The organism is Heyndrickxia faecalis, assembly GCF_040267745.1.
GTDB lineage: Bacteria > Bacillota > Bacilli > Bacillales > Bacillaceae_C > Weizmannia > Weizmannia faecalis.
This window is the reverse complement of sequence record NZ_CP158453.1, coordinates 230,687-692,059: the sequence shown is the minus strand read 5'-3', so window position 1 is coordinate 692,059 and position 461,373 is coordinate 230,687. Positions and strand designations below refer to the sequence as shown.

Below are 461,373 nucleotides of genomic sequence, written 5' to 3'. Positions count from 1 at the left end.
CGGATTCGTTCAGCAAGCCCTAATTAGACATTTCATTGATCCAGGCATCCAGACCGCAACGTGCGCTTTTATCTGTTCTGCACAAGGGAGCGAACGGTGCACAAGGCATTCAGGGACTGTCCTCCTTTATCTTCCGCACCCCGTCCATCACAAACCGGACAACGGATTCAATCTCAGCCTCTTCATCCCGGGATCCGTTCAGCCCGAAGACAAACTTCAAAATAAATGTGCCGCCGATTGAAAAAAAGATATGCCTTGCCATCGCTTCCGCGGGCCGGTCTGCCAGTTCCCCGCGTTCCTGGAAAGCGCGGATCACCTGCACCAGCCGGGAACCGATATTTTCCGCAAAATACGGCATCAGTTCATGGCGGATTTCTTCATTATAAAAAAACTCTTTTACGATGATTTGGAAAATCTCCCTGTTCTGTTTTAAAAAGAGAAGCCGGTCCCGGAGCAGGTTCCGCAAAAAGTCCTCAAAACGGAGGCCATGGTTTGACAGCAGTTTTTCAAAAAGCTCTTCCGCCATCAAAGGAATCGAATCTTTTAAAAACGGGACGATCAGCGAAATGAGCAAATGGTCTTTCGTGCCGAAGTGCCGAAAAATCGTCCCTTCTGCAACGCCGGCCGCTTTTGCGATTTCGCTTGTCGGCGTATTGCCATATCCTTTCTCTGCAAACAGAGAAATTGCTGCCTCCATGATTTTTTGTTTTTTATCCGTCAGCTTTGCGTCCGTCTTCGTTTGTTCCTTCATTGCTTCCAGAAGATTATATTTTAGCAAATTTTCTCCCCCTTTACAGCGCACGGTAACGCCGTAACGCGACAATATTAAGCAAAATAAAAATCACTGCAAAAACAACAAGTGCCGTTAAGTCTTTCCATATATCCCCAAGGCCCATGCCTTCATACATGACCCGCTTTAAGGCATCGGCACCGTAATAAATTGGCATTACTTTTGCAAGCGCCTGCAGCCAGACGGCCATCCCTTTTAACGGAATGATGCCGGAGAAAAAGATCTGTGGTACCACAACAAGCGGAATAAACTGTACCATTTGAAACTCTGAAGCCGCAAAAGACGATAATAAAATCCCGAGAGACAGCGCCACAAGCGCGAGCATCAAATTAACGAGCAAGACATTCCAGAGTGAACCGGCAAGCACCATATCCAGCACGTTCACCGCGTAAAACACGACAATCACGGTCTGGATGACAGCAAAAATGCCGAAACCCACCAAATAAGCAGCCACAATTTCGCCCCGCTTGACCGGTGTTGCCATCAGGCGGTCGAGCGTGCCAGATGTCCGTTCTTTTAAAAGTCCGATGCCGGAGATTAAAAATACGAAAAAGAAAACGAAGAAACCAACCAAAATTGGGCTCAGCACATCAAAAAATACCGTACGGCTGCTGCCGTATACATATTTTGCCGATACATCCGGTTTAGAAAAGGCCACTTTGACCGGCGCCTGCAACTGTTGTTTCGTTTTTTCCGCCTGTTCTTCCAGCTGCTGCACTTTCCCAAAGGCCGGTGACTGCGCGGGAACCTGTTTCATCAATATATGCTGTGCCTCATTTTGCAAGGCAATGATTTTCTGCACGCCTTGGAGCGTCTTTGCCTGTGCTTCGATTTGTTTGGCCAGCTGCTGCCCGGATTCCGCCGCGATTGCCTGCTTTACTTTCATCTGCAGCGATTTGGCAGTAGACGGATCATTGTTTTGCAAAGTGAGGACGTACGCTCCGCCTTTTTTCACAAGCAGCCCGTCAAGATTTCCATCCAGCACGGTTTGCTCCGGATCTTTTACCGTTTCATAGTGTTTGATTTTCATATCCGCTTTATCCAACACTTTTACAAGGCTTGCGTCCACATGGCTGATCCCGAGTTTCGGGCTGGTTGAGCTGCCGTTAAAGAAAAAGTGCATGAGCGTTAAAATCAAAAGCGGCGCAAGAAACAACAGCGCCAGTGTGCGTTTGTCCCTGAGCATTTCCAGCAAAATTCTTTTGATGAGTGCGGTTGTCCTCATTGCCTGATCCTCCCCGCTTTCAAAAACACTTCATTTAAGTCGGCTGCTTCATACATTGCTTTCAATTCGCCCGGTGAGCCGTGCGCCAAAATTTTTCCTTCCCGGATCATGGCGACCGTATCGCATTTTTCCGCTTCGTCCATTACATGCGTCGTGACGATCATCGTTTTGCCTTCTTCGTTTTTGAGGCGGAGCAGTTCATCCCAGATATTTGCCCTTAGTTCCGGGTCAATGCCGACAGTCGGTTCGTCCAGAATGAGCAATTCCGGATCCTGGATCAGCGCAATCGCAAGCGACAGCCGCCGTTTCATCCCGCCGGAATAGGCAGACACTTTTTTATTGAGGTCATTCTGCAAATGGACAAGGCCCGCCGCGTAGGCAATCCGCTCATGCCGTTCCGCCTTCCCCATTTTATAGAGCGATGCGAAAAATTTCAGGTTTTCCATCCCGGTCAGCTGCATATACAATGCGTCTGACTGCGCCATATAGCCGATATGCTGTAAAACTTCAAGATCCGGCATTTTTTCTCCCAGCACATGGACCGTGCCGGCATCCGTTTTTTCCATCCCGACAATCATTTTGACCAAAGTGGTTTTCCCTGCTCCCGACGGCCCGATCAAACCATAAATCCGGCCCTTTTCGATTTTCAAACGGATGTCGTTTAATACAGGCTTTTTCCCGAACTGCTTGCTTATATGTTCCATTACAACCGCAGCTTCCATCCCTGGGCCTCCCTCTTTTTAGAAAAGTGAGTAATGACTCACTTATTATATTGCCATGATGAAAGTTGGCTGTCAATTAAAAAGTGAGTGGTCACTTTAATTTTTCTTTAAAACCTGCAAAAATCCTCCCTATTCTCCATTTTTTTGTTTATTATCGGGGTCATTGGGACAATCTTAACATTAGAATATGGGAAACGATTCCACATCCAACATAAAGGAGCGAAAACATGTCAGGACCATCTTTAAGGCACGCGGACAGCCATTCGTCCATCCATGAAGCAGCATTAAATGAAGCCCGCGATTTAACGGATTTGCTTGCGCAGCTGCTCGGGAAAAATTTGCACGCGGAGGCGCTGAAAACTGCTTTGATTCTGCTTGAACATTGGGAAACAAGGACGCTCGCGCATGCCCAGGCAGAAGAGGAAGGCCTGTACCCGGAGCTGCTTGCCGAAAATGAAAACATGAAGGATAAGCTCACCGCCCTTGCCCGCGACCATGATCTAATGCGGAAACTGGCACAGGCAGTAAAAAAGGATTTGCAGCAGGAAAAGCTGGATCGGCAAACCGTCCGGCAATTTTATGCCTTGATTTGTATCGATGAAATACATAATCACGAAGAAGAAAGCGTACTCCCCCATCATTGAAGAGGTGAAATCATGAAAGAACAGCAGGAAAAACCGCTGTTTTCCGTCTCCCCGCCGCTTTACCATACGTTCATGCAGGCATTTGAACTGCATCATATTCATCTGTATGACGCAGATCCGGCGGGCGTCGAAAAGGAAAACGGGATTGAAGTGGTTTTGCGCTACGGCGATCGTTTTCAACATGAAACAAGAAAATGCTTCTCCTTCTCCGATATTGAAAACAAAGCGCCGCTAGTGGCGGAATTTTTCAATCAAGCGGCGGAATCATGCAAAGAAGTGCTGATTGCAGATTACTACAAAATGATGAAAAGCTGATAAGGGAAGGTGAAAACATGTTCCAGTTTGAAGACGCAGATTTAATCCAGGACCGCGAAGATTTGATCGCCATCATGCGCATGCGTTTCGGTGATATCCCCCCGGCATTCATTGAAACCATTTATCAATTAAACGATCCGAATACACTGCAGCGGCTCATTCTGGTCAGCGCCAATGCCCAGGACTTCGAAGTCGTGGAAGAAGAACTCCGGGCCGAATCCGGCAGCATCCGGTTAACGGGCGAACGCTTCAATCCATTCGGGAAAGGAAATGACGGCCATGTATAAGGACAACAAGCTGCTTCAGCGGCTGAGGCATTTAAAACGCGGAAAACGGATCAACGACGGCTGGACGGAAGAAAGCCCGCGCTCGCGCGATGCAGAAAAATATTACCGCAGGCGTTACGGCTACGACAACATTGTCCGCTCCACGCACGGGGTCAATTGCACCGGCTCCTGCAGCTGGCGGATCTACGTGAAAGACGGGATCATCACAGCCGAGACGCAGCACACCGACTATCCGACAACCGGCAGCAACTTCCCGGAATACGAACCACGCGGATGCCCGCGGGGGGCGAGCTTTTCCTGGTATACGTACAGCCCGACCCGCGTAAAATTCCCTTATATTCGCCAGGACTTAATCGAACTTTGGCGGGCGGAAAAAGAAAAAGGCCATGACCCTGTCACGGCATGGGCGAATATTGCCGGAGACCAAGCAAAACGCGCCCGGTATGTCAGTGCCAGAGGAAAAGGCGGTTTTGTGCGCGCCGATTGGAAAACGGCGTGTGAAATCATCGGCGCTGCCTCAATTTACACGATCAAAACGTACGGCCCCGACCGGATCGCCGGCTTCAGCCCGATCCCGGCGATGTCGATGGTCAGCTATGCGGCCGGCACCCGGTTTTTATCCTTGATCGGCGGCACGATCCTGAGCTTTTACGACTGATACGCCGACCTCCCGCCCGCTTCCCCGCAAATTTGGGGCGAACAGACGGACGTGCCGGAAAGCGCGGACTGGTATAATGCCAAATACTTTATTATCTGGGGCACAAACCTGCCGCAAACGCGGACGCCGGATGCCCATTTTATGGTGGAATCCCGCTATAGCGGGACAAAGATTGTCGGTATCAGCCCGGATTATGCCGAATACGACAAATTTGCGGATATTTGGTTGCCTGCACGCGCCGGCACGGACGGGGCGCTTGCCCTTGCAATGACGCATGTCATTTTAAAAGAATTTTACATTGACCGCGAAACGCCATATTTTTCCGATTATGCAAAAAAATATACGGATCTGCCTTTTCTCGTTGAAATTGACGAAAAAAACGGGGAGGCCCGGTCCGGCCGTTTTCTGCGGGCAACGGATCTCACGGACGGCGAAAAACTTGGCGAATGGAAAACGCTTGTCTGGGACAAGGCGGAAAACAGCCCCCAAGTCCCAAACGGCAGCCAGGGCTTCCGCTGGGACGGCAGCAGCAAGTGGAATCTCGAGCTGACAAAAGACGACGGCAGTGCGATCGATCCGAAATTAAGTTTTATCGATGACTATGATGAAACCGTGGCTGTCACTTTCCCTTACTTTGCCGATAAGGAAGGCGGCACGATCAAGCGGGCGGTCCCGGCTAAACGGTTAAAGACAAAAGACGGGCAGACGGTGAAGTTTACCACTGTATTTGATCTTTTCTGCTCGCACCTCGGCGTGGACCGCGGCCTGCCCGGCGATTTCGCGGCGGATTACAATGACGCAAACGCACCGTACACCCCGGCCTGGCAGGAAAGCATTACCGGCGTGAAAAAAGCGCACGTCATCCAGGTCGCGCGCGAGTTTGCCGACAATGCCGCCCGCACAAACGGAAAATCGATGATTGCCATGGGTGGCGGAACCAATCACTGGTACCACAGCGACCAAATTTACCGCTGCATTTTAAACCTTGTCATGCTGACGGGATCACAAGGCGTAAACGGCGGCGGCTGGGCCCATTATGTCGGGCAGGAAAAAGTGCGCCCGCTCGAAGGCTGGCAGCAAATCGCCTTTGCCAATGACTGGACAAAACCGCAACGCTTCCAAAACGGTACATCCTTTTTCTACTTTGTAACCGACCAGTACCGGTATGAAGCGCGCATCAACGACAACCAGGAAGGCTGGGGCGGCCGTTTTAAAAACATGCATCCGGCAGACGTCAATGCCCTTGCAGCAAGGCTTGGCTGGCTCCCTTCTTTCCCGCAGTTTACAAAAAATTCGCTTGACCTTGTCAAAGAAGCCCGCGAAAACGGCGCAAAAGACGACCAGGAAGTCATCCAATATGTGGTGGAGCAGTTAAAGCAGGAAAAACTCGAATGGGCAATTGAAAACCCAGATGATCCGTGCAATTTTCCAAGGGTATTTTTCAACTGGCGCTCGAATCTTTTGGGTGACAGTGGAAAAGGCCATGAATATTTCGTCAAACATTTTATTGGCGGTGACGATGCCGTAATGACCGATACGGCCAACTCGTGGCAGCCGGAAACGATTAAAACAGAGGGTGAGCCGCCGCGCGGAAAAGCCGACTTGTTTGTCAGCATGGATTTTCGGATGACCAGTTCCGGCCTGTTTTCGGATATTGTTTTGCCGGCTGCCACATGGTATGAGAAATTTGACCTCTCAAGCACCGATATGCACCCGTTCGTCCACCCGTTTAACGCGGCGATCTCCCCGCCGTGGGAATCGAAAAGCGACTGGGAAGCGTTTAAAGAGATCGGAAGAACATTTTCGGAACTCGCAAAAGAGCATTTGCCGGCGTGCGAAGACCTTGTCATGACGCCGCTCGGCAAAGACACACCGAATGAAATCGGCCAGCCGTTCGGAGAAGTGAAAGACTGGCGCAAAGGCGAAGTCGAAGCGGTGCCGGGAAAAACGATGCCGAACTTCGTCATTGTCGAGCGCGACTACCCGAACGTTTTTCAAAAAATGACCACCCTCGGCCCGAACATTCAAAACGGATACGGCAGCAAAGGCATTCAGATACCCGGTGAAGGCGTTTATAAAGATTTGCTTTCCCGCCTTGGAAAATCGCGGCGGGAAGGGGTTGGAAAAGGGCTCCCGGATTTATCGTCCGATAAGCAGGCAATTGAAGCAATTCTCTTTATGTCCGGCGCCACCAACGGAAAACGAGCGGTTGAAGATCGGTGGCATTGATATTGCCAAAGGAAAGCTTACCGTTTACACCGCTGCAGCTGGCATAAACCCCATGCGTGTGATTCCTGTCATTCTGGATACCGGAACGGACCGCGAAGATCTTTTAAAAGATCCGTTTTATATCGGCTGCCGCCATCCGAGGGTACGAGGCGAAACATACGACCGCTTTATTGAAAAGTACGTTCAAACGGCGCACAAGTTATTCCCGGACGCTTTGCTACACTGGGAAGATTTTGCCCAGCCGCATGCTCGCCCGATTCTCGAAAAATACCGCAATGATTACTGTACCTTTAATGATGATATTCAGGGGACAGGTGCAATCTTACTTGCTGCCGTTTTATCGGCTGTAAAAGCTTCAGGTGTGCCGCTTCTGGAGCACCGGATTGTCATTTTTGGTGCAGGGACCGCCGGCATTGGCATCGCTGAACAAATCCGCGATGCAATGGTCAGACAAGGCGCCGATCAGGAAAAAGCCAACCGGCAATTCTGGTGCATTGACCGTCCCGGATTGCTTACGGACCAGACAGAAGGCTTGAAAGATTTTCAAAAACCTTTTGCCCGGGAAGAAAGCGAAGTCAGCGAATGGGCGCGAAATCAGAACGGCGGCATTGACTTTCTCGAAACAGTGCGCCAAGTCCGGCCAACCATTTTAATCGGTTCCTCAACCGTCGGCGGCGCTTTTACAGAAGAAATTGTAAAAGAAATGGCAAAGCATGTGGAAAAACCAGTCATTCTCCCGCTTTCAAACCCGACTTCAAAATCAGAAGCGGTACCGGAAGACTTAATCAAATGGACAGAAGGAAGAGCGCTAGTCGCCACCGGCAGTCCCTTTGAGCCTGTACAGTATAACGGGCAAACCTATGTCATCGGGCAGGCCAACAATTCTTTTATCTTTCCGGGCATCGGACTTGGCGTTATGATTTCAAAAGCGAAGCGGGTCACAGACCATATGCTGGCGAAAGCTGCAGAAGCCGTGGCAGGACAGGTCCATACAGAACAAGCAAGTGCCCCACTCTTGCCACAAGTTGAGGATCTCCGGTCTGTTTCACTCGCCGTTGCCTCGGCTGTCGTCCAAGCCGCGATCGATGACGGGATAGCAAGAGTCCGGCCGAAAAATATCGAAAATGCGGTAAAAGAAGCGATGTGGGAACCCCGGTATCCCGAAATCCATCCCATTTAATCAGTGAACAGCCGACGCCTTCATCACATCCAAAACATGAAGGCACGCTTTTCTTTCCCTTAGGGTCAATCCTCATCAACAAAGGATGAACAGCATGGAAGCACAACGAAAGAATAGGAGAGGTCCATTTACGCGCATTGTGTATAACGCTGGCTATAGGGGCAGTGATTTGGTTTATTCCCTCCCCTGTAGATTTGCAGGAAAAAGCCTGGCACTTGTTTGCCATTTTTGTGGCAACCATTGTCGACTTCATTATCAAACCGCTGCCAATGGGCGGTGTTGCCATTCTCTCCATCACAGCCGTTGTGCTGACGGGAACATTGAAACTAGAGGAAGCGTTGAGCGGGTTTCAAAACACGACGATTTGGCTGATCGTGATTGCATTTTTTATTTCACGAGGCTTTATAAAAACGGGGCTTGGCAACAGGATTGCGTATATGTTTGTGAAACTGTTTGGCAGAAAAACGTTAGGATTGTCGTATTCGTTACTTGTTAGTGATTTGATTTTATCACCGGCCATGCCGAGCAACACAGCCCGCGGAGGCGGCATCATTTTTCCAATTGCCCACTCCCTGTCCAGAACATTTGGCTCAGATCCAGAAAACGGGACAGAGAAAAAGGTCGGATCCTTTTTAATGCAGGTCTCCTTCCAGGGTGTCAATATTACTTCGGCAATGTTCATGACGGCAATGGCGGCGAATCCGTTGGCAGCAACACTGGCGCACAATGCTGGCGTAACAATCACATGGACGGATTGGGCGCTTGCTGCGATTGTCCCCGGCCTCGCCAGTTTAATCGTTGTCCCTTATTTTATTTATAAAGTGTATCCTCCGGAAATCAAGGAAACACCGGCAGCATCCGAAATAGCAACGGAAAAATTAAAGGAAATGGGGCCATTAAAAAAATCAGAATGGAGCATGATCATGGTTTTTTTACTGATTTTGGCCCTCTGGATTTTTGGCGGAAAACTCGGCATCGATGCCACCACAACTGCACTGATCGGACTTTCCGTTTTATTGTTAACATCGGTTTTAACGTGGAAGGATGTCAAAAAAGAAGAAGGCGCATGGGATACACTGGTATGGTTTGCATCACTTGTCATGATGGCAACCTTTTTGAACAGTTTGGGCATGATCCCGTGGTTCAGCCATTTGATGGGCACCGCTGTCCATGGATTGCCTTGGATTTGGGCGCTGATTGCTTTAGCCCTCATCTTCTTTTACTCGCATTACTTCTTTGCCAGCAATACCGCCCACGTTAGCGCCATGTACGCAGCATTTTTAGGCGTAGCGATTGCAGCAGGTGCGCCCCCGATGCTGGCCGCCCTGCTTTTAGGATTTATCGGGAACCTGTTCGGCTGCCTGACCCATTACGGCAGCGGACCCGCGCCTGTTTTCTTCGGTTCGGGCTATGTCCCGCAAGATAAATGGTGGCTGCTCGGCTTTAGCGTTTCGGTCATCCATCTGATCATTTGGGGAGGGATCGGTGGGCTTTGGTGGAAAATGCTGGAGATATGGTAAAAACTCCCGGAACTTTATATGCTAGGCTTGTCCTCCAAGGCAACCGAAACTTCCAATATAACGGGCCGTTTCGGTTTGACAAGGAGCAGTCCTTCCTTTGTATTCGGAGTTTCGTTTTTTCAGGTTCATGGTTGATGCAAACAAACACCCATATAACAGTGTATCGATGTGGTTCGTCTACGTCGATGGCGAGATCTTTCGCTTCATGGAAAGCGGTTTTTACAAATCCGTTTTCAAGCATCATAGATTCCTTTAACCCCACCATCCAGGAAAGCAAGCAAAGCACGGTAGCCAAAAATGGAAAAAAGAGTGTCTTGAAATACCCGCCATCTAAACCCTGTCGAGAAAAATTTGATACATCCATTTTGTCCAATATATTTTTTTCTCCCAATCAGTAGTGTTATGCTTATGCATAGAGGTTTCTTTTTCATGCATTGGGATATGAAGAAAAAGAATCCCTTAAAAAAACCTTATAAGGAGAGATCAGGATGAACCAACAGCAGTTCGACAAAGTTAAAAATGGAAAAGGTTTTATTGCGGCGCTCGACCAAAGCGGCGGCAGCACACCGAAAGCATTGGCAAACTACGGCGTGCCAGAAGATGCCTATTCAAACGAAGACGAAATGTTTGATCTTATCCACCAAATGCGGACAAGAATCATCACTTCGCCAGCTTTTGACGGCAAATACATCCTCGGCGCCATTTTATTCGAACAAACGATGGACCGCCAGATTGAAGGCTTGTACACTGCGGAATACCTGGCTGAGAAAAAAGGCGTTGTCCCATTTTTAAAAGTGGACAAAGGGCTTGCAAATCTTGAAAACGGTGTTCAACTGATGAAGCCGATCCCGGATCTTGATGCCACACTTCGGCGTGCAAATGAACACCATATTTTCGGGACAAAAATGCGCTCTGTCATTAAGGAAGCCAACCCGGAAGGCATTAAAGCTGTGGTTGACCAACAGTTTGAATTGGCAAAGCAAATCCTCGCGGCAGGCCTCGTTCCGATTATTGAACCGGAAGTAGATATCCATAGTGCAGACAAAGAAAAATGCGAGGAATTGTTGAAGACAGAACTGCTCAACCATCTGAACCAATTGTCGGAAAATGATAATGTGATGCTGAAGCTCACCATTCCGACAGTGCCAAACGTCTACAAGGAATTGGTTGAGCACCCGCGCGTTGTCCGCGTTGTTGCTCTTTCCGGCGGCTATTCCCGCGATGAAGCCAATCAAAAGCTGAAAGAAAACGACGGCATCATCGCAAGCTTTTCGCGTGCTTTAACCGGAGAACTCAACGCCAAACAGACAGATGAAGAATTCAACGCCGCTTTGGATAAAGCAGTAAAATCGATCTATGATGCTTCGGTCAATAAAAACTAACAGAAACCAGCAGGGCGCCCGTAGTCCTGCTGGTTTTATATTAATGCTGTCAGCACTCTTTCCAACCCACATTTCGCACGTCTTAAATAAAATTCATTTTAATTTTTGAATGAACTATATTTAAACATTTTGGTGGGATGATATCTTCTTATTTTTGAGAAATTTTCGATAAAGTTCTTTTCAATTCGACATTCTTTTCATGAATTCCTCCTGTTGTGTGTTATTTGCCTTGGTTTTCGACATTTTTTGACACGTATATTGATACATCATACCCGCATAATTCAATGATTTTTTTGGCTTGTGAATCAATATTATCGGGTAAGAGCCTTATTTTTTGTTGATTTTGATTTATAAGGATCACGGTAATATCTTCTAATTGCTCTAACAATGCTTGGCCTGTGGGTTGAGAGAGTTTCCTTTTTCCTTTCAAGATTAGAGATAGGTTCTTTTCTTTCAGTTCTTTTCTAACTCGATATTCTAAAATTCCATAGATTAATAAAGCCATCACATACACAATACCTAAGGCCTCAACCCTTTCTGGGGTTTTCAAGTAAATGGCATCAATCATTTGTGAATCTTTGATTAATCGGAAACGGGTCTCAGCGGCCGACTGTCCTTTATAAACCCTCAAAACTTCTTGATTGGATAGTGTCTCCTCATCTAATTTATTTGTGATTAAAACAAAAGTGCTGAGCATTTTTTTCTTATTTTCGATAAAATCATGATCTTTTTCAAACGATTCCAGTTGTATCTGATAGATTTGTTCTCGTTTTGTCTGTTCGTCCTTTTTAGGTCTTCCTCTCTTTTTTCGTTTGATAGGTTGATCACTCATCTGGACGTTTAGTTTATAACAGAAATATGAAGCCTTTTGTTTTTTCTTAAAAGATTGAATTGCTTCTAGTGCGTCCTCTTTACAATGAAAGATAACTTTACTCAGTTTTTCTATCTCTTTTTTTAATTGTATTTCTTCCTTTTCGATCGCCCGATTTAGGGTTTTCTCTTTTCGTTGATCTAAATTGTTTGAGTGGACAACAAGAAACCGGTAAGGAAGGTTTTGAATTTGTCTTTCAAAAGCTTGAATTTGGTAAATAGCTGCGTCTTTTTTATTGCTAAGTGAGCCTACCCTTTCCCAGTTGTTGAGCAACCATGCCTCTTTCTTTAGTTCTGTGCTTAAACCGAATGTATCAGGTAAACGGGAAATAAACGATAAATTTTGTTGTTGAATTTCCGCTAGATTTTCCGTTGTGATTAATGCAGAATCGGCTTGATAAATGAGATTTTTCCAATCTTCATGGGAAAGGATTTTTCTCATCTTTTGAATAAATTCCACATTCCAAGATTTATCCGAAGTATTCCCATTTTCTACTTTTGCAAGGATAGGAATTCGTTCAGGTGTGACCCCCATCCCCAGAACGATTTGTTTTAAGTCAGGCCTATGGGCCTTACTATACCCGTACGTAATTTGCAGTCCATCTTCCTTCGGTTGCTTATATTCTCCGTAAACAGAAATTGAGGTTGTATCGTTATGCAGTACACCAATAGGAAGATTCAATTTTTTTAGTGCTTTTAATGCAAGGGTGGAATAGACTTTCCATGCTTCGGCTTCATACAAGTAATCTAATGCTCTTCCTAATGCATCATCATTTAATTGATCGGGTGAAACCGATGTATCGAAAAGCATCTCAGAATCTAGGTTTTGATAGAATTCATGAACCTTATAAAGGGGCTTGCCACTGCATAAAATGTTTAAGACAAGGGCTTTAATCCTTGTTCCGGGTGAGATATGACAACGGACAGAATCCCATTTGACTAAATCATTAATGGTTTTTTCGAGTTCTATTTCATCACACAGTTTAGATAAAAGTTGAGACGGCCCCACATGTAAGGTTAAAATTTGATCTGACATAAAAATTTCCTCGTCTTCCCCTAGTTTAGATAATCATTCAATTCTACAAAGAAGGAGAAAATTCCTTTAAAAAAATCTTAAAATGGAAAAATTTACGTGCGGAATATGCGTTAATAGTATCTTCATTTCAAATAATTGAGAGTAAATCCACATTAGACAAACCACTAAAATTAAGCGTAATAAAATTAAAGGATAGCCCAAAAGTGGAGTGTGCCTCCGAGAAATAAAGATTTATACCAATATTGCCTGTCTTAACTAATAGGTTTTTAGTCAACTTTTTATAAAGTCTTTTATTTAACTAGTACCTAGTCATTATAATTACTTTTAAATTCTCTTCGAAACTATTGTAGGGCTACGGATAGAACGTTAAATTTAGTGAATAGGATTTATGAAGGGCTTGCTGAACAAATTAAATCCAGGGGTAAAAATTGAAATAGTGCCATTGGGAATGACTGCTTGATGGAAAAAAGTAACCAATCAGTCGTTTTACAACTGAATCGGTTACTTTTTTCCTACTAACTGATAAACAGATTAATAATCAGTACACCTGCCAACCCGATAAGGGATGCAATCGTTACCATAACAGACCAGGTTTTAAGGGTTTTACCAATAGACAAGTTAAAAAATTCTTTGTAAATCCAAAATCCGGCATCATTAACATGTGAGAAAGTCATGCTTCCGGCACCTGTGGCAAGCACCATCAATTCAGGGCTGCAATGGGTCGTTGCACAAAGTGGCACGGTAATTCCCGCTGCCGTCATGCCTGCAACCGTAGCCGAACCAAGCACCACGCGTAAAATCGCGGCAATCAGCCAGGCCATAATCAAAGGAGAAATAGTTGATCCGTCCATGAAGCCAGCAACATATTTGTCCACATGGCTATCAATTAGCACTTGTTTAAACGCCCCGCCGCCTCCAATGATCAATAAAATCATCGCGATGCTGCTAACCGCCGCCGAAACGGAATTCATTAAGGCAGGCATTTTTATCCCGCGGTTCAGCCCAAACGTGAACAACGCGATAATAACGGCAATGAGCAAAGCAACACCCGGATTTCCCAAGAACTGGGCAACCGGCAGGATTGATGATTTTGGTGCCACAATTTCCACAATTGCCTGGAACGCAATCAGAATGACCGGGATTAATGCGGTAAATAGGCTAACACCAAAACCTGGCATCTCTTCTTCTTTAAAATGTTTCGGTGTAAACAGGCCCTTTGGAATTTCTACTTCCAAGTCCTCTTCTTTAAATAGTTTCGTATAAAGCGGACCACTGATGTATACGGCGGGAATTGCAATCATAATCCCGTACAGCAAAGTCTTGCCAAGATTGGCGTGGTAAATCCCCGCAATCGCTGTCGGTCCCGGGTGTGGCGGAACATAGCCGTGCATCGTAATTAAAGCGGCAATGACTGGCATACCAATATACAAAATTGGCACACCTGCTTCTGCTGCAATTGTAAACACAAGTGGAATCAACACAACAACACCCGTTTCAAAAAATAAAGCGATTCCAACAATAAACGCAGTTAATACAGCCGCGAGCTGCACACGCTTCTTCCCGAATCCGTTAATTAAGGTGACCGAAATCCGCTGGGCACCCCCGGAATCAGCCATCAGCTTTCCAAGCATTCCCCCGAAACCGATGACCATCGCCAGGCTCCCCAAAGTACCGCCCAAACCATTTGTTACAGAAGTTGCGGCTTCGGTAGGCGACATGCCTTCCATAATACCAACAGTCAAACTTACAATAATTAATGAAATAAAAGCATTTAACTTCAGGACAACCATCAACAACAATAGGATGGCGATCCCAATGCATATATACACGATCGGCATGATTTCTCCCTCTTTCCCTTTAAAAGATTATGGGATACCGGTTCCGGCGGGCTGGCCGGTATCCCCTCTACATTTTCAATCTTTGTTTAATATTTCTACAATTTCTTTCAAATCCGTTTTTGTCCCGACATTCCCTGGGAAGATGATGTAAGCCATACCAGGATATTTACTTTCATCACCCGTTTTCCAAACCGGAATTCCAGGTCGGATTTGCCCGGCAACTGTTGCGCGCCTTACTTTCAATCCCTTTGTCCCTATGTCACTCGAAGTAATGCCGCCTTTTGCAATTAAAAACTTTGGCCGAACCTGTAGCCTTGACACAATGCTTGTCACCGCATCGGAGATTTTTACTGATAGTTTTAATTCCTCTTCGCGCATGTTATCCCCGAGGTCAAGGCGTTCCCTTCTTGTGTACACCGCAACAGTTTTACCGGAACCGACCAGGGATTCGGTTGTTTTAATGACGCGGTCCAGATCCTTTTGGAAAGCTTCCGGCTCCTGTACCAAATGGCTGTTAAATTCAATAAGCTCAACACCACTTACTTTTTTTAATTCTTCAAGCTGTTCCGTCGTCTTTTTCACATGGGAACCGATAATGATTAAACCGCCGTTTTCCGTTCCTTCACCGAGTAATTCTTCTGCCGTGAGCAACGGTTTATCACTGACCCCGCCGATCACTTTCGGCAGAGCTGCTGCACTTCTGAATAAAAAGTTTTTTCCTGCGTTCATTGCACGGATCAGGGCAATCGTGAAAACTTTGACATCCAGCTCATCGGCTGCATTGACTACGACTTTGTTAAAATCACCGACATTACGCAGTTGGGCCGTTACGCCTGCAATGTCAAAAGCACGCAGTTGTTCAAGCGTAATATAAGTCGTGTTTGCAGCGGTAAATTCCCCATTTGACTTTTCTTCGATCCATTCGCCAAGGTGGGATTTCGTATATCCGAATGTCCGGTCTTTGGCAAATTCTGTTTCTCCCGCCGGTACAAGTTCATCGCCGTATTGAACGTAGTGGATATTATCAATCGTAAAACGGCCGCCTTCTTTGAAAAACGGTAGGATGATCTCACCGTCAATTTTCGTATCCGAACGAGATTCAATGGTTTCTTTTAATACTATTGTTTCCAGCGGGTAATGCCCTCTTAACGTAGAGTCCCCGCGGCTAATGATGAGAAACTCACGTCCCAGTTTGCCTGCAACACGTAAGATGTTTTCAGCTATCTCACGGTGCGCCTTTTCGGTTTCTTTTGCGGTAAACCCTCTCGAATTGGTGAGGATAAAAAACATTGATTGCGGTTCATTAAACCCTTTTTCGATACTTTCCACAGACCAATCGGTAAAAACGGAAATATTGTTGACTGTCTGAACGCCAGTTGGGTCATCATCCAGCACCACGATTTTTTTATTTAAACTAGCTAAAGCTGTTTTCAATTCTTTATCCACTTCCGTACGATTTTGAACAGGAAGGTTTTTGATATATTCGGCAGGTAATCTTTTCACATCCATCATCTTTCAGCCCTTCTTTACTTCAACATTTGCGAGTTTTTCATAATAGCGGACTATGCTGGCATGGTCATCTTTGAGTTTTCCATCCACAACAAGGGCATGGAAGATTTCCAGCAGCTGGCTTGATAATGGAAGCGGCACGCCGATCGTATGGGCGGTATCCATTACATTTGTAATATCCTTCATATTAATCGCGATGCTGCCACCTGCGACAAAATTACGGTCCAAAATCATGGGCACTTTCGAATCCAAAACTGCACTTCCAGCAAGCCCGCCCCGGATCGCCTTGTACATTTTTTCAATGTCGATGCCGGCTTTGGCAGCCAGCACAAGTGCTTCGGACACCGCTGCAATGTTCAAGTTAACAATAATTTGATTGGCCAGTTTCGCCGTCACGCCGCAGCCATTGCCTCCGACCAATGTCACATCTTTCCCCATGCTTTGCAGAACTGGTTTAACGCTTTCAAAAGCTTCTATCTTTCCGCCAACCATAATAGCAAGTGTCCCGTTAATGGCTCCCGATTCCCCGCCACTAACAGGCGCGTCGATCATGCAAGCACCTTTTTCTTCTGCCAAAGCAGCAAGTTTCTTGGAAACATCCGGTGTAATCGAACTCATGTCGATAATGATAGCGCCTTCTTTTATTCCGTCTAAAATTCCATTTTCTCCTGCGATGACAGCCTTCACATGTTTTGAAGCCGGCAGCATTGTAATAATGATGTCACTTTTCTCCGCAACTTCTTTTGCAGATGATACTGAAGTCGCACCCGCTTCCACAACTGCTTTCATAGCATCTTGGTTGAGATCGTTTACAACCAGTTCGTAACCTGCTTTGATCAAATTCAATGCCATCGGTTTTCCCATGATACCAAGTCCGATAAAACCAATTTGTTGTGCCATTTTTCTTCCTCCTCAAAATCTATCAATCTATTAAGCGATTACATTTAACCGCTGCCACATTTTTTTCACATTTTCATTGTACACAATTACGACATATTTGTATACATTTTTATACTATTTGTATACAAAAATATTGTTTAGCTTTCCCTTCACTCAATAAATCTGATAATATGAAAATAGCAAGATTAACGAACAGAGGTGGATGTAGTGTTTGAAATGGACCGTTCCCGCCCGGCATCTCAGCAGGCTTACGAAATACTGCGCGATAAAATTTTAAACGGGGAACTACCCGGAGGTACGAAAATTGGAGAAGAAAAACTGGCTGAAGAATTGGGGGTCAGTAGAACACCTGTCAGAGAAGCAATCCGCAAACTCGAATACGAGGGGCTGATTGTCAAAAAAAGAGTTGTCAAACCAAATGAAAAAACGCTGCGGAACATGTTTCAGGTCCGCATTCTTTTGGAAGGCTATTCCGCCAGATGTGCGGCGATTTTTTTAAAAGAAGACGAAATCGCCGCACTGCAGAACTGTGTAAAAATCGGACATAGCGGAACATATGAAGAAATCATGCAAGCGAACGAACAGTTTCATGGGATCATTGTGCAGTCAAGCAATAATCCCGTTATGATTGATATTATCGACCGAATGCAGTCCATGATTTATTTGTTCCGTAAAACGGTTGTCATCTATAACCGCCCTCATCTGATTGACGAGCACGAAAAAATCTTAAAAGCCATTCAAGCTAGGGACGAAAAACTGGCTGAAAAACTGATGAAAGACCATTTACAGGCAGACCTCGATTTTTACCTACACCTGATTCATTGATGAAAGGGAAGTTACACATCCCTAATCGACTAGAAACCTTTTAGCTTTAAATGATATGTGCCGGGTAAAGTCTTCAAGTATAGTATGGAGTATGAAAAAATGGAATATTTGGGGGCTGGATTTGGTGCAGTCATTTTTCCGTTTTTCGACCTGTAAGGTGCATTGCTTTTAACAGGTTAACCCCGTAATGCACCAAGCTCCCATCTTTATGAAGGTGGGGGCTATTTGACGCTTATGCTTATCCAGATTTCTAAACTTGTAGGATTTACCTGCATTTATTCCCTGTTCCACTTAACTTCTAAATGTTGTTCAACCAAATGGCAATCGGGAAACTACAAACAAGCCTGACCAGTTCATTTCTCTCCAACATACTTGAGCTTGGTTTTATGATTGTTCCGTTTTCAAAAGCCCGGTAAGCTTAGCAAATTTAATCCTCATTAAAATAGTCTGAATCAATGTTTTTAATTATGTAAGTTACTTTTGGAGAAACGCCGACATCATTGTCAATCATTAGTTCTGCGAGACTTTCTCCATCGATTAAAACGATTTTCTTTTCGATCCTTTTTACGTATTCTTTTGCATCTTCAGTAAATCTGGAGGTTGTAATAAATACTCCTTTTCGCGCTCGATTTCCTTCTAAACTACCAGCAAAAGCTTGAACCGCTGGCCTACCGACAGAACCTTCCCATCTTTTTGCTTGTATATAGATAACATCCTAATCCCAATTTATCTTCCTTAATAATTCCATCAATACCATCATCACCACTTTTCCCAATTGCTTGCCCTGCATCGGCATGAGTACCTCCGTATCCCATGGCGATTAATAAATCAACTACCAATTTTTCAAAGAATTCCGGTGAACAAGATTTAACGGTGTGTAAAAGCTCATCCATTAAATCTCTTCGGATCTCTCTATAGCTGGTATCTAAAATCTCCTCAGGTGAAAGATCTAGTTCTAGATTACTTGGTAGTTTTTTATTCTCACCAATTTGGTCTGTATTACTATTTTTATTGCCTTGAAACTTCAAAAACTCATTAAATTGTTCTAAAAACTTTACATCTATTTTCTCGGGATTTTCATTTAGAACATTTAATCCACGCTCTGTTATCGTAAATATTCCTCTTCCTACCTGATCTAACAGACCGGATTTTTTTAAATATGTACGAGCCCACCCAATTCTGTTTTTATATTTTAATTGTTTTCCGCTCGGCAAATATTCTTTCCTATCCGATTCAGTTAGCTTAAAGTAGTCAGCAAGCTTTATATAAATTTCTTGTAATGTGTGTTCATTTCTGTCTCCGAGTATTTTTAAAAAAGGTAGCATAAAAGATTGGTAATCTGGTATCGTCATTTGCATTACCTCCTATTTTTAATCAATACAGGTAGCACACCTAAAACTTTTGCTTTCGATAAAGGAATGATTTTAGCACCCTTCTCTTTTTTTATTACTTTCATTGATTTAAGTTCGACTCAATGGTGGATAATTCCTTTCAGCCACACCTCGTTATTAGTAGTAAGAGCTTCTTCTATTTGAGTGAAAATCTACACATTTATGCTGCCGATTTTGAATAAACATGTTATAACTGGTATATTATGTAAAGGCGAGGTGCTGCGAACACCCCACCTATCCAACTTATCCAAAGCAGCCAGTTGGTCCTAAAAAAGTTTTATTTCTTCTTAGAAGGCCTCCCGGTTTGTTGACGAATTGCGGGTAGTCTTCTTCAACAACTCCGTGATTTCTCTTGCTTTTTTCAATGTACGAATCGTTGTCATTGCAGCAATGGCGATCGATATAAAGAGCTAACTTAATCTATATTTATTGGATATTCTTCGCTTTCGGTCGCTTTAAAATTAGCATCAAGTTAACTATACTTTTGCTTCGTCTCAGCAATCCATTGTGGCAATTTAGTCGTAAGGATCATATTATGTCTTAACAAATTGCCAGCCGTTTGATTGGTTGCCTTGTTGAAATCAACACTGCGAATGAGATCATTGATAAAAGGAACAATATCAGGCTCAGAAGTGGAATATGAATTCACCGCTTTTATAAGTAATTCACTATCTAATCCCCACTCCGAAGAAAATTGAATGACCGTATCGCGCAGCTTATCCGCTTTCCAAATTTCAAATGCCTCATCAAAGTTCAAATTGCTCGATAAGTTACCAGGTACAAGCTCAGTATCCACAAATTCCTTTAATAGTTGTGCTTGCTCATGGTCCCCCATGTTACTTAACTCTTGAATTTGTTCGTAAATAATGCGGAGGGTTTCACGATCCACCGTTTGCACGCCGTACGGTGAAGTAACTTTTGAACCTATTAATTTTATAATATGGTTTGCATCAATGACTTGTGTTCCTGCCAATTTCGTTTTTCCAGCAAGCGGATGAACGGTTGATGGCGCAGGTGGGGTTCCGGGCTTCCTTGTTAAGTTTTTATAAGCACCGACATACTGCAGCCAAGTATGCTCGTCTATCCCAAAAGCGTCATCATTCCACTTAAATTCATAGTACTGTTCTACCAAATTTAACTGCTCAGCAGCATCTTTAAAAGCAAGGATAAAAGCTTCCTTTTTCTTCTCATCCTGTTCTATTTTCTGCCATTCAGTAGGATCAGGTAAAGTCGGGATCATTTCAGATACTTTGATTTCCAATTTCTTTACAGCCGTTTGGTAAGTATCCACAATGGCCTTACTGCTCTTCCCACCGCTTCCATACAGTTTCAAAGCTTGATTTACCATTTCTTCAGTCATTCGAGGATATTGGAAGTTGATAATCGTTCCAAATTCTTTTTTCGAACCAAAGACACGATTGGTGCGTGAGTAGGCTTGGATCAGACCTTGAAGTTCAAGGGTACGGTCAACATAAAGCGTATTCAGACGTTTCGAATCATAACCTGTCAACAGTTGGTCTGCCACAATGACGAGGTCGATATTTTTCGGGTTTCGTCCACTGCCGCCTCGTGTCGCGCGCTCTACAAGGTCTTCAAAATAAGCATCTTCTCCATGTTTTTTATCCCCCGCTATAAACTCAATACCTGTAAAGGCAGCGTAGTCCTGAAACATCTCTTTGACAATTTCAGGGTCTAGTGGCTTAGGATCATTTTCGTTACCAAAACTAAACGTCATCGCTACATTTAGCTTTTCCCCACGTTCTTTTAGTTGTTTTTTAAATTCATGATAATAAGCAATTACACGATCTTTATAGGCAACCGTCAAAATTGCATTAAATTCTCTTTCTTGTGATTGGGATTCCCAGTTATTCAGAATTTCTTCTACTACCCGTGGAATATGCGTTTCGTCTTGGTATACAAGCAGTCCTCGTTTTTTAGCTTGCTTTTCAACATCCGCTTCTGACATTTCTTGAACTTGGCGTTCGATTTCTCTGTCCGTCCATTCAGGATGTTCTTCCTTCATTTGTTCAGCGATCTGGTCTCTTAAATCATCATAGCTTTTAAATTCTCCGGTGTTGATATAGTCAACGTGAAAGCCTAATACGTTTTTATCGGCAATCGCCTCATCAATCGTATATTGGTGTAACATTGGCCCAAATAACTTTTCAGTGGTATTGATGACTTCACTTTTTTCATTGATCTTTCCTTTGACCTTATTTTCATCAAATAAGGGGGTGCCGGTAAAACCAAAGAAAAGTCCATTTTTCTTGAAATAGCGTTTTATCGTTCCCATCATCTGTCCCATTGTCGTACGATGGGCTTCATCGATGATAAAGACCATTTTCTTTTCTGCCAAACGATTATCGTGCGCTTCTTCTAGTTCTTTCACTAAAGCATTAAGTTTGAATGTTGTCGTGACCACAATGCCATTCTTTGCTGACATCAGTTTCTTTTTTAGCTGGTAGGTGTGTTTTGTATCATCAACAGAAACCGGCTCATAGGCAGCATATGCTTTGAAGTTTTCACTGGTACGATTATCTAGCTCACGTCTATCAACAAGGAAGACGACTTTATCAAATCCTGCTCTTGTCGATAAAAACAAAGCAGTCTTGAAACTTGTGATTGTTTTTCCTGAACCAGTCGTGTGCCAAACAAAACCGCCATGAGGTATTTTTTCAGCATTGTCCCATCCAAATGCAGCCCCTTCAACCGCCTGCAGAGCGTGGACTTGATAGGGACGCATTAACAGATGTCGCCTATTTTCCTCATCACGCGCTTCATCAATGACTAAGTAATCGCCGACCATCTGATGTGCCATTGGAATCATCAAAAATTGTTCAATTACTTTTTTCCAATCGTTTATTACATGGTTATCTTTATCTGCCCAATGAAAGACGAAACTCGGGTTAAAGTCTCCAATTGTTTTGGGCGTAGCGAAATATCGAGTGTCGATTTCAGAAGTGATGACCATCATTTGCGAAAAAGCCATAAAGTTATGACTGTATTCCCCGTCACGGTAGTAGCGCATAAACTGGCCAAATGCCTCGTCCAACGTTTTGTCCGTGCGTTTTTGTTCGATATTGATTAAGGGCAAGCCGTTGATCAGCAGGACAATATCAAAACGGTTGTTGTTGGGGGTCTGTATTTCTCTCGCAATCCGATAGCTCGAGTCCCCACCACGCACTTCAGCTTTTTTAAAAATCGTCAACGTGATTTGTTTTCTCGTGATTTTCGGATTGTCATCACGGTAGATGCCATCGATCTTGCCTTTTGATCCTTCAATAGCCAAAATCTTTGCAGCCTCATAGCTATTGCTGATTTGATTGACCTTTGCCATCACTTGTTTGAACTCATTATCGGTTAATTCCACGCCTTCAAGCTGGTCAGCATTGATACGGTTGAGTTCACTACGCCAGTGTGAAACCAAGTCAGCAACCGTTACTTTTTGCTTATTGCCGTTTAAGAACTCGGGTGCTTCCCATTTATATTTCTGCAGTTCCTTGACAAAATTCTCTTGAAAAGTTTTCTCCGCCGCACTTTTCGGTGTATTGCTCATAATTTTGCTCTCCCTTTATACAAACATCTCATTGAGGTATGCTTTTTTGATGCTTTGTAGTTTTTCGAGCTTACGTTGATGGAGGGTGATAAGGTGGTCGAGATTCTTGAAGAATGTGCCAATTTTGACTTGCTCTTCAACGTTCTTGGTTATCCAAGCACCTTGATTTTTAAGTATTGTGAAGTGACGTTTATAGCCTTGTGGTTCAGGTTTATATCTTTCTAGCAACGAAAACAGAAAGTCACCCTCAAGACCATCTGCACTCAATATTTTTACTCCATCAGTCGCAATAAAGAACGGTTTAGTCGGTTTGTAAAGCGATACTGTATGATCGCCAAACAGCGTTACATCCCGATAATTTTCAAAAGGTGTTCCATTAGTATATCCAGCAACCGGCCTATCTCCTTGTTGAATTACTTCGAAGTCTCCCTCAGCATTGGGCTCCGCTAAATATGATCTGAATTGATGTGTTTTTACCACTTCCCCCAACTTTCGCTGTTCCCAAGCTTGAGTAAATCCTGCAAACCTCCGTTTTGGCATACGCTCACCTTCAGCAGGGAACATTTCAGAAAGATAAGCGGACTTTAATGTTTTCATTTTTTCTAACTTACGCTGATGAAGGGCGATAAGGTGGTCAAAGTTAGAGAAAAACGCACCGATTTCACGTTGTTCATCAAGATTTGGGACTAAGTAATCCAGCTCACTAATTGCTGACCAGTTCACATAAATTTGGGTATTTCCTTGTGCCTGTTTAATGATTCTTGAACGTATCATTGGTGCATTAAGCAATTGATATAAAAATTGAGAATTATATTTTTCATGGTCTGGTTCAATTCTTTCTGTTCGTTGGTTATACACATAAGAATCATTGGAATCAATGAGTAAAACACGTCCTATAATATTTCCTGATGCGGTTTTGTCATTCAAAATCATGGTCAAATCATCTTTATTTAATATTCGATTTTTCGTCTTATCTGTCAACCCTGCACGTATGTTTTGGTCTGTATAAACGCTTTGTTCAGAATAACTTCCAATACTGATTACTTTGTATTTTCCACCGTCAACAAATTCAGATTCAATTGATGTTCCCCCAGTCGCTTTACCAAAGTCTTTTAGCTTCCGCTGTTCCCAAGCGGAAGTATTTTGGAATTCCTTAAATCGCCTTTTTGGCACTAAATTTTTTTGTTCCATCATTCTTCCACCACCAATTCACGCATCATGGCTTCAAGTGCTGATTCTGAGTCTTGGATTTCTTCATCAATTGCTGACAAGGTGTCGGCATAACGATCATCCAACATTTGCAATGTGTCCAACTCTTTTTTTATCGGTTTCCATACCAAACCAACTATAGCATCCACCAGATTGCCGAACCATTTTTCATACATCAAGTTGTCGATTTCTTCGTTTGTCAAAGTCAAGATACGTTCTTGCACGGATTCTTTGAGTGCTTTTTCATCCGCTTTCACGGCTTTGTTAAGCGCTGATTTATCTGCAAATAATGTTTCAACTTTTTCCAATAGGTTATATTCAACGGTTTCCTTGCTTGCCTTTTTTAATGCAGCCCTGATTGATTTGCTTTCAAAAGCCTCACCTGCTTCATTCAAGCACTCGCCTAGAGCATTGGCTTCATCACTATCTTCCACTTTCGCAGCCTCAACCAATTCAGATAGCTCCGTTTCAATCTCCTGAATGCGGGCTTTCTTTGATTCAATTTCTTTTCGTTCATCACTGTATAAATTTTTTGCAATCAACTCATTTGGTACAATACTGCCAACCCAGCCGTCTTGTTCTTCTCGTTTTTTATTACCGGATCCTTTTGTTACCATATTGGGCTCACGCGTACGACCAGCTGTATAGAAACCACTTGATTTAATGATTTCCGCATCATGTGCCAGTGTATTTTTCCATATCTCCGCCACAATTTGGTAGCCGTCATACACATCAATATATTGGAAGGATGAAAGAATCTGCTTGATCTCAACCAGCATGTCGTCCATTAACTGCGTCGAGCTACTGCTTTTATCAACATTTCGCAAAACGTCCCAGTATTTATCGATATAGTTTTTTGTTTTGCTTTCGATTTCTTTCGATATTTCAACAATGCGAGCGTCACTCAATACATCATTAGAAATTTCCTCAACAGGTTTTAACAATTCGACATATCCTTCACGAATTTCTTTTAATGATCGTTTCAAAACATCTGGCACGGTAGACTGTAAAACCTTCAAATCGTCAATGTTCTTTTGAGGAATGCCGCCAAGAAGGTGAGCATCCACATCGTGCGGAATTTCTTCTTCATTCGCCTGGATATAACGGGGAATATTCATATTATATTCATTTTTCCTTATTTCCTCATGAGTTGCTAGGTGACTATACCCTTCCTCTTCTCTACGTTCAACATATGTATCCACAATTTTTGCGATGTCCTTTTCTTGCAGGACATTTTGCTTTCCAACTTTAATAAAGCTATGAGATGCGTCAATGATTAAAACAGGATCGTCAAATTTTCGGTTCTTCTTCAAGATGATGACAACGACTGGAATCCCTGTATTGGTAAATAGATTACTTGGCAAGCCGATAATGGCATCAATGTAATTTTTTTGAAGCAATCGTTTGCGAATCTCGCCTTCTGCTGAACCACGAAATAGCACCCCATGAGGCAAGACAATCGCCATCGTCCCGTTTTGTCCTAAGTGGAATAATCCATGTAATAGGAAAGCAAAATCCCCTTTAGAATCTGGTGGCAACACTCCAGCAACTTCAAAACGAGGGTCGCTGACTTTTAACCCTGATCTGTTCCAATTTTTCGCTGAATATGGCGGGTTCATCACCACTGCATCAAATTGCACGCCTTCATTCGGGCGTTCTGGATCTTCTGGCCAGTCTTGGGAAAGTGTATCACCGTTTTTAATGGTCATCTTTTCTGGCCGAACACCGTGCAGCAATAAATTCATACGGGTTAGGTTATAGGTTGCTGTGTTCTTTTCTTGCCCGTAATAGCTCAAATTCTTTTGTGCATCTTCATCTAAGTGCTTTCCAACTGTTAAAAGTAGCGACCCAGAGCCAACAGTCGGGTCATAGATTGACTTGATATCTGATGTTCTCGCTACAATTTGTGCCATGACTTCGCTGACTTGTCGTGGCGTGTAGAATTCCCCTGCTTTCTTTCCTGACTCCATCGCAAACTGTCCGATGAGGTACTCATACGCATCACCCAGTACATCGCCTTTTTGCAATGCTACCATGTTCAAGTCTGCAAACAGCAAGATTAGTGCCTTAATATTTTTGCTCCGTTCGTTTAAATTGCTGCCTAAAGCCGTATCCGTTAAATCAAGCGTTGAACTTGAGAATAGTCCTTGAAAGTCATCCGAATCACCAGACACGGCAATCGTACGCTCAAAGTGATTCAAGCTATCTATTACTTTTTGGACTTCAAAATCACCCGAATTGATATCTTTTATCCAAGTCTGATAAAGATACTCAGGAGAGACATAATAACCGAGTACGTTTTGAATCATTTGCTCTAGCATTTCGCCGTATTCTGCTTTTGCCTTTGTGTATGCTTCAACCAGCTCCAACTCAGACATTTGCCCGATGCCACTGGCCACTTTGAATGTTTCCAATGTCTTATCGCTCAAAAACTTGTAGAACATTAATCCAAGCATATAATCTTTGTAACGGCTGGCATCCATTGAACCACGTAGTTCATTGGCCCCATCCCATAATCTACGTTTAATTTCTTCTGATGTAATCAAGTTGTATCCCCCATTGATTTTTTATTTTTCCCGTAGTACCAGTACCGCCTAATCAAGCCGCTGTATAGGCGTTACGGTATTTGACAAAGTCAGGATCGAATCCGTCAGTTCTTTCAATTTTACCCAAAACGTGTCCGATACATATTTTAAAAAAAGTAGCCCCAAAACAACTGCTTCTATTCAGCGGCGTCCATATTGTTCGCAGTTTGTCCGCTGCAGACCATCCTTTTTCTTCAAAGTTGATTACCGCGTGGCTTAAGCCCTTTTTATGAGTCAGGTTGAATTTGCTTCTATTATATCAAATATATCAAAAATGGATTTCAATCAATGAAAAAATTTTATTTTCATCTGCATTTTCATTTGAAAAAACAATACCGAAAATCCCTTCTTTACCTACATTTGGAAAATATCTACTGAGCAAACATAAATTCACCTATAAAAATACACACTTCTGCAAGCTTCGTCCCCCCTTCTTCTTACCAACGTCGCAAAATTGACAGCGTTATCACAATCCTTGATACTAGAAGTAAATCAATGACGAAAACAGTCGTGAAGACATATGGAAGAATGAAATTAGAGTCAAAAAGGCTGTTCATGTCATGAAGGAAACCATGAGCGATTGGTATCAGGTTTGAAAGGCCGGTCGATGAGCAGGCCAATGAGTTGAAAAAAGTTAGATTAAAAGATGATGCTGGGGGAGAAGAAAAATGAACACGGAAAACATGGAAAACATTTACCAAAAAATAGCAAACGTTTTAAATGATATGCTACCTGAAGAATGGTCTAGGATTCTTCTATATGCAGAAATAAGGGAGGGGTATGCTCACATTTTCTTTTATTACTATCCGATAAATTCAAAAAAGCCTATTTACAGTTTAAAAATAGAAGAAAAATTTAATTTAGATATTCAAAGATACAGTGAGTTAGAAAACCAATTATATGATTATTGTGAGGAGTTATGGCATGAATTTGGCGTACAACAACAGGAAAAATGGACAAGTTTAACTTTCATTCTCGATAACAACGGAAAAATGAAAGTTCATTATCAATATAATGACTTATCAGAGATCGACCCAACCTCAAAAAGAAAACAATGGGAAGAAAAATACTTGCCATAAATTGAATTTCATAAGTTGTTCTTTTTAGTAAAGACTGCATATCAGTGCCAACAAGAAATTTATACTGGAAGGCCGAAGCAGCAATTGGGAAAATTTATTCAGGATGGCGTCGTACCCACACTGAAAAAAATAAGGCAGATCACCCATGTCGATGCTAAAAGCGGTGCGGAGTTCTTCACTTTGAGGGAAACGAAAAAACTTTCGAATCTTATTTATCATATAAAGGAAAGTGATAATATGAGGAATAGATTATTCGATTTACTTAACGAAATGTGGGCTGCGATTATTGAAAGTTATGAATTTGACATCTTGAAAAACACTATTAGTTTTGAGTTAAAAACAATAGATAACGGTTATGAAAATAAGTATAAAGTGGTTTTTGAAGGAGTAACAGCATGGTATTTCGTTGAAAATACTGGTGATCAAAGACTTAATATAAAAGCTGATGTCGAGGAAGATGACTATTTAGAATTAACGTCAATCGACTTTTATATGGGGGGAATAGGAGAAATTAAACCCTCATCAATAAAAGAGGATTGGGTAAATCAATATTATTCTAATGCTAATTTTGCGTTGGAAATATGGGATGCATTATTATTAATTGAAGCAAAAAGCATCATAATAAATGGAAATAAATATCCTGTAACCTGATTCCGTCAAGAGAGTTTAGCAAACGTTGGTAATATGTCGGTGTTGCAAGCGTGCGGCGGAAACCGAGTCGTTGTATTTCACAGTTAAAACAGGCGATACATTCAATCCGATTAGCCAGACTGCTTTTTATTTCATATGATCCCGCTGTGGACATTGGCCGTTTACGTAGGTGCATCTTCTTTGTTTTTCAATTGCATCGCCACCAGCCCGATCACTTCACTGCCGTCAAAAGCATAAAAGCAAAATTAAAGTTGGGCAACGCTAAACAAAAAACCTACACACAAAGAATCGACCGCGGTGATGATAGACTTAGCAAGCCGATTTTGGGTATTTCATTGCCAGTATTTTTGATGCTTCAGAGAAATGGATAATTTAGTACCAATGGGTGCCAGACTAAATCGTAGTGAATATAAAGCACTAGAAAACAGCTCTGGCAAAGGAGCAAATTGTAGAAGTTAGAATTAAACCGATATAGAAAGGTGACGGCTCTCAGGCTACACAGATTTGAAATAGAATATAAAATGAATGGAAGGAAAGATGTGACCAGCTAAATACACTATACAGAGACCAGGAGGAAATAATGATGGAAACTTCAAATATGGAAACCCTTTATCAACAGATAGCTTACATTTTAAACGATATGATACCAGAGGACTGGGAGAAGGTTTTATTATATGCAGAAATGAGAGAAGGATATGGACAAGTGTTTTTTTACTTTTATCCATTAGGTTCCAAAACGCCTGTTTATAGCCCGGATATCGTGGATCAGTATGAGGTAGATTCCCGAAAATATGAAAGCTTAGAAGATCAATTATTTGATTGCTGTGAACAATTATGGAATGAGTTTCATCAACAAGGACAAGAGCAGTGGACCTGTTTCACCTATATTCTCAAGCATACCGGGGAAATGAAAATACAATATAATTATGGTGATGACCTTTCCCAACTAGATCCAACTACAAAACGGGAACGTTGGGAAGAAAAATATTTAACCTGAAGGAGTTAATTGGACTGTGGCAGGAACCATATTGATGTCTTCAAAGTTGATTGCTGCGTGCTATTAAGCCCTCTTTATGAGTCAGAATTTGCTTCTATGTATATCAAAAATGGATTTCAATCAATGAAAAAATTTTATTTTCACCTGCATTTTCATTTGAAAAAACAATACCGAAAATCCCTTCTTAACCTACAGGTTTTTCCAGATCTGTGGTTTTCATATATTCCAGTTTGAAGTCCATCAACTCAACCCCTTGAAGACATCATAAAGTCATTTATCTTTTTTCTCAAATTTCTCGATTAATTATTAATTTTGATGCCCTTTCCCAACTATAAATTAATACTTAATCCTGCGACAAATAGTTAAACTTTTCGTTAGTCAAGGAACTAAAATCTATGTTATCGTTAACTCCTTTAAGAAAGGGCTTAATATAATCAACCATAGGCACCATATCAAACGGATAATCATATGTAGGTTCTTTGTCTGAGACGATGATATCCATAAAAAATGAACTATCAGGCTTTGTTTCAATTAAACCAGAAACAAATAAATGAACTTCCTCCTTGAATTGCTCACTCTGCTCTTCCCTCGTAATAATAATCACTTTAATGAAATTCGATGCACTTTCAAATTTTTCTTCCTCTTCCACTTTTGAAATAATTGGATTATCAGTAAATTTAGAAGGTCTTCTTGTATCAATAATTAAGATATATCCTAGAGAATCCCCGCAATACGCCTGAAATATTTCATAAAACTCAACATCTCTTGTATTTAAGAGCCTGACATAATGCATGAATACATTGCCTCCCTATTCTCATATCATAAAGAATTATGTACGTAAAATTCTTACTTGCCTTCAAAACCGTAACAGGACCTTGGCATTTGAATGTGGTTTTTTGAAGGTTAATTGGACGGGCTTTCCAATGTAAAATCCAGGTGAAAAACATTCAGACCAATGGACCGTCTCTTCAATGTCAGAATGGCCGCAGTCATCATGGCAGCATCTCCTCTTTTTCTGATCATAGCACTCCGAACGGAAATCTCAAACCATCTGGCCATGAAAAATCCTTGAACCGAAACCAGCTGTCAGGCTCGGCCCAGAATATTCCCGGCGAAAAAAATAGCAAGGGCGTACTTATACACCTACTTTTACAGCTGAACCACCAAACGCAAAAAAAGCCCTCACTCCTAAAGAGTGAAGACCCGTTTTCAATGCATGCCTTTCCATTCTCCCTGGTTTTTAGATGATTTCATCTTTTTTGCTTTTTCCTTGTGCATGCGGTTGGCCGCCGCGCTGCCTGCCCCATCGCCCAGCTGCTGCAATTCCCTTGAATACTCGGAATCAGTCCTAGCCGAGTCAAAGCCTTCTTTGTTCTTTTGTTCCGCATCATGCTTCCGTTTTGGCATGTTCATCCCTCCTTGCCTTTAGTATGGGAATTGAAAAAACAAATATGCGAAAGATGAACATTGTGGAAGCAGCGGTTTACTTTTTCTGTAGCGACAGGAATGTTTTCTCACCGAAGATCTCAGACAGCATATAGCAAATGGTGTGATGATAAAGAATGCCGCCTGCATCAATGAGAAATTTTGCAGCAGGCTGTCTTACGTGTAGAAAATTAATCAAACAAATCTGTCGATAAATATCTCAGTCCGGTATCCGGCAGAATGGCAACAATGCGCTTCCCTTTATTTTCCGGGCGCTTCGCCAGCTGTGTTGCGGCAAAAATGGCTGCCCCTGAGGAAGTGCCAACCAAAATGCCATCTGATTTTGCGACAGCCCTCGCCGCTTCATATGCTTCGAATGTCTCTACCTCGATCACTTCATCAATGACTTCCATATGGACATTTGCCGGTACCCGCTTTTCCTCTACATCAGAAAACCTGTGCACACCTGTAATTTCTTCAATATCGGGATTTTCCAAAGTCGCGATGGAAGCCACCCCCGGCTCCACTCCGACAATTTTGACATGCGGATTTTTCGATTTTAAATAAGCTCCCGTGCCGCTGATGGTGCCGCCTGTTCCTATGGCTGCCACAAGGGTATCAATATCTCCCCCTGTGTCTTCCCAAATTTCCGGACCGGTTGTTTCCCGATGAATCCTTGGATTTGCTTCATTTTCAAGCTGATTCAAGAATACGGCATTTTCCTCTTGGTCCACCACCACTTTTTGAAAAACTTTCGTGACTTCAACAAAATCCCCCTCCGTTTTCTCAATGGCTTCGGCAACTTCTGGTACTTCTGAAAAGGGGATAACTTCTGTTCCGTACGCTTTCACCACTTTTGTCCTTTCCTCACTCACCCCATCCTGCATGTATATTCTAAGTTTATACCCTTTGGAAGCTGCAATAGCTGCCAACCCGATACCCGTATTGCCGCTTGTTGTTTCAAGGATCGTCGCCCCCTCTTTTAATAATCCTTTTTTCTCCGCATCCTCGACCATCGCTTTTGCAATCCTGTCTTTAATGCTGTTTGCGGGATTAAGATACTCAAGCTTGCAAACAATCTCGGCTTCTAGCTGTTTTTCCTGTTCATAATTGGTAATCTCCAACAAAGGCGTTCGTCCAACAAGCTCTGTGATTGATTTTTTAATATTCCTCTTGATAACGGCTTCACTCATTTTGTTTTCCTCCATTTCAAGTCTTTTGTCCCACCCGGCAGTAAATACAAAACAAAATCATCTTTGAGCATGTTTCCGCTTATATTTTGAAGCCGGGATAGCAGGATAAATTGGATTCATAAAAAAAAGAGATGCTGATACCCAATTAGCGCGTTGGGTCTTTAGCATCTCCGGTGGTCCGGTCGATTTCCTATTTTTCTGATCTATATGATAGGTTATTATGATGGATCATTGCAGCGCAGTCAATAGTCCATAAATAAAAATATTTTTATCATTCCAATAAAAAAGCATAATATCTTCCCTGCTTCACCCCGTTATCTTGCTGTCCCTTCCGATTCAGCCGGAAAATGGAAAAATGAATGCTGGATTTCCGTCATCAAATCTTTTACAATTTGCGACAGCCCCTGTTGCTTTTCATTTAACAATATCCCGATCGGCGGATGGATTTCGACGTCTGTAATCCGAATCACTTTTGTGCCGCTAACGGTGTACAGGGTGGCGGTTTTCGTTAAGATGGAAATGCCAATGTTTTGCTGGACATAAAATTTATGGGCGGAACTGCTTGTCACCGTCATTTTTTTATAATCATTTCCGATTTTCCGGTGCAATGCCTGTTCAATCTGAATTCGGATCGGGCAGTTGACCGGCGTAAAAATCAGCCGTTCGCCGCGCAAATCTGCCAGCGAAACGGCTGCGCGCTTTGCCAGCGGATGGGCTGCCCCTACAAGCAGTACCAGTTCATCTGAATAAAAAGGATCATAGTAATTTTCAAGCTTTATTTCCGGTTCGCCGCAAACTGCAAAATCAATCTCCCCTTTTTCAAGCCGCTGGCTGCACCCGTTCGCATCATCCACATACACATCCACTGAAACTTCGGGATGGCGATTCAAAAAATCCGCCAAAACAGCTGGGAATTTCAGGCTCGCAAACGGTTCTGAGATGCCGATGCGGATAAAATCCCTTGCACCGGCCCGCAATTGAGACATTTCAGCATCCAGCGCCTCGTAATCCTGCAGCAATTGTTTTGACTGGTTGTAGAAAATCCTGCCTGCACTCGTTAATTTGAGTGTCTTCCCCCGTTCAAATAATTTTACCCCGAGATCCTTTTCCAATTGTTTGATCCGGAAAGTGATCGCAGGCTGGGAATAGTTCAATTCCTCTGCTGCCTTTTGAAAACCGCCAAGTGCCACAACATAATGAAACGTTTGGATCGCGCGGATTTCCAACCTGATCCCCCTCCTTCTGGTAATTTCTATTATTCTTACCATTTTACTATGAATTCAGCCGATTGCAACTATAAATTTTCTTTATACAAAAACAAAATTTTTTCAATTCGCCAAACATAAAAAAATCAGTTACAATAAAGCCAATCAATTCCTACTAACGTTATAGGAATAGTAAATGGAGGGGTTTGATGAAGAAAATTGCTTTGATTTCGGGATCTTATTCTCTCACATCCCGGTTAAACGGGCTGGCGACATATGCACAATCCTATTTTGGCTCACGTGCCCGCCTCGATGTGATCCACGTCCATCAATTGCCTGCCGGTGCATTGATTTCGGCAGATTACAAGGATCGGGAAATTACAGAGGCCAACAAACTTGTTGCAGAAAGCGACGGAGTGATCGTCACAACACCGATTTTTAAAGCATCTTTTTCCGGCATTTTAAAAACCTATCTGGATTTGCTGCCGCAGCACGCCCTTGATGGAAAAGTGGTGCTGCCGCTGGCTTTGGGCGGCTCACCGGCACATGTGCTGGCCATCAAATATGCTTTGGAACCTGTCCTTTCAGAACTGGGTGCACAGCACATCATACAAGGCGCCTATACCATCGACCATCAAGTGAAACGTGCCGACAATGGGCGCTTTGAAATGGAAAGAGAAGCTGCCAGGCGGTTGGAAAGAGCACTCCGCCAATTTGAAGAAAATTTGCAAAGACTGGAAGCATCACCAGTCATTTCTCACTAAAAAGGGGTGGAAAAATGGGTGAAGAAATCATTCGGCTTGCGACATTGAACGATGTCGATCCGTTTCACGAGCTGATCAAAAAATCATTTCAATCCATAAAAGACTTGGGCATTACATGGCCGTCCACCAGAGCGGACCATACGATGATTGCAGAAAATATTCAAAACAACGCTGCCTATGTGCTGGAAAAAGACGGAAAACTGATTTCCACCATTACCATACGTTTCCCGTGGGAAGGGGAAGAACCCATCTCCCAATACCCGTTTGTATGGTGGTTTGGAACCGATCCGGCATATGCCAACAAAGGGTACGGGAACCGGTTGCTGACGTATGTAGAAGAAGTGATTTTGCGCGGGACATTGAAAGCGCCGGCCGTCACGCTCGGAACCTCCGCGCGCAAGCATCCATGGCTGTTGGAAATGTATAAACGGAAAGGATACTACCCTTGCCGGTACCAGGAATCAGAGGACGGGGATCTTAGCGCGCTGCTTTGCAAAATTTTAATCCCTGAATTATTTAATGAAAAAGTGCTCGGATATTCACTGGAGCAGCCGGTATTTATCGCCGGAGGGCAAGTATGAGAAAGAAATGGTTTTTTGTCATTTTTTCCGTCTTGCTTATCGCAGCATCCGGCTGCTCGGCCACTTCCGGCACGGCAAAATCAGGCCCGAAAACAGTCATTGTCGGAACAGGCACACAGTTTCCAAACATTTGCTTTCTGGATCAAAAAGGGCATTTGACAGGCTACGACGTTGAAGTGGTCCGCGCCATTGACAAGAAACTGCCGCAATACAACTTTAAATTCAAAACAATGGAGTTTTCCAATTTACTCACAAGTCTGGCCGCTAAGAAAATCGATATGGTCGCGCACAATATGGCAAAAAATGCAGAACGGGAAAAACAGTTTACATTCAATAAAATTCCTTATAATTATTCGCCGATGTACATTACGGTTTTAAAGAAAAACCAGTCCATCCATTCCTTGAAGGATTTATACGGCAAAAAAGTGATCGTTGGTGCCACTTCAAATGCTGCGGATTACATCACCCAATATAACAAAGAACATGGCAATCCGATCAAGCTCGTCTATGCCGGACAAGGAAGCAATGACCCGGCACACCAGTTAAGCACAGGAAGGGCCGATGCCACGGTCGCAGCGCCTTTTGCCGTAAAGTTTCAAAACGAGACGAGTTCTATTAAAGAAAAAACGGTCGGAAACGTGCTGCTCGACACAAAAGTATATTTTATTTTCGGGAAAGGCAATACCGAATTAAGCCGTGCCGTTGATAAAGCCATCAAAGAACTGGAAAAAGACGGGACATTGAAAAAGCTGAGCAAAAAATGGCTTGGCGGAGATTACTCCAAATCAAGCTTTTAATGCGGGGGAGAATACATGAAAAAGAGAAAGCTTGCGCTGTTTGCCGGTTGCATACTTATTCTCATGATCGCCGGTTGCGGAAAAGCGGGCGGGCAGGAAGAAAAAGTCCAGACGGTAACAGTCGGAACGGGTACGCAATTTCCAAATATATGCTTTATCCAAAACGGGAAACTGACCGGCTATGACGTGGAACTCGTACGCGAAATCGACAAACGGCTGCCGGATTACAAATTTAAATTTAAAACGATGGATTTCTCAAACTTATTGACAAGCCTGAGTGCAAGAAAAATCGATATGGTCGCACATGAAATGGAAACCAATCCCGAGCGGAAAAAGCGCTTTTTATTCAATAAAGTCGCTTATAACTATTTTCCGCTACAAGTGACAGTCCTTGAGCGCAACAACATGATCAAAGGCCTTGACGATCTGGACGGAAAGACCGTGATTACAAGTGCAACATCCAATGCCGCCACGCTGCTTGATAAAATCAATAAAGAACGCGGCAACAAGTTCAAAATTGTATACGAAGGCACGGGCGCAAACGAAACGGCGAACCAATTGAAAACCGGGCGCGCTGATGCAACGGTCTCCACGCCGTTCGCAGTGAAATTTCAAAATGAAACAAGTTCGATTAAAGAAAAAGTGGTGGGAAATGTGCTGTCCGATTCAAAGGTTTATTTTATGTTCAACAAAGACAATCAAAAATTGAGCAATGAAGTAGATAAAGCTTTAAAAGAAATCACAAAGGACGGGACACTGAAAAAATTAAGCTTGAAATGGCTTGGAGCCGATTACTCCAAATCCAGCTTCTAAAAAAGGGGGGGAATATTTTGCAAGCTTTTGAATGGCATATGGTCGTGAATTTTATTCCCACTCTGCTCAAATATCTGCCTTTAACACTATACATTTTGGGCGTCTCTCTTATTTGCGGATTTATTTGGGGAATCATCGTGGCACTTCCAAAGGTTTATAAAATTCCTGTCTTACAGCAGCTTTCCAGCATTTATATCTCTTTTTTCAGGGGAACACCCATCATGGTCCAGCTGTTTGTTGTGTTTTATGCAATTCCCGCATTAACAGCTGCTGTGGGAATTGACACGTCAAAGATGGATCCGCTCTATGCCGCGATTGCTACCTATGCGTTAAGCAGCGCAGCTTCCATTGCGGAGATCGTCCGTGCCGGCATCAACAGCGTCGATAAAGGCCAGGCGGAAGCTGCGTACAGCATCGGCTTAACAGGAAGACAAACCTTTTTCCGGATTGTCCTTCCGCAGGCACTTGTGCAAGCGGCACCGAATTTCTGGAGCTTGATTATCGGTTTTTTAAAAGACACTTCGCTCGCCTTTTCCATCGGTGTCATGGACATGTCAGGCCGGGGTCAGACGCTCATTACATCGAGCAACCATTCGCTCGAAGTCTATATTTCGCTGGCCATCATTTATTATCTCACGGCCATCGTGCTGGAAAAAATCTTTGCCTTCATGGAAAAACATGTAAAGCGGAATGAAACGCGCTTGCTTACGATATTTGATATGAACATCCAATAGGGAGGCGGACAAATGCATATTGATTATCCATTTATTTGGACGGCGTTTAAATTCCTGCTGGCCGCCGTTCCGCTGACGCTATTGATGACAATTCTTCCGATTTTATTCGGTTTCATCATTGCGTTGCTTGTGACATACATCCGACTGTACAAAATCAAAGTTTTGGCGGCGGCTGCGGGTGCGTACGTCTCTTTTTTCCGGAGCACGCCTGCCATTTTGCACGTTATGCTGATTTACTTAGGCATTCCTGTTCTTATCATAAAGTTCGGCCACATCTTCGGCATCGGGTTTAATGCCAATAAAATCCCGGTTTTCATCTTTGTCATTGCGGCTTTGTCCTTAACAGCCGGCGCTTATTTATCCGAAGCAGTCCGATCCGGCATTTTGGCAGTGGATACCGGTGAAGCAGAAGCGGGATATGCCATCGGGCTTACACACAGCCAGGTCATCCGGCGCATCGTGCTTCCGCAGGCACTTTTCTATGCATTGCCCAATTTCGTGAATTTGTTTGGCGGCTTTTTCCATACCACATCGATTGCTTCCATTGTGGCGGTTCCGGAAATCACCGGGAAAGCGATTATTGCAGCCTCGAATAATTATGAATTTCTGGAAGCCTATATTGCGGCCGCCATCATTTATTGGGGCATCACCATCCTGTTTGAATGGCTTGCCCATTTGACAGACCAAAAGCTGTCACAGCTCAAAGGAGGAATAACATGATCACGATTCATAATGTCCACAAGGCTTTTGGCAGGCATCAAGTCTTAAAAGGCATTCATTTAACCGTTCAAAAAGGCGAGGTCGTCACAATTTTGGGACCAAGCGGCTCGGGAAAAACAACGCTTTTACGCTGCATCAATTATCTGGAAAGGCCGGATGAAGGGCAGGTGGAGTTTGGCGGCAAAACCATTGATTACAAACATCCGTCGAAAAAAGACATTTTATTTTTGCGGCGCCATACAGCAATGGTTTTTCAGCAGTATAACCTGTTCTCTCATAAAAATGTTTTAGGTAATGTGACAGAAGGGCTGACGGTTGCCAGAAAAATTCCAAAAAGGGAAGCGGAAGAAATCGCCATGGCACAGCTGGAACGGGTCGGACTTGCAGATAAAGCCGGACACTATCCGAACCAGTTATCCGGTGGACAAAAGCAGCGTGTCGGCATTGCCCGTGCACTTGCCATCAACCCGGATGTCATTTTATTCGACGAACCGACAGCCGCCCTTGACCCTGAGCTCGTCGGTGAAGTACTTGAAGTGTTGCTCGAAATTGCCGAAACCGGTGTGACGATGATTGTGGTCACCCATGAAATGGAATTTGCCCGTCGAGTGTCAGATCATGTTATTTTCATGGATCAAGGCATCATTGTTGAGGAAGGCTCGCCGCACCAAATTTTTCACCAGTCAAGGGAGGAGCGCACCAAAAAATTTCTTCACCGCGTCTCCCCTGCTTATCTTTACCAGCAGGTTTAACAAAGGAGGAAAAAAATGGGGATCCAAATCAGCATTTTAGACCAGACGCCGCGATCAGATGGCCAGACAAGCGCCGAAGCTTTTTCGGCTACCTTGCAACTGGCTCGGCAAGCTGAAGCATGGGGTTTTAAAAGATACTGGGTATCCGAGCACCATGATTCGCACCGGGTCATCAGCTCCGCCCCCGAAATTCTGCTTGCCTATCTCGCGGCGCATACTTCATCGATCCAGCTGGCATCAGGGGGTGTGATGCTTCAGCACTACAGCCCATATAAAGTGGCCGAACAATTCCATGAACTGAGTGTCCTCTCCGGCGGCCGCATTGGGCTAGGGATCGGCAAAGCCCCGGGCGGTTTGCAAGCTTCAACCGGTGCTTTGCAGGAAAACCAGGCGGAAAAACCGGATTTTGATCAAAAGCTGGAAACACTCACCCATTTTTTACGCAGGGACTTTCCGGAAAATCATCCGTATGCCGCTCTTTCCGTCCAGCCGGAAACAGAACATGAAATTCCCGTTTTTCTTCTCGGCGGAAGCGTGGAAAGTGCCAAACTTGCTGCAAAGCTTGGGATTGAATTTGTTTATGCTTATTTTATTAATGGGGATGAAGGCTTGTTGAAGGCAGCCCACGCCGCATACTTGGCTCACTGCCAGAACACTGGCCGGCCGGCAAAATTCCATTTGGCTTCTATCGTTGCCGTCACCCCTTCAGTGGAAGAAGCGAAAAAATATAAAGATAGCGGAGCCGGCTATAAAGTCGTTTTGGAAGACGGACACAAGGTGAACCTCGGAAGCAAGGCACAGGTGGAAAAATATCTTGAAAGCGTCCGCCAGCCTTACCGGGTCATTGAGCAAAAGCCCGGCATCATTGCGGGGACAGAAGCGGGAGTTGCGGATAGGCTTCGTGATTTTCATCAGAAATATGGCATTGAAGAATTTATTGCACTAAGCCCGATTGAAGACTTGGATGAAAAACTGGCTTCTTACGGACGGCTGGCGGCAGCTGTCCGTGAAATCAACAAACAACTGATTGGAAACGGAGTGGGATGAAATGTCGGAACAAGCACAAACCATTGTCGTATGGAGCAAACAAGGTTGCCAATACTGCCAAGCTGTAAAAGATTATTTGAAGGAACAAAATCTTTCTTATACAGATGTGGACATCACGGAACAAGACCATCTTCGCGATGTGCTCGAAGCAAAATACGGCGTAAGATATGTGCCGGTTGTCGAGATTGGCAGCCGGGACAAGCGAAATTAATATGCCGTAACGGAAATCGGCGTTGAGCATCTGGAAAAAGCACTGGGAAAAGGAGAGAAAATCCATGGCGCGTAATGACAAATTGAAATTTGGGGCCATCGTACACGGCGTAGGTGGTACAACGGACGGCTGGCGGCATCCAGATATGGATCCCGGAGCGAGCACCAGTTTTGCATATTATAAAAACCAGGCGCAGACGGCAGAGCGAGGCTTGTTCAGTTTTGTTTTTATTGCAGACGGCCTGTTTATTTCCGAAAAATCAATCCCGCATTTTTTAAACCGATTTGAACCGATTACGATTTTATCGGCACTTGCAACGGTGACACAACATGTTGGCCTGATTGCGACAATCTCTACCTCTTTCAGCGAACCTTTCACGATTGCACGGCAATTGCTTTCGCTTGACCACATTAGCGGCGGGCGGGCCGGATGGAATCTTGTCACATCGCCGCAGGAAGGCGCGGCCCATAATCACAGCAAAGCCCATCTGCCGGAGCATGATGAGCGCTATGCGATTGCTGAGGAACATGTCGATATCGTCAGAGGATTATGGGATTCCTGGGAAGATGACGCGTTTATCTACAATAAAGAAACCGGCCAATTCTTTGATCCTGAAAAACTGCATGCCCTGAATTTCAAAGGTAAATATTTTCAAGTACGCGGACCATTAAACATTGCCCGTTCCAAACAAGGTTACCCGGTCGTCTTCCAGGCAGGGGCATCCGATCGGGGCCGCCAGTTTGCCGCGGAAAAGGCAGATTCCATTTTCACTCACTCAGAAAATCTTGAAAGCACGAAAAGTTTTTACCAGGATGTGAAAAACCGGGCAAGGCGGGCCGGACGGGATGCCAGCCAAATCAAAATTTTCCCCGGCATCTCCCCTATTATTGCAGATACAAAGGAAGAAGCCGAAACAAAGTACAAAGAACTAAGCGCGCTTATCCCCTATGAACGCGCCCTGACTTACCTGGCAAGATACTTTGATGATTATGACTTTTCCCGTTTTGATCCGGACGCACCTTTTCCCGAACTGGGCGACATCGGAAAAAACGCTTTTCAAAGCACGACCGATTATTTGAAACAACACGCAAAAGAAGAGCATCTGACATTGCGCCAGGTTGCCCATGAGGCCGCCTTCCCGCGCAGCCAGTTTATCGGCACGCCAGAAGAAATTGCTGACCTCATTGCATTATGGTTCAATGAACATGCTGCAGACGGTTTTATCATTGGTTCCAGCTACCCGCACGCACTGGAAGACTTTGTTGAGAAAGTCATTCCGATTTTACAAGAAAGAGGCTTGTACGAAACTGCTTATGAAGGAAGCACCCTAAGGGAAAACCTCGGACTACCTGTTCCAGAAAACCGCTATGCCGCCGCCAAGATCGGAGAACTGTAACATACGAGATGAGGGCTGTCCTGTTCAAAGGGCATCCCTTCTTTTGGCTATTTGCAACGGGCAGGCGCATCCCAAGCAAAAATTCCTCTCTTTCCAAAAATGGATCCCTCCCGTTTCTCCCGCACAAGTAAGACGATCCATCCATCCAGAAACAGCTTAAAAGGGGGAAAGGGGCATATCATAACCCAAAACTAAAAATAGCTTGCAAGAATAGAAAAACAATGAGCCGGGGATGAACAGCAAATAAAAAATCCCCCCAAAGATTTTTTGCCACTTCGGCGTTTTTAAATTATCCTCTTAAAATTCACCTGGTTATTCGTGGCCGATGCCTACTAAATACAGACTTTTCACGGCTTGATACCCGAAATGTATGCCAAATCCAATTAAGGCAATCCCGGCAATGACAGACAGCCATTTTAAAAAACGCTGATGAACAAATTTTCTTCCAAAGTGAACGGAAGAAGCTACCGTTATATCCCAGGCAGCTATCCCAATAAAAATCGCGCTGCTGTAAAGTAAAGCTTTTTCAGAGTTCACCGTATCTAAAATCGTGGTTAAAACCGACCCGTAAATGCCAATCCAAAATATAATATTCAGTGGATTAGAGATTGCAATCAAAAAGCCTGACAAAAAAGATTGCAGCAAATTTCCTTTCTTTTTCTCCTCTGATATAGTGATTTCTCTAAAAGCATCTCTAATGCTCTCATAGCCTAAGTATACAAGAATGATACACCCGAAAATCCACATAATCAGCTTCGCAACTGGTGTAGTTAAATATGTAGATATACCGAAATAAATCAAAAACATTAAAACAACATCGGCGGACATCCCGCCTAAGCCGACAAACCAGGAATGCAAAAAGCCTTTCTTGATCCCCCTTTTGACCATTTCGATTGTAATGGGGCCAACCGGCACTGAGAGGGAAAGCCCTAAAACAATGTAGCTAAAAATATTCATGTGCTCACCTTTCTCCCTGCAATTAAAACTCCGTCCGTCTCAGACAACTAACACTGCCAACCGTTGTTTGTTAAAATGGCATCTTCATTTGCCGCTGATCAAAAAACGGGCACCATCATCCCCCCCTTAAAAAAGTATGTATCTTCATACACCTATTTTAATATTTATCCGGTCTGAAATAAATCATTTTTTGCAATTTTTTACCACTCCACTCATTTACTTTCACACCTTGAACAGTTGGTGTTGGAACCTATTTTGATATCGCCCTAACAACAGAGCCACAAAACCAGGCCGTGATATAACCATCCCATCATTTGACATGTCCCCACATTCACTTTACGATAATGACAAGAAATAAAATTTCCGGGGAAAAGGAGACTGATTATGTCCATTTATGACTATTCTTTTGAACGGCTTACTGGAGGCGAGGAAGAGTCCTTGTCCGAATATAAAAACCAGGTGCTGCTCATTGTCAATACGGCAAGCAAATGCGGATTTACACCTCAGTATGAGGGGCTTGAACACCTTTACGAAAAGTACAAAGACAAGGGGTTTGCCGTGCTTGGCTTTCCGAGTGACAGTTTTATGAAACAGGAGTTTGACGAAAGTGAAAAAATTGCAGCATTTTGCAAAGCCAACTACGGCGTAACATTTCCGTTGTTTAAAAAAAGCAAAATGAAGGGGAAAGAAATGAACCCGCTGTTTGCCGAACTGCTCGAGCAGACAGGCGAGAAGAAAATTACATGGAATTTCAATAAATTTCTCGTCGACCGGCACGGCCACGTCATTGGCTATTACGGATCGCGGACAAAGCCGGAAGACCTGGAGGAAAAGATCGAGGAGCTGCTGCAGGCATAAACATAAAAAAAAGCGGGAAGTTTCGGCATCCCGCCCGTATCGCTACGCTTTTCTTGCCCGAGCATTTGATATAGCATAAGAACATATCCTTTTTAATGGGAAGACATCGTTCTAAATGTATCCGTGCATTTAGATGGGCGTGTGTCTTCCCATTTTTCATCTGTATAAATTGAACAAAATATCGCAGCTCTGTTGCCTGCTGTAAAAAGTAGTCATCGTCGCAAATGGGTATCTTGATGTAAAAACTTAAGTTCATTTTATCTGCAAGAAAACTATTTCATTTTCACCGTCAACAATACCGATTCGCCGCGTTTTACCGATGTTTCAGTCGTTTTGGTTAACGTGTCCACGGCATCGAAATTGGTGATGACAACAGGGGAGATGATGCTTTCCGCACGTTCCCTGATTTGTTCAAGGTCAAAGGAAACCAGTTTATCACCGGCTTTTACACGATCCCCCTGTTGAACAAAGCCTTCGAACCCTTCTCCGTTCAAAGCAACGGTCTCCATGCCGATATGAATCAATATTTCCAATCCGCTCTTTGTTTTCAGCCCGACCGCATGCTTCGTTGGGAAAAACTGGACAATTTCCCCATCCACCGGTGAGACCACAACGCCTTCATCCGGCTCAATGGCAATGCCATCCCCGATCATCTTCTGGCTGAACACCTCATCCGGCACATCTTCTATTTGAACAACCTTCCCGCTCATTGGCGCAACAAGTTCCTCCACTGCAGCTTTTTTTGAAAAAAGTTTAAACATATGCTTCCCTCCCGTATTTTTTGAATACCCTTACTTTAACATAACAAGGAAAAAAATGGTGGTCCTGCATCACCCGGAATACCCGTATGAAAATGAGCTGCTGTTTGAAATCATTTGCCTTGTTCCGGGGGTTTTTTAACCAGTTAGCACCAATCCTCGAGCTTCCACGCTTCATGAAAAAGGCGAAAAGCTCGCATTCCTTTTCGCCCCTTCCATTATTTCAATCCCGGCCGGTATACCTCATTCAACCTTCGCACTCCGGACCGTTTTTGAGAAAACCAACGCCTGCCGTCCCGCTTGACAGCCGCCTTAAATGTATATGTTTCACGGCCCTTTATTCATTCCCGGCAGTATTTTGGTTGCCTCAAGTACCCGGTTCGTTTAAAAGGAAAGGCTTTCGCTGTCCCACAATTGTTTGACAGCGCCTGCCATATAAGCTTATACAACTCATTATTCCATCCCCGGCTGGTATTCCGAATCTGGTTCGTTTTTAAAAGGGCCAGCGATGCTACGATGTTTGGCAGCTGCCTGCCGCATAAACCTGCGCGGCTGTTAGTGCAATTCCGGCCAATATTCTTTGTTGGCTTCGATTAAATCATCCAGCAATGCTTTTGCGACTTTTGCGCTTGGCACGGTTTTTGAAAGGGTCAGCGCCTGCCACAATTTTTGATAGCTGCCTTCGACATAAGCCTGCACGACCAATTTTTCCACGGTGACCTGCTGGTACATCAGCGCCCGTTCAAATTCCGGGATTCTGCCCTGGCACAGCGGTTCCGGGCCGTCCGTGCCGACAATGCACGGGACTTCCACCATCGCATCATCATCAAAGTTTGCGATTGCGCCGTTATTTTCCACAATCATGACCATTCTTTCATGCGTATTGTAGGCAATCGCACGGGCAAGATCGACGATAAATGTTGCATGGCTGCCGGCAGAAAAAGATTCCTTTTCAGCGGTCCCTTTTTCAACGATTCTTTGAGCAGCGGAGAACACCTCTTTTTCCCGTCCGTCGATGACTTCGTTTGCCCTCGTGTAATGGATATCGGAATGTTCCACCACATAATCCGGGTAAAAGTAATATTTCAAGTACGTATTCGGCAAAAATCTCGGATCGACCGCCAAAAGATCTTTCGCTTTTTTGTGCGTTTCCTGCCAGCTTTGGTCCATATGCTGGGTATCCACTTCAACCTGGGTCAAATAACCATGTTTCGCGACATAATCGCGGATCTCCGGCAAATATTCATGGCCTTCTTTATCTTTAATACTCGTCCACCAGCCGAAATGGTTCAGCCCGAAATAGCGCACATCCAAATCTTTCGGCTGTTTGCCAATGATTTGCGACATTCTCCGCAAAGTCCCGACCGGCATATCGCAAATATTTAATCCCAGATTACGAAAGTAAAATAGTAATTTAAAATAAAAAAGTGCCCCATCCTCTGGTATAATTGATTTTGAGAAAAAAACAATAACCAAGAAAGGGGGCACCTTTAAGGTGAATTATATCATTCCTGTCTCAAGAATTAAATATGAATTCAATTTAAAGAATAGTACAAAATTTAGTGGCATCCTCCCATTTCTGCAATTTCTGGAACGGATGAAAATCCAGCAGACTTTCCGGGGGTTTGATTGCTTAAAGAAAGACAATGCCAAATTTCCTCTAAGTAAAATATTTGTATATCTGATTGCGGGCTGGATGGCAGATTGCTCCCGTATGTTTCATTTTCAATCACTCCAGAATGACCCTTTGATTCGTGCTTTCTTAGGAGGAAAATGCCCGCATTATACGCTTTTAAGCAAGGATCTATTAAGGTTGGAGAAAATCGAGGATGCTGCCATAGAATTCAAAGAACGGGTGATGGACATCATCGAACCATGGCTGGATTCCGATCTCATTCTTGACTTTGATTCAAGTGTCGAAACGGTTTATGGAAACCAGGAGGGAGCGAAAATCGGGGTGAACCCCCATAAGCCGGGCAGAAAAAGCTACCACCCCCTTCTCGTTTTTGAAGGAAAATCCCATCTTTGCTTAAACGGTGTGCTAAGACCGGGAAACGTCCATTCAGCTGACAACGGAATTGAATTTGCCGAGGAAACCTATCGATTGCTTTCCGCTCAGTACCTTATCCGGTACGCCCGTTTTGACAAGGGATTTGGCGGAGAAAAGTTTTACAGTTATTGGGAGCAGCGGAAGATTAACTACGCCGGCAAACTGAAATGGACATCAAGATTGAAAAAGTATGTTGAAAACGACAATTCTCCGTGGATCCGGTATGTTGATGATGAGCTGATTGTTATAGAGGGAAAAACAGTCTACTACCAAGCAACTTCCTGGGAAAAGCCAAGAAGAGTTGCGGTCATCCGAAAAGCTGACAAGTATGAGGAAGACCAGCTTCAATTGTTTGATTTTCTCTGGGATTATGAAGCCATTGTGACAACGATGGACTGGGAACCTATGGATATTTGGAGATTTTACAATCAGAGAGCCTGTCTGGAAAACTATATCAAAGAGTCTAAATATGGTTTTTCGATGGACAAGACTGTTGACCCAATTTCGTATCAGCCGTAATATCGTCAAGTGTACCACGAGGTTGCATCGTAATTTCAAGACCATTAGCAGTAAATCTACTTTTCCTATCCGAATAAAACGGCGCCCGGCAAACTAAAAAGATGGGTTATCCTCCAAAACAAAACTCCCATTCAGGATGATTTGGATCTTTTGGAATTTCGGAAGGCCAAGGTTCCGGATCATTTTCATTCAAAAATTTAACAACATTCCAAAATTGTTTTTTATAGTCTTCTGCTCGCAATTCATTTTCTGAAGGTTTAAAAAAGATAACTAGTGTCGTTCTTTTACCTATAGATTTGTAGCTTTTTATGTATTCATAAACTCCGTCTCTAATATTTAATAATTCATGCGTATCGTAAGCCGATTCAGCAAATATATAACGAATAAGCCCATTTTTTTCTGCTTCTACTGCAAAATAACAAGGATATGGAGCAGAATCATCAAGTAACGAGTTTCGAAAATCAGAATAGGTGGTAATCATCCATTCCTTTAGAATACCTTTTTCCATTCCCTCTTTGATTTTTTCTTGATCCAAAAGTGAACTAATTTTAATCATTAAGCTTCCCCCCTTTTTTACCAACCGTGTGTATGGTGATAATAATAAGATAATGCCAATTATTGAAAAATTTATATTATTTTACAATATTTTTGTGTTTTTGACAATTTTTTCAACATTGCAGCCTAATAATGGTGGATGCGCGCAGGAGATGTATGCCTTCGAGACTAGCAAACTGAAATAAGATTTGCGATCAGATTCATAGAAATAAAAAAGAATAGCTACAAGCTATTCGGAGTAAAATTTTTGGACTGTCATTTTGTACAGTCCGAATTTTTATTTATCCTGAAACACGCTAAAATGTTTCAAGACATTTTGAGTTTCTTCTTCTGTGATCCCGATATAACGGAGAGTAACAGAAGGATGAGAATGGTTCAAAATCTCTTGCAACATGGCAATATCCTTCGTGGCTTTATAAAACCAATAGCCAAATGTTTTTCTGAGCGTATGATTACCAACATGCTCTACTCCGGCAAAATCAGCCGCCTTTTTCAGCTGGCGATAAGCCTGTGTCGGTGTAATCGGCCGGTTTCCTTTCCTGGATGGAAAGAGCCACTCACTGTCTAATCCAGCTGCGTATTCATACACTTCCTCAAAACAATGGCCAATATAAATATCGCGGATTTTTTGGGTTTTTCCTTCTTTTACTCGTAAAACCTTCTTTTTTTGTTTTTCAGCCTCAGAATCGCTTCAGTTTTGATTTTAAGCAGGTCTCCAACCCGTAGGCCTGTTTCACACCCTAACACAAATAAAATGTAATCTCGGGGCAAACAGTGGCGTTTTAACGCCCATTTCATATCGTCTAATTGCTGCTGACTACGGATTGGCTGCACATTTTTTGGTGTCGTCATCTTTTCTCCTTCCCTTTAAAAATCAACGATTTGAATGTACGATTTTGTAGGATGTCTCAATCCTATCGAAGAAAAAGGGAAAAGACAAGAGAATAAGCGAAAATGAATGTATGTTTTTATACAAATTCATACATTGAACGAAATAAAAAGACCACCTTAGGTAAGATGGTCTTTTTCCTTGTTATTCATCATTCTTTAACCTTCAATAACCTTAAACTGTTTAGCGTTACAAGTAATGTTGCTCCCATATCGGAAAATATCGCTATCCAAAGCGTTAACCAACCGGGGATTACTAACAACAATGCTACTAATTTAATTGCTAAAGAGAATGTAATGTTTTGTTTGATGATAGATAAAGCCTTACGACTTAATTTGATGGTATATGGCAATTTACTTAAATCATCAGACATTAACGCAATATCAGCTGTTTCTAATGCTGTATCGGTTCCAGCTCCTCCCATCGCAACACCAACAGTTGAAGCTGCAAGAGCAGGTGCATCGTTCACACCATCACCGACCATTGCGACACCTTGATTTTTCCCTCGAAGTTCTTTAATGAAATTTAATTTATCTTCTGGTAGCAAATCGGCCTTAATATCAGAAACACCTACTTCTTTTCCGACGACTTCTGCTGTTCTTTTGTTATCACCTGTAAGCATAACAGTTTTTTCAATTCCAATTTGATGAAGTTTACGGATCACGGATTTCGATGATTCTCTTATTTCATCAGCAACAGCAATAAACGAAAGAATTTCTTTTTCCGTTCCTAACACTATCACCGTTTTCCCTTGTGTTTGCATCTTTTCAATTTTTTGTTTTTTATCGTTTTCGATACTACCGTGCAATTCTTCAAAAAGAGTTGAACTTCCTACATAATACATTTCATTATTTACTTTCGCTTTTACGCCTTTACCTGTAATGGATTGAAACTCTTCAACCGAAACTCCATTAATATTCAATCCATTTTCTTCTGCTTTTCTTATAATGGCTGTACCAAGTGGATGCTGGGAACCCTTTTCGATGGCAGCTGTAATCGTCATCAACTCATTTTCATTTCCACCAAATGTCACAATATCTGTAACCGCTGGAATACCTTTTGTAAGTGTACCTGTTTTATCAAAAGCAATAACCTTTAAGTGACCTGCTTCTTCTAAATGAATCCCACCTTTAATTAAAACACCGTTTCTTGCCGCATTTCCTATGGCAGTAACTACTGCAACTGGAGTTGAAACAACTAAGGCACAAGGGCAACCAACCACTAATACAGCTAATCCTTCATATATCCAGTAACTCCAATCTCCTCCGAATAATAACGGTGGAATAATCGCAATTAATGTAGCCAAAATGATGATAGCTGGTGTGTAATATTTTGCAAATTTATCAACAAATGCTTGAGAAGGTGCTTTCTCTGCTTGAGCTTCTTCTACTAAATGAATAATTTTCGATAATGTGTTATCTTCAACCCGTTTGGTTACTTTTACTTCTAATAATCCTTCTTCATTTAATGTGCCAGCATAGACCTCATCATCAATGGTTTTGGTTACTGGAACACTTTCTCCAGTGATAGCAGCCTCATTTAATGTGGATGTACCCTTTATAACTATTCCGTCCATCGCTAATTTTTGCCCAGGCTTGACGATCATAATATCACCGATTTGAATATCCTCCACGTGAACCATTATTTCTTCATTTTCACGGCGAATTAACGCTTCTTTTGGAGCGATATCCATCAACATTCCAATCGATTGACGAGCTTTATCCATTGAATAACGCTCTAAGGCTTCGCTAATGGCGAAAAGGATCACAACGGTTGCTCCTTCACCCCATTGTCCAATCAACGCGGCTCCTATTATGGCGATCGTCATGAGCGTATCCATATCGAATTTAAATTTACTTAAATTTCTAAGGCCTTCAATAAATAAGGAATATCCACCTATTAAAATCGATGCAGCATATCCAATCGTAGGGATAATATTATTTTCACCAAATTGCCTTCCTAGAAACCAACTAATAATGAGCAATGCAGCCGAAATATAAACCTTAATATTTTCTTTTTCCTTCCAAAAAGGCTTATACTCTATCCTTTGTTCTTTTTCATCCTGAATCTTTAAATTCTCAAAGGCCCCTGCTTTTTCTAATTCTTCAATCGTTGTTTCACCATAAACTGTAATTTTGGATGCTCCAAAATTTACTTTTGCGTCCTTTACACCTTCTAAATTTTTCACGTTATTTTCAAATTTGGCTGCACAATTTGTACAAGATAATCCTTGAACGCGATAGGTTTTCATTTCTTGTTCAGATGGTAAGGTTTGTTGATTAGACATTCACTTTCACTTCTTTCTTATGGGCTAAAGCAATCGTGATTAATTGTTTAATATGTTCATCTTCCAGTGAATAAAATGCCATTTTTCCTTCTTTTCGATATTTCACTATTCCTTGTTTATGAAGAGTCCGTAAATGATGAGAAGCTGTTGCGACAGAAGAACCAATAATGTTGGCAACATCACACACACACAATTCGTCATCCTGACAAAGTGAAAAAACGATTTTTGTTCTGTTTTCATCTGCAATGGCTTTAAATAATAGGGCAACACTACTTATATCGTGTTTAGCTAATTCGCCTTGTATTCGATTCACTTTTTCTTCGTCATAACAATAAATTTCGCAAGTGTCTTTGGTGCTCATTAATGTCACCTCTTTATATTCAAATGTTCATTTGAATATATTGTACCCCTTTCCTTTTGATAGTCAAACATTTATTTGAATGATAGGGATATTTCATTCTGTTAAAAAGTTTCGGAACAGTATATAGTGATGAGATTACGGGGATATATTAGTGGACTAAATGTGGGACAAGCGTGGACTATTTGTGGGATTTTAGTGGGCTAAACGTGGGATTTTAATGGGATATTTGTGGGCGAATCGTCTTTTTTTTGTACCCATCGTTTTATCAGGCACTGCCTGATCCCACACCTTCGGTGGGGGCAAAAATTCCTTATGCTCTTGCATTTTTCTACCACGATAAAATAGCAGATATTTCAGAATGTTTTTATCGATTTCGTGATACAATTGTAATCGTGTATAATACGGATACGATCTTCAAGGGGGATCGGCTTTAGGCAGAATAATCCACCCGTGGCCTATAAACTCAAGGGTGGATTATTTTTTTTGGTTAAAAGACAGTATTGAAACAGAGGTCAAGGGCAGCATACCGATTCACTGTTTCCCTGCCAACCTAACTGCTTCACGTTTAAACTGTTCAAAAGAAATCTCTCCTGCTGCTTTTGCAATGACTAGATCCTCAATTTCTTTTGTTACTTTTAAGCCTTCGATTTCAAGTGAAGCTTTTACAGACGAAAATTTCTTTTGTAATGTCTCCTTTGAATATTTCATGAATCTTCGCTCCTTTCTACCCATTGAGCAAGAATCAACAATTTCTGTAATAGTAGCAGATTCCCAAAACTCGACGGCAAAATTATAGATTTGGATTCCATATTTTACATTTACTTCCACGTGTATGGATTTTAGCTATCAAATCGCTGCACTTTCGTAATTTGGGATAATATCTATTGTTATTGTCGCTACAGCATTAGTACAAACGGTTGTAGAAATCAATCAAACTCCAGGACAAGAGCCTGGCCAGGAGATACCAATGGATCATTCTCAACATCATCAATAAATTAGATAATATAAAACAAAGAGAACTATATTCACCGATTTTTACTGAAAATTTATATAGGGCTTGCTGAATAAGCAAAAATTCCAGATTTGACAAGGATTTTGGCTACTTTTGTCGAATATAAAGTGTAAGGATTTCAAAGGAAACACGTAAAAAACCTTGCTGTTTATTGCAAAATTAAAGTGCAGAGATGTGCAAAATTTCTATGCAAATGGTTATGCAGAGGGGCTTTACATGGAGGGGTAGCCATGATAACCTGTTTGGGTTTGCCAAATCCGTTACAGCTGGCCGCTTGGCAAAAGAATCATGGCTGCAGAGGCTCCATGTCAAGCCCTTAATAGCGAGAATTCAGATTGAATTTTTATGCGGTATAAACGAATTTATATACTGCAATACTCTGCACTTTTTTCTTGCAAAAAACACTTACTCTTAAATCCTCCTGTAATTATGGAAGGGAAGAGCTCGTTTGCATCTAACTTTTTATACAAATCAGATAATCTTATATCCTCAGTTCTTAGTTTAAAAATTCTCCCATCAGAAAGCCGTTTAAATGATGAAAGAGAACCATGTAAATGGTGAAGCCGTATTCTTCTATAATCAAAATCATTTAAAGTCTGCTGTGGATCAAAGTTAAACTTATCATGACCATCTGGAGTTTTACCACGTTTAACATGAAAATCTGTAAATTCATCAGTTCCAACAGTTCTTAGTAAAATAGTTTCTAATAATAAGTCAAAATTCAAAGTAAATAAATCAATTTCATCATTACCTTGAAGCTCTGCTTGTAACCAATTGATGAATCCTGATAGTCTATCACCTATTTGTTCCCAGTGTACATTTCCATCTATAATTTCAACTATTGAAGAAGTATAAGAAATGATTATTTCCTTTATTTTAGTTAGATGACTCTGTAATTCTTCAACGTCAAGGCCTTCCGATTCTAGATATTTTTTACCTTCTTCCTCATTTATTAAAAAATTCACATAGCTATCTAGTGCATCATGAACTTGCTCTATACTTGCGATAGCCTCTTCAAAATCAACTTGAATATACTCATCCTTTTGAATTCTTTCCATGTGATGCTGAATAAACTTTTGATGTTCTGGGGTTAATTTACTGTAAAAAGTCTGAGTAATATTTTGTAATGCAAATGCTCTATTTAGGGCTTGCTGAATAAGTAAAAGTCCTAGACTTGGTAAGGATACTGACAGCTTTGGCCGAACTTTAAATGCAAGGGTTTTATAAAAAATGCAGGAAAAACTTTGCACTCTAAAGCTGATTCAACATACAGAGAGGACAGAATAAAGCATTTTCGCAGATGCATTCTCCTATGATATTGAGGTAGAGCTTGCTGACAAATCAGATACAAGCCATAATCGGATTCGTTCAGCAAGCCCTATTTAAACCAACAGATAAGCCATTACCAGTTAAAACAACTTTTTTCAATTAGAACACTCTCCTCATAATGTAATCTAAAAATTCATGATTAAATGTAAGCCCGAAATAAAAAAATAAACGTACCTTCACGGTACGTACTACAAATAACCGTAAAACCATGATTTTTTAATCAGATTTACGGTTATTTTACACATTCTGCTTGGATCGTTTTTGACCAAGGCAAATAGTTGTTTATAATTTCTGGGTTTCTATGAATAAATTTGGTAGGTCTCTCAGTAACTTCACTAGATACTGGTAGAAATCTACTCCATTCGCTTTAGCTGTTTCTGCGATACTTAGACAGATTGCGTTTGCTTTCGCACCAGCTTCACTTACGGAAAATAACCAATTTTTTCGACCAATTACATTCGGACGGATGGCATTCTCAGCGGGATTGTTATCAATTTCTATTCGTCCATCATCCAAGAATGCTTTTAGTCCATTCGCTCGATTTAGCGTGTATTCAGCTGCTTTAGCGAGCGCATTTTTTCCGTAGAATGGTGAGTTTTCAACCCAGGCAAGAAATTCATCAACTAACGGTTTCGAGTGCTTTTGGCGTTTTTTTCTTCGTTTACTTGGGGATAAGTGTTTAAATTCCCTTTCAAGACGAAATAATTCATCGCAATATTTTACACCAATTCGTCCGTTTTTACTGTCTGCTTTTAACCAATAACGTCTTACATGGGCCCAGCAATTAGCGAAGGTAATCCCTTCAATTTTGTCATAGGCTGAATACCCATCACAGACAATCGTTCCCGAATAATCTTCAATGAATCCTTCAAGAACGGATCGTGATCGTGATAATGAGCTGTGAAACAGAACGATAGCCGGACCTTGACAGGGCACACTTCGAAAAACCCAGTTATAAGCATTAGATTGGCCAGATTTTCCATCCGACCGATTGATAATTTGTCCATAAGTCTCATCGACGTGTAAAATGGACTTCTCCAACATTATATTCTTCATTCGCTCATATACGGGCAAAAGCCAGTCATGTGATGCTCGAATAACCCAATTAGAAAGGTTTTTATCATTCGTATTCAAGCCATAACGTTCCCACTCCTTTACCTGCCGGTAAAGGGGCAAGTATTGCACAAATTTATCATAAATTACTTTGGCAAGTACACTCGGACCAGCAATGCTTCGTTGAATCGGAGGTTGAGGTGATTTGCCACGTTTAATTTGGGCCTTTTGAGATAAATCCGCTTTGCAGTTTTTACATTCATATGCATGTTCAATATGTTGAACTTTTTCCATTCTTGCAGGTATAAATTCAGCCTCTTCACGTACGATTGTCGTACCTATTTCAGTCATTTGGCATTGACAACAATCACAAATCGTATTTTCCGGATGATAATGAATGGCCTTTACTTCAACATTTTCATGTAATGAATCATTTCGTTTTTTATTTTGAACTTTGCGTACAACAGTATAAGAAATCGTCTGTTGGCTTTGTTCTTCTGTGTGCTCAGAATCATTAAAAGACGGGTCATCGTCAAATAATGATATTTGTCCATCAAGTGTATTGTATTTAGATTTCTCTGTTTTCGATCCATATAAAAGTTTTGTTAAATAGCGAACTTGCTCAGTTAGTGATTTAATCTGTTTGGACAATGCTTCATTCTGTTGATTAGAATGAGCCAATTGTTCTTTAAGAAGTCGAATTAATTTCTCGTTTTGATTCTGATTATTAGATGAAGCATTAACCAAAAGATTCACCACCATTCATTCAAATAAGATAGTTCTAGTATAGCATTTTAAGCATAGTAAATACAGCTTTAAATCAACTTTTTGATAGATTTAAAATTGCCCTTTTTGAGAAGGTTGAATAGCTTTTGGCTGCTGAATGGATAATCCTTCTAATAACCAGCGGAGTTCTTGTTGTGACAGATTTCGTACTTCCTTTTCGTTTCTTGGCCATTGAAGTTTTCCATTATCTAATCGCTTATAAAGCATGGCGAAGCCGTCACCGTCAAAATATAAACATTTATAACGATCTTTACTCCATCCAGAAAATAAGAAAATGGAATCACCATAAGGATCCAGTTCAAAGGAATCTTGAATGAGTGTTGCTAATCCATCTATTCCTTTTCTCATATCCGTTTTTCCACAAATGATATAGATATTTTTTACACTCGAATAATCGTGTCTCATAAATCTTTCAACTCCCTCATGATCGTTTGAATGATGTGCTCATCTATACCGTTGAAAAAGGAGATTTCAACTTTTCCAAACTTAATCGTACAAGTTGAATTTGAAGAGGAAACAGTTGGTTTTATGTTCGAAATATTTTCTGTATCGGAATGTAATGTTACGGGGACAATTGTTAATTTTTGTTCTGGCATATGAAAAGCACCTCCTTTGATTGATATGTCAATTTTAACAAGAGGTGCTGTTGATTTATATGCGTTGTTTGAATGGGGGCTTACGATTAAATGACGGAAAAAAGGCAGTTCCATAATTAGTTAATATACATCGGAACTGCTTTCTGTTGTTTTATCTAGTTGTTTTATACCGAGTAGTTCACTTCTATAAGTCTTTAACTACTTCTTCATCCAATATTGCCTTTCTCTTTTCCCAATCGGGCATTAGAGAATACAGCATTTTATAAAAATTGTCGCTATGGTCGTTGTATTTAAAATGAATCAACTCATGCAGTACAACATAATCGATACAGTATTTTGGAGCTTTTATCAACTCGGTGTTTAATAAGATTGTGTTTTTTTCTGTCAAAGCTGAGCCCCATCGTGCTTTCATTGAACGCAAATCAATATTTGGCTTTTCGACTCCATATTTTTGAACCAATGGAAACATTTTATCAAGGGATTCATTGAATGTTTTTTGAGCTTTTTCACGATACCATTCATCAATTAGTTTGGCTTTACGATTAACATTTTCTGTATTTGTAACGTAAAGATAGATAAACCCCCGAAAATATTTCACCTTCTCTTCCTCTTCTTGCATGACCCGTAAGCGATATTGCTTTCCTAAATACTTAAAGGTTTCGCCGCTTACATATTCTCTTTCACTATGCCTATATGGCTGAACATCTTTAAATGTCTTGACATTCTTTAATATCCATGCGCCCTTTGTTTTAACAAAATCACAAATAAAGTCTAGCGGCACTCTGTCATTTGCAGTGACTTCAATCGTCATATCCGGTTTGATATTAAGATTAACATTTTTCACTTTTTTCCGCTTCACGACGAAGTCAATGATTTTATTGGCGTACTCGATTTGATGCTTTTCCATGGCTGTTCCGCCCTTAGTAACGTCTTAAAGCAACCGTTTTAATTTGCTCAATGATTTTGTCAATCGTATCAAAGTCGATATCCAAATTATGCTTTTCTTTAAAATCAAAGAGGAGATCATCCAACTCTTGGGCAATACGATTGTGGATTTCTACATTATCATGCCAATCGACTTTTTGGTGTTCTTGAATGATTTCATCTATTTTTAAGGCTAAATCTCCGAGAGTATTCGTGTCATAACTTGCGGCAGTTTCTGTTGTTTCACTCAAAATATCTTTCGTTACGCCGTAAAAGGCCTGTGCATTCCGGTTTTCTTTTATTATTTCAGGATATCTTTCTGATGATTCACCCCGACGATAATCATTCATGATGTCCTTCATTCGGTTTAAATACTCTGCTTCCGAAATGCGTTTATCTTTGTATTCTTGAATAGCCTCTTGTATGCGCTCAGAAAACTTTTTATAGTATATAAAACGAATTAATCATTTTTGCTCACTTCCTCGGTCCTTTTTTGGGTATATAGATTGTAACTATCCTAAAAAGGGCGGAGAAAAAATGTTGAATCAAGAACTTGAACAATTGCGAAACGCTATGCAAAACACAAGGGATAAACGTCTTTATGAGCGTTATCTCTCTGTGCTGTTACATTTAGAAGGCCGGACTTATCCAGAAATTGCTAAGATTATAGGACGTACCCGGCAAACGGTCATGAATTACTGTCATGCTTATGAAGAAGGCGGAATCTCCAGCCTTCAAATGAAAAAACCAACAGGTAAACCTGAGAAATTAACGGAAGATCAACAAAAGCAGTTGGCCGAAACCATTATAAACAAAACCCCTGCAGAAGTTGGGTTCGAAGCAAAATACACTTGGACGCTCCCGTTAATCGCCGATTGGATCCAGCGTGAATTTCAACAGTCGTATACCCCAAGGGGCGTTTCTAAAATGTTACACCGGCTTGGGTTTAGCTATACAAAGGCCACATATACTTTGGCAAAAGCAGATCCTGAAGAGCAAAAAGCATTCAAAGAAGTCACTTTCCCAAAGCTAAAACAGCAGCTGGAGAATGGGATCATCGATCACCTGTTATTCGAAGATGAGGCATTCATCCGTGCTTATCAGGCTCTGCAGTATAACTGGTTCCCAAAAGGACAGCAGCGAAAAATCAAAACATACGGCCAGCATAAGGGTGCAAAGTTGTTCGCTGCCATAAACTATGAAACCGGCGAAATTACGCACTATGAAGAAGAAAAAAGTAATTCCTTGGCCTTTAGACGTTTTGTAGAACTCATTTTAAATAAATACCCGCAAGGTAAAATTGTAATGGTTTTGGACAACAGCAAAGTGCATCAATCACAATTTATCAAGGATTTCCTGAAAGAAAATCCACGAATGGAATTTGTTTTTCTTCCTAAATACAGCCCTGAGTTGAACCCAGTGGAAGGATTATGGAAGTGGCTAAAGCAAGATGTCGTAAACAACGTCTTTTTCAGCAAATTTTACCAAATTCGCTCCCACGTGGCGGAATTTATGAAACAAGCCAGCCAAAAGAGCCAAGAAGTCATTGACCGGCTGCTTGTTAGATTAGAGCTGTCAAAAACTTAAGTTCACCTTATATAGGATGGATTTTCATCCCACTTTGCATGAACGCTCTTCATTAAACGAGTACGAATTGCATCCGCTTTGGCTCTCTTTGACTGTAAACGCTCCAACTCCTCTTCAAAAGCTTTTGCGTTTAAAATATCTACAGGATTCGTAATGCGGATAACTTCCTCGGCAGCGATATAGTTATCCATTAATTTCTGCATTTTCGCTTCATACTCTTTATGGTCAATGGTATCCGAATAACGCAGCTTCACACTTTTCCGCAAATCTTGGAAAAACTTGAAATCCTTTTTGTACTTTTGAAGTTCTTCAGGTGGTAAAGTATTATAGATTTTCTCCGATTCTAACGCAATCCCAAGGTTTCTGCCAAAATTGCTTAAAACGCCATAAAACTCTTCTCTGCGCTCCTCGTCCTCCAACCATACTTCATACTCTTCTCTATCGTTCTTGTTCTTGATTGGTGCAAAAATTTGCCATAAATCGGAATAATATTGCCGTAATGATCCGATTATGCTTATCACATCGTAAATGGCTCCTTTTAAATCTTCAGGATCGAAGTTTTCCAACCCTGCTCCAGAATACATCTGCATCGCTTCATCCAATTTGTCCAACAGACCACGGTAATCAATGATTAATCCATAATCTTTTCCTTCATAAAGACGATTGACCCGGGCTATGGCTTGTAACAGTGTATGTTCTTTCATTGGCTTATCGACATAAAGCACCGTCGCTCTTGGCGCATCGAAACCTGTCAGCAATTTGTCCACGACAATCAGCAAATCCAGTTCGTCGCCATTTACGAATTCATCTTTGATCGCATCCTCATATTTTTCAGGCGTTCCGTAGCGATCCATCATTCTTTTCCAAAACCGCTGAACTTTGTCTTTCGATTCCTGATCGACTGCTTCATGTCCTTCCCGTTGATCAGGAGGGGATATGACAACGGCACAATTCAAATCACTAAGTTCCTCGAAAGCCTCAAGATAGCGGATCGCTTCAATTTTACTATTAGTGGCCAACATCGCTTTGAATTGGCTTCCCTGTGTTTTATAGTTTTCTACAAAATGTTTGTTAATATCTTCCGCAATTAAATAAATTCTCTGTTCCGAAGAAGCAAGTTTTTCATATTTACTCCATCTTTGCTTTACTTCCTCTTTTTGCTTGTCATTCAGATTGCGTGTAATCATTTCTAAACGATGATCGGTCGCCTTTTGATTCACCGATTGTTCCACCATTTTTCCTTCATATAAAAGGGGAACGATCGCTTTATCCCGAACACCATCGGCAATTGTGTATTTATGAATGAGTTTGCCGAATTTGATCAATGTGTTCTTTTCTTTTTTCATTAATGGTGTCCCCGTAAAGCCGAGATAACAAGCATTCGGGAATACTTTCTTCATTTTTAGATGAAGCTCGCCATACTGTGTACGATGTGATTCGTCGACTAAAACAAAGATATCCCTTGATTCAATTGGCTTTTGTTTGGAAGACGCCGTACCAAACTTATGAACTAAGGTCGTAACAATATCAGAATGGTTATCATTTATTAAATCTACCAAATGGCTTCCAGAAATTGCACGACTTGCTTTTAATCTTGTATGGCTGAATGTTTTATGTATTTGTTTATCCAATTCAACCCGGTCTGTTACAACAATGACTTTCGGATTGTAACCTCGCAGCTCAGATAAAATATACTTGGCCAACATCACCATCGTTAGTGATTTCCCTGAACCTTGTGTGTGCCAAATCACGCCGCTTTGACGATTGCCGTTTTCATCTCGTTCTTCAATCGTTTTTATAATTTCTTTAATGGCAAAGTATTGTTGATAACGGGCTACTTTTTTCACGTCTTTATCAAATAAGGTAAAGAACTGGGTTAACTCTAACAAACGCTCGGGGTGAAACAGTGAAATGATGTTCTTATCTTGCATGGTTGGCAGTCTGCCTTCCACTGTTTTATCCAGCCAGTTCTGCAGCCATTCCTCTTTTTCTTCTTTCCAAACAGACCAAAACTTTTTCGGAGTATTGCATGTTGCGTATTTGGTTTCATTTTTATTCGTGGACATCACAATTTGAATAAACTTAAATAATTGTGGGGCGTAATCTTTCCCCTGATTGCGAATCATTTGACTGATTCCTTGATTCATAGAAATCGACGCTTTTTTACATTCAATGACCGCAAAAGGAATCCCGTTCACAAACAACACAATATCCGGCCTTACAGTTCCACGCCCATCCATTCGTTCCACTTCAAACTCTTCCACTACATGAAAGACATTATTTTCGATGTTGTTCCAGTCGATATATTGAATGGTAAAAGATTTTTTGGATCCATCCGGCAAAAACTCTGTATAGCTTCTTCCGTTCATGATGGTCTCATAAATCACTTCATTCGTTTTCACCAATCCATTGGTCAGCGGCTCATCTAAATCACGAATGGCTTGGCGAATATTGGATTCGCTAAATTGATAAATTTGACCTTGATACTCATAAGAATTCAATTCTTTTAGCTTTTCCTCTAAAACGGTTGTCAACAATACATGATGTAGGTTTCCCCGCATTCTTTCTGCTTCTTCCGGTGATAGGTATTGATATCCTAACTTCTGCAACACCTCAATGGCCGGAACCTGGCTTATATACCGTTCATCATAACTCTTCTCCCTTGCCATCCTCACACCTCCTGTTGAAAAAATAAGGGAAGAGTAAGGTGTTTATACCTTCACTCGGACTTTTCCCGTAAGAAGTAATTGCATAAGGCCTTTCTTTTGTTGTTTTAAATAGATTAATTCTTTTTCTTGTAAAGATATAAATTTATCAAATTGGGCTAAGATCTTCGAAATACTAATCTGCTCATTTATTGATGGTATTTTAAATTTGAAATTCTCAATTTGCTTACTACTAATATTCGGTTGTGCACCCGTTGCCAATTCTTCAGTTAGTTGAGTTTTAAACTTAGTAGACGTTACTAAATAATACAAATAACCATAATCTAATTTACTTTTATCAAGGTTAACAAATTTCCCAACACGCTGGTTCAAATATGCAATTTCATTTTTTTTGTATATACCCACTTTACCGGTTGTTGCCCCAGACATTGCTATTAGAATATCCCCATATTGAACCATAAAATTATCCGAGATTTTAATTTCATCATAGTATACGAACTCTTGATTATAATCAGTTATTTCTGGAAGAATATTTGAAATCCGAACAATGGGTATACCCTTTTCCTTAAACATTGATGATTTAAAAGCATATCCACCTTGTAATTTAGCAAGTTCACCTAACCTTACTTGTTCCCACTCCCCATCAAACCCAGGCAATCTCACTTCACCCGTCAACAACTTCTGCATTAACCCTTTTTTCTGCTGTTTTTTCTGCTCGATTAGCTTTTCTTTTAGTTCAATTGCCTTGTCCCAAGTAGAGAGGATAGAGGCGATTTTTTGTTGTTCTGGTAATGAAGGTAATTGTACTTTCAAGTTTTCAACAATTTTAAAACTTAATGCAGGCATTGCCCCACCAATCATACTCTTTTGAAAATAATCATAAACTCTTTCATCCGTTAATAAATAGTATAAAAATTCTCTATCAAGTCTTTCTTTTGGGATTACTCGAAACAGATTATTAGCTAAAACTCCACTAAATCCTCTTCCGACATATCCAGCTGAAGCCCCATACCTTACTATTACAATATCTTTTTCATCAATAATTTTATTTTCATCATCTACCTTAACAAACCTAAAATCCATTGAATTTTGCGTATAATTTTCAATTCTAAGAAATCTAACATAACCTTCATGAGGATAATTCAATTGTTCTTCTAAGCCAAATTGATTGCCCTGTTTAAAATTACAAACCTCACCAAGTTTAGTTTTAACAAATGGTTCTTTTAAAATATTTTGTTGATTTTTGCACACTACTACTCTCACCGCCCTTTACAACCCCAACTCTTTCAAATACTTTTCCATCTGTGCTTCAACTTCTTGAAGTTCCTTCTTAATGGTTACAATATTTTCTTTCACTGTTTCCATATCAACCGGTTCTTCTTCTTCGAACGTATCGACATAACGTGGGATGTTCAAGTTATAGTCATTCTCTTTAATTTCATCTAGTGTAGCGACATACGAGTATTTATCAATCGTTTCCCATTTCTCATACGTTTCAACGATTTTTTCTATGTCTTGTTCTCTTAGTTTGTTTTGGTTTTTGCCTTTTTCATAATGTTCTTCACCAGAAGCATCAATAAATAGCACGTCTTTTCGTGTACGGTCTTTTCGGAATACCATGATACAAGCTGGGATTCCGGTACCGTAGAATAAACCTTCCGGAAGCCCGATGACAGCATCCAACAGATTCAACTCAATAATTTGTTTACGGATTTTTCCTTCACTCGATCCTCTGAAAAGAACACCATGAGGCAGGATCGTCGCCATTCTTCCGTTTTCCGCTAATGAATACAGCATATGTTGAACGAACGCATAGTCCCCTTTTGAACTTGGCGGAACGCCCCATTCAAATCTTCTATATGGGTCAAGGCTTGCTTCCATTTTAAATTTTTTATCTGTGTTTCCTTCACCGGCAAATCCCATTGCCCATTTGTCTAATGAAAATGGGGGATTCGCAACAATGACTTGGAACTTCATTAACTTGCCATCTTCCAAATGCAACGGATTTGCTAATGTATCGCCCCACTCAATTTTTGCATCATCAATGCCGTGTAAGTACATATTCATTAATGCTAATGAGTGTGTAGCTCCATTCCGTTCCTGACCGTAAATGGCCACTTTTTTACTTGGTACTTGTTTGGCAACCTTAATCAGCAATGAACCTGAACCACATGTTGGGTCATAAATACGATCGTTTTCTTGTGGTTTTACCAGTCGTGCCAAAAGTTCTGATACTTCGGCAGGTGTATAAAACTCTCCACCTTTTTTTCCTGCATCTGATGCAAACAGACCAATCATATATTGATAAGCATTCCCTACAATATCTTCATTTCCTAATTGCGACGGTCTTAGAGATAATTGATTAAAATCCTCTAATAATGAACGGAGCATGGCATTCCGTTCTTTTGCTTTCCCTAGAATCGCCTCTGAATTAAAATCAATATTGCGGAAAACGCCACGAAGTTTCCCTGAGTTTTCATTTTCAATTCTTTCCAATGCTTTGTTGATAATCTCTCCAATTTCCGGATCATTTCTTTTGCTATATAAATAATCGAATGTTGATGTTTCGTCCAATACAAAACGTTCTCTCGATAGTGCACGTTGAATGCGTTGTTCATCTCCATTATAGCGCTTTGTATATTCTTCTAATTTCTCTTTATACGTATCACTCAGATATTTAATGAACAACATGGTTAATATGTAATCTTTATACGTTGATGAATCAATTTTCCCTCTAAACGTATCGGCAGCTTGCCATAAAACGCTGTTAATTTTCTCTTGTGTTGTCTGTTCAACCATTCTTTTTCCTCCTTGGTTTGAAGTTCTTCCCCATTATAATACTTCACAGCGGCAAATGGAAATTTTTGGATTCCCTTTCAAACAGGAATGTTTTTTAAAACGTTTGCGATCCCAAAAAGGGGCTGTCCCAAAAGTCGTGAAACGGCTGATGGGAGCCCCTTGTAAGCATGATACAGTTGGCTGTTTAGGATCATTCATTTGAGCCACTATTCACACAAGCGTTTCATGAAATTCAGGATCATCAGTGCATGAGCCAAATAGAGGGGTTTTTGGGACATCATATGCCCCATTCCCGCTTATGACTGGCGAACCGATTGTGTTTCCGGGCGGGCAGCGAATGCTTCATTTGGATGGAACTCTTTTTCCCATTTGGAAACAACAATACTGGCAAGGCAGTGGCCCGGTGTATTGCAAGCCGTGCGTGCCATATCCAGCACCCGGTCAATCCCGGCAATAATAGCCACACCTTCAGCAGGCAGTCCGACGGCTGTTGCCGTAGCCAGAAGCACAACGAGGGAACCCATTGGAACAGCTGCAATGCCTTTTGAAGTCGCGATCAAAACCGCCATGACAATCAGCTGCTGTTCAAGGCTCATCGGTATACCGAATGCCTGGGCAATAAAAATAGAAGCAACTGACAGGTACAATGTGGAGCCGTCGCAATTTAACGATAGCCCGGCAGGAATAACGAACGAGACAACACGTTTGGAACATCCGAATTTTTCCATCCGCTCCATAAGCTGCGGAAGGACTGTTTCTGTGCTTGTCGTTGAAAAAGTGATCAGAAATAAGTCCCAAACCATCCGGAATACTTTAAAATAAGGAATTTTGAACATCCAGGCAATCAGCGGGAACAGGCCGAATATGACGATGGCCAGTCCAAGATAGACAACCCCGATCAGTTTGGCCATCGGAATGAAAAGACTGATGCCAAACTGGCCGACGGAAGACGCCATCAGGGCAAAAACACCGATCGGCGCGGTAACCATGACCATCTGTGTCAATTTAAACATCACCTTTGAAACCGATTCCATAAATTTCAATGCCGGCTCGGCTGCTTTCCCGATTGCACCGGCTGCCACCCCGAATAGAATGGCAAAGAAAATAACAGCCAGTAAATTATTTTGGTCCATTGCATTCACAATATTGTTTGGAATGATGTTGACAATCATCGTTTTAAAATCAACCACTGTGGACGCGTTTGCTTTTACTTGTGAAATATCTGTTTTGGCCAGATGCGATAGATCCACTCCAACACCGGGTTTTAAGAGATTCACAAGCAGCAGGCCGATGCCCAAAATAAGCGTCGTAACCAGCTCAAACCAAATGAGCGTCTTCAGCCCCAACGAACCCATCTTTTTCATATTCCCGTTTCCGCCGGAAGCCCCCACGACAATTGTTGTAAACACAATCGGAATGACAATCATTTTGATCAGGTGAATAAACATATCCCCGACCGGCCTCAACTTCGTCCCGAAATCAGGGAAAATTGCCCCTATTATGGCCCCTAAAATCAAGCCAATCATAACTTGAAAAGCAAAAAATTTTTTCATCTGATGCCCTCCCTCCAATGATAAATGAATCGTACGCAAAATACGGAAACTGCCAATTTTCACTCCTTTGCCATCCCAATTAAGTGCGAATTGAAAATCTTCACAATCTATTATACCTGACATTTAGGCGTCTTTAAACTACTACTCCGCTTTCCTAAACCGGTTCAGTGATCATGACAGGGCAAGGTAGTTCTCCATTGTATGGGAAGCATATTTGGAAATGATCAGTTTTACCTTGATCATATAGGGGCTGCTTTTAGGGGGAAATCGGGCCTTTTCATCATGCCGACCAGCCAAGCAAATTGTTCAACAGTTGCAGGATAAAGTGAGAAATGAAGCCAACCCGCTTCTCAATAAAATACAGGTTGTCGTTCATGTACTCTGAACCCGTTTGCCAAGTTGGTCAACCAAGCATCTGTATTCGGAAAATCCCTCATCCGCAGCGCGACCAGCCTTGCTAAAGATGCGCCGCGAAAAATGATGAAGAAGATGACGGATGATATAGTTTATAAAGAAATCTTCCATCCTATGATTCATCCGAACAAGCTAGATTATACACCGGCAAAAGCGGAGAGATGGGCAACCATCTCTCCACTTTTGCCTTTGATTAAAATGATCTTTCCATTCCCCGCTTTGTTGTTAAATCAATGATCCGCTGGTTTCTGCTCCCGCGGAATGATAAGGTTAAATCCCGCTCTGCCAATAGGAACGGGCCATCAACGAGCACATCACAATATCGCAGCAATTCCCGTTTACAGGGATCATCGGAAGCGATTAATTGTTCAAATGTATAGCCTGAGTAAACCCAAATGTTTTTCCCCAGTGCTTTTAATCGTTTTGCCACTTCGCACACTTCTTGCGCTTGAAAAAAGGGTTCACCGCCGGAAAAGGTTACATCTGTTAATGGATTGCCGGCCACTTCTGCAACGACATCTTCAACCGGCATCTCTGTCCCATTATGGATATTCCAACTCCGCGGATTATGGCATCCCTTGCAAAAGTGCGGACAGCCTGCAAAAAAGATCACGGTTCGCAAACCTTCACCGTCAACAACCGAATCGTGGATGATATTCATGACCCTCATTGATGTTTCACCCTTTCGCTCTCTTCTGCACGTTTGGCTGAATTCCACCTTTTCATATCGCCAACCAGGTAACCGGTTATTCGTCTAATGCGCCCAATCCTACCTTCATCGGCATTATGGCAAACCGGGCACTCATTATCAATGATTCCCGAATAACCGCAGACGCCGCACTGGTCGACGGGATGATTGATGGCACCATAGCCAATATCATATTGCGCCATGGCTTTTACCAATCGATCCAAAGCACGGACATTTTTTGAAACATCCCCATCACACTCAATATAAGTGATGTGGCCGCCATTACATAATTTATGAAAAGAACCTTCAATTTTTATTTTATCAATCGCCTTGATTTGATAATAAACCGGAATATGGAATGAGTTCGTATAATAGGACCGGTCCGTCACCCCGGGAATTTTTCCAAACTCTTTTTGGTCATTTCGCGTAAACTTCCCTGATAACCCTTCTGCCGGCGTTGCAATTAAGGAAAAGTTTAAATCATAAGTCTCACTTGCTTTGTCCACTTTCTCCCGCATATGCTGAATGATACGATACCCTAATTGATAAGAATCATTAGACTCCCCATGATGTTTGCCTGTCAGTGCAACCAGTGCTTCAGCCAGCCCAATAAAACCAACACTTAATGTGCCATGTTTTAATACTTCTCCTACTTCATCATCCGGGTTTAAATTTTCGCTATCCTGCCAAATATTTTCCCCGTACAAAAAAGGAAAATGTTTCGCCTGCTTTTTTGCCTGGAAATGAAACCGTTCTAACAATTGTTGAATGGCAAGGTGAAGATAACGATCTAGTATGTTAAAAAATTCACATTCATTTTTAGCAATCAGCGCTATTTTTACAAGATTAATAGAAGTAAAGGACAAATTCCCGCGGCGGATACTATTTTCTTTTCCATGGCGGTTTGCCATCACACGGGTGCGGCAGCCCATATACGCAATTTCTGATTCCGGCGTGCCGTCATAATAGGGACGATTAAACGTGGAATCTATAAAGCTAAAGTTCGGAAATAAACGTTTTGCCGTCGTTTCAAGTGCTAATTGGTATAAGTCATAATTTGGTTCCCCGGGTTCAAAATTGATCCCTTTTTTCATTTTAAAAATTTGAATGGGAAAAATCGGTGTTTCCCCTTTCCCGAGCCCGGCTTTCGTTGCCAACAACATATTTTTTACGAGCAATCGCCCGGCTTTGGACGTATCGGTACCGTAATTAATAGATACAAACGGGACCTGCCCTCCCCCGCGGGAATGCATCGAATTGCAATTATGGATAAAAGCTTCACATGCCTGGTACGCATCCCGGTCGGTTTCTTCCCAGGCTAATGCCTCAAGCTCTTCGTCTGTATAGCTGGTGGCATAGGTTTTCAAACGTTTTCTATTTTTATGGAAGGTTTTCTCTATGTAAGGAGCAAGATCATAATCAAACATCGGAAAACTTTGCCCGCCATGCTGCATATTTTGATTGGCTTGGAAAATAATCGCTGCTAAAGCCATCGCGCTGCCAATGTCTTTCGGTTCACGCATATACCCATGTCCGGTATTAAATCCGCCCTTTAATACCCCGCCCAGCGGAATCTGGCAACATGTGGTCGTACCCGTTACCATAAAATCAAGGTCATGGGGGTAAATAAAATTGTCATCAATCGCCTTTACGACCTCTTTGCTAAGCAACATTTGCTTTGCATAACTTTTGCTGACTTCAGAAGAGATTTTTGACATTTGCCCCATTGGTGAAGAGCCATCCATATTTGCATTTTCTTGCATTAAATCATGATTATGGGAAAACACAATCTCATTTAAGGCATGCAGGGGAAAACCGCCACTGGTTTCTTGTTCATTTTTTGTCATCATTTTACTGGTTCTCCTTTCTAACGCACCGGTTTTGGGCATGAAAAAATAGGTGGCACATCATGCATTTTCAATGAAAAAAGGCTGCGGCGTAGCGGCTTAAAATTTCCGCAACATCCTTGCCCGACCAACCCGTTCAATCGCGGAATAAACGGCGGCCAAAACGGCAAAAATTCCGCCCTCCGAAACATCAAGTTATGGCAGGCCTGGCTTGTGCTTCTGGCCCTTCTGATGGGCAATACAGCCGAACAGTTTTGTAGGCAGCCCGGATTTAAACTGGATTCCCTTTCAGACAGATCTGCCACCCTCACCCAAAATACTATATTTAGTATTGATTTCTGAGACAACTAACTACATATAGTATCCTACCATAGTGTGTTTTGGATTTCAATACGAAAGGGGGAGCGTCTCCGGAAAACGATTCGGGTCTTTCTTTTTCCCTTTTACGCTGGAAACCGGGAAACCGTAATGTTTTTCAACAAGACGATAGCCCCGTGGGGAATCATGTGTTGCCTTATGGAGGCAAATCGGTACCTGGGGAATCGCGTGATGCCTTTCCTTACTATCCTGGAAAATTGCACAGGCTGATTTTCATTCTTCTGCTGGTGCCGCGTTCACTGGGCGTGAGAATCTACTTTGAAAAACACGGGCCTTCCCGAAAAACCCCGCAATGCCTTACATTTCCTCAAAAAAAATGCCACATTTCCCGGCGGCATCCCATTTTATCACGATTGCGTTTGCAGGCGTTCAGCTTCCTGGATACCTTGATTGATCTTGAGATAGATCTGGTCCGCTTTTGCGAAGTCCAGTGCCTCATCATAGTACATTTCCAGTTTATCGTTCAGCACTTTTGCCTCGTGCAGCCAGGCGGTCCCTTCTTTCATTTTGTCTTTGTACCGCTTATGGGCAGCTTGAATTTCGTTTGCGTATTTTTCATCCGTACCCGGCGTCACCGCAGCCGCGTACATATCTATCACTTCGTCCCCATTTCGCTCAGGGAAATATTCGTGCGGATCGGTGCTGTCAAAAATGCAAAACCCGAGTTCCCTGACGATGACCATATCAAGGCTGTTTGGATCAAATCCGCAATGGTAAATCTCAGTCGTGAATCCTTTTTCTGACGCTTTGGCCGCAATTTTTTTCAGCATTGTGGATTTGCCGGTTCCGGCCCGCCCCTTTATAAAATAGCGTTTCGATAGCCCCTCCGTCAGATTTGGGATAAAGTCAACTGCTCCGTTTGGTGTGGCTGCCCAGAGAAAACGGTGGTATACCGTTGCGCTCCCGCCCCCGGTTTTCCCGCCAAATAGCTTTTCAATCAGCTGCTGTGTCACCTGGCCTGCCTTTTCAAAATCCATTTCTTTTAAGTAAATGGCCTCCAAGTCATCATGATGGCGCAAACTTTCCGCAAACGATTTGTACGCAGATTGATAGGCTTCCTGTATACGGCGATTCAGCTGTAATACCTCTTTTTCATATTTGGCGTCCAATGCGTCCTCCAGGATCATAACCGATCCATTTGCTTTCGGTTCAATCGCATACGGCGCATTCCCATCCACCACTCCTGTTTTTAATCCTGGAATCATCAGGCCATCCAGCGAATCAGGGGCAGACGGGCAATGAATCAGTTCAAGATCATAACCTTTTTGCTTCCACGCTTCCGCCAGTTTTTCCATGATGTATGATTTCCCTGTCCTGCCATTTAAAATAAACACGCGATCCAAACCCTGCAAACTTGAATCCAAATAATGCGCAAACCCTTTCCCGGTATTGCCGCCTGCAAAATAATGCAACACTTTTCTAGCCATATCCCGCCACTCCTCTGTTTGGATAATTAACGGTTTTCCACATTAGCCTATGCGCCCCGCAAAAAGGTTGTGATTTCCTCTTGCAAAGAAAAGAGGCCGGCCCGGAATCAGCCCGGGCCGGCCTCTTCTTAAAAGGTTTATTTCTCCCCGCTCAATTTAACCAAAATTTTCGCCTGGGATTTGTCTTTTGTCAAAGCTTCGAAGCCTTTTTCAACGATTTCTTCCAATTGGATATGGCTGGTAAAGACGTCTTGCGGTTTCAATTGGCCGGATGCAATCAGGTTAATCGTTTGTTGGAATGTTTTCTTCGTGTAAACAATCGATGCTGTAACGCTAACACCTGTATTCGTTAACTGCATCGGGTTCCATTCTATCGGGCGTGCAAAGATAGCAATGACATCGACAATCCCGCGTGCTTTCGTTGCATCAAGTGCTTGTTTGAAAGTCGGAGCAACGCCGGCCACTTCAAAGGATACATCTACGCCGCCCGGAACAAGATCACGGATGGTTTGGACGGCATCTTTTTCCCCGGAGTTAATAATGTCGGTCGCGCCTGCTTTTTTCGCCAGGTCCAGACGAGGTTGCGACAAATCTGCCACGACAATCCGGCTTGCACCTGCCGCACGTGCTGCAACAATGGTCAATAATCCGATCGGGCCTGCACCAAAAATCGCAACCGTATCGCCAAATCTTAAACCACTATCTTTCACAGCCTGTACAGCGACCGCGCTAGGCTCAACTAATGCAGCTTCCTCCAAAGACAAGGAATCCGGCACGCGGTAAATATTATTTTCGTGAAAATATGATACGCCCTCTACTGTTTCGCTAGCACCAAAAGCCGCGCGATATTTTCGCATGTTCTCTCAATATTTGCAGCACCCGTTTGCAAAGCGTCTTCAAGCGCCATTGGGTAGGGCAGGATGCCAAAGATCGCATCAATGCCTTTTTCATATAAAACATCAATTTGTTCCCCGACATAACCGGCAACAGCAATCACGGGTTTCCCATGTTTTTTTGCTGCCTGGGCCACGCCATAAGGGGTCTTCCCGAACTGCGTCTGGAAATCGATGCTGCCTTCGCCGGTCAAAACGATATCAGCATCTTTTACTTTTTGCTCCAATCCGGTGTATTCCACGACAAGCTCGATGCCGCTTTTTAACCTGGCATCCGCGAACACCATCAGACCGGCACCGAGGCCGCCTGCAGCCCCTGCCCCCGGGACCTCCGCAACATCTTTGCCAAGCTGTTCTTTGATGATGGCGGCATAATGCGAAAGGTTGGCATCCAAGAGCGCAACCATTTCTTTCGTCGCGCCTTTTTGCGGCCCGAATACATGGGAAGCGCCATTTTTCCCGCATAAAGGATTGGTAACGTCGGATGCGACAAAAATTTGCACCTCTTTCAAGCGCGGATCAAGGCCGCCCAAATCAATTTCCGCCAAATCCCCGAGTGCACCGCCGCCAAACGGAAGCATCCTGCCCCTTTCATCTAAAAATTTTACACCGAGCGCCTGTGCCATCCCGGCGCCCCCGTCGTTTGTAGCACTGCCGCCAATGCCGATCAGAATCTGTTTTACTTTTTTGTCCAGACAGGCTTTAATCAGTTCTCCGGTGCCGTAGGTTGTGGTAACCAACGGATTTTTCGTTTCTTTTGTAACCAAATGAATGCCGCTTGCAGATGCCATTTCAATTACTGCCGTTTCTCCGTCTCCGAGAATCCCGTACTTGGCCGTGACCGGATGTCCAAGCGGCCCTGTGACGGTTTGCTGATAAATCGTTCCGCCTGTTGCATCCACCAGCGATTGAACCGTTCCTTCTCCGCCGTCTGCCATTGGTACCTGAATGCAAATTGCATCCGGGATCGCTTTTTTAATCCCCGCTTCCATTGCGGCACATACCTCTTTTGCCGTCATGCTTTCTTTAAACGAATCCGGCGCTAATAAAAAAACTGGATTTTTCATCATCTCACCCCATTAAAATAGAAATCCGTATAAAACGGTTGCCACAATCGCCATCGTTCCCCCGACAAGTGCCTCGTACGGAACGACGCTCATTCTTTCTTTTATGGACATATTCATGCTGCTGCCTGTGACATGAAAGTAATTTCCCTGCGGCAGCTGGTCAATGACTGTAGCACCGGTATGAACCATTGCCGCAGCTGCAATCGGGGCAGTCCCCATGTCCAGAATGGCTTTGCTGAACGAACCGGTTGCCAGGATGACCCCTGTTGATGTGGAAGCTGTAGCTGCCGCCATTAAAATACCGGAAATGGGCGCCAGGAACGTCCCCGAGATGCCGGATGCTTTAATCAGTGCCACCACCTCAGTCGAAAGATTGGAAGCAGAAATGAGCCCGGCAATGGCACCGGCTCCGATTAAAATCAGCACGGTTGCCGTCATATTTTGCAGGCCGGACGCTGAATAAGCCAGAATTTGTTTATGGTGGCCCATGGCGATCATTCCCAGAACACCGGCAATCGGTAAGATATACATGGCATCCACTTTAAATGAAGCCAGTGCAGAGATATGAAAAATCTCACCGATTGGATTGATCATCAACAATACAATCGCAACAACCGGGGCGACGATTGCCCGCCTTAATGAAGGAAGATCGCGGCTGTTGTGATCTGTTTCAATCATATCAGATTCAGTGATTTTTACGCCTTTGTGTTTAATTAAAGTTGCCACAAGGACCGTAACGGCCAAGCCAAAAACAGCCGGAATAAAATCGTAAATCATTAAGCGGCTCAATTCCACATGAAACCCATGTGCCGCTGCAATTGTATTCGGATTTGGCGATATCACGTTCCCCGCTTTGCCGCCCCCGGAAAGCGCCAGTAAAAGGGCAAGCTTTGAAATGCCCATTTTATTTCCAACTGATAATGCGATCGGGGCCACAATTAAGACTGCAACGGGGATAAATACACCCACTGCCGTAATCACCATTGTTGCAAGAGCAAGGGATAAAATGGCCTTTCCTTCGCCAAACTGATTGACAATGGCTTGTGCAATTGTCTCAGCCGCTCCCGATTCCATCATTGTCCCGGCCAATATACCGGCGGCAAGAACCCGGATCACCGTTCCCATCACACTTTGTGTACCGGCAACCAGTATATTCACCGTATCTTCAAGGTTCGCTCCTCCAATCAGCGCTCCCAAAATTGCGCCTAAAAACAGTGCATATACGGGATTCAATTTTTTTAAAATTAGAATAATGGCAATCGCCAGCCCGATCAATGCACCGATCCAGCTGATTGTAACACTGCCCATGATGTAACCTCCTCGTTTGCTGTTTGTCTTTATAATAGTGAAAACCTTTTCAAAATAACATTGGAAAAGAGGAGAATTTTCTTGTGCACTTGCACAAATTCCGGGTGGTATGAGGATGACAAGCAGGTCAATTCCTTCTGCGAGATAAACTGCCAAAATGGGCCGCACAACTGGTGAAGTATTTTTCCACTTGAATTTCAATACAGTTTGTCTTTCAGAAAAACGAGTGACCACTGAAAAAAGCCATTTTTTTATGTAAAATTTGCTGTGTAGTGTAAGAAATTTTCTGTAAATGGTACTCTTTACCATAGAAATTAGTAAAAATGACAAATGTTTGGCTATAATTCGCCTTTTTAGAGGATAGTATGGCGGCTATCCTCTTTAAATTTACTGCCAAGGCTGTTAGCTTGGCTTGTAAGCCCATGCTTTTTAGACCGTACCATTTGGCACGATCTAACCCGTGGAAATTCTTCATTTCGCCATTTTTCCCTTCTTGGCATGCTCTTTTTTTATACTTCTCTTTAAATCCCTCCGATTTCTGTTGTTGACTATACTCATAAAATTCTGGGGTGTTGATTCCGATCCCTAATACTTTTCCGACTGTTTTTCCGGTTATGCAAACTTCTCGCATTGGGCAATTTCTACATTGTTCTCTGTCAAAATAGTAATTATACGTTTCTTTTCCACATTTTCTTATATAGTGTTTCTTTTTGATTGTTTTGTTTCCTTGACTACAGAACCACTCGTCAGAATCTTTGTTATAACTGAATCTTTCTTCGTCTATGCGATATGCAGCTTCACTTACAGGGATGTATGCCTTTGCTTTAAGTTCAGAGATTTTGTCTAAGATTGGCTTTTTAAAATAGGCTTTATCACCATATACTTCTGGTATTTTTATTCTCGTTTTCTTGGTTAACTCTAATAATTCATCAAACTTCGTTCCATCCACATAAGCTCCATTACCAGTATGAACAGCTGTAATCATTCGATCTTCTGTTGTCATCATAAATTCCGTTTTATAACCAAAGAAAGGATCATTTTTGCTTTTATACCCTATTCTCGCTTCTTGGTCGACAATCGATCGTACCCCTTTTTGCTCCATAAACTTCGGGTCTGCTAAAATTTCTTTCGCATTATTAACGAGTGCTTTTGTTTCAGGTGCTTTCTCCAGTTCAACTAGTTCTTCTACCTTTGATACCGTTTCTTCAAGATAGGACTTCATTGTTTTTCTAGCTTCATCATGGTTTTCTATTTCTTTATAATCAGGGATTTCTTGGTTGATTTCACTTGGTATTTCTCCGTTTTCTTCTTTAACGGTTTTAAAGATTTTTTTCGCTAATTGTTTCATGACTCGTTCCGGTCTATATTTTTTGGTGTTGGCTTCTGTATGAGTGGAATCAATCGTTATACCAGAAACCTTTTGTAAAATTCCTTTTTCAATGCATTGGTTTATGATTTCAATAATAATTTCATCTATAGTGAGATTGCCTTCTAATCTACTTTTACGAAATTTTGCCAAAAGACTTGGGTGAGGGAGGTCGTCTTCCGGATTGATTCCTAAAAAATACATATATGCAAGGTTTAATGAGCAATTTTCTATAACTTTCTCATCAGATAAGTCATAGAGTTTTTGTAACACCAAGATTTTAACCATAAGTTCGGGCTCTTTTGCTGGCCTTCCATATTCTTTACAGTAAGTTTTTTCAAGCATTTTATTGATAAAACTAAAATCCACTTCATCTCTTAATAATTTAAGTGTATGATTTTCAGGAATTTTATCGTATAATATGGAATAGATGCTTAATTGATTATCTTTTTCTTTAAGCATGATAGATACCCCCAGTTTGGTTTTGGTTTGTAGTATAACTTTATTATACCAAATACTGGGGGTATTTTTTTTCAATTTATTGTACATATAATTATTTTGAATTTTCAGATTGACTTTTTCAGTGGTCCCGAAAAACGATGAAGGACATTTTTCATCACGTTTCTTTGCCATTTGTCCTTCATAACATGGATGAAAGACATTTCACGCGTGGATTCAAAGCACTTTGTCTTTCATGACGCCGATGAAAGACATTTCACATCGAGTTTCAAGGCATTTTGTCCTTCATAACACAGATGAAGGACATTTCACATGCGGATTCAAAGCATTTTGTCTTTCATAACACGGATGAAAGACATTTCCGACCAGGTTTCAGAACAATTTGTCTTTCATGAACCCGACGAAGGACATTTCGCATCGAGATCCAAAGCATTTTGTCCTTCATAACACAGATGAAGGACATTTCACATGCGGATTCAAAGCATTTTGTCCTTCATAACACAGATGAAAGACATTTCACATGCGGATTCAAAGCATTTTGTCTTTCATAACACGGATGAAAGACATTTCACGCCAAGTTTCAGGTCAATTTGTCTTTCATGAACCCGATGAAGGACATTTCGCACCGAGATCCAAAGCATTTTGTCCTTCATAACACAGATGAAGGACATTTCGCGCCAAGTTTCAGGTCAATTTGTCTTTCATAAACCCGATGAAGGACATTTCACACCGAGTTTCAAGGCATTTTGACCTTCATAACAAGGATGAAGGACATTTCGCGCCAAGTTTCAGGTCAATTTGTCTTTCATGAACCCGATGAAGGACATTTCGCACCGAGATCCAAAGCATTTTGTCCTTCATAACACAGATGAAAGACATTTCACGCCAAGTTTCAAGTCAATTTGTCTTTCATAAACCCGATGAAGGACATTTCGCACCGAGATCCAAAGCATTTTGTCCTTCATATCACGGATGAAAGACATTTCGCGCCAAGTTTCAGGTCAATTTGTCTTTCATGAACCCGATGAAGGACATTTCGCACCGAGTTTTAAGGCATTTTGTCCTTCATAACAAGGATGAAGGACATTTTACACGTGGATTCAAAGCATTTTGTCTTTCATAACACGGATGAAAGACATTTCCGACCAGGTTTCAGAACAATTTGTCTTTCATGAACCCGACGAAGGACATTTCGCATCGAGTTTCAAGGCATTTTGCCCTTCATAACAAGGATGAAAGACATTTCACGCCAACTTTCAGGTCAATTTGTCTTTCATAAACCCGATGAAGGACATTTCACACCGAGATCCAAAGCATTTTGTCCTTCATATCACGGATGAAGGACATTTCGCGCCAAGTTTCAGGTCAATTTGTCTTTCATGAACCCGATGAAGGACATTTCACATGCGGATTCAAGGCATTTTGTCTTTCATCACCCTAATGAAAGACGTTTCACACGTGGATCCAGACCAATTTGTCCTTCATAAGCGAAACGAAAGACATTCCCCCGCTAAACTCAAAAAATATTGACCTCCCCGGTTGGTAAACCATCCAAACATTAAAAAAGCACCCTCTTATTAGGATGCTGTTTTTGGCTGGGTGCCGCCCATCTCAATTCAGCAAGAAGCCGTTAGTGCGGTATGAAGGAAGGACTCTATCACCTAAATGCTCATTTGTCTTTTACTCTGCGGTTTTGTAAATTATGTAAATGGAAAAAAGAACCAAGGTGCCAAAGCTGTGCTTTAAATTTTAATAGCCGAATATTTTGCGGTAAAAAATAAATAGTCCTGCTGAACGAATCAGACACAAAGGAAAATCCAGTCCGTTCAGCAGGCCATACTTAGCTTTCCTTTACCAATTTTAACGGCACAGCAATACGGCTTTTGACTTTTTTCCCTTTTAATATTTTGGAAGCGGCCTGTACAGCTTCTTTCCCGATTAGCACAGGTTGCTGGGCAACTGTCGCACTCAACTGTCCTTGTTTAACAGCTTTTAATCCATCATCCGTTCCGTCGAATCCCACCACAATTATATTCTTCCCTGAACTTTTAATCGCTTGGATGGCCCCTAAAGCCATTTCGTCATTTTGAGCAAAAACAGCTTGAATGTCTTTGTGCCCTTGCAAAATATTTTCCATTACGTTCATGCCCTGCGTACGGTCAAAATTAGCTGTTTGTTTCGTAACAATATTTAATTCTTTATCTGCAATGGAATCAAATCCCTGTCCCCGTTCACGTGAAGCAGATGCACCAGGTGTTCCCTGCAACTCTGCAACTTTGGCATCTTTCCCAACCTTGCTTATGATATAGTTTGCTGCCATCTTTCCGCCCTTCACATTATCTGAAGCAACTAAAGTTTCTACTTTCCCCTTATCTGCAGACCGGTCAAGCGTAATCACCGGAATGCCGATGTGGTTCGCGCTTTCAACTGCGGATGAGACAGCCGCAGAGTCTACTGGATTGATGAGTAAAATATCTACACCTTGCTGGATAAGATCTTCTATATCATTAATTTGCTTAGCGGAATCATTTTGGGCATCTGCCGTAATCACTTTCATTCCCTTTTTCTTCGCTTCCTGGAGCACACCGTTTTTCAATGAAACAAAGAAAGGATTATCCAAGGTAGAAACACTTAAGCCGATTTTCATATCCTTTAATTCTTTATGATGGCCCGGTTTTGCCCATGATGGCGGTTCCATGGAACAAGCAGCTAAAGACAATATAAGCAAACATACAGTCATCATTTTCATCATCTTTTTCATCATCTGCACCCCGCTTTACGATTTTTTCCGGTCAATTAAGACAGCAATTAAAATGACGACCCCTTTTACGACCTGTTGATAAAAAGAAGAGACTCCCAGAATGTTTAATCCATTGTTTAATGTACCAATAATAAGTGCGCCGACCAGTGTGCCGAAAATTCTTCCTTTGCCGCCTGACAGACTTGTCCCCCCTAAGACAACCGCTGCAATCGCATCCATTTCATAAGAAGTGCCTGCTGTCGGCTGGGCCGAATTGAGACGCGAAGTTAAAATGGACCCGGCAAGTGCTGCCAATAACCCTGCCAGACTGTAGATTAACCACTTTACCCGGTCCACTTTGATCCCGGAAACAAGAGCAGCTTTTTCGTTTCCGCCCACTGCATATGTTTTTCTACCAAAAGAAGTTTTGTGCAAAATAAACCATAAAATGAAAAATGTGATGACCATCGTAATGGCCGGGACCGGAATGCCTAAGAAATAGCCGCGGCCAAACAGCTGGAATGCGAAGTTGTCACCAAGTCCTGTAATCGGATTTCCGTTTGTATATACCATTGTCAAACCGCGGTATATCGTCATGGTAGCCAATGTTGCAATAAACGGGGCGACTTTTCCTTTTGTAATAAACAAACCGTTCACAGCGCCCAACAGTGCACCGATCAAGGCTGAAAGAACGATTGCTAGAAGGGGATTCAGGCCTGCAACAATCATTCCTGCCATGAGGGCACTGGATAATGCCAGCGTTGAACCAACAGATAAATCGATTCCGCCGGTTAAGATCACAAAAGTCATGCCAAATGCAATCAATCCATTAATCGATACTTGCCGCAATAAGTTGAGCAAATTCAAAGGAGCAATAAATGAAGGATTTAAAATGGCAACAACAATAAATAACAAGATAAAAGCAAGTAATGGACCGAGTTTTTGCAGAACAACCGTGCTTCTTTTAGTTGCTTGTTCCATGTTTTTTTCCTCCCGTCGCTAAGAACATGATATTCTCTTGTGTAGCTTCCGCTTTGTCCAATTCGCCGGCAATTTCTCCTTCATGAATAACAAGAACCCGGTCACTCATCCCAAGGACTTCCGGTAATTCAGAGGAAATCATGATGATGGCCATACCCCTTTCCGTTAATTCATTCATCAAATAGTAGATTTCACGTTTTGCGCCTACATCAATTCCTCTTGTCGGTTCATCAAGAATCAATACTTTTGGAGCTGTTCCAACCCACTTTGCAAGAACCACCTTTTGTTGGTTACCACCCGATAGATCTCCGGCAACTGTTTCTGAAGAGGAGGTTTTAATTTGCAGCCGCTGAATCATCATGTCGACAAATGATTTTTCATCAGCCGTTTTTATCACACCATTTGGAGCAAAGCTTTCCAAGTTTGACAGCGCGATATTGTCGCGAATGGTAAAGTCAAGAATCAGCCCCTCATCTTTCCGGTTTTCTGTGATAAAAGCAATGCCTTTTTGTACAGCGTCACTTGGATTTTTGATCCGGACCTTTTTCCCTTCAATGAAAATTTCGCCGGCATCGTAGGGATCAATACCAAATAATGCGCGCATAATCTCTGTTCTTCCTGCCCCCATTAACCCTGCAACCCCAAGGATTTCCCCGGACCGGACCGAAAAATGAATATCCTTGAATTTTTGCCGGCTGGAAAAATGGCGGACTTCTAAAATCGTATTTCCTTGATGGGCTGTTCTTTGTGGAAATTGTTCTTCTAAATCACGGCCCACCATTTTTTTAACGACTTCCTGATAACCGGTATCTTTCGTCCGTTTTGTATCGACTGTTTTACCATCCCGCATCACTGTAATTCTGTCGCTGATTTGAAAAATTTCATCCATTCTGTGAGAAATATAGACGATCGAAACATGATTCTTTTTCAGTGATTCGATGACAGAGAATAAAGATTGAATCTCACGGTCGGTTAAAGCAGCCGTTGGTTCATCCATAATCATGACTTCAGCATCTGTAAGCAAGGCTTTCGCAATTTCAATCATTTGTTGTTCACCCACCGAACAGGCACCGGCCAGCCGGTCAAATGGCAAGGAAATGTTTAAACGATCGAACGCACCCTTTGCTAGCGCTTTCATTTCCTTCGTTTTTAAAACGCCAAAGGGACGTGTTATTTCTCTTCCGATAAATAAATTTTCAAGGACAGTCATTTCCGGCCAAATATTTAATTCCTGATGAATGAATGCAATGCCGGACTGTTCCGCCTCTTTTGGATTTTGAAAAAGTGTTTCTTTGCCATCAATAATAATTTTGCCTTTATCTTTTTGATGGAGGCCAGTTAAAATATTCATTAAAGTTGATTTTCCAGCACCATTTTCCCCCATTAATGCATGGACCTCGCCGGGCAACAGCGAAAAATTTACACCTTCAAGCACCTTATTGGCACCAAAAGATTTATAGATGTCATGCATTTCAATTTGCATCGGGTTCCCTCCCTTTATTTTTGGCATCCCTTACTTTGTCGCATGCTTAGAAAAAAACACCCGCCTGTAAAATACAATTTGAATAAGCCGTCATTTCCCCGGTACGGATCACCGCTTTTGCTTTTTCTATCATTTTTTTAAAATCCTCATGTGGAACGAATGCTATCAAATTCGGAAACTGTTCATTTAAAAACGCCAGCTGGTCCGGGTTTCCGTCTTTCACTTCTTCTGCCGCAATGACTTTTTCTACCACCATGTCATCACAGACAGCCTTGACCACACTTTTAAACGAAGGGGTTCCCGGAGTTAATGCAAGGTCAATTTTCGGCACGCCTTTAGGAACCGGCAGTCCGGCATCCGCAATCACAAGCCAATCTGTATGTCCCAGGTCCGCCAAGACTTTTGTAATCGAGCTGTTCAACATTCCGTGCTTTTTCATCATCTTTTCCTCCCGTCTACTTCTTCACGGGTGGGCATGCCGCCTTGTGCCCCGAATTTTGTCACCGACAACGAGGCAGCGCGATTTGCAAACAGGAGCGCTTCTTTTATTTCTTTCCCTTCTGCAACGGCTACTGCAAATGCAGCATTAAAAGTATCACCAGCTCCAGTGGTATCCACTGTTTCAACCGGAAAACTTGGCACGACAATCTCTTCTCTTCCGTCATAAAATCTTGCCCCGTTTTTCCCTTCTGTAATGATTAACTGGTTTGGATGCCGTTTTAATGCTTCGGACCTGTCTATCCCGTTGAAAAGGAAATTGCACTCATGCTCATTTGGCGTCAAGTATGCCGTTTTTTCAAGAATGGCTGGGGAAAGTTTTCGTGCCGGCGCGGGGTTTAACAAGAGCGGAATCTGTTTTTTTTCACAAAGTTCCGCGACATATTCAACCGTTTCATATGGGATTTCTTGCTGGACTAAGACAATAGAAGAGCCTTCAAATGCTTCTTTTGCCTTTTCCACATAATCCGGTGTGACAAAATCGTTTGCTCCTTTGATAAAAATAATACTGTTGTCCCCTTCCGCCAACGTAATATGTGCGGTGCCGGAACTGCAATGTGTAACCGGTTCCACATATTGTGTAGAGACATGATTTTGACGCAAATTTTCAATTAAGGCCGGGCCATACACATCATCCCCAACACAGCCAACCATGTTTACCTTTGCCCCAAGCCTTGCCGCAGCAACAGCCTGATTTGCTCCCTTTCCGCCCGGCACCGTCTTAAATGAGTGCCCTAAAATGGTTTCTCCTGCCTGTGGCCTTCTGTCAGCTGTCACGACGAGATCCATTGAGATGCTTCCGACCACTGTAATTTGCACCATTTCTATCCGCCTACCTTTCTTGTTGTTTCCCTGTCTTTAAATGCAATCGGGAGTTTGATCTTCTTTTTCAAATTTGTCTGTTGATGCATAGATTCCAGCAAAAGTTTGGCAGCTTCCATTCCCATCTCATAAGCCGGCTGATGAATGGTAGAAAGCGCAGGGTATACAAGCTGGCTGATGGGAATATCATCAAAGCCGATGATTTGCAGTTCATCGGGAATTTTTTTCCCTCTTGCCAATGCCTCCCGCAATACAGCAGTAGCCACCATATCATTGGCTGCAATGATCCCATCTGTATCCGGGTAACAGTCAAACAGCTGCTTTGCTGTTTCCAGAGCATGATGATACGAAAAAGCGGTATTCAATACTTGAAACCTTGCACTGGATCGGCCAAGTTCAGTTAACGCCGCCAAAAACCTTTCCTGGGCGGTGCGCAAATGATGCGGCCCTCTCATCAGTGTGATATTATGGCTTCCCCGTTCGAGCAAAATTTGCGCAGCCAATTTCCCCCCAGCTTCCTGATCCGCGCAAACGGAAGGAAAGTCATCCTGAACTCGGTCCAGCAATACAACAGGAATGTCCAAACCGGCCCACTGTGAGATGTCATCGCTTGATGTACTGATAATCCCCATCACATTATGCTGTGAAAAGGCTTCTATATAATTCACTTCCTTTTCACGGCTTTCATCACTATTACCAATCATAACATGGTACCCTTCTTCCTGGAAAAAATCTTCCACACCCCTGGCAATCTCGGGGAAAAAAGGGTTTGTAATATCCGGGACAACAAGGCCGATCAGCTTCGATTGATGGTGATAAAGTGAACGGGCCACTTCGTTTGGTTTGTACGCTAATTTTCGGATGGCAGCCTCGACTGCCTTCCGGGTATTTTCATTGACATATCCCTTTCCGTTCAGTACGCGGGATACCGTTGCCACCGACACACCCGCTTCACTTGCCACATCTCTGATCGTTGCCAAATGCCTCACCTTTCCTGTGTAACCGGTTACAGATAGTATAATATATCTCGCGAAAAAATTCAATCCATTTACGGCGATTTTAATGAGCTCCAAACAGCAATGGAATTTTCTTTGTTTAAAGGACTGCTTATAAGCGCGTGCCCAGCTTTGAAAAAGTGCGAGGGACTCAAGCTCCGGACATGGCAAGGTAACGGACTGCCTCCCGCAAGAAACAGCCCGTTTTTAACGGATACCTGACTTCCAGCTTATGCATGTTCCAATCGCTGTTTTATTTTTTTCTACTTCTGTGTGGCTCAGCCCGTTCATGTCAACAATCAATTGTGGCTCCACGCCATTCTTGAACATCCCGGCCACAATGGTTTGTAAGAATGCCTTTCTGCCCTTCCTTATACTCCTTTTTCAAATACTTCTTTAAATCCCTTTTTATACCCGAGGTCATAATAATAATTCGGCAAGTCTAAAACAACTTCTTTTCCATCCACACCAGGCAGCCTGACTTCCATCTTATGAATGCTCCAATTGTTGTTTTATTTTTTCCACTTCTCTCTGGCTCAGGCCAGTTTTTTCCACAATTAATTGAAGCTCCATACCCTCCTGCAACATTTTGATGGCAATTGGGATCGTTTGCAAAAAATTCTTTTCTTTTTTCTTCTCTCCCCCTTCTTATGCCGCGGTCAAAATAGGGATTCGGCAGCTTCAATACTTGCTCTGCTTCGTCATAACTCGGGTTCAAGGCTTTCCCCCTTCTATCTGCCTTTTGATTTTCATGATCTCGTCTTCACTCAAGCCAGATGCCTGGGCAATGACCTTCACATCCACTTGATTTTTTAGCAAGTTAACAATAAATCTTCTTAACCTTTTTTCCTTCTTCTCTTTCTTCTTCTCTTTCTTCTTCTCTCCCCTTCTCTACTCCTATTTCAATTCCTCCCTCTTTCCCCTTCTTATACCCGCGGTCAAAGTAAGAATTCGGCAATTTCAATACTTGCTCCGCCTCATCATAACTCTGATTCAAGGCTTTTCCCCTTCTATCTGCCTTTTGATCTTCATGATCTCGTCTTCACTCAAGCCGGATGCTTGGGCAATGACTTTTACATCCACTCGATTTTTTAGTAAATTGATAATCAATCGTTCTCTTTCTTCTTCTCTTCCCTTCTTATACCCGCGATCAAAATAGGAATTCGGTAATTTCAATACTTGCTCTGCTTCGTCTGGGTCCATCATTTTAATGTTTTCCATTACTTCCGCCTCCTCTTTTTCGTTCAGTTTTAAATAATAATCAAAGAAACCGTATAGCAGCCTCATTTTTGCAGGGTCGAGTTCCATCCGGGCCAGCATCCGCAGAAACTCCAGTTTGACCAGCACCCGTTCTTTTTCTGTGTACCCCATTTTGCTTAATAATGCCGCAGCAACAGGGTTGTTGCTCCGGATATAATTTCTCCAATTTTGCTTCATCAGATGAATGGATAAATAGTGAAAACGAAGAATTTCAATGTTGTGGAACGCAAAGGTGAATGTATCAGGGGTTTCTGTTTTCTCCTCATAACTGAAAACGGCAATCGGCAATACCGGTTTCCGGTGCCGGAGACTGATCATCATGTAATAACGAAACATGCGTTCAGGAAAAGGCTTTTCGTAATACGACTGCGGCTCAACATGGATGAGAATCACGGTGTCTTTGCCTTTTACCTTCGTTTCGGCAAGGATGTCAACCCGTTTTTGCTCACCGCCCGGAAAGTCCGTAAACTGTTCCTGCGACAAAAACCGCACCCGGCGGTAGTCGAGATCCGCTGACACATCCGGGAAAAACGCCTCCATAAACTCCTGAAAAAAGTTTTGGATCAGCTCCTTAAACAAACGATCATGCACGTGATAACCGGCATGTTTTTCCATTACCAGTTCCAATGGCAACACTCCTTTTCTTATTTTTCAGTTTTATTTTAGAGGACGATTGTCCCTATTTCAATACCGACTATATAAATTGAACTAAACATTTACTACTTCTCTATATGTTACCAAAATCAATGTCAATCGTGATCGCCATTGATTTTGGCACGAAAAACTTAAGTTCATTTTATATAGCAGAGATACAGGGAAGCCGGACTAACCGGCTCTTCTGTATTATTTAAATTTCAAAGTTTCGTTTAAATGGTCATCATCAGTCTCATTGCCAACCACTCTGTTAAAGAAATGAATGACCATCTTCGCGAAGTTTCCGGAATCCCAGTACTCGGCAGATTCCACATTCACTTTTAGCAATATTACGTTTGGATCATCGTAACTCGTTTTCAAGAGTTTCTCATAACCGGCGCTCCAATATTCTTTCTTCTTTGCGGGGTCTTCGACAATCTCGGCAGTGCCGCGGACGGACACATAAGACTTTCCAGCGTAGGTAACATTTACTTCACGGTTGTGTAAAATTTCATGAAACTTATCCGTATCTTTTTTTGTGAAAAACCACAAATCTCCATCAAACTCAACATCTTGCGTCTTCATTGGGCGTGCGACAAGGCCTTTGTCCGACATTGTAGTCAGCATGGCCGCATGGCTGTGTCAATATCTTTTATTAATTCCCGTAGCTTGGAGACTGCTTCCCTATTTTGTTCAGCATTTCCCATGTCATCACCTCATTCTTTTACTTAAATTATTCCCTTAGGAACTTTGAAAAAACCGCAAACCATGGTTTTTTTAAATGAGTTTGAGTAACAGGGGTCTATCAGAGAAGACGAATTTCTTCACTTTCCAATCTGTTTTTATTTTTATGGATTTACAATTAAACAGGTGATAAGAAGGGGCTATTGCTCCTGCCCCTCTATCTACCTTTTGATTTTCATGATCTCGTCTTCACTCAAGCCGGATGCTTGGGCAATGACCTTCACATCCACTTGATTTTTTAGCAAGTTGATAATCAATCGTGTTCTTTCTTCTTCTCTTCCCTCCTTTACTCCTTCTTTAAATCCTTCTTTAAATCCCTCTTTAAATCCCTCTTTAAATCCCTCTTTAAATCCCTCTTTAAATCCTTTTTTATACCCGAGGTCATAATAATAGTTCGGCAAGTCTAAAACAACTTCTTTTCCATCCACACCAGGCAGCCTGACTTCCATCTTATGAATGCTCCAATTGTTGTTTTATTTTTTCCACTTCTCTCTGGCTCAGGCCAGTTTTTTCCACAATTAATTGAAGCTCCATACCCTCCTGCAACATTTTGATGGCAATTGGGATCGTTTGTAACATTTCTTTTCTCTCTTCTTCTCTCCCCTTCTCTACTCCTATTTCAATTCCTTCTTCTCTTCCCTTCTCTACTCCTATTTCAATTCCTTCTTCTCTGCCTTCCTCTTTCCCCTTCTTATACCCGCGATCAAAATAGGAATTCGGCAATTTCAATACTTGCTCTGCCTCATCCGGGTCCAACATTTTAATGTTTTCCATTACTTCCGCCTCCTCTTTTTCGTTTAATTTTAAATAATAATCAAAGAAACCATATAGCAGCCTCATTTTTGCAGGGTCGAGTTCCATCCGGGCCAGCATCCGCAGAAACTCCAGTTTGACCTGCACCCGTTCTTTTTCTGTATACCCCATTTTGCTTAATAATGCCGCGGCAACAGGGTTGTTGCTCCGGATATAATTTCTCCAATTTTGTTTCATCAGATGAATGGATAAATAGTGAAAACGAAGAATTTCAATGTTGTGGAACGCAAAGGTGTACGTATCAGGGGTTTCTGTTTTCTCCTCATAACTGAATACGGCAATCGGCAATACCGGTTTCCGGTGCCGGAGACTGATCATCATGTAATAACGAAACATGCGTTCAGGAAAAGGTTTCTCGTAATACGACTGCGGCTCTACATGGATGAGAATCACCGTGTCTTTCCCTTTTACCTTCGTTTCGGCAAGGATGTCAACCCGTTTTTGCTCACCGCCCGGAAAGTCCGTAAACTGTTCCTGCGACAAAAACCTCACCCGGCGGTAGTCAAGATCCGTTGACACATCCGGAAAAAATGCCTCCATAAACTCCTGAAAAAAGTTTTGGATCAGCTCCTTAAACAAACGATCATGTACATTGTAACCGGTTTTCTTTTCCATTACCAGTTCCAATGGCAACACCCCTTTTCTTATTTTTCAGTCTTATTATAAAGGACACACGTTCGTTTTTCAATACCCATTTTTACGTTTATCTCCCAATTTTTTAGAAAGACTCACGTACATAAACAGGATCTGCCCGATTAGCCGTTTCTGTTAAGGAAATGGGTAGCCAATTCACAATAGTTTCCGGAAGCCCTGGAATAAGGTAACACGCGGGCCATGTCACCCCTTACATTCCTTTTTATCGTCCCCAGAAAGAAGACTCAGCCGGAGATCTTGTATTTTACACCACACTGCTTTTTTATGGTCACGCTCGTCCATACAGGCTGCATCCACATGACCTTCTTTTGATGAAATACGGTGGGATTTCAATATGCTCCGCGTATGCCGGGTTTTTCATTTTATTAAGCAATGCATCAAAAGCTGCCTTTCCAATAAGATCCGGTGGCAACACAATATTTGTAACAGGCGGTTCAATAATCTCAGCTGATTCAAAGTCACCGAAACCAATAATGGCAACGTCTTTTGGTATCTTTAGTGAAAGCTCCTTTAATTTCGAAATGACACCGATTGTCATTAAATCGCTTAGTATAAAAATCGCTGTTATTTGGTTTTCTCGACTCAGCAAAGATTGGGCCGCATCTGCCCCTCCTTTGACAGTTCCGAAACCTCTTTCTAAATAACTTTCACGGAACGGCAACTGGTATTCGCTTAAGGCAGCTTTATACCCTTCTATTCTTCCTACGGTAGTCGAAACATTTGGGACAGAATAGATCAATCCGATTTCTTTATGACCATGCTGAAGTAAATGTTTTGTTGCAAGATAACCAGTCTGGAAATTATCACCAGTAACATAAGGAACATTCTGAACTTTTGGATCGTACCGGTTTACAAGTACAATTGGAAAATGCTCATTCGAAAACTTGCTTAAGTAATCAATATTACTTATGGTAGGAGACAATATAATACCATCTACCATCTTTGAGTGGAGGAGATTAATGGTTTTCTCTTCATAATCCACATCCTCGTTCGTGTTTACCAGCAAGATATGATATCCCATTTCTCTGGCCCGTTCTTCAACCCCAAAGACCATTTTGTTTACAAAAGAGTCTGGAAAACTCGAAACAATTAGGCCTGCTGTTTTTGTAATTTGTTTTCTCAGATTTTTTGCTGTTGAATTTGGTATGTAATTATACTTCCGGATAATTTCCATCACTTTGTTATATTTTTCTTCTGTTATGTGTTTTGTCCCGTTTATTACATGTGAGACTGTCGCCACAGACACATTTGCCTCTTTTGCAATATCTTTCATGGTGACCATTCATAACTCCCCCAAGTTTGAGCCTTACCTCATATTTTATACGATTTTGCAAGGTTAATAAACAAAAATATAGAAGCAGGTTGGATAAATCAAAAAAGAAAAAATTTCTTGACAAAATAGCGCTTACAAAATATGATTGTTTTTAGTTAATCGATTAACCACAAAGGAGGCATTTCCATGAATTCAGTTCCATCCATATCCAAAGAAAAAATCGACCTGATTAAAGAGAAAGCAAAAATGTCCCGGTTAGAAACCATACGGCTGATTTCAAAAGCAAAAAGCGGGCACTACGGTTCTTCCTTTTCTTGTGCAGAAATATTTGCAACCTTGTACTACCATGTACTCCGGTATGATCCTAAAAATCCAAAATGGCCAAGCCGGGACCGGTTTATTATGGGAAAAGGACATTCTGCAGTCGGTGTTTATTCTATCTTAGCTGATGTAGGGTTTTTCCCAAAAGATGAGTTGGACACCTATACAGATTTAGGAAGTGCTTTTGGAGACCATCCGGATATGAACAAAATAAAAGGGATTGACTTCAGTTCTGGTTCTATCGGCCATGGGTTGTCTGTAGGGGTCGGGATGGCACTTGCAGCAAGAGTAGACGGTGAGAAATACAGGACCTTCGTTCTTATGGGGGATGGAGAATTAGAAGAAGGGCAAACATGGGAAGCTGTGATGAGTGCTCCAAATTTTAAGCTGGGAAATTTAGTCGCCATTGTTGATAACAATAAAGTGACCGTTGATGGCGTAACAAAAAAATTAATGAACGTCAATCCGATCAAGGAAAAATGGGAAAGCTTCAGGTGGAATGTTGTCGAGGTAAACGGACATGATGTTGAAGCACTTATCGATACATTTGATCACTTGCCGCCAGTTGATTCTGAAGTGCCAACTGTGATCATTTGCGATACCGTTGCAGGCAAAGGCGTTTCCTTCATGGAAAACGGATTTGAATGGCATGTTGCATATCTTGGCGAGGACGACATGAAAAAAGCAATTGAAGAAATTGAAAGGGGTAATTGAGATGACAGTCCACACAGATTTTCATAAAGATACATGGGAATTATATAAGAGCCTTGAGATGGCAAAACAATTGACAACCGGCGAGACACTTGCCCGACTTGGGGATGAACACCCAGAAATTGTTGCATTATGCGCTGACCTTGGCAAACCGACAAGGATTTACGAATTTGGAAAAAAGTTTCCGGATCGTTTCTTTAACTTCGGGATTGCTGAAAAAAATATGGTCACGGCAGCAGCAGGCTTAGCATCCACCGGTAAAATTCCTTTTGTATCTACCTATGCTTCTTTCTTAGGAATCTTGGCTGCTGAAAACATTAGAACTGCTGTTGCTTATCCCAATTTAAATGTCCGTCTAGTTGGCACCCATACAGGCATTGCAATGGGCTTTTATGGATCCTCCCACCATGCGACCGAAGATATTGCCATCACCCGTTCTATGGCCAATATGACGGTTATTTCTCCTGCAGATGGAACAGCATTGGCTGAAATGATTGAAGAATCAGTTAAGACATATCAGGGACCTATATATTTTAGAGTAAGCCGCGGGCGGGAAGAACCGGTATATGGAACTGACGGTGTTAAAGTTAAAAATAAAATTGGAAAGGCCAATGTTTTAAGACAAGGAACAGACCTGACCATCATTGCATGCGGAATTGAGGTGAACGAAGCTTTAAAAGCTGCTGACAAACTCGCTGATTACGGGATTTCAGCCAGTGTCATCGATATGCACACGATTAAACCGCTGGATATCAATTGTGTTTTGGATGCTTCCAAAAACACCGGGGCCATTTTAACAGTAGAAGAACATAATATTGTGGGCGGCTTGGGAAGTGCCGTTGCAGAAGTTTTAATGGAATCCGGCGTGCAATGCAAGTTTAAAAGGCATGGGATTTATGACCAATATTCAATTATCGGAAAGCCATATTATTTATACCAACATTATCAATTGGACGGAGACGGTATTGCATCAGTTGCAAAAAAATTTTTGGAAAAGTAATACAGATCATAAAATTGAACGGAGGATGGATCAATGCATTTTACAAATCGAATTGCACTTATTACCGGGGCAGGTTCAGAATTGGGAATTGGTTTCTCGACGGCTAAGGAGCTTAGCCGTCGGGGAGCCACAGTCATTCTGGCTGATATTAATGAAGAAGGCGTAAACCATACGGCTAAAAAAATTCAGGAAACAGGAGGTAAAGCTTTCCCTGTTGCTCTTGATGTAACAAAACTTCAAGATGTAAAACGCATGACAAAAGAAATAAATGAGAAATATGGACAGATTGATATATTAATCAACAATGCTGGAATTTCGCGTCCCACTAAAGTAACAGAAATCACTGAAGAAGAGTGGAATTTAATTTTTGATATCAATATGAAGGGTGTTTTTTTCTTAACCCAAGCTGTTTTACCTTATATGATCGCGCAAAAATACGGAAGAATCGTAAACTTAAGTTCCGTATCCGGAAAACGGGGCGGTGGCGTGTTCGGAGGAGCACACTACTCCGCTTCAAAAGCTGGCGTTACAGGCTTTTCAAAAGCTGTTGCCAGAGAAATGGCACAATACGGAATTACCTGCAACACAGTTGCTCCTGGTCTAATCGGCGGCACAAATATTACCGGGGGGTTGCTAACAGAAGAAAAGAAAGAACAAATACAAAAAGAAATTCCATTGGGCAGGATCGGCCAAGTAAAAGATGTTGCATACGCAATCACCTTCTTGGTTTCAGATGAAGCCGGCTATATTACCGGAGAGGAGCTTGATGTAAACGGCGGTTCACATATCGATTAAGCGGCTCATTCTCCATCTCTTTTTAAAAAATAAGTAAGCGCTAACAAAACTGCTATTGTATCTGCTCAAAACGGATAAATAACAATCACCCATAAAACACTCAATCACCCAAGTCGGAAATCTAAATAACAGAAATTGGACTTGATGGAGCGAGGGAGTGTTTTCTTTTTTATTCAAATTAAAGGAGGGACCACAATTGGATACGATTCAGTTGGAAAATTCTACAGTAAGAAAAGTGACGATTAGATTAATTCCTTTTTTATTTGTTTGTTTTACGATTTCTATTTTAGACAGGGTCAATATTGGATTTGCCGCGCTGCAAATGAATCAGGATCTGCACTTTTCAGATGCTGTCTATGGATTCGGAGCAGGAATATTTTTTATTGGCTATTTTATTTTAGAAGTTCCGGGGAGTGCCATCATGACTAAAGTGGGGGCAAGAAAATGGATTTCAAGAATCATGATTACTTGGGCGATTATTTCTTGTGCAACGGCTTTTGTACAAACGCCTATGCAATTTTATATTGTCAGGTTTCTTCTGGGACTAGCTGAAGCAAGCTTTTATCCCTGTATGGTTTGGTACTTAAGTAATTTTTATCAGACAAAACACCATGGAAAAGCGATAGCCGGATTTATGATTGCCATCCCGGGTGCAAATGCACTTGGTTCCCCCCTTTCTGCCTTTTTGCTTGGAATTAACTGGCTTGGACTGGAGGGCTGGCAGTGGTTATTCATTATAGAGGCAATCCCTTCCATGATCATGGGAATTTTATGCCTGTTTTATTTGGATGATAAAATTGAGGATGTCAAATGGTTAGCAAAGGAAGAATTAAATTGGCTTATAGAAACAATTAAAAGAGAAAAATCACAAAAAAAGGAAGTCAAACATTACACTTTCTGGCAAGCATTAAAAGATCGGGATGTAATAATATTGTCACTTGGCTATTTTTGCTGGATGATCGGTTATTATGGGATTGTCATGTTTTTGCCAACCATTTCAAAGCGCTTGTCTGCCTCTACCTCCATCAGCACGCAAAGCATGGGATGGATAATTGGACTGATGTACATCTTTGCAATGCTTACAATGTTTCTAGTAGGAAACCACTCCGACAGAAAAAACGAAAGGCGCTTCCATGTTGCCTGTTGCTTAACCGTTAGCGCGATTACAATGGTACTTAGCAACTATTTTTCACAAATTAACATTATTTTCTCCTTTATCTTATTAACCATCAGTTTATGCGGAGCTTTCGGAGCCTACTCGCCATTCTGGTCAATACCACCATCGTTTTTAACTGAAGCAGCAGCAGCTGGCGCAATTGCTTTAATCAATAGTATTGGCAATCTCGGTGGATTTGTTGGGCCATACCTGGTTGGATACATTAAGGGGCTTACCGGTTCATTTACCATTAGCTTGCTATTTTTAGGCAGCAGTTTAATCATCAGTTCCGCCATCTTGGTTTTTCTCGTAAAACAATCCGGTAAAGCGATGAAGACGCCAAATAGCTCCAATGAGATTGAAAATTATAATATAAACATATAACCGTGGTCAATATATCGTTCTTGGATGAAAAGCCTGCTATTACAAACAGCGCCTGCCACCCCGGGCGGTGACAGGCGCACATTTTTACTTTTTCCGAAAGGCCATGATCAAGGCAACCAGTGATAGCACAACCGATACGATTGACAAGATGAGCGGCAGGGTGTTGGATGAAGAGCCGGATGTTTTGTCGCCGTTGGTTGTTGTTTCGTGGTTTTGGGCTTGACCGGTGTCCGATCCCTTCACTATTTTTGTAATTGAATGGGGATTGTCGCCGTTTTTGTCCTGCGTCCACTCGACAATACTACCGTCTTTGTAATATTGGTACGCGTCCCAAGCGATTTCGGTCTCATGATCCGGGTTTGCGGCAACAATTGTAAACTGCTGGAACTGGCCCGGTAAAATGCCTTTTCCATCAGCCTTGAAAGTAAAGGTCTTGGTTTTTCCGTCTGAACCTTTTTCAGCCGAATAGGTCCAACCCGGCACCGGTTCATATGATTCAATTTCGACGCCCTTTGGTGTTTTAATTGTGACTTTGGTCGTTGGAATATTTTTTTCTGTCGGCACTTTAATCGTATAGGTTTCCCACGCGCCGGTTGTAGATGTGGTCGGACTCACGGTTACGTGGGCACTTGCTACACCTGCAAACAGAAATAAACTGAAAAATGCCGGCAGCACGACTCTGACAAACTTTTTCAACATTTTTCCTTTTCTCCTTTCATTGGAACCGTTTTTTAAACGCCGTCTTTCCCCCTTCGTCAGGCTAGCTTGCGACACGAACGAAAAAATCTAAGTCAATCATATGCAAGTCTTTCCAAAACTTAGACATGCCTATTCCAGCCTGATACACAGAAACTGATCTTTTTCCCCTCAATCAGGCTTGCGACACGAGCGGAAAAAATCCAAGCCAATCGGTTTTTCCCAAACACACAGAAACTGATTTTTTCCCTTCATTCAGGCTGGCTGCCAACATGAACAGAGAAATCCGTGTCGATGGTATTCAAATCTTTTTTCAAAACGTGGACATGCACGTTCCAATGGCCTGCCATATTGAAATCCATTCCTTTTGCCCGGTAGACACCGACTTTGACTTTTTTCAATACTTTCGACTCACTGCCCATTTCCATTTCAAGCGAAGTAAAAGTTAATGTCACTTGCTCGATATGCTCTATTGGCCGTCCATTGCGGTCTTTCAACGACAATGTAAATGTATTTTCTCCTATTACATTCGGAGTAGCCGAGAACGTCACTACTTCTTGATGGACAGTTTTCGTTTCTTTGAACGGTCCGGGTGCCGCCATCGCAGTCGGTAAGTTCGTCAAAATGACAGAGAGGACGAGTACGGCAAGCCCTGTTGCCAGTTCACCCGATACGGATGCAAAAATTCCTTTTTTCCTGTTTCGCCTTCCGTTCCAAAAATTCAACGCGGCAAGCATGACCATCACGAGAAGCAACAGAATTTTAGCAAACAGCACTTCCCCATAAGAGGTCATTACGAGTGATCGCAAGTTTGGCACATAGGTGATGCTGCCCAAAACGCCTGTCACAGCGAGCACAACGACAAGGGCAATACCCCATTTTGAAAATGCTCTGATCATCCGAAAATAATGCGGCTTTGTATCCTCATGCCTTGCCAATGGCATAAAGACGGCGAACATGGCCAGGCTACCAACCCAAATTTCTGCCGAAAGCAAATGGAGAAAATCCAGCGTCACCTGCCATACAGGATGCGGGGCTGATGCAGCATGGCCAATCAACGCTTTGGTGAGCACCCATCCAAGCGCGGGAACGAGTGCTGCAAAAAACAAAGCGGGATTTTTCGTCTTTGAATGGAAAAATACCAAAGCAGCCAAGCACAGCAACAGGGCCATCTGTACCAGCCATATATGCCCAAAATCCGTACTTGTCGTGAAGCTTTTTAATACGCCGGCATGAAGCACATGGCGCCATGAAGTCGTGAGTTCAATGGACGCCGTTAAAGGCAAACTCAATAAAGTGCCCACAGCCAGGAACAAAATACCCATTTGCAGCATCTTGCCGGACGCTTTCTTTATATATGGATTGTGGCCGGCCTCCCGGGGAACAATGAACAGGGAAAAGAAAAACATGCCGGCAATACACGCAAAACTGGCATATTGCAGCCAGCGGATCAAAATCAAGTCGATTTTGGGCGTATACCCTGTTTCCGTTCCGGGAGTGGATGGTTGCTTCGCCTCATGTCCGGATCCAACTTGAAAAGGGATAACGCCTTGGACAGGGTGCCCGTCACCGGAAACCGCTTTCCATTGAATTTGATATGTACCTTTTGGCAAATTTGTGTGCAAGCCGCATTCCAAAACAGCTCCATTGCGGGAGTTGATCCTTCCGTCTTTTCGGTCAACCCGCTTCCCATCCTCATCAAATACTTGAATGGAATAATTGACGGGCTGGATTTTTTCATCAAATTGGATGGTCACCTTTTTCGGCGGTGCTTTCCATACTTCATTTTCAGAAGGGCTGGATTTTACGATGTACGCATGCGCAGACGCCATGGAAGGTAAAATCAGCACCCCAAACAAGAGCAAAACGGCAAATAAAAAATACTTTCTAGTCTTCAAACGAACCTCCCTCCTTTCAAAATGAGATACGCGCGATTTTCCCGCGATCAAATCCATCGTATACTTAGAAAAATGCAATAGATACCAGAGGACCGCTCCCCGAGGAAAGACACTATTAGCTTAATACATGATTTCATGATTTACAAATGAGAAGGATTTTCAACAAGTGTTTGTGAAAAAGGAAGTACTTGCCACCCCCGCAATCTGCCAAACATCATTTGGCGCTTTACAGGTGACGGGTATTGTAACGGTAAATGCGTTCCTTTTCTGGGTTCGTTTTCCACATTTCAGTTCTTATGCTTTATACTCATCAAAAGCGATAGAATTTAAAACAAAAGACCTGGTTCCCTTCACATGAAAACCAGGTCTTGCCTTTATGGATCATTTGTCAATGCCTGTGGTGATTTGATCTCAACCGATTGTCAAGCCTTGATATTTTTTTATTTCTTCCAATGTTGGAATCGCGTCTTGTCCGCCGGCACGTGAGACTTTGATACCGGCCGCAACCGATGCAAACCGGGCCGCCGCCACAAGATCGTCCGTATCGATTAGCGCATCGGCAATGGCACCGGCATAGCAGTCGCCTGCCCCAACCGTATCCACAGCCTGCACTTGGATAGAATCGACAAAAGTGATTTTGCCTTGCTGAGAAACAAGGCTGCCTTTGCTTCCCATCTTAACAATGGCATTTGGGATTCCGAGTTCATGAATTTTTTGAGCCGCAAGCAATGCATTTTCTTTATCCGTCACTTTAATACCGGTGATCGCTTCCGTCTCCTGGCTGTTTGGCAGTACAAGATCGGCATATCGGAAAGCCTCCGGTGTAATGCCGCCAGCCGGTGCCGGATCGAGAATAACATACATGCCGCGTTGTTTTGCCAGCTTCATGGCTGCTAAAATCGACTCTTTGCTTGTTTCCATTTGAATCAATAAAATTTTTGCTTTCAAATTTGCGAAAGCTTTTTCAATATCTTGCCCGGTTAATGCTTCATTGGCGCCGATTGTGCCGACCATCGTATTTTCCCCTGACTGGTCCACAAGTGCAATAAACGTCCCGGTTCCGACTTTATCTGTCTTCATAACGCCGGTGACATCTACGCCCCGGCTGCGCAAATTTTCAAGCATTTGGTTGCCCGCGCTGTCATTGCCGACCGAACCAACCATTGCAACCTTTTTACCAAGCGTTGCTGCACTGGCTGCCTGATTGGCGCCCTTTCCCCCCGGCAGCATTTTAATCGATTGGCAAAATTCCGTATTCCCGTATTTCGGATAAGTTTCACAGTTTACCACAACGTCCATGTTAATGCTTCCTACCACCACAACATCGAATTCCATTGTCGGTTCCTCCTCTGTATGTCCGTTATTAATGATGCAATTGCCACAATGCCTCATCCATATATGCCGGCTGATTTTCGTTTTTCTGATGGTGCCGCGTTCACTGTGGCATGGGCATCTAATAAGTTTCGCGTACGTTCCACATTTTCCCGCAGCGTGCCTTCCTTTTTAAATACGGCGCTTGTTCCGCACACATACATTGTGGCGCCGTTTTCTTTGCAGGTCGGAATCGTGGATGCACCGATATTCCCGTCTACCTCTATCTCAATATTAAATTTGTTGCGTATAATGATTTCATGGAGCCGGGCAATTTTATCATATACAGCCGGAATAAATTTCTGGCCGGCAAATCCCGGATTCACTGTCATGACAACAACGTAATCGGTTACGTCATAGACATAATCCAGCACATCAAGCGGCGTTGCGGGATTAATGGCGACACCGGCTTTTAAACCTGCGTTTTTGATCCTGGCAAGTGCTCCCTGCAAATTATCGGTTGCTTCTGCATGAATGGAGATCATGTCTGATCCACAGTCAGCAAATAAGTCAATGAATCTTTCAGGCTGTTTAATCATTAAATGTGTATCCAATGGTTTATCGGTCAACTTTCGGACGGTCCGGATAAAATCGGGTCCAAGTGTGAAATTCGGCACAAATAAGCCGTCCATCACATCAAGATGGTAAAAATCAACACCGGCTTCATCCATCTCTTTTATGTTTTCTGCTAAATGTCCCAAATCTGCACACATCAAAGACGGTCCTATTTTATTCATCTTCTTCACTCCTCGTTTAAACCCACACAGTTGGGGGATATTTCGTTTCAGAATGGAAACCGAAACAGGGGGCAACGCTCACTTGCATGAAACCAAAATTAAAAACTTTGCCCCGGACTCATCATTTCCTTTTTTTGCTTAACAAATGGGACGGAATTGTCTTGAATCAAGGTTCAACTCTCCATCCCCCGGAACTTGCGGGCTATCAATCAACCGATGACTCCCGTACAACAAGTTCGGGTTTTACTTCATATTTCCTCGGTTTTTCGTTTTCATTCCGGATTAAACGGTTCAATTCTTCAATCGCCAGCCGGCCTACCTTATGTTTTTGCTGGTCAACCGTCGATAACTGCGGCGTGGAGAACCGCGAAAACTGGATATGATCATAGCCAACGATTTTCATATCGGAAGGCACTTTTAACCCGGCTTCCGTACAAGCGCGGATGGCCCCTAACGCCATGGCATCGTTTGAACTGAAAATGCCATCAAAGGACGCTCCGCTATTTATCAGGCCTTTCACTGCTTCATATCCGCTTTCCATGCTGAAATTCCCGTAAACGACCTGTGGCACCTGCCCATGCCCATCCTCTTTTAAAACTTCCAGGTAGCCGGTTAAACGGTCATTTGCACTTTTTTCATCTTTCGGGCCTGACAGATGGACAATTTTACGGCATCCGCCTTCTTTTATAAGATGTCGTACTGCAAGCCTTGCTCCTTTTTTATGATCCACTGTAATGGAAGAATAAGGGTGGTCAGACTGCGATCTGTCGATGGTAATGGTACGGACTCCCCGGCTTTCCAGGAAATCGAGATCTTTTGTTTTCACGTACAGTGAATTAATAATCGCACCTGTTACATAGCTGCTTAGAACGGAATCCAGGTAGTATTTTACTTTTGACCGTTCATCATCGCTGTTGCACAAATACACATGGTAACCATAAGCATTGGCAGCTTCTTCAATCGCCTTCACCAATTCCGGGAAAAAAGGATTTTCCAACGAAGGAATCAGCAAAGCAATTAAGTTTGTATTTCCTTTTGATAAACTTTTTGCCAATGTATTAGGCTTATAGTTCATTTCTTCTGCAATTTTACGTACGCGTTCAATCGTTTCCGGGCTGGCTTCGCCTTTATTGTTCAAAATTCTGGATACCGTTGCCGTTGAAACACCGGCTGCTTTTGCCACATCGCGTATTGTTACCATGAGCCTAAACTCCTTTTCGTCTTACGTAACCGATTACGTTACTAATGTAAGCCTTTTTCTTTATTTTGTCAACGGTTTCTTTTTGTAAAATCATTTTTTCTGTCTGTTTCCCGGTTTCCTTCTAATATTAGATGCTCATGACATATTAAATAGGGCACCCGCGGAAGAATGAAAATTAGCCGGTTAATATTTTCAAGAATTCGATTTACCAGCAACATGCATTTCAACAGCAGATATAAAATGAACTTAAATTTTTCGTGCCAACATCTAATGATGATCCGAATAGTCATTGCTTCATATAAAGAAATAGTAATCACTTCTATAGCTGCAACAAACGTTTGATTTCTCCTCTCCCTCATTTTTGCGTACAACGTTCTATGCATTTAAGTGTTGGCAAAAGCCGCCAGAATGGTTGCCAAGTCTAAACTTTTTGCCTGTTCAACGCTGGCTAAAAAGCGAAAGCCGTTTCATTTTCCCGCAAAAAGGCCGCCTTTCAGAAAAGGGATCAAAATGCTAAAGGAAATTTGGATATATTTTCTTTTATGAAAACGGTTGAATTTATTTTAGGAGTTTGCTATATTATAGATAATCCTTTTTGTTTCGTTTACGTAACCGGTTACGAGGCAAAAGGAGGGACACAACCATGATGATTGTCGATAAATTGAACGAAGGTTTTCGCTTTTTTATAGACTTAGGCGCACCAGCCATGATGTTTTTTATCATTACCATTTTATCTTTGTGTGTAGGTGTATCCATCTCGCGTTCTATTGAGGGCGGAATTCGGATGGCATTGGCGCTCACAGGTATGAGTGCCGTCATCTCATTATTGACAAGTGCGTTCGGTCCGGCCCTTCAAAACTTTGTGAAGGCAACCGGCGTATCACTTGGCATTACCGACTTGGGATGGGCGCCGCTCGCGGTCATCACCTGGGGATCGATTTACACACTTTATTTTGCTTTTATTTGTCTCATCACAAACTTCATTCTTTTGATTACGAAGACAACCAGCACATTAAATGTCGACCTGTTTAACATTTGGAACATTTCCGTTCTCGGATTGCTCATTTTGCATTACTCCGGAAACAATATGATCGTCACAACATTATTTGTTGCATTTATTTACGCGCTCATGCTGATCAATTCGGATGTCATGAAACCAACTATTAATGAGCTCCTTGATTATGACCAAACCAATATTACAACAACGGCACACCCGTCATTGTTAGTCGCTCCGGTCGCGATGGTGTTTAACAAGGTGATTGACAAATTTCTCCCGTTTATTGATAAGTTTGACTTTAATGCCGAAACCCTCAATAAAAAAATCGGTTTCTGGGGAAGCAAATTTGCGATTGGTGCATACCTCGGGATTTTCATCGGTTTATTGGGGCAGCAATCTCTCAAAGATACTTTTGCGCTTGCTTTTACCGCAGGGGTTTCGCTTGAATTGTTTGCTTTTGTCGGCGGATGGTTTGCCCCGGCGATTGACCCGCTATCAGACGGGATCACAAAAATGATGAGTAAGCGATTGCGCGGAAGAAAACTATTAATCGCCATTGACTGGCCGATCCTTGCCCCAAGAGCAGAAGTTTGGGCAGTAGCCAACATTCTTGCGCCGATTCTGTTAGTGGAAGCCATGTTTTTACCAGGAAACCACGTCTTGCCGCTTGGAGGGATTTTGCTGACGGTGCTGACGCCGGCACTCTTGATTGTTACCCGCGGAAAAGTGATCCGGATGACGATTATCGGCACGGTGATGATCCCATTGTTCCTTTGGGGGGCAACACTCATTGCCAAATTCTTAACATCCGCATCGATTGCCATGCACAGTTTTCCGGCAGGGCTTTCAAAAGGCGCACTCTTCTCATCTGTTGACTCGGACCCGATTGAGAAAATGCTCGCCATCTTGTTTGGGAAAGCAGCTAATACGCTGGATTTGAAGCTCATTGCTTTTTCCATTCTGGCACTGGCCGGATACATCCTGCTGTTTGCCTGGTACCATCAACAAATGCGGAAAAGAAATGCAGCCATTAAAGAGACCATCCAAGCACAATCCGACCAAAACCAAAGTTCCAATGTAAAAAAAGTGTTCAAAGCGGAATAATGAAAAATACCGCCCTGAAAACTGAAAAAGGTTTTCAGGGTTTTTGCTATGGGCGGCTTTTCTTCAATTTCTAAAACGGCAGACAAATATTTGCACGCTGACAATTTACCGTCTTTGTTTCACGGCTTGGGCATCGTTCACTGGGGATTTCATCCATCTCCCGTCCGTGCGTTCTCTCCCATCAGCAAAGCGCTTCACCTCCCCTGCCGCCGGCTTGCGTTTCGAAGCGGCAGGGCTTATTTTCCTATATCCATAGCAGCACTCCCTTTTTTACAAGATTCACCAATATTCCCTTGTTTTTAAACTTCGGGTATGCGATCAGCCGGTTCAGATCTTTTACGGTTAATGCAGAAGGCGGGATGGCGAGTTCGTATTCGCCCCGCAACTGATATACGAGTGACAGCGCATATTCCGTTTGTTTCGGTGTCAGTGAATAATCTTCCGCACTGGCAGTCTGCCCGGCTTTTGTTTTGCCCATTTCAGCCAAAAGCGCTTTTAATTTGGCATCGACAAGTGCTTCTATTTTTTCCTGGCTGATTTGCTCCTTATCCCGCCTTTTAAGCCATTTTTCCAAAAACCCTCTAAGCAATGATTTTCTTCAAAAATTGTCCCTGATACTATTTTACCAAGCCGGCCAGGGATTTTTCTATATATTTAGTGCAATATATATTTTCATAGGAAAATTGTCGCAGCCGGTATAGTATAATGAGTAAAAAAGATAGCTTGGAAGGAATTGGAATGGCCGTTACGATTCCTGAGTCAATCAGGTCTTCCGCAACAGCGGGAGAGCGCTGTTGTTCCGTGCGCTGAAACCATCCGGAAAGCACGGTTAGAAAGGAACGGTTTTGCTGAAGCAGGTCAGCCAATAAGCATTGCTGGGCGCAAAAGCAGGAAAAAAATCGATGTGCAAAAACGGCGGGACACTTTATGTTGCCCGCCGTTTTGGATGGCAATACGATGGAAATCCCCGCCAGATTTGGCGGTTGCCGCGCATTTCAGGCTCCGGCCCGTTTTCCAAAAGCGAAGTGCTAGTCCATGTTTAATATCCCGTTTTGCGGAATCTCAATTTGGAAATGGGTTCCTTCCGCTGAACTTTCAACGATCCGGATATTGCCGAGATGCTCAATGATAATCTTTTTCACATAAGGCAAGCCTAATCCCATTCCTTCAGGTTTCAATGACAAAAAAGGGTTAAAAACACTTTCCCAATGTTCCCGCCCAATCCCTGTGCCAGTATCTTTAAAATGGATCATAATCATTTCCTGGTCCACTTCAATCCGGATCGCAATCCTTTTGTCCTTTCTATCTTCGGGCATCGCCTCTATGCTATTCTTAATAAGATTGATAAAAACTTGTTTCAAATTTGCTTTATTTACGTACGCATCAAGGGAATGATAACAATTCAGCAGTTCAACTTCGATATGATGTTCTGTTAAAATGGCTTGGGAAAACGCAAGAGACTCCCTGATGATCGATTCCAGATTTTCTTTCTTAAAAGTGGTGGAAGATGACTTCAAATAGGTCTTGTAGTTATCTACTAAGTCATCTAAATGCTCAGAAGTTTTTTCTATCATATTTAAATAAGCTTTATCTTTTTTATCCATACCAGCGCTTGCATTTAACATTTGGGAAAAGCCCTTAATGATTTGATTCGCATTTTTCACTTCATGAATCAGACTTCCGGCTAAGTTGCCGGTGTAGTCCAATTTCATCTGCCTTTCCATTATTTCATAATAGTTTGCCTTTATATTTGCGCCTAATTTTATGAACTCCATGACGATCAAGGTTGAGAAAATGATAACCCCGATACTGCTGGAAATACCACCGGTTCCAGGAGAAAAGTTTAAAAAACCGAATATGTATAAAAGCAGGGAATACAGGCTAAACCTGGCCAGGAATCTTTTGATATTTTGGTTTACCATTCCTTTGGTCATCATGAATATAAGGATTAAAAACAGTAAGAAGCTGCCCATATGTAAAATATATAGCCAGATCAGCGGCCCGTATTCAGGAAATAAAAAGAGGGTATTTGCCCCATTTTTATTCGCCATATACAAGCCTTTTGTACCTAAACTTGTCCAGTTTATAAAATAAATAACCGTACTCCAGAAAATCAAAAAATATAAAACCTTTTTATTGAGTAAAACATTCGATAGTTTGTCCAGCCATTTCCGTCCTGCCAGAAGTGCCGGCTGGCCTTTTATGATAGAAAAAGCAATGTAATAGACAACCGGTATGGAAAAAGTCGTCCCGCCCCGAAGAAATTTGAAAAGAACAAGGATCGTTTCCTTGCTTAATACTTTTCCGAGAAAAAGGACGCCTATATCGAATTGCCAGGCCGTGATCAAAAGCATATAGAATCCCAATATCAGAGACAGCTTTGACTCTTTATAAAGTGATTGCATACTCACGGCCAGGACAATCGGAATGAATCCTATCGTAAAAATCAATACCCCCATAACGATAGTACCTCATCCCCTTTCTAACTCTTGGTGTATTTCTTCATATAGGCACATGCGTTATTGCCGCCAAATCCATGGTTGGTGATGGCCACTTCATGAATCTCCCGATAGAGGGTCTCTGTTACAATATTCATTTCTTCATACCCGCGCCTCGTTGTCCGAATCGTTGGCGGGATAAAGCCATATTGCATGCTTAAAAGCGATGAAATGACTTGCAAAATACCAATGGCGCCAAAAGGGTTCCCATACATGCTTTTGATTGAAGTATAGGGAACTTCATGGTTAAACAACTGTTTGGAACAGTGCTGCTCGATTTGGTCGTTCAGTTCAATGCCAAGTGCCTGGCTGTTGATGTAATCCGGTTTTCTTCCCATTGTGACTTCTTTTAACGCGTTTAACATTTGGTCCCCGGATCCGTCCAATGAAAAAATGTTGATCCCATCATTATTGGAAACGACATCAACGATTTCGCCTTTTATATCCGCTTTTCGTTGAACGGCATCTTCTTCCCTCTCCAGCACGATTGCCCCTGCCGCTTCTGACATTGCAAACCCTTTGCTTCCTTTTTGAAACGGCACAGCGCCTTCTTCAAGCGTTTGGTTAAGCGGTATCGTTTTTGTTTTGGCAAACGCATAAGTTGTCGCATTGCATATCGGGCTGTCCGTTCCGCCGACAATGGCCGCATCCACTTTTCCGCTTTTCAAGTAAAGGATTGCATCTTCTACTGCTTCCAAACTGGAAGTGCAACCTGTTGTAATCGTTTTTTCGACGCCCCTGGCCCCAATATAATGGCCAATGGCAGCCGTAATACTATGGTAATTCGCATAGTGGGAGAATATGAGCGATACTTTTCGATACAGTTCATGATTAGCGTAGTGAATGGAATCCTGGTACAGTTTCTCTCCCGTAGCACCAAGGGATAATCCGAAAAACAAGCCTACTTTTTTATGCCGGACATCCAGCCTGGAAGACGCGATTGCTTCTTTCACTGCAGCGGCCCCCATTTTTGTTACTTTTGGGAGGCGCTTTAGTTTATCATCTGCTTCTATTTGTTTCAATTCTTCATCCTGGATAAGCCCGGCAATGGTTGATTCTCCTTTTGGCCCCATGCCCTCCGCCACTTGTAATGTGCAAACGCCGTTTTTCAAATTAAACAAATACTGATCAATGTTCCTCGTATTTGGCGCAAATATCCCGTATCCGGTACATACTATTTTCATAACGGCCCCACCTATCGAGTATTTTACTTGTCTATTATAGCAAAAACACGCCCATTTTGATTTATTGTTTTGAAAAAATACAATGGTTTTGCAAATCGTGCTGCCCTTGCAAAAAAGCGATTTCATTAAAAGCTGTCCATCAATGCGCAGGCGGATGGATTACATGAATTTAACAAAACAAAATGGTTGTAAACTTCTTTCTTCTGCGCTATTCTTAAGAAGAATTATTTTTGTTCGGTGTAAAGAATGGCATAGTATAAGACTTTTCATCTTGATGACCACCTTGGACAAGGATAGTAACACATTGTGTGCAGTTGCACACCAGGAGGCAATATAAATGGAACAAGGTACAGTGAAATGGTTTAACGGAGAAAAAGGCTTCGGCTTTATCGAACGAAATGGTGGAGACGATGTATTCGTTCACTTCTCTGCTATCCAAGGTGAGGGCTTCAAAACTTTAGACGAAGGTCAAAAAGTAACTTTTGATGTTGAACAAGGATCCCGCGGGCCACAAGCAGCAAACGTTGAAAAAGCTTAATGTAGAGAAAATGATAAAAACAGGCTCTTTATAAAGAGGGCCTGTTTTTTTATTTCTTCAAAAACCAAAACACGCTCACTTATGTAGCAGGAAATTGAAACAAACAGGCGCCATGCCAGTCGACAAATAGTGAAAATCCGTTGCTGCAACCAGGATTATATATTTGGTCAACCATTATAAGCTAGTAATGCCTTCATTGTCAGGATTCCCTCTTCCATTTCCTCAAAACTCGGATACGCGAAGGACAACCGAACCGTATGGTGATGATCATGATAAATAAATCCAGGATTTATCAATACGCCGGAGTTTAAACATTCCTTGAATAATTTTCTTGTATCTATATTGCTGTTAAAAGCCACCCATATGAAAAATCCGCCGGAAGGTTTGGACCACATTGCATAATCTGCCAAGTGCCGGTTTAGCAATTGCAATAGAAAATCTCTTTTTTGTTTAAGCCGGGTTCTGGTCCTTTCCATATGTTTATCGTACAATCCCGAAGAGAGCATTTCTAATACCAGCATTTGCGACACATAGCTGGAGCCGTAATCAAGTTGCATTTTTAAAGGAGAAGAATAGACTTGCCTGGAACATGATAAACTTTTCGGAACCTTCATTTGAAATTTTTGTTTCCATGTTACATGATGCACTTGAAACAACGGGTTCTCAAGCCCAGCCTGTACAGCCGGTTATAAAGGCGCGGAATTTGCAGATCAACTGTCTCAAAAGCGCGCCTTTACAGCACCGCCCAAAGGAATCGGCATGGCAAAATACATGTTCCAGGCTGTTGCGATCGCTTTTGAACGCGACTTTACACACCCCATCTGAATCATCAGCCTGTTTCTCTTAGGCGCCAAAGGAATCAGCACACCGCAAAAGCAGGAAAACTGGCGAAAAAAGCCGGAAAACTGCGCGAACATACAGGCAGATTACCTGCACTTCAGGCAGACGGAGCAAGGACTGGGAAAATGCCGTATTGGTTAGAAGAAATTATGCACATTTTGAACCGTTTTTCCTGCCGGGGATTGCGGAATTGGAAAAACAAGAAGAACCAATATGAACTAAAACATCTTGATTAAAATTACACCGGAAAGCATGATGGCGAGGCCCAATATTTGGACTGGCACAATTCTTCTTTTTAAAGATTTAAACAGGCCGAATCGTTCCACTACAAGGCTTCCGGCAATCTGGCCGAACAGTGCCAGAATCACGGTTTGCCCTGTGCCAATATGATCGACAAGGAACACGTTAATCAAAATGTACAGCCCGCCGATGATGCCGCCAAGCCATACCCACCATGGAGCAGATTGCTTAACCGGCTCCTTGATATTCGTGAAACTGCGGTCTTTTATGCCAACGATAAGGACGAGCACCACAGAGCCGACAAAAAATGAAATGAAGGCAGCGTGAACCGGAGAATGGAGCACTGTGCCCAGCTTTCCGTTTATTGCTGCCTGGACAGCCATAATCATACCGGCCGCGATTCCCAACAGCCGCCAAATCCATATATTTTCTCCCTTTTGCTCTTCTATGGCAGAATGGCGTTTTGCAATGGCTTCCGGGACAACGACTGCAAAAACTACCCCTGCAAGGACAAGAAATACGCCAATCGCCCTGTTTATTCCGAAAGATTGTCTAATGGAGTGAAACCAGCCGAATTGGTCGATGAGCATGCCCATGAGAATCATGCCTAAAATCGGCATGACCGTCGTTTGTACACTTCCCAGTTTGGGGAAAAGGAGGATATTGGAAGTCAGCCCGATCACACCGCAAATACCGCCAAACCAGATCCAAACAGGCTGGTTCAAGAAAAGACCGGCGGGAACCCCTAAAGGTGTCCGGCTTACAGCTGTTGCAGCGGCCAAAAAGACAGTTCCAACCAGGAATGAAATCATAGAAGCCAGAAAGGGAGATACAACAAACTTTCTTAACTGGGAATTGATAGCTGTTTGTACAGCCAAACCGAATCCAATTGCAATGCCTGCAAAAACGGCGAACATGGCGCCCTCCTTTTTCAAACGAATCGTTTTGCCCGGGCCCTTCCTGAGCACCGATAAATTCAGGTTCAATCGCATTGCTCCCAGGCCCCTATTTAAAAAAGTGTATTGTGGCCCGGAAAAACATCTAAAGCCCCCCGAAACAGAACAATCAGGAGCAATTTACCAACTCTGTCTCAGATACATAAATATTTTGCTTAAAGGATGCAATTGTTCAAGCAAACCCCATTCCTCGGCAACAGAAAAACAGGAGACACTTGGTAACATTTACTCGTATTTTGGAAAAGAAAAAATCCCCCCACCTTTTTGGTTGGTTTTTCTGAACAAACCTAATTATATCAGAGGTCCGGGCATTTTTTCACTTTAGCTGCTACTCTACTTTCTCCATTTCCATCATCCCTGTGCCCGCTCCCCCATTTGCTGCACTCGCCGTTCCCGATATGACAGGCATGCACATCCAGAAAATTTCCGGCTGGTTTTCAATTTTTCCGGCGGTGCGGTTTATCCGGATACATGAACATCTATATTAAAACCGTCCCGGCCTGGAAAACATAAGCAAAAAGACGGATGGACAGGCTTCTTTAGGCTGGTAGACTAAAAATGAAAGGGATTACAAAAGGGAGGGATGGCGTTTTTGAAAAGATCCGGATTGTTTGTCGTATGTTTTGCGTTGTTGTTTTCGCTTATGCCCGGCTTCCGTGGACAAGCGAAACAGGATGGGCATTGGAGAACAAGGGCAAAAGAACGCTGGGTGTCTCATGAATTGAAAAAGATGACAGTCGAGGAAAAAGTCGGGCAGCTGTTCATTGTTCATGCTTACGGAAAAACACCGGAGGATCCCGCCTACGCCGAAACGAATATCGAAAAAGGGCGTGGCGGCACAAACTTCAAAGAAATCATCGAAAAATACCATATTGGCGGCGTCATCTATTTCAACTGGTCGGATAATATCAGCACCCCTGTTGATGCCAGACAAGTGCAGCAGTTATCCAACGGGCTACAGAAAATTGCGTTAAAACAAAAGCCCCGCATTCCGCTCTTTATTTCTACGGACCAGGAAGGCGGCGCGGTTGCCCGTGTACTCGAACCGGGAGCCGTTTTCCCGGGGAATATGGCACTCGCAGCAACCAGGTCTGCAGCCAACGCGAAAAAGGCTGCAGAGATCATGGCGGTAGAACTGAAAAGTCTCGGCATCAATATGGACTTTGCCCCGGATCTCGATGTCAATGTAAATCCGGCCAACCCGGTGATCGGCGTCCGTTCATATTCAGAAAATCCGGACCTTGTCGCATCACTTGGCATTGCCCAAATTGCAGGATTTCAAAGCCAAAATGTAGCCGCCACCGGCAAACACTTTCCGGGCCACGGGGATACGAATGTCGATTCCCATTACGGCCTGCCTGTCATCCATCACGACTTGAAAACATTAAATCATGTGGATTTAAAACCGTTTAAGGCCGCGATTGCTTCCGGCGTTGACGCAATCATGACCGCGCACATTGTTGTACCGGCACTCGATGGTTCCGGCCTGCCGGCGACGCTTTCGAAAAAGATCATGACCGGCCTCCTCCGTGAAAAACTGGGTTACGACGGGCTGATTGTGACCGACAGCCTCGATATGTCCGGCGCAAACGTCCTTCCTCCCGGCCAAGTACCGGTAGCAGCATTCAATGCGGGCGCGGATATTTTACTCAATCCGCCCGATGTGGAAGTGGCCTGGAATGCTGTGCGAAATGCAGTAAAAACCGGAGAAATCAGCCGGAAACGCCTGGATGAATCTGTCGCGAGAATTTTACGGGTGAAATATGAACGCGGCATTGTCCGGAACCCGTTTACATCTGAAAAATCGCTAAGCTATTTCGGCACCCCTGAACATTTGAAAGCCGCACAAAAAATGGCGGACGAAAGCATCACAATGGTTAAAAACGAAAATCAAATATTGCCGCTGAATCAAACGAAAAAAATATTCGTAACCGGCCCATCTGTTGCAAACAGCAGCCACCTTGCCGGCCTTCTGAAAGAAAAAGGGTTTATAACCGAAAATACGAGCACAGCGGCTGCGCCAACACAGGCAGAAACAGCTACGGCAGTTGGAAAAGCACAAAATGCCGACGTGATTGTCGCTGCCGCTTACAATGCAAATACCAATACCGCGCAACAGGCATTTTTAAGAGCGCTGAAAAAAACAGGCAAACCGGTTGTAATGGTTTCAATGGGCAATCCTTACGACATCATGGGCGCGCCTGATGTGGACGCGAATCTTCTGGCCTATGGAAACCGCAGCGTTTCTGTACAATCCGCTGCAAAAGCGCTCACAGGCGAAATCAACCCCGGCGGAAAATTGCCTGTCACCATTCCGGGGTACGCTCCGTTCGGCCACGGTCTTCATTACTAAAAGGGGGGGACTTGCTTGAAGAACAAAGGGGTAAAATTCGTTTTATGGGTTGGATGCATCATTTTGTTGGCGGCCGGGGCCATTCCGTCTCTTGCCTTTGCATCCGGATATCATGGCCACCCGTCTTCCTGGGATGCACCCGGAAAAAGCTCAGCAGTACTGCATAAAGGAACGCCCGCGTCTGCCGGAATGTCCCAAGGCCCGCTTACAGACATTGACAGAGCGGTAAATGACGCGATTGCGCAAAAAGCCATGCCGGGCGCCGTTGTGCTTGTCGCAAGGAAAGGCACGATCGCAAAAGAACAGGCATACGGATATGCATACCGTTATACAGACAACCAGTTTACAGAAGCATCTGCCCCGGTCCTTGCAAAAACAAACACCATTTACGACATTGCTTCGATCAGCAAATTGTTTACATCCATTGCAGCCATGCAGCTGTTTGAAAAGCGGAAATTTGCGCTTGATGACCCTGTCGCAAAATATATTCCTGTATTCGCGGAAAACGGAAAGGAGAACGTGACCATCCGCCAGCTGTTGACGCATACTTCCGGGTTTGAGGCGGGAATCCCGGTTTATAAAATGGGAACATCCCGCAAAGACCGGCTCGAAATCGTTCTGAAGCACGGGCTGCAAAATCCCCCGGGAACGGCGTACACGTACAGCGATTTAAACATGATTACGCTGGGCGTTTTGGTTGAAGTTGTGAGCGGGCAGCGGCTGGATGCTTATGTAAAAACGCACATTACCGCCCCTCTCGGCATGCGCGATACGATGTATAATCCGCCCGCTTCGTTAAAGGCGCGCATTGCCGCAACGGAATTTCAGCCGTGGACTGGAAGAGGGATGATCCGGGGGCAGGTGCATGACGAAAACGCGTGGGCGCTGGATGGCGTTGCCGGGCATGCGGGCGTTTTTTCCACCGCACATGACCTCGCTATACTCGCACAAACGATTTTGCAAAATGGCAAATATGCGGGCGCCCGGATTTTAAAACCGGAAACGGTCCGGCTGATGGAACAGAATATGAACAGCGCTTTTCCCGGCGATGATCACGGGCCCGGCTTTGAATTAAACCAGGGATGGTACATGGATGCGCTCTCCGATACAAATACAATGGGCCATACCGGCTACACCGGCACCTCGATGGTGATCAGCCCGAAAAACCAAACAACGGTCATTTTATTGACCAACCGCGTCCATCCGACCCGGGACACTGTCTCGACAAACGGAATCAGGCGATCTGTTGCCCGGCTTGCGGCGGACGCTATCCCGGTTGCCGTCCCTGATAAACATGGCGCATGGTTTGCCGGTTACGGCGACAATAGAAAAGCTGTGCTGGAGGCGGATGTTGACTTGAAAAGGCCGGCGTTTCTCCGTTTTTGGACCTGGTACCGCATCGAGCAAAACGCAGACTTTGGGAAAGTGGAGGTTTCAACAGACGGGAAAAACTGGACGAAAGCCGGCAATGCTTTAACCGGATCAAGCGGCAACTGGCGGCAGATGTCTATCCCGCTCCCTGCTGGCACGAAACATATCCGCTTTGTGTATGAAACTGACGGGTCAGTGAACGGCCGCGGCTGGTATGTGCTCCATCCGTCCATCGTCTCACACGGAAAAATTGCGAAAGTATCTTTTACAAGCCGTGATTGGACTTTGCGGAACCGTTAAAGGGGGAAAATGGATGAAAAGGCTCGCTGCCATATTGGCGCTTATGATCGCTTTCAGCTGCCTGGCCGTGGTGCATGCGGCCCGGGGCAATCAGCCGCATGAAAAACAAAAACACCATTCTTTTCAGCTCGGTGCCGACGTTCTTTTGAAAGATAAGGTCCATTTGCTAAAAGGAAAACGGGTCGGGCTGATCACAAACCCGACCGGTGTCGACCAGTCATTAAACAGTATCGTCGACAGATTTGCCAGGAATCCGGATATTCATTTGACCGCCCTTTTTGGCCCGGAACACGGGGTGCGCGGCAGTGCGGATGCCGGTGCCTATGTTCCGTTTTATACAGATCCGAAAACGGGGCTTCCGGTTTACAGTTTGTACGGCGAAACGAAAAAGCCGACACCTGAAATGCTGAAGGATGTCGATGTGCTTGTCTTTGATATTCAGGATGTTGGCGCAAGATTTTACACTTATATTTACACAATGGCCTATGCGATGGAAGCAGCGAAGGAAAAAGGCATCCCTTTCATCGTGCTCGACCGCCCGAACCCGATTGGCGGCACAAAAGTCGAAGGCCCGGTGCTTGATCCAGCCTTTTCCTCTTTTGTCGGAATGTACCCGATCGCGCTCCGCCATGGGATGACAGCGGGAGAGCTTGCCAAATATTTTAACAAAGAATGCGGAATCGGCGCAGGTCTCACAGTTGTGCCAATGAAAGGCTGGCACAGGGATATGTACGCGGATGGCACCCCGCTCCAGTGGGTGATGCCGTCCCCGAACATGCCGACATTGGACACGGCGATCGTCTATCCTGGTGCGGCGCTCATTGAAGGGACAAATATTTCGGAAGGCAGGGGTACGACCCGCCCGTTTGAGTTGATCGGGGCACCGTTCATTGACGGGGACTTGCTAGCGGAGAAATTGAATGCCCTCGGTTTGCCGGGCGTCCGCTTCCGGAGCGCGTCTTTTACACCAACAACCTCAAAATGGGCCGGCAAGCTCGCAAACGGGATCCAAATCCATGTCACGGACCGCAATGCTTACCAGTCTGTTGAAACCGGCGTTGCAATGGCCAAAACGATCCATGACCTGTATCCCGGCCAATTCGCTTTCCGGGCAGAAGACAAAAACGGCATTTCTTATTTTGACCAGCTGATTGGAAACGGCTGGGTCAGGCAGGATATCAACCGCGGCACTTCCCTTAAAACCATTGCCCAAAAATGGCAAAGGGACTTGGGTGCCTGGAAGAAAAAACGGGAAAAATATTTGATGTATGATTGAAAAAACGCCCCCAGCCTGAGCCGGATTGGGGGCGTTTTGAACCCGCTTCAGGAAATGGGGGGAACATCTGTTTTTTCCACGATCATTTTCGCCAGCAAATGGCCACGCCTGTCTCTTCTATTGAAGAAATTACGTAAAGAAACAGGCTGTGTTTCTACCCCTCTTCCACATTCTTAAATTGGTTGTAAAACATGTGATAATACCGTCCGCGGTGTGCCATTAGTTCGTCATGGCTGCCTTGTTCGATGATTTGCCCGTGGTCGATGACCATGATATGATCGGCATCGCGGATTGTATTCAGGCGGTGGGCGATGATGAAACTCGTGCGACCCTCCATCATCGAAAGGAGCGCATCCTGGATAAAACGTTCTGTCCGTGTATCGATGCTGCTTGTTGCCTCATCCAATATCAGCAAAGCCGGCTTTGCCAGAAAAACCCTTGCGATGGCCAAAAGCTGGCGCTGCCCCTGGCTCAAGTTGCCCCCGTTTTCCGACAAAATGGTTTCATATTTATCGGGCATCCGGTTGATAAAAATATCGGCATGGGCAAGCCGGGCCGCTTCTTCAACTTCTTCATCCGTCGCTTTAGGATTTCCGTATTTGATATTTTCCTTAATGGTACCTGAAAATAAATACGTATCCTGAAGGACAAAGCCAAAACTTCTTCTCAGGCTGTCTCGTGTATACTTCCGGATATCCGTGCCGTCAATTGAAATCCGGCCTTCCGTGACATCGTAAAACCGGGTCAAAAGGTTTACAATCGTCGTTTTTCCGGCTCCGGTAGGCCCGACCAGCGCTGTACGCGTGCCCGGCTTTGCCTCAAAGCTGATATTTTTTATAATCGGAACATCCTCGCGATACCCGAAGCTGACATTTTCAAACACAACATGCCCCTTTGGATCCCGGAGCACGATCGCCTCTCTTGCATCTTCCGGCTCTTCTTTTTCATCCAGTATGTCAAAAACCCGCTCAGCTCCGGCAACCCCTGACTGCAGGACGTTAAAAATATTCGCCAAATTATTGAGCGGCCGCACAAACTGCCGGGAATATGTCAGAAAACTTGCGATTACACCCACGGTAATCATGCCTTTTAAAGCCAGCACCCCTCCGACTACCGCAACCATTGCAAACCCAAAGTTGTTAATCACGTTCATAAGGGGCATGAGAAACCCGGACCAAATTTGCGCCCTCAGCCCGACCTTAAGCAAGGACTGGTTCACCTCTTCAAACTTCTTGATTGCCTTTTCTTCATGGTTAAAAGCTTTGACCACCTCAATCCCCGAAATCGTTTCTTCAATATGCCCGTTAAGCCGGCCGAGTTCCGCCTGGTTATTTTTAAACAGCACTGAAGTTCGCTTAGCAATTGTCCGCGTCAGCAAAAATACGAGCGGAACCGTACACAGGCTTGCCACCGTTAAAACCGGACTTAAAATGATCATCATCATGAGTGTACCGAGAAGGGCAATGACCCCCGACATAAGTTGCGTTGTCGATTGGGAAATGGTATTGCTCACATTGTCTATGTCATTCGATAGCCGGCTCATCAGTTCACCGTGGGTTCTCGCATCAAAAAAAGCAACCGGGAGTTTTTGCAGCTTTTGAAACAGATGGCTGCGCAAACGCTGCACAATCCGTTGCGAAACACCGGCCACAAGCCAACCTTGTAAAAAGGTTAAGACAGCATCTGCAATATAAGCCGCTGTAAGCACAAAAATCATGATTTCAAGCAGGTTAAAATGGACCTTTCTGCCCGGTGGCATGGCATCAACGGCCCTGCCGATAAAATAGGGGATGCACAATGTAAGGACAGAGTCGGCCACAATCAATGCAAGAATGACGGACAGCCCGTTTCTTTCCCTGCCAAAATAAGCCCAAAGCCTTTTTAACGTCCCTTTAAACTGCTTTGGTTTCTCGGCCGGGCCTCTGAACCGTGCCGCGCCTCCCCCGCCCGGACGGCCCATCCGCAAAAAAGGCCCCGGTGCCTGATTTCCCTTATATCCGTTCGTTTGTCCGGCCATCCTGCAACACTTCCTTACCCATTTGCGATTGATAAATTTCCTGATAAACGTGAGAGGTTCTGAGAAGCTCCTCATGCGTGCCCAAGCCGGCAACTTCTCCTTTCTCCAACACGATTATTTTATCCGTGTCCATCACAGAGGTAATGCGCTGGGCAATCAAAAGGCAAGTCATCCCCTTTGCATATCTTTTTAACGCTGCCTTGATCCGCATTTCAGTTGCAACATCCACCGCACTTGTACTATCGTCCAGAATGAGGATTTCCGGATGCCTCACCAATGCACGGGCAATCGAAATGCGCTGCTTCTGCCCGCCGGAAAAATTGACGCCGCTCTGGCCAATCATCGTATCATAGCCTTCAGGCGCGGCCGCAATGAAGTCATGTGCCTCTGCCAGTCTCGCAGCCCGTTCGATCTCATCCATTCCTGCCCGGTCATTTCCCCATTGAATATTTTCACGGACGCTGCCGGTAAAAAGAATGTTTTTCTGCGGAACGAGCGCAATTTTTTCACGCAGATCGTGCGGGTGAAAATCCCGGACATCCATCCCATCCACTTTAAGGGACCCGCCTGTTACATCGTAAAAGCGCGGAATGAGATTCACCAGGGTGCTTTTTCCCGATCCGGTTGAGCCAATAATGCCGACAGTTTCACCCGGATAAATGGTAAACGTGATATTTTTCAAAACTGCATCTTCTCCCCGTCCGGTATAGGAAAAAGTGACATTTTCAAAATCAATTCTCCCTCTTTCAGCCATTACTTCATGCTTCAATCTGTTCGGGAAGGTTTTTTCTTCAACGGCAAATACTTCACCGATCCGAAAAGTGGAGGCCCTTGCCCGGACAAACATGTTAAACACCATGGAAATCATCATCAACGAGGTTGAAATTTGCGTCATATAATTGATAAAAGCAATAATATGGCCGACTTTCATGGTACCATTGTTCACCCCGAAGCCGCCCATCCATAAAATCGCGACAATGCCGAAATTGACTGTAAGCAAGATCGCCGGGCTGAAAATGGACATGATCCGGATTGAAGAAGTCGAGCGTTCTCGCAGACGGCGGTTTGCCACGCTGAATTTCTCCACTTCAAATTGAAACTGGTTAAAAGCCTTCACGACACGGACACCGGATAAATATTCCCTCATGATGCCGTTCACGTGGTCGAGCGCTTTTTGCACTTTCATAAACAATGGAAATCCCAATCGCATGTTCGCTATAATGAAAATGATGACAATTGGCACAACAACTGCCAGCACCACAGAAAGCTGCGGGTCAAGCCGGACTGCCATGATCAAAGCGCCGATTGCAAGTAGTGGCGCTTTGACAAACATGCGCATTAAACCATTGATAAAGCTCTGTACCTGGGTGACATCATTAGTCAGCCTTGTGATGAGTGAGGCCCGGTCAAATCGATTGATGTTTTGGAAAGAAAGTGCCTGGATTTTTCGGAACAAATCCGACCGCAATTCCGCCCCAAAGTTTTGCGACACGATGCTTGCGAGCGTGCTCCTTAATGAGGCGGCAACCGCCCCGCACGCTGTGATGAATAACATCACGCCGCCCATCTTTAACACATATGGCATATTCCTGGATGCCACGCCGACATCAATAATTTTTGACAGGATCGCCGGCTGCATCAAATCGCAGAGCGCTTCACACATTAAAAAGAAAACAGCCGTACTAAAAAGTTTCCAGTACTTTTTGGCATACTTGCTTAAAAAATGCATCGGACCATTCCACCTTTTAACATTGCGGAAATCATTTCTGCTTACGCTTTTTTATCCGTCTGGGGATCGCCTTTTGACACTTTTAAATTCTCAGCCAGCCGCTGCAGAAATCCAATAAACAGTTCCTGCTCCTCTTCTGAAAATTTGCTTAATCCATTGCTCAGCTGCTGGAGATAAGCGGTTTTTGCTTCGTTGATGATTGCTTCTCCTTTTTCTGTCAAGGACACCATTTTCACGCGGCCATCACGGGCTGACGTCACGCGCCGGGCATATCCCCATTTTTCAAGCCGGTCGATCATTTGCGAGACCGTGCTCATGCTGACATTGAAATGTTCGGCAAGGCTTCCCATCGTACACTGCCCGGACCTGCCAACATGCCGCAACAATATCCACTGTAAACGTGTAATCTTCTTATCTTCATTTGCCAGCCGCCCTTCCCGCAGATGCCGGTTAATATACCGCCAATGCGTAAGGAACTGGTCCATTTTGCTATCTTCCATAATGGAACGCCTCCTGAAAGCAATTACTTTATTTAGTTTACTAAAATAATTGGGAGATTGTAAAGCCTGCATCAAGGAAAAGATAAGCAGTTCGGTTGTTTTCCAATTCCAATCTTTATCTGTAAATTACTGCGTTTAACTTTCAAATACATGGTGAACTTTTGATAATTTATTGGTAAAATATAAACAGTTGAATTCGTCTGTTACACGAGTCTATCAAAACAAAGGATGAAGAAGGAATGATTAAAGAAGAAAGAATCCATAAAATTGAGGCGTATATTCTCGAACACAAATCTGTCTCTTTAGACAAGCTGATGGAAGTATTTCAAGTCTCTAAAAATACAATTCGGCGGGATGTCCAGGAACTTGTCGAAAAAGGAAATGTAAAAAAGGTTTACGGCGGGGTAACTGTCAAAGATGAGAAGCGGGCTTCTTTAGAGTCTTTTCATGAACGCCAGGTGCGGAATCAAGCTGAAAAGAAATTAATCGGGAAAACGGCGGCAAGTTTTGTCAATGACGAGGACATTATCTTTATCGATTCGGGCACGACAACCATTGAAATGATCGAATATATAAAAGAAAAACAGGTTACGGTCCTTACCAATAATCTCGATTTTATCGTCAGGGCGCTCCCTTATGAAAACTTAACTATCATTTCGCCTGGCGGCATCCTTGAAAGAAAAACAAACTCGTTCGGAAGCATTAAATACTTGGATATGCTGAATGCCTATAACATCAACAAAGCCTTTATGGCGTCCACCGGGGTTTCGCTTACAAACGGGGTCACCAACGCATCCCCCATTGAAAGTGAATTAAAAACTTCGATTGTAAACAGAAGTTCACAAGTATTCTTATTGGTTGACCATGACAAATTTGATAAATATGGGTTGATGACGTATTGCAGTTTGGATGAGATCGATGTCCTGATAACCGATCAGCTCCCTAACAAAACCTACCAAGATTATTTTAACAGTACTCGTCATAAACTTGTTATTGCCAAATAGACAATGGAGCCGCCTAAAAAATCATCTTTTTTTTGAATCGCTTTTTTAGGGGCTGTCCCAAAAGCCTCTTTATTTAGCTCATGCATTGATCCTCGTGAAATTCATGTAACTCTTGTGAGAAGTGGTGACTAAAATTCACGATCATAAACAACCAACTGTATCATGCACAAAATTAAGGGGCTCCCGTCAGCCATTTAACGACTTTTGGGATAGCCCCTTCCCCCTTAGTTCACTCCTGCTGCCTCTACTTCAAAGTACTTTGAAACAACTGCTAATGTAGTTTCTTTTGCTGTTTTTATTGTTTCTTCAGCATCCAGCTGATAATATTCCGGCCTGAACAATTCCACCGACACAACACCCGAATAGCCAATCTCTTTCAGTACAGATAATATACCATCTAAATCGATTGCCCCCTGCCCCGGCCAGACGCGATCTTCATCTGTTAAATAGCCGATCGGAAAATCTTCTGTATCATCGATATGTAAAATGAAGATTTTGGAACCGTCCGCTTTTTTCAGGTCTTCCAAGCGAGAACCCATACCATGGAAATGGAAGCAATCCAGAACAAGGCCGACATTGTCACAGTCAACAGCCTGAACAATGTCGTATCCCTGGCTGAATGTATTTACGGTACATTGCGGATGTCCGATAAACTCTACTGCAATTTTGATGTCATACGGTTTTGCAAGATCTGACAGTTCCGTCAGTACCTTGACACAACTGTCTTTAATGTCTTTTTTAAGGATTTTTTCCTCTGTGACAAGCGGCACTGCAACAATATATTGGATGCCTATTTTCTTCCCCTTTTCCAGCATATCTTTAAATTCGCGGATGATCTCTTCATGGCCTTTTTCATCACGGTTATTGAAAAATATCAGCGCGTTTAGTGCGAGCGGTTTAATGTGATGTGTTCTGAAGTAATCTGCCAGATCCTCGATTGAATGATGTTCAAGATACTCAGGCAATTTATCCTCCGTACGAATTTCGATATAATCATAGCCTAGCTTTTCACAGAGCTCCAAGTCCTTTTCAAGATTGGAGTTTTTCAGCGTTGTCGCCTCATTAAAAGACAATTTCATTTTGATCATCTCCAAAAACAGAATTTTAGATACTGCCGACTAAGTCTTTCAATCCGTTTTTAATTGAGTTCAGTGTTACTTCATTAGACCATTCCGGTTTATCCGGGTAAGCAAATACTGCATTTGTAATGATGCCATCGAATTTGATTTCTCTTAATTTCCGGTACAGTGCATCAAAATTCACTTCTCCTTCACCAGGATTTAAATGCTGGTGAATCGTGACATTCGCACCTGGCGGGTTAATGATATACCTTAGGCCAAATGCCGCTTTATGGTTCATCGTGTCCGCAATGAGCACATGTGCCAACAGATCGCCTGCTTCATCAATATGTTTGGTGACATCACCAATCCCGTCATCATAATAGAAAGCATGTGGTACAGAATAGACCAGTTTGATCCATTCTTTATCCAAGGCACGAATCATCCGGATAGCTTCTGTATTCAACTCAATAAAGTCATTCGGATGAGCCTGTATATTCAATTTAATACCTTCTTTTTCAAAGACCGGCATTAGTTCTTCCATAGACTTCACAAAAGCAGCCTCACTTTCAACCGGCCGGCTTTTGTCTCCGCTAAATTCTGTGTTCATTAAGTCGACTTCAAGCTCGGAAGTAATTTCTATACAGCGTTTCCAATTTCTTACGGCTGCCTGGCGCTCTTCTTCATTCGGTGAGGACCATTGTTGGACCGGAAGTACGGATGAAATTTTGACACCTGCATCTGCGCAATATCTTTTCAAATCTTTGATCAGTTGTTTATCCACTTTCGGATATTCATAGAACCAGATAAAGTCTTTACGGGGGGATAATTCCACCCATTCATATCCCAATCTCGCAACGGCATCGATTGTATCTTTTAAATTGGTATTATCACGATAATGTGATGGATCATAAGCTAAACGCATGTTACATTCTCCTTTCTCCAAATGTATCAAACACTGAGTTTTGCACGGTTGCGGTAAAATTCCGGTGCTTCCGGAAGTGCAATGGTTTCTTTTTCGCCTGAAACCTGTGCCTTCACGCAGGCATCGGACGTTACAGCTGCGATATATCCATCCCAGGCTGTCGGTCCCTGCGGTTCTCCGTTCTTTGTAACAGAATCAATAAAATCCTGAATTTCCACGTTGTAAGCCTCCATAAATCGATATTTCCAGTCGTTTAAAATCCCGGTACTTAATTTTTCATCTTTCCGCACAACAACACTTGGAAATTCCGGCAATTTGGCAATCCCCTCTTCCCCTGCTACTTCGCATTGGATATCATAGCCGTACTTGCAATTGACAAATACTTCAACGTTCATGACAATGCCTTTATTGGTTTCAATGGTGAACAGTTGGGGATCTTGTAGATTGCTATGTGCATATTTCGTTTTCCTTGGAAATAGGACTTGAACGGAATTATAATCATCATCAACTAACCAGTGCAGGACATCAATTTCATGAATCAATGTATCGGTGACTGCCATATCCGTCGTATAATTTTCGTTCACTGTCGGATTCCGGTGTGCAGCCCGGATCATGAGCGGCTCGCCAATTTCGTTATTTTCAATTGTTTTCTTTAATTGAATATAACCGCTGTCATAACGGCGCATAAACCCAACTTGCACCAATTTTTTGCCATGCTTCATTTCCGCTTCAACAATTCTTTTGCAGCCTTCTGCAGTCGTCGCCAGCGGTTTTTCACAAAACACAAATTTCCCGGCTTTAATTGCAGCAAGCACGGTCGATTCATGTGCCGGGCCCCAGCTTGTAACAACAACCGCATCCACATTCGGATCAGCAATCAGCGCTGTATCATCAGGATAAATCGCTGCATCCAATTGGTATTGTTCGACTGTTTGTTTTGCTGCAACCTTGTTCACATCTGTAACGGCCACAATTTTCCCACCGGATAGTTTATTTGTAATTCTGTTAATATGCTCGCGTCCGATTGCCCCTGTACCAACGACACCAATACGTAAAACCATTTTCATTTTTCCTCCTTGAATGGAATTTGTGTACGGAGCATTGAACATTGCCTGGTGTAAATCATATTGTCGGAGCTCCGTACATATGTTGTTTTTTAAATGGCAGATCTATATGTTTGAAAATCTACCGCTTGACATATCCGTTCCTATTTATATTATTATTCTAAACTATAAAACAATTTATTACAATAAAGCGCTTACTTCCTTCCTGACGTGAAATTCTTCTACACCTCCTTCACGGCCTCTATTACAGTACCGCTTTCTTTATGGCCAAAATTCCTGAAATGGCTCTCCAGCTGTTCCAGTGATTTTCCTTTTGTTTCAGGTAGGCATTTTTTCGCGAAAGTAATTGCCCCAACACCAAGAACAGCGAAGATAAAAAATGTAGTCGACAACCCGACTGCATTTAATAAAATCGGGAAGAAAAATCCAACAAGGAAATTTGTAATCCATAAGCAAAATACGGTAACGCCCATCCCAAGTCCCCTTAATTTAAGCGGGAATATCTCCGATAACATGAGCCAAGTTACAGGAGATATAGCCCCCTGCTGAAATGCAAGAAAAGTAACGGTCATTGCCAGAACAGCATACGGAAGAACTGAAGAACCATGAAAAACAATAGAGAAAATCCCGATTAAGGTAAGTGAAGCGGTTGTTCCAGTTAATCCGGTCATTAACATTGGCCGCCTTCCAACTTTTCCTAACAGCCAAATCCCGACAAATGTGGCTAAAACAGAAATGATCCCATTGGCAATATTTCCAACAAGTGCAGCATTTGTAGAAAACCCGGATTGTTGAAGAATTTGCGTACCGTAATACATAATAGAGTTCACACCCGTAACTTGTTGTACAACACCAATTCCAATGCCAATAAATACAATACGGCGGATCCACGGTATGCTTAAATCGCGAAATGTCGCCCTTTGAAGCTCTGATTCTTGTGCAAGATTCTCTTCGATTTCTTTTAACTCGATTTCGGCACGGTTCTGAGTCCGAATTTCTTTTAAAATACGAAGTGCTTCGCCAATTTTTCCTTTTGAAGCAAGCCAGCGCGGGCTTTCTGGCACGATTAACATACCAAACCACAAAATTACAGCAGGGAGTGTAGCAATTGCTAGCATATAGCGCCATACATGTGCAGCTTCCTGGCCAATCGTTGTTCCTAAAATGGCATTGAAAATGAAGGCTAATAATTGTCCGGAAACAATCATCAATTCATTTTGTGTGACCATTCTCCCTCTTGTTTCAACAGGGGCCATTTCTGCCAAAAATGAAGGAACCATTACGGAAGCTGCACCTACTGCAAGCCCCAATAAAAATCTAAAAAGAATCATAACGCCTGCATTGGGTGCAAATGTACAACCAAGTGCGGCAAGAAAAAAGATCAAGGCAAGATTCAGGATCATTTTCCTGCGTCCGAACCGGTCTGATAAACGCCCGCCAAAGACGGCTCCTAATGCTGCTCCAAAAAGAAGGGAACTTGTCACAAAGCCTTCAGTCACTGGCGTTAAATTCAGCTCATCCTTACGCGCCATATAAGGCAATGCACCGTTAATAACGCCTGTGTCATAACCGAAAAGCAAACCGCCAAATGTCGAAATGACCGTAATCTTTTTTAACATCCTTTTTGCGTTGCCTGTACTTTGATTACTCATTTTCCACCATCCCCCATACGTAATTTTTCTAACCGGTTAAACCAGCTCTGCCCGGGGTATTAACGTCTCTATATATTTTCTGCCTTTTAAAGCATATTCGAATGGATTGGCTTTAGCCGGATCCTGTTCCGCTTCGACAACAATCCAGCCTTCGTATCCGCTTTCAATAATAGCTTCCATAATTGGACGAAAATCAATCATGCCATCTCCCGGTACGGTAAAAGCCCCTTTTATGACACCTGCAAGAAAACTGTCGCCCTGTTCTTTCATTTCTTGCGCAACGCTCGCCCTTACATCTTTAAAATGGATATGCTTAATCCTCGATTTATACTTTTGAAAAATATCCAGTGGATCTTCCCCTGATAATACGAGGTGTCCAGTATCAAACAACAAAGACACTTTTTCAGAAGATGTATTTTCCATTAAGCAATCAATCTCTTCAGTCGTCTGCACTCCTGTTCCCATATGGTGATGATAAACAATCTCCATTCCTTTTTCTTGGGCCAGCTTTCCTAACTCTTCCAAACCACTTATTAAAAGACCCCATTCCGCATCCGTAAAAGTTGGTTTTTCTTGAAATAATGGCACATCCAATTTGCCTTGAATGCTGTGTCCTTGCTCAGCGACCACAATCACTTTTGCACCCATTGCATGTAAAAAATCACGATGCTGGATAAAAGCTCCTTTCGTTTCTTCGAAAGGTTTTGTTGTTAAAAAAGTGCTGAACCATGCACTCGCAACTTCCAGATTGCGTATTTCCAAATATCTTTTCAAAACCTGGGGATCTTTTGGGTACTTATTGCCAATCTCAGTTCCCGTATATCCCGCTAGTGCAATTTCACTAATACATTGTTCAAATGTATTCTCTTTTCCCAACTCCGGTATATCATCATTTGTCCAGGCAATAGGGGCGCAGGCAAATTTAATTTTATTTATGTTTTGCATAAAAGATCTCCCTTCGATGAAACAAGTTATCTAACACGCTATTCGAAATCCACCCAACTGGCGCCATTTTCCGCTGAACGAACACAATTTTCTATCCAGCGTATCCCTTCAATTCCGGCATCAATATCGGGATATACCAAGTTACGTAAAGTTTCCCTGTCATCTCTGTTTTTAGCATCAATAGCAATCGCAAATTTCAAATAAATGTTTGCCCATGCATCTGATAATCCTTCCGAATGCAAAGCACCTAAGCGTTCATCTGCATTACATTGTTCATCCAGATAAGACATGCCACGAATCAATGTCTGAATCGGTTCTCCTTGCACTTCATATCTTAATTCATTTGGTTTACTGTCCCACCATTCAAGGCTCGCCTTTGAACCAACAATCCGGATTCTATGACCATCCGTACACCCTGCATTCACTGAAGATGTCCATAATCTTCCGACCGCCCCATTTTCATAGTGCATAATTACGAAAGCGTTATCTTCAAGCGGTGCTCTTGTCCCAACAAAACTTTGTCTGTCACATAAATAATTTTTTTATCTTCATTTTTGGCATAATCAGTTGAGACATATAGTACGTATGGGTGGAAAGATCACCTAAAACAAAACTTGGACCTGCAACTTTTGGATCCACTCTCCACTTTTGCGCATCACTTGTTTTTTCCGCTTTATCAGTAGCATTAAAACCATGCGTATATTGCAACTCAACAATTCTGATATCCCCAATTTTCCCTTGCTCGATCATTGCCCGCATTTGTAGCAGCATTTGATTTCCAGAAAAACCGTAAGTAACACCGACAATTTTTCCGTTTTTTTCGGCCAGGTCTTTAATCTCTCTTCCTTCTTTTGAAGTAAAGAACAATGGCTTTTCACAAATGACGTGAAGCCCAGCTTCCAATGCAGCCTTACAGATTTCATAATGTGTACCGTTTGGGGTCGCAATGGAAACAACTTCAACACCGTCTTCTCTTTTTGCCTCTTCCTTTATCATCGTTTTATAATCCGAATAACATCTGTTTTCATCAACACCAATGTTTACGCCGAAATCTTTTCCTCTTTCCGGATCAACATCAAATGCACCAGCCACTAATTGAAAAGCAGTATTATCCCTTAACGCACCTGTCCGATGCTTGTAACCTACCTGGCTGGTCCTGCCGCCGCCAATCATTCCCCAACGCAACGGACGTGAAATCTTTTTTTCCCCATTCAACATTTTGACTCCTCCTATTCTCTTAGATTCTTAAAAAACAAGTGTTTGTTTAAGCGCTTCCACAGACATTTTAATACCTGCTTCCACAGACATCGTTAAGTCTTCCATCTCAAGAGAAACCTCGCCATCATACCCCATCATTTTGCACACAGAAAAGAACTCTTTCCACCATTGCAAATCTTGTCCATAACCTACAGCAACGTAGTTCCAGGCCCTGTTAGCGACATCTTCGACTTCTTTGGTTTCCAAAACGCCGTTAACTGCGGCCAGATTTTTTTCAATTCGAACATCCTTTCCATGAACATGGTGGATGGCATCCCCTAATTCCCTTGCTGCCAAAATAGGATCAGCTCCCATCCAAATCAGATGACTGGGGTCCAAATTCAATCCAACCATTGGGCCTACAGCATTTCTCAATTTAAACAATGTGTCCGGATTGTAGACTAACTGTGAGCTGAAGTTTTCCAAAGCAATTTTTTCAATACCTGCAGTCTCAGCTCTTTTTACAAGATCTTTCCAGTAAGGAATTGCTACATCATTCCATTGGTATTCCAAGATGTCTTTTAATTCAGGTGGCCAGCTTACTGTATATGTAATCCAGTTTGGAACTTTATCATCCCGGCTACCGGCTGGAAGCCCACTCATCATAATAATTTTTTTGATCCCTAACAATTGTGCCAATTCTATTGTCTTATCTGTGATCTCGCGGTGGCGCTTGCCTAAATCTCTAGGATCAAGCGGATTCCCCGAACAGTTTAACGCACACAATTTGATATTTCTTCTCTCTAAAGCATTTAAAAAATCATTTCTTCGACTGTCACTGGTTAACAATTCATCGAGATTAAGGTGAGGCGCTTTTGACCATCCTCCGGTTGTCATTTCAATGTATTCAATTCCTAATGCAGCCACGTAATCCAACATTTCTTCAAATGGCAAGTGCCCCAGACTGTCTGTAACAAATGATAGTTTCATTTCTGCCTCCTTAAGTCGTCTGATAAAAATGAATTTTAAAAAAGGAATCAGATGAGAAAAACTGGTACGCCTGTAAAACTGGTGCTATTCTTTGAACGATATTGGTTATATGGTTATTATGTTTTGAGTAACTTTTTATTAAATATTATTATAAAATGAACTTGGAGTCAATCCTATTTCCCATATATTTTTAAATTTTTTTGTGTTTCAAATAAAAAATCTTCAGGATATACCTGAAGATTTCGTGTTTTGTTTATTCATATTCAACCCAAATAGCACCCTTATCTGCAGAACGGACACAGTTCTCGACCCAGCGGACCCCACTCACCCCTGCTTTAATATCCGGATACCAAAGATTTTCCAATGTTTCTCCCCGATTTACAGCATCCATGGCAATGGCAAAACGGGCATAGAGATTTGACCAAGATTCAAATAATCCCTCGGCGTGCCCTCCACCAATGCGGTCGTCGGCCAAGGCTTCAGGATACAGATAGTTCATTCCGCGCTCCAAAATTTGTACCGGTTTTCCCTGTATCTCGTATCGCAATTGATTTGGCTGCTCATCCCACCACTCTAAGCTGGCTTTTGAACCAACCACGCGGATTTTTTGCCCGTGCATCGATCCTGCATTAACGCAAGAAGACCAGACATAGCCTATGGCCCCGTTATCGTATTCCATAATAGCGAATGCATTGTCCTCAAGTGGAGCCCGGCTTTTCACGAAGCTTTGGCGTGTGCACATTAATTTTTTAATTTTCAATTGCGGCAAGATAACTTCAGACAAGTATATCGGATGAGTTCCCAAGTCACCCAAAACATAACTTGGACCAGCTATTTTTGGGTCAACGCGCCATTTTGTACTCTCATTTTCTTTTTCAACAGCTTCTGAATGGAAACCATGTGCAAATTCCATTTTCACAATTCTGATTTCCCCTAAATCTCCACCCGCAATCATTTGCCGTGCCTGTTCAACCATTTGATGCCCGGCATAACCATAGGTAATGCCTACAACACGATTTTTTTCCTTTGCCAGCTTTCGTAATTCTTCAGCCTCTTGTGTTGTAAAACATAACGGTTTTTCACATACTACATGCAATCCCGCATATAGAGCTGCTTTTGTGATTTCATAATGCGTTCCATTTGGTGTTGCAATTGAAACGGCTTCAATTCCATCTTCACGCTTCCTCTCTTCTTTAAACATGGTTTTGTAGTCAGGATAACAGCGCTCCGGATCAACCTGTAATTTCATTCCAAATTCCTTCCCCCGTTCAGGAACAATATCAAAGGCGCCTGCTACAAGTTGAAAATTATTGTCACGTAATGCTGCTGAACGATGAATATAGCCAATCTGGCTGCCTTTTCCGCCTCCAACCATTGCCCAACGGATTGGCCTGTCTATATTTTTTTCCCCGTAAATCATCCGTATCCCCCATTTCTCGTAAGCTTGTTTTAATAACCCACACTTTCTAAGTAATCTATGCTTTGTTTCACATCTTGCAAACTTGTACTCGCATTTCTCGGGTCCCGCTCTTGTTCGATTGTAATATATCCATGATAATTGATTTCCTTCAGTAATCTGAGAATAGATTGATAATCAATAATACCTTGTCCAATAGGGCACATCATACCTTTAGCACACACATCGAAAAAGCCAGTCCGTTCTTCCATTACCTGGTTATAAATCTTTAAGTCAATATCTTTAAAATGAATATAGTCCAGCCTTTCTGCACATTTTTGCAGCCATTCAAGCGGATCCATTTTTGAAAAATATAAATGCCCTGTATCCAGACAAAGCCCTGCTGTTTCGTAAGGAATATCGTGTAATAGCCTGTTGATTTCATCTTCGAATTCAATATATCCTCCGGCATGCGGATGAATAACAGAGCGAACCCCGTAATTCTCCCAAGCTCGATCTGCCAATGACCGGATGTGTGCCATCATTTTATCCCAATCTTTATTTGGTAGTCGAAGGGCCCTTTCCGGATGACCAGCATCATAATCCCTTTCATTATGTCCCCAATCAATGATAACCAGATAGGGAGTGGGAAAATTCTGCCCTTTTTCCCTGGCAGCACAAGGAAGTTTCGTAATGAAAGAACAAATATCATCCACCTGTTTTTGCAAATTTTTAAAATTCGATTCAGAGACCAGATCGTCAAAAATAGTACCAGCAATGAGCGTTAAGTTATTTTTGGAAAGTTCGGCTCCAACCCTTTCAACATCCATCGGTATATAACCGTAAGGGCCTAATTCAATGCCCTTGTATCCTGCTTGTGCTGCTTCGCACAAAACCGTCTCCCAAGGCGGCAAATAAGGATTTTTCGGATCGTCTACCCCCCAGCAGCATGGCGCTCCTGAAATTTTTATGCTCATTAAAATACCTCCCGTTCGTACTCGTTTATAGGAGCTCCTGCTTTACATTGCCTTGAAATTTGCTTCTATTTGTTCAAGTGTTAGCCCTCTTGTTTCAGGCAAAAATTTTACAATAATGACAATGCCCAGTATGCCAAACGCTGAAAATAAGAAAAATGTGCCAGATAGCCCCACACCGTTTAAGAGCACAGGAAAGAATAAGCCTACTAAAAAGTTACTTAACCATAAAAACAGAACTGCACTTCCCATACCCATGCCCCGTAAACGGGCAGGAAAAATTTCAGAAAGAATTAACCAAGACATCGGACCAATTGCACCTTGAAAGAAAGCTAAATAAACAAGTGTCATGGACAACACAACATAAGGCAATGCGGGAGATCCAGCCAGTACTTGGTTACTAATTCCAATTGTAATAAGCGCAACTGTTACACCCGTTAAACCAGTTAGAAGCATTTTCCGCCTGTTCACTTTTTGTAGAATGGACATACCAACAATCACTGCAAGCACTGCAATTAACCCGTTTGCTACATTTCCAATTAACGATGCCTTTGTCCCAAAACCGGAGCTTTGAAGTATTTGAGTCCCGTAATACATGATGGAGTTAATGCCGACCAACTGAGAGATTGCCCCAACTCCTATGCCAATAAAAACTATGCGCCGAATCCATGGAGTACCTAAATCTTTAAACTTAGCTGCCCTTATTTTCTTTTCTTTGGCGATATTTTCTTTTATTTCATTTAATTCCAGTTTAGCAAGACCCTCGGTACGGATTTGTTGCAGAACTTTTAGGGCTTCAGCAATTTTTCCTTTGGATACTAACCAGCGGGGGCTTTCAGGCAAAATGAGGACGCCAACCCATAGAACCACAGCCGGTAATGTAGCCACTACTAACATATAGCGCCATACATGCCCCGTGTCTCCTAAAGCGCTTCCAATTACTGCGTTAAAAACATATGCAAGAAACTGGCCGGTTACAATCATCAATTCATTCCGAGTTACCAACATACCGCGCCGGTTTGAAGGAGACATTTCAGCAAGATAAGAAGGCACAATAACAGAAGCACCACCAACGGCAAGCCCCAAAATAAAGCGGAAAATAACCATTACTGTTGCATTTGGAGCAAATACACAACCAAGTGTTGCAAAGAAAAAAACGATTGCAAGAGAGAGTATTGCCTGCCTGCGTCCTTTAAGGTCAGATAAACGACCGCCAAATAATGAACCAAAAGCAGCACCTAAAATTAACGAACTTGCCACTAATCCTTCGGTAATTGGCGTTAAGTTCAATTGATCAGGTTGAGCCATAAATGGCAATGCTCCATTTATAACACCAGTATCATAACCAAATAATAAGCCGCCAAAAGTAGATACAGTCGTTATTAACTTTAAAACTTTATGTGGATCTTTTTTTATCTCCTGTTCAATTTGTAAGGAATGCTCAGTAACACTGCTATTCTCCATGTTCGTCTCCCCTTATCATTTATTGCTAGACTTCCAATTTGTAAGCGCTTAAATTCCATTGAAAAATAAAAGTGGTCATAATGTTATTAACTTATTATTGGGTATTGGACCTTTTTACTGACAATAAGCCAAATCTCCCCACCACCTTTACCACCAATTGAAAATATAACCAAAACATTGTCAAAGATTGATAATGTTTTGGTTATATTCAGTTTATAATCAATGGCGATTTTAGTCAATAGTTTTTCTTTTTTTAAATTTTGGAAATCACGCTTATTCCTAATACTAAACATTATGATTTTCCGGGATATCAACCATATGAGAAATTTTTATAGTATGCAATCGTTTTGCTTCTTTTTTCCAAAAAACCATAACAAGAATAGAGGCCACCAACCCAAGGAAACCTACAAACCAAAAACCCGCTTTTAATCCATAATTTGAATTAAAGATCCCTGAAAAAAACGGTCCTGCAAAAATGCCGATTGCATATATTGCTTGGTAAGCACCCATTGCAGTCGCCCTTTTCTCCGGCTCTATATTTTGAATAGCCATACCCAGTAATAATGGAAAGATCAATCCTAATGAAAACCCGCTGCAGACCTGGAGAAGAATAAATAACCCTTTAATCGTGACATACGGGAAGCAGAGTGTAAACAAAGCGGCCGATGCATATGCGATAAGCAAGGATCGCCATTCACCCATTTTCGGTACAAGGTACCCTCCCATAAACAGGGTTGCGGCAGCATGAGGCACCATAAAAGCAGCAACAATATACAAAAGTTCACTTGCTTTAAAGCCAATGTTTAAAGCGTATTGGGACGTAAAACCAAACATGGTGGAAAAAATGATGCTGTGGGCCAAGATGGACAAAAGAGATACTTTTAATAGCAATGGGTCCCGAATGACTTCCGCTAATTCTTTTATTTTAACCGGGCCCCGTTCTTTCTCCGGATTCGATTCCGCAACAAACAGAGAAAGGCCCATTCCCAGCAGGCTGAAAATTTCGGCCAGCCAAAATGGCGCCTTCCAGCCCCATTTATCAACGAGTAACCCGCTAAGGCTCATTCCTAAAAATTGTGCAAGTACTACAATAAACGAAATATTTCCCATTGACCGGTGCACTTTTTCCCCTTTAAAATAGCTGGAATACAGCACAGTAAATGCAACCCAGGATGCAGCTGCCATCCCGGCAAGCGTGCGGGCAGCCAAAATCAAAAACATGTTTTCAGTAAGTAGATAGATTGAACAACTGATCATGCTAATTACCATACCAAAAACAATAAAGGGTTTTCTTAAATTTACCAAATCGGAAAATACCCCAATCGGAAGCCTGCATAAAAACTGCATCAGCCCGTAACTACTCAAAATAACTCCAATAAATGCATAATCCCCACCAATTGATACCATATAAGGCGACAACACCGGTACGTAAACAAAATGCGGAAACCACAATAAAAAGGAAACAATCATAAATAGAGACTTATACTTTCCCGGAATCTTTTCCAAACGATCACACCCATTCTAAAACCAGAGGATGCCATTTGAAGACATCCTCCATCATCTTCAAACCCGATTGCTTGACATAAATTCTCTCATTTTTTGTTTTACGGTTTGTTTTACGGCTTCTTTACCAGGTGAAAGAATGGCACGTACATCATACAGTTTTTTATCGTGGTTCAGGACATGACGGACTGCCTTCGCCCAAGCTTGCATGCATTCTGTATTGACATTGATTTTTGCGTGGCCCAGTTCGATTGCCTTTCGAATTTGGTAATCGGGAATACCGGACCCGCCGTGTAAAACAAGCGGAACATTAGTTAATGCTGCGATCTCTTTCATCTCGGCAAATCCCAATTTCGGTTCGCCCTGATACGGTCCATGGACGGATCCAAGCGCGGCGGCAAGGGCATCAATGCCTGTCTCCTTTACCATACGAAGGCATTCCCCAGGGTCTGCATACCGAATGCCGCCAATCATACCATCCTCGTTGCCGCCGACAGTGCCCACTTCCGCTTCCACGGAAACACCATGAAGACGGGCATAATCTGTTACTTCTTTTGTCATTTTAATATTCTCATCAATTGGCAGGTGTGAGCCATCAATCATCACAGACGTGTATCCGGCATCAATGGCCTCTTTGCATCGTTCCACTGACTTGCCATGATCGAGATGCAAAGACACCGGGACCGTAATGTTCTTTTCCTCCACAATACGATACACCATTGCCGCGATCGTTTTGAATCCTCCAAGATGATCTACAAGCCGGTCGGAAGATGCTACAATCACGGGGGATTGTTCTTCCTCTGCCGCTTCTAAAATGGCCTCAACCCATTGAAAGCTGTTCATATTGAATGCCCCAACAGCATATTGCCCATCTTTTGCAGCAGCCAGCATCTCTTTCATGGAAACAACCTTTGAAGAAATGATTGCTGCCAAATTCATCCCTCACTTCATTTAAAATAAAACGCCCTTTAATACTGTTTCGCTGTTTCTAATTTTTGCTGCCTCTCCTGATAGGCTTTTTGAATGCTTTCTTTTTCCGATACTTCTGCAACCCCAACATTCCACCAGCTTTCATAACCGTCCGTCATCGTCTTGGGCAGCACTTTTATCTCAATCAGCGTTGAAACCCGTTGTTTCTTTGCATCTTCAATGGCTTCTTTCAGCTGTTCAAGCGTATGGACGCGGTATGTTTTTGCACCGTACCCTTCAGCAACTTTTGCATAATCGATATTTAAAATTTTGTTATCATACGTCCTGAATTCCGTAAAATAGGAATCCCCGCCATTATCCATTTGCAAGTTATTGATGCAGCCAAATCCCGAGTTATCAAACAGTACCACGTTGATTTTTTTGCCGTATTGAATAGCGGTAACAAGCTCAGAGTGCAGCATGAGAAAACTGCCGTCCCCGACAAGCGAATATACTTCTTTATCCGGCGCTGCCAGTTTAATCCCGAGCGCGCCTGATACTTCATAACCCATGCACGAATACCCGTATTCGACGTTGTACGTATTCGGCACAGTTGGATTCCAAATGCGTTGCACGTCCCCCGGAAGCGAGCCCGCAGAAGTAATGATGATGCTTTCAGGATCGACCGCATCGTTTACGGCAATCAGCGCAGTGGTTTGGGCCAGTTCTGTGTTTAACGTATCTGCGTATTCATTCAGCGTTTCCTGTGTAAAATGGTGTTTAATTTCCGGAACAAAATTTTCACGGGAGAAGGTGATCTGGCTTAAACGTTTACGCTCAGCCTCCCATTCATTTTTTAATTCCGCAATGGTGGAGCCAAACTCGCTTTCATACCTTTCCAAAAGCGGTGCCAGCTGCTCTAAAGTTGTTTTTGCGTCGGCCACAATCTGGAATGCATCCAGCTTGTATGCCTGCATGCGGCTCACATTGATATTTAAGAATTTTGCTTTTTCAAAATCAAACGCTGTTTTTGAAGATGTCGCGAAATCGGTATAGCGGGTGCCAACGCCGATCACTAAATCTGCCTGGCGTGCCGCTTTATTTGCTGCAAGCGTTCCTGTAATGCCCATGCCGCCTAAATTATTTTTGAAAGTGCACTCAACTGTTGCTTTCCCTGCCTGTGTTTCAACGAGCGGAATATTGTGCCTTTCGGAAATTTCCATTAAAATATCACGTGCGCCGGCATATTTCGCGCCTCCCCCAACAAGGATGAGCGGCTTCTTGCTTGCTTTGATTAACGCGGCGGCGCCTTTTAATTCCCGTTCGGACGGCGCTTTCCGATCCAAGTAGTGAACCCTTTTTCTAAAGAATTGTTCATCGAAATCAAATGCTTCCCCTTCTACATCCTGGGCAATGCAGATGGTGGCCGGCCCGGCTTTCCCCGGATCCGTCATCACTTCGAATGCACGAATTAAAGTGGACATCAATTGCTCCGGGCGTGTAACCCGGTCCCAATAGCGGGATACCGGCTTTAATGCATCATTGGTTGTGACGGCGAGGCTATATTCATGCTCGACTTGCTGGAGCACCGGATCCGGCTGCCTCGTTGCAAATGTATCACCCGGAATCAACAGGACAGGGATATTATTCGCTAAAGCAGTGCCCGCTGCAGCCGCCAAATTGGCAGATCCCGGCCCTACAGAGGTCGTGACGGCAAAAATCTTCCGACGCAACATTTGCTTGCTGTAAGCGATCGCCGCATGTGCCATCCCTTGTTCATTTTTTCCCTGGAAAACTTTTAGGTGGCCGGGGTCCTGTTCCAGGGCCTGGCCGATCCCCAGTACATTTCCATGGCCAAAAACCGTAAAAATTCCTTCTACAAATGGAAATTCCTCGCCGTCCACATGGAGATATTGCTGATTTAAAAACTTAATGAGTGCCTGTGCTGTTGTTAACCGTATTTTTCCCATGCAAATGTTCACCCTTTATCGATTTACGACTTTTTCTTCCGATCGTTCTGAAATGAATTTTTCAATTTCCTGCACCGTTGGCATCGCTTCTGATGAACTGTGCCTGCTGACGACAATTGCAGCAGAGGCGCTGCCATATTTCAGAGCCGTTTCGATGTCTTTTCCTTTGATGAGGGCATATAGAAATGCCGAGGCATAGGAGTCGCCTGCACCGAATGTTTTTAATACCTTCGTTTTATAGGCTTTGCCCCTGTAAATTTTTCCTGATTTTGTATAGGCATAAGACCCCTCTACGCCATGTTTTATGACAACCAATTCCGGTGAATATTGAAATAAGTGGTTTACGGTCTTTTCGTTCTTCGTGTTCTGCCGGTTTTCCATGACATCATATTCGTCACGTGTGCCAATAACGATGTCTGACTGCTGTGCCACAAGCGTATAATACACCGATGTTTCTGCCTCAGATTCCCATGTATAAGGACGGTAATCCAGTTCAAAAACAACCTTTACATTATTTTTCTTTGCCAATTGAACTGCCTTTAATGCTGCTTCACGAGACGGGCTTTTTGCAAGGGCCGTTCCGGAAACCAACAGGATTTTTGATCTTTTGATATACGCTTCACTGACTTCAGACGGATACAAAAACAGATCGGCAACTTCATCACGGTACATCAAAATACTGCATTCTTCCGGGCTTTTAATTTCCGTAAAAGCGAGCCCCGTTTTATGCCCTTCATGGTCAATCACCATATGCGAAGTATCCACACCGGCATCCGCCATATACTGTTGAATAAAGCGCCCGTGCTGATCATCCGACAATTTGCCGATAAAACCAGCTTTAAGCCCGAGCCTTGAAATCCCGATCGCAATATTCGCCGGAGAGCCGCCAACGTATTTCCGGAACGTCATCGTTTCTTCCATCGGCCGGTTATATTCCACTGCATTTAAATCGATGCAGGCACGGCCAATCGCAATGATGTCTAATTCTGCTTGCAAATTTAAGTCAACTCCCATTTGTGTTCAACACCCCCGTTGTTTTACTTCCGTTCCAGGATCCATTCATGTGCCGGTTCATTATAAAATTTCCACAGGCGTTTTGGCCCTGCCATAATATTAAAATAGTAGGATTCGTAACCGTCCGGAACCGCAACAGGATGGTAGCCGGCTGGAACGAGAACGACATCGCCATTTTCTACTGTCATCGTTTCATCAAGGGAACGGTCATCTGTATAGACGCGTTGGAAGACAAAGCCTTGTTTTGGATTGATTTCGTGATAATAGGTCTCTTCCAGAAAAGATTCATCAGGCAAGTTATCCTGGTCATGCTTATGTGGCGGATAACTGGACCAGTTCGCACTTTCTGTATAGACTTCAACTAACAGCAAGCTGTTTGCAGATGGGTCCGAATCAGGCAAAATATTATGGACCAATCTTTTGTTATTGTACTTGCCGCGGTGTTCGACACTGTTTTCTTCCGCTTTTATCAGCCTTGTTGGCCGCTGTTTTTCGGATGGTGCGTAGCAGAGAATGATACGCGCCTTTGTTGCGGCTTCAATTCTAAAAGACTTGTCGTTTGAAACGTAAACACTGTCCGTTGGCTTCTTTTCGAAAACGCTTTCTCTCGTGCCAATGTTTTCAAATCTTTCCCCGTCAGCTTCCACATTGATTTTTCCGGTGAGGGCGACAATCCCACACTCCCACTTTCCTAAATTTTCCTCGTAGCGGGCCCCGGGTTCTACCTCTAGAACTTTCAATCCGACATATTCTAACGGTGAATTTTCACTTGTCACCTCATGAAGGATCTTAACGCCTGGTGAAATTTCTACTGCATCCGGTTTCCGTAACAATTTGCTCACTTTCAAATCATCCCCCAACCATTATCTTTGAGAACGATTACGAAAGCCGTGGCTCAGCGTAATCGTTCCATTCGGTTATTCAAAGGAAGGCGCCTTGTAATTTGCCGTAACGACTTTCTTCCGTGTATAAAAATCGACACTGTCTTTTCCGTTTGCATGCAAGGTGCCGTAGAAAGAAGATTTCCATCCGGAGAACGGGAAAAATGCGATTGGCGCCGGTACGCCTAAATTGATCCCCAACATGCCTGCATCGATATTTTCACGGAAATAACGGATCGCCGAAGCATTGGATGTATAAATGCAGGCACCGTTTGCAAATTCAGACTTATTCGCAGTTTCAACCGCTTCTTTTAAATTTTTTACGCGGATAACGGATAGTACAGGTGCAAAAATTTCATCTTTCCAAATGGACATATCGGTTGTGGCATGGTCAAAAATGGTCGGGCCAACAAAATAGCCTCTATCCAGCACATTTTCGCGCCCATCCAATATTAATGTTGCCCCTTCTTCAATGCCTTTTTGGATATAGCCCAACGTACGGACGTGGTTTTGTTCCCTGATGACCGGCCCGAGGAAGACATCTTCATCCAGCCCGTTCCCCATTTTGATTTCTTTTGCTTTTTTCACTAATTTTTCCAGGAATGCATCTGCAACCCCTTCTTCAACTGTCACAACCGAGCATGCCATGCAACGTTCACCCGCAGAGCCAAAAGCTGATGCAATGACATTTGTTGCAGTATGTTCCAAGTCTGCATCTTTCAATACAATGGAATGGTTTTTTGCGCCAGTCAGACATTGAACCCTTTTTAAATTTTGGCTTGCCCGTTTGTACACATACTCTCCAACCGGCTGGGAGCCGACGAAAGAAATGGCTTTCACAGCCGGATGGTCGCATAACCCGTTTACAACATCATGTGCGCCGTGGACAATATTGAATACGCCTTTAGGAAGACCGGCTTCTTCCAGCAGTTTTGCTAACTTCTGGGCTAATAGCGGGGTTCTTTCTGATGGCTTTAAAACGAATGTATTGCCGACCGCAATGGCAACCGGAAACATCCAGCACGGGACCATCATTGGAAAGTTAAACGGTGTAATTCCGCCGACAACCCCAATTGGATATCTGTAGTTTGTCACTTCAACATCTGTTGCGATTGTCGTCAAGGAATCACCCATCATTAAAGTCGGGGCACCGCATGCAAACTCGACATTTTCGATCCCGCGGCCAACTTCCCCCAGCGCTTCCGTGAGATTTTTGCCATTTTCGATGGTAATAATTCTCGCAAGTTCATTCTTGTTTTCTTGCAATAATTGATGGAAGTGAAATAGAATCCGAGCCCGTTTTTGAACCGGAACATTTTTCCATGTTTCAAACGCTTTCGCCGCTGCCCGGACAGCTTCATCCACTTCTTCTTTTGTTGAAATCGGAACGCGTGCAATAATTTCTTCAGTTGCCGGATTATATACAGCTTCGAACTGTGACGTTTTGCTTTCGACCCATTCACCGTTTATGTAATTCTTTAGTTTTTCCACACTTACCGTTGCTTCTGACATCTCCATCCTCCTCATTTATAAAGCAAATATGATTTCATACTATTAAAACCCCGGGCGCTTCAGCACGATAACCATTTGACACGGCCTATTTTCTTTATCATGTTTTGGTTATCTTTTGGTTATATTGATTACATCTTAATACCAAAAACGCTTTCAGTCAACCCTTTTATGCGAAAAATAAGTTATTTTTATTGAGAAAAGCACGGTGAGGGGCATTTTAAAGTGGGCCGCCTTAGGTTGTAAAACGGGAGAATAAAAGGGTATGAAAAAAGCCGGCATACCGCCGACTTTTTTCACCTTAATAGAATCTCCTGATGCTGTTGAAATGAGATTTCCAATAAGGGTTGCTTAAACTTTTTATTGAGACGCTCTTGTCTGAATCAGAGATAAACTGGTTGTTTCCGAGATAGATGCCGACATCCGAGATTCCGCTTTTATAGGTATCTTGGAAGAAGATAAGATCCCCCGGCTGCGGGCTGCTTACTTGGTAAGAGCTGCCATAGTACCCTGCTGCAGTCTGGCGGCCAATGGATTTGCCGGCCTGGTTGTATACATAGAATACGAAGCCGCTGCAGTCAAATCCGGATGGCGTAGTTCCGCCAAAACGGTACGGTGCGCCGATGTATTTTTGTGCAATTTGCGCCACTGCGGACCCGCTGTAAGAGCCCGAATTTGAACTTGATGATACCGTGTTTTTAGAAACGGCTCTTGAGCTGCTTGTGCTTGCAGAACTGGATGAGCTGCTTCCGGCGTTAGACGAATTGCTTTGAGCACTGGACGACTGACTGGATTGTGAGCTGCTGGTTGAGCCGCTTGCTTGTGAACTGCTTTGAGCATTGGACGATTGACTGGATTGCGTACTGTTGGTTGTGCTGCCCGAATTGTTGGACGAACTGCTTTGCGTGCTGGACGAGCCGCTTGTCTGTGAACTTGCGCTTCCTGCGTTAGAAGAGCTGCTTGCGGCGCCAGACGATTGATTGGATTGCGTGCTGCTTCCATTCGAGCTGCTGACCGCACTGGATGGGCCGTCCACTTTTAAAGCACTGCCGGCAACAATCCAATCAGAGCTTAAATGGTTCCATTCTTTCAATTGAGAAACGGTCACGCCGAATTTTTGCGCAACGCCGGAAAGCGTGTCGCCTTTCACAATTTGATAGGTGCCGTTTGGCGCAGTGCTTTTTTGCGTTGCAGCACTTTTGGCGGTGTTGTTTGCAGTACTGCTGTTGGCAGTGCTGTTATTGGCAGTGCTATTGGAATTACTATTTGCAGTACTGTTTGAAGTACTATTCGCAGTACTATTTCCAGTGCTATTGGCAGTGCTGGCAGTGCTGCTGACCGTAGCGGAAGAACTGTTAATTTTCAGGGTATCTCCGGCATAAATTAAATCAGAGCTTAAGTCGTTCCACTCTTTCAGTTGAGATACTTTGACGCCGTATTTTTTGGCAATGCCTGAAAGCGTGTCTCCTGATACAATTTTATATTTTTTTGGTGTTTGAGACGGCACCTTAAATTTCTGATTCGGATAAATAATATCGCCTGTCAGATGGTTTTCATTTTTAATTTGGGAAACCGTTGTGTGGTATTGTTGGGATATCTTCCACAACGAATCTCCTTTTTTGACCGTGTATGTAGCTGCTTCCGTTGATGCAGAACCTACAATTAAAGACGCTAATGTCATGCCGGCTGTAACAGACAATACTTTTTTTCGAGTCAAGATCGAAACCTCCTGGATGTTTAAAAAAATTTTCATTGGCTATATATTAAGGGTCATGGTTTGTTTCACTCACAAACCCTATTTTAAAAAAATATATTGCCACTTTCAATCATTCTATGAAAACGTAATTCAACTGTAATCTCATAGAAAATTTACCATTTTAGGAATATAGTTGTGATAAAACCAATTTATATAGGAAAAAGGTCACGCTTCTACTCAATCTACAAAAAAATCCCCCGCTTTGGCAGCGCGGAGGCATTCCGTTGTATAGGTGAATGTTCCCTGCATTCTTGAAAAAATGCGACTGGTGGAAGGGACCAGCAGATTGCTGCCACACTGTCTGGCGAAGGAACAGGCGGTCATCACCCCCATTACAATTGATAATCTTCCAGGTTGAAGTGCGTATGGCCGGATTGATAAATATGATAAGCGAGAATCGCCGTTTCAAGCGCAAGCCTGCGGGCCGGCTCCATAAATTGATAGCCGAGCAGTTCTTCTATTTTTTCAAGGCGGTGGTAAAGCGTCTGCCTGACGATAAACAGTTCATTTGCCGTTTCTTTTTTCCTCCCCCTGTTTTTCAGGTAAACTTCAAGTGTTGTTAATAAAGAGGCATTCATTTTTGCGTCATATTCCAGTACGGGTCCAAGCTGGTCATAGATAAACGTTTCCACATATTCATTTTTCTCGCCTAATAGCAAGATCTGGTAAATACCGATTTTGTCATAAAAAATTTCTTGAAGCAGGTTGATCTGTTGCAGAAAGATGACTTTTTTCGCATCATCATACGCCCGGCAAACGTCCGCCGTATTTTTGTAAGCTTTGCTGATCCCCGTCATCGTGTGCTTGCCGTTGTAGCGGTCCTTTATGCTGAGTTGCACCAATGACTGGTGGATATCAGAAAAAGTTGCAAGATCATGATTGGCCTGCTCGTCCTTTTTAAAAAAGCAAATCGCTGCAATTTCGTCCTTGGCAGCTGAAATAAGGGACAGCATGCCTTTCTTTTTTATCCTGTTTTTCATCATGGCGGAAAGCTGTAGCAATGTTTCTTCCCATTCTTTGGTGCCGGATTGCGGCTTCGTAACTTTGAATAAAATGACCCGGAAATGCAAACTGGCAGAATAACCAGGCAAAACGGCTTTCATCTCGGCCTGTTCACAGTCTTTGCCCGCAAGCAGTTTCCTGGCGACCTCTTCTTCCGCAACGCGCTTGTTTTCCTCCATTGTTTTCGTTCTTAACATGATTTGTGAAATGGCAAGGACGGCGTGCTCCATGATAAAAGAAGTGTACGCGTCCATTGCATCTGTTTTTAATTTCAGGCATAAATATCCCCAAATCTGTCCCAATCCTTTTACCGGCATGATCACAAAGTGAATGCCCTCACTGGAAAAGATTTGTGCATTGGCGGCTGCCATACTGAGATGGCTTATTTTTGGATAAATGCGTTTGTACAACTCTTTCGATGCCGGGGGATAGTAATGCATGCGGTCATATTCTGTGAGAAACAAAGCAGGTGTTTCAAGCTGTTTGTATATTTCCTGAAGGATGTTTAAAATGCCGTTTGCTGTAAGGGACAGCTCATTAAACTTCTTGGAAAGCACGCTCATTTGCCGAAGACTTTGATAATGGCGGCTGGCAATCATGCGATGCAGATCTTGTATGATTCCTGCAAATGAAATCCGCTTTTCAAACACAATAACCGGGAAGTGATGTGCATCAGCAAACTGCAAAACTTCCGAGGAAACCTCTTTTACATGCGTGCCGATTGCTATGCAAATTCCAGCGGCTTTTTTTTTAGCATTTTGCGGATATTGGCTTGTCCGCCGGGTGCATCAAGATTGAGGCCAGATCCAGATGTAATCAGGATATCCCCGCTGTTGATTTCTTCAAATTGGGCCTGCTCTAAAAGGCAGGCGCCTGAAACCTTTTGGCTTAATCCGTTCCCGCCGGCCAGTACTTTTGCATCCTGGAACGGTTTTCTTTGTAGCACTTCCCAAACGGTACATTCGAATTCACTGCACAAACATAGTCCCTCCAAATGGCAGAATGATAGCATAAATAGAAAATAAAAAATACTTAGACTTGTTCTAAATTCATTATGTCCTCTCTTTATTTTTCTGTCAATCAAAAGGAAAGAAACCCGGTTCAGTCGTTGCCGGATGGAGGAAAATGGCCCTATCCCCTTTAAACAGGCAGCACCCTTAAATAGGGAGCTGCCTGCATGGTTAGTGGCTTTTTTACATTTTCAAGAAGAGGCGATGATTTTTAACATCGGGCTTGTTTTTTCCATGACATACCAATCCATTCCCCTTGCCTTCAGCCGTTTCAGGAAAGGCGCGGGGTCAATCATTTCCGGCGGGATGCATCCCGTCCCTTTTAAAATGCCTTCCGCGATCATGTCAATGGCCACAACGGGAGGAACACCGGTCTGCCAGACTGTTGCCTGGAACCCGGATTTTTGATAAATTTCATCATGGTTCGCGATCGTATAAACGAACAATTCCACATTTTTGTCGCCTTTCGTTCCTTTTACATTCGCACCAACGCATGAATATCCGTGGATTTTCCCTGCAAGTTCAGCAGGCTTTGGCATCGTCGTGACGACCACATTCAGCGGGATGACATCCGCATTGTCCACGCGAATTGGCTCTTTCCGGTCAAGCCCTAAATAACTCAATACTTGAAGGGTATTGACAAAATCGGGGTGGAGCGCGTAACGGAACTCCACGTACTCGCACCCTTTGCCGATTGATTTCCCGAGGGTCGCCGCTTCCTCATGTTCAACGACATAGCAGTCGAGCCAGCCAATCGGGTCCGGAAACTCGAACTCATCCTTATTGGCAAACGGGGAGGAATAGTACTGCATCCCTTTTTCAACCGTCCAGTAATTTGGTTTTGCCAGGCATTCCTGAATGGCGGTTTGCGGGCTAAAATAAGCGCAAAAGCCTTCATAGTCCACATCCGAATTGTCGCCATCCAGAATTGTAATCGATTTTACAGTATCCAGCTGATCAGCTGCGTATTTGGCAGCAATATTGGAAAATCCCGGGTCGCAGCCCAGCCCCATAATGCCTAAGATGCCCGCCTGTTTAAAACGGCTGCTCCAATCCAGCTGCTTTAACAAGGAATCAGGGCTGGCGGAAGCCATATCAATATAATGCGTCCTTGTATCGAGGCACGCCTGCATCACGGTGAAATTAAATTCAGGAATGCCGGCATACAAAAGCACATCGACATCTTCCAATATCGCGGCAACACTCCCCTTATCGGATGCATCAACCCTGCAAACTTCAATCGAAGCAGCTGTCTTGTTTCTTAATTTTTGGGCACATTTTTCTGCAGCTTCTGTTGAAATGTCTGCAAGTACTAAATCTGTTAAATATTCGCTTTTTGCGATTTCTGAAGCACAAACATGACCTACACCGCCAACGCCTAAAATGGTTACTTTAAAACGCACATTGTCGTCCTCCTGCAATTTTGATTTTAAATCCGAATACGAACCAGCCAACGTTTACTTACCGGAAATCTGTTTTCCAACTTTGATGTCCACCCTCCTTTCACGGTTCAGCTTTTTTATCTAAACCGGAAAAGGGATTTCTCTCTTTTCCGGAAAGATCACACGGGTTCTCAGGTAACTCTATAAAACTTGATATCAATCCCCGGAAACTGCGGATGTGTCTTGTCGTAAATCGGGTCAAGATCGCAAACGAAAATGTTGCGGTTTAACCAGTCATACTTTTCATTCGAGACTTCGAAGACGGGGGTCGTTCTGAAATATTCCGGCATCGGCTCCACTCCTTCTCTTGAAGCCGGCCTTTCCTGCAAGCCTCCGGGTTTTTCAATATACAACCCTTTATTGATGACATAGATCAGCACATCATCATCCGTTTTTAATGTGTACCGGGCACAAATATCAATGACACCGTTTTCTCTTGTCAATGACCAGTCCGCCCCGCCCGGTATGACCGTTCCTTTTATGCCGGGGCCTTCGAACACGCCTCCTGTGATCGGCGTAATATTGCGGATTCCGCCGGGGACAGGTCCGATCGTCAAATCTTCATCAATCGACACATACGCTTGAAATGCAAATTCTAATCCAATGGTCATTCCCATTATTCCTTTCTGTTTAGGATTCATTTACTCGGGACGCACTCTTTTTAGTGGGGGGCGTTTCCCAGAAAACCTCGTTCTATGAAATTGGCATACAAAATGACGCGTCCTATCAACCTTGTTCCTTTTCTAAACAGGCCTTTTTCATGACTTATGTTGTTCAATGTCGCCCTAAGAATCATTCGACTTTCTGTGTACATTTCTTTGTTCGCAGGATTTCCGGAACGTGGCCGCGGATGCAGCGCCAGTTCTCATCGATTTGCATCACGGAACGGTGATCCGGATCATAGGCCGGCCAGGCAGGAATCGCGGGATGAGCGGGGTTCCCGTTACGGGCAAAAGAAACCCACGCATCCTGCATCCGGTCAGCCAGTGTTACCGGCGGCTCTTTTCCTGTCAGCCACTCCCCACTTTTTAAGTTATGAAAGACAAACGGCAAATCAATAGCATGGCACGCACCAAGCCCTTTTATCCGGGAAGGCCAGGTAAAAAAGTACATCCATGTACTGGCAAAACGGGACTGGGCTTCCGCAAATTTTATAGCCGGGATGTGAAACAATATGTCGTTGGCAAGCTGATATGGACCCGCAGAACCGGCTTGTATGCGGTGCTGCGCGGCCGCTGCATCAATACCGGACATTTTCTTGATAATGGAAAGCTGCTGGTTCAGATAATCTTCCAAAATATCATCCAAATCCGGGTAATACAGGCGCCAATAGGCCATCTCATCTTTTGTTGTGCCAATCATACAGTCGATCCCTGCAGCACATCCGTTTTCAATCTCCTGATAAGGATTGAGCGGGATCCATTTCCCGTCAGCGGCCGGTGCAAACATAATCTCGCTTTTATACTGATAAAGATCTATCAGCCGGTCGCAATACGCTCTGAGTTGGTCCGCGTCTAATGCCAGCAAATCCTCAACCGAACGCGCACCCGTGAGTTTTACAAAATCCTTTCCAATTTGTTTTGCCGTCTCCTCATTTTTCACAAGATTGACCGTCCCGCTTTGTGCAATCACTCTAAGGAACAGCCCTTTCGCTTTTGGAATCGTCATGAGTAGCGAAACACTTGCGCCGCCGCATGATTCGCCAAAAATCGTAATATTGCCTGGATCCCCGCCAAACAGATGAATATGTGCGTTAATCCATTCCAATGCTTTGATTTGGTCCAATATGCCTAAATTTTTGCTGTCTGCGTATGCCTTTCCACCAAGCTCTTCCAAATCAAGAAATCCAAAAATATTTACCCGGTAGTTGATTGAAACCAATACGATATCGTTTCGTTTCACAAAATTTTTTCCGTCATATAGCGGATCATTCGAACCTCCGCCAATAAATCCGCCCCCGTGAATAAACACCATGACCGGCTTTTTCGCACCTTCCAGTTCTCTCGTCCATATATTTAATGTCAGACAGTCTTCAGACTGATTCCCGAATGAAGAGGGTTCATTTTCATCGACCGGTTGAATGCAAGGCGAGCCATATGAAAAAGCTTCGATTCTTTTTGGTTCGGGGTCCAGGTCTTCCGGTGCTTTCCATCGCCGTTTTCCTACAGGCGGTTTGGCGTAGGGGATCCCTTTAAACGAAATGACGCCGGATTCTTCTTGTCCGATATAGGTCATATTTGAACTGCTTACCGTTTTCGCTATCAACTTTATCCCTTCTTTCAGCTGCCTATAGAAAATCACGATAAAAAAACAAGGATCAATGAAAGAGCGGGTCGATTGGCACTTGGATATTTGCCCGAGATTCAATGATTTCTGCAGCATCTAAAATCGTGTCTTCCCGGAACCGCCTTCCAACAATTTGAACCCCGGCCGGCAACCCGCCGCTTACAGATGTCGGGACTGAGATGGCCGGAAAGCCGAGTAAAGCAATGGACATCATCGGCCACTGCGCCGCCATGAGCCGCGCGTTGCTGTCGACACTTTCAATATCTTCATTTTGTTTGAACGCCTGCTCTGCCGAAACAGGAAGGAGCAGGATCGGATATTGTTCCATAAATTTCTGTAATGCAATAATCAGCGTCCCTCTCCGCGCATATCCTGTTCGGTATTTTTCAAGTGTGACTTCTCCCCACCATTGTCTCGAAACCTCGTAATTATATTGCAGATTTAACCTTGCCCCTTCATCCCCAAATTGTTTAATAGCCGGCCAGAGATCGGTCAAGTCTTCTAGCACGAGCAGGTACCAGAGTTTATAAGCTTCGGCAAACAAAGGCAAATCTACTTCTTCTACCACATAGCCGGCGTCATTTAAATACGCAGCCGCCTCGTTCAAAGCCTGATTGACTGCCGGATCCGGTTTTACCACGCCTGGATCGCGGAGCAGCCCGACACGGATCGGTTTTTTGAGCGGTTCGCCGATTAACGGAACATTCGCGTGAACCGGATCGCGCGGATCGTATGCCGACATCACAGAAAGCGCCAATCTTAAATCGGCAACATTCCGTGCCAGCGGTCCTTCTGTTACTTTCATTTGGAGAGATAAGGGCGGATCTCCATTTGGAAGGTCGGCACTGGTTGCAACCCGCCCGATCGTAGGCCGGATACCTGTAATGCCGCATGCATATGCCGGATACCGGATCGAGCCGCCGATATCGTTCCCCTGTGCGATCGGCGCCATCCCGCATGCCACCGCCGATGCTGCCCCGCCACTTGAACCGCCGGGTGTCCGGGTGGGATCCCACGGATTTAATGTGCTGCCATGCAAGTCATTATTGGAAACCCACCTCAGGCTGAACGAAGGGACATTGCTCCTTCCAACGAAAACAGCACCTGCTTTGCGTAAGTGGGCGACCGGGGGGCTGTCGTCTGTCGCCACGTTATGTTGAAAGGCAACGACACCGTCTGTCGTGACATGGCCTGCCTGATCGGTATTGATTTTGGTCGCAACCGGCACCCCGTGAAGCGGGCCGAGCTCTTCCCCTTTTAATACGGACCGGTCCGAAGCATCCGCCGCCCGAAGCGCACCTTCAGCCAGCACTTCTACTAACGCATTGACTTTTGGGTTGACTTCTTCAATTCTTTTAAGACAGCTCATGACCGCTTCACGCGAGGAAATCTCTTTTGTCCGGATGGCATACGCTAGTTCAGCAGCCGACCAGCGCCATAGTTCATCTGTATTTTTTTGGCTTAATTCAAAACCGGATGATAATGCTTTCGGATTAATCAATTTTTTCCACTCCAATCTGGGTATTTGTCAATGAATTGTAATCAAGACTGTCTTTTTCAGTCTGCAAAGCTCTTTGCATCCCGCTGTTTGTGAAGAGCGTGAGTAAAAAGCACAACAGGCTTGGCACGCCGAGCGCAATCAAACCGGCTTTCATAAAACCGAGCGGCAGCAGGAAAGAAAACAGGGGCCCGCCGAAAATCTGGCCGATGCCAAAAATGAAGAAAATATATCCGGTTACCGTGCCGGTGACATGTTCTTTGACAGAATCTTGCCCTATTGCGGAGGCAATGCCCGGGAAATAACTACCTGCGCCAAACACAAACATCAATATACTGAGCGCCAGCACATGGCTCCCTACACTGAAAATGCCTGCACCCCCGATGAAAAGAAGCAAGGCGGTAAGCCTGAATACATGTTTTCTTCCAATCCTGTCAGCCAGCATCCCAAGCGGCATTGAACAAATTAAACCGGAAATGCCATAGATGGAGGAAATCATAGCTGCCTGTCCCGGCGGAAGGTGTAACACCTTGAGTAAATATTGTGAAATGAAGCCGATAAACGCAAACTGGGCCACACCGTAAAACAGGGTTGACAGCGAAATGAGGTTGACATTCCGGTTTAATACGCCTTTAAATTCAACCTTTTGCTTTTCCAGTCTTTTATAGGTTTTTGGAATAAATAAATAACAACCGAGTACCGATAAAGCAGATAATATCCCAACAATGGCAAAGGGAATAGTGATGTTTGGCAGGAACGGGGAAACGACATACGGAGCAATAAATATGCCCGCCCCGTAGGAAATGGCAAAAGCTGCCGTTGCTTTCCCGCGCTTTTCCGGGAAAATGTCCCCTAAAAAGGCGACGATTGCCGGTTGAAACATGCCAACCCCAATTCCATCCAAAATTCTTGCAATCATCAGCATCGTCAAATTATGTGAAAAACCACTTAAAAATGTAAACACAGAGAAGATGGAAACGGATATTAAAATGGTATTTTTCACGGAAAATTTATCGAACAGAAATCCGCCGGCAAGGCTGAACAATGTCAGACCAATGGCACTTCCGGTAATCAAAAGTCCTAGTGAAGCGACAGACGCATGGGCATTTTCAACAATATAGGGTGACGCAAAACCAAACAAATTCCCGTCAAATCCTTCCAGGAATGCCGGCAGGACCGCAATGAACACAATTAAGAAAAAATAGGCATTACTTTTTTCTGCAATGGAACGAACCGTCACATCATCTCTGAGTCCAAATGGTTTTTTCATTGTAACCCTCCAATGTTTTATGGTAAATTGTGGGACAATCCCATTCATTTGCTACGGCCATCATCTTCCAGCAGCGTATTGTAAGCGTTTTATTTTTGTGGTAATTTGATCCCTCCCTTTACATCATCCGGATGGAAACATACTTTTCTTCCAAGTATTCGAGGATGCCGGACTTCCCTCCTTCCCGGCCAATGCCGCTTTCCTTATATCCCCCAAACGGACCCTGAACGGTTACAGGAGCGGCATCATTGATTCCAACAATGCCGTATTCCAGTTCGTTCATCATGCGAAGCCCTCTGCCCAGGTCGTTTGTATAGCAGTAAGCAGCAAGGCCGTATCGCGTACGGTTCGCTTTTTCAATCACTTCCTGCTCATCCTGAAAAGAAAAGATGGGCACTACAGGGCCGAACGTTTCTTCCGTGGCGATTTTCATCTCTTCATTTGCATGATGGATCACGGTCGGTTCATAGAAAAAGCCTTCCAATCCTTCCGCTTTATAAGGCTTTCCGCCGCAGAGAATTACCCCATTCTTTTCGATCGCATCCCGGACATGGGCCTGCACTTTTTCAAATGCAAAATGATGGATCAAGGGCCCGAGCTCAGTATCTTCGTTCAACCCATTGCCGATTTTTAAAGCGGAGGCTTTAGCCGCAAGCATCCTGCCAAATTCGTCTGCAACTTTTTCTTCTACATAAATGCGGTTGACACATATGCACGTTTGCCCGTTGTTTACAAATTTTGCATCGATTGCCCCCTGGACAGCCCGTTCCAGGTCTGCGTCGGCAAAAACGATAAAGGGGGCATGCCCGCCCAGTTCCATGGACACTTTTTTAACCGTATCGGCGCTGTCACGAATCAGCTTTTTCCCGACAGCGGTGGAGCCGGTAAATGTCAGTTTGCGGACAACTGGGCTTTTCGTCAGCACGGGTCCAATTTCTTCCGCCGGGCCGATGACAAGGTTGGCCACGCCTTTTGGCAGACCGGCTTCGTGCAAACATTCAAATACCCGAATCGCAGACAATGGGGTAACAGGTGCTGGTTTCAAGACCACCGTACAGCCGGCGGCAATCGCAGGGGCAATTTTTCTCGTTACCATAGACATTGGGAAATTCCATGGCGTGATGGCAGCCGTGACCCCCACCGGCTCCTTTAATACCATTAACTGTTTGTCGTTTTGGGAAGCCGGCACAGTATCGCCGTAAACCCGCTTTGCTTCTTCTGCAAACCATTCCAAATAACCGGTTGCCGTCTGGATCTCCCGCCTCGCTTCGGAAATCGGTTTGCCCATTTCTGTTGTAATCGTTTCAGCCAGTTCTTCTGCCTTTTCTTTCATAATGGAAGCTGCTTTCAGCAAATAGGCGCTCCGCTTTCCGGCCGGCACTCTTTTCCATTTTTGGAAAGCAGTATCGGCAGATTGGATGGCTTCTTCGGTTTCCTGTTTCCCGCACCAGGCAACACGGCCGATGCGTTCGCCGGTTGCCGGATTTCTCACTTCTGCTTCTTTGCCGGACCTTGCCTTTCTCCATTCGCCATTAATATAGAGCATCATGACACCTCCTCGTTTTGAGCTGCTTGGCAAGTTAGAATTGGATTCCGCAACCATGCCAGCCGCGTTTTATCCTTCACTTCCATCCCTTTATTCGTAAGACATTTGCAACTGGTTCACCGGCGCCTTTGGTAGCAAAAATTCGCAGCCGGCGCAATGGTTTGTCGGGCACCCATTTGGCTCAATTTCAATCCTCCGCTGGTGCAGCGTCCGTCCCAGCATGGATGCTTATTTTGCAAAAAGCGATGCTTGGCTGTGCCGGCCATGCCGCTTTTCTGCCGGTTCATAATCCGGATTCTCCCATTCCATTAAAACGGCGTATTTCAATGAGGCCATGTCATACTTTAAATAATTGGAAAGCACGCCCCGTATCTTAAAGCCATTTTTGAGCTGAAATGTCAGCACGGGATCGTAAAGATGCTGCTTCTCCACTTCCCGCACATACGCGTCTGGCGTGAATTGATCGGCATACCGGTAATAGTTCGGTATCCTCCCGCCGAATACAATGCTTTTTAAATTCAGCTGTTTGCACAGTTTTTTTCTTTCGTCGTATAAACGCCGCCCGACTTTCATTTGCCGGAATGCCGGATGGACAACAACATCAATGCCGTATAAATGCTTGCCATCCGGATTATGCGTGGTAAGAAAACCATTCCCGCTGATTTCATCGAGTGTATGCTGGCGGGCGTAGTCTTCATTTTTCACAATCAGGCTTGCGCATGAACCGATCATTTTGCCGTTGTACTCGGCACAAAGCTGCCCTTCCGGAAAAATCTTCATTTGGCTTTCATATTGCTTGCGGCTGAACGCAATCTCCGGATATTCATACGCCGCTTTGGCAACTTCCACGATTTCGTCAAGATCATTTTGCTGCACATTGCGAATGACCACACGGCCTGTTTCCTTTGTAAAGTCAACGTCAGACATCAAACGTCCTCTCCCTTATTGTTGGCGCACGATTTCGCCCATTTCTGTATAGCGGTTTTCTGACGGTTTCCCAATGCATAAAAAGGCTTTCCTTTGTGAGAGATTCATGATGATGGAGAAAACCGTTTCCATTCTTCTATGTTCAGGGGCTGATTGATTTTCAAAATGATTGATCGCATTCGGAGCATTCAAGGTGTCGGACAACCAAGCCATATAGGTGCCTTCATCGATCTTCCCGCCGGAGCGCAACTGCACGTTTATCAACTGCTGCGCCCGTTTCATCCGCAGCACGGAATCTTCCCATTTAAACTCATTCCGGTCTTCCACGCCTTTTTTGACAGAGTCAGAGATGATATGGTTGGTATGCACCAATATACCGTTCCCGTCCTCGAGAAAATCAAGACCAAAGGGGGAAGCTTCCACATTGACGGCCATCCCTTTTCCGTCCTGGTCTGCTTTTCCGATGATAAAGCTTGCGGTCGCTGCGATTTTTCCGTCTTTGATGTTTGCAATGGCTTCAGGCAGTGTCCGTGAATTTAAAATTTCTCTCAATACCAGATGAACGGGCAATTGGTCCGTTTTCCGATTGGTAATCAATGCATTGAAACAAACGCCCAATCCTGCCGAGTTGTAACCGATCTTGCCGATGATTCCGCCTTCTGTCACCATTGTGATCACTGGTTTTCCGGGATGATGGATCTCCAGTAAAAGCAGGCTGTCTTTTTGGCATCCTTTCCAATCCCAGTTCTGGCCGATGATCGTATCACATCCGGCGGGTGGAAAAGTCGCGATCGCCGTACAGCCATCAACCGGTGGATGGCGGCCTGCTTTATAATTTCCGAGGGCAATTTCACTGCGGGCATTGAGCGCGAGTACATCTTCAAAGTCAATCCCTGCTCCCTTTGCAACCCCCTGCATCTCTTCGATCAGATCGGGATCATGATTCCAAATGGCTTTTACATGTTTCAGTGCCTCTTCCCTGGCTTCTTTCCAGCTGTATTGCTGGTAACCGTAAAAGAGCCTTTCATACGTTTCAAGGCTTTTGAGCACCTCGTTTTTTCCAAGCTTTCCGTGCTGCCTGCCGATTTCTTCCGGCGAGCCGCGGAGTATGATCTTTTCTACCAATCTTTCACCTCCTTTCCGTTAAAGAGATTTTTCAAAATCGGTCAGCGCTTCATCCAAAATGGAAAAAATGTCTTCCATCTCGTTTTTGTTGATCACAAGCGGGGGCGCAATGGCAAGGATGTTCTCCCCTTCACCGGCCCGCAATGTGCGGAGCAGCAATTTTCTTTTGAAACACGCTTCGTATACTTTGCCGGCTGCCTGAACAGACGGATCAAACCGCTTTCCCGCTTCCCGGTCTTCGTATAATTCAAAAGCGGACAGCAACCCGATGGCCCTTGTTTTCGCAACAGTTGGATGCGTGTTTTCCAAAAATGCATATCCTGCTTTCAGTTCTGTTTCCATTGCTCGGACATTGGCAATGACATTGTCCCTTTCTAAAATTTCCAGATTTTTTAACGCCACTGCGCAGGCTACAGGGTGGCCGCTGTATGTAAAGCCGTGGCTTAGGAAGCCATCCTGATGTACAAATGCATCACGGATTTTCCGGCTAACAAGCACGCCCCCGAGTTGTGCATAACCGCTCGTAACGCCTTTAGCAAAGCACATGAGGTCGGGAACGGTTTCCCATTGGTCCACGCCGAACATTTCCCCGGTACGGCCGAAGCCGCAAATGACTTCATCTGCAATGAGCAAAATGCCATATTCATCACAAAGTGCCCTGACTGCCTGCAAATAGCCATCCGGCGGAATATATACCCCTCCTGATCCTTGCACAGGCTCTAGGATGACAGCCGCAATCGTTTCTGCACCTTCCTTTTCAACAATATCGCGGATACAGCCTTCATATTGCGGATCGGACCGGTCGCCTTGTTCGCATCGGGTTAAATGTGCTTTTGCGTGGAGCACTTCCGGAATATGAGAGTTTGAAAAAGCATGGAAGTTTGGCACACCCGTGGCAGTTTGCGCCGCGATGGTCACGCCATGGTAAGCATTTTCCAGCGCAATGATTTTTCTTTTCTCCGGCATGCCTTCAAGTTCCCAGTAAAAGCGCGCAAACTTGATAGCTGTATCATTGGACTCGGATCCGCCTGAGGTGTAAAAAACCGCCTCCAGGTCACCCGGCGCCATGGAGGCCAGTTTTTCCGCGAGACGAATGGCAGGTTCATTCGAATACCCGATGAAAGAAGAACTGTATCCGATTTTGGCCATTTGTGCTTTCGCCGCTTCCGCCAATTCTTTCTGTCCATGCCCCAGGTTGACGTTCCAAAGCATCGAAACACCATCAATGTATTCATTTCCATATATATCTTGAACTTTGACCCCTTTGCCTTCTTTAAAAATAATCGGCGGCCCCTCTTTTGCGTGGACCTTGGGGGAGGTTGTCGGGTGAATAAAATATTTTTTGTCCCATTCCTTCAGTTCATCCACCATCATTTCAGTGGAAGGAAAGTTATCAACCATTCCGATTGCCCCTTTTAATGAATTTTCTAATTTATATAAATTCATATTAACTTGTTTTGATCCGGAGCGCATTAGCCAAAATGTCAAATGATTCAACAGGATTCTTTACGTTTTGTAAAATTGTTATTATTTTGAACAGATTTCCCCTCTAAGGGAAACACCACAAGAAGGCTTATTTGTAAAAATCCCCGCAACAAAACAACCCCCCTGGTTCGTGAGCGGGATCTTTCCCACGAACCAGGGGGCTTTTCATTGTTATATGACACTCTAAGATTTGCCCGGCTTACGGGACTCCAATTCAGTATATAGCTGCAAACGCACCGGGCTGTTTGCTGCCGGAAGCGGACTGTTTTTAACCTGTGCTGCCGGTCCGGACGTTCGCGCATCCCAGCACGGCCCGCTTTCGGAAAACTAATCAGGCCCTATTTCTTGCCTTAATCATGAACCCGATTAATATCAGAAAGATGGCGGTATCCAGCGCAATGAAATTGATCCATTCGTGCAATTGAAATCCCCAAACTTTTTCCAGTAAGCTCACAGGGTATTTCATTACCGGATCTTTAAAGATGCCGGTGATTGCAACATGTGCAATCAAACCGCCGGCAACAATCTGCACCCATGAAATTTTGTCCAGTATTTCAGAAAAAAACTCGAAGAAAGCGAGTACGGTCGTTAAGCTTAAGGCTATGCCAGCCATCGTGGACAGCAAATTGGCGGAGATGCCGGACGTGATCAAAACGCTGTCCATACAGACGAGCATATCAGCAGCAAGCACAATCAATAGCATTTTGGCGGCCGGGATGCTTGGAACGGGCCTTGCCTCGGAATCAGGCTGGATGGAGCTCACAAAACGGAAAGCGATGTAGAGGAGAATCATGCCTGCGAGCACTCGAAATCCCGGGATCCCTGTTAAATACTGGATCATCGCAACATAAATCGTACGACTGACCGTTAGACATACAACGATATAAAAAAACAGCTGTTTTGGCTCGTAACCATACTTTCGAACCACCGTTGTAATAATAAGAAGATTATCCAGATCACTAATCAGGTTGAGCAAATAAATTTTTAAAATCACAAAAACACGTCACCCCTGCCTTTGCCAATCCATTTCGGGAACGGAGAAAACAGCATCGCATACCGGTCCCCCTATTAATATATTTGGACAGAAGCAAAAACAGACGAGCAAAGATTTTTCTGATTGAAAAAGGTACCAAAGAAATCAAGTAGAGCATTCCTGTAATGAAAGAAATTTGAGGTTTGCACAAAAAACCCCGCTGATATGGTTCAAGGTGTCCAAAGCTTCGAAGCAATTGACATCCAAGGAGGACCCACCATGAATTATACTCAGAACAACAACATTACATAACCAGCAAAGACATGAGGTACACAAAAATCATAAAAATGAGTACAGTGAAGATAATGGTAAGAAAATGAACAGAAAAATTTGCCGGAACAAAAATACCCTTCTCGATCTCTCTTTTTTTCCTTGCGTACTGCAACGCCGCCGTAATTCCAGTGATAAATCCGATCACACATGCGAAAATGCCCAAAAGGATGGCGAGTGTATTAATATATGGACTGGAGGCGATCCTTATGGTGAAGTGCAAGGAAGTCGTTAAAAAACCAACCCCAATAATGGAAATGGCTGTGCGGATCCATGCAAGAAATGTCCTCTCATTTGCCAGGTGCTGCTGGGCAAACCTCACACTGCCCTGCACCGTCTTTTTTTGGTTCTCCATAGACTCTGCAACTCCAATCTGTGTAAAAATACGTATGCTTTTTAATTGTAATGGTTTTTCCTGGAATGATTCACAGAATTTCCTTGGTAACACCACATCCCATATCTATCAAGGTATTCAGCTAAACTGGCCATGTATCAAATAAATACAAAAAGAATCCATTTCTGATAAGGTTAAAACATCCACGAAATAACCATCAGAAAGGATTCTTATATTTGGCTACTTTACCACAAATAACGCTAAATTTCAATCGTCAAAATAATTTAGTATGTGTCAAGTTTTTCTCGACAAGGTTTAAATATCGGGTATTCCAAGACACTCTTTTTGTACACTTTCGGCTACCGTGCTTTACTTGCTCGGTGTAATTTTCGGAAAAGATGTAATATTTCCGTATAAAGATGGATAACGGGGATGTTGAGGCGCGCGAAATTCACTCGCTTTCCGCGGGCGACCGGTGAGCCTCCTCGCTCGTACCTCGCTGCGGGGTCTCTCCTGGCTCGCTTTTCCCGCAGGAGTCTCGTAAATTTCGCGCGCCTCAACGATCAGTCCCCACTGAGCCAGGCTTAAAACGAAAGCTCTAATATTTTGCTTAAATGTCCCATTGCCGATGAACTGCTTGAATGCAGGGCAACTGATCCGTGCTTTACGCCCACTGACGGGCGTACAGGCTGCTTGAGTAGTTGAGACATCCTGATGGATTGTTTCAAGTTCCGTTGCTTTCTCTCGCTTCTTGAACGATGTTTCAGATAGGCTTCTCTCAATGTCCCATTGAGTATGCCTTGTTTGATTTTCACCATGGCTTCTGCGCCAAGTTCACTCCAATGCATGCCCCTTTTTTTCATCCTGAAGGAGATATGCCTTTGATTCGATTCCATCGCTCCTAGGCCTCTCGCACCTTCCGGCACGTTTTTCACCCTGTCTCTCCAGTCAAAAATGCGGTCCCAGTTTTTCAAGATATACGAACGGAATTCCTTGATTTTCTTGAGAGCCTTTTTATCCGTCAAGGTGCTTTCGTGCGTATCCAAATATAACGTGAATTGGTCCAGGTCATGCATTCTAATCGCTTTTCTAATTTGCTCCTTGATCTCGCTCTTTCCGCCCCCAAATGTCCTTATGATGGCTTGTGCAACGTGGTAGGTATCCAGCTGGTTGAGCACCGGAAATTCCGACTGTGAGAAAGCTGTTTGAAACCGTTCAGCCGTGTATCCCGCACCTCCATCACTGTTTGTAATGACATGCGTTTTTTCGAGGGAGTAGGTGTTGGCAGCTGTGGCTTGGACTTCATCCCAAAATGTCTGGATGGCTTCCGTTGTCATGATGACTGTGGGCTGACGCAGGGAGACCCTTTTACCATTGGTTTCCCAACCTTCATAGAGAATGGCATGGTGGACTTCCATACTCTGTTTCTTTTTTAGTCCCCGAACGAATACACCATCTGCTTCAGAAAACAGGTAGTCTACCTTCTTCCCCTCAGGCAGGGAAACAGCTATTTCTAGCTCTTCTACAAGTGCCTTATCGGCTTCCGCCTGAGTTTTCCCTACGTGTTTTACCATGTTCCCTACAGTTGTGTGACTAAGACTCACTGCTGTCCACTCTTTTAAAATATCAGCTACTTCCCGATAGGTGTTCTCACTTGCCAACTCTGCCACCTTTAATTCCACTAACGGGCTGTATCGTTGGTGTGGTACCAGCCCTAACCATTCATCCAGAGGATAATGTGAGTTCCCTCTCTTATCACGCATTAATGAACGTTTAAAAGTCACACTTCCAAATAGAAACTGAACGCTTCTGTTATCACTCCGGCAGTACACCCAGCCCTCCTCTAACTTCTCCTGTTTAATTGTTTTATCTAACTCTTCAAATATTTCCCCAACCCATTGTGTAAAAGCCTTCTGCATCAGAAGTTTAAGCTGTTCTTCAAATTCGATAAGACTCTTTGTATCCTTTAATAATCCAGCAATTATTGATATAATATCCATGGGAAGACCTCTCTCTCTAGATGTTCATCTTGAAGTGTACAATTAGATGATAGAGCGTCTTCCCATTTTTTTCCACTCATCTGCCCCGTCGAGTAAAATTTTACACATACAATAATTTATCAAATGATGGAGGTTCTCTTTCTTCTGATACGTGTGAATTCATCTTTAGAAAATTCGATGAGAAAATTGTTTTTTCGAAAACGATCACTCAATTTCTTCATTTTCGTTGGTTGAAACTCACCCCCGCCGAAACAGCCTGCCATTGAAAATTACAGAGAATATGGACATGAGAAGTTTATTTATTTTTGTATCGCATGCGTCTTCAATACCAGAGTACTATTCATACGATGCGCCGTAGCAGCCTGAAACCGATTTTTCCAGGCATTTGTTTTCCATAGACCCATGGCAAAAAATATCGTATAATTTGTCGTATGAGGGAGGTGAAAAAGTGGATAAAGGAATTGACCAGAATGTGATTTTGCAGGCCATCCGTGAACTATCGGACCAAATCAAATCCGTGGAAAAAAATCTGTCCGAACGGATGAGTGCGCTGGAAAGCAGAATGGGGGCGTTGGAAAGCAGAATGGAGGCGCTGGAAACGAGAACGGCGTCTTTAGAAGAAGGCCAAAAAGAAATTAAAGAACAGGTCAGAAAAATTGACAAAAAACTGGATATCCTCAATCGTGATTTGCTTGACACAAGGGCAGATGTTGAATTCTTAAAAAAGTAAATTTCCCGTTTTTCTGCTCACATGAATAGCCGCAAGTCCCTCTTCTTACAAAAAGATTCTCAAAAAATGGTCCTCTTGGTTTGGTCCGGATCCCCGTTTCGAGATCCTTCACATCGCCAAAGAGGACTTTTTATATGCGTTGCCGGGATCACAATAGCCATGCAAGATCAACACTTTATATAGTGTTCACAAATTGAATTTACAAATCCTTTTCAATCACCCGCTCCCATGCCTTATATCCAAGAGTCCTTTTCCATCCTTATTTTAAGTGGAAGAAAAAAGAACCGGCACATTACCTGAAAAAAAGTTGTTGCCAAAAATTTTTCTTGCCGTTTCTTTCTCATTGTTTTTTAATGAAATTAGATCAAAAAGAAAGCTGGGAAAAATGTGGGTGTTGTGTTGACAAAAGCCGCTTCGTTTATTTTGATCATTGTGCTCGGCTACATTTTGAAGCGGATCGGATTTTTTAAGCCGAATGATTTTCAGCTGGTTTCCCGCATGGTTTTGAACATTACATTGCCATGCGCCGTGATTACAAATTTTGAAAAGCTCTCCCTTGAAACTTCGCTGCTAATGCTTGTCGCAGTCGGCGTCATTTGCAATCTGGTAATGATTGCAACCGGCTATATCGTTTCCTGGCGCCGTACCCATACGGAAAAAGCCTTTAACATGATCAATTATTCCGGTTATAATATTGGCTGTTTTACACTCCCCTATGTACAAAATTTCCTGGGGCCCGTTGGCGTAGTGGCAACCTGCCTGTTCGATGCCGGCAATTCGGTTTTATGCACGGGCGGCACCTATTCGATCGCTTCCGCCGTTGCCAACAATGAAAGAACAAATGCGGCATCTTACCTAAAAAAAATGTTTTCATCCATACCGATGGATACCTATCTGATCATGCTCGTGCTGTCGCTTTTACATATTACATTGCCGGCAGGCGTGACTGCATTTACCGGAATCGTCGGGCAGGCAAACGGCTTTCTGGCCATGCTGATGATCGGAATCGGTTTTGAACTCCGGCTCGAAAAAAGCCAGGTTGCAGGCATCTTAAAAGCCGTCATCATCCGTTACGGAATGGCCATCCTGTTTGCAGTATTCTTTTATTTCTTGCTACCGCTGCCGCTTGAGGTCCGGCTCGTGCTCGTGATTATCGCGTTTGCGCCGATTTCCGCCGTCTGCACGGCATTTACCCAGAAATGCGGCGGCAATGTCGCCATGTCCAGCACGTTGAACTCTTTGTCCATTTTGATCAGCATTGTGCTGATGACCAGTCTGATGGCCGTGCTGAAGATCGCCTGAATCATGAAAAACCGCTTAGAGCTCCCATCCTCTAAGCGGTTTTTTGATACGATATCCGGGTTTTCCAAGCAGCCGTTCAGGCACTTGGCGGCTGACCGGCCGATCTTGCAGCCAGTCCGTATACGATCAGGCCCTGCTGTTGATTTTAATCTGATACAAATCTCTTCTCCGGTCGGCCAGTTGCCGGACGGAGCCGCTGTTGCGGTTGCGGCGCAGTTTCTCAAGATCGACATCGCCGACAACGACGGTATCGACATTGGGATCGCATTCCCCGACAATGCCGTCGCGGGCAAAACCAAAATCGGAGGGGGAAAAAATGCCGGACTGGGCATACTGGATATCCATGTTTTCCACGTGGGTCAGGTTTCCGACTGTTCCCGCAATACAGGTGTACACCTGGTTTTCAATGGCCCGCGCCTGCGCACAGTAGCGGACGCGCAAATAGGCTTGGCGGTCGTCCGTGCAAAACGGGACAAAAATAATGTTCGCGCCGTAGTCGACAGCGACACGGGCCAGCTCCGGAAACTCGATATCATAGCAAATCAGAATCGCAATTTTCCCGCAATCCGTATCAAATACATTGAGTTCGTTTCCTTCCGCGATCCCCCACCATTTCCGCTCATTTGGCGTAATATGGAGTTTGGTCTGCCTTTCGATCGTCCCGTCGCGCCGGAACAAAAAGGCGACATTGTAAATGCCCCCGTCTTCTTCCACAAAATGGGACCCGCCGATAATGTTGACATTGTAGCGCACGGCAAGCTCTGTAAACAGTTCAATATATTGGTCTGTGTACTCGGAAAGCCGGCGCACTGCCTGGTCAGGACGCTTTTCCTCCAGGTAGGACATCAGCTGCGTGGTGAAAATTTCCGGAAAAACGGCAAAATCAGAACCGAAATCCGCTGCCACATCGACATAATATTCCACCTGTCTGACAAAATCATCGAAGGAATCAATTTTTTTCATCATATATTGGATTGCTGTAATCCTAACCGGGAACGAAGCATGATAGACACGGCGGGACTTCGGCAAATAATCAACGTTATGCCATTCCATAAGCGTTGCAAATGAAGCGGATGCTGTATCATCCGGCAAATACTGCCTGTTGATCCGCATAATCTGGAACCCTTCAAGCAGCTGGAAGGAAAGAACCGGGTCATATATATTGTGCATCTCAACCTCTTCCACGTATTCGCGCGGGGTCATTTTGTCTTTATATTTGCTGTAATTCGGAATCCGGCCGCCAATGATGATGCTTTGAAGGTTCATTTTCCGGCAAAGCTCTTTCCGTGCCTCATACAATCGATGCCCGAACTTCATGCGCCGGTATTCCGGGTCGATCATCACTTCAATGCCGTACAGGTTGAGCCCGTGCGGATTATGGTTGGTAATATAGCCGTTCGCGGTGATCGTATCCCATGTATGCTGATCCTCGTATTCATCGAAATTGACAATTAAGCTGGAGCAGGAACCGACAACTTTCCCTTCGTATTCCACGCAAAACTGCCCTTCCGGAAAAATCCGGATATGGCTCTCGAGCTGCTCGCGTTTCCACGGCTCCATCCCCGGAAAACATTTTTTCGACAATGCCATAATATCATCAATGTCTTCGAACCGGATGTTCCGCACCTCGATTTTCTTCTCAAACTTGGATACATCTGTCTCTGGCACAATCTCACACCCTTAACACACTTTTTCTTTTTATCATACCCTATCCGGAACGGTTTTGCTCAAAAAAACTCTATGTAGGGCTTGCTAAGTCAGTAATATTCCTAGATTTAGCAAGGCTGCTGACAGCTTTCCGCACCTATTAAAAGGATTTTACAACAAATCCAGGGAAAAGCTTGCACTCGAAAGCCGATTCAACATATGGAGAAGAAAAAATCGCCCATTTTCCTTTGAGAGAGCTGCAGACAAATTGGGTACAAACTCAGAATCGGATTCGTTCAGCAATCCCTATGTATCCTTTCATCATCCAGCAATTGGAATACCTCTCTCTAGATGTTCATTTCACCGTGTACAATGAGATGATGGAGTGTCTTCCCATTTTTTCACTTACCTGCCCTTCGAGTAAACCGAAATGTTGAAAATATAAGTTGACAAATCGGAATAATATTATTTATCATAGTTTTAACAAATTATTTTCTTGCTATACAACTTATCAAGAGAGGGGGAGGGACTGGCCCGAGGAAACCTCAGCAACAGATTCTTTTTGGGAATACTGTGCTAATTCCAGCAAGCGTCAAGCTTGGAAGATAAGTTAAGGAGTGCGCCCTCTTCTTAACTTTCTTGAAGGGGGCCTTTCTTTTTTGGATCATCCGAATTGCCGGCCGGACCACCAGGCACACACGAAATTTATTTTTGGGGGTAGTGAAAAATGGCTCATATTGATGAAACAAAAATCGCCCGCATTATGGAATCATTGCAAAAACTGGAGTTTGGAACAGTGGTCATTTCGATCCATGAAGGGAACATCACACAGATCGAAACAACCGAGAAAGTCCGGTTTGCACTGGAAAAGAAAAAAGCGGCACTTCCCAACCAAAAGATGGGATGACGGGCGCCGGTACTCCGGTTATCGCTTTCCCCGTTTTTCGTACGACACGAATGCCGGCATTTGGATATCGTCCAAATGCCGGATTTGTTTATGAGTACAAAGATATTGAAGTTTGCGGAAACAATGTTTTTAAAGCAGCATTCAGGCGGTCAGCTGCTTGCCGGTCGAGTTCATAGAGTCCATCCCTTTTTTTCACTTGTTGGTCGAGAATAAACACCCCTTTTTCTATGCACGTTGTCCCGAGTGAGGCCAAAACCGGTTTCAAGGCGTAATCGAGCGCGAGCAAGTGGCCGAATGTACCGCCCATGGCGAGTGGCAGCACCTGCTTGCCGGATAAGCCATTTTGCGGCAAAAGATCCAGAAATGTCTTGAGCAATCCGGAATAAGACGCTTTATAGACCGGTGTCAAAATGATTACCGTATCGCCTTCTTCTACTTTTCTTAATGCCCTGGTGATGGGCGGGCTTTGCCGGGCATTCATTAAATCGCCGGCCGGAAGTTCCCGAATATTGATGAGCTCCGGTTCGTACCCGTGCCCCCTTAACCCGGCCCTGATATAATCACGGATCCCATTTAATCTCGTATACGCAGAAGGGCTCCCGTTCAGCAGTACCACTTTTTCCGCCATATGAATCCCCCAATTCTTCCTTAATTTTTCATTGCGTGCAACAGCTGATGGCCGTTGTTCCCTAAAATGCGGTTTAAAATATGATTGGTCGTTGCTGAAAAGAGGGCGTGGTCCCTTTTCCGTGGATAAGGAAGTTTTACCGGATAATCCATCGCAATTTCCCCCTCTTCGATTAACACAACCCGATCAGCGAGGGCGACTGCTTCTTCCACGTCATGTGTCACCAATATGGCCGTAAAATGTTTTTCAAGCCAAAGCGACTGGATCAGCGCATGCATTTCAATCCGGGTTAATGCATCGAGCGCCCCAAGCGGTTCATCGAGGAGAAGGATGTCCGGCTCATGGATTAATGCCCTCGCCAGTGCCACCCTTTGTTTCTGGCCGCCGGATAAAGACGAAGGCCAATCATTTGCACGCCCTTCCAGCCCGACTTTTCCAAGCATTTCAAGTGCCTTGTTCTTCCAGTCGCCCGCAAGGCCAAGCCCGACATTTTGAAGCACGGTTTTCCATGGGAGCAGGCGGCCGTCCTGAAACATCATTTTTGCCGATCCGTTTCTGCCGGATAAAGGCGCCCCGTTTATAAGGATTTTTCCGCCGCTTGCCGCTTCAAGTCCTGAAAGCAGCCTGAGAAGCGTACTTTTGCCGCATCCGCTCCTCCCAACAATCGCAACAAATTCCCCTTTTCTTATTTTTAAATGAAGATGGCGCAGGATGCGATGGCTGCCGAATGATTTCTCCAGCCCCTCAATCTCTACAGCAAACGCCTTTTCTTTCGGCATCGTTTCCTCCTCCTTTATTTTTGATATGACGGGTGCCACTTTAACAATCGTTGTTCTGCGATTTTTGCCAGCCAGTCGGACAGTTTTCCAAGAAGGGCATATAAGACAATACTCAAAACGACAACATCAAGCTGCATGAACTCGCGGGCGTTCATGGCCATATAGCCAATGCCGGAGTTGGATGCAATCGTTTCGGCCACAATCAAGGTTACCCATGTGACCCCGAGCGCATAGCGCACACCGACTAAGATGGAAGGAAGCGCCCCCGGCAGGATCATATGCCAAAAAAGTGCCGTCCCTTTCAGCCCGTAAACTTCTCCCATTTCGATTAGCGCTCTGTCCACCGAGCGGATGCCATGGAACGTATTTAAATAGATTGGAAAAAAGGTGCCGAGCGCAACGAGAAACAGCTTCGCTTCTTCCCCGATCCCGAACCATAAAATGACAATCGGAATCAGGGCAAGGTGGGGAACGTTCCGGATCATTTGCACGGTACTATCGAGCAGGCTTTCCGCTTTTTTGGACAGCCCGGTAAACAACCCAAGTCCAAATCCGATTCCGCCGCCAACCAAAAATCCGATCAGTGCCCGTTTTGTGCTTGCGCCGATATAATTGAAAAGCTGCCCGGATTGCGTGAGACCCCAAGCCGCTTTTACAACGGCAACAGGGCTTGGGAGCACATTGGGTGGCAAGATGCCAGCAGAACTTGCAAGCTGCCAGGCAAACAGCAGGCAAACCGGCACCACCCACGGCATGACGCGTTTTTTCAACATCAGATCGGCCTCCTTACTTTAATACTTTCGGCAGTGCATCGTTCGCCACAATCTCGCCGAACGGGCTGATGACATTGGAAACGGGGGCATCAGGCTGTTCAAGCGGCAGGTATGGGAACAACAGCTCAGCCGTCCGGTACGCTTCTTCAAGATGCGGATAACCGGATAAAATGAACGTTTCAATGCCAAGCTCCGCATATTCCTTCATTCTTTCTGCGACAATTTCCGGGCTCCCTACAAGTGCCGTTCCCGCCCCGCCGCGCACGAGCCCGACGCCGGCCCAAAGGTTCGGACTAATTTCAAGATTGTCGCGGCTGCCGTTGTGGAGAGATGTCATCCGTTGCTGGCCGACCGAGTCAAACCGTGAAAAAATCTTTTGGGACGCATGGATGAGTTCATCATCGACATACCGGATCAAGTCATTGGCTGCATCCCATGCCTCGTCCTCTGTTTCCCTGACAATGACATGGAGCCGAATCCCAAAACGCACTGTCCTTCCTTGTGCTGACGCCAGTTTTTTGACATGATCGATTTTTTCCTTTACTTTTTCCGGCGGCTCGCCCCAAGTCAAATAGACATCGACATGTTTTGCCGCCACTTCCTGCCCGATTTCTGACGACCCGCCGAAATAAAGCGGCGGATAAGGCTGCTGCACCGTTGGGTAAAGCAGTTTGCTCCCTTTTACGTTTAAATATTTGCCTGTAAAATCCGCTTCCCTGTTTTCAAGCAAATTCCGCCAGATGGTCAGGAATTCATCGGTCAGTTCATAACGTTCGCGGTGGCTGAGGTGGAGACCGTCTCCGGCCAGTTCAACAGGATCTCCCCCTGTGACAACATTGATGAGCAGCCGCCCTTCAGAAAGCCGGTCAAATGTTGCGGCCATTCTCGCTGCCTGCGATGGAGACATGATCCCGGGCCGGACCGCAACGAGGAACTTTATTTTTGAAGTAACCGGTATCAGGCTCGAGGCCGTCACCCATGCGTCTTCGCAAGATCTTCCGGTTGGGAGCAAAGCCCCGGTGTAGCCGAGGTGGTCGACAGCCTGTGCCACTTGCTTTAAATAGTTGAAAGTGACGGCCCGCCCGCCGGTTGTTACCCCCAGGTAGCGCGAATCACCATGTGTCGGTATAAACCAAAATACGTTCATCCTTTATTCCCCCTTCATTTGGATAAAAATGCTTCTTTCACTTTGATTGGTTTCGGAATTAACTTCAGTTTGTAAAATTCATTTGCGATTTGCTGCTGGTCTTTCAGCGTTTGGGTTGTGATTTTCTCAGTGCCGAAGTTTTTGCGGCTGAGCGTCAGTTCCAAAGATTTTTTATCCATTCCAATCTGCGGTGCCAGGAATTCGGCCGCCTGCTTCGGATTTTTCTCCACCCACCGATCTGTTTTCTCAAGTTGTTTAAAAATCACATTGAGAACATCCGCATGGTTTTGCGCAAACGGCTTTGCTGCCAGGAAAAATTCCCGGTTCTCGACAAGGCCGGTGCCATCCGCTATGGTGCGGGCTTTCGTTGCCAGCTGTGCATCAGCCAAAAACGGATCCCAGATCACCCACGCATCGACATCCCCTTTTTCAAATGCAGTGCGCGCATCGGCGGGCGCCAGAAAAACCGGATGGATGCTGCTATAGGGAATGCCGGCTTTCTCCAATGCCCGTACAAGCAAATAATGGACATTCGACCCTTTGTTCAACGCGATTTTCTTGCCTTTTAAATCTTTGAGGCTATGAATGTTGGAATTTTTCGGGACAATGATGGCTTCCCCTTTTGGATTGCTGGCCGAATTGGCAAAATATACGAGCGGCGCCCCTGCTGCCTGGGCAAAAATGGGCGGTGCTTCCCCCGTATGGCCAAAGTCCAGACTCCCCGCATTGAGTGCTTCCAAAAGCTGCGGGCCGCCGGGAAATTCCGTCCATTTTACGGAATATCCGAGCGGTTTCAGTGCTTTTTCAAGTGTTCCTTTCGCTTTTAAAATGTTTAAGGTTCCGAATTTCTGATAGCCAATCCGGACTACTTTACCGCCTTTTTCGCCCGATTTTGCCGCTGCTGTATCCTTTTTCCCACTGCTGCATCCGCTGATGAGTAAAAAAATGGCGGTGATCAGCAGCAAATGGACCGACACCAGTCGCTTTCGTTTCTTTAACATTTCCCTCTCTCCTTTCTTGTTTTATAGCATTATGTAGGAGGTACACATGGGCACCGCCTCCTTTCCTATCATTCCGATTTATTTAGTGGGTATAAGGCCGCAAAAAAGGCCCCTCATCTTTATAACAAAGTGAGGAGCCTTCGGTTGACCGGCCGGCTTCAAAATATTTTAATTGTCTTTCCACATCTGCATCCGCTTAAATGTAGCTTGCCCGTTTGAAAGGTTAAATTCATTTTAATTCCACTATTCCGACCTGTCAAGTAATATTTTATTTTTTTATCATTCATGCTGATCGCCGGTATCGTGATGAAAACCTTTGACAATTGTAAAAAAATCAGGTAAAGTACCAATGTACGAACATTTATTGAGTTATATTCAAATAATATTCGTTTTTAGGAGTGTAAATCCATGGATACAGTGTTTGATTATGAAGATATTCAGCTAATTCCGGAAAAATGCATTGTAAATAGCCGCTCGGAGTGTGATACGAGTGTGGAATTGGGCGGGCGGAAATTCAGATTGCCTGTTGTGCCGGCCAATATGCAAACCATCATAGATGAAAAAATCGCAGTCTATCTTGCGGAAAACGGATATTTTTACATTATGCACCGTTTTCAGCCGGAAAAACGGCTTTCGTTTGTGAAGGAGATGAAGGAGCGCGGGCTTTATGCTTCTATCAGCACAGGCGTCAAGCCGGAAGAATATGCGTTTATCGAAGAACTGGCCGCAAGAAATCTGGAGCCGGAGTATATAACAATTGACATTGCACATGGCCATTCGAATGCCGTGATTGATATGATCCATCATATCAAAAAGCACTTGCCGGAAACGTTTGTCATTGCCGGAAATGTCGGCACGCCTGAAGCCGTCCGGGAATTGGAACATGCCGGGGCAGACGCCACAAAAGTCGGAATCGGGCCAGGAAAAGTATGCATTACAAAAATTAAAACCGGGTTCGGAACAGGGGGCTGGCAACTGGCGGCATTGCGCTGGTGTGCAAAGGCGGCAAGCAAACCAATTATTGCGGACGGTGGAATCCGCACGCACGGCGATATTGCCAAATCGGTCCGGTTTGGGGCGACAATGGTAATGATCGGCTCCCTTTTCGCAGGGCACGAAGAATCCCCGGGTGAAACGATTGAAATGGACGGAAAACTTTACAAAGAGTATTTCGGTTCGGCTTCGGAGTTTCAAAAAGGGGAACGCAAAAATGTCGAAGGGAAAAAAATGTACGTGGAATACAGAGGTCCGCTTCAGGATACGCTGAAAGAAATGGAAGAGGACTTGCAATCTGCCATTTCCTATGCCGGCGGTAACAAACTGGCGGACATTCGGAAAGTGGACTATGTCGTTGTAAAAAGTTCCATTTTTAACGGAGACCGGGTGTATTAACGCTCGGTACAGTTGAACGTATCCCATTTAGGGCTTGCTGAACGAATCCGATTCTGAGTTTGTCTGCAAACGCTGTCTCAAAATATAGAAGAATTTTTTTGCGAAAATGGGTGATTTTATCTTCTCCATCCGTTGAATCGGCTTTCGAGTGCAAGCTTTTCCCTGAAATGGTTGTAAATCCCTTGCATTAAATGGTTGCCAAAGCTGTCATCAACCTTTCCAAGTCTAGGAATTTTGCTTATGCAGCAAGCCCTATTTCCGCCCCCGGCCGGGCATCCAAAAAAGGCAGCAAATACCCGCTGCCTTTTTTTAGTTTGTAAGTGATCTGCAGGTAGCCGCTGGATGTAAGGGCCCACCAAATGATCATCCATTGCAATTATTCGCCGGGTACCACCACATTTTCTTTTTCCGGCTTCTTCATTTTCTTATCAATGGCGAGGAGTGCCTTAAACCCTTTCGTTCTAGTCGCGAGGAGCGAAATAAGAACGAGTAAAGTACCGGAAATGGCAGTGACGAAGACGGCTCCCAAAAACCGGGAAAGCAGCCCTGAAATGACAATGCCCAGTAGTAACCCTGTATTTGACGACATTTGTAAAATAGCCATCGCTCTCCCTCTATAAATATCCGGCGTCAGGCCAAGAAACAAACTGCTGATTGGGATATTGAGAAACGCATTGATTAACCCTATGATCGAAACCCATATATATAATGAAGGAATCGTATAAACGCCGGGAAGCTGCTGTAAAAGAACAACGAAAATCATCCATACCCCCATGAAGGCTGACGAAAAAAAGAGCAGATGTCCCGGTTTAAAATGCAGGAGGAGAAACGGGCCCATTGCGGCACCGATGCATGCACCTGCGCCTACCATTGCTTCAATCATGCCATAATGGAAACTGGAAACATGGAAGTCTTGCAGCAATAACGAAGTCGATGTCGTATTAAAAATCCCCGCCGCAAACATCAATTGCATAATCAATGCAATGAGAAAGGTAAGGGGCGCTAAAGCAAAGACCGTTTTTATTCCATCTTTTGCAGAACGCCATATGGATGAATGCTGGTTTTGATTGTCATTGTGTGCTTGATGATAGTGAATCATTTTGACGGACACGCCTGTCAATAATGCCGATACCAAGAAAGTGACCACGTCAATGATCAGGATATTGGAGGGGGATGTCAGCACAAGGAGTATCCCGGCTGCACCCGGACCGGCAATTTGCATAATCGAATTGATGCCTTGAGAAATGCTCAACGCTTCCGTAATCTGTTGTTCTCCAACCAAATGAGGAATAAACGAAGACCTGGCTGGATAACTAATGGCATTCCCAATACCGGAAAGGAAAACGAGCATAATGAGCAGCCAAATCACATGTGTTGAAAAGATCATGGCGATCATTACAAAAGCCCGGTATAGATCCGTTCCAATCATGAGGATGTGTTTAGGAAACCGGTCTGCCATGGTCCCTGTAAAAAAACCGAACAAAAGCATCGGCCCGTATTGTGCAAAAAGAACAAGCCCAATAAAGAACGGATCTTTTGATGTCGTTCCAATGAGATACAAAATAATCGTCGTCGTGATGCCGTCGCCAAAGCGTGAAATAAATTGCGCTAAGAAAAAGCAGAGGGAAGATCGTTGTTTGAGCACTGTCACAATGCAACTCACCATCCGTTTTAACGATTTTTGAAAACAGTCAAATGAATATGGTACTTTTCCCCTTCTTTTTGCGGATCCTGGCTTGCGTCTCTTAAAAGCAAATATATTTCTTTTAACATTCCGTTCAGTCTCTCAATTTCTTCCTTGTTTAGACGATAATCCCCCGTAACTTGCTGCATATCGGAAATATCATCAATGTCCTGACTTGCCAACAATTGGGCTGTTTTGTTTAAAGATATCATCATGCTTTCCTTTAATCCTTCACCAAGAGACGGATTGCTTTTATTTATATAGGGCGTGATTTTTTCAAGAGAGATATTTTTCGCAACTGTACGATAAAACTTTTGGACAATACCATTTTTTTCCTCAGTCCTGTCAATTTTCACAAGCCCTACTTTTTCCAGCTCGGTTAAATGATATCTTACTTTTGACGGGGATAAATGCAATTGGTCAGCGAGCATTTTCCCCGTTTTGGAAACTTCGTCTATTTCCCAAAGAATTTTTACTTTAAAAGGATCGCTTAACGCTTTTAATTGATCCAGGTTCTCTACATAGAAAACATCGTTCATTATCAACACATCCAATCGTATCATTTCGATTAGGGCAGATGGTGCATGCCAAGTTTTTTGGAGTAAGATTCCGGGCTTATTTTTCGAATTTGATAAGGTTGCTTCTTTTGATCGTTTCTCTTTCTAATAGATGTGAATAGACTTGCCGATATGGTGAGTCAAAAAAATAGGAAACTTGAGAATCGTCAGTACTTATCCCCATATGAAATTCTCCTCTCGTATTATTTTTTTAATACGTTTAAATTTATTGATATGATTTTAACACTAGCCCTTCCGAAAAGTCAACATTTTTTTAAAATTTATAAACTTCTTGTGGAATATCATTTCAATCACTTAGGGAGAACGTATTAACGGATGCTGTTGCGTTTTATGCGACTCATTCGGTAAATTGCACTTTCGAGTACAACGCTTTTTCGGCATTACGATGAATCTCATATGGCTTTCATGTTTGGTTTTATTTCCATAATATTGCTCATTTAGTAAGCTTTACTTACCGTTGCTTAGGTCCGGGGTTTTTCTTGCCAGTTGCCACAGTAGCTCGTAAAGTTGGTCAGTGGATTTCGTTTACAACTTTTTATTGCGCAAAGAAGCCTGCTTTAAAGTGGTGACAGGCAGACGTACCCCCCATATACGCCCTCAGTGACAAACTGTTTCGGGTTGTAAGTAACGAACCGTCACCCGCCATCGATTCCATCTGCACTGATAACAGTTTTATCTATAGAATTACTTCCAGCAACACCTTTTTTTGTCCGTCGAAAAAAGAGGGATTCTATATTTCTTGTTGGACGAGATCTAATAAGAAATCTCCAAAGTCATTTGCGATGATTTTGTATTGCTGATTTTCTAACCTTATTCCAGGAATAAACGATACCACTTTTGGCTCTTTATTAATTCCAACATGATTAAAGTCGAGACAAAAAAGCTCGTCCCCCCCAGTGTCATAAATAACAAGAAGATGCATAGGAAGGTCACTTTCCTTTCTTTCTGTTAAGGTATACCAAATTGCATCGGGCACTGAAGAGTTTTCAAAGTCCTCCTTAATGATTCCGTATATCTCTTGTGATCCGAAATTCCCTGCTCCAAAGGATAATAAAAAGTCCCTATATAAATTGGAAAATGTTAATCCAAGCTTTTTCTCAGCCATTAAAATTAAATGGTTATTCCGGCCACCTACAAAGTCTGCGATTTTTTCATTTTGATAGATTAGTTGTTTTGCCTTTTCGTAGTTTTCTATGCTCAAAATCTATTCCTCCATTTCCAAAATATAATCATTCGCCCTGTGTTTCCAATAGCCAGCTCTCCGTTTATTAGTCTACGTTAAGGAAGCGTGCAAAAATTGCCTCGTTCCTTAACATAGAGCATGTCTACGTTAAGAAAGCGTGCGAAATTGGCCTTGTTCCTTTACATAGAGGCCGTCTACGTTAAGAAAGCATGCAAAATTGGCCTCGTTCCTTTACATAGAGGCTATCTACGTTAAGGAAGCGCGCAAAAATGGCCTTGTTCCTTTACATAGAGGCTGTCTACGTTAAGGAAGCATGAAAAAATTCCCTTGTTCCTTAACATAGAGCATGTCTACGTTAAGAAAGCGTGCAAAAATTGCCTCGTTCCTTTACATAGAGCATGTCTACGTTAAGGAAGCATGCAAAATTGGCCTCGTTCCTTCACATAGAGCATGTCTACGTTAAGGAAGCGTGCGAAATTGGCCTCGTTCCTTTACATAGAGGCTGTCTACGTTAAGAAACCGTGCGAAATTGGCCTCGTTCCTTTACATAGAGGCTATCTACGTTAAGGAAGCGTGGAAAAATTGTCTTGTTCCTTTACATAGAGGATTAAGTCCGTATAATTGTGTAAAAAGAAGGAGTCATTTTATCAACTCTTGGCAACACTGTTTTCAACGACGATAAACTAATGAAAAGAGGAGATAAAATGACTCACTTACAGTTTAACTTAAATTTGGATGTTTTAAAAGAAGCCATCATGACTTCCGATCTTGACGCGGTAATTAAATCAGCGGTTGTCCTCGTGTTAAACGAGTTTATGGAAAAGGAAAGGGATGACTATTTAAAAACGAGCCCTTATGAACGCGCTGTTGAACGCCGGGATTACCGGAACGGTTACTATGAACGCGAGCTGTTGATGAGCATCGGCAATGTTACATTAAAAGTTCCCCGGACACGTAATGGCGAATTCTCAACTACCTTATTTGAAAAGTATGCCAGATGTGACCAAGCTTTCGTCCTTTCTATGTTGGAGATGGTCATCAATGGCGTCTCTACCCGTAAGGTCACAAATGTCGTAGAACAGCTTTGCGGTAAGAATGTATCCAAGTCGTTTGTCTCTTCCCTTACGCAAAAACTGGATCCCATTGTGAATGCTTGGGCCGAGAGACCGTTGAATACAACCTACTACCCTTATGTGTTTGTGGACGCCATGTATATAAAAGTACGGGAGCACCATAAGGTCATATCAAAGGCTGTTTATATTGCGACTGCCATTACAGAGAAGAATACACGTGAAATACTGGGTTTAAGCGTTGACCATGCAGAAAGTTTGGAGAGTTGGAGTTCATTTTTTAAACAACTTAAATCACGTGGACTCCAATCACCAAAACTCGTTATTTCCGATGCTCACATGGGCCTTCAGAAAGCAATACAACGGGAATTCATTGGCACTGCTTGGCAAAGGTGCAATGTTCATTTTAAACGCAATATCATTGAAAAACTGCCCAAAAAAGATACTGCAGAAATCCGGGTGATGATTAAGCGCGTGTTTGAGGCCGTTACGATTGAGGACATACGCAAGTTTAAAGATGAATTAATAAACAAATTTGGTACAGAAGCAAGATTTGAAAAAGCCCTGGCCATTTTAGATGAAGGTTTTGAAGATACTATCCAATACATGAACTTTCCTGAGAATATCCGTATGCACATACGGAGTACTAATTCCCTCGAGCGGCTTAACCAAGAGGTTCGTAGAAGGGAAAGGGTCATTCGCATTTTTCCTAATACCCAATCTGCTTTTCGTTTGGTTGGTGCCGTTTTAATGCAGTATCAAGATACAGAATACTCGAAGAGGAAGTCACTTATGGGAAAGAATAGTTAGCAGCATTTTCAGCTTAACTTCCATCATGGATGATTTCATCTCCGGGAAGGGATGTCAAATTGAAAGGCATTTGACATCCCTTCCCGGAGATGAAGAAAAAAATCCATGGAAGTTAAGCCGAAAAAATGAAGGGGTGGTTGAAAACATTTGCCCATAAATTTACACAATAACCTGGACTTGACTACATAGAGCATGTCTACGTTAAAGAAGCATGCAAAAATTCCTTTGTTCCTTAACATAGAGCATATCTACGTTAAGGAAGCGTGCAAAAATGGCATTGTTCCTTTACATAGAGCATGTCTACGTTAAGGAAGCATGCAAAATTGGCCTCGTTTCTTTACATAGAGCATATCTACGTTAAGGATGCGTGCAAAATTGGCCTCGTTCCTTTACATAGAGCATGTCTATTTTAAAAAAGGATATGAGCCAATGGTGGCCCATATCCTTTAGCTTTTACTTGAGCTGTAAATGTTTTTCCCTGACTTCTTTCGTCGCTTGGACAAGATTTTTAAGTGCAGGAATCGTTTCTTCCGGTTTTCTTGTTTTCAGGCCGCAGTCAGGATTGATCCAGAATAATTTAGGATCAATTACTCGAAGCGCACGTTCAATGCTCGTCTTGATTTCCTCCACACTTGGTATTCTGGGGCTGTGAATGTCATAGACACCGAGGCCGATCCCTTTGTCATACTCATGGTCTTCAAAAGTGGAAATGATTTCCCCATGGCTTCTGGCAGCCTCAATTGAAATCACATCAGCATCCAATTGATCGATGGCATCAATGATTTCATCAAATTCTGAATAACACATATGCGTATGAATTTGGGTGCTATGATCCACATAACTGGTTGCCAAGCGGAAAGCATAAACAGCATCATGAAGATACTTTCCTTTTTTCTCCTCTTTTAATGGTAACCCTTCGCGAATCGCGGGTTCATCTACTTGAATCATCCGAATATCATTTTCCTCAAGGGCATGAATTTCTTTTTTCAAGGCAAGCGCAATCTGTTTGAAGACATCAAATTGACTGATATCATTTCGAACGAATGACCAATTGTAAATCGTAACAGGGCCGGTGAGCATGCCTTTGACCGGTCGTGTTGTCAGACTTTGGGCATAGGTGCTTTCTTTTACGGTCATCGGAGCCTCCAGATCAACATCACCAAAAATAATCGGCGGCTTGACACATCTGGAACCATACGATTGAACCCAGGCAAAACGGGTAAAAGCGAAACCGCGAAGTTTTTCACCAAAGTATTCGACCATGTCATTCCGCTCGAATTCGCCATGGACGAGTACATCGATGTCCAAATCTTCCTGAATTTTAATCCATTTTGCGATATTTTGCTGAATGAATTGTTCATATTGGCTTTCCGTCCATTCACCCTTGCGCCATTTTTGCCTGGCTGAACGAATCTCTTTGGTTTGCGGCAGACTGCCAATTGTTGTCGTCGGCAGAAGCGGCAGTTGCCACTTCTTTTCTTGAATGGCTTGTCGCTCAGAAAATGGCAACGGCCGTTTTGGCATGTCATCCCCAAGCGATTGAATTTCTTTTTTAACTGAATCAATGTTTCGATGCGATGAGTGATTTAATGCTTGAATCGCTTCTTTGCTTTCTTTTATTTCTTCAAGGATGGCATCGCGCCCTTCATTCACGCCTTTTACAAGTGCCACGACTTCTTTCAGTTTTTCATCCGCAAAACTGATCGCATTTTTTAAAACTGGCTCCAGTTCGCTTTCTTGGCGGACCGTGACGGGAACATGCTGTAAACTGCAGGATGGCTGAATCCAAAGCCGTTCCTGATCCACAAAATGGAGGAGATCATTTACTTGTTGTAACGCTTCATCAAGATCGGTGCGCCAAATATTCCGGCCATCCACCACTCCCGCAGCAAGTACTTTATCTTCCGGGAATCCGTATTTTTCAAGTGATGCAAGATTAGCACCGTCATCATATACAAAATCAAGACCAATCCCTTGGACAGGGAGAGCTGCCACGTCCTGATAATGATCAACAGATTCAAAGTACGTTTGAAGTAAAAGATTTAAATTGGGAACAGCTTGATGAAAAGCTTCGTATGTTTCTTTGAAGTAGCCAAGCTCTTTCTTGTCAAGCGTTGTGGAAAGAATGGGTTCATCGACTTGAACCCATGTCGCTCCCGCTGTTTGAAGATCGGTAAAGACTTCAATATAAAGCGGGATAAGGGCGCGCAAAAGATTCGGAAAGTCCTTCTTTTCAAACCCCTTTGATAGTTTTAACAAGGTAACAGGGCCCACAATAACCGGCTTTCCATCGATATTCAGCTCTTTCTTCGCTTCAAGATAAAGATTGAGCAAACGATTTTCAGTAATATAAGGGGTAGTGCCGGCGTTTATTTCCGGGACGATGTAATGGTAATTGGTATTAAACCATTTTGTCATCTCGGAAGCGACCGCATTAGAATTGCCGCGGGCTATACTAAAATATGTATCTAAGCTGACAGCGCCGTTTGTATGGTGAAACCGTTCAGGGATCAGGCCGAAAAGAACAGCAGTATCCAGAATGTGATCATATAAGCTAAAATCACCGATTGGAATCAGATCGATACCGCTATTTTTTTGCTTTTCCAAATAACTTAAGCGCAATTCCTTTACCCGTTTTAAAAACGCTTCTTCAGAAAGCGTTTTTGCCCAAAATTGCTCGAGCGCCTTTTTCCATTCCCTTTTTTCTCCGATTCTGGGGTAACCTAAGTTGGAACTTTTTACTTTTGACACATCGTTCTCCTCCTTGTTCGTGACCCTGTATAAGGGGTTCCGCTGCGAAGTTATGGAAAAATACCGAAGTTATGAAAAATACTGAAGTTATGTTTCTTATTGTATACAGGCTGGTGCCTGAATGCAAGGAAAAATTGGATTCGGTGAATACGTCGGGGGATTATTTTCGAGGGGAAATCGTTCGAAATGCCATCTTAAACGGTAAAACCGTACGAATTATCTTTATGCATTCCAAATAGGCGCGGGAATCCGCTGCATATAAGCGCATGCTGGTCCCGCATATCGCCGCACAAAAACAGGCAGCAAGAATTTTGCTGCCTGTTTTCGGCTTACATATCATCTTTGGAAAACGCGCCGGGGAGGAGTTCTCCGACGGTGGTTAGCCGCCTGTCGCCTTTTGTGTTCACGAGCAGGACCGGCATATCTTTCTCGCAAAATTCGCTCATCACTTGGCGGCATGCCCCGCATGGCACAATGGGTTCATCCGTATCTCCGGCGATGACCATGTATTGAAATTCCCTTTCCCCTTCAGATACCGCTTTAAAAATAGCCGTTCTTTCCGCACAGTTGGATAATCCGTATGATGCATTTTCAATATTGCATCCTAAATATTCCTTCCCGCTTTTTGTAACAAGACAGGAGCCAACCTCAAAGTGGGAATAAGGAACATAGGCGGCTTTACGAATTTCAATGGCATCTTTGACCCATTTTTCAACATCCATGTCTCGCACTCCCTTTCTTATTCGCTTACAATTTGCACCGATCCAGCTCTTTGAACGAGCGAATCCCCGATTACGATTCGCTCACAATTTTTACGCCGGAGCTGGCCCCGATTCTTGTTGCGCCGGCTTCAATCATGGCTTCCGCTTCTGCTTTTGTATGGATTCCGCCTGAAGCCTTGACACCGGCTTTGTCCCCGACTGTTTGCCGCATCAGTTTTACATCCTCTATCGTGGCGCCGCCTGTTGAAAATCCGGTTGACGTTTTTACGAAATGGGCGCCTGCCTTGACAGCCAGTCTGCAAGCCAGTTCTTTCTCTTCGTTTGTCAATAAGCAGGTCTCGATAATGACTTTGACCAATTTTCCTTGTGCCGCTTCCACGACCGCACGGATATCCGCCTCAACGGCTTCTATATCTCCGCTTTTTAATGCACCGATATTGATGACCATATCAATTTCATCCGCGCCGTCCTCGATTGCTTTTTTCGTTTCAAAGGCTTTTGTCTCGGACGTTGTGGCGCCAAGCGGGAAGCCAATGACGGTGCAGACTTTCACGCCTGTTCCAGCCAGCTCTTTGGCAGCCAATTTTACCCAGTAAGGATGAATGCAGACAGATGCAAAATGATATTGTGCAGCTTCTGCTGTTAAATTTAAAATGTCTTTTTCGGTTGCTTCTGGTTTTAATAAGGTATGATCAATATACGCTGCAAGGTTCGTCATAAAATTTCCCCTTTCAATAGGATCGATTATTCTGTAATGATTTTATGAATCAGTTTCGGTTCCTCACCGTGATCGGAGATGGTGATATTGTCGTATATTTTTTCTTTTACTTCTTCGACTGCTTCCCGGTTTGCATAAATCGTGGCGAGCGGTTCTCCGGCTTCTACCCGATCCCCGACTTTTTTCCGCAAAACGATTCCTACTGCAAAATCAATTTTATCTTCTTTCGTGGCGCGTCCTGCCCCCAGCATCATTGCCGCAACCCCGATCTGGTCTGCAACCATTTTGGAAACGTACCCGGAAGTTTTTGCCGGGAGATCGATCGCATATTTCGCTTGCGGCAGTTTTTCCGGATGGTCAATCACAGAAGGATCCCCGCCCTGGTTGGCGACAAATTTTTTAAACTTTTCAAGACCGGCGCCATTCGCGATGGCTTCTTTCAGCATTTTCCTTGCTTCTTCCAATGTCGTCGCTTTTCCGGCAAGCACCACCATCTGGCTGCCGAGTGCAAGCACCAGTTCCGTCAAATCGTCAGGGCCCTCTCCTTTTAGCGTGTCGATGGCTTCTTTTACCTCGAGGGCATTCCCGATGGCATATCCGAGCGGCTGGGACATATCGGAAATCACGGCCATGGTTTTGCGGCCGACATGGTTGCCGATCCGGACCATTGTTTCAGCAAGGCGGATGGCATCTTCTTCTTTTTTCATAAAAGCACCGGCGCCTGTTGTGACATCTAAAACAATGGCATCTGCACCCGCAGCAATTTTTTTGCTCATGATTGAACTTGCAATCAGCGGAATGGAGTCCACCGTTGCAGTGACATCTCTTAGTGCGTACAGCTTTTTATCAGCAGGTGCCAGGTCGGCGGTTTGTCCGATAACGGCAACTTTTTCCCGGTTCACCAAATCAATAAACTGGTCTGTCGTAATTTCAACATGAAACCCTTGAATGGATTCCAGTTTGTCAATGGTACCGCCTGTATGCCCCAAGCCCCGGCCCGACATTTTTGCTACCGGGACGCCAAGTGCGGCTACAAGAGGGGCGAGGACAAGTGTTGTTGTGTCACCGACACCGCCGGTTGAATGTTTGTCTACTTTGATGCCGTGGATGGCAGACAGATCAAGCGTTTCCCCGGAATGGACCATCGCCATGGTCAGATCCGCAATTTCCCGATCTGACATATCCTTAAAATAGATGGCCATGGCCAGGGCGCTTGCCTGGTAATCAGGAATGGTGCCTTCTGTATACCCCTTCACAAAAAAGTTGATTTCTTCCGTTGCCAGTTCTCCGCCGTTCCGCTTTTTTTCAATAATGTCGATCATCCGCATGGCTCGTCACCTTTCTTTTCAGCGTAGTTCGTTCAAAAAGCTGGTCCCGATTTTAGGTGCACGGACACCGAAGTTCTCTGCGATCGTTGCGCCGAGATCGGCAAACGTCTGCCTTACAGGAAGGGCGCGACCTTCTTTAAAGCGCGGGGAGTAGACAAGCAGCGGCACGAATTCCCGTGTATGGTCCGTTCCTTTAAACGCCGGGTCGTTTCCGTGGTCAGCCGTAATAATCAGTAAATCTTCTTCCGACAGTTCCGGCAGCACTTCATCAAGCCGCTTGTCAAACGCTTCAATCGCTTGTCCGTAGCGGATCGGATCACGGCGGTGGCCGTATTTCGCGTCAAAATCGACAAGGTTCGTAAAACAGAGGCCGTGGAACGGTTTTTTCAGTTCGTCCACTAATTTATCCATGCCGTCCATATTGCTTTCGGTGTGGAATCCTTTTGTGATCCCGTGACCGCTGAATATGTCGTTGATTTTCCCGATGGCGATGGAATCCAGCCCGCTATCTTTGATAAAATCCATCACGGTTTCTTCCGTTGGTTCCAGCGTAAAGTCTTTCCGGTTGGACGTTCTTGTAAAATTATCGGCAGACGTTCCGACAAACGGCCTTGCAATGACGCGCCCGATCCGGTAAGGCTCATCAATCGTCAACTCTCGCGCATATGTGCAGATTTTGTACAATTCTTCAAGCGGAATGATTTCTTCATGGGCCGCAATCTGAAGTACAGAATCACCGGAAGTGTAAACGATCAGCTCTCCTGTTTCCATTTGTCTTTCACCGAACTGCTTAATGATTTCCGTGCCGCTTGCCGGTTTGTTCCAAAGCACTTTGCGGCCGCTGAAATCCTCGATTTTTTTTATCAATTCATCCGGAAAACCTTCTGGAAACGTGCGGAGTGGGCTCGTGACAGGAAGGCCCATCATTTCCCAGTGGCCATCCATGCTGTCTTTCCCTGCAGAAATCTCCTGCATTTTGGTGAAGAAAGCTTTCGGATGTTCCTGAACCGGTACCCCAACGAGCGGTTTTTCCGGACGGATATTGGACAATCCCATCGCTGCCATATTCGGGATGTTAAGCCCGTTCATTTTTTCGGCAATGTGGCCGAGTGTGTCGCATCCTTCATCGTCGTACTTTTTTGCATCGGGCGCTTCTCCTATTCCGACCGAATCCAGTACAATAATCGATACTCTTTTAAATTTTTCTGCCATTATTGTTCTCTCCTTTATGCCAAAACATAGTTTGAAGAATCACTTGCTTTCATGCTGGTCACTGCGCAGGTAGCCCGTTGTGAAACAGAAGGACAGCCACAGTGAAAGGTCTACCTGTAAAAACGGCTGGCCGGCAGGTAGCAAGGAAGCTCCGAAAAAACAGGTAAAAGTTTTCACCTGCTGTAATCGCTTCCTTTTGCCCCCATCATAGCCCTCTGTTTTTTCTTTGTCAATATCTGGGACACAGTGATATTGGGGATGCCTGTTTTTTCGCGCGTTGCGTCTATTCGACATTGGTTTCGCTAAAAAGTTGGCCGGTCTGGAACATTTGTCCAATTAGCATTCCTGTTTTTCCGTGAATTCAACGGGTGTGCTATATTGCCTGGCCATCACAACGGAGGAAACCGTTTTTTCCCACGCGTTCTTCTTTTACCGGAAATTGAAACCCTTATTTTATCCCTGTTCCATGCCCAGCAATTGTTTGGCGGTATGTTGATCGGTAATCAATACATTTGCATAGCCGGCTGTAAGTGCCGTGTGGGCAGGAAGGACTTTTCGCCTGCCACCCGCAACGAGGATGGACCATTCCTTTTTGCGCAGCTCCGCAAGTTCAATGCTCACCGTCCGCTTGTTAATCGTTGTGTCACATATTTCCCCGTTTCGGTCTATAAACCGTGAGCACACATCCCCGACAGCTTTTTCCATCAGTTTTTCTTTTTCCGCCTCAGTAAAATAACCAAGTTTAAACAGCAAGGCTTCTTCATCTGCAGCACCGACCGTAAAAATGGCTGCCTGGGCTTCCCTGCCTTTCTCGATAATTTTTTGGATGGATTGATCTTGCATGACGATCTCCATGGCTTCCGCCTTTTCAAACAACAGCGGCAACGGAAAATAGACAGGGAGCGTCTGCAGGGCATTGCCGAAAAGCATTAACGTTTCCCATGCGTACGTGTTTACATGCGAAAAACTTGTCCCGCCTTTTAACTGTACCACTTCTGCCCCTTTTACATGCATTTTCGGAAGTTTTGCCGCGACCTCATAGATGGTCGATCCCCAGCTGATGCCGATGCTCATGCCGTTTCGGATCAATCCGCTTACATATTCGGCCGCCCGAATGCTCACATAATGCAAGATGGTTGCCGGATCTGATGCAGGTGAAAACGCGACACAGGCTTCTTTCAGGTGATATTTTTCAGCCAATTGCTGCTCGAGTTGCTGCAAATCCACGAAAGGGTCCGCAATTTTGATTTGTACATATCCCTTTTCTCTCGCGTATTGTAGCAATCTGGAAACCGTCGGACGAGATATTTTTAAATGTTCAGATATTTGCTGCTGGCTGTAGTTTAGTTGATAATAGAGCTCTGCTACTTCAATGCTTAACTTGCTTTTCTCCATTTCTTTCTTCATCAGGTTCCCCTCCCCGGCCTGATACAAAAATGAGCACTTTGTATAAAATTTTTGTGGAAAATCGTGAAACGCGGCAGCACGGCTTGGAATGCAAACATGCAGCAGCTCTTTCTGCCTTTATTTTAACCGTTCTTCTTTACATTTGGCAATCGGGTTTGTGAAATTATTTTCATGTCTGCGTTTACAAACTTTCGCGAGCATGTTATATTGGCACTAGTATTCAAGCTCTTGGTTTGACCTTTTTTTCTCCCTTTTGTACAATTCAGACATGCTGCATCCGGTCATTTTGTACGGATGACAATTTCAGTAAAGGAGCATCATAAAATGAGCACACATATTGGCGCAAAACAAGGCGAGATTGCTGACACGATCCTGTTGCCGGGAGACCCGCTCAGGGCGAAGTATATTGCGGAAAATTTCCTTGAGAACGCAGTATGTTATAACGAAGTGAGAAATATGTTCGGATTTACGGGAACGTATAAAGGCAAAAAAGTATCGGTACAAGGCACAGGCATGGGCATTCCTTCGATTTCGATTTATATCACGGAACTGATGAAGGATTATGGAGTGCAAAATTTGATTCGGGTTGGGACATGCGGCGGCATTCAAAAAGATGTCAAAATCCGTGATGTCATTTTGGCCATGGGGGCATCGACCGACTCCCAAATCAACCGGAAAATTTTCGGTGCAATGGATTACGCACCGCTGGCAAATTTTGACTTGCTGAAAAGCGCATATGAAAGCGGCGTGGAAAAAGGATTGAATTTGAAAGCCGGCAATGTGTTCAGTGCGGATTTATTCTATGATGACTACGCCGAACACGAAAAATGGGCACAATACGGCATTTTGGCCGTTGAAATGGAAACTGCAGCCCTCTACACGCTGGCAGCCAAATATGGCAGAAAAGCACTGGCAATTTTAACGGTCAGCGACCACCTGTTAACAGGGGAAGCGACAAGTGCTGAAGAACGCCAGACCACATTCAATGACATGATCCGCGTTGCTTTAGATGCTGCTGTAAAGTAAGCAAAAAATGTTGCCGGCCGGTTTATCGGCCGGCTCTTCTTTTTCCCGGAATCCATTGCCCTCCCTGGTTTTTCTCCCCTTTCCTGTAAACTGAAAATTTAATCTTTGAAAATAATTTTATGTTTGCGTTTACAATTGTTCAATTCGGTGTTATATTCACTTTGTGAAACAGAACACAGCCACCATGTTTTTGTTTGAACTTTTTCCAAAAACATTTGAAGTTTCAGCATAAAAGGAAGTGTACAAACACACTTACGCCTCGGGCATGTTGAAAGCTTCATAAACGTGTCGTTTATCTTAATGGAAAGAAGGTCTATGCCATGTTCGGATATTTGCTTCTCAACATCGTTGGCATTTTGGTATTTATTGGCGTCGCCTATTTATTATCTAAGGATAGAAAGCATATTCAATGGAAATCCATTTCTTTAATGGTTGTTCTCAATATTTTCCTGGCTTGGTTTTTAATCCGTTTTCCGGTGGGGCGCGCCATGGTACACGGGGCAGCATACGGTTTTAACTGGCTTGTGCAGACGGCTTACGACGGTATCGGGTTTGCCTTTTCAAGCTGGGTGCATGTCAAACAAATGGACTTTTTCGTCAGTGCGTTGCTTCCGATTTTGCTCGTCGTTCCTTTATTTGACATTTTAACTTATTTCAATGTATTGCCTTGGATCATCGGCAAACTCGGATGGATTTTGTCCAAAATTACTGGCCAGCCGAAATTCGAGTCGTTTTTCTCTATTGAAATGATGTTTTTGGGCAATACGGAAGCGTTGGCGGTTTCCAGCCTGCAAATTAAAAAGAACAGCCCGGAGCGGAATTTAACGCTGGCGATGATGTCGATGAGCTGTATTACCGCAGCCATTGTCGGGGCCTATACACAAATGGTGCCGGGGCAGTTTGTGCTCTCTGCCATTCCGCTCAATATCATCAACGCTATTATTGTTGTCAACATCTTAAACCCTGTAAAGATCGATCGGGATGAAGATAAAGTAGTGGAAGTCAAAAAAGAAGAAAAAGAACCTTTCTTTTCTTTCCTTGGCGACTCCATTCTGGCAGCGGGCAAATTGATTTTGATCATTGCCGCTTCTGTTATCGCATTTGTCGCACTTGCCGCATTGATTGACAAACTTCTGATGCTCATCGCACCTTGGCTGACAATGGAATCGATTTTGGGCATCATCTTGTTCCCATTCAGCTTTTTGCTCGGACTGCCGGCAGACCAGGCTTTCCAAATGGCACAATATATGGGGACGAAGCTGGTTACCAATGAGTTTGTTGTAATGGGTGAAATTGCGCCAAAAGTCAACACGTTCGCACCGCATTTCCGTGCCGTCCTTTGCACGTTCCTGATTTCTTTTGCGAACTTCTCGACACTGGGAATGGTGATCGGCGCGTTTAAAGATTTGTCGGACAAAGCAACTGTACACCATATTTCGAAAAATGCAGGCTATTTAATCCTTTCCGGTATCCTTGTCTCGCTTTTGAGCGCCGGCCTTGTCGGTTTGTTTGTATGGTGATAGGATGATCATGTGTAAAATTTTCCCTGAAACCAGGGGGCTTCGTTCCGGAAGAACAAATTTTAAAAACTCCGTGCACCCTTCCTGTTCGCGGATGGGGTGTACGGCTCTTTAGATGAGGTCTCCTTCTCTATCTGATACCTGGACAGATGGTGAAGAGATGTCGAAGGAGCCGCTCGTTTTCCGACTTGTTGCTGGCTTTTCATCTTTCTGCTGTTTGAAAAAACGGTTTCTGTCTGTTCATGCCGGCTGGAGGTGTAGCAAACATCCCGTTCTAAACAGGCAGGAATCGGCGGTTGCCAATAGAACATACAAATAAAAAGGGAATGAATCAAAATGTCTCATCACCAGTTCTATCATGATCGTACGCTGTCTTCCGGCCGGCCATCCTTATGGCAGGCCTTTTCTGATAAATCTATTATAAAAAGAGAAATCACGGCCGGGATGACCGGTTTTTTCGCCATTTCGTATATCATCATTGTCAATCCGATGATTTTGGCGGATGCCGGGATCCCCGTCAATTTAAGTGTATTTGCCACCATCCTGTCTTCTGTAGCAGGCTGCCTGATGATGGGGTTTTGGGCCAATGCCCCGATCATCCTAACGCCCGGAATGGGAGTCAATGCCTTTTTTACGTATACGATTGTCGTCAATATGGGATTGTCATGGCAACAAGCGCTTGCGATTTCCATGCTGGCCAGTGTGCTGTACATGCTCGTTGCTTTTACAAAACTGAGCACGGTGTTATCGGCTGCCATCCCGGCTGCCTTAAAAACCGGCATTACAGTCGGAATCGGGTTGTTTCTTGTTGAAATCGGGCTGGAAAAGGCGGCGCTGATCCAGCCGGGGAAAGCTTCCTTAATCGAGCTCGGCTCTCTCACCAATCCGAATGTCCTTCTTTTCTTGTTCGGCCTTTTTGTCAACTTGATGCTTTTTATCAAAAAAGTAAACGGCGGATTTTTGATTGGCATTGCAGTGACGGCGATTGCTGGCATCCTGTTTGGCATCCACGGCAGCCAGTCCGCGCATGTGTCCTTATCCGATTTTACGAGCTATGGCGCAATTGTTGGAAAAGGGGATTTCTCACACCTGTTTTCTCTCCCGTTTTTGCTCGCAGTCTTTTCCATGTCGATGATCCTCATTTTTGAGTCGATGGGCATGTTGGAGGGCATCCTCCCCGATAAAAGGAACTTTAAAAGGACTTTCGAAGGGAGTGCTACGACAAGCTTGATTTCGGGGATATTGGGCACAAGCCCGACCGTTGCCGCTGCAGAAAGCGCGGCCGGAATCGAAAGCGGCGGCAGAACGGGGATCATGGCGGTAACAGCCGGCATTCTGTTTGCCTTATCGCTTTTCTTTACGCCACTCTTGGGTTATATTCCGCAGGCTGCCATTGCGCCAATTATCGTCATTACCGGCGCCATCATGATGCAGCAGTTAAAAGACCTTCATTTCGATGATTTCAGCAGCTGGTTTCCGGCATTTTTGATCATCGTGCTGATCCCTTTTACATCCAGTATTTCTACCGGCCTTTCTTTTGGCTTTGTAGCTTGGCCCGTTCTGAAAATCCTGGAAGGGAAGGCAAAAACATTACACCCTGTGATGATCTTGTTAGGGGCTTTATTTCTGATCAACTTGATCTGCAGCGCTTTATTATAATAGGAAGAAAAGCGAAAAACCCGTCTGGAAATGAACTTTCCAGACGGGTTTTTTTGAGGGGTTTTGTGCCACCGGCGAATTTCTTTTTGCTTCATTGGCCCTGTGAAAGACGTTTCACGATACAGGCAACAGTCTTTTGTCCTTCATTACCTCGATGAAAGACATTCCGAGCCGCGAGCAAATCTGTTTTGTCCTTCATTGACTCTCTGAAGGACATTTCCGGACTCAACCAAACGCCTTTTGTCCTTCATAACCTCGATGAAAGACATCCCCAGCCACGGCCAACTCGGTTTTGTCCTTCATCCGCGCGGCTACAATTTTTCATATCCCTTAATGCAATGCACCGCCTGTTTCCACTAGATCTTTTTCAATCGTGGCGGAGACGAAAACTGCAATTTCAAGCGCTTTGACGATCATTTCAAGTGACATGCTCGGGGCACCTGTTTCGGTTGTTTGCTCCGGAATATAAGGCACGTGAATAAAACCGGCGCGGGCTGATATGTTGTTTTTTGCCAGATGGTGCATGACGCCGTAAAACAGGTGGTTACAGACAAATGTGCCTGCTGTGTTGGAGACAGCAGCCGGGATTCCCGCCTCCCGCAGCTGCCTCGTGATCGTTTTAATCGGCAGCGTTGACCAATAAGCCGCGGGGCCGTCCGCTTCAATCGGGACGTCAATGGGCTGATGATGCTGATTGTCCGGGATACGGGCATCATCAATATTAATCGCCACACGTTCCGGCGTGATTTGCGTGCGCCCGCCTGCCTGTCCCACACAAATGACAACATCGGGCTTTTCCCGTTCAATGGCCTCAGCAGCGGTCCGGATCGATTCGTGAAATACGGTCGGCACTTGCTGCGTGACGATGCGAATGCCTTCCATATTTTTTCCGTCCAATTGCTTTACCGCTTCCAGGGCAGGGTTTACTTTATCCCCGCCAAAAGGATCAAAACCGGTTAAGAGTACTTTTTTCTCCATTTTCCTCTCCTCCTTCATTAAAGTGCCATGATCTCTCATTTACTCACGAATAGGTATTGATTTACCCCATACCTCTAAATGGATCTCATCCTATTTGACTAACAGATACATCAATACGATGTTAAACGCAAGTGTCAGCAGCGCAGTTGGCACTTGTACACGGATGACATGGTTTTTATCTTTTAAATCCAATAGCGCAGCCGGCACAATATTAAAATTCGCTGCCATCGGGGTCATGAGCGTGCCACAGTAACCGGCGAACATCGAAAGGGCTGCAATCTGGTCCGCATTGGCACCGAACCGCTCGATCAAAAACGGAATCGCAATCCCGGCCGCCATCACCGGAAAAGCAGCGAACGCATTGCCCATAATCATCGTAAAAAGCGCCATCCCAACACAGAAAACGAACACGATCCAGAAAACCGAATTTTCCGGAATCACTTTTGTAATCAGGCCTGACACCACTGTGCCGACCCCTGCTTTTGTAAAAATGGTACCGAGTGTCGCCAGCATTTGCGGAAGGACAACAGCCCAGCCGATTGCTTCCAAAAGACGCCGTGATTCTTTAAACGTGGTTTGCGGACGGCTTTTTGTCAGCATCATTGCGGTAAGGATGGCAATGATACACGCCACTCCAAGCGCGACAAGCGTCGGATTGGATGGGTCCAGCAAAAGACGCGAGCCGATTTTCACATTGACAAGCAATTTTGAGCCCAATACGGTTAAAACCGGGATGAGTATTGCCGGCAGAAAAAGCCGGTTTCCCAATCGTTTGCGGCTTTTTTCCCGCTCATCCGCACCTGCCCCATTGTAGCTTCCCTTTTGCAGGCCGCCAAATGCCACAATCGCCACCATGGCAAGCACCATCAGCCCGGTGTAAAAAGGCGGAATCACTTTTCCAAACAAGAGCGTCACGGCGTAAATCAGGTAAAAAAGGCCGGACGGGATGCGCCTGCTGTTTGCTTGATCAAAAAAAGTGTAGACAGAGCAGAAAAAGCAAACGATTCCCATGATGATATAAATCCACTCAGTTGAGATGATCATTTTTTCACATCCTTGCTTCCGGTTTTTCCAAGCTTGCGGTCCAGTTTCCGGTCAAAGAGGCGGAGCCGGATGGAATGGACGATAAATACGAATATGGCTGTCGGCAACCCCCAAAGCGCCATCGAAATCGGATCCGCTTTAATGCCGTTTTGGTCAAAAAATCCTTTCATTAAAAGAATGGCGCCGACCGCAACAAAGATATCTTCTCCGAAAAACAGGCCGATATTGTCGGCAGCTGCCGCTTGGGCACGAATTTCTTCTCTGTCTTCTTCCGGTACATCACCGTATTTTGCTTCTGCCGCCCCTTCAGCCATCGGTGCGATGAGCGGCCGCACTGTTTGCGGATGTCCGCCCAGGCTGTTCAGACCGAGCGCCGCGGCAATTTCGCGGATCAGCAGGTAAAATGTCAGAATTTTACCGGCCGTTGCTGCTTTGATTTTGGAAACGAGGTGTTTCGCCTGTTCCTGTAATCCGCTTCTTTCCAGAAGGCCGATCACCGGTAAGGTAATAATTAAGATGGACATATAGCGGTTTGTTGTAAAAGCTTCCCCGAATTGCGTAATCAGTTGTTTCAGCGGGAGACCCGCGATCAATCCGGTGACAAGACCCGAAACGGTCACAACGACCAGCGGGTTAAATCTGAGTGCAAATCCAATAATAATCAGTGCGACACCGATCAATACCATACCCGTTCACTCCTTTTCTATATACAGATAACCCCCGCCCGTACTTTTTGTTTTTAAATAAAATAAACATCATTTCGCAGCTCTGTCACCTGCTTGTAAAAAATAGTCATCATGCAAATTGGTGCTCGGGCTTGATGTAAAAACTTAAGTTCATTTTATATAAATCTTCAAGGCGGGGGAATTCACGCGTTATATGGGGAATGTAAATTTCAACGATTATTTGTTAAACCAATCAGGCATATGCCGTTGTGCTGCTTGTTTTCTGTTGGTGGGCTTATCCCGGTTGGCCCTGGTTTTACGAGGGAAAGTTGTGCATTTTCAACGCTTAGTTCATCCATCCATTGCCAATTTAACAGAATTTTAGGTGGGGAGGTTGCGAATTTTCACTCCCTGCAGACTCACAAATATATAGGTATAGGCCAGTCGTTATGAGATTAAGCCTAGGTCACGGGGAGACTGCGATTTTACAGCATAAACTGTTGTGCTGCTTCTCCCGTTACAGCGGGGTGGCGGCCGGAATTCCAGTTGGCGCCACCCTGTTTATATCAGCTCAAATGGCTGATTTTTTCGATCTTGATGCCTTCCTGTTCAAGCGACTGCCGGATAAATGCCGCGAAATGAAGCGCCTGTCTGCCGTCGCCGTGGATACAGATTGTATCAGCACGGACACTCACATCTTCACCTTGCACAGAGGTGACCGCGCCTTCTTTGATCATCCGGATCACCTGTTTTGCCGCCGTTTCACGGTCTTCAATCAAGGCATTCGGTTCACGCCGCGGTGTCAAAGCGCCGTCTTGTTGATAAGTCCGGTCGGCAAAAACTTCGCTCGCCGTCTTTAAGCCGGCTTTTTCCCCGGCTTTTACAAGTTCCGAGCCGGCAAGCCCGAATAAAATGAGGTCGGGGCTGACATCATAGACCGCCTTCGCAATGGCTTCGGCGAGTCCCGTATCTTTGGCTGCCATATTGTAAAGTGCGCCGTGCGGTTTTACATGCCGGACGGTGCTTCCTTCTGCTTTTGCAAACGCAGCAAGGGCACCGATCTGGTAGACGGTCATGTCATAAGCCTCTTGCGGGGAAATCTGTATATTCCGGCGCCCGAACCCCATCAGATCCGGAAGCCCGGGGTGCGCGCCGATCCCAACCCCTTTTTCAGCCGCCATCCGGACCGTTTTCCGCATCACAGTAGGATCACCGGCGTGAAAACCGCACGCAATATTTGCGGAAGTGATCAAATCCAGTATTTCTTCATCTTTCCCAATGGTATAGGCACCAAAACTTTCGCCCATATCACAGTTCAGATCAATGCTCGGCATGTGTGCCCCTCCTTTTCGCCTGGTAGGCAATCGTTCCCTTCAACATGCGAATTTGTTTTTCTCTTTCTATATAAAGCAACTGTGCTTCCTGCAACGTTATTTTTTTAAACCGGAGCTCATCCCCCGGCTTCAGCTGGGCTAATAGCGGCAAATCCACAGAAGCAACCTGGGCGATTTTCGGATATCCCCCTGTCGTTTGCCGGTCTGCCAACAGGACAATCGGCTCCCCGCCGGACGGCACCTGAATAGTCCCGAAGCTGACACTTTCAGATAACATCTCCTGCGCCGCTTTTACCGTCAGTTTCGGACCTTCGAGGCGGTACCCCATCCGGTCGGAATTTTGCGAAAGGCGGTATGATTCACGGAAAAACGTTTCAATACTTTCTGCGGTAAATAAGTCCTCGTGGCGGCCCGGAACGACCCGGATCGTTGGAGATGAACCATAATCCGGTAGTATGTTTTTCGAAACAGACCAAGCTGAGTGGTATTCAAGAGATGCGGTCAGCTGCCTGGACACTTCCCCGGGGGTCCCCGTTTCAAGCACATCGCCCGCCTGGAGTGCCCGGCCGTTGAAACCGCCTATCTTCGCACGCAAGTAGGTTGACTTGCTTTTCAGCATTTCCGGAACGGATATCCCGCCGGAAACCGCCAAATAGACGCGGCAACCGGTCCCGTCCTGCCTGAGTCTGAGTTCACTGCCGCTTTTCACTTTCATGGGCCGCCATAGCCCGACCGGTTTTCCGTCTAAAACAGCATGGAACCCGCTGCCGCAAATGGCAATCAATGTATCGTTCTGAAACTCCAGCACCGGCCCTGTGAGCGTAATTTCCAGTGTGGCTTCATTTTCCGGATTACCGGCAAGCAAGTTTGCGACTCTGTGGGCAAAAGCATCCATTGCCCCGCTTTGGACAACCCCGTATTTTTGGTAGCCGGACCGCCCGAGATCCTGCACCGTTGTCAGCATGCCCGGTTTGATAATTTTAATCATGATGGCATCTTCTCCAGTTCCCGGTATTCTTCAAGGCTCACCGGCCGGAAGCGGATTTTGTCGCCCGCTTGAAGGAGGCTTGGCCCATCCCGATCCGGCCGGAACAGTTTGACGGGAGTCCGACCGATGATTTGCCAACCACCCGGTGTTTCGATCGGATAAATCCCGGTTTGTTTTCCGGCGATTCCAACCGATCTTTCCGGAATTTTGAGCCGCGGCGTTTTTTTCCTGGGCGCTGCAATTTTTTCAGGCATGCCGCCGATATAAGGAAAACCGGGTGCGAATCCGATCATGTATACGGTGTAGTCGCCGGAAGCATGGATCCGGATCACTTCTTCTGGCGTAAGGTCGTTGATGCGGGCAACATTTTCGAGATCCGGCCCGAATTCGCCGCCGTAGCATACCGGGATATCGACTGTGCGCGGTTCCGGGATGAATGCAGGCTGTGCTTTTTCAAGAAGCCGGGTGAAATAGCGGGATACATATCTGTAGGGATATTCGCCAAATTTTGCATAAACTTTGAATGGGTCATACAGAACGGTGACAGTTGTGTAGGCGGGAATATATTCAATCATCCACGCAGGCGCCGCATTTTCGATTAATGAAACGATCGCCCGGACTTTCCTGTGGTTTGCAAGGTTGATTTCTTTCCCTGCTTCAATCAGGATTGCGCCGTCGCCTTCCGGAAACAATTGAAAATCCATATAGACGCCTCCATCCTCGTATTCATTTAAAGATTATTATCATATAATAACAAATGTTTTCTATTTTGTCACTGGAAAAAACCTGTCCGGCAATGCACACCGTTTCGTTTTGATTTGCCGCAAAGAAATAATAGCAGTTGGCAGCTTTAACGTTTGATCCCATTGCTTGAATCACACGACTGTATCCGTTTTCAATATCGTTTGTTAAAAATGCATCTTGAATCCAATACGGGAAGTTTGCAGATTGAATAGACGTGCTGATCGGGTTTTGTCCTACGAGAATGCTATTTTAAGATAATTTGGGAAAATCTTTCTTTTTTTAACAATTCACTTTGTAAACTTTTATATTTTTAAATATACACCGGAATAAAAAGATAAGGCAACAATTGTGTATGTTTCGTTTCCCGCCATGTTGAAGCAGCGGGCTGCATGCCTTGTTCTGAACATGCACTGTTGTTCGGATGGCGCTGCGTTAAAAATGCACGAGGACTGCTATCCTGCGTTCTCTGCTGCATAGGCGTCTGGGCTGAAAAATTGCGCCGGTAGATTTTCAGACTTTTATGCGTGCTGCATTCTTTGCAGCATGGTGGTGCGCGGGGCACCCTATAGCGTGCATCATGTCAGGTGTAAGATGCGGAGGGACGTGAACGGCTCCCTTTATTTCTGGTATAGGTATGTGTAAAATTTTACTCGACGGGGCATATGAGTGGAAAAAAATGGGAAGACGCTCTATCATCTAATTGTACACTTCAAGATGAACATCTAGAGAGAGGTCTTCCCATGGATATTATATCAATAATTGCTGGATTATTAAAGGATACAAAGAGTCTTATCGAATTTGAAGAACAGCTTAAACTTCTGATGCAGAAGGCTTTTACACAATGGGTTGGGGAAATATTTGAAGAGTTAGATAAAATAATTAAACAGGAGAAGTTAGAGGAGGGCTGGGTGTACTGCCGGAGTGATAACAGAAACATTCAGTTTCTATTTGGAAGTGTGACCTTTAAACGTTCATTAATGCATGACAAGAGAGGAAATTCCCATTATCCTCTGGATGAATGGTTAGGGCTGGTACCACACCAACGATACAGCCCGTTAGTGGAATTAAAGGTGGCAGAGTTGGCAAGTGAGAACACCTATCGGGAAGTAGCTGATATTTTAAAAGAGTGGACAGCAGTGAGTCTTAGTCACACAACTGTAGGGAACATGGTAAAACACGTAGGGAAAACTCAGGCGGAAGCCGATAAGGCACTTGTAGAAGAGCTAGAAATAGCTGTTTCCCTGCCTGAGGGGAAGAAGGTAGACTACCTGTTTTCTGAAGCAGATGGTGTATTCGTTCGGGGACTAAAAAAGAAACAGAGTATGGAAGTCCACCACGCCATTCTCTATGAGGGATGGCAAACCAATGGTAAAAGGGTCTCCCTGCGTCAGCCCACAGTCATCATGACAACGGAAGCCATCCAGACATTTTGGGATGAAGTCCAAGCCACAGCTGCCAACACCTACTCCCTCGAAAAAACGCATGTCATTACAAACAGTGATGGAGGTGCGGGATACACAGCTGAACGGTTTCAAACAGCTTTCTCACAGTCGGAATTTCCGGTGCTCAACCAGCTGGATACCTACCACGTTGCACAAGCCATCATAAGGACATTTGGGGGCGGAAAGAGCGAGATCAAGGAGCAAATTAGAAAAGCGATTAGAACGCATGACCTGGACCAACTCACGTTATATTTGGATACGCACGAAAGCACCTTGACGGATAAAAAGGCTCTCAAGAAAATCAAGGAATTCCGTTCGTATATCTTGAAAAACTGGGACCGCATTTTTGACTGGAGAGACAGGGTGAAAAACGTGCCGGAAGGTGCGAGAGGCCTAGGAGCGATGGAATCGAATCAAAGGCATATCTCCTTCAGGATGAAAAAAAGGGGCATGCATTGGAGTGAACTTGGCGCAGAAGCCATGGTGAAAATCAAACAAGGCATACTCAATGGGACATTGAGAGAAGTCTATCTGAAACACCGTTCAAGAAGCGAGAGAAAGCAACGGAACTTGAAACAATTCATCAGGATGTCTCAACTGCTCAAGCAGCCTGTACGCCCGTCAGTGGGCGTAAAGCACGGATCAGTTGCCCTGCATTCAAGCAGTTCATCGGCAATGGGACATTTAAGCAAAATATTAGAGCTTTCGTTTTAAGCCTGGCTCAGTGGGGACTGATCGTTGAGGCGCGCGAAATTTACGAGACTCCTGCGGGAAAAGCGAGCCAGGAGAGACCCCGCAGCGAGGTACGAGCGAGGAGGCTCGCCGGCCGACCGCGGAAAGCGAGTGAATTTCGCGCGCCTCAACATCCCCGTTATCCATCTTTATACGGAAATATTACATCTTTTCCGAAAATTACACCGAGCAAGTAAAGCACGGTAGCCGAAAGTGTACAAAAAGAGTGTCTTGGAATACCCGATATTTAAACCTTGTCGAGAAAAACTTGACACATACCTGGTATAGAAACACATTGAATATTTTTGCTAAAACGTTCTATAATGAAGTTACCTGCTTTTTACGTTAGAAACGAGGGGGTACTTCCTTTGGATAAACCGAAATTGTGGACGAAAGACTTTATTATGATTTCTTCCACAAATTTTTTTACGCACGTTGTATTTTATTTGTTAATGACCAGTATTGCCATGTACGTCATAACCGCCTACCATGCAAGTCAGGGAATGGCAGGGCTTGCAGCAGGAATATTCGTGCTGGCTTCACTCATTGCACGGTTATTTGCCGGGAAATATCTCGACAAAATCGGCCGCAAGCAGATGCTGGTCGGCGGATTAATTGTTTTTCTGGCTGTGATGTTGCTTCATTTTAAAGCTGATAGTCTCCTATATTTGATGGTCTTGCGTTTTATCCAGGGAGCGATGCACGGCGTGATTACGACAGCCGCCGGCGCCATTGTCGCGGATATCATCCCAAATGAACGGCGCGGAGAGGGTACTGGCTATTATGCGACAAGTATGAATTTGGCGATGGCTATCGGGCCGTTTTTAGGGATTCTGATTACCCGATTTGCCGATTTTCATATGATCGTGCTCGTGTCAAGCATCATTGCGTTCATTGATCTGATTTCTGGCATTTTGTTATCCGTTCCAAAACCGGCTGCTGGCCATGCAAAAGTTACGGAAATGGCTCGTTTTAAAGTAATAGATTACTTCGAACCGGCTGCCGTGCCGATTTCAGGTGCGGTTTTTGCCGTTACGCTTGCCTATTCCAGTGTGCTATCTTTCTTATCTTTGTATGCAAAGGACATTGGACTAACCGGCGCCGCCACTTATTTTTTCCTTGTTTATGCAGCAGCGCTCGTCATCACAAGGCCTTTTACAGGCAGATGGTTTGATGAACGCGGGGCAAATGTTGTCGTTTACCCGCTGTTTATTTTGTTAATTGCCGGTTTCGTCCTGCTCAGCCAGGCGCACAGCGGATGGATGCTGCTTACAGCCGGGGCTTTGATCGGGATCGGTTACGGCACCGTACAGTCCAGCTTCCAGGCAATTGCCATTCAGCTTTCGCCACCAAACCGGAAAGCACTAGCAACTTCGACGTTTTTCATTTTTCTTGACCTGGCAAGCGGATCCGGTCCTTATCTTTTAGGAACAGTTGCCGGTTTGATGGATTTCCGGATGCTGTATCTTGCGGTTTCGGGCTGGGTTGTCCTGTGTATTGCCGTTTATTATGCCGTCCATGGGAGAAGAGCAGCAGCCGGCAAAAACAAAACAGCAGCAGAAAGCAAATTTTAACAGGAGGGGTCACACATGACAGAACATCATTTTCATTTAAAAGCAGACTGGCCGGGGCTTCGCAATGATACAGGGAACATTGCATGCGGAAACCTGGTAACGAAAATTTCTATTCCTCCGGAGATGGGCGGTCCGGGTGTCGGCACAAATCCGGACGAAATGTTGCTCGGGGCTGCCGCAACATGTTATATCATTACGCTGGCGGCGATGATGGAACGCAGCAGCCTGGAGAAAGACAGTTTGACAATGGCATCAGAAGGGATCGTCGATGTGACCGACGGCGTATTTACGTATAAAAAGATCATCCACCGACCAGAAATTGTGCTGAAACCGGACGCATCCGAAAGCGATGTCCGGCTCGCGCGGAAGCTTGCAGAAAAAGCCGAAAAATCATGCATGATCAGCCGGGCCATTCAGGGAAATGTGGAAATGGAGCTTGAAGTTATGGTAAAAACAGCCGGCTAACTGGAGCGGCGGGAGGCTTTGCTTTATTCCCGCTTCCGATTTGCCTTTTTAAAATGTATTACAGAACCCTTCGTGTGAAGAAAGACATTGTTTTTTGCCGGGTATCTTCACGTAGACGTGCTCTATGTGAAGATACCCGGCAATTTTTCTTGCTTTCTTAACAGGGACGCCTTCTATGTTAAGAAAGAGCTGTGATTTTTCTCGCTTCCTTAACGTAGACGCCTTCTAGGTTAAGAAAGAGCTGTGATTTTTCTCGCTTCCTTAACGTAGACGCCTTCTAGGTTAAGATAGAGCCGCAATTTCCTTCGCTTCCTTTACATAGACGCACTCTATGTTAAGAAAGAACCCCGATTTGCTTTGCTTCCTTTACATAGACGGCTTCTATGTTAAGATATAGCTGCGATTTTTCTCGCTTCCTTAACGTAGACGCCTTCTATGTTAAGATAGAACCACAGTTTTTCTCGCTTCCTTAACGTAGACGCACTCTACGTTAAGAAAGACCTGCAATTTTTCTCGCTTCCTTCACATAGACGCGCTCTATGCGGAGATAGGCCCCCAGTTTCCCACCGGTTTCTTAACGTAAAGGCCGGCTGTTTCGTCTGGGGTAGCGGGAGGACGGAAGCGGGAACGGTGAAAATGTCTCTTTGGGCTTCCAAAAGGATTTCATTAACAGGCCGGCATTCCCATGTAAAAAAGCAGCTGCCTTGTGCAGCTGCTTTTTTACAACACTTTGTCCAAAAAATCCTGTGCCCGGGTTGTTTTCGGGCGCGAAAAGAATTCATCCGGTGTGCTGTCTTCCAAAATTTTGCCGCCGTCAAGAAACAGGACGCGGTCAGCCACTTCGCGGGCAAAGCCCATTTCGTGTGTGACGATAACCATTGTCATGCCGGTTTGGGCAAGATCTTTCATGACGTTCAGCACTTCTTTGACCATCTCCGGATCAAGCGCGGATGTCGGTTCGTCAAACAGCATCAGTTTCGGTTCCATTGCCAGCGCGCGCGCAATCGCGACACGCTGCTTCTGCCCGCCGGAAAGGCTGTCCGGATATGCCTCTTCTTTTTCGGTCAGGCCGACTTTTCTCAACAATTCCCGGGCTTTTTCTTCGGCGGTTTGGCGGTTCATCTTTTTTACTTTCATCGGCGCGTAAGTCAAATTGTCCAGGACCCTTTTATGCGGAAAAAGATGAAAGTGCTGGAACACCATGCCGATTTCTGAACGGACTTTCATCACATTCGTTTTCTTATCGGTGATTTCTTCCCCGTCAATCCAAATCCGCCCTTTTGTCGGCTCCTCCAGGAAATTCAGGCAGCGTAAAAAGGTCGATTTTCCGGATCCGGACGGGCCGATGACAACGACGACTTCCCCTTTTCCGACCTCTGTTGAAATGTCTTTTAAAACTTCATTATGCCCGAACTGCTTATGGAGATGTTCGACTTTAATCACTGTATTTCATCTTCCTTTCTACTTGTTTGCCAAGCATGGTGAGGATAAAGACAAGCACCCAGTAAATCGCAGCGACAAACAGCAGCGGTTCAAAATTGTGATACGTTTGCGCGCCGACAACCTGGGCACGGCGCATCAAATCGAGATAACCGATGGTCGATACAAGGGCGGACTCTTTTGTCAGAGAAACAAATTCATTCATCAACGCCGGCAAAATATTTTTCATCGCCTGCGGTAAAATCAAGTCTTTCATCATTAAATAATACGGTACGCCGAGCGCCTGAGCAGCTTCGGTCTGGCCTTTGTCCACCGCCTGGATCCCGGCCCGAATGATCTCCGATACATATGCCGCAGAGTTTAAGCCGAATGCGAGAATAGCGGACGGAAACGGCTGGATATCGTAACCGGTCAGCTGTGGAATGGCAAAATAAATGAGCATCAGCTGCACAATGAGCGGCGTGCCCCGGAAAATTGATGTATAAATATCGCCTATCCATTTCAATGTTTTAATATGAGAAATTTTAAAAAGGGCAAAAATCGTGCCGAGCACAAACCCGAAAAGGATCGCAAAAAATACAAATTTTAAAGTTACCCATATTCCTTTTAAAATAAAAGGAATATAAGGCACAATTTGGCTGAAATCCAAATTCATGCCTTACACCTCACTTTGTTTGTTTTGAAAAAACAGCGCCCTGCTCAGCAAGGCGCCTGCATGCATTACTGTTTGTCAAGTTTCCATTTCTTTCTCAGCTCGTCCAGTTTCCCGTTCTTTTCCGCTTTTGCCAGCACTTTGTTGACTTTCGCCGTCAATTTGCTGCCTTTTGGCAAAGCAACGGCCATACCTGGCGAGCTCGAGGTCGGGTCGTCAAAGCCAACCAGGTTTTGCTTCTTGATATAGCCTTCTGCGACTGATTTATCAAGATAGGCTACTTGAATCCGTTTTGAAAGCAATTCTTCAATTAAGTTTGTGGAGTTGTCCAGCTTTTTGACCGTAAAATTGTACTTTCCTTTCAGCTTGTCCGCGCCCTCTTCCTGAATGGTGCCGAGCTGGACGCCGACGGTTTTGCCTTTCAAGTCATCCAGTGTCTTGACGGGGGAACCTTTTAGCGTAACAAACATTTCCCCTGAATGATGGTACGGGGTGGAGAAGTCAACGTTTTTGGCACGTTCTTTCGTTGCGGACATCCCGGAAAGGACCATGTCAACACGGTGCGATTGCAGCGCCCCGATCAGTCCGTCAAATTTCATATCTTTAATTTCAAGTTTGTATCCCAGTTCTTTTGCAATATACTTGGCGAGATCCGCGTCAAATCCGACCACATTTCCTGCTGTGTCTCTTGTTTCAAACGGGGCAAAGTCGGCTGAAGTGCCCATGATGAGCGTTTTTTCTTTTTTCGTATTACTTTTGCTGCTGTTTGTTTGGCCGCAAGCTGCCGCAATCACCATTGAAAATACAATTGCGATGCCTAACACGATCTTTTTCACAATGTTTCCCCCTATGAATATATCAGTCTTGGTAAGTATCTTTATTCAACAAAATGTATTTTAACACGTTGTGCAATGTTTGAAAAGATCCCTATTTTAAAAAATAAATGTCATTTTTTAGCTGTTTACCGGTATTTTTTTAACGTTTTCCGCAAACTCGCTTTTTACTTTTTCCAAAAGTTCCTGGTTTGTGAGAAGGTCAAACCCGGTCATAGCCAAAGCCAGTGCGCCGCTCGATAAGATCTGATGTGCATTGTCCGTAACCGTCATATCGGCAAATGCTTTTGTATGCGCGACAAGCCCCGGGGCATCTAGGCCGATATACGGGTGGATCGCCGGCACGACATGGCTGACATTGCCCATATCAATGGATCCGTATGAGGTTTTTGGCGGATTGACTTTTTTCACTTTTGTTTGTAAAAGGTTTTCCGTGAACCTTTTCGACAATGTCTCGTTTGTGAGCATATTGTCATAACTTAGTTCGTAATTGGAGATTTGCACGGTGGCACCGGTCATCATTGCAGCTCCCTGTGCGATTCTTTTCACCTTTTCAACCACTTCGTTTAAAACCGCACGGGCCTTGGCGCGGACATAAAACTGGGCCACCGCCTTATCAGGGACAATGTTTGCGGCAATGCCACCTTCTTTGATAATGCCGTGGATACGGACATCGGAGGTGACATGCTGGCGGAGTGCATTCACGCCGTTAAACAGCTGGATCACTGCGTCGAGTGCGTTAATGCCGTCTTCCGGGTTCGATGCCGCATGGGCTGATTTCCCACGAAAGTCAAACTGGATCGCATCCATGGCAAGCGACTCACCGCTTTCATACGACTCATCGGCCGGGTGGACAATCATCGCGGCATCGATCCCATCGAAAATACCCTGTTCCGCCATCGCAACTTTCGCACCGTTCGTTTCTTCTGCAGGTGTCCCGAGCACCACCACGCGGCCGCCGGTTTCGTCAACCATTTTGCTTAAAAGCACACCCGCACCCGCGCTCATCGTTCCGATCATATTGTGGCCGCAGCCGTGGCCGACACCCGGAAGCGCATCATATTCGCATAAAAAGGCAACTGCCGGCCCTGTTTTTCCGCTGTCATAAACTGCTTTAAAAGCGGTCGGCCTGCCGACAATTCCTTTTTCCACTGAAAAGCCGTGTGACGCAAGGAAGTCCGTGAGTAATTTCATAGACTGGTATTCCTGGTCGCCAAGTTCGGGATGATGATATAAGTAGTCGCTCATTTCCCAGAGCTTGGACTCGATTTGACTCAAATGGTGTCTAAGCTGTTCCTTCATTGGATGGCCCCCTTGTATTGTTCGTGTGCGCCAAAGTTAATATTTATAAATAATATGTTATAAATATACATCACCTTTCCCATTCGGGCAACCCTTTTTTATAAAAAATACAAAAAGACCCCATCTTGCTTTCAGATGGAGCCTTCTTCGTCATATAAACTACTGCTATTCATGAAATGTTCCAGCCATACGGTTTGCAAATGTCCCGGTGCTCACCGGCACGGGCACAGCAACCATGCCGGCCGTCGCGGGGGCCGTAGATTTGCTGGATGTCCCGTGGCTTTTTTGCAATATGCGGGCTTCCTTATGCCATCATTTTGCAAATATCATTTGAAAATGCAACCGGGTCTTCAATCTCGAGCCCTTCAATCAGCCGCGCCTGGTTATACAACAGGTTTGTATAAAGCTTGCATTTGTCCTTGTCATGGGCGAACGCCTCTTTTAATGCGTTAAATACATCATGATGGATGTTAATTTCGAGCACTTTATCGGCTTTTACATTTTGTCCGTTCGGCATTGCGCTCAACACTTTTTCCATTTCAATCGACACTTCGCCGTCCGTTGTAAAGCAGACCGGATGCGATTTTAAGCGGTGCGAGGCACGGACATTTTTCACTTTTCCGTCCAGTGTCTCTTTCATAAATGCAAAGAGCTCTTTGTTTTCTTTTTCCTCGGCATCGGTTTCTTTTTTGTCTTCCGTTTCAAAACCGAGATCGCCGCTTGATACGGACCTGAATTCTTTTTCCTTATAATTCATGAGCATCTTGATCGCAAATTCATCGATGTCTTCCGTAAAGTAAAGGATTTCGTATCCTTTATCAAGCACAAGTTCCGTCTGCGGCAATTTTTCAATCCGGTCAATCGACTCACCGGTTGCGTAATAAATGTATTTTTGGTCTTCCGGCATGCGGCTTACGTATTCATCAAGCGTAACAAGCTTTTTCTCTTTTGAAGAATAAAACATCAGGAGATCCTGCAAATCTTCTTTGTGCGCGCCAAATTCATTGTATACCCCGAATTTCAACTGACGCCCGAATGATTTGAAAAATGCTTCGTACTGCTCACGGTTTTCTTTTAAAAGGTTAGCTAGTTCACGCTTGATTTTGTTTTTGATATTTTTCGCAATCAGTTTTAGCTGACGGTCGTGCTGGAGCATTTCCCGCGAAATGTTCAGAGACAGGTCTTCGGAGTCGACCATCCCTTTGACAAAACTGAAATAATCCGGTAAAAGATCCGGGCATTTTTCCATAATCAGAACGCCATTCGCATACAGTTCCAGCCCTTTTTCATATTCCGGCGTATAATAATCGAACGGAATTTTTTCCGGAATGTAAAGAATTGCATTGTAACGCACGGTGCCGTCAACTTTGATGTGAATATGCTTGACCGGTTTGTCAAAGCCGTAATGCTTTTCCATATAAAATTGCTCATAATCTTCATCTGTCAGCTCACTCTTGTTTTTGCGCCAGATCGGGACCATGCTGTTGAGCGTTTGTTCTTCTTTGACCTCTTCGTATTCATCATCGCTGCCCTCTTTCAGGCGCCTTTCCGTTACATCCATTTTAATCGGGTAGCGGATAAAATCGGAATATTTTTTCACAATGGCCCGCAGCCGGTACTCTTCCAAATACTGATCGTAGTCTTCATCCTCTGTGTTTTCTTTCAGCTTCAATATAATATCCGTACCGTTGCCGTTTTTTTCGCACGGCTCAATCGTATAGCCTTCCGCACCTTTCGACTGCCATTTATAAGCCTGATCGCTCCCCGCAGCCTTGGAAATGACGGTAATTTCATCTGCCACCATGAACGCCGAGTAGAAGCCGACGCCGAACTGGCCGATAAGATCATACCCGTCTTTCATTTCATTGTCATGTTTAAAAGCGAGCGAACCGCTTTGCGCGATCGTGCCGAGGTTTTCTTCCAGTTCCGTCTCCGTCATGCCGATCCCGGTATCAGAAACAGTCAGCGTCCGGTTTTCTTTATCCGGGGTAATTTTAATGTAGTAGCTGTCTTTATCAAATGTTAAATTTTCATCTGTCAAAGCTTTGTAATAAATTTTATCAATCGCGTCGCTGGCGTTGGATATCAGCTCACGCAAGAAAATTTCTTTTTGCGTGTAAATCGAGTGGATCATCATGTCGAGAAGCCGTTTGGATTCTGCTTTAAATTCCTTTACCGCCACTTCGATCTCTCCTTTATATGTATAGATGATGGCAATGTCCCTTTAGCACTCCTAACACCAGAGTGCTAACATCTTATTTTTTAGCACAGCACCGCTTGTTTGTCAATGAAATAGTGGCAGAAATTGTCCTTTCCAACAGGCAGGGGTTGTTCTATAATTAATTACTGACATCTAAATACGGGCTTGGGCGATGGAAACAGGTGAAATTCCTGTACGGTCCCGCCACTGTGATGGAAAACATTTTCCTAAGTCAGATCTTTCTCCCAAGCTGTCGGTTTATTTGAAGCCTACGAGGTATAGGCGAAAAAAATTTTGCCCTTGTATACCTCTTTTGTACAAGGGGTTTTTTATGAAAGGAGAGCGGTAATGGTGGGGAAAAGCGCAAGAAGACTCTTTCTGGGAATTGTTTTTGTTTTGGCATTTGCAGTTCCAATCCACAGTTTTGCAGCTGGTTCGGTAACAGAAAGCATTGAGAATACAGCCGGTTATTTCCAAAAGAATCCTGCTTTCTTTAAGAAATCTGAACTGGATTCCGATTTGGTTGTGGCGGCTTTGGCAAAGAAAGGTTTGCTGGAGAAAAAAGAGATATCAGATTACACAAATACGATTTCTCATAAACTCCAGTCATCAAACGTAAGCCGCGGAGATTTAGATAAAGCAATTATCGCTATTAAAGCAATGGGCAAGGATCCGTCTCAATTTATTAATGGCAGGAACCTGGTGAAAGAAGTGTACGCGTCTCCGGCAGATCGTGCAACAGCAACGGTTTATGCTTTTGATTTAATCGCTTTAAGTACGGATGACTATGCAATTCCAAGTAACGCAGAAAATGCACCCGCAAAAATCGCGGCCAAGCTAGTTGATCTCGAAGTGAAAATAACCGATGGCGCAACAACAATTGGAGGAGGCTGGAGCTGGGACACTTCCGGGAAGACCCCGCCGGATACAGACTCAACCGGTATGGTGCTCACAGCCTTGGGCATGTATCAAAAATATTACAATGACCCTTCTGTAAAAAAAGCCATTCGTGATGGAAAAAGGTTTCTCATGAAAGCCCAAAAATCAAACGGGGGCTATGATTATAATCCGGGCATTTCTACAAGTCTTGATGGTGTCAATTCTTCATCTACAGCCCAAGCTATTATCGGTTTATCATCCATTGGTGTCGATCCGACATCAAACAAATTTACTAAAAACCATGTCAACCCTGTTTCTTTTCTACTAAACAACTATAAAATCGACAATGGCTTTAAATGGTTGCCTGGTGATAAAGGAATAAATGATTTTGCGACAGAGGAAGTTTTTGAGGCCCTTGTCGCCTATGACCTTTTTCTAAAAGGAGATACCCTGTATAACTTCAGGAATATTAGCAAATCCGATGCCGGCAGTACGGGCGCAACTGATTCGGATGCTGAAGATAAAGATCCAGGCAAAAGTCCCGGTCACAGCCCGGCTGCAGCTCCTCCGAGAGTGGTTGAAAAGCACACGAAAGAAGTCGTAACCAAAACGAACACCATTACGAATACGAAAGACCATACGATTACGCATAACAACATCACTACAAAAACCAATACGGTGGAAAAACCGGCTACAGCCAAAAAACAAACGCCGGCAAAAACAAAAACAGCTTCAAATGCAAAAAAAGAGGACAAACCTGCAACTGCAACTGCAGCTGCCCAGGCACCCCCTGCAGAAGATGCGCAGCAAGAGCCGAAAAAAGTCGTCATTACCAAAACAACGGGTGTTTCTCCTGTGCACGGCTGGGTCGGTTCCCTTTCTGCGGGTGCAGGCGTCATCCTGCTAATCATCCGTAAAAAATTTCTGGGGGTATGAGCAGGAATGAAATATAAAAGTATCATTATTGATAGTATTGCCGTTTTATTGATTGCATTCGGCGCCTGGTTTTTTATCGACGGTTTCCATTTTGAATCGAAAACCGTTAAAACTTATTCTGAAACAACACAAGTTGCAAACACTTCAGCGAAGGAAAAGGATACGGCAGCAAAAGACAGTACAACCGGAAAGAAAACGGACGCCGCCGGCAGCAACAAAACGGATGAAAAAAGCAATACGGGCGGATCCGAAAGCAATGCGGCGGATTCAGCTGCCCACTCCAAAAATGCTGAAGAAAAGGCTTCTGCAGACAGCAAGACGGATAAAGCACCTGCCACAAATACCAAAACGGCGGTCACATCCAGCACATCAACGAAAACGACAACCGGGGCTTCTTCGTCCGGGTCCGGCAGCAGCCACGCTTCCGGCAACACCGCAGCGCCATCTAAAGCAAAAGCCGAAACGGTTTCTTTAACCGTAAAGGGCTACAAAGGGCCGGTTTTCAGCGGCAAATACAGTTATAAAAGCGGAGACACTGCATTTTCCGCTTTAAAAAAAGCCGCCGCTTCTGAAGGCGTAAGCCTCGATTATTCCGGGTCCGGTGCAACCGTCTATGTAAAGGGCATTAATGGCCAGTATGAAGGGGATCAAGGCGGCATGAGCGGCTGGAAATATAAAGTAAACGGAAAAGAGCCAAACGTTTCCGCAGGGTCGTATAAACTAAAAACCGGCGATCAGGTTGTCTGGTTCTATTCTAAATAGGAGATGCATAAAATGGGGAATCAGCCGCTTGAAAAAAGGAAGTCAGCGAAAACCGCTTCACGGCTGACAAGGAGAATGGCGCTTCTTGCCATGCTGGCGGCCCTGAGCGTCGCCGGGCGGATTTTGATGGCATCGGTCCCGAATGTCCAGCCGTGCACCGTGATCATCATTTGCAGTTCTTTTGTTTTCGGCATCCGCTTCGGTTTGGCGCTTGCCTTTTTGACGGTCTTCGGTTCCGACATGTTTCTCGGCATGGGGCTGTTTGCGATCATGCAATTTCTTGCGTGGGGTACTATCGCGGTGCTTTCCGGCCTGCTCGGCAAGAAAGAGTTATACAAAAAAGTCCCGCATCTCGTGTTATGTCTGTATGCAGCTTTTACCGGCTTCCTGTTCGGCTTTATGGTTTCATTAAATTATTTATTTATCGGCGGGCCGTTTGCGTTTTGGACATACTACCTCGGCGGGCTGTTGTTTGACAGCTACCATGCCGCGGGAAACTTCTTCTTTTATTTAATTTTAGGGCCGGTTTTAATCAAACTGATTGCAAAAGAAAAAACGCGAATCGAACATATTTAGCCCAGGGCTGCCTGTTTCACGCAGGCAGCCTTGTTTGGCTGTTGTCTGATATGGAGCACAACAAAAGATGTTGGGTTAACTTAATGGAGAGAATTTAAGTGAACTATTTGAGGTTGGTAATTACTTTTGAGTTTATATAATGTTTTAACTGCTATGAGTCTTTCAAGATTCCATTGAATAGCACAATAAACAACAGCACCTCCTTCGTATCCATCAAAGGAAGTGCTGTCCTGTATACTTATCAAAATGATACGTACTGATTACTCATTTCTTCAGTCTGTAATTGATATTCCCGTACAAAAGCCCTGGCCATCTTGGCAACTCCCGCAAAATCATTGTTTTCCGCAGGCTTCAACAAGCTTCCGCCAACGCCAATTATTCTGCAGCCTGCCTTTATCCAATCCCCCATATTATCCAGATTTATGCCGCCTGAAGGCATAATTTCCAGTTGAGGCAAAGGGGCTTTAACATTTTTTACAAAAGCCGGGCCGACAATGTTACTTGGAAACAATTTTATTATTTCCGCACCTGCCTGCATCGCTTCTTTCATTTCATTAACAGTCATACACCCCGGGATATAAGGAATTTGATAAAGATTACATAGCAGGGCAGTTCCCTTATCGAAAGTTGGTGAAACAATAAATTTCGCTCCGGAAAGATGTGCGATTTGAGCAGTCGCGGAATCAAGAACAGTGCCAGCCCCTATCAATATGCCCCGCCAATCTTTATATTTCTCTGTAATTTTTCTTATTGCGATATCCGCGTTAGGGACCGTAAATGTTAATTCAATGTTTTTGATACCGCCTTCAATTAAAGCATCTGTAATTGTAATCGCTCGCTCAACGGTATTAGTCCGTAAAACAGCAATAAGCCCATTTTTTTCTAAAGCGCTTAATATATTACCTTTTTTCAAAATGCTCACACCCTTTATCTCTATTAAGAGAACCCAGAATTGCTCTTAATGATTCTTTTACAGTACCGACTTATTTCTAGCCTCTCCCCACTGGTACTGCCTTAAAGGAGAGAATATCCATTTCCAGAGAAAGTTAAGCAGCCTGATCAACTACTATATTACATTGCCTTAAAAGTCTTCATTCTCTTCATCAGAAGGATCTTTTTCTGACGGCCATACCACCATACTCTGCTGGCCTTCATTTAAAATAGCATTCACTGCCTCATGAATAGGAGTGCCCATCATTCTCTGATTGATCGCTTCAATTAACACTGGCAAGTTAACACCGGTAATAACAAATATTTTTTCCTGCTTTTCAACAGGGAGTGAATGAACGGCTAAGGTAGCCTGATTGTAAGGGCTCGCACCAAAAAGGTCTGTGAAAATCATAACGCCATTATCTTGATCAACTTTATTAATTGCTTCAAGTACTTGTTTATTTAAATCCTGAACATTGTCTCCTTGAAACAAATTCAAGGTTACAATATTGTCTGTCCCGCCTATAATAAGTTCGGCAGCGTCCACTAAACCATCACTCAATTTCCCATGGGTAGCGACAATGATCCCGATCATTTGGATTTCCTCCTTGCGACTTGCTCTAAAAACGTAAACGCATTCTTCATATTACTTTCATTCAACTTCTTTTTCTTCAAATCATTCCGTGATAATACAAATTGGTTATCTTTTTTATCTCCGCTAATGATATAAACCAGACGTTCATTCTTTAAAGCTAGTGAATCCTCTTGGCCCCCCTGTTTTATGGCGCTGTATTGCCCGGATTTTGGATTTACCAGATAGAGTGGCTTTTCAGCACCAACGCTATCCAGCATTAAAATTTTCGCATGACTGTCATGCATGACTTTTTTCAAACCTGCATTGTTTGTACAACCAGCATCCACAAAAGCAAACGCCAGCCGTTCTGAACGGAAAGAGGCGATACAATTCAAAAGCAATAATATAGAAGAAGTGTTTTGTATTACATTATTTTTTTTAGGCCACCCTCGTGTAATTTTATTCAGGAAATAAAAATACAGGATGTATATCAAAATACATAATACGAACCAAGTTTTCCCTGTTTCTTTTGCTTGGAATATTGGAATGGCTACAAATAAAGTAAATAGCAATCCAACAATAATATATAAAATGGAAGAAAATAAAATGGTTTTTGTTATACTTCTCTTCCTGTTCTCGACATCAAAAAAATGATATGGACTGAACCGGGCTGCTGGCGTATCATAATAAGTACAGAAAATGGTATCCGCTTTTTTTACATTGCCCACATAAAGATTTTTGTATTCGCTTTTATCTTTCTCATTTATTTTAAATATATCAAGCTTAATATCCTTACGAAACGGAAGGATATCAGCAGATAAGCTTTTCAAAAAACGATCCTTCTGTTTTATTGTATAACGCTTATTAAAAATCAAACGATAGCGAACATACCAATCCTGTAAGAGCTCTTGTCGGTTCATCCATATCATTCCTTACTAACAAATTTTATAGTTTAAATTTACTTAATACCTCTTTCAAGCTGGTACGGGATGCTGAGGGCGTTGCTTGAAAATAGATATTTTCAACACCATATTTTTCGTTTAATTCTTTTAATTTCAGTGCGTTTTCTTTATTTAAATAAACAGATTTGGTGACTAGCAAGTCTTTCTCGGGATCCTTTTGAGCAATGCCGCCGATATTTAATTCTTTCATCGGAACCCCATGTTTTACTAACTCATACATTACATCAATGGTTTTTGCAATTAGTATACAACTGTATTCCTTAAAACGATATTCATCCCAATAATACTTACATTTATCCAGGGTCATTACAATTGTTTTTTGGCCTGTACGGCTGCCTGCACTCTTATAGAGGTCTTTCATAAATTTATCTTTTGCTACAACATCATCCACTACGAATATGGAGTTAACACCGTTGCGCTTCGATAAGGTGATCATCACTTGTCCATGGATTAGACGCTCATCTACACGAGCCAGATTTACAACACCCATTCATTCTATCCCCTTTGCCAAAATTTTTGTTATAAAATTCTAACAGCTGCAAGAACACCCAATATTACGGTTAGCCAGATTAATGCCCGGGTAACTTTCAATCCCTTCTTCGTGTAGTACCAGTATACTCCTAATACTACTGCTAGAGGCAACATTCCAGGCAGAATAGAATTTAATGTCTCTTGTATATTAAATTCGCGTCCCGATAAATGGAATGTCAAAGATGATGAAACTTTTACATAGTTCCCGGCCAGAATACCCATCATGAACAAACCTAAAATTGAAAGCAAGTCAATAATATTTTGAATCCCTGAACTTTGCATCAATGTAGTCGCATTACGGCCTCTTGTAAATCCTTGGCGTGCGAAAAACAAACCAATCAATACCTGGTAGGTAGCAAAGCAAACAAACGGGAAAAGTGCACCCAAGGCACTACCGTGTTGAGCCCAAGGAATGGCAATTGCAATAAAAATGTATTGAATCGTACCTGAGTCAATTGAATCCCCGATACCTGCTAAAGCTCCCATCAACCCGGCCTTCGTATTATACATTAAGTCGTCGGTCATTTTTATTTCTTCACGGTTATACTCTTCTCGGGCACGTTCCTGCTCCATTGAAGACATTAAACCGGTAATGATACCGCCGCCCCAGGTTAACTGCGTGTTAAAGAACAACAGTTGCCTCTTATATGCCGCACGTAAAGCTTCATCATCTTTATACAATTTACGCAGTATTGGCATCATAGCCCATAATAATGAAGCTGCCAGATAACGGTCAAAAGAGTGCGGGATTTCATTCGCAAAATGCCATCTTATATAGGATTTGGATACATCTTTACTTGTAATTTGCTCAGGTTCCAAATTTGAACCTGATGCATTTGGCAGTTTATTTCCTTTGTCCTGCATTTTAAATTCTCCTTTCTTTTAGCCTATTAGAAGTCATCATCATCGTCATCAAAACCGCTTGCATCATTTGCATTTGTTGAAGCCGTTCTATTATTCGAACTTTTAACAAGCACGAATATCGCAGCGATTAATGCGCCCAGGATTGCATATGTTACCATTGTGATTTTTAAACTTGCAAAAATAACACTCATAAAAAAGGCTAATAGGAAGAAGACAATATATTCCCGGCGCCCGATGACATAAATCGTTGTCGCAATACCAATTGCTGCTAAACCGCCTCCAATGACTTCAAGGATATGAAATACGACAGTTCCTTCCAAAGCTTTAATAACATCAGCGATAACAGGAGCGCCAAAATACAATGCAATAAAGACCAACGGAACAAACAGGATAAAGGACGCTATAACAGGATAAAGAACAATACTGCGAGTAATTGCACCATCATCCAACTTTTCTACAGCCCTATCAGTTATTTTGCCTAAAAAAGTATTAATGAAAAAGCGGAATTGATATAAATATGCACCTAACAACCCAACAGGTACTGCTACCGCGATGGCTGCTTCCGGCTTTAGATTACCTAATATTGCAACCGGAACAGCGATGGCTGCTGCAATTGAGGGCTCTGAAGGCATTGTCCCCCCAGGAGAAAAAACCCCCATATAGATCAACTGAATGGCTGCGGTGATGATCATTGCTTCTGCTACATGCCCCATTACTATCCCTACAACTAAACCTGTCATTAATGGGGAAAAGCGTAATGTTAATGTTGCCCCTCCTAAAAACGCGCGCGACATTATGGCTGCTACCCAAAGCGCTATGATCAAACTTTGCCAAAATGTTAATGTTTCCACGCTTTGCAACCCCCTTATTTATTAATATAATTCTCCAAATTGATTAACGCTTCCGTTAAAACGTTTTCATTTATTTCAATTGGAAGCAAGTGTACTTTTTGTTTGCTATTAACAAATTGAATAATGTCTTTCAATAAACTTTCAGACATAGGGTATACGCCCATTTCCGTTAAAGACTTCGGTAAATTCAATTTCTCATAAAACGGAGTTAATTCATCAATGACTTTCCACTTTCCTTCCAATGCCAATTGATAAAATATGCCATACGCTACTTTTTCTCCATGTAAATATTTATGCACTTCCGGTATATAGGCAGAGATCGCGTCATGGATTGCGTGTGCTGCAGTATTGCGTGCATATTTATCACCCAATCCCCCAACCAAACCGGAAATGGCTATAATAATTTCTGAAACATGCGTGAATTCATCGGAGATTGTTTTATTTTTCATATCTTCAATCGCCTTCATGGACTCATTTAAAATCGTATCTTTGCACATCCGTGCTGTATACCGTGCCAGCTGTGGAAAAGGTTCTCTGCTAAATTTGTCTTGTTCCAAAATCAAATCAGATTCATACCATTTCGCCATAGTATCTGCAATGCCAGCAATAAAATATTTTACGGGCGAATCAATGACAAGTGCTGGATCCATAACAAGAAATGCAGCTTGGCGTTTCACATGCTCCGTTTTCCCTTCTGCTAAGCCGTTGTCTTTATACATAACAGAAAGTGGCGTCCATGCCGCACAATTGCTGGCTAAAGTGGGGACTAAGCCAAATGGGGTACTTGTTAAATGACTGGTGAGCAGCACCAAATCGCTTAGTTTTCCTCCCCCGACGCCTATTACAAAATCAATATCATTTTCCCGGATGATTTCTGCAATCCGGTGGCTCTCATTATAACTGCATTCGCCATGGTATTGTTCATAAATAATTTTTTTATCTAAACCCATTACCTTTTTCATAAAGGGTTTTGCTTTTTCCCAAGATACCGTCCCATGGACAATCATGATGTTTTTAGCTTGATATTCCTGGAGTATCTCAGGTATAATATCTATTGCACCCTCGCTATATCGATAGAATTGAGGGCCAACTTTCACATTTAAATCCTGGATCATTTTAAAAACCTCCTACTTTAAATAGCAACTAACCGGTTGTACAGAACGGTTCGGGAGGATTCCTTTTGCCATCATTTCACAGTCCGTAACACACTTATCCCCCATACCTCTCAGACATTCCATTGTATATGCAGAAGTATGCGGCGTCATGATAACGTTATCAAAGTTTAAATAAGGATGGTCCGATCTGCCGGGTTCATCTTCCAATACGTCTGTTGCAAAACCAGCCACTTTCCCATCTTGCAATGCTTTTACCATCGCTTCTTCTTTAATTAATGCCCCCCTGGCAGTATTCGATATATAGACATGATCTTTCATCCTGGCAAATTCTTTTTCGGATAACATATGATAATTATCCTTGTTAAGACTTGCACATATACTAATGATTTCAGCTCTTTCCAACAGCTCATTCAGTTCAACTTTTTTAACACCAAATGCCGCCAGGTCTTGCTTAGTTTTATAAGGGTCATATCCTAGTACTTCACACCGGAATCCATAATAGAATATTTCGGCAACACGGCTGCCTATGTTTCCTACTCCAATGACCCCGGCTGTTTTGCCACTGATCTCATGGCCAATAAAATTTGCCCGTTCTTCCCATTTATCTTTTATAACTTTTTGATGCGCTTTATTTGTTTGCCGCATCACATTTAGTAAGTTCGTAACATTATTCTCTGCAACTGCATCACGTTCCGTTAAAGGCGGTACAATGGAAACAACTGTATTATGTTCTCTTGCAGCCTCAAGATCGATATTATTAAAGCCGATCCCATGTCGTGTAATTAACTTCAACTCATCTTTGTACTCAAAAAATTCTTTTGTAAAAAAGGGCGTTATACTTGCGATGATCATATTGAAGCCTTTTAACTCTTTCGCCAGTGTTTTCCCATCAATTTCACTATCAAAATGAAATCTTTCAACCTCCCCTAACTGACGCAATCTTTCCATATGATCCGGGAAAATCTTTCCAAAACTGCTTGAATTTACGATTGCAATTTTATTTTTTTCACCCATAATGACTACTCCTTAGTGTTCAACTATTTCGTGTCCTCCAAATTGATGCCGAATCGTTGATACAACTTTTGCAGAGAAACTATCTTCAATTTTTGAAGCGTTCCGTACGAACAATGAACTTGCAATAACCGGAGCAGGAATATTCAAATCAAGCGCTTCTTCTACAGTCCATTTTCCTTCACCGCTTGCGTCAATAATCCCGCGCAAATGATCCAGCTTTGGATCCTCTTTAAAACTTTTTTCCGCCAATTCCATCAGCCAGGAGCGAACCACAGAACCATGGTTCCAGACTGAAGCAACCTTTTCAAAATCGTAATCATACTGGCTTGCATGCAAAACATCGAATCCTTCTCCGATAGCCTGTAACATGCCATACTCAATCCCGTTATGAATCATTTTTAAATAATGGCCGCTCCCTGGTTTGCCTGTATAGGTATAACCCTTTTCACATGCCAATTTAGAAAAAATTTCTTCAACTTGATCAAAAATTTCTTTTTTTCCGCCGACCATCAAGCATGCACCGTATCTGGCCCCTTCTATACCCCCGGACGTTCCGCAATCGAGGAATCCGATTCCTTTTTCTTGGGCCAATTCAAAATTTTTAACACTATCTTTGTAGTAGGAATTTCCCGCATCTATTATAATGTCCCCGGGATTTAGTTTGTCTAATAGCGTTTTTACTAATGTGTTCGTAATGTTGCCTGCAGGTGTACTTAACATGACAATTTTTTGCTCTTCTAAAACATTTAATAACGCATCAAGTGAATCTTGAACAGGCAAGTTTTCCTCGTAAGCTTTTTTTCTAACACTCTCTGAAGCATCATATCCTGCAACATTCACCGATTTTTCCTGCAAATTCAGCAGCATGTTCCATCCCATTTTGCCTAACCCTATCATGCCTACTTTCATCAGACCAACCTCCATTGATCAATTTACTCGGCGAAAAACAAAACCAGCTTCCCAAAAAATACATGGCTTAGCTTGGAAAAACTCATGTCAAAAACGGCTGATTCTTATAAAGCAGCTTTGAATATCAATCTCTGGATTTTTTTGTTTTTTATCACTTCCCTGAGAAATTTTGGGGTATATCAATGATCAAGTTCATCTTAGCAAATATTTTTTATCTGTAAAGGATTACAGGAAAAAATATTTTTTCAATCCCGTGAGTGTGATATCATAACTTTAAAGGATGAAACCTGCAGTAATTTAATTGATTTTTTTCCTCTTTCCCGTTTCTCCAGGATTTGAGAGGACAAAATAAGAAATATCTCTCCCTAAGTCTTGTATAATGAAAATTGATTAGAGACAAAAAAGAGATTGAAGTGACGCTTGCTTCTGACCTTCTACCACAAAGATCTTATTTGGCATCTAAGAATAAAGATGATGGAAACAGTCCATTGCTATGAATCTTTATTAAAGTGCCACACCACTTGCAATGATTCCATTTTGGGACACCGGGAGAAGTAACCTATGGGGGGGGCGAAACCCTTGTGAAACGGTTAAATGAAAATATTGCCTTCATCTGTCAGAAAACCCCGTTTTTCCGGCTCATATCAAACTGAAAGGGTCCAAATACTTTGGAAGCGGGAAATGAATACCCAGGCATTGCTAAAGGATTTATCATAGATGACACAGTCATTTGAAGCTCGTAAGCAAACACCAAATATCCATACAAATATTTCAAAAACGTGGCAGTTAGCCGAAAGAAAAAACGTCATAAGTGGCGGTTGAAAAAGCTAAAAAGGTCACAGGCCGATAAATGATTTTCATTCAAGCACACAAGGAGAATTTAAACAATAAAACGGATTCAATTAGGATACTATACTTCCAAGAGGTGAAATACGATGACCTACGATTATTTGAGAAATTTACTTCGCCCTCGTTTGAAAAGTTTTACTGATACCGAAAAAATCATTGCAGAATATTTCATGCAACTTGGTAAGAAAGTTGTAAACAAAACCCTTTCCAATATTGCTGAGGATACTGGCGTCTCGGAATCTACAATTTTTAAATTTGTTAAAAAAATCGGATTCGACGGTTTTCAAGACTTTAAAATTACTGTTGCCTCAAACTTTCGTACAAACGAAGAACGCAGCCAAGAGATTGTTGTTTTTCCGGATATTTGTAAATCTGATTCTACGCATGTTATTGCACAAAAAATTATAAATTCAAATAAAGGGCTGTTAGAAAATTTACTTCAATCTTTGAAAGAGGAGCAACTAAATAAAGCATTGAGCTTAATTTATCCGGCAAAGTGCATTTACTTTTTTGGCCAGGGGGCCTCATCCGTCATTGCCCTTGATGCTTACCATAAATTCCTGCGAACCAAATATCATTGTAACTATGTTGCTGACTTACATATGCAGCTCAGTTATGCAACAAAATTAGGTCCCGATGATTGTGTGTTTCTATTTTCACATTCAGGAGAGACACTTGATACCATTGAAATAGCAAAAATTTCGAGGGAAAACCGGGCAAAAATTATTACATTAACGGGAAATTATGATTCGGAGTTGGTCAAACTCTCGGACACCGCTTTTGTTGTTTATTCTGAGGAATCTGCTTTTCGATCGGAGACACTTACTGCACGTATTCTTTATTTAACCATTATTGATATTATATATGTGTCTGTCATGTATCATGATGAAGAAGAAAATAAGAAGTCGCTTGAAAAAATACGGAAAGCGCTATATTTCACAAAAAAGAGTGGTGTACAAGAATGACAATTAAAGCGATCGTTTGTGATATGGATGGAACCCTGCTTACATCAGAAAATAACATATCACCGAAAACATTCCATAAGTTGATTGAACTGCAAAAGAAAGGGGTTAAGCTCATATTGGCCAGTGGCCGTAGCTATATCAGACTCCTTCCAGATGCCTTAAAACTGAATATGGATAAATATGATGGAATTTTGATAGACGTAAACGGCACTTCCATCTATCATGTTAAAACCCGTAAACGGACTCGAATAAGCGTTTTGGACGCTTCAAACATTAAAGAAATTAACGATTTCTTTTCCTTATTTAATGTTGAATTGCAGTACAGCCAGGATGATACCATTTATACTTATTTGCCGGAATCCATTTATAATATCAAACGTAACATTCGAGCGGAAATGCGGCTTCCTGAAGATTACCCATGGACCGGTGGCATGTACAGCTGGCTATGTGATACCCGTGACGGATATCCAAACCAAATTTTGATCCGGGACTTGAAAGACTCGCCTGATTTTTGTAATAAAATTTCTATTGTACAGGACCCTCTTTATATGAGGTTTGTCCGTCAAACATTAATGAACAATCCCTTTTATCACAAATATGAATTTGTTTTTTCAGATGAACGAAAAATGGAAGTTACAAACAAGGGAATTTCAAAAGGAAAAGCATTAGATATCATTATGGAGAAATACGGGATCCGTGATGATGAAATCATTGTATTTGGCGACAGTGAAAATGATATTTCTATGTTTAACAGAAAAAAATATTCCATAGCTATGGCAAATGCGCTTCCTAATGCAAAACAGTTTGCCAATTACCTTACTGACAGCCATAACCAGGAAGGAATTTTCAATATGCTGGCCCGTTTAGAAAAAGAAGGGCTATTTGAAGAAAATGGTTTTGGGCATTAACCTATTGAAAGTGAATAGCTTATGAGCTGGACCTCAACTATAAACAGTCAGAGATCGCCAAAAACAAAGGGACTTGGAAAAAATACATGCAAAAGGGGCCATACGATGCGCCCCTTGCTATTTTTTGGAAAGCCATTCTGATTGCTTTTCTTACAATTCAATGTCGTATCAGTTTTTTCTCAATTATATTCGAATCCTCACGAATCAGAATCTTCCCCGTTTTAAGTATCTACCAACGGCAGAAAACTATTTTCAAAGCCAAGGTTTAGAAAAACTCCATTTAATGATTCAGGGTAAAAATGGCAGAGGTAACTCTTTATATATCCCTGATGTATTACCTTCCTGGTCTTTGCACAATATTAATAATGCTAAAGACTGTCTTCCTCGATAGCCGGGAGCTAAATAAGGCGCAATGGAAAATCTTGCGGACCAACTGTTTTGATCGAGTATGACACTCTGTTTTTCTCCATTATCATACAATCTTAGTTCAGATACCCCAATCGGGTCATTTGCAGTCCCATTAAGTTCTGCCCTATTTCCAACAATTCGCGTGTTTACTGTAATGTTAGGCTAAGTTTTATCCTCGCGTTCTTCAGGGCGTTTACATAAATGCACAGCATAGCGAAAGATTTCATCCTCAAGCGGAGGAGTCAAAGGGGGTGCTTTCCTATTCCTGCTTGCTTGCTCGTAATCATATGCATATCTAAGCAAATCATTATCACTGTATGCAGGCACGATAAAAGTCAGATTTACAATAATGGACCCGTAAAACCAACACATGATGAGGAGGTGTTCTGCTCATGCCCGTGGTCTTAAAAGAAGAAAAATTGATGAATGAAGATTGCTTCTATTCATAACTAAGAAGAGTGGAAATAAAGGTTTCCGGTAGCAACAACAGGGCAAATGCAGGGCTATTTCGGCCATAAATCCCCCGGAGCCCCTTAAAGCCCCGGGACCTTTTAAACTTTATCTTCCAATATGCTGATTACATTTCGACAACCAGACGGGCCGCTTCACCATTAGCCAATTTATCAAATCCTTCGTTGATTTTTTCAAATGGTAACGTATCTGTTAAAAGCCGGTCAACAGGAAGCCGGCCTTGTTTGTACAATTCAATAAAACGGGGAATATCACGGGAAGGCACACAACTTCCCAAATAAGACCCTTTGACCGTACGTTCTTCAGCAGTTAACGTGACTTGCGGAAATGAAAATTGATGGCTGGGATCAGGCAACCCTGTTGTTACTGTCATCCCTCCTCTTTTTGTAATCCGATAAGCGGTCTCCATTGCGGGAACAGCACCCGCTGTTTCAAATGCATAATCAACACCACCGTCTGTTGCTGAACGAATTTCTTTAATCACATCCGGATTTCGGGAATTAAATGTTTCAGTTGCGCCTAGTTTTTTGGCAATCTCAAGTTTTTGGGTATTAATATCCACCGCAATAACTTTTCTTGCTCCTGCTAACACCGCACCAAGCAATGCGTTAAGTCCAATTCCACCCAGACCCACCACGGCAACACTGCTTCCAGGTTTGACCCTTGCTGTGTTGATGACTGCACCTACCCCGGTAATCACAGCACAACCAAAGATAGCAACTTTGCTAAATGGGATTTCAGGATCAACCTTGACAACAGAATTTCTGGAAACCACCGCATACTCCGCAAAACCTGAAACTCCAAGATGATGGTTGATCTCTTTGCCATTTTTCTTAAGGCGTCGCCCTCCCGACAACATTTCCCCTTCATTGTTGGCCTTCGCACCCGGTTCACATAATGCAGGACGTCCTTCTTGACAAGGGAGACAGTGACCGCAGCTGGGAACAAAAGAACAAACAACATGATCACCGGGTTTTAAATCCGTAATACCTTCCCCCGCTTCAATCACTTCACCTGCTGCTTCATGACCAAGAGCCATTGGCATCGGCCTTGGCCGGCTTCCATTTATGACTGAAAGGTCTGAATGGCATAAACCAGCGGCCCTAATTTTTATCAAGAGTTCCCCCTGTTTAGGAGGTTCCAATTTCAATGTCTCAATCTTTAACGGCTGGCTTTCCTTATAAGGGGCTGGCAACCCCATTTCATACAAAACAGCTGCCCGTGTCTCCATTTATGAAACCCCTTCCAAAATTATTCATAGTAACCCTCGGTAGATTTTCGAAATGTCTCAAACTGATGGGCATCATGTCCGTACCAAACAACAGAATTTGTTTCCTTTGCTAAACGCCTTATTTTTTCAACAGCTTTTGCCCACCCTACAGAATCATATAAAATTCCTGGCGGTTTAATTGGAGGCCCGTAGCTCTCTGCGGTATAAATGGCGTCAGAGGCAAGAATAATAGACCCGGTCTCAGGCATATTAACTTGTAACCCAATCAATCCCCATGCATGGCCGCTACCAAAATTTATAATTCTTACGCCTTCTACCAGCTCTAAATAGTCTTCATAAGGTTTAATGGTTTGCCACTGAAGATTATTTTTAATCCATGCATTTATATCAGCCCAGATATAGGCGCCTTCGCTTTGGTTACGAGCAAAAACCCGCAACGCACCATTTAATTCATCATCATGAACAATGATGGTTGCGTTCGTAAACATTTCCAGACAACCCGCGTGATCCAAATGAAGATGGGACGCCACCACATACTTTATGTCCTCCGGCCGGACATTTAATTGCTCTAATCGATTGTGTAAGTAACACTCTTCGCTTGCAGTCCATGGGAATCCTTTTTGTGTAGCCTCATTCCACCGTCCTTCCGGTCCCATTGAATCGGGATTGCAGGAAGTATCAAATAAAATTTTTCCTTCCGGATGATCAATTAGCACTGTATAAATCGGAAATTCTACCATTTCATTTGGGGCATTGGGATGATCGACAGTTGCTTGATTTGATCCCGCAATCATTAGGTTTTTGTCCATTCTCATTCGCCCATTGTCCATAACATAAAGTTTGGGCCTGGGTTTCTTAATGTTTACCATTGCCATTCCTCCTTGTGGGATATCAATGATTTTTCATTGTCCTTACCAAAAATAATCTGCCAGTTTACATCCTGTTACGTAGTTTAGCAAGTATATCTAACCACCCCATTCCTAATTATTCAATCCATTAAATGCAAAAACCATGCCATTTGAAAAGCCCGCCATACTTTAATTGATTATTTTTATCGGTGAAAAATTCCACCTAATTACGAATTATATTGAAATTCAAAAGAAGGTTTTTCTACAAGTAATACAGAATCGTTATTGGTGAAGCATGTCACCATTAATATAAAAAAATCACCAATTACGAGGAGGTTAACTTGATGAAATCTCTTATTCCGGAAAACAGATTATGGGAAAATATCTTTTCATCAATGTACAATGGCCTTGTTGTCATTGACAAAAACAACAAAATATTAATGATGAATTCATCTGCAGAAGAACTATTGAATATCAAATGCAAGAACGATCCGGATATACACATTCGAAATATTATCCCAAAAACCGAACTGCCTGGCATGGCTAAACAGAGGAATACCAATGCAGGTGAAGAGATAGTAATAAATAACAGACGGCTTTTAATAAATAGAACACCACTCTATGAAAATCATAAATTATTAGGAGCAATCATTGTAATTCAAGATATAACGCAAATGGAACGATATCGTGATCATCTAAAAAAGATGGAAGCCATCATAGAATTTTCAACAGATGGTATTTACGTTACAGATCATAACGGTATAACCATTTTAGTGAATTCGGAATATGAGAATATTACGGGTTTTAAAAGAGAAGAACTAATCGGAAATCACATGGCAGATTTAATGGAACAAGGATATATAGATCAATCCGTATCATTGCTGGTCCTTGAAAGAAAAAAGCGAATCTCGATCATGCAAAAAATTAATGGGAAAAAAGATGTTATTGTTACTGGAAATCCCGTATTTGATGAAACCGGTAATATTGAGATGGTAGTGACGAGCGTAAGAGACATCACCCATCTTAATGACATGAGGCAAGAACTCGAGAAAGCAAAATATTTTTCCGAACTCAACTACAATCGATATACTTTTAAAATGAATGACCCGCGCCAGCCGATAATTTTTAAAAGCCAAAAAATGAGGCAAATATATGATGAAGTTAAACTAATTTCCCCACACCCTACAAGTGTGCTCATATCCGGCGAATCAGGAACAGGAAAAGAAGTCGTCGCTAACCTGATTCATAAGTTAAGTGATAGAAAAGATAAACCTTTTATTAAGGTCAATTGTGGTGCGATTCCGGAATCTCTCATGGAATCAGAGCTTTTTGGGTACGAAAAAGGAGCTTTTACAGGCGGCTCGAGAGGAAGGGAAAATCGGACTTTTGGAATTAGCTAACGGTGGTACGATTATGTTAGACGAAATTGGTGAAATGCCTTTACAATTACAAGTAAAATTATTACGGACCCTCCAAGAAAAACAAATCCAAAGAATTGGAGGCAAAAGCCCGCGTAATTTGGATATCCGAATTATTTCAGTTACAAATCAGAATTTAAGAAAACTTGTAAAAGAAGGGAAATTCCGTGAGGATCTCTTTTATCGGTTACTCGTCGTAGAAATCGAAGTGCCTCCTTTAAGAGAAAGGCAAGAGGATATCGACGAATTAATTGACCATTACTTTCTCCATTATTGCAGGGAATATAAAATTAAAAAAAGCCTTTCAAGTGACACCAAAAATGTTTTGAGAAGCTATAACTGGCCGGGTAATGTCAGAGAGTTAAGGAACTTAATGGAGAGCATTGTAGTATCCATACCCGTAAATTGCATTGAAATTTCACATCTGCCTCCTCATATATATAATGCTTACAAAGACGCTAAACCAAATACAAAGTCTTTCTCAACCCTGAAAAATCAAGTTGAACAGTTTGAAATGCAAGTCATACGGGACTCCATTCAAGAAAATAAATCAATTCGCAAGGCGGCTGAAAAGTTGGGCGTAAGCCATTCTACACTGGTCAAAAAAATGAAAAGGTGGAAAATGATCATAGAATAATGTTGAATTACCAAAATCCACTAGCCTTTTCCCCTCCCCCTGAATGCATAAAGAATCTAAGATCTACTGAAACAGCTCAAAGATACTTGAAAAGTAATGCTGCCCATCAATATTCTGGCAAAAAACAGCCGTTTCTAATAGAACTTACTATGGAACGGCTATTTTTTTCAGGGGTGCCCACTCCTCATCCATGTCCCCAGATAACCTTCCAATACGAATTCTTTTAACCCAGTCCATCAACGATGGCCATTTTTCAGGGGTATGGCTGGCTTTTACCTGGAAAAAAGCTTTATACCAGACATATGCCGTTCTGCGGCCATGGTGTCATGTCCGTACAATTCGGAAATTCGATGTCCTCAGCGGCTTTTTCAATATCTGCTGAGTGGGCGGGGGAAGGCGGATCAAAGTAAGCCTTCTCTTATCCAAGCATTCACTTCCTATGAAACCAAAGCTGAGTATCCATTAATTTCACCATCATCCTCACGCAAGCCGGTACACGACAAATTTTTCGTATGGATTATGCTTGTATAAAAGCGTTAGCGGGACTTCGAGTTTTTTTTCAAATGGTGTATGGTCTTCAAGGAAGTAAATATAGCCCTGCGACGGATAATATAAAATAATGTCTGTTTCCCGGTATGCTTCTTCCACCGAGCGTAAAATATTTTGCACAACCTTCATAAAGATTTGAACAGAAAACGGATTAAAAAAGTAAAAACGGTTGTCGTCCGGCAGTATCTTATAATTTTCGGCAAGGCAACATATAAACCGAATACGGGCGGGCTGGACCGGGAATTTTCTCTCATAGCGTTTCTTGTTTTCGAGGGCTTCCCGGTACAACCATTCATTCATTTCAATGCCGGTCACGGTTGCGCGAAACAAATGATGGATATAAAAATTGAGCCGCCCTTTGCCGCAACCGAAGTCTACCACATGGTCGCTTTTATCCAGTTCATAATGATCGAACAGTTCATCAAGCGCATGATAAGGCGTCGGCTCATAACGGTTGTAATGCAGTGATGCATTAAACCCTTTTTGCTCACCGGTTGTTTTGATATGCAAAATTCCGTCAAAGTAGGAATCGTTCATTGTTTCGCTCCTGTTTTTTCTTGATAAAAGACCGGCCCTGCTGTTTATAAAGGGGCAATTGCCTGTTCCAGCCCGTACGGTGACAAATCCAGTTCTGTTTTCCGGCCGAGCGCAATCCTTGCAAGCTCAGCGCCGAAAAAAGGGCCGGCCGTTAAGCCGGATGCCCCGAGCCCGTTTGCACAAAGTAGCCCATCATAACCGGGCCATGTGCCGATCACAGGCAAAAACCCCGGCGTGAACGGCCGGAATCCGACTTTCACATCAACAAGGGAAGCTTCAGCCAAACCCGGTGCAACCGGCAGCACTTTATTTAAAACTTCGTGGACCCCGCCGGCTGTTGTGTGCAAATCAAAAGCTTCCGTGTTTTCATGGGTGGCGCCGGCAATGATACGGCCGCCTTCGAATGCCAGCAAATACTGATCATTCGGCGGCATGACGACCGGCCAGCTGCTTGTGTCCATACCTTGCAGTTTTAAATGGAGAATCTGCGCTTTTTGGTGGCTGACTTGAAAAGCCGCACTGAGCGGTTTGAACAAATCTTTTGCCCATGCACCCGCTGCCACAATTGTTTTGTCCGCATGCAGCGTGCGGCTTCCGACTTCAACCCCGATGACTTTTCTGCCTTCCACAAGCAGCCGGGCATTGCCATGAATGACTTTGGCTCCGCGTTTGCAAGCAGCATTTAACAGGCAATTGCGCAATGCCTTCCCGTTTACGCGCGCGGCACCGCCGGCATAGACCGCACTGAACCCTTCGTCCAGAATCGGAAACATGGCATGCGTCTCGGCGGCAGACAGCCGTTTTACTTCCCCGATTTCAGGCGCATCTTCCATTCGCTTTAACGCGCGTTCCTGCATTTTATCAAGCTTTTCTTCATCTGTATGTATGCTGAGAGCGCCAGTCCGTTTATAACCGGTTTCCGTCTCCCCGTCTTTTTCCAATTGGGCAATTAAATCAGGATAGTATTTTGCACCTGCTTTTGCGAGCCGGTACCAGTCTTTGTTGCGCCGCTGCGACAGCCACGGGCATATGATGCCGGCAGCCGCTTCCGTTGCCTGCCCGGGATCCGCCCGGTCAACCAGTGTAACAACTGCGCCTGCTTTTGCAAGATGGTATACAGCAGATGCCCCAAGCACCCCGCCGCCAATTACGATATATGATAGCATGAGTTACGCCTGCTTTCTGTAAAATAAGATTTGCTTTAAAATATCCAAATCAATGGCCTGGTCATCATGAACAGCGATATTCTGAAACCCAACCATTGCCTTTCATTTTGCGGCCGTTTCTTCATTGATCAACCCCGTTCGCTTTCAGCAGATCAAAAGCCTCCCTGCTCGTCTGTGGGAGCCCGAGCTGTTCTTTTGCAGCAATGTGCATGGGCCAAGTCAATCGATGCTTCACAAGCACGCTGGATATTGAGAATGATGGAGTCCTGTTTCGTAAAGTCCTCTAAACTTGCAGGAGAGCCGCTAATACACTTCCCGGACACGTTTCAGGCAGCGCTCAATGGTACTTATCTTATTCAAGACCACTTCATCTTCCATACACAGCCCCGTTTTTTGCAATATTTTTCAATATTTAGGCACGTTCCTCGTTAAGCTTTGCATACAAACGATACGCCAGCATTCGTTTTACATTCAGGGCATTTTCATTTTTCATATCCATGACGATGCCGGTTGCAAAAATCTGCGCCTGAAATACAGTAGGGGCCTGGTTCAGATCAATAAGATCGACATCCTTATTTAATCTATCTGCAAGTTCCTGGGCAAATAAAAAACATTCATAGGGTGCCAGTATACCGCCTTCTTTGTAAAAGCGATGTCAACATCACTATCCGGCCGGGCATATCTTTTGCATACGAACCGAACAATGATAAAATCCGGATCTATTTTTTCTTTTAAAAAAGCAATGATTTCCCTCCGCAAGTTCGGCGCCTCCCTGTACATGGTACTCATCCCTATTATACGAACAAACCGGAAAAAAAGCGAAAAATCCCCGTGCAAACAGGGATTTTCATTTTCGCTTACTTTATGATGTTTTGCCTGCACTTATTTCGGGCTTGCTGAATAAGCAAAAGTCCTAGACTTGGTAAGGATACTGACAGCTTTGGCCGAACTTTAAATGCAAGGGTTTTATAAAAAATGCAGGAAAAACTTTGCACTCTAAAGCTGATTCAACATACAGAGAGGACAGAATAAAGCATTTTCGCAGATGCATTCTCCTATGATATTGAGGTAGAGCTTGCTGACAAATCAGATACAAGCCATAATCGGATTCGTTCAGCAAGCCCTATTTCAACGACATATCCAGAACCATCCTGCCTTGTATTCTACCTTCTTCCATTTCCTTAAAAACATCTCCAATTTCTTCCAGCCTGCGCGTTTGCACAACCGGGACGACTTTTCCTTCCGCACCGAACATAAAAGCTTCCTCAAGGTCTTTTCTTGTGCCAACCAAAGACCCGACGACTTCTATCCCGTCAAGGACTGTTTTCACAATTTCAAGATCCATTGTTTCCGGAGGGAGCCCGACAGCAACGACTTTTGACACCGGCCGTACGGAGTGGACAGCCTGGTTGAATGCCTGTTTCGAAACAGCCGTTACCACTGCAGCATGCGCGCCGCCAACTTCTTTCTGAATCCACTCAGCCGGATCGCCATCCGTTTTGGAATTAAAGGTGAGATCAGCACCGACTTCTTTTGCCAGTGAAAGTTTGTCGTCATTGATATCGACCGCAATGACTTTCGCATTAAATACATGTTTGGCGTACTGGACAGCAAGGTTCCCGAGGCCCCCTGCTCCATAAATGGCAATCCATTCGCCCGGCTTCACATCTGCGACTTTAATAGCTTTATAAGTGGTTACACCGGCACAAGTAATGCTTGTCGCCTGCCTTGGATCCAGCCCTTCCGGCACTTTTACGGCGTAATCCGCTTTGACAATGCATTGCTCTGCCATGGCCCCGTCGACACTGTAGCCTGCATTTTTCACATTACGGCAAAATGTTTCATTTCCCGTTAAACAGTATTCACAATGTCCGCAGCCTTCAAAAAACCAGGCAACGCTTACACGATCGCCCACTTTAAGAGAAGTGACACCATCCGCGACTTCCCTGACAATGCCGACCCCTTCATGGCCGAGAATGCGTCCCGGCACATCGCCAAAGTCGCCCTTTGCCACATGCAAATCCGTATGGCAGACACCGCAGTATTCGATATCCACCAAAGCTTCCCCGTACTCAAGCGGACGCAACTGCACATCTTTGACCTCTACCAGCTTTTGCTTATCAGAACTGACGACTGCTGCTCTCATGCGCATCCCTCCAGAACATATTCGTTGGATATTTCGCAATCTTGTTTTTATTATAATGGCTGCTCTCTGGGCGATCAATATTTTTTGAAAAATTTTATGATTTTCCCTCTTCGTATATGTCTAGCTTACCTCCCTTGAAACAGGGTATAAATATAGAAACCTTTCTGCCATACTGCGATGAGAAAATAGGTGAGTACGTATGAATATGGACAAGCTGAGTCAAGTGACACCTGGTGTTTACAAGATTGAAGAAAATTATGTTGGCGAAGCCATGAAGAACCTTCGGGAAAACCAATTGATCATTCAAGGCGATATTTTTTGGCACAGCCATGAAACAAAGAAAGTGAAACTGATGAAGCGTGCCAGTTATTTAGTCGGATACAATCCGTTCATGAAAATGGATTACGACTATTTAATAGAATTAAAAAGTTTGCTGGAAATTTTGCTTGAAGACAAAGATCCTGACCTCGTCCATTGCACAATTAAAAATGCCAGATGGATTACAAAAGATTATATATACACGATCACGGATAACAAAATCAACATTGAAGTGAACCTGGCTTAACTTTTTAGGGCAGGGCCTTTGTGAAGGCTTTTACAAAGCAGGGGGCCCGGAGCCTCTGGGCCCCGGCGCCGAAATCCAGATCATGAAAGGAGCGCAGGCAAAGACAAGGCTTTAATTTAAACTTACTTGAATGAACAGACAGGCTTGGCGGTTTAACCCCCGGGCCTGGTTTCAGGATACAAAGTGAAACAGGGTTGGGCTTTTTAAACCACAGAAACAAAAAATTTATCATTTTGACGAACCTCGAGGATGATGTTTTCATGTGTGCGTCGTAAACGAATTCATCCCCTTTTTTGCATAGAGAACTTTTATGTTGCCTTCTGAATCCTGACTCCCAGCTCATCCAGCTCATCCATCACATTATACGGAATTTTTACAGGCCCTGCCCCGGCAGCTTCAAGTGCAGGAGCAAACCCTGTATTGACTTTCAGATTCCCGGTCTTGGCAACTTTCGCAGCTGTGCCCAGTTTGCTGAGGCCTTTGTCGCCAAGAAGAGAAATTCCAATAGAAGCAAGCCCGTAGGTGAAGAACTCAGTCCGGCTTTTGGCATCGCCGTGGATGACATCCCGTTCAAAAGCTTTTTGGACAGCAAGCCCCATATACTTTGCCATATCGACCGATTTATGTGCAGTGCTTTTCAACGTTGCAATTGGGGAGGATAAGCGCTTGTTTCCATCATTTCCGAGTGCAGCATAAGTATCTTGATCTAAAACGGACTTTCCTAATGATACAAGACCAGTGTAAATTTCACCGACGGTCTTTCCGGCGCCGTCATAAAATCCATTCCAAACGTCAACCAGCAGCGGATCATCCGGATTTTCTGAACCGGGGATGGCCTCTTTTGGGATTTCATTGACCAGTTCATAATAGGGCTGCTTGCTCGCGGGCTTGCGGTATTCCATCACCATGGCTCCGTCTTCATAGAAATGGAACTTAACGGACAAATGGCCTTCAAAGTCCTTGCCGTCTACGGTTTGAACCGGTTTTACGCCGGCTTTCTGAATGAGCCCGCCTTCCAAACTGCGGTAGGCTTCGGTTGTGACAAACTGTTTCGGGTTGTAAGTGGCAATATCAAACGAACCATCACCCGCCATCGATTCCATCTGCCGGACAAACTTCGCCATTGCGTCGATGTCTTGGTCTAAAGCTTCAAGGGAGCGGGTGGCTTTTGTATCAAAGTCATATAGCTGTTCCAGCGTCCTGGTTGCTTTTTTCCGCGCTTTTTGGATTGGATACAGTTTTTCATCAATGTCCAGTTTGGGCAGTGCAACAAGATCCGAAACTTCCTGCATTGCAGTATTGGCATCCTCCAGCAAATGGCCAATGGTATTCTCCAGTTTTTTCAATGCGGGGATGACGCTGTCCTGGATAAAAGCTTCCTGAATATAGCCGTTCAGATCAGGCTCGAAAGCTGATAAGTCTTTAAGAATCTGGTTCAGCTGCCCATTGTACCTGGCTAAAAATGACTGCAGGTACATAAGGAACGGCTGGTGAAAATCCCGGAAGTAGCCGCGTATGGCATTCCCGGCCTTTCCTTTAAATGCATCTTCCATATTTACAAAAGAGTCGATCGCCTGCTGGAGGCCCGTGATTTGTTCAGCCTTCTCCTTCAGAGCCCTTTGCGTGTCCGTGGCCGCTTGTTCAAATGCTTGGACATCAAGAATTTTCATTGCTTCACCTGCTCATCGCCCGGCCTTCGAAACCTTTTTCCAATTGTTCATCATATTCTTTCATGGCATGGACGGCTTTTTTAGCTGCAGCCTCATTTTTTAATGTGACGGCCTGATATGCAGTGAACAGGTTCTCCAGTTTTTGGTTCAAATAAGCAAGCTGCTGAAGGGAAGGTAAAGGATACGAACCCCTGCCATCCATTGAAATGTCCAAATTTTGGGCTTGTGAGCGAATCTTTGCAAGCGACTTTACAACTGATTCGAACTGGATTTTGACATCCATCTTCACACCTCTTTTTTGCGCATTTTTACAATTTCGGCTTGGATGGCTTTTTCAATCTGGATGTTTTGAGTGGTGAACTTGCTGATTTTCTCGTCCAGCAGTTGCAGGGCTGAATTGATTTGCTTTTCCGTTGCGTTATAGCTTTCAAGCAGTTCGTTTTTTCGGACTGCCTGGAACTGCTTCGCGAGTTGCCCCTCCCAGGTTGAGGCGGACAGGGCGGGCTGGAGAGAGCGCTTTTCTTTCTCCGCCAGTGCGTGCTTTGATTCCAGCAATGCCTGTTTGCTTTTTTTCAGACGTTCCAATTCTTCCTGGTTTTGTGAGAGTTGAAGATTCATTAACGGAATGATACTCATGTTTACCCCCGGATTTCGTAATATTTTGGTTTTATTATCCAGCGAAGCGGAAACGTTGTCAATTTGGTGAACGGCGGCACATAGGTAAATGGAAGGGGGAGATGAAAGAAAAACACAGAAATATGCACTTATTTGAAAGCCAATCTGATTCTTTTTCCATAAAATTTTCCAAATAACGGCAATAAAATAGGCCATTCGATGCAGATTTTAGAATGGCCATTTTGCAATCTTTCATTGTGGCACACAAAAGTTTACAGGGGGACTAGATCTTGCATAACTCGGCATAAAAGCATCACCTCTTTTTTCTCCAAAATTAAATGTTAAAATAGAAGAAAAAAATAAATGGTGTGGTTCAATTCACCTGAAGGCTTAACGAATCTCTCTTATCATATACGACACATGAAGGATTTGATAGGTTTTCTATTCGATCTGTATCCAATAGAAGGTTTCTCGGGCAATTTCTGGTTTGGTTTGGATGGAGGGAAGGAAAACGGCAAAACTAAAGGAGAAAGATAAAGAATGATACATATTCTATTTGGTGCCTCCGCTTCAGGCAGCTTGAAACATGCATTAAGAAAAATGGGGCTTGACAAGAAGGATAAGGTCATCTCCTTTTCGGATATATTTTCCATTGGCCCCATTTACAAGTTAAATAAGGAAATCGGAGTTAAGTCCAGATTTAAGTGGATGGAAAAGTGCATGAGTGATGAATTTGATGAACTTCCAGATTATCTCAAAGAATTTAAAAGATCACTCAATCAGATCATCTCAGTAGCTGAAGGGGAGCATGTAACAATTTGGGCCGCTGATAATGCACACGAACAAGCAGGATTGCGATTTGCTGTATATCTTTTAAAAGATAAAAATATTGATATAACCGTTATAAATACGTCAAAAGAGTATGAAAAGCGATTTCCGGTAAAAAAGGTCAAATATACATTGCTTCATTCAGGCGAAATGATCCCTGAAAAATTCCAACACTTATATGAACATGGAACTGGAAATCTGTTAACGGACCATGATAGAATAAGTTTGAAAAAAGAATGGCTTAATCTTGCAGAAACCCGGGAGACTTTACGGATTTGGCAGAATGGAAGAATATTTGGCGTTTCAGAAGACTATTTCGATGAATTTATTACAGGCAAAGTAAAAAAACTGCATGGTACAGGAAAGGAAAGAGCATTTATAAAATCAGCCCGGGTCATTGGTGAGGTAATTGGGCATTTAGACCAATACGTGGGGGATTCATTTCTCGAATATCGCGTAAGAAAGCTAATTGAAGCTGGCGTATTTGAATCGAAAGGCCGACTTGAAGCGATGCGCTTTTACAGCATAAGACTTAAATGCTGACATTATGGTTGCAAAGTATAAATGATTGCTTCCTGGAATAGAAATGCAGAATCATAACATAAAAATGTTCTCCATGGTCTTGCACGAAAACTGCAGCGAGAACCGGATTCTAAATAGGCAGTGATTACCAGCAACAGAGGAAGCAGCAGATCTTTTTCCCTCTTTTCAACTAATGATTCCATGAAACAGTACATTTATTTCATTGCCCCTTCCCCGGTTTTTCCGGGGAAGGGCCTTTAGTATACCCAACTTTTGTGAATTAACGCGGCAGCCTTGCCCGCCTGTCCGGAATCGGGTCCAATGCCCCTTCTGCGCAATTTTGATACCAATACGCAACGGTTGACACGTCATCTTCCCTTTCAAATAGGTGAATATCATCATTTCCTATTTGCTGTAATGTTACTTTTAAATTTTCCCTGAATCCGTGACGAAATTTCCGCTTAAAGGCAAACAAATCGCATAAAATTTAGTATAATTGGTATATCAGACAAATTAAATTCATTCCACATTCAGGTGATCTCATGAAAAAGTTTGTGATAGAACCCACAAAAGAACGAATTGTTGCCCAAGCTGGCTTAGCGATAGTAGGAAATTTACTAAATCAAACGAATTTAGTTTCCAGGTTGAATGCCTATAAACTCCCTGATATCTCCCGGTATCCGGCTTGTTCCAATGGCGATGTGGCTAAATCTTATATCGGCTTGCTTTGCCAGGGAAAAAGTGATTATGACAATATTGAAACCTTCCGTGATGATGCTTTTTTTGCACTGGCTTTGGATATCCAGAGGGTTCCTTCCAGCCCGACTCTCAGGCAACGATTGGACCAGGCCGCCTTGGTGGAAAAATGGAAAACGATCTTGCACGAAGAATCGCTGGATCTGATTCGCCATACAAATGCGGAAATCAGCCCGGTTTACGCCAAAGACAAGCCGTATATCCCGGTTGATCTGGATGTCTCCCCTTTCGATAACTCCAAGACAAAAAAGGAAGGGGTAGAAAGAACCTATAAAGGCTGTGACGGTTATGCCCCTATGTTCGCTTACATGGGACAGGAAGGTTACTGCCTGCATGTTGAGATGCGAAAGGGAAGTGTCCACTGCCAAAAAGGTACACCAAATTTCATCCAGGAAACCATTCAATCTGCCCGGAAACTAACAGATCAGCCATTGCTTTTCAGGCTTGATTCCGGAAATGACAGCCGGGATAATCTCATTATTCTCCTAGAAAACCATGCAAGCTTTATTATCAAACGCAATCCCCGTAAGGAAAAAGCTGAGGACTGGCTGTACATTGCCCGAAAATATGGGATCTGTTGTGAAGAACGGGAAGGAAAGAAGGTTTACCTTGGATCCATCCCCGAAACCATTCAAATTAAGGACCAGGAGCGAAGCATCCGAAAAGTTTTTAAAGTGACCGAAAGAACCATCTCAAGAGACGGACAAATTTTTTTAATTCCCGAGTATGAATTTGAAACCTACTGGACGGACCTTGAAGTGCCGCCTCATGTGGTGATCTCTCTTTATCATAACCATGGCACTTGCGAACAGTTCCATAGTGAAATTAAATCAGAACTGGATCTCGAACGGCTGCCGTCAGGCAAATATGAAACGAATGGCCTTGTGCTCCATTTCGGTGTATTTGCGTATAACCTGCTTCGCTTGATTGGACAAGAAAGCTTGAAAAAACAAGATACGCCATTGAAAAAGAAAACAACAAGAAGAAGAAGAATCCGAACCGTCATCCAGAATATGATCACACTGGCCTCAAAGCTGGTTTTCCGTGGCCGGCAATGGAAATTAAAAGTCGCGGAGACCAACAAATGGTTACCGGTCTTTACTCGTTTGTATCAAGCCTTTTACTAAACATCCCGATCAATAGACTACTAGGAAAAAAGAAATAAAAAAACGAAAACTTGCAAAAAATGGAAATTTACAGGTTTATTTGGCGTGCACAAAAACGAGTGAAACAGGGAAATTTTCACATACTGAATCACTAAAAGTGCATTTATCGAATAGTCGGACACCACTATATCCTTACTCTTGGGAAATCTACCTATTAACGGCGTTTGTTATATTTTCGTCACGGATTCAGGTAATCCGTAAAGTTCCATTAATGAGTTTTGTAATGGAGTAGCTGTTAATAATAATTTTGGAAAACCTCCTGTTGCAGAACGTAATGCACGAGCAATTTTATTAGATTTTTTATAAACATTTCTTAAACGGTGTGCCTCATCAAAAATTATTAAATCCCAATTAACTCGTCTTAATTCAATTGCTTTATTTTTCGCAAAATATAACGACGTTATAACTACCATATCTTGTTGATAAAAAGGATTCATTATTCCAGCAGCTTGCATCTCTTTAAAATTTTTATTTTCTAAAACAATAGATGGTATGTAAAATTTTTCCAATAATTCTTGACTCCATTGTTTACGTAAAGGAGGCGGTACTATAATTAAAATATTTCTTTTCCTTTCAGCCCACAATTGACTAACAATTAGTCCTGCCTCAATAGTTTTTCCTAATCCAACCTCATCTGCCAATAATGCGCCTCTTTCAAGTGGTGCGCGAAAAGCAAATAATGCTGCTTCAACTTGATGGGGATTTAAATCCACCGTTGCATTTATTAACGATTGGTTGAGTCGTCCAATTGAAGAAGAAGAGTTTTGTTTAGTTAATTCATATGCATAGTATTGGCTATGATAATATGTACTCATTTAACCTCCCCCATTTCAAATATCCTGTACAAATATACTTTCCATTGATATCATTAGTTCTATTTTACCATATTACAAAGATGTCTATCTATTTCACCTAATAATTACGTATGTGTCAAGTTTTTCTCGATAAGGTTTAAATATCGGGATTCCAAGACACTCTTTTTGTACACTTTCGTATAGATTGATAACGGGGGTGTTGATGCGCGCGAAATTCACTCGCTTTCCGCGGGCGGCCGGCGAGCCTCCTCGCTCGTACCTCGCTGCGGGGTCTCTCCTGGCCCGCTTTTCCCGCAGGAGTCTCGTAAATTTCGCGCGCATCAACGATCAGTCCCCCACATACCAGGCTTAAAACGAAAGCTCTAATATTTTGCTTAAATGCCCCATTGCCGATGAACGGCTTGAATGCAGGGAAACTGATCCGTGCTTTACGCCGATTGACGGGCGTACAGGCTGCTTGAATCGTTGAGACATCCTGATGGATTGTTGCAAGCTCCGTTGCTTTCTCGCGCTTCTTGAACGGTGTTTCAGATAGGTTTCCTGCAATGTCCCGTTAAGCATGCCCTGTTTCACCTTTACCATGGCTTCGGCGCCAGCTTTACTCCAATGCATCCCCCTTTTCTTCATTCTGAATGAGATATGCCTTTGATTTGATTCCATTGCCCCCAGGCCTCTCGCACCTTCCGGCACGTTCTCTACCTTGTCCCTCCAGTCAAAAATGCGGTCCCAGTTTTTTAGGATGTACGAACGAAACTCCTTGACTTTCTTAAGGCTCTTTTCATCCGTCAATGTGCTTTCATGCGTATCCAAATACAATGTGAATTGGTCTAGGTCATGCGTTCTAATCGCTTTTCTAATTTGCTCTTTGATCTCGCTCTTTCCGCCCCCGAATGTCCTTACGATGGCTTGTGCAACATGGTAGGTATCCAGCTGGTTGAGCACCGGATATTCCGACTGTGAGAATGCTGTTTGAAACCGTTCAGCTGTATACCCTGCACCTCCATCGCTGTTTGTAATGACATGCGCTTTTTCAAGAGAGTAGGTGTTGGCAGCTTTGGCTTGCACTTCATCCCAAAATGTCTGGATTGCTTCCGTCGTCATGATAACTGTTGGCTGACGCAGGGAGACCCTTTTGCCATTGGCTTCCCATCCCTCATAGAGAATGGCGTGGTGGACTTCCATACTCTGTTTCTTTTTCAGTCCCCGGACAAATACACCATCTGCCTCGGAAAACAGATAGTCTACCTTCTTCCCACCAGGCAGTGAGGCAGCTACTTCCAGCTCTTCTACAAGTGCCCTGTCAGCTTCCGCCTGTGTTTTTCCTACGCGTTTCACCATTTTCCCTACAGTTGTGTGACTAAGGCTCACTGCTGTCCATTCTTTTAAAACATCAGCTACCTTCCGATAGGTGTTCTCGCTTGCCAGCTCTGCCACCTTCAATTCCACTAACGGGCTGTATCTCTGATGTGGTACCAGCCCCAAGCATTCATCCAGAGGGTAATGCGAACCCCCTCTCTTGTCATGCATGAATGAGCGTTTAAAATTCACACTTCCAAATAGAAACTGAACGCTCCTGTAATCACTCCGGCAGTACTGCCAGCCTTCCGCCTGTTTCTTCAGTCTAATCGTTTGATCTAACTTCTCAAATACGTCCCCAACCCATTGTGTAAAAACTTTTTGCATCAGAATTTTAACCTGTTCTTCAAATTCAATAAGACTCTTTGTATCCTTTAATAATCCAGCAATTATTGATATAATATCCATGGGAAGACCTCTCTCTAGATGTTCATTTCATGGTGTACATTTAGATGATAGAGTGTCTTCCTATTTTTTTCCACTCATCTGCCCCTGCGAGTAAAATTTTACACATACTCATCTCCCACCTACTCATTGGTGCGATTCGCACCTTCACATTCCTTGAGGATGGGAGACTTCTTTCGGAAAGCCGTTAAATTGACCTTTTTCTTTTAAATATCGATAGGTATATTGCAGCTCGTCCCTTGGCATTATGCCTTCTTTTACTGCCGTTTCGTATTCTCGCAGCCAATAATCTTTCTGATCGTAATTTTCAAGCATATTGAGCAAGATAAATAATGAGACTTCTTTAAACCGCTGCTGGATATTACTTTTAAAATAGCTGATGGCTGCCTCATATTCGCATAATGCTATCTTCAGCCTAAAAACAGTTTCAACAAGATCATTTATTTTTCGCTCGCGGCTATATTCGTGATTATCCCATGTTTCCTTTGCAGGCGCTATCGTTCGCTGTTTCAGTCCTATTAGTAACTGATGACATTGTTCAATAGCTATTTCTTTCGCATCTGCGGTTCTCAGATTCGCAATGAATACATTGATTAGATCTGACCGCAGCGTGTCCATGTCCAGATAACAATTAATCACTTGTTTTATAGCAAAACTTATAGACTCACTATTAATTCCGGTACTAAATTTTCTTTTTAGGAGAATATCGAATAATTCAACTTGCGCAATACCAACAGATCTAAAGGGATTTTCTGTGTTAAAGATCAAATAGCCACATCCATAACACAACATTTCATACAGTTCTTCCAGTAGATCTGTAGCTCGTTTTCCCTCCTTTCCTGCAACGGGTACCTGTTGCAAATGCTTTATGTATGATTTGACTTTGAATCGCCACTTGGAACGATCCTTTTTGCTGACATAGTGATTAGGGATGACATAATTTTGCTTATAAGCGTTTTGGAGCAACTGCTCAATTTCACGTTCCAAATCATTGACGTTAACATCCTTAACTTTTTTTCTTTTCATCTTTTCGGCTTCTTTGTACCGCTGAAAATCTTCCAACATCATGTCAACTGTTTTTTCATCACGCACTTTTTTCGGAATTGACTTATACAATTCGACAATAATCTTACTTAAATCGTCCTTACTGTATTTTTCAATAAGCTTTCTTAGTTCAGTGACACGCATTAACATCGCTCCTTTGTTTAAGGCTTAGTTACCTTAATTTAGAATGAGTTGGGACACGCATTCGATATGCGTCGTATGCGGAAACATGTCAACAGGCTGTACGTCCGCTGTACGGTATCCTCCGTCTTCCAGGATCCGCAAGTCTCTTGCCAGTGTTGCCGGGTTGCAGGAGACATAGACGACCTTTTTCGGCTTCATCTCTAGAATCGTCTGCAGCAGGGCTTCATCACAGCCTTTGCGCGGCGGGTCGACCACTAAGACATCTGCCTTGTTGCCTGCCTCGTACCATTTTGAGATGACCGTTTCCGCTGTGCCCGCTTCAAACTCCACATTCGTGATGACGTTGAGCGCCGCATTGCGTTTTGCATCTTCAATCGCTTCCGGAACGACTTCGACTCCGAACACTTTGCGGGCTTTTTGCGCCAAAAACAGTGAGATCGTGCCGATACCGCAATAGGCGTCAATCACCGACTCGTTGCCGTTCAAACCCGCGTATTCAAGGGCTTTATCATAAAGCACCTTTGTCTGGACGGGATTGACTTGGTAAAAAGAAAGCGCGGAGATGGCGAATTTCACATCCCCGATTTTATCGTAAATGGCCTCATTTCCCCACAGTACTTTGGTTCTCTCCCCCAAAATCACGTTTGTGCGCCTCGGGTTGACGTTGTGCACGATTGACTTCACCTGTTTCAGGCGCGACACAATCGCATCCACGAGTTTTTTCTGGTGCGGCAGTTCCGCTGTTCTCGTGATCAGCACGACCATCAGCTCGCCGGTCTCCCTCCCGTAACGCGCCATGATGTGGCGGAGGACGCCGCTGTGATGTTCTTCGTCGTAAGCCGGGATGCGAAGTTCCCGGCAGATTTCTTTTACTGCCCGGACAGCTTCGTTTACCGCCGGAAGCTGGATTACGCTCTCATCGGCATCGAGTATTTCATGGGTTCTCGGTTTGAAAAAGCCGGCTACGAGTTTTCCGTCTTTTTCGCCGACCGGCACCTGGGCTTTGTTCCGGTAATGCCACGGGTTGTCCATGCCGATAATCGGGTGGATGCGGGCGCCTTCAATTTTCCCAATCCGGGCAAGTGCCTGGCGCACCTGATTTTCCTTGTACTTGAGCTGGCCGGTATAGCTTATATGCGCAAGCTGGCAGCCGCCGTATTTCGGCGCCTCTTCTTTCGGGATATCGACACGGTACGGGCTCTTTTCGTACAGCTCAAGGAGGCGGCCGATCCCGTAGTTCTTGTTGGCTTTGATGACTTTAATACGAGCTTTCTCCCCCGGCAGGCCGTTTTTAATAAACAGCGGGTAGCCGTCCACCTTCGCTACCCCTGCGCCGTCATGCGTCAAATCTTCAAAAACAACCTCTATTTCTTCGTTCTTTTGGACCGGTAATGTTTTTTTCATGGCTGTCTTCCTTTTCGTCTTAATGGCTACGAAAATTTTAACATATAGCGGCCTTGAATGCGAAAAACAATCCGTTGCCGCAGACTGTTTTCTTGAATATTCGGCCGGTTTTAAAAATACACCTTTATTAAACAGATATTATGATGATAAAATGTTGTTGAAAGGACCAAAAACAAAGGGGGAAACGCTTCTTGAGTGATCAAACATTAAAAATGATTTCCATCGCCATTTATATGGTGCTGATGCTCTGGATCGGCTGGGTGGCTTACCGGCGGACGAGCAACCTCGATGATTATATGCTCGGCGGTCGTTCGCTCGGCCCTGCTGTTGCCGCTTTAAGCGCAGGCGCTGCTGATATGAGCGGCTGGCTGTTGATGGGATTGCCGGGGGGCATTTATCTGACCGGGCTTGCCGATGCATGGATTGCGATCGGGTTGACGATCGGGGCATATTTAAACTGGCGGCTTGTGGCACCGCGTCTCCGCTCCTATACAAAGGTGGCCGGTGATTCCATAACGATCCCTTCTTATCTTGAAAACCGTTTTAAAGACCCGACCAAAATGCTGCGGCTTGTTTCCGCACTTGTCATTTTAATTTTCTTCACGCTTTATGTTTCTTCTGGGATGGTATCCGGAGCCGTCTTTTTTGAAAACTCATTCCATACATCCTATTATGTAGGGTTGGTCATCGTGGCGGGCGTGGTTGTACTGTACACGCTTTTCGGCGGATTTCTCGCTGTTTCATGGACTGATTTTGTCCAGGGGCTGATCATGGTCATCGCACTCGTGCTCGTGCCGATTGTCGCTTTTACCAAAACGGGCGGGCCAGTTGAAACCTTCCATACCGTGAAATCGATCAATCCGGATTTGCTTGACTTTTTTAAAGGGACAACGGCATTGGGGATCATTTCCGCGCTCGCGTGGGGGCTCGGCTATGTCGGCCAGCCGCATATTATTGTCCGTTTCATGGCAATTAAATCGGTAAAAGAAACAAAAAGCGCGCGCAGAATCGGGATCAGCTGGATGATTTTATCGCTGATCGGCACATCCCTTACTGCGCTGATCGGGATCGCTTATTTCCATCAGCCCGGCCATAAATTGGAGAATCCGGAAACGGTTTTTATCCAGCTTGGGCAGATTTTATTCCATCCGCTCATTGCCGGATTTGTGCTGGCAGCAGTGCTTGCGGCGATTATGAGCACCGTCTCGTCCCAGCTGCTTGTCACTTCAAGTGCGCTGACAGAAGATCTGTATAAGCTCTTCTTCCGTCGCAATGCTTCGGATAAAGAGTCGGTATTTTTCGGAAGGCTCGCGGTGCTTGTTGTTTCTGTTGTCGCTGCATTGCTCGCTTTAAACCGCGATTCCACCATTTTGCAGCTTGTCAGCTATGCATGGGCCGGGTTTGGCGCATCATTCGGGCCGGTGATCTTTTTGAGCCTGTTCTGGCGCAAGATGAACCACTGGGGCGCCCTTTTCGGTATGATTGTGGGTGCCGTGACAGTGATTATCTGGACCGTGTCAGGAATGGATGCCAAATTGTACTCCATGGTACCGGGTTTTGCCTTTAACCTGATTGTCAGCATGGTGATCAGCATCGCAACCTACAAACACCATGCAGGCATTGAAGAAGAATTTAATGACAGCCTTTCCGCAATGAAAAAGGAAAGTTGATTGTAAAAAACGTCGGAAGCTTTTTATACTGCTTCCGGCTTTTTCAATGGAGCAGGGGTTGCACAAAATGCCGGGTTGGACTACAGATTTAAAAAACGCCGGCAGTCTGCGTGTATGCTTCCGGCGTTTAATCTTGTCCTACAGGCATTATTTCCAATCAGAGATGGCTCAGACTTCCAAAATCTGGGACTTCTTTCCGGTCTTTTCACCAAGGCGGTTGGTGCTAAAAACCCGCAATGGCAGTGTTTTCAAAAGCCGGCAACCTGCATACCCGCTTCCCGTTCTTTTGTCAGTCAGCCTTGTCCGGCGGGCGGATGTTGCCAATCAGAGATGGCACAGATTTTAAAAACCGGGACTGCTTCCGGTTTTTTACCAAGATGGTTGTTGCTAAAAACCCAGGATGACAGTGTTTTCACAAAAGCCCGCTTCCCGTTCTTTTGTCAGTCAACCCTGTCTTGCGGGCGGATTTTATCAAGCGGCGCAAAGACTTCGAGATGGCGGTACAGGTTTTCAAAAACAGCAGGGGCTTCTCCGCCGAGTTCGCCGTCCAGATTTAATAAAATTTTATCCGGTGAATGAACTTTTACGCGGCTGGCGGAGGTGTAAATGACGTTCGGGTCATTCAAATGTTCACCGCGCAGCGCAAGGGTAACAACCCGGATGAACTCAGCCAGGTTCGTTTTTTTCAAAATCATTAACGTAAACAGGCCGTCATTGATTGAAGAGTCCGGAGCAAGTTTTTCAAAGCCGCCAATGGAATTCGTCAGGCCGATTAAAAACATCATCGCTTCGCCTTCAAACAGCTTCCCGTCATATTCAATCGTCATCTGAGTCGCGCGGATCGAAGGCAGCATTTCAATCCCTTTTAAATAATAGGCGAGCTGGCCGAGCATCGTCTTCAGCCGGCTTGGCACATCATATGTCAGTTCCGTGAGCCGCCCGCCGCCACCGATATTGATAAAATATTTCTCATTCATTTTCCCAATATCGACCGGAAGGGTATCGCCTTTTACGATAATTTCCGTTGCTGCCTGCACATCACGCGGGATTTGCAGGGCGCGCGCAAAATCATTGGTCGTACCCATTGGGATGACGCCGAGTTTCGGCCGGTAATCCTGTTCGGCAATGCCGTTGACGACTTCATTGATCGTGCCGTCCCCACCGGCTGCCACGACAATATCATACTTGCGTTCAACCGCTTTCCTTGCTGCTTTAATGGCATCCCCGCCGCCGGTTGTGGCATGGCAGGACGTTTCATATCCGGCCACCTCCAATTTTTGCAGCACATCCGGGAGATGGCGCTTAAACGCTTCACGGCCGGAAGTCGGATTATATATGATTCTTGCTCGTTTCATTCGCATCATCCTTATTTATGTTGATGTACATGCGTATTTATGTAATCCCGTTTCGCGCAGGCAAAGGACAGTTTCCCCAAAACAGACCCGGATAGGGAAACTGCTCGATATGTTGTCCGTTCTTTCTGCATGGGGCAAATCCTTCATACATCCACCGAATTATCATACAACTTTTTTGAAAAAAAATCCACTAACAGCAAGGTGCGGCGTGCGCCTTGGCCGCAAAAAGGCACTTTTCGGCTGCCGTGTGCGTAGGGACTGCCTTTGCCTTATACCAAAGTGGTTCAAGGAAAGGGGGACGTGCAGGCATGGATGATTTGTGCATGCACCCTAAAATTTTCCATACTTCCGCATCATCACGGGCTGAACAAACGGATGCCGCGCTCATTCAGAAATTGTATCGTTTCCAGCAGAGCATCTTCGCCGATCTTGTATACTTCCCCGATGGTATCTTTCCAGCGGGCGAAATCCCGCATGTGCAGCTCGCGGATATTGCGGTAGTTCATAATTTTTAATGAGCGGTCGCGCAAATAGTAGCATTCCCGCCCGTTGAAGCGAACGGCGGTCACCCTGCGCATCGTCTGATTGGCGTTGTCGTCAAGGTATGATGCACGAATATCTTCTTTCAAATCGTCTTCCGTAAGCGGCAGCCATTCAATTGTTTTTTTCACAAAAGATTTCCCATTTGAACGGCGGTCGATTTCGTAACGGCCGGGCTCAAGCTGCGTAAAAATGATATCTTCACCAAAACCATGGAGCACGTGGCGCCGTTTTGCCTCAAGTTCAACCGGCTTCATGATCGGGGAGCCGTAGCCGACATCCACGTACAGTTTTTTTTCGTTTAATAAAACCATCAGCGCGACATGGCCGGGCACCACACGCACAAACGAGCATTGAAAACCCAAGCCACGCAACAGCCGCGCAAAATTGATGTTTAATGTAAAACAGGTGCCGCCCCATCCTTTTTCCCATAAATGCTCCACAAAAGTCTCAAACGGAGGTATGTAAATCCCCTCACGGAAGTAATGAAACTTGCTGAACGTTTCATAGGGGACACAAGAAAGATGGTGCTGGATGAGCCGCTGCAAAAAATTCAGCCCCGGCTCTTCACGTTCAAGCTTTAAGTAATTCAAATAAGCCTCCACCTGTTCTTCCATTTTCTTTTCCCCTTTCAAGTGCTTTATCCGTTCTTTTCGCTGCCCGGCATGAAAAAACCTTTTTTTCGCAACAACAGGGATGAAAAAAGTGACTCGACATGCATCCTTATTCTATTTTAAACGTTTCTGCACTAGACGCACAGCTTACAGGCTCTTTATTTCCTTATTGGAGTTTTTAAAAGGACAGTTTGCTCCCGGTCCGGTACTCTTTTTTGTCTTTTTAAGCCCTCCAAAAGGACAATTGGCCCCGGGTCTGGCTCTCTTTTGTCTTTTTGAAGCCCCCAAAAGGACAATTCGAACGGATTCCAGTTCCCTTTTGTCTTTTTAAACCCTCCAAAAGGACAGTTCGACCGGATTTCAATCCCCTTTTGTCTTTTTGAACCCTCCAAAAGGACAATTCGACCGGATTTCGGCTCTCTTTTTGGTCTTTTTTTGAAGCCTTCAAAAATCAATTTGCCCATCCCGGTTTCCACCCCTCCAAAACCTGTCTCTCAAAGGGTGCATGCCCATTTTTACAACGTTTTCCGGACGGGCGCTGCTTAAAAGATGATTCCATTTTTGTCTATTATTTTTTGGTGAAAGTTTATTCCTGCTAGATCGTGGTATATATGATACCGTAAGCGATATTCAAAATCACCGAACAAAGGAGAGATTTGAAATGGCAGACAAAGATAAAAAAATGACAGTAGAAGAAGCAGGTCGCAAAGGCGGAGAAGCTACTGCTGACAGCCACGATAAAGAATTCTATCAAGAAATTGGTAAAAAGGGTGGAGAAACCACTTCCGAAAAACACGGCAAAGAATTCTATCAGGAAATTGGTAAAAAAGGTGGAGAAGCCACTGCCGACAGCCATGACAAAGATTTCTATCAGGAAATCGGTAAAAAAGGCGGAGAATCTACAGCGGAGAATCATGATAAAGAATTCTATCAAGAAATCGGCAAAAAAGGCGGAGAAGCCACTGCTGACAGCCATGACAAAGATTTCTATCAAGAAATTGGAGAAAAAGGCGGTAACGCAAGAGCGAAAAACAACGGTGAAGATTAAGAGGAATGGTTTCACCCAAACCGGTTCAGCCCGCACGCTGAACCGGTTTTTTGCCGTATTCGTACTCTCTTTCTTTTTCTCCAATTGTTACCCTTATTATAGCACAGCCTACGTTATTTGGCAGTACATTTTGAAAAGACACGCAATTTGGATGCGCTTACATAAAAAGAGCCGGCATCCACTTTGCCCGCTCTTTTTATGCATTCTATTCAACTGGCAACTTTATCGCAAGTGTTTTAAGCTTCTACCGGATTTGCCTGTTTTTCAACAGTTTCTTCGATCAAATTCCGGATTTTCACTTTTAAAAAATGTTCTTTGCAATAATAACCGAGCAGTTTATTTGTTTTCCAGTCATACACCGGATAAACAGCATCAATTTCTTTGCCGGCTTTTCTCAAACAATATGCACACGTGGTTGTCAGTTCAAATAAGCAATCACACATTGTTTGCAGCCTCCTATCGTCAATTTCACCCTTTCGTTATATACCCGGTCACCAAATTTTAAAACAAAAAAAGCGGTGGGGCACACCGCTTTTTTTGAAAACTTAACGTTTATTCATTTCCTGAATCAGCAGTTTATTGACAATCGGTGGGTTGGCCTGCCCTTTTGTTGCTTTCATGACCTGTCCGACCAAAAAGCCGAGCGCCCGGTCTTTTCCGTTTTTATAGTCAATAATGGATTGTTCGTTTTTATCCAGCACTTCTGTTACAATTTTTAAAAGCTCGCCTTCATCAGAAATTTGCACAAGTCCTTTTTCCTTGACGATTTTTTCCGGGTCGCCGCCTTTTTCGACCAGTTCGCGGAACACTTTCTTCGCCAATTTTGAAGAGAGCGTGCCGTTTTCGATCAATTTGATCATGCCGGCAAGGCTTTCTGGTGTCAGAGCAATATCATGCAGTTCTTTCTGGGCTGAATTCAAGTACGCGGACACTTCGCCCATCAGCCAGTTCGATGCCTGTTTTGCATCGGCGCCGGCTGCGATCGTCGCTTCAAAGAAATCGGACATTTCTTTCGTGAGTGTGAGCACCATGGCATCATAAGCCGGGAGCCCGAGTTCTTCCGTGTAACGCTTTTTCCGTTCATCCGGAAGTTCCGGGATTTCGGCGCGCACCCGTTCTTTCCAGGCGTCATCAATATACAGATCCACAAGATCCGGTTCCGGGAAATAGCGGTAATCGTCCGAGCCTTCTTTCACCCGCATCAAAATCGTTTTGCCGGTTGCTTCGTCAAAACGGCGTGTTTCCTGTTGGATCACACCGCCTGCAAGCAGCACTTGTTTCTGGCGTTCCTGCTCATACTGCAGGCCTTTGCGCACATAGTTGAACGAGTTCAAGTTTTTCAGTTCGGTTTTCGTGCCGAATGTTTCCTGCCCGATTGGACGGATGGAAATATTGGCATCGCAGCGGAGTGACCCTTCTTCCATTTTGCAGTCGGAAACGCCGGTATATTGAATGATGGATTTTAATTTTTCAAGATACGCATACGCTTCTTCCGGCGTACGAATATCCGGTTCCGAAACAATTTCAATTAGTGGCGTGCCTTGGCGGTTCAAATCGACGAGAGAATACCCTTCATTTGCCGCGTGGAACAGTTTCCCGGCGTCTTCTTCCATGTGAATACGGGTAATACCGATCTTTTTCTTTATGCCGTCCACTTCGATTTCAATCCAGCCGTTTTTCCCGATCGGTTTATCAAATTGGGAAATCTGATAGGCTTTCGGGTTGTCCGGGTAAAAATAGTTTTTCCGGTCGAATTTCGTTTCGGTTGCAATTTCGCAGTTCAGCGCCATGGCCGCCTTCATTGCGTAGTCAACCACTTTTTTATTCAGTACCGGAAGCACCCCCGGATAGCCGAGATCAATAACATTTGTGTTCGTATTCGGTTCTGCCCCGAAATGCGCAGGCGCCGGCGAGAAAATTTTCGTATTGGTTTTGAGTTCAACGTGCACTTCAAGTCCGATCACTGTTTCAAAATTCATCTTTTTCACCCCTTACAATTGCGGTTTTTGGTTATGGAAGTCCGTCGCCTGTTCAAATGCGTGGGCAACGCGGTACACGGTGCTTTCGTCAAAATGCTTCCCGATGATTTGCAGCCCTAATGGCAGCCCACCTGCAAACCCACATGGAACAGAGATCCCCGGAACGCCTGCCAAGTTGACCGGAATGGTTAAAATATCATTCGCATACATCGTTAACGGATCTTCTATTTTTTCCCCGATTTTAAAAGCCGGCGTCGGCGTGGTCGGCCCGATGATGACATCATATTTTTCGAGTACATCGTCAAAGTCTTTTTTGATCAGGGTGCGGGCCTGTTGTGCTTTCTTGTAATACGCATCGTAATAGCCTGCACTTAGCGCAAAAGTTCCAAGCATGATGCGGCGTTTTACTTCGTCCCCAAAACCTTCCGAACGGGTCTTTTTATATAATTCTTCGAGGTTCGTGGCGTTTGGCGAACGGTAGCCGTAGCGGACGCCGTCGAAACGGGCCAGGTTGGAAGACGCTTCGGATGAAGCAAGCAAATAATAGGTGGCCACGCCGTATTTCGAATGCGGCAGCGACACTTCTTCCCATGTGGCACCGAGCTTTTCCAGCACTTTCAAGGCATTGAGAACAGCCTGGCGTGCTTCTTCGCTGACGCCTTCACCTAAGTATTCTTTTGGCACGGCAATTTTCAAGCCTTTTACATCACCTTTGAGCGCCTCCACATAGTTCGGCACTTCCACGTCGGCTGAGGTAGAATCATGCCGGTCAAGCCCGGAAATCGCCTGTAAAAGATAGGCATTGTCTTCCACGGTCCGGGTAATCGGCCCGATCTGGTCGAGCGAAGAGGCGAATGCGACAAGGCCAAAACGGGAAACGCGCCCGTAAGTCGGCTTCATTCCGACAACCCCGCAAAATGCGGCCGGCTGGCGGATCGAGCCACCGGTATCGGATCCAAGCGCAAACGGTACTTCTCCCGCTGCCACGGCTGCAGCCGAACCACCGGAAGAACCGCCCGGCACCGTATCCAGGTTCCAAGGGTTACGGGTGATTTGGAATGCGGAATTTTCCGTCGACGAACCCATCGCAAATTCATCCATATTCAATTTGCCGATTGTGATCGTCTTTTCCTTATGTAATTTTTCCATAACCGTGGCATCATAAATGGGATCGAAGTTTTCAAGGATTTTGCTGGCACAGGTTGTCCGCAAATCTTTCGTGACAATATTGTCCTTGATTCCGATCGGCATGCCGAACAGCACATTTTCAGCTTCCGGCGAGCCGATTTTGCCGTCCAGTTCCGCTGCGGTTTTGCGGGCCCGTTCTTCATCTAACGTTAAAAAAGCTTTCACTTTGTCGTCTGTTTCTGAAATCTTTTGATACGCTTCATCAACAAGTTCTGATACTTTAACTTCCTTATTATGTAAAAACTCGTGGAGCTCCGAGATTTTATGGTCAAATAAAGACATGCTTTCCCCTCCTTATTCTACAATTGTCGGCACACGGATCATGCCGTCCTGAGTATCCGGTGCATTTTTCAACACAAGCTCGCGCGGCAGTCCTTTTTCCACCGTATCTTCGCGCATCACATTGCGGATTTCGAGTACGTGCGTGGTCGGCGGAACCCCGGTTGTGTCAAGTTCATTTAATGATTCCGCAAAATGGATAATATCCCCCAGCTGTTTCGTAAACTTTTCCGTTTCCGTCTCATTCATTTCAAGGCGTGCCAGGTCGGCAACGTGTTGGACTTGTTCTTTTGAAATATCAGGCATAGCCTTTCACCTCCGTTATAAAAGTCACATCAATTGTACGTGGAACCACCAATCGGGCGTGCAGTTCATTGCCCCGCAGCACAACCCGGAAAGCGGGGCCTGACTGTCCGTTCATATGGGGCGAATCGAACCCTGCAATACTATTGATCATAGCAGAAAAGCCCGCCCTTAAGCAAGGGGGGCGCCAGGGTTGCAAAAAAGAAAACGCGGCAGGCTTTGCTTAGGCCTGCCGTGTTTTGGCATGTTCCAATTTAATGAATGAATTGTTCCTGCTCGGTCGATCCTGTGAGTGCGGTGGTGGAAGAAGTGCCGCCTGAGATGACCATCGAGACTTCATCGAAATAACCGGTCCCGACTTCGCGCTGATGGCGTGTTGCCGTGTAACCATATTGTTCGTTTGCAAATTCGGCCTGCTGCAGTTCGGAATAGGCTGCCATGCCGCGGTCGCGGTAGTTGCGGGCCAGTTCAAACATGCTGTGGTTCAAGGCATGGAAGCCGGCAAGCGTAACGAACTGGAATTTATAGCCCATGCGCGCAATTTCTTTCTGGAAGTTCGCAATTGTTTTGTCATCGAGTTTCTTCTTCCAGTTGAACGACGGCGAGCAGTTGTAAGCCAAAAGTTTACCCGGGAATTTTTCATGGATCGCTTCTGCAAACCGGCGTGCTTCGTCCAGATTCGGCTCACTCGTTTCGCACCAGATCATATCGGCATATGGCGCGTAAGCAAGGCCGCGGGCAATCGCCTGGTCTATGCCTGCTTTTGTGCGGTAAAAACCTTCCGCTGTCCGTTCCCCGGTGATAAACGGCGCATCATATGGGTCAACATTGCTTGTGATCAGATTTGCCGCATTTGCATCCGTACGGGCAATGATAACGGTCGGCACGCCCATGACATCAGCAGCAAGGCGGGCTGCAATCAAGTGGCGGATAGCTGTTTGTGTCGGCTGCAACACTTTGCCGCCCAAATGGCCGCATTTCTTCTCGGATGAAAGCTGGTCTTCAAGATGGACAGACGCGGCACCCGCTTCGATCATCGCTTTTGTCAGTTCGAATACGTTTAACGGGCCGCCAAAACCGGCTTCTGCATCGGCAACGATCGGCGCAAACCAATCAATCCGTTCGTCCCCTTCTGCATGGTGGATCTGGTCGGCACGCTGCAGGGCCTGGTTGATCCGTTTGACGACATTCGGCACGCTGTTCGCCGGATACAGGCTTTGGTCCGGATACATTTGCCCGGCAAGGTTCGCATCAGCTGCAACCTGCCAGCCGCTTAAATAAATGGCTTTCAATCCGGCCTTTACCTGCTGGACGGCCTGATTTCCCGTGAGTGCACCCAATGCATGGATATAATCTTCCGTATGCAGCAGATTCCAGAATTTTTCCGCCCCCCTGCGCGCCAAAGTATATTCAATTTGAACAGAACCCCTCAGTTTGAGCACGTCTTCCGGAGCATACGGGCGGACAATCCCCTGCCACCTTTCATCTTTCTCCCAGCTTCGTTTCAATTCAAGCGCTTTTTCGTTTACCATCAAAAATTCCTCCCATTTTTTCAATATAATGTAAATCCGCAGGCAAAATAAGGCTTTCCCGAGGTTCAAACGATTCTCCTTTATACGGCTGCGGCTAAAGCAGCTAACATATAGAGCTTACGATATTCATATGATTCCTCTCTGCATGACTGCAGAGCTTTCCATTGTACGTCTCCCCTTGTTGCGCTCATGCTCCGCAATTTGCCATTCGATCAGCCCAGCAGTTCATACGCCGGTAAGGTTAAAAATTCAATAAATTCGTCTTCTTTAACAAGCCGGTCAAATAAGGCTACTGCTTCTTCAAAACGGCCGGCCCGGTAATATTCCTCCCCGATTTCCCGGCGGATGCGTTCCAGTTCTTCCGCTTTGATTTGTTCATATAGCTCAATCGTCACTTTTCTGCCGTCTTGAAGTACGCCCTTCGGATGGCGAATCCAGTGCCAAAGCTGGGTGCGAGAAATTTCAGCCGTCGCCGCATCTTCCATTAAGTTCGAGATCGGCACAGCACCCCTTCCCCTGAGCCAGGATTCGATGTACTGGATGCCGGCATAAATGTTTTCGCGGATGCCTTTTTCCGTAATTTCCCCTTGCGGCACAGCGAGCAGATCATCTGCCGTTGCCGTAAAATCCATCTGCTTGCCGGAGTGGATTTGGTTCGGCTCAGGCATTTCTTTATTAAATGCTTCCAAGGCGACTGGCACAAGCCCAGGATGCGCAACCCAGGTGCCGTCATGCCCGTCTCTTGCTTCCCGCTCTTTATCGGCACGCACCTTTTGGAAAGCTTCTTCATTTTTTGCCGGGTCGTCTTTTACCGGGATCTGCGCGGCCATTCCCCCGATTGCCGGCGCATTCCGGCGGTGGCACGTCTTAATGGTCAAAAGCGAATAAGCGCGCATAAACGGGACCGTCATGGTGACAAGAGACCTGTCTGGCGTAATAAACTGCGGATTGGTACGCAGTTTTTTAATATAGCTGAAAATATAGTCCCAGCGCCCGCAGTTGAGGCCTGCCGAATGCTCTTTCAGTTCGTAAAGGATTTCGTCCATTTCAAATGCAGCCATGATCGTTTCAATCAGGACAGTCGCTTTAATGGTGCCTTTCGGGATGCCGATATACTTTTGTGCAAAGATAAAAACATCATTCCAAAGGCGCGCTTCCAGATGGCTTTCCATTTTTGGCAGGTAAAAGTACGGGCCTGTGCCGTTTTCAAGGAGCCTGCGGGCATTATGGAAGAAGTAAAGCCCGAAATCTGTTAAACTGCCGGATATAGGTTTACCGTCTACTAAAATATGTTTCTCTTCCAAATGCCATCCGCGCGGTCTGACGATTAAGACAGCGGGATGATCGCCCAGTTTGTATTCTTTTCCGTTCGGCCCGGTAAAAGTAATCGTCCGGTTGACCGCATCACGGAGATGGATCTGTCCTTCAATGATATTCTCCCATGTCGGGGAAGTGGCATCTTCAAAACAGGCCATAAATATTTTTGCGCCTGAATTCAAAGCATTGATCACCATTTTCCGGTCAACCGGCCCGGTAATCTCCACACGCCTGTCCTGCAAATCTTCGGGAAGCGGGGCAATGGTCCAGTCGGATTCGCGGATGGAGGCCGTTTCTTCGAGAAAATGTGGAAGCTTGCCCGATTTGATTTCTTCATCGCGTTTTTTTCTGTAGGCCAGCAGTTCACGCCGCCTTTCGCCGAAATGCCGCTCCAGCTGTTCCAAAAATTGCAGCGCTTCCGGGGTCAATATTTCGTCATACCCGTCATGGATGGATCCCGTTACGGTAATGCCTGGTGCTTTGGTCTCCATATCTGCACTCCCTTTCCTTGTTATAATACAGTGTGTTTTGCATGTTTTTATTATATAACAGTGTTTTCAAAAATGGTAGCCTTTTTTTGAAAAAAATTAAAAAATGTTTTCCTTTTTTTGAAATGTGACATACTAAAAAAGAGCAGATACAATTTTCATGTATCTGCTCTTTTTTCAGTTATAAATGTGGACGGTCGGGTCTTTTGCTTTTGATTCTCTTACAATGAGCGCTTTTGCTTCATTGTTAGCCGTGATGCTCACTTGTAAATTGACATAATCCGGGAAGGTTTTGACCACCAAGCCGGCGACATATTGCGTAAAGGCAATGACTTCCGCCTGGCCATAAAACTGGATCGGAATGTCGATGCTTAAATCAGCAAGCTGCCCGTCGCTGTATCTTGCCCTGCCAATACACCCGGTGTAATTCGGGAAAAAGTCTTCAATGTCCGTTTTAAAATTCTCAAATGTTTTCTCATCATCACGATGGGCTTTTTCCGCATCGTCGGACGGGAACAAATAATATTTTTCATTGATGTTTTTCCAATCGTCTGCAGATGTGCTGTTTGCCGGAACGGTAGCGTAAGCAAAGTAATTTCCGGGAATAACGGAATCCTTGCTCTGCTGTTTGTACAGCCCGATCGTAATCGGGACATTTTTCAATCCATTCATCTTGCGCAGGCGCTGGACGACTTCTGATGCAATCTGCTTCCCTTTTTCGTCCAGCGTTTTTTGGGAAATATTGACGTCATACGTGGAACCGTACTTTTCCGTCTGATAGTAATAAACCGAGTTCAGGGCAAGCCCGATGGCAACGCCAGACAGTTTGACGTTCCCTTTGCTGTCTTTTGTTAAATAATCCTGTTCGAGAATTTGCGCCAAATAAATCGGGTTTTTCTCATTTTGATCCTTTTCCGATCCTTTTCCATCGTTCACCGGATTCAGTCCAACATTGTCCTGTTCTTTCAGGCCTTTCTTTTTCAACTGGTCTGCCGTATATTTCCGGTTCAGCCATTTTGTTATGGTGTCGGAAGTCAAATACTGACCTTCCTGAAAAAGATAGTCATCCGGCGGGTAATTTCTCTGCGCAACCCGCATCAGGCCGGTTTCAAATTCCTCGATATCATATGAAGTATTTAAGTTGCTGACAACGAGCCCCCGCGATTTGCTTGTTTTATACGGGTAAATATTTTTATAATACTGGTCGGAAATTTGGTAACTCGAAACAACGGATGTTTCTTTTTTATTGTTGCTTTTCTGGACCACTTTGTTATCCGAGCCGAAACCCGGTGAACAGCCTGCCAGTAAAACCATCGATATGATGAGGGGGTACCATTTTTTCATACTGCCTTTCCACCTTTTTGATTTCTCGCTTTCCCTTGCATTTATGAATGGAGCCGTTCCAAAAACGCTGCTTCATCCCATACTTCAATGCCGAGCTGTTCCGCTTTGGTCAGCTTTGTGCCCGCATCTTCCCCGGCGATGACAAGGTCGGTATTTTTGCTCACGCTGCCGGTCACATTTGCCCCGAGCGCCTCCAGTTTTTCTTTTGCTTCGTTGCGGGTCATGTTCACCAGTTTTCCGGTTAAAACGACCGTCTTTCCGGCAAAAGGCGAATCTGCATTGCGCTTTTCCGCACGTTTGGGACCTTTATAAACCATGTTGACCCCGAGCGCAGCCAATTCCCGGACCAGGCCAAGTGCTTCTTCATTTTCAAAATACGTAGCAATGGAATCCGCCATCTTTTCGCCAATATCGGGTATGGCCTCCAGTTCTTCACGCGTTGCTTTCGAAAGCCGTTCCATTGTTTCGAAATGCGCTGCTAAAATTTTCGCAGCTTTGGCGCCGACATGACGAATGCCGAGGCCGAACAGCAATTTTTCCAGCGAATTCTTTTTTGAGGCTTCAATTGCGGCAAGCAAATTGGAAACCGATTTTTCCCCCATTCTTTCTAATTGTAATAGTTCTTCTTTTTTCAGCCGGTAAATATCCGCAACATTGTGGATCAATTCATGCGCGAACAGCTGGCTGATGACCTTTCCCCCCAGCCCTTCAATATTCATCGCATTCCTTGATACGAAATGGATCAGCCCTTCGCGGATCTGCGCCGGACAGTTCGGGTTAATGCAGCGGAGCGCCACTTCATCCTCAAGCCGGACAAGCTCGCTGCCGCAGTCCGGGCAGTGGGACGGCATGGAAAACGCCTGCTCTTCGCCAGTCCTCCGTTCGGGAATCGGGCGGACCACTTCGGGAATAATATCACCCGCTTTTTTCACCACCACGTAGTCCCCAATCCGGATATCTTTTTCACGGATCAAATCTTCATTGTGGAGTGTGGCCCGCTGGACGGTTGTTCCGGCCACCCTTACCGGATTTAGTATCGCAGTTGGTGTGACGACCCCAGTACGGCCGACTTTTACTTCAATACCGGTTAGTTTGGTGACGACTTCTTCAGCAGGAAATTTATAGGCAATAGCCCAGCGCGGACTTTTTACCGTTGTGCCAAGGGCGGCTTCCTGGGCATAGTCATTTACCTTGATTACAATGCCGTCAATTTCATACGGAAGGGCCGGACGTTTTTCCGTCCATTCCGCGATAAATTCGAGTACCTCCCCGATATCCCGGCATATTCTTGTTTCTTTATTGACCTTAAGGCCGAGCCTTTCCAAATACGCAAGCCCTTCGCTATGGGCGGAAATATCGAGTCCGGTTGTATCACCGATTGCATACATAAACGTATCAAGGTTCCGCGATGCCGCAATTTTCGGATCGAGCTGGCGGAGCGATCCGGCTGCCGCATTGCGCGGATTGGCAAACGGTTCTTCCCCGTTTTCTTCTTTAATACGGTTCAATGCCTCGAAAGACTTTTTCGGCATAAAACATTCCCCGCGCGCCTCAATGTTGACCGGTTCATTTAGCCTGAGCGGTATTGAGCGGACGGTTCTGAGGTTAGCCGTGATGTCTTCACCGATCGTCCCGTCCCCTCTTGTGGACCCTTGGACGAATAATCCATTCTCATATTTAAGCGAAATCGCCAGCCCGTCAATTTTTAGTTCGCACACGTATTCATATCGATCGCCGGCCGTCTCTCGGACTCTGCGGTCAAAATCGCGAAGGTCGGCTTCGTTAAAGGCATTTGCCAGACTGAGCATCGGTGTATCATGGACCACTTTGGCAAATCCGGATAAAGGTTCTCCTCCGACCCTTTGCGTTGGCGAATCCGGCGTGATCAACTCCGGATGCGCATTTTCAATCTCCTGCAGTTCACGCAAAAGCCTGTCGTATTCCGCATCCGGAACGCTCGGGCGGTCGAGCACATAATATTCATAACTGTACTGGTTGAGCAGTTTGCGCAGTTCGGCTGCCCGGGCGGCTGCCGCGTGATTATCCATGTGCAACAATCCTTTCCATCAGGGCAAAAGTGGCATTTGCCGCCTGTGTCCCTTTCGTTGTCCAGACTTATTCTATTCTATTTTTGTAATCGGCGCAAACTCGGCTAAAAGTCGTTTGATGCCGACAGGGCTCGGGAATGCAATGTCAAGTTCAGCTGATTTGCCTTCTCCCTTGACACTGACAACCGTGCCGATCCCCCATTTTTTATGTTCGGCTTTATCGCCCACTTGCCAGGAAGGATTGCCGGCCCTGTTTTGTTGCCAGGCAGGAACAACAGGCGGCCGTTTCTCTTTTCTTCTCGTATTGCCGCTTGAAACCTGGCGGAAATCGAGCCGGTCTTTTTCCTCCTTGCGAATATCCTCGATCAGTTCTTCCGGGATTTCATTGATAAACCGTGAAACAGGATTGATGTTCATGCGCCCGTAAAGCGTCCGCACTTCAGCATTGGTCAGGTACAGCTCCTCTTGTGCCCGCGTGACGCCGACATACATGAGCCGCCTTTCCTCTTCCATTTCCGCTTCGTCCATGAGGGAACGGCTGTGTGGGAAAATGCCCTCTTCCATGCCGATCAGGAAGACAACCGGAAATTCAAGCCCTTTGGCGGCATGTAACGTCATTAATACAACGGCATCTTTTTGTGCATCATCTTCTTCAAGCCGGTCAATATCCGCGACAAGCGCCAAATCCGTCAAAAAGGCAACAAGGCTTTTGTCATCGTTCTCTTTCTCAAATTCCTGGGCAACTGAAAGAAATTCATCAATATTTTCGAGCCGGCTTTCGGCTTCAAGCGATTTTTCCAGTTTCAGCGCATCCCGGTAGCCGGACTTGTCCAGCAATTCTTCCACCAGTTCGGTAACGGATAAATATTCCTGCATCCGGGTAAAATTGCTGATAAGCTCGTAAAATTCTCGGCAGGCTTTGGTAATTTTCGGACTGAGGCCGATAAAATCGATTTCCTGAAGTGCCGTAAATAAGGAAACATCCTGGTCCGCCGCATAACGCACGATCTTATCCAATGAAGTCTGACCGATCCCGCGTTTCGGCACATTGATAATCCGGGTCAGGCTGAGGTCGTCATCCGGATTGGCGATGACCCGCAAATACGCGAGAATATCTTTAATTTCTTTCCGGTCGTAGAAACGGGTGCCGCCGACGATATTGTAGGCAATGTTCGATTTCATCAATACTTCTTCGATGACACGGGACTGGGCGTTCGTGCGGTACAAAATGGCAATATCGGAGTACCGGCGTTTACCCGATGCAGTGAGTTCCTTAATTTTTCCGGCAACAAACTGCGCTTCCCCCTGTTCGCTGTCTGCCCGGTAATAGACGAGATTTTGCCCCTCATCGTTTTCCGTCCATAAATTTTTCTTTTTCCGGTTTGCGTTGTTTTCGATGACTTTATTGGCCGCCTGTAAAATTTTCTTCGTCGAGCGGTAGTTTTGCTCGAGCAAAATGACTTTCGCGTTCGGGTAATCTTTTTCAAATGACAAGATATTGGCAATATCCGCACCGCGCCAACGGTAAATCGACTGGTCATTATCCCCGACAACACACAAATTCTGAAACCTTGAAGCCAACAATTTCACAAGTGTATACTGGGATTTATTGGTATCCTGATATTCATCAACGTGGATGTATTGGAATTTTCTTTGGTAATATTCGAGGACTTCCGGGACGCGCTTGAACAATTGGATTGTCATCATGATCAGATCGTCAAAGTCAAGCGACTGGTTTTTCCTCAGGCGTTGCTGGTAAGCTTCGTATACGTCACTGACAATTTGGTCAAAAAAATCGCCCGCTTGTTTGGCGTACTGTTCAAAATCAATCAGTTCATTTTTCGCGCTGCTGATTTTCCCTAAAATCGCCCGTGGATCAAATTTTTTCGGATCCAGATTTTTTTCTTTTAAAAGGTTTTTAATAACCGATAGCTGGTCGGTCGCGTCAAGGATTGAAAAATTGCGGTTAAAGCCGATCCTGTCGATATCCCTCCGCAAAATGCGCACGCACATCGAATGGAAGGTGGATATCCACACTTCCTCAGCGGCACCACCCATGATCCCGGCAATCCTGTCTTTCATTTCGCGGGCGGCCTTATTGGTAAACGTAATCGCTAAAATATTATACGGATTCACGCCTTTTTCCACCATTAAATAGGCAACGCGGCGAGTCAGCACCCGCGTTTTGCCGCTTCCCGCTCCGGCAAGAATCAAAAGCGGCCCTTCCGTTGTTTTGACCGCTTCTTTCTGTTCGGGGTTCAGCCCGTTCAGAATACGGTCGGTTAAAAATTGCATGATTTCACCACCACATGAGAATGTTTGTTCTATTTTATCACAAACCTGTTTGCTTTACAACCCGAACCGTTTTCACGGCCTCGTGTATATCTTCATAAACCACATTGCCGACGACCACTACATCTGCAGCCCGTGCCATCTCCGCAGCCTGTGCCGCAGTGCGGATGCCGCCGCCGTAAAACAAAACGGTATCTTCCAGTACTGTTTTCACTTTTTCGACAAGCTTTGGATCTCCGTAAGTGCCGCTGTATTCCAAATAAAAAACCGGAAACTTGAACATATGCTCCGCCATGCGTGCATAAGCGAGAACGTCGTCGTCGTCAAGGCCGGTTGCTGCTTCTGCAAGCTGAGCGGCTTTACAGTCCGGATTTAAAATACAGTAGCCTTCCATGACAATCTCATTCCAATTCATCCATTCCCCGTATGCTTTCACTGCTTTATGGTGGGCACCGGTGATCCAAGTTGTATTTTGGCTGTTTAAAACCGCCGGAATCAAGTAAAGGTCATAAGCTGGTGCGATTGCGTCCGGATCCGATACTTCGAGGCAGCACGGCACGGCGTATCTTCTCACCCTTGACATTAACTGTAACGTGTTATCAAGGGTGACACCGTCCGTTCCACCGATAATCACTGCATCCGTGCCGGACTCGCAAACTTTTTCCAAATCTTTTTCCGAAATATCTTTATTCGGATCCAATTTGAAGGCATGCCGCCATTCACGCACATCATACATCAACCGGAAATCCTCCATTCTTCATCCATCATAGCCCATTATAGCATTTGAAGGTACAGGCAAAAAAGCTTTTCATCGGAACGGGAAAATATAACAGGCCTGCCCGGAAACGCCGCGCTTTCCCCCCATTAAAGCCGGAAAATCTCTCCTGCATGCTTATGCAAAAAAAGCGGTGCCGGCAGAAGGAAAAATGAAAAGCGCAACTTTTCTAGCAAGATGCGCCAAGCCCCGTGATTCTATCACGAAAAGCGGTTGTTCTGCGTAAAAAAAGCCCTTCTTTTAAAAGAAGAGCTTTTTCTTTTTATTCTGATGGTTCTTCTTCTGTACGGTTTTCCTGCCTTTGTTTTTTTTCGATCCGGTCGAGGACCATCTGGTAGGAATCGTTGCCATAATTCAGGCAGCGTTTGACACGGGAGATAGTAGCTGTGCTCGCGCCGGTTTCCGTCTCAATCGCATGGTACGTCTTATCGTTGCGCAGCATTCTCGCCACTTCCAGGCGCTGCGTCATCGCCTGAATTTCGTTGACGGTGCATAAATCGTCAAAAAAACGGTAGCACTCTTCAATCGTTTCAAGCGACAGGATCGCTTCAAACAGCTGATCCAGCGCTTTTCCGCGTAATTTGTCTATTTGCATAAACGTTTTTCTTCTCCTTTGCTCTATTGCTTTCCGGCACGGCTCTGCCGGACTGCCCGAACCCCTGCCTAATCTGTAACGGTAACACTGCTTAAAGTTGGTACAATATTGATCCATGTTTTTCCCGGCACCAGTTTGACCGGTTCCCCGTTTTGATACGGAAGAATCCTGCCGTTGTCATTTTCCCATTCGACTTCCCGGAGCTTTCCCTTTTGGATGAGATACGCTTTGCCTCCAGATGTTAAATCAATATCCTTGCGCCCGTGACTGTCAATCAGCTTATGTTTAGCAGCAACAATGAACAAATTGTCGATGAGGACCGGTTGATCGTTATTTGCATCCACCGTCTCCACCCCGCCAGCGTAACGGGCATACTTTCCTTTTTCTGCGTTATACCGGTACACGGCATTTAAATTGTCCCGGCTTGAATAACGGATACTGACTTTCCCCGCAGAAATGCCCGAAATGTTTTTCACTTCATTGGCAGAGGCAAAAGAAAGAGGAAACGGAGGCTGGTTCATTACATAGCCTTTTTTCCGTGCGCCCTTTAAAATATTTTGATAAGTGATATAGGAATTATGGGGCGCTTTTCTGGCCGCCGACCGTTTGAACAAAGTGCCGTCATACTGCATGCCGTTCAGTTCATCGACATAGCCCGAATCGAGCAGCTTTTTCGCGCCCGGGCTGTAGCCGTGGGCAATATATAAAGCATCGTATCCTTTTGCCAGCTTGATGAAATACGGTCTGGCGCTCCGGACAGGCCCGAATTTGGCCGGCATATGGCTCTCAAAAATTGCGACAAACCGGGTGATTTCCCCTTCTGCCAGGGCTTCATAGACCACATCGGCTGAACTTAACCCTGACTGCGGGCGTGCAAGCGGATGATTATTGATCATGACGGCAACCGCCCGTTTTGCCGGCCTGTTTGTTGTCCGAAGCCCTGTCAGCGGCGCTGTCCACCGGTGTGCCGCAGATTTTCCGGCTCCCTGCTGCTGACTGCCTGTACCATGCTGGCGGCCGCATGCCGATAGCACCAACAGGAGAAACATCAGGCCAATCAGTCGTTTCTTTCCCATTTTTGCAACTCCAATCACGTTTCTTAAATGCACCGAACAGCAAACCGCAACCTGCCGTACAGAAAGAGGTTTTTTAGAAACGAACCATCTCCCTTTTTACGCCATGCTTAACCATTTCCATTACTTTATTATTTTAACGCATTATTGTTGGAAAGAGTATCGTTTTCTTCATCACATCGTACATTCCTTTGGAAGTGATCCGGATATAGGGCAAATGGGTCGCGCATAAAAAGAGCAAAGAATACATCGGATCATCATATGCATAGCCGCGGTCCCTTAAAATACTGGAAAATTTTTTCATATCCCCGATCAGTTCATCCATGCTTTTATCCGACATGATGCCGCCGACCGGGAGCGGAATCTCATGGATGATTTTCCCGTTTTCCGCAATCACGATGCCGCCGCCCATTTCTTTCATCCGTTTAAATGCAAGCAGCATATCGCTCTTTGATTTTCCAATGCAAAGAATGTCGCCTGTTGATGAATAAGAAGAGGCAAGGCCCATCAGATTTTTGGCAAATCCTTTCACCAGTGTGTTGATCCGCCATTTTCCTTTTTTATCCATTAACATGAGAAAATTATCTTCATAGTTGTCCGGAAGCACTTCATACGATACGTCATACGAAATGGAGTACGGCCTTGTAATGACACTGTTGGACATCTCCAGTCCGAATGGCATGGAAAATTGCAAATCGTCCGGTTCGAGATCCCAATCCAGTTCAAGCGGGCCTTGACCGTACAATGCCCAATCGACCGGTTCTTCCGGTTCGATTCCTTTGCCATCTTTTTTCAACCAAACTCCTTTCGACAGAACCGAAACAGGCACCGGATTTGTTTCGCTCTCCAAAAAATTGATACTTGCCACCCGGCCTGTTGCAATGATACCGTGCAAATGCTGGATATTGTAGTAACGTGCCACATTGTAGCTTGCCATTAAGTATGCGTCCACCGGGGGCACCCCGTGTTCCATCGCGATTTGAATCATCCTGTCGATCACGCCTTCTTCGTAAAAAGCAGGCGAGCTGCCGTCGGTTGTAAAAAACATTTGATCATACTGGTCAATGCCGAGCGCTTTCATTTCATCCAGTAACACAGGCAGATCGGGGCGGATGGATGAGTGGCGCAAAGACACCGTGTATCCCTGCATCAGCCGGTTCAGTACTTCCTTGCCCGTCATCGCTTCATGGTCACAGTCTGCCCCAAACAGCATCATTTTTGCCAATGTTTTCTCGGAGGCACCCGGGAAATGGCCTTCAATTTTTTTCCGCATCCGCTTGGCTTCCTGAATCCAATGGAGCATTAAGTCGTCGCCGTCCACCAGTTTCGGCCAGCCGGTCAGCTCCCCTCCCTGCAGGACAGCATCATGCTCGAGCCACGATTTTACACACTCGTGAGAAAAAACCATTTCTTCGTCCACAAGCTCCGTCTGCCCGTCGAACCGGGCCCACCAATACATCGTAACCGGTGAATGGCGGAGCTTTTGCATTAGAGAAAACGCTTTCTTTTTGTCTGTTAATAAAACGAGCATGAGGTTATCGTTGATCAATGTTGTTGTCCCTTTTTGCGCTGCATAATGGGCAAAGGTTTGGGGATTATAAAGTTGAAACGGATGGACATGCGGTTCAATATACCCGGGCACAAGCCACTGCCCCGAGCAATCGGTGATTTCGCATCCTGATGTCTTTTCAGGCAGTTTTTCCCCGGTGTATATAATCCGGTCCTGATAAATCCAAATATTGCCCGTAACCCATTTTCTTAACGTCGAATGAAGAAACCGGGCATTTGTTAAAACCATGTCTGGCGAAAGCTTGCCGTCCAGCACGGCGACATGTTCCCTGATTTGTTTGTTTTTCCATCTGTAACGTTGGTCAAGCATTGTCTCATTCCTCCCTAGGGAGACCCTAATATATTCATATATTACCATATTTTATCCATTAAAGCAGTAAAGAAGTTCGAAAACATGGGAAAGGAGATGTTCATCATGAAAATCGCACCCAATATTGGCATTTTAAATGCCTTAATCCGAATTACGTGCGGGCTCACTTCGCTTGCATGGGCCACAGCTAAATTATCGAAAAAACCGGGGCGCTGCAGCTATTTATGTGTTGCGCTCATGGGTGCCATGAAAGTGGGAGAAGGGATTGTCCGTTACTGCCCTGTGACGGATCTCATTCAAAACCGGCAAATGAATGGCGGCCAGGAAGAAGTGTAAACGAGAAGGTAATATAAGGAATAGGAAACATTACCATCTGGAGAAAAAACATACCAGGCAAAAGGCCGGGATTTTCCAGCCTTTTGCCTCAAGGGCTAAGCCTGATTTCTTTTGCCGATATCTCTCCGGTAAAAAAAACCATCCAAACGGAGCCTTTCCAATTCGTGATACAGCGCTTTTCCCGCTTCTTCCAGCGTACCGGCTTTCCTTCCGATGAAAAGAACCCTTCCACCGTTTGATACAAGCCTTTCCCCATCCGCGCGCGTGCCAGCATGGAAAACAAAAGACTGCAATTTTGAAAGCGACGGAATTGGAATCCCTTTTTCGTACGCATCCGGATAGCCGTTTGCCGCAATCACAACCCCTAATACAGCTTCCTTGCGCCACTTGATGCTAGGGGTTTTGTCGTCCAACAGATCGAGAAAAATCTGTGCCAGATCCGATTCAAGCCTTTCGAGCACAACCTCCGTTTCCGGGTCACCGAAGCGGGCATTGAATTCAATCACTTTCACACCTTTTTCCGTCAACATCAAGCCGGCATACAGGACGCCGGTAAACAGGCAGCCTTCCTCTTTCATCGCTCTGGCTGCCGGGCGCAAAATATGTTCCACTGCCTTTTTCACTTCTTCATCCGGGATTTGCGGAACCGGGGAGTAGGCGCCCATTCCGCCTGTATTCGGGCCGCTGTCGCCGTCATATGCACGCTTATGGTCGCGCGCGATGACCATGGGATACACTTCTTCTTCCCGGACAAACGCCATCAGGGAAAATTCTTCCCCTTTTAAAAATTCTTCTACAACCACTTGGTTTGAGGCTTCCCCGAATTTCTTCCCGATCAGAGCAGCACGGAGCGCTTCCTTTGCTTCTTCCAGTGTCATCGCAACAGTTACACCTTTTCCGGCGGCGAGGCCGTCTGCTTTAATGACGATCGGTGCGCCTTTTTCTTCAATATATTTCTCTGCCTCCGAATAGTCGGAAAAAACGCGGTAATCCGCAGTCGGAATGTCGTATTTTTGCATCAGTTCTTTTGCGAATGCTTTGCTGCTTTCAATCCGAGCCGCTTGTTTTGTCGGCCCGAATATTTTCAAGCCGGCATTTTGAAATTCGTCGACAATCCCTGCGCTTAAAGGGGCTTCCGGACCGACAACTGTTAGTTCAATGCCCTTATCTTTTGCAAAAGCGAGCAAAGAAGCCGTGTCCGTTTCATGGATCGGAACGATTTCGGCGATTTGGGCGATGCCGCCGTTTCCCGGTGCGCAATAAATTTTATCAACGCGGGCGCTTTCCGATATTTTTTTGCAGATGGCATGCTCGCGGCCACCGCTCCCAATTACAAGTACTTTCATTTTAACGTGGCCTCCTCTCTTTGTCCATCATTTTGTAAGGTCTTCTGACTAATTTTATGATCGGATACAATAGAACCCGGGGACTGCCGGGCAGGACAGTCGCCTCCGCTTTTCTGTTTGTCCGGCTCTGCTTCCCGGGCTTGCATACTTCTGCACCTTTTCCCTGCGGTAAGCAGCATCGGTCCTCCAACGAATAAGAAGCCCGGATGCCGCGCTTTTCTGTTAGTGCTTAAAGTGGCGGATGCCGGTGAAGACCATCGTGATGCCGTATTCATCGGCTTTTTTGATGGAGTCTTCGTCGCGGATGGAGCCGCCCGGCTGGATGATCGCGGTAATGCCAGCTTTGGCAGCTGCTTCGACAGTGTCGTCCATCGGGAAAAACGCATCGGATGCCATCGCGGCTCCTTTTGCTTTTTCGCCGGCCTGGGCCAACGCAATTTCTGCCGCGCCAACGCGGTTCATCTGCCCGGCGCCGATGCCAAGCGTTTTTTCAGTATCCGTCACCACAATCGCATTTGATTTCACATGTTTTACCACTTTCCAGGCCAGTTTTAAAGCCTTCCATTCCTGTTCTGTCGGCTCACGTTTTGTGACAGTTTTCACTTGGGCTTCATTCAAAGTATAGGTATCCTGATCCTGGATCAGCAGCCCGCCTTCAACGGAAGTAATGATTTTTTCCGGTTTGTGCGCTTCCGTAAAAGGCACAGTCAAAAGGCGGATATTTTTCTTACTTGCCAAAATGTCAAACGCTTCGTCCGCAAACGACGGGGCAATTACAATTTCGAGAAAAATTTCATGTAGCAGCTTGGCCGTTTCCGGGTCAACAGGCCGGTTGAATGCGACGATGCCGCCGAAAATCGATTTCGAGTCTGCCTCGTACGCTTTTTTATACGCTTCAAGCGCCGAATCTCCGACCCCGATGCCGCACGGATTCATATGCTTTACGGCTACAGCTGCCGGTTCCTTGAAATCTTTTACGATCTGCAGGGCGGCATCTGCATCGCGGATATTATTGTACGATAATGCTTTGCCGTGCAGCTGCCTTGCGTGCGCAATCGAAAACGGCGAACCAAGCGGATTGATATAAAAGCTTGCTTTTTGGTGCGGGTTTTCCCCGTAACGGAGCGTTTGCTTGAGCTCATATGTAAAAGTGACATTCTCCGGGGACTTTTCGCCCACAAGCGTTGTCATATAATTGGCAATCATGGCGTCATACGCTGCTGTATGGCGGAAAACTTTTGCAGCCAGCGCTTTTTTCGTATCTTTCGTCACATCGCCGTGCGTTTTGATTTCGTCAATCACTTTGTCGTAGTCCCCTGCGTCCGTAACAACGGTGACATATTCGAAATTTTTCGCAGCCGCACGCAGCATTGACGGTCCGCCGATATCAATATTTTCAATGGCCTCTTCTTCCGTGACATCCGCCTTTGCAATCGTCTCTCGGAACGGATAAAGGTTGACACAGACAAGGTCAATCGGTTTGATCCCGTGCGCTGCAATTTGCTGTTCATGGTCCGGCGTCCGTTTTGCCAAAAGCCCGCCGTGGATGTTCGGATGGAGCGTTTTTACCCTGCCTTCTAAAATTTCCGGGAAACCTGTTACCTCTTCCACCCCCGTAACAGGCACGCCGGCTTCTTCCAGCGCTTTTTTCGTGCCGCCGGTTGAGAGAATTTCAAAGCCGAGCCCGCTCAAACTTTGTGCAAATGCCGTTACCCCTGTTTTATCCGATACACTGATTAATGCTCTTTTCATTCTGGTAAAACCTCCATGTTGGTTTGATTTTCCACTAGCTTCCTGAGCACATCCGGATACAGCATATGCTCTGTCTGATGAATTCTTGCCGCCAGTGTTTCGTATGTGTCCCCGTCAAGCACAGGGACAGCCGCCTGTGCAATAATCGGCCCGGTATCCATGCCTTCATCGACGTAATGAACGGTTACACCCGTTATTTTCACGCCTGCCGCAAGCGCCTGCCCGATCGCATCTTTGCCCGGGAAAGCCGGCAGCAACGACGGATGGATATTGATGATTTTCCGTGGATACTGATTCAGGAGCACCGGCCCGATCAGCCGCATATAGCCGGCCAGAATGATCCATTCAATCTGTTTCTCCTGTAACTGCGCCAAAATTTCCTGCTCATACGCCCGCTTATCTGGGTACGTTTTCGGATTGAACACAAACGCCGGGATGTTTTCTTGTGCTGCCCGGCGGATGACATACGCATCTTCACGGTCACATACCAACAGTTCAATCGCGGCATCAAGTTCCCCTTTTTTGGCTGCATCACATATCGCCTGGAAGTTTGTGCCGCTGCCCGATGCGAAAACAGCCATTTTATGCATTGCCTCTGCTCCCTGCTGCAAAACGGACACCCGCCGTATTTGTAACATGGCCAATGATGAAAGCTTGTTCCCCGGACTGGTTGAAAAAGGAAACAGCGGCCTGTGCCTCTTCCGCCTTCACCGCGAGGACAAACCCGATGCCCATGTTAAAAACGTGAAACATCTCATCGCGGCTGACGTTACCGTAAGATTCCACAGCGGAAAAAACGGGTGGGACCGGCCATGAACCAAGGCTGATTTCAACACCGAGCCCGTCTCTGTGCATACGCGGAATATTTTCATAAAACCCGCCGCCTGTTACATGTGCCATTCCTTTAATCTCAAATTTTTTCAGCGCGGAAAGCACCGGTTTGACGTAAATTTTGGTCGGGGTTAACAGCACTTCTCCAAGCGGCCGGCCCAGTTCCGGCAAAATCGTATCAACGGTCATCGCATGGTCTTTGAAAAAAATTTTCCGGATCAGCGAATAGCCGTTACTGTGAATGCCACTTGAGGCAAGGCCGATTAAAACATCTCCGGGTGCGGTGTTACCCGTTACAAGCGCATCTTTTTCACATGCGCCAACCGCAAATCCCGCCAAATCGTATTCGCCTGCTTCATACATATCCGGCATTTCCGCCGTTTCTCCGCCGACGAGTGTGCACCCTGCCTGCACGCACCCTTCTGCCACGCCTTTTACAATTTGCTCAATCGTTTCCGGGTTCTGGCTGCCGCAACCGATATAATCAAGGAAAAATAGCGGTTCCGCCCCCTGGACAATGATGTCATTGACGCACATGGCGACACAGTCGATGCCGATCGTATCATGTTTATTTGTTAAAAAGGCAAATTTCAGTTTCGTGCCGACGCCGTCCGTTCCGGAAACAAGCACGGGCTTCTGGTAATGGAGCGCGGATAAGTCAAACATGCCGCCAAATCCGCCGAGTGCACCGATTGCCCCCGCCCGGTTTGTCCGCGCCACATGCTTTCCCATCCGTTTGACCGCTTCATAGCCTGCTTCGATGTCGACGCCTGCATCCCGGTATGTGTTTGCCATAGGAATCCTCCGTTAATTGCTATTTTTGAATCAGTTCTTTTTCATGCGGCAGCACCGTATCCGGATAAATTTCCGTCGGATACTTGCCGGTAAAACAGGCGAGGCACTGGCCGCATGTTTCATTAATGGCCGGCCTGCCGATTGCTTCGAGCATATTGTCAACCGTCAAAAAAGTGAGGGTGTCTGCGCCGATCATCTGGCGGATTTCCTCCACGCTGTGATGGGCTGCGATCAGTTCTTCATGCGTCGATGTGTCAATGCCGTAAAAACACGGATGTTTCATCGGCGGCGAGCTGATGCATACATGCACTTCCGTTGCCCCGGCATCGCGGAGCATGGTGACGATCCGTTTGCTTGTCGTTCCGCGCACGATCGAATCATCGACCATGACCACCCGCTTTCCTTCGACGATGGCGCGCACCGGCGACAGTTTCATTTTCACACCCTGTTCGCGCAGCGACTGCGACGGCTGGATAAACGTGCGTCCGACATAGCGGTTTTTGATCAGGCCCATTTCATAGGGGATGCCGGATTGTTCCGCATAACCGATCGCCGCCGAAATGCTTGAATCGGGCACGCCGGTTACGACATCCGCTTCAATGCCTGCCTGGATCGCAAGCCTTCTCCCCATACTTTTGCGGGCGGCATGGACGTTGATACCGTGGATATTGCTGTCCGGACGGGAAAAATAGACATATTCCATTGTGCAAATGGCCGGATTCGCAGCATACGCATACTGCTCCGACTCAATGCCGCGGCTGCTGATCGATACGAGTTCACCCGGGCGGATGTCGCGGATAAACTCTGCCCCGACAATGTCAAGCGCGCATGTTTCCGAAGCAACGCAATAAGCGTCGCCGATTTGTCCGAGTGAAAGCGGACGCAAACCGTTCGGGTCAAGGGCGACAAGCAACTCATCTTCGGTCATAACAGCAAATGCATACGCCCCCTTTAGCATCGTGAGTGCGCTTTTCATCTGTTCTTTCATGGTACGGTAGCCGCTTCTTTTCATTAAGTGGGCGAGCACCTCTGTATCCGATGTCGTCTGGAAAATGCTGCCCTGCATTTCAAGCTGGTGCTTCAATGTATGCGCGTTGACGAGATTGCCATTATGTGCAAGCGCTAGGCTGCCGTTTTGCGAATGGAACAGAAGCGGCTGGACATTTTCAATCCCGCCGCCGCCCGCTGTTGCGTAGCGGACATGCCCGAGGGCTGCATCCCCGTCAAGCCCGGCAAAAGACTGGGCTGAAAATACTTCCGTCACAAGCCCTTCCCCTTTTTTGCCAATGAGGCGCCCGTTTTGTTTGACTACGATACCCGCACCTTCCTGCCCCCTGTGCTGCAGGCTGTGGAGCCCGTAATAGGTAAGCTGTGCTGCATCTTTGTGGCCCCATACCGCGAAAATCCCGCATTCCTCATTTAATCCCTTTATTTCAGCAAGCATCTTAAGGCTCCTTTCCAAGCCGTTTCACATTCCGCTATATCCGCCAGGATCCACGTCTCCCCGTTTTCCCCTTTGATGGTCATTTGCTTATCATCCGTGACATGGCCAATCCAAACAGCCTCATTCACCAAATTTTGAAACGCCTGCTGGTGCTCTTTCTTCACTGACACAATAAATCGTGACTGGGTTTCACTGAATAACGCCGTAACCGGGTTGCCTTTTAAAACGACATGGGCCCCCAAATTTTCCGTCCCAAACAGGCATTCGGCGAGTGCCGGTGCAAAACCGCCTTCCGAGACGTCATGGGCGCTTTGCACAAGGCCGGACTGGATCGCAGCAAGCAGTTGGTGCTCTCGCCGGGCTTCGGTTTCCAAATCGAGTGCCGGCGGTTTTCCGGAAATTTGACCGTCCGCAAGCTTTTGCAGTTCGCTGCCGCCGAATTCGGGTTTTGCTTCCCCGATCAGATAGATGAGGTCACCAGCCTGTTTAAATGTCTGTGTGGTCGCATAAGTGAAGTCTTCTAGAAGCCCGACCATGCCGACAACCGGTGTCGGATACACGGCCTGTACGGACACTTCCCCATTTTCCGTTTTTTGCAATGTTTCATTGTACAGTGAGACATTGCCGCCAATGACCGGGGTTTCAAGCGTGCGGCACGCTTCGCTCATGCCATCTGCTGCTTTTTCGAGCTGCCAGAAAATTTCCGGTTTTTCCGGTGCGCCGAAGTTCAGGCAGTCTGTCACGCCAAGCGGCTGGGCCCCGGAACAGACAATGTTGCGCGCCGCTTCCGCCACTGCGATTTTCCCGCCCGTTTCCGGATCCAAATAGACGTAGCGGGCGTTGCAGTCCGTTGTCATCGCGAGCGCTTTTCTTGTCCCGCGTATCCGGATGACGGCTGCATCTGATCCTGGCATGACGACCGTGTTCGTCCGCACCTGGTAGTCGTACTGTTCATACACCCATTCTTTGCTGGCAATGGTTGGCTGTTTGAGCAATTGGAAAAAAGTTTCCTGAAGATTTTCCACCGCCGGGATTTGCGGTTTCATCGCCTGATAGGCCGCAAAGTAAGCCGGCTCTTTGGACGGTTTATGGTAGACGGGCGCATCCTCTGCAAGCGCATCGGCCGGCACATCTGCAACAAGTTCGCCGTGGTGGTACAGCTTCAACCTTTTATCATCGGTTACCGTTCCGATGGCAACAGCATCAAGCCCGTATTTTTGAAAAAGGCGGATGATTTCCGGTTCCCGGCCTTTTTTTACGACAATCAGCATCCGTTCCTGCGATTCGGAGAGCATCATTTCGTATGGTGTCATCCCGGTTTCGCGCTGTGGAATGCGGTCAAGATTCATCACGAGCCCAACGCCCGCCTTGCTGGCCATTTCGGAAGAGGAGCTGATGAGCCCGGCCGCCCCCATATCCTGGATGCCGACGAGCGCATCATGGCGGACAAGTTCGAGGCAGGCTTCAAGGAGCAGTTTTTCCATAAACGGATCGCCAACCTGGACTGCCGGACGCTTTTCATCCGAATCTTCGCTGAGCTGTCCGGAGGCAAAAGTGGCGCCGTGGATGCCATCCCTTCCTGTTTTTGCGCCGACATACATGACCGTGTTGCCGATGCCGCGCGCCTGCCCTTTTTGAATGTCTTTATGTTCGATCAGGCCAACGCACATCGCGTTGACGAGCGGATTGCCGTCATAACACGGGTCAAATGCCACTTCCCCGCCGACTGTCGGAATCCCGATGCAATTGCCATAGCCCGCAATTCCGGCAACGACTTCTTTGAAAAGATGTTTCACCCGCGGAGAATCGAGTTCACCGAAACGGAGCGAATTGAGGAGCGCAACCGGCCTTGCCCCCATCGAAAACACATCGCGGATAATCCCGCCGACACCCGTTGCCGCGCCCTGGTACGGTTCAATCGCAGACGGGTGGTTATGGCTTTCAATTTTAAAAACAACCGCCAGCCCGTCGCCGATATCGATGATGCCGGCGCCTTCCCCGGGCCCCTGGAGAACGCGTTCGCCTTTTACCGGAAACTTTTTTAAGACCGGCTTAGAATTTTTATAGCTGCAATGTTCCGACCACATGACGGCAAACAGCCCTGTTTCGGTATAATTCGGCGTCCGGCCGAGAATCGTTTCGACCCTTGCGAATTCTTCGTCTGTCAGCCCGATTTCACGGTAAATCTTTTGGTTCTTGATTTCAGCCGGTCCTGGTTCAAGCAATAACGGCATGGGATTCCCTCCAGTTTTTCACAATGGATTTGAACAGCTTCAAGCCGTCCGTGCTTCCGAGTAATGCCTCAACGGCCCGTTCCGGATGGGGCATCATCCCGAGTACATTGCCTTGTTCGTTCATAATTCCCGCAATATTGGCAATACTCCCGTTAGGATTTTCCCCGTACGTGAACACAATTTGCCTGTTTTCTTTCAGCTTTTCGAGCGTTTCTTTATCGCAAGTATAGTTCCCTTCCCCGTGGGCAACCGGAATCCGGATCGTTTCCCCTTGTTCATACAGGGAAGTAAACATCGTTTCGGCATTTTCGACCACAAGCGATACCGTTTTGCAGACGAATTTCAAGCCTGCGTTCCGGAGCATGGCCCCTGGCAAAAGGCCGGCTTCAAGCAAAATTTGAAACCCGTTGCAGACGCCGAGCACCGGTTTGCCTTCTTCAGCAGCTCTTGCAACAGCCTGCATAACCGGCGAAAAGCGTGCGATCGCGCCTGTCCGCAAATAGTCGCCGTACGAAAAACCGCCCGGCAGGAGGATCCCGTCAAATCCATCTAAACAATCCGCATCATGGCGGACGTATGCCGCTTCTTCACCAAGTGCATCTTGAATCGCATGAAACATATCGGTGTCACAATTGGATCCCGGAAAAACGATGACAGCAAACTTCACGGCGCAACACACTCCTCAATTTCATAGCGGTAGTCTTCGATGACAGGATTTGAAAGCACCCGCCCGCACACTTCCCGGATGACGTCATCCAGGTCCCGGTCCGTTTTTTCTATAAGCAGCTCCAAATATTTTCCGGCCCGCACGTCCTGCACTTCGCTGTAGCCGAGCTGGGCAAGCGACTGTTTGATGGCAACCCCCTGTGGATCAAGGATGCCTTCGCGCAAGGTGACATAGACTTTCACTTTATACATGCGAAATATCTCCTCTCAAGCGATTTAAGATTTCCTGGTAAACTTCCGTTAAACTGCCCAAATCCCGGCGGAACACATCTTTATCCAACTTTTCATTCGTTGCCCGGTCCCAAAGCCTGCACGTATCCGGGGAAATTTCATCGGCCAACAAGATCGCCCCATCACGTCCGCGTCCGAACTCGAGTTTGAAATCCACAAGGCGGACGCCGATTTCTGCAAACAGCGCCTTTAGGCTCTCATTTACAGCCAGTGCCTGTTTTCTTAAAAACTGCAAATCTTCCGAACTTGCAATCCCTAAAATCCGTACATGGTCTTCTGTAATGAGTGGGTCGCCGAGTTCATCCTTTTTATAATAAAACTCGACAACCGGCTGCCCGACCGGCCTTCCTTCTTCAAGTCCGAGGCGTTTTGCAAGGCTGCCCGCCACGACATTGCGGACGACTACTTCAAGCGGGATGATCTCCACCCGGCGCACAAGCTGTTCGCGTTCCGATATTTTACGGATAAAATGGCTCTTGACCCCTTTTTCCGCAAGCCGCTTAAAGATCAGACTTGAAATCTCATTGTTCAACTGCCCTTTTCCTTCAATCTCCGCTTTTTTCACGCCATTAAACGCGGTGGCCGAGTCTTTATACTCAACGCGCAATACATCCGGATCCTCTGTTTCATACAACCGTTTTGCTTTCCCCTCGTATACAAGCATGCGCCTGCCTCCTTAAGCCTGCTGCAAATTTCGCAGCCGCTTTTTATTTTCCGGGACAGCCGGGCTGAATTCACCCGGCCGCCCCGGTTCAGTTCAGCCCGAGACGGTCAAAAATCGTATCGACATGTTTCAAATGATAATGGTAGTCAAAGCATGCCTCGAGTTCCGCTTCCGTGAGCCTGCTTTGGATGGCCGGGTCTTTTTTCAACAGTTCCTTAAACGGTACCTGTTTCTCCCACGACTCCATTGCTTTCGGCTGCACCGTATCGTATGCCGCTTCACGGGACATGCCTTTATCAATCAAAGCAAGCAAAACCCGCTGTGAATAAATGAGACCGAGCGTTTTGTCCATGTTCCGTTTCATATTTTCCGGGAAGACGGTCAGGTTTTTCACAATATTGCCGAACCGGTTCAGCATATAATTAATAGCAATCGTTGCATCCGGCAAAATAATCCGTTCCGCGGAAGAATGCGAGATGTCGCGCTCATGCCAGAGGGAGACATTTTCATACGCCGTTACCATATAGCCGCGCAACACCCGTGCCATCCCGGTCATATTTTCCGAACCGATCGGGTTGCGTTTATGCGGCATCGCGGACGATCCTTTCTGCCCTTTGTTGAAAAACTCCTCCACTTCACGGGTTTCGCTTTTTTGCAGCCCCCTGATTTCCGTAGCAAATTTTTCAATCGATGTCGCGATCAAAGACAAGGTCGCGATGTAGTAAGCGTGGCGGTCGCGCTGCAGCGTTTGCGTGGAGATTGGCGCCGGCTTTAAGCCGAGTTTCCCGCAGACATACTGCTCAACGAACGGGTCGATGTTGGCATATGTCCCGACAGCACCGCTTAATTTCCCGTAACGGATGCCGTCCGCCGCTTGCCTGAAGCGTTCGAGATTCCGTTTCATTTCTTCGTGCCAGAGCGCCATTTTCAGGCCAAAAGTGGTCGGTTCGGCATGGACGCCGTGGGTACGGCCCATCATGACGGTGTATTTATGTTCAATTGCTTTTTGCTTTAAAATTTCAATAAAACGTTCAAGGTCTTTTTCAATGATTTCATTTGCCTGTTTGATCAAATAAGAAAGCGCCGTATCGACCACATCCGTGGACGTCAGCCCGTAATGCACCCATTTTCTTTCTTCGCCGAGCGACTCCGAAACGGCCCTTGTAAAAGCGACAACATCGTGGCGCGTTTCCTGCTCAATTTCTAAAATTCTTTCAACATCAAATCTGGCATTTTCACGGATTTTTTGCACATCTGCTTTCGGGATTTCCCCAAGCTCCGCCCATGCTTCACAGGCAAGGATTTCCACTTCAAGCCATGCTTTGTATTTATTTTCGTCTGTCCAGATGGCGCCCATTTCAGGCCTTGTATAGCGTTCAATCATTCACTGCTGCCTCCGATCGTTTCTGTACATCCTGCCATACACCGGATTGTTCAAGGGAAAGCAAAGTCTCTTCGATTTCCTCTGTCAGCACTGTAACATGGCCCATCTTTCGCTGGAATTTCGCTTCTTTTTTGCCGTAAAGATGGACCGACCATTCCGGCTGGTAAGGAATTTGCGTAAGCGCCCTTTCGACGTGCTGGCCGAGCAGATTGACCATGACAGCCGGCTTCAAAAGTTCCACTTTGCGGAGCGGCCAGTTGCAGATCGCGCGGATATGCTGGCCAAACTGCGAAATCGAACAGGCTTCAATCGAGTAATGCCCGGAATTATGCGGGCGCGGTGCCAGTTCATTGACATAAAGCGTACCGTCCGCTTCTAAAAACATTTCGACTGCAAGCGTACCGGTTAAATGAAGCTGCTCTGCCACCTTTAGGGCGAGTTGCTCCGCCTCTTTTTTCACCGTATTTTCCACCCGTGCCGGCGCGATTGTTTGATGCAAAATATGGTTGTGATGAATATTTTCAACTACCGGAAAAAGGCTCGTTTCCCCTGCTTCATTCCGGGTGATGATGACAGAAAGTTCTTTTGTAAATGGAATCATTTTTTCAAGGACACATGCGCCGTGGGCAAGAAGCGGATCCGTTTCCTTAAAATCCCCTTCATGCCGGAGCGTGATCTGCCCTTTTCCATCATAACCGCCGCGCGCCGTTTTTAAAATACATGGATAGCCAATTTCTGCAACAGCTTCTTTCAAATCCGCCGCGTTTTCAACGACGCGGTACGGCGCAACCCGGACGCCTGCTTTTGCAACTGCTTCTTTTTCAAAAATACGGTTCTGCGTGATCCGGATCAGCTCCGCTCCCTGTGGGACATGGGCAAATCCGGTGGCCTTTTTCAATGTTTCATAATCGATATTTTCAAATTCATAGGTGAGCACATCGCATCGTTCCCCAAGCTCCCGCAATGCCGCTTCATCATCATATGGCGCCGTGATTTGCCCGTCCGCTACCTGCGCACACGGGCAATCCGGCACAGGATCAAGGACAATGATCCGGAAACCCGCCTCTTTTGCGGCAAGGGCCATCATTCTCCCGAGCTGGCCGCCGCCGATGATGCCGATTGTACTCCCCGGTTTAATCATTTTCCTGTTCAAGTTGATCACTGCTTTCATATACGGTTTTCGAAAGTCTTTCCCGCCTTTGTTCAAGCCTTTTGGCAATATGTTCGTTTGTTATGGATAAAATTTGGGCGGCAAGCAGTCCGGCATTCGTTGCGCCCGCTTTTCCGATCGCGACCGTTGCAACCGGGACACCACCCGGCATCTGCACGATTGAAAGCAAAGAATCAAGGCCGTTCAACGCTTTCGACCGGACCGGCACGCCGATGACTGGCAACGTCGTTTTTGCTGCGACCATCCCTGGCAAATGGGCCGCACCGCCTGCTCCCGCAATGATGACTTTTACGCCCCTGCTTCTTGCCTGTTCTGCATATTGAAACATCAGATCCGGCGTCCGGTGCGCAGAGACGACTTTTTTCTCGTAAGGTACGTTCAATTCATCCAGCACGCTGCATGCATGTTTCATCGTTTCCCAGTCCGAAATGCTGCCCATAATGATGCCAACTTCAACTGCCACCTGCATCCCTCCCCTGTTTATGTACAAAAAAACCCGGACGGATCTGCCCACTCTATTTTAGAGAGAAAGCAGTCCATCCGGGTGCAGCACAAATAAGCAAGGAAAACCTTGTGATTCCCAACTTCCGCTTTCCCTCATAGTCCGATTATTTACGGTAACCGGGTAGAGACGTATGGGCCGTATTCCCATTATATATGAGGGTCATATTCACTTTGTATTTTTATCTTAACAGGGAGGCTTGTTGCTGTCAACGAATAATTCATGTTTTACAGGTCGGGAATGTTCGGGTCTGAACTTGTTTTTCTTCCTTCAAATACAATTTTTCTGGTGACCGGCTCATATTCTTTCTTGCCGTTTTTCTTGACTTCCCGGAACACCGGCTTTTCGATTCTTCTGAACGGTTGGAAGCCTTCTTTTTCCATTCTTGCCAGACAGTCCGCAATGGTCTCATTTTCCAGCACTTCAAACTGTTTTTTCATTTGTTCAATTTTCCTTTCTTCACCGCTTTTACCCAAAAACCGCCATAAATGGTTTTCGGCTCGTATGCAATGATAAAGGCCTTTGGATCAATCGTCTTTATCGCTTGGTATAATTTCAGCTCATATTTCCTCGGCGTCAAAACCTGGAGGGCAATCCGATCCCCTTCAAGCCCGTGCGCATCCCATGTAGTCACGCCGTAGCCGCTTTCCCGCAATTTTTTTGCCAAATCCAGATTTGCCCCTGTTGTAATGACATTGACCGTAATATAGCCGAGCGCCAGTTTTTCTTCAATTTTCATCCCCACCATAACACCGATTCCGTAACCGGCCGCATACGCAATAATGTTTTGGATCTTATTCAGATTGTCAAGAACAAGCCCGAGACCGATGATATACACGATAATTTCAACCATGCTGACAAAAGCGGCAATATACCGGTATCCTTTTAACGTTAGAATCATCCTCGTTGTCGAAAAGGATACATAGATAATATTAACAACAAAAATAATCAGTACCATGACAATACTATTGTGGAGCAATGATTTTCCCCCTCCTCATCACACATTCATTTTGCTTCTTTTCCATCATATCACGGCCGAAGCAAAGTAAACGTGTCCATAAGCATGATTTTTTATGATAAAACTTTTTTGTGATACGATAGGGGGTAATCGAAAGAAATGGGGTGTTCATATGAAAATTGAAGTGTGGTCTGACTTTGTCTGCCCATTTTGCTATATTGGAAAACGGCGTTTGGAAATGGCGCTGGCACAATTTCCGCACCGGGATGAGGTGGAAGTTGAATTTAAAGCTTTTGAACTTGACCCTGCTGCTGAAAAAGGCATCGGCAAAAATATCCACGAAGCGATTGCCGAAAAATACGGGATCAGCATGGAAGAAGCAAAACAAGCAAACTATGGTATTGGTGAACAGGCGGCAAGCGTCGGGCTTCGTTATGATTTTGACAACATGAAGCCGACAAACACGCTGGATGCACACCGCCTTGAAAAATTTGCCGCGGCTGAAGGCAAAGGGGCGGAACTCGCCGAAAAACTGTTCCACGCCTATTTTACAGAAGGAGCGTATATCGGGGACCACGAAACACTTGCCACGATCGCCGAATCCGCAGGCCTCAGCCGGGAAAAAACTTTGGAAGTGCTTCGTGACCCGAACGCCCACTTAAATGATGTACGCGTAGATGAAGCCATCGCACAGCAATACGGCATCACCGGCGTCCCGTTTTTTATTCTCAACCAAAAATACGCCATCTCCGGCGCCCAGCCGCTCGAAACCTTTACAAGCGCCCTTCAGAAAGTATGGCAGGAAGAAGCCGCAGCACCGGTGCTGCAAGACCTGTCCACCGAAGAAGACGTTGCCTGTGCAGATGGAAGCTGCATTATACCGGGGAAGGAAGAAAAGTAACCATGTTATAAAAGGCAGGGATATTCCCTGCCTTTTTAAAATACGCTTTATATAAAATGAACGAAACATTGCTACTTTGTTGTCGGCTGCAAAAAGGAATCATCATGCAAATGGATGACCTTGTCTCAATGCAAAAACTTAAGTCCGTTTTATATAGCATTCTTTCTGTGTCCGCTTTTGATGGTTAGAACTATTTGTTCGTGGATTTAAGTTTTCGTCTCTATTGCTATATTCCTGGGCAAGCTGATTCTGGCCGCTATTTTAATTCAACTTTTCCGATCTCATTCCCCGCATTCACTTTGCCATTTGTAGAAATCGTAAAATCCAAAATACTGTTGGAATTTGTAAAGATAACCATTACACTGTTATCCTTTCCAGCTGCTTTCAGTGCGGATAAGTCCATATCAGCAATTTTATCACCAGCCTGAATCGTATCATTTTCATTTACATATACCTTAAAAGGTGCTCCCTTAAGTTCTACCGTATCGATTCCCAGATGCACCAATACTTCCAACCCATTATCTGTCTGAATACTAATGGCATGTTTCGTGTCAAAAACGCTCACAATTTTTCCGGATACCGGGCTTCTAACTTCTCCGTCCGCTGGTATTACGGCAAATCCATCTCCCATCATCTTTGTGGAAAAAACCGGATCATTTACCTCAGTGATTGGTACTAAATGGCCGCTTGCAGGCGCAACCAAGCCTACTGTTTGGCTCTTTTTCTTTTTTAAAAAGTTGAGCATATCGGTTCCCTACTTTCTAAATCATTAATTTAAGCAAGACAAAATCACAAAACATATACATTACAAGAAAAGCTCCAAGCATTGATAAATAGCTGGCATCATTTCTCAAATTGGATAACTTCATTTTTTTATTTGGAGAAGATAAAATCAATAGCACAATAAAAAAGGCAATTAAAAGATTCCCCAACAAAAGCTGGATCAACGCCGATAAGTAAATGGCCAGCATAAAAAGATCATGATTATTTAAATGAACTTTAAGATGATACAGATAATATCCCATCAGCAGATCAAGGCAGGAAGCGATCAGCATGACAGCAGAAAAAGGGCTGCTTGAAAACAGTTCTTTAAAAGATGTTGGATATATAGCAACAATCACACATAAATAAATCATATAAAAAACAGGGACGAGAAAAAACAGGGCAATCATCATATTAAATATTTTTGTTTCATTTCCAACAAGCCTTCTTATTTTATCCATTTTGTAAGCCCCCGTTTTCCAATTGCTCAGTAAACAGCTTGTAATGCAAGGAAAAAAGTTCAACCAGAATGTATAAGCTGACAATGCTTCTATGCCATGGTTTATGAAACTCGGATGCATAGTAATAAAGATTGTATGTTGAAATGCCGGCCAATTTATTTGTCCCAAATTGTGTGATGCTGACCATTTTTATATTTCTTCTTTTAAAATCCTTTGCTATATTGACAATTCGTTCATTATTGCCACTCAATGAAATTAAAAATACGATGTCTTTTTCATTTAACGCTTTCTCTGCTACCGATAATTCTTCTAACGCCGGGAAGTTCGTCACAAATTTTCCTGAGTATATAAAGTTTCTTGTAATCTTTTCCGCAGCCATTTTTTGCTCCCAACCTGTGCCATAGGAAAAGATACGGCTGGCTTCCATAATAGAACGAAACATTTCCGTGTGATGGACCGTATTAAAATATTTGATGGTTTTATCAACGTCTTCTTGCATTTGGTAATTTAGATTTTCCGGCTGGCCGGTCATTCCTTTCAACGTGTTTTCTTCCTTTTTGATTTCATATTTTAATTCGGAAAAACCCGAGTACCCAACCTTCTTGATGGTTCTGAACAAGAAAGAAGCGGAAACATGGCAAAGCTTGCTAATTTCATTTAAAGTTGAATTGCTAACAATATCTTTATGTTCAATAATAAAATTCAGACATTGTATTTCATCTGAATTTAATTGTTGGAAGCTTTGATTCACTTTTTGTTCCAAATCCATAGAGAGTCAACACCCTTTCTTGTGTCCTTACATCCAATTTTATCACTAAATAAGATGTTGACTCTATCCAAAAAGTTTTATTGTTTCAACAGTTCTTCAAATTTTTCCCTGACTTGGGGGACATCCAACCCTACGATGACTTGGAATGCTCTTCCTGCTCTCACAACACCCGCAGCTTTTCCCGCTTTAAATGCGCTATCCGGTTTCACTTTCTGTGGATCTACTACTGTCACTCTTAACCTGGTAGCACAATTGGTCACATCACTGATATTTTCTTTTCCGCCCAACGCATCCAGGTAAATTGCCGCTCTTTCCGAATAAGGATCTGTGTAGGATGCTGCAGCTGTTTCTTGCACCCCTTGTGCTAATTTTTTATTTTTATAATCCTGTTTTGTCTTTAATGTAATTTCTTCTTCCTCATCCGCTTCCCTGCCTGGCGTTGCAAAGTTGAATTTTAAAATGAAAAATCTGAATACAAAGAAGTAAATAGCCGTGAATATCAGCCCAACTACAATTTGCGTTAAATATGTTGCCCAGTGATTTTGAAAAAGCGGAATCCAGTTTTTCCCGGCCATATCAATAATGCCTCCGCTCAAATCACCTACTACACCAAATAAATACAATGTCGTATCTAATGTTGCTGCCAAAAGGGAATGAATCACCCATAAAAGCGGCGCTACGAATAGGAATGTAAATTCAATTGGTTCGGTAATACCGGCAAGTACAGATGTAATGACTGCCGGTACCAGCAGGGCCAATACTTTTTTCCTGTTTTCTTTCTTTGCCGTAAAGTAAAATGCCAAAGCAATTCCTGGTATACCAAAAACCTTTTCATTGCCATACATCAGGAATCCCATTTGTGGTGCCATTGATTTCAGTGATTCCTTACTATTAGCAAATGTCTCCAAGTGCATAAGCCACCATTTCGTTAGGCCTTCCGGAACTGCGGCTGGCCCATATTGGAAAGGGATATAAATAAAATGATGAAGACCTGTTGGAATTAAAACACGTTCAAGGAAACAGTAAATCCAAACCCCAACAGGACCTGCATGAGCCATGAATGATTGTAATGATCCGATGCCGAATGAAATTTTCGGCCAAATTAAACAGGTAATGAATGCCAAGGGCAAAGCGGCAAAAAAGCCAAGAATGACGACGAAAGCAGATCCCTGGAAGGTACCCAAAAAGTCAGGTAATTTATAGTCAAAAAATCTGTTATGCAAATAGACAACGATTCCCGCTATAATTAAGGCACCAATGATGCTTGTATTAAAAGTTTTAATGCCGGCAATCATTTTTAAGCCTTCGTTTGTGCTATTTTCAGCTAAAGCCCTTCCGTAATGCATAATTCCAAAAAATTTCCCCCAGTGGGTAAGAATGGCCGCTATAAAATAATTCCATGTAAGATACGTAACCAAAGCTTCCATTGCAGCTCTTCCGGAAGCTTTTTTTGCCAGCCCGATAGGCAGGCCGACGACAAATAATAATTCTATTTGATTAAATACTGTCCATGAACCTTGTTGTACAGTATCCCATATGCCGTACCATAAAGTCCCTTCACTTGCAATCTTTCCAAAAACAGACGGATTGCAAAATAATATACTGATGGCCAGCATAATGCCAGCAAATGAGAAAAGTAAAACAGGTGTAAACATTGCACCGCCAAATCTTTGTATACTTTTCATCGTTATCCTCCAGACCGGAAACCGCTTTCCTTTTTAGGAATATGATGAGAAGCGATAAGATCTTTTTTCTTTTTAAAAAGATTTACCGCTCCTCATTTTTGGTTTCACTTAGTAATGATATAAAGGAGCATGTTTAAATTTATTATCCCTTTAGTTGATTACCTTGTTTGATCAGCTTAAAACTGGTTCAGGACGCCCGATTTTTAATTCCGGCCAGTAATCCTTATTTGCTTCAACCAGTTCATCCAAAATAACTTTGGCCAATCCTGCATCTGGTACAATCTTACTTAAGCTTAATGCTTGCCATAATTTCGTATATGAACCCTCTGTCCAGGCATCGACAACCAGGTTTTCAACACTGTTTTGTTCCTCAATCAGCCCTTTTTGGAAGCGCGGGATTTTACCCTGGGCAAGTGGTTCAGGCCCATTTGCACCAATTAAGCAAGGAATTTCAACCATTGTATCAGAATCCAGATTTTCTACTGCCCCTTTATTTGGTGTAATGACAAGCATGCGTTCTTTTGTGTTATAAGCAATCGCACGGCATAAATCAATAATGTAAGAAGCATGTTCATCTGATTTAAAGGCGCTGTTTTGTGCTGTTCCGGATTCCGTAATTTTGGCACATTCTTCAAAAACAAATTTTTCGCGGCCCAATCTGATTTCATCCGTCCTTGTATGATTCGGATCAGAATGTTTCACAACTTCCTGCGGATATAGATAGTATTTCAGATAAGTGTTCGGCAATGTTTCTGGATCGAGTGCATAGACATTTTTAGCCATTTCAAAAGTCTCTCTCCAGCTTTTTTCTGTCCCGCTTTCATCAGGCAAAATATATCCGTGTTCCCTGACATAGGCTTGAAGTTGCGGCATTAAATTATTGCCTTTCTTATCTCTTACCGCTGTCCACCAACCAAAGTGATTCAATCCATAATAGTCGAAATCTAGTTCTTTATAAGAATCTAATTTTAATATTTTTGCCATCCGATCCATAATTCCAATCGGCATATCACAGATATTGATAATTTTAGATTTCGGTCTTAAGCGATTTGTAGCTACAGCCACGATAGCAGCAGGATTTGAGTAATTCAACATCCAAGCATTTGGAGAATATTTTTCCATATAATCAATAAGCTCTAAAACGCCGCCGATCGACCTTAAACCGTAAGCAATTCCTCCGGGCCCTGTTGTTTCTTGACCGACAACCCCGTGTTTTAATGGAATTTTTTCATCTTTTTCGCGCATTTCATATTTTCCAACCCTGATTTGCGCCATTACAAAATCGACATCTGAAAACCCTTCTGCCGGATTGGTCGTTGCCAAAAATTCTATTTCTGGGGCCCTTTCCTTAATCATGATGGCGCAAGCATCCGCAACTTTTTGCTGCCGCTCCCCATCATTATCGTAAAACTTTAAACTTCTAATTGGAAATTTGTCTAAATTGTCGAGTAACGTTAAAACAATTCCTGGAGTATAAGTACTGCCTCCGCCGGCGATGACTACTGAAAATTTTTTATCTGACATAATAGATCTCTCCTTAAAGAAAACGTTATCTTTATTACATGATCATTATCTCACGAAGAAAAAATTATTCAATAAGATGAAATTGTTTAAAAAATAAATTTGCAAACAAAAAAGAATTTCATTTTCCGAAAAATATTTCATTGATTTTTGTCGCCTTTTTATATTCTTCATAAAGCAACGATTTTGAGTAAAACAGGCTGTAATCCGGCAAAAGCAGTAAGGTGTGTTTTATATACAGGTACGAAAAAACCGCAGACGATTTGTCTGCGGTTCTCTTTTGGCCCGGCAACGTCCTACTCTCGCAGGGGGAAACCCCCAACTACCATCGGCGCTGGAAAGCTTAACTTCCGTGTTCGGGATGGAAACGGGTGTGACCTTTCCGCCATCATCACCGGACCAGTATAATTTTGGGATGTGTTCCCTGAAAACCGGATGGGAGAAAAAACTGTAAACGGAGAATAGCTTTGGTTTCTAACTTTGAGAATTGTCTAGCTCCAGCGCCTATCGGCTAGCGTATTTCTGCGCTTTCTCCCTACGATAAGTCAACATCGGCTCGCCTTTAGGGGCTCGCCGTGTTTCCTTTATCTCAGTCGAAAGCTCCGAAATCCGTACGCCGATGACCAAGGCGCTTCCGCTTTTCTATTGGTTAAGTCCTCGATCGATTAGTATCCGTCAGCTCCACGCGTCGCCGCGCTTCCACCCCGGACCTATCAACCTGATCATCTTTCAGGGATCTTACCAGTATAAACTGTGGGAAATCTCATCTTGAGGGGGGCTTCATGCTTAGATGCTTTCAGCACTTATCCCTTCCGCACATAGCTACCCAGCGATGCCTTTGGCAAGACAACTGGTACACCAGCGGTGCGTCCATCCCGGTCCTCTCGTACTAAGGACAGCTCCTCTCAAATTTCCTGCGCCCGCGACGGATAGGGACCGAACTGTCTCACGACGTTCTGAACCCAGCTCGCGTACCGCTTTAATGGGCGAACAGCCCAACCCTTGGGACCGACTACAGCCCCAGGATGCGATGAGCCGACATCGAGGTGCCAAACCTCCCCGTCGATGTGGACTCTTGGGGGAGATCAGCCTGTTATCCCCAGGGTAGCTTTTATCCGTTGAGCGATGGCCCTTCCATGCGGAACCACCGGATCACTAAGCCCGACTTTCGTCCCTGCCCGACTTGTAAGTCTCGCAGTCAAGCTCCCTTATGCCTTTACACTCTGCGAATGATTTCCAACCATTCTGAGGGAACCTTTGGGCGCCTCCGTTACCTTTTAGGAGGCGACCGCCCCAGTCAAACTGCCTGCCTGACACTGTCTCCCACCCCGGTAAGGGGTGCGGGTTAGAATTTCAATACAGCCAGGGTAGTATCCCACCGATGCCTCCGCCGAAGCTGGCGCTCCGGTTTCCAAGGCTCCTACCTATCCTGTACAAGCTGTACCAAAATTCAATATCAGGCTGCAGTAAAGCTCCATGGGGTCTTTCCGTCCTGTCGCGGGTAACCTGCATCTTCACAGGTACTATAATTTCACCGAGTCTCTCGTTGAGACAGTGCCCAGATCGTTACACCTTTCGTGCGGGTCAGAACTTACCTGACAAGGAATTTCGCTACCTTAGGACCGTTATAGTTACGGCCGCCGTTTACTGGGGCTTCAGTTCAGAGCTTCGCCTTACGGCTAACCCCTCTCCTTAACCTTCCAGCACCGGGCAGGTGTCAGCCCCTATACTTCGCCTTGCGGCTTCGCAGAGACCTGTGTTTTTGCTAAACAGTCGCCTGGGCCTATTCACTGCGGCTTCCCGGGGCATACACCCCAAAAAGCACCCCTTCTCCCGAAGTTACGGGGTCATTTTGCCGAGTTCCTTAACGAGAGTTCTCTCGCTCACCTTAGGATTCTCTCCTCGCCTACCTGTGTCGGTTTGCGGTACGGGCGCCTTTCACCTCACTAGAGGCTTTTCTTGGCAGTGTGGAATCAGGAACTTCGGTACTAAAATTTCCCTCGCCATCACAGCTCCGCCTTGGCGCGAAGGATTTGCCTCCGCACCGGCCTAACTGCTTGGACGCGATCAACCAGTGTCGCGCTTGCCCTATCCTCCTGCGTCCCCCCATCGTTCAAACGGTGAAGAGGCGGTACAGGAATATCAACCTGTTGTCCATCGCCTACGCCTTTCGGCCTCGGCTTAGGCCCCGACTAACCCTGAGCGGACGAGCCTTCCTCAGGAAACCTTAGGCATTCGGTGGAAGGGATTCTCACCCTTCTTTCGCTACTCATACCGGCATTCTCACTTCTAAGCGCTCCACCGGTCCTTCCGGTCCGGCTTCAACGCCCTTAGAACGCTCTCCTACCACGGACACCATACGGTGTCCATCCGCAGCTTCGGTGATACGTTTAGCCCCAGTACATTTTCGGCGCAGCGTCACTCGACCAGTGAGCTATTACGCACTCTTTAAATGATGGCTGCTTCTAAGCCAACATCCTGGTTGTCTAAGCAACGCCACATCCTTTTCCACTTAACGTATACTTTGGGACCTTAGCTGGCGGTCTGGGCTGTTTCCCTTTCGACCATGGATCTTATCACTCACAGTCTGACTCCCAAGCATAAGTTTTTGGCATTCGGAGTTTGTCTGAATTCGGTAACCCGATGAGGGCCCCTCGTCCAAACAGTGCTCTACCTCCAAAACTCTTCGCTTGAGGCTAGCCCTAAAGCTATTTCGGAGAGAACCAGCTATCTCCAAGTTCGATTGGAATTTCTCCGCTACCCACACCTCATCCCCGCACTTTTCAACGTGCGTGGGTTCGGGCCTCCAGCAAGTGTTACCTTGCCTTCACCCTGGACATGGGTAGATCACCTGGTTTCGGGTCTGCGGCCTCATACTCTTTCGCCCTGTTCAGACTCGCTTTCGCTGCGGCTCCGCTTCTTCAGCTTAACCTTGCATGAGACCGTAACTCGCCGGTTCATTCTACAAAAGGCACGCCATCACCCGTTAACGGGCTCTGACTACTTGTAGGCACACGGTTTCAGGATCTCTTTCACTCCCCTCCCGGGGTGCTTTTCACCTTTCCCTCACGGTACTGGTTCACTATCGGTCACTAGGGAGTATTTAGCCTTGGGAGATGGTCCTCCCGGATTCCGGCGGGATTCCTCGTGTCCCGCCGTACTCAGGATCCACTCGGGAGAGAACGAAGTGTCAGTTACAGGGCTTTTACCTTCTCCGGCAGGCCTTTCCAGGCCGCTTCACTTAACCTGTTCTTTTGTAACTCCCATATGAGTGTCCTACAACCCCGGAAGGCAAGCCTTCCGGTTTGGGCTGTTTCCTGTTCGCTCGCCGCTACTTGGGAAATCGCAATTGCTTTCTCTTCCTCCGGGTACTGAGATGTTTCAGTTCCCCGGGTGTGCCCTTCCTGCCCTATGGATTCAGGCAGGAATCCTGTCCGATTAAAGACAGGGGGTTTCCCCATTCGGAAATCTCCGGATCAAAGCTTACGTACAGCTCCCCGGAGCATATCGGTGTTTGTACCGTCCTTCATCGGCTCCTAGTGCCAAGGCATCCACCGTGCGCCCTTTCTAACTTAACCATAAAAAGGTTTAAATCCAAAAATAAGCGATTCTCGGTTTACTTGGTTTATTTCTCCTATCCGGTTTTCAAAGAACACATGTTGAAGGATTGAACCTTCAAAACTGGACAAAACGGAAACATCAAACTTAATTTTGGAAAACGAAGTTTTCCTTTTCTGTCTAGCTCCGGGCGCTATCGGCTAGCGTATTTCTACGTCTTCTCCCTTCGATAAGTCAACATCGATTCGCCTTTAAGGCTCATCGTGTTTCCTTTATCTCAGTCGAAGACTACGAAATCCGTACGCCGATGAACGAGCGCCCTACGCTTTTCCCCTTAGAAAGGAGGTGATCCAGCCGCACCTTCCGATACGGCTACCTTGTTACGACTTCACCCCAATCATCTGTCCCACCTTCGGCGGCTGGCTCCGTAAAGGTTACCTCACCGACTTCGGGTGTTACAAACTCTCGTGGTGTGACGGGCGGTGTGTACAAGGCCCGGGAACGTATTCACCGCGGCATGCTGATCCGCGATTACTAGCGATTCCGGCTTCATGCAGGCGGGTTGCAGCCTGCAATCCGAACTGGGAATGGTTTTCTGGGATTGGCTTAACCTCGCGGTCTCGCAGCCCTTTGTACCATCCATTGTAGCACGTGTGTAGCCCAGGTCATAAGGGGCATGATGATTTGACGTCATCCCCACCTTCCTCCGGTTTGTCACCGGCAGTCACCTTAGAGTGCCCAACTGAATGCTGGCAACTAAGGTCAAGGGTTGCGCTCGTTGCGGGACTTAACCCAACATCTCACGACACGAGCTGACGACAACCATGCACCACCTGTCACTCTGTCCCCCGAAGGGGAAGGCCCTGTCTCCAGGGAGGTCAGAGGATGTCAAGACCTGGTAAGGTTCTTCGCGTTGCTTCGAATTAAACCACATGCTCCACCGCTTGTGCGGGCCCCCGTCAATTCCTTTGAGTTTCAGCCTTGCGGCCGTACTCCCCAGGCGGAGTGCTTAATGCGTTAGCTGCAGCACTAAAGGGCGGAAACCCTCTAACACTTAGCACTCATCGTTTACGGCGTGGACTACCAGGGTATCTAATCCTGTTTGCTCCCCACGCTTTCGCGCCTCAGCGTCAGTTACAGACCAGAGAGCCGCCTTCGCCACTGGTGTTCCTCCACATCTCTACGCATTTCACCGCTACACGTGGAATTCCACTCTCCTCTTCTGCACTCAAGCCTCCCAGTTTCCAATGACCGCTTGCGGTTGAGCCGCAAGATTTCACATCAGACTTAAGAAGCCGCCTGCGCGCGCTTTACGCCCAATAATTCCGGACAACGCTTGCCACCTACGTATTACCGCGGCTGCTGGCACGTAGTTAGCCGTGGCTTTCTGGCCGGGTACCGTCAAGGCACCGCCCTGTTCGAACGGCACTTGTTCTTCCCCGGCAACAGAGTTTTACGACCCGAAGGCCTTCTTCACTCACGCGGCGTTGCTCCGTCAGACTTTCGTCCATTGCGGAAGATTCCCTACTGCTGCCTCCCGTAGGAGTTTGGGCCGTGTCTCAGTCCCAATGTGGCCGATCACCCTCTCAGGTCGGCTACGCATCGTTGCCTTGGTGAGCCGTTACCCCACCAACTAGCTAATGCGCCGCGGGCCCATCTGTAAGTGACAGCCGAAGCCGTCTTTCCTTTTTCCTCCATGCGGAGGAAAAAACTATCCGGTATTAGCCCCGGTTTCCCGGCGTTATCCCGATCTTACAGGCAGGTTGCCCACGTGTTACTCACCCGTCCGCCGCTAACCTTTTAAAAGCAAGCTTTTAAAAGGTCCGCACGACTTGCATGTATTAGGCACGCCGCCAGCGTTCGTCCTGAGCCAGGATCAAACTCTCAGTAAAGATGTTTGATAAAAGCTCAAAAAGAATTTGACGTTTCGTTTTGTCCAGTTTTCAAGGAACAATCTTTGCTGTTCTTAACAGCGACTTAATTATTATATCAAAATATCAATTCGCTGTCAACATCTTTTTTTATCAGACTCCCAATATTTATCAGTTCCTGTCGAGTCAGCTTTATTATCATACCATCCGTGTTATCCTAAGTCAATATAAATTGGCATGAAATTTTTTCCAAACCCAATCCATCAAATTACCAACAAAAAGACCGACACACGGGGATCTTTTGGGCAAAATCAAATTGACTTCTTTTTGTTATCAGTGGAAAATGAAAACGTGTAGGAGCGATGCATTTTCCGATTAAGGAGAGGTTGATTTTGAAAACATTTTTTCGCAATTACAAATCCACTGCCATATTGTTGGCTGCCATCATCATTGGCGGCATTGCGGGCGTGGTTGCAGGCTCAAAAGCAGAAGTTGTAAAGCCATTCGGGGATTTATTTTTAAATTTAATGTTTACGGTTATTATTCCGCTTGTCTTTTTCAGCATTTCTTCTGCCATCGCAAATATGGCCGGTCTTGGCCGTTTGGGCAAAATTTTAGGAAGCATCATTCTTGTATTTCTTGGCACTTCCCTCTTGGCAGCCATCATTGGTTTTGGCGGCACTTTCATCATCAAGCCGCTTGCGCATACAGATACAACCGCCATAGAACAAATGATGGCAAAAGCTGACGGCAGCCGGCAAAATAGTACTCATCCGTCTTTTCTCGAACAACTTGTTCAAACGTTCACAGTGCCTGATTTTCCAAATTTATTTACCAAAACGAATATGCTTCAACTGATTGTTTTTTCTGTTCTGTTCGGCCTGGCTACCACATTGGCCGGGGAGAAAGGAAAGCCGGTTGCTGCTTTTTTGGCATCAGGAACAGCCGTCATGATGAAATTTGTTAAAATCATCATGTATTATGCGCCAATCGGGCTCGGGTGTTACTTCGCTTCCATTATCGGCACACTCGGCCCGCAAATTTTGGAAGGATATGCACGTTCGTTTGGTTTATACCTGATCTTAACGGTCATTTATTTTTTCGGCTTTTTTACCTTATATGCCTTTATGGCCGGGGGGACGGAGGGCATCAAGGTGTTTTGGAAAAATGCGGTCCCCCCTTCTGTTACGGCCATTGCGACCTGTTCAAGTGCTGCCTGCATTCCGATTAATTTGGAAACCGTTCAAAAAATGCATGTGCCTTCCGACATCGCAGAAACAGTGATTCCTTTAGGTGCGAACACGCATAAGGACGGCTCTGTGTTTGGCGGCGTGCTGAAAATCGTTTTTTTGTTCACCTTGTTCGGAAAAGATTTGACAAGCCTGCCCCATATGCTGGCAGTCATTGCCGTTGCATTTCTTGTTGGCGCGGTAATGGGGGCGATCCCGAGCGGCGGTATGATCGGGGAGATGCTGATTTTAAGCGTTTTTGGATTCCCGCCGGAGTCGCTGCCGATTATTGCAGTAATCAGTACGATTATTGATGTCCCGGCCACACTTTTAAACTCAACCGGAAACACGGTAAGCGCCATGCTCGTTTCCCGGCTCGTAGAAGGAAAACATTGGCTCAGCCGCACGCAGTAAAAGAAAGAACAAGGCAGCCCGCTTCTCAGGCGGAAGCCGTGGAGGCCGGAGAAGGAGCCGGCATTTCCGCCGGTTTCTTAAAAGAAACGCTGTTTCGGAAAAAACATGACGGAAATGGAAAATCCGCCGGGAAAAATGATTTTCCCGGCGGATTTCTTGTTTAAAAAAGGGGCAGCCTGTTGCCCGTAAAATTAGTTTGTTTTCACAGCTGTTTCCTGTTTTTTATACAGATTCAGCAAAGCTTCGTCCGCATAGGTTTCGTCGACTGCGGCTTGTTCAACTGCATCATATGCCATCGTGTTGGTTACGATCACCATCGTTGTCGTGTCATAGCCGGCTTCTTTTATTTTTTCCGGGTCAAAGGTGCCGAGTACATCACCCTTCCTGATGCGGTCCCCGGCTTTTACATTGGAATGGAAATGTTCCCCGTTTAAGTTGACGGTATCAATGCCGACGTGGATCAATACTTCTGCCCCGCGGTCGGATTGCAAGCCGTATGCATGGCCGGTCGGAAAAGCAACAGATACTTGTCCGTCAAATGGAGCGACCACTTTTCCTTCTTCCGGCACAACGCCAACCCCTTTTCCCATCGCTTCCGAGCTGAAGACCGGATCATTTACAGAGGTTAACGGAACAACGCGGCCTTTTACCGGATTGTAGACAATTTCGTTCAGCTCCATGCCGGCTGTATCCACTTTTGGCAGTTCTTTTTGTTCCGCTTCCATTTTGCTTTCCACAGCTGCCGTTTTCTTTTCCGTCAGGCTTTTCTTGCCCATTTGTACGTTTGCGAGCATTTTTTCATTGTTTTCTTCATTAAAACCGAAGATCAATACAAGTACGAACGCAATCGCCCATGCGGCAACACCCGCAACAGCTTCCATGGCAACGCTTGAACCTTTGCCGATAAACAGCGGAAGTTCAAAGAAATTCATAATCGGCGTGTACTGAAAAGCTTTTACACCGGCAAAACCAGCAATAGCGCCGCCGATCGCACTGCCGGCCAAACCGAAAATAAAACCTTTTTTGTATTTCAAGTTGATGCCGTATATCGCCGGCTCTGTAATGCCGAAGAAGTTACTGATTGCAGCGGAAACGGCGATTTCCCTGTTTTTCGATTTTTTTGCTTTAAAAATCGCACCTGTCACTGCCCCGAACTGTCCGAAGACGGCAACAAACATCATCGAAAGCAGCGTATCATAACCATAGTTTTGAATGTTAATCAGTGAGATCGGCAAAATCCCCCAGTGCAGCCCAAAGACGACAAACACCTGGAATAACCCGGCCAGAATAAATCCGGCAACAGCAGGACTTAAGCTGTACAAGTATTGATAGCCGTAAGCAAGTCCCATGCCGATCGCATTGCCTAATGGGCCGATGACGATAAAAGTGAGGGCGCCGGCAACAAGCAATGTGAAAAACGGCACAAATACAAGCTGGGCAACAGCCGGTAAATGTTTTTTAAACCATCTTTCAATATAACTCATCATCCAAATGGCCAAAATGGTCGGGATCACTGCACCGCCGTACTGTTTAAAGTTGATGGCGTACCCGGCAATGTGGCCGATTTTTGGAATCGTGCTGTCTGTCAGCGGGTAAATCATCGCTGCAGCAAGAGCAACAGAGATAAACCGGTTTGTGTTAAACTTATCCGCCGCCGTAATCGCAATAAAGATCGGCAGCAATGTAAACACACCGGTTGCAAGCGCGTCCAGGATGCTGTACCAGACGGATGATTCAGACACGATATGGGTGTTTGCCAAAAGGATGGCAACGCCTTTTAAAACGCCAGCACCAGCCAGGACGGAGATAAACGGCGTAAAAATACCGGAAAGCACTGCCACAAAGCGGTCGAAAATATTGCCTTTTTCTTCGCTTTCTTCTGCAGCCGCATCGTTTTCAGCCCCCGCATCGGAAGCCGTAAAATGATACTGGTCCATAATGGCGTTATAAACAGGAACGACTTCATCCCCGATCACGACTTGGTACTGTCCGCCTGCATTCACCGCCGTCAGTACATTTGGTAAGCCTTCCAGCACTTCTTTGTTTGCCTTGCCTGTATCTTTTAACCGGAAGCGCAAACGGGTGGCACAGTGCACAAGCGACTTTACATTATCAGGCCCTCCGACATTTGCCACAATATCGCGGGCAAGCTGTGAGTAATCTTTCTTTGCCATGCAAAATCCTCCTCAAATCATGATGGTTTCCGGAAACAGACGTGCAGCAATTCCCCAGGAAAATAAAAAGGCATGAGGAAAAAGCGGGAAGACTGTGGCGGCTGCCACTCCCGGCATCTTTTTCACTCATGCCTGATCGAATCAGTAACACGTTATGATAACTATTGATTATTTTTTTATGGAACCCGTTTCAGACGCATGCTGCCAGAAAAACGGCTTTCTGCATCGTATACCGGTTTTTTACTGTTTGCTGCATCATTCACAATTTCCACGACAAATTATAGCACCACAGGTTTCCTGTTTCAAGAAAAAAATTAAAAAAGCATTCTACATCCCGGCATGAAAAATTACGGTGTTTTGGCATGTATCAGCCTTTCATCACGCATGCCATGTATGCCCGCAATCAGGATGGCGTTTCATGATTCCAATTTGGTTTGAATCCGCTGCAGATGCATCGTCAGGTAAACGGCTTCTGCCTCGTACACCGGTTTTTGCAATGCTTGCTGCATGATTTTGATCAATTTCCACGACAGATTATAACACCGCGGGTATTCCTGTTGCAGAAAATGATTCAATTTCTCGGGCTCCTCCACTTTTTCCCCCGTCAGCACGCGGTCAATCGTATAGCGCAAATGGCGGACAAGACGCATGTAATGAATACTGTCTTTGTCAAAAGTCATTTTAAATTCATGCTCAACCGTGGAAATGAGCTGCCCGATCAGATGGGAATGCCGGCTTAATTCGGAAAGTTGCTTATCCGTTACGGCACTGTGGATGTGCAAGGCAATAAACCCGGCTTCCCCTTCCGGCAAATAGACGTCCGTTGCTTCATTGATATAATCCACTACTTCGCAGGCAATTTCGTATTCGCGCGGATAGAGAATTTTCGTTTCGGCAACGAACGGATTTTTGACAGCCAGCCCTTTCCGGATCCGGTCGATCGCAAAAGCAATATGGTCTGTCAAGGCAACATGGATATGTTCATTTAAAGGAGAATCCGCCCGGCTGCGGATCATCTCAATGGCCGAAATGACCACTTCAAGGGTTTGATTATCAATAGAAGGAATCAGCTTCATATACTGTTCCTGTTCTGTTTCGTTTTTCAGCACAAACATTTTTTCAGCGGATGCCTGCGGGATGGGCTCCCCTTTTTTTCGGTTAAAACCAATCCCCTTTCCAATCAACACCGTTTCTTCATAGCGGGGGTGGGAGGCAACAAGTACATTATTGTTTAAAACTTTTTTAACGATAAAAGCTTCCATTTCAATCCCCCTCGGCTATAGTACAATATGATTAGTTTAAATGAAATGCGCCGGTTTTTCAATTTCAAGCGCCATAAAAAAACTTGCAGAGCGCGCTCTGCAAGTTTTTTGGGCACTATTTTAAGAAAATAAAATACAGTAAGAAGACGACAAAGAAGAAATACATGACCGGATGGATTTCTTTGATTCTTCCTTTTACAATCATCGTAATCGGATAAAAGATGAAACCAATGGCAATCCCGGTTGCGATGCTATAAGTGAGCGGCATGGCAATCAATGTAAGGAAAGCCGGTACGGCAATTTCGAATTTATCCCATTCAATATGACGCAAGTTCGATACCATCAGCACGCCGACAATGATGAGCGCCGGTGCTGTGACGTTGGTAGTAATGACTGATAAAAGCGGGAAGAAAAAGATCGATAAAATAAAGAAACAGGCCGTAACAAGAGAAGCAAAACCGGTTCTTGCCCCTGCGGCAACCCCTGACGAAGACTCGACAAAGGAAGTTGTCGTCGAAGTCCCGAGCACAGCCCCAATAATGGTCGCAATGGAATCTGACACAAGTGCCCGTCCTGCATTCGGCAGTTTGTTGTCTTTCATGAGCCCTGCCTGGTTTGCAACCGCCACAAGCGTTCCGGCATTATCAAAAAAGTCGACAAAGAAAAACGTTAAAATAGCACCAATCATTTGCGCCGACCAGAAAGAGGAGTCCCCGAATGAACTGAACAGCGCGCCGAACGTCGGACTTAAACTTGGAACCGAACTGACAACTTGATGCGGCACCTTCAACAATCCAAAAATCATCCCGACAATACTTGTAAGAATAATGCCGTAAAAAACGGAACCTTTTATCCCTCTTGTCATCAGAATAACGGTGACCACAAGCCCGAAAATGGAAAGCAGAACAGGCCCTTTTGACAAATCCCCCAAGGCGACAAACGTTGCATCATCCCCGACAATAATGCCGGCATCTTTCAGCCCGATAAATGTGATGAACAGGCCGATGCCTGCGCCGATCGCGTGTTTTAACTGGATCGGAATGGCGTTGATCAATTTTTCGCGGATGCCCGTCAGTGTAAGTAAAAAGAAGAAAACACCGGAAATAAAGACAGCGGCAAGTGCGTGCTGCCAAGGAATTTTATAGCTCAGGACGACCGTATAAGCAAAAAAGGCATTCAATCCCATACCGGGCGCAAGCGCGAGTGGATATTTCCCAAAAAGGCCCATCACAATCGAACCGATCGCGGAAGCAATGGCGGTGGCCACAAATACAGCCCCCTGGTCCATATGCATGGAAGCCGGAAGCCCCTTTACGCTGGCAAGCGATAATGTCAGCGGGTTTACGGCTAAAATATAGGCCATAGCCAAAAAGGTTGTCAGTCCCCCAATAAATTCTTGGCGGTAACTTGTCCCCATTTTTCCAAACTCAAAATAGTTCTTCATTTTGCCTTATCCCTCCTATGGAATTTCCAAATTCGCCATAACAGAAAAACGTTCCGAACGTAAACGCCCGAAACGCCAGACTTAAGGAATGAGGAGGGGCAAAGGTTGCTAATTTTATACAAACGCCCTCTGACTCTATCTCATTACCTCGTAGTCAAGCTATTTACGGCAGCTTGGTAGAAACGTTCAGGCCATATCCCTGAATATATACGATGGTATTGCATATTGAATTGACAAGATTGATTGTAACGGGAAAGTGAAAAGAAGTCAATAGAAAACACGAACATTTTCCTCTTGCTGCAGGTTAATATTCGTTCGTTTGCGGGCCGCCATTTTGTTAAAAATAAAATTTTTGGGCTGGCAGAGAACCGATTTTTCATTTATCCGCCCCCAATTCACGAAATAGAGAGCCCCATTTTTCGCTTTTCGCCAGTTGCAGGAAAGGACATCATCCCTTAGAATGAGCATATATTCGACAAAGGAGGTGGAAAAATGGCAGAAGTCACAAACGAAATGCTGCTTACGGCCATCAAAGAACTGTCCGGCGAAGTCCTTTCAATGAAGGCAGAGATGAAAGAAATGAAAGCAGACATCGCCGGACTGAAAGAGGATGTTGCCGAGCTGAAGCAAGATGTTACAGTGCTAAAACAGGATGTTGCTTCCCTGAAAAGCGAAATGGCAGAAGTAAAGCAGGATGTTGCAGGTTTGAAACAGGATGTCGCAGTGCTAAAACAAGATGTTGCCGAGCTGAAGCAAGATGTTGCAGTGCTAAAACAAGATGTTGCCGAGCTGAAAAGCGAAATGGCAGAAGTAAAGCAGGATATCGCGGGCATGAAAAAAGATTTGGACAACCTCGACAACTATTATGCCAGGCTGGATGATAAAATGGATGTCTTGTTCGAAGACTTAATAAATGTCAAGACGGATATCCGCCACTTAAAAAAAGCCCGATAAGAAGCTTCCATTTTGCGCAGCGGACAGCCTGCGTTTTTTTCTTTTAAAAACCCCGCCATATACACGGAATAAACCATGCCAGCAGGCGGGGACCAACATTTTTTAAAACCACTCCGTACCAAAAGGCAGGCCCGGATCTACTATTGGTACTGGGCCTCGTGCAGTTTTGCAAAAATCCCCCCGCGGGTAAGGAGCTCATCATGGCGCCCTTGTTCGGCAATTCCATCCTTGGTGACGACAACAATCCGGTCAGCATTGCGAATCGTCGCCAGCCTGTGCGCAATGACAAGCGTTGTCCGGTCTTTTGCCAGTTCATCCAATGCCGCTTGGATTTGCCTTTCGGTTTCCGTATCAAGGGCAGACGTCGCCTCATCCAGGATTAAGATGGGCGGATTTTTCAAAAACATGCGCGCAATCGCCAGCCGCTGCTTTTGCCCGCCGGAAAGCTTAAGGCCGCGTTCGCCGATTTGCGTATCAAACCCGTCAGGCAGCGCACGGATGACCTCTTCCAAATGGGCGCGCCGGGCTGCTTTTTCAATTTCTTCATCTGTAGCATCCAATTTTCCGTACGCAATGTTTTCGCGGATGGTGCCGGCAAAAAGGAAGACATCCTGCTGAACAATGCCAATCTGCGAGCGGAGCGATTTTTTCGTCATATTGCGGATATCCATTCCGTCAATGGTAATGCTGCCGCTATTCACATCGTAAAAGCGTGGGATCAGGGAGCAAATGGTCGTTTTCCCTGCACCAGAAGGCCCAACAAATGCAACCGTCTCCCCGGCACGGATTTTGAGATTCAGCCTCTTTAACACAGGCTGGCCGCCCGGATAAGCGAAGCTGACATTGTTGAACGCGATGTTGCCGTTTAACGCCGGAACCTCGACCGCATTTTCCCTGTCCCGGACATCCGGCGTGCGGTCCAGTAATTCTGTAAACCGTTTAAAACCGGCCATCCCTTTCGGATACAGCTCCATGATCGCACTGATTTTATCAATCGGCTTGAACAGCACGTTCACATACAGCACAAAACCGACCAGCTCGCCGTATTTCAATTCCCCGCTGTATACCAGCCATGCCCCGTATACAAGGACGACAAGGACGATCAGCCGGCTCATCATATACGTGCTGGAATTGGTCAGCGCCATCGTTTTATACGCAAGCAATTTCGCCTTCCGGAACCGTTTGTTATTTTTCTGAAACTGCGTGATTTCATAATTTTCATTCGCGAATGACTGGACGACGCGGACCCCTGCAACACTATCCTCGACACGCGCATTCACTTCGGCAATCTCGCCATACATCTTGCCCCATGCCTCGTTCATTTTCATATTGCAATACGTGATGATCCAGACCAAAAACGGCACAATAATGAGGGTGATGAAAGCCAGTTTGGCATTGACCGTAAACATAATGCAAAACGCGCCGAAAAACGTCATGACGGCAATAAAAGCATCTTCCGGGCCGTGGTGGGCAAGTTCGCCGATGTCAAAAAGATCGTTTGTGATCCGGCTCATGACGTGGCCGGTTTTCACATTATCAAAAAATGAAAAAGACTGCCGCTGCACGTGTACAAACAATTCTTTGCGCATATCCGTTTCAATATTGATGCCGAGCTGATGCCCCCAGTAGGTGACGATGTACTGCAAATACGTACTGATCAAATAAAGGACCAACAGCGCAATGCTGACGCTCGTAATCGTTGCCCATTTTCCGCTTGGCAGCAGGCTGTCAATAAACCACTGGACACAAAGCGGAAAGGCCAGTTCAAAAACAGCTACAATCACCGCGCTTGTAAAATCAAGGATAAACAGCTTTTTATGCGGCAAATAATAGGAAAAAAAGCGGCGTAACATATGTCCCCTCCTGTCACAAAGTTAGTTGGAAGCATGCCGTGTGGAAACAAGCCATTTTCTCTTCGCAATCACGGCCAGCCGGATCGAAAACACAATGGCCAGCACCGTGAGCACAGCGATCATCAGCACAACCCCGTTCCATCCGAGACGTCTGTAAAACACGCCCCCGACTGTCCCGCCGATGCTTGAGCCGATATAATAAAAGAATAAATACAATCCGGACGCCTGCGCTTTATCATGGGAGGAAAGACGGCCAACCCAGCCGCTTGCGATCGAATGGCCGGCAAAAAAGCCGAATGTGAACACGGCAATGCCGAAAATTTTCAGCCATAAAGACGGAATAAGCGTAATCGAAGCCCCCAGGAGCACAATAAGGAGCGAAAGCTGTAAAATTTTCCGCCTGCCGTGCCGGTCCGCAAGCATCCCCATCCATGCCGAGCTGAATGTGCCAACGAGGTAGACGATAAAAATGAAGCCGACGACCGTCTGGCTCAGCGAATACGGCGGCGCAATCAGCTGGAATCCAATGTAATTATACAGCGAAACAAAACTCCCCATTAATAAAAATCCAATCAAAAATAAATAAATCAGACCCGGTTCCACAAGCTGGCGGACGAGGCTCCCTGTCAGTTTCCCAATCTCCAATTTCCGGGCAGTAAAGTGGGAAGACGGCGGCAGCACGACCCAAAACAGGATGCTTGCGAGCAGGCTGATCACCCCGATCGACGCCAGCGCCACATGCCAATTGAAAAAATCGGTCAAAGTCCCGCAGATGATCCGTCCTGCCATGCCCCCGATCGAATTTCCGCTGATATATAACCCCATCGCAAGTCCGAGGCTTGACGGCAAAATCTCTTCTCCCAAATAGGCCATGGCAACAGCCGGCAACCCGGCAAGCACAAGGCCCTGCAGCACCCGACAGAGAATTAGCAAATGATAAGTCGGGGCAAAAGCGGTCAAGATGCAAAGAGCAGACGAAGCAATCAACGAAAAAGACATCACGGATTTTCGCCCGAACACTTCCGACAACGATCCGGCAATCAGCATGCTCACCGAGAGTGTTACGGTTGTAGAAGACAGGCTCAGGCTCGACATTGTCGGCGACAGGTGAAACTGCTCCGCAATATCTGGCAAAAGCGGCTGCATCCCCCAAAGGATCGCAAACGTATTGAACCCCCCGGCAAATAGCGCAAGATTTGCCAGGCGGAATTCCCTTGTCCCTTGCTCGATGTATTTCATTTCTGCACAAACCCCTTTGCTGCAAATTCCAAAAATTCCGTACCATACTATCTATCATACCCTTTTTTTCTTTCTGTTCCAATCAATCCAATCCACACGCCCGCATCGCAAAGAATGCTCCCACAAAGCAGAAAGAACAAAATGGAAAGATAAAAAACAGAATGTATGCCAGGTGCAATTCAGCTATAATGAAAAGAAGAAAAGGCGGAGCCGGAGGGGAAAGAGGATGGAGAAAATTAAAATTGTGATTGCCGATGACAACTCTTTTATACGCGAGGGGTTAAAAATCATTTTATCGTCATATGAAGAGTTTGAAGTCATGGCAACGGTCGGAAACGGCAAGGAAGCGGCAGCATATTGCCGGAATCAGCCGGTTGACATTGCCCTTTTGGATGTGCGGATGCCGGAGATGAACGGCGTTGAAGCTGCGAAAATCATTGCAGCCCAAACATCTGCCAAACCTATGATCCTGACCACCTTTGACGATGACGAATATATTGTCGATGCATTAAGAAACGGGGCAAGAGGCTACTTGTTGAAAAATAATGATCCCGAAAAAATCCGTGACGCAATCAAAAGTGTCTATAACGGCAACAGCATTTTCCAGGATGCGGTTCTCGATAAAATTAAATCCAATTTAAGTGGCAGAGAACCGGAACCGAAAATAGACCTGAAAAAGTTCACGGAAAGAGAGCGTGAAATCATGTCCCTGATTGCAAAAGGCTTTTCCAATAAGGAAATTGCCAAAACCTTATACATTTCAGAAGGGACAGTCGCAAATTACATCACCTCAATTTTTGGCAAAACAGGGCTTGAGCACCGCACCCAAATTGCCGTTTATTATCTTACAGGGAAAGGGAATGAAACATGGAATCCCGGCTGATTGCGGCAAAACTGGCACTCATTGGCTGGGCCGCTTTTATGGCTATTCAGGAAGATTTGGCTCTTGCTCCCGCTGTATTCCTGCTTCTTCTCTATTTTATTGCAAATATCGCGATGTACATTTGGAATAGAAAGGCATTGCCTGCTTTTTTTGCGGCCTGCTCCATTGGCATTGCCGGTTTCGGCGCTTTATATGTAGCTCCCCTGTTTGTCATCTTCGCGCCGCTATCCGTTTTGGAGCTCGCCGCAAAGTGGCCCGTGCCAAGATCGATACAGGCACTCATCCTGCTTGTACCCCTTTTTTATTTAAAAACCGGGACAGCCGGCCAGTACGTTTTCTCGTCAGCCTTTAGCTGGATCATTTGGGATACGGCCGTTACGTATGCAGACCGGCTGGAAAAGAAAGAACAGCAGCTTGACCGGCTGCGCGCTTCAGTCCAGAGACTCACGCGCCGCCTGAATGAAAACGAGGAATTCATCCGCCAATCCGAATACACCTACCGGCTGGAAGAACGGAACCGGATTTCGCAGGAAATTCATGACAATATCGGCCACGTGATGACTGGCGCACTCATCCAGATGGAAGCGGCAAAAAGCCTTCTGGAAAAAGACCCCACCCGCGCACGGGCGTTACTGCAAAACGCAATCACCATTACAAAAGAAGGAATTGAAAGCATCCGGCTGACGCTGAAACAAATGAAACCACCCGTTGAACAAGTCGGCATTCACCGGCTGCAGCTTGCTTTAGATACGTTTTCCGCAAGATATGAACTTGAAACGATGCTCACTTACAGTGGCAATCTCGACTGCATTACCCATGTACAATGGAAAATCATTCATGAAAATGTGAAAGAAGCGTTGACCAATGCGCGCAAATATGCCGATGCATCACAGATTACCGTCAACATTCAAGTCCTCAATAAAATCATCAAAGCAGAAGTAAAAGACAATGGCAAAGGTGCCGCTAAAGTTAAAAAAGGGCTTGGCATTACCGGCATGGAAGAACGAGCAGCCACACTTAGAGGCCATGTCATCACCGACGGTTCGCACGGTTTTTCCGTGACCACCCTACTTCCCATTGAGCCGTGAACAGCCTCACCTGCAAAATATGAATTTTTTCATATGAAAGTCATGAACGATCCCACTTACCAGGAATCGTTCCTTTTTTTATACTAAAGACACAACGGAAGTCAGGGGGAAAGAAACCATGAACGTACTGGAAATCCGAAATTTGACAAAAAAATTCGACGACTTTATTGCGGTTGACCGTATCTCACTGCAAGTAAAGGAGGGGGAAATTTTCGGTTTTCTCGGGGCAAACGGCGCCGGCAAAAGTACGACGATCAACATGATTGCCGGCCTGTTAAGAAGCAATGGCGGGACCATTGAAATCCTCGGGAAAAACATCATGAAAAATAAACGGTTTGCGAAAATGAATCTCGGCATTGTCCCGCAGGATCTCGCCATTTACGAAGATTTAACCGCTTTTGAAAATGTCCGTTTTTTCGCCGGGCTCTATGGCCTGCGCGGCAGTGAACTGGATGCGAAAACAAGGGAAGCACTCGCTTTTGTCGGCCTTGGGGACCACCATAAAAGCACACCGGACAAATTTTCCGGCGGGATGAAGAGGCGCCTCAATATTGCCTGTGCGATCGCCCATCAGCCGAAACTGATCATCATGGATGAACCGACAGTCGGGATTGACCCGCAGTCCCGCAATTATATTTTAAACTCCGTACGTAAACTGAATGAAATGGGCTGCACCATTATTTATACGAGCCATTACATGGAAGAAGTGGAAGAAATCTGCACAAACATCGCGATTATTGACCATGGGAAAATTATTGCAGAAGGCACAAAGGAGCAGCTGAAGTCGATCATCACAGACAAAAAAGAAGTCCGGATTGAAGTGAAAACAGATGCGGCCGATGCCGCGGAAATCAGGAAGATTAAAGGCGTTGAAACGGTATCCGTCCATGAAAGCACGATCCGGATCCAGTCGGATGCAAGCATTAACAATTTAAATCTGATTCTTGAATTTTTGATCAGCCGGCATATTGAAATTAAGGCCCTGCAGGAAAAAGAACCGAACCTTGAAACGGTATTTTTAACCTTAACCGGCCGGAATTTAAGGGATTAGGGAGGAGAAAAGTGATGTCAAGCATCCTGCACATCTTAAAAAAAGAAGTAATAACCGCATTTCGCAACAAACGCACCATTATTTTCATGCTTGCATTCCCGCTCGTTTTAATGCTTGTGCTCGGTTCCGCCCTTTCGAATGCATTTGACAAGACGGTTTCGGTCGGCGAGATTCACGTGTTGTACAAAAGCAGCCTGGATAAAAATGCCGCACCCTATTTCCATACATTCCAACAGTATGCGGAAAAATCAGATATCCATTTTGAAAAGGCCGGCAAAAACACGGACGGATTGAAAGAAGTAAAACTTGGCAACGCGGATGGTTACGCCGTTGTAAACGGCCGGGGCATCCGACTGTATACGAACGGAAGAAACAGCATAAAAGGCAGTATTTTAGAAGGGGTATTTTCGGCTTTTACCGACCAGTACAATCTTGCTGCCGAAGTGATGAAAACCGCGCCCGAAAAAGCCGGGGCTGCCTTCGGGAAGGTCAAAAACAATTACATTCAAACAGAATCGCTGCTGCCGAAAAAGCAGCCCGGTTCAATGGATTATTATGCGATCGTGATCACCACAATGATATGTCTGTATGCGTCTTTAGGATCGAGCACTTTAATTGCAGGGGAGCGCATCCGAAAAACAGCTGACAGGCTTATCGCCGCCCCTGTCAGGAAAAGCAGTATTTTTATCGGAAAGCTTTTCGCGTATGTTTTCGTTTATGCCCTTTGCATCGCACTCCTTATCGTAGTGAGCAAGGTCGTTTACAAAGCGAATTGGGGAGACCATCTACCGCTTGTCTGTCTCCTGCTTTTGACAGAAATCATTTTTTCCGTCAGTATTGGCATCGGCGTCAGTATGTTCAGCAAATCTGCAGGGGCCAGAGCCATCCTGAACATTTTTATCCAACTTGCCTCGTTTTTTGGCGGCGCCTATTTCAAAATTGAGCATGCTGGCAAATTGCAGGCCCTTTTAAACCTTTCGCCGCTGACATGGATCAACCAGGCGATTACGAAAATCATTTACAACAATGATTTATCTGCTGCCATCCCGGTCGCGGCAGCTAATCTTTGCATTGCCCTATTGATTCTTTTGATTTCTGTAACCGCACTGCAAAAAAGGGAGGGTTTGTAATGAAAGACGTTTTATGGCTGGCCCGCAACACATTAAGCAAAACCTTTCGAAAGAAAAGAAATGTTCTCCTGTATATCGGGTTGCCTTTTATCAGCATCTTTATCGCTTTCCTTGTATACGGCGGGAGCGGTGTAAAGGCCCTCCACGTCGGCATCGTGGATAAAGATCACAGCCAAATTGCCGCTGATACGGTCCATTTCCTGAGCGGGCTGGACAATGTCAAAACAGCCGCAATTTCGCAATCCGAAATGAAAAGCCAATTGGCGGACGGAAAGCTCGACTGTGCCATCATTTTTGAAAAGGGGTTTGCCGCAAGTGTCAGGAGCGGAAATCCTGCTCATATCCGGATGGCTTCAATTAAAGGAGCAGAAGTAACAAAGTTTGTGCAATCCTATTTATATCAATACATCGATCATATCGAATCCATCAGCAAAGTATCGTCAGGAAACGAACAGACTTTTCAAACGATGTATGATGAATTCCAAAACGCTTCCTATAAAGTAAAAACCATTCATTTGCAGGATCTTTCCCAATCTAGTGATTTAACCTATCAGACGATGGGCGTGCTTATCCTGTTTATGCTTATGTCTGCCTTCAGTTTGTCTGAACTGATTCTTGCCGAAAGAGAAAACCGCACGTATTTCAGGCTATTGTCTTCGCCGGTCAGCGCGGGCAAGTATGTATTGTCCAATGTACTTTGCAACCTGATCGTGATGGCGGTTCAAATTGCATTGATCACAGCGGCCATGAAATATGTTTTCCATATGACGATGAATCTTTCCATCTGGCAGCTGTCAGCCGTCATGTTCCTGTTTGCCTGGATTTCAACCGGCATTTCCTTAATGATGGTGTCGCTGTCAAACAGCCGGAGTGCTTTTAACTCGCTGCAATCCTTAATCGCCGTACCGACGTGCATGCTTTCCGGCTGCTTCTGGCCGGTGGAAATCATGCCGAAAGCCCTGCAGAAAGTTTCCGATTTTCTGCCGCAGCGCTGGACATTGGAAACCTTGGACAAATTGCAAACCGGCCATCCGCTCAGCAGTCTGTATTTAAACATTTTGATCCTGATTGCCTTTGCGCTTTGTTTCTTCCTGTTCGCCATTTACCAGTTCAGCAGAAACCGCAATACCCGCAACTTTGTATAGTTCCTGCAAAAAGAGAGGCAGATCCGCCTCTCTTTTTGGCATGTTGCGGGCTAAGGTTACATAGGTTGCTTTGCTCCGCTGCAGCCAATCGATCCGCAGGCCGCAAAGGACCAGGAACACCCCATTCACCTGCTTTTCAATTCCGCAAGTTCCCGTTTGGATCCCCGTTCCCGCTTGCCAGCTCTGCCACCTTCAATTCCACTAACGGGCTGTATCTCTGATGTGGTACCAGCCCCAAGCATTCATCCAGAGGGTAATGCGAACCCCCTCTCTTGTCATGCATGAATGAGCGTTTAAAATTCACACTTCCAAATAGAAACTGAACGCTCCTGTAATCACTCCGGCAGTACTGCCATCCTTCCGCCTGTTTCTTCAGTCTAATCGTTTGATCTAACTTCTCAAATACGTCCCCAACCCATAGTGTAAAAACTTTTTGCATCAGAATTTTAACCTGTTCTTCAAATTCAATAAGACTCTTTGTATCCTTTAATAATCCAGCAATTATTGATATAATATCCATAGGAAGACCTCTCTCTAGATGTTCATTTCATGGTGTACATTTAGATGATAGAGTGTCTTCCTATTTTTTTCCACTCATCTGCCCCTGCGAGTAAAATTTTACACATACAATGTTTAAACCGGGCCGGGCTGGTTTTCTTCCCTGTTTCTTTTAATCTTCTCCCTGTAAATGGTCCCATAAATATCCGTCTCCTTTTATATCCACCTGAGTGCTTAGAAATTTCCTATTTTATGGATCCTGCTGAAATCTACGGAACCGCTTGCAAAAATACACCAATCTTTAACATTTTCTCTCCTGCCACTTTGCTACAATTCATATAGGGTAAATATTTGGAAGAATTCACAAGGGAGTGATCAAAATGAATGGCGCCAACCAGCAAACGAAGAAAACCAAATGGCAATGGGTTTGGATCGCTGCTGCTTTTGCCGCTCTGATTGCGATTACGCTTCTCCCGCATACGAAAGGCCTGCCGGTAGCCGGCCAACGTGCACTCGCCATCCTTGCCTTCGCCCTGATATTATGGGTGACAGAGGCTGTTTCCTACCAGGTTAGTGCCGCCATGATTGTTGGTTTAATTGCCCTCTTAATCGGACTTGCGCCAAGTATCCAGGATCCTTCACAAATGACGGGAACAGGCAATGCCCTGGCCATGGCCCTCAGTGGATTCAGCAGCTCTGCCGTTGCTCTTGTAGCCGCAGCCTTATTTCTGGCTGCTGCCATGCAGGTGACCAATCTTCATAAACGGCTTGCCCTCTGGATCTTGTCCCGCGTCGGCACGAAAACGAGTAACCTCGTCTTTGGCGCTATCCTTGTTTCCATCGTATTGGCATTTTTTGTTCCAAGCGCCACTGCCCGCGCCGGTGCCGTGGTCCCGATTTTACTCGGAATGGTGGCCGCATTCGGGCTGCCGAATAACAGCAAACTCGGCGCATTGCTGGTGATTACTTCCGTTCAGGCAGTTTCCATTTGGAACATCGGCATCAAAACGGCGGCCGCCCAGAATATGGTTGCACTCGGGTTTATTCAGAAAGAATTTGAAACGGACATTACATGGAGTTCCTGGTTTTTATATGCGGCTCCGTGGGCATTCATCATGTCCATCCTTTTGTTTTTCGTGATGACCCACTTAATTAAGCCGGAAACAAAAGCCCTTGAGGCAGGAAAAGATTTAATCGAAAATCAATTAAAAGAACTTGGCCATTTAAAAGCTTCTGAGATCCGTTTAATCGTGATTTCCTTGCTTTTATTGCTTTTCTGGACGACGGAAGGAAAACTTCATCCGTTTGATACGACCACTGTCACAATTATCGCGATTGGGATTTTACTGGCACCAAAGATCGGGGTTTTTGATTGGAAATCAGTTGAACATCTTATTCCGTGGGGAACCGTGATTGTGTTTGCAGTCGGCATTTCGCTCGGTACGGTTTTGCTGGACACCCATGGGGCACAATGGCTGTCTAACAAGATATTCGGCTCGCTCGGTCTGGAAACGATGCCGCTCATTGCTACGATTGCCCTTGTATCTTTGTTCAATATCCTGATCCATCTCGGCTTTGCAAGTGCGACCAGCCTGTCTTCAGCGCTGATTCCGATCTTTATTGCCCTCACTTCCACGATCCATCTGGGTGACAACCAAATCGGTTTCGTCCTGATCCAGCAATTTGTCATCAGCATCGGCTTCCTGCTTCCGGTCAACTCACCGCAAGGCATGCTCGCATACGGGACAGGCGCTTTTACGGCAAAAGATTTTCTGAAATCAGGCCTGCCATTGACCATTATCGGTTATCTATTAATCTTATTGTTCAGCATGACATACTGGAAATGGGTCGGATTGCTATAAGCAAGCTCTTTAATATGTAGACGAATGGGGATGGTGAAATGGACAGCAACCGGGATCTCATTTTGGAAAAAATCAGGAATAACCAAGCATGGTATGAATACGGTACTGCCCGGTTCAAAAGGATTTTGTCAGAGAATAAAGGAAAGATGCAGGAGGATGGCACGCATTATTATGATGAAAAAACAGACCGGCTTGAGCAACAGCGTTATTACCGGAAAGCCCGAAAGCACCCTGCATCTGGCCCGGCGTTATTTGCACTTTACCATGATCTCGTGCAAAAAACGCACAAAAACCGGCTGCCGTACCATGTCAGCAAAAACCAGTATTTGGTACATGTGTGGGCCTGCATCCGGATGGCTCCGTGCGGAATATTTACTCCGGGGAGGCCCGCGATCCGCTTGCCATTATCCAGGAAGACCACCAAATCGGGAAAAAACGCGGCGACCATTACCATTCTCTTTTACAGGAGAGCGAGATTTCAGCGCACCAGATCAGGGCAGTGGATACTTTTTTCAAGTACAATACCGAACATATTGTACCCCAGTCCTGGTTCCATGCCGCTGATCCGATGAAGGGCGATCTGCACCATCTGTTTGTCTGCCATCCGTCTTGTAATGCAAAGCGTTCCAATCTGCCCTACGGCGATTTTGATTTTTACCATCCGGAATCCGCCGATGAGCCGGTGCGAAACCATTGCGGGATAGCCGCTGAGGATAAGTTTGAGCCGGAATCCGGGAAGGGAACCATCGCCCGGGCTTTTGCGTATTTTTTGCTGCGCTATCCAAAAGCGGTCTCAAAGAGCAAGCTAAACCGGGTTGATCTTCCGCTTTTGGTGCAGTGGCACGAAGTTTTCCCGGCCGGCCTATATGAGCGCCACCGCAACCAGGCCATCTGCCGCATTCAGGGCAACCGCAATCCCTTTATTGACGACGCCGGGTTGATGAAGCAGCTGGAGGGCTGCCTGGTTAAGATCTGAGCACGCCGGGTGCAACGGGCGTGGCTTGTTTTACTCTGCCCGTATTTCATTTGGACGGCTGCGCGACTCGTTTTTCCTTTCATCAGAACCTTCATCCGGGCCATGAACGGCCGCGCGGCTCATTTTACGCCTAAAAAGAACAGGGGTTTTCTGGCCCCTGTTCTGCTTTTACTTCCCAATCCCCTTTATCTCCATTGCCTTCACTGGTAAAAAGGTTTCGCCGGTACTGAGGTAAGTCACTTTCACCTGATCTCCTTCTTTCAAATAAATGGCCATTGGGACGGTATCCGAGCTGACGGTAAAGTTTTGGCCGCTAGCAAGCAGGAAGGAGACACTGGTATAATCGCCCGTTTTTTCTTTATATACACGGAGCACCTTGCCGGAGACGGTTTTCGTTTCCGAACCCGATGAGCCGTCAACACTGCTGCCGCCGCGCCGGAGGGCAATTTTATACAACTTAAGCGCAGCATCGGGTGTCGAAGCATTCACCGAGATTTCCGGATTGGCCGCGGAAACGATAAAATACGTCTGCAGAAAACCGTTGGAGTCAAGCACAGGCGTCAGCCAGCTGGCTTCTCCGTAAAAATTGTACAAAATCGGCATCGAGCCTTTCCATTTCTTCTCGATAAATTTTTTCTCGACAATTTGCAAATTGCCTTGCGAATCCATATACGATTCCTGCAAATTACCTGTATAATATGTAGCCTTCCCGGTCCGCGCGTTTGTAAGCGAATAGCCAAGCATCGAGTCCACATCTTTTTTCGGGCTGGTAAAATCGGTAAAATAATACATCGTCCCTTTATCATCAAAAATCGGGCTGACATTTGCTTCTGTTCCTTCATCCGTTGGGAGTTTCACATCCCGCTTGCCGAACAGAGTGTTCCAGTAACCGTGGACAAATTTGCCGAAATAACTGTTTTGCAGGCTGACGGCTTCCGGAGAAACAGCACCGTCAATAAAAGCAGGCGCCTGTTTTAAAGAATAGGACTTCATGGCCCCTGATTCCGGATCCACAAGTACAATGCCTTCCGCCTTAAATCCGTTCCTTGCCGATATAAAATGGCCGTAAGTCCGGATATAATACGATTTGCCGTGATCATCCACTTCCACTTGCGGCTCGCCGTAAAAAATCTTTTTCGGATAATGGAGGCGAATGTGGCGGGACAGGTTCTTCTGTAAGAAAGAAGAAGGCGTATAGCGCATATTTTGCTTTACAAATTTTGGATTGTCATCCGCATCTGTTGCGCTCATCACAAAATATCCGGGTGTTTCCCTGCCTTTTAGCCATTTAAAAAATCCGGAAAATTCCACCGGCGCAATATAAACGTATTTGCCGTTCACTTTCTGGATTTGCAGATTTCCCAACTGGTAATAACTTGCATTCGGAACCTGGCCGAATGACTTCTTCATTTTATTGCGCGCAAACTTCGGCGGCACGCTCGCCGGTGTTTCCCGCTCATCAAACGGCTCAATTTCCGTTTTTTGCGCCATTTTCGCTGTGTGATATTTTTCCCCGGCATTCCAAAGCGGCGCTGTCAGCATATACCCGGCGATGCCCAAGGAAACGAGCAAAACGAGCCCCTTTGCGAACTGTTCTTTTCCACTGGCGAGAAAAGCACCGGCAAGAGAAGCAAAAAACAGTGCCGGCCAGAAAACGGATGGATTCAAATCCCTTTTCGTCACGTAGAAAAAAACAGCAGAAAGCACCCACAGCAACAGAAATAAAGATAAAAATGTCTTCAATTTTTCTCCACTTTGCGGCTCGCCGGCATGTTTCAATTTTTTATCTGAAAAAGGAAATACCAGCACCGCGGCAACCATCGCAAAAATGGCCGTAAAAATGATGAGTAACCCCACATCAACCACCCTTTCTGATCATCTATACGAAAAACTGGAAAAGAAGTTTCATTAAAATAGAAGATGGATGGCATGCGGGGGAGGACTTTTGAAACGGTTTTTGTCAATCTCCAGTTTTAAGCCCCTCTAGCTTCTGGCCGCACAATGGATCATCATGCGGGTCCCGTTACTCAATGCATGCGGCCCGACAGCAGTAAAATGGCCAGCCAAACCGTCCATAAAAAGGCCGGGCCTGCCGTAACCGGAATCACGAAATAGCCAAAATCAAAATGCAGGCACGTGATGATAATGCCAAAAAAGGCGAGCAGGCCGGACCACCGGGCAGAAGCAGAAAACCATTTCGGAAAAGTGCCGCCGGACTGTTTCATCGCCATGCCGTAGCAAAAAATGCCGATCCAGCTGCAGGCAAAACCGAAATAGCCGGACAAAAGCCCGAAGGAAAAAACCGCTTCCCACACTTTGACATCTGTGCCTTTGTTGCCGAGAATCGGGAGAATGGTTAATTCTGAGGCAAGGATCAATATCCAGGCTGCCAGTGCCACAAACATCATCCCTGCGCCAAAATCGGAAGTTTTATTGTTCCTTGCCATGTATGCTTTACTTGCTGCAAGCCCGGCCAGCCATAAGCTGATCGCAATGAGCATGAGGATATGGTCGCCTATCCAAAACTGTGCATGCTTGAACTCGTGATAAGCTTTTTGAAGGTCATATGGATCGACAAGCGGCGGATGCAAAATCGTAGCGGCGAGCATCAAAACCGCGCCAAGCAAAATGAGCCAACCTTCCGGGCGTGCTTTTTTGAATGGATTCATCATAAGCCTCCGCATTCCAGGTTTCTTTCCATTATTTTCCCCTCCGCGGCCGCGCTTCAAACCCACCCCCGGATGTTAAAAACAGGCGTTGAATTTTCATCGCCATAAAAAAGGGGGGCAATGCCTGCTCGCGGCACCGCCCCTCCTGACATGTTAGCAGCAGAAGTTGATAAACGCCCGCTGACACAGCTTTATCATCACTTTTCCTGCGCGATTACAAGTCTATTTTCTTCTCAATCAGATACCCTGTCCCTAAGAATAAGGCGATCATCAACGCCAAATGATAAACAAAAGATGCGATATTTGTGGCGGCAGATCCTGCAATTGCATTAAAGTGCAGCCCGGCGCTATGGTAGTGCATCTGAAGCAGATCATGGTAGGAAGCGGGTGTTTCCACATGGAAAGTGCTCAGGTCTAAATAATACGGAATCCATTGGCTGATTTCGGCGTCAATATAGCCGAATACGCCGCTTAAAATGATGAACACGACGAACCATAAACCGCCAATCTTTTTATGGCGGAACGTTACTTTGCTGAGTGCCATTGAAAAATAGATCAGCAATAACACACTGACAACGCTAAAAACCATAGATAATGTCATGTAAATGCACGCTTTTATGGATAGAACTTTTGAGATCGCAGAGAAAAGTTTTGATATGTGATCAATATGGAATGGGCTGAAAATCATCACCATTAAGAAGTTGAATAGCACAACGCCAATGCCTAACACCATAAACCAAAACAAAGCAGCGATGAGTTTAGATCCAAGTATTTGGTTCCCTGTCAGCGGCAATGTAAAGGTAAGGTAGCCACTGTCTTCATACAATTCTTTTCGAAACGAGCCGACGATGTAGAGGAATGCAATGAGAGCCGCACCAAATAATAGCATGACACCAATTGACATAAAGATTTGCGCTGAATGAAACAGCGAGCCTTCCTTATTAGAATAGGCATACATGCTGGTTAAAAGAATGAACACCAAAGCCAATATGCCCAAAATAAACTTGTACGTTCCTCTTATTTCATACTTTACATATTTCAACATCCGGTTTCCCTCCTATGCCCCGAATACTTCTTTATAGATTCCGTCGATTTGCTTGCCCTTTTCTTCCCGTAATTGCTCTGCATTTCCCGTCAAAACAATTCGGCCATTTTTTAAAAAGACCACTTCATCCAGCATGTTTTCCATATCCCTGACTAAATGCGTCGTAATGATCATCGAACTGTTTTCGCGGAAGTTGCCGATAATCGCATCCAATATTTGGTCTCTTGCAACCGGGTCGACGCCGGCGATTGGCTCATCCAGAATATATAATTTTGCATCTCTTGCCAGGACAAGCGAGAGGTTCAGTTTTTCATGCATGCCTTTTGACAACGTATCAATTTTCATGTCTTTTTCCAACTTCATAAAATCAAGTAATGCTTCGAACTTCTTTTCATCGAAATCCTCATAAAAATCCTGATATAATTTCAAAGCATCCTTGATCCGCATCCATTTATACAGAAAATTGCGGTCAGGCAAATAAGAAACAATGGATTTTGTTGCCACGCCCACTTTGTATCCGCCAATCCGCACTTCTCCGCCTGTTTGCCGTAAAAGGCCGGTTAAAATTTTAATCAGCGTTGTTTTTCCGCTTCCATTCGGGCCTAATATTCCAACGACTTTTCCTTCCTCTATCGTTAAATTCAACTGATCCAGGGCTTTTTTACGGAAATAATGCTTTGCCAGCCCGTTTATTTCTACGATATTCTTCATTTTATTCATTCCCTTCCATAAACCTTTCCGATATCATTTTTTTAATTTCATCAGGCTGGAAACCCAAATTTTCCATTTCCCTGAAAAAACGGTCTATGACCGCTGCAGCCATGCTTTGTTTTAAATGGCTGATGATAAGGCTGTCCTCTGTTACAAAAGTTCCCATTCCTCTTTGCGTTTTCACCAGCTCTTCCCGCTCCAGTTCCTGATAGACTCTTTGGATTGTATTCGGATTGACTTTTAATTCCTTTGATAATTCCCTGACCGATGGCAGTTTTTCCCCTCTGTCGATTTCACCGGAAACCACCTTAGTCTTAATTAAATTCATGATTTGAATATAAATGGGCAAAGAACTGCTAAATTCCACCTTTTCACCTCCAGTTATGGTGTATTAGTGTACTATATAAATAGTACACTAATATTCCGGTACTGTCAACGCCATATTCCCTTTCCGGGGCTGGCCCGGCATGGCCAAACGAAAAGGCCCTGAAATCGGAAAAGATTTTTCACGAAATCAGGGCCTTATTTGAAAACCAAAATGCCTTTTTGCTTAAGCCGGGCAACGATTCAATGATCCTATCCCGAAAATATACGCTTAGCTGAATTTCTTCTTCTGCCGGTGCCGCGTTCACTCCCGCATGGCGTCTAATGGTAAGGAACGTTCACTTTTTTTGCCTGATAAACCGGATGCTTTTTTTCAGCCAGTCTACATAACTTTCTTCCCGGGAGATCGCTTTTGTCAGGACAAGATAATGCCCTAACTCATCCGATCCAAGTCCAATCCCCTCTTCTCTTTGCGCAAAAATAAGCTGGTAACGGGATTTTAGCTCCGATAATTTTTGCTCCCGCTGATCCAATTGGTCCTGGAAAAGCGGAAGAATTTTTTCTTCGGGAATGTATTGGATAAAATAAACTTTTAAAGCAAACGTGTCTTTTTCCGTCTCGGGAATTTGTTCCGGATGCATCAGCCACTGCGCCAGTTCCTTCTTTCCTTCTTCTGTCAGCGTATACATCTTTTTTTCCAGTTTGACGCCGGATATTTCAATATACTGTTCGATCAGTTTTTCATCCAGCAATTTTTTTAATTCGGTATAAATCTGGCTGTGTTTGGCACTCCAAAATTGGGAAATTTCTTTTGTAAACTCGGACGTAATGTCATAACCGCTCATATCTTGTTTTCTCAACAAACCCAAGATCGCGTGTTTAAGGACTCTTTTTGCCATCGGCTAACCTCCGTCACGTTTTATTGACAATATTATAGCATAGGTATAAAATAAAACATGTAAACATTGACATGTTTAATATTGAATGATTCGTTAAATACAGGAGGTTTATGATGAAAACATTAGAAGAATTTTTAGGCACCCACATGATCTATACTTATGAAAATGGCTGGGAATATGAATTTTATGTAAAAAATCAAGATACCGTTGATTATCGTATTCACAGCGGAATGGTTGGCGGCCGCTGGGTCCGTGACCAAAAAGCAGATATCGTGAAGATCACGGATGGCGTTTTTAAAGTTTCCTGGACAGAACCGACAGGCACAGACGTTTCCCTGAACTTCATGCCGGATGATAAACGGATGCACGGTGTAATCTTTTTCCCGAAATGGGTACATGAACACCCAGAAATCACGGTCTGCTATCAAAATGACCATATCGATTTAATGGAAGAATCCCGTGAAAAATATGAAACTTACCCGAAATATGTGGTTCCGGAATTTGCGGATATCACTTATATTAAGAATGAAGGCATAAACAACGAAAAAGTGATTTCAGAAGCACCTTATGCAACGATGGCCGATGACATCCGCTCAGGAAAACTAAAATTTTCATAAGCAGAAAAGCTCACAAAAACAAAAAAACGGCGAGACATCATGTCTCACCGTTTTTTTTGCAAATAAAAATAAACGATCACTTTTTTCAGTGCCTTCACTTGATTATCTTCTAAGATATTGGCTGTAGAAGGTCAGAATCACGCAAATGTGATAGCCTTTTTATACAGCAAGTGTTGTTATTCCGCTTCGCCGACAACAGAAAATCGTTCATTTTTATGCTGTGGATTTTCAATTTCATCCAGGATTGCAATCGCAAAATCTGCATAGCTGATGTAGCTTTCCCCTTTTGAGTTCAACGTCAGCACATCCCCGCCTTTTTTGTAGGAGCCGGTTCGTTTGCCTGCCGGATCAAAGAGCGCGGCCGGGCTTACAAAAGTCCATTGGATACCGGTGGAATGCTGCAGGTCTTCTAAATTTTGCGCCTGGCTTTTCGCAGTTGGCAGGAATGCAGCGGGAAAATCGGGTGTGTCCATGACCCGAACGGTTTTTGATTCATCCGCAAACAGGCTGCCGGCACCCCCTACAACGACGAGGCGTGTGCCGGGCGCCCCTTTTAAAGCTTCAATTAAAACCCGGCCGGCTTCCACATGCTGGTGTTCCTTTCCTGGAGCAGCACCAAATGCATTGACGACCACATCATATTTTTGAAGATCTCCGGATTTGATATCGAAAATATTTTTTTCTACCACATCAACCCGTTTGTCTTGAATTTTCACTGCATTCCGTACAATTGCCGTCACTTCGTGGCCCCTGTCAACCGCTTCTTTGAGAATAAGGCTGCCGGCTTTCCCGCTGGCGCCAATGATTCCAATTTTCATATGGCATTCCTCCTGTAATATGTAATCAACTTTATTACATGTAATTATTATAATTACAAGATGGCAGGCATGTCAATGATATTTATTTCCTTTAGGAGTTATACTATACTTGTAATTATATGAATTACATGAGGATGGTGACTGGAAATGTCGATCAGCAGTCGTTTTGCTGTTGGAATCCATATATTGGCGTTGATTGAAATGAATAAAGATGGCGTGAGTTCTTCCGAGTTTTTAGCGGAGAGTGTGAACACAAATCCTGTTGTCATCCGGAAAATCATGGGGATGTTGAAAAAATCCGGCTTAATAGAAGTCCATCCGGGAAAAGCAGGGGCAAAGCTGGCAAAAGCGCTGTCCGATATTACACTCCTTGATGTTTATAAGGCCGTGAATGTCGTCCAGGATAAAGCGTTATTCAGCATTCACCGTAACCCGAACCCGAAATGCCCTGTGGGAAGAAATATTCAGAACACCATTGAACCGATATTTGAAGCATCCCAGATTGCAATGGAGAAAGTTTTGGAGCAAGTGACATTGGAAGACGTGGTAAAAGACATTGCTAAAAAAGAAAACACCATATGCTAAAAAAGACATTCCAAATCGAATGTCTTTACACAAAATTCATAATAATATAGTTTTATTATCCGGCGCAGATAGGATATTGTCAATGCAGTACTAAGATTCATTGTATCCTTTAATAATCCAACAATTATTGATATAATATCCATGGGAAGACCTCTCTAGATATTCATTTCGTAGTATACATTTAGTTGATAGAGTGTCTTCCCATTTTTTCACTTATCTGCCCCCTCGAGTAAAATTTTACACGTACTCGGCATGGGGTAACCAGAATATGGAGTTTAACTCTACCACCCGACAGATCAGAGTGAAGAAAAAAATCTTAGCTATATAAAATGAACTTAAGTTTCTACATCAAGACCGGGTGCCATTTGCATAATGGTTAATTTTTACAGCAGACAACAGAGCCGCGATATTTTGTTCATTTTATATAGCACGAGAAAACACCCAGTTCTTCAAACGTTTGGTCGCCCGTTACAAGGAACGGTTACCGCTATCGGCAGCTCGTGAAAGCGAGAACTTTCCGTCTTTCTTACTATTGTTTTGTTTCTTTTGCTATTTGTTTGACTATAATGGCTAGTCGGGCAATGGCGTCTTCAATGTCGGATAAAGGTGCATAAGCATAGGAAATTCGCAAGTACTGTATTGCATCGCGATCATACAGATTTCCCGGATTAAGTAATATCCCTTCTTTTAATGCTTTTTCAAAAAGTTCGCGAATCGATAAAGATGGAGTGAGATGGACCCAGACATAGAATCCCCCCTTTGGAAAATTCCACGTAGCGATATCGGTAAAGTGTTTCTCGAGTGACCGAACCGTTGCGTTACGACGAATTTTTAACTGTTCCCTAATATAACGCATATGTTCATCATATAAGCCACTAGAAAACCATTCGGCAGCTGCCCATTGAGATAATGAACTTGAACCATAATCTGTTTGCATTTTTATATCTGCAAGTCGTTCGATTACAGCTTCCGGCCCCACAATCCACCCAATTCTTAACCCTGGACTTATTGTTTTTGACATACTTCCTAGGTACAAAACCATTCCATTCTTATCCTCTTTCTTTAAAGGATTTTGGGGTGGAGAATCGATCCCATAAATCACGATAAACATCATCCTCGATAATAGGAAGACTCTCCTGTTCACATATCGCCATCAGTTGCTTTCGTTTTTCTTCCGTCAACAGTACCCCTGTTGGATTATGGAAGGAGGGGATCGTGTATAACAAGGAAGCATTATATTGTTTTTTATACTTTTTGATTAATGACGTTTGAAGACCAGTCTCATCCATTGGCACTCCATATAATCTCATACCAGCAGATTGAAATACTTGAACAGAATACAGGTAGGAGGGTTTTTCAAGTAAAATATTTGACCCCCTATTTAATAGACCAATGGAAATCAGTTGTAAGGCTTGAAGCGCTCCTGAGACAATTAATATCGATGTGGGAGAAGCATTAATCCCTATCTTTTTTAAGTGTTCCGTTAGTTGCTGTCTTAAAAACAAGTCGCCTTTTGGCTCTTCGTATCCTAATGAGGCCATTCTATTAGGAAGTCTCTGGAATACATCTTGCATTTTTTTATACGGTAATAGTTCCGGTGAAAGTTCCCCGGTTCCTAAACGAATGATATTTGGCCTGAATTCTGCTTCATTAATATCTTGAATTGCAGGTAAATTGGGTTGATAACTCCCTGCCTTCACATACGAGTTCCAATCGGGAGGATGGTTGGATACTAACAGATTCCATGTATTATTTATCACTTTTGTCCCACCCCCGGTTTTTCCTTCGATTAAACCAAGGGCAGTTAATTCATCCAATGCTGTTACGACGGTACTACGATTCACCCCAAATGTCTCGGCTAGTACCCTCTGTGAAGGTATTTTTGTACCGACAGTCCATTCTCCGTTTATAATCTTATCTTTTATGTACTTTTCAATCTGCTTATATAAAGCGACTGAAGACGACCTATTCGGTTTCCACTCTAAATGTTGCATGTCTTTTTCTCCCATCCATTTTATATTTTCATTATAAAATTTGGTTGGTTTAATATCCATCAAATTTGGATGGATACATATGGGGGATTCTCCTCTAAAATAGTCATAGGTTAATCAATCATAAGGAGTTACCCTTTGAATTTTCTTTTTGAAAGGAGGGAGAAGATGTTAGAAGCATTTTTACATGGATTTGTTTTAGCCTTTGGTCTCATTTTACCTTTAGGTCCACAAAATGTTTTTGTCTTTAACCAAGGTGCTTTGCAATCAAATCTTATAAAAGCTCTACCAGTAGTAATCACAGCAGCAGTTTGTGACACAATCTTAATTACTTTGGCTATTCTAGGTGTTTCAGTTATTGTTTTATCATTTTCATGGCTTCAAACCATTGTTTATGGGATTGGGTTTTTATTTTTAATTTACATGGGATGGTCGATTTGGAAATCTGCTCCTTCAAAGGACGAACAAGTAGAAAGTAAGATGTCAGCAAAAAAACAAATGACTTTTGCAATTTCTGTTTCCTTATTAAATCCTCATGCCATATTGGACACAATTGGGGTGATCGGTTCTAATTCAATAAGCTACTGGTTTAGATAAACTTGTTTTTACAATAGCCTGTATAGGTGTGTCCTGGATATGGTTTTTTAGTTTAGCTGTAGCAGGTAGCGTGTTAGGTAGGGTAGACACAACCGGTAAATGGATGATTCGGTTGAACAAATTGTCTGCACTTATAATTTGGCTAGTTGCTATCTTCATTGGGAAAGAGCTAATCATCTCGCTATTTAAATAAAGAATATAAAATGAACTGAAGTTTTTACATTGACAAGTTCATCCATTTGCATGATGATTTTTTGCAGCCGGCAACAAAGTAGCAATGTTTAGTTCATTTTACAAAGGAGCATTAAAATGGAGGTTACCCTCAAACCTTATGTGTCCTATTAAGCATACGGCTTTTGAACAAATATTTATTTTGCGGAGGAAGGCAGCAGTATCCGCATATTGGTTTTATGACCAACCAGAACTTGAAAAGTCAGAGGCCGTCTCGTGATCAACATTGGCAAAAAGACGGCCTCTGATTATAACGGTGGAGTAAAAGACGTTGTTAACAATGGATTCTTTGCTCCACTTCCAAAGTCCTCCCGTTGCAATACGTACATTTGTTGTGTAACCTTTATTAAGAAAATTAATTGTTGTTGCTAATGTTGACGTTGGCGAAATAGGATTTCCATATGAATCATGTTGGACTACGCTAACAGCAGTTGGAGCAACTTCTGAACGAACATTGTCAGTGTTGGTTTCGTTAGTAACTGTTTGGTCTGAAGTCGTGTCATCCTAATGTAAAGGTGTCATCTGTTAAAGCTTGATCAGTTGAAGAACGTTTGATCTTTAGTTGTTGGATCAGTATCGGTATTCCAATTCCGCTAGCTTTTGCAATTCTTCTTTTCTCCCTTCTTATCTTAGTTCATCCGCATACGTTTCATCGTGCCGCCCTCCCGTTTCAATACCATTCGCCTTATTCTTTTTCCAGCTCCTCCTTTATTTCAAGGATCTTTTTTTCAGAAAAGCCAGTTGCTTTTTTGATAAAATCGAGTGGTATCCCAAGTTTAATAAGGTTTCGGGTAATTTCAATTTTTTCTTCTTGTCTCCCTTCTTCTCTTCCTTCTTTTCTTGCTTCTTGCTTTAGTTCATCCTCATACGTTATCATCGTGCCACCCTCCCATTTCAAAGCCATCAGCCCTTATTCCTTTTCCAACTTCTCCTTTATTTCAAGGACCTTTTTTTCGGAAAGGCCTGTTGCTTTTTTGATAAAATCGAGGGATGACCCTAGTTTAATGAGGTTTCGGGTAATTTCAATTTTTTCTTCTTGTCTCCCTTCTTCTCTTCCTTCTTGCTTTAGTTCATCTTCATACGTTATCATCGTGCCACCCTCCCGTTTCAAAGCCATCAGCCCTTATTCCTTTTCCAACTTCTCCTTTATTTCAAGGACCTTTTTTTCGGAAAGGCCTGTTGCTTTTTTGATAAAATCGAGTGGTATCCCAAGTTTAATAAGGTTTCGGGTAATTTCAATTTTTTCTTCTTGTCTTCCTTCTCGTTTACCTTCTTCTCTTCCTTCTTTTCTTGCTTCTTGCTTTAGTTCATCTTCATACGTTATCATCGTGCCGCCCTCCCATTTCAAAGCCATCAGCCCTTATTCCTTTTCCAACTTCTCCTTTATTTCAAGGACCTTTTTTTCGGAAAGGCCTGTTGCTTTTTTGATAAAATCGAGGGATGACCCTAGTTTAATGAGGTTTCGGGTAATTTCAATTTTTTCTTCTTGTCTCCCTTCTTCTCTTCCTTCTTTTCTTGCTTCTTGCTTTAGTTCATCCTCATACGTTATCATCGTGCCGCCCTCCCATTTCAAAGCCATCAGCCCTTATTCCTTTTCCAGCTTCTCCTTTATTTCAAGGACCTTTTTTTCGGAAAGGCCTGTTGCTTTTTTGATAAAATCGAGTGGTATCCCAAGTTTAATAAGGTTTCGGGTAATTTCAATTTTTTCTTCTTGTCTTCCTTCTCGTTTACCTTCTTCTCTCCCTTCTTCTCTTCCTTCTTTTCTTGCTTCTTGTTTTAGTTCATCTTCATACGTTATCATCGTGCCGCCCTCCCAATTTTTGATTTCCTGGTTAAACTCCTGTTGGTATTGACTTTCGAGTTTTATCATGTGGTCCATGAAAATGAAAAGTGTCAGTAAATCCTTTTTATCGAGCTGCAAGCGATCTTTCATAACAGCTAAAACCCGGAGCAACTGCTTTTTCAATTCTAATTTGGTTGGCTGTGCAGCTGTTTTTCCATACAGGGCTTTTTTTGCCGCAAGGATTACAAAAGCAAATGGATTAGTCGATTGCAACAATTCATTTTCATCTTGTTCCGCTATTTTATACACATTGTATTCATAACTCAATTTTGTCCCGAAAAAGTTGTATTCATAACGGGGTGGGGTATACGTTTCGGAGTAATCTTCGGTGTAAATCACAAGCGCGAATATCTTTTTATCATACGCATCAAAAATCCGGTAGAAGTATTGAAACATTCTTTCTGCAAAATCAGTATCTTTCCACCCCTGCACTTCGATATGGACAAGTATCCACTGTTCGCTACCATCTTTCAAATACACTTTAAAAAGCCCGTCTGCTTCCCGGTCTCGGCTTTTGCCGTCCGGATTCAGCCTTTGGAATTCCTTATCCAGGTCGTCAGGTGGCTTGTCCCAATCGATCATCTCATACAAGCCTGGTGAAAAAAACGCAACAAAATCTTCAAACAGCGAATGAATAACCCGCTTCCAATGACGGTCATATTCATTGCGCCCTGTCCGCTTATCCATCCCATTCCCCCTTTTCAAGTATTAAAACTATTCCGTTTTTATTATACAACATTTTTGAAATGAAGGGAACACCAATTCGACAAAAATGATGATTTCAAAATTTTTCGTCTTTTGACCCAAAACGTAGATGGGTGTGAAAACGCGACTATATTTCAGAGGTCTCCGCTGATTTCCGTGAAAATAGACGTTACCCATGGAAAACGCCGCAGATTTTATAAACCAGCCTTCTTGAGACCCACTACAAGCCTGTCGAGCATCGATAGCCAAGATTTCTCCTTGCTCAAATTTCATCGGCGAGCGCCAAGCAGCCATGCACGGCGCACCGAAAAACAGGCTGCCCCTTGTGGGACAGCCTGCGTTAAAAATCAAGATTTATTTTTTCCGGACTGTGATCGTCCATGCTGCTTCATCAAGCTGTTCAAAGTTTGTGACAGTGTGGCCTGCTTCAGCTGCCCAGCGCGGGATGCTTTCCGTTGCTTGCGTGCAGTCAAAGTGGATGACAAGGTCATCTCCCGGCTGAATTTCTTCAATGGCTTTCTTTGCTTCGATTAACGGGAATGGGCAAACCTGGCCCATGACTTCCAATACTTTTTCCATCTTCCATTCCTCCTTATGCAGTGGTGACGGCCGTTTTCGCCGCCGTTTTTTGGCGCTTGGTTTGCGGGCGGACAAACATGAAATAGGAAGCCGTCCATGCGCCAAATATCATAAACAGCAGTGCAAACCAGCCCTGCCATGTCATCATTGCCGTTTTGACGAGGCCGTTGCCGATCGAACAGCCGCCTGCGACACTGGCGCCGAATCCCATCAAAATGCCGCCAAGGAAACTGCGGATACCCGTTTTTGCGTCCGGCATTCTAAAACGAAATTCGCGGCTCGCTTTTGCGGCGATAAAAGAACCGAGAAAAATGCCGAGCACGAGAAAAACGCCCCAGTTTACAAATGTTTGGTCACCCGTTACAAGGAACTGCAGAAGATTGGCAGTCGGCGTTGTAATCCCGAGGCCATCCATTCTTCCGGTTGCTTCGCTTAAAGGCCACGCTAAAATCGCAATAAGTCCGATAAGTACTGCGGTAAAGAAAGGGTGCCAGCGTTTTTCAAACAAAAGATGTGCAAGCCCTTTGCGTTTTGCCTTCATCGCCGGAATCGCCACTTTTGGCTTCCGCATTTCCCTGATTAAAATGGCCAGTACAATCATGGAAAAGACTGCGATAATGATCCAAATATTAATCCCTAGTGTATCTGCAATCGCGTTTTTCGGAAGCTGAACAGACTGGAGGGAAGTGGTTACCGGTAAAAGCACGCCAGATTTCATCACGGCACTCATGACCATGTAGCCAAAGAGCGCGATCCAGCTGCCCAAGAGCCCTTCGCCGGCACGGTACCATGTCCCGGTTGCGCAGCCGCCGGCCATGACAATCCCTATCCCGAAAATATATGAACCAATGATAGCAGCAACCCACGGGAATGTGCCTGCAGCATATTTGATCATGCCAAGCTGAATAAGTGCGTAAACTCCGATGCTTTGAACGGCGATCGCAATTAACAGCGCATAAAACATGCGATTGTCTTTTGCAATATACATATCACGGAAGCCGCCCGTCAGGCAAAACCTGCCCCTTTGCATCACAAAGCCGAGCAATGCCCCGCAAATTAACCCTGTTAAAAGCATAAAACTCCCCCTTTAATCCTCACTAAATTTATGGGATTAATTATAGTAATATTCCGCCCCATTTTCAAGTGTTAGACACCAAAAAAGGACACCACAAATTTTCCCAGCCCAGGTTTGCTTTTACGGCGTTTACAAAAAGCCCCCTCAAAGTACGCCTCCATATTTTGCGGGTTCCGGCATTAGACCGGCAGCAAAGCCCCTGCTTATTGCCGTTTGCTGCTCTCATATTTGCCGCAAGCGGATCATAAAGTACTTTTTATAAGGAGTGATGCGAAGATGGAGCAAAAATTGCCGGATTTTACATCCACCCGTTTTCTGAAACAGCATATTTTGGATACGGTAAACTTTTATGCACCGCGCTGTATAGACAAAGTGTCCGGCGGATATATCAACTGCTTTCTTGATGACGGCACAGTATGCGATTATGAAACGAGACAACTTGTAGGCCAGGCAAGGTTTGTGTTTATTTTCAGTGTGGCGGCGTTGCTGGAGCCCGGCCAAGCGTACCGGGAACTGGCGGAACACGGCATTTCGTTCTTGCAGCGTCACCAGCGCGACCACAAACACGGCGGGTATTATTGGGAATTAAAGGGCCAGTCTGTATCCCATTCAGTGAAAAGAGCATATGGCCATGCCTTTGTTTTGTTAGCCGCAGCGATGGCAGCGAAAGCAGGCATATCATCTGCTTTTCCGATGATTGCGGAGACGTTTGAAGTATTGGAACGCCATTTTTGGAGGAAAAATGAGGGGCTGTATGTTGATGAAATCTCAGCCGACTGGTCAGAAGTATCCCCTTACCGCGGACAGAATGCCAATATGCATCTGTGCGAAGCGATGATGACAGCGTATGAAGCAACCGGCAACAAGCGGTATCTTGAAAGAGCAGAACGCATTGCCGAGTCGGTCATGTTTCGCCTTCTCCCCCAGTCAGGTGGGCTGATTTGGGAGCACTATCATGAAGATTGGACGATCGATTGGACGTACAATTACGGCATTACAAAAAGTGAGCTTCATCCTTATGGCTTTATTTTCGGCCATTCGATCGAATGGAGCAAGCTGTTGCTGTTATTAGATCGGCTTGCTCCAGGCAATTGGCGGAAACCGGTGGCACAATCTTTATTTCAATCCGCTATTCACTTGGGCTTGGACCGGAAAAATGGAGGCATTTTTTTCAGCATGGCTCCAGGCGGGCGTATGATCGATTGTGATAAATATTACTGGGTCATGGCTGAAGCGATCGGTGCATCATCCCTGCTAGCCGCATCTGACCGCAATGCCTTGCAACTGTATCGTGATCTGTTTACCTATTGCTGGACCTATTTTGTTGATCAACAAAGAGGCGGCTGGTATCAACTGCTTAATCCGTGCAACCGCCGTTACAGCAATATAAAAAGCCCGCCGCCCAAAACAGATTACCATCCTGTAACGAATTGCCTCATCGCGCTTACGTCTTTTTCCTCATCCGGACTTGCCGAATAAAGTTTGAGCACTAGTTCTGCATTTAAAAATGCTACAGCGTAGCAAAACGGACGTTAACCCATTTGGCAGCAGGTTTTTTAGGATACGGACAAAAGCAAATCCCGGTTATGAAGCGACAAAGCCGCCCCCGTTCACATGAATAGTCTGGCCTGTGATATAAGAACCGTCGTTTGAAGCAAGCAACACATAGACAGGAGCCAGTTCATAAGGCTGGCCTGCACGTTTCATTGGTACGTTATTTCCAAACGTTTTTACCATATCTGGAGAAAAAGTCGCAGGAATAAGCGGTGTCCAGATTGGGCCCGGGGCTACAGCATTCACCCTGATCCCCTGGTCAACGATGTTATTGGCAAGCGCGCGCGTAAAGCTGACGATTGCCCCTTTCGTAGCTGTATAATCAATCAAATCTTTCCGGCCGATATAGGCGTTAATCGATGCAGTGTTGATAATGCTGCTTCCTTCAGCCATATAAGGAAGTGCGGCCTTTGTCATGTAAAAAAACGGATGCAAATTTGTATCAAACGTCGTATGCCACTGTTCGTCGCTAATATCCAAAAACCGGTTTTGAACAAATTGAACCGCTAAGTTATTGACAAGAACATCTATTTTTCCGAATGTTTCAAGGGTGCAGGCAATGACATACTGACAGTGATTTTTGTTGCGTAAATCTCCTGGAATCAAAAGGCAACGCTGTCCCAAATGCTCAATGGCCTGCTTCGTTTCCATGGCGTCTTCATGTTCATCAAAATAAGCAATGACGATATCTGCTCCTTCTTTTGCAAAAGCCACTGCTACAGCCCTGCCAATTCCGCTGTCACCCCCACTAATGATCGCAACCTTGTTGCTCAGTTTCCCGGTTCCAATATAATGGGGGTTGTCATAAACAGGCCGGGGAATCATCAAATATTCAAATCCCGGCTGCCTCGTCTGGTGCTGGGGCGGAAATGTGTTCGAGACTTCTTCACACTTGGTTTCTGATCCATAATAAGAAGATTTTGAATCCATGATAACACCTCTTTATCCATTTTCCTTAATGTATTCAGGCGAAAAAATAACGTTAATGCTCTATGCTCGGAACGGCAGAATGGATGGCCTCGATCCGCCGGTATGCGGGAGCTGGGCAAACATGGCCGTGCGGGGGATATAGCACGGTTATATTTCTTAATGGGCAGCTAAAAAATTCTTTTAAAGGGTATAATCAATCATAATGGCACCTTATTGAAGGAGGAATATTATGGAAAATATGACCGTTTACGCCAAAAATGCAACCGATCCATCCCAAATTCAGTTGATCGAGCATGAATTGAAAAAGATGGACGGGATTGAGCGCGTATTGTCTGATACAAATGACGGAGAGATCAAAATTGAATTTAACCCCGGACAATTGACGCAAAGAGAAATCATCACAAAAATGCAGGAACTGAACGTTCATCTGATCCTGGAAGATTAGGGTAATGCCTGGCAGAGTGCAGCAAGGAAAAACCCAATTTGCTTGTATGGATTCAGGCAAATTGGGTTTCATTTTAACGAACTAGAGATGTTTTTCATACAAATAGTGATTTACCAATTCTTCTATTAGATCATGCTGGGGATAGTCGCCATTAAATTCGAATCGGATTTCTTCAATAAATTTTTCTCCATGATAAACATGAATGGCACCGGTTTGGCTGACCACACTAAACTCCGGTTCGAAGGTATATCCATTATGCTTGATTGCACCCATCCTGTATCGTTTCCTTTACACCGTCATTTTTGGTTTTACCTATAGGATGCTGGAAATTACAAAATGCATGCATCGTAATCATATGGGCTTATGTTCTTCCCTTGTTTCCCAACTTTTGGTTATGGAGCAAACCCTATTTAAATTGATCAGGGTACATTTCCTTTGCCAGTTGTTCTATTCCATCGAGTGTGTTATAGCTGTAGCCGAAAAGCTCATTATAATCCATCGCGTAAACTTGCTTATTTTTGATTGCTTTCATACTCGATAATTTGGGATTTTCATAAAGAGCCTTTTTGACCTTATCGGCATTGTTTTCCCAATTCAGTACAATCAATACATCGTTCAGCGAATCGACCGTCTCGACACCCCAGTCGGCATTATCGAATAAGCCGCCGCTACTGACAATATTTGACGGCGAATATCCAAATGGTTGGTCGGTTCATCGAGAATCATTAAGTCCGGCTGTTGGGCTATGGCACGGGCAAGGATCACCTGTTGCTTTTCCCCGTCTGATAATGACAAATAGCTGCGTGTTTTATATTCAAGCAATTGCTCGGCATAGTTAAAAGGCACATCTTTTGATCGATGCACCTTTTTGCTTATCTATTCACATCCTTATGCAAAAAATTTAGCTTAATTGAAGACGATGCCGCCATCGATCATGACAGATTTTCTATTCTACTGCCGAAAAGACCAAATATGGCACAAAGTTTGCAACATCTTTAGGCTTATTTATATAAAAAAAACTTTAAGTTACCTTTCCCGTCATAAGTCGCGAGGAGAACATTTTTTACGTCCGTCTGGTAATGCTTTAGTTGCGAAATCAGCCATTGTTCATCTTTATGAATCCGGGCCAGTTCTTTGAAATTTATTTTCCTTTCTTTGATAATGATTTTTGGCAAGGAAAATACACCGGTTTCCGTGCTGGAACTGGGTGTCAGCGGTTGATATTTTGGATCCAGAAAAACGGATAATTTTCCATCCGCCTCCCAAATGGCTAGGGCCACTTTTGTTACATCTTCAATTTTTTCTTCCCTTAATTCTTCCAGTAATACGTCAATAGATATTCTTGCTTTTTTTAATCCTTTATAAAGGATCACTCCGTCTCTGATAAGGGTAATGGGTTGATGGTTCATCCATTTTCTGAAGCCGGGCCATTTCAGGGTCATCAAAATGCCTCCGAGGTACAGGATGACTAACACACTGGTGGTCACAATCGAGCCTTTCAGACCAAGATGCGGATCTGATAAGGGATGGGCAATAATATTTCCAATAACGAGGGCCATAACAAAATCAAGAAGTCTTAATTGGGAGATGGTCCGCTGCCCCATCACTTTAGCAACGATTACTAAAAACAGGAAAGCAGTCACAGCACGCAGCGTCCACTCAACTGTAGTGAGCGCTTCCTGGTTTTGAAAAAAATCCATATCTGGCACATCCTTTATTCCATAAACTGGTGCTTTTTATTAACACTCTATATTTTAAGCTTACGGAACAACTGCAATACAAAAATGGGCTATCTTTTATTCAGAGATGTCGGCTGATTGAGTCAACATTTTCTGTAATGACAATTTCATACGCTATGCACGGCCCATTGCTAAATCCATATCCTTAAGTTTGACATATGCTGTCTTTTGCTTTTCGGTTAGATTTTCTTGGTTTTTTAGCCATACATTAACCCTTGGCATTCTTACATGTGTTATTGTTTAATATTGTCGAAAATCGAGGTGTCTCCACGTACGACCCTGGTCTTGAATATCGTGAACCTTACATCCTGGTGATCCAATTAGAACACGAGAATTCAGCACCTTTTCTGTACTCAAAGTAAATGAGGAGCGTTTTTTCTTCTTTGGCTAACTCATGATGAAAAACATACCATGGCTCAGGTATTTCTAAGGCTGATTCAAATACGTTATATCCCTCTTTGTAATCTTTCAATTTCATAAAGCAGTAAACCCTTGGCATTCTATTAGTTTTTACCCACTATTGACAGCTTTATTAGTTTTTAGATTAAATACTAAAAGCGAGGAAGCAAAAAAATCCGCCCCAAAGAAACAAAAACAGGTGAACCTCACCCTCAGTGGGTTAAAATAGTTTTAGGATTAACATCTCACACTGGGAGGTTCACCTATACATAGCATAATTAAATATAAAGAAAATTTATTTTACTTCGTTGGTTGAAAGTCGCTTTGCATTTTTTCGTACAAAAGCGCATGCTATACAAGCCAAAGCAATAGCAGCCATCGGCAATAATAAACTTTCACGCAGTGCTGTTAGATAACCACTTAAATGGCCGCCAAATTTTGTTGAAATATCAAAGACCGATTCAAATTCCGAACCATGATTCATGGCAGAAATCCTATTTTGTAATAAAGCTCCTACAGCCGCACTGCCTCCAACTGTTCCCAATTGGCGGACAGTATTCATCACCCCGGATGCTGCACCTGCAACTTCATCCTTCACTTCTTTCACGGCAACTGCTGCCATCGGTGAAATTAATAACCCGTTTCCAAATCCAGTAATCACCATCGACAACATAAATTGCACCCAATAGTTATGGCCATTCATGATAAAAAAAACCCATATCATCCCGATTAGGGTCAGCGCTAATCCTGCAAGCACAAGGTATTTCCCATCTATTTTATTTGAAAATTTTCCGGCAAATGGAGATACACACATGGAAATAAGTGATGCAGGAACTAACGTAAGTCCCGCCCTAAATGCATCATATCCCAAAATGGACTGAAAATATATCGAGAGAAGCAGCATTAACCCAAGGACGCCAATAGAAAAAAAGACTCCTACCACATTCATTAACGTGTAATTACGATCTTCAAACAAGGCAAATGGAATTAATGGATCCCGCTTCTGACGCAATTTTTGTTGAACATAGAATATGATAAAGATAACTACGGAAATAATAAGAATGCCGACAATGTACATGGACCATTTAAAGTGTTGGCCTTCAATTAATCCATAGGTTAAAAATAAACACGATAAAGAAACCAAGAGAACCCCCCATCAAGTCAAGCTGTTGTTTTGCTGAATTTCGGATTTCCGGAACAAATAGATAAGTGAATATAAAAATCAATACTCCGATTGGAACATTTATATAAAAAATCCAGCGCCAGCCTAACACACTGACTATGAATCCGCCTAAACTCGGACCTGCAACAGCAGCAACTCCACCTACCATTCCCCATATTCCAAGGGCCGTTCCACGACGCTCGGAAGGAAATAATCGTATAATAAATGTCATTGTCTGCGGTAAAAGCAGAGCTGCACCAAGTCCTTCTATAGCTCTAAATACAATGAGTTCCAAAGGGCTTGTGGAAAGTCCGCATAACAAACTAGAGATGGTAAAAAGGACAATTCCAATTGAAAACAATTGTCGTATACCAAATAGATCACCTAAACGGCCGGCCGTAATTAAAAACACGGCAAGCACCAATATGTATATATTCAGAACCCATAGAGCCTCATTAATGGATGCATGTAATGTCTCCATTAAATTCGGAATCGCAATGTTAACAATTTGCAAATCCAATTGAGTCATAAAAAAACCAAACGAAAGAATCGTCAATACTAACCAAGGACTTCCCTTCCATTTTTGAATATCAAGCATTTTTTCACCTCAAATCTATTAATTGTTCAAGAACTGCAGCAGGCAGGCCAGCCCCTCAGCAGAGTAACAATGGCTAATACAGAACCAGTAGCATTAATTACGTTTACAACCCATCTCGGTGCAATCATCTCTGCACGATGCAGAATTTCAATTACATCCATCTTTTAAAAATTAGAATGGCTAAAGTAACAGCTGTAGCGGCAACTAAAACCATAACTGCCTTTGAACTTTATGATTTAAGAAGTTGACCTTTCAATAATAATTGCATCTGTATCCCTCCCTTCATTTTTATTACTGTATAGCCACCAATACCCCTAACAATCTCTATATTATATTTTCATATCCGAAAAAAAATAATATTTAATAAATTATAAATTATGTACTAAATGTCTAACGGCAAATTAAGGATCTTAAAATCATTTTTGTAAAAAATATTTGACATTATGGTTTGTAAGGGGATACGATAATGTCAGCACAGATGTAAAAAATTTTTTACACTAATTGGTGATTGGATGCAAAATAACATTAAAAAATACAGGAAAAAGAAGCAGATGTCGCAGGAAGAGTTGGCAAAAAAATGTAATGTCACACGACAAACCATAAATGCTATTGAGAACAGCAAATATGACCCTTCTCTTCGTTTAGCTGTACTCATCTCACAAATTTTAGAAGTAAGGATAGATGAATTGTTTATTTTTGATTCGATAAATGAAACGATTGAAAGGAAAGATGGAAATGAGAAAAATGGATGAAATGGAAAAGGATCATTCCGGAAAAGCAGCAAGACTAGCATTTAGCTACTATACTTTGGTTTTACTCATATGGTCCCTTGTGGATTGGTTTAAAACCAAAAGCACTGGAATAGAATTTCCAATTCTTATGATTGGTTGTGCCATTTATGCTGGAGTACAAGTATATTTGCTTCGAAAAACAAAATAAATCATTTTTTACAAATTTTAGGAAGAATAATGTACCGTTATAAATTTGTTAAGATAAAAATCAATCGGTGGAAAGGACAACCGGAAGTCGACTACAGACAAATTATAGAGGAAAATGCATCGGAAGGTTGGGGGTTGGTTCAAATATTTGCCCCTCCTATTTCCGGGTTTGGGGCAGCAGACCATTTTGAATTAATTTTTGAGAAATATATTGAAAACCCCAACTGAAAAAGTATAGTGAAATAACTGGTGGTGAAATCAAGTTAAAAGAATGCTTTCGCTATTTAATTGAGCTGACATAGAAAAAAACAGCGATCCCTTAATATTCCTAGGATCGCCGTTTTCCTGTTCCTACTCCCACTCAATCGTAGCGGGCGGTTTGCTTGTAATATCATACACGACGCGGTTGACGTGCGGGACTTCGTTGACGATGCGGGTGGAAATTTTTTCGAGCACTTCCCACGGAATGCGCGCCCAGTCAGAAGTCATGCCGTCGATGGATGTGACAGCACGGATGCCGATGGTGTAATCATACGTGCGCGCATCGCCCATGACACCAACGCTGCGGATGTTCGGCAATACCGTAAAATACTGCCAGATATCGCGGTCGAGACCGGCTTTTTTGATTTCTTCGCGCAAAATAAAATCAGATTCGCGCACCATCTCGAGTTTTTCTTCCGTAATCTCGCCCAGCACGCGGATGCCGAGACCCGGGCCCGGGAACGGCTGGCGCCAGACAATTTCGTCCGGAATGCCGAGTTCAGTGCCGACTGCGCGCACTTCGTCTTTAAATAATGTATTCAGCGGTTCAATTAACGTAAACTGCATGTCTTCCGGCAGACCGCCGACATTGTGGTGCGACTTGATTGTCTGGGCAGTCGTTGTCCCGCTTTCGATGACATCGGTATACAACGTTCCCTGGGCAAGAAAATCAATCCCTTCGAGTTTTGCCGCTTCATCATCAAAGACATAAATAAATTCATTTCCGATGATTTTCCGCTTTTGTTCCGGGTCGGAAACACCTTTCAATTTTTTCAGGAACCGTTCTTTCGCGTCGACTTTAATGACGTTCATATTAAAGCCTTCTGAGAAAGTTTTCATCACACTCTCTGCTTCGCCTTTACGCAAAAGACCGTGGTCCACAAAAATACACGTGAGCTGGTCGCCGATCGCTTTATGGATCAATACCGCGACAACGGAAGAGTCAACCCCGCCGCTTAAGGCGCACAGCACTTTCTTGTTCCCTACCGTTTGCCGGATTTTTTCAATTTCCATTTCGATGTAGTTTTCCATTGACCAAGTTCCGCTGCATCCGCAAATTTTAAAAGCAAAATTGCGCAAAAGTTCATTGCCGTAAACAGAATGGCGTACTTCCGGATGGAACTGGACGGCATACAAATGTTTGTCCGTGTTGCTCATTGCAGAAATCGGGCAGTGGTCACTGCTTGCATCTACCGTAAATCCGGCCGGTACTTCCGTCACAAGATCCCCGTGGCTCATCCAGACCACCTGATCTTCCGGAAGCCCGTCAAATAACCGGCCCCCGTTTTCGACATGAATCGTTGCTTTTCCGTATTCACGCTGACTGGCGGGTTCAACTTTGCCGCCATATTTTTTTGCCATAAGCTGCATGCCGTAGCATATTCCCAGAATCGGCACGCCAAGATTAAAAATGTCTTCATCGACATGGAATGCGTTTTGGTCATAGACGCTGTTCGGGCCGCCCGAGAAAATAATGCCTTTCGGGTTCATGGCCTTGATCTCTGCCGCTGTCAAAGTGTGCGGATGGAGTTCGCTGAATACGCCAAATTCGCGGATCCGGCGTGTAATCAGCTGGTTATACTGGCTGCCAAAATCCAAAACCACAATTTTTTCTATATCTTTCACATCGAATGTTTTTGCCATTGATTTTCCCCCATGTACTTTTATCTAGAAACGAAATCTGATCTTTAAAGCAGGATTCCGGCTCGGCTTTTTTAAAAATGTGAAACTGCCTGCGTCGGTTATCCTCAGTATACAGCATTTATATTTTGGCAGATTTCCGCCGGGTTTGTGCCTTAAAAGCCACACCATGTTCACTTTCCGGCTGATGTTTGCCGGGATTCTTTACTTACAGCTGTAGTACGTTCACTTTTCATCGGAATTTTGGTTCGTTCCTTAACGTAGAAGCGTTCTATGTGAACTTTGCATCGGAATTTTGCGCGCTTCCTTAACATAGAGGCGCTCTAGGTGAATTTATCACCGGATTTTTGCCTCGTTCCTTAACGTAGAAGCACTCTACGTGAACTTTGCATCGGCATTTTGCACGCTTCCTTAACATAGAGGCGCTCTAGGTGCACTTTTCATCGGAGTTTTGCGTGCTTCCTTAATGTAGAAACCTTCTACGCAAACCTAGGGCCTAATTTTAGCTCGTTCTACGCACATAGAGCCAACCGCCCTTGTGAACTTGCGGCCAAAATTTTGCCGGGTTCCTCCGCGCTGGGAGCCCGGCTTTATCATTATTTCCAAAAATCATCAAAAATCGTAATCGGCATATGGCGTTTGTGCTGTCCTTTTAAATACCAGGACTCGATGGTGGCTTTTGCTTTCGGGGAAATTTCTTTGCCTTCCAGGTAATCATCAATGTCATCATAGGTTACCCCTAATGCCACTTCATCGGCAAGCTGCGGACGATCGTCTTCAAGATCAGCTGTCGGCGTTTTTAAATAGAGCCGTTCCGGACAGCCGAGTTCTTTCAAAAGCATTTTGCCTTGACGCTTGTTTAACCTGAAAATCGGAACAAGGTCCGAGCCGCCGTCGCCATATTTTGTATAAAATCCGGTCACATTTTCAGCTGAATGGTCGGTACCGAGCACGACACAATTTTCCATCGCAGCAATGCTATACTGGACTTTCATTCTTTCACGCGCTTTTTCATTTCCTTTCGCATAGTCGGAAAGGACGATGCCCGCTTTTTCCAGGGACGCTTCGCTGGCATCAACGGCCGGCTTGATGTTCACGGTGATGTCCTTGTCCGGCTGGATAAACTGGGCGGCCAGTTCCACATCATCCGCATCTTTCTGTTCGCCGTAAGGAAGGCGTACTGCAATAAACTTGTATTCCTGGTTGCCGGTTTCTTCTTTCATTTCGTTGATGGCGATCTGCGCAAGCTTCCCTGTCAAAGTGGAATCCTGGCCGCCCGATAAACCAAGCACGAATCCTTTCAGGAACGGGTATTTTTTTAAATAACTTTTTAAAAAATCAACACTTTTACGGATTTCTTCTTTCGGGTCAATGACCGGTTTTACTTTCATTTCTTCCACGATTCTTTTTTGCATTGCGTCCATTTTTTTATCCTCCTTATCCGCATCTATATAAAATGAACGTAAGGATTTACATCAAGCCCGGTCGCCATTTGCATAATGGTTACTTTTTACAGCAGGCAACAGAGCCGCGATATTTTGTTCATTTTATATATTGTTCTTTTGACACAAAACAGATGGAAAAAACCACCATCATCATTTAATCTTCTTCAAGCCGAATCACTTTTTGCCGCACTTCTTCTATATTGCGCATTTTGTTGTCCCAGCATTTTTGGCTCAAATCGACCGGGTATTCTTCAGGATTGAGAATGCGTTTATATTCGTCCCACAACAGGTCCAAATTATCTCTCGCATATTGTTTGATCGCATCCAGCGGCGGAAGTTCGTATACGAGCCGCCCCTTTTCATAGATGGTTTCATGGATATTGATGGCTTCAAAGTTTGTGACATATTTGCTGATAAAGGTATGGACAGGATGAAACATCTTCAGCCGCTTTTCCGCTGCCGGATTTTCGTCCTGCATGGCAATATAGTCGCCCTCCAGCTTGTTTGTCCGTTTGTTTAAAATACGGAATACTTTTTTCAGCCCCGGTGTTGTCACTTTTTCGGCATTGCTTGAAATTTTAATCGTATCCTGCATTTCCCCGTTCCCGTCTTCGATGGATACCATTTTATATACCGCACCGAGCGCCGGCTGGTCAAATGCCGTAATCAGTTTCGTCCCAACGCCCCATGCATCAATTTTCGCACCCTGGGCTTTTAAATGGAAAATCGTATATTCATCCAAATCACTGGATGCAAAAATTTTCGCATCCGTAAATCCGGCTTCGTCGAGCATTTCCCGTGCCTTTTTCGATAAAAAAGCCATGTCGCCGCTGTCCAGGCGGATACCAAGAAAATTGATTTTATCGCCAAATTCTTTTGCCACTTTGATGGCGTTCGGCACGCCCGAACCCAGTGTATCATATGTATCGACAAGAAAAATGCAGTTCTTATACGTTTCCGCGTATTTTTTAAAAGCGGTGTAATCATCCCGGTATGCCTGTACCATCGCATGGGCGTGCGTGCCACTCGTCGGCATGCCGAACACTTTCCCGGCCCGGACATTACTTGTTCCGTCAAATCCGCCGATGTAAGCCGCTCGCGTTCCCCACACGGAAGCATCCAGTTCATGGGCGCGCCTTGAACCAAATTCGAACAAGGCAGCATCATCACCGGCGACTGACCGGATTCTCGCAGCCTTTGTCGCAATCAGCGTCTGGTAATTGATGATATTTAAAATGGCGGTTTCGATGATTTGTGCTTCAGCCAAAGACGTTTCCACCTGGATCAGCGGTTCGTTGCCAAAAACGAGTTCCCCTTCGCGGACGGAGCGCAACGTTCCGGTGAAGCGCATTTCTGACAAGTACTGCAAAAAATCCTCGCTGTAATGGCCGGTGCTGCGCAAATAGGCAATATCTTCTTCAGTGAAGTGAAAGTGGTTCAAATAATCCACAATTCGCTCAAGCCCCGCAAAGATGGCGTAGCCATTTCCGAACGGTATTTTTCTGAAAAATGCTTCGAACACCGCTTTCCGGTTGTGGATACCGTCTTTCCAATAGGCCTGCGCCATGTTGATTTGGTATAAGTCTGTGTGAAGCGCTAAACTGTCATCTTTAAAACGCATGCTCTCGAATCACTCCTACCTAATGGGTTTACCGCACTTCCGCTCCGAGCGAACCTTTAAAATGGCTTAATGCCCATTTGTGCCCGTCCGGATTAAAACTTGCCACCGCGTTTTCGTGGACCACCAGCTTGAATCCTTTATTGTAAGCATCCACTGCCGTATGCAGCACGCAAATGTCTGTGCATACCCCGCATAAATGGATTTCTTCTATGCCCCGTTCCCGCAGCCGCAGCTCCAGATCCGTCCCGCAAAAAGCGCTGTAGCGGGTTTTATCGATCACATGAACGTTTTTCTTCCCTTTCCACGCTGTAAAAAGCGGCTGCAGTTTCCCGTACAGGTCGCGCCCGGGTGTGCCTTCGAGATTATGGGGAGGGAACAATTTCGTTTCCGGATGATAAGGATCATCTTGTTCATGGCAGTCGATCGCGAAGACCACGTAATCGCCGTTTTCAAGGAATGACTTCGTAAGCGCCACAATGTTTTCTTCAATCTGCTGCCCCGGTTTGCCGCATGTCAACCGGCCGTCGTCAGCTACGAAGTCATTGGTATAATCAATATTGATTAACGCTTTTCGGGCACCCATATGGATCCTCCGTTCATTTTAAATTATCCTTATTGTACACGAAAAATGGCTTCCGGCAAAATGTTTCATGCCGGAAGTTTATGGATAACCTACACAGGCTGGACGATGCCGATACCAGGCTGATCAGAGAGCAGGACGTCCTCGCCGTCATAGGTTAAATGATCCGGTTCTTCAGACAACCAGAGTGGCGCGTCCAGATCCATATAGACAACATTCGGATGGGCGGCCGCAAAGTGGGCAGCTGCCGCCACGGAAAGTGATGGCTCCATCATGCTGCCAACCATGCATTTCACACCGTTTGCTTCTGCAATGTCGGCAATTTTCCACGCTTCAGAAATTCCGCCGCATTTCATCAGCTTAATATTGATAAGGTCGGCAAATCGGCCCGCGATCAATTTCAGCGCGTCTTTTGCCGAAAACAGGCTTTCATCTGCCATGACCGGCAGCTTTGTTCTTTCCGTTACAAACTTTAACCCTTCCCAATCATCGGCACGTACCGGCTGTTCGACAAACTCAATCCCGAAATCCTTTTTTTCCAGCTCTTGTAAAATTTGCACCGCTTGCTTCGGTTCCCACGCCTGATTGGCATCAAGGCGCAGTTTGACATCAGGCGAAACAGCGCGCCGGACCGCTTCAATCCGTTCGAGATCGATTTCCGGATATGTGCCGACCTTGATTTTCAACAGATGAAACCCGGCCTCCACGCTTTTTTCCGCATCCCATGCCATTTTTTCGGGCGTATCCACTCCGATTGTCATGGAAGTCCGGAGATTTTTCTGCCCGCCAAGATAGGCATACAGTGGAATGTTTAACCATTTGCTGTATGCATCGTAAAGGGCAATGTCGGCAGCAGCTTTTGCACTTGTGTTGCCCGTACAGCACCGCTGCACTTTTTTCAGGGCTTCCTGGAAATCACGCAAATCATGCCCGGAGAGCGCCTCCTTGATAGGCCCTGCCGCAACAGACATGATGCTTTCGGTTGAATCGCCTGTAATGACAACAGTTGGCGCAGCTGCCCCTGTACCTTTTATGCCATTGTCCAGTGTGATTTCCACTTCAATGCTGTCAATTTCATTGGCTTGCCGCAATGCTGTTTTAAACGGAACGAGCAGCGGAATGTTCCGGTAATGCACTTGCACATCTTTTATGATCATGGCAGCTTCTTCCCTTCATCCTGGCATTTTAAAGCCAATTTATGCTGGTTTTATTATATCATTAATAACGGGCCGGTGATTTAAACCCCGCATCATTTTTGCCTGTATTTTTTTGTGTGAACTTTTCCCTGGTTGCCCGCGTCTATTCAAACGTGCTTATGGAGAGAAGGGACCATACATCCAAAAATAGAAACGGGATGGTGTCAGACCGGAATGAAAATCAGTAATCATGAAAAAAATGCTTTATGGCTGGCCGTATGGATGCTGGCCGTCTACCTTTCGCCAATGTTTATTCTTGGCGGCAATATGCATATCCGGGTCCACGACAACCTGGATTCGAATATCGCCTGGTACCGGGTGCTCGACCGCAGCGGAGAACTGTTTGGCCCTCTGAATGCAACGATTCCGCAAATCATGAACGGGTTGCCGCGAAATGCGTTCGGGACGGAATTCAGCGGAATCCAGTGGCTTTACGCCCTGTTCCCTTCGGTTGTGGCTTATACATTCAGCCAGACGATTACAAGAGTCTTTGCTTTTTTAGGAATGTACCTGTTGCTAAAACGGCATTTCGTGCAAGGGCAGGACGGTTACTTTATCAGGGTATGGGTATCTCTTGCTTTTGCGATGACCCCGTTTTGGCCGTCCGGCATGTTAAGCACATTGGGGATGCCGCTTGCGCTTTGGGCTTTTTTAAACATCAGGAACCGGCAGGCCACATGGAAAGAGTGGCTGGCGCTGACCCTTTTGCCTTTTTACTCCAGCTTTGTGCTCGGGTTCTTCTTTTTTCTGGCGGCGATGGGACTTTTGTGGATACGGGATGTGCTTGTGAAACGGGAGCGCAACTGGCCGTTCTTTTTTGCAATCGGCTGGATGCTGGTGCTGTATTTAGGGATTGAATACCGGCTTGTGTATTCCCTTGTCTTTTCCCATGAGCCGACAAGCCGGAATGATTTTGTTAGCTCGAAACTCGGCTTTTGGCACACGCTCCGGCTTGCGCTAAAAAATTATGTGTTCGGGCATACACATGATATGACCGTGCACACGTTTGTCATTCTGCCGTTCTCTTTTATCGCCATGTGGCTGATTTATAAAACAAAAGCATGGAAAAAGGAAAAACGGTATGTGCAGCTTTTTATGCTGAATGCCGTTTTATCGCTCTGGTATGCTTTCTGGTTCAACAAGGCATGGGAACCGTTAAAAGAAAAGATCAGCCTGCTGAATACGTTTAACTTTGCACGGTTTCATTTTTTGCGGCCGCTTATCATTTATACGATGTTTGCAGTGGGGGCATGGTTTCTTTGGAAACGCGGCAGAAAGTGGAAGGCATTCGTAAAATGTTGCCTCATCGCCCAGGTGGTTGTCCTGTTTGCGTTTAATCCTGAAATTTATTATCGTGTTGCCGGGAAACCTTCGTTCAACCAGTTTTACGCGACGGGCCAGTTTCACGAAATCGGCCGCTATATCGGCAAACCGAAAAGCGCTTACCGCGTCGCCAGCATCGGGATCCATCCGGCCATTGCCCAGTACAACGGTTTCTACACCTTAGATTCTTACAATAATTATTATCCGTTGTCTTATAAAAGGAAATTCCGAAAAATCATTGCCGGGGAACTGGAGAAAAGCCCGCAATTAAAAACGTATTTTGACCAGTGGGGGAACCGCTGTTATATTTTTGTCAGCGAACTGGGCAAGCATTATGAATTCCGGAAAAACAGCGGCGTCAAAATCCATCATCTTGCCATCGATACAAAAGCGTTTGAAAAGCTTGGCGGGCGGTATATTTTCTCGGCTGTCCCGATCCAAAACGCAGAAGAAGAGCATTTGCGGTTTTTAAAAACTTTCCGCAATGCCGACTCGGCGTGGACCATTTATTTATACGAAGTAAAGTAAGCATCATGCTGGTAAAGGAGATGCTGTAGAATGAGTCAATATCCGAAATTAACGATTGTTGTTCCTTGTTATAATGAAGAAGCCGTATTGCATGAAACGATGAAGCAGCTGTCAGAGGTGCTCGAATCTCTGATCCAGTCCAAACTGATTGCAAAAGACAGCACGCTCTTGTTTGTCGATGACGGGAGCCGCGACAAAACCTGGCAGATCATTGAATCCGCTTCGGCCCGCCATCCGTTTGTAAAAGGCATTAAACTGTCGCGCAATGCCGGGCACCAGAATGCGCTGCTTGCAGGGCTTACGGTCGCCAGTGAGCATTCCGACTGCGTCATCTCCATTGATGCCGATTTGCAGGACGATATCCGGGCGATTCGGGATTTTATGGAAAAATATTGGCAAGGCTACGATATTGTATACGGCGTCCGCGACAGCCGGGAAACGGACACTTGGTTTAAACGGACAAGTGCGCAAGGGTTCTACTGGCTGATGGGAAAAATGGGGATTCAGCTCGTGCCGAACCATGCTGATTTCCGGCTGATGAGCAAGAGAACATTGGAGGAACTTTTAAAATATAAAGAAGCAAATCTGTTTTTGCGCGGGATTATCCCTTTGCTCGGGTTTCCTTCTACGAAAGTGTATTACGACCGAAAAGAGCGGATGGCCGGGGAATCAAAATATCCGTTAAAGAAAATGCTCGCTTTTGCCCTGGATGGCATTACGTCTTTCAGCATAACCCCGGTCCGCTTTGTGACGGCCCTCGGGTTTGTCACGTTTATTTTAAGTGCTTTTGTCGGCCTTTATGCCCTTATAGAGGAACTTGCCGGCCATACCGTCTCCGGCTGGGCTTCCCTGATCATCTCTATCTGGCTCCTTGGCGGCCTGGAGTTGATGGCGGTAGGGCTGATCGGGGAATACATCGGCAAAATTTTTAAAGAAGTCAAAAGGCGCCCGCGCTATACTATTGAAACGAATTTATATAAAGACGGGAAATCTTCTTTCGCCTTAAGCCAAAACAGTGATACAATGAAAACTTGAAAACACAACTTACGAAAGGTTTGCTGGACCCATGCTCAAACAATATGCCGCTTTTCTTAAGTTTTGCATTGTCGGCGCCGGAAATACGCTTGTTGATTTTCTCGTATTTTTTCTGCTCACATCATTCCATGTGCCTTATCTTGTTGCACAGGCCTGCTCTTATACGGCCGGCATGGCAAACAGTTATTTGCTGAACCGGTTCTGGACGTTTCAAGTAAGAAAAAAAGCAACATGGGGCGAGGCTTCACGGTTTATTGCCGTCAATTTAATCGTCTATGCGCTGACTTCCCTTCTGCTTTTCCTCTTTCACGAGCAGTGGGGCTGGCCGCTTTTATACGCGAAGATCATTGCCACACTGGCAGGGATGGCCGTCAATTTTCTTGGCACAAGGCTCTGGGTATTCCGTGAACACGCGGAATAACCGGGCCGGCATCCCTAAAAAAACCGGCTTGCCTTCTTTCTGTCACCTGTTCAGGCCCTTCATTTCGCGCCCACCACGCTTACGTTTGCCGCTTGCCTCACCCGCCATCATTAGCGGCTTATGGGCATAGCCTTCATTCCGCAATCACTTTTCTCAAACACTTCCCTCTATTTTGCAACCATCTTACTTACGGTTTATACGCTTCCCTTCATTTCGCAATCACCCCGTACAGGACTCATGCCGCTTCCCTTCTTTTCGGCTTTTGCCATTTCAACACCCCTGTTCATTTGTAAGCATACACAAAGCGTGTATGAGAAACAGAAAAAAGAGGCTCCCGGTCACTTCCCGGGAGCCTCATTAAAAATGTAACGATCTAAAACATGAACCGAAACATGGAATGGTACAGTTTTGAACGTCTGTAAAAGCCGTTATCCCAGCATTTTCAGGCGCTTATTACATCATGCCGCCCATGCCCATGTCAGGGGCGCCGCCGCCTGCAGGTGCCGGCGGTTCAGGTTTGTCGGCAACAACTGCTTCTGTTGTAAGCAGCATTGCAGCAACAGATGCAGCATTTTGAAGTGCGGAACGGGTTACTTTCGTCGGGTCCACGATACCCGCTTCAATCATGTTGACCCATTCTCCATTGGCGGCATTGTAACCAATGCCGACATCTTCTTTTTTCAGGCGTTCGACAATGACTGAACCTTCAAGGCCGGCATTTTCCGCGATTTGGCGTACAGGTTCTTCCAAAGCGCGTGCAACGATATTGATGCCTGTTTGAACGTCGCCTTCTGCCTCAATGGAAGCGACTTTCTTGATGACATTGATAAGCGCCGTGCCACCGCCTGCTACAATGCCTTCCTCAACAGCAGCGCGCGTAGAGTTCAAAGCATCTTCAATGCGCAGTTTGCGTTCTTTCAATTCGGTTTCTGTCGCAGCACCGACTTTGATGACTGCTACGCCGCCAGCCAGTTTTGCAAGGCGTTCTTGTAATTTTTCGCGGTCAAATTCGGAAGTTGTTTCTTCCAATTGCATGCGGATTTGGTTTACACGTGCAGAAATTGCAGCAGAGTCGCCTGCCCCTTCCACGATTGTCGTTGTTTCTTTTGTAACAACCACTTTTCCGGCACGGCCGAGCTGGTCAATTGTTGCAGATTTTAAATCAAGACCGAGTTCTTCTGTGATCACTTCGCCGCCTGTCAGGGTTGCAATATCTTCGAGCATCGCTTTGCGGCGGTCACCGAAGCCAGGCGCTTTCACCGCAACTGCATTGAATGTGCCACGCAGTTTGTTGACAACGAGTGTTGCAAGAGCTTCCCCTTCAACATCTTCCGCAATCAGCAACAGCGGTTTGCCTTGTTGGACAACTTGTTCGAGAACAGGCAGGATTTCCTGGATATTGGAAATCTTCTTGTCTGTAATTAAGATGTAAGGGTTATCCAGAACAGCTTCCATTTTGTCGGAATCCGTTACCATGTAAGGCGATGCATAGCCACGGTCGAACTGCATTCCTTCCACAACGTCCAATTCCGTTGAGAAGCCTTTTGATTCTTCAATGGTAATAACGCCATCGTTGCCCACGCGTTCCATTGCTTCAGCGATCAATTCGCCGACTTCTTCGTCAGCAGAGGAAATTGCAGCAACTTGGGCGATGGAAGCTTTGCCTTCGATTGGTTTCGAAATGGCTTTTAATTCTTCGACAGCAGCCGCAACTGCTTTTTCAATCCCTTTGCGGATGCCAACCGGGTTTGCACCTGCTGTTACGTTTTTCAGGCCTTCACGGATCATTGCCTGTGCCAGAACAGTTGCAGTGGTTGTACCGTCACCAGCTACATCGTTCGTTTTGCTGGCCACTTCGGAGACAAGTTTGGCACCCATGTTTTCAAACGCGTCTTCGAGTTCAATTTCTTTTGCGATCGTGACACCGTCATTTGTGATCAGCGGAGAACCGAATTTCTTTTCCAGAACGACGTTACGTCCTTTCGGGCCCAATGTCACTTTTACAGCATCTGCCAGTTTATCCACACCACGAAGCATACCGCGGCGGGCTTCTTCGCCGAATTTAATTTCTTTTGCCATTTATAAAACCTCCTCATGTCATATCGTTATTTCTATGTTTCAACAAGCCAGGCTTATTCCACAACCGCCAGAATATCGCTTTCACGAAGGATTAAGTATTCTTTTCCGTCATATTTCACTTCAGTGCCGGCATATTTCGAGAAGATGATGCGGTCGCCTACTGCTACATCGATGGCAACACGTTCACCGTTATCAAGGGTACGCCCGGAACCGACAGCCACAACTTTGCCTTCCTGTGGCTTTTCTTTTGCCGTGTCAGGCAGGACAATACCGCTTGCTGTTTTTTCTTCCGATTCAACTAATTCAATGACAACGCGATCACCCAGTGGTTTTAACACGTGAAACAACCTCCTTAATTCGTATTATGTAAAATTTTGTCCATTATTAGCACTCGCATAAGTTGAGTGCTAACACATTTATTATAATAAATAATTCCTTGCTTTTTTGCAAGTCTCTCATCCAACTTTTTTTATTTTTTTCGGGCCCTGCATCCTTTAAAGAGCCCCGTCAAAGGATGCCGGTTGCGCGCCTCCATTTCAGCCGCTTGCCCTTTTATAAGTATGCTTGATCACCATCCGGATATGCAACTGAAAAGGCTGGCTCTGCGCACGGCATTTGAACCCCGCCCGGTTCAATAGTACAATGAACATATTGGACGAATTTGCGATCCTTTAAACTTTGAACTGGCAAGAAAGGAAAAGAACGCGTGAAAAAAGAGTATGTGTATATTCTCGTGACGTACATCCTTATGCTGCTGTCCGGCGCCGTCGGGTATCCGTTGCTCTACTATGCCGGGGTGAACGTTTTCCACGAACCGGCAGACAGCATGCGGACATTGACGCCCCCGCTTTGGACCGTCATCAGCTTTATCATCGGGCTGATCATCGTCCTGTACTTTTTAAGAAAAGCCGCAAAGAAAGAAACAGACCGGACTGAACCGCTTCCGGCCGCGCCATCCGCCATATGGGCAATAGGCGGCGTCTTTCTTTGTTTCTTTGCCCAGACTGCAGCCGCGATCATTGAATCATTATTCGGTGCCCCGGCTGCCTCCAACAATACGCAGCAAATCATGGCGCTGATTGAAAGATTTCCGCTCGTCATCCTCATCAGCTCGATCGCAGGGCCGATTCTCGAGGAAATCGTTTTTCGGAAAATCATTTTCGGCACGCTGCGCAGGCGCTTTTCATTCCTTTTATCCGGTATTGTCAGCTCGGTTATTTTCGGACTCGCGCATACCGAACCGAGCCACTTGTTTTTATATTCCCTTTTAGGGCTGACGCTCGCTTATTTATACGAGAAAACAAACCGGATCACCGTTTCCATGTTTGCGCATGTTTCCATGAACACGATTGTGGTCGTGAGGCTGCTTTTGCACCCGTCCGTTCTGCAGACATCCGTACATGAAATTTACAGCTCAATTGGAGGACTTCTATAATGAGACCACTTTTTTCAGGGATTGTAAACTGCCTGCTCGGGGCTTTGTTCACTTATTTTGCCATTCAGCAGGTACAAGTGGGCGGCTGGGGCTTTTTTTCTTATTTACTGCTGTTGATTGCAACATTGGATCTGGGTTCCGGCATCAGGCTGATCTTTCTCCATTTCAAGCTGAAAAACTCAGTGAAAAAATAAAAGCCGTTTTCCGGCTCCGTCCGGAAAACGGCTTTCTTATTCAGAAGCAATCGTCTGTTCATCCATTGGCATTTCTTTTGCCGCTTTTTTGGCATTGCGGTACGCCATTTTCGAAATCAGTGTGCTTGCTTCATACAGCAAAACGAGTGGAACAAAGGTAATCAGCTGCGAAAACACGTCCGGCGGGGTGATGATGCCGGCAGCTGCAATCAAAGCAAGATACGCATATTTTCTTACCTTTTTCAACAGTCTCGGCGTAATGATGCCAAGCCGGGTCAGAAACAGGACCACGACCGGCATTTGGAACACAAAGCCAAACGGAAGCGTGATCTCTAGCAGAAACTGAATATACTCCCGGATCCCGATCACCGCACGAATGCCCATTTCATTTGACAAGCCCATCATAAACTTCACCATCAGCGGACAAAGCACGAAATAGGAAAAAGAAACGCCGGCTATAAAAAGCAAGATGGAAACAGGAATGTAACTTAATGTCAGTTTCTTTTCTTTCTCATACAGCCCCGGGCTTATAAACGCCCAAAGCTGGTACAAAATCACCGGCAGGGTCAATAGGCATGCGATCACAACCGAAACTTCCATAAAAACCTTAATAGGATCGGTTACCCTGAAGGCATTCATCGTGAACATGCCGGCATTTTTGGCATGCTGCAAATAACGTATAACAGGTTTTGCGGTAAAAAAGCCAACAACCAGGGCAAACAGAAAGAAAATGAGAACGGTAATTAACCGCTTTCTCAATTCCTGGATGTGTCCGGTAACCGGCATTTTTTTCGTATTCATCGCCGTTCCCCTTTAAGTGCCGGCGTTGAATCCGCCCTTTTCCCTTTGCACGCCACAGCCAAATCCGGCCATTGCCATTTGCGCCTGCATTCCGTTTTCAATCGGGCCACCCCCTGTACCCACTATGATAACGGAAAAAAAGCTTTTTGGCTATGGCTTCGCAACCGGCTCTTTTGTTTCTTTCAAATTTTCTTCATCATTTGAATAATGTTTTAAAAAGTAGATCAGTGCCTGCAGTTCCACGGCCAGGTCAATATGATGGACGCGGATATCCGGCGGCACGTTCAGCCGGGCAGGTGTAAAGTTTAAAACGCCTTTTACATTTGTACTGGCAAGCTCGTCTGTCACTGCCTGGGCACTGGAAGCGGGGACCGTCAAAATCACAACCGTCACATCTTCCGCGCAAAGCCGTTCTCTTAATTCGTCCATGCTGTAAACAGGCACATTGCCAACATGGCTCCCCACCTTCCCGGGGTCATTGTCAAATGCCATCACAATCCGTGCGCTGTTATTCTTCGAAAAATTGTAATTCAAAAGGGCTGTACCGAGGTTCCCAACGCCAACCAGCGCTACATCTGTGATCTCATCCTGGTTCAGCGTCTTGCCGAAAAAAGACAATAAATATTTTACATTATAACCATAACCTTTTTTTCCAAGTGCCCCGAAGTAGGAAAAATCCCTGCGTATCGTAGCGGAGTCGACTTTCACCGCTTCACTCAGTTCCGCCGAGGATACCCTTTGCTTGCCAAGTGTATATAAATTTCTCAGGTACCGGTAATATAATGGAAGCCGTTTTGCAGTGGCTTGCGGTATTTTTACTGATTCATCCTTCATGTGAAATCCCCCAAGTTGAAAGCTTAAGTTTTTTGTGCTGTTGGTTCCAATCGTGCGTCCATTCCAGAATGGCAGCGCTGCCATTCTTCATTATAATATTACTCCTATCTGAGCAAAGAAAAAATATGTTTTAAAAAAATGCCTGCATGCGTCTTTTTCTCTCTCCAACTATGTTAAATATATCACAAGTAAGCATTTTTTTCATGGGTTTTTACGAATTTATGTGAAAAGTTTTTTGACAAATTCCGATCACGCAGCTCTGAGGAGTAAAAATTTTTCGTGATAATTTAAGTATCCCCCCCAAAAATACGGCCAAATATGTAATAATTTAAATAATTAGAGCTTGCTGGACGAATATTTTGGTATGGCTTAGTGACAAGTCGAATACAAGCTAAAATTTGATTCGTTCAGCAAGCCCTAATTAAACTTGGCTGTTTTGAGGGGGTTTTTATTTTGGTTACTAGAAAAGAAAAAAGAAATCGTGAAAAAGAAGCAAATTATTTTTTCGAGTTCCTTAAAATTCAGAAGCATTTTTTCAAAGACCTGATGAATAACCTAAAAAAGGTAGCAGACCACCGACATCAAAGCTATATCACTTATGGTCCAGAGGTCCTTTTATTTACGATGATGTTGAAAAATATGACCGGCCTAAAATCCATGAGAAACATGAGTGAGCGTTTTAATAAAGAAGAATGTATTAAAAATGTAGGGAAGGTGTTAGGCTTAGATTTTCTTGAAGAACTTCCACATTATGATACAATTAACGACTTTTTATCTGGCTTAGATGTAAATGAATTAGAAAAAATTAGAACGTATATGATTAAAGAATTATTGAAAAAAAGGTCTCTCGAGTCTTATCGAATTGAAGGAAAGTACTGGGGTGTCATCATTGATGGAACTGGATTACACACCTTTCATAAGAAACATTGTAAACACTGCCTGAGACGGGCATATACAAATAAAGAAACAGGAGAAACGAACGTACTTTATATGCACCATGTACTTGAAGCCAAGCTTGTCGTGGGGGATATGGTCTTCAGTATTGCCTCCGAATTTATCGAAAATGAATCAGAAAATGTTTCTAAGCAAGATTGTGAATTAAAAGCCTTCGACAGGCTGGCAAAGAAAATAAAAAAAATATTTAAAAGACTACCGATTTGTATCTTGGGAGATAGTCTCTATGCATGTGAAACGGTATTTAATCTGTGCAGGGCGCACAAATGGAAATATATATGCAGATTTAAGGAAGGGAGAATTAAAAGTATCTCGACGGAGTTTAAGGCAATAAAAGAGCTGGAACAAAGTAAGGATCAGAATTCATTAGTTTGGGTGAATGATATTGCCTACAAAGACAGAACGGTCAATCTGATGGAGGCCACAATGAAAACAGAGGATGGGAAATCGAAAGAGTATGTATTTATAACGGATATTAAAATCACGAAAAAGAACGTGGAACGACTCATCGCTGCAGGAAGAAGCCGCTGGAAGATTGAAAATCAAGGATTTAACGAACAAAAAAATAATCGTTACAATATAGAACATGCCAATAGCCAAAACTACACAGCCATGAAAAATCATTATTTATTAGTTCAAATAACAGATATTATTAGACAGCTGTTTGAAAAAGGTTCGTCAATCTTAAAAGCACTCAAAAAAACGGCAAAAGAAAAATCCTCAAATCTGTTGGAATCGTTTCGGACACGCATTTTAACAGACGAGGATTTCACCCATTTAAGTAAGCCAATACAAGTAAGGTTTACTTAATGGTTATATTATAGCAAAGGATGTGATGTAAAAAAAGGTTTTTTTGAAGTTATCCACAATTTTAAAAAAGAAATTTGCAAATTCGGCTCTTTTTGACTTTGAAAGCAGAAAAAATAGATGGAAAAATTTTCTAAATGTGGATAAGTCATTTTATCATAAAACATCTAAAAATTGATGAATTTACTCTTCAGAACTGCGATCACGCCGGTTGAGTTGCAGTTCGCCTTCCTGTACACTTACAATGGTATAGAGGTGAACATAAAGATGATGTTGCTGCAAGTTCAACAAGTCACAAAATATTATGGCGCTGAACTTATTTTATCGGATATAAAATTAGAAATTCAAACAAAAGACCGGATTGCCTTGGTCGGGAGAAACGGGGCCGGCAAATCGACCCTCCTGAAAATCATCGCCGGCCAGCTTTCTTATGATGAAGGTTCCATCATTATGCCGAATGGTGTCGAAATCGGTTATCTCGCCCAAAATACCGGACTCGAATCGGATCTGTCCATTTGGGACGAAATGATGTCGGTTTTTAAAAATTTGCTGGATATGGAAAAACAGCTTCGCGAATACGAACAAAAAATGGCCGACCCTAAGATTTATAACCGCCCGGCGGAGTATGAAAAAGTGCTGCATGCTTATGATACTTTGCAGACACGTTTTAAAGATGAAGGCGGATATCAGATCGAAGCGGATATCCGGTCCGTTCTGCATGGCTTCCGTTTTGACCAGTACGACTACAACACCCCGATCCGGACATTAAGCGGCGGGCAAAAAACACGCCTTGCATTGGCGAAATTGCTGCTCACAAAGCCGGACATCCTCATTTTGGATGAGCCGACAAACCATCTCGATATCGAAACGCTCACCTGGCTGGAGCAATATTTACAAGGCTATGAAGGCGCCATTCTGATCGTGTCCCATGACCGTTATTTTCTGGATAAAGTCGTCAACCAGGTCTATGAAATTTCAAGGCATTCCATTAAAAAATACCACGGCAACTACAGCCGGTATCTGGAACAAAAGGCCGCCCAGTACGAGCGAGAGGTCAAACAATATGAAAAGCAGCAGGAAGAAGTTGCGAAATTGCAGGCATTCATCCAAAAAAACATTGCCCGTGCCACCACGACAAAGCGGGCGCAAAGTAGGAGGAAACAACTGGAAAAAATGGAATTGATGGACAAGCCGCTTGGCGATGAAAAATCTGCCCGGTTTTCGTTTGAAATTGCCAAACAAAGCGGGAACGAAGTCCTTCATGTCCGGGATGCTGCCATCGGCTACGACGGGGAGCCGGTTGCCAAAAACATCCATCTTTCAGTCAAAAAACAAGACAGTGTTGCCCTTGTCGGCCCGAACGGCATCGGCAAGTCAACGCTTTTGAAATCGATTATCCGGAGAATCCCGCTGATATCCGGCACGATCGAATATGGCTCCAACGTTATGACCGGCTATTACGATCAAGAACTGGCCGACTTATCTTCCAATAAAACGGTCCTCCGGGAATTATGGGATGCATACCCGCTGAAAACAGAAAAAGAAATCCGCACGGCACTCGGGAATTTTCTTTTTTCCGGCGATGACGTTTTAAAAACCGTCTCATCCTTAAGCGGCGGCGAAAAAGCCCGGCTTGCCCTCGCCAAATTGATGCTGGAAAAGGCGAACTTTCTAATTTTAGATGAACCGACAAACCACCTTGATTTGGACAGTAAAGAAGTACTGGAAAATGCGCTCATCGATTACCCGGGAACGATTTTGTTCATTTCCCACGACCGCTATTTCATTAACCGGATTGCCACAAAAGTGGTGGAGCTCTCGCCGGAGGGAACCCGTGAATTTCTCGGCGACTATGATTATTATGTGCAAAAAAAAGAAGAAATGCTGGAAATTGCACGCCTGGAAAACACGAAACAAGAAAAGGTTAAAGCGGAACAGCCGGCGAAAAACAACTACCGGCAGGATAAAGAAGCAAAAAAACGCGAGCGGCAAAAAAAGCGGAGGATTGAAGAAATTGAAACAAGAATTGAAACGTTGGAAACAGAAATTCATGACCGGGAAGAAAAAATGGCCGACCCGGAAATCTTTCAGGACCATATTAAAATCCGCGAGCTGACAGAAGAACTGGAGCAACGGAAATTGGAGCTGGACGCGCTGATGGAAGAATGGGCAGAACTGGCGGAGTAATGTTTGGACCTGTGTGGAAATTTTCTGCACAGGTTTTTATTTTGGCATCTCGCGCCATGCACAGATTTATGCACAGGCGGTATATTGATTTCTTGCTTTCCAAAACGTTTTTCCACAAAATCCACAATTATCAACAGATTTATCCACAATACCCACAGCCTGTCCGGAAAAAATTTTAAAAGTTTTACACAAGTCCAATCATTTATCAACAACTTTTCCACAGATTGCGCACAATTCCCCTGCATATCTCCAAAAAAAACCGGTGTATGGACGATTCCCATACACCGGTTTTTCACAACCCTGTTTAAAAGTTTTCAATGTCCAGCCCGGGATAAGCATTTAAGTCAAGGGAGCTTCTTTTTCCCTTTTCAAAAAGCACCGTCCCGCATGCGGCAATCATCGCCGCATTGTCTGTGCATAACTGGATCGGCGGGATGCGCAACGCCACTTCAGGGAGATCCCGGAATGCTTCTGAAAGGGCAGCGCGCAATCCTTTGTTCGCGGCAACACCGCCGGCGACCAGCACTTCTTTGACGCCAAACGCTTTTACCGCCTCCACGGTTTTACCGACCAATACATCAATCACACTTTGCTGGAAGCTTGCGGCCATATCTTCAGGCCGGATGCTTTCCCCGCGCTGCGCGGCATTATGGAGGGTGTTAATGACGGCTGATTTGAGCCCGCTGAAACTGAAATCATAAGTCCCTTCCAGCCAGGATCGCGGCAAATCAACATTTGGCTTTCCTTCATGGGCAAGCCGGTCAATCTGCGGACCGCCCGGATAAGGAAGGTTCAACGTTCGTGCTACTTTGTCATAAGCTTCCCCTGCCGCATCATCTCTCGTTTCGCCGATTACTTCAAACTCGGCATGGCCCTTCATCAGCACAAGCTCCGTATGACCTCCTGAAACGACAAGCGCAAGCAGCGGAAACTTCATTTCATGCCCGATCCGGTTCGCATAAATATGGCCGGCAATATGATGGACACCGACAAGTGGAATCTGATGCGCGAAACTGAGCGCCTTTGCGGCATTGACGCCAACAAGCAACGCGCCCACAAGCCCGGGCCCTTCTGTCACGGCGATCGCATCCAGGTCTTTAAAAGCCGCGTCTGCCTGCTGCATCGCTTCCTCAATGACAATGGTAATTTGCTCGACATGGTGGCGGGATGCAAGCTCTGGCACCACCCCGCCGAACCGTTTGTGGCTTTCAATCTGAGAAGCGACCACATTGGAAACAATTTCCGTCCCGTTTTTAATGACAGCTGCAGCCGTTTCATCGCAGCTCGTTTCTATGCCTAATACCAACAAATCTTTTTCCATTTATAAATTCACCCACATCACAATTGCGTCTTCATAATTATCCGTGTAATAGCCTTTCCGGATGCCGCCTTCCCGAAATCCGAGCTTCCTGTATAAGGAGCGCGCAATCATATTGCTGACGCGTACCTCCAGGCTGAGCGTTTTGGCATGGTTCAATGCGGCGTAAGCCATCACATTTTTTAACAGCGTCTCTCCCAGTTTCCGGCCTCGGTACTCCGGGAGCACCGCAAGATTGGTCACATGCGCCTCATCGACAATGACCCACACGCCGCAATAACCGATAACCTTTTCATTCTCGACAAGCACAAGATACATGGCAAAATGATTATGAACCAGTTCGTTGTAAAATGCTTCACGTGTCCACGGCATTGTAAAAGAATGCATCTCCACATTGTAAATTCCGTCCAAATCTGCAAGCGTGGCTTTTCGCAGCGTTATTTTCCCCGTTTTTTCCATTTTTAGTGACTCTCCCGTTTATGCTTTTCAAGCCATTTGGCTTCTGCCTCTACTAACCGTATGTAATTTGGAACGAAAGTGTGTATCTCCGCGTCCGGTTCATCCATCCCAAGCCTGGCCAGTTCGCCCGGCCTCGGATTATGCAGAGTCCAATCTGCTACCGCCATTTTATCTCCCAGCTTCTTCGCAAGAACGGCTTCATGAAGGGCAACATGCTGGCCGATCAATAATACGGGCGCCTCAAGCGCACTTAACCGGGTTCCCCATTCAGCGGATGATACATTGCAATCTTCCACTACTGTTTGCAAAACCCCGTTTTCATAGCGGTACAAACCGGTATAAATCCGCCCTCTGCGCGCATCAAAAAGCGGGGAAATATACCCGTCAAAATAACGGCCGGACGCCGCCAACAACTTCAGGCTGGAAACCCCCACCAATGGAATTTGAAGGCTCCAGGCCATCGTTTTTGCGATCGTGACGCCAATCCGTATGCCGGTGTAAGATCCGGGCCCTTTTGCCACCACAATCTTATCCAGCTCAGCCGGTTTTATCCCGCACGCCTCCATGACTTCCTGCACAGCCGGCATCACGCGGACACTATGATTTTTTTTCAAATTTGTCATATATTCGGCCAGCACAACATGATCATCGGCCAATGAAACGCCCAGCACTTCATTTGAAGTATCGATTGCCAAAACTTTCATCCAAAAATCTCCTCACATAATGATACATAACGGTCCCCAAACGGTTCCGCTTCAATAAGCCTGCGGTCTCCTTCAAGGCGGAGAATGCGGATTTCCAAATAGCTCTCAGGCAACAGATCTTTGATAAAATGTGCCCACTCCACAACCGTCACGCCATCACCTTCAAAATATTCATCAAAACCAAGGTCCTCCTGCGCATCCTCCAAACGGTATACGTCCATATGATACAGCGGCAGGTTCCCCCGGTACTCTTTTATAATGGTAAAAGTCGGGCTGTTCACGGTACGGCGAATGCCCAGCCCGTTCGCAATCCCTTTTGTAAAAGTCGTTTTTCCTGCCCCCAGGTCACCCTCCAGCAAAAGGACATCCCCCGGTTTCAGATGGGCAGCCATTTTTTCTGCAAAAGAAAAAGTCTCTTCAGGGCTGTTGGAAACGAAACGATAACTCCCCATTTGCCGCCTCTCCTCTACAACTTTATCGCAAATTGCCGCCAATCCAAAGTACGGCGCGCCTTATAAAAAAAGCCTTAGGAATGTTCCTAAGGATGCTTCAATCCAATTCTAGTTTAACCGATTTTGGACAAATACGCAAAAACAGGATGAAAAATATAAAGAACAAGCAGTCAAACCACTGCTTGTTCTGATCGATTGCGGGGGCAGGATTTGAACCTGCGACCTTCGGGTTATGAGCCCGACGAGCTACCAGACTGCTCCACCCCGCGATAATAATATATTCAGGCCCGGCAGCGTCCTACTCTCGCAGGGGGAAACCCCCAACTACCATCGGCGCTGGAAAGCTTAACTTCCGTGTTCGGGATGGGAACGGGTGTGACCTTTCCGCCATCGCCACCGGACCTTAATGACAAGAAATATTATAACACAGTTGCTGTTATTTATCAAGAGAAATAATTGTATTCCTTCAAAACAGGATGGGAGAAAAAACTGTAAACGGAGAACGCATTTCTAACTTTGAGAATGGTCTAGCTTCAGCGCCTTTGGTAAGGCACCTCCGCTTTTCTGTTGTCCAGCTCCAGCGCCTATCGGCTAGCGTATTTCTACGCTTTCTCCCTACGATAAGTCAACATCGGCTCGATACCTCGCCGTGTTTCCTTTATCTCAGTCGAAAGCTCCGAAATCCGTACGCCGATGAGCAAGGCGCTTCCGCTTTTCGTGGTTAAGTCCTCGATCGATTAGTATCCGTCAGCTCCACACGTCGCCGCGCTTCCACCCCGGACCTATCAACCTGATCATCTTTCAGGGATCTTACCAGTATAAACTGTGGGAAATCTCATCTTGAGGGGGGCTTCATGCTTAGATGCTTTCAGCACTTATCCCTTCCGCACATAGCTACCCAGCGATGCCTTTGGCAAGACAACTGGTACACCAGCGGTGCGTCCATCCCGGTCCTCTCGTACTAAGGACAGCTCCTCTCAAATTTCCTGCGCCCGCGACGGATAGGGACCGAACTGTCTCACGACGTTCTGAACCCAGCTCGCGTACCGCTTTAATGGGCGAACAGCCCAACCCTTGGGACCGACTACAGCCCCAGGATGCGATGAGCCGACATCGAGGTGCCAAACCTCCCCGTCGATGTGGACTCTTGGGGGAGATCAGCCTGTTATCCCCAGGGTAGCTTTTATCCGTTGAGCGATGGCCCTTCCATGCGGAACCACCGGATCACTAAGCCCGACTTTCGTCCCTGCTCGACTTGTAAGTCTCGCAGTCAAGCTCCCTTATGCCTTTACACTCTGCGAATGATTTCCAACCATTCTGAGGGAACCTTTGGGCGCCTCCGTTACCTTTTAGGAGGCGACCGCCCCAGTCAAACTGCCTGCCTGACACTGTCTCCCACCCCGGTAAGGGGTGCGGGTTAGAATTTCAATACAGCCAGGGTAGTATCCCACCGATGCCTCCGCCGAAGCTGGCGCTCCGGTTTCCAAGGCTCCTACCTATCCTGTACAAGCTGTACCAAAATTCAATATCAGGCTGCAGTAAAGCTCCATGGGGTCTTTCCGTCCTGTCGCGGGTAACCTGCATCTTCACAGGTACTATAATTTCACCGAGTCTCTCGTTGAGACAGTGCCCAGATCGTTACACCTTTCGTGCGGGTCAGAACTTACCTGACAAGGAATTTCGCTACCTTAGGACCGTTATAGTTACGGCCGCCGTTTACTGGGGCTTCAGTTCAGAGCTTCGCCTTACGGCTAACCCCTCTCCTTAACCTTCCAGCACCGGGCAGGTGTCAGCCCCTATACTTCGCCTTGCGGCTTCGCAGAGACCTGTGTTTTTGCTAAACAGTCGCCTGGGCCTATTCACTGCGGCTTCCCGGGGCATACACCCCAAAAAGCACCCCTTCTCCCGAAGTTACGGGGTCATTTTGCCGAGTTCCTTAACGAGAGTTCTCTCGCTCACCTTAGGATTCTCTCCTCGCCTACCTGTGTCGGTTTGCGGTACGGGCGCCTTTCACCTCACTAGAGGCTTTTCTTGGCAGTGTGGAATCAGGAACTTCGGTACTAAAATTTCCCTCACCATCACAGCTCCGCCTTGGCGCGAAGGATTTGCCTCCGCACCGGCCTAACTGCTTGGACGCGATCAACCAGTGTCGCGCTTGCCCTATCCTCCTGCGTCCCCCCATCGTTCAAACGGTGAAGAGGCGGTACAGGAATATCAACCTGTTGTCCATCGCCTACGCCTTTCGGCCTCGGCTTAGGCCCCGACTAACCCTGAGCGGACGAGCCTTCCTCAGGAAACCTTAGGCATTCGGTGGAAGGGATTCTCACCCTTCTTTCGCTACTCATACCGGCATTCTCACTTCTAAGCGCTCCACCGGTCCTTCCGGTCCGGCTTCAACGCCCTTAGAACGCTCTCCTACCACGGACACCAAATGGTGTCCATCCGCAGCTTCGGTGATACGTTTAGCCCCGGTACATTTTCGGCGCAGCGTCACTCGACCAGTGAGCTATTACGCACTCTTTGAATGATGGCTGCTTCTAAGCCAACATCCTGGTTGTCTAAGCAACGCCACATCCTTTTCCACTTAACGTATACTTTGGGACCTTAGCTGGCGGTCTGGGCTGTTTCCCTTTCGACCATGGATCTTATCACTCACAGTCTGACTCCCAAGCATAAGTTTTTGGCATTCGGAGTTTGTCTGAATTCGGTAACCCGATGAGGGCCCCTCGTCCAAACAGTGCTCTACCTCCAAAACTCTTCGCTTGAGGCTAGCCCTAAAGCTATTTCGGAGAGAACCAGCTATCTCCAAGTTCGATTGGAATTTCTCCGCTACCCACACCTCATCCCCGCACTTTTCAACGTGCGTGGGTTCGGGCCTCCAGCAAGTGTTACCTTGCCTTCACCCTGGACATGGGTAGATCACCTGGTTTCGGGTCTGCGGCCTCATACTCTTTCGCCCTGTTCAGACTCGCTTTCGCTGCGGCTCCGCTTCTTCAGCTTAACCTTGCATGAGACCGTAACTCGCCGGTTCATTCTACAAAAGGCACGCCATCACCCGTTAACGGGCTCTGACTACTTGTAGGCACACGGTTTCAGGATCTCTTTCACTCCCCTCCCGGGGTGCTTTTCACCTTTCCCTCACGGTACTGGTTCACTATCGGTCACTAGGGAGTATTTAGCCTTGGGAGATGGTCCTCCCGGATTCCGGCGGGATTCCTCGTGTCCCGCCGTACTCAGGATCCACTCGGGAGAGAACGAAGTGTCAGTTACAGGGCTTTTACCTTCTCCGGCAGGCCTTTCCAAGCCGCTTCACTTACCCCGTTCTTTTGTAACTCCCATATGAGTGTCCTACAACCCCGGAAGGCAAGCCTTCCGGTTTGGGCTGTTTCCTGTTCGCTCGCCGCTACTTGGGAAATCGCAATTGCTTTCTCTTCCTCCGGGTACTGAGATGTTTCAGTTCCCCGGGTGTGCCCTTCCTGCCCTATGGATTCAGGCAGGAATCCTGTCCGATTAAAGACAGGGGGTTTCCCCATTCGGAAATCTCCGGATCAAAGCTTACGTACAGCTCCCCGGAGCATATCGGTGTTTGTACCGTCCTTCATCGGCTCCTAGTGCCAAGGCATCCACCGTGCGCCCTTTCTAACTTAACCATAAAAAGGTTTAAATCCAAAAATAAGCGATTCTCAGTTTACTTGGTTTATTTCTCCTATCCGGTTTTCAAAGAACACATGTTGAAGGATTGAACCTTCAAAACTGGACAAAACGGAAACATCAAACTTAATTTTGGAAAATGAAGTTTTCCTTTTATTCCTTAGAAAGGAGGTGATCCAGCCGCACCTTCCGATACGGCTACCTTGTTACGACTTCACCCCAATCATCTGTCCCACCTTCGGCGGCTGGCTCCATAAAGGTTACCTCACCGACTTCGGGTGTTACAAACTCTCGTGGTGTGACGGGCGGTGTGTACAAGGCCCGGGAACGTATTCACCGCGGCATGCTGATCCGCGATTACTAGCGATTCCGGCTTCATGCAGGCGGGTTGCAGCCTGCAATCCGAACTGGGAATGGTTTTCTGGGATTGGCTTAACCTCGCGGTCTCGCAGCCCTTTGTACCATCCATTGTAGCACGTGTGTAGCCCAGGTCATAAGGGGCATGATGATTTGACGTCATCCCCACCTTCCTCCGGTTTGTCACCGGCAGTCACCTTAGAGTGCCCAACTGAATGCTGGCAACTAAGGTCAAGGGTTGCGCTCGTTGCGGGACTTAACCCAACATCTCACGACACGAGCTGACGACAACCATGCACCACCTGTCACTCTGTCCCCCGAAGGGGAAGGCCCTGTCTCCAGGGAGGTCAGAGGATGTCAAGACCTGGTAAGGTTCTTCGCGTTGCTTCGAATTAAACCACATGCTCCACCGCTTGTGCGGGCCCCCGTCAATTCCTTTGAGTTTCAGCCTTGCGGCCGTACTCCCCAGGCGGAGTGCTTAATGCGTTAGCTGCAGCACTAAAGGGCGGAAACCCTCTAACACTTAGCACTCATCGTTTACGGCGTGGACTACCAGGGTATCTAATCCTGTTTGCTCCCCACGCTTTCGCGCCTCAGCGTCAGTTACAGACCAGAGAGCCGCCTTCGCCACTGGTGTTCCTCCACATCTCTACGCATTTCACCGCTACACGTGGAATTCCACTCTCCTCTTCTGCACTCAAGCCTCCCAGTTTCCAATGACCGCTTGCGGTTGAGCCGCAAGATTTCACATCAGACTTAAGAAGCCGCCTGCGCGCGCTTTACGCCCAATAATTCCGGACAACGCTTGCCACCTACGTATTACCGCGGCTGCTGGCACGTAGTTAGCCGTGGCTTTCTGGCCGGGTACCGTCAAGGCGCCGCCCTGTTCGAACGGCACTTGTTCTTCCCCGGCAACAGAGTTTTACGACCCGAAGGCCTTCTTCACTCACGCGGCGTTGCTCCGTCAGACTTTCGTCCATTGCGGAAGATTCCCTACTGCTGCCTCCCGTAGGAGTTTGGGCCGTGTCTCAGTCCCAATGTGGCCGATCACCCTCTCAGGTCGGCTACGCATCGTTGCCTTGGTGAGCCGTTACCCCACCAACAAGCTAATGCGCCGCGGGCCCATCTGTAAGTGACAGCAAAAGCCGTCTTTCCTTTTTCCTCCATGCGGAGGAAAAAACTATCCGGTATTAGCCCCGGTTTCCCGGTGTTATCCCGATCTTACAGGCAGGTTGCCCACGTGTTACTCACCCGTCCGCCGCTAACCTTTTAAAAGCAAGCTTTTAAAAGGTCCGCACGACTTGCATGTATTAGGCACGCCGCCAGCGTTCGTCCTGAGCCAGGATCAAACTCTCAGTAAAGATGTTTGATAAAAGCTCAAAAAGAATTTGACGTTTCGTTTTGTCCAGTTTTCAAGGAACAATCTCAATTAGCAACTTATTTAGTATAACATTACAACAAGTCACTGTCAACATAAAATTTGGAGCGGGTGATGGGAATCGAACCCACGACAACAGCTTGGAAGGCTGTGGTTTTACCACTAAACTACACCCGCATGCAAATCGGGAAAACAGGATTCGAACCTGCGACCCCATGGTCCCAAACCATGTGCTCTACCAAGCTGAGCTATTTCCCGCATTTCCCTGGTCTAAAAACTATCAAACCAACTTATAATAAGAAAAGGCCTGTTTTTTATAAAGTTTTCAACTGCCCGGTAAGCTCTGGAGCCTTTTACGCAGCTGTTAACAGATCTTTTTTGCATGAAAAAATAGCGCGCCCAAGAGGAGTCGAACCCCTAACCTTTTGATCCGTAGTCAAACGCTCTATCCAATTGAGCTATGGGCGCGTAAATGCGGCCGAGAGGACTTGAACCTCCACGGGATTTAACTCCCACTAGGCCCTCAACCTAGCGCGTCTGCCATTCCGCCACGACCGCGTTATTAACTTGACACCTTTATATTATATCAAAACCTTTTATGGATGTCAACTACTTTTTATGGAGCGGAAGACGGGATTCGAACCCGCGACCCCCACCTTGGCAAGGTGATGTTCTACCACTGAACTACTTCCGCGATTTATCAAATCAATGCCGGTGAAGGGAGTCGAACCCCCACGCCGTGCGGTGCCAGATCCTAAGTCTGGTGCGTCTGCCAATTCCGCCACACCCGCGGATAAATGGTGAGCCATGCAGGATTCGAACCTGCGACCCTCTGATTAAAAGTCAGATGCTCTACCAACTGAGCTAATGGCTCAAAAATGGCTGGGCCAGCTGGATTCGAACCAGCGCATGACGGAGTCAAAGTCCGTTGCCTTACCGCTTGGCTATGGCCCAATGGCGGTTCCGACGGGAATCGAACCCGCGATCTCCTGCGTGACAGGCAGGCGTGATAACCGCTACACTACGGAACCACTCATGATATGATAAATTTCAAATGACCCGTACGGGATTCGAACCCGTGTTACCGCCGTGAAAGGGCGGTGTCTTAACCGCTTGACCAACGGGCCGCGATGACTGCTTTGTATGTATGGCGGAGAAGGAGGGATTTGAACCCTCGCGCCGCTTACGCGACCTACGCCCTTAGCAGGGGCGCCTCTTCAGCCACTTGAGTACTTCCCCAAAATGGCTCCGCAGGTAGGATTCGAACCTACGACCGATCGGTTAACAGCCGATTGCTCTACCACTGAGCTACTGCGGAATAACAAGCAACATCTTGTCGACTCTTAACATTATAATGACGGGACACGAAGGTGTCAACCCTGTTTTAAAATTTATTTTTAAAGCTTGTTTCGAAGATGCTGCATGCCCATTATTTCCGGCCCGGTTCAGCATACGTTTTGTGCAGCACCAGTTTTCCACCGCATCTCCCGCAAACGTACCGGTTGGTGTTGACCTTTCTTTGCCTTTTATACAGGATGCCACACTCCGTACAGACATATTCGTAACGCGGGGACGGGCGGCTGATCATGCGGGAAGCTGCTTTACTCGGCAGCACGGCACAATAGCGGGGCGCGTCCGTTTCCTTTAACAATTGTTTGAAGTCCGCATCCCGGTGCCTGTACCCTTTCCCTTCCAGATGAAGATGGTAATGGCAAAGTTCGTGTTTGATAATGCCGATCAGCTCTTTTTCTCCGAGTTCTTCTAAATATTTTTTATTGATTTCGATATTGTGGCTTTTTAACAAATATCTTCCCCCGGTGGTCCGCAGCCGGGGATTAAATGAGGCTGCATGCCGGAAAGGTTTGTGAAAATACTCCATTGATATTTTTTCCACAAGGCCTTGCAATTCCTTGTTATCCATGGCCGTATGCCTCCTTACTCATAATGAAAAATGGATGCCGCGGGCACCTGCGCTTTTCTTTTCACATGACAAGTTATTATAGCATATACTTTAGTAAAAGTGCGGGGGGATTGGTTTTGTTTCAGCATTCAGGAACAAGGGGGCGTTTGTGTGCCGGTATGGTTTCAAAACCAAATACGGAGAGCTTTTTGCGAGAAAAGGCGCAGTGAAATTAAACTGCTGAATGAATGCTGGTTTTTTTACAATGAAAAGAAGATGCGCGTGTAACTGGCGCATCTTCTTTTCACTTTTAATCATTTGGAAGCATGGTGAGCGATAATCTTCCTTTTTGGACGTCCACTTTCTCCACCCATACGGTAACAATATCGCCGACTGAGACGATATCAAGCGGATGTTTAACAAAACCTTTACTTAATTTTGAAATATGGACAAGCCCGTCTTCTTTCACGCCGACATCGACAAACGCCCCGAAATCGACGACATTCCGGACGGTTCCTTGCATCTCCATCCCCGGTTTCAGATCTTCCAGTTTCATAATATCCTTTTTCAAAAGCGGTTTTGGCAGTTCATCACGCGGGTCGCGGCCCGGTTTTTTCAAGGCTTCGAAAATATCTTGCAGGGTCAGTTCGCCGATGCCGAGTGTCTTTGCCATTTCCGGGACAGACAGTGTTTCGAGCGATTGGATCAGCTTTTCTGTACCGATATCCGCTGTCGTCATGCCCAGTTCATTCAGCAAAGATCTGGCCGCATCGTAGCTTTCCGGGTGGATCGGTGTTTTATCAAGTGGTTCTTCCCCATCCGGTATGCGGAGAAAGCCGATACTTTGTTCGTATGTTTTTGCGCCGAGGCGGGGAATCTTTTTCAATTCGGCCCGGTTTTTAAATTTGCCGTTCTCATCGCGGAATTTTACAATATTGCCCGCTACAGTGCTGCTGAGCCCGGACACATATTGCAAAAGAGACGGGGATGCGGTATTGACATCGACACCGACCTGGTTGACGGCTGTTTCAACGACGAAAGTGAGCGATTCATTCAGTTTCTTTTGCGAAACGTCATGCTGGTACTGCCCGACACCGACCGATTTCGGATCGATTTTCACAAGCTCTGCCAGCGGGTCCTGGAGCCTGCGGGCGATGGAGACGGCGCTCCGTTCTTCAACATGCAAATCCGGAAATTCTTTGCGGGCAAGGTCGGATGCAGAGTAGACGCTTGCCCCCGCTTCATTGACGATCACATAGGAAACATCTTCTTCTATTTCTTTTAAAATACCGGCAATCCATTGCTCGGTTTCCTGTGAGGCTGTGCCGTTTCCGATCGCAATGACCTCCACCTTAAAATCCCGGATGATGCTTTTTACAATCGCTTTGGCTTCTTCTGTTTTCGGTTTTGGCGGATGCGGGTAAATCACGCCGATTTTCAGCACTTTGCCCGTTTCATCCACGACTGCGAGTTTGCAGCCGGTTCGGTACGCCGGGTCAACCCCGAGCACCGTTTTTCCTTTTAAAGGCGGCTGAAGAAGCAGGTTCCTTAAATTTTCGGCAAAAATATGGATCGCCCGGTCTTCCGCTTTTTCGGACAGTTCGTTGCGGATTTCCCTTTCAATGGCGGGCTCAATTAGCCGTTTATAGCCATCTTCCACCGCTTCCTTGACGATGCCTGATGTAATGGAGGCTTCACTTCGGATCACTTGCCGGTTCAAATACGCCAAAATCCGCTCGGTGTCGGCCTCAATGGATACGCGCAAAATGTTTTCTTTTTCGCCGCGGTTAAGGGCAAGCACGCGGTGGGGAACGATTTTGCGGACCGGTTCTTCGTAGGCGTAATACATTTCGTATACTTTCTTCTCATCTTTTTCCTCGTCTTTGACGGTGCTTGCCATCACGCCTGTTTTAAACGTTTGGCCGCGGATCCAGCCGCGGTATTTCGGCTCATCCGAAACCATTTCGGCAATTATATCTTTTGCACCCTGCAATGCTTCTTCGGCAGATGCCACCTGCTTTTCCGCTGATACGTACGCTGCCAGTTCAGCATCCAGGTCGCCTTCAGCCGGAAACGAAAGCATCCAGCGGGCCAGCGGTTCCAGCCCTTTTTCCTTTGCAATCGTGGCCCTTGTCCGGCGTTTTTGTTTATACGGGCGGTAGAGGTCTTCTACCAGCTGAAGCTTTTCTGCCTGTAAAATTTTCCCTTTCAGCTCTTCTGTTAATTTTCCTTGCTCATCGATCAGGCGGATGACTTCCTCTTTTCGCTGCTCAAGATTTTGCAAATAGTTCCACCGCTCCATAATGTCACGGATCTGCACTTCATCGAGCGCACCGGTCATTTCTTTCCGGTAACGGGCAATAAAAGGAACGGTATTGCCGTCTTCCAGCAAACCGATGACATTCCGGATGCTCTTTTCCGGGAACTGCAATTCTTTTCCCAGCTGGCTGATAAGCCTTGCCTGTTTTTCTTCCAAATTAAACACCACACTTCTGATTACTCTTCTGTTATTTTATCATGCTTTACGGGCTGAAAAAAATTGCAAAATAAAAAAGCTTGCCTTTACTGCAAGCTCCCAATAATAAATGTAGCGTCGTCATCCATGGTCTGTTGTTCTTTTAACTGGTCGGCAATCCGTTCGATAGACTCACATTTCTTCAAAAAAGATTGGACATTCCGCTCTTTCACGCCGTCTGAATGGATGACGAACCTGGAACCCGGTTCATAGTCAAAAATCTCGGTTTTGAATTGCTGCGGCTTGCCGGACAAGTACCCGGTAATCGGGATCGGATAAGTCAGTTTGCCGCCCGGTGCCACCATAAAAAAGCGGATGTTGCCGACACAGCTGTAAACAAATTGGCGTGATTTAAAACAGGCTTTGAAAATGGCAACCGCTGCGCCCCGCTTCCGGTACAAAGCACGATTGCATGCGTCCATCAGCGTGTCAACATCGTCATCCGATTGTTCTTTCACGACTTTCGCAACAGCCTGGGAAGAGTAGTAGGCAAATTCCCCGCTCCCCAGCCCGTCTGCCAGCACACAGAGGAAATAGTCATCCGTTGCCTTCATAAAATAGGCGTCTCCGCACAGGTCCCGGCCGGCCTTTGTTGTCTGAAATCCATATACTTCTACTTGCTTTGAACTAAGATAATTCATAATGGCTAATTCTCCACATGTTGCAGTTCACCTTCTATGGCGTCCCGCAGTTTTTTGATCGCACGGCGTTGCAGGCGCGAGACGTGCATTTGCGAAATCCCCAATTTCTCACCTGTGTCCTTCTGGCTTAAATTTTCAATATACGTGTAGTGGATGACCTGGCGTTCCCTCTCGCTCAGTACGTGCAACACTTTTTCAAGCACAAGCCGCTGGTTGACTTTTTCATATCCGTCATCTTCACTGCCAACCATATCCAGCAGGGTCACGGTACTGCCGTCTGAATCCGACTCAATCGAATGGTCAACGGAAAGTGCGTGGTAGCTTTTGCTCATTTCCATTGCTTCCAGCACTTCTTCTTCTGAGATTTCAAGATGTGCAGCAATTTCAGCGATTTTTGGCGAGCGTTGCAGTTCGTTCGTCAGTTTTTCAACAGTGGATTTAATCCGCGGGCCGAGTTCTTTAATCCTTCGGGGGACGTGGACACTCCATGTTTTGTCTCTCAAAAACCGCTTAATTTCTCCGATGATGGTCGGAATCGCAAAGGATTCAAAGCTTTTTCCAATATTCGGGTCAAAGCGCTGAATGGCGCCGAGCAGGCCGATAATCCCCACCTGGAAAATGTCCTCCTGGTAGGCTCTTCCTTTCGAATATTTGCGGGCAAGCGACTCCACAAGTTTCTGGTAGTGCGCGACAAGTATTTCCTGCGCCTCTTTGTCGCCGTTTTGCTGAAAAGATTGTATCAATTGATTGACATCAATCTGATCAGGTTGAGGCAGTTTTGACATTCGTCTCCACCTGCTCCCCTTGAAGGTACTTGGTCATCATGACTGTAATCCCGCCATCATAATGTATGCGGACTTCATCCATTAAACTTTCAATGAGATAAAGGCCCAATCCTCCTTCTCTCATAAATTCGATCTGCACATCTTCCGTGTAAGGCCCAGCAAGTTCCCTTACTTTTTCCAGATCAAAACTGTCTCCGTTATCGGAAACCATGACTTCAAGGCGGTCCGGATAGAGGCTGAAATCGATGCTGACTTCCCCGTCCTCCTTGTCCTTATAGGCATGCTGGACAGCATTGGTAATAGCTTCGCTCGCGGCGATCTTCAAATCCTCGATGAGTTCGTAATCAAATCCCATGCGGCTTGCAATACCGGAAATGGTGAGGCGGATGACTCCGACATATTCCGCTTTGGCAGGGATTTTCATACTGATATGATCAAACTCCTCCATGTCTCACACTCCACCTTCTATTTCGGTATTAATCTTCATGATGTCGGAAAGGCCTGTAATATCAAACAGCCGTTTCAAACGGTCGGAAAGCCCCGTCAACGTGAGCATCCCACCGTTTGCCCGCAAGCTTTTAAACAAACCGACCAGAACACCCAGCCCGGTGCTGTCCATATATGAAACATTGGTTAAATCTATTAAAACTTCCAAACCTGCTTTTCCTTCATATGGTTCAAATGCTTCTCTTAATTTTGGAGCTGTAAATGCGTCAATTTCCCCCGAAATGGTTACGTTTAAGGTATTTTGACTTTCCTTTTCCTTTACATCTACTGCAAAGTCCATTTCTTTCACCTCTTTAACATTCATCACTAAGTGGTTCATACCCTTTCCGGGCTGATGGCAAACCTGCTTTTAGGCAGTTCTTTTTAAAATCAGCAAGGTAAAATCATCACACAATTCAAATTCCTGCCATCTTTCCAGCTCCCTGTACACATTTTCCACGATTTCCTGTGCGCTCTTGCGAATATTTTTCCGGATCAGGCCGGTAATCGTTTCCCGGCTGACAAATCCTTCCTTTGTCCGGCATTCCGTTACACCGTCTGACAACAGCACAATCATATCGCCGAGCTGTACATCTTTTATATATTCATGATACTTCGATTTTTTTTCAATGCCCAAAAGCAGCCCTTTTGCGATTAAATCCTCAAATTCATCCGTTTCCGCATGATAGTAAAAACCGGGCTCGTGCCCGGCGGATGCGTAGGAGAACTTATGTACTACCGGGTCATACATACCGTAAAACATCGTGATAAACATACTCGGGTCGACATTCTGTTCAACGACGCGGTTCAGATTTTCCAAAATGATATGGGGTTGGTGGCTGTATTCCGGCAAACTGTCCATCGCGTATTTGATCATGGACATGCAGAGCGCCGCCGGGATCCCTTTCCCGATCACATCCGCGATTGCAATGCCGATACGGCGGTTCTCATCTTCAATAAAATGATAATAATCGCCGCTCATTTGTTTGGCCGGCATGCTGATCACGCCAATATCAATGCCATCCTGCTCCGGGACATTCGCCTTGAGCAGGGTTTGCTGCATGCCCGCAGCAATCTCAATTTCGCTCTTCAGTTCTTTTTGTTTTGTCCGGAGGCTTTGCTGTTCCCTGTAAACGAGCCCGTAGGCAAGCATAACTTCCAGCAGGACATCAAAGGACTGCTGCACCGTTTTGGAAAGCCCGGGTTCGATTTGCTGCAAAACAGAGCGGTGGCACATAATCATGTCTTCAGGAGAGATCCGGTTTTCAATCAGTTTGCGGCTGAACTTCTCGCACTGGTACAGCGCCTGTTCATCCGGATGCTGTAAAAAATGGCTGAGAATCTCTTTATATTCCTGCTCCATTGCATCGCGGAAATCCATCTTTTTCCTCCTATCATCGTATCCACTTGATTGCGGTAACGGTTGTTCCCTCATTCGGCGCCGAAACGATATCAAATTCGTCCATCAGGCGTCTTACTCCCGGCAGGCCTGCCCCAAGCCCTCCGGATGTGGAATAGCCGTCTTCCATTACTTTCCGGATATTTTCAATCCCCGGCCCTTTATCTGTAGCGATCACTTTCAGCCCTTTTTTCCCGTCTTGCAGAACTTTCTCAATCCGGATTTCCCCTTGTCCTGCGTATATAAAAATATTGCGGGCGAGTTCGCTGATGGCCGTTGTGATTCTTGCCTGGTCGACAGCACCGAAATGGAGCTCCCTTGCAATGTTTCTCCCAAGCTGGCGGGCGGCCACAATATCCCACTCATTCAAAATTTTTACACAGGAATGGTTATCCATACAGCTAGTCCCCCAATTCCTGTTTTAATTTCTCCAGGCCGCTTTCCAAATCCAGTGCCGTCATGACGCCCTCCATCGTAATTCCCAACTCGATCAGGGTAATGGCGACTGCAGGCTGGATTCCGGTGATGACCACTTTTGCGCCCAGCATTTTGGACATATTGACCACATCGCCCAGCACTTTTGCGATGAATGAGTCAATAAAATCGATAGAGGTGATGTCGATGACAACACCGCTTGCATTCGTTTCGTATATTTTTTTAAGCAAATCTTCCTGAAACTCCAAAGCTGTCTGGTCATCAAGCTCCCATTGGATCGAGACCAGCAGGCAGTTTCCCAGCTTTAAAATGGGTATGCGCATCAATCAACCCTCCCATTCTACGATTTTCCTCCCTGTCATTTCAAGAGCCTGTTCAATTCCTCTTTGCAGTGTACTCGTTGTTGTAATATGATTTAATTTGATTCCCAAATTTGTTAACGTATGTGCAATTTCAGCACGGATGCCGACAAGCATGCAGCGGGAGCCGACAAGCCGGACAGCATTTGCCGCCTGAATGAGATGATGGGCAACAACCGTATCAACAACTGGCACGCCCGTAATGTCGATCAGTACCACCTCCGACTTGTTTTTCACAATGCCGTACAGCAGGTTTTCCATAATCTGTCTTGCCCTTTCCGAGTCAATGGTGCCGACTAATGGAAGGACGGCAATTTTGTCAAACACCGGAATCAAGGGGGCGGACAATTCCTTTAACGCACTTTGCTGAAGCGAAATGGTTTTTTCCCAGATGGTGGTGTAGGCATTGACAAATTCATTTTGAACGGCATTGGTCCATTCCCGGAAGATTTCCCAAAATTCCTGGTGCTTTTCAAACACGACATCCGGGTTGTTATTCATCATCAGGTTGTAAACAATATCCCCGAGAATTTGAATGCCAGTCGTTGCAAAAGTGAGCGGCCAGCCCAGTGTCACGATTCTTTCGGAAAACTCGCCGAGCTGTTTCTCGTATTCGTGATTGCCTTTCGTCAACCGCGCAAGAATCACTTCGACAAAATCCCGGCTTGTTTTTTCAAACACCACCCCTTCATCAAAATGAAACGGGGCACCGCCTTTTGCTTTCATGCTTTTCATCCATTCATCCAGTATTTCATCTTTATGTTCTGGTATAAATTTCGCTAAATATGATTGCATGATCAACCCTCTTTCCTCCGAACAGTTTGAAGCGCCCTTCTTTGACAGCCTGCTTTAGACATGCCGGGCTTTTCCGGAAGACTTGCACAAAAACAAATGAACTGCTGCCTTTCGCCCCGGCGGATGGCTTTTTTCTGAACCGGTTTGTTGAAAAAACACAGAAAAATCCATTTGATTTATAAGTTATTATATCTGTTTTTGCCGGCAACCGGAAAATATTTTTTATGTAAATGGCACAGAAATCGGGCAAAAGCAGCATTTTTCCGGAAATTTTCTTCGGTTTATCTTATAGCGTTATCATATACCCGTTTTCAGATAGGGTTAAACCACATTCGTTGTATTTTTTTTGAAGGTGGGTTTCGCATGTTTGACCGCAGCACGTGAAAAAATATGCTAAAACGGGCGACGGGATGATCTCTCTTTTGTTCCAGCTTATTTTAAGAATGGCAAAGCCTGCCGAATGAAAAAACGCCCTTTAAAAAGAGCGTTCCTAAAATTCGACCAGTCCCAGGCTGATTTGCAGGGCGTCGTCAATTTTTTCCATGACTTCTTCATCAAGATGCGTAATCTTATCCGTTAAGCGTTGTTTATCGATTGTGCGTATTTGTTCAAGCAATATCACAGAATCCCTTTCCAAACCGTAACGCTTTGCATCAATTTCCACATGCGTGGGCAATTTTGCTTTCTGGATTTGCGCTGTTATCGCGGCAACAATGACAGTGGGGCTAAAACGGTTTCCAATGTCGTTTTGTAAAATGAGGACAGGACGTACGCCTCCCTGCTCGGAGCCGACCACCGGAGATAGATCGGCGAAGTACACGTCTCCACGCTTAACAATCAAAGGATTACCCCCCGCTTACTAGGCTTTCAACTGTATGTTCTGCTTCGTATTCAGCCTGGATCGCTTCGGAGGCAATCGCCAAATTAATTTTTGCCATTTCCATGTAACCACGCCTCATCGTTTCGCGGATTTGGCGTTTTTTCCGTTCTTTTAAATACATTTTTGTGGCACGGTAAATTAATTCATTGCGATTCATATTTTCAGTTTCAGCAAATCCGTCCAATTCCGTCAACAGCTGCTGCGGCAAGCGGACTAAAATTTCTGTTGAAATAGGTTCAGACACCTGCTACACCTCCACGCACTAGACACCGTTTCTACTTTCCATTCCCTTTTCATCATACCATCAAATACACTATATGCAAAGGCCAAATCACCATTCCTGTCTATTATCGGCAAAAAAATCATGCCATTATTCAAAATTCGCCAAAACATTTTTCACCCTTCAAGGACCGGATTCGACACGCCCGCGGCATCGTTCCCGTTTTTCCGGAAAACGCGCGGGACCCGGCTTGAAATGGAACAGGTCACCTCATAGTTGATGGTATCGAGCTTTTTGGCAATTTCATCAACAGGAACGGACAAATCCCCCTGTTTTCCAATCAGCGTTGCTTTTGTCCCGACAGCAACCGGACGGGGGATCCTTACCATGCACTGATCCATGCAAATCCTGCCGACAATAGGCGCTCTTTCCCCGCCGATGATCACTTCCTGACCTGAGAGCCTGCGGATCCAGCCATCCGCATATCCGATCGGAAGCGTGGCGATCCATTCATCGCCGGAAGCCTGATAGGTTGCGCCGTAACTCACCGTATCCCCGGCATGGATTTGTTTCACATGCGTGACCTTTGTATGGAGGGAGAACGCCTCTTTTAACGGAAACGGCAAAACCGGCTTGATTTCGGGCGAAGGGGAGAGCCCGTACATCGCAATGCCGAAACGGACAGCATTAAACGGAGACTGGTCAAATCTCAAAGCGGCGGCGCTGTTTGCGCAGTGCACATACGGCGGGCGGGTTTCGAGGTTTAAAACCATATCCTGAAACCGGCTGTACTGCTTTTCAAACAAAGCCGTATCAATTTCATCCGCTGTCGCAAAGTGGGTAAAGATCCCTTCAAAAGAGAAACATGGTGTTTGGTTTGCGATTTTTTCCACTTCTTTTAATTCCTGCACGGTTCTTACGCCAATCCGGCCCATTCCGGTATCGCATTTAATATGGACGGACAGTTTCCGCCCGGTTAAATGCCGGCTTGCTTCCTCCAGCCAGTCTCTTTGAAAAACAGTCAGGGAGATGTTTTCTTCAGCCGCAATTCCGGCATCTTCCGGACGGGTTGCCCCCAAAACAAGCATCGGGGCGGTAATCCCTTTTTTTCGCAACGCGAGCGCCTCGTCCAAAAATGCAACCGCAAGCGCTGAAGCCCCGGATGCAAGCGCGGTTTTCGCCACATATTCCGCGCCGTGCCCGTAAGCATTGGCTTTTACAACCGCAATGATTTGCGTATGCTCCGGCAAAAGGCGGCGCATATTTCCGACATTTTCCGAAATGGCATCCAAATCGACTTCCACCCATGTATCCCGGTAAAAAGCCATGATTACACTTCCTTTATCATTCCATATCATGATTATCGAACGCGCAGACCGCGTTGTCAATGGTTTTTAAAAGGAAGTCTTATCAATCCGGTTTGGGGCGGGTTGCCGGAAGAGACGTGCTAAACCCCTTCAAGAAAAAAACCCGCAGAGAATGGCTGCGGGCTTGTGCTTTTTGTGCTTACGAACGGGTTATCCGCATTTTATTTTTCCGGTTCTCCTCCGACAGACTGGGCGACTTCCATCATTTCCGCAGCCGATAGCGATTTGGAGGCAAGCGTGTATTCGACACCGTTCACCGTCCAGGACAGGGAGTCACCTGTCTTGATCCCGAACGCAAACCCGAGATCCGCCATTTCCCCGTTTGCAGGAATCGGTTCTGTGGAAGCAGCTGGAAGTACCTCTGCCTTTTCCTCAATCAGCGTATACGTTTTATCGCCCGTATAGGTCAAAATAACGCGCTTACCGTTTGCAACGGCAACTTCCTGTTCATCGAGCAGCGTCGTTCCCCCGATTTTTGCCGTTGGATATTTTACCGAAAACTCTTTGTTGCCGACTTTTCCATCCACCGGCACTTCGAGTTTCGCTCCTGTCATATTTTTTTTCGTGTCAAACGCGTTGCTGTCGAATTTTGCATTAAAATCCACTTTTGTAAAAAGCACACTGACAAGCGTATTGCGGTCCGTGTCCATCACTTTCACACTGACTGGTGCAAGCGTCCTTTTGTCAAAAGTAATTTGCTGGTACGGCAGCATCTTATGATTTTGATAGCGTGTCTTCGTCTCAAACACATATCGGTTCTTTTTCACCGTCATCTTTGCCTCTTTATCTTTCAATATGTCTTTCACAAGCGATTCATAAAGGTACGCCTGGCTTGTGTTGTTCGGCCAGTCGCTTTGAAATTTGTAGCTTTTGTTGAGGGCGGGCGTGACCACAAACACGCCTTCTTTATTGCGCAAAATCATCTGGCTTTGCCCCTCGCCCGCATTTTTCAGGTTGACACGGTAATATCCCGGCCGGTTGTGCCAAACTTCAATATTGTATGTCCGCGGTTCATTGCCCGTTTCAAGCGTCATTTTCGCATTCAGCTTGTAGCCGTCCATCTTCTCCACTTTTTCATTTAATTTTCCGGCCACATCCTGCGGTTTTTTCGCTCCGCAGGCGGAAAGCAGAAAAATAACAAACAGAGCCGCAAACAAAACCCAGTACTTTCTCTTCATCCTTTCAACCCCTTTATTGTCTCAAATCTTATGAAGAGAAAGGCTTCATCAAAAGCCCGTGCCTTGTCTCTCCTCTCTTACTTTGAATATATGAGACAACCCGGGCCTGTATGATGGGGAATTGAAAAAACGTTATAGCTTCAGTCTTCCAGCATCACTTGGGCGAATGCATATTCACGGCTGTGCGTGATCGACAAATGGGCGCGGGGCCCTGCCGGCTTTGAAAAATACGGGCGGCCGTTCTTATCTTTTGCGATTTCAATTTCCTGAAAAGATAACGCGCCCCCGATCCCCGTGCCAAAAGCTTTGGAATATGCTTCTTTCGCCGCAAATCTGCCGGCAAGGAATTCAATTTTCCTTTTTTCTGCCAATTTGCCGAACTGTTGCTGCTCCGCTTTTGTTAAAATCCGCCCCGGGAACCGCGGCTGTCGTTCATACAGCTTTTTTATCCTTTCAAGCTCGACAATGTCAATGCCAATGCCTTTGATCATGTGCTCACCTTCTGTTTTTCCAGAGTATAAACCACAAAATTTCCGATACCCGATTTTCACACTGCTGCGGTGCCTCTGCCTTCCGTGAAAATATGCGCCGGTAAATCGTTCTGCTGGTATCCATGATGGCGGTTCGGCCCTTTTTGAAAATACGAGCCGGATTTGGGCTATCCCTTTTTCCATCCTGCTGGCGGTTGCGGTTAGAAGCAAACCGGACGTCTAATTCGTCATTTCCGGCATATGTATAAATAGAGCTTTTCCATTGAAAGGAGTATTTGCAATGCTGATCCGCCCGATCCGCTTTTCCGCTTTTATCGGTTCCTATCCCGTCGTATCTGCCATTTTCCTGGCCCAGTGCCTCCTGTTTGCGGCCATGCGGCTTCCGGTTTTACCAACACAAACCCTTTATGAAGCACTGTCCGGTGTGAACCTTTATATTGCCCAAGGGGAAATATGGCGGCTTGTCTCCCCTGTTTTTGTCCATATTGATTTCAGCCACCTGCTGTTGAATTCCTTCTCCCTCTTGCTGCTCGGCCCCTGTCTCGAACGGCTGGCCGGAAAATGGAAGTTTATCCTGTTATATTTGGGCTGCGGATGCTGCGCCAATCTCGCTTCTTTTTTTCTGCTTCCGCTTACCTATTCCCATGCCGGTGCGAGCGGTGCCCTGTTCGGCCTGATCGGCGCATATGTCGCCCTTGTCTGGGTCGGGGAAGATGTGCCAAAAACAAGCCGGCAAACCATTTTATCGATTGCGGTCATTTCCGTTGTAACGGCTATGATGCAGCCTGGTGCCAACCACACAGCCCATCTTTCCGGACTCGTTGCCGGCATGCTGCTCGGAGGCATGCTTTTGCAAAGAAAAGCGGCTTCTCCTGCTTAGAAAAAGTCAATTCTCCGGACTCATTGCCGGCGTGCTGCTCGGGGGAATGACTTTTACGAAAAAAACGGATTCTTCCGCTTTAAAAAAAGCCAATTCTTTTCAGCCGCATTACCGGCGTGCTGCTCGGGGGAAAGGCTTTTACGAAAAAAAGCGGATTCTTCCGCTTTAAAAAAAGCAACGGGAGCTGCCGTTGCTTTTTTAATGGGGCGCCGGCAACTTTTGCCATACCGGCATTTTTACTTGTAAAGAGTCGCAGCCGGATACAAACCGACCCGCTCGTAAAGCTGATGATGCTCTATTTTTTTGGCCCCGCCTTCGTTTGGTTGAAATGGTTTGCGGTTTGTTGTTGTTCTTCTCGGCTTTCTTCCCTTATTGTAAGACCCTTTGTAGGACCCTGCAGGCTTGCCCCGTCTGCTATGGTCTTTTTTATGCGGAAGCGGCCGTTCTTCTGAAATATGAACCGGTGTTTTATCCGGCTCTTTCGTCATCAGTTTCAAAGCAGCTGCCGTGACCTCAGCCGGGTCATATTCTGCAAGCAGCTCCTTCGCTACCGACATATATTCATCAATATTGCCTTCTTTGATGGTTTCCCCGATCCGTTCCATGGTGACGCGCTGCTGCCCTTCAAACGCTTCATCCCAGGTCGGCGGGCGCATCGGGAGCATTCTCTTTTTCGTTGTCTGTTCAACCGTTTTGAGATAGCCCATTTCCCGCGGCGTGACAAAGGTCATTGCCATGCCTTCCCGTCCGGCACGGCCCGTTCTTCCGATCCGGTGCACATAGGATTCCGGATCCTGCGGAATATCGTAATTGTAAACATGGGTTACACCCGAGATATCCAGCCCGCGTGCGGCAACATCGGTGGCAACAAGCACATCAATTTTCCCGTCTTTAAACTTCCGGAGTACCGATAAGCGTTTCGCCTGGCTCAAATCACCGTGGATACCTTCTGCAAGATAGCCGCGCAAGTTCAGGGCATTCGCCAGTTCATCAACTCTCCGCTTCGTGCGCCCAAACACAATCGCAAGGTCCGGAGACTGTACATCCAAAAGCCTTGACAATACATCGAATTTTTCGCGTTCCTGGACTTTGACGTAGTATTGTTCAATAGACGGAACGGTCATTTCTTTTGCTTTCACACGGACAAGTTCCGGGTTGTTCATGAAGCGTTCGGCAATTTTCCGGATCGGATCCGGCATGGTTGCCGAGAACAGCATCGTTTGGCGGTCTTTCGGCACGGTAGAAAGAATGGCTTCAATGTCATCAATAAAGCCCATATTCAACATTTCATCCGCTTCGTCAAGCACAAGCGTATGCACATGGTCGAGTTTCAAGGTTCCCCGGTGTATATGGTCAAGAATCCGTCCCGGTGTTCCGACAATAATTTGCGGATGGTTCTTCAGCGCACGGATCTGACGCGAAATATCCTGGCCGCCATAAACAGCCAGCACATGAACGCGCGAATCCTGGCCGATCCGGTACAATTCTTCAGATACCTGAATGGCAAGCTCGCGGGTTGGCGCGATAATGATTCCTTGAATATTACGGCTTCTATGATCAATCTTTTCAATTAACGGTATGCCAAATGCTGCAGTTTTTCCCGTACCTGTCTGCGCCTGGCCGATAATATCCTTCCCTTGCATGGTGAGCGGAATGGTGGCTGCCTGAATCGGCGATGCCTCTTCAAATCCCATTCTTTTCACAGCTTTTAAAATCGCCGGGCTTAAATTTAATTCTGAAAACTTCGTCAATCTTCTCAATCTCCTTCTAAACGTTCAACAGGGCCGCATGTCTTCCTTAGGGTTTTACCCTTTTCGGCAAAAAAATATACTCTTTTGAGCATTGTCAGCTAAAAGCGTAAACGATGTACGGTAATCGTAACATGAATACGGCAAGATTTCAACGAATATGGAGCCGTGGCAGTTCTGAAGAGTAAATTCATCAATTTTTAGATGTTTTATGATAAAATGACTTATCCACATTTAGAAAATTTTTCCATCTATTTTTTCTGCTTTCAAAGTCAAAAAGAGCCGAATTTGCAAATTTCTTTTTTAAAATTGTGGATAACTTCAAAAAAACCTTTTTTTACATCACATCCTTTGCTATAATATAACCATTAAGTAAACCTTACTTGTATTGGCTTACTTAAATGGGTGAAATCCTCGTCTGTTAAAATGCGTGTCCGAAACGATTCCAACAGATTTGAGGATTTTTCTTTTGCCGTTTTTTTGAGTGCTTTTAAGATTGACGAACCTTTTTCAAACAGCTGTCTAATAATATCTGTTATTTGAACTAATAAATAATGATTTTTCATGGCTGTGTAGTTTTGGCTATTGGCATGTTCTATATTGTAACGATTATTTTTTTGTTCGTTAAATCCTTGATTTTCAATCTTCCAGCGGCTTCTTCCTGCAGCGATGAGTCGTTCCACGTTCTTTTTCGTGATTTTAATATCCGTTATAAATACATACTCTTTCGATTTCCCATCCTCTGTTTTCATTGTGGCCTCCATCAGATTGACCGTTCTGTCTTTGTAGGCAATATCATTCACCCAAACTAATGAATTCTGATCCTTACTTTGTTCCAGCTCTTTTATTGCCTTAAACTCCGTCGAGATACTTTTAATTCTCCCTTCCTTAAATCTGCATATATATTTCCATTTGTGCGCCCTGCACAGATTAAATACCGTTTCACATGCATAGAGACTATCTCCCAAGATACAAATCGGTAGTCTTTTAAATATTTTTTTTATTTTCTTTGCCAGCCTGTCGAAGGCTTTTAATTCACAATCTTGCTTAGAAACATTTTCTGATTCATTTTCGATAAATTCGGAGGCAATACTGAAGACCATATCCCCCACGACAAGCTTGGCTTCAAGTACATGGTGCATATAAAGTACGTTCGTTTCTCCTGTTTCTTTATTTGTATATGCCCGTCTCAGGCAGTGTTTACAATGTTTCTCATGAAAGGTGTGTAATCCAGTTCCATCAATGATGACACCCCAGTACTTTCCTTCAATTCGATAAGACTCGAGAGACCTTTTTTTCAATAATTCTTTAATCATATACGTTCTAATTTTTTCTAATTCATTTACATCTAAGCCAGATAAAAAGTCGTTAATTGTATCATAATGTGGAAGTTCTTCAAGAGAATCTAAGCCTAACACCTTCCCTACATTTTTAATACATTCTTCTTTATTAAAACTCTCACTCATGTTTCTCATGGATTTTAGGCCGGTCATATTTTTCAACATCATCGTAAATAAAAGGACCTCTGGACCATAAGTGATATAGCTTTGATGTCGGTGGTCTGCTACCTTTTTTAGGTTATTCATCAGGTCTTTGAAAAAATGCTTCTGAATTTTAAGGAACTCGAAAAAATAATTTGCTTCTTTTTCACGATTTCTTTTTTCTTTTCTAGTAACCAAAATAAAAACCCCCTCAAAACAGCCAAGTTTAATTAGGGCTTGCTGAACGAATCAAATTTTAGCTTGTATTCGACTTGTCACTAAGCCATGCCAAAATATTCGTCCAGCAAGCTCTAATTATTTAAATTATTACATATTTGGCCGTATTTTTGGGGGGGAATACTTAAATTATCACGAAAAATTTTTACTCCTCAGAGCTGGAGCCGTGGTTTTTTCACAATCATTTTGGGACTTTCAATTTTTCGGTACAATGGTCGCCGCTATACAATTTTTCTAAAAGATATCTAATCTTTGGCACAAAAAAGTGATAAAATCGCCATCATTTATATCTCCGGGTATTTCATTATCCAGTTCTAGAATAAATTTGCCAACCATCACTTTCTCTTTATACACTAATTTCCCTGTAAAAATATAGGAAAAATATTCATCCAGTTTTTCAATTGTGTACTTTGGCCTTTCCGCCTTCATCAGATCAGAAACATTCAAACAGTAAATCGGGTTCTTTAATACATAGCCTTCTGTGTAATTTAACGGTTGGGCAAAGCATCTGATTTCGGTTTCTCCATCCGTCACGATTACTTCAGCTTCTAAAGCTTCTTTGGAAATCCACTCTATAATTTTTATTTTCAATTTAGCACATCCTTTCTATTTATTTTAAACCATATGCTTGGTGCTTTCTTTGCTCGTTCTTTGTATCGGTAATATTTTACTCGAAGGAGCAAATGAGCGAAAAAATAAAGGGACATAGGCTTCAAATTTTTAAACCGCTGAAACAAAAAAATGATCATTTTCAATTCCCGTGCCTGCTTTTCCATCCATCATTCGATCAAACCCTTTTAGAAGCCATGGACAGAAAAGCAATCCATGGAAGAATAATGGCGCACTTTTAACCCATCGACTCTGTTTATGCACTTTCATCGTTTGGGTTCATTTTTTCATTTATGGCATCCATTTTGCTTTTATTAGTTGTACAGGCTATGGTTTCTGAATACAAATATATCAATCGCATGATGGAAAGGCTGAGGAAAATGATGGAAAGCATGATTAGTTATATTTTTCTTGGGCTGTCGCTTGCTGCGCCGATCGGGCCGGTGAATGCCGCTCAAATTGACAAGGGGATTAAAAATGGCTTTCTCCACTCATGGCTGCTCGGAATCGGTGCCATGGCAGCGGACGGTTTGTATATGCTGCTCGTTTATCTCGGTGTCGTCCATTTGCTCAGCATCGGATTTGTAAAATCATTCCTTTGGTTTTTCGGATGCTTTGTCCTTACATACACCGGCATTGAAAGCATGATTGCAGCCAATCAGCCGATTTCCGGTTTGATGAGAAACAAAGAAAAATTGTCCAAATCATTCCTGACCGGTTTTCTGATGTCTCTGACCAATCCGCTCACCATTTTATTCTGGCTCGGCGTTTACGGTTCCGTGCTTGCAAAAACAGCTGAATCTGTAGGCCCGCAGCAGTTTCTCCTCTACAGCCTGGCCATCTTTATCGGAGTGGCGCTGTGGGATTTTTCGATGGCTGCCGTCTCAAGCAGCTTCGGAAAACTGCTAACCAACCGTTTGATTCTTTTCATTTCGAGGCTGTCCGGCCTGTCTCTTGTCGGTTTCGGCATTTATTTCGGCATTCAGGCGGTCAAGAGTCTGTAGCATAAGCAAACAAAAGTCCCGCCGAACTCTTGTACCTTTTCGCTGGTTTTCCGGAAAAAATCAGCACGTTCTTGCTTTCCGCCCGCTTTTTTACCGTCCGGCCCTTTTTGCCGATTCAGTCACCTTTTTTTCAAATAAAGGGATGATTTCTGAAGTGGGCATGGAATCCTTTCATTTATACCGCGTTTTTCGAAATGCGCCGGATTTTTCCGGCTTTTCGCCAGTTCTTTCGCTTTTTCTGAATCTTTTTCGCCTTTTCTGCTGGTTTCGACAAGCAACTTATATAGTTCCATAGTTTTCAAGAGAAATTTCCCGTATACTAATCATAACAGCAATCAAACTTTATAAGTTGGAGGAGAATTGTCAATGGCAGCTTCACATATTCAAGCCGTTCTCTTTGATTTAGACGGGGTCATCACAGATACTGCGGAATACCACTACTTAGCATGGAAAAAGCTGGCTGATGAGCTGCAGGTTCCTTTTGACCGCCATTTTAATGAAGCGCTTAAAGGGCTCAGCCGCATGGACTCTTTAAAGAAAATATTGGAGAACGCCCGGCCGGAGCCTTCCTTTTCTAAAGAAAAGCTGAGCGAGCTCGCGGACAGGAAAAATGAATATTACAAAGAACTGATCCGCCAAATTTCCCCTGCCGATTTGCTTCCGGGCATCCACAACCTGCTCGAAGATATAAAGGAAAGGGGAATCAAAACAGCGCTGGCTTCCGCGAGCAAAAACGCCATGTTTGTCATCGACAGACTGGGGGTGGCTTCCTTTTTTGATGAAATCGTGGACGCTGCCCGCATTCAGCACGGCAAGCCGGATCCGGAAATCTTTTTAACCGGCGCCCGCAAGCTGGACGCGGATCCGGCATTTTGCATCGGCATTGAAGACGCGGAAGCCGGCATCCAGGCCATTAAAGCGGCCGGCATGTTTGCAGTCGGGGTCGGCACGCCGGAAAACATGAAGCAGGCGGATTTCCTTGTTGAAGGGACGCAGGATCTTGACTTTGAAAAAATCGAAAGCGCATTTCTTCTGAAAAATAAAGGATGAGGCGTGATGGTTACCATTTCCGATGTCGCAAAACAGGCGAATGTTTCAAAGATGACGGTTTCACGGGTCCTTAACCACCCCGAACAGGTTAGAGATGATTTAAAAAAACTGGTATATGAGGCGATGGAGCAGTTGAACTATGTACCCAATTATGCGGCACGTGCCCTCGTCTCCCACCGTACCCAGGTCATCAAGTTCCTGATATTGGAGGAAATGGACACAACAGAGCCGTATTATATGAACTTGCTGGCCGGCATTGCCAAGGAGCTCGACCAAAACCACTACTCGCTTCAGCTGGTCACACGGAAATCGAAGGACATCGGCCAGTGCGACGGTGTGATTGCGACGGGTGTCCGCAGCCAGGATTACGATACCATTTTAAAAGAATTTTCCAAACCGGTGATTTTATTCGGGCAAAATGACAGAGGGTTTGATTTTATTGATGTGGACAATGAAAAAGGCGTACGGCTGTTAACAGAGCATGTCATTCGCCGCGGGTTTAAAAAAATTTATTTTTTCGGCATTGACCTGCAAGAGCCCTTTATGTTTGCGAGACAAAAAGGTTATCTGGATGCAACCGAAGCAAACGGGTTGCCGCCGTTTCTTTGCAGGGTCAAAAACAGTTCAAGCGCCGCCCAGCAAGAAGCGGAAAAAATTTTATCCAGCCGGAAAGAAAGATGCGCGTTTGTATGCGCAAGCGACCGGATTGCCCTCGGTGTGATCAGAGCCGCCCAATCGCTACGGCTATCCATACCAAGTGAGGTTGCGGTCACCGGTTTTGACGGGGTGTTTCTTGACCGGATTTCCGCTCCCCATATTACAACCGTGCGCCAGCCCGTTGTAAAAATGGGAGAAGCATGTGCACGCATGCTGTTGAAAAAAATTCAGGAAAACGGGAAATCCCAAGGGCACCAGTTTTTTGAACCGGAAGTGGTCATCCGCCCCTCCACCGTCTGTGAATAAGCAGCCTTACACCGGTTGCTTATTTTTTTCAGGATGGGCTTGGGCCAATCAAACCCGTAAAAAGCATTTTGTTAACGGTAACATCGCTGAAAAATTTGTTCAGGATAAAGGGGTGATGATACGTTGAAAGGGTATAGAAGAAACGTGGAGGTGAACCGCTTTGCAAGATGCGTGGTGGAAAGAAGCTGTCATCTATCAGGTATATCCGCGCAGTTTCAAAGATGCAAACGGGGACGGCGTGGGCGATATCCCGGGCATCATTGAAAAGCTGGATTATATCCGTGATCTCGGGGCAACGGCCATCTGGCTCAATCCGATTTTCGCATCGCCGCATGTGGACAATGGCTATGATGTCAGCAACTACGAAAAAATCGACCCGGTTTTCGGCACGATGGAAGATGTGGAACACCTGATCAAGGAAGCGAAAAAACGCGGGCTTAAAATCATTCTGGACCTTGTGCTGAACCATACGTCAGACCGCCACCCGTGGTTCCAAGAAGCGCGGAAAAGCAAAGAAAATCCGTACAGGGATTACTACATTTGGCATGACCCTGTCAAAGGGCGTGAACCGACGAACTGGGCGAGCTTTTTCGGCGGCAGCACATGGACATTGGATCAACAAACCGGGCAATATTATTTTCATCTGTTCAGCGACAAAATGCCCGATCTGAACTGGGAGAACAAAAAAGTGCGCGAAGAAATGGCAAAAATCGCCCTATTCTGGCTGGATAAAGGTGTGGACGGATTCCGGCTGGATGCGGTCATTCACCTGGCAAAGGACACCCGTTTTCTTCCCGTTAAAACAAAATCGGAAGAAGCCTTTGTGCTTGCAGAACAGTATTATGCCAACCTGCCGCGTGTCCATGATTATATCCGTGAATTTAACCGTACGATTAAAGCGAAGCATCCGGAAGCTTTTTTAATCGGGGAAACAGCTTCCGCCGACACGAAGCTTGCCCGGCTTTATTCAAGGCCGGACCGCGAAGAATGCGACTGCATCATTACCTTTAACTACTTGGGGTTTGACACGGAAGCAAAAAAACCCGGCATTCCGCAAAACTGGCAACAGGGAAAATGGAATTTGCTTGCTTTTAAAAAAGCGATGTCCCGGTGGCAAAATGACCTGTACGGGGAAGGCTTCAATTCGCTCTACTGGAATAATCATGATATGCCGCGGGCGTTGTCGCGCTTCGGGGACGAAGGCAAATACCGGCAAAAAAGCGCAAAGATGCTTGCCACTTTGATGTATTTGCAGTGGGGGCTGCCGATTTTGCTGCAGGGCGAAGAAATCGGCATGGTGAACTTGAAGCTCCCGCGGCTCCAAGACTATGAGGACCCAAGTATCAAAGGGCTTGCCACAATTGCGAAAAAGAAAGGCTATGCGGAGGAAGAAATTTTAAAAATGGTGCAACAGCGCTCTAAAGATACGTCAAGAGGCGCCATGCAGTGGAACAATGATCGATACGGCGGCTTTTCTACATATGCTCCGTGGCTCGGCATCAATGAAGATACGCGGACCGTGAACGTAGCGGCGCAGGAAAAAGATCCCGGCTCCGTGCTGCATTATTACCGGAAGCTGATCGAACTGAAAAAATCAATGCCTGTCTTTACGGCCGGCAGCTGGGAAATGCTGGCTGATGAGGACCCGGACATCTACGCGTATATACGGAAGCATGAAGGCAGCTGTGCCATGATTGTCTGCAATACATCGAAAAAGCTGCAGACCTTTACCTGCCCGGAGCTTACCCGCCACAGATGGGCATGCCTGCTCAATAACAACGGCTATCATAGCAAAGCGGTGCCAAGCAAACTGGTGCTATCGCCTTTTGAATGCTTTGTTTTATTACAGGAGTAGCATAAGAGGAGGAGAAAAGATGGAACACGCAGGAATTTTTCATCAGCCGTTCAGCGCTGATGCATATGTATATGACAAAAAAACGATGCACCTGAAGCTGCGCACGAAAAAAGGGGATATTCAGAAAGCCGTCCTCATTTGGGGAGACCCGTATTTATTTAAAAAAAAGCAAGACGGGGAATATCACTGGGAATCTGAACGCCTCGAAATGGAAAAAAAGGCTGAAACAGAGGCGCACGATGTCTGGTTTGCCGAAGTCCGTCCGCCGCACCGCCGCCTGCAGTACGCCTTTATCCTTACCGGCACGGATGGCAGCAACATTTTTTATGGCGGGCGCGGCTTTTACCCGGCAAATGAAGATACACTGCGGGTGCCTGACTATTATTTTAAATTTCCGTTTATGCACGAAATCGATATGTTCAAGGCGCCTGACTGGGTGAAGTCCACCATTTGGTACCAGATTTTCCCTGAACGGTTTGCAAACGGCAATCCCGCCATTTCTCCGGAAAATGCCCTGCCGTGGGGAAGCAAAGACCCGGGCGTGGACGACTTTTTCGGCGGCGACCTCGAGGGGATCATCGGCCATCTCGATTATCTCACCGATCTAGGCATTAACGGGATTTACTTGACGCCGATTTTCGAAGCCCCTTCCAATCATAAATACGATACATTCGACTATTTTACGATTGACCCGCATTTCGGCGATAAAGAAACATTCCGCAAACTGGTGAAAGAAGCCCACAAGCGCGGGATCCGGATTATGCTCGATGCGGTGTTCAACCATATTGGGAAAAATTCAAAACAGTGGCAGGATGTGCTGAAAAACGGGGAGAAATCGCGCTACAAAGACTGGTTCCATATCCACTCTTTCCCGGTCCGCGAAGGCGAAAACGGGAACATTGACGGGCATGATACGCTCTCATTTGACACGTTTGCTTTTACGACAAGCATGCCGAAGTTGAATACGGCCAATCCCGAAGTCCAACAGCATTTGCTCGATATTGCGACATACTGGATCCGTGAATTTGACATTGACGGCTGGCGCCTTGATGTCGCCAACGAAGTCGACCATGCTTTTTGGAAAAAGTTCCACCAGACCGTTGTAAGCGAGAAACCGGATGTTTTTATTCTCGGCGAAATTTGGCATGATGCATGGCCTTGGCTTTTAGGCGATGAGTTTCATTCGGTCATGAATTATCCATTTACGCAGACGATAATTGAATACTTTGTGGATGAAAACATTTCCGCTGAAAAACTGATGCACAGCCTCAACCAGCAGTTTATGCACTATATGCAGTCCAACAACGAGGTTTTGTTTAATATGCTTGACAGCCATGACACCCCGCGGATTTTGACAAAAGCGGGCGGTGACAAGCAAAAGGTGAAGCTTGCCCTTGCCTTTACGTTCGCGCATACCGGTTCGCCGTGCATTTATTACGGCACCGAGGTCGGAATAGACGGCGCAGGTGACCCGCTTTGCCGGAAATGCATGGTCTGGGATGAAGACAAGCAGGATCGCGACATGCTCGCATTTATGAAAAAGCTGATCCGCTTCCGGAAAGACCATCAACAAACCTTGACATACGGCGATCTCGTCTGGCTGAAAACCGATAACGAAAAACAAGTGGTCAGCTTCCTGCGCAAAGGGGAAAAATGCACCTTGCTGTTTGCCTTTAACCGGTCGGACCAAGAACAGACCATCCCGTGGAGCGAGCTGGATGTAAAACCGGACACCGTAAAAGACGCTTGGGAAAACAAACCGGTTTCAAGCAAAACCCTTGTCCTCCCGCCAATGGACTTTGCGATTCTGGAAATCACAAACTGACCCTCCCTCCCCTGCCTGAATCTTGGCAGGGGCTTTTCATTCTGTTACCGTTAACAGAAAATTTTACATTGTAATCGTTTTCTACTCTCTTCTATAATAAGGTTGTACAAGGTTGTACCAAAAAAGGGAGGTTCATAAAATGAAAGTATTCAAGAAGCTGTTCGTGCTTACGCTTGTCTTGGGCGTCATCATGGCGCTCGCCGCGTGCGGGGGATCGAAAAAAACAAACAGCGGATCTTCTCAAGACAGCGGCGGCAAAAAGACGCTTACGGTTTCCGTGGAAGAATCTTATGCCGATTATGTCAACAGTATTAAGGGCGATTTTGAAAAGAAAAACAATTGTACTGTAAAAGTGGTCAAAAAGCCGATGTTTGACCAGCTGGAAGCACTGCCTTTGGACGGCCCGGCAGGAAAAGCCCCGGATGTGATGCTCGCTTCTTATGACCGGATCGGTGGCCTCGGCCAGCAGGGGCATCTGCTTAAACTGTCCAAAAAAGATGTCAGCGCCTATGATGCAAAAGACCAGCGCCAAGTCATGATCGACAACAAAGTTTACGGCGTCCCGTTCGTTATTGAAACGCTCGTCCTTTATTACAACAAAGATTTGTTGAAAAGCCCGCCAAAAACATTTGCCGACCTTGAAAAACTGGCGAAAGACAGCAAATATAATTTTTCATCCGAATCCGGAAAGAATACAGGGTTCCTTGTTAAATGGACGGACTTCTACTATTCTTACGGCTTGCTCGCAGGTTACGGCGGCTATGTGTTCGGCGATAACGGCACAAATACAAAAGATATCGGATTAAACAATGCCGGTTCCGTAAAAGCCATTACGTACGCCACACACTGGTTCAAGGATATCTGGCCGAAAGGAATGAAAGATACAAAAAGCTCCGGCGACTTTGTAACAGAAGAATTCTCAAAGGGCAAAGCAGCTGCCGTCATTGACGGTCCTTGGTCGGCGGACACCTACGCGAAAGCAAAAGTAAATTACGGCGCAGCCCCGATCCCGACGCTTCCGAACGGCAACAAGTACGAAGCATTCAGCGGCGGAAAGGGATGGGTCGCTTCCAACTATGCGAAAGAACCAAAACTTGCGGAAAAATGGATTCAATACGTCACCAACTCTGCAAACAGCTACAAATTCTATGAAAAATATAAAGAAATCCCTGCCAATCCGGCTGCACGCGAAAAAGCGGCTGCGACAAATGACGAACTGACAAAAGCGGTTGTTGAACAGTACAAATATGCCCAGCCGATGCCAAACGTTCCGGAAATGGCAGAAGTCTGGACCGGTATGGAATCGACGATGTTTGACGCAGCGAGCGGCAAGAAAACACCAAAGCAGGCAGCCGATGCAGCGGTGAAGACGATCAAAGACAATATTGCCCAAAAGTATTCCAATAAATAGACCGCTTTATTCATTTCCAGGTGGGGATACGCTCCACCTGGTTTAGTAACATAAGTCAACTGCGCGTATTTTCAAGATTGGCACCCGGACCACAAAAATCTGCTGCCAACAAAAAATGAAATATTTTCAAAAAGGTGTCCGTGCCGCAAAAATGCAGCACTGTATCACATGGACTTGAGACCAAGTCATCTATTTGCAAAAGGCACAAAGTAGCCATATTTCGCTCATTTTCTATAGCTGCAGCATGAAAATCTGCCAGCGGGATTTTTTGGAAAGACCAATATAGAAACGAGGCAATCAAAATGGAAACCGAACTGAATAAACTGAAGGATGTCCGAAAAGCCGGCTTCTTCTCCCTGATCCCGGGGCTCGGCCAGTTTTATAACAAGCAGCCTTTTAAAGGCGTCCTTTTTCTGGCCATTTTTATCCTTTTTGTCATCCAAATGGTCATAGCAGGCATCCCGGCAATAAACGATTTTATCACGCTGGGTTCTGTCCCGCGGGTTGACCATTCGCTGTTTCTGCTGATCAAGGGTTCCCTGCAAATCATCTTGATCGCCATTTTTCTTGCTTTTTATTTGCTGAATATTTATGATGCCCGGCGTGTTGCCGCCATCTGGAACTTAAAGGGGACAGCCAACACATCTGCCAAGGCCATTTTAAAAAATGCATGGGATGCAGGCTTCCCTTATTTGCTGACGATTCCGGCTTATGTGGCCATGACATTCGTGATCATTTTTCCGGTGCTTGTGACGCTGTTCACTGCTTTTACAAACTATGATTTTTATCATATTCCGCCTTTCCGCCTAATTGACTGGGTCGGGATCAAAAATTTCTTAAATATTTTTTCACTTAGCTCGTATCGGGCCACGTTTACAAGTGTGTTCAGCTGGACAATCATCTGGACATTATGCGCGACCACCGGCCAGATTGTGCTCGGCATTTTAACAGCCTGTGTGGTAAACCAGCCTTTTATCAAAGGGAAAAAGCTGTTTCGGATCATTTTTTTGCTACCGTGGGCGGTGCCAGCCTTTATTACCATTATGAGTTTTTCCAATATTTTCAATGACAGTATCGGCGCCATCAATGCCCAGGTCATTCCGCTGCTCAACCATCTTCCGTTTACCGACATTCCGGCCATCTCGTGGAAAACGGATCCGTTCTGGACAAAAGTGGCCTTGATCATGATCCAGACATGGCTCGGTTTCCCGTATATTTATGTGATGGTCACCGGCGTCCTGCAGTCGATCCCGGGCGATTTATACGAAGCCGCCATCATTGACGGCGCGAATTTCTGGCAAAAGTTCCGCAGGATTACCCTGCCGATGATTTTATTTGCCACCGCGCCTGTTCTGATCACCCAGTACACATTTAATTTCAATAACTTCTCGATTATTTATCTCTTTAATAACGGCGGGCCGGGCAGTGTCGGAGCGGGAGCCGGGACGAGCGATATTTTAATTTCCTGGATTTATAAACTGACGACCGGGACATCGCCGCAGTACGCGATGGCAGCGGCGATTACCCTTATGATTTCATTTATTGTTATTGCCGTCTCGATGATCGCCTTTAAAAAGACGAACGCTTTCGGCAATGAGGAGATGATGTAGGATGAAGGCGTTAATGAAAAATCAAAAATTCACCCGTTTCTGGAACCGGTTTTTCACCTATGCGTTTTTAATTCTTTTAAGTGTAATCATTCTGTATCCGCTGCTGATTACGGCGGCGTCTGCTTTCAGGGAATCCAATATCGTTTCCTTCCAGCTGGATTTTCATTCCCATTGGACATTGGACAATTTTCGCCAGCTGTTTACCCAGACGCTGTATCCGGAATGGTATAAAAACACGCTTATCATCGCGGTTGCAACGATGGTTTTGCAGGTCGTCATCGTGACCCTTGCTGGCTACACTTACAGCCGCTACCGTTTTAAAGGAAGAAAGTACAGTCTTGTCTTTTTCCTGATCATCCAAATGGTTCCGACAATGGCGGCCCTGACCGCATTTTATGTACTGGCGAATATCCTGGACGCGCTGGACACGTACTGGTTTTTAACCTTGCTTTATGTTGGCGGCGGCATTCCGATGAATACGTGGCTGATGAAAGGGTATTTCGATACGGTGCCGCGCGATTTGGACGAATCTGCAAGAATTGACGGGGCCGGCCATTTGCGCGTATTTTGGCAAATTGTGCTCCCACTTGTTAAACCGATGCTTGCCGTCCAGGCACTCTGGGCATTTATGGGGCCGTTCGGGGATTATTTGCTGGCCAAATTTTTGCTCCGGACACCGAAACATTTAACCGTGGCAGTCGGCCTCCAGCAATTTATTTCCAACCCGACCGAGCAAAAGGTGACGCTCTTTGCTGCCGGCGCCATTTTAGCCGCGTTGCCAATCTGTATTTTGTTTTTCTTCCTGCAAAAAAACTTTGTATCCGGGCTGACGTCGGGCGGCACAAAAGGATAAAGGGCGTAACGGGATGGACAGCTTTAACAGCTGCCGGCCCGGGCGGAAAAAACTTGTAAAAAAACATAGCATACTTTATTGAAATGTGGGATTGCTTATGGAACAGATTCAAAGATTCCCTGCTGGTTATTTTGCGATGATCGTTTCACCTGTAAAAATTTTCCGGTACCGGGGTGCGCTTAGCGTTTGGAAACTGATTCTCATTTTTCTCTTTTTAAACGCCTGCCTGATTGCCCCGCTTTCACTCTCTTTTGCGCGGGCAGGAAATATCAGCTTAGAGCAAGTGGCGCCGCATTTAAATGCAGCGATACAAACCGGGTATACCGGGCAGCACGCCGTCCTTTCCTTTCAAAACGGCGTGCTCCAATCCGGCAACGCGTGGACAAAGGAGCACGGAGATACGATTATCTCCTTTGATCCGCGCAAAACCACGGCCGTTTCGGAAAGCCGTTACCATACAAAAGTTGCGCATTACAAAAATGCGCTCCTTTTCCGGAAAGACCGGCTCATTCTGACTGATGAAAACGGCTTTGGCTTTTCCGTCCGCTACCCGGCCGGAAACGAGAAGATCATCATCCAAAACGGCCGTGATCTTGCTTCTTTTGCCGGCGCTCTCTGGTTCCGGCAACATAAAGTCATCCTGATTCCGCTTGTTTCATGCCTGATCGGAATCCTGTTTCTTTTCAGCAATATGCTATTGATGGGGGCAGTGTCCCTGATACTTTGCCTGACACGTTTTTCAAGTTTTTCCGGCATCCGGTCATTGAAACAGGCTGCAACCATTACGCTGTCTGCAGCAGGGGTTCCGTCCATTATTGCCATGTTGGCAGGCTTTGCCGGCGCAGGTGCTGCAACAATGATGATGATCCAATCACTGGGCATGGTGCTTTTCATTGCGATGATTTTTTTAAAAACAAAATTTCTGACGGACGACATGTAAGTACAAGATGCTGACGAGGAGGATTTCTAATGTATTACAACCGGCTTTTCGATGTAGATGAATGGACTTTAAAAACAACGAAGCTCCACCGTGAACATATCCGGCTTCAGGAAAGCATCACTTCTTTAGGAAACGGCTATATGGGAATGCGCGGAAATTTCGAGGAGTCTTATTCCGGGGATCATCACCAGGGCACATATATTGCAGGGGTCTGGTACCCGGATAAAACAAGGGTGGGCTGGTGGAAAGTCGGCTATCCCGATTATTTCGGAAAAGTCATTAACGCGGTCAATCTTGCCGGGTTGCGCGTCTGGATTGATCAAGAGGAAATTGACCTGTTTCTGGACCCGCTCGAACAATTTCAGCTGGAACTTGATATGAAAAATGCCGTCTTGCGCCATTCCTATCTTGTCGAAAAGTCCGGCAAGAAAGTCAAAATTGAATTTGAACGCTTTTTCAGCATTGTCCATAAAGAAATTGCCGCGATCCGAATCCGTGCCACCAATCTTGGCAATCCGGCCGTACTCACGTTAAAACCTTTCCTGGACGGCAATGTCAAAAACGAAGACGCCAATTATGATGAAATGTTCTGGACGGAAATCCGGTCTGAGGCAACGGAAGACAAGGCCGCGGTTGTCACGGAAACAATTGAAAACCCGTTTGACGTTCCCCGTTTTACCGTAGCCGCCGCCATGGGCAATCTGACGGAGGCAACGCTTGCTTCCTGTGAGTCGGATACGCTTTATGCCGGCCATGTATATGAAAAAACGCTCGGCGAAAACGAGTCGCTCCTTCTGGATAAAATGGTTTCTGTCACGACAAGCCGGGACTATGAAAAGGATGCGCTCCTTCCCCGCGCCTACGAATTGCTTGAACAGGCTTTGGAAAACGGGTACGAAAAGCTGTATGAGGAGCACGCAACAGCCTGGCATAAACGGTGGGAGAAAGCAGACGTCCGCATTTCCGGCGATCCGGAAGCCCAGCAAGGGATCCGCTTTAACCTATTTCAGCTTTTTTCGACCTATTACGGCGATGATCCGCGCTTAAACATCGGCCCGAAAGGTTTCACCGGCGAAAAATACGGCGGCGCGACGTACTGGGATACAGAAGCCTATGCCGTACCCATGTATCTGGCTGTTGCCACGCCGGAAGTCACAAGAAATTTACTGCTCTACCGCTACCATCAGCTCCCCGAGGCGTATGAAAATGCAAAAAAACTCGGGCTGAAAGGCGCTTTATACCCGATGGTCACTTTTACCGGAATCGAATGCCATAACGAATGGGAAATCACATTCGAAGAAATTCACCGGAACGGCGCCATTGCTTATGCCATTTACAATTATGTCAATTACACCGGCGACAAAGCCTATATCAGCCAGTACGGGATTGATGTCCTCGTCGGCATCAGCCGCTTTTTCGCCGACCGCGTCCATTTTTCCGAGCGAAAGCAAAAATACATGATCCATGGCGTAACCGGTCCGAACGAGTATGAAAACAACGTCAACAACAACTGGTACACAAACCGAATTGCCGTCTGGACGCTTAAATACACCCTTGCGTCCCTTGACTTTGCCGGTGCGGAAAAAGCAGTCGCGCTGAATGTTACGGATGAAGAACGCGCGCATTGGCAGGATATTATCGGCCGGATGTATTTCCCGTATGATGAAGAGCTGGGCATTTTTCTGCAGCAGGACGGCTTCCTGGATAAACCGATCAAACCGGCCGCCTGCCTCCCGAAAGAAGACCTGCCGCTCAACCAGCACTGGTCATGGGACCGGATCCTCCGCTCCTGTTATATTAAGCAGGCAGACGTCCTGCAAGGGTTTTATTTCTTCAATGATGAGTTTACAATAGAGGAAAAGCGGCGCCATTTTGAATTTTACGAACCGCTCACCGTCCATGAATCGAGCCTCTCCCCTTGCGTCCATGCGATTCTGGCGGCTGAGCTCCGGAAAGAAGACAAAGCGGTCGAACTGTATAAACGCACGTCCCGGCTTGATCTTGACAACTATAACCATGATACGGAAGACGGGTTGCACATCACGTCCATGGCCGGAAGCTGGCTCTCCATTGTCCACGGGTTTGCCGGCATGCGCACCTTCCATGAAACCTTGTCGTTTGCGCCGTTTTTGCCGAAAGACTGGGATGAATACGCATTCAAAGTCAATTACCGGCACCGCCTCCTTGAAGTGAAAGTGAACAAAAGAGAAGTCGCCGTCTCCCTTCTGGAAGGCAAACCGCTTCAATTGAAGTTATATGGGGAATTCATCCATCTAACAAATACGTACACGAAGGAGTATGAGCTGTCATGACAGAATGGTGGAAAAAAGCCGTTGTTTACCAGATTTACCCGCGCAGTTTTTATGATACAAATGGTGACGGGATCGGCGATTTGCGGGGAATTATGGATAAGCTCGACTATTTGAAAACACTCGGGATCGACTGCATCTGGATCAGCCCGGTGTACGACTCGCCGCAGGATGACAATGGCTACGATATCCGTGACTACCGCAAGATCGACAAGATGTTCGGGACAAATGAAGATATGGACCGCCTGCTTGACGAAGCCCATGCACGCGGGATTAAAATCGTAATGGATCTTGTCGTGAACCATACCTCCGATGAACATGCCTGGTTTGTCGAAAGCCGGAAATCGAAGGATAATCCGTACCGCGACTTTTATTTTTGGAAAGACCCGAAACCGGACGGCACCCCTCCGAACAACTGGGGTTCGATGTTTTCCGGTTCCGCCTGGGAGTACGACGAAACAACCGGGCAATACTATTTGCACTATTTTTCAAAGAAACAGCCTGACTTAAACTGGGAAAACGAAAAAGTGCGGAAAGAGATTTACGATATGATGAAGTTCTGGATGGATAAAGGGGTGGACGGCTGGCGCATGGATGTGATCGGCTCGATTTCCAAGTTTCTTGATTTTCCTGATTATGAACTTCCGGAAGGGCAAAAATACGGCATTGGCAAGTATCATGCAAACGGGCCGCGCCTCCATGCGTTCATCCAGGAAATGAACCGCGAAGTGCTGTCAAAATACGACTGCATGACTGTCGGGGAAGCCATCGGATCCGATGTCGAAATCGCCAGGAAATATACAGGGCCGGACCGCCATGAACTCAATATGATTTTTAATTTTGAACATATGGATGTCGATACGAAACCGGGCAGCCCTGCCGGCAAATGGGCTTTGAAGCCTTTTGACCTGGTCGAATTGAAACAAATCCTTTCCCGCTGGCAATATGAGCTCGCGGATACCGGCTGGAATGCGCTCTATTTTGAAAACCATGACCAGGCGAGGGTGGTATCGCGCTGGGGCAATGATACAACGTACCGGGCAGAATGTGCCAAAGCGTTTGCCACCATTTTGCACGGGCTGAAAGGGACCCCTTTTATTTATCAAGGGGAAGAAATCGGGATGGTGAACGCCGATCTCGAACTCGAAGAATATGATGACATTGAAATCCGGAATGCTTATCAAGAGCTTGTGATGGAAAACCAAATCATGTCGAAAGATGAATTTTTAACAGCTGTCCGAAAAAAAGGACGCGACAATGCACGGACGCCGATGCAGTGGGACGGCAGTTTGAATGCCGGCTTTACAACCGGAACACCGTGGCTTAAAGTCAATTCCCGCTATTCGGAGATCAACGTGGCAAAAGCGCTTCAAGAGCCTGATTCGATTTTTTATTACTATCAATCTTTGATTAAGCTGCGGCATTCATACGATGTGTTTACAGACGGCCGGTATGAGCTGCTGATGCCGGACCATCCGCATTTGTACGTGTACACGAGGGAAAATGAATCGGAAAAACTGCTCGTTGCCGCCAACTTAAGCGAAAACACAGTAAGCTTTGATCAACCGGATGACAACTGGAAACTGCTGCTTGGAAACTATGAAGATACTGGCACAAGCACGCTGTTCCGCCCGTATGAAGCGGCCATTTACTATCTGGAAAAATAGTTTTTTGCGTGCGGTTTTTGCCCGATGGCCTTTTTATGCAAAGAGCCTCCATACTGCGTATGAGGGGCTCTTTGCTGTTTCCTTTATGAAACTGTAATGGCCTTTACCACTTCTTCTAGCTGCATGCCTCTTGAGGCTTTGACCAGAATCAAATCGCCGGCTCCGATTTTTCCTTTCAACATATCGATCAACCGCTTCTTGTCCTCAAATGCAAACACACGGTTGTCCGGAAAATCGCAAGCATCCGCGATCAGACGGCCCAACTTGCCATATGTAAAAACAAAATCAATTTTTTCAGGGTTCAAGCTGCGGCCAACCTCCCTGTGAAACGCCGCTTCCTTTTCGCCCAGTTCAAGCATATCCCCGAGCACGAGGATTTTCCGGCCCGTTCCTTCAAACTGCTCCACAAGCCGGATGGCCGCACGCATCGACGTCGGGCTTGCATTATATGCATCGTTGATGATTTTTGAGCCGTTGATGCCATCTGCCATTTCCATCCGCATTGCGCTCAGCCTCGTTTTCCCAAGCCCTGCGCGGATTTCCTCAAACGGCATGCCAAACTCGCGGCCGGCAAGAATGGCGGCAAGCGAATTGATAACATTGTATTCGCCAAGGACAGGCAGATGAAAACCGATATCCCCCGAAGCATTTGTCCGGAACGCGCTGCCGTTTGTCTCTTGTCTCCATCCCACCGGATAAAGATCATTTCCGTGCCCTTTGCCGAACGTCTTTGTCCGGATGCCGGTAATGTTTGGCACCCGTTCCTGCAAAAGCGGTTCGTCCCCCATATAGATCAGCAGCCCGTTTTCCGGAAGGCCTTCTGTAATTTCGAGTTTTGCATCGGCAATCGCTTCACGGGAACCGAGATTTTGAATATGCGCCTCGCCAATATTTGTAATAATGGCCACATCCGGGCGGGCAATCGATGTTAGAAAAGAAATTTCCCCTTTTGCACTCATGCCCATTTCCACCACGGCGATTTCCGTGTTTTCATCAAGGGACAGGAGCGTTAACGGAACGCCCTGGTGGTTGTTAAAATTGCCTTCTGTTTTTTGCACTTTAAATTTTTCGGAAAGGACGGAGGCGACCATATCTTTTGTCGTCGTTTTCCCGTTGCTGCCGGTAATGCCGACGATTTTTGCCCGCAAGGCATTCCGGTAGCTTTTTGCCAGTTCCTGCAGGCTTTTCTCTGTATCTTCCACGATAAGAAGCGGCACGTGCGCCGGCGGATTCGGCACATCTTTTTGCCAGAGGGATGCAGCTGCGCCTCTGCGAAATGCGTCCTCCACAAATTGATGGCCGTCCGCATGTCTGCCTGTAAGCGGCACATACAGATTACCTTTTTCGATTTTGCGCGAATCAATGCATACACCTTGTACAAGCGTTTCGTTGCGCTGCAGTTCTTCCCCGTTTTCCACATGGATCATTCCGGTCATTTCCCGGATCGTCCGTCTGATCATTTTCGCTCTTTTCCTCCTTGAAAACAGAACGGGAACCATTGTCAATGGTTCCAAATTCGTTACAAAGTATATTTAATCCGCTGTTTTTCAGCATGCCGCTCCAGGGCAAGTTCAATCAGCTTTTCGATCAGCTGCGGGTAATCCAGCCCCGCCTCTTTCCACAGAAGCGGAAACATGCTGAACGGCGTAAATCCGGGCATCGTATTGATTTCATTGATGATCACCCGTTCGTCTTCTGTCACAAAAAAGTCAGCGCGCACCAGCCCCGAGCAGTCGAGTGCTTTAAATGCCGTAATCGCAGCTTCGGTTAGCTTTTTATATACCGTTTCGGAAATTTCGGCCGGAATGATTAACGCCGTATCCCCATCTTCGTATTTCGCTTTATAATCGTAAAAATCTTTTTTCGCGACAATTTCGCCGGCAACGGAACATTGCGGATCGTCATTCCCGATCACGCCAAGTTCAATTTCCCTTGCCGTGACGCCTTCTTCAACAATGATTTTCCGGTCGTATTGAAAAGCTTCCTTAAATGCGGCTTCCAGTTCTGTGCGGTCTTTACACTTACTGATCCCGACACTTGAACCGAGATTCGCCGGCTTGACGAAACAAGGGTAACCGGTCTTTTCTTCCACTTGTTGAAAACAGGTTTCGGGCGCTTTTTCCCATTCGCTGCGGATAAAAGAAACATATTTCACCTGGTCGAGCCCGGCTTGCGCAAACAGGTTTTTCATAATCACTTTATCCATTCCGGCTGAAGAGGCAAGCACGCCATTTCCAACATACGGCAGATTTAACAGTTCAAGCATGCCCTGTACGGTGCCGTCCTCCCCGTTCGGCCCGTGCAACAGCGGAAAAATGATGTCATAGCCGCCCTTTTCGTCCGATACAGTGGTTGAAAGCGCATTGGGGGCCATTTTCTTTCCGTCATGGAATTCAAGCTGTTTCACGGTTTCAACAGGCCCGGTTAAAAGCGGCCCTTTTATCCAGTCCCCTTCCGTTGTAATGAAGATAGGGTAAATATCGTATTTTTCGTGATCCAAGGCCTGTATTACAGCTTTGGCGGTTTGCAGGGATACTTCATGCTCAGCGGATTTTCCGCCGTAAAGCAAACAGATTTTCTTTTTCATTGTCATCCTCCATCATACGAACAGGATATTCCTATTTTAACATTTTACACACCCGGTGTGCGCCAAATTTGCCATTTTGATTTGTTCAGTTTCTTCCCTATTGTATGTCAAAACAGGCATTTGTGTAACACGTGTATAATGAAAAGCGGGGTGGCTTCCCCGCTTTTCTATCCTGAAACATTGCGCCAGCTGCTTTTCATCCATCTGCTGCGCTGGTACAGCGTTCACCGCACATGGGCGTCTAATGGATTAAAATTTTCCATTCCTGCATCCTGCGGTCATAGACCATTTTTCCATCGATTGGCGTGCCGGAGATGACGGCATATTCTTCGTGCATTTCATCCATATCATGAAAATCGCCGATCGTCCAAAACGGGATTTCAATTTGCACCCGGGTCTGCACGGCATATTCCATTGAAATGACCATCCCTTCCTTCATTTTATCCAAAAGAGGCAACAGCACCTCCACCGGGATAGCAGGCAGCGCTTTCCGCTTTTTCCGCCCGAACAGAAACGGCTTCTCTCCTTTGATCCTGTTGATCCGCTCGGCAACTACACAGCCAAGCATCGCATAAAAATCACGGAAAGAACGGAAATAAATTTTGCTGTAGTAGCCGTCATCCTGCGATAAATAGACGAAACGGTTATTTAATTTCCGGTAAAAAGGCCTCCGCAAATGATGTTTCATATGGCTCAGATACAGCAATTCCGCAATTTCATACCCCTCCAGCAGATCGAGCCCTTCCTCATCCTCAAAATCAACCCAGCAAAAATCCCCGTAGCTGTATATGTCTTCTTCCAGCAGCCGCCCGATTGTTTCTTCATCCGCATATTCAAACAGCGTATGTAAATTTACAGTGCCCGCCTCAAATTGATGACGGAGAAGAAGGAGATTCGTCAAATTGGGAAAAGCATGGTAAAATTCATAAAAACAGATGCCGTGCAATAAAACATAGTGATTCACTTCATTCGCGTGAACATATATGAGCTCCCTGTTGCCACCATGGTTTTTCAAACGATTACCCCCGATTGTGCAGAACATGTTATGGACTAAAACCTGCCAGTTCTCATAATTTTATTTTAACAAATTTGGCAAAAAAATTGGATTTTTATTTCATTCCTATCTGAAAATCGTGCATCCTTTATCCTCACTGATGATTATAATGTATTTCCACTAAATGCAAAACCATATACCCCCTAAACCAGTATGATCATTTTTACCGGGAGAAGATGCGCCTTGTGCTTGCAGTTCTGATTGAAATGATTCAAAATATGGATAGGAATATACAGAAAACGACGAATTACTTTCTTGTTCCCGGGCAAGCCCCGTTTTTTCTCCTGTTTTTCGGGAACAGTATACAGGAAGAGTCTCTTAAGGAGGTGCATGTCTTGCCGAATCAGGGGCCATGTAAAACGATTCGTTTTTGCATCTCTTGGCAGGACAAACCATGCTGACGATCAAATTGCTTATTATTGTCTTATTAATCGGGGCCAATGCGTTTTTTGTCGCCTCGGAATTTTCTCTCGTAAGGGTGCGAACATCGAGAATTGACCAGCTCATTGCGGAAGGCAACAAAAAAGCCGCTTCCGCCAAAAAAGTAATCTCCAGCCTGGACAGCTATCTGTCGACAACACAGCTGGGCATCACCGTGATTTCTCTTGTTCTTGGGTGGCTGGGCGAGCCGACATTAAGGGTGATTTTTAATCCGCTTTTAATCAAACTCCATGTTCCCGGTACACTCATCCACGTGGTGACCTTTATTCTTTCTTTTCTCATCATCACCTTTTTCAGCGTCGTGGTTGGGGAGCTTGCACCGAAAAATATTGCTATCCAGACAGCAGAAAATATTGTGCTGCTCGTCGCCAAACCGCTGATTTTCATCAACAAAATCATGTATCCCTTTACGTGGACGCTGAACAAGTCTTCGCGGCTTGTGACAAAAGCGCTCGGTTACGACATGCAATCGGACAATGAAATCACCCATTCGGAGGAAGAACTGCGGATTATCCTGTCGGAAAGCTTAAAAAGCGGTGAAATTAACCAGTCCGAATATAAATATGTCAACAATATATTTGAATTCGATAACCGGATCGCAAAAGAAATTATGGTTCCCCGCACAGAAGTAGTCACGGTCGACAAGAGTGACCGGATTGCCGATCTCATCCGGCTGGCACAATCTGAAAAATATACACGCTACCCGGTTACAGACGGGGACAAGGACAATGTCATCGGCGTGCTCAACATGAAAGAAGTGCTGACGGATTGTGTTTCAAACCCGGATCTCAGGGATGATGCGACGATTGAACCGTATATTAATCCGATTATCCATGTCATTGAAACGGTACCGATTCAGGGTGTTCTTGCTCGCATGCAAAAGGACAACACCCATATGGCCGTTTTACTGGATGAATATGGCGGGACTGCCGGCATTATTACAGTCGAGGACATTTTAGAGGAAATCGTTGGTGAAATCCGGGACGAGTTTGATACGGATGAAATCCCGCTTATCCAAAAGATCGGGGATGCGCATTATATTTTGGACGCCAAAGTGCTGATTGAAGATGTAAATGACCTCCTTGCGATCGAAATTCCCGATGATGATGTGGATACGATCGGCGGATGGCTGTTGACACAGAAATACGATTTAAAAAAGGGCGATTCCGTGCCGTTCCAATCGTATGACTTTAAAGTAAAAGATATGGAAGGTTCGCACGTCCTGTATGTGGAAGTATCAAAAAAACAGGAAGCAGCTTCCTCCTAACGGGGGCTGCGCAACCTGGTTTTTCCTGCTTTTGAATAAATTGAATTTTCCTAATTACATTTTATTTCTAACCGATACGTTTGACTGTATGGTATTTATGTTTTATAATAGTCGTAATATAAGTGTGCTTTTTCAGAGATTGGGGTGATTCCAATGGGGCTTTGTACCGCATCGGGGAATTAGCATCCATTGCCAATGTTTCAAAACGGACCATTGATTACTACACCCGGCTCGGGCTGTTAAAACCACAACGTACCGGTGCAAATTACCGGATTTATGACGAAAACGCCGTAAACGAACTGCAGTTTATAGAAGAATGCAAAAAAATGCATCTTCCGCTGAAGGCGATCCGGGCCAAACTGGAATGCAGAAGGAACGGCATATTGAATGCACATGCCTTAATCCAGCAATTGAACCTCTTCTCCGAACAGCTAAAACAGCTCAATACGGAACTGAAGGATATAACACCGAATCTGGAAAAACTGCCGGAAGCGCAAAAAGAAACATTGCGCAATCAATTATCGGGAGACAGCCTGGCACTCGTCCAGTCCCTTTCCTCCATTTTAAACAGGGAAGTGGTTTGGCACTAAAATCGGGAATAGAATCATTCAATTTTGTAAAAATACAGGAGGTGACTCCTGCCCCGTCTCTATTCGGAGCAGGGAAACTTATTTGGACATATTTAAATTGGTGCTGATTTTTATATTAATCGCACTTTCCGCTTTTTTTGTAGCTTCAGAGTTTGCAATCGTAAAGATTAGAAGTTCCCGGATTGACCAACTCATCGAAGAAGGAAACAAAAAAGCGATTTCGGTAAAAAACATCATCACAAATCTTGATGAGTATTTATCGACCTGCCAATTGGGCATCACCATCATTTCGCTTCTGATCGGATGGATCGGAGAAGAAACCGTATCGCATCTTCTCGCCCCCGTGTTCGGGCTGTTGCATCTTCCGGAGTCTTTTGGCGCCGTTTTCTCCGTCATCCTTGCCTTTGCTGTCATTACCTTTGTGCATGTTGTGGCAGGAGAACTTGCACCAAAAACAGTTGCGATTCAAAAAGCGGAAACCATTACGTTTCTTGCAGCAAAGCCGTTAATTTTGTTCCACAGGCTGATGTACCCGTTTATTTGGCTATTGAACAGTTCTGCCGGCCTGATTACAAAAATGGTTGGGATGGAATCCGCATCCCGGCATGACGTCGCCCATACGGAAGAGGAATTGCGGTTTATCCTGTCTGAAAGCTATAAAAATGGTGAAATCAATCAATCAGAGTTTAAATATGTAAATAAAATTTTTGAGTTTGATAACCGGATTGCGAAAGAAATTATGGTGCCAAGAACCGAGATTGTCTCCCTTTCCAAAGGTGATTCCCTCCGGACGTTCATGGACCTCGTGCAGGAAGAACGGTTTACCCGCTACCCTGTCATTGACGGAGATAAGGACCATATTATCGGGATCATCAATTTAAAGGAAGTCTTAACCGATGTACTGAAAAAACAGGCTCCCCCTTCGTCACTGGAAGCGTATGTCCGGCCGATTATCCGCGTGATCGACACGATTCCGATTAATGAGCTGCTCGTCATGATGCAAAAAGAGCGCATTCACATGGCCGTCTTGCTTGATGAATACGGCGGCACGAGCGGCATTGTGACGGTCGAGGATATTTTGGAGGAAATCGTCGGTGAAATCCGTGACGAATTTGACATGGATGAGGTGCCGCTGATCCGGAAAGTCAAGGACGGTCACTTTATTATCGACTCGAAAGTACTGATCAGTGAAGTGAATGACCTGCTCGGCACACAAATTTCCGATGAAGACATTGATACCCTCGGCGGCTGGATTTTAACCAAAAAGATCGAGGCGAAGCAGGGCGACACGGTTGAATTCGGGGATTACACCTTTACGATCAGTGAAATGGAAGATATGCATATCCGCTATATCGAGGTGAAAAAGAAAGCGGCACGGCCGGCGGTTCAAACTGCAAAACAGGAACCCGTGTCCATGCTTCAAAATGAATCCGGACATCCTGAAATGTTAAAAGCTTTTGAGTAATGGAAGGCAGCAAAAACCTGCCTCGGTGCAAGCCAAAACCAAAAAAACGCGGACGATCGCTTGGTCGCCCGCGTTTTTCCGCTCCGCAAAACAGGAATTAATGTTTTTTGTAAACCGGTTGCAACTTTCTCCCTTCCAGCACTTCGAACAATTCCAGCCGGGATTTCGTAAAAGAGGTTTTAATTCCCATTTCCGAAAAGGCCGATATCATCTTTATTAAATGATCATGGTTTTTTTTCATACGACCACCTCATCTATCATGGATTTCCGTACTGTTTCCTTATCTGTATATGTATTCCCATCTATATAGGATTTTACACGGCATTTCTTAAAGTTTTATGAAAATTTTCTTGTCTTACTCTTAATATAGCAAAAAAATTAAAAAAATATAAGGGTTTTCATCAAAATTGTTTGATTTCCTTTCATAAGTCTGCGAGAAGAACAAATAGACCGGTTGCAGCTGTCTCCTTGTATGTGTAAAATTTTACTCGACGGGGCAGATGAGTGAAAAAAAATGGGAAGACGCTCTATCATCTAATTGTACACTTCAAATGAACATCTAGAGAGAGGTCTTCCCATGGATATTATATCAATAATTGCTGGATTATTAAAGGATACAAAGAGTCTTATCGAATTTGAAGAACAGCTTAAACTTCTGATGCAGAAGGCTTTTACACAATGGGTTGGGGAAATATTTGAAGAGTTAGATAAAATAATTAAACAGGAGAAGTTAGAGGAGGGCTGGGTGTACTGCCGGAGTGATAACAGAAACATTCAGTTTCTATTTGGAAGTGTGACCTTTAAACGCTCATTAATGCATGACAAGAGAGGAAATTCCCATTATCCTCTGGATGAATGGTTAGGGCTGGTACCACACCAACGATACAGCCCGTTAGTGGAATTAAAGGTGGCAGAGTTGGCAAGTGAGAACACCTATCGGGAAGTAGCTGATATTTTAAAAGAGTGGACAGCAGTGAGTCTTAGTCACACAACTGTAGGGAACATGGTAAAACACGTAGGGAAAACTCAGGCGGAAGCCGATAAGGCACTTGTAGAAGAGCTAGAAACAGCTGTTTCCCTGCCTGAGGGGAAGAAGGTAGACTACCTGTTTTCCGAAGCAGATGGCGTATTCATCCGGGGACTGGAAAAGAAACAGGGTATGGAAGTCCGCCATGCCATTCTCTATGAAGGTTGGGAAACCAATGGTAAAAGGGTCTCCCTGCGTCAGCCCACAGTCATCATGACAACGGAAGCCATCCAGACATTTTGGGATGAAGTCCAAGCCACAGCTGCCAACACCTACTCCCTCGAAAAAACGCATGTCATTACAAACAGTGATGGAGGTGTGGGATACACAGCTGAACGGTTTCAAACAGCATTCTCACAGTCGGAATTTCCGGTGCTCAACCAGCTGGATACCTACCACGTTGCACAAGCCATCATAAGGACATTTGGGGGCGGAAAGAGCGAGATCAAGGAGCAAATTAGAAAAGCGATTAGAACGCATGACCTGGACCAAATCACGTTATATTTGGATACGCACGAAAGCACCTTGACGGATAAAAAGGCCCTCAAGAAAATCAAGGAATTCCGTTCGTATATCTTGAAAAACTGGGACCGCATTTTTGACTGGAGAGACAGGGTGAAAAACGTGCCGGAAGGTGCGAGAGGCCTAGGAGCGATGGAATCGAATCAAAGGCATATCTCCTTCAGGATGAAAAAAAGGGGCATGCATTGGAGTGAACTTGGCGCAGAAGCCATGGTGAAAATCAAACAAGGCATACTCAATGGGACATTGAGAGAAGCCTATCTGAAACACCGTTCAAGAAGCGAGAGAAAGCAACGGAACTTGAAACAATCCATCAGGATGTCTCAACTACTCAAGCAGCCTGTACGCCCGTCAGTGGGCGTAAAGCACGGATCAGTTGCCCTGCATTCAAGCAGTTCATCGGCAATGGGACATTTAAGCAAAATATTAGAGCTTTCGTTTTAAGCCTGGCTCAGTGGGGACTGATCGTTGAGGCGCGCGAAATTTACGAGACTCCTGCGGGAAAAGCGAGCCAGGAGAGACCCCGCAGCGAGGTACGAGCGAGGAGGCTCGCCGGCCGCCCGCGGAAAGCGAGTGAATTTCGCGCGCCTCAACATCCCCGTTATCCATCTTTATACGAAAATACTACATCTTTTCCGAAAATTACACCGAGCAAGTAAAGCACGGTAGCCGAAAGTGTACAAAAAGAGTGTCTAGGAATACCCGATATTTAAACCTTGTCGAGAAAAACTTGACACATACTGTCTCCTTTCCGCACTGGACATCAACGGAAATGTGTATTATGCTAAATAGTTGAATTATCATCTGTCACAATCGAAGCAGCTACCTGCTTTTTGTTTACATATTTTACTAAGGAAGTGTGTCGTCCTATGGCCGCCTTACTAAATGATTATGCCAAAAAACTTCAGAACCATTTGCAGCCGGAGCGCGATTCCCACCAGAAACTGGTGCAAAAAGGGCTGCTGTTGTACCGCCAGCATCTCGTCCATGACAAACGGATTTCGGGACGGTTTTTGCGCGGGAAAGTCCAGGATGTGACACCGGTGGATTGCGGGCTGGATCTTTTTGACCCGTTGTTTTTTGATTGTTCCTGCCACCATGACGGTTTTTGCCGCCACCTGATGGCTTTGTTTTTCTCTGCCTATAGTGAAGAAAACAGTGTGTTTGACTGGGTCCGGGAGTGGAAGCGACGCAGTACGGACGGGGACATTCTGCAATCCGTGAAACGGGCAAGCGATTTGCTGGAGAAAAAGGCGGAAACATCCGGGCAAAACATCAGCATGTGGCTGGACGATTTCCATACCGCTTTTGAAGAGATCAATGTGAATGATGAATTTCTTCTCGATCTCTCGGCAAGGGAAGTATACCGCCGGCTTACCCTTTTTTTGCCTGTCGAACGGGAATGGGAGCCGCTTTACAAACTGACTGCTGCCTATGAATTGTTTAAGTACATTAACACGATTTGTTTGAAAAATGACTTTTTTTCGTCCACGGCTCTCATGCAATTTTTGTCCGGCGAAGCGGAAGAAGCGGCAAACCAGCTGTCGTCCGCAGCGCTCCCGTTTGTTTTTGATCCGTTTATCGCTTATTTCCGCGAAAACACCCGTGAGCTGGCAGAAAGTGTATCCCTCTACGAACTTGAAACCGTTGATTTTTACCGAATCCTCTGGTCGCGCCTGCTAAAGAAAGAAAATTGGCGGAAAGAGGAAGAGGCGCGTTTAAGGAAGGAAATTTTAAACAGCATTGATGCCGGTGAAAATCTCTCCTCCACGAAGGTGCTCTGCTTCATCCATCTCGCCTTTTTGCTCGGGAATGACGACACCGCGCTGTTTTTTCTCAGGCAGCTGGCTCAAAGCGGCGTCAATACAGCCGTATATATGCCGTACTGGTTCTTGGAACTGAAAGCGGACGAGAGACTGTTCCGCTATATCTCCGCTGCCTTACCGATGATCCCGCGCCTTTTGGAAACATGCGGGGATGACTATGACAAGGCTGCCTATATGCGAATGTTTTTCCGCTCCATCAATGAACAGGCGCTCTCCGCCCAGCAGCTGAAATTACTGGAAAAACTGTACCGCGCCTTTTTGCCTGTCAGCGCCCCGAAATACGGGGATATTTTATTTTTATCCGCAAGATACAGGGAGTGGGCGGAACTCCAGACACTGATCGGCAATACACCCGAGGATATGGCAAAAGAAAAACTCGAACGGGTTGCAAAGCAAGCACCTGAAGTCCTCCTCCCTCTTTACCACCGGGCGGTCGGCATCTGTATCGGGGAAAAAAACCGGAAGTCCTATCAAAAAGCCGTCCGCTATTTGAAAAAATTAAAAGCCATTTACCGGAAACGCCATGAAGAGGAAAGGTGGTACGCATTCTTTGACGAAATCAAGGAACGGACAAAACGGATGCGCGCTTTTCAGGAAGAATGCAGGAGGGGAAATTTGACCGATGCAGATGGAATATGATGTAAAAATCAATATACAACCGGATCCGGGCGGGCGTTATTTCTTATATGCCGAAGACCGGGCCGGAAACGAAGCCGATCCTTCCTACTGGGCGCCGTCTTTGTTGATGTGGCATGAAGAAAGTTTTTATGGCGCCTTCATACCGTACACGCGTTTCGGAAACCGCAGCGGGATTTTGGCCGACAGCTTTACGCTTTTGTCCCTGCTCGGAAAAGAAGGTTTCAGTTCGATGTTGCGATGGGATTGGGATGAACGCGGGCAAATTTATCTTGCTGTGGCTCCCGTGCTGCTTGATGCCGTTTTAAGCGGCGGCTGGCTTGCGACAGCGGCTGCACTTCCGGAAGAAGAAGCATGGGCGATAGAGCTGCCTGATACCGTCATCCACGAGTTCAACCCGTCATTTTGGGACCGGGAGCTGGATGAAAAACCTTTGTCGCGCGTGCTCTCCGAATGGTACGGAGAAGCGGCCCGTTCTTTTATCGCCAGCCGGCCGCAATTGAAGCGGCAATTCATGGAGCTGAAAAAATCAGGCTTTACAAACCAGGAACTCACCTCCTATTTTGACAAGCGACGCTTTCAACTATGGGCGGGCGAAGCGTCCCTCCCCTTTACAATTGGGATCCGCCTTTTTGAACCTGACACGGATGGGGGGTACTGGAAGCTTGAGACCGTGTTGCGCGACCGTGATAAACCGGAACGGCTGCTCGTCTACCCTCGGCAAAAGCTGTATAAAAAATGGCAGCCATTTGAAGAAGAGATCCGGCTCGAACAGGCAAGATGGGGAAAATTGTTCCCTTGGCTTCATGATGAAAACGGGCAGCTGCGCAATGAACTCGAAGAAAACCAAGCATGGGCATTCTTCGTTCACGCCAGCGAAAAGCTTCTCCCGCTCGGTGTCGAAATTATGCTGCCGTCCTGGTGGTCATCCGTTAAAAACGCCAATATGCGGCTGAAAGCTAAACTGAAAAAAAACACAAGCTACCGGTCTTTTTTTAATCTTAATACGGTGCTCGAATTTGACTGGCGGATTTCCTTAAATGGGGCAGAAATGAGCGAAGAAGCGTTCCAAAATCTGATCAACAAGGGGCGCCGCTTTGTGAAAGCGGGAGACGAGTGGATCACACTTGATCCGAAGATGATTCGATCGCTGCAGGCGCTTATGGAAAAAGCCAAAAAAGAGGGGCTCCATCTTCAGGATCTGCTCGCACAAACTTCCGAATCCGAAGAGGAAACGGATGAAGAAGAAACAGAGGATGTGCAGGCGCTCGCCCGGATTCAAATTGAACTGAACCAGTCATTAAAAAAGTTTATCCGAAAGCTTTCCAATCTGACCGAAATGCCATCCGTCCCGATCCCGCCCGGATTTCAGGGCGATTTGCGGCCGTACCAGCAGCTCGGCTTAAACTGGCTTGCCTTTTTGCGTGATTGCGGGTTTGGCGCCGTACTGGCAGACGATATGGGGCTTGGGAAAACCGTGCAGCTGATCGCTTACCTTCTCCATGTGAAATATACGAAACAGCCGGAAAAACCGGCGCTTATCATCTGTCCGACATCTGTCCTCGGCAACTGGCAGCGGGAAATCGAAAAATTTGGAAACAGCTTAAATGTCGCCCTCCATTACGGACCGAACCGGGAAAAAGAAAAACTGGGGGATTACTATCAACATGCCGATGTTGTACTGACGAGCTACGGGATTGCCAACCTTGATTTCGAGGCATTGTCAGCTGTGGAATGGAGCACGATCGCCCTTGATGAAGCGCAAAACATTAAAAATGCGGAGACGAAACAGTCGCGGGCGATCCGGAAACTAAAGGGCAGGCACTATATTGCTTTGACCGGCACCCCGATGGAAAACCGGCTCTCAGAACTGTGGGCGATCTTTGATTTTACCAATAAAGGCTATTTGGGCACGTTCAGGCAGTTCCAAAAACGGTTCATCGCCCCGATCGAAAAGGATGGATCGAAAGAAAAAATCCGCGAGCTTAAGCGCCTCATTCAGCCGTTTTTGCTACGCCGGACGAAAAAAGATCCGGATGTGGAACTGAATCTGCCCGAAAAGCTGGAGCAAAAAGAATATTGCCCGCTGACGGCGGAGCAGGCGGCTCTGTATGAAGAAACGGTGCAAAATGCTTTTAAGGGGATCGACCAGCTGAGCGGGCTTGGCAGAAGAGCGCTGATTTTGCAGATGCTGAACCGGCTGAAGCAGCTGTGCAACCATCCTGCCCTGTTTCTGAAAGAAGAAAAACCGGCGCACCTTTTGGAACGGTCATTTAAATTGGAAAAACTGGCCACGCTGACAGAAGCCATTTTGAATACGGGAGAATCATGCCTGATTTTCACCCAGTATATCGGGATGGGCCAGATGATTCGGCAAATGATGAAGGAGCTGTTCGGTCTTGACGTTCCGTTTTTAAACGGAAGCATGCCGAAAGCAAAACGCGACCAGTTGATCCGTGATTTTCAAAACAAGGCGTTCCCTGTTTTTCTCCTGAGCTTAAAAGCCGGGGGAACGGGCTTGAACTTAACAGCGGCCAATCATGTCATTCATTATGACCGCTGGTGGAACCCGGCTGTTGAAAACCAGGCAACAGACAGGGCGCATCGCATCGGACAGCAGCGGTTTGTCCATGTCCATAAATTGATTGCGACCGGCACACTTGAAGAAAAGATTGACGCCATGCTTGAAAAAAAACAGGCACTGAACGACGAAATTATCCAAAGTGACAACTGGGTAACTGAGCTGTCCGATGACGAATTGAAACATTTGGTTTTGCTGCAAAGTTAAAAAAGCCGCTCTGTTTTATGACGCAGAGCGGCCTTTTCCGTTTAATCTTTCTTTAAATGCCTCAATTAATTGCTCGCCTTCATACCCTTCGCGGACCAGCTCCTCGAGCAGTTTTTCCGCATACGCGATCCGTCTCGAGCGCATTTTCCCTTCGAGCAGAACGCTGATCGTCCCGTCAAATTCTCTTATTCCCCTAACCCGGGTCGAAAGCGGTGCCGGATCATTGTTCTCGTAAGTGATCACGACTTCGGTATCAAGCTCCGTCTGCTGCTTTTCTCTTTCCGCAAAAAACGGCAAATACTTGCGCTCCGTGTACGCTTCAATCAGCCAGGTGCCCCTTCCGTCTTCCTTGTTCAGAATCAACCCGTCAATCAACGGAATCGACACCCGTTCGCCGTCATTCAAAATGGTAAGTGACAGGATCTTAAATGTTTTCATCCCTTTCCTCCCTATTCGTTTGTAAAAATTATAACATACATCCAACCTACGATCACCGATCACGCCAAGTTTCTCCCCTCGTCTCAAAAGACCGGTGACTGCCATGTTTTTGCCGGCCGACAATGCCCATCTCCATACGAAAAAAATTTTAAATTATACCATATCCCTTTTTTGTCGCCGAAATTTGTAAAAATCACGCGTGAAAAATTGATTTTTGCCCGAAAAAAGGGGGCGATTTTTGAAAAATGACGATTTTACACGAAAATGGAAAGCCGGTAAGATAAATGCAGGAAGGGGGTGGCACAGTTGATTAACCAGGTCACATTAGTTGGAAGGCTTACAAAAGATCCGGATCTTCACTACACGGCAGATGGAAAACCGGTGTTAAATGTTACGCTTGCCTTAAACCGCCATTACCGGAACCAATTTGGCGAAACGTTAACCGATTTTGTCCAATGTACCCTTTGGAATAAAATCGCAGAAAACACAAGCAAATATTGCGCAAAAGGTTCCATGCTCGGCATTACCGGTCGGATTCAGACCCGCCATTATGATAATAAAGAAGGAAAAAGGGTTTATGTCACCGAAGTCATTGCCGACACAGTCCAATTTTTAAGCAAACGGCCGGAAAACAAGCCGCTGCAAAAAACCGGTCAGGGAGGGTAGCATGCAATGGAAGATGCAGCAAAACGGTTGGATGCACTTGAGCGGGTCTTAGCGGATATGATCGTCAAGCAGGGCATGCTGAACCGGCAGCTTGCACTTTTGATGCAGGAAGTAAAACGGATAGAGGAAGAGAGCCGCAAAATGCCCGCACTCGTGCCACACCTGAAGTAACGTAAGAGTTTTCCTTTCCTAACTTTTTTCCATTTACCAGTTCCTAAATGTTTCTCCTATTTTGCCCCATCAGAGAGAATGTGTTTGTTATCAATACCGATCCTCTTCTTATCCCCTTTTCTTTTTTGTCAGCTGGACATCCGGCTGATTTTTTTTCGGGAAAAAGCGGCCTGGTGCCCCGTCTTTATTTTTCAAGCGCAAACATGATTTCCGCTTCACAGGCAAGCTCCCCGTCGACGGTGGCAACCGCTTTGCCTTTTCCGACCGGCCCTTTCAAGCGGATGATTTCCACTTCGAGATGAAGCTGGTCTCCCGGTTTCACCTGGCGTTTAAACCGGCATTTGTCAATCCCTGCAAAAAGCGCAAGTTTCCCGCGGTTTTCTTCCTTTTTTAACATGGCGACAGCGCCCACTTGTGCGAGCGCCTCCACAATCAATACACCCGGCATGACCGGATAGGACGGGAAGTGGCCGGCAAAAAAGGGTTCATTTCCAGATACATTTTTGATTCCAACCGCACGTTTTCCTTCTTCCACTTCAAGAATACGATCAATCAATAAAAAAGGATAACGATGCGGGAGAATGTCTTTAATTTGTTGCAAATCCAACATTGGCAAAAATCCTCCATTTTCAGTTTCAATCCGGGAGCGAACAAGGCGGGGGCAGGATCCAAACAGCTGCCTTCCCCGGGATCCGCCTTAAAGTGCAAGACAGCTGTTTTCCGTAAAAAACGAATCATCAGGAACGGATGTTATTTACAAGGCCCATCATCTGGTCGGACAATGTAATCGTCTTTGACTGGAACTGATACAACCGTTCTGTTTTCGTTAGCTCCGTTATTTCAGTGGAAAGGTCGACATTCGATTTTTCAAGCACGCCCTGCTGCATAGAAATCTGGCTGCGGGTTGCACCTGTCAAATCTGTGTACACATTTGCCGCATTAACGTTTTGCGGCAGTCTCAGCAAGTTGTTCCCGACCTGTTCCAGCACTTGCGGATTGCGCATTTGGACAACGCCGAGGTTAAAGCTTTCCCGCGTGCCATCACTGTATGCCACCTGCAAGGTCCCGTTTGGCCTGATCGCGTAATCTGCTACATTGCCCCGAAATGTAATCATCGCGTTATGCTCATCCAGGACAGGGTTCCCGTTCGCATCAGTGAGCACACTTCTATTGTTTCCGAGCGGGGACACTTCCAATGCGCCATTGCGCGTAAATGCCACTTCATCACTACCATTTGCCCGGGCAAGCACTTTTAAATACTGGTTTTCTTTTGTAAAGGCCATATCAAGGGCGCGTCCGGTATGTTCAAGTGCCCCCTGCGATGGGGAAATGACCGCTTGTGCCAGTTTTGCCCCCGTGCCGGTCCGGATGCCGTACGGCGTTTTTCTGCCTGTTTCTTTGGATGTATCCGGCTGGTTGTTGATTTGCTGGACGAGCAGATCGGTAAAGCTCGCCTGTTTGCTTTTATAGCCGTTTGTATCCACATTGGCAACATTATGGCTGATGGTATCGATTTTGTCCTGCAACTGCCTGAGCGTGTTCGTTGCTGTCAGCATGGATTGATTCATGGCGCTATTTCACCCTACCATTCTCCGTTATACTTTTCCTACGTCGTTTACGGCTTTGCCGAGGCTTGCATCATAAGCCTGCAGTACTTTTTGATTGGCTTCAAAAGAGCGGTAAGCACTCATCATATCTGTCATTGTTTTTGTCTCATCGACATTGGAAGATTCCAGGAAGCCCTGCTTGATTTGAAAGCCGTTTTGGCCTGCAGCCGGCAGCGCACCGTTATTCGCGAGCGTATATAAACCGTCGCCTGTTTTCTCAAGCTGTGCCGGATTTTGGGCGTAAGCAAGGCCGATCGTACCTGCATAGCGCCCGTTCTCCGTTACCGCGCCAGCCGCATCGACGGAAAAATCGGTTCCCCCTGTCCGAATCCGGCCCCCGTTTTCATCCAGCACATAATGGCCGGAAGCGGTCGTTAAATAGCCTTCCGGGTTTACCGTGAAATTCCCGTTCCGCGTATAGACTTCATGGCCGTTGCCATCATCGATGCGGAAGAACAGGCTCCCCTCCGGTGAAGCTTGATCGAATATGGCCAAATCGGTCCGGTTGCCTGTTTCTTCAAGGTCGCCCTGTTTAAAAAGCGGCAGTGTTTCCTGCATGTAAACACCGGTCGCAAGTGACCCGACCGATTTCACCACTTCGCCTGTTGTCCCGTTTTTATCCATATAACTGAGCAGCATTTTCGGGAAAGAGCGGATCGATGACTGGTCCGTTTTATATCCCGGCGTATCTGCGTTGGATAAATTATTGGCGAGCAAATCCGTTTTCCGCTGCTGGGCGATCATCCCGGAAGCCGCTGTATACAAACCCCGTAACATTGCCATTCACCTCGCTGGAGCATTCATCAAACGTTTGATTAAACGAGTTTTCTTTTTGAAATTTTATCGATATTTTCAAGCATGACGCCTGTTCCGATCGCTACAGAACTCATCGGATTTTCGGCAACAAGGACCGGTACTTTAATTTCTTCGGCAAGCAATTGGTCAATACCGTGCAAAAGGGCCCCACCGCCTGTTAAAATGACACCACGATCAATGATGTCGGCTGACAGTTCAGGAGGCGTTTTCTCCAAAACGTTTTTCGTGGCGTGGACAATGATGGATACGGATTCACGCAGCGCTTTTTCAATTTCAGCAGATTTAATCGTAATCGTCCGCGGCAAGCCGGAAACCATATCCCTGCCCCGGATGTCCATTTCTTCATTGCGGGCGCCCGGAAATACCGTGCCGATATTCATCTTGATATTCTCCGCCGTCCGTTCGCCGATCAGCAGTTTGTACTCCCGTTTTATATACTGCAGAATTTCATTGTCAAATTTGTCACCGGCCATTTTGATGGACGAGCTTGTCACGATGTCCCCCATCGATAGTACCGCAATATCCGTCGTGCCGCCGCCGATATCAACCACCATGTTCCCGCTCGGCTGGAAAATGTCCATGCCTGCACCGATGGCCGCCACTTTCGGTTCTTCTTCCAGGTAAACATTTTTCCCGCCGCTTTTTTCTGCTGCCTCGCGGATCGCTTTCTGCTCCACGCTCGTAATATTTGTCGGGCAGCAAATCAAAATGCGCGGTTTCGATAAGAATCCCTTTACATTCAGCTTGTTAATAAAATACCGCAGCATCGTTTCTGTTACGTCAAAATCGGCAATGACACCGTCTTTCAACGGGCGGATGGCGACTATATTGCCTGGTGTCCTGCCTACCATGCGGCGCGCTTCCTCCCCGACTGCGAGCACTTTATTGGCTGTTTTCTCAATCGCCACAACAGATGGCTCATTCAGCACAATTCCCTGGCCTTTTACGTGGATCAGTACATTCGCGGTACCCAAATCAATTCCGATATCCTTTGCAAACATGTATGTGCTCCTTCCTCATTTTTCAAACTTTTTTAGGACGATTTATCTATTCGAAGTCTATCATTGTCTGTTATCCCTGATTATTTATTTTAGCATATTTTTGCCGGGTTTCGGGATCATTTGTCAAATTTTATTTTCGGGTATTTTTCAAGCGGGGTAAACGGAGGGGATTTTACAGGGGCCGGTCTTTCAAAAAAGCGGCTTCCGCATGGGTGTCCTTTTTAATTTTGCGACAGCTGTTTACCGGATGGAAGCAGCTGCGCACTGTCACCGGAATCGTTCCCCAAACCGATCCGGTCCGTAAAAAGAAGCAACCGCGCAATTCGATTGCTTCTTTCAGGGATCATGGAGCCCTCATGAGCCGGAAAGCGCTGCTAACGGTTTTGCTGTTATTCTGTGACTGGATACTCTTCTTTTTTATATTTTTGCTTCGTTGCTTCCCCTCCGCGCAAATGGCGGACAGATTTATGGTAATCGAGGATATCCTTTACCTCATTTGCCAGTTCCGGATTGATTTCCGGCAGCCTTTCCGTCAAATCTTTATGGACAGTACTTTTGGATACGCCAAACTCTTTCGCAATTACGCGAACTGTTTTCCTCGTCTCCACGATATACTTCCCAATCTTGATAGTCCTCTCTTTGATGTAATCGTGCACACTACTCGCCCTCCCCAAAAATTGGATGTGAGGCGTGTGAAATGAGACTCGCTGGATTCAATTTTGTACTGGGTCCCGCAGGCTGTTCATGCTTGCGGCAGAAAGTGAAGCCTTTCTGATGGTGCAGAATATAATCAAGTCTGTAGCGAAGATGTTCCCGTCATTAACGATTCCTCACCTCAAACACTCTCGCTTTTTTGTCAAGTTTGTAACAGTTTATTAGCTTGTGTACCATTTTATGCAAGAAACTGCTTTTTTTACGGGAAGCAGGCGGAAAACATAAAAAAAGGACAGAGGTTTTCTGTCCTGTTTACAGCGCGGGCTGTGTTTTAATGACTTTTCTGGCTGGTTGATGTTTTTTCAGAAGACTGGCTTTGCTTAGACTGGCTGCTATCAGATGAAACTTCCGGCGTTTTGACGTCGCTGACCGTTTTATTGAAGTAGCCTTCCGGATTGACCGCTACATCATCTTTGCGGATTTCAAAATGAAGATGCGTCCCGGCTGCTTTGTTCAGCTCGCTCCGGCCGGCTTTTGCGATCGTTTGTCCTTGCTTAACCGTATCGCCTTCTTTCACCGCAATGTCTTTTACCGATTGGTATTCGGTCGTCACACCTTTGTCATGTTCGACTTCAATGACATTGCCCAAAACAGCGTCTTCCTGCACTTTTGTAACAGTGCCGCCCATTGCAGCGACAACGTCAAATGTTTTGCCATTTTTCATCGTAATGTCGACTCCCTGGTTCGGCTGGTACGTGTTGCCGTATACAACAAGTGCGGCTTCCTGGTCCTTGACGGAAGCATTCGCATCGTAAAACTTCTTCTCAATCGTGGCCAGTTCAGGTTTTTGTACCGGCATTCTGAAGTTTTCTACCGCTTTGTTTACTTCGATTGCTTCATTGCCGGATCCTTTCTGGCTGATGGATACATCGTTTTTAAATTTTTCTTTTGCCGAATGGGTTCCAAGCGACTGATACCAAATAATCCCTGTAATCAACAGCACCGCGCTTACTAAATAGATTGCCGGATAGACCCAGCGTTTTTTGAAGAAATTTTTTATGTTCTTTGGTTGAGAAGGCCGTTTCTTTTCTTCCTCTCTCATTTATCATCACCTCAGCAACCATTCTGAACATTTCTTCATTTGTTTATACATCAAGTTTAAAAAATTTTTGTCTCGAAAGGGGTTATTTTTTTGCTAGGGCGCCGGCTCCGGCAATTTGGCTGAATGGCTGAACCGTGACGCCTTGATAATAATACGCCACAATCGCTTTATAATCTTTCCCTTCCTGTGCCATGCCGTTTGCCCCGTACTGGCTCATGCCGACGCCGTGCCCGTATCCTTTCGTTGTAATTTCAATTTCATTTCCTTTTCTTTCCCATGTAAAATCTGAAGAAGGCAGCCCCAGCTTTTCCCTCACCTGCCTGCCGGTGAAAACTTTGCCGGCAATTTTGATTTTCGCCACTCTTTTTCCTTCTGTCCTGGATAAGACGGTTCCCGTATCATTCGCTTGCATCCGGACCCCGAGTTTTTGTTCAAACGCCGTGACAGGGATGGATGTGACTTTCTTGAATTTTGGCGAGGTTTGATCCCACGGGCTTTTCACGCTTTTTAAATATGGAACGGCATTGGACCAGTAATCGCCGGCATTTTCTGTGTAACCGTTGCTGGTTGAGAAAAACGCTGCATCGATCGGCTTGTTATGGTAAGTGATAATTTCGCCTTCTGTTGCAGCGACCGCTTTGTTGATTTTCTCCATTTTTTCCTGATACGCTTTCCCCCAAACGTTTTTCAGTTCATCCCGGCTCAAATATACCTGGTCGTTGACCGTATCTGTCACATTGGCATTATCCGGCAAATCCCTGTTTCCGCCATTTAACATCCGGTTGACGATGAAAGTGCGGGCAGTCAGTGCCTGGGCTTTTAATGCCTCAAGTTTAAACGTTGCAGGCATTTCAGCTGCGACCACGCCTGCAACATAGTCTTCCATTGGCACGCGGTCAACCTTTTTCTCCATGCTTCTGTATACGGATACCTGGACGGATGCCGCTTTTTTCTCCTCCTTTGCCGGTTTTTTTTCATGCAATTTTCCGCTCACCTTGTCGTTGTGGAACGGAAGGACGACGAGGGCCGGAATAAGGAAGGAAAAGGCGAGTACGAGGATCGCTGCGACTACAACAGGTTTGATTGGTTTCATGCTGACGCCTCCATATGGTCGAAGTGGTGAAAAGCCTATACTCCAATTTATGGGACGGGACAAGCATTTATGATTAAAAATGCATGCTAGAACGTTGTGGGGGACAAGCACGGGGCAAGCATTTGCCGGCACTGAAAAAAAAGCCACCGAACCGTCCGGCGCGCTTATGGGCAAAGGAGGAGAGATGCACATCGGAAAAGTTGCGGGGCGCACGCTTGGGGCAGGAGAGAACGCACTGGCCGGCGTTTCAGCATAAACTGTTCAACAACTATATGAAAAATCAGGACCTATACGTTTGAAACCGGCCCGTTTTGTCCATAATGGGAACAGCGGCAGAAAAATGGCGAAAAAAAAAACCCTGCACATGGGGAATATGTACAGAGGTTTTTATACAAACTAGAGATTGGCGTCAGCAAGCAACTGATCTTGTTTTGCCGGCGCAACTTCCGCTTCATCGTCGACCCTTTCAATGTTGGCCCCAAGTGCAGCCAGTTTTAAATGAAAGTTCAAATAGCCGCGATCCAGATGTTTTAATTCGGTCACCCGGGTGATGCCTTTTGCCGCCAGCCCGGCAATAATTAAAGCGGCGGCTGCCCGCAGGTCTGTTGCGGCAACTTCAGCCCCCTGCAAATTGCACGGCCCGTTCACAATAACCGAACGCCCTTCTATTTTTAAATCCGCATTCATGCGCCGGAATTCTTCCACATGCATGAATCGGTTTTCAAATACCGTTTCCGTAATCACGCTCGTGCCTTCAGCACACAAAAGGAGCGCCATCATTTGCGACTGCATATCGGTCGGAAATCCCGGATAAGGCATTGTCTTGATGTCTACTGCCTTTAATGTTTCCGGGCCGATAACCCGGACGCCGTTCTCTTCTTCAATGATGGTTACACCCATTTCCTCCAGTTTTGCAATTAAGGAAGAAATATGCTCAGGTACCGCACCTTTTACCAACACATTTCCCTTTGTAATCGCAGCAGCAACCATAAATGTCCCTGCTTCAATTCTGTCCGGTATGATGGTATGATCAGCAGCATGCAGCTTCTCCACACCTTCGATCTTGATGGTTCCCGTGCCGGCACCTTTTACATTCGCGCCCATTTCATTCAGGAAATTGGCAAGATCCACAATTTCAGGTTCTTTTGCACAGTTTTCAATGACCGTTTGTCCGTCAGCCAGCGATGCGGCCATCATAATATTCTGGGTTGCGCCGACGCTTGGAAAATCCATATATATTTTCGCGCCATGCAAGCGGCCGGATACCGACGCTTCAATAAAGCCGTTTCCCACATCTACTTTGGCGCCCATTGCTTCAAATCCTTTTAAGTGCAAGTCAATAGGGCGGGATCCGATGGCGCAGCCTCCCGGTAATGCGACCCTTGCTTTCCCGGTTCTTGCCAGTAACGGCCCCAGCACTAAAAAAGATGCCCTCATTTTGCGTACATATTCAAAAGGCGTTTCAATTGATAACTCCCTTGATGCATCTACAGTGATTTCATTCTCCAGAAACGTAACTTCAGCATTCAGGTGGCGCAGCACTTCACTGATTGTAAATACATCGGAGAGTTGTGGTACATCACGTATGATGCTTTTTCCTTCACTTGCCAATAACGATGCAGCGATCACAGGCAATACGGCATTCTTTGCGCCTTCCACTTGAACGGCGCCCTGAAGCCTGTTTCCGCCGCGGACGATGATCTTTTCCAAGAGTATTCCCCTCCGCGTCCATATTCTCTATATTAATATTCAATCGTAATGATGGGTGTGCCAATTACGACCGTTGTCTTACCGCTCAAACCGCTGTTTCGCAAACCGATTTGCACATTCATTTTCCGGTTTTTGGCATGGATATTTTCAGAAAACTTAGGCGAGTATCCGGAAACTGCATAAAAGTTCTTTTCTTCCATTGTTTCAGTTTCTTTCGCATCAAGACGTTTCAGCAGTTGTTCTTTTTTTTCATGTAACAAAACACGATCCATTTTATCACTGAATTCGCCTTTGATACAAGAGAAAACCATGGGCTTTTTCGTAAAAAGCGCTCGAGTGCGGGCAGATACCAGTTGATTGACTTTACGCATTTGCGCGCGGTCCCATCCTTTGCCATTCACTTCATAAATGATATACGAACCGTTTTCAGCATTTGATAGGGTCGACATAAATTTTACGGTTTCGACATAATGGCTTTTTTCCAGCTTGCCCGTGAGCACCTTCACATGCCTGTCCGTTTTTACCGACCAGTGCATTTCAGGGAATGTATCCTGCAATGTCTGCACTTTTTCGGCCCATTCCGGTTCGGACGGCGCCCTCAGGGGTTCTCTTGTATATAAAGACCATTCAGTGACTTTGCCGTTTAATTTTGCAATGGACGCCTGAAATAACTGCAATTGATCCGTAAAATTGGCCGCATCTGTCTTATTCCCCATGAAAATAAGTGTCAAACCTACAATTGCCAAAACCGGATATACAAATCGGAATTTCATCTTTGCGCTCCCCTCTCTCTTATTAAAAGTGTTAACAAGAGAGACGGCAGAAATACCAGGTAAAAGTCGTCAAGTTTTGACACCCTATACACTAGTATAATGAATTTTGTCAAAAAAGCATACCTAAATTGTATGCAACAGATGATTTTTTGGAAACAGGAAAAATGAACCATTTTCCAGCCTCAAAAGAACCAATCAATTGGAATTTTGAAACAATGCTTGACGACACCCGTCATTGGAACAGGAAATGCAGGCGCTGCGCCCACAGCAAATAATCAAGGAAAAAATTGCTGACGCTGTATCCGATTGCGACAGAAAGGAAAATATACAAGAGCCTTGCCTGGACAATGTGGTTTTTCTTTATGATCTTTTCAATGTGGACGGCTTGGAGGATCCAAAACGTCATGCCAATAAAAAATAAATTCACAAGGATGCTGAGCACTGCCTGCGTTCCGAATTCGGCTGTCATCTGTCCTCATTCCCTTCCTGTTTTAGTCCGTTCAGGCGCCTGCCCGGTAAATCAGCCGCTTAAAGAAAAACACCTTCCGAAAAAGCAGAAGGTGCCGTTATTTTGATCATAAAATGACAATATGGAAAAGCGGTTATCTGGAAAAGTGGCGGTAGACATCAATCCGGTTCATCGCGCGTTTTAACGCAAGCTCTGCCCGTTTAAAATCAACATCATCCTGATGGGACTGATGCAATCTTTTTTCTGCGCGCTGCTTTGCTTCTTCCGCCCGCCGGATGTCTATCTGTTCGGGGGTTTCGGCAGCCTGCGCCAGAATGGTCACTTGATTGGACCGTGTTTCCAAAATGCCGCCGCTCACTGCAACCACTTTTTCCTGGTCGCCGTTTTTAAACCGGACAACGCCGATATCAAGCGGCGCAACAAGCGGAACATGCCCGTACAGGATGCCGATCTCGCCGCTTTTGGCCTTTGCAATAACCATTTCTACTTCCGCATTGTATACCGGGCCGTCCGGAGTGACAACACTGGCTTCAAATGTCCTCATTTTGCTTCCTCCCGGTCCCGTATTATACTTTTACACCCATGGCTTCCGCTTTTTTCACAGCATCCTCGATCGTGCCTACGAGGCGGAAAGCATCTTCAGGAAGATGGTCGTATTTCCCTTCAAGAATTTCTTTAAAGCCGCGGACGGTTTCCTTAACCGGCACATAAGATCCAGGCTGGCCTGTGAATTGTTCCGCAACGTGGAAGTTTTGCGACAGGAAGAACTGGATGCGCCGAGCCCGCGCAACAATCATTTTGTCATCTTCGCTCAGTTCGTCCATCCCGAGGATCGCGATAATGTCCTGAAGCTCGCGGTAACGTTGCAATGTTTGCTGTACCTGGCGGGCAACATTGTAATGCTCTTCCCCGACAATTTCAGGGGACAATGCCCTTGATGTCGAAGCGAGCGGATCCACAGCAGGATAAATCCCCATTTCCGACAAACGCCGTTCAAGGTTTGTCGTCGCATCGAGGTGGGCAAAGGTTGTGGCCGGAGCCGGGTCAGTATAGTCGTCAGCAGGTACGTAAATCGCCTGAATGGAAGTAATGGAACCTTTATTGGTCGACGTAATCCGTTCCTGCAGCTGACCCATTTCGGTTGCAAGGGTCGGCTGGTAACCTACGGCTGACGGCATACGGCCGAGCAGCGCAGAAACTTCAGAACCTGCCTGTGTGAAACGGAAAATATTATCGATAAAGAGCAATACGTCCTGCCCTTGCTCATCACGGAAATATTCAGCCATCGTCAGCCCTGTTAAAGCGACACGCATCCGTGCGCCAGGCGGTTCGTTCATTTGTCCGAACACCATCGCTGTTTTGGCAATAACGCCGGAATCTTTCATTTCGTAGTAGAGGTCGTTCCCTTCACGTGTCCGTTCTCCTACGCCGGCGAATACGGAAATACCGCCGTGTTCCTGTGCAACGTTGTTAATCAGTTCCTGGATTAACACGGTTTTGCCAACGCCGGCACCGCCGAACAAGCCAATCTTCCCACCTTTGATGTAAGGCGCCAAAAGGTCAACGACTTTAATGCCGGTTTCAAGAATTTCAACCTGCGTGGATAATTGCTCGAAAGAAGGCGCCGGTTTTTGGATCGGGTCGCGTCGCACATTGCCTTTCAGTTCGCCGTCAAGGTCAATGACTTCCCCGAGGACATTAAATACACGGCCAAGGGTTGCTTCCCCTACCGGTACAGAGATCGGCGCACCTGTGTCCACCACTTCCATGCCGCGGCGGATGCCGTCTGTGGAAGCCATCGCAATCGTGCGGACGGCATCATCGCCCAGGTGTAATGCAACTTCCAGTGTGACATTGATATCCACTTCATTGGCATTTTTTGCTTTATAATTGATTTTTAATGCGTTATAAATATCAGGGAGCTGACCATTTTCAAACTTTACGTCAACTACCGGACCCATTACTTGCAGAACGTGTCCAATGCTCATACTGTTCCCTCCTAACTTGCTTGATGGCACATGCCCGTTCCGTTTCGACAAAAGAGCGGTTTGCCAAAACGGAAATTATTCCAGTGCAGCTGCTCCACCGACAATTTCCGTAATTTCCTGTGTGATGGATGCCTGACGGGCACGGTTATATGTCAATGTCAACGAGTCGATTAATTCAGTTGCATTATCCGTCGCATTTCTCATTGCAGTCATGCGTGCCGCGTGTTCACTTGCTTTGCTGTCCAGCAGTGCGCCGTAAATGAGGCTTTCTGCGTATTGCGGCAGCAAAACACTCAGGATTTCTTCTGCAGACGGTTCAAATTCATAGGAAATGAGCCGGTTTGTCGTCGTTACATCCGTAAGCGGCAGCAGCCTTTTTTCCGTCACATCCTGGCTAATGGCGCTGACAAAATGGTTGTAATACAAATACAACTCATCAAATGTCCCGTCTTCATACATCGCGACCGTTTTCTTTGTAATATTTTCGATATCCTGGAATGTCGGATGGTCAGACAGGCCGACAATCTGCAGCACAACATTCATCTTTAGACGCCTGAAAAATTCGTATCCTGTACGGCCGATAACAATAATCGCATATTCATCATCAGATTGATGGCGTTCCCGAATGGTCTGGGTTACAAGCCTTAAAACGTTGCTGTTAAAAGCGCCGGCCAGTCCGCGGTCAGATGTGATCACGAAATAACCGGTCCTTTTAACCGGGCGGGAAACAAGCATCGGATGCCGGACGCCGCCTGTCCCCTGGGAAATGCTGACCACTACATCCTGCATTTTCTCCATATAAGGGACAAATGATTTGGCGGACAATTCCGCACGGTTCAGTTTTGCAGCCGACACCATCTGCATGGCCTTCGTAATCTGGCTTGTTTTCTGCGTAGAGTTGATCCGGTTTTTTATATCGCGTAAGGATGCCACTTCACTTCACCACCCTTGTGAGTTAATCAGGATTCCAATCCCGGATTGAAATCCTTTGTCTTATCCGGCCCGTTTGCCCCGGGATGATGCTACAGTGAAAAAAGAACGCATGCTGCATAAGGGTAACGGGGTTCTCTGTCCAATTATTATTGCTGTTCAGATGCTACGAAGGTCTTTTTAAAAGCCTGAATAGCTTCTTTCATTTTTTCATCGTCAGGAAGATTTCCGGTTGTACGGATTTCTTCGAGCAGGGATGCCCGGTTCTGGTCCAGCCAGTCATAAAGTTCCGATTCAAAACGGAGAATGTCTTCTACTGGAATATCGTCCAGCAACCCTTTTGTTAATGCATACAGGATGCATACTTGTTTTTCCACTTTGATTGGCTTGTTCAGATCCTGCTTCAATACTTCAACCGTACGCTGCCCGCGTGCCAGTTTTGCCTGGGTGGCTTTATCCAGATCCGACCCGAATTGGGCAAATGACTCAAGTTCACGGTAAGAGGCCAGGTCAAGACGCAGTGTACCGGAAACTTTTTTCATTGCCTTGATTTGTGCGGCACCGCCGACGCGGGATACGGATAACCCTGCATTGATCGCCGGACGGACACCTGAGAAGAACAAGTCGGACTGCAGGAAGATCTGCCCGTCTGTAATCGAAATCACGTTTGTCGGAATGTAAGCCGAAATATCGCCGGCCTGTGTTTCAACGAACGGCAATGCAGTCAATGAACCTCCGCCTTTTGCATCGCTTAATTTGGCAGCACGTTCAAGCAGGCGGGAGTGCAAGTAGAATACATCGCCAGGATAGGCTTCACGGCCCGGCGGACGGCGCAACAGCAAGGAAAGTTCACGGTAAGCAACAGCCTGTTTGGATAAGTCATCATATACAACAAGCACGTGTTTTCCGTTGTGCATGAATTCTTCACCCATCGCAACACCGGCATACGGAGCCAGGTATTGAAGAGGCGCCGGTTGTGAAGCGGAAGCCGTTACCACAATCGTATAATCCAAAGCTCCGAATTTGCGAAGCGTTTCAACTGTACCGCGGACGGTCGATTCTTTCTGGCCGATCGCAACATAAATACAAATCATGTCCTGGTCTTTTTGGTTTATAATCGTATCAATCGCAATGGTCGTTTTACCGGTTTGGCGGTCGCCGATAATCAATTCCCGCTGTCCGCGGCCGATCGGCACAAGCGCATCGATCGCCTTAATCCCCGTTTGCAGCGGTTCGCTTACCGATTTCCGATCCATTACGCCAGGCGCTCTTGATTCAATCGGGCGGGTTTTCGTTGTGTTGATGGGTCCGAGCCCGTCAACCGGCTGGCCGAGCGGGTTGACGACACGACCGATCAGTTCCTCCCCGACCGGCACCTGCATGATCCGGCCTGTACGCCTTACTTCATCGCCTTCATGGATTTCGCGGTAAGGCCCGAGAATAATGATCCCGACATTACTTTCCTCAAGGTTCTGCGCAAGCCCCATGACGCCGTTGGAAAATTCCAGCAGTTCCCCGGCCATCGCCTGGTCAAGACCGTGTGCACGTGCAATCCCGTCACCGACTTCGATAACGGTACCGACATCGCTCACTTCAATTTCAGACTGGTAATTTTCAATCTGTTTTTTTATCAGCAAGCTGATTTCTTCAGCCTTAATGCTCATAAATCCAGCACCTCATTTCTCACTTAACTGATTAATGTTTTTTCAAGCCGTTCCAATTTTCCGCGCAAACTGCTGTCAAAAATAGAGTTTCCAATTCTGATTTTTAATCCGGCTAGCAGACCGTCATCCACGATATTCTCAATGTTTAAAGACAGCTTTCCGACTTTTTTGGCAAATACTTCGGATATCGCTTTGCTCTCGTCTGCAGAAAGCGGGCGGGCAGAGTAGACAAGTGCATCTGCAATGCCGCGTTCATCATTCACCCGTTCAATAAAAGCACGGCACACCCTAGGAATGAGCTCGTCCCTGTGCCGCTCAGTCAAGAGCAACAACAAATTCAAAGTGAAAGTGGATAATCCGGAAAAAATGTTTTTAAGGATTTCTTGTTTCTTTTCTATCGTCAATTTCGGAGATTTAAGGAGCTTTCGGAACGGTTCGTTTTCCTCAAAAACCTCTTTTACCGCCCGGACTTCTTTTTCGATCTCTTGAAGCTGCCCGTGCTCTTTTGCAAGCTCGAAAAGTGCCGAAGCGTACCGTTTTTCTACCGCCTCATTACTCATTTCATTTCTCCTGCCTCTTTAATAGAATCGAGTATGAATTTCTCGTGGTCTTTCTCGGAAATTTCTTTTTCAATCACTTTAGAGGCAATCATCACGGACAAGGATGCTACCTGTTCACGCAAAGCAGCAACAGCTTTTGCTTTTTCCTGTTCGATTTCAACTTTGGCTGCATCTTTCATGCGTTCTGCTTCCTGACGCGCTGTTGCAACGATATCATCATGCTGCACTTCTGCTTGTTTCCTTGCGTTTTCAATTAAATTCTGACCTTCAACGCGTGCTTCTTTCAGCAACTTGCGCTGTTCTTCCAAAAGCTTGGCTGCTTCTTCGCGGTTTTTTTCCGCCGTTTCAATTTCTTTTGCAATATGTTCCTCACGTTTCCTCATCATTTCGACAAGAGGACCGTAAGCAAATTTTTTCAATAGCAGAAGCAACACAACAAAGATGATGGCCTGGAATAAAATATCGCCTGTGTTGAGCTTCCCTAGCACAAATCCGAGTACTAAATCAGTCTGGGACACCCGGGTTCACTCCCTTCCACACGTTCTTAAAACATTCTTTCGCACCCTTTACCAAAAAAGAAGCAAAATGGTTCAAAGAAGATGGCCTTGAACCGCTCAAAACAAAAGCCACAACGATTCTTGGCTAAATCATAAAGGAAAGGCGAAGGTTTCTTAGAATCCGCTTCGCCGTCAACATTTTCCTTATCTTCCCAGTGCAATAAATGCGATAACAACCGCAATGATAGGAAGAGCTTCAACTAAGCCGATGCCGATAAACATTGTTGTCTGCAAAAGGCCGCGTGCTTCTGGCTGCCTTGCAATCCCTTCAACTGTACGACCGACAATAAGGCCGTTACCAATACCGGCGCCCAATGCTGCCAAACCAACTGCGATTGCTGCTGCAAGAATACCCAAACTCATGATAAGATTTCCTCCTTTGGAATATATAAATAGGTGATTTTTCAAAAATATAGAAATGGTTATTCCTCATGGGCAATCCTATGAGAAATATAAACCATTGTTAACATGGTAAAGATATATGCCTGGATCGTGCCGACAAAAATAGAAAATCCTTGCCATACAAGGGTCGGAATAATTGCTCCGATTGTCCCCCAAATGTTTGTATGCATCGCCAAAGTGCCCGCAAGCAGCGACAGCAACACTTCGCCGGCATAAATATTCCCATAAAGCCGGAGCCCTAATGTTAATGTGTTGGCAAACTGTTCGATCAGGTTAATCGGGACCAGAAACCATAACGGTTCAGCATAGCTTTTCAGATATCCGCCAAACCCCCTCTTTTTGACACCGTAAAAGTGGGACAGGCCCATGACCAGAACAGCCAGCGTAAGGGTAACAACCGGGTCGGAAGTAGGTGACTTCCACCAGGAATAATGGTCATAAACAACCATAAACGGCAATCCAAGCATATTGGAAACAAAGATATACATGATCAGTGTTAGACCCAGAATGTGAAAGACGCCGCCGGTTTTCCAGTCCATATTGCTTTTAATGATCCCTCTTACAAAATCCATGACCCATTCCATAAAATTCTGCATGCCTGTAGGTTTCAACGCCAACTTTCTTGTTGAGATGACCGCAATGATGAACACGATCAATGATGAGACAGTAATCATCATGACGTTGGACAGGTTAAAATACAACCCCATGAATTCAACTATCGGTTGCTTATGTTCCACCGAAACTCACCTCACTTTACTTTTTTCTTTGTTGAAGCAAACCTACAAAAAAATCTATCATAATGACCAGATAAGATGTCATTACGCCAATCACTACAGCTAAAAGATGAAACAAATCCGGAAAACGGAGCGCCACCGCCACCGCGAGGACAGCAGTCGCCATTCTCATCCCGGTACCGAGCGAGACCCTTTTTTTGCCTGAGGAAACATCGGTAACCGCCAATGTTTTCTTCACCATAAGCCATAAGTTAAAGAGGCTAACAGCTGTGCCAAGCAAAAGCCCGAGGAAAACAGAGCGGCAACCGGGAAACATCGCCCCCGTCAAATAAAGGCACAAAAGAATCACCAAATACTTGCGCAGCCTTTTGTAGATACGTAGAAGTTCCGGCATGCCTTAAACACTCCTGACAAGGGACGCCGATCAATTGCAGCACAGCAGGAAAGCGGTATGTCACTTCACCTGGCAAATCGCAACATTCTTAACCAAAACTTACAATTTGTTAAGGTTACGAGTAGCCTGCAGCTCCGGCTTTACTGGTTTTTCAGATTTCCGGCATATAAATAGTAGAATCCCAACCATATGAAAACCTTCTCATTATGTACACTTTTTTAGCATACAATAGCGCTTATCCAATGTCAATAGGAGTTTCCTTGATATCAGTTCTGAAGAGTAAATTCATCAATTTTTAGATGTTTTATGATAAAATGACTTATCCACATTTAGAAAATTTTTCCATCTATTTTTTCTGCTTTCAAAGTCAAAAAGAGCCGAATTTGCAAATTTCTTTTTTAAAATTGTGGATAACTTCAAAAAAACCTTTTTTTACATCACATCCTTTGCTATAATATAACCATTAAGTAAACCTTACTTGTATTGGCTTACTTAAATGGGTGAAATCCTCGTCTGTTAAAATGCGTGTCCGAAACGATTCCAACAGATTTGAGGATTTTTCTTTTGCCGTTTTTTTGAGTGCTTTTAAGATTGACGAACCTTTTTCAAACAGCTGTCTAATAATATCTGTTATTTGAACTAATAAATAATGATTTTTCATGGCTGTGTAGTTTTGGCTATTGGCATGTTCTATATTGTAACGATTATTTTTTTGTTCGTTAAATCCTTGATTTTCAATCTTCCAGCGGCTTCTTCCTGCAGCGATGAGTCGTTCCACGTTCTTTTTCGTGATTTTAATATCCGTTATAAATACATATTCTTTCGATTTCCCATCCTCTGTTTTCATTGTGGCCTCCATCAGATTGACCGTTCTGTCTTTGTAGGCAATATCATTCACCCAAACTAATGAATTCTGATCCTTACTTTGTTCCAGCTCTTTTATTGCCTTAAACTCCGTCGAGATACTTTTAATTCTCCCTTCCTTAAATCTGCATATATATTTCCATTTGTGCGCCCTGCACAGATTAAATACCGTTTCACATGCATAGAGACTATCTCCCAAGATACAAATCGGTAGTCTTTTAAATATTTTTTTTATTTTCTTTGCCAGCCTGTCGAAGGCTTTTAATTCACAATCTTGCTTAGAAACATTTTCTGATTCATTTTCGATAAATTCGGAGGCAATACTGAAGACCATATCCCCCACGACAAGCTTGGCTTCAAGTACATGGTGCATATAAAGTACGTTCGTTTCTCCTGTTTCTTTATTTGTATATGCCCGTCTCAGGCAGTGTTTACAATGTTTCTCATGAAAGGTGTGTAATCCAGTTCCATCAATGATGACACCCCAGTACTTTCCTTCAATTCGATAAGACTCGAGAGACCTTTTTTTCAATAATTCTTTAATCATATACGTTCTAATTTTTTCTAATTCATTTACATCTAAGCCAGATAAAAAGTCGTTAATTGTATCATAATGTGGAAGTTCTTCAAGAGAATCTAAGCCTAACACCTTCCCTACATTTTTAATACATTCTTCTTTATTAAAACTCTCACTCATGTTTCTCATGGATTTTAGGCCGGTCATATTTTTCAACATCATCGTAAATAAAAGGACCTCTGGACCATAAGTGATATAGCTTTGATGTCGGTGGTCTGCTACCTTTTTTAGGTTATTCATCAGGTCTTTGAAAAAATGCTTCTGAATTTTAAGGAACTCGAAAAAATAATTTGCTTCTTTTTCACGATTTCTTTTTTCTTTTCTAGTAACCAAAATAAAAACCCCCTCAAAACAGCCAAGTTTAATTAGGGCTTGCTGAACGAATCAAATTTTAGCTTGTATTCGACTTGTCACTAAGCCATGCCAAAATATTCGTCCAGCAAGCTCTAATTATTTAAATTATTACATATTTGGCCGCTTTTTTGGGAGGTGAATATTTAAATTATCACGAAAAATTTTTACTCCTCAGAGCTGTGAAATAAAATCAACATTTAAAGAGTTGAATATGTTGAAACACTTGCGAATCGCCGGTATTACGAAGTCCTTTGGTTTTTCTTGTGCCTACATTTTTCAATTGACTTTTTGTATGATCTTTGAAAACAAAAACTGGTTCAGGATGTTGGAAAATAAGAAAGCTACAGACATTCCAGCCAAAGATACCGTTTATCGGTTTCTCAACCAATCAACGTTCAACTGGCGTCGTTTCCTCCTTTCACTGGTTGCCTCAGTGATTGGAAAAGTTTCGAAATTGACACGTCATGACCGTCCGAAAGTATTGATTTTAGATGATTCATCTTATGACCGGAACCGAAGCAAACACGTTGAGCTCCTGGCTCGCTGCTTTGATCATGCATCTCAAAAAATGCGTTTTTACAAAGGATTCCGCATGTTGACATTAGGATGGTCTGATGGCGCAACATTCCTACCCGTTGACTTCTCATTATTGAGTTCGAAAAAGAGCCAGATCAACGGCATATCCGAAAATATCGATAAACGCAGCTCCGGTTATAAGCGCCGAAAAGAAGCATTACAAACGGCACCAGAACAGATTCCCGGCATGATTGCCCGGGCGATGAATTCTGGTATCGATGCTTCCTATGTTCTAATGGATTCGTGGTTCACCCAACAACCTCTCATCAAGGAGATTACAGAACAAGGTCTTGACGTAATTGGTATGGTCAAAAAATTAAAACAACGCTATTTTGTCGATGGTAAGCGTGTTAGCCTAGATGAATTGTATCGTCTAGCTAAACCGACTAGTGGAAAGAAAGGAATCTTGCGTTCCATCCATACAACGCAGGCCAATGGCGTGCCAATTAAAGTTGTCTTTGTTCGCAACCGCAACAAGAAAAGCGACTGGTTGGCGATTTTGAGTACAGACTGTACACTGAGTGACCAGGAAATCATCCGTATTTACGGGATGCGTTGGGATATTGAGGTTTTCTTCAAAACAACAAAGTCCCTATTAAAACTACAAAAGGAATTCCAGAGTCGTTCATATGACGCGCTTATCAGCCACACGACCATTGTGTTTGCAAGGTATATTGTCTTGTCATGGCAAAACCGTTGCAGTGTAGATGACAGAACATTAAGTGGCATGTTTTATGAATTATGTGATGAAATAGATGACCTTGATTGGGCTGTTGCATTGCAGCAGTTAGTCGAGATTCTTGAAGATACTCTGGATAAAAGTAATAAGAAAATTCAACAACTGATCAAAAGTCAACTACAACAATGGATTGCGGGTCTGCCGAATTATATCAAGGTATACCTACCTGTTTCAGTCTGCGAAAGTTGAGTGATTGAAATCAAGTGTTTTTTGCGTTAAAGTAACCATATAAAGAATCCTTTCTGTTTGGTTTTTGTTTTGGTTACTTTAACTTTAACAGAAATGGATTCTTTTTTCATTTTTTTAATGAATTACAATAAAGCCGAAAAGACTTGGTAATCCATAAGTTATAATAAGTTTCTGAATTTCTGTGAATAATTCAGGTTAAAGTTTCCTTTTTTATGTTTATCCTTGGGCTTATTCTTTTTATAATTGCTATTACCCTATTTTTAACAGGCCAAGATATAAAATATTATACTCGTTTTCACCATTGGGGTTGGTTTGCTTGGGGTATTAGCTTCTTAGCAAGTATTGTTTCTTTTATTAGAAAAGAGCCTGGAAAGTTAAAAATGATTCCTTATATTGGCGCTCTTATTTTCGGAGTTATTATAGTAATATGTCTTCTGTACTGGAGCTTTCATTTTGTATAGAATTTGTGGAGGGAACCAGCATTGTCCTTCACAATGGCGATGAGGATACCGCCATGCAACCTGTCTTTCACAATAGGGGCGAAGGACACAGAGAAGAATCCCGCTGCGGAAAATATCTTTCACTACGGGAATGAAGGACACACGGAAAAGCTCCGCCAAGCCAAATGTCCTTATAACGGGGATGAAGGACAAAAGGAGAATCGCCGGCGCCCCAAATGTCCTTCATAACGGGGATGAAAGACAAAAAGAGAATCCCCGTCTCCCGAAATGTCTTTCACAACAGAGATAAAGAAAAAAGGGATAGCCCGCCGCGCAATTTGTCTTCCATAACAGAAAAAGAACAAAGCGGGAGCCATCCCTATACTTTTGTAAACCTGTCTTCAACCCTCTTATACAAACAAAATCACGACAAAATAAACGGCCATGGCGGCGAGACCGATTGGGAGGCCGAACCGGGCCCATTCCCGGCTTGTGATGCGGAGTTTTCCGGCGGAGATTATATTCGGGATATTGCCGGGTACAAGCATGCCTCCGCTGATCAGCAGTCCGAGCAAAATGGCCTGTACCGTTTTGTCCGCCATTTTCGGGCTGATTTCTGCTGCTGCCAGTGTCGCATTGTCCAGCACGGCTGAAATCATATTGATCCAGTACAAAATAAACGGGCTCAAATCGAGCAGGAAGCGGTTAATGAGCGGTTCAAACCCAGCGCCGAGCAAGGTCAGCCCCATCACAAACAAGTAAATTTTCACTGTCCGTCCCGCAATTTCCACATAAGACTCTCGTGTATGCGCCGTTTTCAGCCCGATCGCCGACTGTTCGGGTTTGATCACAATGGCAGCCAGAATGCCGAAAATCACAACTGCGGAAATGACTTCCGGCCCGATCAGGCGGAGCAAATAGAAAAAGTCCTCCCCCAGCTTGCTGATCGCAAGGGTGGAGAGCGGTTCGCCGATCGGCGTCAGTGCGGCGCCGAGCCCGATGGAAAAGCAGGAGTAGACGACGAGCTGTGTTTCCGATTTCCGGTCAAGCCGCAGCACGCTGACAATCACGACTAAAATTAAAGCGGCAATAATAGCCGTGATGACACTCGAAAGCAACCCGAGAAGGATTACCGTCAAGGCAGCCAGAAGCGGAAACGGTATCCCCCGGTTAATGGCGGAAATCACTTTTTCAAGCGGCCGCTCCAGCCAGCGGAACAACAGGCCGGCTACAAATACGGCAATGGTGATGTTAACCGGATCTTCCAAAGCCTTTCTCAACAGAGGCTTGTCCAGGACACCTCCGGCAATGGCCGCAGCCCATCCCATGATAAACAAAAATATTTCCAAATTGCGCTCGACAAACGGCACAAAAAAAGGCAATAACAAGACGAGCGCCAGGATGATGATCAAAGCAGAAATCATCGGCCCAACCCTTTCTGTAAAAAAACTTATATAAAATGAACTTAAGTTTTTACATCAAGCTCAAGCATCCATTTGCATGAGAACTACTTTTTTGCGGCAGGCAATAGAGCGGCAATATTTTGTCCATTTTATATAGTTTTATTTTACCATAAAAGACATTTTCACTTCGTTTCACACCATGGTCTCCTGTTTTTTCCACCCCGCTACGCCTTCGCGTAAAATTTTACACATACGGGCCATGCACATTTCCGGGCATACGCCTATATACTAATACAGCCGGTAAGAAAAATGGCACGGCAAAGCGGCTTTTATGGGCTGCAGGAAGTAGAGAAATTCAGGAGGGGTGAGCCGGAATGTGCGGAATAACCGGATGGGTCGATTTTCAAAAAGACTTGCGGAGTGAACTGGAAACAGTCAAAAAAATGACAGAGACGTTGACCAAACGGGGACCGGATGATACGAATTACTGGCTTTCGCCACATGCGGCATTCGGCCATAAACGGCTCGTCGTTGTTGACCCTTTATGCGGTGTGCAGCCGATGACGCGGCAAAAGGACGGAAAGATGTATACAATTTGCTATAACGGCGAATTGTACAATACGGAAGATTTGCGCGCGGAGCTTTTGAAAAAAGGCTATACTTATCAGGGCCACTCGGATACGGAAGTGCTTTTAACCGCTTATATCGAGTGGAAAGAGGCATGTGTGGACCGCCTGAACGGCATTTTTGCGTTTGTGGTCTGGGACGGGAACAAGGAACAGGTATTTGCGGCACGCGACCGCCTCGGGGTAAAACCGTTTTTTTACAAAGCACACGGAAGCGGGCTTTTGTTCGGCTCGGAAGTAAAAGCGATGCTCGCCCACCCGGATGTGAAAGCGGAAGTGGATGAGGCAGGGCTTGCCGAAATATGGGGGCTCGGGCCGTCGAGAACACCGGGGACGGGAATATTTCGCGGCATGGCGGAACTGCGCCCGGCACATGCGCTGAAGATGGATCGTAACGGATTAAAAGTGTGGCGGTACTGGAACGTGAAAAGCGCGCCGCATACGGAGGCAGCAGAGGAAACGGCGGAAACGATCCGTTTGCTCATTCAGGATGCGATTGTCCGTCAGCTTGTCTCGGATGTCCCGGTTTGCACGTTTTTATCCGGCGGCGTCGATTCAAGCGCCATTACCGCCATTGCTGCAGGCCATTTTCAAAGGGAAGGAAAAGGGCGGCTGCATACTTTTTCCATTGATTACGAAGGGAACGACCGCTATTTCAAAGCGAATGATTTTCAGCCGGATGCTGACGGGGTATTTATCCGCAAGATGTCAGAAGCATTTGATACAGTCCACCATCATTGCGTGATCACGCAGGAAGAACTGGCCGAATCTTTAAAAGCGGCTGTTCTCGCCCGGGATGTGCCGGGAATGGCGGATGTTGACTCATCGCTGCTCTGGTTTTGCCGCGAGATCAAAAAGGATTTTACCGTCAGCCTTTCGGGTGAGTGCGCGGATGAAATTTTCGGCGGGTATCCGTGGTTCCGGCGCGAAGATGATTTGAACCGAGAAGGCTTCCCATGGATGCGGTCCCTCGATGAACGGATCGGCCTGTTAAAAGAAGGCTGGCAGGAAAAATTGCAGTTAAAAGATTACGTGATGTCGAAATATGAAGCGTCTGTTGCGGAAACGCCGCTTTTAGATGGCGAAACCGATTTGGAAAAAAAGCGTCGCCAGCTGTTTTACATCAATATGCTTTGGTTTATGACAACGCTCCTTGACCGGAAAGACCGGATGAGCATGGGGGCGAGCCTCGAGGTGCGCGTACCGTTTGCCGATCACCGGATTGTGGAGTACGTCTGGAATATACCGTGGGAGATGAAGATGTACGGCGGCAGGGAAAAGGGCATTTTGCGGAAAGCGCTGGAAGGCATTTTGCCGGAAGAGATTTTATACCGGAAAAAAAGCCCGTATCCGAAGACGCACCATCCGGCTTACACGGCAGCAGTGAAGCGGTGGCTCGGTGAAGTTTTGGAACAGAAAGATTCCATTTTGTATGAATTTTTGCATCGCGATCAATTAATGGAGTTGATGGAGACAGACGGGAAAGCATTCCGGACACCGTGGTTCGGACAGCTGATGACGGGCCCGCAGCTGCTTGCCTACCTCGCCCAGATCCATTACTGGTTTGAAATATACAGGATTGACATTAAAGCTTAGCCGGCTGCCTCAAGCCGGTTTTTTTGGATTTCAGACGCATTCGCATTGTCTCAAACATCACTACGGCTATTATGGAGACACCTTTTACCTGCATTTCAGAAGCATTTCGCAGTGCCTCAAAACTCGCCCCTTTTTTGAACCCGCGCCCCTATTTTTCACTTTCTTTTTTCATGGCTTCTTCCGGTTGCGGCACGGCAGGCGGGATCCCGCGGCCGAATAAATGCTTTGTAAACCGGATCCACTCTTTTACCGCAAAAGAAAGGTATTGGTGTTTCGGCCAGATGATTGCCAGATTCCACGGGAGGACAGGTTCTTCCAGATGAATGATTTTGACGCGTTCCGGGTTAAACGCATGGCATATTGTACTTGGCAGCAGGGCAACGCCGAGATTGGACGCTACTAATTCACAGATGAGGTCCCACTGGGTGCTTTCGTATATAATGTTCGGCATAAACCCAAGCTTCAAACATTCCTTTATAATCTGGTCGTGAAGGGCAAAATCTCTATGGAAAAAAATGAATTCCTCCTCTTTCAGCTGTTTCAGCCGGACGCTTGAGCAGCCTGCAAACCGGTGGGACGGGTGCACAAGCAGCACAAGCCGGTCATGGACAAACGAAAAATGCCCGAACACCTCATCATCAACCGGCATCACGACGGCGCCGAGATCCAATGTCCCATTTTCCACATCACGGACCACTTTTCTTGTAACATCTTCCACGAGCTGGATTTTAATATCCGGGTAGGCATGATGAAATTCATCAATGACCCGGGGAAAATAGCGCGACCCGATCATTGGCGGCAGCCCGATCCGGATTTTTCCTTTTTTCAGGCCGGCCACATCATTGATCGCATCTGTCAGCTGCCGAAAAGCTTTCAGCGTTTTTTGCGCCTGCTGAAAAACGGCCTGTCCGGCATCGGTGAGGACGATTTTTTTCCCGGCGCGGTTAAACAAGGGGACGCCGAGTTCTTCTTCAAAGCTTTTTATCATTTTGCTGATTGTCGGCTGCGATACATAACATTCCCGGGCGGCTTTCGTGAAGCTGCCGTGAGTGGCAACGGAAACAAAGTACTGGAGATGCTGGATATCCAACTGGAACCCTCCTTGTATAGATAAAAGGCATTTTTACCATTCTATATATTCATTTTACCTATTATCGCCGGCGCGGTAAACTAGTTTTAGAAGGTGAAAATATTGAAAAAAGTCCTGATCGGAATGTTACAGATTGTCGGTTTGTATCTGTTCGCTGAAGTCATGGGCGCAGCTGCAAAACTGTTGCACATCCCGCTGCCGGGCAGCATGCTGGCAATGATTGCCCTCTTTCTCCTGCTGCAATTCGGCATCGTCAAAATGGGCTGGATTGAAATCGGGGCCAATTTCCTGATGGCGGAGCTGCTGTTGTTTTTTATCCCGTCAGCAGTCGGCATGGTGAAGTATAGAAACCTGCTTGTCCATAACGGCCCGGAAATCTTGGTTGTGATCCTGATAAGCCTGATTGCCGCGATGGCCTGTTCGGGATGGCTTGCGGACAAAATTGCAAATCGAAGGAGCGTGAGAATGCGTGATCGTTAAAATCGTGTGCCTGCTGTTAACGGTTGGAAGTTACTGGATTTTCAAAAAACTGTACGGGAAATACAAAAAAATCTTTGTTTCCCCGCTACTTGTCACGCCGGTATTATTAGGCGCCTTTTTACTCGGGGAAGATATACCGTACCGGGACTACCAGAAAGGCACCTCTGTTTTAACGGATTTGCTGCAGCCGGCCATTGTTGCTTTTGCTGTGCCGCTTTACCGCCATTTTAAAATCGTCCGCCAATATGCGGTTGAAATTTTAATCGGCATCGGGGCGGGATGGCTGATGGCAGTATTCCTTTCCTCGGCCATCGCTACGCTTTTTCATTTCAGCAAAAGCCTGGAGCACAGTATCATCCCGTTTACGATCACAACCCCGATTGCAATGGGCGTATCTGAAAAAATCGGCGGCGTGCCGTCTGTTACGGCTGTCTTTGTGATTTTGAACGCCATTATCGGCTCTGTGATGGCGCCGTGGCTGATCAAGCATTTGCGCATTAAAAACGAAATTGCCCACGGCATCCTGCTTGGAACGCATGCGAACGGGATCGGCACTTCTAAAGCATTCGAACTCAGTGCCCGGTCAGGCGCCATTTCCAGCGTCAGCATGATTATCGTTGCGGCTATTTCCATTTTTGTTACGCCGTGGATGGTATCCCATATCATTCATTAATCTAAAACGCCGCATATTCTTCCTTTTTCAATGCAAAATATAGCTGTAAAAAAGGAAAGGAGCGTGCAAATGGGCAGGCAGAAATACGGAAACCAGAATGCTGAGCGGAATAAAAATGCCAAGCTTGGAAATGAGATTGCAGAAGAACTCGTGGAATTCTCCACGGGCAGAAAAGATGAAATCGACCAGAAAAAGAAAAAAGGTGTGCGTAAATAAAGGAAAGCTGGCCTCGCCCCATGCAGGCCGGCTTTTTTGTTTTGATGGAAAATCCGCCTCGAAACCGGTACACTTATAGTAACAGGCCTCTGGAGGAAGTGGTGAATTTGGCAAAAACAACAAAAACAAACGCGATGCGGCTGCTTGATGCGCAGCAAATCCCGTACGGCATGCTGTCGTATGAGGTGAAGGACGGGAAAATCGACGGCATCTCCGTTGCGGAAAAAATTGGAAAACCGCCCGAAGCTGTTTATAAAACGCTGGTCACGCAGGGGCACAGCGGCGAACTTTATGTGTTTGTCATCCCGGTTGCGGCAGAACTCGACCTGAAAAAAGCCGCAAAAGCAGCGGGCGAGAAAAAGATCGAAATGGTCCATGTGAAAGATATCCAAAAATATACCGGCTATATTCGCGGCGGCTGTTCCCCGATCGGCATGAAGAAGCACTATGTGACATTTGTCGATGAGAGCGCAGCAACGCTTGATGAGGTGATCGTAAGCGCCGGGCGGATCGGCACGCAAATTGTTTTGGCGCCTGGTGATCTTTTAAAAGCCGCCGACGCAAACTATGCTGATTTAACGCATTAAAAGGATGCATGCCAGGGACATGAGACTTTTCAAATGTGTGACGTGTTCCATCATTTTCTTTAAGGGGGTGAGGAACATGGATAAACGGGATGTAGAGTACCAAATTGCCGATTTGAAAGCGGATTATGTTCGCCTACAGCAAGATTTGGAGAAATTGGAGTATGTAAAGGGCAACCTTCACCCGCTTGAAAAGCAGCTCGCGGAGATTGAACAGGCATTAAAGAAACTGTACCAGCAATTGGACCGCTTTTAATTCTTTTGCTTGCAAAGACGGGGCAGATTGCTTTTTCACCGGATCGCTTCAACTTTAATAAGGACTTGCTGAACGAATCCGACTCTGAGTTTGTACCCAATTTGTCAACAAGATTTGTCTAAAAATATAGAAGAATCCATCTTTGGAAATGCGATTATGTCTGCTCTATACTTTGAGTCAGCTTTCAAGTGCAAGCTTAAATTTTTGCCAAGTCTAGGAATTTTGCTTATTCTCAGCAATCCCTATGTGAAGGAAGCGAGGAAAATGGACGGTCTTTCTTCACATAGGGCGCGTCTACGCTAAGGAAGCACGAAAAAATGAAGGTCTTCCTTCACATAGAGCCCGTCTACGTTAAGGAAGCGCGGAAAATTGAAGGCTTTTCTTCACATAGGTCGCGTCTAAGTTAAGGAAGCGTGAAAAAATGACGTTGTTCCTTTACATAGAGGCTGTCTACGTTAAGGAAACACGAAAAAACGAAGGCCTTTCTTCACATAGAGGGCGTCTACGTTAAGGAAGCGCAGAAAAATGAAGGCCTTCCTTAACCTAGGGCGTGTCTATGTTAAGGAAGAACAAAAAATTGACGGCCTTTCTTCACATAGAGGCTGTCTACGTTAGGAAGCACGGAAAAATGAAGGTCTTCCTTCACATAGGGTGCGTTTCAAGTGCAAGCTTTTCCCTGTATTTTTTATAAACCCTTGCATTCAATTTAAGCAAAAGCCGTGAACATCCTTGCCAAATCTAGAAATTTTGCTTATTCAGCAAGCCCTAATCAAACTTGAAGAACCGGTTCCGGAAGCAAATAGAAAGCGGTTTCTTCGGACTAAATAAAAAAGCGGCGGTTGCTGCTTTTACGCAGGTTTCGCCGTTTTTTCTATTTTTTTGCATGCCAAAGAAAGTCCGCGACAAGCCGGTCCACGCGCTTATTCTCATGAAGGCTGCTGTGTTGCGCGTTTTTGCCGTAAACAATTTTAGACGTGTACTGCTTTTTCGGCACGATGAACCTGCTGAAGAGCGCGCTGTCCAGGGATACAAGGGAATCCCCCGATGCCGGCTTATTCACAACGCCTGCAATGGCAAGCACCTGAATATGCGGGTTGAACCGGCTTTTGTTGGCATACAAAGCTTTGAGCGCAACGGAACCCGGAAGCAGGTCGCGCGCCGCATCGCCGGTATTATTCGGATTTTGCTTAAAAACACGAGTCAGCACGCCTTCATAAGGGCTGCCAATCGTGACAAGCTTTTGAATGTCCGGATATTGCCGCCTGCCGGAAGTGTCTTCAATATATTTTGTGCAAATCAAACCGCCCATCGAATGCCCGACGAGATTGGCTTCTTTCACATCGTATTTCGTATAAAGAATGTGCATGGTTTTTTCAAGCCAGCCGGCCGTTTGCCGGAAACTTGCACGGTTATCGGAAAAAATGACCTGGATCATCGGATGCCGGGCCCGGTTGGAAATTTCCCCATTGACCACAATCATCCCGTCTTTTGTAACGCGAATCACCATTGCTTTTTCAGCGGTTCCGCTTTTTTCCAGCCGACCGAGCATCCCATTAAACGATCGGGCCGTTCCTTTATAGCCGTGTACGAACACAGTCGGAACGGGTTTTTGTGCCGGCGGGGCCGCAGCGGCATTGCTTTTGTCCGTACGATAGGAAAACCATACAGTTGAAAGGCTGAGCATAAGAAACAAACAAATCATGGCCAGAATCGCATTCCGACGCTGGATATATGGCATGCTAACACCCCTTGATGGAAGTCATGGTGTAACTTTCCTGCGAAATGATGTTTATTTTATCATACAAAGTAGCGAAAGGGAATAGGGAGAAAGCGGTTGTAACAGAATTTTTCCGATGCCATTGACGGAGAAAAAGTTTCATTCTATGATGTTGGAAAGCGCTGTTTTCTTTACTGGTGAATAGGCAGGCGTAAAGGCGGGAAAACGCCTGTTGCCTCGCGTATACCAATGATGGTTATAAATGGAGGAAAAGTTGTGGATTCAATACTTGAACGAATTCAAAAGGAAATGCATCACTTTACGGGCACAGAGAAGAAAATTGGCACATATATTTTGGAACATCCCGAAATGGTTCCGACAATGACCACAAAGGATTTATCGGAAAAAACCGGTGTAAGCGAGTCGAGCGTTGTCCGGTTTTGCAAAACGATCGGCATTGCGAGCTTTAAGACGTTTAAGCTGGAGCTTGTGAAAAATTTAACTTTAACCGAAAGTCATATGACAGACTTTTCAATTTTGCAACAAAAAGATTCTCCTTATGATTTATTCCAAAAAGTTACGTATGGGAATAAGAAGGCGATAGAATCGTGTGTTTCTTCCCTTGACAGGAGAGAACTGGAAAAAGCCGCCAACGTGCTTGAAAATGCTAGAAAAGTGGTGTTTTTTGGTGTCGGCGGGTCGGTAACTGCCGCTGTCGATGCATGCTATAAATTTACAAGGCTGGGGTGCCAGTCCATTTTTTCCCAAGATTATCATTATCTAATCTCCCTAATCCCTTACATGAATAAGATGGATGTGTTTGTGGCGCTCAGCGTTTCCGGGCGGACGAAGGATGTGCTCGAACTCGCTGATTTTGCGAAAAGGAAAGGGGCAAAAGTGATTGCCATCACGAATATGGAGAAATCCCCGCTGTACAAAGAAGCGGATATCAGGCTTTGCACGCCGATAACCGAGGAAGATTTCCGGATCGGAACGACGTCTTCGAGAATGGCGCAGCTGAATATCATTGACGCGCTCTATTTAAGTGTTTTTCAGCGCAAGGGGGAAGACATTTTGAAGTATTACAATGAAACGAGAAACGAATACCTCAGGCTGCGAAGATAACGGGAATTTTGTAAAAGCCCCTACACAAGATTTATATCTTTCTTTTACAAATCCAACATACTTCCTTCAAAATCCTTTTTTACAATAAGAGGCGTAAGCACAAAACGAAAAAGGGGAGGAAGAACATTGGGTAAAAAGAACCGTATGATGAAAGCGGCAATTGCCTTGTCTGCAGTGGCGGTATTGGGGATATCCGGGATTGCAAATGCAAAAGCTTACAAGCCTTCGCAACACACCGGTCACGCAACTTCCGCGAAGACGAAGAACGTGATTCTGTTTGTCGGGGATGGTATGGGGGCTGCGCAGCGGGATGCGATCCGCCTTGCTTCAACCGGCCTGAGCGGGGACCTTGAAATGAACAAAATGCCGTATACGGGGGTTGTACATACAAGCTCCACCTCCGTGGTGACCGATTCGGCTGCAGCTGCGACCGCTATGGCATCAGGCGTCAAAACGTATAACGGGGCAATCGGTGTTGATGCCAATAAAGTAAGCAAAAAGACCGTTCTTGAAGAAGCAAAGCAAGCCGGCAAAGCAACAGGATTGGTCACAACAAGTCAAATCACAGATGCAACGCCTGCCGCTTTCGGTGCCCATGTCAAAAACCGTTCCGAACAGAGCAAAATTGCAAAGCAATACTTGGAAAACAGCAAAGTGGACGTGCTGCTCGGCGGCGGGGAAGATTACTGGTACCCGAAAGGCTCACAGGGCGCTTATGAAGACCATCCGGCAAAAGATCCTTCCGAAGCAAGCAAAGGCACGGAAGGAAATCTTGTCAGCAAAGCGAAACGGCTCGGTTACCAGTATGTGACAAATGCTTCCGGGTTGAAAAAGGCAGGCGGGAATAAGCTTTTAGGCCTTTTTGCCAATGAAGAAATGTTTGAACAGCGAGAGGAGGGCCATGGCGACCAGTATGACCCGGTTGTTTCGCTTCCGCAAATGACGGAAAAAGCAATCAGCACGCTGTCAAAAAATAAAAAAGGCTTTTTCCTGATGGTTGAAGAAGAAGCGATCGATGAAATGGCCCATGAAAATAATGCCTCCCAGCTGATCAAGGCGGGCCGGCAACTGGATAATGCCGTTAAAGCGGCAAAAGATTATGCGAAAAAGCACCCGGATACACTTGTGCTTGTCCTGGCCGACCATGACTGCGGCGGCATGACGGTTGAAAACGTCGAGCACAGCGATGAATCCGGGGACGGCATTTCAAAAGAAGACGGACCGTTCCAGGTGGCGGGTTCCAGCGAGCAATTTGTCGTGGACTGGACAACTTCTGGCCATACGGCAGCCGACATTCCGCTTACGGCGACAGGAAGCGGCGCATCGTTGTTTGAAGGTACTTATGAAAACACATATATTCATGATGCGTTGCTGAGAGCGATGGGGTTGAAAAAATAATATATAGCGGGCCGGACAACTGCCGGAGTGGTTTTCTTCGTATACCGCCCCGGCAAAATCTGTTATAATAGAGGCAAATTTTGCGGAAAGGATGGGAGCCTTGTGGCAGCAATGGATAAAGCCAGACAGGTTTTAAAACAATATTATGGCTATGACCATTTTCGCCGCGGGCAGGAAGCCATTATCAGCCAGATCATGGATGGCAAGGATACATTGGGCATGATGCCGACCGGCGGGGGAAAGTCGGTTTGCTACCAGGTGCCGGCCATGCTTTTACCAGGGGTCACGCTTGTCATTTCGCCGCTGATTTCCTTGATGAAAGACCAGGTGGATACACTTTCAGGCATGGGGATACCGGCAACATATGTGAACAGCTCCCTGGATCCGACAGAAATCAATGAGCGGCTTGCGGCTGCATCAAAGGGCGCATACAAATTAATTTATCTCGCACCGGAACGGCTCGAATTTCCTCCTTTTTTGCATCTTCTCGAAAACATCAATGTCTCCCTTATCGCTGTCGATGAAGCGCATTGCATCTCACAATGGGGCCACGACTTCCGCCCAAGCTACCGTTTAATCGAAAAACTAATTTCACAATTCAAGCCAAAACCGGTGACGCTTGCTTTAACCGCTACAGCGACGCCGCAGGTAAAGAAAGACATTTGCCAGCTGCTCATGATTCCGGAAGAAAACACAGTGGCTACAGGTTTTGCCCGTGAGAACCTGCATTTCCAAGTGGTGAAAGGCCAGGACCGCGATGCCTTTGTGCTGGACTACATCCTGAAAAATAAAAACCAGTCCGGGATCATTTACACGGCAACGAGAAAAGAGGCCGAACGCATTTATCATTTTCTTGTTAAAAATGGCATTCGTGCGGGAAAATATCATGCAGGGATGAAAGAAGCGGAGCGCGGCAGCTTTCAGGACCGGTTTTTATACGATGATATTTCCGTGATGGTCGCCACCTCCGCTTTCGGGATGGGGATCGACAAAAGCAATGTGCGGTTTGTCATCCATTATCATATGCCGAAAAATATGGAGGCGTATTACCAAGAAGCAGGACGGGCCGGGCGCGATGGGGAAGAAAGCGACTGTATTTTGTTGTTTGCTCCCCAGGATATCCATACGCAAACTTTTTTAATTGAGCAGTCAGCCAACGAAGACAGAAAACCGGGCGAGTATGCCAAGTTGCGAAAAATGATTGACTACTGCCATACGGAAGGCTGTTTTCAGCAGTTCATTTTGCATTATTTCGGCGAAAAAGAGGCACAGCCGTGCGGCAAATGCGGCAACTGCTTGGATACCCGCGCAAAAACAGACGTGACAAAAGAAGCGCAAATGGTTTTTTCCTGTGTCAAAAGGATGCAGGAACGGTTCGGCAAAACCATGATTGCAAAAGTGCTGGCCGGGTCAAACGACCAGAAAATCAGGCAATTCGGTTTTGACAAGCTGTCCACTTTTGGCATTATGAAAGACAAAACGCAAAAAGAAGTGGCTGAACTGATTGATTTTCTGACAGCTGACGGTTTTTTGCGTGCCAAAGACGGTACATACCCGGTGCTTATGCTGACAAAAAAGGCAGTGGAAGTCCTGCTTTCAAAAAAACAGGTTTTCCGGAAAGAAAGTGTCAGGGCGCAGCAAATTGCAACCGATAACCTTTTATTTGAAAAACTGCGCACACTTCGCAAAGAGATTGCTGACCGTGAAAAAATACCGCCTTATATTGTCTTTTCCGACCAGTCGCTGAGGGAAATGAGTGCCAGGATGCCGGTAACCAGGGAGGCTTTCCTGCAGGTGAAAGGGGTTGGGGAAAGAAAGGCGGAACAGTACGCCGAGCTGTTTATGCACGTGATCCGGACATACATGGAAGAAGAAGGGATACAAGCGCAAGCGCAGCCGAAAGCATTGCCACAAACAAAAAAAGCGCGTGAAGACGGGAAAGAAAAAAGCCATCATGTGACATACCGCCTGTTACAAGAAGGCAAAACGATCCGTGAAATTGCGGAAATCCGCGGCATGTCGGAAAGAACGATTGAAACGCATGTGATCAAATGTTCAGACGAGGGATTTCCGGTAGAATGGAGCCGCTTTATTCCCGAAAGGTACCGGGAGCGAATCGCCGATGCCGCAAGCCGGGCAGGTACCGGGCGGCTTACGCCGATAAAGGAATTGCTGCCGGATGAGGTCAGTTATTTTATGATCCGGGCTTTCTTACAGGAAAGGAAGCATCATCCGGACCAAGGAAAAACAGTATCATATATTTCTGGAGGGGATTGGCATCATGATTGAATGTATCGCGTCTGATATGGATGGAACTTTGCTCAACTCAAGGCAGGAAGTCAGCCCGGCAAATGCCGAAGCGATTAAATTGGCACAGAAAAAAGGGATTCACTTTGTCGTTACAACTGGCCGGTCTTATGAAGAAGCGCGGCTTGTGCTCGATCCTGTCGGCATTGACTGTACGGTCATCGGGCTGAACGGGGCCGAAGTGCGGGATGAAAAGGGAAAATTACTCAAAACAAGCGGGCTGGATCCCCTGACAGCTTCCCGGGTTGCTGATGTTTTCGACCAACTCGGCATTTATTATGAATTTTTTACAAATAAAGGCACTTATACGAAAGATTACGAGGAAAACATGGATATGCTGGTCGATTTGTTCCATTCCGCAAACCCTGAAGTGCCGGTGGAAGAAGTGCGGAATTATATTGAGCAGCGCGGCATCCGGAGATACGTCCATAATATTGGAGATACAAAGGATATTTTTCACGATCCGTCCATTTTGTTTTACAAAATACTGGCCTTCAATGAAGAAGAACAAAGGCTGCGGAAAATCGGCAAGGATCTTGAAAAAGACTTTCCAGATATTAAAGTGACTTCATCAGGATTCCGCAATATTGAAATCAACCATGTGTCGGCGCAAAAAGGGATTGCGCTCAAGGAATACACGGAAAAACACGGGCTCTCGATGGAAAAAACGATGGCCATCGGGGACAACTTAAATGATATTTCCATGCTCGAAAGGGTGGGCTACCCGTTTGCGATGGGAAATGCCGAAAATGAAGTATTGGAAATTTGCCGCTACCGGACGAAAAGAAATGATGAAGACGGCGTGGCAAAAGCGATTTACAGAATGCTTGAAATGTGTTAGAACATAATTGCCCCCCGTTTATATTGGTAAACCGGGGGGCAATTATATTGCAATGACGGCGTCAGAGCCCCTTGCACCACTCAGCCGATGGCGCCTTTACGGGTTCGCTTCTCACCATTACCGGACCCGGTCGTTTTCCCAGTCATACGTCCAGAAGTATTCATAATGGAGCCATTCCAGAGTTTCTGGGTCTTTTTGCTTCAGTTTTTCTTCCCGCTCTGCCATCATCCAGCCGGTCTGGGATAGGTGGGCTTTCATTGCGCCGATTTTTTGCTCAGCTGCGCCGCTTACATCATTGCGGACATCCGGCTTTCCGATCTCCGCTTCAAGGTTTTTGGAAAAAGCAACGCAGTGGAGTTTCGGGCGTTTGTTTTCAGGAATTCGGCGGAGCGCGCGGACAACGGCTCTTCCGGTTGCTTCGTGGTCAGGATGGACAGAGTAGCCTGGGTAAAAGGTAATGACAAGTGACGGATTCAGCTCATGGACGAGGTCAAGTACCATTTTGACCATCTTCTCATCGTCTTCAAATTCTACAGTTTTATCGCGCAACCCCATCATGCGTAAATCCTGAATCCCCATAATCTCGGCCGCCTTTTGCAGTTCTTTTTTCCGGATATGCGGCAGCGATTCTCTTGTGGCAAAAGGGGGATAGCCGAGATTTCGCGCCATTTCCCCAAGCGTCAGGCAGGCATAAGTGACCGGCGTGCCGTTTTTCACATGGGTTGCGATCGTGCCGGATACACCGAAAGCCTCGTCATCGGGATGCGGGAAAATCACCAGAACATGGCGCTCTTTTTCCATTTTTCTCATCTCCTCACTCAAATGGTGTTGTACTCAATTCGAGGGCAACGGCCAGCTTCCCGTCAAAACCGTGGCCGGCAAAAAGCAGGCGGTCGAATTCATCTTTTTCAAAGTGGGTCAGGCCTTCTGCATAAATCCAGCCGATTTTCATTTTCAGGCCGATCCGGTACGGGCCGTCCCCAACAATTTTTCCGTGTTCATAGGATACTTGCGCATTGCGGATATAGGCGCCTGCAGAGAAAAATGACTCATTGACATGGGAGGCATAGGCGCCATTGGTTGTTTCCAAATGGATATACACCGGTTTTCCGGCAAGTTCGTCCAGCCATTTTTGGGCTGTTTGTTTTTGTATCGGTTCCATTTTTTTCCTCCTTTTGGCCGTCCGCTCCTGTTTCTTTCCATTATACCAACCGGCGGCGCTTTAAGGAAAAATTAAAAACCGGGTCCCCGGCGGAATGTTCCGGCAGGGCCCGGTTTGGCTTAAGAGTTGGTATGCGAAAAACGGGTATAGGCTCCGTGCATCACAGGGCCGACATATTCGTTCAGCTTAAAGCCGTGTTCAATCGCCATATGGACAAATTCTTTTGCCACTTTCACTGCGCCGGACACTGTGTTGCCCTTTGCCAGTTCAGCCGTGATGGCTGCGGCAAATGTGCAGCCTGCACCGTGGTTATATGTTGTTTTTATTTTTTTTGATTCGAGAATTTCAAAATCTTCCCCATCATAGAACAAGTCGATGGCCTGATCCGTATCCAGCCCCCTGCCACCTTTGATGACAACATTTTTCGCGCCCAGTTCATGGATTTTGACCGCTGCTGCTTTCATATCCTCAACGGTTTTAATCGGGCCGGTTTGTGCCAGCTGCCAGGCTTCAAACAAGTTCGGCGTTGTAATCGTCGCCCGCGGCAGCAAAAGCTCGCGCATTGCATCCGTATTTTCCGGCTGCAATACTTCATCTTCGCCTTTGCATACCATAACCGGGTCAATGACCACTTTGTCGAGATGGTATTCATCTATTTTACGGGCGGCCAGTTCAATAATATCCACTGAACCGAGCATACCGGTTTTCATCGCGTCAATTCCGACAGAAAGGATGGTCTCAAGCTGCGGTTCAACAATGTTGACATCAATCGGGAAAACATGATGATGCCATCCGTTTTTAGGATCCATCGCAACGATGGAAGTAATCGCGGACATGCCGTAAACCCCGAGTTCCTGGAATGTTTTCAAGTCCGCCTGAAGTCCCGCGCCGCCGCTCGAATCAGAACCGGCCAGCGTAAAAGTTTTCTTTAAACCCATCACGCACCCATCTCCTTTAAAAATAAGCTTTACACTATTTTAGAATATAATACTGCCATAAAAAATACAAATCCCGGGGACGGGTACAAAGCGGCCGGATGCTTGATGAACAGGGGATGATCTGCCAGTCACACAGCAGGGCCGCGAACCGAACTTTAGAATGACCGGCTTTCAAAAGAAGGTATTGTAATATTTAAAATAGAAAGTAAATATTGACTTATTTAATCATCTGTACTATATTTTAACTTGAGAAAAATAAGAATTTCATGATAAAGAACCATGTCTTGTGAAAACAATATTTTACCTGAAATATTCATAGCTACAAATCCCATTTGATAAATTTTGTTAAATTAGTTGAAAATAACGGTATTTAATTAAGAACCGTAGCCAATTCATAAAATAACTGAATTTTCAATAGAACAACTCTGGTATTTTGGGCATACTTGCCCCTTGACTGAAAAATTTATTTTTTCAGTTATGAGAAGTATTCTATTGGTCATTCCAATTGTAGCTTTTGAATTCGATTCAGTACATCCCAAAAGAAATTTTGATACACAAAACTCGATGATAGTTTGAAGTAAAGGGATCTGCCTGATTTCACGACTTTACTTGCCGCTTTAATTAACCGAGTACGTATCGTATCAATTTGCATAGTTTTTTGACCTTCCGGAAAACAAAGAGTTCGTAACCAATTGGTCAAATTATATGCAAGAAGTGTTAACATCATTTTTACTTCGTTCACTAGAAAAGCGTGGCTATTCATATGATCAAAGTAAAAGCCATTTTTTGCTTCTTTGATATAGTTTTCCATCGTCCCTCTTTTTTGATAAGCTCGGACGATATCTTGAGGAAAAGCTAATTCAAAGTTAGTAACAAAAAAGGAATGGGTAAAGAACAGCTCACCTGCAGGACGTACCGATTGAATAATCACCCTTCTTGGTTTTGACCATGATTTTGCTTGGTAAATCGTTTCTTCATAATAGGTTTCCGTCTTGGAAACATCTAAAGGTGCGGAAGAAGGATGGTATTCCTTCGCTAAACTTTGTAGTTGTGAATTCGATTTCAACCGAATAATATACAAAACAGATTCTTCTTCACACAGATCGTATAATCCCGGAACAGCAAACCCGCTATCTCCACGAAGAAACAGGGTAGTTTCCGGAAACATTTCGTTATAATGTTTAATGAGAGGCCGAATAAATTCCACCACACCATTTGATGTATAAACATTTCCGGGACGGAGTTGTGCTTTCAAAAAGTCACCAGTCGCACCATCAAAGGCGACTAATGGATGAAAACCCATCGTGCCATAATGAGTATTATATGACGAAGATTCTTGGTCCCCATATGTATCCGAATGAGTCGAATCCAAGTCGATAAATAACTCTTTCGATTGTCGAAAACAATGAATCTTATCAAGCATTTCTTGGTTAGCCAGATTTAATTGTTCAATTGAATCTTTATCAAATCGTGTATAAAAGCGAGACAAACTGGGCTGGGAAGCAAGTGTTGGAGTTTCAATGATTTCCTTAAACACAGGATCATGAGTCAACTGATCAGCCGCATCATCTTCCGCATACCCGGCAATGATTTGATAGACTTTTTGACGTAACAAGTTTTCATTTGAATGAAGATAATATTTCCTTGAATCGTTAAGTCTCAAGTACTTAACTAAAGTCTTTGAAAAACCAATTTTTTCATCGAATTCTCTAAAAAGAAACTCACCTGTATCGGAGGAAAGAGAACCTCCATCATTTGACAATTTAATTTTATGATTGAAATCAAGTGTTTTTTGCGTTAAAGTAACCATATAAAGAGTCCTTTCTGTTTGGTTTTTGTTTTGGTTACTTTAACTTTAACAGAAATGGATTCTTTTTTCATTTTTTTAATGAATTACAATAAAGCCGAAAAGGCTTGGTAATCCATAAGTTATAATAAGTTTCTGAATTTCTGTGAATAATTCAGGTTTATAACTGAAAAAATGATAAAAATGAGGATTCCATAAATGTTATTATTTGAATTAAAAATTACCCTTAATCGAGGCGCTGGAAAATGAATGATCCCGTATTTTTGGCTTTCCTTCCAGGTTTTCAAATTCAATAAAAATAAAAAGGGCATTTTTCTTCAAAAAGGGCATACGTATCCTTCTTTTACAAAATGGGTGTTTTTTTTCAATGCCCTTTGTGAAAAGAAACAATCTTGTGCGGCGTTTTTAGTTTATGGGAGGAAACTGCTCCTGCTTCACGTCGCGTTCCACAACGATGAATTTGCGCAATTCCGGACCAGCTTCTTCTAAAAGTGCATTCCCATCGTTGTTTTACCTATGTTTAATCTGGCAACTGGCCCAGGAAATTGCTGGTATGAATGCTTATTTTCGTAATTTCTGTTGCAACTTTTTGTCTATAAAATAGGCTGCGATAAAAATCGCCGGTATAAACAATAACTTTGGAATAGATATATTTGAAATCCCCGTTTTTTTAATATAGACAAAAACAAAAATGGCGATTAGTACCAGCGTGAACATGGCGGATTTCATTCTCTCACACCCCCATCCGTGTTATTTAAACTTTTTAACTGCCAATTTTCGCTATTTAATTCATGTGTGAAAGACAGGCTTGCTTCCTTTTCATGTGACACAATAACAAACGTTTTTTGCTTACTTTGTGTGATGATGTCAGATAAAACTTTTCTACTGGAAGTGTCCAAGGAATTAAACGGCTCATCCAATAAGACCAATTCTGAAGGGATCGATAAGTTAATGGATAAAAAGATTTTTTGCCGGGTCCCTAATGACAAATTTTTCACTTGCTCATTCTTATAGGCATCAACATCAAACTTTTTACAGTATTCATATACTTGTTTGCTGAATACAGGGCCGTAATGAAATAACAAATTGTAAAATTGAATATTTTGTTCCATTGTTAATTCTTCATAAAATACAGGAGAGTCTCCAACAAATACTCTACGCTTGCGAATGTCTGCAAAACTTAGCTTTTCACCAAAAAACCGCAACTCATAAGACAGATGAGGATCGTCTATAATATTTGCAATGATTTTCAGCAAAGTAGTCTTTCCTGAACCGTTTTTTCCATATAATCTTACAATACTGTTTTGATCTATCTCGATATTTACGTTATTAAATAACCTGGGTTGATTTTCATAACCATAAGTTAAATGCTTTATTGATATCCTTTCCATATCTATTTCACTTCCGTTCATACATGTGATATGTCCGCTTCAATCCATGCAGCAATTACCAATAAAATGGTTGCGAAAAGAAAAATCGATACTAACTTTATAATTTCAACTTTATATCTTAACTCTTGTTCACTTTTAGAATTCAATTTTAAAATGTTAATGCAACGCAGGCTTTCAAAGCCAATTGTTGCAAAAAGCAAAAATGCAATTACTTCTATAATCCCATGTGGGATTATTCCGGTTAATACAGGTTTGAGCCCATGGTTTCTTATAATTGCAAATGAGAAAGCACCTAAAAAAACCCCATTATACCCCAAATATATTATACTAATTACACCCAAACTAATCCAACCTAATACCATCAGTTCTGAAGAGTAAATTCATCAATTTTTAGATGTTTTATGATAAAATGACTTATCCACATTTAGAAAATTTTTCCATCTATTTTTTCTGCTTTCAAAGTCAAAAAGAGCCGAATTTGCAAATTTCTTTTTTAAAATTGTGGATAACTTCAAAAAAACCTTTTTTTACATCACATCCTTTGCTATAATATAACCATTAAGTAAACCTTACTTGTATTGGCTTACTTAAATGGGTGAAATCCTCGTCTGTTAAAATGCGTGTCCGAAACGATTCCAACAGATTTGAGGATTTTTCTTTTGCCGTTTTTTTGAGTGCTTTTAAGATTGACGAACCTTTTTCAAACAGCTGTCTAATAATATCTGTTATTTGAACTAATAAATAATGATTTTTCATGGCTGTGTAGTTTTGGCTATTGGCATGTTCTATATTGTAACGATTATTTTTTTGTTCGTTAAATCCTTGATTTTCAATCTTCCAGCGGCTTCTTCCTGCAGCGATGAGTCGTTCCACGTTCTTTTTCGTGATTTTAATATCCGTTATAAATACATACTCTTTCGATTTCCCATCCTCTGTTTTCATTGTGGCCTCCATCAGATTGACCGTTCTGTCTTTGTAGGCAATATCATTCACCCAAACTAATGAATTCTGATCCTTACTTTGTTCCAGCTCTTTTATTGCCTTAAACTCCGTCGAGATACTTTTAATTCTCCCTTCCTTAAATCTGCATATATATTTCCATTTGTGCGCCCTGCACAGATTAAATACCGTTTCACATGCATAGAGACTATCTCCCAAGATACAAATCGGTAGTCTTTTAAATATTTTTTTTATTTTCTTTGCCAGCCTGTCGAAGGCTTTTAATTCACAATCTTGCTTAGAAACATTTTCTGATTCATTTTCGATAAATTCGGAGGCAATACTGAAGACCATATCCCCCACGACAAGCTTGGCTTCAAGTACATGGTGCATATAAAGTACGTTCGTTTCTCCTGTTTCTTTATTTGTATATGCCCGTCTCAGGCAGTGTTTACAATGTTTCTTATGAAAGGTGTGTAATCCAGTTCCATCAATGATGACACCCCAGTACTTTCCTTCAATTCGATAAGACTCGAGAGACCTTTTTTTCAATAATTCTTTAATCATATACGTTCTAATTTTTTCTAATTCATTTACATCTAAGCCAGATAAAAAGTCGTTAATTGTATCATAATGTGGAAGTTCTTCAAGAAAATCTAAGCCTAACACCTTCCCTACATTTTTAATACATTCTTCTTTATTAAAACGCTCACTCATGTTTCTCATGGATTTTAGGCCGGTCATATTTTTCAACATCATCGTAAATAAAAGGACCTCTGGACCATAAGTGATATAGCTTTGATGTCGGTGGTCTGCTACCTTTTTTAGGTTATTCATCAGGTCTTTGAAAAAATGCTTCTGAATTTTAAGGAACTCGAAAAAATAATTTGCTTCTTTTTCACGATTTCTTTTTTCTTTTCTAGTAACCAAAATAAAAACCCCCTCAAAACAGCCAAGTTTAATTAGGGCTTGCTGAACGAATCAAATTTTAGCTTGTATTCGACTTGTCACTAAGCCATACCAAAATATTCGTCCAGCAAGCTCTAATTATTTAAATTATTACATATTTAGCCGCATTTTTGGGGGGGGGGAATAGTTAAATTATCACGAAAAATTTTTACTCCTCAGAGCTGTAATACCATGATTTTAAGCCCCAATGTATAATTATGAAGAAACAGGTCAACAAATCTTTGCTCATTTTCGGTATACTTGAAACTTAAAAATTTTGATAAGAATGCTCCGGTTATAAAACTAATACAATAAACGGCTAAAGAAACAAAAAAGTATTTTTTATATGTGGTAATTATATTTTTCATAAATTCTTAAATCCCCGTGTTTAGTTATTTTTTGTTTTAATAAACCTATTGACAGGACTGTTTGATTTTTTTGTAATCCTTGTTGCTGTAAACTACTTGTCCAAAAAGAGTAAAGGCGATAGCCAAGAAGGGGCAGAGCCAATAAATCCCCGAGATAAATTTGAACATCGCTATTATGATCAACCCTAATATTGTAAATTGGGTTACAAGCTTAGATAATACATTATTCGCTGTAGCAATTAAAGAGAATCCATCGAATTCATTCAGCCTGTTAATTTTGGGAGGATTACTTTTGCTAAGTAATAAAACAAAAACGTCATAATTGGTTCTAAGTGAGTATAAAACATATTCGTTTTTTATTGCATAAAAAAATGGAATTAAAATCAAAAAAGATAGACTTTGTTGAAACGAAATAAACAAAGTTGCAATAAAGAACAAAAACAAATGACAAAATAAATATATATTGATCGTTCTTTTTAATAATTCATATTTTGAGAATAGAATACCATTCTTTTTTAACTCATATATTTTAAAAATTTCCATCATAGAACATTCTTGTTCAAGCTTAAAAATTTTTTTGTAGATAAAGCTTGTAGTGTTTATCGCTCCCTTCAGAATGATGTGGAGCTGAAAAAACATAAAAATAAGGGTAACGATGATATTATGAATATAAGGTGCCGAGGCCAATGAAATTCCTGTACTGACAGAAAGTTCTCCCGTGATAAACAGGTCAAAAGGATTGTTCAGTAATTCTTTTGAGTTTGCTTTTAAAGAATAGTAGTCAGCATAGGTATAATAGTGCTCCTTATTCAATGTTTTATATAAAAAACCAAAGAAGGGCGTTTGATAATAAACTTCCTTCGTATCTTTTGAGAAAGCAAAAATGATAATACTAATGATGAATAGCAATACCACGGTTAAAGTAGCCGTGAGAATATGCATATGGCTAACAAACAAGGCTGCATTTTTAAAAATGATAAACAAATTTGAGCTTAGAAGTATTTCTTTTGCTTGATTATTTAAATTTGTGATGGCTTTTAATTTATATCCATAAGTAGATATGTTACGTCTTGATTCATAAATGATTTGCATGAAGATGGAAGCAACGGTATAAACGAAGCAGCATAACAAAGCTTTTGTTGTCAGGTTTAGTACAATACGGAAACCTTTATGATAAGATAACGATTTTCCAAGTAAATGAATACAAAACAGGAGCAGTTCGAACAAAATCACAATCAATATGTACTTCGTTCCCATCCTGTGTAAATAAAAAAACACCCCAAACGGCACGATTTTGGTTAAACTTTGCACCATGCTAACCATCCAGTCGAGCAGTATAACCTTTTTCATTAAATTGTTATTCTTCCCGAGATACCTGCTAAAATGATAGACCAAGTACCTTTCATCTAACATTTTTCTTGTTGTCATAACAGCTTTCACTTGGTCGCCAACAGTCAGAATCAGAGCCACTCCAATAAGAATATTTTTATGGTCCGGTAAAAAGATCTTGTTAAAAATAGAAATTAAAAATACAGATATAAAGACTTCAAACAAAAAACTCAATAGAATGTATTTTTTAGTGCTCTTTATTTTCAGTACCTTTTTTATTAAAAAACCTCGGGTTGAGTATGTATTTATGATATATAGCATAACAAGCCTAAAAATCCCCATAAACATCACTCCACAATAAAAATCAATAAATGTTTTTTAACAGCCAGGACTGTAGATCCTGGCTGTTCCAGTTTTTACCAAGCAATAGCTCTTTTTTTGCCATATTCCTTAGCTAAATGTTTTACTTCTGCAATAAACGCTGTCCATCCCATATCGAGGATTGCATCAACGCCACCTGACATAACTACTGTGACGGCTCCTATTATAGATGCTATAGTACCAGCATGCAATACAGCTGTAACAACACCAGATGCTATTCCTGCAGAAACATGAAACTTAGATGCAACGTGGAATAATCCCATATTATATTCACCTCCCTTTTAAAAGTAGACCCTCGGGATTAGTTACATTTTTAAAATTTAATATTTTTATTATTTTAACTAAAACTTGAAAGTACGAAAATCGTGCAAACCCCTTGTCACCACTGCGGTTACCCCGGCTAATTTAGAGCTAAGCTGCTTTAATTAGGTGTTTTTGATAGCTGACAGGTAATTTTTTTAAAAATTGCTCAATAATAGTATTTAGTACTTCTTCACAAAGGATATACTCATCCTTAAAAGCTTCTTTAAATAAATCAATCAATTGTTGAATCGCTTCTGCGAAGGTGATGTCAGTAAGTTCATCAACCATGAGATAAAACAACTCACCCAGGGTCCGATCATCTACCTGTTCACGGTGTTGGACTGCAAGGATTGAGTAACCAATTGCGACAAGAGCGGTATGTGCAAAGATACCGTCATAAGACAATCCTTGATATTTTGCCAGGCGGAGGTACTGTTTACACATCTTGAAGTATACTTCAATCGACCAGCGCTTTCCGTAAAGCTGAATAACTTCATCTTCAGAGAGCCGGGTGTCCGTTGTCGCCAAGACAAGGTAATCATTTCGTTTATTGCGGTTGCGGATATAAACAAGTTTGACTGGAACCGACGTTTCCCCGTCAACTGCTTCAACAAGAACGGATAACAGATAGCGTGAACGTCCGCGACGTTTCTTCTGGGTGTTAAAGATCGTTTTCACATCAATCAGTCCACCGTTGAACTGGTAATAAACTTTCTTAGAACGTTTCACCATGGCTACTCCATGAAGTCCCATTTCACGCAACTGATGAAACATCTTAGGGCTAGAAAACCAGGAATCAAACAAGACGTAGGAAGCATTCACTCCTTGAGACAAGGCTGATGATAACAATTCCAACACTACATTGGTTGCTTTGCGCTGTGCCTGAATCTTACGCTTTCCTGAAAGTGTACGGCCGTCGATGGATTTTGGGCTGCACACTTGATTCTTGCCAGAAAGCAAGGAAAAGTTAACAGGGAGGAATGTATTGCCGTCACTCCAACCGAGTTGAAGAAACCGAAAGCCACGGGTATATTTGTGTTTCGCATGGTCAAACTGAAACGCCGCAAGTTCAACGTGCTTTGCGCTGGCTCGCTCATACATGGAATCATCCACAATGAATACATTCCGGCGTGTTGGTTCGGTCAAGGGTTCGATGAACACAATGATACGGCGGCAGAGCAAAACCAAGAACTTTTGCCAATTGATTTTGCCGTTATTCAGTAGATTACGGAAAGTCTTATCTGAGAATCCGAGCTGATCTTGATGCTTCAAATAATCACGGTATGCAGATCTGTTTGAGAAAAGTGTACTGATCAAATAACAGAACAGTGTTTGAAATGGAACACCTTTTGTCTTTACAGCGTTTGAAACCTTCGCAATTTGAGATAAGCGGAAACGCAAAAAAAATGCTTCGATTGAAGATAAAATTTCAAGAGATTGATGGTCGTTTTGTGTTATAATTTTCATAACATGAACACTCCTCGATTAATTGTTAGTTAGCACTTCAATTATACCGAGTTTCCAGTGTTCATGCTTTTATTTTTGCTCTAAACCCTTGTAAGACAAGTAATGAGAATGAATTTTAGTGTTTCAAGTTTTAGATTTTAATTTAACCCGAAGGGCCTATTTTAATAACTTTTATATAAATGTTATGCACATTTATATCATTTATTGCTTGGAAATTATCAATTTGTTCAAGTGTATGTTATTAAAATGTGTGTTTGTTGACAATAGACACATGTGTCCAGTTATACCTGAAAACAGAAGGATGGGTGATGAAGTAAAGCTTTTGGAAAAAGTGTCTGATAGATTTCAGCATATATCTTTAGTGATGCCGAAAAATTTTTCGTTGACAACAGTCAGTAATTTATTAAAATAAAAAGTATCGAAAGATTTTGTGATTGATTTGAATTTTTAATTGTTCGTTTTTTTAATTTGAAATGATAAGCTTGTAAATCAAAACTTGTAAATCAAAAATAGAATACTCAAATCATATGGGGTGGGAGCTGATGGTATATCAAGACAAACAATTTCAATCAGAGGAAATGTTTTTACAAAAAATCATAAATGCCGAAAATGTAGGGGTAGCAGTAAAAACTGCCAGATTAGAAAAGGGTTTGACGCAAAAGGATCTTGCAGGCAACATATTATCCGAAAAAACGGTTCATCGGATTGAAAAAGGTCAAGTACTACCCAGTCTGTTTACCTTTTTTTACATATTGAGCAGACTAGAATTATCAGCTGACAGTTTTTTGTCTCTCTTAAGTGATCTGTTTTTATAATTTTTGCAACTGTTAGTTTAATTGGCCTGGTTTAAAGACACGTCCCAGGATGGCTGAATATGAGCCATTTAACCTAATAAAAGCAGAAAAAAGCCGGCTTAAGGAACGCCGGCCCGGTCCGGTTTTATAGCAGGTGTTCAGGCCCCTCCTGGTTATCCGTGGCGATGACGACAACGCGCCCCTCGTCGAGTACTTTTTCATACTGTACGGCTTCCATCTCCGACAATCCGAGCGCCTGCATTTTCGAACGCAGCTCATCTCCCCGCTCCCTTAACAGATTGCCGACCGAATCAACGACCCCTTGTTCTTCCATGCCGACCGATCCGGTTTCCGTTGCATCGGTTAAATCTTTTGACCGGTTTTTGTCATGCGAGAAAATATAAATATTGTCTTTCGAAAATCCTTCATTTTCAAACTCGGTTGTCTTATTTGTCGCTTCGAGCCCGTTTTCGACAACTTCTATTTTATGCATCTGTCTTCCTCCTTCCGAAAAATGGTGATGCTTCTTTTGACATTTATATAACCGCTTCCTGCCGTCCTTAAACAAAGAAAAGTTTTACAGCCGCCGGACAGGGAAACTGGTAAAATTAAATTAGATGATAGAAAGGGGCTGTAAACGGAATGAAAGACATCTTTAAAAATGACTGGGGCCCGCTTTTAAAGGAGGAATTCCAAAAAGCATATTATTTAAAATTGAGGGAGTTCCTCAAAAAGGAATATGCAACAAAGCGGATTCACCCTGATATGTACGATATCTTTAATGCTTTCCATTATACGGCTTACCGGGATATTAAGGTTGTCCTGCTTGGCCAGGACCCTTACCACGGACCGGGCCAGGCGCACGGGCTCAGTTTTTCAGTAAAGCCGGGGGTGGAGATTCCCCCTTCGCTCCGGAATATTTTCAAAGAGCTGCATGACGACCTTGGGTGCAGGATTCCGCAGCACGGGTGCCTGGTCAGCTGGGCAAAGCAGGGCGTGATGCTGTTAAACACCGTGTTGACTGTCAGGGAGGGGCAGGCCCATTCGCATCAGGGAATGGGATGGGAGATTTTTACAGACGAAGTGATCCGGAAAATCAATGCGAAAGAAACACCTGTCATTTTTCTGTTATGGGGGAGGCCTGCACAGAGCAAAAAAGCGCTGATCGACACCAACAAACATTTCGTTTTAACTGCTGCCCACCCAAGCCCGTTGTCCGCCCATCGCGGTTTTTTCGGGAGCCGCCCGTTTTCAAAAACCAACAATATTTTGCGCAAGTTGGGAGAAAAAGAGATCGACTGGCAGCTGCCGGAACAGGAAAAGCTTTAAAACGCATTCCATCGAGGAAATCCGACAATGTTCCACGTGAAACATGGCGGCTTTTTTGCAAAGTATGACAGCGTTCCGCATTGTTCGGACAGACGGCCTCTGTTAAAATAAATGTAAGAAACGGAATCTCTTTTGGCAGCTGTCATTTTAGCAGACGGCAAAGGCGGCTATCAAAGGAAGGAAACATTGTCAGGGCCGGCACCATGCCGCCATGATGCGATCGGAAGAATGAAACTCAGCCATCACCAATCTTCACCCATGCTGCACGTAACGCGGCACCAGCAGTGGGATGGAAAACAACAGGGCACAAATTTTCAGGCTGGAAATTGAACAGAGGTGCGGATATGGCCATTACAACGGAAATGCTTTTGGAAAAAATGGAGCAGGAATTGGCAAAGGCAAAACAGGCAATGCCGGCGGAACAACTCAGGGAGCATATCTATGCGGTAAAAGCTTTGTGCGAAGTTTTATTGGAAAGCCAGCCTGAACAGCCATTGCCTGCCGGTCCTTCTGTGCCGAAACCGGTGCTTAATCCGGAGCCGTTGAAAACGGAAGATGGTGCAAACGGGGACTCTATTTTTGACTTTTAATCGCAAACAATTGAAACAACGCCAGCCAAGCGGGAGTCCCTGTTTTCCTCTGCAGCTTCTTATACGGTTTGCACTGCCATCATAGCTTCCTATTGGTATCCAGCTTTGTATGGTGAACATTTACGTTGGCAGCGTTTCATATTAAAAAACGGGAGTGCATCGCATGAATATTTTTGTTTTTCTCGGAGCAATTAACGCATGTATATCTGTTGCGCTCGGGGCTTTTGGGGCCCACGGGTTGAAAGGGATCATGGATCAGAAGTATCTGGATATTTGGGAGACCGGCGTCCGTTATGAAATGTACCATGCGCTCGGGTTGATTGCGATCGGCATTCTTTCCGGCATCCTCAAATCATCCGCACTGCTCAGCTGGTCAGGATGGTTGATGCTGATTGGCATCGTCCTTTTCTCCGGCAGCCTTTATGTTTTAAGCTTAACGAAAATCAGTGTGCTTGGTGCGATTACGCCAATCGGAGGCGTCGCGTTCCTTGCTTCCTGGATACTGCTTGCTATAGCGGCGGTAAAGTGGATGTAAGAAAAAACAGCCCGGTTTCGGAGCTGTTTTTTCTTTCGCTGATCACCGCGGCGGATAGGTTGCCAGCGGCTGACCGGCTTGCGTTGTGCTACCATATGGGTATTCATATTCGATTTCTTCAGAGAAGACAACGTAATCAACATAGACCATCGGGATTAAATAACGCTGCCCGGTTTGCGGATCACTAAGGATGACATGGTCCCGTCCGGCAGCTTCAATAATGCCATTGAACACTTTAGCATTCCATTCCCGGTTGTTTTCAAACGTGGCGTACAGCGTGACCAGTTTTCCTTTATTCAGCCGCAAAATATTTTCAATATACGATTGTTCAAGCGGAAGCTGGCCGGGCAGGTTCTGTGAGGGTGCCTGCGCTTGCTGCCCCCCGGGAACCTGGTACGGCGGATAATATCCTCCGTAATAAGGCTGTGCGGACTGCCGGTAATAATAAGGATATCCGTATACGGGCGGTGTGTAATTGCCGTTTTCCAACTGATTTCCCCCTCCATTTTGCATATCGGTCTGCCCTGGTTTTTGTAAAATGCACAAAAAACAAGGGCATTCACTACATTTATGTGTATGCCGGCCGGAAACGGGTTATGCTTAAGATCTCTCGTGAAAAAATCCTTCCAGCAGGCTGGAAGGATTTTTCTTAACCAATATGCAAATAGGAGGTTAACCGTTCTTCGTCAAGCAGGCTGCCGACATAGAACGGGCCGAATTCTCCGTACCTTGCGCTGGCTTCGTCAAACCGCATTTCATAGACGATTTTTTTAAACTGCAGGGCATCATCGGATAATAAAGCCACACCCCATTCGTAGTCGTCAAGCCCGGTGGAACCGAGAATATATTGTTTTACCTTGCCGGCATATTTGCGGCCGATCAATCCGTGGCTTTTCATTAACTCCTTGCGTTCCTCCATTGGCAGCATGTACCAGTTGTCATTGCCTTCGCGCCGTTTATCCATCGGGTAGAAACAGAAGTATTTGGATTTCGGCAATGTCGGGTAGAGGCGCTCGCGGACACGCGGATTTTCATACGCAGACTCGTCCGCTTTCCCGCCGCGCACATAGTTGCTCAGTTCATTTACACCGATGTACGAATATGCCGGAATGGTAAAATCAGCAATCCTTAATTTATTAAAGGCTGTTTCAATTTCTTCGAGGTCTTCCAGGGCCGGCCGCATCGTCCATAAAACAAAGTCGGCTTTCTGGCCGGTGATGGTATATAAAGCATAAGCCCCTTCGTGTTTGCTTTGGATGGCATCCAGTTGCTGAAGAAATTGCCGGAATTCTTTCACCGTAGCATCCCTTTCCTCGGCAGGCAGCGCCTTCCAGCCCGCCCAGTCGAGAGAACGGAAATCATGCAGTGAGTACCAGCCGTCCAGTGTTTCTGCTGCTTCGCTCATTTTTTTCCCTCCAAATGTTTTTCTCTTCCCTTACTATAACACAGGTTAGAAAAGGGAAAAAATATTACGGCTACCGCGAAATTGTCTAAAAGAAGCCTTCTTTTGCCTTTGATTTTCCGGAAAAATGGATTATCCTTAAAATGGATACCGTTATACGAGGAGTGTTGAGCGTGAGTACATTTTTTGACGGGATAAAAGAAAAAGTGCGGGGGCACAACAAAACGATTGTTTTCCCGGAAAGTTCGGATGAAAGAGTTTTAACAGCTGTCTCACGGTTTGCATCCGATGAAGTGATCCGGCCGGTTTTAATCGGGAACAAGGACGAAATCCAGGCAAAAGCACGGGACATCGGTGTTTCCGTCGAGGGCGTTGCAGTGTATGACCCGGAAGACTATGCCGGTTTTGAAGAAATGGTGCAGGCTTTTGTGGAACGGAGAAAAGGCAAGGCGACGGAGGAAGATGCGCGCCAAATATTAAAAGACGTCAATTATTTCGGCACCATGCTTGTCTATTTGAAAAAGGCGGACGGTCTGGTAAGCGGTGCCATCCATTCGACGGCTGATACAGTCCGGCCGGCATTGCAGATCATTAAAACAAAGCAGGGCGTGAAAAAAGTTTCCGGCGTCTTCATTATGGTGAGGGGCGAAGAGAAATTTGTTTTCGCAGATTGTGCAATCAATATTTCACCGGACAGCCAGGATTTGGCGGAAACAGCCGCGGAGAGCGCAAAAACTGCCCGGACATTTGATATTGAACCAAGGATTGCGATGCTGAGCTTTTCAACAAAAGGCTCCGCCCATTCCGATGAGACGGAGAAAGTGGCGCAGGCTGTCCGGTTGGCAAAAGAACGCGATCCGGAGCTTGTGGTGGACGGCGAGATGCAGTTTGATGCTGCGTATGTGCCGGCTGTTGCACAAAAGAAAGCGCCGGATTCCGTGATTCAGGGCAATGCAACCGTGTTTATTTTTCCAAATCTGGATGCGGGGAATATCGGTTATAAAATGGCCCAGCGTCTTGGCGGTTTTGAGGCAGTTGGCCCGATTTTGCAAGGGCTGAATGCGCCTGTCAATGATTTGTCGCGCGGCTGCAATGCGGAAGATGTTTATCATTTGGCTTTGATTTCCGCGGCACAAAGTTTGTAAGGGAGTTGCCAGGCTTCCGGCTGTTGGGTGGACAAAGTTTGGAGGAGAACGGGTTGATCCTTGGGAGCAGCCCGGCAGGCAAATTGCCGGCAATGTCCGCGTCCGGCAGCATTGTGATTTTTTTAACAAAATGAAATAAAACTGTGTATCCATGCCGCAATGATTCGGCATGAGCGGAAAAGTGGCAAACAGCCGGCACAGTAGTAAAGCTGTTGGACATTGCGGGGGAAAATGGCCTTTGGTATGTGGCCGGGACTCCTCTTTTCCGGCTTGCACCCCCCGGAAGCGCCGGGGATTAGAGTGCTTGCCTTCTTTTGGTTTGGCTTTTGCATGATGCCAAACCTTTTTTATGTTTTATACGGCCGGAGGGAAGGCATTTTATAATGGAAGAATTTGGGGAGAAAAGGGAAAAGGCTGAATTTGATCGTATTGGGAATTTATGTGCAGCCGGGGCAATTTTTACTAAGGCATGCGATAGCCGATGGTTCAGCACTGCTCTCGAATCCTTGCCAATAGAGGGGTTTCGAGAGCAGCTTTTTGGTAGTCAATCCGGCATGATATGATAGTAGTAAAATAAATGGGGGAAGGATCAACATGGAAGAAGCGCTGCAATTGCTGAAGCAGCCCGAGTGGCGGGTGATGGACCAGTCCGGGTTGGGCCCGCAGTTTGAAGCGGCCCAGTCATTTGCGATGGACGACACATTGTGCACCTCTGTAGGGGCAAACGCCTCCCCGGCTGTTGTCCGGACATGGGTGCATCACGACACCGTCAGCCTGGGCATTCAGGATACAAAATTGCCCTTTTTTGAGGAGGGGCTGGCTGTTCTTAAAAATAGAGGATTTCGGTATATTGTCCGTAATTCAGGCGGGCTTGCCGTTGTATTGGATACGGGCGTGCTGAACATTTCGCTTGTTATGCCGGATACGGAAAAGGGGATGGATATCAACCGCGGATACGAAGCGATGTTTAAGCTGGTCCAAATGATGTTTTCGGATTTTCCGGTTGTAATTGAAGCGGGGGAAATAGCAGGCTCGTACTGCCCGGGGAGTTATGATTTGAGCATTGGCGGGAAAAAATTCGCCGGCATCTCCCAGCGGCGGGTCAGGAGAGGGGTGGCTGTCCAGATTTATTTATGCGTGACGGGCAGCGGCGCCGACAGGGCAGAACTCGTTCAGGATTTTTATGAGCGGGCAAAACAGGGCGCGGAGACAAAGTTGCAATACCCGTGTGTCCGTCCTGAAGTGATGGCTTCTTTGTCGGAGCTTTTACAGGAAATACTCACGGTCCAGGACGTTTTCATGCGGCTTTTGCAAACGCTGAAGACGCTGGGGAGCCGGCTTGTGTCCCGCCCGCTTTCGGAACAGGAAACAAAATGGTACGGCAAATATTATGAACGCATGCTGGAAAGAAACGCCCGGTTTTTGTAAAGAATGGATGATAATGGGCCATTCCTTGATCTGATGAAAGACATTCTTGAGGTGTGGCCGGAGTCCATTGTCTTTCATGTGCGGGATGAAGGACAATTTAAAGTGGCGGTAGCCCGTTTTTGTCTTTCATCGGGCGAGTGAAGGACATTTGGAGGTTGTGGTGAGATTGTTTTGTCCTTCATGGGGCGGATGAAGGACATTTGGGGCCGGTGATGGCCTCTGTTTTATCCTTCATGAAGCGGATGAAAGACATTTTGATACGCGGCTGGGAGGGCACTGAAAAAGACCCCCGGGTAACAACGTCCAATTGTTTTTTAGAATGGCTCCAAAAGACAAAACACACCGGGGTCAAAAAGCCGATGCCCGGATGATTGCCTGCCCCGGGCATTAAAAACCCATTGAGCATGCACCGCCCAATGGGTTTTGTTGTTTGCTCGCCCGAAACTTATTCTGCCAGCTTTTCGAGATTGCCGTTGCGGTCCATTTTAAATTTGGTTGCCCCGGTTTCGTCTTCTTCGAAAAGGACGTATTTTCTCGCGCGGTTCATGATTTTCATCAAGGTTTCGTAGTCTTCCTGCATGGTAACCGAACCTTCTTCGAGCTCTTGGACACGTTTTTTCAATTCTTCCGTTTCCTTTTTCAATTCCTGGTTTTCGTGCTTCAATCTTGCATTCTCACTTTTTAAAATCGTGCTTTGGAATTGCGTATTGTTCAAGTATTGCAGATAGCTGATGACCTTGACAAGGCTCATATCCCCGTTGCTTTCGGTCGGCTGTGAAACTTGCGGGCTGCCGTTTTCAGCTTCTTCCCCGTCCGGAGCCGGTTGTTCTGGAAATTCAGCAAGCGGCATTTCGCCAATTTCCTCGAGTGTTGGAACCGGCGGCTGGTACAGCAGTTTCTTTTTCCCGCCCTGGTCTTTTCCAAGCAGGCGCTGGCGTTGTTTGCGCTGTTTTTTTGCAAGCTGCAGCGCCTGTTCGTAATTATGGCGGACAACCGCATTCCAGCGGAAACCGCAGGCGGCGGATGTACGGTTCAGCTTATCGCCGACTTCCTCAAAAGCATTCAGCTGTGTGCTTCCTTCGCGCACGTGGCGGAGCACTGTTTCCGCCAGCAACAAATCATCTTCTTCGCTCCACGCATCTTGACGTGATTTCATTCTCATTACCCCCAAAATGTAAATTTTTTGTTTGTACTAAGAGAATGGACAAAAAACACGCAATTTATACCAATATGGTAAAAAAATAATAGAATTTTAGCGCACAAACGGATTTTTGCTTGTAGCAACACAGTTGGGGGGCACATACGGGAAGCCAAAAAGCCCATTAAGATTGCCTAGGCGAGGATTCTGACGGCTTTAAATGCAAAGGTTTTAAAAAATGCAGCAATTGCAGCCTGATGCAACAGATAGAAAGGGCAGCATCCCGCATTTTCATCGATACGCCCTTTTAATGCAGCCGTTGATACCTGGTTCAACGTGCGGAGTCCCGTATTTTCGCAGATGCGCCCTTTTATTGGTTTTTTTTTCGGAAAAAATAAACTTGTCAATCGACCTCCACATTTTAAAGGCTGCCTATCCGCATATTACAAGCTTTTTTTCTCCGGCCTGTCCCGGTATAATAGAATTACGACATCAGGAAGAGGGTAAAGCATGGAATACGCCAAACTTAAGCTCAGTGAGGAAAAAGTGTTTAAAGACCCTGTCCACCGCTATGTCCATGTGCGTGACCGGGTGATCTGGGACTTGATCGGAACAAAAGAGTTCCAGCGTTTGCGCCGGATCCGGCAGCTCGGCACGACTTACCTGACTTTCCACGGGGCGGAACACAGCCGTTTCAGCCACTCGCTCGGCGTCTATGAAATTGTCAGGAGAATTACAGATGATGTTTTTAAAGACCGGGTGAACTGGAACGGAAAGGACAGGCTGCTGTCGCTTTGCGCTGCGCTTTTGCACGATCTTGGCCACGGCCCGTTTTCCCATTCGTTTGAAAAAGTGTTCGGTATGGACCATGAGGAGTTTACAAGGCAAATCATCCTCGGGGAGACGGAAGTCAATGAAGTATTGCGGCGGGTCGGCAGAAATTTCCCGAAAAAAGTGGCGGAAGTGATTGCGAAAACTTCAGAAAACAAGCTGGTGGTCAGCCTGATTTCAAGCCAGCTTGATGCGGACCGGATGGATTATTTGCTGCGCGATGCGTACTATACAGGGGTAAGCTACGGCCATTTTGACATTGAACGGCTGCTCCGCGTCATGCGCCCGCATGAAGACCAGGCCGTTTTTAAATATAGCGGCATGCATGCGGTCGAAGATTACATTTTAAGCCGTTACCAAATGTACTGGCAAGTGTATTTCCACCCGGTGACAAGAAGTGCGGAAGTGATTTTAACAAAAATTTTGCAGCGCGCGAAAACGTTGTACGATGCCCGTTATCCGTTCAAACACGGGCCCAGCCATTTCCAATCGCTTTTTGAAGGCAGGCTTACCCTGCGAGATTATTTAAAGCTGGATGAGCACATCATGCTGTATTATATTGAAGTTTGGCAGGAAGAAGATGACCCGGTTTTGCGGGATCTTTGCGCCCGCTTTGTAAACCGGAATCTGTTTAAATACATTGAGTTTGACCCGGCAAAAGAATTTAAGGTGCACAGCCGGCTTGAAAAGCTTTTTGCAGAAGCCGGGATCGACCCGAACTATTATTTAGTCATTGATTCGTCCTCAGATCTTCCGTACGATTTTTACCGGCCGGGCGAGGAAGGGGAACGGCTGCCGATCAATTTGCTGATGCGAAACGGTGACCTGAAAGAATTATCAAGGGAATCGGATATTGTGGACGCGATTTCGGGGAAAAGAAGGACGGATCATAAATTGTATTTTCCGCTTGATTTGATCGAAGACGAAACGACACACGGGGAAAAGAAAAGGGAAATTGCCGCTTTGCTGAAATTGCCCCGGAGTTCGGAAATTTAGTCAGGAGTGAATGGTTTGTGTTAGAAGATCATGTAAAAATTATGGGTGCGCTTGCCATAAGCGGAGAAATTGTCGGGCGTAAAAAGCTGCAAAAAATGATTTATATTGCGAAAAAATTATCCTTCCCTTTCCAGGAAAAATTTGAGTTCCACTTTTACGGCCCGTATTCTGAAGAGTTGACGCTCAAAGTAGAGGAGCTGACCAACCTCGGGTTTGTAAACGAAGTAAAAGAGAAAAAAGGCGGATATGTCCAATATCGGTATACGGTGACAGACGAGGGCCGGGAATTTCTGGAAATGTACGAACCGGATCTGTCGGGGCTGGATGCGTGCCTGGCAGAAATGAATGGGCAAAATGCACGCTTCCTTGAGCTTGTTTCAACCGTCATGTATTTTGATATGCTTCCGAAAGAGGAAGTAAAGGAGAAAATCTTTACATTAAAGGCGAAGCAGCGTTATACGGAGGAAGAAATCAACGAGGCGTACGATTACATAGAAAAATTGAAAAAAATCGCTAGCCCTGTCCAGCAGGCATAGCGATTTTTCCGCCCCTATTCGTCGCTTTTGCGGACGCCGCCTATGGCATAATGGTTTTTTGACATTTCTTCAATGAACACGGTAATGTTTTCTTTTGGGGCGCCTACGGTTTCGCTGACCGCGGCCGTTACTTTTTCGACCAGCGCTTTCTTTTGTTCGTCTGTACGGCCTTCCAGCATTTTGACGGTTACATATGGCATGCGGGTGCATCTCCTTTTAGATGATTTCATAAAAATTGTAAAGTCTTTTTTGCCCGCCTGCAAGTGGCACTTTTAAAACAAGTGAATACCGAATGAAAATTTTGTATACTATAGTCAATATATTGTTTTTAAAGGAGACCGGTACGTGGAACAATTACAACAGTTTTTGGCATATCCGTTGAGGGATATCCCGATTGTCGCGGCGGTGTTGATCATTGCTTTTACCGTCCATGAATTTTCCCATGCTTATACGGCTTATCTGTGCGGCGACCCGACTGCTAAACGCGAGGGGCGGCTGACATTGAACCCGGCGCAGCATATTGACCCGCTCGGCGCGCTGCTTATTTTTGTCGCCGGCTTCGGCTGGGCGCGCCCTGTCCCGGTAAACCGCTACCATTTCAAAAATCCGCGCCTGGCAGGGGTGACGGTATCCTTTGCGGGCCCTGCCAGCAATTTTTTGATGGCGTTTATCGGGGAAATCATTTTTTATGTGCTCGTGGCAACCGGGCTTGGCGCAGGCCTGCCATGGTTTGTCCTTTCCTTTTTCAATTATTTTGTCTGGCTGAATCTCGTATTGTTTATTTTCAATTTAATTCCGCTTCCGCCGCTGGACGGGTACCGGATCATAGAAGATTTGGTTTCGCCGGGGGTACGGGCAAAACTGATGCAGTACGAGCAGTACAGCATCGTTGTATTTCTGGTCCTGCTTATCACGCCGCTTGGCCGGTATACGATCTCGCCGCTGATTAACAGTGCGGTCCCGTCGATTATGAAGGGATTCCAGTCGATTGTTTCCGTATTCGGATAGACTGCCATTGAGAGAAAGGGGATGTGCAAGATGGCTGAAAAAAAGAAAAAAGCGGAATTTAATATTATTAAAAATGCGCCGACCGACGGCCATAAAAGTTTTGGCACCGGGGCGCTAAACCTTGAAAATGTCTCGCCGGTGATCATTGATGTCAATGAAGGTACGGCGGTTGTCGATATTGGGGCGATGCATGCAAGGAGCGCCGTGGAAAAGCGGGTGAGATTTTCTCCCGACCGTTCGGAAGTCCCGGAAGAGGGGGCAAAACCGTACTGGCTTGTGTGGGTGACAATTGAACGCGGCGAAAACGGCCCTTATTATCACGGGGTGACAGCCTGCGAAATGGTGGTCAACAAGGAAAAACGTCGCGGCTACAAATCGCTGCCGGAGCATGTCAACCGCCTCGACAAGTCGATGAAGGGCCATATCATTGTAGACCATATGGATGACCGGTCCAAGAAGGTGCTGGCGGATTTCTTAAAAGGCCACAGCAGCGAGATGTGGGATTTATCCAGCGATGAATTGAAAGAAGCATTAAAGCCCTGACCCCGCACATTTTGTGCGAGGAACCGGCCGAAATTTCAAGATGGATTGAAAGAGCAGGAAAGGCTTGACCGCAAAGCGGCCAGGCCTTTCTTTTTGCTGTTTTTAAAAAAACGGGAACAGTTTTTCAAGCCAGTTACGGTGCTTTTTCGGATACAACTCATTTTCTCCTGCTGCGGGATGTTTGCTGCAGGGCTCGGCCGGTTCGGTACCGGATATAAAGTATGTCAGCCTTGCCACCGGGCAGTTTTCGGTTGCAATTTTCCCGGTTTCAGGATCGATTTCAACGCCGGTTACGCCTTTGGGCGGCTTAAACTCCGCGGCAGGGCGCCCGGCAAGTGCTTTTTCCATAAACCGGGCCCATATTTTTTTGGCGTACATTTTGTCGGCGGCCAACGTGATTTCCTGCCCGTTGTCGTATCCGACCCAAACGCCTGACACGAGCTGGGGCGAAAACCCGAGCATCCAACTGTCCGTGTTGGTGGAGCCGGATTTGCCGGCATACGGGCGGGTGAGGCTTTTGACAATGGAGGCGCCGGTGACACGAGCATAGCCGTTCAGGCGCTTGTCAAACATACCGGTCATCATTTGCGAGGTGACAAACGCCGCCGCTTTATCCAGCACTCGTTTTTTCTCGTGTTTGTCGTATGCATACAGGACGCGGCCTTTATAATCTTCCACTTTTGTGATGAAAACAGGCCCGTTTTGAGTGCCGCCGTTTGCAAGCAGGCTGTAGGCGTTCACCATATCGAGCAGGTGCACTCCGGATGTGCCGAGCGCAAGTGACGGCACTTTTTCCATCGGGGTTGTAAGGCCGAATTGTTTTGCGGTTTGGACGAGCACATCCTGTCCGAGCAGCAAATGGGTTTTGACGGCGTAAATATTATCTGAAACGGCGAGTGCCTGCATCATCGTAATGTCCCTATTGGCATACTGGCTGTTGAAATTATGCGGCCTGTATGAAGATCCGCCCGGCCGGAAAACGGTTGGTTCGCTTTTGAGCATCGTTGCCGGCGTAAATCCGTGGTTCAGTGCAGCATAATAAAGGAGCGGCTTCATTGTGGAACCGGGCTGGCGCGTTGCCTGTGTAGCGCGGTTAAAGGAACTTTCCGCATAGTCACGCCCCCCGGTAAGTGCCGTCACAAAGCCGTTTTTCGGGTTGATTGCCGCAAAACCGAGCTGGATTTGCGAAGATGCCGGGATGATTTCCTTCACGGTTTCTTCGGCAATCTTTTGCTGCTTCACATCAAGGGTGGTATACACTTTTAATCCCCCGAGCGCAATCGTGCGGTCATCAAACCCGAGTTTTGTTTTCAATTGCTTTTTCACAAGGTCCTGGAAATAAGGGGCAATCCGGTTTGTATCCGGATCCGCTTTTTGCACGATTTTTATTGTTTCATTGGCGGCTACTGTTGCTTGTTTTTTTGTAATATAGCCGTTTTTCACCATCGATTGCAAAACAGCAAGCTGCCGTTTTTTCGCTTTTTCCGGCGAAATGACAGGGGAGTAGACTCCTGGGCCGTTCGGAATTCCGGCAAGCATGGCGGCTTCGGCAAGTGTCAGCTGTTTGGCGCTTTTTCCGAAATAGTACCGGCTTGCGGCTTCAATCCCGTATTTTCCATGTCCGTAATTGATTGTATTTAAATAGCCTTCCAGAATCCGGTCTTTACTGTAGCTGGACTCGAGCCGGATCGTGTAGAACGCTTCCTTTAATTTTCTTTCCCAGGTTTTATCGAGCGTTAAAAACAAGTTGCGGGCGTATTGCTGGGTAATGGTGCTTGCACCCTGCACCTTTCCCATTGCTTTCATATCGGCAGCGACCGCCCCGGCCATGCGCCGGTAATCAAAACCGTGGTGATGGTAAAAGTTGCGGTCTTCGATTGAAATGGTCGCGTCAATAGCGTTTTCGGAGATGCCGTCAAGCGGCACCCAGTATCTTTGCTGGCCGCTGTTCGACTCGCCGATTTGTTTGCCGTTTTGTGCATAATACAACGTTGATTGCGGCACGGACAGCGGCGGCGGACCGAGAATTTTTGCATACAGATAGACAGCTGCCGTTAAGGCAGACAGCAGGATGGCGAAAGTAATCAGGGCAAACAGCATCAGGCGCAGGCCCCATTTGGCTTTCCGGATCTTTGGTGTTGTCTGTGTCTCCATCATCCGCACCTCTTTTTCTCCTTATTTCCTTAGTATTTAGTAAGAGAGGAAATTTTAAACACTGGAACCGAAAAAAGGATGATGGGAAGGGTGGCCCGCTGTAAAAAGATTCTTGCTTTTTTTCGGAATTTCACTATACTTTTTCCATGTGTCCGAAATTGTGAAAAAGAGGAGAAAAAGATGAGATTTGACGAAGCTTATTCAGGCCATGTTTTTATCGGGGCAAGCCCGGATTATGAAAAAAGCCGGGTAGTGCTTTACGGCATGCCGATGGACTGGACAGTCAGCTACCGCCCGGGTTCACGGTTCGGCCCGGGGCGCATCCGGGAAGTTTCAATCGGGCTCGAAGAATACAGCCCGTATCTTGACCGGGAACTTGCTGAAATCAGCTATTTTGATGCCGGAGATATGCCGCTGCCGTTCGGCAATCCGCAAAAAAGCCTTGATATGATTGAAAATTATGTCGGGACATTGCTCGACGACGGGAAATTTCCGTTCGGCCTTGGCGGCGAGCATTTGGTGACATGGCCGGTGATCCGCGCCGTTTACAAAAAATACCCGGATCTCGCTGCCATTCATTTTGATGCCCATACCGATTTGCGCACGGATTATGAAGGCGAGCCGCTTTCGCATGCTACGCCGATCCGGAAAACGGCGGAGTTGATCGGGCCCGCGAATGTGTATTCATTCGGTATCCGGTCCGGCTTAAAAGAGGAATTTGAATGGGCGGAAAGAAACGGCATGCATATCGCAAAGTTTGAAGTGCTTGAGCCGCTCAAAAAAGTGTTGCCGGCGCTTTCCGGCCGCCATGTGTATGTGACGGTCGATATTGATGTGCTCGATCCCGCTTTTGCGCCGGGGACAGGGACGGTGG

394 protein-coding genes, 13 tRNA genes, 6 rRNA genes, 17 pseudogenes and 4 riboswitches (1 of these 434 running past the window's edge) are annotated in these 461,373 nt (G+C 44.9%); of the genes and pseudogenes, 127 read left to right on the top strand and 303 right to left on the bottom strand.

All coding sequences use genetic code 11. The features are described from left to right. Positions 1 to 109: 109 nt before the first annotated feature. Genes ABR335_RS03220 through ABR335_RS03210 form a run of 3 tightly spaced genes read right to left on the bottom strand, consistent with a single transcriptional unit; the run spans position 110 to position 2,737 of the window. Positions 110 to 751 (bottom strand): TetR/AcrR family transcriptional regulator, encoded by a 642-nt coding sequence (locus ABR335_RS03220; protein WP_434063207.1) that lies wholly within the window; start codon positions 749 to 751, stop codon positions 110 to 112. Between the two features lie 40 nt (positions 752 to 791). Next, positions 792 to 2,015: an ABC transporter permease gene (locus ABR335_RS03215; RefSeq protein WP_350346568.1), complete on the bottom strand. Its 1,224-nt coding sequence runs from the start codon at positions 2,013 to 2,015 to the stop codon at positions 792 to 794. Beyond that, positions 2,012 to 2,737, bottom strand: a complete 726-nt coding sequence (locus ABR335_RS03210) for an ABC transporter ATP-binding protein (protein WP_350346567.1) — start codon at positions 2,735 to 2,737, stop codon at positions 2,012 to 2,014. Before ABR335_RS03210 ends, ABR335_RS03215 begins: the two co-directional genes overlap by 4 nt. 227 nt (positions 2,738 to 2,964) lie before the next feature. Here ABR335_RS03210 and ABR335_RS03205 point away from each other — a divergent pair, with 227 nt between their 5' ends. The 7 genes and pseudogenes from ABR335_RS03205 to ABR335_RS03175 all read left to right on the top strand — a co-directional run bounded on the left by ABR335_RS03205 (position 2,965) and on the right by ABR335_RS03175 (position 10,952). Further along, entirely contained in the window at positions 2,965 to 3,381 is a 417-nt protein-coding gene (locus ABR335_RS03205; RefSeq protein ID WP_013860467.1) for a hemerythrin domain-containing protein, read from the top strand. Between the two features lie 12 nt (positions 3,382 to 3,393). Continuing rightward, positions 3,394 to 3,696, top strand: coding sequence for a hypothetical protein (locus ABR335_RS03200; RefSeq protein ID WP_350346566.1), 303 nt, complete (start codon positions 3,394 to 3,396; stop codon positions 3,694 to 3,696). Positions 3,697 to 3,713: 17 nt separating this feature from the next. Beyond that, on the top strand, positions 3,714 to 3,983 hold the full coding sequence (locus ABR335_RS03195) for a hypothetical protein (RefSeq protein WP_061566840.1): 270 nt from the start codon (positions 3,714 to 3,716) through the stop codon (positions 3,981 to 3,983). Continuing rightward, a pseudogene (locus ABR335_RS03190) lies at positions 3,976 to 6,858 on the top strand (nitrate reductase subunit alpha); the annotation flags it as partial. The gene ABR335_RS03195 and the pseudogene ABR335_RS03190, both read left to right, overlap by 8 nt. Beyond that, positions 6,857 to 8,050 (top strand): annotated as a pseudogene (gene maeA, locus ABR335_RS03185) (oxaloacetate-decarboxylating malate dehydrogenase); the annotation flags it as partial. The pseudogenes ABR335_RS03190 and maeA, both read left to right, overlap by 2 nt. Before the next feature lie 113 nt (positions 8,051 to 8,163). Then, positions 8,164 to 9,570 (top strand): anion permease, encoded by a 1,407-nt coding sequence (locus tag ABR335_RS03180; RefSeq protein WP_350346716.1) that lies wholly within the window; start codon positions 8,164 to 8,166, stop codon positions 9,568 to 9,570. A gap of 488 nt (positions 9,571 to 10,058) precedes the next feature. Continuing rightward, the gene (locus tag ABR335_RS03175; protein WP_104851613.1) at positions 10,059 to 10,952 is read left to right on the top strand and encodes a fructose bisphosphate aldolase; all 894 of its coding nucleotides are present in this window, start codon (positions 10,059 to 10,061) and stop codon (positions 10,950 to 10,952) included. A 220-nt stretch (positions 10,953 to 11,172) separates the two neighbouring features. Here ABR335_RS03175 and ABR335_RS03170 read toward each other — a convergent pair whose 3' ends face one another. The 4 genes from ABR335_RS03170 to garR form a co-directional block, all read right to left on the bottom strand. After that, positions 11,173 to 12,858: an IS1634 family transposase gene (locus tag ABR335_RS03170; RefSeq protein WP_350346565.1), complete on the bottom strand. Its 1,686-nt coding sequence runs from the start codon at positions 12,856 to 12,858 to the stop codon at positions 11,173 to 11,175. 515 nt (positions 12,859 to 13,373) lie between these two features. After that, the gene (locus ABR335_RS03165; protein ID WP_258921056.1) at positions 13,374 to 14,696 is read right to left on the bottom strand and encodes a gluconate:H+ symporter; all 1,323 of its coding nucleotides are present in this window, start codon (positions 14,694 to 14,696) and stop codon (positions 13,374 to 13,376) included. Between the two features lie 75 nt (positions 14,697 to 14,771). Next, complete coding sequence (locus tag ABR335_RS03160; protein ID WP_350346564.1) at positions 14,772 to 16,208, bottom strand: four-carbon acid sugar kinase family protein; 1,437 nt, start codon at positions 16,206 to 16,208, stop codon at positions 14,772 to 14,774. Between the two features lie 3 nt (positions 16,209 to 16,211). Further along, positions 16,212 to 17,105 carry a 2-hydroxy-3-oxopropionate reductase gene (gene garR / locus ABR335_RS03155; protein ID WP_061086996.1) on the bottom strand — a complete coding sequence of 298 codons (894 nt, stop codon included), beginning with the start codon at positions 17,103 to 17,105 and terminating at the stop codon, positions 16,212 to 16,214. A 216-nt stretch (positions 17,106 to 17,321) separates the two neighbouring features. Between garR and ABR335_RS03150 the strand changes: the two genes are divergently transcribed. Further along, entirely contained in the window at positions 17,322 to 17,930 is a 609-nt protein-coding gene (locus ABR335_RS03150) for a GntR family transcriptional regulator (RefSeq protein ID WP_061087000.1), read from the top strand. A 427-nt stretch (positions 17,931 to 18,357) separates the two neighbouring features. Here ABR335_RS03150 and ABR335_RS03145 read toward each other — a convergent pair whose 3' ends face one another. The 5 genes from ABR335_RS03145 to ABR335_RS03125 form a co-directional block, all read right to left on the bottom strand. Beyond that, positions 18,358 to 18,633, bottom strand: coding sequence for a restriction endonuclease (locus ABR335_RS03145; protein ID WP_269113107.1), 276 nt, complete (start codon positions 18,631 to 18,633; stop codon positions 18,358 to 18,360). Continuing rightward, positions 18,599 to 19,282 carry a winged helix-turn-helix domain-containing protein gene (locus ABR335_RS03140; protein WP_350346563.1) on the bottom strand — a complete coding sequence of 228 codons (684 nt, stop codon included), beginning with the start codon at positions 19,280 to 19,282 and terminating at the stop codon, positions 18,599 to 18,601. Before ABR335_RS03140 ends, ABR335_RS03145 begins: the two co-directional genes overlap by 35 nt. 511 nt (positions 19,283 to 19,793) lie before the next feature. Then, positions 19,794 to 22,877, bottom strand: coding sequence for a type I restriction endonuclease subunit R, EcoR124 family (locus tag ABR335_RS03135; protein ID WP_350346562.1), 3,084 nt, complete (start codon positions 22,875 to 22,877; stop codon positions 19,794 to 19,796). A gap of 15 nt (positions 22,878 to 22,892) precedes the next feature. After that, positions 22,893 to 24,071 (bottom strand): restriction endonuclease subunit S, encoded by a 1,179-nt coding sequence (locus ABR335_RS03130; RefSeq protein ID WP_350346561.1) that lies wholly within the window; start codon positions 24,069 to 24,071, stop codon positions 22,893 to 22,895. Then, entirely contained in the window at positions 24,068 to 26,632 is a 2,565-nt protein-coding gene (locus ABR335_RS03125) for a type I restriction-modification system subunit M (RefSeq protein ID WP_350346560.1), read from the bottom strand. Before ABR335_RS03125 ends, ABR335_RS03130 begins: the two co-directional genes overlap by 4 nt. Positions 26,633 to 27,339: 707 nt before the next feature. Here ABR335_RS03125 and ABR335_RS03120 point away from each other — a divergent pair. The 3 genes from ABR335_RS03120 (at position 27,340) to ABR335_RS03110 (ending at position 29,398) form a co-directional block, all read left to right on the top strand. Further along, positions 27,340 to 27,750, top strand: coding sequence for an immunity protein YezG family protein (locus tag ABR335_RS03120; protein ID WP_350346559.1), 411 nt, complete (start codon positions 27,340 to 27,342; stop codon positions 27,748 to 27,750). 84 nt (positions 27,751 to 27,834) lie between these two features. Further along, positions 27,835 to 28,401 (top strand): YxiG family protein, encoded by a 567-nt coding sequence (locus tag ABR335_RS03115; RefSeq protein WP_350346558.1) that lies wholly within the window; start codon positions 27,835 to 27,837, stop codon positions 28,399 to 28,401. Positions 28,402 to 28,984: 583 nt separating this feature from the next. Next, positions 28,985 to 29,398 (top strand): immunity protein YezG family protein, encoded by a 414-nt coding sequence (locus ABR335_RS03110; RefSeq protein ID WP_350346557.1) that lies wholly within the window; start codon positions 28,985 to 28,987, stop codon positions 29,396 to 29,398. A 343-nt stretch (positions 29,399 to 29,741) separates the two neighbouring features. Here ABR335_RS03110 and ABR335_RS03105 read toward each other — a convergent pair whose 3' ends face one another. The 4 genes from ABR335_RS03105 to ABR335_RS03090 all read right to left on the bottom strand — a co-directional run bounded on the left by ABR335_RS03105 (position 29,742) and on the right by ABR335_RS03090 (position 33,242). Beyond that, a complete protein-coding gene (locus ABR335_RS03105; protein WP_350346556.1) occupies positions 29,742 to 30,191 on the bottom strand; it encodes a hypothetical protein in 450 nt (149 codons plus the stop codon). Between the two features lie 416 nt (positions 30,192 to 30,607). Beyond that, positions 30,608 to 30,805 carry a hypothetical protein gene (locus ABR335_RS03100; protein WP_017551165.1) on the bottom strand — a complete coding sequence of 66 codons (198 nt, stop codon included), beginning with the start codon at positions 30,803 to 30,805 and terminating at the stop codon, positions 30,608 to 30,610. 209 nt (positions 30,806 to 31,014) lie between these two features. Continuing rightward, positions 31,015 to 32,016, bottom strand: a complete 1,002-nt coding sequence (locus ABR335_RS03095; RefSeq protein WP_350346555.1) for a PLP-dependent cysteine synthase family protein — start codon at positions 32,014 to 32,016, stop codon at positions 31,015 to 31,017. Between the two features lie 314 nt (positions 32,017 to 32,330). Continuing rightward, a complete protein-coding gene (locus ABR335_RS03090; protein ID WP_350346554.1) occupies positions 32,331 to 33,242 on the bottom strand; it encodes a LysR family transcriptional regulator in 912 nt (303 codons plus the stop codon). A 188-nt stretch (positions 33,243 to 33,430) separates the two neighbouring features. Between ABR335_RS03090 and ssuE (ABR335_RS03085) the strand changes: the two genes are divergently transcribed. The 10 genes and pseudogenes from ssuE (ABR335_RS03085) (at position 33,431) to ABR335_RS03040 (ending at position 41,036) form a co-directional block, all read left to right on the top strand. After that, positions 33,431 to 33,985: an NADPH-dependent FMN reductase gene (gene ssuE, locus ABR335_RS03085; RefSeq protein ID WP_350346553.1), complete on the top strand. Its 555-nt coding sequence runs from the start codon at positions 33,431 to 33,433 to the stop codon at positions 33,983 to 33,985. 14 nt (positions 33,986 to 33,999) lie between these two features. Continuing rightward, on the top strand, positions 34,000 to 34,566 hold the full coding sequence (locus ABR335_RS03080) for a GNAT family N-acetyltransferase (RefSeq protein ID WP_350346552.1): 567 nt from the start codon (positions 34,000 to 34,002) through the stop codon (positions 34,564 to 34,566). After that, positions 34,563 to 35,363, top strand: coding sequence for an amino acid ABC transporter substrate-binding protein (locus tag ABR335_RS03075; RefSeq protein ID WP_350346551.1), 801 nt, complete (start codon positions 34,563 to 34,565; stop codon positions 35,361 to 35,363). Before ABR335_RS03080 ends, ABR335_RS03075 begins: the two co-directional genes overlap by 4 nt. Before the next feature lie 63 nt (positions 35,364 to 35,426). Next, positions 35,427 to 36,176, top strand: coding sequence for an amino acid ABC transporter substrate-binding protein (locus ABR335_RS03070; protein ID WP_350346715.1), 750 nt, complete (start codon positions 35,427 to 35,429; stop codon positions 36,174 to 36,176). Then, entirely contained in the window at positions 36,140 to 36,910 is a 771-nt protein-coding gene (locus ABR335_RS03065; RefSeq protein ID WP_434063178.1) for an amino acid ABC transporter permease, read from the top strand. The genes ABR335_RS03070 and ABR335_RS03065 overlap by 37 nt, the downstream gene beginning before the upstream one ends. A gap of 12 nt (positions 36,911 to 36,922) precedes the next feature. Further along, positions 36,923 to 37,630: an amino acid ABC transporter permease gene (locus ABR335_RS03060; RefSeq protein ID WP_350346550.1), complete on the top strand. Its 708-nt coding sequence runs from the start codon at positions 36,923 to 36,925 to the stop codon at positions 37,628 to 37,630. Beyond that, positions 37,627 to 38,382: an amino acid ABC transporter ATP-binding protein gene (locus tag ABR335_RS03055; protein WP_350346549.1), complete on the top strand. Its 756-nt coding sequence runs from the start codon at positions 37,627 to 37,629 to the stop codon at positions 38,380 to 38,382. The genes ABR335_RS03060 and ABR335_RS03055 overlap by 4 nt, the downstream gene beginning before the upstream one ends. Before the next feature lie 15 nt (positions 38,383 to 38,397). Next, positions 38,398 to 39,429: an MsnO8 family LLM class oxidoreductase gene (locus ABR335_RS03050; RefSeq protein WP_350346548.1), complete on the top strand. Its 1,032-nt coding sequence runs from the start codon at positions 38,398 to 38,400 to the stop codon at positions 39,427 to 39,429. Between the two features lies 1 nt (position 39,430). Then, positions 39,431 to 39,715: pseudogene (locus ABR335_RS03045) on the top strand (glutaredoxin family protein). Further along, positions 39,705 to 41,036 carry an LLM class flavin-dependent oxidoreductase gene (locus ABR335_RS03040; RefSeq protein WP_350346546.1) on the top strand — a complete coding sequence of 444 codons (1,332 nt, stop codon included), beginning with the start codon at positions 39,705 to 39,707 and terminating at the stop codon, positions 41,034 to 41,036. Before ABR335_RS03045 ends, ABR335_RS03040 begins: the two are co-directional and overlap by 11 nt. A 312-nt stretch (positions 41,037 to 41,348) precedes the next feature. Here the strand turns inward: ABR335_RS03040 and ABR335_RS03035 are convergent, their stop codons facing one another. Then, on the bottom strand, positions 41,349 to 41,993 hold the full coding sequence (locus ABR335_RS03035) for a LysE family transporter (RefSeq protein ID WP_350346545.1): 645 nt from the start codon (positions 41,991 to 41,993) through the stop codon (positions 41,349 to 41,351). A gap of 384 nt (positions 41,994 to 42,377) precedes the next feature. Between ABR335_RS03035 and ABR335_RS03030 the strand changes: the two genes are divergently transcribed. Continuing rightward, on the top strand, positions 42,378 to 42,851 hold the full coding sequence (locus tag ABR335_RS03030; RefSeq protein WP_017551179.1) for a glutathione peroxidase: 474 nt from the start codon (positions 42,378 to 42,380) through the stop codon (positions 42,849 to 42,851). A 272-nt stretch (positions 42,852 to 43,123) separates the two neighbouring features. Here ABR335_RS03030 and ABR335_RS03025 read toward each other — a convergent pair whose 3' ends face one another. Continuing rightward, on the bottom strand, positions 43,124 to 43,612 hold the full coding sequence (locus ABR335_RS03025; RefSeq protein WP_017551180.1) for a PTS sugar transporter subunit IIA: 489 nt from the start codon (positions 43,610 to 43,612) through the stop codon (positions 43,124 to 43,126). Between the two features lie 552 nt (positions 43,613 to 44,164). Further along, positions 44,165 to 44,995: pseudogene (locus ABR335_RS03020) on the bottom strand (6-phospho-alpha-glucosidase); the annotation flags it as partial. A gap of 109 nt (positions 44,996 to 45,104) precedes the next feature. Here ABR335_RS03020 and ABR335_RS03015 point away from each other — a divergent pair. Continuing rightward, positions 45,105 to 46,148: pseudogene (locus ABR335_RS03015) on the top strand (IS1380-like element ISBco2 family transposase); the annotation flags it as partial. Here ABR335_RS03015 and ABR335_RS03010 read toward each other — a convergent pair. The 11 genes and pseudogenes from ABR335_RS03010 to ABR335_RS02960 form a co-directional block, all read right to left on the bottom strand. After that, a pseudogene (locus ABR335_RS03010) lies at positions 46,123 to 46,659 on the bottom strand (YqcI/YcgG family protein). The pseudogenes ABR335_RS03015 and ABR335_RS03010 sit on opposite strands and share 26 nt — an antisense overlap. 351 nt (positions 46,660 to 47,010) lie before the next feature. After that, positions 47,011 to 47,585 (bottom strand): annotated as a pseudogene (locus ABR335_RS03005) (tyrosine-type recombinase/integrase). Positions 47,586 to 47,773: 188 nt separating this feature from the next. Further along, positions 47,774 to 49,909, bottom strand: a complete 2,136-nt coding sequence (locus ABR335_RS03000; protein WP_014097067.1) for a heavy metal translocating P-type ATPase — start codon at positions 49,907 to 49,909, stop codon at positions 47,774 to 47,776. Further along, a complete protein-coding gene (locus tag ABR335_RS02995) occupies positions 49,902 to 50,270 on the bottom strand; it encodes an ArsR/SmtB family transcription factor (RefSeq protein WP_013860499.1) in 369 nt (122 codons plus the stop codon). The genes ABR335_RS03000 and ABR335_RS02995 overlap by 8 nt, the downstream gene beginning before the upstream one ends. A gap of 531 nt (positions 50,271 to 50,801) precedes the next feature. Beyond that, positions 50,802 to 50,978: an antitoxin VbhA family protein gene (locus ABR335_RS02990; RefSeq protein ID WP_014097066.1), complete on the bottom strand. Its 177-nt coding sequence runs from the start codon at positions 50,976 to 50,978 to the stop codon at positions 50,802 to 50,804. A gap of 666 nt (positions 50,979 to 51,644) precedes the next feature. Beyond that, positions 51,645 to 52,532 (bottom strand): hypothetical protein, encoded by an 888-nt coding sequence (locus ABR335_RS02985; protein WP_350346544.1) that lies wholly within the window; start codon positions 52,530 to 52,532, stop codon positions 51,645 to 51,647. A 311-nt stretch (positions 52,533 to 52,843) separates the two neighbouring features. Then, a pseudogene (gene tnpC, locus ABR335_RS02980) lies at positions 52,844 to 54,411 on the bottom strand (IS66 family transposase). A gap of 90 nt (positions 54,412 to 54,501) precedes the next feature. Further along, entirely contained in the window at positions 54,502 to 54,855 is a 354-nt protein-coding gene (gene tnpB, locus ABR335_RS02975) for an IS66 family insertion sequence element accessory protein TnpB (protein ID WP_041847042.1), read from the bottom strand. Continuing rightward, complete coding sequence (locus ABR335_RS02970) at positions 54,852 to 55,046, bottom strand: hypothetical protein (RefSeq protein ID WP_041846703.1); 195 nt, start codon at positions 55,044 to 55,046, stop codon at positions 54,852 to 54,854. Before ABR335_RS02970 ends, tnpB begins: the two co-directional genes overlap by 4 nt. A gap of 184 nt (positions 55,047 to 55,230) precedes the next feature. Next, positions 55,231 to 55,953 carry a SprT family zinc-dependent metalloprotease gene (locus ABR335_RS02965; RefSeq protein ID WP_350346542.1) on the bottom strand — a complete coding sequence of 241 codons (723 nt, stop codon included), beginning with the start codon at positions 55,951 to 55,953 and terminating at the stop codon, positions 55,231 to 55,233. 13 nt (positions 55,954 to 55,966) lie between these two features. Continuing rightward, positions 55,967 to 56,422: a type I restriction enzyme endonuclease domain-containing protein gene (locus ABR335_RS02960; protein WP_350346713.1), complete on the bottom strand. Its 456-nt coding sequence runs from the start codon at positions 56,420 to 56,422 to the stop codon at positions 55,967 to 55,969. Between the two features lie 85 nt (positions 56,423 to 56,507). Here ABR335_RS02960 and ABR335_RS02955 point away from each other — a divergent pair, with 85 nt between their 5' ends. Then, on the top strand, positions 56,508 to 57,557 hold the full coding sequence (locus ABR335_RS02955; protein WP_061577649.1) for an IS630 family transposase: 1,050 nt from the start codon (positions 56,508 to 56,510) through the stop codon (positions 57,555 to 57,557). Between the two features lie 2 nt (positions 57,558 to 57,559). Here ABR335_RS02955 and ABR335_RS02950 read toward each other — a convergent pair whose 3' ends face one another. From ABR335_RS02950 to ABR335_RS02830, 24 genes and pseudogenes are all read right to left on the bottom strand, one after another. After that, positions 57,560 to 60,226 (bottom strand): type I restriction endonuclease subunit R, encoded by a 2,667-nt coding sequence (locus ABR335_RS02950; protein WP_350346541.1) that lies wholly within the window; start codon positions 60,224 to 60,226, stop codon positions 57,560 to 57,562. A 42-nt stretch (positions 60,227 to 60,268) separates the two neighbouring features. After that, on the bottom strand, positions 60,269 to 61,486 hold the full coding sequence (locus ABR335_RS02945) for a restriction endonuclease subunit S (RefSeq protein ID WP_350346540.1): 1,218 nt from the start codon (positions 61,484 to 61,486) through the stop codon (positions 60,269 to 60,271). 6 nt (positions 61,487 to 61,492) lie between these two features. After that, positions 61,493 to 63,022, bottom strand: a complete 1,530-nt coding sequence (locus ABR335_RS02940; RefSeq protein WP_350346539.1) for a type I restriction-modification system subunit M — start codon at positions 63,020 to 63,022, stop codon at positions 61,493 to 61,495. Positions 63,023 to 63,318: 296 nt separating this feature from the next. Beyond that, positions 63,319 to 64,575, bottom strand: a complete 1,257-nt coding sequence (locus ABR335_RS02935; protein WP_161655869.1) for a dicarboxylate/amino acid:cation symporter — start codon at positions 64,573 to 64,575, stop codon at positions 63,319 to 63,321. 607 nt (positions 64,576 to 65,182) lie between these two features. Continuing rightward, the gene (gene nrdG / locus ABR335_RS02930) at positions 65,183 to 65,659 is read right to left on the bottom strand and encodes an anaerobic ribonucleoside-triphosphate reductase activating protein (RefSeq protein ID WP_014097059.1); all 477 of its coding nucleotides are present in this window, start codon (positions 65,657 to 65,659) and stop codon (positions 65,183 to 65,185) included. Further along, positions 65,656 to 67,527: an anaerobic ribonucleoside triphosphate reductase gene (locus ABR335_RS02925; protein ID WP_029142950.1), complete on the bottom strand. Its 1,872-nt coding sequence runs from the start codon at positions 67,525 to 67,527 to the stop codon at positions 65,656 to 65,658. Before ABR335_RS02925 ends, nrdG begins: the two co-directional genes overlap by 4 nt. 722 nt (positions 67,528 to 68,249) lie before the next feature. After that, a complete protein-coding gene (locus ABR335_RS02920) occupies positions 68,250 to 69,329 on the bottom strand; it encodes a PRK06851 family protein (RefSeq protein ID WP_350346538.1) in 1,080 nt (359 codons plus the stop codon). Positions 69,330 to 69,466: 137 nt separating this feature from the next. Then, a pseudogene (locus tag ABR335_RS02915) lies at positions 69,467 to 70,123 on the bottom strand (zinc-binding dehydrogenase); the annotation flags it as partial. Positions 70,124 to 70,143: 20 nt separating this feature from the next. Continuing rightward, positions 70,144 to 71,289: a glycerate kinase family protein gene (locus tag ABR335_RS02910; protein ID WP_350346537.1), complete on the bottom strand. Its 1,146-nt coding sequence runs from the start codon at positions 71,287 to 71,289 to the stop codon at positions 70,144 to 70,146. A 12-nt stretch (positions 71,290 to 71,301) separates the two neighbouring features. Continuing rightward, entirely contained in the window at positions 71,302 to 72,597 is a 1,296-nt protein-coding gene (locus ABR335_RS02905) for a GntP family permease (protein WP_350346536.1), read from the bottom strand. 310 nt (positions 72,598 to 72,907) lie between these two features. Next, positions 72,908 to 74,425 (bottom strand): annotated as a pseudogene (locus tag ABR335_RS02900) (IS1182 family transposase); the annotation flags it as partial. A 1,837-nt stretch (positions 74,426 to 76,262) separates the two neighbouring features. Then, the gene (gene rbsB, locus ABR335_RS02895) at positions 76,263 to 77,183 is read right to left on the bottom strand and encodes a ribose ABC transporter substrate-binding protein RbsB (protein WP_350346535.1); all 921 of its coding nucleotides are present in this window, start codon (positions 77,181 to 77,183) and stop codon (positions 76,263 to 76,265) included. Positions 77,184 to 77,198: 15 nt separating this feature from the next. Further along, positions 77,199 to 78,143 carry an ABC transporter permease subunit gene (locus tag ABR335_RS02890; protein WP_026684459.1) on the bottom strand — a complete coding sequence of 315 codons (945 nt, stop codon included), beginning with the start codon at positions 78,141 to 78,143 and terminating at the stop codon, positions 77,199 to 77,201. Next, the gene (locus tag ABR335_RS02885; RefSeq protein ID WP_350346534.1) at positions 78,127 to 79,626 is read right to left on the bottom strand and encodes a sugar ABC transporter ATP-binding protein; all 1,500 of its coding nucleotides are present in this window, start codon (positions 79,624 to 79,626) and stop codon (positions 78,127 to 78,129) included. The genes ABR335_RS02890 and ABR335_RS02885 overlap by 17 nt, the downstream gene beginning before the upstream one ends. A 46-nt stretch (positions 79,627 to 79,672) precedes the next feature. After that, complete coding sequence (gene rbsD, locus ABR335_RS02880) at positions 79,673 to 80,065, bottom strand: D-ribose pyranase (protein WP_350346533.1); 393 nt, start codon at positions 80,063 to 80,065, stop codon at positions 79,673 to 79,675. Next, positions 80,065 to 80,946, bottom strand: coding sequence for a ribokinase (gene rbsK, locus ABR335_RS02875; protein WP_350346532.1), 882 nt, complete (start codon positions 80,944 to 80,946; stop codon positions 80,065 to 80,067). Before rbsK ends, rbsD begins: the two co-directional genes overlap by 1 nt. Before the next feature lie 2 nt (positions 80,947 to 80,948). Next, complete coding sequence (locus tag ABR335_RS02870; protein WP_350346531.1) at positions 80,949 to 81,926, bottom strand: LacI family DNA-binding transcriptional regulator; 978 nt, start codon at positions 81,924 to 81,926, stop codon at positions 80,949 to 80,951. Between the two features lie 457 nt (positions 81,927 to 82,383). Further along, a complete protein-coding gene (locus tag ABR335_RS02860) occupies positions 82,384 to 82,659 on the bottom strand; it encodes a hypothetical protein (RefSeq protein ID WP_014097048.1) in 276 nt (91 codons plus the stop codon). Positions 82,660 to 82,761: 102 nt separating this feature from the next. After that, positions 82,762 to 82,938 carry a hypothetical protein gene (locus ABR335_RS16785; RefSeq protein WP_434063177.1) on the bottom strand — a complete coding sequence of 59 codons (177 nt, stop codon included), beginning with the start codon at positions 82,936 to 82,938 and terminating at the stop codon, positions 82,762 to 82,764. After that, on the bottom strand, positions 82,935 to 83,828 hold the full coding sequence (locus ABR335_RS02850) for a DUF4351 domain-containing protein (RefSeq protein ID WP_350346530.1): 894 nt from the start codon (positions 83,826 to 83,828) through the stop codon (positions 82,935 to 82,937). Before ABR335_RS02850 ends, ABR335_RS16785 begins: the two co-directional genes overlap by 4 nt. Before the next feature lie 216 nt (positions 83,829 to 84,044). After that, positions 84,045 to 84,541, bottom strand: a pseudogene (locus ABR335_RS02845) (pyridoxamine 5'-phosphate oxidase family protein). A gap of 198 nt (positions 84,542 to 84,739) precedes the next feature. Further along, entirely contained in the window at positions 84,740 to 85,027 is a 288-nt protein-coding gene (locus ABR335_RS02840; protein WP_350346529.1) for a hypothetical protein, read from the bottom strand. Between the two features lies 1 nt (position 85,028). Then, complete coding sequence (locus ABR335_RS02835; RefSeq protein ID WP_350346528.1) at positions 85,029 to 86,018, bottom strand: DUF4351 domain-containing protein; 990 nt, start codon at positions 86,016 to 86,018, stop codon at positions 85,029 to 85,031. 295 nt (positions 86,019 to 86,313) lie between these two features. Then, a complete protein-coding gene (locus tag ABR335_RS02830) occupies positions 86,314 to 87,327 on the bottom strand; it encodes a LacI family DNA-binding transcriptional regulator (protein WP_350346527.1) in 1,014 nt (337 codons plus the stop codon). Positions 87,328 to 87,504: 177 nt separating this feature from the next. Between ABR335_RS02830 and ABR335_RS02825 the strand changes: the two genes are divergently transcribed. The 4 genes from ABR335_RS02825 to ABR335_RS02810 all read left to right on the top strand — a co-directional run bounded on the left by ABR335_RS02825 (position 87,505) and on the right by ABR335_RS02810 (position 91,685). Beyond that, positions 87,505 to 88,353 carry a transketolase gene (locus tag ABR335_RS02825; protein ID WP_350346526.1) on the top strand — a complete coding sequence of 283 codons (849 nt, stop codon included), beginning with the start codon at positions 87,505 to 87,507 and terminating at the stop codon, positions 88,351 to 88,353. Then, positions 88,328 to 89,350 (top strand): transketolase family protein, encoded by a 1,023-nt coding sequence (locus tag ABR335_RS02820; RefSeq protein WP_350346525.1) that lies wholly within the window; start codon positions 88,328 to 88,330, stop codon positions 89,348 to 89,350. Before ABR335_RS02825 ends, ABR335_RS02820 begins: the two co-directional genes overlap by 26 nt. 33 nt (positions 89,351 to 89,383) lie before the next feature. After that, on the top strand, positions 89,384 to 90,145 hold the full coding sequence (locus ABR335_RS02815; protein ID WP_350346524.1) for an SDR family NAD(P)-dependent oxidoreductase: 762 nt from the start codon (positions 89,384 to 89,386) through the stop codon (positions 90,143 to 90,145). Positions 90,146 to 90,341: 196 nt separating this feature from the next. Continuing rightward, positions 90,342 to 91,685, top strand: coding sequence for an MFS transporter (locus ABR335_RS02810; protein ID WP_350346523.1), 1,344 nt, complete (start codon positions 90,342 to 90,344; stop codon positions 91,683 to 91,685). A gap of 84 nt (positions 91,686 to 91,769) precedes the next feature. Here ABR335_RS02810 and ABR335_RS02805 read toward each other — a convergent pair whose 3' ends face one another. The 5 genes from ABR335_RS02805 to ABR335_RS02785 all read right to left on the bottom strand — a co-directional run bounded on the left by ABR335_RS02805 (position 91,770) and on the right by ABR335_RS02785 (position 97,588). Further along, entirely contained in the window at positions 91,770 to 92,384 is a 615-nt protein-coding gene (locus ABR335_RS02805; RefSeq protein ID WP_350346522.1) for a YcnI family copper-binding membrane protein, read from the bottom strand. Between the two features lie 248 nt (positions 92,385 to 92,632). Next, entirely contained in the window at positions 92,633 to 94,279 is a 1,647-nt protein-coding gene (locus tag ABR335_RS02800; protein ID WP_350346521.1) for a copper resistance protein CopC, read from the bottom strand. Between the two features lie 411 nt (positions 94,280 to 94,690). After that, the gene (locus ABR335_RS02795) at positions 94,691 to 95,614 is read right to left on the bottom strand and encodes a PfkB family carbohydrate kinase (RefSeq protein ID WP_350346520.1); all 924 of its coding nucleotides are present in this window, start codon (positions 95,612 to 95,614) and stop codon (positions 94,691 to 94,693) included. Between the two features lie 53 nt (positions 95,615 to 95,667). Then, positions 95,668 to 96,387, bottom strand: coding sequence for a ribulose-phosphate 3-epimerase (gene rpe, locus ABR335_RS02790; RefSeq protein WP_350346519.1), 720 nt, complete (start codon positions 96,385 to 96,387; stop codon positions 95,668 to 95,670). 205 nt (positions 96,388 to 96,592) lie between these two features. Continuing rightward, positions 96,593 to 97,588 (bottom strand): LacI family DNA-binding transcriptional regulator, encoded by a 996-nt coding sequence (locus ABR335_RS02785; protein WP_026684420.1) that lies wholly within the window; start codon positions 97,586 to 97,588, stop codon positions 96,593 to 96,595. 643 nt (positions 97,589 to 98,231) lie between these two features. On the opposite strand from ABR335_RS02785, the gene ABR335_RS02780 reads away from it, so the two are divergent. Continuing rightward, a complete protein-coding gene (locus tag ABR335_RS02780; protein WP_350346518.1) occupies positions 98,232 to 99,689 on the top strand; it encodes a PTS transporter subunit IIC in 1,458 nt (485 codons plus the stop codon). A 244-nt stretch (positions 99,690 to 99,933) separates the two neighbouring features. Here the strand turns inward: ABR335_RS02780 and ABR335_RS02775 are convergent, their stop codons facing one another. From ABR335_RS02775 to ABR335_RS02765, 3 genes are all read right to left on the bottom strand, one after another. Continuing rightward, positions 99,934 to 100,263 carry a hypothetical protein gene (locus tag ABR335_RS02775; protein WP_014097035.1) on the bottom strand — a complete coding sequence of 110 codons (330 nt, stop codon included), beginning with the start codon at positions 100,261 to 100,263 and terminating at the stop codon, positions 99,934 to 99,936. A gap of 454 nt (positions 100,264 to 100,717) precedes the next feature. Then, a complete protein-coding gene (locus ABR335_RS02770) occupies positions 100,718 to 102,148 on the bottom strand; it encodes a HAMP domain-containing sensor histidine kinase (protein WP_350346517.1) in 1,431 nt (476 codons plus the stop codon). Between the two features lie 23 nt (positions 102,149 to 102,171). Next, on the bottom strand, positions 102,172 to 103,371 hold the full coding sequence (locus ABR335_RS02765) for a beta-ketoacyl synthase N-terminal-like domain-containing protein (protein ID WP_350346516.1): 1,200 nt from the start codon (positions 103,369 to 103,371) through the stop codon (positions 102,172 to 102,174). Positions 103,372 to 103,708: 337 nt separating this feature from the next. Here ABR335_RS02765 and ABR335_RS02760 point away from each other — a divergent pair, with 337 nt between their 5' ends. Beyond that, positions 103,709 to 103,909: a cold-shock protein gene (locus ABR335_RS02760; RefSeq protein ID WP_014097018.1), complete on the top strand. Its 201-nt coding sequence runs from the start codon at positions 103,709 to 103,711 to the stop codon at positions 103,907 to 103,909. Between the two features lie 167 nt (positions 103,910 to 104,076). Here the strand turns inward: ABR335_RS02760 and ABR335_RS02755 are convergent, their stop codons facing one another. Both ABR335_RS02755 and ABR335_RS02750 read right to left on the bottom strand, forming a co-directional pair. Next, entirely contained in the window at positions 104,077 to 104,523 is a 447-nt protein-coding gene (locus tag ABR335_RS02755; protein WP_350346712.1) for an aminotransferase class I/II-fold pyridoxal phosphate-dependent enzyme, read from the bottom strand. Between the two features lie 444 nt (positions 104,524 to 104,967). Then, positions 104,968 to 105,906, bottom strand: a complete 939-nt coding sequence (locus tag ABR335_RS02750; RefSeq protein WP_046722025.1) for a DMT family transporter — start codon at positions 105,904 to 105,906, stop codon at positions 104,968 to 104,970. 622 nt (positions 105,907 to 106,528) lie between these two features. Here ABR335_RS02750 and ABR335_RS02745 point away from each other — a divergent pair. From ABR335_RS02745 to ABR335_RS02735, 3 genes are read left to right on the top strand one after another with little or no spacing between them, the layout of a single operon-like run. Beyond that, a complete protein-coding gene (locus ABR335_RS02745) occupies positions 106,529 to 108,298 on the top strand; it encodes a glycoside hydrolase family 3 protein (RefSeq protein WP_350346515.1) in 1,770 nt (589 codons plus the stop codon). 15 nt (positions 108,299 to 108,313) lie between these two features. Next, positions 108,314 to 109,969, top strand: coding sequence for a serine hydrolase (locus ABR335_RS02740; RefSeq protein ID WP_350346514.1), 1,656 nt, complete (start codon positions 108,314 to 108,316; stop codon positions 109,967 to 109,969). A 13-nt stretch (positions 109,970 to 109,982) separates the two neighbouring features. Beyond that, complete coding sequence (locus tag ABR335_RS02735) at positions 109,983 to 111,245, top strand: exo-beta-N-acetylmuramidase NamZ family protein (protein WP_350346513.1); 1,263 nt, start codon at positions 109,983 to 109,985, stop codon at positions 111,243 to 111,245. 154 nt (positions 111,246 to 111,399) lie between these two features. Here ABR335_RS02735 and ABR335_RS02730 read toward each other — a convergent pair whose 3' ends face one another. From ABR335_RS02730 to ABR335_RS02720, 3 genes are read right to left on the bottom strand one after another with little or no spacing between them, the layout of a single operon-like run. Further along, positions 111,400 to 113,262: an ABC transporter ATP-binding protein gene (locus ABR335_RS02730; protein WP_350346512.1), complete on the bottom strand. Its 1,863-nt coding sequence runs from the start codon at positions 113,260 to 113,262 to the stop codon at positions 111,400 to 111,402. Further along, positions 113,237 to 114,991: an ABC transporter ATP-binding protein gene (locus tag ABR335_RS02725; RefSeq protein WP_350346511.1), complete on the bottom strand. Its 1,755-nt coding sequence runs from the start codon at positions 114,989 to 114,991 to the stop codon at positions 113,237 to 113,239. The genes ABR335_RS02730 and ABR335_RS02725 overlap by 26 nt, the downstream gene beginning before the upstream one ends. Before the next feature lie 41 nt (positions 114,992 to 115,032). Next, positions 115,033 to 115,491 carry a MarR family winged helix-turn-helix transcriptional regulator gene (locus ABR335_RS02720; RefSeq protein ID WP_014097009.1) on the bottom strand — a complete coding sequence of 153 codons (459 nt, stop codon included), beginning with the start codon at positions 115,489 to 115,491 and terminating at the stop codon, positions 115,033 to 115,035. 239 nt (positions 115,492 to 115,730) lie between these two features. Between ABR335_RS02720 and ABR335_RS02715 the strand changes: the two genes are divergently transcribed. Then, positions 115,731 to 116,495 carry a DeoR/GlpR family DNA-binding transcription regulator gene (locus ABR335_RS02715; RefSeq protein WP_168985641.1) on the top strand — a complete coding sequence of 255 codons (765 nt, stop codon included), beginning with the start codon at positions 115,731 to 115,733 and terminating at the stop codon, positions 116,493 to 116,495. A 224-nt stretch (positions 116,496 to 116,719) separates the two neighbouring features. On the opposite strand, the gene iolI is transcribed toward ABR335_RS02715, so the two are convergent. From iolI to ABR335_RS02560, 31 genes and pseudogenes are all read right to left on the bottom strand, one after another. Further along, positions 116,720 to 117,574 carry a 2-keto-myo-inositol isomerase gene (gene iolI / locus ABR335_RS02710; protein ID WP_350346510.1) on the bottom strand — a complete coding sequence of 285 codons (855 nt, stop codon included), beginning with the start codon at positions 117,572 to 117,574 and terminating at the stop codon, positions 116,720 to 116,722. Between the two features lie 25 nt (positions 117,575 to 117,599). Then, positions 117,600 to 118,478, bottom strand: a complete 879-nt coding sequence (locus tag ABR335_RS02705) for a sugar phosphate isomerase/epimerase family protein (RefSeq protein WP_350346509.1) — start codon at positions 118,476 to 118,478, stop codon at positions 117,600 to 117,602. 26 nt (positions 118,479 to 118,504) lie between these two features. Continuing rightward, on the bottom strand, positions 118,505 to 119,539 hold the full coding sequence (locus ABR335_RS02700) for a Gfo/Idh/MocA family protein (RefSeq protein WP_350346508.1): 1,035 nt from the start codon (positions 119,537 to 119,539) through the stop codon (positions 118,505 to 118,507). A 224-nt stretch (positions 119,540 to 119,763) separates the two neighbouring features. Further along, on the bottom strand, positions 119,764 to 121,194 hold the full coding sequence (locus ABR335_RS02695) for a sugar porter family MFS transporter (protein WP_017552323.1): 1,431 nt from the start codon (positions 121,192 to 121,194) through the stop codon (positions 119,764 to 119,766). 36 nt (positions 121,195 to 121,230) lie between these two features. Then, on the bottom strand, positions 121,231 to 122,139 hold the full coding sequence (iolE, locus tag ABR335_RS02690) for a myo-inosose-2 dehydratase (RefSeq protein ID WP_350346507.1): 909 nt from the start codon (positions 122,137 to 122,139) through the stop codon (positions 121,231 to 121,233). A gap of 38 nt (positions 122,140 to 122,177) precedes the next feature. Continuing rightward, positions 122,178 to 123,357 (bottom strand): annotated as a pseudogene (locus ABR335_RS02685) (Gfo/Idh/MocA family protein). A 27-nt stretch (positions 123,358 to 123,384) separates the two neighbouring features. After that, positions 123,385 to 124,326, bottom strand: coding sequence for a sugar phosphate isomerase/epimerase family protein (locus ABR335_RS02680; RefSeq protein WP_328228377.1), 942 nt, complete (start codon positions 124,324 to 124,326; stop codon positions 123,385 to 123,387). Between the two features lie 253 nt (positions 124,327 to 124,579). Next, the gene (locus ABR335_RS02675; protein WP_350346506.1) at positions 124,580 to 125,746 is read right to left on the bottom strand and encodes a Gfo/Idh/MocA family protein; all 1,167 of its coding nucleotides are present in this window, start codon (positions 125,744 to 125,746) and stop codon (positions 124,580 to 124,582) included. Positions 125,747 to 125,775: 29 nt separating this feature from the next. Next, positions 125,776 to 126,699: a sugar phosphate isomerase/epimerase family protein gene (locus ABR335_RS02670; RefSeq protein WP_017552319.1), complete on the bottom strand. Its 924-nt coding sequence runs from the start codon at positions 126,697 to 126,699 to the stop codon at positions 125,776 to 125,778. Positions 126,700 to 126,741: 42 nt separating this feature from the next. Beyond that, complete coding sequence (locus ABR335_RS02665; RefSeq protein WP_350346505.1) at positions 126,742 to 128,160, bottom strand: sugar porter family MFS transporter; 1,419 nt, start codon at positions 128,158 to 128,160, stop codon at positions 126,742 to 126,744. 285 nt (positions 128,161 to 128,445) lie between these two features. Then, complete coding sequence (locus tag ABR335_RS02660; protein ID WP_350346504.1) at positions 128,446 to 129,666, bottom strand: MFS transporter; 1,221 nt, start codon at positions 129,664 to 129,666, stop codon at positions 128,446 to 128,448. 57 nt (positions 129,667 to 129,723) lie between these two features. Continuing rightward, positions 129,724 to 130,602, bottom strand: coding sequence for a class II fructose-1,6-bisphosphate aldolase (gene fba / locus ABR335_RS02655; RefSeq protein ID WP_350346503.1), 879 nt, complete (start codon positions 130,600 to 130,602; stop codon positions 129,724 to 129,726). Positions 130,603 to 130,631: 29 nt separating this feature from the next. After that, positions 130,632 to 132,542: a 3D-(3,5/4)-trihydroxycyclohexane-1,2-dione acylhydrolase (decyclizing) gene (gene iolD / locus ABR335_RS02650; RefSeq protein WP_350346502.1), complete on the bottom strand. Its 1,911-nt coding sequence runs from the start codon at positions 132,540 to 132,542 to the stop codon at positions 130,632 to 130,634. 15 nt (positions 132,543 to 132,557) lie between these two features. Beyond that, positions 132,558 to 133,556, bottom strand: coding sequence for a 5-dehydro-2-deoxygluconokinase (gene iolC, locus ABR335_RS02645; protein WP_350346501.1), 999 nt, complete (start codon positions 133,554 to 133,556; stop codon positions 132,558 to 132,560). 23 nt (positions 133,557 to 133,579) lie between these two features. Then, complete coding sequence (iolB, locus tag ABR335_RS02640) at positions 133,580 to 134,398, bottom strand: 5-deoxy-glucuronate isomerase (protein ID WP_350346500.1); 819 nt, start codon at positions 134,396 to 134,398, stop codon at positions 133,580 to 133,582. A gap of 75 nt (positions 134,399 to 134,473) precedes the next feature. After that, positions 134,474 to 135,949 (bottom strand): CoA-acylating methylmalonate-semialdehyde dehydrogenase, encoded by a 1,476-nt coding sequence (locus ABR335_RS02635; protein WP_350346499.1) that lies wholly within the window; start codon positions 135,947 to 135,949, stop codon positions 134,474 to 134,476. A 298-nt stretch (positions 135,950 to 136,247) separates the two neighbouring features. Continuing rightward, positions 136,248 to 137,663: a C40 family peptidase gene (locus ABR335_RS02630; RefSeq protein ID WP_350346498.1), complete on the bottom strand. Its 1,416-nt coding sequence runs from the start codon at positions 137,661 to 137,663 to the stop codon at positions 136,248 to 136,250. A gap of 371 nt (positions 137,664 to 138,034) precedes the next feature. Next, the gene (locus tag ABR335_RS02625; RefSeq protein ID WP_350346711.1) at positions 138,035 to 139,426 is read right to left on the bottom strand and encodes a helix-turn-helix domain-containing protein; all 1,392 of its coding nucleotides are present in this window, start codon (positions 139,424 to 139,426) and stop codon (positions 138,035 to 138,037) included. 2 nt (positions 139,427 to 139,428) lie between these two features. Next, the gene (locus ABR335_RS02620; protein WP_350346497.1) at positions 139,429 to 139,683 is read right to left on the bottom strand and encodes a hypothetical protein; all 255 of its coding nucleotides are present in this window, start codon (positions 139,681 to 139,683) and stop codon (positions 139,429 to 139,431) included. Positions 139,684 to 139,905: 222 nt separating this feature from the next. Beyond that, positions 139,906 to 141,117: a saccharopine dehydrogenase family protein gene (locus ABR335_RS02615; protein ID WP_179234725.1), complete on the bottom strand. Its 1,212-nt coding sequence runs from the start codon at positions 141,115 to 141,117 to the stop codon at positions 139,906 to 139,908. Between the two features lie 170 nt (positions 141,118 to 141,287). Then, positions 141,288 to 141,767 carry a DUF3237 family protein gene (locus ABR335_RS02610; protein WP_350346496.1) on the bottom strand — a complete coding sequence of 160 codons (480 nt, stop codon included), beginning with the start codon at positions 141,765 to 141,767 and terminating at the stop codon, positions 141,288 to 141,290. A gap of 181 nt (positions 141,768 to 141,948) precedes the next feature. Continuing rightward, complete coding sequence (locus ABR335_RS02605; protein WP_350346495.1) at positions 141,949 to 143,421, bottom strand: carboxylesterase/lipase family protein; 1,473 nt, start codon at positions 143,419 to 143,421, stop codon at positions 141,949 to 141,951. 52 nt (positions 143,422 to 143,473) lie between these two features. Further along, positions 143,474 to 144,943 carry an amidase family protein gene (locus ABR335_RS02600; protein WP_350346494.1) on the bottom strand — a complete coding sequence of 490 codons (1,470 nt, stop codon included), beginning with the start codon at positions 144,941 to 144,943 and terminating at the stop codon, positions 143,474 to 143,476. Next, the gene (locus ABR335_RS02595) at positions 144,936 to 146,210 is read right to left on the bottom strand and encodes an MFS transporter (protein WP_350346493.1); all 1,275 of its coding nucleotides are present in this window, start codon (positions 146,208 to 146,210) and stop codon (positions 144,936 to 144,938) included. Before ABR335_RS02595 ends, ABR335_RS02600 begins: the two co-directional genes overlap by 8 nt. 118 nt (positions 146,211 to 146,328) lie before the next feature. After that, on the bottom strand, positions 146,329 to 147,756 hold the full coding sequence (locus tag ABR335_RS02590) for an NAD-dependent succinate-semialdehyde dehydrogenase (RefSeq protein ID WP_350346492.1): 1,428 nt from the start codon (positions 147,754 to 147,756) through the stop codon (positions 146,329 to 146,331). Between the two features lie 228 nt (positions 147,757 to 147,984). Next, complete coding sequence (locus ABR335_RS02585; RefSeq protein ID WP_350346491.1) at positions 147,985 to 148,683, bottom strand: GNAT family N-acetyltransferase; 699 nt, start codon at positions 148,681 to 148,683, stop codon at positions 147,985 to 147,987. Positions 148,684 to 148,698: 15 nt separating this feature from the next. Beyond that, entirely contained in the window at positions 148,699 to 149,808 is a 1,110-nt protein-coding gene (locus ABR335_RS02580) for a C45 family peptidase (RefSeq protein ID WP_350346490.1), read from the bottom strand. A gap of 18 nt (positions 149,809 to 149,826) precedes the next feature. After that, complete coding sequence (locus ABR335_RS02575; RefSeq protein WP_350346489.1) at positions 149,827 to 151,209, bottom strand: aspartate aminotransferase family protein; 1,383 nt, start codon at positions 151,207 to 151,209, stop codon at positions 149,827 to 149,829. 415 nt (positions 151,210 to 151,624) lie between these two features. After that, complete coding sequence (locus ABR335_RS02570; RefSeq protein WP_350346488.1) at positions 151,625 to 152,287, bottom strand: TerC family protein; 663 nt, start codon at positions 152,285 to 152,287, stop codon at positions 151,625 to 151,627. A 283-nt stretch (positions 152,288 to 152,570) separates the two neighbouring features. Next, positions 152,571 to 152,951, bottom strand: a complete 381-nt coding sequence (locus ABR335_RS02565; RefSeq protein WP_350346487.1) for a YidH family protein — start codon at positions 152,949 to 152,951, stop codon at positions 152,571 to 152,573. 563 nt (positions 152,952 to 153,514) lie between these two features. Further along, positions 153,515 to 154,930, bottom strand: a complete 1,416-nt coding sequence (locus ABR335_RS02560) for an ISLre2-like element ISBco6 family transposase (RefSeq protein WP_350346486.1) — start codon at positions 154,928 to 154,930, stop codon at positions 153,515 to 153,517. A gap of 448 nt (positions 154,931 to 155,378) precedes the next feature. Between ABR335_RS02560 and ABR335_RS02555 the strand changes: the two genes are divergently transcribed. Further along, a complete protein-coding gene (locus tag ABR335_RS02555) occupies positions 155,379 to 155,660 on the top strand; it encodes a hypothetical protein (RefSeq protein ID WP_035189359.1) in 282 nt (93 codons plus the stop codon). Positions 155,661 to 156,047: 387 nt separating this feature from the next. Continuing rightward, a complete protein-coding gene (locus tag ABR335_RS02550) occupies positions 156,048 to 156,962 on the top strand; it encodes an AEC family transporter (RefSeq protein ID WP_350346485.1) in 915 nt (304 codons plus the stop codon). Between the two features lie 126 nt (positions 156,963 to 157,088). Here the strand turns inward: ABR335_RS02550 and ABR335_RS02545 are convergent, their stop codons facing one another. Continuing rightward, positions 157,089 to 158,630 carry a bifunctional GNAT family N-acetyltransferase/carbon-nitrogen hydrolase family protein gene (locus tag ABR335_RS02545; RefSeq protein ID WP_046721573.1) on the bottom strand — a complete coding sequence of 514 codons (1,542 nt, stop codon included), beginning with the start codon at positions 158,628 to 158,630 and terminating at the stop codon, positions 157,089 to 157,091. A gap of 484 nt (positions 158,631 to 159,114) precedes the next feature. After that, positions 159,115 to 159,221, top strand: a riboswitch (SAM riboswitch). A gap of 115 nt (positions 159,222 to 159,336) precedes the next feature. Here ABR335_RS02545 and ABR335_RS02540 point away from each other — a divergent pair. Beyond that, positions 159,337 to 159,516 carry a YezD family protein gene (locus ABR335_RS02540; RefSeq protein ID WP_014096990.1) on the top strand — a complete coding sequence of 60 codons (180 nt, stop codon included), beginning with the start codon at positions 159,337 to 159,339 and terminating at the stop codon, positions 159,514 to 159,516. Positions 159,517 to 159,604: 88 nt separating this feature from the next. Here the strand turns inward: ABR335_RS02540 and ssuE (ABR335_RS02535) are convergent, their stop codons facing one another. From ssuE (ABR335_RS02535) to ABR335_RS02515, 5 genes are read right to left on the bottom strand one after another with little or no spacing between them, the layout of a single operon-like run. Further along, positions 159,605 to 160,144, bottom strand: a complete 540-nt coding sequence (ssuE, locus tag ABR335_RS02535) for an NADPH-dependent FMN reductase (protein ID WP_014096989.1) — start codon at positions 160,142 to 160,144, stop codon at positions 159,605 to 159,607. Positions 160,145 to 160,164: 20 nt separating this feature from the next. Next, positions 160,165 to 160,923 carry an ATP-binding cassette domain-containing protein gene (locus ABR335_RS02530; protein ID WP_014096988.1) on the bottom strand — a complete coding sequence of 253 codons (759 nt, stop codon included), beginning with the start codon at positions 160,921 to 160,923 and terminating at the stop codon, positions 160,165 to 160,167. Between the two features lie 14 nt (positions 160,924 to 160,937). Next, the gene (gene ssuC / locus ABR335_RS02525) at positions 160,938 to 161,696 is read right to left on the bottom strand and encodes an aliphatic sulfonate ABC transporter permease SsuC (RefSeq protein WP_014096987.1); all 759 of its coding nucleotides are present in this window, start codon (positions 161,694 to 161,696) and stop codon (positions 160,938 to 160,940) included. Positions 161,697 to 161,709: 13 nt separating this feature from the next. Beyond that, positions 161,710 to 162,843: an FMNH2-dependent alkanesulfonate monooxygenase gene (ssuD, locus tag ABR335_RS02520; RefSeq protein ID WP_350346484.1), complete on the bottom strand. Its 1,134-nt coding sequence runs from the start codon at positions 162,841 to 162,843 to the stop codon at positions 161,710 to 161,712. A gap of 14 nt (positions 162,844 to 162,857) precedes the next feature. After that, positions 162,858 to 163,844 (bottom strand): sulfonate ABC transporter substrate-binding protein, encoded by a 987-nt coding sequence (locus tag ABR335_RS02515; protein ID WP_350346483.1) that lies wholly within the window; start codon positions 163,842 to 163,844, stop codon positions 162,858 to 162,860. A gap of 408 nt (positions 163,845 to 164,252) precedes the next feature. Here ABR335_RS02515 and guaC point away from each other — a divergent pair, with 408 nt between their 5' ends. Continuing rightward, positions 164,253 to 165,236, top strand: a complete 984-nt coding sequence (gene guaC / locus ABR335_RS02510; protein ID WP_014096984.1) for a GMP reductase — start codon at positions 164,253 to 164,255, stop codon at positions 165,234 to 165,236. 376 nt (positions 165,237 to 165,612) lie between these two features. Here the strand turns inward: guaC and ABR335_RS02505 are convergent, their stop codons facing one another. The 3 genes from ABR335_RS02505 to ABR335_RS02495 all read right to left on the bottom strand — a co-directional run bounded on the left by ABR335_RS02505 (position 165,613) and on the right by ABR335_RS02495 (position 168,699). Continuing rightward, a complete protein-coding gene (locus tag ABR335_RS02505; RefSeq protein WP_350346482.1) occupies positions 165,613 to 166,887 on the bottom strand; it encodes an MFS transporter in 1,275 nt (424 codons plus the stop codon). 20 nt (positions 166,888 to 166,907) lie between these two features. Beyond that, complete coding sequence (locus ABR335_RS02500) at positions 166,908 to 167,459, bottom strand: helix-turn-helix domain-containing protein (RefSeq protein ID WP_326244479.1); 552 nt, start codon at positions 167,457 to 167,459, stop codon at positions 166,908 to 166,910. 769 nt (positions 167,460 to 168,228) lie between these two features. Beyond that, a complete protein-coding gene (locus ABR335_RS02495) occupies positions 168,229 to 168,699 on the bottom strand; it encodes an SMI1/KNR4 family protein (RefSeq protein WP_350346481.1) in 471 nt (156 codons plus the stop codon). A gap of 686 nt (positions 168,700 to 169,385) precedes the next feature. Between ABR335_RS02495 and ABR335_RS02490 the strand changes: the two genes are divergently transcribed. Continuing rightward, positions 169,386 to 170,561: an IS256 family transposase gene (locus tag ABR335_RS02490; protein ID WP_017551449.1), complete on the top strand. Its 1,176-nt coding sequence runs from the start codon at positions 169,386 to 169,388 to the stop codon at positions 170,559 to 170,561. A gap of 453 nt (positions 170,562 to 171,014) precedes the next feature. Here the strand turns inward: ABR335_RS02490 and metE are convergent, their stop codons facing one another. The 6 genes from metE to ABR335_RS02460 all read right to left on the bottom strand — a co-directional run bounded on the left by metE (position 171,015) and on the right by ABR335_RS02460 (position 178,699). Further along, the gene (gene metE / locus ABR335_RS02485; protein ID WP_350346480.1) at positions 171,015 to 173,312 is read right to left on the bottom strand and encodes a 5-methyltetrahydropteroyltriglutamate--homocysteine S-methyltransferase; all 2,298 of its coding nucleotides are present in this window, start codon (positions 173,310 to 173,312) and stop codon (positions 171,015 to 171,017) included. A gap of 329 nt (positions 173,313 to 173,641) precedes the next feature. Beyond that, positions 173,642 to 174,034 (bottom strand): cytidine deaminase, encoded by a 393-nt coding sequence (locus ABR335_RS02480; RefSeq protein ID WP_017552288.1) that lies wholly within the window; start codon positions 174,032 to 174,034, stop codon positions 173,642 to 173,644. Positions 174,035 to 174,104: 70 nt separating this feature from the next. After that, positions 174,105 to 174,752 carry a deoxyribose-phosphate aldolase gene (gene deoC / locus ABR335_RS02475; RefSeq protein WP_014096979.1) on the bottom strand — a complete coding sequence of 216 codons (648 nt, stop codon included), beginning with the start codon at positions 174,750 to 174,752 and terminating at the stop codon, positions 174,105 to 174,107. A 26-nt stretch (positions 174,753 to 174,778) separates the two neighbouring features. Then, positions 174,779 to 176,080, bottom strand: a complete 1,302-nt coding sequence (locus tag ABR335_RS02470; protein WP_061087300.1) for a pyrimidine-nucleoside phosphorylase — start codon at positions 176,078 to 176,080, stop codon at positions 174,779 to 174,781. Positions 176,081 to 176,098: 18 nt separating this feature from the next. Further along, the gene (locus tag ABR335_RS02465; protein WP_017552286.1) at positions 176,099 to 177,292 is read right to left on the bottom strand and encodes a phosphopentomutase; all 1,194 of its coding nucleotides are present in this window, start codon (positions 177,290 to 177,292) and stop codon (positions 176,099 to 176,101) included. A 453-nt stretch (positions 177,293 to 177,745) separates the two neighbouring features. Further along, the gene (locus ABR335_RS02460) at positions 177,746 to 178,699 is read right to left on the bottom strand and encodes a sugar-binding transcriptional regulator (RefSeq protein ID WP_017552285.1); all 954 of its coding nucleotides are present in this window, start codon (positions 178,697 to 178,699) and stop codon (positions 177,746 to 177,748) included. Positions 178,700 to 179,023: 324 nt separating this feature from the next. On the opposite strand from ABR335_RS02460, the gene deoD reads away from it, so the two are divergent. The 3 genes from deoD to ABR335_RS02445 all read left to right on the top strand — a co-directional run bounded on the left by deoD (position 179,024) and on the right by ABR335_RS02445 (position 182,904). Continuing rightward, positions 179,024 to 179,725 (top strand): purine-nucleoside phosphorylase, encoded by a 702-nt coding sequence (deoD, locus tag ABR335_RS02455; RefSeq protein ID WP_017552284.1) that lies wholly within the window; start codon positions 179,024 to 179,026, stop codon positions 179,723 to 179,725. Between the two features lie 320 nt (positions 179,726 to 180,045). Then, positions 180,046 to 181,245, top strand: a complete 1,200-nt coding sequence (locus ABR335_RS02450; protein ID WP_061087301.1) for a nucleoside transporter C-terminal domain-containing protein — start codon at positions 180,046 to 180,048, stop codon at positions 181,243 to 181,245. A gap of 336 nt (positions 181,246 to 181,581) precedes the next feature. Beyond that, positions 181,582 to 182,904 carry an NCS2 family permease gene (locus tag ABR335_RS02445; RefSeq protein WP_017552281.1) on the top strand — a complete coding sequence of 441 codons (1,323 nt, stop codon included), beginning with the start codon at positions 181,582 to 181,584 and terminating at the stop codon, positions 182,902 to 182,904. A 330-nt stretch (positions 182,905 to 183,234) separates the two neighbouring features. Here ABR335_RS02445 and pcp read toward each other — a convergent pair whose 3' ends face one another. From pcp to pxpB, 6 genes are all read right to left on the bottom strand, one after another. After that, a complete protein-coding gene (pcp, locus tag ABR335_RS02440) occupies positions 183,235 to 183,882 on the bottom strand; it encodes a pyroglutamyl-peptidase I (RefSeq protein ID WP_026683893.1) in 648 nt (215 codons plus the stop codon). 90 nt (positions 183,883 to 183,972) lie between these two features. Then, a complete protein-coding gene (locus ABR335_RS02435; RefSeq protein WP_026683892.1) occupies positions 183,973 to 184,926 on the bottom strand; it encodes a DUF979 domain-containing protein in 954 nt (317 codons plus the stop codon). Continuing rightward, positions 184,923 to 185,612 (bottom strand): DUF969 domain-containing protein, encoded by a 690-nt coding sequence (locus ABR335_RS02430; RefSeq protein WP_026683891.1) that lies wholly within the window; start codon positions 185,610 to 185,612, stop codon positions 184,923 to 184,925. The genes ABR335_RS02435 and ABR335_RS02430 overlap by 4 nt, the downstream gene beginning before the upstream one ends. Before the next feature lie 545 nt (positions 185,613 to 186,157). Continuing rightward, a complete protein-coding gene (locus ABR335_RS02425) occupies positions 186,158 to 186,925 on the bottom strand; it encodes a LamB/YcsF family protein (RefSeq protein ID WP_026683890.1) in 768 nt (255 codons plus the stop codon). Beyond that, positions 186,912 to 187,913, bottom strand: coding sequence for a biotin-dependent carboxyltransferase family protein (locus tag ABR335_RS02420; protein WP_061087302.1), 1,002 nt, complete (start codon positions 187,911 to 187,913; stop codon positions 186,912 to 186,914). Before ABR335_RS02420 ends, ABR335_RS02425 begins: the two co-directional genes overlap by 14 nt. After that, positions 187,910 to 188,617, bottom strand: a complete 708-nt coding sequence (gene pxpB, locus ABR335_RS02415; protein WP_014096967.1) for a 5-oxoprolinase subunit PxpB — start codon at positions 188,615 to 188,617, stop codon at positions 187,910 to 187,912. Before pxpB ends, ABR335_RS02420 begins: the two co-directional genes overlap by 4 nt. A gap of 780 nt (positions 188,618 to 189,397) precedes the next feature. Between pxpB and ABR335_RS02410 the strand changes: the two genes are divergently transcribed. The 3 genes from ABR335_RS02410 (at position 189,398) to ABR335_RS02400 (ending at position 192,870) form a co-directional block, all read left to right on the top strand. Beyond that, entirely contained in the window at positions 189,398 to 190,813 is a 1,416-nt protein-coding gene (locus ABR335_RS02410; RefSeq protein WP_014097040.1) for an ISLre2-like element ISBco6 family transposase, read from the top strand. Positions 190,814 to 191,199: 386 nt separating this feature from the next. Continuing rightward, positions 191,200 to 192,405 carry an MFS transporter gene (locus ABR335_RS02405; protein ID WP_014096966.1) on the top strand — a complete coding sequence of 402 codons (1,206 nt, stop codon included), beginning with the start codon at positions 191,200 to 191,202 and terminating at the stop codon, positions 192,403 to 192,405. A gap of 15 nt (positions 192,406 to 192,420) precedes the next feature. Continuing rightward, positions 192,421 to 192,870, top strand: coding sequence for an OsmC family protein (locus tag ABR335_RS02400; RefSeq protein ID WP_014096965.1), 450 nt, complete (start codon positions 192,421 to 192,423; stop codon positions 192,868 to 192,870). Between the two features lie 720 nt (positions 192,871 to 193,590). Here the strand turns inward: ABR335_RS02400 and ABR335_RS02395 are convergent. The 5 genes from ABR335_RS02395 to htpG form a co-directional block, all read right to left on the bottom strand. Continuing rightward, entirely contained in the window at positions 193,591 to 194,313 is a 723-nt protein-coding gene (locus tag ABR335_RS02395; protein ID WP_014096964.1) for an amino acid ABC transporter ATP-binding protein, read from the bottom strand. Continuing rightward, positions 194,306 to 194,965 carry an amino acid ABC transporter permease gene (locus ABR335_RS02390; RefSeq protein WP_014096963.1) on the bottom strand — a complete coding sequence of 220 codons (660 nt, stop codon included), beginning with the start codon at positions 194,963 to 194,965 and terminating at the stop codon, positions 194,306 to 194,308. The genes ABR335_RS02395 and ABR335_RS02390 overlap by 8 nt, the downstream gene beginning before the upstream one ends. 65 nt (positions 194,966 to 195,030) lie before the next feature. Next, positions 195,031 to 195,798 carry a transporter substrate-binding domain-containing protein gene (locus tag ABR335_RS02385; RefSeq protein ID WP_014096962.1) on the bottom strand — a complete coding sequence of 256 codons (768 nt, stop codon included), beginning with the start codon at positions 195,796 to 195,798 and terminating at the stop codon, positions 195,031 to 195,033. Between the two features lie 117 nt (positions 195,799 to 195,915). After that, positions 195,916 to 197,097, bottom strand: coding sequence for a M20 family metallopeptidase (locus tag ABR335_RS02380; protein WP_350346479.1), 1,182 nt, complete (start codon positions 197,095 to 197,097; stop codon positions 195,916 to 195,918). A gap of 304 nt (positions 197,098 to 197,401) precedes the next feature. After that, complete coding sequence (htpG, locus tag ABR335_RS02375; RefSeq protein WP_017552271.1) at positions 197,402 to 199,279, bottom strand: molecular chaperone HtpG; 1,878 nt, start codon at positions 199,277 to 199,279, stop codon at positions 197,402 to 197,404. Between the two features lie 165 nt (positions 199,280 to 199,444). Continuing rightward, a riboswitch (adenosylcobalamin (AdoCbl) riboswitch) is annotated at positions 199,445 to 199,592 on the top strand. A gap of 53 nt (positions 199,593 to 199,645) precedes the next feature. Between htpG and ABR335_RS02370 the strand changes: the two genes are divergently transcribed. The 3 genes from ABR335_RS02370 to ABR335_RS02360 are packed head-to-tail and all read left to right on the top strand — an operon-like array spanning position 199,646 to position 202,450. Then, complete coding sequence (locus tag ABR335_RS02370) at positions 199,646 to 201,112, top strand: prenyltransferase/squalene oxidase repeat-containing protein (protein ID WP_350346478.1); 1,467 nt, start codon at positions 199,646 to 199,648, stop codon at positions 201,110 to 201,112. Between the two features lie 6 nt (positions 201,113 to 201,118). Further along, on the top strand, positions 201,119 to 201,874 hold the full coding sequence (locus ABR335_RS02365) for a DUF4430 domain-containing protein (protein WP_350346477.1): 756 nt from the start codon (positions 201,119 to 201,121) through the stop codon (positions 201,872 to 201,874). Between the two features lie 12 nt (positions 201,875 to 201,886). Further along, a complete protein-coding gene (locus tag ABR335_RS02360) occupies positions 201,887 to 202,450 on the top strand; it encodes an ECF transporter S component (protein WP_041819478.1) in 564 nt (187 codons plus the stop codon). 241 nt (positions 202,451 to 202,691) lie between these two features. Here ABR335_RS02360 and ABR335_RS02355 read toward each other — a convergent pair whose 3' ends face one another. The 9 genes from ABR335_RS02355 to gnd all read right to left on the bottom strand — a co-directional run bounded on the left by ABR335_RS02355 (position 202,692) and on the right by gnd (position 210,200). Then, the gene (locus ABR335_RS02355) at positions 202,692 to 203,363 is read right to left on the bottom strand and encodes a bifunctional 2-keto-4-hydroxyglutarate aldolase/2-keto-3-deoxy-6-phosphogluconate aldolase (RefSeq protein WP_350346476.1); all 672 of its coding nucleotides are present in this window, start codon (positions 203,361 to 203,363) and stop codon (positions 202,692 to 202,694) included. Between the two features lie 168 nt (positions 203,364 to 203,531). Continuing rightward, entirely contained in the window at positions 203,532 to 203,975 is a 444-nt protein-coding gene (locus ABR335_RS02350; RefSeq protein ID WP_340703014.1) for a PTS sugar transporter subunit IIA, read from the bottom strand. Next, on the bottom strand, positions 203,972 to 204,874 hold the full coding sequence (locus ABR335_RS02345) for a hypothetical protein (RefSeq protein ID WP_350346475.1): 903 nt from the start codon (positions 204,872 to 204,874) through the stop codon (positions 203,972 to 203,974). The genes ABR335_RS02350 and ABR335_RS02345 overlap by 4 nt, the downstream gene beginning before the upstream one ends. A 25-nt stretch (positions 204,875 to 204,899) precedes the next feature. Beyond that, positions 204,900 to 205,406, bottom strand: a complete 507-nt coding sequence (locus tag ABR335_RS02340; RefSeq protein WP_350346474.1) for a PTS system mannose/fructose/N-acetylgalactosamine-transporter subunit IIB — start codon at positions 205,404 to 205,406, stop codon at positions 204,900 to 204,902. A 29-nt stretch (positions 205,407 to 205,435) separates the two neighbouring features. Next, a complete protein-coding gene (locus ABR335_RS02335; protein ID WP_350346473.1) occupies positions 205,436 to 206,311 on the bottom strand; it encodes a PTS system mannose/fructose/sorbose family transporter subunit IID in 876 nt (291 codons plus the stop codon). A 26-nt stretch (positions 206,312 to 206,337) separates the two neighbouring features. Beyond that, complete coding sequence (locus tag ABR335_RS02330; protein WP_350346472.1) at positions 206,338 to 207,162, bottom strand: PTS mannose/fructose/sorbose/N-acetylgalactosamine transporter subunit IIC; 825 nt, start codon at positions 207,160 to 207,162, stop codon at positions 206,338 to 206,340. A 14-nt stretch (positions 207,163 to 207,176) separates the two neighbouring features. Next, the gene (locus tag ABR335_RS02325) at positions 207,177 to 208,277 is read right to left on the bottom strand and encodes an iron-containing alcohol dehydrogenase family protein (RefSeq protein ID WP_340703019.1); all 1,101 of its coding nucleotides are present in this window, start codon (positions 208,275 to 208,277) and stop codon (positions 207,177 to 207,179) included. Positions 208,278 to 208,289: 12 nt separating this feature from the next. Beyond that, positions 208,290 to 209,291, bottom strand: a complete 1,002-nt coding sequence (locus ABR335_RS02320) for a D-isomer specific 2-hydroxyacid dehydrogenase family protein (RefSeq protein ID WP_342475427.1) — start codon at positions 209,289 to 209,291, stop codon at positions 208,290 to 208,292. A 12-nt stretch (positions 209,292 to 209,303) separates the two neighbouring features. Continuing rightward, positions 209,304 to 210,200, bottom strand: a complete 897-nt coding sequence (gene gnd / locus ABR335_RS02315) for a phosphogluconate dehydrogenase (NAD(+)-dependent, decarboxylating) (protein ID WP_350346471.1) — start codon at positions 210,198 to 210,200, stop codon at positions 209,304 to 209,306. A 935-nt stretch (positions 210,201 to 211,135) separates the two neighbouring features. Here gnd and ABR335_RS02310 point away from each other — a divergent pair. Beyond that, on the top strand, positions 211,136 to 212,014 hold the full coding sequence (locus ABR335_RS02310) for a MurR/RpiR family transcriptional regulator (protein WP_350346470.1): 879 nt from the start codon (positions 211,136 to 211,138) through the stop codon (positions 212,012 to 212,014). After that, positions 212,011 to 212,922 (top strand): HAD family hydrolase, encoded by a 912-nt coding sequence (locus ABR335_RS02305; RefSeq protein ID WP_350346469.1) that lies wholly within the window; start codon positions 212,011 to 212,013, stop codon positions 212,920 to 212,922. Before ABR335_RS02310 ends, ABR335_RS02305 begins: the two co-directional genes overlap by 4 nt. A 985-nt stretch (positions 212,923 to 213,907) precedes the next feature. Here ABR335_RS02305 and ABR335_RS02300 read toward each other — a convergent pair. Next, positions 213,908 to 215,032, bottom strand: a complete 1,125-nt coding sequence (locus ABR335_RS02300; protein WP_342475431.1) for a zinc-dependent alcohol dehydrogenase family protein — start codon at positions 215,030 to 215,032, stop codon at positions 213,908 to 213,910. A 20-nt stretch (positions 215,033 to 215,052) separates the two neighbouring features. After that, on the bottom strand, positions 215,053 to 215,901 hold the full coding sequence (gene ahlS / locus ABR335_RS02295; protein ID WP_342475432.1) for an AhlS family quorum-quenching N-acyl homoserine lactonase: 849 nt from the start codon (positions 215,899 to 215,901) through the stop codon (positions 215,053 to 215,055). Positions 215,902 to 216,224: 323 nt separating this feature from the next. Here ahlS and ABR335_RS02290 point away from each other — a divergent pair, with 323 nt between their 5' ends. Then, positions 216,225 to 217,280, top strand: a complete 1,056-nt coding sequence (locus ABR335_RS02290) for a sigma 54-interacting transcriptional regulator (RefSeq protein ID WP_350346468.1) — start codon at positions 216,225 to 216,227, stop codon at positions 217,278 to 217,280. Next, positions 217,210 to 217,935, top strand: coding sequence for a sigma 54-interacting transcriptional regulator (locus ABR335_RS02285; protein WP_350346467.1), 726 nt, complete (start codon positions 217,210 to 217,212; stop codon positions 217,933 to 217,935). Before ABR335_RS02290 ends, ABR335_RS02285 begins: the two co-directional genes overlap by 71 nt. Before the next feature lie 480 nt (positions 217,936 to 218,415). Here the strand turns inward: ABR335_RS02285 and ABR335_RS02280 are convergent, their stop codons facing one another. The 5 genes and pseudogenes from ABR335_RS02280 to adhP form a co-directional block, all read right to left on the bottom strand. After that, on the bottom strand, positions 218,416 to 219,021 hold the full coding sequence (locus ABR335_RS02280; protein ID WP_013860562.1) for a class I SAM-dependent methyltransferase: 606 nt from the start codon (positions 219,019 to 219,021) through the stop codon (positions 218,416 to 218,418). A 44-nt stretch (positions 219,022 to 219,065) separates the two neighbouring features. Then, positions 219,066 to 220,187 (bottom strand): NAD(P)/FAD-dependent oxidoreductase, encoded by a 1,122-nt coding sequence (locus tag ABR335_RS02275; RefSeq protein WP_350346466.1) that lies wholly within the window; start codon positions 220,185 to 220,187, stop codon positions 219,066 to 219,068. Positions 220,188 to 220,190: 3 nt separating this feature from the next. After that, positions 220,191 to 220,565, bottom strand: a pseudogene (gene hepT, locus ABR335_RS02270) (type VII toxin-antitoxin system HepT family RNase toxin). A gap of 34 nt (positions 220,566 to 220,599) precedes the next feature. After that, complete coding sequence (locus ABR335_RS02265; RefSeq protein WP_350346710.1) at positions 220,600 to 220,815, bottom strand: nucleotidyltransferase domain-containing protein; 216 nt, start codon at positions 220,813 to 220,815, stop codon at positions 220,600 to 220,602. Between the two features lie 495 nt (positions 220,816 to 221,310). After that, positions 221,311 to 222,333, bottom strand: a complete 1,023-nt coding sequence (gene adhP / locus ABR335_RS02260) for an alcohol dehydrogenase AdhP (RefSeq protein WP_350346465.1) — start codon at positions 222,331 to 222,333, stop codon at positions 221,311 to 221,313. Positions 222,334 to 222,532: 199 nt separating this feature from the next. Here adhP and ABR335_RS02255 point away from each other — a divergent pair, with 199 nt between their 5' ends. Then, positions 222,533 to 222,898: a hypothetical protein gene (locus tag ABR335_RS02255; RefSeq protein WP_350346464.1), complete on the top strand. Its 366-nt coding sequence runs from the start codon at positions 222,533 to 222,535 to the stop codon at positions 222,896 to 222,898. Between the two features lie 308 nt (positions 222,899 to 223,206). Here ABR335_RS02255 and ABR335_RS02250 read toward each other — a convergent pair whose 3' ends face one another. From ABR335_RS02250 to ABR335_RS02240, 3 genes are read right to left on the bottom strand one after another with little or no spacing between them, the layout of a single operon-like run. Next, on the bottom strand, positions 223,207 to 224,568 hold the full coding sequence (locus ABR335_RS02250; RefSeq protein WP_350346463.1) for an LXG domain-containing protein: 1,362 nt from the start codon (positions 224,566 to 224,568) through the stop codon (positions 223,207 to 223,209). A 4-nt stretch (positions 224,569 to 224,572) separates the two neighbouring features. Next, positions 224,573 to 224,851, bottom strand: a complete 279-nt coding sequence (locus ABR335_RS02245; protein WP_350346462.1) for a DUF5344 family protein — start codon at positions 224,849 to 224,851, stop codon at positions 224,573 to 224,575. A gap of 2 nt (positions 224,852 to 224,853) precedes the next feature. Continuing rightward, a complete protein-coding gene (locus ABR335_RS02240; protein ID WP_350346461.1) occupies positions 224,854 to 225,204 on the bottom strand; it encodes a YwqH-like family protein in 351 nt (116 codons plus the stop codon). Between the two features lie 519 nt (positions 225,205 to 225,723). Between ABR335_RS02240 and ABR335_RS02235 the strand changes: the two genes are divergently transcribed. Both ABR335_RS02235 and ABR335_RS02230 read left to right on the top strand, forming a co-directional pair. Further along, positions 225,724 to 226,554, top strand: a complete 831-nt coding sequence (locus ABR335_RS02235; protein ID WP_340703028.1) for a DUF1835 domain-containing protein — start codon at positions 225,724 to 225,726, stop codon at positions 226,552 to 226,554. A 521-nt stretch (positions 226,555 to 227,075) separates the two neighbouring features. After that, the gene (locus tag ABR335_RS02230) at positions 227,076 to 228,416 is read left to right on the top strand and encodes an IS1380 family transposase (protein WP_350346460.1); all 1,341 of its coding nucleotides are present in this window, start codon (positions 227,076 to 227,078) and stop codon (positions 228,414 to 228,416) included. Between the two features lie 206 nt (positions 228,417 to 228,622). On the opposite strand, the gene ABR335_RS02225 is transcribed toward ABR335_RS02230, so the two are convergent. The 4 genes from ABR335_RS02225 to rlmD form a co-directional block, all read right to left on the bottom strand. Then, a complete protein-coding gene (locus ABR335_RS02225) occupies positions 228,623 to 229,270 on the bottom strand; it encodes a DEAD/DEAH box helicase (protein ID WP_350346459.1) in 648 nt (215 codons plus the stop codon). Between the two features lie 348 nt (positions 229,271 to 229,618). Further along, on the bottom strand, positions 229,619 to 231,034 hold the full coding sequence (locus ABR335_RS02220; RefSeq protein ID WP_285958547.1) for an ISLre2 family transposase: 1,416 nt from the start codon (positions 231,032 to 231,034) through the stop codon (positions 229,619 to 229,621). Positions 231,035 to 231,178: 144 nt separating this feature from the next. Next, positions 231,179 to 232,219, bottom strand: a complete 1,041-nt coding sequence (locus ABR335_RS02215; RefSeq protein WP_350346458.1) for a hypothetical protein — start codon at positions 232,217 to 232,219, stop codon at positions 231,179 to 231,181. Positions 232,220 to 232,252: 33 nt separating this feature from the next. After that, complete coding sequence (gene rlmD, locus ABR335_RS02210; RefSeq protein WP_061575003.1) at positions 232,253 to 233,623, bottom strand: 23S rRNA (uracil(1939)-C(5))-methyltransferase RlmD; 1,371 nt, start codon at positions 233,621 to 233,623, stop codon at positions 232,253 to 232,255. A 191-nt stretch (positions 233,624 to 233,814) separates the two neighbouring features. On the opposite strand from rlmD, the gene putP reads away from it, so the two are divergent. Next, positions 233,815 to 235,293 carry a sodium/proline symporter PutP gene (gene putP / locus ABR335_RS02205; protein ID WP_350346457.1) on the top strand — a complete coding sequence of 493 codons (1,479 nt, stop codon included), beginning with the start codon at positions 233,815 to 233,817 and terminating at the stop codon, positions 235,291 to 235,293. Positions 235,294 to 235,733: 440 nt separating this feature from the next. On the opposite strand, the gene ABR335_RS02200 is transcribed toward putP, so the two are convergent. Both ABR335_RS02200 and ABR335_RS02195 read right to left on the bottom strand, forming a co-directional pair. Next, the gene (locus tag ABR335_RS02200; protein ID WP_014096926.1) at positions 235,734 to 236,648 is read right to left on the bottom strand and encodes a diacylglycerol kinase; all 915 of its coding nucleotides are present in this window, start codon (positions 236,646 to 236,648) and stop codon (positions 235,734 to 235,736) included. Between the two features lie 356 nt (positions 236,649 to 237,004). Further along, complete coding sequence (locus ABR335_RS02195; RefSeq protein WP_014096925.1) at positions 237,005 to 237,805, bottom strand: arylamine N-acetyltransferase; 801 nt, start codon at positions 237,803 to 237,805, stop codon at positions 237,005 to 237,007. A gap of 658 nt (positions 237,806 to 238,463) precedes the next feature. Here ABR335_RS02195 and ABR335_RS02190 point away from each other — a divergent pair. Beyond that, positions 238,464 to 238,850: a general stress protein gene (locus ABR335_RS02190; protein ID WP_035183339.1), complete on the top strand. Its 387-nt coding sequence runs from the start codon at positions 238,464 to 238,466 to the stop codon at positions 238,848 to 238,850. Positions 238,851 to 239,086: 236 nt separating this feature from the next. On the opposite strand, the gene ABR335_RS02185 is transcribed toward ABR335_RS02190, so the two are convergent. From ABR335_RS02185 to ABR335_RS02125, 13 genes are all read right to left on the bottom strand, one after another. Further along, positions 239,087 to 239,293 (bottom strand): hypothetical protein, encoded by a 207-nt coding sequence (locus ABR335_RS02185; protein WP_013860577.1) that lies wholly within the window; start codon positions 239,291 to 239,293, stop codon positions 239,087 to 239,089. A gap of 102 nt (positions 239,294 to 239,395) precedes the next feature. Next, a complete protein-coding gene (gene gatB, locus ABR335_RS02180; protein ID WP_014096922.1) occupies positions 239,396 to 240,829 on the bottom strand; it encodes an Asp-tRNA(Asn)/Glu-tRNA(Gln) amidotransferase subunit GatB in 1,434 nt (477 codons plus the stop codon). A gap of 12 nt (positions 240,830 to 240,841) precedes the next feature. Then, entirely contained in the window at positions 240,842 to 242,299 is a 1,458-nt protein-coding gene (gatA, locus tag ABR335_RS02175; RefSeq protein ID WP_014096921.1) for an Asp-tRNA(Asn)/Glu-tRNA(Gln) amidotransferase subunit GatA, read from the bottom strand. Positions 242,300 to 242,311: 12 nt separating this feature from the next. Continuing rightward, positions 242,312 to 242,602 (bottom strand): Asp-tRNA(Asn)/Glu-tRNA(Gln) amidotransferase subunit GatC, encoded by a 291-nt coding sequence (gene gatC, locus ABR335_RS02170; protein WP_014096920.1) that lies wholly within the window; start codon positions 242,600 to 242,602, stop codon positions 242,312 to 242,314. A gap of 251 nt (positions 242,603 to 242,853) precedes the next feature. Then, entirely contained in the window at positions 242,854 to 244,131 is a 1,278-nt protein-coding gene (gene aceA, locus ABR335_RS02165; protein ID WP_014096919.1) for an isocitrate lyase, read from the bottom strand. A gap of 212 nt (positions 244,132 to 244,343) precedes the next feature. Beyond that, positions 244,344 to 245,939 carry a malate synthase A gene (gene aceB / locus ABR335_RS02160; RefSeq protein ID WP_017550756.1) on the bottom strand — a complete coding sequence of 532 codons (1,596 nt, stop codon included), beginning with the start codon at positions 245,937 to 245,939 and terminating at the stop codon, positions 244,344 to 244,346. Between the two features lie 174 nt (positions 245,940 to 246,113). Further along, positions 246,114 to 247,280 carry a CamS family sex pheromone protein gene (locus ABR335_RS02155; RefSeq protein ID WP_017550755.1) on the bottom strand — a complete coding sequence of 389 codons (1,167 nt, stop codon included), beginning with the start codon at positions 247,278 to 247,280 and terminating at the stop codon, positions 246,114 to 246,116. A 41-nt stretch (positions 247,281 to 247,321) separates the two neighbouring features. Then, positions 247,322 to 249,328: an NAD-dependent DNA ligase LigA gene (ligA, locus tag ABR335_RS02150; protein WP_017550754.1), complete on the bottom strand. Its 2,007-nt coding sequence runs from the start codon at positions 249,326 to 249,328 to the stop codon at positions 247,322 to 247,324. Between the two features lie 72 nt (positions 249,329 to 249,400). Next, positions 249,401 to 251,623: a DNA helicase PcrA gene (gene pcrA, locus ABR335_RS02145; RefSeq protein ID WP_350346456.1), complete on the bottom strand. Its 2,223-nt coding sequence runs from the start codon at positions 251,621 to 251,623 to the stop codon at positions 249,401 to 249,403. 37 nt (positions 251,624 to 251,660) lie between these two features. Next, on the bottom strand, positions 251,661 to 252,356 hold the full coding sequence (locus tag ABR335_RS02140; protein ID WP_013860588.1) for a heptaprenylglyceryl phosphate synthase: 696 nt from the start codon (positions 252,354 to 252,356) through the stop codon (positions 251,661 to 251,663). A gap of 301 nt (positions 252,357 to 252,657) precedes the next feature. Then, a complete protein-coding gene (locus tag ABR335_RS02135) occupies positions 252,658 to 252,990 on the bottom strand; it encodes a YerC/YecD family TrpR-related protein (protein WP_014096912.1) in 333 nt (110 codons plus the stop codon). A 68-nt stretch (positions 252,991 to 253,058) separates the two neighbouring features. Beyond that, positions 253,059 to 254,066 (bottom strand): DUF3048 domain-containing protein, encoded by a 1,008-nt coding sequence (locus ABR335_RS02130; protein WP_350346455.1) that lies wholly within the window; start codon positions 254,064 to 254,066, stop codon positions 253,059 to 253,061. Between the two features lie 133 nt (positions 254,067 to 254,199). Then, on the bottom strand, positions 254,200 to 255,942 hold the full coding sequence (locus ABR335_RS02125) for an adenine deaminase C-terminal domain-containing protein (RefSeq protein ID WP_017550750.1): 1,743 nt from the start codon (positions 255,940 to 255,942) through the stop codon (positions 254,200 to 254,202). Between the two features lie 105 nt (positions 255,943 to 256,047). Between ABR335_RS02125 and ABR335_RS02120 the strand changes: the two genes are divergently transcribed. Beyond that, positions 256,048 to 256,278, top strand: coding sequence for a YgaP family membrane protein (locus ABR335_RS02120; protein WP_014096909.1), 231 nt, complete (start codon positions 256,048 to 256,050; stop codon positions 256,276 to 256,278). A gap of 95 nt (positions 256,279 to 256,373) precedes the next feature. On the opposite strand, the gene purD is transcribed toward ABR335_RS02120, so the two are convergent. The 14 genes from purD to ABR335_RS02050 form a co-directional block, all read right to left on the bottom strand. Then, positions 256,374 to 257,624, bottom strand: coding sequence for a phosphoribosylamine--glycine ligase (gene purD / locus ABR335_RS02115; protein WP_350346454.1), 1,251 nt, complete (start codon positions 257,622 to 257,624; stop codon positions 256,374 to 256,376). Positions 257,625 to 257,846: 222 nt separating this feature from the next. Further along, positions 257,847 to 259,376 carry a bifunctional phosphoribosylaminoimidazolecarboxamide formyltransferase/IMP cyclohydrolase gene (gene purH, locus ABR335_RS02110; RefSeq protein ID WP_350346453.1) on the bottom strand — a complete coding sequence of 510 codons (1,530 nt, stop codon included), beginning with the start codon at positions 259,374 to 259,376 and terminating at the stop codon, positions 257,847 to 257,849. Then, complete coding sequence (gene purN, locus ABR335_RS02105; protein WP_061086439.1) at positions 259,373 to 259,966, bottom strand: phosphoribosylglycinamide formyltransferase; 594 nt, start codon at positions 259,964 to 259,966, stop codon at positions 259,373 to 259,375. The genes purH and purN overlap by 4 nt, the downstream gene beginning before the upstream one ends. Further along, the gene (gene purM / locus ABR335_RS02100) at positions 259,959 to 261,002 is read right to left on the bottom strand and encodes a phosphoribosylformylglycinamidine cyclo-ligase (protein WP_350346452.1); all 1,044 of its coding nucleotides are present in this window, start codon (positions 261,000 to 261,002) and stop codon (positions 259,959 to 259,961) included. Before purM ends, purN begins: the two co-directional genes overlap by 8 nt. Before the next feature lie 19 nt (positions 261,003 to 261,021). Further along, entirely contained in the window at positions 261,022 to 262,446 is a 1,425-nt protein-coding gene (purF, locus tag ABR335_RS02095) for an amidophosphoribosyltransferase (RefSeq protein WP_350346451.1), read from the bottom strand. Beyond that, complete coding sequence (gene purL / locus ABR335_RS02090) at positions 262,431 to 264,680, bottom strand: phosphoribosylformylglycinamidine synthase subunit PurL (RefSeq protein ID WP_350346450.1); 2,250 nt, start codon at positions 264,678 to 264,680, stop codon at positions 262,431 to 262,433. The genes purF and purL overlap by 16 nt, the downstream gene beginning before the upstream one ends. Next, positions 264,664 to 265,347, bottom strand: a complete 684-nt coding sequence (purQ, locus tag ABR335_RS02085; RefSeq protein ID WP_350346449.1) for a phosphoribosylformylglycinamidine synthase subunit PurQ — start codon at positions 265,345 to 265,347, stop codon at positions 264,664 to 264,666. The genes purL and purQ overlap by 17 nt, the downstream gene beginning before the upstream one ends. Further along, positions 265,344 to 265,598, bottom strand: a complete 255-nt coding sequence (gene purS / locus ABR335_RS02080; protein WP_013860601.1) for a phosphoribosylformylglycinamidine synthase subunit PurS — start codon at positions 265,596 to 265,598, stop codon at positions 265,344 to 265,346. Before purS ends, purQ begins: the two co-directional genes overlap by 4 nt. Continuing rightward, positions 265,591 to 266,301 carry a phosphoribosylaminoimidazolesuccinocarboxamide synthase gene (purC, locus tag ABR335_RS02075; RefSeq protein WP_350346448.1) on the bottom strand — a complete coding sequence of 237 codons (711 nt, stop codon included), beginning with the start codon at positions 266,299 to 266,301 and terminating at the stop codon, positions 265,591 to 265,593. Before purC ends, purS begins: the two co-directional genes overlap by 8 nt. Positions 266,302 to 266,389: 88 nt before the next feature. Beyond that, complete coding sequence (gene purB, locus ABR335_RS02070; RefSeq protein WP_350346447.1) at positions 266,390 to 267,685, bottom strand: adenylosuccinate lyase; 1,296 nt, start codon at positions 267,683 to 267,685, stop codon at positions 266,390 to 266,392. Then, on the bottom strand, positions 267,678 to 268,838 hold the full coding sequence (gene purK, locus ABR335_RS02065; protein ID WP_080746306.1) for a 5-(carboxyamino)imidazole ribonucleotide synthase: 1,161 nt from the start codon (positions 268,836 to 268,838) through the stop codon (positions 267,678 to 267,680). The genes purB and purK overlap by 8 nt, the downstream gene beginning before the upstream one ends. Next, the gene (gene purE, locus ABR335_RS02060) at positions 268,819 to 269,325 is read right to left on the bottom strand and encodes a 5-(carboxyamino)imidazole ribonucleotide mutase (protein WP_035190022.1); all 507 of its coding nucleotides are present in this window, start codon (positions 269,323 to 269,325) and stop codon (positions 268,819 to 268,821) included. The genes purK and purE overlap by 20 nt, the downstream gene beginning before the upstream one ends. Before the next feature lie 111 nt (positions 269,326 to 269,436). Beyond that, a riboswitch (purine riboswitch) is annotated at positions 269,437 to 269,537 on the bottom strand. Positions 269,538 to 269,585: 48 nt separating this feature from the next. After that, positions 269,586 to 269,798: an NETI motif-containing protein gene (locus ABR335_RS02055; protein ID WP_350346446.1), complete on the bottom strand. Its 213-nt coding sequence runs from the start codon at positions 269,796 to 269,798 to the stop codon at positions 269,586 to 269,588. Continuing rightward, positions 269,795 to 270,337, bottom strand: a complete 543-nt coding sequence (locus tag ABR335_RS02050; RefSeq protein WP_017550737.1) for a DUF2179 domain-containing protein — start codon at positions 270,335 to 270,337, stop codon at positions 269,795 to 269,797. The genes ABR335_RS02055 and ABR335_RS02050 overlap by 4 nt, the downstream gene beginning before the upstream one ends. Positions 270,338 to 270,488: 151 nt before the next feature. Between ABR335_RS02050 and ABR335_RS02045 the strand changes: the two genes are divergently transcribed. Further along, positions 270,489 to 271,217, top strand: a complete 729-nt coding sequence (locus tag ABR335_RS02045) for a DsbA family oxidoreductase (protein ID WP_350346445.1) — start codon at positions 270,489 to 270,491, stop codon at positions 271,215 to 271,217. Between the two features lie 256 nt (positions 271,218 to 271,473). Here the strand turns inward: ABR335_RS02045 and ABR335_RS02040 are convergent, their stop codons facing one another. From ABR335_RS02040 to ABR335_RS02005, 8 genes are all read right to left on the bottom strand, one after another. Further along, positions 271,474 to 271,962: a PTS sugar transporter subunit IIA gene (locus ABR335_RS02040; RefSeq protein WP_035190027.1), complete on the bottom strand. Its 489-nt coding sequence runs from the start codon at positions 271,960 to 271,962 to the stop codon at positions 271,474 to 271,476. A 16-nt stretch (positions 271,963 to 271,978) separates the two neighbouring features. Then, positions 271,979 to 272,440, bottom strand: a complete 462-nt coding sequence (locus ABR335_RS02035; RefSeq protein ID WP_035190028.1) for a hypothetical protein — start codon at positions 272,438 to 272,440, stop codon at positions 271,979 to 271,981. Continuing rightward, the gene (locus ABR335_RS02030) at positions 272,433 to 273,209 is read right to left on the bottom strand and encodes a MurR/RpiR family transcriptional regulator (protein ID WP_035183326.1); all 777 of its coding nucleotides are present in this window, start codon (positions 273,207 to 273,209) and stop codon (positions 272,433 to 272,435) included. Before ABR335_RS02030 ends, ABR335_RS02035 begins: the two co-directional genes overlap by 8 nt. A gap of 77 nt (positions 273,210 to 273,286) precedes the next feature. After that, positions 273,287 to 274,894 carry an alpha-glucoside-specific PTS transporter subunit IIBC gene (locus ABR335_RS02025; protein WP_052042141.1) on the bottom strand — a complete coding sequence of 536 codons (1,608 nt, stop codon included), beginning with the start codon at positions 274,892 to 274,894 and terminating at the stop codon, positions 273,287 to 273,289. 171 nt (positions 274,895 to 275,065) lie between these two features. Further along, positions 275,066 to 276,418, bottom strand: a complete 1,353-nt coding sequence (locus tag ABR335_RS02020; RefSeq protein ID WP_035190029.1) for a 6-phospho-alpha-glucosidase — start codon at positions 276,416 to 276,418, stop codon at positions 275,066 to 275,068. Positions 276,419 to 276,698: 280 nt separating this feature from the next. Beyond that, positions 276,699 to 276,814: ribosomal RNA gene (gene rrf / locus ABR335_RS02015) — 5S ribosomal RNA — on the bottom strand. 246 nt (positions 276,815 to 277,060) lie between these two features. Further along, positions 277,061 to 279,993: ribosomal RNA gene (locus tag ABR335_RS02010) — 23S ribosomal RNA — on the bottom strand. A 318-nt stretch (positions 279,994 to 280,311) separates the two neighbouring features. Then, positions 280,312 to 281,865: ribosomal RNA gene (locus ABR335_RS02005) — 16S ribosomal RNA — on the bottom strand. The 16S, 23S and 5S rRNA genes sit together here, the layout of an rRNA operon. A 371-nt stretch (positions 281,866 to 282,236) precedes the next feature. Here ABR335_RS02005 and ABR335_RS02000 point away from each other — a divergent pair. Next, entirely contained in the window at positions 282,237 to 283,487 is a 1,251-nt protein-coding gene (locus ABR335_RS02000; protein ID WP_026684239.1) for a dicarboxylate/amino acid:cation symporter, read from the top strand. 191 nt (positions 283,488 to 283,678) lie between these two features. On the opposite strand, the gene ABR335_RS01995 is transcribed toward ABR335_RS02000, so the two are convergent. From ABR335_RS01995 to ABR335_RS01985, 3 genes are all read right to left on the bottom strand, one after another. After that, positions 283,679 to 285,661 carry a beta-glucoside-specific PTS transporter subunit IIABC gene (locus ABR335_RS01995; protein WP_035183312.1) on the bottom strand — a complete coding sequence of 661 codons (1,983 nt, stop codon included), beginning with the start codon at positions 285,659 to 285,661 and terminating at the stop codon, positions 283,679 to 283,681. Positions 285,662 to 286,077: 416 nt separating this feature from the next. Then, positions 286,078 to 286,923, bottom strand: a complete 846-nt coding sequence (gene glcT / locus ABR335_RS01990) for a glucose PTS transporter transcription antiterminator GlcT (protein WP_035183309.1) — start codon at positions 286,921 to 286,923, stop codon at positions 286,078 to 286,080. Between the two features lie 115 nt (positions 286,924 to 287,038). After that, on the bottom strand, positions 287,039 to 288,367 hold the full coding sequence (locus ABR335_RS01985; RefSeq protein WP_026684243.1) for an NCS2 family permease: 1,329 nt from the start codon (positions 288,365 to 288,367) through the stop codon (positions 287,039 to 287,041). 131 nt (positions 288,368 to 288,498) lie between these two features. Further along, positions 288,499 to 288,600: riboswitch (purine riboswitch) on the bottom strand. Positions 288,601 to 288,859: 259 nt separating this feature from the next. Between ABR335_RS01985 and ABR335_RS01980 the strand changes: the two genes are divergently transcribed. Then, positions 288,860 to 289,321, top strand: coding sequence for a hypothetical protein (locus ABR335_RS01980; protein WP_035183308.1), 462 nt, complete (start codon positions 288,860 to 288,862; stop codon positions 289,319 to 289,321). Positions 289,322 to 289,461: 140 nt separating this feature from the next. On the opposite strand, the gene ABR335_RS01975 is transcribed toward ABR335_RS01980, so the two are convergent. Continuing rightward, positions 289,462 to 291,174 carry an ABC transporter ATP-binding protein gene (locus ABR335_RS01975; protein WP_350346444.1) on the bottom strand — a complete coding sequence of 571 codons (1,713 nt, stop codon included), beginning with the start codon at positions 291,172 to 291,174 and terminating at the stop codon, positions 289,462 to 289,464. A 21-nt stretch (positions 291,175 to 291,195) separates the two neighbouring features. Next, positions 291,196 to 292,413 carry an MFS transporter gene (locus tag ABR335_RS01970; RefSeq protein ID WP_014096888.1) on the bottom strand — a complete coding sequence of 406 codons (1,218 nt, stop codon included), beginning with the start codon at positions 292,411 to 292,413 and terminating at the stop codon, positions 291,196 to 291,198. A 226-nt stretch (positions 292,414 to 292,639) separates the two neighbouring features. On the opposite strand from ABR335_RS01970, the gene ABR335_RS01965 reads away from it, so the two are divergent. The 5 genes from ABR335_RS01965 (at position 292,640) to ABR335_RS01945 (ending at position 297,710) form a co-directional block, all read left to right on the top strand. After that, the gene (locus ABR335_RS01965) at positions 292,640 to 293,296 is read left to right on the top strand and encodes a response regulator (RefSeq protein WP_014096887.1); all 657 of its coding nucleotides are present in this window, start codon (positions 292,640 to 292,642) and stop codon (positions 293,294 to 293,296) included. Further along, on the top strand, positions 293,281 to 294,384 hold the full coding sequence (locus ABR335_RS01960) for a sensor histidine kinase (protein ID WP_014096886.1): 1,104 nt from the start codon (positions 293,281 to 293,283) through the stop codon (positions 294,382 to 294,384). The genes ABR335_RS01965 and ABR335_RS01960 overlap by 16 nt, the downstream gene beginning before the upstream one ends. Before the next feature lie 118 nt (positions 294,385 to 294,502). Next, positions 294,503 to 295,435 carry an ABC transporter ATP-binding protein gene (locus ABR335_RS01955; RefSeq protein ID WP_350346443.1) on the top strand — a complete coding sequence of 311 codons (933 nt, stop codon included), beginning with the start codon at positions 294,503 to 294,505 and terminating at the stop codon, positions 295,433 to 295,435. 14 nt (positions 295,436 to 295,449) lie between these two features. Then, positions 295,450 to 296,565 carry an ABC transporter permease gene (locus ABR335_RS01950; RefSeq protein WP_017551850.1) on the top strand — a complete coding sequence of 372 codons (1,116 nt, stop codon included), beginning with the start codon at positions 295,450 to 295,452 and terminating at the stop codon, positions 296,563 to 296,565. After that, complete coding sequence (locus tag ABR335_RS01945) at positions 296,565 to 297,710, top strand: ABC transporter permease (RefSeq protein ID WP_348658394.1); 1,146 nt, start codon at positions 296,565 to 296,567, stop codon at positions 297,708 to 297,710. Before ABR335_RS01950 ends, ABR335_RS01945 begins: the two co-directional genes overlap by 1 nt. A gap of 166 nt (positions 297,711 to 297,876) precedes the next feature. On the opposite strand, the pseudogene ABR335_RS01940 reads toward ABR335_RS01945, so the two are convergent. Then, positions 297,877 to 298,230, bottom strand: a pseudogene (locus tag ABR335_RS01940) (UPF0236 family transposase-like protein); the annotation flags it as partial. A 358-nt stretch (positions 298,231 to 298,588) separates the two neighbouring features. Between ABR335_RS01940 and ABR335_RS01935 the strand changes: the two are divergent. Beyond that, entirely contained in the window at positions 298,589 to 300,070 is a 1,482-nt protein-coding gene (locus ABR335_RS01935; protein ID WP_017550968.1) for a DASS family sodium-coupled anion symporter, read from the top strand. Between the two features lie 361 nt (positions 300,071 to 300,431). After that, complete coding sequence (locus tag ABR335_RS01930; protein ID WP_350346442.1) at positions 300,432 to 301,046, top strand: endonuclease I family protein; 615 nt, start codon at positions 300,432 to 300,434, stop codon at positions 301,044 to 301,046. 168 nt (positions 301,047 to 301,214) lie between these two features. Here ABR335_RS01930 and ABR335_RS01925 read toward each other — a convergent pair whose 3' ends face one another. From ABR335_RS01925 to ABR335_RS01900, 6 genes are all read right to left on the bottom strand, one after another. Further along, positions 301,215 to 302,903 carry a hypothetical protein gene (locus tag ABR335_RS01925; RefSeq protein WP_014096866.1) on the bottom strand — a complete coding sequence of 563 codons (1,689 nt, stop codon included), beginning with the start codon at positions 302,901 to 302,903 and terminating at the stop codon, positions 301,215 to 301,217. A gap of 170 nt (positions 302,904 to 303,073) precedes the next feature. Then, on the bottom strand, positions 303,074 to 303,715 hold the full coding sequence (locus ABR335_RS01920; protein ID WP_046721966.1) for a hypothetical protein: 642 nt from the start codon (positions 303,713 to 303,715) through the stop codon (positions 303,074 to 303,076). A 214-nt stretch (positions 303,716 to 303,929) separates the two neighbouring features. Then, the gene (locus ABR335_RS01915; protein ID WP_350346441.1) at positions 303,930 to 304,760 is read right to left on the bottom strand and encodes a hypothetical protein; all 831 of its coding nucleotides are present in this window, start codon (positions 304,758 to 304,760) and stop codon (positions 303,930 to 303,932) included. Between the two features lie 12 nt (positions 304,761 to 304,772). Further along, positions 304,773 to 305,471, bottom strand: a complete 699-nt coding sequence (locus tag ABR335_RS01910; RefSeq protein WP_350346440.1) for an ABC transporter ATP-binding protein — start codon at positions 305,469 to 305,471, stop codon at positions 304,773 to 304,775. A 1-nt stretch (position 305,472) separates the two neighbouring features. Further along, positions 305,473 to 305,838 (bottom strand): GntR family transcriptional regulator, encoded by a 366-nt coding sequence (locus tag ABR335_RS01905; protein WP_014096861.1) that lies wholly within the window; start codon positions 305,836 to 305,838, stop codon positions 305,473 to 305,475. A 295-nt stretch (positions 305,839 to 306,133) separates the two neighbouring features. Then, positions 306,134 to 306,694 (bottom strand): PadR family transcriptional regulator, encoded by a 561-nt coding sequence (locus ABR335_RS01900; RefSeq protein ID WP_026684637.1) that lies wholly within the window; start codon positions 306,692 to 306,694, stop codon positions 306,134 to 306,136. A gap of 113 nt (positions 306,695 to 306,807) precedes the next feature. On the opposite strand from ABR335_RS01900, the gene ABR335_RS01895 reads away from it, so the two are divergent. After that, positions 306,808 to 307,311 (top strand): phenolic acid decarboxylase, encoded by a 504-nt coding sequence (locus tag ABR335_RS01895; RefSeq protein ID WP_014096859.1) that lies wholly within the window; start codon positions 306,808 to 306,810, stop codon positions 307,309 to 307,311. 176 nt (positions 307,312 to 307,487) lie between these two features. Here the strand turns inward: ABR335_RS01895 and ABR335_RS01890 are convergent, their stop codons facing one another. After that, the gene (locus ABR335_RS01890; protein WP_265114692.1) at positions 307,488 to 308,129 is read right to left on the bottom strand and encodes an NAD(P)-dependent oxidoreductase; all 642 of its coding nucleotides are present in this window, start codon (positions 308,127 to 308,129) and stop codon (positions 307,488 to 307,490) included. A 147-nt stretch (positions 308,130 to 308,276) separates the two neighbouring features. Here ABR335_RS01890 and ABR335_RS01885 point away from each other — a divergent pair, with 147 nt between their 5' ends. After that, entirely contained in the window at positions 308,277 to 308,714 is a 438-nt protein-coding gene (locus ABR335_RS01885) for an Rrf2 family transcriptional regulator (RefSeq protein WP_046721961.1), read from the top strand. A 529-nt stretch (positions 308,715 to 309,243) separates the two neighbouring features. Here the strand turns inward: ABR335_RS01885 and ABR335_RS01880 are convergent. Further along, positions 309,244 to 310,708: pseudogene (locus ABR335_RS01880) on the bottom strand (PLP-dependent aminotransferase family protein). A gap of 165 nt (positions 310,709 to 310,873) precedes the next feature. Between ABR335_RS01880 and ABR335_RS01875 the strand changes: the two are divergent. Next, positions 310,874 to 311,495 (top strand): annotated as a pseudogene (locus ABR335_RS01875) (LysE/ArgO family amino acid transporter). Positions 311,496 to 312,218: 723 nt separating this feature from the next. Here ABR335_RS01875 and ABR335_RS01870 read toward each other — a convergent pair. The 7 genes from ABR335_RS01870 to ABR335_RS01840 form a co-directional block, all read right to left on the bottom strand. Continuing rightward, positions 312,219 to 312,437 carry a hypothetical protein gene (locus tag ABR335_RS01870; RefSeq protein WP_035181027.1) on the bottom strand — a complete coding sequence of 73 codons (219 nt, stop codon included), beginning with the start codon at positions 312,435 to 312,437 and terminating at the stop codon, positions 312,219 to 312,221. Positions 312,438 to 312,443: 6 nt separating this feature from the next. Further along, complete coding sequence (locus tag ABR335_RS01865) at positions 312,444 to 312,650, bottom strand: hypothetical protein (RefSeq protein WP_350346439.1); 207 nt, start codon at positions 312,648 to 312,650, stop codon at positions 312,444 to 312,446. Between the two features lie 6 nt (positions 312,651 to 312,656). Then, positions 312,657 to 312,887 carry a hypothetical protein gene (locus ABR335_RS01860; protein WP_350346438.1) on the bottom strand — a complete coding sequence of 77 codons (231 nt, stop codon included), beginning with the start codon at positions 312,885 to 312,887 and terminating at the stop codon, positions 312,657 to 312,659. Positions 312,888 to 312,893: 6 nt separating this feature from the next. Continuing rightward, the gene (locus ABR335_RS01855; RefSeq protein WP_046721780.1) at positions 312,894 to 313,112 is read right to left on the bottom strand and encodes a hypothetical protein; all 219 of its coding nucleotides are present in this window, start codon (positions 313,110 to 313,112) and stop codon (positions 312,894 to 312,896) included. A gap of 6 nt (positions 313,113 to 313,118) precedes the next feature. After that, a complete protein-coding gene (locus ABR335_RS01850; RefSeq protein ID WP_251460166.1) occupies positions 313,119 to 314,063 on the bottom strand; it encodes an Rpn family recombination-promoting nuclease/putative transposase in 945 nt (314 codons plus the stop codon). A 372-nt stretch (positions 314,064 to 314,435) separates the two neighbouring features. Beyond that, entirely contained in the window at positions 314,436 to 314,660 is a 225-nt protein-coding gene (locus tag ABR335_RS01845; protein ID WP_014096852.1) for a sulfurtransferase TusA family protein, read from the bottom strand. A 13-nt stretch (positions 314,661 to 314,673) separates the two neighbouring features. Continuing rightward, positions 314,674 to 315,735, bottom strand: a complete 1,062-nt coding sequence (locus tag ABR335_RS01840) for a YeeE/YedE family protein (RefSeq protein WP_276210637.1) — start codon at positions 315,733 to 315,735, stop codon at positions 314,674 to 314,676. A 276-nt stretch (positions 315,736 to 316,011) separates the two neighbouring features. Between ABR335_RS01840 and ABR335_RS01835 the strand changes: the two genes are divergently transcribed. Further along, positions 316,012 to 317,214, top strand: coding sequence for an AGE family epimerase/isomerase (locus ABR335_RS01835; protein WP_350346437.1), 1,203 nt, complete (start codon positions 316,012 to 316,014; stop codon positions 317,212 to 317,214). Between the two features lie 105 nt (positions 317,215 to 317,319). On the opposite strand, the gene ABR335_RS01830 is transcribed toward ABR335_RS01835, so the two are convergent. Continuing rightward, positions 317,320 to 318,219 carry an SDR family oxidoreductase gene (locus ABR335_RS01830; protein ID WP_276210639.1) on the bottom strand — a complete coding sequence of 300 codons (900 nt, stop codon included), beginning with the start codon at positions 318,217 to 318,219 and terminating at the stop codon, positions 317,320 to 317,322. 229 nt (positions 318,220 to 318,448) lie between these two features. Here ABR335_RS01830 and ABR335_RS01825 point away from each other — a divergent pair, with 229 nt between their 5' ends. Beyond that, positions 318,449 to 318,664: a DNA-binding protein gene (locus ABR335_RS01825; RefSeq protein WP_013860637.1), complete on the top strand. Its 216-nt coding sequence runs from the start codon at positions 318,449 to 318,451 to the stop codon at positions 318,662 to 318,664. Between the two features lie 81 nt (positions 318,665 to 318,745). Here the strand turns inward: ABR335_RS01825 and ABR335_RS01820 are convergent, their stop codons facing one another. From ABR335_RS01820 to ABR335_RS01795, 5 genes and pseudogenes are all read right to left on the bottom strand, one after another. After that, positions 318,746 to 318,937, bottom strand: coding sequence for a YbxH family protein (locus tag ABR335_RS01820; protein WP_013860638.1), 192 nt, complete (start codon positions 318,935 to 318,937; stop codon positions 318,746 to 318,748). Positions 318,938 to 319,342: 405 nt separating this feature from the next. Beyond that, positions 319,343 to 319,486: pseudogene (locus tag ABR335_RS01810) on the bottom strand (ATP-binding cassette domain-containing protein); the annotation flags it as partial. 179 nt (positions 319,487 to 319,665) lie between these two features. Next, a complete protein-coding gene (locus tag ABR335_RS01805) occupies positions 319,666 to 320,364 on the bottom strand; it encodes a DUF421 domain-containing protein (RefSeq protein WP_350346436.1) in 699 nt (232 codons plus the stop codon). Between the two features lie 733 nt (positions 320,365 to 321,097). Next, on the bottom strand, positions 321,098 to 321,946 hold the full coding sequence (locus ABR335_RS01800; RefSeq protein ID WP_350346435.1) for an MFS transporter: 849 nt from the start codon (positions 321,944 to 321,946) through the stop codon (positions 321,098 to 321,100). After that, positions 321,903 to 322,562, bottom strand: coding sequence for an MFS transporter (locus ABR335_RS01795; protein WP_350346434.1), 660 nt, complete (start codon positions 322,560 to 322,562; stop codon positions 321,903 to 321,905). The genes ABR335_RS01800 and ABR335_RS01795 overlap by 44 nt, the downstream gene beginning before the upstream one ends. Positions 322,563 to 323,074: 512 nt before the next feature. Between ABR335_RS01795 and ABR335_RS01790 the strand changes: the two genes are divergently transcribed. Genes ABR335_RS01790 through ABR335_RS01780 form a run of 3 tightly spaced genes read left to right on the top strand, consistent with a single transcriptional unit; the run spans position 323,075 to position 323,728 of the window. After that, entirely contained in the window at positions 323,075 to 323,314 is a 240-nt protein-coding gene (locus tag ABR335_RS01790) for a helix-turn-helix transcriptional regulator (protein ID WP_019720783.1), read from the top strand. Further along, on the top strand, positions 323,298 to 323,501 hold the full coding sequence (locus tag ABR335_RS01785) for a hypothetical protein (RefSeq protein ID WP_014096839.1): 204 nt from the start codon (positions 323,298 to 323,300) through the stop codon (positions 323,499 to 323,501). Before ABR335_RS01790 ends, ABR335_RS01785 begins: the two co-directional genes overlap by 17 nt. Positions 323,502 to 323,530: 29 nt before the next feature. Then, entirely contained in the window at positions 323,531 to 323,728 is a 198-nt protein-coding gene (locus ABR335_RS01780) for a DUF4177 domain-containing protein (protein ID WP_041819503.1), read from the top strand. A 123-nt stretch (positions 323,729 to 323,851) separates the two neighbouring features. Here the strand turns inward: ABR335_RS01780 and guaA are convergent, their stop codons facing one another. The 5 genes from guaA to ABR335_RS01755 form a co-directional block, all read right to left on the bottom strand. Further along, positions 323,852 to 325,405, bottom strand: coding sequence for a glutamine-hydrolyzing GMP synthase (gene guaA, locus ABR335_RS01775; RefSeq protein WP_035190156.1), 1,554 nt, complete (start codon positions 325,403 to 325,405; stop codon positions 323,852 to 323,854). Positions 325,406 to 325,998: 593 nt separating this feature from the next. After that, positions 325,999 to 326,826, bottom strand: a complete 828-nt coding sequence (nadE, locus tag ABR335_RS01770; RefSeq protein ID WP_014096836.1) for an ammonia-dependent NAD(+) synthetase — start codon at positions 326,824 to 326,826, stop codon at positions 325,999 to 326,001. Between the two features lie 175 nt (positions 326,827 to 327,001). Continuing rightward, positions 327,002 to 328,468, bottom strand: a complete 1,467-nt coding sequence (locus tag ABR335_RS01765) for a nicotinate phosphoribosyltransferase (protein WP_061565641.1) — start codon at positions 328,466 to 328,468, stop codon at positions 327,002 to 327,004. A gap of 28 nt (positions 328,469 to 328,496) precedes the next feature. Then, complete coding sequence (locus tag ABR335_RS01760; RefSeq protein ID WP_179234759.1) at positions 328,497 to 329,051, bottom strand: cysteine hydrolase family protein; 555 nt, start codon at positions 329,049 to 329,051, stop codon at positions 328,497 to 328,499. 89 nt (positions 329,052 to 329,140) lie between these two features. Next, the gene (locus ABR335_RS01755; RefSeq protein WP_014096833.1) at positions 329,141 to 330,205 is read right to left on the bottom strand and encodes a dipeptide epimerase; all 1,065 of its coding nucleotides are present in this window, start codon (positions 330,203 to 330,205) and stop codon (positions 329,141 to 329,143) included. Positions 330,206 to 330,418: 213 nt separating this feature from the next. Here ABR335_RS01755 and ABR335_RS01750 point away from each other — a divergent pair, with 213 nt between their 5' ends. From ABR335_RS01750 to ABR335_RS01740, 3 genes are read left to right on the top strand one after another with little or no spacing between them, the layout of a single operon-like run. After that, a complete protein-coding gene (locus ABR335_RS01750) occupies positions 330,419 to 332,095 on the top strand; it encodes a DUF6044 family protein (protein ID WP_350346433.1) in 1,677 nt (558 codons plus the stop codon). A gap of 30 nt (positions 332,096 to 332,125) precedes the next feature. Next, positions 332,126 to 333,130 (top strand): glycosyltransferase family 2 protein, encoded by a 1,005-nt coding sequence (locus ABR335_RS01745; RefSeq protein WP_350346432.1) that lies wholly within the window; start codon positions 332,126 to 332,128, stop codon positions 333,128 to 333,130. A 31-nt stretch (positions 333,131 to 333,161) separates the two neighbouring features. Then, positions 333,162 to 333,551 (top strand): GtrA family protein, encoded by a 390-nt coding sequence (locus tag ABR335_RS01740; RefSeq protein ID WP_350346431.1) that lies wholly within the window; start codon positions 333,162 to 333,164, stop codon positions 333,549 to 333,551. A gap of 453 nt (positions 333,552 to 334,004) precedes the next feature. Here ABR335_RS01740 and groL read toward each other — a convergent pair whose 3' ends face one another. Further along, the gene (gene groL, locus ABR335_RS01735; protein WP_350346430.1) at positions 334,005 to 335,630 is read right to left on the bottom strand and encodes a chaperonin GroEL; all 1,626 of its coding nucleotides are present in this window, start codon (positions 335,628 to 335,630) and stop codon (positions 334,005 to 334,007) included. Between the two features lie 53 nt (positions 335,631 to 335,683). Further along, positions 335,684 to 335,968: a co-chaperone GroES gene (gene groES / locus ABR335_RS01730; RefSeq protein ID WP_014096828.1), complete on the bottom strand. Its 285-nt coding sequence runs from the start codon at positions 335,966 to 335,968 to the stop codon at positions 335,684 to 335,686. 368 nt (positions 335,969 to 336,336) lie between these two features. On the opposite strand from groES, the gene ABR335_RS01725 reads away from it, so the two are divergent. Together ABR335_RS01725 and ABR335_RS01720 are read left to right on the top strand one after the other, a co-directional pair. Further along, positions 336,337 to 337,065: a CPBP family intramembrane glutamic endopeptidase gene (locus ABR335_RS01725; RefSeq protein WP_014096827.1), complete on the top strand. Its 729-nt coding sequence runs from the start codon at positions 336,337 to 336,339 to the stop codon at positions 337,063 to 337,065. Then, positions 337,065 to 337,259 carry a YdiK family protein gene (locus ABR335_RS01720; RefSeq protein ID WP_017550687.1) on the top strand — a complete coding sequence of 65 codons (195 nt, stop codon included), beginning with the start codon at positions 337,065 to 337,067 and terminating at the stop codon, positions 337,257 to 337,259. The genes ABR335_RS01725 and ABR335_RS01720 overlap by 1 nt, the downstream gene beginning before the upstream one ends. A gap of 36 nt (positions 337,260 to 337,295) precedes the next feature. Here ABR335_RS01720 and tatC read toward each other — a convergent pair whose 3' ends face one another. Continuing rightward, on the bottom strand, positions 337,296 to 338,060 hold the full coding sequence (tatC, locus tag ABR335_RS01715; RefSeq protein ID WP_014096826.1) for a twin-arginine translocase subunit TatC: 765 nt from the start codon (positions 338,058 to 338,060) through the stop codon (positions 337,296 to 337,298). A gap of 150 nt (positions 338,061 to 338,210) precedes the next feature. Continuing rightward, complete coding sequence (locus ABR335_RS01710; RefSeq protein ID WP_014096825.1) at positions 338,211 to 338,894, bottom strand: redox-sensing transcriptional repressor Rex; 684 nt, start codon at positions 338,892 to 338,894, stop codon at positions 338,211 to 338,213. A gap of 453 nt (positions 338,895 to 339,347) precedes the next feature. On the opposite strand from ABR335_RS01710, the gene ABR335_RS01705 reads away from it, so the two are divergent. After that, complete coding sequence (locus tag ABR335_RS01705) at positions 339,348 to 340,658, top strand: transposase family protein (RefSeq protein ID WP_014096942.1); 1,311 nt, start codon at positions 339,348 to 339,350, stop codon at positions 340,656 to 340,658. A 264-nt stretch (positions 340,659 to 340,922) separates the two neighbouring features. Next, positions 340,923 to 342,842, top strand: coding sequence for an ABC-F family ATP-binding cassette domain-containing protein (locus ABR335_RS01700; protein ID WP_014096823.1), 1,920 nt, complete (start codon positions 340,923 to 340,925; stop codon positions 342,840 to 342,842). A 304-nt stretch (positions 342,843 to 343,146) separates the two neighbouring features. Here ABR335_RS01700 and tsaD read toward each other — a convergent pair whose 3' ends face one another. The 21 genes from tsaD to ABR335_RS01595 all read right to left on the bottom strand — a co-directional run bounded on the left by tsaD (position 343,147) and on the right by ABR335_RS01595 (position 353,082). Then, positions 343,147 to 344,163 carry a tRNA (adenosine(37)-N6)-threonylcarbamoyltransferase complex transferase subunit TsaD gene (tsaD, locus tag ABR335_RS01695; protein ID WP_017550684.1) on the bottom strand — a complete coding sequence of 339 codons (1,017 nt, stop codon included), beginning with the start codon at positions 344,161 to 344,163 and terminating at the stop codon, positions 343,147 to 343,149. After that, positions 344,164 to 344,619 carry a ribosomal protein S18-alanine N-acetyltransferase gene (gene rimI / locus ABR335_RS01690; protein WP_014096821.1) on the bottom strand — a complete coding sequence of 152 codons (456 nt, stop codon included), beginning with the start codon at positions 344,617 to 344,619 and terminating at the stop codon, positions 344,164 to 344,166. A gap of 2 nt (positions 344,620 to 344,621) precedes the next feature. Then, positions 344,622 to 345,323, bottom strand: coding sequence for a tRNA (adenosine(37)-N6)-threonylcarbamoyltransferase complex dimerization subunit type 1 TsaB (tsaB, locus tag ABR335_RS01685; RefSeq protein ID WP_014096820.1), 702 nt, complete (start codon positions 345,321 to 345,323; stop codon positions 344,622 to 344,624). After that, positions 345,320 to 345,775: a tRNA (adenosine(37)-N6)-threonylcarbamoyltransferase complex ATPase subunit type 1 TsaE gene (gene tsaE, locus ABR335_RS01680; RefSeq protein WP_014096819.1), complete on the bottom strand. Its 456-nt coding sequence runs from the start codon at positions 345,773 to 345,775 to the stop codon at positions 345,320 to 345,322. Before tsaE ends, tsaB begins: the two co-directional genes overlap by 4 nt. Before the next feature lie 195 nt (positions 345,776 to 345,970). Further along, positions 345,971 to 346,044 (bottom strand) — tRNA-Met (locus tag ABR335_RS01675). A gap of 16 nt (positions 346,045 to 346,060) precedes the next feature. Beyond that, positions 346,061 to 346,176, bottom strand: a 5S ribosomal RNA gene (gene rrf / locus ABR335_RS01670). A 316-nt stretch (positions 346,177 to 346,492) separates the two neighbouring features. After that, a 23S ribosomal RNA gene (locus tag ABR335_RS01665) occupies positions 346,493 to 349,425 on the bottom strand. 165 nt (positions 349,426 to 349,590) lie between these two features. Next, positions 349,591 to 351,144 (bottom strand): 16S ribosomal RNA (locus ABR335_RS01660). 120 nt (positions 351,145 to 351,264) lie between these two features. Further along, positions 351,265 to 351,338 (bottom strand) — tRNA-Gly (locus ABR335_RS01655). Positions 351,339 to 351,345: 7 nt separating this feature from the next. Beyond that, a tRNA-Pro gene (locus tag ABR335_RS01650) sits at positions 351,346 to 351,419 on the bottom strand. Positions 351,420 to 351,555: 136 nt separating this feature from the next. Then, positions 351,556 to 351,629: transfer RNA gene (locus ABR335_RS01645), tRNA-Arg, on the bottom strand. A gap of 5 nt (positions 351,630 to 351,634) precedes the next feature. Beyond that, positions 351,635 to 351,719, bottom strand: a tRNA-Leu gene (locus ABR335_RS01640). A gap of 61 nt (positions 351,720 to 351,780) precedes the next feature. After that, a tRNA-Gly gene (locus ABR335_RS01635) sits at positions 351,781 to 351,855 on the bottom strand. A 15-nt stretch (positions 351,856 to 351,870) separates the two neighbouring features. Continuing rightward, a tRNA-Leu gene (locus tag ABR335_RS01630) sits at positions 351,871 to 351,952 on the bottom strand. Positions 351,953 to 351,959: 7 nt separating this feature from the next. Continuing rightward, a tRNA-Lys gene (locus tag ABR335_RS01625) sits at positions 351,960 to 352,035 on the bottom strand. Positions 352,036 to 352,040: 5 nt separating this feature from the next. Beyond that, positions 352,041 to 352,115, bottom strand: a tRNA-Gln gene (locus ABR335_RS01620). A gap of 1 nt (position 352,116) precedes the next feature. Then, positions 352,117 to 352,192 (bottom strand) — tRNA-Asp (locus tag ABR335_RS01615). 24 nt (positions 352,193 to 352,216) lie between these two features. Then, a tRNA-Glu gene (locus ABR335_RS01610) sits at positions 352,217 to 352,288 on the bottom strand. Positions 352,289 to 352,309: 21 nt separating this feature from the next. After that, positions 352,310 to 352,400 (bottom strand) — tRNA-Ser (locus ABR335_RS01605). 4 nt (positions 352,401 to 352,404) lie between these two features. Beyond that, positions 352,405 to 352,479, bottom strand: a tRNA-Asn gene (locus tag ABR335_RS01600). Between the two features lie 111 nt (positions 352,480 to 352,590). Beyond that, entirely contained in the window at positions 352,591 to 353,082 is a 492-nt protein-coding gene (locus tag ABR335_RS01595; RefSeq protein WP_014096818.1) for a SprT family protein, read from the bottom strand. A 150-nt stretch (positions 353,083 to 353,232) separates the two neighbouring features. Between ABR335_RS01595 and cmpA the strand changes: the two genes are divergently transcribed. Then, positions 353,233 to 353,349 carry a cortex morphogenetic protein CmpA gene (gene cmpA / locus ABR335_RS01590; RefSeq protein ID WP_088775937.1) on the top strand — a complete coding sequence of 39 codons (117 nt, stop codon included), beginning with the start codon at positions 353,233 to 353,235 and terminating at the stop codon, positions 353,347 to 353,349. A 22-nt stretch (positions 353,350 to 353,371) separates the two neighbouring features. On the opposite strand, the gene ABR335_RS01585 is transcribed toward cmpA, so the two are convergent. The 14 genes from ABR335_RS01585 to acpS form a co-directional block, all read right to left on the bottom strand. Continuing rightward, entirely contained in the window at positions 353,372 to 355,549 is a 2,178-nt protein-coding gene (locus ABR335_RS01585; RefSeq protein WP_110134257.1) for a Tex family protein, read from the bottom strand. A gap of 74 nt (positions 355,550 to 355,623) precedes the next feature. Continuing rightward, entirely contained in the window at positions 355,624 to 356,217 is a 594-nt protein-coding gene (locus ABR335_RS01580) for a PP2C family serine/threonine-protein phosphatase (RefSeq protein ID WP_017551129.1), read from the bottom strand. Between the two features lie 5 nt (positions 356,218 to 356,222). Beyond that, entirely contained in the window at positions 356,223 to 357,002 is a 780-nt protein-coding gene (gene sigB / locus ABR335_RS01575; RefSeq protein WP_014096815.1) for an RNA polymerase sigma factor SigB, read from the bottom strand. Then, positions 356,980 to 357,450 (bottom strand): anti-sigma B factor RsbW, encoded by a 471-nt coding sequence (gene rsbW / locus ABR335_RS01570; RefSeq protein ID WP_014096814.1) that lies wholly within the window; start codon positions 357,448 to 357,450, stop codon positions 356,980 to 356,982. The genes sigB and rsbW overlap by 23 nt, the downstream gene beginning before the upstream one ends. Positions 357,451 to 357,453: 3 nt before the next feature. Further along, positions 357,454 to 357,789 carry an anti-sigma factor antagonist gene (locus ABR335_RS01565; RefSeq protein ID WP_026104587.1) on the bottom strand — a complete coding sequence of 112 codons (336 nt, stop codon included), beginning with the start codon at positions 357,787 to 357,789 and terminating at the stop codon, positions 357,454 to 357,456. 69 nt (positions 357,790 to 357,858) lie between these two features. After that, positions 357,859 to 358,869 (bottom strand): PP2C family protein-serine/threonine phosphatase, encoded by a 1,011-nt coding sequence (locus tag ABR335_RS01560; protein ID WP_017551130.1) that lies wholly within the window; start codon positions 358,867 to 358,869, stop codon positions 357,859 to 357,861. 13 nt (positions 358,870 to 358,882) lie between these two features. Further along, positions 358,883 to 359,284: an anti-sigma regulatory factor gene (locus ABR335_RS01555; RefSeq protein WP_014096811.1), complete on the bottom strand. Its 402-nt coding sequence runs from the start codon at positions 359,282 to 359,284 to the stop codon at positions 358,883 to 358,885. Positions 359,285 to 359,288: 4 nt separating this feature from the next. After that, positions 359,289 to 359,645 (bottom strand): STAS domain-containing protein, encoded by a 357-nt coding sequence (locus ABR335_RS01550; RefSeq protein WP_014096810.1) that lies wholly within the window; start codon positions 359,643 to 359,645, stop codon positions 359,289 to 359,291. Positions 359,646 to 359,648: 3 nt separating this feature from the next. Next, complete coding sequence (locus ABR335_RS01545) at positions 359,649 to 360,476, bottom strand: RsbT co-antagonist protein RsbRA (RefSeq protein ID WP_014096809.1); 828 nt, start codon at positions 360,474 to 360,476, stop codon at positions 359,649 to 359,651. Positions 360,477 to 360,966: 490 nt separating this feature from the next. Continuing rightward, positions 360,967 to 361,317 carry a type II toxin-antitoxin system PemK/MazF family toxin gene (locus tag ABR335_RS01540; protein ID WP_013860680.1) on the bottom strand — a complete coding sequence of 117 codons (351 nt, stop codon included), beginning with the start codon at positions 361,315 to 361,317 and terminating at the stop codon, positions 360,967 to 360,969. A 4-nt stretch (positions 361,318 to 361,321) separates the two neighbouring features. Beyond that, on the bottom strand, positions 361,322 to 361,600 hold the full coding sequence (locus tag ABR335_RS01535) for a CopG family ribbon-helix-helix protein (RefSeq protein ID WP_014096808.1): 279 nt from the start codon (positions 361,598 to 361,600) through the stop codon (positions 361,322 to 361,324). A 152-nt stretch (positions 361,601 to 361,752) separates the two neighbouring features. Further along, positions 361,753 to 362,904: an alanine racemase gene (gene alr / locus ABR335_RS01530; RefSeq protein WP_350346429.1), complete on the bottom strand. Its 1,152-nt coding sequence runs from the start codon at positions 362,902 to 362,904 to the stop codon at positions 361,753 to 361,755. A 200-nt stretch (positions 362,905 to 363,104) separates the two neighbouring features. Continuing rightward, a complete protein-coding gene (locus ABR335_RS01525; protein WP_061574533.1) occupies positions 363,105 to 364,121 on the bottom strand; it encodes a LolA family protein in 1,017 nt (338 codons plus the stop codon). Between the two features lie 140 nt (positions 364,122 to 364,261). Further along, a complete protein-coding gene (gene acpS, locus ABR335_RS01520; protein ID WP_350346428.1) occupies positions 364,262 to 364,612 on the bottom strand; it encodes a holo-ACP synthase in 351 nt (116 codons plus the stop codon). Positions 364,613 to 364,892: 280 nt separating this feature from the next. Here acpS and ABR335_RS01515 point away from each other — a divergent pair, with 280 nt between their 5' ends. After that, positions 364,893 to 365,492 (top strand): rhomboid family intramembrane serine protease, encoded by a 600-nt coding sequence (locus ABR335_RS01515; protein WP_026684330.1) that lies wholly within the window; start codon positions 364,893 to 364,895, stop codon positions 365,490 to 365,492. A 236-nt stretch (positions 365,493 to 365,728) separates the two neighbouring features. Here the strand turns inward: ABR335_RS01515 and ABR335_RS01510 are convergent, their stop codons facing one another. From ABR335_RS01510 to ABR335_RS01500, 3 genes are all read right to left on the bottom strand, one after another. Further along, positions 365,729 to 367,243, bottom strand: coding sequence for a DEAD/DEAH box helicase (locus ABR335_RS01510; protein WP_350346427.1), 1,515 nt, complete (start codon positions 367,241 to 367,243; stop codon positions 365,729 to 365,731). Positions 367,244 to 367,608: 365 nt separating this feature from the next. Next, complete coding sequence (locus ABR335_RS01505; RefSeq protein ID WP_013858128.1) at positions 367,609 to 368,919, bottom strand: transposase family protein; 1,311 nt, start codon at positions 368,917 to 368,919, stop codon at positions 367,609 to 367,611. Positions 368,920 to 369,192: 273 nt separating this feature from the next. Beyond that, positions 369,193 to 369,549, bottom strand: coding sequence for a hypothetical protein (locus tag ABR335_RS01500; protein WP_350346426.1), 357 nt, complete (start codon positions 369,547 to 369,549; stop codon positions 369,193 to 369,195). A 401-nt stretch (positions 369,550 to 369,950) separates the two neighbouring features. Here ABR335_RS01500 and ABR335_RS01495 point away from each other — a divergent pair, with 401 nt between their 5' ends. The 11 genes from ABR335_RS01495 (at position 369,951) to ABR335_RS01445 (ending at position 385,054) form a co-directional block, all read left to right on the top strand. Beyond that, positions 369,951 to 370,571 (top strand): LysE family transporter, encoded by a 621-nt coding sequence (locus ABR335_RS01495; protein WP_014096801.1) that lies wholly within the window; start codon positions 369,951 to 369,953, stop codon positions 370,569 to 370,571. Positions 370,572 to 370,937: 366 nt separating this feature from the next. Further along, positions 370,938 to 371,621 carry a beta-phosphoglucomutase gene (gene pgmB / locus ABR335_RS01490; RefSeq protein ID WP_014096800.1) on the top strand — a complete coding sequence of 228 codons (684 nt, stop codon included), beginning with the start codon at positions 370,938 to 370,940 and terminating at the stop codon, positions 371,619 to 371,621. Between the two features lie 6 nt (positions 371,622 to 371,627). Further along, entirely contained in the window at positions 371,628 to 372,584 is a 957-nt protein-coding gene (locus ABR335_RS01485; RefSeq protein ID WP_014096799.1) for a LacI family DNA-binding transcriptional regulator, read from the top strand. A gap of 160 nt (positions 372,585 to 372,744) precedes the next feature. Then, positions 372,745 to 374,439, top strand: coding sequence for a glycoside hydrolase family 13 protein (locus ABR335_RS01480; RefSeq protein WP_017551139.1), 1,695 nt, complete (start codon positions 372,745 to 372,747; stop codon positions 374,437 to 374,439). 19 nt (positions 374,440 to 374,458) lie between these two features. Continuing rightward, positions 374,459 to 376,264: an alpha-glycosidase gene (locus tag ABR335_RS01475; protein WP_017551140.1), complete on the top strand. Its 1,806-nt coding sequence runs from the start codon at positions 374,459 to 374,461 to the stop codon at positions 376,262 to 376,264. Positions 376,265 to 376,403: 139 nt separating this feature from the next. Continuing rightward, a complete protein-coding gene (locus ABR335_RS01470) occupies positions 376,404 to 377,675 on the top strand; it encodes an extracellular solute-binding protein (protein WP_350346425.1) in 1,272 nt (423 codons plus the stop codon). Positions 377,676 to 377,977: 302 nt separating this feature from the next. Continuing rightward, entirely contained in the window at positions 377,978 to 379,285 is a 1,308-nt protein-coding gene (locus ABR335_RS01465; RefSeq protein WP_350346424.1) for an ABC transporter permease subunit, read from the top strand. A 1-nt stretch (position 379,286) separates the two neighbouring features. Continuing rightward, complete coding sequence (locus ABR335_RS01460; protein ID WP_013860696.1) at positions 379,287 to 380,138, top strand: sugar ABC transporter permease; 852 nt, start codon at positions 379,287 to 379,289, stop codon at positions 380,136 to 380,138. A 97-nt stretch (positions 380,139 to 380,235) separates the two neighbouring features. Then, positions 380,236 to 381,078 (top strand): DUF1189 family protein, encoded by an 843-nt coding sequence (locus ABR335_RS01455; RefSeq protein ID WP_019720992.1) that lies wholly within the window; start codon positions 380,236 to 380,238, stop codon positions 381,076 to 381,078. 29 nt (positions 381,079 to 381,107) lie between these two features. Then, positions 381,108 to 383,390, top strand: coding sequence for a glycoside hydrolase family 65 protein (locus ABR335_RS01450; RefSeq protein ID WP_350346423.1), 2,283 nt, complete (start codon positions 381,108 to 381,110; stop codon positions 383,388 to 383,390). Next, positions 383,387 to 385,054, top strand: a complete 1,668-nt coding sequence (locus tag ABR335_RS01445) for a glycoside hydrolase family 13 protein (RefSeq protein ID WP_013860699.1) — start codon at positions 383,387 to 383,389, stop codon at positions 385,052 to 385,054. Before ABR335_RS01450 ends, ABR335_RS01445 begins: the two co-directional genes overlap by 4 nt. An 83-nt stretch (positions 385,055 to 385,137) precedes the next feature. On the opposite strand, the gene ABR335_RS01440 is transcribed toward ABR335_RS01445, so the two are convergent. From ABR335_RS01440 to ABR335_RS01430, 3 genes are all read right to left on the bottom strand, one after another. Continuing rightward, positions 385,138 to 386,514 carry a UDP-N-acetylmuramoyl-tripeptide--D-alanyl-D-alanine ligase gene (locus tag ABR335_RS01440; protein WP_350346422.1) on the bottom strand — a complete coding sequence of 459 codons (1,377 nt, stop codon included), beginning with the start codon at positions 386,512 to 386,514 and terminating at the stop codon, positions 385,138 to 385,140. Positions 386,515 to 386,573: 59 nt separating this feature from the next. After that, positions 386,574 to 387,641, bottom strand: a complete 1,068-nt coding sequence (locus ABR335_RS01435; protein WP_041819515.1) for a D-alanine--D-alanine ligase — start codon at positions 387,639 to 387,641, stop codon at positions 386,574 to 386,576. Positions 387,642 to 387,882: 241 nt separating this feature from the next. Next, positions 387,883 to 388,656: a hypothetical protein gene (locus tag ABR335_RS01430; RefSeq protein ID WP_350346421.1), complete on the bottom strand. Its 774-nt coding sequence runs from the start codon at positions 388,654 to 388,656 to the stop codon at positions 387,883 to 387,885. A gap of 433 nt (positions 388,657 to 389,089) precedes the next feature. Here ABR335_RS01430 and ABR335_RS01425 point away from each other — a divergent pair, with 433 nt between their 5' ends. The 3 genes from ABR335_RS01425 to ABR335_RS01415 all read left to right on the top strand — a co-directional run bounded on the left by ABR335_RS01425 (position 389,090) and on the right by ABR335_RS01415 (position 392,458). After that, positions 389,090 to 390,403: a hemolysin family protein gene (locus ABR335_RS01425; protein ID WP_014096787.1), complete on the top strand. Its 1,314-nt coding sequence runs from the start codon at positions 389,090 to 389,092 to the stop codon at positions 390,401 to 390,403. Positions 390,404 to 390,564: 161 nt separating this feature from the next. After that, entirely contained in the window at positions 390,565 to 390,993 is a 429-nt protein-coding gene (locus ABR335_RS01420) for a MerR family transcriptional regulator (protein WP_017551150.1), read from the top strand. A gap of 82 nt (positions 390,994 to 391,075) precedes the next feature. Continuing rightward, positions 391,076 to 392,458: a hemolysin family protein gene (locus tag ABR335_RS01415; protein WP_014096785.1), complete on the top strand. Its 1,383-nt coding sequence runs from the start codon at positions 391,076 to 391,078 to the stop codon at positions 392,456 to 392,458. Positions 392,459 to 392,555: 97 nt separating this feature from the next. Here ABR335_RS01415 and ABR335_RS01410 read toward each other — a convergent pair whose 3' ends face one another. Next, a complete protein-coding gene (locus ABR335_RS01410) occupies positions 392,556 to 392,699 on the bottom strand; it encodes an Lmo0850 family protein (RefSeq protein WP_013860706.1) in 144 nt (47 codons plus the stop codon). A 336-nt stretch (positions 392,700 to 393,035) separates the two neighbouring features. On the opposite strand from ABR335_RS01410, the gene ABR335_RS01405 reads away from it, so the two are divergent. From ABR335_RS01405 to ABR335_RS01395, 3 genes are all read left to right on the top strand, one after another. Further along, positions 393,036 to 394,451: an ISLre2 family transposase gene (locus ABR335_RS01405; RefSeq protein WP_350346420.1), complete on the top strand. Its 1,416-nt coding sequence runs from the start codon at positions 393,036 to 393,038 to the stop codon at positions 394,449 to 394,451. 425 nt (positions 394,452 to 394,876) lie between these two features. Further along, complete coding sequence (locus tag ABR335_RS01400; protein ID WP_061577333.1) at positions 394,877 to 396,472, top strand: hypothetical protein; 1,596 nt, start codon at positions 394,877 to 394,879, stop codon at positions 396,470 to 396,472. After that, complete coding sequence (locus ABR335_RS01395) at positions 396,456 to 399,257, top strand: DEAD/DEAH box helicase (RefSeq protein WP_017550307.1); 2,802 nt, start codon at positions 396,456 to 396,458, stop codon at positions 399,255 to 399,257. Before ABR335_RS01400 ends, ABR335_RS01395 begins: the two co-directional genes overlap by 17 nt. Before the next feature lie 15 nt (positions 399,258 to 399,272). Here ABR335_RS01395 and ABR335_RS01390 read toward each other — a convergent pair whose 3' ends face one another. Further along, positions 399,273 to 399,695: a YwpF-like family protein gene (locus ABR335_RS01390; RefSeq protein ID WP_014096780.1), complete on the bottom strand. Its 423-nt coding sequence runs from the start codon at positions 399,693 to 399,695 to the stop codon at positions 399,273 to 399,275. Between the two features lie 306 nt (positions 399,696 to 400,001). Between ABR335_RS01390 and ABR335_RS01385 the strand changes: the two genes are divergently transcribed. Further along, positions 400,002 to 400,361: a single-stranded DNA-binding protein gene (locus ABR335_RS01385; RefSeq protein ID WP_014096779.1), complete on the top strand. Its 360-nt coding sequence runs from the start codon at positions 400,002 to 400,004 to the stop codon at positions 400,359 to 400,361. 6 nt (positions 400,362 to 400,367) lie between these two features. Continuing rightward, on the top strand, positions 400,368 to 400,532 hold the full coding sequence (locus tag ABR335_RS01380; protein WP_013860712.1) for a hypothetical protein: 165 nt from the start codon (positions 400,368 to 400,370) through the stop codon (positions 400,530 to 400,532). Between the two features lie 184 nt (positions 400,533 to 400,716). Here ABR335_RS01380 and fabZ read toward each other — a convergent pair whose 3' ends face one another. From fabZ to ABR335_RS01280, 20 genes are all read right to left on the bottom strand, one after another. Further along, a complete protein-coding gene (fabZ, locus tag ABR335_RS01375) occupies positions 400,717 to 401,142 on the bottom strand; it encodes a 3-hydroxyacyl-ACP dehydratase FabZ (RefSeq protein WP_014096778.1) in 426 nt (141 codons plus the stop codon). A 127-nt stretch (positions 401,143 to 401,269) separates the two neighbouring features. Beyond that, positions 401,270 to 402,100, bottom strand: coding sequence for a flagellar hook-basal body protein (locus tag ABR335_RS01370; protein WP_014096777.1), 831 nt, complete (start codon positions 402,098 to 402,100; stop codon positions 401,270 to 401,272). A gap of 27 nt (positions 402,101 to 402,127) precedes the next feature. Continuing rightward, a complete protein-coding gene (locus ABR335_RS01365) occupies positions 402,128 to 402,916 on the bottom strand; it encodes a flagellar hook-basal body protein (protein WP_014096776.1) in 789 nt (262 codons plus the stop codon). 38 nt (positions 402,917 to 402,954) lie between these two features. Then, a complete protein-coding gene (locus ABR335_RS01360) occupies positions 402,955 to 403,956 on the bottom strand; it encodes a rod shape-determining protein (RefSeq protein WP_014096775.1) in 1,002 nt (333 codons plus the stop codon). 389 nt (positions 403,957 to 404,345) lie between these two features. Continuing rightward, positions 404,346 to 404,612, bottom strand: a complete 267-nt coding sequence (gene spoIIID, locus ABR335_RS01355) for a sporulation transcriptional regulator SpoIIID (protein WP_014096774.1) — start codon at positions 404,610 to 404,612, stop codon at positions 404,346 to 404,348. A gap of 329 nt (positions 404,613 to 404,941) precedes the next feature. Then, on the bottom strand, positions 404,942 to 405,712 hold the full coding sequence (locus ABR335_RS01350) for a M23 family metallopeptidase (RefSeq protein ID WP_014096773.1): 771 nt from the start codon (positions 405,710 to 405,712) through the stop codon (positions 404,942 to 404,944). Between the two features lie 82 nt (positions 405,713 to 405,794). Next, the gene (gene spoIID, locus ABR335_RS01345) at positions 405,795 to 406,805 is read right to left on the bottom strand and encodes a stage II sporulation protein D (protein WP_017550311.1); all 1,011 of its coding nucleotides are present in this window, start codon (positions 406,803 to 406,805) and stop codon (positions 405,795 to 405,797) included. Positions 406,806 to 407,201: 396 nt separating this feature from the next. Then, on the bottom strand, positions 407,202 to 408,515 hold the full coding sequence (gene murA, locus ABR335_RS01340) for a UDP-N-acetylglucosamine 1-carboxyvinyltransferase (RefSeq protein ID WP_014096771.1): 1,314 nt from the start codon (positions 408,513 to 408,515) through the stop codon (positions 407,202 to 407,204). Between the two features lie 32 nt (positions 408,516 to 408,547). Beyond that, positions 408,548 to 409,288, bottom strand: coding sequence for a YwmB family TATA-box binding protein (locus ABR335_RS01335; RefSeq protein ID WP_014096770.1), 741 nt, complete (start codon positions 409,286 to 409,288; stop codon positions 408,548 to 408,550). Between the two features lie 232 nt (positions 409,289 to 409,520). Then, entirely contained in the window at positions 409,521 to 409,757 is a 237-nt protein-coding gene (locus ABR335_RS01330) for a DUF1146 family protein (protein ID WP_014096769.1), read from the bottom strand. A gap of 133 nt (positions 409,758 to 409,890) precedes the next feature. After that, a complete protein-coding gene (locus tag ABR335_RS01325) occupies positions 409,891 to 410,301 on the bottom strand; it encodes a F0F1 ATP synthase subunit epsilon (protein WP_014096768.1) in 411 nt (136 codons plus the stop codon). Between the two features lie 22 nt (positions 410,302 to 410,323). Beyond that, positions 410,324 to 411,745, bottom strand: a complete 1,422-nt coding sequence (atpD, locus tag ABR335_RS01320) for a F0F1 ATP synthase subunit beta (RefSeq protein WP_014096767.1) — start codon at positions 411,743 to 411,745, stop codon at positions 410,324 to 410,326. 75 nt (positions 411,746 to 411,820) lie between these two features. After that, the gene (atpG, locus tag ABR335_RS01315; protein ID WP_014096766.1) at positions 411,821 to 412,678 is read right to left on the bottom strand and encodes an ATP synthase F1 subunit gamma; all 858 of its coding nucleotides are present in this window, start codon (positions 412,676 to 412,678) and stop codon (positions 411,821 to 411,823) included. 146 nt (positions 412,679 to 412,824) lie between these two features. Then, positions 412,825 to 414,339: a F0F1 ATP synthase subunit alpha gene (gene atpA / locus ABR335_RS01310; protein WP_014096765.1), complete on the bottom strand. Its 1,515-nt coding sequence runs from the start codon at positions 414,337 to 414,339 to the stop codon at positions 412,825 to 412,827. Between the two features lie 23 nt (positions 414,340 to 414,362). Continuing rightward, positions 414,363 to 414,899: a F0F1 ATP synthase subunit delta gene (locus ABR335_RS01305; protein WP_014096764.1), complete on the bottom strand. Its 537-nt coding sequence runs from the start codon at positions 414,897 to 414,899 to the stop codon at positions 414,363 to 414,365. Continuing rightward, complete coding sequence (gene atpF / locus ABR335_RS01300; protein WP_014096763.1) at positions 414,896 to 415,417, bottom strand: F0F1 ATP synthase subunit B; 522 nt, start codon at positions 415,415 to 415,417, stop codon at positions 414,896 to 414,898. The genes ABR335_RS01305 and atpF overlap by 4 nt, the downstream gene beginning before the upstream one ends. A gap of 183 nt (positions 415,418 to 415,600) precedes the next feature. Next, positions 415,601 to 415,813: a F0F1 ATP synthase subunit C gene (gene atpE / locus ABR335_RS01295; protein WP_026104500.1), complete on the bottom strand. Its 213-nt coding sequence runs from the start codon at positions 415,811 to 415,813 to the stop codon at positions 415,601 to 415,603. A gap of 65 nt (positions 415,814 to 415,878) precedes the next feature. After that, a complete protein-coding gene (gene atpB / locus ABR335_RS01290; protein ID WP_014096761.1) occupies positions 415,879 to 416,595 on the bottom strand; it encodes a F0F1 ATP synthase subunit A in 717 nt (238 codons plus the stop codon). Between the two features lie 16 nt (positions 416,596 to 416,611). Beyond that, the gene (locus ABR335_RS01285) at positions 416,612 to 416,986 is read right to left on the bottom strand and encodes an ATP synthase subunit I (RefSeq protein WP_014096760.1); all 375 of its coding nucleotides are present in this window, start codon (positions 416,984 to 416,986) and stop codon (positions 416,612 to 416,614) included. A gap of 463 nt (positions 416,987 to 417,449) precedes the next feature. After that, positions 417,450 to 418,760 (bottom strand): transposase family protein, encoded by a 1,311-nt coding sequence (locus tag ABR335_RS01280; RefSeq protein WP_013858128.1) that lies wholly within the window; start codon positions 418,758 to 418,760, stop codon positions 417,450 to 417,452. A gap of 181 nt (positions 418,761 to 418,941) precedes the next feature. Here ABR335_RS01280 and ABR335_RS01275 point away from each other — a divergent pair, with 181 nt between their 5' ends. Continuing rightward, the gene (locus ABR335_RS01275) at positions 418,942 to 420,285 is read left to right on the top strand and encodes an IS4 family transposase (protein WP_434063206.1); all 1,344 of its coding nucleotides are present in this window, start codon (positions 418,942 to 418,944) and stop codon (positions 420,283 to 420,285) included. An 850-nt stretch (positions 420,286 to 421,135) separates the two neighbouring features. Here the strand turns inward: ABR335_RS01275 and ABR335_RS01270 are convergent. Next, positions 421,136 to 422,149 (bottom strand): DUF1646 family protein, encoded by a 1,014-nt coding sequence (locus ABR335_RS01270; protein ID WP_035183159.1) that lies wholly within the window; start codon positions 422,147 to 422,149, stop codon positions 421,136 to 421,138. Between the two features lie 353 nt (positions 422,150 to 422,502). On the opposite strand from ABR335_RS01270, the gene asnB reads away from it, so the two are divergent. Then, positions 422,503 to 424,350, top strand: a complete 1,848-nt coding sequence (gene asnB, locus ABR335_RS01265) for an asparagine synthase (glutamine-hydrolyzing) (RefSeq protein ID WP_035183161.1) — start codon at positions 422,503 to 422,505, stop codon at positions 424,348 to 424,350. A 148-nt stretch (positions 424,351 to 424,498) separates the two neighbouring features. Here asnB and ABR335_RS01260 read toward each other — a convergent pair whose 3' ends face one another. Next, positions 424,499 to 425,440 carry a LysR family transcriptional regulator gene (locus ABR335_RS01260; RefSeq protein WP_014096689.1) on the bottom strand — a complete coding sequence of 314 codons (942 nt, stop codon included), beginning with the start codon at positions 425,438 to 425,440 and terminating at the stop codon, positions 424,499 to 424,501. A gap of 102 nt (positions 425,441 to 425,542) precedes the next feature. On the opposite strand from ABR335_RS01260, the gene ABR335_RS01255 reads away from it, so the two are divergent. The 5 genes from ABR335_RS01255 to ABR335_RS01235 all read left to right on the top strand — a co-directional run bounded on the left by ABR335_RS01255 (position 425,543) and on the right by ABR335_RS01235 (position 427,649). After that, on the top strand, positions 425,543 to 425,920 hold the full coding sequence (locus ABR335_RS01255; RefSeq protein WP_035183163.1) for a CidA/LrgA family protein: 378 nt from the start codon (positions 425,543 to 425,545) through the stop codon (positions 425,918 to 425,920). Next, positions 425,910 to 426,593 carry an LrgB family protein gene (locus tag ABR335_RS01250; RefSeq protein ID WP_026684575.1) on the top strand — a complete coding sequence of 228 codons (684 nt, stop codon included), beginning with the start codon at positions 425,910 to 425,912 and terminating at the stop codon, positions 426,591 to 426,593. Before ABR335_RS01255 ends, ABR335_RS01250 begins: the two co-directional genes overlap by 11 nt. A gap of 69 nt (positions 426,594 to 426,662) precedes the next feature. After that, positions 426,663 to 426,809 (top strand): hypothetical protein, encoded by a 147-nt coding sequence (locus tag ABR335_RS01245; RefSeq protein WP_164931356.1) that lies wholly within the window; start codon positions 426,663 to 426,665, stop codon positions 426,807 to 426,809. Positions 426,810 to 426,916: 107 nt separating this feature from the next. Beyond that, entirely contained in the window at positions 426,917 to 427,396 is a 480-nt protein-coding gene (gene ybaK, locus ABR335_RS01240; protein WP_035183165.1) for a Cys-tRNA(Pro) deacylase, read from the top strand. A gap of 76 nt (positions 427,397 to 427,472) precedes the next feature. Next, positions 427,473 to 427,649 carry an SE1832 family protein gene (locus ABR335_RS01235; RefSeq protein WP_164931355.1) on the top strand — a complete coding sequence of 59 codons (177 nt, stop codon included), beginning with the start codon at positions 427,473 to 427,475 and terminating at the stop codon, positions 427,647 to 427,649. A gap of 871 nt (positions 427,650 to 428,520) precedes the next feature. On the opposite strand, the gene ABR335_RS01230 is transcribed toward ABR335_RS01235, so the two are convergent. Beyond that, entirely contained in the window at positions 428,521 to 429,387 is an 867-nt protein-coding gene (locus ABR335_RS01230; RefSeq protein WP_035183167.1) for an alpha/beta hydrolase, read from the bottom strand. A 255-nt stretch (positions 429,388 to 429,642) separates the two neighbouring features. Between ABR335_RS01230 and ABR335_RS01225 the strand changes: the two genes are divergently transcribed. From ABR335_RS01225 to ABR335_RS01210, 4 genes are all read left to right on the top strand, one after another. Continuing rightward, the gene (locus tag ABR335_RS01225) at positions 429,643 to 430,491 is read left to right on the top strand and encodes a MurR/RpiR family transcriptional regulator (protein WP_014096695.1); all 849 of its coding nucleotides are present in this window, start codon (positions 429,643 to 429,645) and stop codon (positions 430,489 to 430,491) included. Positions 430,492 to 430,617: 126 nt separating this feature from the next. Beyond that, positions 430,618 to 431,889 carry an alkaline phosphatase gene (locus ABR335_RS01220; protein WP_014096696.1) on the top strand — a complete coding sequence of 424 codons (1,272 nt, stop codon included), beginning with the start codon at positions 430,618 to 430,620 and terminating at the stop codon, positions 431,887 to 431,889. A 102-nt stretch (positions 431,890 to 431,991) separates the two neighbouring features. Continuing rightward, positions 431,992 to 434,178, top strand: a complete 2,187-nt coding sequence (gene recQ, locus ABR335_RS01215) for a DNA helicase RecQ (protein ID WP_350346418.1) — start codon at positions 431,992 to 431,994, stop codon at positions 434,176 to 434,178. Then, positions 434,171 to 435,037 (top strand): Cof-type HAD-IIB family hydrolase, encoded by an 867-nt coding sequence (locus ABR335_RS01210; protein WP_017550996.1) that lies wholly within the window; start codon positions 434,171 to 434,173, stop codon positions 435,035 to 435,037. Before recQ ends, ABR335_RS01210 begins: the two co-directional genes overlap by 8 nt. 117 nt (positions 435,038 to 435,154) lie before the next feature. Here ABR335_RS01210 and bshB2 read toward each other — a convergent pair whose 3' ends face one another. The 11 genes from bshB2 to ABR335_RS01155 form a co-directional block, all read right to left on the bottom strand. Beyond that, a complete protein-coding gene (gene bshB2, locus ABR335_RS01205) occupies positions 435,155 to 435,838 on the bottom strand; it encodes a bacillithiol biosynthesis deacetylase BshB2 (protein WP_350346417.1) in 684 nt (227 codons plus the stop codon). Between the two features lie 13 nt (positions 435,839 to 435,851). Continuing rightward, positions 435,852 to 436,199, bottom strand: a complete 348-nt coding sequence (locus tag ABR335_RS01200) for a YojF family protein (RefSeq protein WP_017550997.1) — start codon at positions 436,197 to 436,199, stop codon at positions 435,852 to 435,854. 119 nt (positions 436,200 to 436,318) lie between these two features. Continuing rightward, positions 436,319 to 437,137, bottom strand: coding sequence for a pyridoxine/pyridoxal/pyridoxamine kinase (gene pdxK / locus ABR335_RS01195; protein WP_017550998.1), 819 nt, complete (start codon positions 437,135 to 437,137; stop codon positions 436,319 to 436,321). Positions 437,138 to 437,633: 496 nt separating this feature from the next. Beyond that, positions 437,634 to 438,947 (bottom strand): IS1380-like element ISBco1 family transposase, encoded by a 1,314-nt coding sequence (locus tag ABR335_RS01190; protein ID WP_017550355.1) that lies wholly within the window; start codon positions 438,945 to 438,947, stop codon positions 437,634 to 437,636. Positions 438,948 to 439,505: 558 nt separating this feature from the next. Then, entirely contained in the window at positions 439,506 to 439,673 is a 168-nt protein-coding gene (locus tag ABR335_RS01185) for a hypothetical protein (RefSeq protein ID WP_013860793.1), read from the bottom strand. Continuing rightward, positions 439,670 to 440,335, bottom strand: coding sequence for an ATP-binding cassette domain-containing protein (locus tag ABR335_RS01180; protein WP_035316509.1), 666 nt, complete (start codon positions 440,333 to 440,335; stop codon positions 439,670 to 439,672). The genes ABR335_RS01185 and ABR335_RS01180 overlap by 4 nt, the downstream gene beginning before the upstream one ends. Before the next feature lie 17 nt (positions 440,336 to 440,352). Continuing rightward, complete coding sequence (locus ABR335_RS01175) at positions 440,353 to 440,697, bottom strand: stage II sporulation protein M (RefSeq protein ID WP_268810717.1); 345 nt, start codon at positions 440,695 to 440,697, stop codon at positions 440,353 to 440,355. A 196-nt stretch (positions 440,698 to 440,893) separates the two neighbouring features. Continuing rightward, positions 440,894 to 442,204, bottom strand: coding sequence for a transposase family protein (locus ABR335_RS01170; RefSeq protein ID WP_014096942.1), 1,311 nt, complete (start codon positions 442,202 to 442,204; stop codon positions 440,894 to 440,896). A 431-nt stretch (positions 442,205 to 442,635) separates the two neighbouring features. Further along, positions 442,636 to 444,261, bottom strand: a complete 1,626-nt coding sequence (locus ABR335_RS01165) for a hypothetical protein (protein ID WP_350346416.1) — start codon at positions 444,259 to 444,261, stop codon at positions 442,636 to 442,638. A 74-nt stretch (positions 444,262 to 444,335) separates the two neighbouring features. Beyond that, positions 444,336 to 444,563 (bottom strand): uberolysin/carnocyclin family circular bacteriocin, encoded by a 228-nt coding sequence (locus tag ABR335_RS01160; RefSeq protein ID WP_017550351.1) that lies wholly within the window; start codon positions 444,561 to 444,563, stop codon positions 444,336 to 444,338. Between the two features lie 148 nt (positions 444,564 to 444,711). Continuing rightward, positions 444,712 to 446,070, bottom strand: coding sequence for an IS4 family transposase (locus tag ABR335_RS01155; protein WP_017550350.1), 1,359 nt, complete (start codon positions 446,068 to 446,070; stop codon positions 444,712 to 444,714). Between the two features lie 542 nt (positions 446,071 to 446,612). Here ABR335_RS01155 and ABR335_RS01150 point away from each other — a divergent pair. Next, a complete protein-coding gene (locus ABR335_RS01150) occupies positions 446,613 to 446,885 on the top strand; it encodes a helix-turn-helix domain-containing protein (protein WP_017550349.1) in 273 nt (90 codons plus the stop codon). A 124-nt stretch (positions 446,886 to 447,009) separates the two neighbouring features. On the opposite strand, the gene ABR335_RS01145 is transcribed toward ABR335_RS01150, so the two are convergent. Further along, positions 447,010 to 447,357 carry a general stress protein gene (locus ABR335_RS01145; RefSeq protein WP_017550348.1) on the bottom strand — a complete coding sequence of 116 codons (348 nt, stop codon included), beginning with the start codon at positions 447,355 to 447,357 and terminating at the stop codon, positions 447,010 to 447,012. A 149-nt stretch (positions 447,358 to 447,506) separates the two neighbouring features. Here ABR335_RS01145 and ABR335_RS01140 point away from each other — a divergent pair, with 149 nt between their 5' ends. The 3 genes from ABR335_RS01140 (at position 447,507) to ABR335_RS01130 (ending at position 449,318) form a co-directional block, all read left to right on the top strand. Further along, entirely contained in the window at positions 447,507 to 448,193 is a 687-nt protein-coding gene (locus ABR335_RS01140) for a uracil-DNA glycosylase (protein ID WP_017550347.1), read from the top strand. A gap of 344 nt (positions 448,194 to 448,537) precedes the next feature. After that, complete coding sequence (locus tag ABR335_RS01135) at positions 448,538 to 448,783, top strand: YwdI family protein (protein ID WP_017550345.1); 246 nt, start codon at positions 448,538 to 448,540, stop codon at positions 448,781 to 448,783. A 163-nt stretch (positions 448,784 to 448,946) separates the two neighbouring features. Continuing rightward, entirely contained in the window at positions 448,947 to 449,318 is a 372-nt protein-coding gene (locus tag ABR335_RS01130; protein WP_017550344.1) for a DUF423 domain-containing protein, read from the top strand. Between the two features lie 42 nt (positions 449,319 to 449,360). Here ABR335_RS01130 and gerQ read toward each other — a convergent pair whose 3' ends face one another. Further along, positions 449,361 to 449,807, bottom strand: coding sequence for a spore coat protein GerQ (gene gerQ / locus ABR335_RS01125; RefSeq protein WP_014096712.1), 447 nt, complete (start codon positions 449,805 to 449,807; stop codon positions 449,361 to 449,363). A 160-nt stretch (positions 449,808 to 449,967) separates the two neighbouring features. Continuing rightward, positions 449,968 to 450,723: a hydrogen peroxide-dependent heme synthase gene (hemQ, locus tag ABR335_RS01120; protein WP_014096713.1), complete on the bottom strand. Its 756-nt coding sequence runs from the start codon at positions 450,721 to 450,723 to the stop codon at positions 449,968 to 449,970. A 140-nt stretch (positions 450,724 to 450,863) separates the two neighbouring features. On the opposite strand from hemQ, the gene pta reads away from it, so the two are divergent. The 3 genes from pta (at position 450,864) to ABR335_RS01105 (ending at position 453,293) form a co-directional block, all read left to right on the top strand. Continuing rightward, positions 450,864 to 451,865, top strand: a complete 1,002-nt coding sequence (gene pta, locus ABR335_RS01115; protein ID WP_100228779.1) for a phosphate acetyltransferase — start codon at positions 450,864 to 450,866, stop codon at positions 451,863 to 451,865. A 383-nt stretch (positions 451,866 to 452,248) separates the two neighbouring features. Beyond that, the gene (locus tag ABR335_RS01110) at positions 452,249 to 452,428 is read left to right on the top strand and encodes a hypothetical protein (protein ID WP_017550341.1); all 180 of its coding nucleotides are present in this window, start codon (positions 452,249 to 452,251) and stop codon (positions 452,426 to 452,428) included. Positions 452,429 to 452,459: 31 nt separating this feature from the next. Continuing rightward, the gene (locus ABR335_RS01105) at positions 452,460 to 453,293 is read left to right on the top strand and encodes a lipoate--protein ligase family protein (protein WP_013860779.1); all 834 of its coding nucleotides are present in this window, start codon (positions 452,460 to 452,462) and stop codon (positions 453,291 to 453,293) included. A 445-nt stretch (positions 453,294 to 453,738) separates the two neighbouring features. On the opposite strand, the gene ABR335_RS01100 is transcribed toward ABR335_RS01105, so the two are convergent. Beyond that, a complete protein-coding gene (locus ABR335_RS01100) occupies positions 453,739 to 454,449 on the bottom strand; it encodes an RsfA family transcriptional regulator (protein ID WP_017550339.1) in 711 nt (236 codons plus the stop codon). Positions 454,450 to 454,941: 492 nt separating this feature from the next. Between ABR335_RS01100 and ABR335_RS01095 the strand changes: the two genes are divergently transcribed. Together ABR335_RS01095 and ABR335_RS01090 are read left to right on the top strand one after the other, a co-directional pair. Continuing rightward, the gene (locus tag ABR335_RS01095) at positions 454,942 to 456,258 is read left to right on the top strand and encodes an HD domain-containing protein (protein ID WP_350346415.1); all 1,317 of its coding nucleotides are present in this window, start codon (positions 454,942 to 454,944) and stop codon (positions 456,256 to 456,258) included. A gap of 17 nt (positions 456,259 to 456,275) precedes the next feature. After that, positions 456,276 to 456,794 carry a YwgA family protein gene (locus ABR335_RS01090; RefSeq protein ID WP_035190074.1) on the top strand — a complete coding sequence of 173 codons (519 nt, stop codon included), beginning with the start codon at positions 456,276 to 456,278 and terminating at the stop codon, positions 456,792 to 456,794. 14 nt (positions 456,795 to 456,808) lie between these two features. On the opposite strand, the gene ABR335_RS01085 is transcribed toward ABR335_RS01090, so the two are convergent. After that, positions 456,809 to 456,994 carry a 2-hydroxymuconate tautomerase gene (locus ABR335_RS01085; protein ID WP_035190072.1) on the bottom strand — a complete coding sequence of 62 codons (186 nt, stop codon included), beginning with the start codon at positions 456,992 to 456,994 and terminating at the stop codon, positions 456,809 to 456,811. A gap of 145 nt (positions 456,995 to 457,139) precedes the next feature. Between ABR335_RS01085 and ABR335_RS01080 the strand changes: the two genes are divergently transcribed. Both ABR335_RS01080 and ABR335_RS01075 read left to right on the top strand, forming a co-directional pair. Continuing rightward, positions 457,140 to 457,802 carry a site-2 protease family protein gene (locus ABR335_RS01080; RefSeq protein WP_017550335.1) on the top strand — a complete coding sequence of 221 codons (663 nt, stop codon included), beginning with the start codon at positions 457,140 to 457,142 and terminating at the stop codon, positions 457,800 to 457,802. Positions 457,803 to 457,832: 30 nt separating this feature from the next. Further along, a complete protein-coding gene (locus tag ABR335_RS01075) occupies positions 457,833 to 458,345 on the top strand; it encodes a YwhD family protein (protein ID WP_350346414.1) in 513 nt (170 codons plus the stop codon). 102 nt (positions 458,346 to 458,447) lie between these two features. On the opposite strand, the gene ABR335_RS01070 is transcribed toward ABR335_RS01075, so the two are convergent. Further along, positions 458,448 to 460,499 carry a transglycosylase domain-containing protein gene (locus tag ABR335_RS01070; protein ID WP_350346413.1) on the bottom strand — a complete coding sequence of 684 codons (2,052 nt, stop codon included), beginning with the start codon at positions 460,497 to 460,499 and terminating at the stop codon, positions 458,448 to 458,450. Positions 460,500 to 460,679: 180 nt separating this feature from the next. On the opposite strand from ABR335_RS01070, the gene speB reads away from it, so the two are divergent. Beyond that, on the top strand, positions 460,680 to 461,373 hold the 5' portion of the coding sequence (gene speB, locus ABR335_RS01065; protein WP_168985773.1) for an agmatinase. It continues 179 nt past the right edge of the window; the window shows 694 of its 873 coding nt (coding positions 1-694); its start codon is at positions 460,680 to 460,682; the stop codon falls past the right edge of the window.

Coding starts and splice junctions, on each gene's coding strand:
- ABR335_RS03220 (WP_434063207.1), bottom strand. CDS start 751: ATGAAGGAACAAACGAAGACGGACGCAAAGCTGACGGATAAAAAACAA.
- ABR335_RS03215 (WP_350346568.1), bottom strand. CDS start 2,015: ATGAGGACAACCGCACTCATCAAAAGAATTTTGCTGGAAATGCTCAGG.
- ABR335_RS03210 (WP_350346567.1), bottom strand. CDS start 2,737: ATGGAAGCTGCGGTTGTAATGGAACATATAAGCAAGCAGTTCGGGAAA.
- ABR335_RS03205 (WP_013860467.1), top strand. CDS start 2,965: ATGTCAGGACCATCTTTAAGGCACGCGGACAGCCATTCGTCCATCCAT.
- ABR335_RS03200 (WP_350346566.1), top strand. CDS start 3,394: ATGAAAGAACAGCAGGAAAAACCGCTGTTTTCCGTCTCCCCGCCGCTT.
- ABR335_RS03195 (WP_061566840.1), top strand. CDS start 3,714: ATGTTCCAGTTTGAAGACGCAGATTTAATCCAGGACCGCGAAGATTTG.
- ABR335_RS03175 (WP_104851613.1), top strand. CDS start 10,059: ATGAACCAACAGCAGTTCGACAAAGTTAAAAATGGAAAAGGTTTTATT.
- ABR335_RS03170 (WP_350346565.1), bottom strand. CDS start 12,858: ATGTCAGATCAAATTTTAACCTTACATGTGGGGCCGTCTCAACTTTTA.
- ABR335_RS03165 (WP_258921056.1), bottom strand. CDS start 14,696: ATGCCGATCGTGTATATATGCATTGGGATCGCCATCCTATTGTTGTTG.
- ABR335_RS03160 (WP_350346564.1), bottom strand. CDS start 16,208: ATGATGGATGTGAAAAGATTACCTGCCGAATATATCAAAAACCTTCCT.
- garR (WP_061086996.1), bottom strand. CDS start 17,105: ATGGCACAACAAATTGGTTTTATCGGACTTGGTATCATGGGAAAACCG.
- ABR335_RS03150 (WP_061087000.1), top strand. CDS start 17,322: ATGGACCGTTCCCGCCCGGCATCTCAGCAGGCTTACGAAATACTGCGC.
- ABR335_RS03140 (WP_350346563.1), bottom strand. CDS start 19,282: ATGACGATACCAGATTACCAATCTTTTATGCTACCTTTTTTAAAAATA.
- ABR335_RS03135 (WP_350346562.1), bottom strand. CDS start 22,877: ATGAGCAATACACCGAAAAGTGCGGCGGAGAAAACTTTTCAAGAGAAT.
- ABR335_RS03130 (WP_350346561.1), bottom strand. CDS start 24,071: ATGATGGAACAAAAAAATTTAGTGCCAAAAAGGCGATTTAAGGAATTC.
- ABR335_RS03120 (WP_350346559.1), top strand. CDS start 27,340: ATGAACACGGAAAACATGGAAAACATTTACCAAAAAATAGCAAACGTT.
- ABR335_RS03110 (WP_350346557.1), top strand. CDS start 28,985: ATGGAAACTTCAAATATGGAAACCCTTTATCAACAGATAGCTTACATT.
- ABR335_RS03105 (WP_350346556.1), bottom strand. CDS start 30,191: ATGCATTATGTCAGGCTCTTAAATACAAGAGATGTTGAGTTTTATGAA.
- ABR335_RS03100 (WP_017551165.1), bottom strand. CDS start 30,805: ATGCCAAAACGGAAGCATGATGCGGAACAAAAGAACAAAGAAGGCTTT.
- ABR335_RS03095 (WP_350346555.1), bottom strand. CDS start 32,016: ATGAGTGAAGCCGTTATCAAGAGGAATATTAAAAAATCAATCACAGAG.
- ssuE (WP_350346553.1), top strand. CDS start 33,431: ATGAAGAAAATTGCTTTGATTTCGGGATCTTATTCTCTCACATCCCGG.
- ABR335_RS03080 (WP_350346552.1), top strand. CDS start 34,000: ATGGGTGAAGAAATCATTCGGCTTGCGACATTGAACGATGTCGATCCG.
- ABR335_RS03075 (WP_350346551.1), top strand. CDS start 34,563: ATGAGAAAGAAATGGTTTTTTGTCATTTTTTCCGTCTTGCTTATCGCA.
- ABR335_RS03070 (WP_350346715.1), top strand. CDS start 35,427: ATGATCGCCGGTTGCGGAAAAGCGGGCGGGCAGGAAGAAAAAGTCCAG.
- ABR335_RS03065 (WP_434063178.1), top strand. CDS start 36,140: ATGGCTTGGAGCCGATTACTCCAAATCCAGCTTCTAAAAAAGGGGGGG.
- ABR335_RS03060 (WP_350346550.1), top strand. CDS start 36,923: ATGCATATTGATTATCCATTTATTTGGACGGCGTTTAAATTCCTGCTG.
- ABR335_RS03055 (WP_350346549.1), top strand. CDS start 37,627: ATGATCACGATTCATAATGTCCACAAGGCTTTTGGCAGGCATCAAGTC.
- ABR335_RS03050 (WP_350346548.1), top strand. CDS start 38,398: ATGGGGATCCAAATCAGCATTTTAGACCAGACGCCGCGATCAGATGGC.
- ABR335_RS03040 (WP_350346546.1), top strand. CDS start 39,705: ATGGCGCGTAATGACAAATTGAAATTTGGGGCCATCGTACACGGCGTA.
- ABR335_RS03035 (WP_350346545.1), bottom strand. CDS start 41,993: ATGAATATTTTTAGCTACATTGTTTTAGGGCTTTCCCTCTCAGTGCCG.
- ABR335_RS03030 (WP_017551179.1), top strand. CDS start 42,378: ATGTCCATTTATGACTATTCTTTTGAACGGCTTACTGGAGGCGAGGAA.
- ABR335_RS03025 (WP_017551180.1), bottom strand. CDS start 43,612: ATGTTTAAACTTTTTTCAAAAAAAGCTGCAGTGGAGGAACTTGTTGCG.
- ABR335_RS03000 (WP_014097067.1), bottom strand. CDS start 49,909: ATGTCTAATCAACAAACCTTACCATCTGAACAAGAAATGAAAACCTAT.
- ABR335_RS02995 (WP_013860499.1), bottom strand. CDS start 50,270: ATGAGCACCAAAGACACTTGCGAAATTTATTGTTATGACGAAGAAAAA.
- ABR335_RS02990 (WP_014097066.1), bottom strand. CDS start 50,978: ATGAAATATTCAAAGGAGACATTACAAAAGAAATTTTCGTCTGTAAAA.
- tnpB (WP_041847042.1), bottom strand. CDS start 54,855: ATGAGACACGATTATTCGAGTGTAAAAAATATCTATATCATTTGTGGA.
- ABR335_RS02970 (WP_041846703.1), bottom strand. CDS start 55,046: ATGCCAGAACAAAAATTAACAATTGTCCCCGTAACATTACATTCCGAT.
- ABR335_RS02965 (WP_350346542.1), bottom strand. CDS start 55,953: ATGGAAAAGCATCAAATCGAGTACGCCAATAAAATCATTGACTTCGTC.
- ABR335_RS02955 (WP_061577649.1), top strand. CDS start 56,508: ATGTTGAATCAAGAACTTGAACAATTGCGAAACGCTATGCAAAACACA.
- ABR335_RS02950 (WP_350346541.1), bottom strand. CDS start 60,226: ATGGCAAGGGAGAAGAGTTATGATGAACGGTATATAAGCCAGGTTCCG.
- ABR335_RS02940 (WP_350346539.1), bottom strand. CDS start 63,022: ATGGTTGAACAGACAACACAAGAGAAAATTAACAGCGTTTTATGGCAA.
- ABR335_RS02935 (WP_161655869.1), bottom strand. CDS start 64,575: ATGAAAAAATTTTTTGCTTTTCAAGTTATGATTGGCTTGATTTTAGGG.
- nrdG (WP_014097059.1), bottom strand. CDS start 65,659: ATGAGGGTCATGAATATCATCCACGATTCGGTTGTTGACGGTGAAGGT.
- ABR335_RS02925 (WP_029142950.1), bottom strand. CDS start 67,527: ATGATGACAAAAAATGAACAAGAAACCAGTGGCGGTTTTCCCCTGCAT.
- ABR335_RS02920 (WP_350346538.1), bottom strand. CDS start 69,329: ATGGCTAGAAAAGTGTTGCATTATTTTGCAGGCGGCAATACCGGGAAA.
- ABR335_RS02910 (WP_350346537.1), bottom strand. CDS start 71,289: ATGAAAAATCCAGTTTTTTTATTAGCGCCGGATTCGTTTAAAGAAAGC.
- ABR335_RS02905 (WP_350346536.1), bottom strand. CDS start 72,597: ATGGGCAGTGTTACAATCAGCTGGATCGGTGCATTGATCGGGCTGGCG.
- rbsB (WP_350346535.1), bottom strand. CDS start 77,183: ATGAAAAAGATGATGAAAATGATGACTGTATGTTTGCTTATATTGTCT.
- ABR335_RS02890 (WP_026684459.1), bottom strand. CDS start 78,143: ATGGAACAAGCAACTAAAAGAAGCACGGTTGTTCTGCAAAAACTCGGT.
- ABR335_RS02885 (WP_350346534.1), bottom strand. CDS start 79,626: ATGCAAATTGAAATGCATGACATCTATAAATCTTTTGGTGCCAATAAG.
- rbsD (WP_350346533.1), bottom strand. CDS start 80,065: ATGAAAAAGCACGGAATGTTGAACAGCTCGATTACAAAAGTCTTGGCG.
- rbsK (WP_350346532.1), bottom strand. CDS start 80,946: ATGGTGCAAATTACAGTGGTCGGAAGCATCTCAATGGATCTCGTCGTG.
- ABR335_RS02840 (WP_350346529.1), bottom strand. CDS start 85,027: ATGGAAGTCAGGCTGCCTGGTGTGGATGGAAAAGAAGTTGTTTTAGAC.
- ABR335_RS02830 (WP_350346527.1), bottom strand. CDS start 87,327: ATGGTCACCATGAAAGATATTGCAAAAGAGGCAAATGTGTCTGTGGCG.
- ABR335_RS02825 (WP_350346526.1), top strand. CDS start 87,505: ATGAATTCAGTTCCATCCATATCCAAAGAAAAAATCGACCTGATTAAA.
- ABR335_RS02815 (WP_350346524.1), top strand. CDS start 89,384: ATGCATTTTACAAATCGAATTGCACTTATTACCGGGGCAGGTTCAGAA.
- ABR335_RS02805 (WP_350346522.1), bottom strand. CDS start 92,384: ATGTTGAAAAAGTTTGTCAGAGTCGTGCTGCCGGCATTTTTCAGTTTA.
- ABR335_RS02795 (WP_350346520.1), bottom strand. CDS start 95,614: ATGGAATTCGATGTTGTGGTGGTAGGAAGCATTAACATGGACGTTGTG.
- rpe (WP_350346519.1), bottom strand. CDS start 96,387: ATGAATAAAATAGGACCGTCTTTGATGTGTGCAGATTTGGGACATTTA.
- ABR335_RS02785 (WP_026684420.1), bottom strand. CDS start 97,588: ATGGTAACAATACGCGATGTGGCAAAAGCAGCCGGTGTTTCAACGGCA.
- ABR335_RS02780 (WP_350346518.1), top strand. CDS start 98,232: ATGATGATTGTCGATAAATTGAACGAAGGTTTTCGCTTTTTTATAGAC.
- ABR335_RS02770 (WP_350346517.1), bottom strand. CDS start 102,148: ATGGGGGTATTGATTTTTACGATAGGATTCATTCCGATTGTCCTGGCC.
- ABR335_RS02765 (WP_350346516.1), bottom strand. CDS start 103,371: ATGAAAATAGTATGTACCGGATACGGGATATTTGCGCCAAATACGAGG.
- ABR335_RS02760 (WP_014097018.1), top strand. CDS start 103,709: ATGGAACAAGGTACAGTGAAATGGTTTAACGGAGAAAAAGGCTTCGGC.
- ABR335_RS02755 (WP_350346712.1), bottom strand. CDS start 104,523: ATGAAGGTTCCGAAAAGTTTATCATGTTCCAGGCAAGTCTATTCTTCT.
- ABR335_RS02750 (WP_046722025.1), bottom strand. CDS start 105,906: ATGTTCGCCGTTTTTGCAGGCATTGCAATTGGATTCGGTTTGGCTGTA.
- ABR335_RS02745 (WP_350346515.1), top strand. CDS start 106,529: ATGGCGTTTTTGAAAAGATCCGGATTGTTTGTCGTATGTTTTGCGTTG.
- ABR335_RS02735 (WP_350346513.1), top strand. CDS start 109,983: ATGAAAAGGCTCGCTGCCATATTGGCGCTTATGATCGCTTTCAGCTGC.
- ABR335_RS02730 (WP_350346512.1), bottom strand. CDS start 113,262: ATGGCCGGACAAACGAACGGATATAAGGGAAATCAGGCACCGGGGCCT.
- ABR335_RS02725 (WP_350346511.1), bottom strand. CDS start 114,991: ATGCATTTTTTAAGCAAGTATGCCAAAAAGTACTGGAAACTTTTTAGT.
- ABR335_RS02720 (WP_014097009.1), bottom strand. CDS start 115,491: ATGGAAGATAGCAAAATGGACCAGTTCCTTACGCATTGGCGGTATATT.
- ABR335_RS02715 (WP_168985641.1), top strand. CDS start 115,731: ATGATTAAAGAAGAAAGAATCCATAAAATTGAGGCGTATATTCTCGAA.
- iolI (WP_350346510.1), bottom strand. CDS start 117,574: ATGAAATTGTCTTTTAATGAGGCGACAACGCTGAAAAACTCCAATCTT.
- ABR335_RS02705 (WP_350346509.1), bottom strand. CDS start 118,478: ATGCGTTTAGCTTATGATCCATCACATTATCGTGATAATACCAATTTA.
- ABR335_RS02700 (WP_350346508.1), bottom strand. CDS start 119,539: ATGGTTTTACGTATTGGTGTCGTTGGTACAGGGGCAATCGGACGCGAG.
- ABR335_RS02695 (WP_017552323.1), bottom strand. CDS start 121,194: ATGAGTAATCAAAGTACAGGCAACGCAAAAAGGATGTTAAAAAAGATT.
- iolE (WP_350346507.1), bottom strand. CDS start 122,139: ATGCAAAACATAAATAAAATTAAATTTGCCTGCGCCCCTATTGCCTGG.
- ABR335_RS02680 (WP_328228377.1), bottom strand. CDS start 124,326: ATGAAACTATCATTTGTTACAGACAGTCTGGGGCACTTGCCATTTGAA.
- ABR335_RS02675 (WP_350346506.1), bottom strand. CDS start 125,746: ATGATTTACGGGGAAAAAAATATAGACAGGCCAATCCGTTGGGCAATG.
- ABR335_RS02670 (WP_017552319.1), bottom strand. CDS start 126,699: ATGAGCATAAAAATTTCAGGAGCGCCATGCTGCTGGGGGGTAGACGAT.
- ABR335_RS02665 (WP_350346505.1), bottom strand. CDS start 128,160: ATGGAGAATAGCAGTGTTACTGAGCATTCCTTACAAATTGAACAGGAG.
- fba (WP_350346503.1), bottom strand. CDS start 130,602: ATGAATTTGGCAGCAATCATTTCTTCAAAGGTTGTTTCCATGAAAGAG.
- iolD (WP_350346502.1), bottom strand. CDS start 132,542: ATGGGAAAAATACGGTTAACAACAGCACAGGCACTCATTAAGTTTTTA.
- iolC (WP_350346501.1), bottom strand. CDS start 133,556: ATGGGAGTTGACTTAAATTTGCAAGCAGAATTAGACATCATTGCGATT.
- ABR335_RS02635 (WP_350346499.1), bottom strand. CDS start 135,949: ATGTCAGAAGCAACGGTAAGTGTGGAAAAACTAAAGAATTACATAAAC.
- ABR335_RS02610 (WP_350346496.1), bottom strand. CDS start 141,767: ATGACCATTGGATTAGAATTTGCATTTCAAGCGTATGTGTCGATTGAT.
- ABR335_RS02595 (WP_350346493.1), bottom strand. CDS start 146,210: ATGAAAAAACCATTTGGACTCAGAGATGATGTGACGGTTCGTTCCATT.
- ABR335_RS02590 (WP_350346492.1), bottom strand. CDS start 147,756: ATGCTCTATATTAATGGCGAATGGAGAAAGGCAAGGTCCGGCAAAGAA.
- ABR335_RS02585 (WP_350346491.1), bottom strand. CDS start 148,683: ATGTCTGACGTTGACTTTACAAAGGAAACAGGCCGTGTGGTCATTCGC.
- ABR335_RS02575 (WP_350346489.1), bottom strand. CDS start 151,209: ATGGTTGATAACTTTCCTTCCACTGAAATGATGGTGGATGAACTGAAG.
- ABR335_RS02565 (WP_350346487.1), bottom strand. CDS start 152,951: ATGGAGAACCAAAAAAAGACGGTGCAGGGCAGTGTGAGGTTTGCCCAG.
- ABR335_RS02560 (WP_350346486.1), bottom strand. CDS start 154,930: ATGGATATTATATCAATAATTGCTGGATTATTAAAGGATACAAAGAGT.
- ABR335_RS02540 (WP_014096990.1), top strand. CDS start 159,337: ATGGCTCATATTGATGAAACAAAAATCGCCCGCATTATGGAATCATTG.
- ssuE (WP_014096989.1), bottom strand. CDS start 160,144: ATGGCGGAAAAAGTGGTACTGCTGAACGGGAGCCCTTCTGCGTATACG.
- ABR335_RS02530 (WP_014096988.1), bottom strand. CDS start 160,923: ATGCCGAAAGAAAAGGCGTTTGCTGTAGAGATTGAGGGGCTGGAGAAA.
- ssuC (WP_014096987.1), bottom strand. CDS start 161,696: ATGTTGAAAAAACGCGTCATGCCGTGGGTGGTGCCGGTTTGCCTGCTG.
- ssuD (WP_350346484.1), bottom strand. CDS start 162,843: ATGAACGTATTTTGGTTTATACCGACACATGGTGATTCGCGCTACCTG.
- ABR335_RS02515 (WP_350346483.1), bottom strand. CDS start 163,844: ATGTTAAAGAAACGAAAGCGACTGGTGTCGGTCCATTTGCTGCTGATC.
- guaC (WP_014096984.1), top strand. CDS start 164,253: ATGGATACAGTGTTTGATTATGAAGATATTCAGCTAATTCCGGAAAAA.
- ABR335_RS02500 (WP_326244479.1), bottom strand. CDS start 167,459: ATGAACGATGTTTTCTATGTAGAGAACCTGGATCAATTAAAAGCGTTA.
- ABR335_RS02490 (WP_017551449.1), top strand. CDS start 169,386: ATGACTCACTTACAGTTTAACTTAAATTTGGATGTTTTAAAAGAAGCC.
- ABR335_RS02480 (WP_017552288.1), bottom strand. CDS start 174,034: ATGGATGTTGAAAAATGGGTCAAAGATGCCATTGAAATTCGTAAAGCC.
- deoC (WP_014096979.1), bottom strand. CDS start 174,752: ATGACGAACCTTGCAGCGTATATTGATCATACCTTATTAAAACCAGAA.
- ABR335_RS02470 (WP_061087300.1), bottom strand. CDS start 176,080: ATGCGGATGATCGACATTATTGAAAAAAAGCGGAACGGCGGAGAACTG.
- ABR335_RS02465 (WP_017552286.1), bottom strand. CDS start 177,292: ATGGCAGAAAAATTTAAAAGAGTATCGATTATTGTACTGGATTCGGTC.
- ABR335_RS02460 (WP_017552285.1), bottom strand. CDS start 178,699: ATGAAGAAAGAAATGGAGAAAAGCAAGTTAAGCATTGAAGTAGCAGAG.
- deoD (WP_017552284.1), top strand. CDS start 179,024: ATGAGCACACATATTGGCGCAAAACAAGGCGAGATTGCTGACACGATC.
- ABR335_RS02450 (WP_061087301.1), top strand. CDS start 180,046: ATGTTCGGATATTTGCTTCTCAACATCGTTGGCATTTTGGTATTTATT.
- ABR335_RS02445 (WP_017552281.1), top strand. CDS start 181,582: ATGTCTCATCACCAGTTCTATCATGATCGTACGCTGTCTTCCGGCCGG.
- pcp (WP_026683893.1), bottom strand. CDS start 183,882: ATGGAGAAAAAAGTACTCTTAACCGGTTTTGATCCTTTTGGCGGGGAT.
- ABR335_RS02435 (WP_026683892.1), bottom strand. CDS start 184,926: ATGATCATCTCAACTGAGTGGATTTATATCATCATGGGAATCGTTTGC.
- ABR335_RS02430 (WP_026683891.1), bottom strand. CDS start 185,612: ATGGTATTGATCGGTGTCGCACTGATTATTATTGGATTTGCACTCAGA.
- ABR335_RS02425 (WP_026683890.1), bottom strand. CDS start 186,925: ATGCCGAGCATTGATCTGAACTGTGATATGGGCGAAAGTTTTGGTGCC.
- ABR335_RS02420 (WP_061087302.1), bottom strand. CDS start 187,913: ATGATTAAAATTATCAAACCGGGCATGCTGACAACGGTGCAGGATCTC.
- pxpB (WP_014096967.1), bottom strand. CDS start 188,617: ATGGATTTTCAATTGTTTCCGGAAGGCGACGGCGCAATCCTGATTGAA.
- ABR335_RS02410 (WP_014097040.1), top strand. CDS start 189,398: ATGGATATTATATCAATAATTGCTGGATTATTAAAGGATACAAAGAGT.
- ABR335_RS02400 (WP_014096965.1), top strand. CDS start 192,421: ATGACAGAACATCATTTTCATTTAAAAGCAGACTGGCCGGGGCTTCGC.
- ABR335_RS02390 (WP_014096963.1), bottom strand. CDS start 194,965: ATGAATTTGGATTTCAGCCAAATTGTGCCTTATATTCCTTTTATTTTA.
- ABR335_RS02380 (WP_350346479.1), bottom strand. CDS start 197,097: ATGAAGGAACAGCTTAGACACCATTTGAGTCAAATCGAGTCCAAGCTC.
- ABR335_RS02370 (WP_350346478.1), top strand. CDS start 199,646: ATGGTGGGGAAAAGCGCAAGAAGACTCTTTCTGGGAATTGTTTTTGTT.
- ABR335_RS02365 (WP_350346477.1), top strand. CDS start 201,119: ATGAAATATAAAAGTATCATTATTGATAGTATTGCCGTTTTATTGATT.
- ABR335_RS02360 (WP_041819478.1), top strand. CDS start 201,887: ATGGGGAATCAGCCGCTTGAAAAAAGGAAGTCAGCGAAAACCGCTTCA.
- ABR335_RS02350 (WP_340703014.1), bottom strand. CDS start 203,975: ATGATCGGGATCATTGTCGCTACCCATGGGAAATTGAGTGATGGTTTA.
- ABR335_RS02345 (WP_350346475.1), bottom strand. CDS start 204,874: ATGAACCGACAAGAGCTCTTACAGGATTGGTATGTTCGCTATCGTTTG.
- ABR335_RS02340 (WP_350346474.1), bottom strand. CDS start 205,406: ATGGGTGTTGTAAATCTGGCTCGTGTAGATGAGCGTCTAATCCATGGA.
- ABR335_RS02335 (WP_350346473.1), bottom strand. CDS start 206,311: ATGCAGGACAAAGGAAATAAACTGCCAAATGCATCAGGTTCAAATTTG.
- ABR335_RS02325 (WP_340703019.1), bottom strand. CDS start 208,277: ATGATCCAGGATTTAAATGTGAAAGTTGGCCCTCAATTCTATCGATAT.
- ABR335_RS02320 (WP_342475427.1), bottom strand. CDS start 209,291: ATGGGTGAAAAAAATAAAATTGCAATCGTAAATTCAAGCAGTTTTGGA.
- gnd (WP_350346471.1), bottom strand. CDS start 210,200: ATGAAAGTAGGCATGATAGGGTTAGGCAAAATGGGATGGAACATGCTG.
- ABR335_RS02310 (WP_350346470.1), top strand. CDS start 211,136: ATGACCTACGATTATTTGAGAAATTTACTTCGCCCTCGTTTGAAAAGT.
- ABR335_RS02305 (WP_350346469.1), top strand. CDS start 212,011: ATGACAATTAAAGCGATCGTTTGTGATATGGATGGAACCCTGCTTACA.
- ABR335_RS02300 (WP_342475431.1), bottom strand. CDS start 215,032: ATGGAGACACGGGCAGCTGTTTTGTATGAAATGGGGTTGCCAGCCCCT.
- ahlS (WP_342475432.1), bottom strand. CDS start 215,901: ATGGTAAACATTAAGAAACCCAGGCCCAAACTTTATGTTATGGACAAT.
- ABR335_RS02290 (WP_350346468.1), top strand. CDS start 216,225: ATGAAATCTCTTATTCCGGAAAACAGATTATGGGAAAATATCTTTTCA.
- ABR335_RS02280 (WP_013860562.1), bottom strand. CDS start 219,021: ATGAACGATTCCTACTTTGACGGAATTTTGCATATCAAAACAACCGGT.
- ABR335_RS02275 (WP_350346466.1), bottom strand. CDS start 220,187: ATGCTATCATATATCGTAATTGGCGGCGGGGTGCTTGGGGCATCTGCT.
- adhP (WP_350346465.1), bottom strand. CDS start 222,333: ATGAGAGCAGCAGTCGTCAGTTCTGATAAGCAAAAGCTGGTAGAGGTC.
- ABR335_RS02255 (WP_350346464.1), top strand. CDS start 222,533: ATGAATATGGACAAGCTGAGTCAAGTGACACCTGGTGTTTACAAGATT.
- ABR335_RS02250 (WP_350346463.1), bottom strand. CDS start 224,568: ATGAAAATTCTTGATGTCCAAGCATTTGAACAAGCGGCCACGGACACG.
- ABR335_RS02245 (WP_350346462.1), bottom strand. CDS start 224,851: ATGGATGTCAAAATCCAGTTCGAATCAGTTGTAAAGTCGCTTGCAAAG.
- ABR335_RS02240 (WP_350346461.1), bottom strand. CDS start 225,204: ATGAGTATCATTCCGTTAATGAATCTTCAACTCTCACAAAACCAGGAA.
- ABR335_RS02235 (WP_340703028.1), top strand. CDS start 225,724: ATGATACATATTCTATTTGGTGCCTCCGCTTCAGGCAGCTTGAAACAT.
- ABR335_RS02230 (WP_350346460.1), top strand. CDS start 227,076: ATGAAAAAGTTTGTGATAGAACCCACAAAAGAACGAATTGTTGCCCAA.
- ABR335_RS02225 (WP_350346459.1), bottom strand. CDS start 229,270: ATGAGTACATATTATCATAGCCAATACTATGCATATGAATTAACTAAA.
- ABR335_RS02220 (WP_285958547.1), bottom strand. CDS start 231,034: ATGGATATTATATCAATAATTGCTGGATTATTAAAGGATACAAAGAGT.
- ABR335_RS02215 (WP_350346458.1), bottom strand. CDS start 232,219: ATGCGTGTCACTGAACTAAGAAAGCTTATTGAAAAATACAGTAAGGAC.
- rlmD (WP_061575003.1), bottom strand. CDS start 233,623: ATGAAAAAAACATTACCGGTCCAAAAGAACGAAGAAATAGAGGTTGTT.
- ABR335_RS02200 (WP_014096926.1), bottom strand. CDS start 236,648: ATGAAACGAGCAAGAATCATATATAATCCGACTTCCGGCCGTGAAGCG.
- ABR335_RS02195 (WP_014096925.1), bottom strand. CDS start 237,805: ATGGAAGAACAGGTGGAGGCTTATTTGAATTACTTAAAGCTTGAACGT.
- ABR335_RS02190 (WP_035183339.1), top strand. CDS start 238,464: ATGGCAGACAAAGATAAAAAAATGACAGTAGAAGAAGCAGGTCGCAAA.
- ABR335_RS02185 (WP_013860577.1), bottom strand. CDS start 239,293: ATGTGTGATTGCTTATTTGAACTGACAACCACGTGTGCATATTGTTTG.
- gatB (WP_014096922.1), bottom strand. CDS start 240,829: ATGAATTTTGAAACAGTGATCGGACTTGAAGTGCACGTTGAACTCAAA.
- gatA (WP_014096921.1), bottom strand. CDS start 242,299: ATGTCTTTATTTGACCATAAAATCTCGGAGCTCCACGAGTTTTTACAT.
- gatC (WP_014096920.1), bottom strand. CDS start 242,602: ATGCCTGATATTTCAAAAGAACAAGTCCAACACGTTGCCGACCTGGCA.
- aceA (WP_014096919.1), bottom strand. CDS start 244,131: ATGGTAAACGAAAAAGCGCTTGAATTGAAACGAAGCTGGGAGAAAGAT.
- aceB (WP_017550756.1), bottom strand. CDS start 245,939: ATGGAGACCAAAGCACCAGGCATTACCGTAACGGGATCCATCCATGAC.
- ABR335_RS02155 (WP_017550755.1), bottom strand. CDS start 247,280: ATGAAAAAATGGTACCCCCTCATCATATCGATGGTTTTACTGGCAGGC.
- ligA (WP_017550754.1), bottom strand. CDS start 249,328: ATGGATAATCACGCGGCAGCCGCCCGGGCAGCCGAACTGCGCAAACTG.
- pcrA (WP_350346456.1), bottom strand. CDS start 251,623: ATGCAATTTTTAACCGACCGTATTCTGAACGGGCTGAACCCCGAACAG.
- ABR335_RS02140 (WP_013860588.1), bottom strand. CDS start 252,356: ATGTATGATGTGCGTGAATGGCGGCATGCCTTCAAATTGGATCCGAAT.
- ABR335_RS02135 (WP_014096912.1), bottom strand. CDS start 252,990: ATGCAAATAGACAAATTACGCGGAAAAGCGCTGGATCAGCTGTTTGAA.
- ABR335_RS02130 (WP_350346455.1), bottom strand. CDS start 254,066: ATGGGAAAGAAACGACTGATTGGCCTGATGTTTCTCCTGTTGGTGCTA.
- ABR335_RS02125 (WP_017550750.1), bottom strand. CDS start 255,942: ATGCTTGACCAACGTTACAGATGGAAAAACAAACAAATCAGGGAACAT.
- ABR335_RS02120 (WP_014096909.1), top strand. CDS start 256,048: ATGAAAATCGCACCCAATATTGGCATTTTAAATGCCTTAATCCGAATT.
- purD (WP_350346454.1), bottom strand. CDS start 257,624: ATGAAAGTACTTGTAATTGGGAGCGGTGGCCGCGAGCATGCCATCTGC.
- purH (WP_350346453.1), bottom strand. CDS start 259,376: ATGAAAAGAGCATTAATCAGTGTATCGGATAAAACAGGGGTAACGGCA.
- purN (WP_061086439.1), bottom strand. CDS start 259,966: ATGCATAAAATGGCTGTTTTCGCATCGGGCAGCGGCACAAACTTCCAG.
- purM (WP_350346452.1), bottom strand. CDS start 261,002: ATGGCAAACACATACCGGGATGCAGGCGTCGACATCGAAGCAGGCTAT.
- purF (WP_350346451.1), bottom strand. CDS start 262,446: ATGCTTGCTGAAATAAAGGGATTAAATGAGGAATGCGGGATTTTCGCG.
- purL (WP_350346450.1), bottom strand. CDS start 264,680: ATGCCGTTATTGCTTGAACCAGGACCGGCTGAAATCAAGAACCAAAAG.
- purS (WP_013860601.1), bottom strand. CDS start 265,598: ATGTATAAAGTGAAAGTCTATGTCACCTTGCGCGAAGGCATCCTTGAT.
- purC (WP_350346448.1), bottom strand. CDS start 266,301: ATGCTTGTATACGAGGGGAAAGCAAAACGGTTGTATGAAACAGAGGAT.
- purB (WP_350346447.1), bottom strand. CDS start 267,685: ATGATTGAACGCTATACAAGGCCTGAAATGGGCGCCATCTGGACAGAC.
- purE (WP_035190022.1), bottom strand. CDS start 269,325: ATGCAGGTGGCAGTTGAAGTTGGCATCATTATGGGCAGCATTTCGGAC.
- ABR335_RS02055 (WP_350346446.1), bottom strand. CDS start 269,798: ATGAAAAAACAGTTTGAAGTGCTGGAAAATGAGACCATTGCGGACTGT.
- ABR335_RS02045 (WP_350346445.1), top strand. CDS start 270,489: ATGAAAATTGAAGTGTGGTCTGACTTTGTCTGCCCATTTTGCTATATT.
- ABR335_RS02040 (WP_035190027.1), bottom strand. CDS start 271,962: ATGCTCAACTTTTTAAAAAAGAAAAAGAGCCAAACAGTAGGCTTGGTT.
- ABR335_RS02035 (WP_035190028.1), bottom strand. CDS start 272,440: ATGGATAAAATAAGAAGGCTTGTTGGAAATGAAACAAAAATATTTAAT.
- ABR335_RS02030 (WP_035183326.1), bottom strand. CDS start 273,209: ATGGATTTGGAACAAAAAGTGAATCAAAGCTTCCAACAATTAAATTCA.
- ABR335_RS02025 (WP_052042141.1), bottom strand. CDS start 274,894: ATGAAAAGTATACAAAGATTTGGCGGTGCAATGTTTACACCTGTTTTA.
- ABR335_RS02020 (WP_035190029.1), bottom strand. CDS start 276,418: ATGTCAGATAAAAAATTTTCAGTAGTCATCGCCGGCGGAGGCAGTACT.
- ABR335_RS01995 (WP_035183312.1), bottom strand. CDS start 285,661: ATGGCAAAGAAAGATTACTCACAGCTTGCCCGCGATATTGTGGCAAAT.
- glcT (WP_035183309.1), bottom strand. CDS start 286,923: ATGGAAGCTTTTATCGTTAAAAAAGTTTTAAACAATAATGTACTTGTT.
- ABR335_RS01985 (WP_026684243.1), bottom strand. CDS start 288,367: ATGAAGAACTATTTTGAGTTTGGAAAAATGGGGACAAGTTACCGCCAA.
- ABR335_RS01980 (WP_035183308.1), top strand. CDS start 288,860: ATGGCAGAAGTCACAAACGAAATGCTGCTTACGGCCATCAAAGAACTG.
- ABR335_RS01975 (WP_350346444.1), bottom strand. CDS start 291,174: ATGTTACGCCGCTTTTTTTCCTATTATTTGCCGCATAAAAAGCTGTTT.
- ABR335_RS01970 (WP_014096888.1), bottom strand. CDS start 292,413: ATGAAATACATCGAGCAAGGGACAAGGGAATTCCGCCTGGCAAATCTT.
- ABR335_RS01965 (WP_014096887.1), top strand. CDS start 292,640: ATGGAGAAAATTAAAATTGTGATTGCCGATGACAACTCTTTTATACGC.
- ABR335_RS01960 (WP_014096886.1), top strand. CDS start 293,281: ATGGAATCCCGGCTGATTGCGGCAAAACTGGCACTCATTGGCTGGGCC.
- ABR335_RS01955 (WP_350346443.1), top strand. CDS start 294,503: ATGAACGTACTGGAAATCCGAAATTTGACAAAAAAATTCGACGACTTT.
- ABR335_RS01950 (WP_017551850.1), top strand. CDS start 295,450: ATGTCAAGCATCCTGCACATCTTAAAAAAAGAAGTAATAACCGCATTT.
- ABR335_RS01945 (WP_348658394.1), top strand. CDS start 296,565: ATGAAAGACGTTTTATGGCTGGCCCGCAACACATTAAGCAAAACCTTT.
- ABR335_RS01935 (WP_017550968.1), top strand. CDS start 298,589: ATGAATGGCGCCAACCAGCAAACGAAGAAAACCAAATGGCAATGGGTT.
- ABR335_RS01920 (WP_046721966.1), bottom strand. CDS start 303,715: ATGAATCCATTCAAAAAAGCACGCCCGGAAGGTTGGCTCATTTTGCTT.
- ABR335_RS01915 (WP_350346441.1), bottom strand. CDS start 304,760: ATGTTGAAATATGTAAAGTATGAAATAAGAGGAACGTACAAGTTTATT.
- ABR335_RS01910 (WP_350346440.1), bottom strand. CDS start 305,471: ATGAAGAATATCGTAGAAATAAACGGGCTGGCAAAGCATTATTTCCGT.
- ABR335_RS01900 (WP_026684637.1), bottom strand. CDS start 306,694: ATGGCAAAAAGAGTCCTTAAACACGCGATCTTGGGTTTGTTGAGAAAA.
- ABR335_RS01895 (WP_014096859.1), top strand. CDS start 306,808: ATGAAAACATTAGAAGAATTTTTAGGCACCCACATGATCTATACTTAT.
- ABR335_RS01890 (WP_265114692.1), bottom strand. CDS start 308,129: ATGAAAATTGGAATCATTGGCGCCAGCGGGAAAGCCGGCAGCCTTATT.
- ABR335_RS01885 (WP_046721961.1), top strand. CDS start 308,277: ATGTCGATCAGCAGTCGTTTTGCTGTTGGAATCCATATATTGGCGTTG.
- ABR335_RS01870 (WP_035181027.1), bottom strand. CDS start 312,437: ATGGCTTTGAAATGGGAGGGTGGCACGATGATAACGTATGAGGATGAA.
- ABR335_RS01865 (WP_350346439.1), bottom strand. CDS start 312,650: ATGGCTTTGAAACGGGAGGGTGGCACGATGATAACGTATGAAGATGAA.
- ABR335_RS01860 (WP_350346438.1), bottom strand. CDS start 312,887: ATGGCTTTGAAATGGGAGGGCGGCACGATGATAACGTATGAAGATGAA.
- ABR335_RS01855 (WP_046721780.1), bottom strand. CDS start 313,112: ATGGCTTTGAAATGGGAGGGCGGCACGATGATAACGTATGAGGATGAA.
- ABR335_RS01850 (WP_251460166.1), bottom strand. CDS start 314,063: ATGGATAAGCGGACAGGGCGCAATGAATATGACCGTCATTGGAAGCGG.
- ABR335_RS01845 (WP_014096852.1), bottom strand. CDS start 314,660: ATGGAAAAAGTATTGGAAGTCATGGGCCAGGTTTGCCCATTCCCGTTA.
- ABR335_RS01840 (WP_276210637.1), bottom strand. CDS start 315,735: ATGCTTTTAACAGGGTTAATTTGCGGGGCATTGCTCGGCTTTGTGATG.
- ABR335_RS01835 (WP_350346437.1), top strand. CDS start 316,012: ATGGAGCAAAAATTGCCGGATTTTACATCCACCCGTTTTCTGAAACAG.
- ABR335_RS01830 (WP_276210639.1), bottom strand. CDS start 318,219: ATGGATTCAAAATCTTCTTATTATGGATCAGAAACCAAGTGTGAAGAA.
- ABR335_RS01825 (WP_013860637.1), top strand. CDS start 318,449: ATGGAAAATATGACCGTTTACGCCAAAAATGCAACCGATCCATCCCAA.
- ABR335_RS01820 (WP_013860638.1), bottom strand. CDS start 318,937: ATGGGTGCAATCAAGCATAATGGATATACCTTCGAACCGGAGTTTAGT.
- ABR335_RS01805 (WP_350346436.1), bottom strand. CDS start 320,364: ATGGATTTTTTTCAAAACCAGGAAGCGCTCACTACAGTTGAGTGGACG.
- ABR335_RS01795 (WP_350346434.1), bottom strand. CDS start 322,562: ATGCTTGATATTCAAAAATGGAAGGGAAGTCCTTGGTTAGTATTGACG.
- ABR335_RS01790 (WP_019720783.1), top strand. CDS start 323,075: ATGCAAAATAACATTAAAAAATACAGGAAAAAGAAGCAGATGTCGCAG.
- ABR335_RS01785 (WP_014096839.1), top strand. CDS start 323,298: ATGAGAAAAATGGATGAAATGGAAAAGGATCATTCCGGAAAAGCAGCA.
- ABR335_RS01780 (WP_041819503.1), top strand. CDS start 323,531: ATGTACCGTTATAAATTTGTTAAGATAAAAATCAATCGGTGGAAAGGA.
- guaA (WP_035190156.1), bottom strand. CDS start 325,405: ATGGCAAAAACATTCGATGTGAAAGATATAGAAAAAATTGTGGTTTTG.
- nadE (WP_014096836.1), bottom strand. CDS start 326,826: ATGGACGCAATGCAAAAAAGAATCGTGGAAGAAATGAAAGTAAAACCG.
- ABR335_RS01765 (WP_061565641.1), bottom strand. CDS start 328,468: ATGCGTTTTAAAGATGACAGTTTAGCGCTTCACACAGACTTATACCAA.
- ABR335_RS01760 (WP_179234759.1), bottom strand. CDS start 329,051: ATGGGTGCCCGAAAAGCGTTAATCAATATTGATTATACCAATGACTTC.
- ABR335_RS01755 (WP_014096833.1), bottom strand. CDS start 330,205: ATGATCATAAAAGATGTGCAAGTGCATTACCGGAACATTCCGCTGCTC.
- ABR335_RS01750 (WP_350346433.1), top strand. CDS start 330,419: ATGAAAATCAGTAATCATGAAAAAAATGCTTTATGGCTGGCCGTATGG.
- ABR335_RS01745 (WP_350346432.1), top strand. CDS start 332,126: ATGAGTCAATATCCGAAATTAACGATTGTTGTTCCTTGTTATAATGAA.
- ABR335_RS01740 (WP_350346431.1), top strand. CDS start 333,162: ATGCTCAAACAATATGCCGCTTTTCTTAAGTTTTGCATTGTCGGCGCC.
- groL (WP_350346430.1), bottom strand. CDS start 335,630: ATGGCAAAAGAAATTAAATTCGGCGAAGAAGCCCGCCGCGGTATGCTT.
- ABR335_RS01720 (WP_017550687.1), top strand. CDS start 337,065: ATGAGACCACTTTTTTCAGGGATTGTAAACTGCCTGCTCGGGGCTTTG.
- tatC (WP_014096826.1), bottom strand. CDS start 338,060: ATGAATACGAAAAAAATGCCGGTTACCGGACACATCCAGGAATTGAGA.
- ABR335_RS01710 (WP_014096825.1), bottom strand. CDS start 338,894: ATGAAGGATGAATCAGTAAAAATACCGCAAGCCACTGCAAAACGGCTT.
- ABR335_RS01700 (WP_014096823.1), top strand. CDS start 340,923: ATGATGTTGCTGCAAGTTCAACAAGTCACAAAATATTATGGCGCTGAA.
- tsaD (WP_017550684.1), bottom strand. CDS start 344,163: ATGGAAAAAGATTTGTTGGTATTAGGCATAGAAACGAGCTGCGATGAA.
- rimI (WP_014096821.1), bottom strand. CDS start 344,619: ATGGAAAAAACGGGGAAAATAACGCTGCGAAAAGCCACGCTTGCAGAT.
- tsaB (WP_014096820.1), bottom strand. CDS start 345,323: ATGAAAGTTTTGGCAATCGATACTTCAAATGAAGTGCTGGGCGTTTCA.
- tsaE (WP_014096819.1), bottom strand. CDS start 345,775: ATGGGGAGTTATCGTTTCGTTTCCAACAGCCCTGAAGAGACTTTTTCT.
- ABR335_RS01595 (WP_014096818.1), bottom strand. CDS start 353,082: ATGGATAACAAGGAATTGCAAGGCCTTGTGGAAAAAATATCAATGGAG.
- ABR335_RS01580 (WP_017551129.1), bottom strand. CDS start 356,217: ATGAATTATCTTAGTTCAAAGCAAGTAGAAGTATATGGATTTCAGACA.
- sigB (WP_014096815.1), bottom strand. CDS start 357,002: ATGTCAAAACTGCCTCAACCTGATCAGATTGATGTCAATCAATTGATA.
- rsbW (WP_014096814.1), bottom strand. CDS start 357,450: ATGGAGGAGTTTGATCATATCAGTATGAAAATCCCTGCCAAAGCGGAA.
- ABR335_RS01565 (WP_026104587.1), bottom strand. CDS start 357,789: ATGGACTTTGCAGTAGATGTAAAGGAAAAGGAAAGTCAAAATACCTTA.
- ABR335_RS01560 (WP_017551130.1), bottom strand. CDS start 358,869: ATGGATTTCCGCGATGCAATGGAGCAGGAATATAAAGAGATTCTCAGC.
- ABR335_RS01555 (WP_014096811.1), bottom strand. CDS start 359,284: ATGGATAACCATTCCTGTGTAAAAATTTTGAATGAGTGGGATATTGTG.
- ABR335_RS01550 (WP_014096810.1), bottom strand. CDS start 359,645: ATGCGCATACCCATTTTAAAGCTGGGAAACTGCCTGCTGGTCTCGATC.
- ABR335_RS01545 (WP_014096809.1), bottom strand. CDS start 360,476: ATGCAATCATATTTAGCGAAATTTATACCAGAACATAAAGATGAAATA.
- alr (WP_350346429.1), bottom strand. CDS start 362,904: ATGGCTTTTTACCGGGATACATGGGTGGAAGTCGATTTGGATGCCATT.
- ABR335_RS01525 (WP_061574533.1), bottom strand. CDS start 364,121: ATGAAGAGAAAGTACTGGGTTTTGTTTGCGGCTCTGTTTGTTATTTTT.
- acpS (WP_350346428.1), bottom strand. CDS start 364,612: ATGATCAAAGGCATTGGCATTGACATTGTCGAGCTTGAAAGGATAAAA.
- ABR335_RS01515 (WP_026684330.1), top strand. CDS start 364,893: ATGCTGATCCGCCCGATCCGCTTTTCCGCTTTTATCGGTTCCTATCCC.
- ABR335_RS01495 (WP_014096801.1), top strand. CDS start 369,951: ATGGAAAGCATGATTAGTTATATTTTTCTTGGGCTGTCGCTTGCTGCG.
- pgmB (WP_014096800.1), top strand. CDS start 370,938: ATGGCAGCTTCACATATTCAAGCCGTTCTCTTTGATTTAGACGGGGTC.
- ABR335_RS01485 (WP_014096799.1), top strand. CDS start 371,628: ATGGTTACCATTTCCGATGTCGCAAAACAGGCGAATGTTTCAAAGATG.
- ABR335_RS01475 (WP_017551140.1), top strand. CDS start 374,459: ATGGAACACGCAGGAATTTTTCATCAGCCGTTCAGCGCTGATGCATAT.
- ABR335_RS01470 (WP_350346425.1), top strand. CDS start 376,404: ATGAAAGTATTCAAGAAGCTGTTCGTGCTTACGCTTGTCTTGGGCGTC.
- ABR335_RS01465 (WP_350346424.1), top strand. CDS start 377,978: ATGGAAACCGAACTGAATAAACTGAAGGATGTCCGAAAAGCCGGCTTC.
- ABR335_RS01460 (WP_013860696.1), top strand. CDS start 379,287: ATGAAGGCGTTAATGAAAAATCAAAAATTCACCCGTTTCTGGAACCGG.
- ABR335_RS01455 (WP_019720992.1), top strand. CDS start 380,236: ATGGAACAGATTCAAAGATTCCCTGCTGGTTATTTTGCGATGATCGTT.
- ABR335_RS01450 (WP_350346423.1), top strand. CDS start 381,108: ATGTATTACAACCGGCTTTTCGATGTAGATGAATGGACTTTAAAAACA.
- ABR335_RS01445 (WP_013860699.1), top strand. CDS start 383,387: ATGACAGAATGGTGGAAAAAAGCCGTTGTTTACCAGATTTACCCGCGC.
- ABR335_RS01440 (WP_350346422.1), bottom strand. CDS start 386,514: ATGATCAGACGGACGATCCGGGAAATGACCGGAATGATCCATGTGGAA.
- ABR335_RS01435 (WP_041819515.1), bottom strand. CDS start 387,641: ATGAAAAAGAAAATCTGTTTGCTTTACGGCGGAAAATCCGCTGAGCAT.
- ABR335_RS01425 (WP_014096787.1), top strand. CDS start 389,090: ATGCTGACGATCAAATTGCTTATTATTGTCTTATTAATCGGGGCCAAT.
- ABR335_RS01410 (WP_013860706.1), bottom strand. CDS start 392,699: ATGAAAAAAAACCATGATCATTTAATAAAGATGATATCGGCCTTTTCG.
- ABR335_RS01405 (WP_350346420.1), top strand. CDS start 393,036: ATGGATATTATATCAATAATTGCTGGATTATTAAAGGATACAAAGAGT.
- ABR335_RS01400 (WP_061577333.1), top strand. CDS start 394,877: ATGGCCGCCTTACTAAATGATTATGCCAAAAAACTTCAGAACCATTTG.
- ABR335_RS01395 (WP_017550307.1), top strand. CDS start 396,456: ATGCAGATGGAATATGATGTAAAAATCAATATACAACCGGATCCGGGC.
- ABR335_RS01390 (WP_014096780.1), bottom strand. CDS start 399,695: ATGAAAACATTTAAGATCCTGTCACTTACCATTTTGAATGACGGCGAA.
- ABR335_RS01380 (WP_013860712.1), top strand. CDS start 400,368: ATGGAAGATGCAGCAAAACGGTTGGATGCACTTGAGCGGGTCTTAGCG.
- fabZ (WP_014096778.1), bottom strand. CDS start 401,142: ATGTTGGATTTGCAACAAATTAAAGACATTCTCCCGCATCGTTATCCT.
- ABR335_RS01370 (WP_014096777.1), bottom strand. CDS start 402,100: ATGAATCAATCCATGCTGACAGCAACGAACACGCTCAGGCAGTTGCAG.
- ABR335_RS01365 (WP_014096776.1), bottom strand. CDS start 402,916: ATGTTACGGGGTTTGTATACAGCGGCTTCCGGGATGATCGCCCAGCAG.
- ABR335_RS01360 (WP_014096775.1), bottom strand. CDS start 403,956: ATGTTTGCAAAGGATATCGGAATTGATTTGGGTACCGCGAATGTACTG.
- ABR335_RS01350 (WP_014096773.1), bottom strand. CDS start 405,712: ATGAGAGAGGAAGAAAAGAAACGGCCTTCTCAACCAAAGAACATAAAA.
- spoIID (WP_017550311.1), bottom strand. CDS start 406,805: ATGAAACCAATCAAACCTGTTGTAGTCGCAGCGATCCTCGTACTCGCC.
- ABR335_RS01335 (WP_014096770.1), bottom strand. CDS start 409,288: ATGAAATTCCGATTTGTATATCCGGTTTTGGCAATTGTAGGTTTGACA.
- ABR335_RS01330 (WP_014096769.1), bottom strand. CDS start 409,757: ATGACAGCCGAATTCGGAACGCAGGCAGTGCTCAGCATCCTTGTGAAT.
- ABR335_RS01325 (WP_014096768.1), bottom strand. CDS start 410,301: ATGAGGACATTTGAAGCCAGTGTTGTCACTCCGGACGGCCCGGTATAC.
- atpD (WP_014096767.1), bottom strand. CDS start 411,745: ATGAGCATTGGACACGTTCTGCAAGTAATGGGTCCGGTAGTTGACGTA.
- atpA (WP_014096765.1), bottom strand. CDS start 414,339: ATGAGCATTAAGGCTGAAGAAATCAGCTTGCTGATAAAAAAACAGATT.
- ABR335_RS01305 (WP_014096764.1), bottom strand. CDS start 414,899: ATGAGTAATGAGGCGGTAGAAAAACGGTACGCTTCGGCACTTTTCGAG.
- ABR335_RS01285 (WP_014096760.1), bottom strand. CDS start 416,986: ATGCCGGAACTTCTACGTATCTACAAAAGGCTGCGCAAGTATTTGGTG.
- ABR335_RS01270 (WP_035183159.1), bottom strand. CDS start 422,149: ATGATTTCTGCTTTGATCATCATCCTGGCGCTCGTCTTGTTATTGCCT.
- asnB (WP_035183161.1), top strand. CDS start 422,503: ATGTGCGGAATAACCGGATGGGTCGATTTTCAAAAAGACTTGCGGAGT.
- ABR335_RS01245 (WP_164931356.1), top strand. CDS start 426,663: ATGGGCAGGCAGAAATACGGAAACCAGAATGCTGAGCGGAATAAAAAT.
- ABR335_RS01235 (WP_164931355.1), top strand. CDS start 427,473: ATGGATAAACGGGATGTAGAGTACCAAATTGCCGATTTGAAAGCGGAT.
- ABR335_RS01230 (WP_035183167.1), bottom strand. CDS start 429,387: ATGCCATATATCCAGCGTCGGAATGCGATTCTGGCCATGATTTGTTTG.
- ABR335_RS01210 (WP_017550996.1), top strand. CDS start 434,171: ATGATTGAATGTATCGCGTCTGATATGGATGGAACTTTGCTCAACTCA.
- bshB2 (WP_350346417.1), bottom strand. CDS start 435,838: ATGGAAAAAGAGCGCCATGTTCTGGTGATTTTCCCGCATCCCGATGAC.
- ABR335_RS01200 (WP_017550997.1), bottom strand. CDS start 436,199: ATGGAACCGATACAAAAACAAACAGCCCAAAAATGGCTGGACGAACTT.
- pdxK (WP_017550998.1), bottom strand. CDS start 437,137: ATGGGTTTAAAGAAAACTTTTACGCTGGCCGGTTCTGATTCGAGCGGC.
- ABR335_RS01190 (WP_017550355.1), bottom strand. CDS start 438,947: ATGGTTACTTTAACGCAAAAAACACTTGATTTCAATCATAAAATTAAA.
- ABR335_RS01185 (WP_013860793.1), bottom strand. CDS start 439,673: ATGAAATCCGCCATGTTCACGCTGGTACTAATCGCCATTTTTGTTTTT.
- ABR335_RS01180 (WP_035316509.1), bottom strand. CDS start 440,335: ATGGAAAGGATATCAATAAAGCATTTAACTTATGGTTATGAAAATCAA.
- ABR335_RS01175 (WP_268810717.1), bottom strand. CDS start 440,697: ATGGTATTAGGTTGGATTAGTTTGGGTGTAATTAGTATAATATATTTG.
- ABR335_RS01165 (WP_350346416.1), bottom strand. CDS start 444,261: ATGGGGATTTTTAGGCTTGTTATGCTATATATCATAAATACATACTCA.
- ABR335_RS01160 (WP_017550351.1), bottom strand. CDS start 444,563: ATGGGATTATTCCACGTTGCATCTAAGTTTCATGTTTCTGCAGGAATA.
- ABR335_RS01155 (WP_017550350.1), bottom strand. CDS start 446,070: ATGAAAATTATAACACAAAACGACCATCAATCTCTTGAAATTTTATCT.
- ABR335_RS01150 (WP_017550349.1), top strand. CDS start 446,613: ATGGTATATCAAGACAAACAATTTCAATCAGAGGAAATGTTTTTACAA.
- ABR335_RS01145 (WP_017550348.1), bottom strand. CDS start 447,357: ATGCATAAAATAGAAGTTGTCGAAAACGGGCTCGAAGCGACAAATAAG.
- ABR335_RS01140 (WP_017550347.1), top strand. CDS start 447,507: ATGAAAGACATCTTTAAAAATGACTGGGGCCCGCTTTTAAAGGAGGAA.
- ABR335_RS01135 (WP_017550345.1), top strand. CDS start 448,538: ATGGCCATTACAACGGAAATGCTTTTGGAAAAAATGGAGCAGGAATTG.
- ABR335_RS01130 (WP_017550344.1), top strand. CDS start 448,947: ATGAATATTTTTGTTTTTCTCGGAGCAATTAACGCATGTATATCTGTT.
- hemQ (WP_014096713.1), bottom strand. CDS start 450,723: ATGAGCGAAGCAGCAGAAACACTGGACGGCTGGTACTCACTGCATGAT.
- pta (WP_100228779.1), top strand. CDS start 450,864: ATGGATACCGTTATACGAGGAGTGTTGAGCGTGAGTACATTTTTTGAC.
- ABR335_RS01110 (WP_017550341.1), top strand. CDS start 452,249: ATGGAAGAATTTGGGGAGAAAAGGGAAAAGGCTGAATTTGATCGTATT.
- ABR335_RS01105 (WP_013860779.1), top strand. CDS start 452,460: ATGGAAGAAGCGCTGCAATTGCTGAAGCAGCCCGAGTGGCGGGTGATG.
- ABR335_RS01100 (WP_017550339.1), bottom strand. CDS start 454,449: ATGAAATCACGTCAAGATGCGTGGAGCGAAGAAGATGATTTGTTGCTG.
- ABR335_RS01095 (WP_350346415.1), top strand. CDS start 454,942: ATGGAATACGCCAAACTTAAGCTCAGTGAGGAAAAAGTGTTTAAAGAC.
- ABR335_RS01085 (WP_035190072.1), bottom strand. CDS start 456,994: ATGCCATATGTAACCGTCAAAATGCTGGAAGGCCGTACAGACGAACAA.
- ABR335_RS01075 (WP_350346414.1), top strand. CDS start 457,833: ATGGCTGAAAAAAAGAAAAAAGCGGAATTTAATATTATTAAAAATGCG.
- ABR335_RS01070 (WP_350346413.1), bottom strand. CDS start 460,499: ATGGAGACACAGACAACACCAAAGATCCGGAAAGCCAAATGGGGCCTG.